This window comes from Mesorhizobium sp. LMG 17147, assembly GCF_024297145.1.
Lineage (GTDB): Bacteria > Pseudomonadota > Alphaproteobacteria > Rhizobiales > Rhizobiaceae > Mesorhizobium.
The window spans coordinates 331709-772937 of the sequence record NZ_JANCTC010000001.1 but is presented as its reverse complement, the minus strand read 5'-3'; the positions used below and the strand labels follow the sequence as shown (position 1 = coordinate 772937).

Here is a 441229-nt window from a genome sequence, read left to right as displayed (position 1 = left end):
AACAACTTCACCGCCGCCGAAACCGAAATGCCGAACCGTTTCGCGGCCGACCGGCGGCTCTCGCCACCCAAAACCGCCGCTACAACACGTTCGCGAAGATCATCCGAAAGCGGTCGCGTCATCCGATACTGGCCTCCACTCCAGCCAGCATCTTGAATCACAGAACCGACTGATCGGGAATCCCCTTCGATTCCGTCAAATCAGGAACCGCTCTAGCCCACGTAGAGCAATCCCTGCGGATCGATCTCCGGCTTGCGGCCGGCAACTATGTCGGCAAGGAACTTTCCCGAGCCGCAGGCCATGGTCCAGCCGAGATGGCCGTGGCCGGTGTCGAGGTAGAGATTGTCGTACCGCGCCCGGCCGATGACCGGCACGGAGTTCGGCATCATCGGGCGAAGTCCAGCCCAGAGCTCGGCCTTGCTCTCGTCGAAAGCCCCGGGGAACAGGTCCTTGCCGGTGTTCAGGATCGAGTTGAAATCGCGTGGCTTGAACGTGCGGTCGAAACCGGTGAACTCCGCCGTCGAGGACATCCGCAGCCGGTTTCCCAGCCTGGAATAGCCGATCAGCCGGTCCTCGTCGGCGCCGCCCATGGTCGGCCCCTTGCTTTCATCTTCCAGCGGAACAGTCACGGTATAGCCCTTCACCGGATAGACCGGCAGATCGATGCCGTAGCGGCGGCCGAGCAGACCGCTCTCCGGCCCCATCGAGATGACCACCGCATCGCCGGCCACCGGGCCGGCCGAGGTCATCACGGCGCGCACGCGGCCGCCGTCGATGTCGAGGCCTTCGACCGTCGTGCCGTAGAGGAACTGGACGCCGAGTTTTTCAGCGGCATAGGCAGCGAGGCGCTGCGTGAATTGGCTGGAGTCGCCGGTCTGGTCGATCGGCGAATAGACGCCGCCGGCTATCTTGTCCTTGGCGGCGGCAAGGCCGGGCTCGAGCTCGACCAGCCGGTCGCGGCCGACGATCTCGATCGGCAGGCCGTGTTCGCCGAGATAACGATAATTGTCGGTGCCGGTATCAAAGCTGTGCTGCGAGCGGAAGAAATAGAGAATGCCTTTCTTGCGCTCGTCATAGTGGATGCCGATTTCGGCGGAGGCGGCGTTGATGCAGTTGCGCGAATAGAGCGCCAGACGCAGCTTGACGTCGGTGTTGGCGCGCATGCGCTTATGCGTGCACTGGCGCAGAAAGCGCAGGCTCCAGGCGAAAAAATACGGATCGAAGCGCAGCCGCACCTTGATGCCGAGATCGTGGTTGTAGAGGCCGCGCAGGAACGTCTTCAGCGCGGCTGGCGAGGCCCAGGCGGTGGCGTCTCCGGGCGACACCAGGCCGGCATTCGACCGGCTGGTGCCGCGTGCCGCCGCCGGATGGCGCTCGATCACTGTCACCTCATGGCCGTCGCTGGCCAGATAATAGGCCGCCGCCGTACCGACGACACCGGCCCCAAGTACCAGGATTTTCATTCCGCCCCCAGCGCGCCGAACCAACCTTTGCGGAGAGCCCGCTTCACCCCAGAGCCGAATTCTTGCTGGTCAGGATGCGCTCCCAGGCAAGCGCATCGGCAACGATCTGGTCGAGGTTGTCGCGCTGCGGGGTCCAGCCGAGCTCGCCACGCGCCAGCTCCGAATTGGCGACCACCGCGGCGGCGTCGCCGGCGCGGCGATCGCCCATCCGTACCTCGAAATCATGGCCGAAGACGCGGCGGACGCTGTCGATGACCTCGAGCACCGAATAGCCATGGCTGTAGCCGCAATTGGCGACCAGGCTCGATCCGCCGGCACGCAGCCGCTGAAGCGCCAGCCGATGCGCCGCCGCCAGGTCGCTGACGTGGATATAGTCGCGCATGCAGGTGCCGTCCGGCGTCGGATAGTCGCTGCCGAACACCTGCATGAAGGAGCGCTTGCCGAGCGCCGTCTCGCAGGCGACCTTGATCAGATGCGTGGCACCGGGCGTCGACTGGCCGGTGCGGCCCTTCGGATCGGCGCCGGCGACGTTGAAATAGCGCAGCGCCGTATAGCGCAACCCGTGGGCAATCGCCGCATCGCGCAGCATCCATTCGCTCATCAGCTTGGACAGGCCATAGGGCGATTCCGGCGCAAGCCGGGCATCCTCGCGTACCGGCTCCAGGCCGGCGCCGCCATAGACGGCGGCGGTCGAGGAAAAGATGAAATTGGGCACGCCTTCGCGCACCGCGGTCTCGATCAAGGTGCGCGTCTTGCAGGTGTTGTTCTCGTAATAGGCAAGCGGGTCGGCGACCGATTCGGGGACCACGATCGAGCCGGCGAAATGGATGATCGCGTCGACCTTATTGTCGCGGATGATCGAGGCAACCAGTTCCCTGTCGGCGACGTCGCCGACAACGAGCTTTGCTTCCGGAGCCACTGCCCATTCAAAGCCGGTGGAAAGCCGGTCGAGGACGACGACGCTGTCACCCGTGTCCAGCAATTCCCAGACCATATGGCTACCGATATAGCCGGCCCCGCCTGTCACCAAAACCGTCATCCGCATCCTCGCTATTCATGATTTGTCGGAACTGTCTCAATCGTCGCCTTACTGGAAAACCTGCCGCCGAGCCATTAGAACCTGCGGTAACCGGTCTCATCGGCGCGTGGCATTGTCCTGAAACAAGATTGATCCACATCAAGGGAATAGGCCACGTTCCGTGGTCGTTAGGAACAGGCTCGGGGCGTGGCATTTTGACCAAAAAGGCCAAGTGGACGACGAATGGGCCAATGACTATGATCGCGCGCAAAATTGGGAAGGCGACATGAATTACCAGCGGTTTTTCGAGGAAGCGATCGACCAGCTCCATGCAGAGCGTCGCTACCGCGTCTTCGCCGACCTTGAGCGTATCGTCGGGAAATTCCCGCGCGCCATCTGGCGCGCCAATGGCCGCGCCGAGGAAATCACCGTCTGGTGCTCCAACGACTATCTCGGCATGGGCCAGCATCCCGACGTCATTGCCGCGTTCCAGAAGGCGGCAGGCAAGATGGGGTCGGGCGCCGGCGGCACCCGCAACATCTCCGGCACCAGCAACCCGCTGGTCGAGCTCGAACTGGAGCTTGCCGACCTGCACGACAAGGAAGCGGCACTGGTTTTCACCTCCGGCTTCGTTTCAAACGAGGCGTCGATCTCGACCATTGCAAAGCTGCTTCCCAATTGCCTGATCATCTCGGACGAACTCAACCACGCTTCGATGATCGAGGGCGTGCGGCGCTCGGGCGCCGAGAAGAAGATCTTCCGCCATAATGACGTCGCGCATCTCGAAAGCCTGCTGCAGACGGCCGGCCGCGAGCGCGCCAAGCTGATCGTCTTCGAGAGCGTCTATTCGATGGACGGCGACATCGCGCCGATCAAGCAGATCGTCGAACTCGCCGAGCGTTACAACGCCATGACCTACATCGACGAGGTCCACGCCGTCGGCATGTACGGGCCGCGCGGCGGCGGCATCACCGAGCGCGAAGGGCTGGCCGACCGCATCGACATCATCGAGGGCACGCTGGCCAAGGCGTTCGGCACGCTTGGCGGCTACATCGCCGGCAACACTGCGGTGATCGACGCGGTGCGTTCCTATGCGCCGGGCTTCATCTTCACCACGGCGTTGCCGCCGGCGATCGCTGCAGCGGCAACCACCTCGATCCGCCACCTCAAGCGTTCGCAGGCCGAGCGCGACGCGCAGCTGCGTCAGGCGACACGGACCAAGCAAGTGCTGGCCGCAGCCGGCCTGCCGGTGATGGAATCGCCTACCCACATCGTGCCGCTTCTGGTCGGCGATCCCGAGCTCTGCAAGATGGCCAGCGACCGCCTGCTCGGTGTGCACGGCATCTATATCCAGCCGATCAACTACCCGACAGTGCCGCGCGGCACCGAGCGGCTGCGCATCACGCCTACGCCGTTCCATTCGGACGCGCTGATTGCTTCCCTGCAGGACGCGCTGGTGGAGACATGGGACGCGTTGGGGATTCCCTACGGTTCGGCCGGCCGGCCTTCAGTAGCCAAGAGCGACCGCGTCATTCCGTTGCTGGTGCCGAAGTCGGGCGGGTGAAGCCCGTTTGAAACTCTACTCGGGCTTCGAGGCAGCTCACACACTCGTCATCCATGTCGCCAGCCGGTGCGCGGCTTCTTCGAGCTGGTCGAGACGGCGGTGGAAGCATAGCCTGAGGAAGGCTTCGCCGCCGGGGCCGAAGGCGGTGCCGGGGGCCAGGCCGACATTGGCGCGGTCAACCATGTCGAAGGCGGCAGCGCGGGAATCGGTGATGCCGTCGACCGCGAAGAACAGATAGAATGCGCCCTGGGGCACGGTGAAGCGCGCCCGCCCGGTTTCGGCAAGAATCCCGCAGACCAGGTCGCGCGCCGCCCTCGCCCGCTCCACCTGCTCGAAGATGAAGGCGTCGCCCTCATCCAGCGCAACGACGGCCCCGCGCTGCATGAACTGGGCAACGCCGGAAGTCGAATACTGGACCAGGTTTTCGAACACCTGCTGCAAGGCGGGATGGATCTTGATCCAGCCGATGCGCCAGCCGGTCATCGCCCAGTTCTTGGAACAAGAATTGACGAACAGAATGCGGTCCTCATCGGCCATGATGTCGATGAACGACGGCGCGCGGCCGTGGCCGTAATGAAACAGCGAGTAGATCTCGTCGGCGATGATCCACAGCCCCCTTTCGCGGGCAAGATCGAGGATCGCCTGCAACGTTTCCTTGTCGGCGGTCCAGCCGGTCGGGTTGGACGGCGTGTTGACGAACAGCGCCTTGGTCCGCGGCGTGATCGCCGCTGCGATCTTGTCGACATCGCAGGACCAGCCATTGCCCGACTGATCGAGCGTGACCGCAACTGGCACGGCGCCGGCTACCCCGGCGGCGGCGGCGAAGTTCGGCCATGCCGGCGACAGGTAGACGAGTTCGTCGCCCTTGCCGGCCACCGCGTCGATGGCCATCTGGATGGCATGCATGCCGGAGCCGGTGACGATGAATTCTTCGTTGGCGAAAGTCTTGCCGAAATGCCTGGTGTAGTAGCGGGCGAGCGCCTGCCTGAGTTCGGGAATGCCTCTCTGCCAGGTGTAGAAGGTTTCGCCGTCGGCGAGCGCCTTGGCGGCGGCATCGGTGATGAAGGCGGGCGTCGGCAGGTCACCCTCGCCGGCCCAGAGCGGGATCATGCCGTCGCGGCCGCGGCCACGGTTCATGACGGCGACAATGCCGCTTTCAGGCGCCGCCCGAGCCTCGGCGCGCAAGGTATCGATCAAGGTCATGGATAGGTCCGTTTTCGTTTGCTCGACTGCTAGCGTGTTTCAGGGCGGACGAAAACAGAAAACCCCGGCCGCAGCGACCAGGGTTTTGGTCCAGAAAGTTGCCGCAGGCGCTACTTTCTGGCGAGGAGATCGCGAATTTCGGTGAGCAGCGCGACATCGGCCGGCGGCGGGGCAGCCGGGGCGGCCGGTTTCTCGCGCTCCAGCCGCTGGCGCAGATTGTTCACCGCCTTGACCATCAGGAAGATGATGAAGGCGAGGATAAGGAAGTTCAGCGCCACGGTGATGAAGCTGCCATAGGCGAAAACAGCCCCCTGTTTCTTCGCATCCGCCAGCGATGTTGCGTTAACAGCCGAGGACAAGGGCAGAAAGTAGTTGTTGAAGTCCAATCCGCCCAAAATCGCCCCGATGACCGGCATGATGATGTCGTTGACCAAGGAGTCGACGATTCTGCCGAAAGCAGCGCCGATGATGACGCCGACGGCCAGGTCCATCACATTGCCCCTGGAAATGAATTCCTGAAATTCTTTCAGCATTCGACTCCTCCTTCCCATGACTGGCCGTGCTGCCGTCCGCGCCCTCGGCATCGACCAGCAGGCAGGATAGCAAAAACCTGCGGTTGCAAACAGGAGCAAAAGACCGGTTTCAGCCGGTCACGATTGCCCGAGGCAGCCGATAAAATACGCCAAAAGCCGCGATGGACTTGATCGCCAAGCTGTGATTGCGTCTGATCAAGCGTATCCAAAACCGGCACAGGGAGGAAGTTCGAGGCGTGCAGGGCTGGTTCATCGTCATCATCGCGATTGCCTATGTGACGTTGCTGTTTGCCATCGCCAGCCTGGGCGACCGGCGCTCGACTTCATCCGGCCCCGGCCGCGCCCGGCCCTTCATCTATGCGCTCAGCCTTGCCATCTACTGCACCTCCTGGACCTTCTTCGGCTCGGTCGGGCTGTCCTCCGAGCGCGGCCTCGAGTTCCTCGGCATCTATATCGGACCGGTGCTGGTGTTTGTGTTCGGCTTTCCGCTGCTGCAGCGCATTGTCAGGCTGGCCAAGACCGAGAAGATCACCTCGATCGCCGACTTTCTCGGCGCCCGCTACGGCAAGAGTTTTGCTGTCGCGGCGATCGCCACACTGATCGCGACCATCGGCGCGGTGCCCTATATGGCGCTGCAATTGAAGGCAATCTCCGGCTCGGTCAGCCTGATGGTCGAGCACTATACCGGCGCGCCGCCCTCCTTCGATCCGTTCGTCAGCGACATCTCGCTGGTCGTGGCCATGCTGCTGGCGCTGTTCGCGGTGCTGTTCGGCACGCGCCATGCCGACGCCACGGAGCACCAGGACGGGCTGGTGCTGGCTGTGGCAGTCGAAACGGTGGTCAAGCTCGCCGCCTTCCTGGCGATCGGCCTGATGGTCACGTTCCTGATCTTCGGCGGGCCAGGCGACATGTTCGACCGGCTCGCCGAAAACACGCAGGTGCGCCAGGCGATGGGCTACAACACCTCGCTCGCTACCTGGCTGGTGCTGACATGCCTGAGCGGCTTTGCCGTCCTCATGTTGCCGCGCCAGTTCTACGTCACCATCGTCGAAAACCGCAGCGAGGCCGAGCTGCGCACCGCGATATGGGTGTTTCCGCTCTATCTGGTGGCGATCAACCTGTTCGTGCTGCCGATCGCGCTGGCCGGCCTGGAACTGGTCGGCACGAGAACCAGCAGCGATCTCTATGTGCTGTCGCTGCCATTGTTCAGCGGCCATGACGTTCTGGCCATGGCCGCCTTCATCGGCGGCCTGTCAGCGGCGACCGCAATGGTGATCGTCGAAAGCGTCGCGCTGTCGATCATGATCTCCAACGATCTGGTCATTCCTCTGTTCGTGAGGCGATTGCTGCGGACAACGACCTCCGAGAACGAGGACTGGTCGACGCTCATCTTGAATGTGCGGCGGGCGGCGATCTTCATCATGCTGTTTATCGCCTTCCTCTACTACCGCGAGAGCACCAACAACGCGCGACTGTCCTCGATCGGCCTGATGTCGTTCGCCGCGATCGCGCAGTTCGCGCCGGCAATGATCGGCGGCCTGGTCTGGCGCGGCGCCAACGGCCGGGGTGCCGCACTTGGCATGGTCGCCGGCATCGTCGTCTGGAGCTATACGCTGCTGCTTCCCTCGCTCGTCGCGCCCGATACTGGCATCCTCGCCCACGGCCTGTTCGGCTTAGATGCGTTGCGGCCGCAAGCTCTTTTCGGCACCGTCGCCGAGCCGCTGAACCATGGCGTGCTGTGGAGCTTGTCGATCAACACGCTGTTTTTTGTGTTCGGCTCGCTGTCGCGGGCGTCGGTGCCGCTGGAACGCATCCAGGCGTCGATCTTCGTGCCGCGCGAGGCGGGGCCGCTGCCGAGCCTGCGCCGCTTCCGCACCACCATCACCGTCAACGACCTCAAGGACACGATCGCGCGCTATCTCGGTGTCGAACGCACCGAGCGGTCATTCCAGTCATTCGAAAAGAGCAGCGGCACTTCACTGCACGGCAACGAGCAGGCCAGCATGGATGTCATCCGTTTCTCCGAGCAGCTTCTGGCCAGTGCCGTCGGCTCCTCTTCGGCGCGGCTGATCCTGTCGCTGCTGCTGCGCCGCAACGACCGCGAATCCAAGGACGCCTTCCGCCTGCTCGACGACGCCACCGAGGCGCTGCAGCACAATCGCGACCTGCTGCAGATCGCGCTCGACCAGATGGAACAGGGCATCACTGTCTTCGACCGGGATTTCCGGTTGATCTGCTGGAACCGCCAGTACCGGGCGCTGTTCGACCTGCCCGACGAGATGGGCCAGGTCGGCGTCTCACTCGATCGTATCCTGCGCCACCTTGCCGAGCGCGGCGATATACCGGCAGATCAACGCGTTACCATGCTGAACCGCCTGACCAGCTTCGTCAGCCCCTGGCAGATGGAGCTGAAGACCAGCGGGCGCATTCTCGAATTGCGCTCCAACCCGATGCCGGACGGCGGCATCGTCGCCACCTACGCCGACATTTCCGGACGCGTCGAGCAGGATCTGGCGCTTAAGCGCGCGAACGAATCCCTGGAACAGCGGGTGAAGAGCCGCACCGCCGAGCTCACCCGCGTCAACGAGGAGCTGGCGCAGGCGCAGATGCTGGCCGAGGAGGCCAATCTCGGCAAGACCCGCTTCCTCGCTGCCGCCGGCCATGACATCTTGCAGCCGCTGAACGCCGCCCGCCTCTATTGCTCGTCGCTGATCGAGAAGACCGGCAAGGGGCCCGCCGGCAAGGCGGCGATGAACATCGAATCGTCGCTGGAATCGGTCGAGACCATCCTCGGCGCGGTGCTCGACATTTCGCGCCTCGATGCCGGCGCGATGAAGCCGGACGATACGACCTTCGGCCTAGACGGGCTGCTGCGCCAGATCGGCAACGATTTCCGGCCGCTTGCCGCCGAAAAGAAGCTCGAGCTCTCGATCATGCCGTCGTCGCTCAGCGTGATGACAGACCGCAATCTGCTGCGCCGCTTGATCCAGAACCTGGTCTCCAACGCCATCAAGTATACCCGCCGTGGCCGTATCCTGGTCGGCGTGCGGCGGCGCGGCGAACTGGCCGAGATCCAGGTGATCGACACCGGCATCGGCATTGCCGGCGACAAGCTGAACACTGTGTTTCGCGAATTCACCCGGCTGGACGAGGGCGCTCGCGAGGCGGAAGGCCTCGGCCTGGGGCTCTCCATCGTCGACCGCATCGCCCGCGTCCTGCGGCTCGAAATCCGGATCTTTTCCAACCCCGGCAAGGGCACACGCTTTTCCGTGCTGCTGCCTGTGGCGGCCGTGCAGGCGCCGCGACGCGAGGCGGAGGCGAAGCCGCCTGCCCGTGCCGCGGCCTCGCTTGCCGGGCTCAATGTGCTCTGCATCGACAACGACGCCCGCATCCTCGACGGCATGCGGCTCCTGCTCGAGGGCTGGGGCTGCAGCGTCGACACGCTTTCCGGCGCGGAGGAGCTCGACAGGTCCGGCATGCATCGGCCGGACATCGTGCTTGCCGACTATCATCTCGACAACAGGACCGGCCTCGAATTGATCGCCCAGTTGCGTGCGATCCATGGCGAGGACCTGCCGGCCGTGCTGGTCACCGCCGACCGTTCCAGCGAGGTTCGCGCCGCCGCCGGCAGGCTCGACGTGCCGGTGATCAGCAAACCGCTGAAACCGGCGATGCTGCGCTCGATGATGGCCAGGGTCAGGCCGCTGGCGCCGGCAGCCGAATAGGGATCAGCCGGCCGTCTGCAGCGGGTCGCTGCCTATTTTGGACAAAAGGATGACTGCCTGGGTGCGGCTGTCGACGCCGAGCTTCTGCAGGATGGCCGAGACATGCGCTTTGATCGTCGCTTCGGAGACCCCGAGCTCGTAGGCGATCTGCTTGTTGAGCAGTCCCTCAGCCAGCATGCCGAGCACGCGCGTCTGCTGTGGGGTCAGCGCCTGCAGCCGCTTGATCAGGTCGGAAATCTCGGGATCGCGCTCGACGCCGAGATCGACCCCGGCGGGTGCCGCGATATCACCTGCGAGCACCGACTGCACCGCATTGCGGATCTCCTCCATGCTGGCCGATTTGGAGATGAAGCCGGAGGCGCCGAGATCGAGCGCGCGCCGGATCGTCACCGGATCGTCATGCGCCGAGACCACCATCATTGGCACCGCCGGATGGATGCCGCGCAACGAAATCAGGCCGGAAAGACCGCTTGCCCCCGGCATCGAGAGATCGAGCAGCACCAGATCGACATCTTCATTGGCCAGGACCAGCGCCTTGGCGCTTTCGAAATCGCCGGCCTCGTGAATGGCGGCAACGTCTCCGATGCCCGCGAGTGCCTCCCTCAATGCACCGCGAAAAAGCGGATGATCGTCGGCAATGACGAATGTGTAGCCCAACGGTGATATCCCTCCCCGAATCCCGTTCGCGATTTTCCGCCTTGCAGGATCTGAACGATCATAACGCCATGCCTGCTGTTCGGCGTGGCCGGCTTGCTGTTCCCGCCCCAGGTCTTTTTGCGAATTGCCTAGGTCTTTTGCGAATTGGGCTTGGCGCCGTCTTCGTCCTTGTCCATGTCCTTGACGATGTCCATGAAGCTACGCAGGAAGCGCTCCATGTAACCCATCGTCTTGTTGAAATCCTCCTCGCTGGGCAAAGTCGATTCGAGACGCGCGGCAAGCGAATTTTCGAGCTTGGCGACGCGTTCGTCGAGCGCCTTCACCGAATTTTGCAGCCGGTCGACCTCATCCTGGAAGGCGGCACGTTCGTCGGCCGCCGTCTTGCAGACAAGCTGACCGGAGCGCTCCTCGCAGAGCGACATGGCGCCGGTTTGCGTATCCATGCGGACATAGCCATTGGCCGATTTTTCCAACCGGTAGCGATCGGCTTCCTCGGAAGAGGCCGACGCCGCTATAAGCGAGACCAGTGCTGCGGGGATCAAGACGTGTTTCAGACGCATGTTTTCCTCCATGAGCCAGTCAGCGCAATCTATCACAGTTTGCGCCTGAAATGGGGACGAACCTGAGATGGGGAAGAACACGGGCCTGCCCTTCCCCGCGTGGTCGGTTCGGACTATAGCGCAACCATGTCCGAGATCATCTACAAGATAGTTCCCGAGGCGCTTTGGCGCGAGGCCGAAAGGGAAGGCCGATTCACCGGCGCGCCGATCGACGTCGCCGACGGTTTCATCCATTTTTCCGCCGCCGGGCAGGTTCGGGAAACGGCGGCCAAACATTTCGCCGGCCAGGGCGGGTTGCTGCTGGTCGCCGTCGACGGCGCGCGCCTTGGCGATGCGCTGAAATATGAGGTCTCGCGCGGCGGCGCCTTGTTCCCGCATCTCTACGACGCGCTCGGCCTCGATGCGGTCGTTTCGGTGCAGGCATTGCCGCTCGGCGCCGACGGGCAGCATGAATTCCCGGCGCTGGAGGCCGAATGAGCGCGCTCGGCCGGATCGGCCAGAAACTGCTGTTCACGCTCGATCCGGAAACCGCGCATGGACTGTCGATCGCCGCGCTGAGATGCGGGCTGCCGGTCGCCGGTCGTCCGCCGCAGGACACCAGGCTAAAGGTCAGCCGTTGCGGACTCGATTTCCCGAACCCGCTCGGCATGGCGGCGGGTTACGACAAGAATGCCGAAGTGCCGGACGCGCTGCTCGGCCTCGGCTTCGGCTTCGCCGAGGTCGGCACGATCACACCGCTGCCGCAGGGCGGCAATCCGAAGCCGCGCGTTTTCCGGCTGCCTTCGGACGGGGCGGTGATCAATCGGCTGGGCTTCAACAATGAGGGCCACGACGCCGCGGAAAAGCGCCTTGCCGCCCGCATGGGCCGTGCCGGCATCGTCGGCGTCAACATCGGCGCCAACAAGGACAGCACCGACCGCGTCAGTGACTATGAACGCAGCGTGATCCGGTTTGCGCGATATGCCAGTTATCTGGCAATCAACATCTCCTCGCCGAACACGCCGGGCCTGCGCAACATGCAGGCACGCGAACAGCTTGGCGAACTCCTGTCGCGTGTCATGGCCGCGCGTGCGGCAGCATCCGCGAGACCACCGGTCTTCCTCAAGATCGCGCCGGACCTGGTCGAGGCCGAGTTGGAGGACATCGCCGCCGAGCTCACCGAGAAGCAGATTGACGGCCTCATCGTCTCCAACACCACGATCGCGCGATCCGGCCTGCGCAACGCCGGCCTTGCCGGCGAGGCCGGCGGTCTTTCGGGGAAACCCTTGTTCGAGCGCTCGACCATCGTGTTGGCAAGGATGCGAAAACTGCTTGGCCCGGATACCACTATCATCGGCGTCGGCGGCGTTGATTCCGCCGAGACGGCCCTGGAAAAGATCCGCGCCGGCGCCGATCTCGTGCAGCTCTATACCGGCATGATCTATGCTGGGCCCGCGCTGCCGGGGCGCATTCTTTCCGGCATGGCTCGTTTCATGAACAGTCAAGGGCTGAAGTCGCTGCGCGAGCTTCGCGACAGCCGCCTCGATCAATGGGCGGTGAAACCGCTTTAGCGATTAGTTAAAGGCGGTGCGCACCCGCAGCCGCAATATGGCGAGCAGGCTGAAGCCGCGTACCAGCAGGAAGACATGCAACGCCGCCCACAAGCCGTGATTGCCGAAGGCCGGCACCAGAATCAGCAGGGCGGCGCTGAACGACAGGAACGACACCAGCATCATGTTGCGCATGTCGCGCGACCATGTTGCGCCGATGAAGACACCGTCCATCTCGAAAGCCAGCACGCCGCTGAGCGCGGTGAACGCCGCCCATGGCAAGTAGATGTCGGCAATGGCGCGGACGTCCGTCGAGGTCGTGATCAGGGCGACGAGATCGGTGCCCTCCAGCAGGAAGAAGAGCGTCGCCGCGCCCGCCAGACCGAGCCCCCAAAGCAGCGTCAGCCGCACCGCCTGGTTAAAGGCGGTGGCGGCGCGCGCTCCAATGGCGCGGCCGGCGAGCTGCTCGGCGGCAGTGGCGAAACCGTCGAGGAAATAGCCGGCAACCAGGAAGAGGTTCATCAGCACGGCGTTGGCGGCCAGCGTCAGCGTGCCGAACTGAGCGCCTTGGCGCGTGAACAGCGCAAAGGCGGCGAGCAGCGAAAAGGAGCGGATCATGATATCGCGATTGAGCGACATCATGCGCAGGAATGCCGGCAAATCGAGGACGCGGTGGCGCGGCAGCGTGGGCGCTGCCCAAAAGCGCCGGCCGACAATGGCGAGACCAAGCAGCATGGCGACGAATTCGCCGGTGACCGTTGCCCAGGCAACGCCGGCAACGCCCCAGCCGAGCTCCAGCCCAAGCAGGAAGCAGAGGCCGATGTTGATGCCGTTCAGTATCAATTGCAGCATCAGCCCGAGCCCGCCCTCGCCGCGCCCGAGCACGTAGCCAAGGACGGCGTAATTGATCAGCGAGAACGGTGCTGCGAGCATCCTGATGCGGATATAGACGTCCATCGCCGCGCTGACGCGCGGTTCGGCGCCGATGAACCATTGCCCGGCGGCGGAAACCAGCGGCGCAAGCGCGGCAAGCACGACGCCGGCGACGACCGCGATCAGCACGGCGCGCCAGAACACCGCCTGCTCCTCCAGCGCATCGCCGCGCCCGAAGGCCTGGGCGACGAGGCCGGTGGTGCCGGAGCGCAGGAAGTTGAAGGTGGTGAAAACGACGTCGAAGATCAGGGCGCCGGCCGCCAGGCCGCCGAGAAGGGCGGCGTCGCCGAACTGCCCAACCACCGCCGTGTCGACGATTCCGAGCAACGGCGTCGTCAGATAGGCAAGCGTCATCGGCACGGCGATGGCGAGCACCGAGCGGTTGGTGACGACGAAGGCCCTGGCTTCGGTGGCGTGGGTTTCGGTGGGTAAAGCCTGCTCCAAACGCGTGTTGCTTCCTGTTGCGGCTTGATCTGCTAGCCGATGTGCCCCAGTTTGCGGACCTCGCGCAACCATCCACCCCGCTATGGTCAACCGAAACCCGCCTCTGGCGCACCGCCCGTCCCATGCCCTTGCAGATCGTTCATCATCCCGACTACGACGCCGGCTTCGCCGTCAACCACCGCTTCCCGATGAGCAAATATCCGCTGCTGATGGATGCCTTGCGGGCGCGCGGCCTGGCGCAGCCCGAAGCGCTCAACATGCCGGAGGCGGCGCGGCCATCATGGCTGAAGCTTGCCCACGCGGCAGACTATGTCGACCAGGTGCTTGCCTGCGAAGTGCCGGTGAGGATCGAGCGCGAGATCGGTTTCCCCATTGGACAGCGGGTTTCGCTGAGGGCGCAGCTCGCAACGGCCGGCACGGTGCTGGCGGCGCGGCTGGCCTTGCTGAACGGCATCGCCTGCAACACCGCCGGCGGCAGCCATCATGCGCGGCGCGCGCAAGGCGCCGGCTTCTGCACCTTCAATGACGTAGCCGTTGCCGCGCTGGTGCTGCTCGCCGAAGCTGCTGCCCAAAACATCCTGGTCGTCGACCTCGACGTGCATCAGGGCGACGGCACGGCCGACATCCTGGGCGACGAGCCGCGCGTGTTCACCTTCTCCATGCATGGCGACCGCAACTACCCCGCGCGCAAGATCGCCTCCGATCTGGACATCGCCCTGCCCGACGGAACCGGCGATGCAGCCTATCTGGAGCGGCTGAACGCCATCCTGCCGGAGCTGTCGGCGCGAAGGCGCTGGGATCTCGTCTTCTACAATGCCGGCGTCGATATCCATGTCGAGGACCGGCTCGGCAGGTTGTCGCTCACGGATAACGGGCTGCGCGCCCGTGACGATATGGTGATCCGCCATTTCCGCACGCTCGATATCCCGGTGTGCGGGGTCATCGGCGGCGGCTATTCGGCGGATGTCGCAGCACTCGCCGCACGCCACGCCATCCTGTTCGAGGTGGCTGCGGAATACGCCTGAAATTCACTTCCTGAAATTGGCGATCCTGAGCAGGATAAAGGCCGGCACGACGATCGCAGCACCGAGCAGGATGTAGCCGAGGAAACGGTCGATGGCGTGGAAGCCCAAATTCCACAGGTCGATGAAGAATTTGCGGATGCCGTAAAGCACGTCCATCGGCGACCAGCCGAAGGCATTCATGACCAAGCCGACGAGGAACGACACCACAAGCAGCTTCAGGATCACCCGGAGCGGCGTATCGCCGAGAAAGCGGTTCAGTGCGGACAAGGCCTGTCTCCACAGTCGGGTGCCGCGATTCGGGCACATGCCCAGAAATACGCAGTTGACAGCCCTGCATCAAGCCGAGCCCTCAAACCGGATTGCGCATCGGCGCCGGGCCATGATATCGGAGGAACCAGCGCGGGTATGATGTAATGGTAGCTTGTCAGCTTCCCAAGCTGAACGCGCGGGTTCGATTCCCGCTACCCGCTCCAGTTTTTGCCCCAGTGCATTGCACTTGTTTTGGCCAGTTGAAAACCAGCGGACTTACAGCCAGTTTTTTGCAACCCGGCTGGCCGCCTTTCATCTGTTTGGCCGATGTACCGGTTCCTGGAATATTTCACATTGAGGGTCGGCGGGGCCTCGAATGACCCCAACCGGAATGTCTACCCTTTGCCCGCTGGCTTCTGCTGGCGGGCTTTTTTGAGCATCCTCGGTATTGCCAACGTGCACCGGCGCCGCTCGGGGCCACGGAATGCGCCCCGCTACTCGCTCCAAGCCTCAGCCCACCTCTCGTAAAATGAAATCGTGCAGCATCTTGGCTGCCGGCGACAGCGCGCGGTTCTTCACCGTGATCAGGCTGTAGGGTCTGACCTCGATGTCGAACTCGGTCTGGACAACATCGATGGCGCCGGCCAGGCCTTCCGGGTTCTGGATGAACTTCGCGACCTGGATCGAAACCGGCGCGATGGCGTCGGATTGCGCGACCATGACCAGAGTCAATAGCAGCGAGCTGGTATTGAGGATGCGGTCCGGCAGCGCGATGTTTCGGTTCAGGAAGTTACTCTCCATCGCCTGGCGCAGCGGCGAGCCGCCCGACTGGAAAACCCAGTCATAGGCGGCGGTGTCTTCCAGCCGCACCACCTTGCCCTTGGTCAGCGGGTGGCCGCGGCGCACGATCAGGCAGGCCTTCTCGACGCCGATGACGCGGGCTTCGAATAGCCGCGGATTGAGGTCGTCGGGGATGCGGGCGATGATGAAATCGTGGCGCGAGGCGATCAGCTCGCGCGCCAACACGTTCGAGGTCTCGACCTGCATGGTGATTTCGATGCGCGGATAGAGGCGCCGGATCTCGCGGATCGCCGGTACCGCCAGCTCGATCGCCGGTGCTGTTACCGCCCCCAGGAACACCGAGCCGCCCTTGCCCGCCTTGAGCTCGAAAATCTCACGGTCGACCTCGCGCATCTCGAGCAGGATCGATCGCGCGCGCCGTGCCAACGCCTTGCCATAGGGCGTCAGCGTGATGCCGCGCGGCAGCCTTTCGCAGAGCTTGACATCGAGCACGGCCTCCATCTCGGCGATCATGCGCGAGGCCGCCGGCTGCGAGATGTTCATGACCTGGGCCGCGGCGCTCACCCGGCCGTGCTCGTCGAGGGCTGCGATCATGCGCATGTGACGCAGGCTCAAGCCGCTGCGCAGCAAGGTTCCGCCATCGCTCGGGATTTCATCGTAACCGGCTGATATTCCGCCAGGATTTCGCAGCGCCGCCATGATTTTTCCCTACTCGCACGCCCGCCGCCCCGGCAATCCGGCGGCGTCGCCACTAGCCTAAGCCATATCAGTCTCGATATAGCAACCATCAAAGATCGCATTTGACAGTTATGGCAAAGCGACACACCCTCCGCGCGTCCTGAGACTTGACGATCGGTGACGAGAGAAAACTCGTATCGATTGAAACCAGAGTTTCGGGGCCGATTGGGAGGATACCGGAGATCGATTGACGGCAGCGGCGCCTTTGGCGCTCCTGCACGATTGCGCGGCCCACGAAACCCAAGGGTACGCGTCCATCAACCAGGGAGAGTTAATGTGAAGATTATCAAGACACTGGCCGCCGTCGCGGCCCTAGGCATCGCGGCCATGACGCTGCCGGCGCAGGCGGGCGAAGGCCTGATCGGCGTGCTGATGCCCACCAAGACCTCGCAGCGCTGGATCAACGACGGCGACGCCGTCAAGTCCCAGCTCGAGGCTTTGGGCTACACTGTCGACCTGCAATATGCGCAGGACGACATTCCGAACCAGCTCAGCCAGCTGGAAAACGAAATCACCAAGGGCCCGAAGGCGCTGATCATCGCTTCGATCGACGGCACCACGATGGGCGATGCGCTGCAGAAGGCCAATGACGCCGGCGTTGTCGTCGTCGCTTACGACCGCCTGATCAAGAAGACGCCAAATGTCGACTACTACACCACCTTCGACAATTTCGGCGTCGGCGTCATCCAGGCCAAATCGCTGCTCAAGGGCCTCGGTTATCCCGAGAAGAAGGGACCGTTCAACATCGAGCTGTTCGGCGGTTCGCCGGACGACAACAACGCGTTCTTCTTCTATAACGGCGCCATGTCGGTTCTTCAGCCGCTGATCGACGACAAGACCCTCGTCGTGAAGTCCGGCCAGATGGGCATGGACAAGGTCGGCACGCTGCGCTGGCTGGCGGCAACCGCCCAGGCCCGCATGGACAATCTGCTCTCCGCCAACTACTCGGACGGCAGCCGCGTCGATGGCGTGCTCTCGCCCTATGACGGCCTGTCGCGCGGCATCATCGCTTCGCTGCGCGCCGTAGGCTACGGCACTGCCGATCAGCCATGGCCGATCGTCACCGGACAGGACGCCGAGACCGCTTCGGTCAAGGCGATCATCGCCGGCGAACAGTATTCGACCGTGTTCAAGGACACGCGCGAACTCGCCAAGGCGACGGTCGAACTCGTCGATAAGGTGCTCTCTGGCGGCAAGCCGGAAGGCCTCGACACCACGACCTACAACAACGACGTCAAGGTCGTTCCCTCGATCCTGCTGACGCCGCATGACGTCGACAAGTCGAACTACCAGGCGCTGGTGGTCGACTCCGGCTACATCAAGGCCGAAGAACTGAAGTAATCGCGGTTACAAAGCCTGGGGTCCTGCGCAGGCAGGGCCCCTTTTCGTTGGCGAGCCAGCCCGGTATTGTTTGCGGACCTCGCAGGAGTGGTATTCTCAATGGCATCGACGATTTTGGAGATGCGCGACATCACCAAGACGTTTCCCGGCGTCAAGGCGCTGTCGAACGTCAAGCTCATGGTCGAGGAAGGAGAGATCCATGCCGTGGTCGGCGAGAACGGCGCCGGCAAGTCGACGCTGATGAAGGTGCTGTCGGGCGTGTATCCGTCCGGCACCTATGACGGCCAGATCATCTATCGCGGCGACGAGTGCCATTTCAAAGGTATCCACGACAGCGAGCGCAAGGGCATCGTCATCATCCACCAGGAGCTTGCGCTGGTGCCGATGCTGTCGATCGCCGAAAACATCTTTCTCGGCAACGAGCACGCCAGATACGGCGTCATCGACTGGAACGCCAACGAGGCGCGCACCAGCGCCCTGCTCAAGAAGGTCGGCCTCAAGGAAGACCCCAACACGCTGATCACTAATATCGGCGTCGGCAAGCAGCAGCTGGTCGAGATCGCCAAGGCGCTCAGCAAGGAAGTGAAGCTGCTCATTCTCGACGAGCCGACGGCGAGCCTGTCCGAAAAGGACAGCCAGGCGCTGCTCGATCTGCTGCTCGAATTCAAGCGGCAGGGCATCACTTCTATCCTGATCTCGCACAAGCTCAACGAGGTGAACCGGGTCGCCGACAAAGTCACCATCATCCGTGACGGCCGGACCATCGAGACGCTGGCCAAGAAGGACATCTCGGAGGACCGCATCATCACCTCGATGGTCGGCCGTTCGCTCGACGACCGCTATCCGCCGCGCGAGCCGAACATCGGCGAGACCGTTCTCGAAGTGAAAAACTGGTCGGTCTACCACCCCATCCATGCCGAGCGGCAGGTCATCAAGGGCATCAACCTCAACGCCCGCAAGGGCGAAGTGGTCGGCATTGCCGGGCTCATGGGCGCCGGCCGGACCGAGTTTGCCATGAGCCTGTTCGGCCGGTCCTACGGCCGCCGCATAACCGGCGAGGTGTTCCTCAACGGCAAGCCGATCGACGTCTCTTCGGTGAGCAAGGCGGTGGAACACGGCATCGCCTACGTTACCGAGGACCGCAAGACCTACGGTCTCAACCTGATCGACCACATCAAGCACAACATCACGCTGGCCAACCTGCCCGGCGTGTCGCGCCACGGCGTGATCGACGATTTGCGCGAGCTTTCGGTCGCCAACGATTATCGCGGCAGGACCAATATCCGCGCCTCGAGCGTCTACCAGATGACCGGCAACCTTTCTGGCGGCAATCAGCAGAAGGTGGTGCTGTCGAAATGGCTGTTCGCCAATCCGGAAGTGCTGATCCTCGACGAGCCGACACGTGGTATCGACGTCGGCGCCAAATATGAAATCTATACGATCATCGCGCGTCTCGCCTCCGAGGGTAAGGCAATCATCGTCATCTCGTCGGAAATGCCCGAACTGCTCGGCATCACCGACCGCATCTACGTCATGAACGAAGGACGCATCGTCGGCGAAATGGCGGCAAGCGACGCCAGCCAGGAAAAGATAATGCGCGCCATCGTCCGCGGAGAAGGAAAAGCATCATGAGCACCGAAAGCGCTCCCGGGCCGCAGACCGGCGTTGCCCAGGATCTACAACAGGGACCTCGCATTGCCGTCTCGGCGCTGGTTACCAATCTGCGCGAATACGGGTTGGTGCTGGCGTTGATCGCAATCATGGTGTTCTTCCAGTTCACCACGTCCGGAACGCTGTTCAAGCCGGTGAACCTCAGCAATCTCGTGCAGCAGAACAGCTTCATCATCGTGATGGCGCTGGGCATGCTTCTGGTGATCGTTTCGGGTCACATCGATCTCAGCGTCGGCTCCGTCGCCGGCTTCATCGGCGCACTGGCGGCGATGATGATGGTCATCTGGCCGCTTGGCCCATTGAGCAATCCGCTGGTGGTGTCGATCATCTGCCTGGTCGTCGGTGGTGCGATCGGCGCAGCACAAGGCTACTGGATTGCCTATCACCGAATACCGAGCTTTATCGTCACGCTGGCGGGCATGCTGATTTTCCGCGGCATCTGCCAGGCGCTGCTCGGTGGCGGGTCTTCCGTGGGGCCGCTTCCAGTCGGCTTCAAGGCGCTCAGTTCCGGCTTCATTCCGGACCTGATCGGCCCATTGACACTGATACCGCCAACCGTGAACGCCGCCGGCAAAACCATTGTCGGCAGCGGCCTCACGCTGCACCTGACGACGATCGTGATCGGCCTCGTCGCCGTGCTCGCCTATGCCTATTTCGGGCTCAGGGCACGGCGCACCCGCGAGAAGCATGGCTACGAAGCCGAGCCCTTCTCGCTGTTCGTCGTCAAGACCCTGGTGATCAGCGCGCTGGCGCTGTTTCTCGTTTACCAATTCGCCACCTACAGGGGCCTCCCCATCGTTCTCATGGTGATGGGCGTGCTGATCGCGTTGTTCGTCTTCGTTACCAAACGCATGACGATCGGCCGCCGCATCTATGCGATGGGCGGCAATGCCAAGGCAGCCCAGCTATCGGGCATCAAGACCGAACGGCTGACGTTGATGGTGTTCATCAATATGGGCGTGCTGTCGGCACTCGGCGGCCTGATTATCGCAGCGCGCCTGGGGCAGGCTGTGCCGGCGGCCGGCCTCGGGAGCGAGCTCGACGTCATCGCCGCGGTGTTCATCGGTGGCGCTTCGGCGATGGGCGGCGTCGGCCAGGTCATCGGCGCGGTGGTCGGCGGCTTCATCATGGGCGTCATGAACAACGGCATGTCGATCATGGGCGTCAATGTCGACTGGCAGCAGGTGGTCAAAGGCCTGGTGCTGCTCGGCGCCGTCGTCTTCGACGTCTACAACAAGAACAAGGCTTGAGAGGCAACCAGGAGGCATACGGGTCACATCGCGGCGCTGCCGGGCGGCGCAAAGAAGTCCCTCGAGGGACCTGATCCGCGAGCGCAATCCGGACGAAGAATTTCAACCGAGGCGCGGACAACGGTCCGAGCCGCGCTGGGCAGGGTTTGCCAAGAAAGGCACGCCAAGCCCGCAATTCAGAGAGGGTTACCATGCTGATCTCACAGATCCTCGATGACGCCGAGACGATCCGCGTCGTTGCCCGCAACGGCGGCAAGACCCGCGTCATCAACGGCGCGCGCAGCGTCTATTCGCTGGCGATGGAAGCCGCGCGCACCGGCAGCGGGCTTGTCGCCCTGATCGAGCGCAAGGGCTTCGGCGAAACCATCGATCTGGACGCAGCCTACAAGAAGGGACGGCTGCTGTCGCCGATCAACCATCCCGATCCGGCGCATCTCCATCTCACCGGCACCGGGCTGACGCATCTCGGCTCCGCTGCGACCCGCGATTCCATGCACAAGAAGCTCAGCACGGACGGCGAGGAACAGCTGACCGATTCCATGAAGATGTTCCGCATGGGGCTTGAGGGTGGCAAGCCGGCGAAGGGCCAGATCGGCGTGCAGCCGGAATGGTTCTACAAGGGCAACGGCACCATGGCGGTGGCGCCCGGTGCGGCGCTTATGTCGCCGGCCTTCGCCCAGGATGCCGGCGAGGAGCCGGAGATCGCCGGGATCTATGTGATCGGCGACGACGGCGCCCCGTTCCGCGTCGGCTTCACCCTGTCGAACGAGTTTTCCGACCACGTCACCGAGCGTGTGAACTATCTCTTCCTCGCCCATTCCAAGCTGCGCAACGCTTCGTTCGGCCCGGAGATCCTGATCGGCGACCTGCCGTCCGATATCCGCGGCGCTTCACGCATCCTGCGCGACGGCAAGCTGCTTTGGGAAAAGCCGTTCCTGTCGGGCGAGGCGAACATGTCGCACACCATTGGCAATCTCGAGCATCACCACTTCAAATACTCGGCCTTCCGCCAGCCGGGTGATGTGCATGTACACATGTTCGGCACGGCGACGCTGTCCTTCGCCGACGGCATCAGGACCGAGGCCGGTGACGTATTTGAAATCGAGGCGCAGGATTTCGGCCTGCCGCTGCGCAACCCGCTTGAAATCGAGCAGCCGGTGAAGGTGGCGGTGAAGGCGTTGTAAACTGGTGACAGAATTCAGGAACGAAAATGAACGGCCTGCGGATTGGCACTGTGTCCCTAAGTTTAGTCCTGTTCCTCGCCTTTTTCTCCCCGCCGGCTTACAGCGCCGGACAATGCAGCGCAAAATCCTATCGCGAAGCCCGGATGTCGATGACTAACCGGCTTCTGGCCACCGGCTATTCGAAATCGCAAGTGAGCTTTCTGATGCGCAACGCGGATCGCATGACGTCCGCACTCCGCGCTGACAGACTGAACGACAATGGCAGAGCCTGCGGTATCGACTCCGCCAGAGCCCATGTGCTGGGATGTCTCGGCAAGCAGTTGTTCCCCTTGCAGTCCAGCTCAAGCGCCTCACTTGACGAGAAGCAAACCAGAGGATTTTGGGGGAAGAAGCGATTTGCAGTGCGAGAACTGCTCTTTGTCGGTCAGTTTCATGGCTGCCTTGGCGCCGCGAAAGAATATCTGTTTCGCGGCTGACGGCTTGCGAACAAGATCATCGCGCGGCGCGGAAATGCTTGGACAGTTTCAGACCCTGCGCCTGATAGTTCGAGCCGAGATCTGTGCCGTAGAGCGCCTGCGGTCGTTTCAGCATGTGCTCGTAGACCAACCGTCCGACGATCTGGCCGTGGTCGAGGATGAACGGCACTTCGTGGCTGCGTACCTCGAGCACCGCCCGGCTGCCGGTGCCGCCCGACGCCGAATGGCCGAAACCCGGGTCGAAGAAACCGGCATAATGGACGCGGAACTCGCCGACCAGCGGATCGAAGGGCGTCATTTCGGCGGCGTAGAGCGGCGGCACATGCACCGCCTCGCGCGACACCAGAATATAGAATTCGTCCGGATCGAGCACCAGCTCGCCGGCACCGCTCTTGTAAATGGGCTCCCAGAAATCGACGACATCCTGCGCGGCGCGCTTGTCGACGTCGACCAGGCCGGTGTGGTGCTTGCCGCGATAGCCGACCAGCCCGTCCTTGTCGCCGTCGAGATCGATCGACAGCGCGATTCCGCCGCCTGAGATGTTGGGTGGTTCGGTGGCGACCAACATTTCGGCGCGGTGCAACTCGTGCAGCTCGCTTTCCGACAAGAGCGCATTGCCGGTGCGGAACCTGATCTGCGACAGCCGCGAGCCGGTCCGCACGATGATCGGGAAAGTGCGCGGGCTGACCTCCAGATAGAGCGGGCCTTCATAGCCGGCGGCGATCTTGTCGAACTCGTGGCCACGGTCGGTCATTACCCGGGTGAAGATATCGAGCCGTCCGGTCGAGCTTTTCGGGTTGGCAGAGGCGGAAATATGGGCGGGCAGCGCCAGGCTTTCGAGCAGCGGCACGATGTAGACGCAGCCGGTTTCCAGCACGGCACCTCCGGCGAGGTTGATCTCGTGCAGCTTCAGCCGGTCGAGCTTGTCGACAACCCTGTGGTCCGGGCCGGGCAAGAAGGAAGCACGCACTCGCCAGGCCTTGTCGCCGAGCCTGAGGTCAAGGCTGGCCGGCTGGATCTGATCGGCATCGAGCATGCGCGGCGACTTCAGCGCGCCCGTCTGGAACAGCGCGGAAATATCCTGATCGGGAAGAATGCCTGTCTGCCGCAAGGGTCTGGCTCCGTTCGAACGCCGGGCGAGGTCTTGTTCTGTCGCAGGTCCGACCGTGGACGCCTTTGGCACCTGCTTGGTACAACCCTCTTAATCATGCCGGCAATTGACGCAAGCGTGGCGCGGGTCTAAAGCTCGTTTTCCCGTGGTGATTTGGCCGGTCGGCTTGCAGCCACGTTAAACAAGTCGCTAAAGGACCGTCGGGCCGCAAGGCCATATGGACCGGTTGCGACTTTCGCGGCCGGTTTTTTGTTGTTTGGACCAATTTTGGTGTTTGGATGGAATGATGACCAAGAAGCGCGACTGGAAGCCTCAGACCGCACTCGTGCATGCCGGGACGCTGCGTTCCGGCTTCGGCGAGACCTCCGAGGCGATGTATCTCACCCAAGGGTATGTCTACGAGACGGCGCAAGCGGCGGAGGCCCGCTTCAAGGGCGAGGAGCCGGGCTTCATCTATTCGCGCTATGCCAATCCGACGGTCGACATGTTTGAGAAACGCATGTGCGCGCTGGAAGGAGCCGAGGACGCGCGCGCCACGGCATCCGGCATGGCGGCGGTGACGGCAGCACTGCTGTGTAGCGCCAAGGCGGGCGACCATATCGTGGCGGCGCGCGCGCTGTTCGGCTCCTGCCGCTGGGTGATCGAGACGCTGGCGCCGAAATACGGCATTGAGGCAACGCTGGTCGACGGCACCGACATCGCCAATTGGGAAAAGGCGGTCAAGCCAAACACCAAACTGTTTTTCCTGGAAAGCCCTACCAATCCAACGCTGGAGGTAGTCGACATTGCCGCCGTCGCGGCACTTGCCAATTCGATCGGCGCCAGGCTGATCGTCGATAATGTCTTCGCTACGCCCTTGCAGCAGAAACCCCTGCAGCTCGGCGCCCACATCGTCGTCTATTCGGCCACGAAGCATATTGACGGCCAGGGGCGTTGCCTTGGCGGCATCGTTCTGTCGGACAAAAAATGGATCGACGAGAACCTGCATGATTATTTCCGCCACACCGGCCCAAGCCTCTCGCCCTTCAATGCCTGGACGCTGCTGAAAGGCCTGGAGACGCTGCCGCTACGCGTACGCCAGCAGACGGAAAGTGCCGGCCGCATCGCGGATTTCCTGGCCGAGCGCCCGCAAATCGCCCGCGTCATCTATCCCGGCCGCGCCGACCACCCGCAAGCGGCCGTGGTCAAGAAGCAGATGTCGGGCGGCTCGACGCTGATTTGCTTCGATGTGAAGGGCGGCAAGCAGGCGGCCTTTGCCTTCCAGAACACACTAGACGTCGTGCTGATTTCCAACAATCTCGGCGACGCCAAGAGCCTGATCACCCATCCGGCGACGACCACACACAAGAACTTGACTGATGAAGCCCGCGCCGAGCTCGGCATCGGACCGGGAACGCTCAGGCTGTCAGTCGGCCTTGAGGACGCCGACGACCTGCTCGAAGACATCGAGCAGGCACTGAGAGTTGCCGGATAAGGGCTGGCCGAACAGAGGCAGCGGGGACGTGCCGATCAGGCGCCGGACGGGGTCTCTTCCAGCTCCGCGACAGTCTTTGTCTGGATAGTCATCACGTTGCCGCGCCAGTCGACGGCGCCGCTCAGCCATCCGCGCGCCCAAATGGCGGGAAGCATCAGATCTCGTGCCATCATCGCCGGGATCGTGCGCGGCGAGAGGTGCCATCCCTTGGCCGAGGCCAAGGCGCATTCCGGCAGGTAGGCCGCGACCAGCACGGCGATGGCGGTTGCCGGCAGGCTGACGCCGGCGTCAGCCGCGGCGATCAGTGCAAGCACTAGCGGTGGTGCCGCGCCGATCAGGATTTCGGGGGCAAAGAACAGTGCAAAGGTGACGCGGCGCAGCCGCGCCCAGCGCGCCTGCCGCGACCAGATCTCGCCAAGCGTGCGCCGGCCGAGCGGCTGTTCGAAGGGAGAGGCGACAAGATTGACCCGCAGTCCGAGCCCGTTGACCAGCTTGGTCGCGGCGGCGTCCTCGGCGATCTCGGCGGCAAGCGCGCGGATGCCGCCATTGGCATCGAGCATCGGCTTGTTCCACAACATGCTCTTGCCCTGGGCGAAGCCGAGGCCGAGCGCCTCTCCAGCGTACTGCCAGCGTGCCTGCAGCGTGTTGAGAAAGGCGCATTCGACCTCCCCCCAGAAGCCGTCCGGCCGCGAGCCGATCGGCGTCGAACAGACGAGGCCGGTGTCGTGCCGCCACGCCGCCATCAGGTGCTGGACGTAATCGCTTGGCATAAGCACGTTGGAATCGGCAAGGATGACCCAGCGATAATGCGCCGCCTCCCAACCCTTCACGCAATTGTTGAGTTTTGGATTGCCGCTGATGCGGTCGTCACCGATTAGAAGGCGGGCGCGAATAGCTGGAAAGCGCGCCATTGCGGCGGCGATCGGCTTGACCACCGGGTCGTCGGCATGGGCGACGCAGAAGATGAGTTCATAGCGCGGCCAGTCGAGGGAGAAGGCGCGCTCCAGCGTCTCTTCGGCAAACGGCTCGACGCCGCGCGCCGGGATGACGATCGATACCGGCGGCGCGTTGGCCGCGGGCGGTGCAATACTGGCTGGTCGCTTCAGCTTCTGCGAAGCTAACAAGATGCTGGCGAGATTTGAAAGAAGGAGGGCTATGGAAAGGAGGGCGGCTGCGAATGTCGGTTCCATCGAGATCTGGTCACTCCAGAAATGCCGGCCGCATGACAGCCGTTTTCAACAATTCGACAGAACGCTGAGTCGTCCGGCACAAGCCTGCACACCATCATTGTCATGTGTCACTCAAATGACATTGTTTTTCGGCACCTGCGCTTGAGATCGGGCAAGAAGATGCTGCGCATCGTTGACCAAACTGCGCTGAGCATCGAAAGTTCCATCTACATTGCTTTGGAGCAGTTTATGTACAGCGCCGTCACCCGCAACATCGAAGTGCAGGTCAGGCCGTTCTATCTGGAGGATCACTCCGACCCGCCGCAAAACCGCTATGTCTGGGGCTACCAGGTGACCATCGACAATCAGTCGGATGAGTTCGTGCAGCTTCTGTCACGCTACTGGCACATTACCGACGGTACCGGCAAAGTCGAGGAAGTGCGCGGCCCGGGGGTCGTCGGCGAGCAACCCGGACTCAACCCCGGCGACAGCTATCAGTATACGTCTGGATGCCCGCTCTCGACCCCGTCCGGCATCATGGTCGGGCACTACACAATGCGCAACAAGCGGGGCGAGACGTTCGACGTCGCCATCCCCGCCTTCTCGCTCGATTTGCCGGGCACGCGGCGCACCGTCAATTGAGGGCCGTCATCCAGCCGCTGCAAACTCCGCCGGGTCGAAGTCATATTGCTTCGAGCAGAATTCGCAGGCGACGTGAATGCTGCCATCCTCGGTGCTGTCCCTGATCTCCTCGGCGGAAAAGCCTTCGAGAATGCCGCGGATCTTCTCCCTCGAGCATGAGCACTGGTCGGCGACCGGCACGCCGCCGAACACGCGGACGCCATGCTCGTGGAAAAGCCGGTAAAGCAGCCGTTCGGCGCCGATCGTCGGATCGATCAGCTCGGTCGGTTCAATAGTACCAAGCAGCGCCAGCAGCTCCTGCCAGGAATTGTCGGTCGGGTCATGGATTTCCTCACGCGGATCGCCGTCGCCACCGGGAAGGTCGGGTACGCGCATACGCTCCGCCGACTGCGGCAGGAATTGTGCCAGCAGGCCACCGGCCCGCCATTGCTCGCGGGCACCGCCGACGCCGGGCGTCAGAAGCTTGGCAACCGAAAGGCGGAGGTCGGTCGGAATCTGCTCCGACTGGCGGAAATAGGTGCGTGCGGCATCTTCAAGTGTGACGCCGTCGAGCTGGACGATGCCCTGGTAGCGCTGCGTGTGAGCGCCCTGGTCGATGGTCAGCGCCAGGACACCGCTGCCGATCAGCGTCTGCGGTGACGTCTCGCCGGCCGAAGTCAAAGCCTGCAGCCGGTCGGCATCGAAGCGGGCATACGCGCGCAGCGCGTGCGGCGTGGAGAAATCGGCGACCAGCATGTCGACCGGCCCATCGGTGCGGGTCTGCAGAATGAACTTGCCCTCGAATTTCAGCGAAGTTCCGAGCAGTACCGTCAGCACACAGGCTTCGGCCAAGAGCCGGGCGACCGGCTCGGGATAGTCGTGGCGGCCGAGAATGGCGTCGAGCATCGGCCCGAGCTGGACGGTGCGGCCGCGCACGTCGAGCGGGCCGACCTCGAACGGCACGACATGATCGTCGCCGGCGTAGCCGAATTCGCCGAGCTTGGGTTTATGTTCAGCCAATTGATGAGTTTCCAACATGACAAAGCTCCGGGGCGCGGCGATGCCGCCCTCCGGGGCGCATGCGACGAGACGCGCTTGATTTGCGTGATGCGCCTGAGATAGGCACCACCCACTCCCGGATCAAGGCGGCCCAGATCAAGGCGGCCCAGATCAAGGCGGCGCAGATCAGGCCGGCCCGGATCATCGCGGCCCGTATCAAGCGCCCAGGCACCAGGCCAGGACCGCCTTCTGGGCATGGAGCCGGTTCTCGGCCTCATCGAACACCACAGAATGCGGTCCGTCGATGACCTCGTCGGTAACCTCCTCACCGCGATGCGCCGGCAGACAGTGCATGAACAGCGCGTCCGGCTTGGCTTTCGCCATCAGTGCCGCATTGACCTGATAGGGCAGGAAGACATTGTGGCCGCGGGCACGGTGCTCCTGGCCCATCGACACCCAGCAGTCGGTGACGATGCAGTCGGCCTCGTGAACGGCCTCCTCGGGCGAGCGGGTGAATTTCAGCTTGCCGCCATTGGCTTTCGACCAGTCGACATGCTTCTGAGCCGGTTCGCTGCCCTCGGGCACGGCGACGTTCAGCTTGAAATGGAACCGCGCAGATGCCTCCAGGAGCGAATGCAGCACGTTGTTGCCGTCGCCGGTCCAGGCGATCGTCTTGCCGGCCACCGGACCGCGGTGCTCTTCGAAGGTCATGATGTCGGCCATCAGCTGGCAGGGATGGGTCTCGTCGGTCAGCCCGTTGATGACGGGGACCGTAGCGTTTTCCGTCAGTTCCAGCAGCCGGTCATGCGAGGTGGTGCGGATCATGATGGCATCGACATAGCGCGACAGCACCTTGGCCGTGTCGGCAATGGTCTCCGAGCGGCCAAGCTGCATCTCGGTGCCGGTCAGCATGATCGTCTCGCCACCCAACTGCCGCATGCCGACGTCGAACGATACGCGCGTGCGCGTCGACGGCTTGTCGAAGATCATCGCCAGCACCTTGCCCTCGAGCGGCTTGCTGCGTTCTCCGGCCTTGAGCCTTGCCTTTCGCACAGCTGCGTCGTCGAGCATGAAGCGCAGATCGCCTTCGGAAACGGCAGAAAGATCGGTAAAATGGCGAAGGGACATCAGGAATTCCAGGATTACTTCGCAGCGGCAGCGACGATGGCATCCGCCAGGCTCTTGGCGCCGGCACGGATGCGCTCGAGCGCCTCGTGGATCTCGGCATCGGTGACGGTGAGAGGCGGCAGCAGGCGGATAACGTTGTCGCCGGCCGGAACCGTCAAGAGATGCTGGTCACGCAGTGCCACCGTAACCTTGGTGTTGGGCATCGCGCATTTAAGCCCAAGCATCAGGCCGGTGCCCCTGATGCTTTCGATAACATCCGGAAATTCGTCGGCGACACCGGCAAGCCCCTGCTTCAACAGCAGCGCCTTGCGCCGGACGTCCTCGAGAAAGCCGTCTTCCAGCACCACGTCGAGCACGGCGTTGCCGACCGCCATCGCCAGCGGATTGCCGCCGAAGGTGGTGCCGTGCACGCCGGCGGTCATGCCAACCGCCGCCTCGTCGGTGGCGAGGCAGGCACCCATCGGGAAGCCGCCGCCGATGCCCTTGGCCACCGCCATCAGGTCGGGGGTGACGCCCGCCCATTCATGCGCGAACAGCTTTCCGGTGCGGCCGACGCCGCATTGGACCTCGTCGAAAATCAGAAGCACTCCGTGCTGATCGCAGAGCTGCCTGAGCCGCTTCAGCGATTGCGTCGGCACTTGCCTGATGCCGCCCTCGCCTTGCACCGGCTCGATCAGGATCGCCGCGGTTTCAGGCGTGATCGCCTTTTCGGCTGCATCCACATCGTCGAAGCCGACCTGGTCGAAGCCGTCGACCTTGGGGCCGAAACCTTCCAGGTATTTGTACTGGCCCCCGGCGGCGATGGTCGCCAGGGTACGGCCGTGGAAGGCGCCTTCGAAGGTGATTGTGCGGTATCGCTCGGGATGGCCTTTGACGAAGTGGTAGCGCCGCGCCGTCTTGATGGCGCATTCGAGCGCCTCTGCGCCGGAATTGGTGAAGAACACCTTGTCGGCGAAGCTGGCGTCGGCCAGCCGCTCGCCGAGCCGGCTCTGTCCCGGAATCTCGTACAGATTGGAGACGTGCCAGAGCTTGGCGGCCTGCTCGGTGAGGGCCGCGACCAAATGCGGATGGCCATAGCCCAATGAATTGACGGCGATCCCGCCGGCGAAATCGAGATATCGCTCGCCCTTATCGGTGACCAGCCAGGTGCCTTCACCGTGGTCGAAAGCCAGGGGTGCGCGAACAAAGGTCTCGAAAAGCGCCGAACCGCTCATTATATTCTCCGGAACCGGAAAAATCAAAAAGCCGCCAAAGCGGCGGCCCTTGTGGCTTATCGTGTTTTTCGGCCGTGAAGTCAACGAAAAGGTCGCGCAAGGACGTGCGGCAAGCCCTCCAGCATAACGCCGGCTCATAAGCGACCGGGCAAGTTGGGGAAAACCGAAAAAACCGATTCGTGTTGGCCTTGGGACTCTTGTCACCGAGTCAGCGCATAAGGTAATTGTAGTAGAGAAATAACTAGATTTCGTGCGGCGGACCTAATCACCCGATATATGTGGTGTCTGCCCGGCAGAAGCCGGGTCGGGAATGGATTCCGATTGCCGCACGTTTCAGCAGGAGCGCGGTCTCATGAACTGGACTGACGAGCGAGTCGAACTTCTCAGAAAATTGTGGTCGGAGGGCCTCAGCGCCAGCCAGATCGCCGCACAGCTTGGCGGGGTCAGCCGCAATGCCGTCATCGGCAAAGTGCACCGGCTGAAACTGTCCGGTCGCGGACGTACGACCGCCTCACCGGCACGCCAGAAGAAGACGGGACAGGGATCGACGATCCAGAAATCGGTGTCCCGGGCAGCAAGCGCCACGCGCCATGCCACCACGTCGATGTCGATCGGTGCGACCGCGCTCAAGGCGCAGTTCGATGCCGAACCGGTAGCGCGCCACTATATCCGCCCGGTCGAGAACGTCGTCGTGCCGATCTCGCGGCATCTGCAACTCGTCGAGCTGAACGAGCGCACCTGCAAATGGCCGAATGGCGATCCGCTCTCGGAAGATTTCCATTTCTGCGGCAACGACGCCGCCGAAACCGGCCCCTACTGCAAGTACCACGCCCGCGTGGCGTTTCAGCCAGCATCGGAGCGGCGGCGGCATAGATAGGCGATAGGCAGTGGGGAGTAGGCAGTAGGCAGTAGGGGAAGATAGCGCTTCACAAGGATCGTTCGCCAACAACCCACTTCCGTATTGCCTATTCCCTACTAGCTACTGCCTATTCCCTTACCCTTACAGCCACCCATTCTTGCGAAACCGCCAGTAAAGAAACGTGCAGATCAGGGCAATTGCCGCCAGGACGGCCGGGTAGCCATATTCCATCCTCAGTTCCGGCATGTCGCTGAAATTCATGCCGTAAATGCCGGCGAGTGCCGTGGGCACGGCCAAGATGGCGGCCCATGAGGCAAGCTTCTTGGAAATCGCCGTCTCCTGGCTTTGACCGACCAGAAGGCTCGCCTCGAAGGCGAAAGCGAGAACCTCACGCAGGCTGTCGATCTTTTCCTGGACAGTGCGGATGTGGTCGGTGACGTCGCGAAACAGCGGATGCATGGCTGTGTGGATTTGCGGCAGATCGGCGCTGGTCAGCCGCCGGCAGACCTCCACCAGCGGCAGAGCAGCGTTGCGCAGGCGCAGGAGATCGCGGCGCAGCATGTAAAGCCGCTCGATATCGGAGCCGGTCATCGGTTTCAGCAGAACCTTGTCCTCGATCGCCTCGACCTCGTTTTCGATCTGCTCGAGCACGGGCATGTAGTTGTCGACGATGAAATCGAGAATGGCGTAGAGGACGAAATCCTCGCCCTTGGCGAGGGAATGCGGACAGCTTTCCCAGTGCTGGCGAACGGCGGCGTAGGAGGTCGACGGGCCATGCCTGACGCTGACGATATAGCCGGCGCCGACGAACAGATGCGTCTCGCCGAAGGTGACACGGCTGTCGATCAACTGCGCCGTGCGGGCAACGATGAACAGGGCATCGCCATATTGCTCGATCTTCGGCCGTTGGTGCGGATGCTCGGCGTCCTCGATCGCCAGTTCATGCAGATGGAATTGCGCCTGGACGCGCAGTAACAAATTGCGGTCGGGCTCCAGCAGTCCGATCCAGACCACGTGGCCCGGCTTCCCGGCCCATTCGCCGGCTTCCTCGATCGGAATGTCGGCGATGCGCCGCCCAGCCGTATAGACGCCGCAAGCGATTATACCCGACATCGGCGGCCCAGGAGTAAACTCGCGGACATATTCCATCGCAGCCTCCTGAAGGCGGGGCCTTCGTCGCGGAACTGAGAAGTCGGCGCGTCGAAAGCTTAGCGCAACTTTCGGTCAGGTGGCGAATCCGAAATTCGCATTAGTATCGAGAGACGCTCATTTCGCTGGTTGCGTTGCGGGAAGAATAATCTTGTCCGTCTTGTCGCCCTTCGGACGATCGGCCGGCATCTGGTCGCCGGTGACGATATAGTAGATCGTCTCGGCGATGTTGGTGGCGTGGTCGCCGATGCGCTCGATGTTCTTGGCGCAAAACAGGAGATGCGTGCAGGGCGTGATGTTGCGTGGGTCTTCCATCATGTAAGTCAGCAACTCGCGAAACAGCGAGGTGTACATGGCATCGATCTGGTCGTCGCGGTCGCGCACGAAACCGATTTTTTCCACCGACCGCGATGCGTAGACGTCGAGTACTTCCTTGAGCTGTGTCAGCGCCAGATTAGCCAAAGCCTCGAGGCCGCGGAACAGACTGCTCGGCTGGCGCCCATCAGCGACAGCAACCACTCGCTTGGCGACGTTCTTGCCGAGGTCGCCTACCCGTTCGAGGTCCGCCGAGATGCGGATCGCACCGACGATCTCGCGCAGATCCGTCGCCATCGGCTGGCGCTTGGCGATGATGATGATCGCCTTATCGTCGATCTCGCGCTGCCCCTCATCCAGAACCAGGTCGTCTCGAATGACTTTCTGGGCAAGTCCCGGATCCGCATTGACCAGTGCCGCGACGGCCTGCTCGACCATGCGCTCGGCATGCCCGCCCATCGCCGCGATGCGCTTCGACAGATATTTCAGCTCCTCGTCATAGGCGCTGACGATGTGCACGGACTGCATGGACCAAATGCCTTCCCGGGATCTTGTGGTTGAGTCGCTCCCTCGAATCCCCGCTGATACGCTAGCCGGATGACAGAAAAAAGAAACGGCCCATCATGGGCTAGAGATAATACTGCGTCAGCGAACCGGCAAATGGACGGTGAACGCCGCACCCTTGCCGACTTCCGACCAGATGGAGAGCCTGGCGTTGTGCCGGGTCAGGATATGCTTGACGATGGACAGGCCAAGGCCGGTGCCCTTCTGGGTCCGGCTGTTCTCGACGTCGACGCGGTAGAAGCGCTCGGTGATGCGCGGGATGTGTTCTTCGGGAATGCCGGGGCCGAAATCCCTGATAGTGACGTCGATCCCCGGTTCGGTATCGCTGTCGCTGCGCGTGATCGACACCACGACGCGTCCGCCCGACTGACCATATTTGCAGGCGTTTTCCAGCAGGTTTTCGAAGACCTGGAAAAGCTCGTCCCGATCGCCGGGCACGGCGAGCGGTCCTTCCGCGAAATCACGCTCGATGACGACGCCGTTTTCCTTTGCGAGCGGCCCAAGCGAATCGATAACGCTGTCGAGGGCCTGGCGCAGATCGACCTCGGTTCCCAGCTTGAGATAGGGCTTCATCTCCAGCCGTGACAGCGACAGAAGGTCGTCGATGAGGCGCGCCATGCGGCTGGTCTGGTTCTGCATGATCTGCAGGAACTGCTCGCGTGCCGCAGGGTCGTTGCGGGCCGGCCCGCGCAGCGTCTCGATGAAGCCGGCAATCGAGGCGAGAGGCGTGCGCAGCTCGTGGCTGGCATTGGCAATGAAGTCGGCGCGCATTCTGTCGATCCGGCGCGCTTCGCTCTGGTCCTTGAACACCAGCACGTAGAGATCCGTGGCGTGACCGACAGAAGACGCGCTCACCCGATAGGCTCGTTCGACCGGCAGCCTTTCTATGTAGTCGACGCTGTCCGAGGCGACGTTGCCTGCCAACATATTATCCAGCAAGGACTGCATTTCCGGCGCGCGGAATTTCAGCGACAGCGACATGCCGGGGGCAATCCCGCCAAAGGCTGCAACGGCGGCGGCGTTGGCATGGACGATGGCGGCGGAACGATCGAAAATGATCAGCGGATCGGCAACCGCTGCCGCGAGATATTCGCCGGAAAGTTGTTGCAAGCCGCTCGCCTCGACGGCCGCGGCATTTTCGGTCGATTGACGGGCGACGCCGGGCGGCAGTATCGCCGCGGCAACCAGCACGGCGCCTGCCAGCAGCACCACATAGCCAGACATGCCGGCAAAACCATAGACGATCAGAACCGCAACGAAGCCGGCCGCGAGCGGCCAGCGGCTGTTCCACAGCCGCATGGCGACGGCTTGCGCCTTGCCTTTCCGCTCTGTGCCGATATCGGCCATTTGCGCTCCGTCGCCTGCGCTCCGTGTGCGGCCAACGCTCAATAACTGGACCGACGCTAGCGCGCCGTGCGTCCAATTGGGCGCACAAAGGACGCTCTACGCTTTATCTGCTGCATCGTTCTTTCCGAAAATCGATTCCGATATTCGGGCCGATGCCGTAAAGGCTTCCAATAGCATGAGTCCGGAGGCTGGAAAGGTTCGTCTCGATGAAAAACGCCAAGGAAAGCTCCCCTACAGCTTCGTCGGGGCCGCTGAAGATCATCATCGACGGCAAGGAGCGGGAGTTCGACATCGAGGCTCCGACGCTTCCCGACTGGATCGAGGACCGCAAGCTCACCGCCGGCGGCTATCCTTACGACAAGAAAATGAAGGGCGAGGAGTATGACGAGAGGTTAGAGAAGCTGCAGATCGAACTGGTCAAGGCGCAGGCGTGGCTGCAGTCGACAGGCAAGCGGGTAATGTCGCTGTTTGAGGGGCGCGACGCTGCCGGCAAGGGCGGCACGATCTTCGTTTTGCGCCAGTATCTGAACCCTCGCACGGCGCGCAACGTGGCGCTGACCAAGCCAACACCCACCGAGCTTGGACAATGGTACTTCCAGCGTTACGTCGACCACTTCCCGACGTCGGGCGAATTCGTCACCTTCGACCGCTCCTGGTACAACCGCGCCGGTGTTGAACCGGTGATGGGATTCTGCACGCCCGAGCAGCACGAGCAATTTCTGGACGAGGTTCCGCATTTCGAGCGGATGATCCGCAACGAAGGCATCCATTTCTTCAAATTCTGGCTGGACATCGGCCGGGAAACACAGCTCGAGCGGTTCCACGACCGTCGCTGGAGCCCGCTGAAGAGCTGGAAGTTTTCGCCGATCGACATCGCCGGCATCACCAAATGGGACGACTACACCAAGGCGCGCGACCTGATGGTGGAACGCACGCACAAGGAGTTCGCGCCCTGGATCATTGTGCGGGCGAACGACAAGCGGCGCGCGCGGCTGGCCGTCATGCAGCGCATTCTCCTGTCGCTTCCCTATGACGGCCGCGATCTCGACGTCATCGGTAAGGTGGACAAGAAGATCATCGGCGAAGGGCCGACTTTCCTCGAAAAATAAGCTCACCTAATCGATCCGCGGCTGTCATGCCGCCAGCCGGGCAATCCGCTGCAGTCGCTTCAGCGTAGTGTCGTCCTGCAGCGCCTGCTGGAAGAGCGAGATCTCCTGGTCGATGCGGTCGCAGAGCGCGCCGGTGTCGCCCCTAAGCAGGTCGCGCGTCTGCTGCAGCGCCGCGACAGGCTTCTTGGCGAGTTGCCTGGCTCTTGCCAACGTGGCCTCCTCGACGCTGGCGTCCGTCACGATCTCGCCGATAAGGCCCAGTGCCCTGGCATCTTCGGCGGCGAGTGTGTCGCCCAGGCAGAAGAAGCGGAACGCCCCGGCGTAGCCGAGCTTCTGCGGCGCCAGGATGCTGGTCGCCGCGTCCGGCACCAGGCCGAAATCGACGAACGGCACCCGAAACGTGCTCTTGCTCGAGGCGATCACCATGTCGCAGTGGAACAGGATGGTGCAGCCGACGCCGACGGCGTCGCCGTCGACACAGGCAAGGACCGGTTTCGGGAATGTCGCCAGCGTGCGAAACATATCGGTAACGGCGTCGATCAGTCGCCGATGTTTGGTGGCGTCGAGAAATTCGGAGAAATCGGCGCCGAGGCAGAAGCACCCGGCCAGACCGCGCAGGACCACGACGCGGACGTCGTCGTCGGCAGCGGCTTCATGGAATGTCCTGGCCAGGCTTTCATAGGCCAGCCTGTCCAGCACCGGGCGGCCGTCACCCGACGATACGGTGACGATCAGCGTGTGATTGCGGAATTCTGCTTTTGAATGAACGTTCATGGCCTCTCTCCAATCTCACGAGGCGCGTCGCTGTCCGAGCATGTCCGGGTACCCTCTGGCCAGCACCGGCGCAAAGTGGTTGCGGCGCGAACGCACCACGTCGAGCGTGTGCTCGTTGAAGGTGAGCAGTGTGGCAACCACCTGCTGGTTGCCATAGGTACGCTGGTAACCGAGCGGCGTTGCCAGGAAATGCAGCTGCAGCGCGCGAAGCACCCACATCGGCTCGAATTCGATGATAACCTGGTTGACGTTGCGCTTCAGACCCCACTCGACGAAGCCGGCGATCAGCTCCGTGCCGACCGTCGACACGCCGCGCCGGCCGTCGCGGAACCCCGGTGCAACCGCATAGCGGGTCAGTTCATAGACATTCGGGCCCGACGGTGGGGTTCCCTCATAAAGGTCCGCCAGCACATCGGTTAGAAGATGTGCCCGAGTCGTCGGCAACATCCGCTGGTAACCGGCGAGCTCGCCATTGCGGATGACGATCTGGTGCACTGCCTCGTCGTGGTCGAATTGATCGATCTCGAGGCCGTCGGGGCGCTGCAGATCGGTCCATCCCATCTCTTCGACGAAAACTCTGTAACGCAAACGATGAACTGCCTCCCAGAGGTCGGGCCGTTCCATCAATTCCTGGGTCGTGAGGGAAAAAAGCATTTGCCGTCTCCTAGTTTCAATAGGAAGATACGGCCGTGCTTCCCCGAAAAAATTACGCGATCGCGTAGGCAAGAATTTCTAGGCCGGCGCGGCCGACCTAGTTAATATAGCCGCGCCTTATCGCTTCCGCGACGGCCTGGACCCGGTTGACGGCACCGAGTTTGCTTTTGGCGTTAAGAAGGTGTTTCTCTGACGTGTGTTCAGAAATGCCGAGAATTTGTGAAATCTCCCATTCGGACTTGCCAACGGCGGCCCATTGCAGGCATTCGCGCTCACGCGGCGTCAATTCGACATGGTCGATGGTTTTGCCCGCCATAGTGTGGAGCTGCATGGCGCGGCCAATCGCATAAGTCGAGACCAGCGACACAAGCCCGAATTCGGCGCCCGACAATTCGACAGCCTCGCCGCCTAGCGACACCATGACGATCTGGCCATCGAGCGTGATCAGCGGGAAGGCCAACCCGTCGCGCAGCTTGAATTCACCGGCGTCACCCATGACATCGCCGCCGCTCTTGCCGATACGGATGCCCTGAGACGCTTCCCGCCACTGGAATGGCGCTTGAAGCTGCTTCATGTGACTGACGACTGGATCGTGATCGACGTAGTTGCGCGCAACGTAGCGCTCAAGCCATTCAGCCGGCCAGTCGCAAAGCAGCACATGGTCCTTTTGCCGGTTTCTCGGCGTACCGGGTTGCGGAACCGTCCCGGCCATCAGCGCCGTCAGCCCGAACCCGCTTGTTACCCCCAGTAGCTTTTCGCAGACGGCGGCCGCTGTACCGGCGTGCTGCAACTGATCTATCAACTCCAGGGTACGATCGAAATGACCCATCGCAACATCTACCCCATGTTGCCTTCCGCTCTTGAGACCAATGGCAGTGATCAACCCGCACTATGCCATCAACCCCGGACTGCAAAGCTGCTCCCTTTGTGCGCCCTACCGCTCCTCTTCAGCCGGCATCACACAGTCATTTGCAAACTCACTAAACAATATCCCTAAATCGTCACGATGAAACCAAAAACCGTTGTGCCTGTGTTATTTTCGTACAAAAAACTGTGTTATTTCGTACTAAAGCCGGGGCAAGACCGGACGGAGTCGTCGCGTGGCGTTTCGGCGCATATCCATTTCATTGATCTCGATATTGATCGGAGCGCAATCGCTTGCGGCTGATGCGCTCGCCGCGGAGCCGCAGGTGCCGGTGTTTTGGGACGCCAAGGAGCGGCTGCCAAAGCCGGACCTTTCGATGCTGCCGCGGCTGCGATTCCTGACCACCACGGATTTCCCGCCGTTCAATTTCCTCGATGGGGCAGGCCGGCTGTCGGGCTTCCATGTCGACCTGGCGCGCGCCATCTGCGCCGAGCTCGGCATTGCCGAAAAATGCCAGATCCAGGCGCTGCCCTGGGCCGAGCTCGAAGGTGCGCTCGGGAAAGGCGAAGGCGAAGCGATCATTGCCGGCATCGCCGCGACGCCGGAGTCGCGGTCGAAATACGCATTCTCACGCCCCTACCTGCAATTTCCGGCACGCTTCATCATGCTGAAGACACAGGCGCTGACCGAACCAATGTTCGACAGGCTGCGCAGTAAACGTGTCGGCGTGATAGCCGATTCCGCGCATGAGCGAATGCTGCGCACTTATTTCGGCGACGTCCAAATCGTCCCCTTCGCAAAGCCGGAGGAGCTTTATGGCAAGCTGAAAGCCGGCAAGATCGACGCCGCCTTCGGCGACGGCATGCGTTTCGCCTTCTGGCTCGGCGGCTCCGATGCGGCTGGCTGTTGCCGCTTTGCCGGCGGCCCCTATCTGGCACCCGAATACCTTGGCTCGGGCATGGCGATCGCCACCAGGGCCGACGACCCGGCACTGGCCGCCGCTTTCGACTACGCGCTGCAGGAAATTTCGGTGAAAGGTACGTTCGCCGAGTTTTATCTTCGCTATTTTCCGGTCAGCTTTTTCTGACTGCCGGCTCAGGTCAGCGTGCGAAGGCGCGCCTTGGCGGCTCGCGCGATGGCGGCGACCGTCAGCGCATCGAGATCGAGTTCCCGGCGGACGAGCTGCAGCACGCGCACCTCCTCCAGGCGCATTTCGAGATCGACGGCCGCAACCTCGAAGGCGGCGGCATAGGCGGTGTCACGCAAGCGTTCCGGAAGCGCCTTGGCGACACGCGCCAGGACGCCCTCCAGCCCGTCCTTTTCCTGCAGCATTTCCTGGCAGGCCTGAGCGACATCGACCAGCCGCTCCTGGTTGAAATCCTCAAACACCGGCCAGGATCGAACGACGTCGCCGATCCGCGCCAGTTCGATGTCGGTCATGTCGCGGTCCGACGCCGAGGTGATGACCATCAGGTAGATCATGGCTTCGTGCGGCGACAAAGGCATTTAGAACTCCTTGAGATGGGTCCCGAAGTTAGGAACGAGAGACCGGCGCCGCAAGGAAAAAGAGCGGCGATCGTTGGCGCTCCGGTCACGCCTTGGAACTTGATCCATCCCGACTAATTGGGACGGGAGCTCTTAATCTTCTTGCCTGATCGCGGTCCTGCCCTGAAACCGGGTTCCACTTTTCGGGATCATGGTCTAGAGCATGCGGCTGTCGGCATGGATGCCGGCAAGTTGCAGGAATAGCATCATGGCCGAACAACAGCCGATCGATCTCAGTCCGGAAGTCCTCACCGCCGCCGCCGAAAGCAAGGCGTGGCCGTTCGAGGAAGCGAAAAAGATCGTCGCTCGCTACGCGATCGGCGGCTACCCGGAAACGGTGCTGTTTGAGACCGGCTACGGCCCGTCCGGCCTGCCGCATATCGGCACGTTCGGCGAGGTGGCGCGCACATCTATGGTGCGCCACGCCTTCCGCGTGCTGACTGAAGACAAGGTCAAGACGCGACTGCTGTGCTTCTCCGACGACATGGACGGATTGCGCAAGGTGCCGGACAATGTGCCTAACAAGGACATGCTGCGCGCCTATCTCGGCAAGCCGCTGACCAGGATACCGGACCCTTTCTCCAATGAGTATCCGTCGTTCGGCGCCGCCAATAACGCACGGCTGCGCGCTTTCCTCGACCGTTTCGGCTTCGATTACGAATTCGCTTCCTCGACCGACTATTATACTTCCGGCCGCTTCGACGCGACGCTGCTCAAGATGCTCGAGCGCTTTGATAAGGTGATGGCAATTATGCTGCCGTCGCTGCGCGAGGAACGGGCGCTGAGTTATTCGCCCTTTCTGCCGATCCATCCCAACACCGGGATCGTCATGCAAGTCGCGATCGACGAGCGCAAGCTCGACGCCGGCACCATAGTGTGGCGCGATCCGGACACCGGCGAGCGCTTCGAGACGCCGGTGACCGGCGGTCATGCCAAGCTGCAATGGAAGCCCGATTGGGCGATGCGCTGGGCAGCACTCGGCGTCGATTACGAGATGTCCGGCAAGGATCTGATCGATTCCGTCAAGCTCGCCGGGCAGATTTGCCGCGCGCTCGATGCTCCGGCGCCGGAGGGCTTCAATTATGAGCTGTTCCTCGATGAGCATGGCCAGAAGATCTCGAAGTCGAAGGGCAATGGGCTAACCATCGACGAGTGGCTAACTTACGCGCCGACCGAGAGTCTTAGCCTTTATATGTTCCAGCGCCCGCGAACCGCGAAGAAGCTTTATTTCGACGTTATCCCGAAGGCAGTGGACGAGTATTATACGTTCCTCTCTGCCTATCAGAGGCAGGACTGGAAGGAGCGGCTGGGCAATCCGGTCTGGCACATGCATGACGGCAATCCCCCGGCAGTCGACCTGCCGGTTCCGTTCTCGCTGCTGCTCAACCTGGTCAGCGCCTCGAATGCCCAAAACAGGAGCGTGCTGTGGGGTTTCATTTCGCGCCACGCGCCGGGTGTGACGCCGACGACCCATCCCGAGCTCGACCGGCTGGCCGAATATGCCATCCGCTATTTCGACGATTTCGTGAAGCCGGCGAAAGTGTATCGTGCCGCCGACGCGGTCGAGCGCGAGGCGCTGACCAAGCTTTCGGAAGCGCTCGCCGCGCTGCCGGCTAATGCCGACAGCGAGGCGATCCAGAACGCTGCCCTCAATGTTGCGCGCAAGATTGAGCGCTACCAGGATCATTCCAAGCAGAGCCCGGAGGGCGGACCCGGTGTCTCCGTCGCCTTCTTCCAGATGATCTATCAGGTGCTGATAGGTCAGGAACGCGGGCCGCGCTTCGGCTCCTTCGCCGCGCTCTACGGCATCGCCGAAACGCGTGAGCTCATTCAGCGGGCGCTGGCTGGTCAGCTGGCGGCATGAGAGCGCCGTCCTGCTCCTCCAGGATCGAGCTAGGCGCTACAGGCGCGGATCGCGACGCAGCAGCCGGGAGCGGCGGCAGGCCTGAAACGCTCGGCGCCGGCCCGAAGACGCCTTTTTTTGCTGCACGCGCCTTCTCGCCGGCTTCTACGTAAGGGCCGCCCTTGGCGGCGCGCGCCCAGCCATTTTCGACCAGCCATTGGCCGATATCCTGATTGCCGATCCGACACTCGGCGGCGATCAGATCACGACCGCCTTCGGGCGGCACGGCACAGACCACCGCACGACTGCGGAGAAAGGCGCGGAAGGCCGTTCGCGCCCGAATGCCGCAATTCCAGGACTCGCCGCCGTCGGTGCAAGTCTCCTCCTGCTTGACGATGTCGATACCGGAAACCGCAATCGAATAGCCTTTTGCTTCGATGACCCCGGCCGCCGACGCGACGGGCTGGAATAGTTTCGTGCCTTTCCAGTCGTCGGGCATTTTCGTTTTTGGCGGCTTGGGCGGTCCGGCCAATGCCAGATCGCTCAGCGGGGCGCGCGGCTCTATCCGTTCAAGCTCGTTGGAACCGAGCTGCGGCGGCACCACGATTTCTGGATCGATTGCCCTCGAATGCGCCGCCTGCTTGGCCGGCACTGGCTTCGGGATGGCCGACGTAGCCGGCGCGGCGGGCTGCGGTTCGGCGCCGACCTGGATTTGTTCCCAGGGGCCGCCGCTTTCGCTCTGGACGGCGCGGCCGCCGGCGACAATTGCCGTGGCCATCGCCGGGATCGCCAGAACAGCCAAGGCAAGGTGAGGCAGACGCACCGGCCCCGCGCCTACTGGCTTGCCCAGACAATCCGCGCCACCCATTCGACATCGCGCATGGGGATGTCGCGGTCCGGGTGATCGGGATTGAGGGAGACCAGCGTGATCGACTTCGGTGTCTGGCGGTCGAGCACCTTGGCCATCACCTCGCCGGCATTGGTCTTGACGACGACGCGATCGCCCTTTCGTATGGTAGCTCCCGGCTCGACGATGAGGACATCGCCATTGCGGTAGAGCGGCAGCATGGAATCGCCCTGGACCTTCAACGCATAGGAGGTTTCGGTTGCCCGTGCCGGCAATTCGATCAGGTCCCATCCCTGCCCCGCCGGAAACCCGGCATCGTCGAAGAAGCCACCGGCGCCCGCCTGGGCGAAGCCAAGCAGCGGCACCGACGATTTCTGCACGGGCAGTGCGCCGGAATTACCCCGGCCTTCGACCAGCCCTGCAAATTCATCCAGCGAGGCGCCGGTCGCCTCGATGATCTTGGCCAGCGATTCGGTCGACGGCCAGCGGGGCCGCCCATCTGAGGACAGCCGCTTCGATTTGTTGAAGGCGGTCGAGTCGAGGCCAGCGCGCCTGGCCAGTCCGGAGGCCGAAAGCGAATAACGCTCGGCAAGAGCGTCGATGGCGGCCCAAACGCGGTCGTGCGAGAGCACCTTGCTCTCCTTCGAAACAGGAAAAAATACCTTCGCTGTTCTACCCCTTGGCCGCCATCTTGTCCACCGCCGGAGACGGCGTCAGGCCGCCTCCTTGGCCTCGTTCCTGGTATAGGGATCGAAGCGCTCGTAGAAGGTCTCGCCCTTCTCGGCCATGTCGAGCAGCAGCTTCGGCGCCTTGAACTCGGCGCCGTATTTCTTCTGCAGGCGCTTGGCGAGTTTGACGAATTTCTTCGCGCTGATGCCGTCGATGTAGGACAGTGCACCGCCCGTATAGGGTGCGAAGCCGAAGGCCAGGATCGAGCCGACATCGGCCTCGCGTGGGTCGGTAACGATGCCCTCTTCCATCACCCGTACCGCCTCAAGCGCGATGGTGACCAGCAGCCGCTGCTTCAGTTCCTCATAGTCGACCTGCTCCGGCGACAGCTGCGGGTAGAGGTCCCTGAGGCCTGGCCACAGCTTCTTCTTTGCCGGTTTTGCCGGATAGTCATAGAAGCCCTTGCTGTTCTTACGGCCCAAGCGACCATGTGTGTCGACCATCGTGTTGATCAGCGCCATCTGCTTCGGATCGACCGCCTTGTCGCCGAGGTCGCGCATGGTCTGCTTCATGATCTTCTGGGCAAGGTCGATCGCCGTCTCGTCGGTCAACGCCAGAGGACCGACCGGCATGCCAGCGGCTTTCGCCGCATTCTCGATCATCGGCGCCGGAACACCTTCGATCAGCATCTTGTAGGCTTCCGACATGTAGCGCAGTACGCAGCGATTGACGTAAAAACCGCGCGTATCGTTGACGACGATCGGCGTCTTCTTGATGGCGCGGACAAAGTCGATCGCGGTGGCCAGCGCCTTGTCGCCGGTTTTCTTGCCGAGGATGATCTCGACCAACATCATCTTGTCGACCGGCGAGAAGAAGTGGATGCCGATGAAATTCTTCGGCCGCGCCGAATTCCTGGCCAGCGATGTAATCGGTATGGTCGACGTATTCGAGGCGAAGATCGCCGACGGCTTGAGTACAGCCTCGGCCTGTTCGGTGGCATCCTTCTTGACGGCCGAGTCCTCGAACACCGCCTCGACCACAAGATCGCAGCCGGCAAGATCCGCGTAATCGGCCGTTGGCGTAATCAGCGACAGCAATCGATCCTTGTCCTGCGGCTTGGCACGGCCCTTCTTCACCTGATCCGAGATCAGGGTCTCGGAATGCGCCTTGCCCTTGGCGGCGGACTCCATGTCGCGGTCGAGCAGCACCACCGGAATGCCGGCCTTGGCCGTTACATAGGCGATGCCGGCGCCCATGAAGCCGGCGCCGAGCACGCCGATCTTCTTGAACGTCGTTTCCGGCACACCAGCTGGGCGGCGAGCGCCCTTGTTCAGTTCTTGCAGCGACACGAACAATGAGCGGATCATCGCCGCCGCTTCCCTGGTCTGCATGACCTCGGTGAAGTAGCGTTGCTCGATCCGCAAGGCGGTATCGAACGGCACCAGCAGGCCCTCGTAGACGCATTTCAGGATGGCGGCGGCAGCGGGATAATTGCCATAGGTCTCGCGGCGCAGAATGGCGATAGCCGGCGGCCACAGATTGGCACCTGCCACCGAATAGATCGGAGCGCCGGGCAGCTTGAAGCCCTTTTCATCCCATGGCGCCACCGGTTTCAAGCCGTTCTTGATCATCCCCTTGGCAGTTTCGACCAGCTTGTCCGCCTCGGCAATCTCATGGATCAAGCCCATTGACTTGGCCTTCTGCGGCGACAGCGTCTGGCCGGACGTCAGCATTTGCAGCGCCTGCTGCTGGTCGGTCAGCCGCGGCACGCGCTGGGTGCCGCCGGCGCCTGGAAAAATGCCGATCTTCACTTCCGGAAGCGCCATCCTCACCTGGTCGGAATCAGCCGCGACGCGGCCATGGCAGGCGAGCGACAATTCGAAGGCGCCGCCCATGCAGGTGCCGTTGATCGCCGAAACCCACGGCTTGCCCGAGGTTTCCAGTTTACGGAACAGGCCATTCATAGCGCCCGCCTTGTCGAACAGCGCCTTGGTCGCCTTCTCCGGGTCCTTCGCTTTGTCGGCGGCGAAGGTCGCCAGCATCTTCTGCAGCATGGTGATATCGGCGCCGCCCGAGAACGTATCCTTGCCGGAGGTGATCACCGCGCCCTTTATCACTGCATCGCTTGCCACTTTGTCGACGATGGCGTTCAGTTCGCGCATCACCTCCTCGGTGAAGACGTTCATCGAACGGTCCGGCATGTTCCAGGTGACCAGCGCAATGCCGTCGGCGTCGATGTCGAGGGTGAAATTGGTGTAGCTCATCATCTCTCTCCGTCAGACGCGTTCGATGATCGTTGCGGTGCCCATACCGGCGCCGATGCAAAGCGTCACCAGCGCGGTGTTGAGGTCGCGGCGTTCCAATTCGTCCAGCACCGTACCGAAGATCATCGCACCGGTGGCGCCGAGCGGATGGCCCATGGCGATGGCCCCCCCATTGACGTTGATCCGGTCATGCGGAATGTCGAAAGCCTGCATGTAGCGCAGCACCACCGAAGCGAAGGCCTCGTTGAGCTCGAACAAGTCGATGTCCTGCAGCTTCATCTTCGCCCGCTTCAACAGCTTCTCGGTGACGTCGACCGGGCCGGTCAGCATCAGCACCGGTTCGGAGCCGATATTGGCGAACGCACGGATGCGCGCGCGCGGCTTGAGGCCGAGCGTCTTTCCCGCCTTTTTCGAGCCGAGCAGCACGGCCGCCGCCCCGTCGACAATGCCGGAGGAATTGCCGGCATGGTGGACGTGATTGACCTCTTCCACCTCGGGATGCTTCTGCACAGCGACGGCGTCGAAGCCGCCCATTTCGCCGGGCATGACGAAGGACGGGTTGAGCGCGGCCAGCGACTGCATGTCGGTCGAAGGCCGCATGTGCTCGTCGTGGTCGAGGATGGTCAGGCCGTTCTGGTCCTTGACCGAGATCACCGAATTCTTGAAGCGCCCCTCGCCCCACGCCTTGGCGGCACGCTTCTGGCTTTCGACCGCGTAGGCATCGACATCGTCGCGCGAAAAGCCGTATTTGGTGGCGATCAGGTCGGCCGATATGCCTTGCGGCACGAACCAGCCGGGCAGGCCGACCGAGGGATCCATGAACCAGGCGCCGCCGGAGGCGCCCATGCCGACGCGCGACATTGATTCGACGCCACCGGCAATGACGATCTCGTCGGCGCCATGCGCGATCTTGGCGGCGCCGAAATTGATGGCGTCGAGGCCCGAGGCGCAGAAGCGCGATATCTGCATGCCGGGCGCCTTGGTGTCGTAGCCGGCCTCGAAAGCGGCGGCACGTGGAATGACCGCACCCGCCTCGCCAACCGGATCGACGCAGCCGAAGATGATGTCGTCGACAGTGCTAGTGTTCAGCCCGTTGCGGTCGCGGATGGCCTCGAGCACCTTGGCGCCGAGCCGCACCGCCGGCACTTCGTGCAGCGAGCCATCTTTCTTGCCCCTGCCGCGCGGCGTGCGCACGGCATCATAGACATAAGCTTCGGCCATTGGTGATCTCCTGTGATCTAAAATCGGGGCTCGACCACCACTTCGGTCCGCACCGAATTGGCGATGAAACAGGCGTCGTGCGCCTTGTGATGAATACTCTCGATCATAGCCGCATCTGCGTCGCATTCGACGAGCGGCCGAAGGGTGACATGTGTGATGGCTGTGCGCCCTTCAGCATTCTTGGCCATCAGGCCTTCGGCTTCGTCGTGATAAGATCGGACATTGAGCTTAGCGCGTTTTGCCAGATCCAAGAACCAGAGCATGTGGCAAGAAGAAAGCGAAGCGACGAACAGTTCTTCCGGATCGACGATCGTTGCATCGCTAAAAGGTGCCGGCACAATCGACGGCGATGCGGAAGCGGAGATGACCGCGCCACCATCAAAATGAAGTTCATGGACCCGGGAATAGCGGCCGGAAAGGAAATCCTCCCGTGCCCCCGACTTCCAGCGAAGCCCAGCAAAATGCTTCGACATGCGACCTCCTAAAGGCTCCGCCCGATCAGCAATTTCATGATCTCGTTGGTGCCGCCGTAGATGCGCTGGACGCGGGCATCGCGGAACATGCGGGCGATCGGATATTCATTCATGTAGCCATAGCCGCCATGCAATTGAAGGCATTCGTCGACGACTTTTCCTTGCAGGTCTGACAGCCAGTATTTGGCCATCGAAGCCGTCACCGGGTCGAGGCCACCGTTAATATGGCGGGCGACGCAGTCATTATAGAAGACGCGGCCGATGGTCGCCTCGGTCTTCAATTCGGCAAGCTTGAACTGGGTGTTCTGGAATTCGATGATGGCCTTGCTGAACGCCTTACGCTCCTTGACGTAGTCGATGGTAAGCGCCAGAGCCCGCTCGACCATGGCAATAGCAGTGGTGCCGATCTGCAGCCGCTCCTGCGGCAATTGTTGCATCAACTGGACGAAGCCCTGGCCTTCGTCATTGCCGAGCAGGTTCGAGGTCGGCACACGCACGTCGTTGAAGAACAGTTCCGACGTGTCGTTGGCCTTGAGGCCGATCTTGTCGAGGTTACGGCCGCGCTCGAAACCCTCCACCTCGTCAGTCTCGACGACGATCAGCGAGATGCCCTTGGCGCCCTTCTCAGGATCGGTCTTGGTAACGACGATGATGAAATTGGCGAGCTGGCCGTTGGTGATAAAAGTCTTCGAGCCGCTGAGCTTGTACCGGTTGCCGTCCTTTTCGGCACGCATCTTGATGCCCTGCAGGTCGGAGCCCGCACCCGGCTCAGTCATGGCGATGGCGCCGATCAGCTCGCCGGTGGCCAGCCTCGGCAGCCACTTCTTCTTCTGCTCCTCCGAGCCGTAGTGGAGGATATAGGGGGCAACGATCGAATTGTGCAGGCCAATGCCGAACCCGTCGACGCCGACATGGCCGATCGCCTCGATGATGGCGCTCTCATGCGCGAACGTGCCGCCCGATCCACCATATTCCTCCGGCATCGAGGCGCACAGCAGTCCGGCAGCACCCGCCTTCTGCCAGCTTTCCCGGTCGACCATTTCGTTCTTCTCGAACTCGTCGTAACGCGGCGCGATCTCTTCCGCCATGAAGCGGTGCGCCATGTCGTAAAGCATGCCGACCTCGTCCGCCGCCCAGGCGGGCTTGGGAAGGCCAAGGATTCCGGCGGGGTTGGTCATGGTTTCTCCCTCGCGCCGACGCCCCCCTCGAGACGAGGGTGGCCGCGAAGCGACCGGGTGGGGTCGCCGATGACTTGCTCGACCTTATCTTTTACAACCTGCGCCATGTGCCACGGCATTGCGATCACTTTCCTCCAAGGCATGCACCAGAATGGAGGTCGGCGCACTGCACGCAGAACCCCTCCCGGCCCTTCGGGCCACCCTCCCTCGAGGGGCAGGGGAACGCCGAAGCTAGAACGCTTCCGCCGGCAGTGCCATCAATGTGTCGGCACCGCTGGAGATGCGGGCAAGATGCGCCGACGTCTCCGGCATGATCCGCTCTACGAAGAAGCGCGCCGTCACCAGCTTGTTGTCGTAGAAAGACGAAGCGCCATCGGGGCCATCAGCCAATTTCGCCGCGGCCACCTTGGCCATCCGGGCCCACATATAGCCCAGCGCCACCAGGCCGAAGAGATGCATGTAGTCGGTCGAGGCGGCACCCGCATTGTCGGGCCTGGCTATGCCGTTCTGCACCAGCCACATCGTCGCCGCCTGCAGATCGTCGAGGCCCTTTTTAAGCGCCTTGGTGAAGGGCGCCATCTTCTCATCGGTGCGGTTCTCCTCGCAGAACTCTCCGACTTCCCTAAAGAAGACCTGGACCGCGCGGCCGCCATTCAAGGCCAGCTTGCGGCCGACGAGGTCGAGCGCCTGGATGCCGTTGGCACCCTCATAGATCATGGCGATGCGGGCATCGCGGACGAACTGGCTCATGCCGTGTTCTTCTATATAGCCGTGGCCGCCGAACACCTGCTGCGCCATTACCGCATGATCGAAACCCTTGTCGGTGAGCACGCCCTTTACCACCGGCGTCATCAGGCCGGTATAGTCGTCTGCGACCTGGCGATCTTTGTCGTCACCGGAGCGGTGAGCGATGTCGGACTTGATCGCCGTCCATAGCGCCAGCGCGCGGCCGGCCTCGTTGAACGCCTTCATGGTCATCAGGCTGCGGCGGATGTCCGGATGGACGATGATCGGATCGGCCTTCCTGTCCGGCGCCTTCGGTCCTGACAGCGAGCGGCCCTGCAGACGGTCCTTGGCGTAGGAAACCGCATTCTGGTAGGCGACCTCCGATAGCGAGAGCCCCTGCAGGCCGACGCCAAGCCGCGCCTCATTCATCATGGTGAACATTGCTTTCAGCCCGCCATTGGCCTCGCCGAGCAGCGTGCCTTCAGCGTCGTCGTAATTCATGACGCAGGTCGAGTTGCCATGGATACCCATCTTCTCCTCGATCGAGCCACAGGAAACGGTGTTCTTCTCGCCCGGATTGCCTGAGGCATCGAGCTTGAACTTCGGCACGATGAACAGGGAGATGCCCTTCACGCCATCCGGCGCGCCCTCGATACGGGCCAGCACCAGGTGGACGATATTGTCCGACATGTCATGCTCGCCGGCCGAGATGAAGATCTTCTGGCCGGATATCCTGTAGGTGCCGTCGCCATTTGGGACGGCCTTGGTGCGCAGCAGGCCAAGATCGGTTCCGCAGTGCGGCTCGGTCAGATTCATGGTGCCGGTCCAGGCGCCCTCGACCAGCTTCGGCAACCATGTTGCCTTCTGCTCTTTGGTGCCATGGGTGATGATCGCAGCGATCGCGCCTTGCGTCAGGCCCGCATACATCATCAGCGACATATTGGCCGACACCATGTATTCGGCAACCGCGGTGTGCACCGCGTAGGGCAAGCCTTGCCCGCCAAACTCGACAGGTGCGGCGAGCCCCATCCAGCCGCCTTCGCGATACTGGTCGAAGGCCTCCTTGAAGCCTTTCGGCGTCGTTACCGAACCGTCGTCATGGCGCACGCAACCTTCCGTGTCGCCGACACGGTTCAGCGGCTGCATCACGTTTTCAGCGAGTTTCGCCCCTTCGGCAAGGATGGCCTCGAGCACATCCGGCGTGGCGTCGGAAAATCCTGGAAGATTGGAATAGCGCTGATACCCCAGCACTTCGTTCAGCACGAACAGCGTGTCGCGGATCGGCGCCTTGTAGATCGGCATGCGTTTTCCTCCACCATGCGGTCTTGGCCCCGAAATCAGCCCCAGTGTACCAGTGTATGAGGATAGCAGGCGGGCCAGTATGACGGGTCGGAGATAGCAAATGTTGACGTTTGCGTAAACGTCAATTCTGCGGTGCGACGAATTTTCTCCCGCGCGCCAAGACCGCAAACGGCGAAGGACGGCAAACGACGAAGAACCCCGCAGCGAAAGCCGCGCGGCTCTTATCCGTCGGAAATCGAAAGCTTAGTTTAGCTCGCCACGCTGGCCTGCGGCGTCGAGCGCTCGATCAGCATTTGCCGGACGGTCAACATCGAAGCACTCAGTTCGCTGATGGCATCGTCGATCAGCGCCCGCTGCTTCTGCAGACGGGCAAGCTGCTTCTCCGACTTGTCGAGCGCCAGCCGCAATTGCTTTGTGTTGGAGCCGTTCGGATCGTAGAGGTCCATCATCTGCTTGACGTCACGCAGCGAGAATCCGACCTTGCGGCCAAGCAGGATCAGCTTCAGCCGGGCCCTGTCGCGGCGCGTATAGAGGCGGGTCGAGCCGTCGCGCTGCGGGTTGAGTAGACCCTTGTCCTCATAGAAACGCAGCGTACGCAGCGTCACTCCGTATTTCTTGGCCATTTCGCCGATGCGGACAAGCTCTTCACCGGCTTCGCTCGACATATCGTTGGTGTTGGCCGCGGCTTGGCCGGGCGAAATAAGTTTCATGGTCACTGGCTTTCCCCGTCTGATGGCGTCGCGGTCGCGGACCTAGCGTCGCCTGAGTGAAAGCGGGGGCGTGCTTCCACTCGTGGTTTCAACAAACAAATCGCAAACGGCGTAATCCGCTCATTTACGTTTACGTCAATTCTATATCGATAGCCGCCCTACCACGCAAGAGCGTTCTAGGCTTGGAACTTTATGCCGCAGCGCCGGCGGATAACCTAAAAAGTCGTTGCCGATTTCGGGAGCGATCATGCGGCTGATCAAACGTCCACGGCGTCCTTTGTGCGTCCAATAGAAGACACCCGGCGCCGTCCGCAGCCAGCCGACAAAGTTGCAACTTCTTAAGCTTGGTTAACGCGTTGTTTACCACGTTGGGGCGAAATGTGCGCATGTCGGTTACCCGTGTCTATCCTGTATTGAATTTTTCACGGTTTTCGGAGCGCGGATGAGACCCGGGGAAGCTCGTCTTCCACTGCAACAAGCCAAGCAGTCGCCTTCGTCCCGGCAGGACTTTGGGAACCTGGTGAAAGCCAGCAATTCTGAAACGGGCGCATTGATGAACAGCAAGCGGTCCTACCTCGATACACTCAACGCCGGCAGGCAACGCCGGCCGCACACGACGCTTGAAGAGCTCAACCGCTCCCTGGAAACTCTGGAGCAGCGGCTGGAGCGGACGCGCGAGGAGACGACAAACCACCCCGATCCGCGCCGACCAGCGGCAGAACCGCGCTATCCCAGCGCTCAACCCTATGGCCAGCAGCGCCGGTATGAAGACCCACGCGAGGCGCAGCAGCCGAAAGGTCCAGCAGCGGCCTTCGACCAGAACTACCAGGCGATCGCCCGCGATATCGACCGGGTGCGCGGTCAGGAGGACAGCGTCGCCTTAGCCGGCAAGATCGCCGGGGAATTGCGCGGCCTGCGCGAAGAGCTGCGCCAGCAGATGACCTCCGGCCTGCAACGCGAGTTCGACGTACTGCGCAAGAATATTGAGCGAGCCTTCCAGTCAAATGGCGGCGGTAAAGGCAGCGCCGAACTCGGCGTCGAGTTCGAGCGGCTCTCCGGCGCCATCCAGACACTGGCCGAAAAAAGCGACGACAGAAGCGTCAATATGCTGCGGCTCGAGCTTGAGCAGGTCAAGGCCGCGCTCGATACGCTAGCGCGCGAGGAGAGCGTGCAGGCGGTCGGCCGCCGCTGGGACGAATTCGACCGCCGCTGGAACGCCTTCGAGGACCGCGTCGACGCCGATCAGCGCAAGCGCTCCGACGCGCCCGGCCTGTCGGCGCTGACGGAGCGGCTCGAACAGATCAGCAATGCCGTCAGCAATCTGCCGGAATCGCTGTCGCTGCGCTCGCTCGAAGAAAAGGTGCGCACGCTTGCCGGAGCGGTCGATCATTTCGCTCGCCAGCAGGACAATCGCGGCAGCGACACATTCAGCCAGATCGACGAGCGGCTCGACGAGATTTCCCGCGCGATCGTCGCCTCGACGGTTGCCGCGCAAGCCAATTCGTTCGACCCCGAGCCCTTCGAACGCATCGAGAAGCGGATCGATTCACTGGCCCAGCAAATCGAAGAAGTGTCGCAGGACCGTCCGGGCCGGGAGGTCATCGACCGTCTCAACACATTGTCGAGCCGCGTGGACGAACTGGCCGGCCGAGCCAATCTGCCGGAACAGGCGATGGAGCGCCTTGCCAGGCAAATCGCGCTTATCTCCGACAAGATCGACCACGCACCGGCCATGCCCGACGCCGATTACATCTTCCAGGGGCTCGAACAGCGCTTCGACGTGCTGTCCAGCATGATGGAACGTCGCCAAGGCGACGCCATCGAACAAGGCAACATGCTGTTTCGCGACCTCGAGCGCCGGTTGGACGAGGTCGCCGACAGGCTGGACCAGCGCATGCCGCAGGTCGACAACGCCGACATCATGGATGCCATCGACGCCCGCTTCACGGCGCTGGCCAAGCGGATGGAGACACGCGTTCCAGATCCCGCCAACGAGGCGGCGATCCGCGGCCTGGAGAGCCGGCTCGAAGACATCTCAAGCCGGCTGGATTCGTCCGCCGCACAAGTCGCCAGCATCGACCCGGCTTTGATCCGCAGCCTCGAAGCGCAGGTCGCCGGCCTGACGGCGCACCTTTCCAAGCCCGGCACGCCGCTGCCGGAATTCGACGACATCAGCCCGCGTCTCAACGAAATCGAGAAATCGCTGGCCGGAACCCGCGATTCCATCCTCGGCGCGGCGCGCGAGGCGGCCGAGAGTGCCGTCCGCTCGCTGGCCGGATCAAGCGCCAACACAGCGGCCGTTACCGGCCTCGCCCAGGACCTGAAGACGCTTGAGGCGCTGACGCGCCGTTCGGACGAGCGCAATTCGAGAACGTTCGAGGCTATCCACGATACGCTGCTCAAGATCGTTGACAGGCTTGGTTCACTGGAGACCGGCGAACCGGCAAGCGCCGAGTTGAGCAAACGCTCCGGCCGGGCATCCAAGATATCGGTGCAGGACGCACCGTCGATGGACATTGACCAGTCGCTGCCGTTGACGGGCAACATGGCCGATCTCGACGGCCGCGCCGCGGCGCTCGTGCGCGGAGAGCCAGGTCCGCGAACGCCGGCCGAGGCCGCCGCCGCAGCCGCACTGGCGGCTCTCGGTTCAGACACGACACGTGAAAAGAACGAACAAGGCGGCGGCAGGAAATCGATGTTAGGCGGGCTGGCGCGCGCCTTGAAGGGCAAGAAGGAGGCCGAGACGCCGCCGCTTGCAGGCTCGGCGCCGAGCGCCGAGATACCGAGCGTCGATCTCGACGAGCCCCTCGACCCCAAGCTCGCCAACCGGCCACTGGAACCCGGCTCCGGCGCACCAGACCTCAGCGCCATCATGAAGCGCGTGCGCGACGAGCGCGGGCAGCCGGCCCGGGAAGGCAGCGCCGAGGCGGCGAAGTCGGACTTCATCGCGGCAGCCAGAAGGGCCGCGCAAGCGGCGGCCGCCGAGGCGGACGCCCTCAAGCGCCAGTCGACGATGAAAGGCCCGGTCAAGGCACTCAGGATCGGCGACCTGCTCAAGGCGCGGCGCAAGCCGATTCTGATGGGGGCAATCGCCATCATGCTGGCGCTTGCCGGCCTGCAACTGGGCAAAGCCTTCTTCTCCGACCCGGTCGAAGTCGCTGACAATGAGGCGGCGCCGGCCGTGGCCGTACAGCCGGTGGAAACCGCATTGGCCAGCGTTGCCAGCGAGCCGAAGGCGGACGCGCAGACAACAACACAGGAGAGCGAGCCGTCGCCCACCGTCAGGCAGGCAGAGCCATCCGCATCGATGACCAAGGACGACACGGCGGCGCAAACCGGCCCCGCCACACCGGCAACCGAGGCATCGACGGCGCCCTCGGCTTCTGCGGCGTCCGCTGACCTGGGGGCGCCAGACACGGCCGCAGTGCCCGCGCCGGCAACGGCGATCGCCGCGCCATTGGCCGCCGCGCCTGCTATAGTCACCGCTGCGACGCAGGACAAGACCGGCACTGTGCCGCCGGCGGATGCTGCCCCGGCAGGCGTTGCCAAGATCGAAGTTCCGGCCGATGCCGGTCCGGTCGCCCTGCGCGATGCAGCGGCCGGCGGCGACGCCAAGGCGCTGTTCGAGATCGGCTCGCGCTACGCCGAGTCACGCGGTGTCAAGGAAGACATGACGGCGGCGGCCAAATGGTATGAGAAAGCTGCCGAACTCGGTTTCGCACCGGCAGAATACCGCATCGGCAATTTCTACGAGAAGGGCATCGGCGTCGCACGCGACATCAAGAAAGCGAAGACCTGGTACCAGCTTGCCGCAGAGCAGGGCAATGCCAGCGCAATGCACAATCTTGCCGTGCTGTTTGCGATGGCGGCGGACGGCGTAACCGACAACGAATCGGCAGCACGCTGGTTCCAGGCGGCGGCGGATCTCGGCGTCAAGGACAGCCAGTTCAACCTCGGCATCCTCGCGGCGAAGGGTGTCGGCATGAAGCAGAATCTCGAGGAGAGCTATAAATGGTTTGCGCTCGTCGCCAAGACCGGCGACAAGGATGCAGCGGCCAAGCGCGACGAGATCGCCAAGGCGCTGAGGCCCGAGCAGTTGGAGCGTGCGCGGGCCGCGGCTGAACTGTGGAAAGCCAAGCCGCTCGATCCAGCCGCCAATTCGGCCGACATTCCTGAATCGTGGCAGGACGGCACACCGCAGACGACCGCCGGCATCGATATGAAGAAAGCGGTCCAGAACATCCAGCGCATTCTCAACAAGAACGGCTACGAGGCCGGCAATCCCGACGGCATGATGGGCCTGAAAACCAAGAACGCAATCATGGCCTTCCAGGCCGACAACGATATGAGGGCAACCGGCGCGATCGACGAAAAGCTGGTCAAGGCGCTGCTCGCGCGTAAATAACGGCGGATGCGTCGTTTCCGCGACGCCCTTGCCACAGATTTGCCTGTTAACTGATTGATTTTTTTGTTTCGGCGGCGCGGCGAAGTTTGACTTCACCGCCCGGCCGGCGCAAGAACGAAATAGCCTTTTGGCGTAAAATGCCCGCAACGGTTGCATTCGCCAGGAGGCAAACTGATCGAGACTGACGGGTGGGCATCTATCTCCCGATCGCGGAAATTTCCGTCAACATCTTCGTGCTGCTGGCCATGGGTGCGGCGGTGGGTTTCCTGTCGGGCATGTTCGGCGTGGGCGGCGGCTTTCTCATTACGCCGCTGCTGATCTTCTACAACATACCGCCGGCAATCGCGGTCGCCACCGGCGCCAACCAGGTCATCGCTTCCTCCTTCTCCGGCGCCCTGTCGCACATGAAGCGCGGCACGCTCGACTTCAAGCTTGGCGGCGTGCTTTTAGGCGGTGGCATCGTCGGCTCGACTGGTGGTATCTATGTCTTTGCGCTCCTGCGCCGGCTCGGCCAGCTCGACCTGTTTATCTCGCTGCTCTACGTCGTGCTGCTCGGCACTGTCGGCGGACTGATGCTCGTCGAGAGTGTCAATGCATTGCGCGCCACTCGCAGCGGCGCCGCACCGGTGTTGAAGAAATCCGGCCAGCACAATTGGATCCACCGCCTGCCGCTGAAGATGCGGTTCAGGGCCTCAAAGCTCTTCGTCAGCGTCATTCCGGTGCTTGGGCTGGGCGCGGCGATTGGCTTCCTGTCGTCGATCATGGGCGTCGGCGGCGGCTTCATCATGGTGCCGGCCCTGATCTACCTTTTGAAAGTGCCTACCAACGTCGTCATCGGCACCTCGCTGTTCCAGATCATCTTCACCTCGGCCTACACCACGCTGGTCCACGCCACCACCAACCAGACCGTCGACGTCATGCTCGCTTTCCTGTTGATGGCAGGCGGCGTCGCCGGCGCGCAATATGGCGCCAAGGCCGGTCAGCGGCTGCGGGGCGAGCAACTCAGGGCGCTGCTGGCGCTGCTGGTGCTGGCGGTCGCCATCCGGCTTGCCATCGATCTCTTCGTCACGCCACCCAATCTCTATTCGCTGTCCGGCGTGGGCCTGAGCTGATGGCTGGCTTAAGGACGCTCGCGGCCGCCGCCTTGCTGTCGCTGCTGCCGGCTGCGCCACCGGCGAAGGCGCAGGCGCCTCTGACCGAAAATATCCAGATCGGCCTTTCGACCGACAATGTCTCGATTACCGCCGGCTTTTCCGGCGCCGACCTGACCATCTTCGGCTCGCTGGAAAATGCGGATCCGCTTGTCGCGCGGCAAGGGCGCTACGACGTGATCGTCGTGCTGGAAGGCCCGGCCCGACCGGTCGTCGTGCGCCGCAAGGACCGGGTGCTCGGCGTCTGGGTCAATCTGGAGTCGGAGACCTTCAAAAACGTACCTGTCTCCTATTCGGTGGCGACGACGCGGCCGCTGCAGGACGTCACCGATCCGAACAGCTACAAGCAGCTGTCGCTTGGCGCCTCCAACCTCTATTTGCAGCCGGCCGACGCCGGCGACAGCCCGGCGACAATCGAGGAGTTCACCGCCGCGCTGCGGGAACGCAAGTCGGCGACCGGCCTCTACAGCGAGAATGTCGGCGGTGTGCAGTTCCTGTCGCAGAACCTGTTCCGCGCCACCGTCAGGCTCGCCCCAAACGTTCCGGTCGGCACCCATAAGGCCCGCGCCTTCCTGTTCAAGAGCGGCCTGTTCATCAAGGAAAGCTCCGCCCAGCTCGAAATCCGCAAGTCCGGTTTCGAACAGTCGATCTTCCGCGTCGCCCACGACTACTCGTTCCTCTACGGTGTCTTTGCCGTATCGCTGGCCATGCTGACAGGCTGGCTCGGAAGACTGGTCTTCAGGAAAGACTGAACTCTCGTAAAAGTGGTTTCCCTTTCCGAGGGTATGGGTTAGACCGCGACCCCCGGCCCGACCGGACACGAGCTGCTGCTCCCCAAATCAGAAATACAGGAACGCACGATGCGACCAGCATTCGCCGGGATCGACTTCGGCACTTCGAATTCCACTGTCAGCGTGGTCAGGAACGGGCAGCCGCGGCTGGTGGCGTTGGAAGACGGCCAGGTCACGCTGCCCAGTGCGGTGTTTTTCAATTTCGAGGACAACCGCACCTATTTCGGGCGACGCGCCCTTGCCAACTATACGGACAGTATCGAAGGCCGCCTGATGCGCTCGTTGAAGAGTGTGCTCGGCAGCTCGCTCGCCCACGAAAAGACACGCATCAAGGCGCGCTCGATCGGCTTCATGGAGATTGTCGGCCTGTTCGTCGGCCATCTGAAAAAGAAGCTGGAAGAAGAAGCCCATGACGCGGTCGACAGCGTCGTGCTGGGACGGCCCGTGCAGTTCGTCGACGACGATGCCCAGGCTGACGCGAAGGCGGAGCACGAACTCGAAAATGCCGCTCGTGCCCACGGCTTCAAGCACATCGCCTTCCAGTTCGAACCGATTGCCGCGGCACTCGACTACGAACAAAAGGTGACGCGCGAGGAACTGGCGCTGATCGTCGACATGGGCGGCGGCACGTCCGACTTCTCCATCGTGCGCGTCTCGCCCGAGCGCGCCCGCTCGCTTGACCGCAAGGACGACATCCTGGCCAGCCGCGGCATCCACATCGGCGGCACCGACTTCGACCGGCTGTTGAGCATCGCCCATGTGATGCCGCAGCTCGGCTATCTCTCACCGACCAAGGATGGCAAACGTAATCTGCCGGCGAGCTACTTCATCGACCTGGCGACGTGGCAGCGCATCAATCTGGTCTATACCGCGAGGGCGATGACGCATCTGCGCCAGATCCGCTATGAGGCGGAGCGCGCAGACCTGATCGACCGCTTCATCCACATTGTCGAGCATCGTTACGGCCACGCGCTGGCGGCGCTGGTCGAAAAGGCCAAGATCGAGCTGACGGACCGTTCGTCGGCCGATGTCGAGGTCGCGCTGCCGGAGGTGAAGTTCACGGCAGAAATCACGCGCAAGGGGCTCGAAGCCACCATAGCCAGGGACATTGAGCGTGTTGCGGCTACGGTCGAGCAGACCATCCGCGACGCACAGGTGAAGGCCTCGGACATCACCGCGGTGTTCTTGACCGGCGGATCGACCGCGATCCCGCTGGCCAGGCAGCGGATCCTGGCGCTGGTGCCGCAGGCGTCGGTAATCGAAGGCGATGTGTTCGGCTCGGTCGGGCTTGGGCTGGCGCTCGACGCGCAGCGGAAGTTCGGCTGATCGGCTTAAAGCGGCGCGGGTATCTCAGCTTTGCCGCCAAGATGCGCCTTGAGCGCCATCTGGGCCAGGCTTGGCTGCCGGTCGCGATGCGTGATCATGGCAAATTCGCGCTTCGGCAGATCGACCGGCACAGAACGTAGGCTACCTTCGGCGACCGCGCGTGCGACGACGAGTTCCGAGATGATGCTGGCGCCGGCGCCGGCCTCGACCGCCTGGCGAATAGCCTCATTGCTCGGCAATACCAGGAATATCTGCAGGTCCGCGAACGAAATCCCGTCGCGTCGGGCAAGGTCCTCCAGCGCCTCGCGCGTGCCCGAACCGCCTTCGCGAATGATCCAGCGAAGCCCGCCAAGATCGGGATGTCCAGGCGAAACTTCCGCGATCTCAGGGTGCGAGCGCGCCACGACCAGCATCATGCGATCGATATCGACCTTGGCACGCCGCAAAATGTCGGATTCGGTGCGCCCCTCGACCAGGCCAAAATCGGCTGCGCCATCAAGTACATCGGTCTCGACCTGCCTGGTGTTGCCAATGCTCACGCTCAGCCTGACGGCAGGATAGGCTTCGTGGAAAGAGGCGAGCCGGCGCGGCAGCCAATAGCTGGCGATCGTCTGGCTGGCAGCTATCGAGAGACTGCCGGTGATCGTTTGCGAGACATGCTCCAGCACGTTGTGGGCGGCCGCAGCCCGGTCGAGGACCGCCTTGGCCTCGGGCAAGAATCGGCGTCCGGTTTCGGCGAGCTCGATGTTGCGGCCGACGCGGTTGAACAACTGGACGCCATGCTGCTGTTCGAGCGAGCGGATCGCGGCGGATGCGGCCGACTGTGAGATGCCCAGCAACTCGGCCGCTTTGGTCATGTGCGCCCGTTCGGCGACGGCGACGAAGATCCGCAACTGGTCCAGGGTCATTCCGACACTAAGAAGCAAATCCGATTGGAATTACAAGAGCAAGTTGTTAGACGGATCGGTCGCTTTGTTCTAAATTTTGGCTCGAAATTGGAAAAAAGTCGCGCCAGAGCAGTCGAGGGTAGAATTGGTGGGGCGGTTCAAAATCCGTGTTTGCGCACTGGACCCGCAGCCTGCGGCGGCGGCTCTTGGGTGAACGCTATCGCCCGGAAGAGCATTACATGCGCGGCCCAGGCCCGAAGACGAGAGCCAAGTTCGCGGGGCGCAAGAGCATCACCGGATCATGACCAACAACCTGCTGCGCGGAGCTAATTCGGCACCATCACAACGGCCGCTTGCCGATACGCGAGCGCCCGCTGAACGCGACGGCGTCGATACTTCGCCTGATGTCTCCGACAGCATCGCCAAGACCACCTGCTATATGTGCGCCTGCCGCTGCGGCATCGACGTCCATATCAAAGATGGCAAGGTCCGCTACATCAACGGCAACAAGGATCATCCGGTCAATCGCGGCGTGCTGTGCGGCAAAGGCAGCGCCGGCATCATGCAGCATTACAGCCCGGCCCGGCTGACGAAACCATTGCTGCGCACCGGACTGCGCGGCTCGGGCGAGTTCCGCGAGATCGAGTGGGAGGAAGCTTTGTCGCTCGCGACAGAACGGCTTTCGAACATCCGCCAGACCGATCCGAAGAAACTCGCCTTCTTCACCGGCCGGGACCAGTCGCAATCGCTGACCGGTTGGTGGGCGAGCCAGTTCGGCACGCCGAACTTCGCAGCCCATGGCGGTTTCTGCTCGGTGAACATGGCAGCCGGCGGCCTCTACACGATTGGCGGCTCGTTCTGGGAATTCGGCGAGCCCGACTGGGACAACACCAAGTATTTCATGCTGTTCGGGGTTGCCGAAGACCATGATTCCAATCCGATCAAGATCGGCCTCGGCAAACTCAAGGCGCGCGGCGCCAAGGTGGTTTCAATCAATCCCTGCCGCACCGGCTACAACGCGATTGCCGACGACTGGATCGGCATCCGGCCCGGCACCGACGGCCTGTTTGTGTTCGCCCTCATCCACGAATTGCTGAAGGCAGGGCGCGTCGATCTCGACTACCTCTTGCGCTACACCAACGCCCACATCCTGGTCATTCAGGAGCCTGGAGCCGCCGATGACGGGCTGTTCATGCGCGACGGCGACGGCAATCCGCTGGCTTGGGACAGGGTGGCGAAGACGCCTGTCGACGCCGGCGATACCGACGCAAAACCCGCACTGACCGGCAGCGTTCTCGTCGACGGCCGCCGCTGCGTGCCGGTCTTTCAACTCGTCGCCGACCGCTATCTGGACGAGTGCTATTCACCCGACGCCGTCGCTGACCGGTGCGGCATCTCCGCCGACACGATCCGACGCATTGCTGCAGAACTCGCTCATGTCGCCTTCGAACGGCAAATCGAACTGCCGGTGGCCTGGACGGACTGGGCCGGCCGCCGGCACGAGACCATCAAGGGCCGGCCGGTGTCGATGCATGCGATGCGCGGCATCTCGGCCCATTCGAACGGGTTTCACACTTGCCGCGCCATTCATTTGCTTCAGGTGCTTCTCGGCACGGTGGACGTGCCGGGCGGCTTCCGCTTCAAACCGCCTTATCCGCGGTCCGCGCCGCCGGGTCCAAAGCCCGCCGGCAAGAATGTGAAGCCGATGACACCGCTCGAAGGCATGCCGCTCGGCTTCGTCTGCGGACCGGAGGACCTGCAGATCGATGAAGGCAGCAGGCCTGTTCGTATCGACAAGGCATACTCCTGGGACGCGCCGCTGGCCGCCCATGGGCTCATGCACACGGTCATCCGTAACGCCTGGGCAGGCGATCCCTACAAGATCGACACTCTGTTCATGTACATGTCCAACATGGCCTGGAACTCGTCGATGAATACGGTCGAGACGATGGCGATGCTGACCGATATCGATGCGGAGGGCGAGTACAAGATCCCGTTCATCATCTATTCCGACGCTTATTATTCCGAGACCGTGCCCTTTGCCGATCTGGTGCTGCCGGACACGACCTATCTCGAGCGTCATGACTGTATCAGTCTGCTCGACCGGCCGATCAGCCACGCCGACGGTCCGGGCGACGCCATCCGCCATCCCGTTGTCGAGCCGGACCGCGACGTCAGGCCGTTCCAGACGGTGCTGATCGAACTCGGCGCGCGGCTCGGTCTGCCCGGTTTCGTCGATGACGACGGCTCCGCCAAATACCGCGACTATGCCGACTACATCGTCAATCACGAGCGTACGCCAGGTGTCGGTCCACTCGCCGGCTGGCGCGGCAAGGACGGGACCCTGGTCGGCAAGGGCGACGTCAATCCCGACCAGTTGCAGCGCTACATCGACAATGGCGGCTTCTGGCACCAGGATTTCGCCGCCGATCAGCGCTACTACAAGATGGCAAACCGCTCCTATCTCGACTTCGCCGAGAGCATGGGCTTCATCCCGAAAGCCGAGCCGATCGTGTTCCAACTCTATTCCGAGCCGATGCAGCGCTTCCGCCTGGCGGCACGCGGCCATGGCCGGGTGCTGCCGCCGGAAGCCGAGCGTAGCCGCATCGAGACCTATATGGATCCGCTGCCGTTCTGGTATGCGCCCTTCGAAGAGACTGCGGTTGACAGCCAAGCCTATCCGCTGCACGCGCTGACGCAGCGGCCAATGCACATGTATCATTCCTGGGGCTCGCAGAATGCCTGGCTAAGGCAGATCACCAGCCAGAACCGGCTGTTCGTGCATCACCGGACCGCCGCCAGCCTCGGGCTTGTCGATAACGACTGGGTGTGGATCGAGAGCATCAACGGCAAGGTCAAAGGACAGATCAAGCTGGTCGACGGCGTCAACGCCGATACGGTGTGGACGTGGAATGCGATCGGCAAGCGTCGCGGCAGCTGGGGGCTCAAGGATGACGCGGCCGAATCCAGTCGCGGCTTCCTGCTCAACCACATCATCGGCGACCAGACCTCCGCCGATGCCAGCGGCAAACGCTATTCGAATTCCGATCCGGTGACCGGCCAGGCGGCGTGGTTCGACCTGCGCGTGCGCATCGTCAAATGCGCGGCCGAGGAAGCCGGCTTCACCGAGCCGCAGTTCGAGCGGTTCCGGCAGCCACCGCATTTCGAACCCTCGCCCGACAAGCTCACTTTCGGCGCAGAGTTCCGCCGGGAAAGAGAAGCTGCCAGACCATGACCTGCCTTCCCGCCCAAACCGACAAGAAGCTCGGCCTGGTCATCGATCTCGACACCTGTGTCGGCTGTCAGGCCTGCGTCACCGCCTGCAAGGAATGGAACACCGGCGGCCACATGGCGCCGCTGACCGACATCGATCCTTATGGCGGCGACGCCGACGGGGTCTGGTTCAACCGCGTGCACAGCTATGAGCACATGACTGAGATGGGTGGGCGCACGGTCAATTTCCCGCGCTCCTGTCTGCATTGCGAGACACCGGCCTGTGTCACCGTATGCCCGACCGGCGCCTCCTACAAACGGGCCTCGGACGGCATTGTGCTGGTCGACGAGGACAAGTGCATCGGCTGCAAATTGTGCAGTTGGGCCTGCCCCTATGGCGCGCGCGAGTTCGACACCGATGTCGGCGTAATGAAGAAATGCACGCTGTGCGTCGACCGTATCTACAACGACAATCTGGCGGAAGAAGATCGCGTTCCGGCCTGCGTCGCTGCTTGCCCGACCAGCGCGCGGCATTTCGGCGATCTGGGCGATCCGGCATCGGCTATCTCGCAACTGGTGGCCGAGCGCGGCGGTGTCGATCTGATGCCGGAAATGGGCTATAAGCCGACCAACAAATATCTGCCGCCACGTGCCCACACCACCCGCGCCGCATCGGTGCCGGCGCCGGCGCTTGAAGCGGTGCGGGCCGAAGGCGGCTTCCTCGGCTGGGTCGACCGCATGCTTTCGAACTAACCCGCGTCTCATGCATCCAGCATTTTCCGTCGTCTTTTTCACCACCGCCACGGGCGCCGGTTACGGCCTGCTCTCACTACTTGGCGTGCTCGCCGGACAGGGCTTTATCCCGCCCGATTTCTGGCTTGGCCTCACCGGCATGGGGCTGGCGCTTGGCCTGATCTCGGCAGGCCTGCTGTCGTCGGCCGGCCATCTCGGCCGGCCCGAACGCGCCTGGCGTTCCTTCTCGCAATGGCGAAGCTCCTGGCTGTCACGCGAAGGCGTTGCGTCGGTTGCGACCTTCATCCCGGCGGGACTGTTCGGTATTGGCTGGGTGGTCCTCGGCCGTACGAGCGGCTGGGTGGCTGTCGCCGGGCTGCTCGCTGCCATCGGCGCGGTCGCAACCGTCTGCACCACCGGCATGATCTACGCATCGTTGAAGCCTATCGCCCAATGGCACAGCCGCTTCACCCTGCCCGGCTATCTGATCTTTTCGGCAATGACCGGCTGCGTGCTGCTCAATGCGCTGCTGCAGGGTTTTGCCGTCGGCTCGAATACGCTTCTCGCGGCTGCCCTATTGCTGACCGTGCTCGGCTGGGGCTGGAAGCTGGCGACCTGGCGGTACAACGACCGGCTGGAAATCCCGACCACAGCCAACACGGCGACGGGTCTGGCCGGCGGCACGGTGCGGTCGATGGAATGGCCGCATACCGAGGAAAACTACTTGCTCAAGGAGATGGGCTTCCGCATCGCGCGCAAGCACAGCGTGCGGCTACGCCAGATCACGCAGGTGCTGGCCTTTGCTTTGCCTGCGTTGCTGTTGGTGGCGGCATTCGCCCTGCCGTGGCCCTATGCGGCGGTTTCGTCGATGCTCGCCGCGATCGCCCAACTCGCCGGCATGCTGGTCGAGCGCTGGCTGTTCTTCGCCGAGGCCAAGCACACCGTCACTTTGTACTACGGCAGGTAGGTTCAGCCCGGCCTGAGCATCGCGTGGGAAATCGCGAAGATGCGTTCGGTGCCAAGCATGTAGGCCATCAGCGTTTCGCGGCGGAACAGCCCGGCATAGGCGCGATCAAGCAGATTGAGCGAGCCGGTATAGGCGCCGAAGGCCGGCATGATCATGCGGCCGCCATCGCCGGCAAAGCAGCGCCGCCGCACCGAGCGGCCTTGCTGCACGATGCGGGCGCAAGGATGCAAATGGCCTGATATCTCGCCCTCCACCCTTACCGCCGAAGGCTCGTGCCGGAAAAGCAGAGAGCCGATGGCCAATTCGCGCACGGTCTCGCCGGGCAGGTCGGCCGGTGCTTCAGGATCATGATTGCCGGTGACCCAGAACCAGTCGCGCCCTACCATCAGGCCTTCCAGCCTTTCGCGAAAGCTTGCGTGCATGCGCGCAGCGCCGCCGCCATCGTGAAAACTGTCCCCCAGGCTGATGACGATCGAAGGCTGGTAGTCGGCGATTACCGTTTGCAAGCGGAGTAACGTGGCTCCGGTGTCGTAAGGAGGAACCAGCGTGCCGCGCCTGGCCAGCGAGGAGCCTTTTTCCAGATGCAGATCGGACACGGCCAGAAGCCGAAATTCGGGAAAGTAGAGCACGCCGCGGCGGTCGCAGACCGCGCGTTCGCCGGCGACATCGACAGAGCCCACCTCCGCCACAGGTGCAGCCATGGCCAGCGCGACAGTCATTTCGTCCCCATGGCCTCCTCGACCAGCGTGGCTGCATCCATCAGCAGCGTGTCATCGGCCTCGCCGTGCACCGGCATTTTGCCGATCTCGAGCATGATCGGCACGGCGAGCGGCGATATCTGCTCGAGGTTCTTATGCATGATTCGACCCTGGACGCGCGAGAGCATCTCGGCAAGTCTGCTGACATCCAGCAGACCGGTCGCGGCGTCGGCACGCGTCGCCTGCAGCAGGATATGGTCAGGCTCATGGCTGCGCAGCACGTCGTAGATGAGATCCGTCGACACGGTCACCTGGCGGCCGCTCTTCTCCTGGCCCGGGTGGCGTTTCTCGATCAATCCCGAGATCAGCGCGCAATTGCGAAAGGTGCGCTTCAACAACCAACTGCCGGCGAGCCAGGCTTCGAGGTCGTCGCCCAGCATGTCCTCGTCGAAGAGCGCTGCCAGCGACGGTTTCTTCGCCCTGAACATCCGGCCCATATCGGCAAGCGACCATATGGCAAGCGCATAGTCGGTGGCGACGAAGCCGAGCGGCTTGGCTCCCGCCCTGTCGAGGCGGCGGGTGAGCAGCATGCCGAGCGTCTGGTGCGCCAGCCTGCCCTCGAACGGATAGGCCACCAGATAGTAGCGGTTGCCGCGCGGAAAAGTCTCGATCAGCAGATCGTCGCGTTTCGGCAGCACCGACTTGTCGGCCTGGAAACGTAGCCAGTCGGCGACCTGCTCCGGCAGCTTCTTCCAGCGCTGCGGATCGTCCAGCATGGCGCGAACCTGTTCGGCCAGGTACGTCGAAAGCGGGAATTTGCCACCACCGTAATACGGGACCTTGGCGTCGCTGCCGGGTGCATTCGAGACAAAGCACTCATTCTCGCGGATACCTTCGAAGCGCAGCACCTTGCCGGCGAACATGAAGGTGTCGCCATGCGTCAACGTTTCGAGGAACGCCTCCTCGATCTTGCCCAGAACCCGGCCGCCACGCGAAGCCGCGCCTCTGCTGCCGGGCTGGACGTAGCGGACGTTGAGCGCCGGCACTTCGATGATGGTGCCGACGTTAAGCCGGTATTGCTGGGCGACGCGAGGATTTGAGACCCGCCACAGTCCGTCCTTGTTCAACCGGATGCGGGCATAGCGCTCGTAGTTCTTCAGCGCATAGCCGCCAGTGGCGACGAAATCGATGACGCGATCGAATGTCGGCCGATCGAGATCGGCGTAGGGTGCTGCCGTTCGCACTTCCTCAAACAGCGCATCGGCATGGAACGGCGCACCGCAGGCACAGCCCAGCACATGCTGCGCCAGCACGTCGAGCCCGCCATTGACCAGCGGCGGCGTATCCTGGGCACCGAGATAATTGGCATCGAGCGCCGCCCTGCATTCCAGCACCTCGAAGCGGTTGGCCGGAATCAGGATCGCCTTGGACGGCTCGTCCATACGGTGGTTGGCGCGGCCGATGCGCTGCGCCAGCCGGCTGGCACCTTTCGGCGCGCCGACATGGACGACCAGGTCGACATCGCCCCAGTCGATGCCGAGGTCGAGCGTCGAGGTGGCGACGATCGCACGCAAGGCATTCTCGCCCATCGCCTTTTCGACGCGCCGGCGCTGGGCGACATCGAGCGAACCGTGATGCAGCGCGATCGGCAATGTGTCCTCGTTGACCCGCCACAACTCCTGGAACAGCAGCTCCGCCTGGCTGCGTGTGTTGACGAACAGCAGGGTTGTCTTGTGGCGCTTGATCTCGTTGTAGATCTCCGGCGTTGCATAACGGGCCGAATGTCCCGCCCACGGCACGCGCTCCTCCGAATCGAGAATGGAGATGTCTGGCTTGGCCCCGCCGGTGACGACGATCAGTTCGGCCATCGGCCCTGGTGGATTCTGGCTGACCAGCCACCGCCGCAATTCGTCGGGCTCGGCGACCGTCGCCGACAGGCCTATCGTCTGCAGGGCGGGCACAAACGAGCGCAGCCGGGCCAGCCCGAGCGACAGGAGATGCCCGCGCTTCGAGGTCACCAGCGAATGCAATTCGTCGAGCACGACATAGCGCAGGTCTTCGAAGAAGCGCCTGGCATCGGGCGCGGCAATCAGCAGCGCCAGTTGCTCGGGCGTGGTCAGGAGAATGTCGGGCGGCGCCAGCTTCTGCCGCTGGCGCTTGTGTGCGGGCGTGTCACCGGTGCGCGTCTCGACGGTGACCGGCAGCCCGATTTCTGCGACGGGTTTGCCGAGATTGCGCTCGATGTCGACGGCCAGCGCCTTCAGCGGCGAGATGTAGAGTGTATGGATGCCTCGATGCGCCTGCCCCGGCCTTCTCCTCGGTCGGCCGGCCAGTTCGGTCAGCGATGGCAAGAACCCGGCCAGCGTCTTGCCGGCGCCGGTCGGGGCGATCAGCAATACCGACTGCCCGTCCTGGGCTTTGGCCAGCAAATCGATCTGGTGGGCGCGCGGCGACCAGCCCTTTTCCGCAAACCATTTGACGAATGGCTCGGGCAGGACGACGGCGGCATTCTGTTGGGCAAGGCGCGGCTGCTCTGTCACGTGCCAGAGGTAGCGCGGCGACGCGCAATCGCCAAGCAGAATCCGAACAAAAGGTGATCGATTCGAGTTAGGGCCGGCGAAACCCGGTCGGGCCGCCATAGAGATAACCGATACGGGCGACCGCCTCCCTCAGTCCTTCGCGCGACACCAGCATGGTGTGGCCGTTGGCGTGGATCATGGTCTCCGGATCCGTCATGATCGCGACGTGGCCTTTCCAGAAGACCAGGTCGCCGCGCCGCAACCCGGCAAAATCCGGCCCGGGATCGAGCGGTTCACCGACGGTCGCCGCCTGCATGTCGGTGTCGCGCAGCACTTGCCTGCCAGCCATGTGCATTGCAAGTTGCACGAGACCGGAACAATCGATGCCGAATCCGGAGACGCCACCCCACAGGTAGGGCGTGCCGAGAAACGACTCGGCGACCGCGACGTAGTCGGGGGCAAACTCGGCGACAGGCCTGAGATGACCCGAGATGACCGCCTGGCCGGACGGCAGCAGAGCATAATGCGTGCCGCGCGTTTCCGCTGAGCCCGTCACCGCCACCGATGACCCCATCGAGAGCTCCCCGCTCACCGGGAACCGCAAATCCGGTCCCGGATACAGGAAAGTGCGCGGCACCGAGACAACATGCGTGGCCGCATGATCCCGACCGCCCAGCACAGTGTCGGCGACATAGCCGACGTAGCCGTCGCGCTCGGCCTGTATCCAGGCCCAGCCCCCAACGTCCTCGAAGACGAGGACGTCTTCGCCGAACAGAAGCTGGGTATCGACGCCGGCGTCCGGCCGCGGCGCCCTGCGGATGTCAGCGACGGAGGCTGATATGCGAGCCGGCCGGCCGGCGACGAAACGGTCGGCGGAAACCTCGCCTTTCAGCCTGGCGTCGGCGAGATCGGAGCGGAAGGCATGGAGGCGGGCATCCCTGGCGGTCAAATCGGCAACTCGTTCAAATGGGCAACTCGTTCAAATGGGCAACTCTTGGGCTCTGGCAATGATAACATCGCCAAAGCGCTCGACAAAGAGCGCGCCTTCTACTGTGCGCCTGACCAGCACGTTGCGCTTGTCGAGCTCGTCGCGGTGGCGCGACACTAGTTTCAGCGCCCCCATCGTATCGAGCGCACGGGTGATCACCGGCTTGGTGACGTTGAGGCGGGCGGCTAACCCCCGCACCGTGTGTGGCGGCGGATCGAGATAGATGGTGAACAGGATCGCCGTCTGGCGCATGGTGAGATCGGGCGCGTCGTCACGCACCTCGGATAACACCACCTGTTGCCATAGTCGCAAGGCCTGGCTTGGACGCATGATAATCGACATCCGTCCAGCATGACTGAAAATTGTTTCGGTTCCGTTTCAGTCAATACCTTCGTCGGCTATGCCCGAGAATCAACCGTAGCGGTTCGAAATGACCTGCTCCAGCGCCCGGATGCCTTGCGCTTCGCCACCGGCAAGACCGTGCGGGCGGTCGGACGGGTTCCAGGCGAAGATGTCGACATGCGCCCAGCCGGCGGTCTTTTCCACGAAACGCTTCAGGAAAAGCGCCGCGGTGATCGAGCCGGCGAAACCGTCTGACGTGACGTTGTTGATGTCGGCCACCTTCGACGCCAGCTTGGCGTCATAGGGCTTCCACAACGGCATGCGCCATAGCGGATCCTCGACCGCAACGGAGGCGTCCGCCAGCTCGGATGCAAGCGCCTCGTCACCGGTGTAGAACGGCGGCAGGTCGGGACCGAGCGCAACACGGGCAGCGCCTGTCAGCGTCGCCATATCGACCAGCATCTGCGGCTCTTCGTCATCGGCCAAGGCCAAGGCATCGGCGAGTACCAGCCGTCCTTCGGCGTCGGTGTTGCCGATCTCGACGGTGATGCCCTTGCGGCTCACCAGCACGTCGCCTGGCCGGAAGGCGTTGCCGGCTATCGAATTCTCGACAGCCGGGATGAGCACGCGTAGCCGGACCTTCAGCCCGGTGGCCATAATCATGGAAGCGAGGCCCAGCACGTTGGCAGCGCCGCCCATGTCCTTCTTCATCAAAAGCATGCCCGAGGACGGCTTGATGTCGAGACCGCCTGTATCAAAGCAGACGCCCTTGCCGACCAGCGTTATCCTGGGGGCATTGTTCGGCCCCCAAATCATGTCGATCAGGCGCGGCGCGTCGGCAGATGCCCGACCGACGGCGTGGATCATCGGAAAGTTGGCGGTAAGAAGATCGTCGCCTTTGGTCACCGATATTTCGGCCTTGTGCGTCGCGGCCAAGGTCCGGGCGGCTTTTTCCAGCTGGCCGGGGCCCATATCGCTGGTCGGCGTGTTGACCAGATCGCGCGCCAGGAAAACGCCATTGGCGATGCGGCGGATGCGGGCAGCGTCTGTGCCTGCCGGCAGCGCGAGGCGAAGGCTCTTGCCTGGCTTCTTGCCGTAGCGGGTGAAGACATAGCCGCCGAGCGCCACGGCGAGTGCCGTAAGCTCCGGCTTGGCGGGTGCCGACGCAAAATGCCAGTCGCCTGCGGGTAAGGCTCTCGCCAGTGCGCCGATGGCCAGTGCGCCCTCGTCATCACCGGTGCCGAACAGGGCTCCGGCAATCGCGCCGTTGTCGCCAGGCACGATCAGCGTCCTGCCAGCTTCGCCGGAGAAGCTGTTGGCCTTGGCCCAGGCGACCGAGGATGGCGCAAGGCCCGCTGCCGCCAGAGCATCCTTCGCCACCAGATGGACCGGCAGCGCATTGCTCAATTCTTTCTCGACGAGTTCGACAGGCATTCGCTGGTCTCCGGCTTCCGAGTCGGCGTTTCTTAACTCTCCGTTAGGGTTAACAGAATATTTCTGCGGGAGGGAAGATGACCACGCAAATGGTCACGCGATGAACGGAGCCTTGGTGCCGATGCTGACCAACCGCAGGATGAACGCCAGCGCAAACAGGCTGATCAGCACGGCGTTGATGATGGCGCTTGCCGCAGGCGTCGCTGGCTGCGGAACCAGCAAATTGACGACTGGTTCGATTTCTCGTCCAAGCGGCAGGCCGCTGGAAACAATGTCGGCGGGCGAACTGCACAACGCTACGATGGCGCTCGGCCAGTCCTATGCGAAAAACCCCAGCGACAAGCGCATCGCGACAAATTATGCCGCGGCGCTGCAGATGGACGGCGACGCAGACCAATCGCTTGCGGTGATGCGCAAGCTGGCGATCGCCTTGCCGAAGGACCGCGACGTGCTCGCCGCCTATGGCAAGGCACTTGCCGCCAACGGACAGTTCGAACCGGCTCTCGATGCCGTGCGCCGCGCGCAGACCCCTGAATATCCTGATTGGAAACTGGTGTCGGCGGAAGCTGCTATTCTCGACCAGCTGGGCCAGAAGGATGAGGCGCGCCAAGGCTATCGCAAGGCGCTTGACCTCAGGCCGAACGAACCGTCGATCCTTTCCAATCTCGGCATGTCGTACGTGCTGGAAGGCGATTTGCGCACGGCCGAAACCTATATGCGCTCGGCCGCCCAGCAGCCGAATGCAGATAGCCGCGTTCGCCAGAACCTCGCGCTGGTCGTCGGTCTGCAAGGCCGTTTCGACGAGGCCGAGAAGATCGCCTCGCAAGAGCTGTCGCCGGATCAGGCGCAGGCTAACGTCGCTTACCTTCGCCAGATGCTGGCGCAGCAGAATGCCTGGAGCCAGCTCAAGGACCAGGACAAGGCAAAGCCCGCCACCAACTGACCGGCTCGGGCGCCGAACCGGCGCGCGAATTCCGCAACATGTCTAACGCAAAGAGCCGCGCTGCACCGGCGGCGTGGCTGAATCGTATCAGCGTTTCTGGCAACGCCGCTGGTGCTACTCGCTGCTGGATTTCGGCTGGTCGCCGAAAATGCCGCGCTGGCTCACCTGGATGCCGGCGGGACCCAGAATGATGGCGAACAGTACCGGCAGGAAGAACAGGATCATCGGCACGGTGAGCTTCGGCGGCAGCGCGGCCGCCTTCTTCTCAGCGGCATTCATGCGCATGTCGCGGCTCTCACTGGCAAGCACCCGCAATGCATGCGCCACGGGCGTGCCGTAGCGCTCGGCCTGAACCAGCGCCTGGGACACCGACCTGACGGATTCCAGCCCAGTTCGGCTTGCAAGGTTCTCGTAGGCCTGCTTGCGCTCCTGCAGATAGGAAAGCTCGGCGTTGGTCAGGATGAATTCTTCCGCCAATGCCACCGATTGCGCGCCGATCTCATCGGCGACCTTGCGAAGCGCCGCTTCCACCGACATGCCGGACTCGACGCATATCAGCATCAGGTCGAGCGCGTCCGGCCACGCCATCTGAATCGACTGCTTGCGCTTGGTAGCGCGGTTGTTGACGTAGAGCACCGGCGCGTAGAACCCCGCATAGGCAACCACGATGCACACGAACAGCTTCACGAAAAACGGCTGCTCGGGCAATCCGCCGAGCACGAACAGATACATCGCCGCCAATGCAAAGCCGATGAAGGGCAGGACGAGACGGAAGAAAAGGAAGCGCGTCAGCGGATTTTGCCCGCGAAAACCCGCCACTTTCAATTTCTGCAAGGTACCTTCATCCGCCAGCGCACGCCTGAGATCCAGGCGATCGACAATATTGCGCATGCCGACCGACTGTTCTTCGCGCAGGCCCTTGCGGCGGCGGTCGGCTTCGATTGCCAGCCGCGCCCGCTGCTTGGCGCGCAGCTCATCGCGCTCCAGCGCCACGGATTTCATGCGCGCCTTGAGCTGGTTCCCGCCAAAGGCGGGCAGCAGCGTGAAGACGGTCGCAAACACCGCTATTCCGACCAGCAGTGCGATCAGCAGGGACGGATCGGTGAGAGTTCTGACGACGTGATCGGTCATACGCGAGTCCTAGACTTCGAAATTCATCATCTTGCGCATTACCAGGACGCCTATCGACATCCACACGCCGGAACAACCGAGGATCAGATTGCCGGTGCTGGTGGTGAATAGGGGCATGATGTAGTTCGGGCTCGTCAAATAGACGAGACAGGCGACGACGAAAGGCAACGCGCCGATGATCACGGCGGATGCCTTGGCTTCCATGGACAACGCCTGGACCTTGGCTTTCATTTTCTTGCGATCGCGAAGCACGCGCGAAAGATTGCCCAGCGCTTCCGAAAGATTGCCGCCGGCCTGAGACTGGATCTGGATGACGATGCCGAAGAAGCTCGCCTCGGTGCACGGCATCGTTTCTGGCATGCGCATGGCCGCGTCGGGGATCGACAAACCCATTTGCTGCGAATCGACGATGCGGCGGAACTCGGTCTTGACCGGCTCGGGGGATTCGTTGGCGATCAGGCGCACGGCATCGTTCAGCGGCAGGCCGGATTTTACCGCACGCACAATGATATCGAGCGCGTTCGGAAATTCGTTGAGGAACGCCTTGACGCGGCGCCCGCGGCGAAACGAGACGAACCAGCGTGGCAGACCCAAGACGCCGACCAGCAGCGCAGCCGGCAAGACCAGCAGCGGTGCGCCGATGAAATATATAAGAGCCGTCAAGACGACGCCGCAGACCGCCGAGTAGACATAAAAGCGCTCGAGCGAGATCTTCATGCCGGCCTGACGGATTTGGATCTTCAGCGGTGGTTTTTTGACCAGGCTCTGATTGGACTTTTGCTTTTGATCGAGATCCTTCAGCGAATCCTGGACGGACTTGCGACGCTTGGCCGCTTCCGCGACGCGATCGCGCGAAGCCTTGACGACGGAACGATCCGTCTCGGCGGTCTTGATCGATTCAAGCCGCTTACCGACCTGCTTCTCGGTGCTGATCCGGTTGAACAGGAAAGCATAGGCCACAGCGCCGGCGCTGAAGCCGGCGAGCACGACGAATGCCAATACGGTGCCGTCAATTCCGAACATCGATCCTGGCCCCCACGTTTCCGGACGGATCAGTCAGCGCGCTTCTCCATTGCCTCGAGCGCAACGGCGAGGCGCTGCTCCTCGCCGTAATAGCGGGCACGCTCCCAGAAATGCGGACGGCCGATGCCAGTCGACACGTGCTCGCCCAGCAACCTGCCGTTCGCGTCCTCGCCCTTGATGTTATAGAGAACGATGTCCTGGGTGATGATGACGTCGCCCTCCATGCCGATCACCTCGGTGATGTGGGTGATGCGCCGCGATCCGTCGCGCAGGCGTGCAGCCTGTATGATCACGTCGACGGAGCCGACGATGATTTCGCGCACGGTTTTTTGCGGCAGCGTGTAGCCGCCCATGGCGATCATCGACTCTATACGGTTGAGGCATTCGCGCGGGCTGTTCGAGTGGATCGTTCCCATCGAGCCGTCATGGCCAGTGTTCATCGCCTGCAGCAGGTCGAACACTTCGGGTCCGCGCACTTCGCCGACGATAATGCGTTCGGGCCGCATGCGCAGACAGTTCTTGACCAGGTCGCGCATGGTCACTTCGCCCTCGCCTTCGAGGTTGGGCGGGCGGGTTTCGAGACGCACCACATGCGGCTGCTGCAATTGCAGCTCAGCCGAGTCTTCGCAGGTGATGACGCGTTCCTCCCGGTCGATATAGTTGGTCAGGCAATTGAGCAGCGTCGTCTTGCCCGAGCCGGTACCGCCCGAGATGACGATGTTGCAACGGACACGGCCGATGATCTTGAGAATCTCGGCCCCTTGCGGCGAAATCGAGCCGAACTTGACCAACTGGTCGAGCGTCAGCTTGTCCTTCTTGAACTTGCGGATGGTAAGTGCGGTGCCGTCAATAGCCAGGGGCGGTGCGATGACGTTGACACGAGAGCCATCTGGAAGACGGGCATCGCAGATCGGGCTTGATTCATCGACGCGGCGGCCGACCTGGCTGACGATACGCTGGCAGATGTTGAGGAGCTGCTGGTTGTCGCGGAACCGAATGCCGGTCTGCTCGACCTTGCCGTTGACTTCGATGTAAACGTTCTTGGAGCCATTGACCATGATGTCGGCAATATCGTCGCGCGCAAGCAGTGGCTCCAGCGGCCCGTAGCCCAAAACGTCGTTGCAGATGTCCTCGAGAAGCTCTTCCTGCTCGGCGATGGACATCGCGAAATTCTTGATCGCGATGATGTCGTTGACGATGTCGCGGATTTCCTCGCGCGCACTTTCGGGATCGAGCTTGGCCAGCTGCGACAGGTCGATCGTGTCGATCAGTGCGGCGAAGACCTGGCTTTTGGTGTCGTAGTAGGTTTCGCTCTTTTGGCGCTGGATAGTTTTCGGCTCCGGCGCCAATGGCGGTGGCTCGACTGCACGGCGAACCGGCGCAGCAGGCGCGCCGGATGGCGGCAGCGTCGCGGGTCTGGCAGCTATAGCCGCTTCCATAGGGTTCGCGGCAGCCGGCGCAGCAGCTGCGGGTGCGGGCTGACGGAATTCCGGGATGGTCCGGTTGCCGTCGTCGCTGCCTCTTTTACCAAACATGATCGCTTACCAATTCCACCGCTGAGGCATCACTTCTTGTTGCGCGAAAGCTTGCCTATCAGGTTGCCGAGGCCAGCCTTTTTCTTCACCTTGATTTCGCTGCGCCCTGTCAGCACATGGGCGATCTCGTTGATCGTGGCGACGACCGGACTCTTGGCATCCATTTCACCGAGCATACGTCCGTTATTGGCAGCATTTCCGAACAAAAGCGGCTCGAAGGGGATGACCGACATCGGCGAAAGGCCGAGGGATTCGGAGAAGTCGGACGGCGTAATCTCGGGACGTTTCGGCACACCGGCCTGGTTGATCACAAGCTTTGGCGCAGGATCGTTCGGACGAAGCCGCTTCAGCATGTCGACCAGGTTCTTCGTGTTGCGCAGATTGGCCAGTTCGGGCGTCGCCGTGATGACGATCTCATCGGCCTTGACCAGCGTGTTCTTGGTCCAGCCGGCCCACAAGTGGGGAACATCGAGCACGAGGAGCGGCGCGCTACGCTGGGCTATGTCGATAAGCTGGGTGAAAGCGTCGGGATCGAAATCATAGACCCGCTCCAGGGTCGAAGGGGCCGCAAGCAGCGACAGGTGCTCGGCGCATTGGGCGAGCAGTCGGTCGAGATAGACCTCGTCGACGCGTTCCGGCGAGAAGACCGCCTCGGCAATGCCTTGGGCCGGGTCTTGGTCGAAGTTGATATTGGCCGTTCCGAAGGCGAGGTCGAGATCGGCGACAACCACTTCGGATTTGAAAAGGGACGACATGGCCCAGGCCACATTATGGGCTATGGTCGAGGAGCCGACGCCGCCCTTGGCGCCGATGAACGCAATCGAGCGGCCGATCGGCTCAGCTTCCGGATCAACGAAGATCGAAGACACCACGCTGACGATGTCGGCCATCGATACGGGCGCGATGACATATTCGGAGATGCCCGAACGAATGAGTTCGCGATACAGGCCGACATCGTTGTAGTGGCCGACAACCACCACCTTGGAGGTCGGGTCACAATGCTCGGAGAGCTGGGCGAGTTGTTCCAGCAACAGCTTCGGCTCGCTGCGGGATTCAAGCAGGATCAGGTTCGGTGTCGGCGCCGACTGATAGAATTCGATAGCGGTGGGGATGCCCCCCATATGCACCTTCAGATGAGCCTTGGCCATGCGGCGATCCTCGCCGGCGCGCTCGACCGGATTGGCTACGCCTTCGGTCTCGCAAAATGCCTGGATCGAAATGCGCGGGATCGGCCGCAACGCCTGCATCGCGGCAATATCCTGCTCCGAGGTTTCGCCGCCCGGTACCTCTGTGTCATAGGCAAGATTGCTCATTGTCATCACTTTCCGTGACTTGCGCGGCTTAGAGTTTGTTGAGCCTCGACACTCGTTAATAATCGACTTCCGAATTGCCGAGGAATTCGTCCGAAATACCCCTGTCACGATAGACGTCGATCACCGCGCCGCGATTTTCCGCGTCGATCGGCGACGGTTTGCGCGGCCCGATCAGATCGGACGGATTGGCCATCTGGGCAGCCAGGTTGTTCTGATACGAACAGCCGAAATCGGCATAGTGCTTGTTTTCCGAAGTCTGCAGCAGGTCTTCGGGCCAGCGCCCGCATTTATCCGTCTGAGCCTTCACCGAGACGTAGGCAACGCGGACCGGTGCGGACGCTTCGGCTGAAACAGACTGATAGGACCGCATGGCGATCCGCTTCCGGCTGATGCCGCTGGCTATGGCTAACCTGGCGAAATCGCGGCCGGCCGCGGCCGCTGCGATTTCGTTAGCTGACCCGCTCGGAATCTCGATCGTCAGCACCGGAGCCGCGCTCCTGTCGTATCCGTTGAGAAAGCCCAGGAGCGTGTCACGCTGGGATCTGGTCATGCCACGGTCGCCGGCGCCGACCGGAAGGTCGATCTTCTGGACCTTCTCGGCGATGACGATAGGATGGGTGGTGCGATAGTCGTCCGGTATGGCACCGACCGTGACGCTGTCGCGATTGGCGCAGCCGGCCAGTGATGCCACCATCGCGATCGCTATGATCGGAACGGCCGGCCGCCAGATCCGCGAATGAACGGACTGTATCGCGGTGACCGCCCTTGCCTTCAATACTGCCTGAGACATGTCGACTTCCCCGCTTACTTGTAGATAAAGCCGACAACGCCGTGATAGCGGCCGTTGGGCTTGTCGGTCTGCATGGTGCCGTAGACGCGGTTGACGCGGCCAAGGAACATGCCGGCGCCATCGCTGGCTGCGTTGAAATTGTCATCCGGCTTGGCAAGATCGTTGCGCGCCACCGGCTTCACCAGATAGGGCGTGATGATGATGACGAGTTCGGTCTCGTTGCGGACGAAATCCCTGCTGCGGAACAGCGTGCCTAGCACCGGTATTTTGGTCAGGCCGGGCAGCCCGGCAACCGCCTGCCTGATGTCGTCGCGGACAAGGCCCGCGATCATCATGGAACCGCCGGAGGGCAATTCCACCGTGGTGTCGGCCAGGCGTTTGCGGATCGACAGCAAAGTGGTGCCGGGTAAGTCGCCGGCTCCTTCCAGGACTGCGGCGCCTTCGGTCGTAGGTTCCGAAACCGACGTCCTCACTTTCAGGCTAATGCGGCCCGCCGAGAGCACGACCGGCTGGAATTCGAGCCCAATTCCATATTCAAGGCGTTCGTGCTCGTAGGTAATCTGGCCAGTTTGATTGTCGTTTGAAACGTTGCTTGTTCGGCCGGTGATGATATTGAATTCGCCGCCGACCTTGAAGGTCGCCTTCTCGCCGGAAACGGCGGTGAGAGTCGGCTCGGCCAGCGTCTTCATGACACCGCTTTGCTCCATGGCGTTTATGTACGCTTGAAGAGTTGAGCTGCCGATCGCCGCCCCCGAATATTGCGACAGTGGCTTTCCCAATCCGTATGCGGGCGTGGTGAGAGCGCTCCAACTGATGCCGTTGCTGCTGCCGTTGCCGACCATGTTGACGCCGAGCTGCTTCATCACCGTGCGGCTGACCTCGGCAACCGTCACCTTCAGCGTCACCTGGTCGTCGCCGATAATCTGCAGCAGGTTGATGATCTGGCTGACGCGGCGCTCGGCATCCGGGTTGTCGATGGCGACGCCGGCTTCGGCCGAACCGCCGGCAGCGGTCTGCGAATATTGACCCGTGGTCGCCTCGCCGCCGGACACGAAGATGTTTGCCAGATCAGCCGCGCGCTTGGCGTCCAGAGGAGTGTCCACGGTTCCGGTCAGAACGACATTATCGTTCAGGAGTTCGACTTTAACGGTCGATGACGGGATGAAGCGCTTGATATAATCCTCCAGCCCGGCAACATCGCGTTCGACCGCCAGGTCAAGGCTGACGATCTGCTCGCCATTCGGGCCAAACACGAAGATGTTGGTCTCGCCGACCGCCTTTCCGAACAGATAGATGCGGCGGGCGGTGCGGGTCACTGCGTCGGCTACAGCGGGGTTGGCGACGAGAATATCATAGGCATCGCTCGGCAGGTCGATGACCACCGATTTATTGAGTCCGAGTTTGACCCGCTGGGTGGCGGTCGAAGCCGTGACCCTGGCATTGCCCGCCGCACTGGCATCGAGGATGCCATATGCATTCGTTCCAAGGAGAAACAGGCCGATCGCCACAGCCAGGGTGAGCGGCAGTTTGGTTTTTAGCCTCATTTCCTTGCCCCCACCTCGGAAACTTCGCCCGACTTGATCAACCGCACGGTGCCGCGCCGACCATTGCCGGAAACCAGGTAGTCGGCCTCGCCCACATTCTTGTCCTGGCTGTCCTTGATCGAGCGCAGCGCCAGTGTCAGGCGATCCGCCATCTGCTGTGCGACGGTGATGATCTCGGACTGCTGCGGCGTCAGCTCCAGGGTGGCGGTCTGGCCGACTCTGGTCTTCTTGCCTTCCTCATCCTCCTGAATGGTCTGGTCGATCGCCAGGACACGAATGTTCTTGAGGATAGTTTCGGTCGTGAAGCCCGGACCACCGCCATTGGCGGCATCGGTTCTGCGGGTCATGATGACGTCGACGAAATCGTTCGGAAGAATGAAGCCACCGGCCGAGGTGTCGGCCGAAATGCTTGTGGCGACAGCCCGCATGCCGGAGGGCAGGATCGACGACATGAAGCTTTGCCCTTCACCGATCAGCTTCGAGCGGCGCAGCGGCTCGCCGGCATAGAGCGCCACGCGGGCGACGGCGCCCTTCAGCTTGTCCAGCGCTTCAGGCTCGGCAGCGCGGGTGATGAAATTTGCGTTGATGCCGGCGGACGGCCATGACTCCCAGGAAATGTTGTTTTCAAGCGGACTGCCCATCGGAACGTCGCCGGAAAGAACAAGCACATCCTGCAGCGCGATCGCCGGCGCCTGAGGACCGGAATCGACAACCGGAGGCGGCGGAGCCACAACCATGTTCTTCGCGACATAGCCTGCACCGCCGGCCGCGGCTATCGCCACGCCTAGAATAATTAATCGGGATGCTGGCATCTGTCCGAACCTCGCCTTGGCAAACCACTAGCCAAGCCGGACTTTGCAGCGGCAATCGTCAAAACAAGGTTAATGTTATACTTACGATCGTGATTAATTTAAGGTTTACATAAATTAGAGCGACAACTCTGGGCCGAAGGAAAACGTGGCCAATTCGCCTGCTCGGCGCCAATGGCGTAAAGCGACATTCAGCCCGCCAGCCTGGTAAGCGCCCAGGCCATCAACGGTGAGTCGGAATAGGTGAGCAGACCGCCAATGCCAAGCGCAATGCCGTACGGAACGCCGGTCGCCTCATCGGCGAAATGGCGCAGGAACCGATTGTGGCTTGTGACGGCGGCAAGCAACGATTTTCGATAGGCGATGATGGCAAGGGTCAGCAGACCGCCGATGAATGTCGAGGTGACGAGATACTCGACGAGATGGATGTTCAGTCCCATCCATACGGCAGTGGCGGCCAGGAGCTTGGCGTCGCCGCCGCCCATGCCGCCAAGCGCGAACAGGCCGAATGTCACTACAAGAACCAGGCCGCCGGCGGCGAAGTGCCCGCCATAAGTGGCCCAGTCCATGCCGGTCAAGGGCGCAACCAAGGCAAAGACAACGACGAGCAGCACAGGCACGCGATTGGCGATCGTCATCGACAGCATGTCGGAGATCGCGGCAAAAAGCATGCAGAATGGAAAGACGACGAAGATCACGGCTTCAAGCATGGGCGTGGCGCCTGTGGTCAAACTGTACCCGGTCCCAGCCTAGGTATGTTCGATTAACGATTGATGAGGTCTAAAGTTCAAAATCATGCGTAGGACTAAATAAGGGCCGCCAGTGCGGCGGCCCTTATTGGGAAGCAACGGAATGTTGTTGCTTACGAAGCGTTGACCTTGGTGGCAATCTTGTCGAACTTGGCGTTCAGCGCGGTGCCGAGCGAGGTGGCGCCGACCATGATGGCGAGCGCGATGAGAGCGGCGATCAGACCGTATTCGATAGCGGTCGCGCCGGATTCGTCCTTCACAAAACGTGCGATGAGGTTAGACATTTGAGCTCCTACTCCAATTGTTACAGCACTTCCGTCAACTTCTCTTGTGGCTGATCGGATACTGCGAATCTAAGGAGAAGCTGTTTCAATCGGCTTAATAAACAGGCTTACCGATTCCTTTCCCGCTTAGATGGCATTGCGTGGTTAACCCAGAACTAAAATACCCGCCGCTAGGACCCCGGGCCGACAAAAGGCGCAAAAGACGCAATTCGGCAAAGACGTTCCAGCCGTGCCGGCTAGGCCCAATGCCGGTTCCGGCTTGATCCTGAACTCCAGCCGCTTAACGGTTGGTTCACCAATCTCGTTCATGTTCCGTTGAACAGTTTGCCAGGGGGCGCCTTAATGGCCGGGCCGAGATCATCATTTCCAGTTGCCGTGCTTTGTGCCGCAGCGGCTTTCGCCTTTCCAGCCAAGGCCGGCGCCGGCATCGAGGTGACGATGAACCAGGCAAAGATCATCAAATTGTCGCGCGCCGCCGATACGATTGTCGTCGGCAATCCGGCGATCGCCGACGCCTCCGTGCAGGACGCATCGACGATCGTACTGACCGGCAAGGGATTTGGCGTCACCAATCTTGTCGTCCTCGATCAGGAGGGCAACCCGATCGTCGATGAGCAAATAACCGTCGTGCGCCAGGCGGCGGCGTCGGTGCGCATCTATCGACGCGCCGAAGTGCAGACGATGTCCTGCGCGCCATATTGCGAAAGCTCGTATAAGAGCGATGCCGAGAAGGCCTCTGAAGCCGAGATGAGCGCCGGGCATTAGCTAGCCGGCGTCTCCGTCTTTGGCGAGAACGTGCTTCGGTTATGGCCGGGTTAAGGCCTTCCCGTTGAATTTAACGGTCATTCCAACCGGACTTCAATCGGTTCCGACTAAGGGTGGGACCGATAAGAAGCGGCATCGGCGGGCAGAGGACATGAGCAAGGCTGGACGAGCAGGTTCTCCAAGACGGTTTTTGGGCGACCGCCGCGGAAGCACGGCGATCGAATTCGCCCTGCTTGCAATTCCTTTCGCGCTTCTTGTATTCGCCATACTGGAGAGCTGCATTTCATTTGCCGCACAGGAAGTGATGGCAAACGCCACAGACGACATCGCGCGCCAGTTGCGTACCGGCCAGCTAAGACCGGCCGATGTGTCCGGCACCAAGCTGCGGGATATGATCTGCACCAAATTGGAGATCATGGTCGCCAAGACCTGTCCCGGATTGCTGGTGGACTTGCGCGAATATCCGACCTTCGCCGATGCGGCGCTGGCCGGTTTCAAGATCCAGGATGGCGACGTCGTGCTGACCAAGGGCACGAGCACACAGACCTTCACCGTCGCACCGGGCCTGGCGGAGTCGAGAAACATGCTGCGGGTTTTTTACAAATGGCCGGTGATGACCGACTTCATGGCCAAATCGATGGCCAATCTGAAGGACGGCAAAACGCTGCATTTCGCCTCGATCACTTGGCAAAACGAGCCGTTCGACAACTGAACCACCTAGTCGCTTGAAAAGGGCAAAAGCCATGATTCGTGCGGGGGCACAACTGGGCATCGCAGGGATTTGTACAAGAGCGGTCCGGCTTTGCTCGGACCGCCGCGGTATTGCGGCCGTCGAGTTTGCCCTCATCGTGCCTGTCCTGTTGATCATGTACTTTATGACAATGGAGGCCTCGCAAGCCATCGAGACCAGCAAGAAGGTCAGCCGCATCGGCAGCATGGTAGCGGACCTCGTCACACAGCAGCAGACCATCAAGGCGGCCGATGTCGATGCCATCATGGCGATCGGCAGTTCCACGCTCCAGCCGTACAACCGCTCGAAACCGAAGATCATTATCACGGCGATACAGGTGACGAACGAGACGACGCCGAAAGTCCTGGTCGTGTGGTCGCGCAAACTGGTGGATGGCGTCTCTAGTCTCGACGCTGTCAAGGATTCCACCACAACGGTCCCGAGCGCGCTCAAGATCAAAGGCACTTTCCTCATTCGGGTCGAGAGCGATCTCGCCTACAAGCCAATTATCACCTGGTCGGCGGACGGCCAAAGCCGGTTCGGGTTGAGCTCGGTCTTCAATTCGATATCGATGGCGGAAACTTATTATCTGCGGCCGCGCAGGAGCCCGACCATTCCGTGCAGCGATTGCTGACGCCTGAAGCCCGCTAACGGTCTGTTGCTATTGCTTGCACCCGCGGGCCGAGACTAGACGCACGATGGCTGCAGCCGGTACATCGTCCCCCGGACCGGCAACGGTTCGGCGACGATACCGATACGGAACGTTCCGATAACATAGCGCCAATCGGCGCGCGCCAGGTTTGCGCAAGACCCCTCCAGCAGCAAAGCCAGTACGGCGGCGAATGCTGTCAGGGCAAGCCTCATGCGAGCTCCGCGCCGCGCATTTCCATCCGCCGATCGACCATGCCGCGATTCGTCTCTCCGGGACCAGCATGCCAACCGTGCTGTTTGGGTTTCCGAATTGCCAATGGCGGCGCGGAACCCTATGTCTGAGCCAACACACAGGCAATGATGAACCTTTCGATGGCACGCGCCTTCCTTTTTGTCCTCGACTCCTTCGGCATCGGCGGCGCGGCCGATGCCGAACGCTATGGCGACACCGGCTCCAATACGTTCGCACACATCGCGCGGGCCTGCGCAGAAGGCCGCGCCGATCGCGAAGGCCTGCGTGACGGGCCCCTTCTTGTACCAAACATGCTTTCGCTCGGCCTCGGCCAGGCCGCGGCAACGGCGACGGGTTTCAGATTCGAGAATGCCGGCAGTGCGCCGCTTGCCGCCGCCTTTCACGGCGCGGCCCAAGAGGTTTCGAGCGGCAAGGACACGCCATCGGGCCATTGGGAAATAGCCGGCCTGCCGGTCCGTTTCGACTGGGGTTACTTCCCGGACGCGATTCCCGCCTTTCCGGCCGAGTTGACCGAAGCAATGGTGCGTGAAGGGAAGGTGCCTGGCATCCTCGGCAATTGCCATGCTCCGGGCACCGAGATTATCGAACGGTTCGGCGAGGACCATATCCGCACCGGCAAGCCGATCTGCTACACCTCGATCGACTCCGTCCTGCAGATCGCCGCGCATGAGGTTCATTTCGGCCTGGAACGGCTTTGCGAGTTCTGCAAGGTGGTGCGCAGGCTCGTCGATCCGCTGAATATCGGCCGCGTCATAGCACGGCCGTTCATCGGTGAAACCGCCGCCACGTTCGAGCGAACGCATAATCGTCGCGACTATGCCGTACCGCCGCCGGAACCGACGCTGCTCGACCGGCTGACGGCGCGCGGCAGCCGGGTTATCGCGGTCGGCAAGATCGGCGACATTTTCGCCCACCGGGGCATCTCGGAAGTCCGCAAGGCTGCCGGCAACATGGCGATGTTCGACAAAGCGCTTGGCGCCATGGAAGACGCCCGCGACGGCGACCTCGTCTTCGCGAACTTTGTCGATTTCGACACCGAGTTCGGGCATCGGCGCGACGTTGCGGGGTATGCCGCCGCACTTGAAGCTTTCGACCGGCGCCTGCCCGAGGCATTCGCACGGCTGAGGTCAGGCGATCTGCTCATTTTGACCGCAGATCACGGCAACGATCCGACGTGGCGCGGCACCGACCACACGCGCGAGCGGATTCCGGTTATCGGGACACGGCCGGGTTTCAAAGGCGCAGACATCGGACTGAGGATGACATTTGCCGACATCGGCGAAACCGTGGCCGAACATCTCGGGCTGGCGCGCGGCCGTCACGGCACCTCCTTCCATGCCACGATAGGTGGCCATGCCTGAGCTGCCGGAGGTCGAGACAGTCAGGCGCGGTCTGCAGCCGGCCCTTGAAGGTGCCCGCATTGTCGACGTCGAGGCACGCCGGCCGGATTTGCGGTTTCCGTTCCCTGAGAGATTTTCGGAGCGGCTGACCGGCAAGACGATTGCGGCGCTCGGCCGCCGTGCCAAATATCTGACAATGCACATGGACAACGGCCCGGTTCTGATCTGCCATCTCGGCATGTCGGGTTCGTTTCGCATCGAAACGGCCGACGAGAGCGCAACGCCCGGCGCGTTCCACCACGAACGTTCGAAAAACACTGCTCACGATCACGTCGTCTTCGACATCGCATCCCCTGCCGGCGTCCGCTCTCGCGTGATCTTCAACGACCCGCGCCGCTTCGGGTTCATGCTGTTTTCGGAAGGCGAGCCCGACATGCATCCGATGCTGGCGGGATTAGGCGTCGAGCCTACAGGCAACGCACTGGACGGCACGCTGCTCGCTTCGTTGCTGAAAGGTCGCAAGTCACCGCTGAAAGCGGCACTTCTGGACCAGAGGCTAATTGCCGGGCTAGGCAATATCTACGTCTCGGAAGCGCTTTGGCGGGCCGGCCTGTCGCCGCTGCGCGAAGCGGGCACCCTCGCGAGAGCCGGCAAGAAAGCCAAAGAGCAGAGCGAACGCCTGGCCGAAGCTATCCGCTCGGTCGTCGCCGATGCGATCGCCGCCGGCGGCTCGTCGTTGCGCGACTATATGCAGACCGATGGATCGCTGGGCTACTTCCAGCATTCCTTCGCGGTTTACGATCGCGAGGGCGAAGCCTGCTCCAAGCCTGGTTGTGGCGGCCACATCGAGCGTATCGTGCAAAGCGGTCGTTCGACTTTCCACTGCCGGGCCTGTCAGGCTTAAACCAGAAGCGAGGAGGAGCAAAGCATGGGCTATGAAACCATCATCGTCGAAACCCGCGGCAAGGTCGGGCTGATTACGCTGAACCGGCCGCAGGCGCTCAACGCGCTGAATTCACAAGTGCTGGCGGAACTGGTCGCCTCGGTGAACAGCATGGGCGCCAATGCCGACATTGGCGCCATGGTCATCACTGGTTCGGAGAAGGCTTTCGCGGCAGGTGCCGATATCAAGGAAATGCAGTCGATCTCCTACGTGGATGCTTATGTGCAGGATTTCTTCGTCGGCTGGGAAGAATTTACGCGGGCACGAAAGCCGATCATCGCGGCGGTGGCGGGCTATGCGCTGGGGGGCGGCTGCGAACTGGCGATGATGTGCGACTTCATCATCGCCGCCGACACCGCCAAGTTTGGCCAACCCGAGATCACGCTGGGCGTCATGCCCGGCATGGGCGGATCGCAGCGCCTGACCCGCTTTGTCGGCAAGTCGAAGGCAATGGATATGTGCCTGACGGGACGAATGATGGACGCAGCCGAGGCCGAGCGTTCCGGTCTTGTCTCGCGCGTCGTGCCAGCCGGCGAGTTGATCGAGGAAGCACTTAAGGCAGCAGCGAAGATCGCCGATTTTTCCTTGCCGTCGGTGATGATGGCGAAGGAGGCCGTCAACCGCGCCTATGAGACGACGCTCACCGAGGGTCTGCGGTTCGAGCGCCGGCTGTTTCATTCGCTGTTTGCGCTGGATGACCAGAAGGAAGGCATGGCGGCCTTCACCGGCAAGCGGAAGCCGAATTTCACGAACCGATGAGATGACGAGGCACCGGTCAAAAAGAAAACACTGCAGCGTTGACGTGCCGGAAAAGCTGAACTATAAGCCGCAACAACCGAGGCGGCCCTGTGGCTGCCCGTTTGTTTTTTGCGCCCCGCGGTATCCCGCAAGCGCCCACCAGATCAGAAGAGAGGCACCATGGCCAATACCTCCTCGGCCAAAAAGGCAACGCGCAAGATCGCCCGTCGCGCAGCGATCAACAAGAACCGCCGCTCCCGCGTCCGAACCTACATCCGCCAGGTCGAAGAGGCGCTCGCGGCTGGCGACAAGGCGGCCGCACAGGCTGCCTTCAAGGTGGCCGAGCCGGAACTGATGCGCGCCGCGACCAAGGGCGTGGTGCACAAGAACACGGCATCGCGCAAGGTGTCGCGGTTGGCCCAACGGGTCAAGGTGCTGTCAGCCTGATATATCCATTCCAGAACTGCGCTACTTCAAACCCGGCCAATCGCGCCGGGTTTTTTCGTTTGCCGGCAAGTACTTAAAAGAAAGCCCGCAAAATGGCGCTCCGCGAGCATTTCAAAGTTCGAAATGCTTTGCCGGCATATACATGCCCGCTCATATTCGGAGCCTTCGAAACCGCCAATACGAAAATTTCCGAGCGTCACGGATTTCCGTTTCTTTTCATAAGCTTACCGATGGTGATCCACAGCTTGTTCACATCAGCTGCGGCCGATAGGCGACAATTGGCTGTCAAGTGAATTATTTCAGAAAATTTCGCGTTGTGTGGCCTTTTTCATATTCGCCGGAAAAGGGTTTGAATCACAATGGCTTTGTCAAAATCAACTATTGCAGCATGGCGTTCGAAACGTCCCTTGCTAGTCAGATTCCTTAAAAATCCGTTAGGGGTGGCCTTGCCCTATCCACAGCGATTTCGGTAATGTCTGTCCATCGAAGGGATGGGCCCTTGGCCCTTGACCAGCCTGAAACCGGCCAGCTCAAATTGGCAGAGTTTACAGCGCGGATTCAACTCCGCGGACGGGGTTGGTTTGTCTTTTCGATACGGTAGGGGACTGGCGTAATTGTACATGGCAGGTCGACGGTGCGCCGGCGGTTTTTCGCCGGACGGCATTTTGTTGCCCTGACATGACCAAAGCGGATCGGCGCTTCGGCGCCGGACCGACAACGAGGCGATTCATCAGCCGGCGGCGGCGATGGTGTCGCAGCGAAGACACGGTCGCCGGAAACATGGATGCAGGAGGCGCATCCCCGGCGGAAAACAGGTACAAGAGACAAGGAACTCGATCATGCAGAGCGGCGGCATCGAAAGGGAGCTTACAGGCGACCTCCCATTTCCTGGAACGTTAGTCGGAAGGAACGACATGGCGGCTTCCAATGAAGCTGAACAGAAGTTCGATCGGGTCAAGGCCCAGTTGAAGGCGCGTCTGGGAACCGAGGTCTATTCGAGCTGGTTCGGGCGCATGAAGGTCGCTGAATCCTCTAAGGGTATTGTCCGCATCTCAGTGCCAACCGCATTCCTGCGTTCATGGATCAACGGCCACTATCTCGATCTTATCACCGAGTTGTGGAAGCACGAGGATCCGGAGATCCTCAAGATCGAGATCGTGGTTCGCACCGCCACACGGCAGGGCCGCAACAGCGTCGAGCCAGAAGTGGCGCCGGCGCGCAAGATGACCAGGCAGACGCAAACCGCGCTCTCTGCGGGCACGGCGAGCCCCAGCAGGGTCGAACGGGTCCCGGCACCCCGCCCGGGGATGCCGGCAGAAACCGAGTTCCGGCACAATGTTCTCGGTTCGCCGCTCGATCCACGCTACACTTTCACCTCCTTCATCGAAGGACCATCGAACCGAGTGGCTTTTGCCGCCGCCAAGGCGGTCGCGGAATCGCAGTCGAGCGCGGTGCGTTTCAATCCGCTCTTTCTTCACGCGACGGTCGGACTGGGCAAGACGCATCTGTTGCAGGCGATCGCCGCAGAATCGCTGAAGCAGAATCCGAAATCGCGGGTCGTCTATCTGACGGCTGAGTATTTCATGTGGCGGTTCGCCACCGCGATCCGCGACAACAACGCACTGACGTTGAAAGAACAGCTGCGCGACATCGACCTCCTCATCATCGACGACATGCAGTTCCTGCAGGGCAAGTCGATCCAGCACGAATTCTGCCATTTGATCAACATGCTGCTCGACAGCGCCAAGCAAGTGGTGGTCGCTGCCGACCGGCCGCCGTCGGAATTGGAGTCGCTGGAGCCTCGCGTCCGCTCGCGCCTCAACGGCGGCGTCGCGCTGGAAATGTCAGCCCCGGATTTCGCCATGCGCATCGGTATGCTCAAGCTCAGGCTTGCCACCGCCAAGCTCGACGATGCGTCGCTCGATATTTCCGAAGAGATCCTCAACCACGTCGCCCGCACGGTGACCGGCAGCGGGCGCGAGCTCGAAGGTGCCTTCAACCAGCTTTTGTTTCGCCAATCCTTCGAACCGCAGATCACCATCGACCGCATCGATGAGATCCTTGGCCACATCTATCGTTCGGGCGAACCCAAGCGGGTGCGTATCGAGGACATCCAGCGCATCGTCGCGCGCCACTACAACGTGTCGAAGACCGAACTGCTGTCCAACCGGCGCACACGCACCATCGTCAAGCCGCGGCAGGTCGCTATGTATCTGTCGAAGGTGTTGACGCCGCGCTCGCTGCCGGAGATCGGGCGGCGTTTCGGCGGCCGCGACCATACGACCGTGCTGCATGCGGTGCGCAAGATCGAGGATCTTTCCGGTGCCGACAACACACTGGCGCAGGAACTCGAATTGCTGAGAAGGCTGATCAACGACCAGGCCTGATGGCCCGAAAAACGCCGGCTCGCGGACTTCGGCCTTTTTATGCCTAGAAAGCCCGCGCAGCCGGTCCGAACCGGTGGCGCGGGCTTGCGTTTGCCGGGTTTTTCCTGTCAGTTTACGCAGATTCTGAGCCTGTTCAGACCTTTCGCGGGGCGCCGCTTGCCGGAGACCCGTTCATTCATTCAAGCGAGCCTGTTTCGTCATGCGTGTTATCCTGGAACGGTCAAATCTCCTGAAGTCTCTCAACCATGTTCACCGCGTGGTCGAGCGGCGCAACACCATTCCGATCCTGTCGAACGTGCTGCTCAGCGCCGAGGGGGCCAGCCTTGAAATGAAGGCGACCGACCTCGACCTGGAGGTGACCGAAGCGACGCCGGCAAAGGTCGAACGCGGCGGGGCGACAACGGTCCCGGCGCATCTGCTCTACGACATCGTGCGCAAGCTTGCCGACGGCGCGGAGGTGGCGCTGAAGACCGACGAAGACGGCAACGCCATGACGGTGACGTCGGGGCGCTCGAGCTTCCGCCTGCAGTGCCTGCCGCAGTCCGACTTTCCCGAACTTTCAGCCGGGTCGTTCTCGCATATTTTCCGACTCGATTCCGTCGGACTAAAGGGCCTCATCGAAAAGACCCAGTTCGCCATCTCGACCGAGGAGACGCGCTATTATCTGAACGGCATTTATCTGCACACGCACGAGGCCGGCGGCAAGCTGAAACTGCGCTCTGTCGCGACCGACGGCCACCGGCTGGCGCGCGCCGAGATCGATGCGCCGGCAGGCTCTGAGGGCATGCCTGGCGTCATCATCCCGCGAAAGACGGTCAGCGAGCTGCAAAAGCTGGTCGACGATCCCGATGTTGCAGTCACCACCGAGTTGTCCGACACCAAGATCCGTTTCACCATCGGCAGCGTTATCTTGACCTCCAAGCTGATCGACGGCACTTTCCCGGACTACCAGCGCGTCATTCCGACCGGCAACGACAAGAAGCTGATTATCGATCGCCAGAGTTTCGCCGCTGCTGTCGATCGCGTTTCGACCATTTCGTCCGAACGCGGCCGGGCGGTGAAGCTTTCGATCGCCGAAGGACAGGTCACGCTTGCGGTCAACAACCCGGATTCGGGCAGTGCCACCGAGGAACTGGCGGCCGACTATTCGTCTGATCCGATCGAGATCGGCTTCAACGCCAAATACCTGCTCGACGTTGCCGCGCAACTGACCGGCACGGAGGCGAAGTTCATGCTGGCGGATGCCGGTTCCCCGACGCTGATCCACGATATGGCCGACGAGACGGCGCTCTACGTGCTGATGCCGATGCGGGTGTAGGGCCCGAACGGGGCCATCTTGCTGTCGTGACCAAATCTGCAAAACCGCAGCAGACCTACATAAGTAAGCTTACACTTACGAATTTCCGCAACTATGCGGCGTTGGCAATCGACCTTGATCCCGGCGCCGTGGTTTTTTCCGGCGACAATGGCGCCGGAAAAACCAATCTGCTTGAAGCGATCTCGCTGCTCACGCCTGGCCGCGGCCTGCGCCGCGCACCCTATGCCGAGGTGGCGCGCGAAGGCGGTGATGGTGGCTTTGCGCTGCATGCCCGGCTTGACGGGCCGGAAGGCCAGGTCGAGATCGGTACCGGAATAGCGGGCAGCGACGGCGAAGGCGGCCGGCGAGTGCGGATCAACGGCGCGGCGGCACGCTCAGCCGAAGACATGCTGGAATGGCTGCGCGTGATCTGGTTGACACCGGCTATGGACGGCCTGTTCCCCGGGCCGGCGGCCGATCGTCGGCGCTTCCTCGACCGGCTGGTGCTTGCGATCGATCCCGGCCACGGCCAGCGCGCGCTTGACTACGAAAAGGCAATGCGCGGCCGCAACAGGCTGCTCGCCGACGGTTCGCGCGACAGTGCGTGGTTCGATGCAATCGAGATGCAAATGGCCGAGACCGGCGTGGCAATTGCCGCGGCGCGTGCCGAACTGGTGCGCCTGCTCGCCGCCATGATCGACCGGCTGCCCGGCGACGGACCGTTTCCGCAAGCCGACATCGGTATCTCGGGCGAACTGGAAGGCGAAATCGGTATTTTACCGGCCGTCGACGTGGAGGAACGGTTCCGTCGCGCCCTTGCCCAGGGGCGCGACCGCGACCGCACCGCCGGGCGCACGCTCGACGGCCCGCACCGTACCGACCTCGTGGTGCGCCACCGGCCCAAAGCGATGCCAGCCGAGCTCTGTTCGACCGGCGAGCAGAAGGCGCTGCTGGTCGGCATCGTCTTATCGCACGCGCGGCTAACCGGCGAAATATCGGGCATGACGCCGATCCTGCTGCTCGACGAGATTGCCGCCCATCTCGACGGCGGTCGACGGGCGGCCTTGTTCTCGATCCTGGAGGAACTGAACTGCCAGGCCTTCATGACCGGGACCGATGCCGCGTTGTTTGACAGCCTCAAGGGACGAGCGCAGTTCCTGACCGTAGATCACGGTAAGGTCAGGCCGACCATTTGACCTTCGGCCATGGCGCATTTCTGAGCGGCACGTATTGATGCCTGACAAGTTTTTTCCTCCGTTATAAGGTTCCGGGGATGATCACAGCCGCCCTTACCGACGAAGAGCTCGAACGCTACGCCCGCCACATAGTGCTGCCCGAAATCGGCGGCGCCGGCCAGCAGCGGCTAAAGCGGGCGCGGGTGCTGGTCATCGGCGCCGGCGGATTGGGTGCGCCGGTGCTCGAATATCTCGCCGCTGCGGGCGTTGGCACGCTCGGTATCGTCGATGACGACAGTGTCTCCCTTTCCAACTTGCAACGACAAGTGATCCACGGCACGGACATGGTCGGCATGGCAAAGACCGACAGTGCCAAGGCTGCGATCATCCGCATCAATCCAAACGTCGTCGTGGAAGAGCACAATTTCAGGCTGACCGCAGACACCGCCCCTGCCCTCATCGCCCGTTATGACATCGTCGTTGACGGCTCCGACAATTTCGAAACACGCTACGCAGTGGCCGACGCCTGCGCCGCCGAAAGCCGGCCACTCGTGCATGCCGCCGTTGGCCGCTTCGACGGCTCGGTCACCGTACTGAAGCCTTTCGAGACCGGCCCGGACGGCAAGTCGAACCCAAGCTACCGCGATCTTTTTCCCGAAGCACCGCCGCCGGGACTGGTGCCGTCCTGCGCGGTGGCCGGCATTGTCGGCGCGCTGACCGGGGTCATCGGCACGCTGCAAGCAATGGAAGCGATCAAGCTGATCACCGGGATTGGCGAGCCGCTGGTCGGGCGACTGTTGCTCTACGATGCGCTGGCGGCACGCTTCGACACGATCCGCTACAAGCGAACCAGCCCGTGAGCCAGCCTGCCGAGGTCTCCATTGTGCAGCTTGCGGCCGATTTCGACCGATGGGACGAGGTTCTGGCTCTAATCATGCGCGCCTTCGCCTTCATGGACGGGGTTATTGACCCGCCGTCCTCGGCGCATCGACTTACCGTTGAAAATCTCAGGGCTAGAGCGCTGGAGGAGACAGCATTCCTGGCCCTGAAGGAAAACGAGATCGTCGGTTGCGTCTTCGTCCTGAAGCGCGCAGACGACCTCTATATTGGAAAGCTCGCGGTCGAGCCGACGCTTCAGGGACAAGGCGTCGGAAAACAGCTGATGCAGGCCGTCGAAGATCTTGCCCGTAGCCACAACAGGACCGCCATCGAGCTCCAGACCCGGATCGAGCTGACCGGAAATCACGCAGCCTTTGCCCGCCTCGGTTTTCGTGAAACCGAACGGACGGCGCACAAGGGCTACGACCGGCCGACCTCGATCACCATGCGCAAGATGCTTCCCGTAGGCAAACGCTATCCAAAGACGAACGCGCGGTTGCCGCGGCAAGACCATGCCGGCGCGATGGCAGGTCACGCCCTCAGCGGCAGCACGCGGTCGGGCGGGCGATGACCGTCGAAGAAGGCGCGGATGTTGATGATTACCTTCTCGCCCATGTCGATACGGCCTTCGAGGGTGGCCGAGCCCATATGCGGCAGCAGCACGACCTTGCCTTTGTGGGCAAGCTTCAGCAACTTGCTGTTCAGCGCGGGCTCGTGCTCGTAGACGTCGAGGCCGGCGCCGGCGATCTTGCCGTCATGGATGAGCTTGACCAACGATTCCTCATCGATGATATCGCCGCGCGCGGTGTTGACTATGTAAGCTGACGGTTGCAGAAGCGCCAGCCGCCGCGCCGAAAGCAGGTGGAAGGTTGCCGGTGTCGATGGGCAATTGACCGAGATAATGTCCATGCGGGCGAGCATCTGGTCGAGGCTTTCCCAATACGTCGCTTCCAACTCGTCCTCGATTGCCGGAAGCACGCGGTGGCGGTTGTGGTAGTGGATCGAGAGGCCAAAGGCCTTGGCGCGCCTGGCGACGGCGGTGCCGATGCGACCCATGCCGACAATGCCGAGCCGTTTGCCCCAGATGCGCCGGCCGAGCATCCAGGTCGGCGACCAGCCCGCCCATTTCTTGTCGCCGGTCAGCACGTTGGCGCCTTCGGCCAGCCGCCGCGGCACGGCCAGCATTAGCGCCATGGTCATGTCGGCCGTATCTTCGGTCAACACGTTCGGCGTGTTGGTGACGGTGATGCCTTTCTTGGCCGCTGCCGCAACATCGATCTTGTCAACGCCATTGCCAAAATTGGCGATCAGCTTGAGGTTGTCGCCAGCCTGGGCAATCAGCGCCGCATCGATATTGTCGGTCACGGTCGGCACCAGCACGTCGGCCTCCTTGACCGCCGCCACCAATTCCGGCTGCGTCATCGGCCTGTCCTCGACATTTAAGCGGGCGTCGAACAACTCGCGCATGCGGGTCTCGACCGGGTCGGGCAATTTGCGCGTGATGATGACGAGGGGCTTCTTTTTGCCTGCCATTGTTTCCTCGAACCCGATCTCGTTGAGACCTCTTTAACCAAGAACGGCGAAACTGAGAGCCGATCGCGGTACCGGTCATTCATGTAACAAGCGGTTCCGCCGAAGACAAAGAAAAAGGGGCGAAGGCCGATGGGCCGACGCCGAAAGGAACGAAAGTGTCTGGTTTCGCGTCGATCCGCCTGACCCTCAGTGCAGCATTCCTCGGCGCTCTCATCCATAGCCCACTGGTGATGGCGCAAAGTGCCGCGGCACCCGCCCAGAGCGTCACGCTCGGACCAAGCGGCTTGCCGCTGCCGCGCTTCGTCAGCCTGAAATCCGGCCGCGTCAACTCGCGCGTTGGGCCGGGCGTCAATTATTCCGTCGACTGGATGTATATGAAGCCAGGCCTGCCGATGGAGATCATCCAGGAGTTCGATACGTGGCGCCGTGTGCGCGATGCCGACGGCTCGGAAGGCTGGATCAATCAGTCGCTGCTTTCGGGCCGCCGCACGGCGATCGTCGCCCCCTGGCAGCGCGGCAAGGACGCTCGCGTCAACCTCCTAGACGACCCGGCAAAAGATGCTGGCGTCATCGCGATCCTCGAACCGGGGGTGATGGGCACGATCAAGTCCTGCGATGGCCAGTGGTGCGAAATGACCTTCGACGGTCATACCGGCTGGCTCGCGCAGTCGCTCGTTTGGGGTGCCTATCCCGGCGAAAAGGTCAAGAACTGACGCTTCTGGACCGCAGGTCGGGCCAGCACGGCAAGCACCGGATCCGGCACTTGTTTCGCTGATCTTCGGTTCGGGGATGGTTTAGCGGCCGATGCGGCCGAGATGGGTATCCTGGAAACTGCTCGACAGCTTCAAGCCATATCCCAAACAACCACCAGGAACACCAGCGATCGCATAGAAGACAAAAGCCGCCACCGCGACGGCGACCCATTCAAAGCCGGAGCGTCAAATCCAGGAATTCATAAGGCGCCGGTCAGTCGCAGCGTTTCGGACGCAGTCTCACCACGATATCGACATTGGCGATCTCCATGCCTTCCGGCGGTTCCGGCAGGTTGGAAACCGTCACCGGGCCGCTGTCGATATCGAAAATCCTGTTTTCGCCCTCGATATAGAAATGATGGTGATCGGATGTGTTGGTGTCGAAATAAGTCTTCGATCCCTCGACGGCAAGGATGCGCAGAAGACCTGCCTGGGTAAACTGGTGCAGAGCATTGTAGACGGTGGCCAGGGACACCGGCACGCCGGCGGCAAGCGCCTCCTCGTGCAGTTCCTCGGCCGAAAGATGGCGGTCGCCCTTGGCGAAAAGCAGATCGGCCAGCGCGATGCGCTGGCGTGTCGGCCTCAGACCGGCCTCGCGAACCCGCTTGTCCACAGCGACATTATCCTTCCGGCAACCCAGATCCATCTACCCGTTGCGCTCACAGTTCCGCCTCAGACACGCCCAAAATGGCAGAAATTGAGCATCTGCCGAAACTGAACGTATCGTGACATATATTCTGTCGACCGAATGCGATCAATAGCGCGCATTGACCCGGGCAGACGGGCAGGTTAAGCGCAAACGCCGGTTTCCGGCCTGAAACAGATTGTGTTAGGAAACCACCGACAAGGGCGCCTATCGCCCGGGACGATCACGGGGACGAGATTGATGGCGGGTTCGAAATCCAGCTACGGTTACGAGGAATTGCTTGCCTGCGCCCGCGGCGAGCTGTTCGGACCGGGAAATGCGCAGCTGCCCTATCCGCCGATGCTGATGTTCGACCGCATCACCGAGATCAGCGAAACTGGCGGTGCGTTCGACAAGGGTTTCATCCGCGCGGAATTCGATATCAAGCCGGATTTGTGGTTTTTCGCCTGCCATTTCATCGGCAATCCGATCATGCCGGGATGCCTGGGCCTGGACGCCATGTGGCAGTTGACGGGGTTCTATCTCGGATGGCTCGGTGAACCCGGCAAGGGGATGGCGCTGTCGACCGGCGAGGTGAGGTTCAAAGGCATGGTCACGCCCTCGGTCAAGAAGGTGGAGTATGGCGTCGACTTCAAGCGAGTGATGCGCGGTCGGCTTGTGCTTGGCATCGCCGATGGCTGGCTGAAGGCAGATGGCGAGCCCATATACGCGGCAACGGATCTGAAGGTCGGTCTGTCCAAGCAACCGGCCGCCGTCTGAACGAAGACCCTACAGTGCCACGTCTTGGACGTCCAAAGGACGCTGTAGCACTTTAATTTGCGCATGGTTCCGTTCCGGAAATTGATTTCAGGTTCGGGGTCCGCGCTGGAAGGAGTTGCGAATGAGACGGGTCGTAGTCACAGGTCTCGGCATCGTGTCGTCGATAGGCAACAATGCCAACGAGGTGCAGACCTCGCTGCACGATGCCAGATCCGGCATCAGCTTCTCCGACTCTTTCGCCGAGCATGGCTTCCGTTGCCGGGTGTGGGGTGCGCCGACGCTGGATCCATCGGGCATGATCGACCGTCGCGCCATGCGCTTCCTGTCGCAGGGTGCTGCCTGGAACCACGTCGCAATGGACCAGGCGATCGCAGACGCCGGCCTCGACGAGACCGACATCACCAACGAGCGCACCGGCATCGTGATGGGCTCCGGCGGCCCGTCGACCCGAGCAATCGTCGAAGCGGCCGAGACCACGATCAAGAACGGCAGTCCCAAGCGGATCGGGCCGTTCGCGGTGCCAAAGGCGATGTCGTCGACCGCGTCGGCGACGCTTGCCACCTGGTTCAAGATCCACGGCGTCAACTATTCGATCTCATCGGCCTGCTCGACGTCTGCGCATTGCATCGGCAATGGCTACGAGCTGATCCAGTGGGGCAAGCAGGACATCGTCTTCGCCGGCGGCCATGAGGATCTCGACTGGACGATGTCGGATCTCTTCGATGCCATGGGCGCGATGTCGTCCAAGTTCAACGACAGGGCATCGGTCGCCTCCCGCGCCTACGACGTCGATCGCGACGGTTTCGTCATTGCCGGCGGCGCCGGCGTGCTGATTCTTGAAGAGCTCGAGCATGCCAAGGCCCGCGGCGCCAAGATCTATGCCGAGATCGTCGGCTATGGCGCGACCTCGGACGGCTACGACATGGTGGCGCCATCGGGCGAAGGCGCGGCGCGCTGCATGAAGCAGGCGCTCGCAACGGTGTCCTCGCCGGTCGACTACATCAATACACACGGCACCTCGACACCGGTCGGGGACTCCAAGGAAATGGGCGCCATCCGCGAGGTATTCGGCGAGAAGATGCCTTTCATCACGTCGACCAAATCGCTGACCGGCCATTCGCTGGGCGCGGCCGGCGTGCAGGAATCGATCTACTCGATCCTGATGATGCAAGGTGGCTTCATCGGCGAGAGCGCCCACATTGACAACCTCGATCCGGAATTCGAGGGCATGCCGATCGTGCGCAAGCGCATCGACGATGCAAGGATCGACACCGTTTTGTCCAATTCGTTCGGTTTCGGTGGCACCAACGCAACGCTGATTTTCCAGCGCTATTCCGCATAAGGATTTGCCGACCATGGACGGATTGATGAAGGGCAAGCGCGGGCTTGTCATGGGTGTTGCCAACGATCATTCGATCGCCTGGGGTATCGCCCGCAAACTGTCCGAACATGGCGCGGAACTCGCCTTCACCTATCAGGGCGACGCCTTCGGACGCCGGGTCAAGCCGCTCGCCGAGAAGCTGGGCGCATCGCTGGTGGTGCCTTGCGACGTCGAGGACAGCGCGTCGGTCGCCGCCACCTTCGAGACCTTGGGCAAGGCGTGGGGCGGGCTGGACTTCATCGTTCACGCCATCGGCTTTTCCGACAAGAACGAGCTGAAAGGCCTCTACGCCGACACCAGCCGCGACAATTTCATCCGCACCATGGTGATCTCCTGCTATTCCTTCACCGAGGTTGCCCGCCACGCCGCCACGTTGATGAAGGACGGCGGCTCGATGATCACGCTGACTTATGCGGGTTCGGTTCGCGTCATGCCGAACTACAACGTCATGGGTGTTGCCAAGGCCGGGCTGGAGGCCAGCGTCCGCTATCTAGCCAACGACTACGGCCCGCGCGGCATCAGGGTGAACGGCATATCGGCGGGACCGGTACGGACGCTTGCGGGCGCCGGGATTTCCGACGCACGCCACATGTTCTCCTACCAGCAGCGCAACTCGCCGCTACGCCGTACGGTCACGATCGACGAAGTCGGCGGCTCCGCGCTCTATTTGCTGTCCGACCTGTCGTCCGGCGTCACCGGCGAAATCCACTATGTCGATTCCGGCTATCACATCGTGTCCATGCCGACGCTTGACGAGTTGAAGCAAACCGACGCCGGACGGGAATAGCGCGAGCGACGTGTCGCCGGCTTGCGCCGCAGCGTTTCAGCGTCGCGCCAAGAAGACCGTGAACATGCCGTCGCGGGCGAGCTCGCCATGGGTGGAGAAGCCGGCCGCCAGCACCGGTTCGTAGGGAAGCTGACGGTTTGCCACCATGAACAACCGGCCGCCCGGCTTCAGCGCTTTGCCTGCCGCGCGGATCATACCGGCACCGATTTCCGGCTCAGTCGCCCGGCTGCGGTGAAAGGGCGGGTTCATGACGACCACATCGTAGCGGCGCTCGACCGGTTCGCTCAAAAGATCTGTCCAGAAGAAACGTGGCTCCACGCCAGTGTTGCCGACATTGGTTTTGGCCGCCTCCAGCGCCTCGAAATCCGCTTCGTAAAGGTCAAGCGCCGATATGCCGGGTGAGCGGGCGGCGACCTCGGCAGCGACATAGCCCCAACCGGCACAGAAATCCGCAACACTACCACGCAGATCGTTGGGCAGATTTTCGACCAGCAGCTTCGATCCCGCATCGATCTTGTCGAAGGAAAACATGCCTGGGGCCGTGCGGAAGTGGTCCTCGACCACCAAGTCCGGATTGGCGGCGCGAAGCGTTGCCGCGGCAACGGTATCGGTCGGCCGGTGAAACCAGAAGGCAATGCCGTGATGCTTCGGCAGGTGGCCTTCGAGCGGCACAAGGGCGCCGACATGCTTGCGCAGGCTGGCGATGCCATCGTCCTTGCCGCCGGCGACGACGATCAACCCGCCTGGTGCCACGCGTTCGACCGCTTCGGCGACGCGCAACTCGTTTTGGCCGCGATGGCGGCCGGCGAGCACAAATGCCGCGTCGAAAGCCTCGCCTTCGACCTGCGGCGTGACAGTGAAGCCGGATGCCTGCAAGGCACGAAAATGCGGTCTGAAGCCTTGGACGAGATGAAGCTTGGCATCAAAGCCTGCGGGTAAGCGAAAGCCGGGCTCGGCACCGAGAAAGAGAATGCATTCATCCTTTCGTGGCAGGGACACAGCCCCTGCCACGAAAGGATGGAAAAGCGTCTTCAGCGGCTCGGCGGACATTCACCACTCTTGAACTGCAAGGCTGTTGTTGAATGCAAACGGGCGCGACCTTCCGGCGCGCCCGCTTCGATTGCATAGTTAGATCAGCTTAGGCGGCGTTTTCTTCGCCTTCGCTCTTTTTGTCGCGAGCGATTTCCTTGCCGGTGGCCTGGTCGACGACCTTCATCGACAGGCGGACCTTGCCGCGCTCGTCGAAGCCCATCAGCTTGACCCAGACCTTGTCGCCTTCCTTGACGACATCGGAGGTCTTGGCGACACGATCATTGGCGAGCTGCGAGATGTGGACGAGACCGTCCCGCGGGCCGAAGAAGTTGACGAAAGCGCCGAAGTCGGCGGTCTTGACGACCGTGCCTTCGTAGATCTCACCGACTTCCGGCTCAGCGACGATGGTGTGGATCCACTTCTTCGCTGCCTCGATCTCCTTGGCGTTGGCCGAAGCGATCTTGACCGTGCCGTCATCCTCAATGTTGATCTTGGCACCGGTCTTTTCGACGATTTCGCGGATGACCTTGCCGCCCGAGCCTATCACATCGCGGATCTTGTCGGTCGGAATGTGCATGACCTCGATGCGCGGTGCGAACTCGCCGAGCTCGGCACGCGCGCCGGACAGGGCATGGGCCATTTCGCCAAGAATGTGCTGACGGCCTTCCTTGGCCTGGTCGAGGGCGATCTTCATGATCTCCTCGGTGATGCCCTCGATCTTGATGTCCATCTGCAGCGAGGTGATGCCGTAGGCGGTGCCGGCAACCTTGAAGTCCATGTCGCCGAGGTGGTCCTCGTCGCCAAGAATGTCGGAGAGCACGGCGAAGCGCTCGCCTTCCTTGATCAGGCCCATTGCAATACCGGCGACCGGCTTGGCCAGCGGCACGCCGGCATCCATCAGCGCCAGCGAGGTGCCGCAGACGGTAGCCATCGATGACGAACCGTTGGACTCGGTGATCTCCGAAACGACGCGCAACGTATAGGGGAACTGGTCGGCGGTCGGCAGCATCGGCCGGATGGCGCGCCAGGCGAGCTTGCCATGACCGATTTCGCGGCGGCCTGGCGAACCCATGCGGCCGGTTTCACCGACCGAATAGGGAGGGAAGTTGTAGTGCAGGAGGAACTTCTCCTTGTACATGCCGGTCAGCGAATCGACATACTGTTCGTCCTCGCCGGTGCCGAGCGTGGCGACGACCAGTGCCTGGGTCTCGCCACGGGTGAACAGCGCCGAGCCGTGCGTGCGCGGCAGGACGCCGACTTCCGAGACGATCTTGCGGACCGTCTTCAGGTCGCGGCCGTCGATGCGCGAGCCGGTGTCGAGGATGTTCCAGCGCACGACCTTGGCCTGGAGTTCCTTGAACACGGTGCCGATCTGTTCGGACGTGTACTTGGCCTCTTCGCCTTCTGCCGGCGCGAACGCGGCCTTGACCTTCGCCTTGACGGCGTCGACGGCGGCATAGCGCTTCTGCTTGTCGGTGATCTTGTAGGCGTCGCGAAGCTCGCCTTCGACGATCTTGAGCATCTCGGCTTCAAGTGCAGAATAGTCCGGCGCGGTGAAGTCGCGCGGGTCCTTGGCCGCGACTTCAGCCAGCTTGATGATCGCGTCGATCACCGGCTGGAATCCCCTGTGGCCGAACATGACGGCGCCCAGCATAAGGTCCTCGCCGAGTTCCTTGGCTTCGGACTCGACCATCAGCACGGCGTCGGCGGTGCCGGCGACGACCAGGTCGAGCTTCGATTCCTGCATCTCGTCGACATGCGGATTGAGCACATATTCGCCGTTGATGTAGCCGACGCGGGCGCCGCCGACCGGGCCCATGAACGGCACGCCGGACAAGGTCAGGGCGGCGGAGGTGGCGACGATCGACAGGATGTCCGGATCATTTTCGAGATCGTGCTGGACGACAGTGACGACGATCTGCGTGTCGTTCTTGTAGCCTTCGGCGAAGAGCGGGCGGATCGGGCGGTCGATCAGGCGGGAAACCAGCGTTTCCTTCTCGCTCGGACGGCCTTCCCGCTTGAAATAGCCACCCGGGATCTTGCCTGCGGCGTAAGTCTTTTCCTGGTAGTTGACCGTCAGCGGGAAGAAATCGAGGCCGGGTTTCGGCTCCTTCATCGAGACGACGGTGGCGAGAACCTTGGTTTCGCCGTAGGTGGCCAGCACCGCGCCATCAGCCTGACGCGCGATCTTGCCGGTTTCGAGAATGAGCGGGCGGCCGCCCCATTCGATTTCCACTTTGTGGTAATTGAACATGTCTTGTCCTTCGTATGCGGAAAGGGCCGCGCCGTTTCAGCGTGCGCGGATGCCCCTTTCCCTTGGCTTCCTTTCTCGGGCAGCCACGGGCAAGACAACGGGAAGCTCGGCTATTCGGCGCGGTGCCGCACGAGCGTCCTGCAATCCTGCCCCATGACCGTCCATGGGCGGTTTCGAGTGGCCCTCTGCTGTTTCGAAACCGGGTTGGCCAATCGATCCGACTGGCCTTGCGCGTGAACCCGAAAACCAGGTTTTCGGAAAGTATCCTGCGCAAATCTAAAACTTCAGAGCGTCCTTTGCGCAGCCAAACCGGTGCGCGGCGCTCTGCTTTCTTCATTGGAGCCTTGGATGATCCGCTGCTCCAATGCGCGACCGGCGGGCTCTCGAAAGAACCCGCCGGTCAATTCGTCAACGGCGCAGACCGAGCTTCTCGATCAGCGTCTGATAGCGCGCGTCGTCCTTGCGCTTGAGATAATCAAGCAGGCTGCGGCGCTGGGAAACGAGAGCGAGCAGACCACGGCGGGAATGGTTATCCTTCTTGTGGTCCTTGAAATGATCGGTCAGGTTCTTGATGCGCTCGGAAAGGATGGCCACCTGAACTTCCGGAGACCCGGTATCGCCCTTGGCGGTTGCGAATTCGCCCATCAATTCCTTCTTGCGTTCGGCAGTAATCGACATCGTGTTTTTCCTTGTCTGTTTGAGGAAACGGGACGCCCTCAGCCGGGATGTCGTCCAGCAGGGGCCGGTGCAAGCAACGCGTCAAAGCGCGAAGCTGCGGCGCATATAGTGCAATTCCGACAAAAAGGCCAGCCTAATTCACAAGCCGGCTTTTCGCTGCATAAACGGGCACTTCCGCCTAGTCAGAGCCATTTCTTCCATTTGAAGTACGCAAAGAGCCCGACCGCAACAAGCGCCATGAAGGCGAGCGACAGGGGATAGCCGTAATAGGCCTTCAGCTCCGGCATATTCCAGGGCGAGGTGTCGGGGTCGAAATTCATGCCCCATACGCCGACGAGAAAGGTAAGCGGCATGAAGATCACCGAGACGATCGTCAGATAGCTGATGACGTCGTTGGTGCGCGCCTGGCTGAGCGACAAGTGCATCTCGATCAGGCCGGTCAGCATGTCGCGCTGGGTCTCGACCAGTTCGATCAATCGCAGCGAATGATCGAGCGTGTCGTTCAGGAATATCTTGGTTTCGGCCTTCACATAAGGCACGTCGTTGCGGATCATGGTCGCCAGCGCATCGCGCATCGGCCAAAGCACGCCCTTCAGCACATTGGCATCGCGCCGCAATTCGTGAAGCTGCCGCATCTGGTGCTTGTGCGCCTGGTGCAGCATCTGGTCCTCGATGCTATCGACCAATTCGCCAGCAGCCTCGATCGGCGGGAAATAGCTGTCGACGATGGCGTCGATCAAAGCATAAGCGAGATAGTCGGCGCCGCGCGAGCGCAAGCGGTTGGGCACCGAGCTTGCGATCCGCTTGCGCACGGGATCGAATGGGTCGCCTTCGCGCTCCTGGAAGGTGACGACGAAGGTCTTGCCGAAGAAGACGGCGATCTGTTCGTAACGGTGCGCGGTGACGTCGTCGATCATCCTGACGACGACAAAGGCGTGGTCCTCGAAGAAATCCACCTTCGGCCGCTGACCGGTGTTGACGACGTCTTCCAGCGCCAGCGGATGCAGGTTGAAAATCCGGCCGATCTCCTCGATCAGCTGGATATTGGCGAGGCCTGTGCAGTCGAGCCAGATGACCGGCCAATTGTGGCAATGGGTGTTGACGTCGTCGATGCTGGCATTGTCGATCGTCTTGAACTTCTCGGGCGAGATCAACGTCAGCCTGAGCTCGGAGCGGCGCGCCGCCGGGTCGGCGATCAGCGTGCCCGGCGAAGCCCCGACCGGCGGCCTCCGTGTTTTGAGCGCCGCTCGTTTGTTGACCGTGTCAGCCTTTGCCATGTGCCCCCTCGAGCGCAGCGTCGAACGGCACTACAGCGCAGCGCATCCTTTCGGACGGCAAACGGCACCGTAGCCCCGTTGATTTAACACATGATCGTTTCCCAAAATAGAATCCGGTTTGGAGATCATGCGCCGGGCGACAGCTGTTACCCGATAAAGACCCGCTTTGGCTTGAACATGCCTTGCTCGATAGCGCCGATGGCGACCAACTTGCCGCGCGCGGTGGCGCAGGCCTCCTCCGCTTCCACCGGCGCGTCACGGCCGCGAATGATGACCGGATTGCCGAGGCGGATTTTGGTTGCCGCATCATCGCTGATCGCGACCTGCGGCAGGCATTCGAGCGCGGCGGCGGTGTCGACCAGAAGTGCATCGATGGCACCGAAGTCGGTCGTGGCGTCCGCTGCTTGCGGCTCGCCCTGCTCGCCGAAGCGGGCGGCTTCCAGCTCGGCCAGGGTGACGAAATCTTCCTGCGTGAACGGCTCGACCTCGACCCGCCGCAGCTCGGCAATGTGGCCGAAGCAGCCGAGGTCGCGGCCCATGTCGCGCGCCAGCGAGCGGACATAGGTGCCCTTGCCGCATTCGACCTCGAAGATGGTGCGATCGACCATATGCTCGACCAGGTCGAGCCGGCCGATCTCGACCTCGCGTGCCGGAATGTCGACCGTCTCGCCATCGCGGGCAAGGTCATAAGCGCGCTCGCCGGCGATCTTGATCGCCGAAAATTGCGGCGGCGTCTGCATGATGACGCCGGTATATTTCGAAAGCAGCGCCAGCACGTCGGCTTCCGCCGGACGGCGGTCCGAGCTTTTGGTCGCCGGGCCTTCGAGGTCGTCGGTCGAACGCTCCTCGCCCCAGGCAACCGTGAAGCGGTAGACCTTGGCGCCGTCCTGGACGTAAGGCACGGTCTTGGTCGCTTCGCCGAGCGCGATCGGCAGCATGCCGGACGCGAGCGGGTCGAGCGTGCCGGCGTGGCCGGCCTTTTCCGCCTGGAACAGCCATTTGATCTTGGACACGGCTTCGGTCGAGCCCATGCCGACCGGCTTGTCCAGTACCAGCCAGCCCGAGATCGGCCGGCCCTTCTTCTTGCCGCGACGCGCCACTATTCGCTATCCTTCCGGTCGTCTTTGTCTTTGTCGTCGGCGCTGAGATCGCGCGCCACTTCGGGCGAGTGCAGCAATTCGTTGATCTTCTGGAAATTGTCGTAGCTGGTGTCGAGCCGGAAGCGGAATTCCGGCATGTACTTCATCTGCCGCAGCGCGCCGGAGACGCGGCCGCGGACGAACTTCGCATGCTTGTTGAGCGCTTCGACCACCGCACCGGCATCCTTGGCGCCAAGCGGCGAGACGAAGGCGGTGGCGATCTTCAGATCGGGCGACATGCGCACTTCGGAGACCGAGACCACGGCATTCTCGATCAGCGGATCGAGGATCTCGCCGCGCTGCAAGGTCTCGGACAGCGCATGGCGCACCTGCTCGCCGACGCGCAGCATGCGCTGGGATGGGCCAGCCGATGGTGGTCTTGGCATGAAAATCTCTTCTCTCAGTGCGGGTTCGAACCGCCTCAAACGGTTGACTTAGCGCCGTTGATCCGGCTTGGCTACCCCAAGGAACCTGCACCTCAGCTAATGTAAGGTGCGCGGCACTGAATGCTCTGTCTCCGGGCCGGCCTGTAATGAGACCATGAACGAAACGATCCTGTCGTATTCGGCTTTCAAATCGCTCTCGGACCCAAATGCACTCATCGGAATAAACCAGCCACCCTCTTGCGTCACAAAACCGATGCCGAATTCGGTCAGAGTAACTCGGCTTACGGATTTCCATCCGATGTGGATCTCTGTATCTGCGGCACGCTTTGAGATGCCGGCGACATCCATTCGGATCATGGTGGGTTCAGGCTCGAAATGAGCAACCTCGACTCGCCTCGCCAGAATGGGGCCGAGATTGATCATGATACCCGTGACAATGGTCATCATGCCCACAACTCCCGCGACTCCGGCCAAAGCACCGGAGCCGTCGAGATAGTTTGTGACAAGCACAAGCGGAATGCCAACGAGAAAGCAATAAAACAACCGTCTCAGGGCGCCGAGACGACTTTCGCTCCGCGCCCTTGAGTAGACCCCTGAAAAATCGGCAGGAGACAGAACAAAGCGGTACTCAAGGCTTCGTTCTTGCTCCATATGCCGACACTACAGCGTCCTGGTCACCATCTCGACGCGGAAGCACTCGATGACGTCACCGACGCGCATGTCCTCGTAGTTCTGGAAGGCCATGCCGCATTCCTGGCCGGCCGGAACTTCCGAAACTTCGTCCTTGAAGCGCTTCAGGGTCTTCAGCGTGCCTTCGTGGATGACGACATTGTCGCGGATCAGGCGCACGCCCGCACCACGCTCGACCTTACCTTCGGTGACACGGCAGCCGGCGATCTTGCCGACCTTGGTGATGTCGAAGATCTCGAGGATCTCGGCATTGCCGATGAAGGTCTCACGACGCTCCGGCGAGAGCAGGCCGGAGAGCGCCGCTTTCACATCATCAACCAGATTGTAGATGATCGAATAGTAGCGGATCTCGATGCCTGCCGCAGCCGCGGCTGCGCGGGCCTGCGCGTTGGCGCGAACGTTGAAGCCGATGATCGCAGCCCCCGAGGTTTCCGCCAGCGACACGTCGCTTTCGGTGATGCCGCCAGCTCCCGCATGGACGATGCGGGCGCGCACCTCGTCGGTGCCGAGATTGTCGAGCGCTGCGTTGATCGCCTCGATCGAACCCTGCACGTCGCCCTTGATGACCAGCGGGAATTCCTTCAATCCGCTTGTCTGCAATTGCGACATCATCTGTTCAAGCGAGCCGCGCTGGCCGGCATGCCTGGCCACCGCCTTCTCACGCGCCAGACGCTGGCGATATTCGGTGATCTCGCGGGCTCGGGCCTCGTTGTTGACAACGGCGAAGCGGTCGCCGGCCAGCGGCGTACCTTGCAGACCGAGGACTTCCACCGGCATTGCCGGCGGCGCTTCCTTGACCTGCTCGCCGCGATCATTGACGAGCGCGCGTACCCGGCCCCATTCGTTGCCGGCGACGAGAATGTCGCCCGGCATCAACGTGCCGGTCTGCACCAGCACGGTAGCGACCGGGCCGCGGCCCTTGTCGAGCTGGGCTTCGATGACCACGCCTTCGGCGGTGCGATCCGGATTGGCCTTCAGGTCGAGGATTTCGGCCTGCAGCAGGATCGCTTCGAGCAACTTGTCGAGATTGATGCCCTTGGTCGCCGACACCTCGACATCCAGCACCTCGCCGCCCATGGATTCGACGAACACCTCGTGGCGCAGCAGTTCCGAGCGCACCTTCTGCGGATCGGCGTCATGCTTGTCGATCTTGTTGATCGCCACGATTATCGGAACGCCGGCCGCCTTGGCGTGATTGATCGATTCGATCGTCTGCGGCATGACGCTGTCGTCGGCTGCCACCACGAGGATGGCGATATCGGTCGCCTGGGCACCGCGGGCACGCATCGCCGTGAAGGCGGCGTGGCCGGGCGTGTCTATGAACGTGATCTTGTGACCGTTCTTCTCGACCTGATAAGCGCCGATATGCTGGGTAATGCCGCCGGCTTCGCCGGACACGACGTTGGCATTGCGGATGGCATCGAGCAACGAGGTCTTGCCGTGATCGACATGGCCCATGATCGTTACCACCGGCGGACGCGGCTGCAGGTCCTCGGGACGATCCGCGATGTTGAACAGGCCCTCTTCGATGTCGGACTCGGCGACGCGGCGGACCGTGTGGCCAAATTCGGTGGCGACCAGTTCGGCCGTGTCGGCGTCGATGACGTCTCCAGGCTTCAGGATCTGGCCCTGCTTCATGAAGAACTTGACCACGTCGACAGCGCGCTCGGACATGCGCTGCGCCAGCTCCTGGATGGTGATGGTTTCGGGCAGGATCACTTCACGCATGACTTTCTCGCGTGGCTCGTTATGCAACGCGCGCTTGAATTTCTCCTGACGACGGCGCATCGACGAGAGCGAGCGGGCGCGCGCATCCTCGTCGGAAAGAGCCGAATTCAGCGTCAGCTTGCCGCGGCGGCGGTCTTCCTCGCCCTTGGTCGGCTTGGCAGGACGCGCCACTTCGGGCGTGACCAGACGGCGCACTGGTGCACCGGCACCGGTCCGCTTCGGCTTGACCTCTTCCTCGTCATCGACTGTTGCCAGTTCGGCGGCGAGCGGCGCACGGCGGCGCGCCTCTTCCTCGGCACGGCGGCGGGATTCGGCCTCGGCTTGCAGCCGTGCCTCTTCCTCGGCCTGACGCCGAGCCGATTCCTCGCGCTCGCGGCGGCGGCGCTCTTCGTCCTCGCTGCGGCGCTTGGCCTCCTCGATGGCGCGCTGGCGATCCTCGACATCGCGGACCTTCGAGCCCTCGAGCGCCCGGCGGCGTGCTTCCATTTCCTGGCGCGACAACTCGTTCAGCACCATGCCGCCGCGTTCGACCGGCGGCGGAGGCGGCGCCTTGGGAGCTTCCTGCACGGCAGGCGCTGCCGCAACCGGCTTCGGCGTGAAAACGGACACAGGCGCCGCCGCCGGCTCCGGCTTGTCTGCAGGCAGCGAGAACTTGCGCTTCTTGGTCTCGACGACCACCGACTTGGTGCGGCCATGCGAGAAGTTCTGGCGCACCGTGCCCTGTTCCATACCGGGGCGCTTCAGCGTCAAGGTCTTCTTCGGCGTAACACTCAGCGTCTTGTCGTCGCCCGATTTCGTATCGCTCATTCCATATCCTCTGCGGCATCATCTTCGTCAGCAACGGCCGCAAGCATTGCCAGATCGTCCGGGGAACCGCCCCGATATCGGTCGAGCGCAACCATGCGCTTCTGAACCGCCCTGCCCGCGTCTCCCGCGAGAACGGCAGCATGTATCACATTTGTACCCCCCAATGCCAAGCTCAACTCGGCCTCGGAGAAAAGTTTGTAAGCGCGGATCGCAGGCCCGCCGAGGTGGATGGTTGCCCGTCGCGCCTGGCTTATCTTGCGGACGCCATCGTCGGAAGCCTCGGTCGCGTGGAGCACGAAAAGTGCAAGTCCGCCGCGCACCGCGCTCTCGACCTTGGTCGCTCCGAGCGCTATGGCGCCCGCCTTGCGGGCCAGGCCAAGCATGCCCAGAGCGGACCTGGAAAGCAGCGCGTCGACCATACCGCCAAGATCGGCTGGCACGCTCACCTGCGCCTTGAAAGCACGGGCAAACAGGTTTTTCGCCGCTGCCTTGTCTATATGTAGGCGGTCGGCCGTCACCCAGCAACCGCGGCCGGGCAGGTTTCTCTTGATGTCCGGAACGACGGCCGAATCCGGGCCGACGACGAAACGGATCAGTTCATCCGGTTCGGCTTGCCTGCGGGTGACGATGCAGGTGCGATCGTTCATCTCGTCCAAGGGCGGGTTCGGTGCGATGCGGTTTCACCTCACGCACCGACGGTTTCGTCAGCCGGCACGCCCTCGGCGGCAAGCTCGTCTTCGGTGATCCAGCCAGCCTTCAGGCGAGCCGCCAGGACCATCTGCTCGGCATCGGCGCGTGATACGCCATGGTTGGCGAGCACACCCGGGAATACCTTCGTCTCGCCGTCCTTGCGTTCTTTCCAACCGGTCAGGTCGTCGGCGGCGTAGCCGGCGAAATCCTCGATCGTCTTCACGCCGTCCTCGCCGAGCGTCACCATCATGGCGGTGGTGATGCCGGGAATCTCCCGCAATTCATCCTTGACGCCGAGGGCCTTGCGCTTTTCGTCGTGCTCGGCTTCGATCTTCTCCAGATATTCGCGGGCGCGGGTCTGGATTTCCGAAGCCGTGTCCTCGTCGAAGCCGTCGATCGACGCAATTTCGCCGGAATCGACATACGCGACTTCCTCGACGCTGGTGAAGCCTTCGGAAGCGAGCACCTGGCCGACCATCTCGTCGACGTCGAGGGCTTCCATGAACAGCGACGACCGTTCGACGAATTCCTTCTGGCGGCGTTCGCTCTCTTCCTGCTCGGTCAGGATGTCGATATCCCAGCCGGTGAGCTGCGAGGCAAGACGGACGTTCTGGCCGCGGCGGCCAATAGCCAGCGACAGCTGATCGTCGGGAACGACGACCTCGATGCGCTCGGCATCCTCGTCGAGCACCACCTTGGCGACTTCCGCCGGCTGCAATGCATTGACAATGAAGGACGCCGCCGAAGGCGACCACGGAATGATGTCGATCTTCTCGCCCTGCAATTCACCGACGACCGCCTGGACGCGGCTGCCGCGCATACCGACGCAGGCACCGACCGGATCGATGGAGCTGTCGCGCGAGATGACAGCGATCTTGGCGCGCGAACCCGGATCGCGGGCGACCGACTTGATCTCGATGATGCCGTCGTAGATTTCCGGCACTTCCATGGTGAACAGCTTCGCCATGAACTGCGGATGGGTGCGCGACAGGAAGATCTGCGGACCGCGCTGTTCGCGGCGCACGTCATAGACATAGGCACGGACGCGATCGCCATACTTGTAGTTTTCGCGCGGAATCAGCTCGTCGCGGCGGATGATCGCTTCGCCGCGGCCGAGATCGACGATGACGTTGCCGTATTCGACGCGCTTGACGGTGCCGTTGACGATCTCGCCGATACGGTCCTTGTATTCGTCATATTGCCGGTCGCGCTCGGCCTCGCGCACCTTCTGCACGATGACCTGCTTGGCCGATTGAGCGGCGATGCGGCCGAAATCCATAGGCGGCAGCTGTTCGGCGATGAAATCGCCGAGCTGGGCGTCCGGATTTCGCTCGCGCGCCGAGGAAATGGCAATCTGGGTCGCGTAGTCGTCGACGTTCTCGACCACTTCCATCAGCCGCTGCAGCTTCATCTCGCCGGTATTCGGATTGATATCCGCCCGGATATTGGTTTCCTGGCCGTAGCGCGAGCGCGCGGCCTTCTGGATCGCATCGGCCATGGCGGCGATGACGATCGACTTGTCGATCGACTTTTCACGCGCGACCGCATCGGCGATCTGCAGCAGTTCAAGCCTGTTGGCGCTTACAACCATCTTCTTTCTCCCGAGCTTGTCGCCGACCTTACCGCCGGCAGCCCAATCACATTTCCTGTTCGGTTTCGTCTTCCGCACCCGCTGGTGCGTCTTCGGGTTCGCCGCGGCGTTTCCTGGCTTCCTTGCGCGCCCGGTTGTCCTTCGACAGTGCATCGCGGATAAGATCGTCGGTCAGAACCAGCCGCGCTTCGGCAATCGCATCGTAGGGAACACGCACCGTCGGCTCCTCGCCGTAAGCGGCCTTGTCGCGCTCGATCACCACACCGTCCGCGTCGCTTTCGGCGATCTTGCCCTTGAAGCGCTTGCGGTCGGCGACGAGAACCGACGTTTCCATCTTCACCAGATGGCCGGCCCAGGCTGCAAAGTCCGATTTGCGGACCAGCGGCCGGTCGATGCCCGGCGACGACACTTCGAGATGATAAGCCTTCTCGATCGGATCATCGACATCGAGCGCCGGCGACACCGCCCGGCTGACCTCTTCACAATCCTCGACCGTCATGGTGCCGTCCTCGCGCTCGGCCATGATCTGCAGCGTCAGCCCGTTCTGGCCCGACAGGTGCACACGTACCAAGCGGAAGCCAATGGCGCGCAGTACCGGCTGAACGATCAGCGCGATGCGCGCATCGATGCCGCTTTCGCGGATGATGCGGTCGTCGCCTTCGCTAGCCGTCACTGTCATTCGGTCCTGTCACTCGTTTCGGTTGGTCGGCAGGTAATAAAAAAGAGCGGGACCGGGTGGACCCACTCTTCGTCATACCGACCAAGAATTTGAAGCTGATATAGACGATCGTGGTCCTCGTTTCAAGCCCATCGTGCATGACGGCAAGGCTCGAGTCCGCAGCGCTGCGCCAAATGCATGGCGCCCATGCAGTGATCCCCCTTTGAGCACCGGCCACGCACGACTATCTATGTTGCATTGCACAATTGGAGCGCTCACTGCGCTCGAAAGGGTACGATCATGAACAATCGTGGATTTTTTTCAGCCATAGGCGATGTCTTTAGCGTGTTCGGCAGCGCCGTAGCAGCGTCGCGGGCTGTGGAAAACGGTCGCAAGCCGCGTGCGCATGATCTGCGCAATCTCGGCATGGAGCCGGCAGCCTTCGACAAGATCCGTCGCTTCTGAGCCAAGTGAGCGCCGAGAGCCTTCGGCCGCTCGCCTTTGCTCAGCTCTAATTTCCCGCTTATTTCCGCACGAAGGTCAGATAGGCGGGCCGTCGGCCTTCGCGAATGGCCTTGGCCTCATAGCGCGTCCCCGGCCAGCCATCATAGGGCCGATGCCAGTCGGCTGCTTCGTTTGCCTGCCACGTGAAGGCGCCGTGCGCCCGGCAATGCAGCAGCGTCCAGTTCACATAGCTGTCGATGTCGGACGCAAAGTGGAACTTGCCGCCGTGCTTCAGGACGCGCGCGAAGCGGTCGAGATTGACCGGGCTGACGAAGCGCCGCTTCCAGTGCTTCTTCTTCGGCCACGGATCCGGATAGAGGAGGTCAATGCCGTCAAGTGAAGCCTGCGGCAGCCAGTCCAGCAGGCGCGTGGCGTCGTCATCATAGACGCGCAGATTGGCAAGCGGCCGCTCCCGGACCGCCATCATTATCTTGGCCATGCCGTTGACGAAAGGCTCGACGCCGATAAAGCCGGTCGCCTGGCTGGCCGTAGCACGGTGCAGAAGATGTTCACCGCCGCCAAAACCGATTTCGAGCTGGACAGCGGAGACTTCGGCTTCGAAAAGGCTGCGCAGATCGGCCGGCGGTTCAACCGTCAGATCGAGCTTGTAGGCGGCGAAGCCGCTCTCCAGCGCCGCTGCCTGCTGTGGTCGAATGGTCTTGCCGCGCCGGCGACCGAAAAAGGCCTCGGTCGCACGACTTGGCCGGTCCTTCGGGTCCATAGGCGCCGCGGTTAGGCGGCGACTGCTTCGGCGACCGGTTCGGCGAGAGCGTCCTTGAGCGCCTTGGCGAGATCGGTCTTCTCCCAGGAGAAGGATCCGTCGCGGCCGGCCTTGCGGCCAAAATGGCCGTAAGACGACGTCTTGGCATAGATCGGCTTGTTGAGATCGAGGTGGCGGCGGATGCCGGACGGCGACAGATCCATCACGGTGCGCAGTGCACGCTCGAGCTTTGCCTCGTCGACCTTGCCGGTGCCGTGGAGGTCGACGTAGATCGATAGCGGCTGGGCGACACCGATCGCATAGGAAAGCTGGATAGTGCAGCGATCGGCGAGCTTCGCGGCAACCACGTTCTTGGCGAGATAGCGCGCCGCATAGGCGGCCGAGCGGTCGACCTTGGTGGTGTCCTTGCCGGAGAAAGCGCCGCCGCCATGGGGCGCAGCCCCACCGTAGGTGTCGACGATGATCTTGCGGCCGGTCAGGCCGGCGTCGCCGTCGGGCCCGCCGATGACGAACTTGCCGGTCGGGTTGATGTACCAGTTGCAATTGTCGGCGATCTTCAGGTCGCCCAGTGCTTCGCGAATATAGGGCTCGACGACGTTGCGCACCTTCTTCGAATCCCATGTCTCATCGAGATGCTGGGTCGACAGCACGATCTGCGTCACTTCCGCCGCTTTGCCGTCGACATAGCGGACGGTGACCTGGCTCTTGGCATCCGGCCCGAGCCGGCCTGCATCACCGCTGCCTTCATGGCGCGCAGCGGCCAGCAGTTCGAGGATCTTGTGGCTGTAATAGATCGGCGCAGGCATCAGGTCCGGGGTTTCGCGGCAGGCATAGCCAAACATGATGCCCTGGTCGCCGGCTCCCTCCTCACCTTGCCGGTCGGAGGCGTTGTCGACGCCCTGGCCGATATCCGGCGACTGGCCGTGCAGCAGGACCTCGATCTTGGCCGTCTTCCAGTGGAAGCCGGCCTGCTCGTAGCCGATTTCGCGGATTGCCTTGCGGGCGACCGACTTGAACTTGGCCGGGTTGACAATCGGATGGCCGGCCGCATCCTTCAGGACATTGCCCTCCTTGTCCTTCTTGAGCAGCGTCTCGGGGACGCGCACCTCGCCGGCGATGACAACGCGATTGGTTGTCGCAAGCGTCTCGCAGGCAACGCGGACCTTCCACGGGTCCATGCCGGTCTTTCTGGCTTCGCGATAGACGAGATCGACAATCTCGTCGGAGATGCGGTCGCAGACCTTGTCGGGATGGCCCTCGGCAACGGATTCCGAGGTGAAGAAGTAATTGTGCCGCGTCACGGGTGTCCCCTCTTGAAAAAATATCGGCAGGCCGCCGATTTTGGCGCGCCAGTTGTTAACGGTGCCGGGCGCCGCTCGTCAAGCCATGCAGCCGTTCTGGCATGAATTTTGACGTTATTTATCTCTGCATCCCGAGACGGCGGCAGGGCGCACTGCGATCAGCCCTTGCGCCAACAGACTGAGGGAAAACGACGTCGAGGAAGCGTGTCGAGCAAAATCGATCCGCGCTTTAGCGCATCGGCGGAACGCACATCCCTCGATGCGGGCAAGCGCGAGAAATTGCGTGCCCAGCGACGACGAACTCTACCTCTTTGAACTCTTCGCGAGCCAGTCAATCGACCTCGTCGGTGGAGAGCGACTTCACAAGCTCAATGATCTTACGGCGCACTTTCACGTCGGCGATCTTGACGAAGGCGCGGTTCAGTTGGAGCCCTTCCGGGCTGCCGCAGAATTCGACGGCGGAGGTCATCGACGCATCCTCGGCAAATCCACGGTTGCCCACGGGCTCCTGACCGGGCGCATCCTCAAAAAAGAAGGCGACGGGCACGCCGAGTATGGAGGCGATTGCCTGCAAACGGCTGGCGCCGACGCGATTGGTGCCCTTTTCGTACTTTTGGATCTGCTGGAACGTTATGCCGAGGTTTTCGCCCAGTTTTTCCTGGCTCATTCCCAGCATATTGCGGCGAAGCCGGATGCGGCTTCCGACGTGGATGTCGATCGGATTCGGCTTTTTCTTGTTTTCTTCTGTCATTTTGTCCTCGCCGAATTTTTCCGGCTTTTTCTATTTTGCTGCCCAAACGACGCCGCGGCCCGTGCCCCAACAGAACGACCTTATCGACTTCGAAAATTTTCAGGCGCTTACAGTATGAGTTTCTAATGTGTCGGCTGTCAATTCGCCCGTAGCCTTTGCCTTACGTTCAAAATGCATGCCGCTACGGCGAGCAAAAACATGATCAGCATTCCGTTAATGCGTCGTTGGCTGGAGCAAACGATGGCTTGGTTGGAGATCGGCACACGCACATCGATGGCGCCGCGTGCATCGATTGCCAGCGCGTCGACGATGCGGCCGCGCGGGTCGACAACGGCCGAAATGCCGTTATTAGCCGCGCGCAACAGGGGTACCCCATTCTCCACCGCCCGGATCTGCGCCTGCCTGAAGTGCTGGTACGGCCCTGGCGTGTCGCCGAACCAGGCGTCATTGGTGACGTTCACAATAAGCTCGGCTGACGTTGCGTCAACCGCGACGAGATCGGAGAAGATGACCTCATAGCAAATAAATGGCAGCGCTCGGATCCCGCCGGGCAGCGTGATCGGGTGCCGCTCATTGCCCGCCGCGAAGGTCATCGGACCGGCAACAAGCTGCTCAAGCCCGAAGCGGCCGAGCAGATCGGCGAAAGGCAGATATTCGCCGAAGGGCACCAGGTGGACCTTGTCCACGGCATCGACGATTTCGCCCCTGTCGTCGATCGCCACGACCGAGTTGTAGTAACGGCTGCGGGCCGCCGAGCCGCCTTCCTCGCGAACGACGCCGGCAACCAGCATCTGGCCATCGCCAAGCATCTCTCCGATGGCAGGCAAGGCATCCGGACGTTCGGTGAACAGAAACGGCACCGAGGTCTCCGGCCACAGGATCAATTGCGGCCTGTTATGGCCGGGTTCCGGTGCCTTGGCCGAAAGCCCCATCATGGTAGCGAAGATGCGGTCACGCACCGAGGCATCCCATTTTTCCGTGAGATCGACGGCAGGTTGCACGATACGGACGTCGAGGCTATGGGCCGCCGGTTTTTCGGGGGCGGCGAGCCGGATATAACCGAAGCCGGCATGGGCGGCGACGAGAACGACAAGCAACGCCGCGCCCAGGCGAAGATGCTGGCGCGCCGCAAGCAGCGCCGGCAGCGCGAAGACGAAGACCGCAAGCGCGTTCATGCCGACCATGCCGGTCACCGAGACGCTCTGCATCAGCAAAGGCACCGGCATCGCCGCATAGCCGACGGCATTCCACGGAAAGCCGGTGAACAGGAAGCCGCGCAGCCATTCCGCCAGCGCAAAGCCGAAGGCGAGCGCGGCGATGCGGCCGATGTCGTTGCTCCACAACAGCCGGGCAACCACGGCAGCGAAACCGTAAAAGAAGGCCAGCGCGAGGGGGATGCCGACCACCGCGAGCGGCAAGGCCCAGGCAAAGCTGTCGGCCTCGACCAGAAGCGCCGAGCCGACCCACCAGAGACCGGCAAGAAAGTAGCCGAAACCGAACCACCAGCCGACGGCGAAAGCCGGCCGCAAGCGCCGCAGAAAACCGTCCGAGGCTTCGCCGGTCGCGCCATCGAGAAGCCACACCAGCAGTGGGAACGAAACGAAGCAGACGGCGAAGAAATCGTAAGGCGCCTGGGCAAGAACCGCCAGCGCCCCGGCAAGAAACGCCACCAGCGCGCGCCGCCAGCCCCAAAGCAGAATTATCCGGCCGGCCTGGCGCTCCATCAATGCTTCCGAGTCGTGCGAATCAGGAAGCAAGATTTATCAGGCCGCGGGCTTGGCTCCAAACAAACCCTAAGCCTGCTCGGTGCGGACGGCGCGGCGCCGCCGCTCGCCCTTCAGAGTCTCGACGATGCGTACGCGCTTGACGCGGCGCGGATCGGCGTCGAGCACATGGAACTCGAAGCCGGGTATGGCCTGCACCACTTCGCCGCGCGCCGGCACCCGGCCAAGCGTATTGAAGATCATGCCGCCGATCGTGTCGACATATTCGCCGTGCTCGCCGGCGGCGAAATCCTCGCCGATCATCTTGGCGACGTCGTCGATCTCGGCCTTGCCGTCGACGATGAAGACGCCTTCGCCGGCCTGGGTGATCATCGGCTCGTCCTCGTCATGCTCGTCCTCGATGTCGCCGACTACCATCTCGACGATGTCCTCGAGCGAGACGAGGCCGTCGGTGCCGCCATATTCGTCGATGACCAGCGCCATCTGGGTGCGCGTCGTCTGCATTCGCCCCATCAGGTCGGAGGCGAGCATCGACGGCGGCACGAACAGCACCGGTCGGATCAGGTTGAGATCGCCGATGGTGCGCGCCAGATCGACCTGGGCGAGATCGAGAACCGTCGCGACCGGGGTTTTCCTGGTCGTCCTGCCCTTTCTGACGCGGGCGACCTTGGTGATATGCGCCAGCACGTCGCGGATATGAACCATGCCGCGCGGGTCGTCGAGCGTCTCCGAATAAACTGGCATGCGGGAGTGGCCGGACTGTTCGAACAGCCCCAGAAGATCGCCGAGCTTCGTCGTGATCTCGACCGCCTCGATGTCGGCGCGCGGCACCATGACGTCCTCGACCCGCACTTCGCGCAGGCGCAGGATGTTGTTGAGCATGGCGCGTTCGCCGGGCGAGAAGGATTCTGCATCGCTCGCCGTTTCGGCAAGCGCACCGGCAATCTCCTCGCGCAGGCTGGTGCCGTTGCGGTGCCTGAAAAGCCCGAGCACGCGATCGAACAGGGAAGGACCGGCAGGCGATGCCTCGCTGGCGAAGCTGCCGGTCGTGGTACTCGGACTCGAGCCCTCTTCCGTCGTTTCGGAAGGCTTGATCGCACTGCCGGCGTCGGAGCGGGCGGCAGTCTCTGGTTTGTCGTTCATCATCGTCCGGTCAATTGGTCTTTTGTAATTACGTGTAGGGATCGGGAATGGCAAGCCTCGCAAGTGCTGCGCGCTCTGTCGCTTCCATCAGGTCCGCTTCGGCATCCGTTTCGTGATCATAGCCCAGCAAATGCAGCAGGCCATGGATGACGAGATGGGAGATATGGTCCTCGACGGGCTTGTCTTCCAGTGCCGCCTCGCGCGCGACAGTCTCGGCGGCCAGCACAATGTCGCCGAGCATCGGCGGCAGAGGCCCGCCCCTGGCAAAGGGAAAAGCCGGAAAAGACAGGACGTTGGTCGGCTTGTCCTTGCCGCGCCAGCCGGCATTGAGCGTACGGATATGGGCATCGTCGGAGAAGACGATACTGAGCTCGGAACGGCCGTCCGCACCGGTTCCGGCAAAGGCGGCCGATACGGCGTGGTCGACCAGCCGCGTCAGCGTCGTCTCGTCGGGCCAGTCGCCCGCCTCTATGGCGATATCAATCTCGACGGGAAGCGGCCCTCCCGCCTTTTGCTCCTCAGCCATGCGGCCGCATAATCATATCAGCTTTCGACACCCAAGCCCCTGGCCAGCTTGCCGTCACGGTCGTAGGCCTTGACGATCTCGGCGACCAGCGGATGCCTGACGACGTCGCCTTCATTGAAGCGGACCGTCACCATGCCGGTGACGCCGTCGAGAATTCTCAGCGCCTCGACCAGGCCGGACTTGGTGTTCGGCGGCAGATCGATCTGGGTCGGATCACCGGTGACGATCATGCGCGAGTTCTCGCCGAGCCGGGTCAGGAACATCTTCATCTGCATCGGCGTGGTGTTCTGCGCCTCGTCGAGGATGACGGCGGCATGCGCCAGCGTACGGCCGCGCATGAACGCCAGCGGCGCGATCTCGATGACCTCGGCGGCAATCGCCCGTTCGACCTTGTCGGCCGGCATCATGTCGTAGAGTGCATCATAGAGCGGCCGCAGATAGGGATCGACCTTCTCCTTCATGTCGCCCGGCAGAAAGCCAAGCCGTTCGCCGGCCTCGACCGCAGGGCGCGACAGCACAATGCGTTCGACCATGCCGCGTTCGAGCAGCATTGCCGCGTGCGCCACCGCCAGGTAGGTCTTTCCGGTGCCGGCCGGGCCGATGCCGAAGACGAGTTCCGACCGCTCCAGCGCGCGCATATAGGCGTCCTGGTTCAGCGAGCGGGCATAGATGGTCTTCTTGCGTGTCGATATCTGGGCGGCGGACACCTTGCCCTTGCGCTCCAGCGTCGGCAGCGTCAGCTGGTCGTCGGTGGCGATCGCCATGCGCACCGCGCCGTCGACATCGGACTGGCCGATATCAGTGCCTTTCTGCAGAATGCCGTAAAGATTGTCCAAGGCGCGGCGTGCCTGCTCGGCGGCCGAGGAAGAGCCCTTGATGGTCAATTGGTTGCCACGCGAGCGGATGTCGACGCCGAGCTTCTGCTCGAGCCTGGCCAGATTCTCGTCGAACTGGCCGTAAAGGGCGCTGGCAAGCTTGTTATTGTCGAAAGTCAGTACGATGTGCGCCATATCCGAGGCCCCGGAGGGTAGATTCTGGGGCAGGTTCTTGACTTCAGCAGCGCTCAACCGTCTCTCCTCATCTGCCGAGGCCTTCAGGCCAATTCGGCGAACAGGCTGTTGTAGCCCGTCTTCGTGATTCGTACCTGGATAATGTCACCGATTTCGCCAGCCTTTTCATCAACAATAACCGGCTGCAGCCACGGCGAGCGGCCAACCTTCTGGCCGGCCTGGCGGCCCGGCTTTTCGATCAACGTGTCGATGGTCCTGCCGACCAGGCTTGCGCCGAAATGCTGCTGCTGTTTCAGAAGCAGTGCTTGCAATCGCTGCAGGCGCTCGTCCTTGACAGCCTCCGGCACCTGATCGTTCATTTCGGCGCCCGGCGTGCCGGGCCGCGGAGAGTATTTGAACGAGAAGGCCGAGGCATAGTTGACGTCTTCCACCAACTGCATCGTCGCCTCGAAATCCGCTTCCGTCTCACCGGGAAAGCCGACGATAAAATCGCCGGACAGTGCGATGTCGTTCCGCGCGGCACGGATGCGGTCGATCAACGTCAGGTAGTCCTTGGCCATATGCCTGCGGTTCATCGCCTTGAGTATGCGGTCGGAGCCGGATTGCACCGGTAAATGTAGATAGGGCATCAGCGTAGGCAAATCACGATGGGCGGCGATCAATTCATTGTCCATGTCGCGCGGATGGCTGGTCGTGTAGCGCAGCCGCGCCAGACCTGGAATCTCTGCGAGCCTGAACAGCAGCCGGCCAAGGCCCCATTCCTCGCAGTCTTCGCCTCTTCCATGCCAGGCGTTGACGTTCTGGCCGAGCAGCGTCACCTCGCGCACGCCGGCATCCGCCAAGCGCTCGGCCTCGGCGACGATCTGTGCCACCGGCCGCGAGACTTCCGAGCCGCGCGTATAGGGCACGACACAGAAGGTGCAGAACTTGTCGCAGCCTTCCTGAACGGTCAAGAACGCCGTCACGCCGCGCCTGATCAGTTCGGCGCGCTTGGGCCGCGGCAGATGTTCGAACTTGTCCTCGACGGCATAGTCGGTCTCGACGATCTTTTCTCCGCTCCGCGCCTTCGCCAGCACAGCGGGCAGCCGGTGGTAGGTCTGCGGGCCGATGACCAGATCGACCACCGGCGAGCGACGGATGATCTCGGCGCCCTCGGCCTGCGCCACGCAGCCGGCGACGCCGACCAGCATTTCGCGCCCGGCCTTGGCACGTTCCGCCTTCAACTCACGGATGCGCCCAAGTTCGGAATAGACCTTTTCGGCCGCTTTCTCGCGGATGTGGCAGGTGTTGAGCAGCACCAGATCGGCCTCGCCAACGGCGTCTGTCGCGACATAGCCGTCGGTCGCCAGAGCATCGGTCATGCGCTGCGAATCGTAGACGTTCATCTGGCAGCCATAGGTCTTGACGAAGACCTTCCTGGTCGCGGCAGGCGGAACGACCAGGTCTTCGGCGGCAGCGCCGATGTCGTCGCGTTCTATCGTGTTCAATTCCATTTCGCGGCTTCTAGCGCCTTTCCCTGACAAAAAACAGACGAATCTGGCCGGTACCGCGCAGACTACCGGCTCGGGCGCGGTTCGGCGAGCGCCGCCTGCACCATCTCGCGCACCTGGCGTTCCATCTGCTTTGCCGTCTCCTTGCGGCTGGAGCCCTTGGAGAAAGCAATCGCTTCGCCAAAATGCACCTCGACGTCGAGAGCGCCCTCGGCCATCAGCACCTTGAGGTGCGGCATCAGTTCCTCATCGCCGATCCAGGCGGCAACCGGCCGATGCCGGCGGCCGAGTGGCACGCCATGCAGGCGCGTATAAACGATCGCCACCGGCTGGATGAAGACCTGTTCGGCCGCCCCTTCAGCAATCGCCATCGTAGCGGCGCCGAACAGTGTGCTCTTGAACGGCAGGATCATGTTGCCGTCGCCGGTCGAGCCTTCGGCGAACAGCACCATGGCGTCCCCCTTGGCCATCCGGCGGGCGATCTCGCTCGCCTGGTCGCCCGACGAACGTTTGCGCTCACGTTCGATGAAGACGGTGCGTTGCAGCTTCGACAGCATCCCGATCAGCGGCCAGCCTGCCATGTCGGCCCTGGCGATGAACGTCACGTCGACCATCGATCCCAGCACCATGATGTCGGTCCAGGAGATGTGGTTGGCAGCAATCAGCAATGGGCGTTGGCCGGATAGCGCGCCTTTGACATGGATGCGCAGCCCGAGCGCCCTCATGATCATCCTGTGCCAGATCTTCAGGATGAAGGTCTCGCGCCAGAGCCCGGTCTTCATCGACAAGACCTGCAGCGGCACAAGCACCAATGAGCCGACGACAACCAGCCCCAGCGCCAGGAAAATCCTGATTTTTCCTATCATCCGCACCACCCCGGCGTTTGGCTAGCGAAGATCGCGGCGCATGACAAGCGCGCCGGTCGGGCCGTGCTCCGGCGACTTGTAATAGTTGGCGCGCTTGCCGACCTCGCGGAAGCCGAGCCGCCGGTAGAGCGCGATCGCGGCGACGTTGGTCTCGTCGACCTCAAGGAAAAGCGCCTCGGCGCGCTGTGCGTGCAGTTCACGCAGCACCGCATCCATCAATTGCCAGCCGAGCCCCCGGCGCCGGTGCGAGCGTGCCACTGCGACCGTCAGGATCTCCCCCTCGCCGGCGGCCAGCCGCGCCAGGACGAAGCCCACCGGCGGCTTGGCACCCTGTCCGGTCTCGCGCGCGGCATAGCCGAACACCGTGTCCTGCTCGAGCAGCGCGGCGAATTCGTCGTCGGTCCACGGCCGCGCGAAATCCTCGCGATGCAGCACCGACATGGCCGCGCTGTCGGCAACCGTCAGCGGCTCGATCGCATAGTCCCTGCGACGCGGCTGGAGGAATGGAATGCGCATCAGTTTTTTTGCCTGGATTGAACAAAGCCGGCCTGCGGCTTGGCGTCGGCGCCCCGCAGATAAAGCGGTTTCGGCTTTTCGCCCTCGCCGTGTTTACCGGGACCTTGGGCCGCGGCCAGCCGCGCATAGACAGCGATGTCGGCGGTGGCCGCCGTCTCGCCGAGATCGAAGCTGCGTCCGGCCGCCGCGGCAATTTGGGTTGCCGCCGTGCCCGCCAGAACCGGAGAGATATCGATCGCCATGGCTGCGGCGTGCGAGAGCGTGGTCACAGCCGGACCATAGATCAGAACCGACCTCTCATCGTAAAGTGCCGCATGGATCTCATCGCGGCCTGCATCGAGCGCTGCGAGCACGGCGCGGCGGGGAAATATCGCTGCGGTCTCTGCCGCCAGTGCCTCCAGAGTCGTCACGCCGATCGCCGGGATTTTCAGCGCCAGCGCCAGGCCGCGCGCCGCCGAGACGCCGACACGCAGTCCGGTGAAGGAGCCCGGACCGGTTGAAACGGCAATGGCGCCGAGGCTGGCATAATCGCTTCCCGCCGCCTTCAACGCGCCTTCGATGACACCCATCAGATGCTCGGCATGACCCTTGCCGAGATCGAGCACCGAACGGCCGAGTTCTTTCCCGGCCGCCGCGTCGTAGACGCAGGCGGCGCAGAGATTGGCGGCACAGTCGATGGCAAGCAACTTCATGAAGCGGCCGGTTGAGACAGTTTCGAAAACAGCTTCCCTCTGCCCGCCAGAGCTGATCCCCGCAAGGGAATAATGGATAAATCGTCAGGCGACTTGGCTTCGGCGCGGGTCCAAGAATGTAAGTTCCAACGCACGCAATCGCCACAATAGGTATCGGAACTAGCCGACCTGCGCGAAACGCAGCAGGTGATTGTCCCAGACATAGTCCGGCTCGGAACGTATCGAGCCACCGGACTCGACGATATCGCCGGCGCCGGTCGTCGCCATGAAGCTTTCCCCATCGGGCGCAACGCCGCAAACCTCGACCAGCGCCTTGGTGGCGACGATGCGGCCGCTGGCCGTGTCGATCACGGCAAGCGAATTCCCCTCAGGCGAAGACACGGCGACGGTGCCGGCGGCAGGGTTGGCGGCGACCGAGCCGATATAGTTCCTGAAGCCGGAGAGCACGTCCTGCGGCATATCGAGCAATTGCAACTCCTTGCCGCGCGGCGCGCGGCCGAGCAGTGGGGGACGATTGGTACCCGGCCCCCTGTACTGACAGCCGAACCAGACGGTGCCGGACCGGTCGGCATCCATATGGCGGATCGACAGTTGGTGCAGCGCCGGCGGCAATTCGTGCTTTTCGGTGAGATCGCCGGTAAGGCGGTCGACCAGAACATAGGAAGGCTTCATCGTTGCGATATTGAGCTCGGCGCGGCCATAATCCGGATGCGTCTCGATGCCGCCATTGGCGACAGCGATTGTCCTGCCGTCGGAGAGAAGCAGAAGTTCGTGCGGCCCCATGCCGTAGGTCGGGAACTCGCCGATACGCTTGAATTTCGCATGCGCGTCATAGACGCCGACGACGCCGGCGGCATTGTCGAAATCGTTCTCGGTTGCGTAGAGCAGCGTGCCATCGGCCGAAAACACGCCATGGCCGAAGAAATGCCGGCCGGCAACGCTGGCAATGGTGTGCGGTTCATCGCGGCCGGTATGGTCGAAGACGACAGCAAAGGTGCCCGGCTGCCTGGCAAACACCACCGAACGCTTAGACACCGGGTCGAAGGTAACGTCGTGGCCCCGATCGGGCAGATCGATCGTGTGCAACAATTTGCCGGCCTCGGACAGGACGGCCGCGCCATAGCTGCCGTCGCGCTTGACGAAAGCGGTGGCGAAGACCGCGTCGGCGTCGAGTGTATTTGCCCAGGCCGAAGGCGCCATCGCCGCCACGAAACCAGCGCCCGCGGCCCTCAGGAAATCGCGCCGATCGATCAGCGGCGTTCTCATGATCAGTCGCCATCCAGTGACGAGAATCCGGCGGTCAGGCCGAATTCGGCGGTCAGCCTGGTGCCGATCAGGGTCGTCAGACTGGATGTCACCAGTGCGAAGTAGTCGAGCTTCTGGCGCAACGTCGGATCGGCTAGTGCCTTGTCGATCGGACCCCTGATCGCCTTGGCGGCCTCGATCCCGTTGGTGAATTGGATGTGGACCGATTCCGCCATCCAGCGTGCATCAGGCGGCAGCGCATCGCCAAGCTGGGAGGCCTGGAACAGCGCATCCATGCCCGCCAGATTGCCGGTCAGCGAGCGTGCGGTGTTCTGCGAGCGCCAATAAATCGCCTGTTTCGGTTTGTCGGCCCCCGGCTTGGCGCCCAGGAGACCTTTCAGGCGCACGTCGCGAACCATTTCCAACTCGTTGGTGAAGACGCCGACCAGTTCGGTCACCGCTTCAGTTCCGTCGTGATAGAGCGCGTTCTGCGGACCGGGATTGGCCCAGAGCGCGGCAAAGCCGTTGGGCTTGTTCCAGGCCTCGCCGACCTCGCCGGCAATCGTCTCGACATTGCCGGCAATGGCTGCACCATAGGCGCAGCGATAGGCGTCGCCCTTGCCGGCGAATTGACCGGCGCCATCGCCGTAGAGCACGAACTCCAATGCGCCGAGCCCTTGCATGGCGACACTCTTTGTCGCCAGTTGGGCCGGATCGGCGGCCGCCGGATCCTTGCCGGCCAGTGCTGCCTGCACCTGCTTCAGGCCGATGCTCTTGCGGTCCGGCCAAAACAGCATGCGCTCAAGCCGGTTGTTTTCGGTGATCGGCCCGAAACGGATGATTTCCACCACCGACCAGGCATCCACGACGCCTGAGAATTCGGCGCGTGCCGCATCGAGAGTATCTTGCGAAGGCGCCTGGCAAAGCGCGTGCATGGTCTTGGCCAAGCTGTCCGCGTGGTCATGCAGCCTGGCATAGGCCGGGCGGACGAAGCCGTCGATCGCCCGCTGGATCACATCCGAAGCCTTCACTGCGGCGGATGCCGGCAGCGCATCGGCGAGGACCAGCATCAGCGCGAGTGCAAGACGCTTCCGCATCAGAGCGACTCCAGAAACTTGATCAGCGCGGCGCGTTCGGCCGCATTGGCAGCGGCAAAGCGGTCACGCGCTTTCTGGCCCTCGCCGCCATGCCACAGAATTGCCTCGGCCAGGCTGCGTGCGCGCCCGTCATGCAGGAAGAAGGTGTTGCCGCTGACGGTCTGGGTGAGCCCGATGCCCCACAGCGGCGGCGTGCGCCATTCGCTTCCCGTGGCCTCGCCCACCGCCTGTCCGTCGGCAAGGCCGGGTCCCATGTCATGCAGCAGGAAATCGGAATAAGGCCAGATCAGCTGGAAGGCCTGCGCTTTGTTCGGGGTGCCGCGACGGGTGACGAATTTCGGCGTATGGCAGGAGATGCAGCCCATATCGTAGAACAGTTTTTTGCCGGCGAGCACATCCGGTCTGTCGAGATCGCGCCGAGCCGGCACGGCAAGGTTTTGCGAATAGAAGGTCACGAGGTCCATGACCGGCGGCGGCGCTTCGACCGGACCGAGGCGCTCCTGAACACCGTTGGGTAGGGCAAGGCAGGTCTTTTCTGCGGCGCTGCAATCGCCCCAGTGCCTCGGCACCTCAGGCGTCGAAATGCCGATATCGCCGGCAAAAGCGTCCGCCGATTGCTGACGGATCGAAGCCGCCTGCGCCTTCCAGCCGAAACGGCCGAGCGTCAGTTCACCGCTGCTGCCGTCGCGTATTATGTTGGGCCTGCCGGAAATCCCGTCACCATCGCGGTCGGCCGCATCGGCACGCGCAAGGATGTCGGCAGGAGCGATCTGCTCCACCAGGCCAAGGCCGATCATCGGCGGTGTCATGCGCGGCGACAGCGTGGTGCGCGGATCGAGCGGCCCGTAGGCGAGACCCTCGACCGAATAGCTCGGCTTGCGCAGCGACACGACGCTGCCGTCCGCCAGTTTTACTTTCTGCTCCTGATAATCGACATGCATCCTGCCTTCGCCCTGCAGGCCGGGAACGGCTAGCTCCTGAAGTTGTGTGCCATAGACCGGGTCGGGAAAGTTGAGCACCTTGTGATCGGCGAGCGCGGCTTTCTCCTCCTCGGTACTGGCTTCCCTTGCCAGGCGCAGGAACATCGAGGTGGTGCCGCTGTCGCCTTCGGGTGGATGGCCGCGGCCGTCCTTCAGATGACAGTTCTGGCAGGCGCGCTCGTTGAACAGCGGACCGAGCCCATCCGAGGCTTGTGTCGAGGATGGCGACGACACCCAGTTCTTGCGGAAAATGGCATTGCCGAGCTTGAAGGTACCCTCTTCCTCGAAGCTGATGTTGGCGGAGGATTGCGAGAAGGCATCCTTGTTGACGTCCTTCTTCGAGGTGCCGGCGCCGCCCTGCATCAATTCGAATTGCTCGGGCTTGGAGAAATCGCTGGTCGGCCTGGTGATGGCGATGACGCGCGCCAGATCCTTCGGCGTCAGATCGGTGCGGCTGGTGGCAAGCCCCGCCGGTTGCGGCGCTCCGGTCAGCGCCGAGGCTGTGAGCGTCGCCACCACTGCAAGAAAGGCGCCGCGAAGGATACCGTATCGCGGCTTCTTCTGAGGCGGCAGGCCGCAATGCTCGGCCGGCCGCACGCGGCGCATGAAACCTAGGGAGCGCCGCATTCCCGCATATCCTTATTCCGCCTCGTCGGCCGACGCTGCGTTGAGTTGGCCGTACTTTTCCTCGCCGATGGAGGCGAGCAGGTCGAGTTGCGTCTCGAGGAAGTCGATGTGACCTTCCTCGTCAGCCAGCAATTCCTCGAACAGCTTCATCGTCACGTAGTCGCCTGCTTCGTTGCAAACCTCGCGCGAACGCTTGTAGGCGGTGCGTGCGTCATATTCGCCGGCAAGATCGGATTCTAGCACTTCCTTGACATTCTGCCCGATACGCAGCGGCGCCACGGACTGCAGGTTCGGATGGCCCTCGAGGAAGATGATGCGCGTCACGAACCGGTCGGCATGGTGCATTTCTTCGATCGATTCAGCGCGTTCCTTCTTGGCCAGCTTGGCGTATCCCCAGTCCTCCAGCAGCCGGAAATGCACCCAATATTGATTGACCGCTCCAAGTTCCAGAAACAGAGCCTCGTTAAGCCGCTCTATGATCTGCTGTTCGCCTTTCATGGGTTCTGCTCCCGTATTGGACGCGCAGGCCTCTGACGCGATCCAGGTGTGAAACGATGTCGACGCCGCTCGCCGCCGAGCGGGTGTGATAATTTTCGGTGACCCGAATGATCGTTTCGACCACATTTGGGAAGCAGCCGCAACAGCGACCGCGCTTGTGCATGGCATGATAGACCTTCGCCGGCACGATCAGCTGCCAGGGGTCCTCATCCAGCAGTCCGACGATCGTCTGCTCTATCTCCTTTTCGGTGATGATGTTGCAATGGCAAATCAGCATTTGTCGCTCTGGCTAACGGCGCTCATTGCGCCGCGTGGCTCTTGGTTTCGAAGTTTACTGGAACACCTTGTCCGGTGAATCGAGGCTGTCCGAGCCCTCGAAGGCGATGGCATTGAGCTTCAGGGTGCCGACGGCGCGTTCGATCGACTTGGTCTGATCGACCAGCGCGTCGATCGCCGCCTGCACGGTGGCGTTGCCGTCAGCGTTACCCTCGGCGATCTGCTGGTCATAGGCCTCGCCGGCAAGCGCCCGCGCCTTGATGGCCTCCATCTTGGCGATGGTGACATCCAGTTTAGCCGACAATTCCTTGTCGATCGCCGGATCGGCCGCCTTGACCATGTCGGCCACCGACGGCCCCTCCACAATCGTGCCGTCAAGCCGCGTGTAGCTGCCGTGATAGGCGGCACGGATGCCGATCGCATCGTAGAGATGGGAGTTGTAGGTGTTGTCGGAGAAGCAATCGTGCTCCTCTTCCGGATCGTGCAGCAAGAGGCCGAGCTTCATCCGCTCGCCCGCGAGCTCGCCATAGGACAGCGAGCCCATGCCGGTGAAGATGGTCGAAATGGCGGCGTTCGGCTCGCCATCGAGAAGGTTCTTGCGGGCGGCGCCGCCTTCCTTCCAGTCGTCGACCATATCCTTTAGATCGGAAACCAGAAGGTCGCTCGCCGATTTCAGGTACTGCGCGCGACGGTCGCAATTGCCGCCGGTGCAATTGGCGAGGTCGTAATCGGTGTAGGGCCGCTCGCCGGCGCCCGGACCGGTTCCGTGCAGGTCCTGACCCCAAAGCAGGAATTCGATGGCGTGATAGCCGGTCGCCACATTGGCCTCGATACCGCCGGCCTCCTGCAGGGTGCCGGAGAGGAACTCCGGCGTCAGATTGGTGGCGTCGACCTTCTTGCCGTTGATCTCGATCGACTTGTTGGCGATCACATTGGCGGTGTAGAGCGCGTTGGCATCCGACTCGGTGCCGTAGCTCTTGGCGACATAGTCGATCAAGCCCTCGTCAAGCGGCCAGGAGTTCACCTTGCCTTCCCAGTCGTCGACGATGGCGTTGCCGAAGCGATAGACCTCGGTCTGCTGATAGGGAACGCGCGATGCCTTCCAGGCCTCGCGGGCTGCGTTCAGCGTCTCGGCCGATGGCTTGGCGAGCAGCGCATCGACAGCCTTGTCGAGCGCCTCGGCCGTGATCAGCGAATCCTCGTATTTGGCGAGCGCGATGTCGGAATAGGTCTTGATGACCGCCTTGGCATCGGTTTGCGCCTTGGCCGGCAGCACGAACACAGCCGCCGTGAGCATCGCGGTGGCGCCGATCGCCCCAAGCCTGCCGCCATACCGTGCCGTGATCATCGTTCTCATGACTGTCTCTCCTCGGGAATCAATGAAATGCCGGCGCCGCGGCGGGCAGCTGCCAGCGGGCAAAGAAGGGTCGCGCCATCGCGCGGTTCGCGGAAGAAAGACACCGAAATGCCTCCAATCGAAAGGGTTCAAGGCCCAGACATCAAAGGGATGCGCTGACGCGCGAGCTTCCATAAAACGGCGAAGACACCGGATGTCAACTGGTGGCGTAGAAAAAATTCAATTGAAACAACAGTTTAGAATTATTCTAAACTAGAACTGTCAACTTTAACACCGATGTATAGGGATGCCGGCGCATGACGCGGTTGACAGGCGGCCGTTCCGGGTGCGACCCGGATCGGCGCTCTTGCGGCGGGACCAGACAATCGCCACCTGGCGGGACGTCCTAGATTTGGGTGAGGAATCGGGCTGTTATGAAGATCGGGGTCGTCATTGTCGGTGCGGGTCATGCGGGCGTGCAAGCGGCCGCCAGTCTGCGCGAAGAAGGCTATGACGGGCCGGTAATCCTGATCGGCGACGAAAACGAATTGCCCTACCACAAGCCGCCGCTGTCGAAGACCTTCATCAAGGATCAGCAAGCAAAACCGCAGCCGTTGCGCGGCGAGGCTTTTTATACCGGCAGCGCCATCGACTACCGGCCAGGCCTCCGGGTCGAGCGGATCGACGTCGCCGGCCGCCGGCTGGAGATATCAGGCGGCGTGCTGCCGTTCGACCGGCTGATCCTCGCCACCGGCGCGCGTCCGCGCCTGCTACCGCTGCCGGGTTCGGAGCTTTCTGGCGTTGTGCCGCTGCGCTCGCTCAGCGACGCCCGCCTGATCCGCGAATTGAGCGTGCAAAGCGAGGAGGTCGTCATCCTCGGCGGAGGCTTCATCGGCCTTGAGATTGCCGCAACGCTCACCGCCGCCGGCCGCAAGGTCACGGTGGTCGAGGCGGTTGACCGGCTGCTCGGGCGCGCCGTCGCGCCGGTCATCGCCGGCCATGTGCGCCAGCGGCTGGAGGCGACCGGTGTGCGCATCCTTACCGGCACCACCATCGAACGGCTGGAGGGCGAGAACGGCCGTGTTTCGGCTGCAATCACCTCATCTGGCGAAAGATTGCCGGCGCAGATGGTCGTCATCGGCATTGGCGTCGTGCCGAATGTCGAATTGGCCGAAGCCGCCGGCATTGCCATCGCCAACGGCATCCGCGTCGACCAGCAGATGCGCACGTCGGTGCCGGAAATCCTCGCCATCGGCGACGCGGCGTCCTACCGGCACTGGTTCACAGGCGGCGACGTGCGGCTGGAATCGGTGCAGAACGCCACTGACCAGGCGCGGCTCGCCGCACGCACCATGGCCGGCCACACCGACAATTACTCGGCGGTGCCGTGGTTCTGGTCCGATATCGGCGACATGAAGCTGCAGATGGTCGGCCTGATTGCGGGCGGCGACAGCCATATCGTGCTGGGCGACGTGGCCGAGAACAAATTCTCCATCTACCACTATGCCGGAAGCCGGCTGCTCGGCATCGAATCGGTCAACCGGCCCGGCGACCACATGCTTGGCCGCAAGATGCTCGGCGCCGGCTTTTCGCCGTCGCCGCAGATTGTCGCGACCGGGCCGGATGGACTGAAGGCGGCGCTCGCCGCCTTCCAGGAAGAAGAGCCTGTCCGCGCTGCGGGATAAGATCAAACCCAATCACCCTGAATGACCTAGTCTAGTTCGACCGGGAACTGACCTTCAAAACATATAGCGAAGTAGAGGAAACGGCGGTATTTTGACCAATTGAAATTCGTCGGGGGGTGCTCATGGCTCTATATGTCATTGGCGCAGGCATGGGTCGCACTGGCACATATTCGCTGAAGCTCGCGTTGGAGCATCTTGGGTTCGGGCCGTGTCATCACATGGCAGATGTCCACGCCAATCCCGAGCAGAAGGCGCTGTGGCGCGCCGCCGGCCAGGGACAACTCCCGACCTGGGGTGCGGCATATGCCGGCTATCTTTCCGCGGTCGATTGGCCAACGGCGCATTTTTGGCGCGAAGTGAGTGACCACTACCCTGATGCGAAGGTTATCCTGACAGTTCGTGACCCCGAAGCCTGGTATGACAGCATGGCGCAAACAATAGGGCTCACGATGGATGCTGCTACCAATGATCCACAGTCCTTTGGTGTGGCGGTGATTGGAAACACTGTCTTTGGCGGTCGATTTGATAACCGTGATCACGCAATCGCTGTCTATGAAGCACATAACGCTTCCGTGAAATCAACGCTGCCACCTGAACGCCTTCTTACTTATCAGGCCTCCGAAGGGTGGGAGCCGCTTTGTGCCTTTCTCGGTGTACAGTTGCCTTCCGAACCGTTTCCACGCACCAATTCGACTGCCGAATTTCGTGCTCGCATAGGGCGTTGAACGGCGGCTTGCCGCCTGTCTCGGCCTTCGCCGCAGTTGAATCCCAGGCGATATCCTCGCCGCTCAGGCAGCGCGGGCGTCGCGGATCGAACTTTCCAGGATGTCGAGCGCCTCGTTCATGACGCCGTCCTGGATGGTGATCGGCGCGAGGAAGCGGATGACGTTGCCGTAGACCCCGCAGGTCAGCAGGATCAGACCCTTGTCGAGCGCCTTCAGCCGTACCGCATTGGCGAGTTCCGGCGACGGCAGGCCCTTCGTCACATCGTTGAACTCGACCGCGTTCATAAAGCCGGGACCTCTGATATCAACGATCTCCGGCGCTTCGTCGCGGATCGATTGCAGGCGCTGCTTCAGACGGTTGCCCAGCGTGTTGGCGCGGTCGCAGAGCTTCTCCTCGTCGATGACGTCGAGCACGGCATGCGCCGCGGCGACGCCGATCGGGCTGCCGCCATAGGTGCCGCCGAGCCCGCCGGGGTTCGGCGCATCCATGATCTCGGCGCGGCCAGTGACCGCCGCCAGCGGAAAGCCGCCGGCCAGGCTCTTGGCCATGGTGGCGATGTCGGCCGGCACCTCGTGGTGGTCCATGGCGAACATCTTGCCGGTGCGGGCAAAGCCGGTCTGCACCTCGTCGGCGATCAGCAGCATGCCATGCTGGTCGCAGATCTTGCGCAATGCGGTCATGAAGTCGCGCGGCGCCTCGTAGAAGCCGCCCTCGCCCTGCACCGGTTCGACGATGATGGCGGCAACGCGGGCCGGATCGACGTCGGCCTTGAACAGCCGGTCGAGCGCCGCGAACGAATCGGCGACCGACACGCCGTGCAGCGCAACCGGGAACGGCGCATGGAAGACGTCCGCCGGCATGGCGCCGAAGCCGACCTTGTAGGGCACAACCTTGCCGGTCAGTGCCATGCCCATGAAGGTGCGGCCGTGAAAGCCGCCGGAAAAAGCGATGACCGCCGGCCGGCCGGTGGCGTTACGGGCAATCTTGATAGCGTTCTCGACCGCCTCGGCGCCGGTGGTGACAAAAATCGTCTTCTTGTCGAACTTGCCGGGCAGCATGCCGTTCAGCCGTTCGGCCAGCCGGATATAGCTCTCGTAGGGCACGACCTGGTAGCAGGTATGGGTGAAGCGGTCGAGCTGCGCCTTGACCGCTTCGATCACCCTGGGGTGACGGTGGCCAGTGTTGACGACAGCGATACCGGACGAAAAATCGATATAGCGGCGGCCTTCGACGTCCCAGATTTCCGAGTTTTCGGCGCGATCGGCATAGATCTGAGTGGTCATGCCGACGCCGCGCGAAATCGACTGGTTCTTGCGTTCGGAAATGGCTGAATTTGTCATCGTATCCCTCACCGGACCGGCGCCTGCTCTCGTTTGATGGCTGTTGAGACTCTTTTGGGCTTATTTCAGGTTTTCCTCAAGTTGGCACCGTCGCCCGGCGATTGGGCCTGTCGATTTGGGGTCACTACGAGACGCCATCCTACGAAAGTGCCACGGGCGACCGCGACACAGACTTTTTCAACAATATCGGCCGAACTCAGTCATCCGAGTGATTTGGTTTTGAGCCGATGGCAGCAATCTTTCGGTTCAAAAGAAAACACGCCGCTCGGCCTGGTCTCACCCTTCGCGTCACCGAAATCCGGCACTTGGTATTCGGCGAGCAGCCGAAGCCGGGACAGCGGGAGGCCCGTGCGGCCCGGATCGCCGACCAGCACCTCGATGCCGGCAGCGAGGCAGCGGTCGAGGAAGGGGACGACCCGGCCGGCAAGATCATGGGCGTAAAACAGGTCACCGACCACCACGACATCCACCGGTGGCGGCGGACCGCTGGTGATGTCCTCACCGATTGTCGCAATCGCAACGCCGTTCGCCGCGGCATTGAGGCCGAGCGCAACCACACCGTTGCGGTCGATCTCGGCCGCGATCACCGCGCTTGCGCCGGCTTTTGCCGCTGCGATACCGACGAGGCCCGAGCCGGCGCCGAGGTCGAGCACGCGACGGCCGGCCACGGTCTCCGGCCGGTCGAATATATAGCGGGCGAGCACCGCGCCGCCGGCCCAGATATAGGCCCAATACGGTGGCTCCGGTTCAGGTCCGTCCTCTTCGGTCGCGTGTTGGTTCCACTCGACAAGTCGCCTGAGCCCGCTTCCCGGATGGGCGGTGTAAAGCCGAATTTCGGGAATCGCAGGTACTGCCGCGATCCGCATGTTCGCCCGGATGAACTCTGCCGGATCTGGGCGCGAACCTATGCCCACCGCGTTGGTGCCGGCGATGCAATCGCTCAAGCTGCGCCTAGCCCCGCAACGCCCGTCGCAGGATCTTGCCGACCGGTGTCTTGGGCAGCTCGGTGCGGAACTCGATATGCCTGGGGCGTTTGTAGCCGGTCAGGTTCTCTTTGCAATAAGCCGCCAGCGCTTCGGCGGTCAGCCCCGGGTCCTTCTTGACGACGAACAGCTTCGGCACTTCACCCGAATGCTCGTCCGGCACGCCGATCGCCGCCACTTCGAGTACGCCCGGATGCTGTGCCACCACTTCCTCGAGTTCGTTCGGATAGACGTTGAAGCCGGAAACCAGGATCATGTCCTTCTTGCGGTCGACGATCTTGGTGTAGCCGCCCTCGTTCATGAAGCCCATGTCGCCCGATTTGAAGAAGCCGTCCTCTGTCATCACCTTGGCGGTCTCGTCCGGCCGGTTCCAGTAGCCGGCCATCACCTGCGGTCCGCGGATGCAGATTTCGCCGACTTCGCCGAGCGGCAAATTGTTGCCGTCGTCGTCGCGGATGGCGATCTCGGTCGAGGGCAGCGGCAGGCCGATCGTGCCGGTGTAGACGCCGTCGCTGAATTTGTTGATGGTTGTCCCCGGCGAGGTTTCGGTAAGCCCGTAGGCCTCGCTGATCGGGCAGCCGGTCAGCGCCTTCCAGCGTTCGGCGATGGCCCTCTGCACCGGCATGCCGCCACCCAGCGTCAGGATCAGCGGCTTGAAATCGAGCTTGCGAAAATCCTCATTGTTGAGCAGCGCATTGAACAGCGTGTTGAGGCCCGGAAAGATGTGGATCGGGTATTTCTGCAGCTCTTTGACGAAGCCGGGAATGTCGCGCGGATTGGGGATGAGGACATTCTGTGCGCCTTGCTGCATGCCTACCAGCACGTTCGCCGTCAGCGCAAAAATGTGATAGAGCGGCAGCGCGCAGAGGAAGTTCAGATGCGCCGGCTTAGGCTTGACGGTAAAGGCGTCTTCAGCCCACAGCGCGTTCTGCGCGACGTTCGCCAAAATGTTGCTGTGCAAAAGCATCGCGCCCTTGGAGATGCCGGTCGTGCCGCCTGTGTATTGCAGGAAGGCGATGTCGTCGGCCGCGACCTTTGCGGGCCTGAAGGCCATGCCGGCGCCTGCCTTCAGCGCGGCGCTGAATTTGACATGGCCGGGCAGCGACCATGCCGGCACTATCTTTTTGACGCGGCGTACAACGAAGTTGACGATTCGTCCCTTGATCCCACCGAGCATGTCGCCCATCGAGGCGACCACGATATGCTTGACCGCGGTCCTGGCGATCACCGCCTGCAGGGTGCAAGCGAAATTTTCGAGGATGACAATGGCTTGAGCGCCGGAATCCTTGAGCTGGTGCTCCAGCTCGCGCGGCGTGTAGAGCGGATTGATGTTGACCACGACATAGCCGGCGCGAAGCACTGCCATGATCGCCACCGGATATTGCAGCACATTCGGCATCATCAGTGCGACGCGCGCGCCCTTCTGCAGCCCCGTTGATTGCAGATAGGCGCCGAAGGCGGCCGACTGTCGCTCGAGGTCGGCATAGGTGATCGATTTGCCCATGCAGACGAAGGCCGGCCGATTCGCAAATTGCTTGCACACGGTGACGAGAAAGTCGCCGATCGAGCTGGAGGGCAGAGCGCCGATCTCGGCCGGCACGATCTTTGGATAACTCTTGAGCCACGGTTTTTCCGGCAGGCCGGCGGCCAGTGACGTGATCGCCTTTGGTAATCTCTTGGCCGGACCTGCCGACGGTCGGGGCGCTGTCGGCACTGCCTTCGCCGCCGGCTTGGCGGCAGACTTTGCAGCAGGCGCCGTCTTGCGGGTTGCCGGTTTAGCAGCCGTTCCAGCCGTGGTCTTCGCCGCCGGCTTCGCGCTTGCCTTCGCGGTAGCCGCCGGCTTGGCGTCGGCCGCTTTTGACTTGACTGCTTTCGATGTTGCCTCGGCCTTTGCTTTCGCCGCGCTGGTTGTCTTTGCCGGTTTTGCCACCTGTCGCTCCCTCAATCGTTCTTATTGTTTCGGCATGCTTGCGCGCCACCAAGCCCTGATCAACAAAGATATCCCAACGCTTGCCGCAATGCCCGAAACCCGGGAAAATCCGGCACGCTGCCCATCTATCTATGTATTGCCACAAGCGGCGGCCATGCAAGCCTTCGCCACCAGGAGTGCGGTAAGACTTGCCGTCAAACCTCTCGGCCGCGACCGGTTTTCGGACGCGGGTCTCTTGAACCGAAAGGCTCGATTCCCACAATTGGCGGCATCGCCGATCAACAAAAAATTGAAGTCGCTAATAATGTCGTGATCTGCGGATTCGGCTCGTTTTTTCCACAATTTGCCGCGTGCCGGAATTTTTTTCTGCTTCCCGTGGGTTAGGCAAACAAGCAGTTCCAAAGCTAGAAAAACGGTGCTTATATGCGGCCTTCGCGAGCCTGATAGAGGGGCTTGGAAGAACATCAGGGAGTGCTCAATGAAAAAGAAACTGACTTTTGCAGCCGCGTTGCTGGCTGCAAGCGTCCTCGGCGGCATGGCCAATGCAAAACAACTGGTCTATTGCTCGGAGGCTTCGCCGGCCGGCTTCGACCCGTCGCCATGGAGCGGCGGCAACGACTTCGACGCCTCGTCGCGCACCATCTATTCGCGCCTGGTCGAGTTCGAGCATGGCAAGACCACCATCTCGCCCGGCCTGGCAGAGAGCTGGACGGTTTCCGACGACGGTCTCGAATACACCTTCAAGCTTCGCCCGGGTGTGAAATTCCAGACGACCGATTATTTCACACCGACGCGCGACCTCAACGCCGACGACGTGATCTTTTCCTTCGAACGCCAGTGGAAGAAAGAAAGCCCGTGGTACAGCTATCTGGAAGGCACCGGCTGGGAATATTTCACCGGCATGGGCTTCCCCGATCTCCTGAAGGAAATCGTCAAGGTCGACGACCTGACGGTGAAATTCGTGCTGAACAAGCCTGAAGTCGCGTTCCTGCCGGACCTCGGCATGGATTTCGCCTCGATCGTTTCCAAGGAATATGCCGACCAGCTCGACAAGGCCGGCACCAGGCAGCAGTTCACCCAGAAGCCGGTCGGCACCGGTCCGTTCCAGTTCGTCGACTACCAGGTCGACGCGGTCATCCGCTACGCGGCATGGGACGGCTACTATGGCGGCCGCCAGAAGATCGACGATCTGATCTTCGCCATCACGCCCGATCCCGCCGTGCGCGCGCAGAAGCTGAAGGCGGGCGAATGCGATATCATGTCGTACCCGGCGCCAGCCGACATTGCCGGACTGCAGGCCGACACGAACCTCAAGGTCGATGAGCAGGAAGGCCTGAATATCGGCTACATGGCCTATAACACAACGCAGCCGCCCTTCGACAAGGTCGAGGTCCGCAAGGCCCTCAACATGGCGGTAAACAAGAAGGCGATCATCGACGCGGTCTATCAGGGCGCCGGCACGCCGGCCATCAACCCGATCCCACCGACCATGTGGTCCTATAACAAGGACATCAAGGACGATCCCTATGATCCAGAGGCGGCCAAGAAAATGCTGGCCGACGCCGGCGTCAAGGATCTGTCGATGAAGATCTGGGCTATGCCGGTCAGCCGCCCCTACAACCCGAACGCCCAGCGCGTCGCCGAGTTGATCCAGGCCGACTATGCCGCCGTCGGCGTCAAGGCGGAGATCGTCAGCTACGAATGGACCGAGTATCGCCAGCGCGGCAAGGCTAAGGATCGCGATGGCGCCTTCCAACTGGGCTGGACCGGTGACAATGGCGATCCGGACAACTTCTTTTTCCTGCTCGGTTGCGATGCCATCGGCCAGTCCAATTATGCGATCTGGTGCAACCAGGAATTTGAAGCCTTGCTGAAAAAAGGCAAGGCAACGACGGACGTCGCCGAGCGCACCAAGATCTACGAGGAAGCTCAGGTGGTGTTCAAGCGTGAGGCTCCGTGGCTGACCATCGCCCATTCCAAGGTCTTCATGCCGATGAACAAGAAGGTGTCGGGCTTCGTTATGGACCCGCTCGGCATTCATCGGTTTGACGGCGTCGACGTCACCGAATAAGTCCTGAGAAATTGAACGGCGGCGCTGGACTTCCCGCGCCGCCGTTCTATGAAGCAAGATGCTCCGTTATCTCCTCCACAAGCTCGCTTTGATCATCCCGACCGTGTTCGGCATTTCGCTGGCGGCGTTCGCTTTCGTCCGGCTTCTGCCCGGCGATCCCATCCTGGCCTTGGCCGGCGAGCGCGGCGTCAGCCCCGAACGCTACGCTCAGCTCATCGAGCAGTTTGGCTACAACCGGCCCTATGTCATCCAGTACCTGGAATATATCGGCAGGGTCCTCACCGGCGATTTCGGCATATCCATTGCCACCAAGCGGCCAGTGCTCGGCGAATTCCAGGCGCTGTTTCCGGCCACGCTGGAACTGGCGACGGTGGCGTTGATCATCGCCATCCTGCTTGGCATCCCCGCCGGCATTTTCGCCGCGGTCAAGCGCGGCTCGTGGTTCGACCAGGCGACGATGGGTGTCGCCCTGACCGGCTATTCGATGCCGATCTTCTGGTGGGGGTTGCTGCTCATTATCTTCTTCTCCGGCTATCTCGGCTGGACGCCGGTTTCCGGCCGTATCGGCCTGCAGTATTTCTTCAGGCCGACGACCGGGTTCATGCTCATAGACAGCCTGATCTCCGGCAGGAGCGGCGCCTTCAAATCCGCCGTCAGCCATTTGATCCTGCCATCGATCGTGCTGGCGACGATCCCGCTCGCCGTCATAGCGCGCCAGACGCGCTCGGCGATGCTCGAGGTGCTGGGCGAGGACTATGTCCGCACCGCGCGTGCCAAGGGCCTGGCGCCGCGCCGTGTCATCGGGCTGCATGCTTTTCGCAACGCGCTGATCCCAGTGGTCACCACCATTGGACTGCAGGTCGGCACGTTGATGGCAGGCGCCATTCTGACCGAAACCATTTTTTCCTGGCCAGGCATCGGCAAATGGATGATCGACGCCATCGGCAAGCGCGACTATGTCGTCGTGCAGAGCGGATTGCTGATCATCGCGCTGATCGTCATGGCGGTGAACCTGATCGTCGACGTGCTCTACGCCGTCATCAATCCGCGCATCCGGGTGCAGTGAGATGACCGACGAATCCGCCGCCGAAGCCACCGCTGCCTCCATCCCGACAGGCGGCAGGCAAAGGGCGTTTGCCGAGTTCTGGCATTATTTCTCGATGAACACCGGGGCCGTCATCGGTCTTGTCTTGTTTTCGGCGCTGGTGCTGGTGGCGATCTTTGCGCCGTTCGTCGCCCCGCATTCGCCCGACGAGCAGTTTCGCGATGCACTGCTGGCGCCTCCTGCCTGGCAGGAAGGCGGCAAATCGATGTTCCTGCTCGGCACCGATGCGGTCGGCCGCGACATGCTTTCGCGGTTGATCTTCGGGGCACGTTTTTCGCTGTTCATCGGCCTGGTGGTCGTCGTCTTCTCACTCACCAGCGGCATCGTGCTTGGCGTGCTCGCCGGCTATTTCCGCGGCTGGGTCGACACGCTGATCATGCGCATCATGGATATCATCCTGGCCTTCCCGTCGCTGCTTCTGGCGCTGGTGCTGGTGGCGATCCTCGGCCCGGGCCTGTTCAATGCCATGTTGGCGATCGCACTGGTGCTGCAGCCGCATTTCGCACGTCTCACCCGCGCCGCCGTGATGGCCGAAAAGAATCGCGAATATGTGATCTCCGCCAAGGTGGCCGGCGCCGGTCATCTTCGCTTGATGGTGAGGACGATCTTGCCGAACTGCCTGGCACCGCTGATCGTGCAGGCCACGCTGTCCTTCTCCAACGCTATTCTAGAGGCTGCGGCGCTCGGCTTCCTCGGTGTCGGTGCGCAGCCGCCGACACCAGAATGGGGCACGATGCTCGCTTCGGCGCGCGAATTCATCCTGCGCGCGCCTTGGGTGGTGACCTTCCCCGGCCTTGCCATCCTGATCACTGTGCTTGCAATCAATCTGATCGGCGACGGCCTGCGCGATGCCTTCGACCCCAAGCTGAAGAGATCATGATCCAATGCCTCTTCTCGAGATCAAGAACCTGACCGTTTCCTTCGACACCGCCGCCGGACCATTCATGGCGGTACAAGGCATCGACCTGTCGGTCGAACCGCGCGAGGTGCTGGCGATCGTCGGCGAATCCGGTTCCGGAAAATCGGTGGCGATGCTGGCGGTGATGGGGCTCTTGCCCAACACGGCGACGGTGAGGGCCGACCGCATGGCCTTCGACGGCATCGACCTGCTAGAGCTCGGCCCATCCGAGCGGCGCAAGATCGTCGGCAAGGACATTTCGATGATCTTCCAGGAACCGGTCGCCAGCCTCAACCCATGCTTCACCGTCGGCTTCCAGATCGAGGAGGTGCTGCGCTTTCATATGGGCATGGACCGTGCTCAGCGCCGGGCGCGCGCCATTGAACTGATGAAGCTCGTCGGCATCGCCGACCCCGAGGAACGGCTGGGCTCGTTCCCGCATCAGATGTCGGGCGGCCAGTGCCAGCGCGTCATGATTGCCATCGCCATCGCCTGCAATCCGAAGCTTTTGATAGCCGACGAGCCAACCACGGCACTCGACGTCACCATCCAGAAGCAGATCCTCGATCTGCTGGTCGGCCTGCAGGCCAAATACGGCATGGGCCTGATCATGATCACCCACAATATGGGGGTGGTTGCCGAGACCGCCGACCGTGTCATCGTCCAGTACAAGGGCCGCAAGATGGAAGAGGCCGACGTGCTGTCGCTGTTCGAATCCCCCAAGAGCAATTACACCCGCGCGCTCCTGTCGGCGCTGCCGGAAAACGCCGTCGGCGACCGGTTGCCGACTGTTTCCGACATGCTGTTCGAGCCGGCCCCCTCTGTAGTCGCAGCCCGATCCGCAGGAGGAACCGCCTCATGAGCGTGACGGTAGTCGAAGGCAAGAACATCGTGCGCGACTATCATGTCGGCGGCGGGCTTTTCCGCCCCTCCCGTACGGTTCATGCGGTTAAGGGTGTTTCGTTCAGCGTCGACAAGGGCAAGACGCTGGCCATCGTCGGCGAGAGCGGCTGCGGCAAGTCAACACTCGCCCGCATCATCACCCTGATCGACCCGGCGACCTCCGGCGAGCTTTTCATCGATGGCAAGAAGGTCGACATCGCGAGGGATGGTCTGTCGAAGGAAATGCGCCGCAAGGTGCAGATCGTCTTCCAGAACCCCTATGGTTCGCTCAATCCACGCCAGAAGATCGGCGATGTGCTTGGCGAGCCGCTGCTCATCAACACCGACAGCACGGCCGACGAGCGGCGCGATCTTGCCATGAAGATGCTGAAGAAGGTCGGTCTCGGCCCCGAGCACTACAATCGCTACCCGCATATGTTTTCGGGCGGCCAGCGCCAGCGCATCGCCATTGCCCGCGCGCTGATGCTCAACCCCAGTCTTCTGGTGCTGGACGAGCCGGTCTCGGCACTTGATCTTTCGGTGCAGGCGCAGGTGCTGAACCTGCTCGCCGACCTGCAGGACGAGTTTCAGCTGACCTATGTTTTCATCAGCCACGACCTGTCGGTGGTGCGCTACATCGCCGACGACGTGATGGTGATGTATTTCGGCGAGGCGGTCGAATACGGCTCGCGCGACGAGGTCTTCGCCGACCCCAAGCACAGCTACACCAGGACGCTGTTCGCGGCTACGCCGCGTGCCGACGTCGCCAGCATCAAGGCAAGGTTGGCGAAGAAGAAGGCCGCCTGATCCGGCGAGGTTTGCCGGCCGGCTACCGCTTCTCGATCCCCGGAATGCTGGAGATCTCCTCGACGAGAAAGTCGACCAGCAGCCGCACCCGGGCAATGCCCGCACGCTCCGGAACGATCAGCATGCTCAGCGGGACGGGAGGCGGAAAATAGCCCGGCAGGACCACTTCCAGCCGGCCGGCGGCCAGAAGATCGTCGACAAGCCAGTGGTGGGCGGGTGCGATACCGCGTCCCGTGACAAGGGCTTCGCGCGCGGCAAGCCCATGGTCCACACGAAATCGCCCGCCAAAGGGCACCGCAAAGGTCTCGCCGCCCGGCCCCTGCAGGGTGAGCGTGTCGCTTCCCGCGATGTTCGACATCCGGATGCCTTCATGCGCAGGCAGACCCTGCGGGACAGCCGGTCTGCCCCGCGCCGCCAGATAGGCCGGCGCCGCCACCAGCAGACGCCGGGATTGCCCGAGCGCCCGCAGTTTCATCGAGCTGTCGGTGAGCGGACCGAGGCGAAGCGCAATGTCGACGCCCTCCCGCACAAGGTCGATGCGCTCGTCGGTGAGGCTAAGATCGATGCCGATATCGGGATAGCGGTCCTGAAAGGCGAAGATCAACCGGCTGACGTGCAAGACCCCGAGCGCCGCCGTGCAGGATATCCGGATCGTGCCGGCCGACGCGCCGCGCGTGCCCCGCGCCTCATCGCCGGCCTGCTCAACGAGGCGCAGGATCTGGACGCTGTCGGCATAGTAACGGCTGCCTTCATCGGTCATCGTCACACGCCGGGTGGTCCTGCTGAGCAAGGGCACTCCGACGGCCTCCTCGAGTTCTCGCAAATGCCGTGTGACCGTCGACTGCCCAACTCCGAGTTCGCGCGCCACCGCCGAGAGGCTGCCGCGCTCGGCGACGCGAACGAAGGTGCGCATGCGCTCGAGAGTGACGTCCGATCTATCCATTATTCGGCATAATCTTATACATTTCCTACATATAGTGGATCAGCCCGCGGCTGGCTACCTTTGGTGTCTATCGTCCTTCTTCGGAGTAGACCCATGAAAGTCCTGCTTGTTTTTGCTCATCCTGAACCGCGTTCGCTCAACGGCGCGCTGCGTGACGTCGCCATCAGGGAACTCGAGGCCCAAGGCCACGAGGTGCGGGTGTCGGACCTCTATGCCGACGGCTGGAAAGCCGAGGTGGACCGTGCCGACTTTCCGGCGTGGCCGCCCGAAGCACGCTTCCTGCCGGCCGGCGCCTCCAAAAAGGCTTTTGCGACCAACACTCTGACCGATGACGTCAAAGCCGAGATCGACAAGCTGCTATGGGCCGACACCCTGATCCTCCAGTTCCCGCTGTGGTGGTACGCCATGCCGGCGATCCTCAAAGGCTGGGTCGATCGCGTGTACGCCTACGGCTTCGCCTATGGCGTTGGCGAGCACAGCGACAAGCGGTGGGGTGACCGCTTTGGTGAGGGAACGCTCGCCGGCAAGCGCGCAATGCTGATCGTGACCACCGGCGGCTGGGAGGAGCATTATTCCGCCCGCGGCGTCAACGGCCCGATCGACGACCTGCTGTTCCCGATCAATCACGGAATTCTCTATTATCCGGGCTACGACGTGCTTCCGCCGTTCGTGGTTTACAGGGTGGACCGTTTTGGGGAAGCCGATTTCGAGCCTGTCGCGGAGCGGCTGCGCGAGAGGATGCGGACGCTCGAGACAATCCGGCCCATTCCTTATCGGCAGCAGAATGGCGGCGATTACCTGATCCCAAGCATGCAGTTGCGCCCCGGCCTGGAGAGCCCGGGTGCAACCGCTTTCGCGCTCCACCAGAACGGCGCAAGCGCAGCCGGACAGCCCGATCAGGACAGCCGGGCGATGACGGTACGCAGCGCCTCGCCGAAACGCCGAACTTCCTCAATCGTATTGTAATGCACCAGCGAGGCGCGGACGGCGCCGCTGTCCATGCTTAAGTTGAGCCGCTTCATCAGGCGCGGCGCATACATATGGCCGTCGCGAATGCCGATCTGCATCTCGGCCATTTCCTCGACGATCCTCTGCGGCGACAGCGTGCCGATGTTGAAACAGAAAGTCGGCACGCGCTCGCTGAGGCGTGCTTCGTCGGCGACACCATAGATCGTCGCGCCGCAACCCTTGAGCACCGCCAGCATTTCGCGCGCCAGCACCTGCTCGTAATCGCGGATGGCATTCATGCCGGCGACGATGTTGTCGCGGCGCGACCGGTTATTCTCGGACAAGAAATTGCGGCCGATCGACTCGAGATAGCGCACCGCGGCATCCATGCCGGAGACGTTCTCGTAGATGAAGGTACCGGCCTCGATCTTGTAAGGCGGCTCGTCGGGGATGAAATCCTCGCGGAAGGTCGGCAAGCGCTTCAGTGTTTCGAAGCGGCCCCACAGGAAGCCCATATGAGGCGAGAAATTCTTGTAGCCGGAGCAGACCAGATAATCGCAATCCCAGGCCTGCACATCGATCAACCCATGCGGGCCGTAATGCACGCAGTCGAGGAACACTTCGGCGCCTGCCGCATGCGCAATCCCAGCCACGGAAGCAACGTCGACAATCGAGCCGATCGAATGCGCCGTCACCGTGCAGGCGACGAGCCGGGTGCGCTCTGAGACCAGCGGGCGCAAATCGTCGACATGCAGATTGCCGTCCTCGCGCATCCGCCACCATTTGAACTTGGCGCCAGCGGGCGCCAGCGCCAGCCACGTCGCGATATTAGCGTCGTGATCCATGTCGGTGATGACGATCTCGTCACGCTCCCCGTTTGGGCGCTCGGAAAGCATCTGGCCGATGCCGAGGCTGACCAGGCGGATGAACGAAGTGGCGTTCATGCCGAAGCAGATCTCCGCCGGGTTGGTAGCGTTGATCAGCAAGGCCACGCTTTCACGCGCGCCGGCCACGGCTTGATCGACGGTGACGCTGCGGCCATAGCGGCCGCCGCGCTGCACATTATGCGCGACCAAATGGTTGGTGACCGCATCGAGCACGCTTTGCGGGATCTGCGCGCCGGCGGCATTGTCCATGAAGACGAAGTCTCCGGCTTGCTGCAAGGCGGGAAACATGGCGCGGATCGTCTCGACCGGGAAAGCTGCGGCATCGCCGGTTTTCGAAATCTGATGCTGGTTCAAGCTCGTCTCCTGCGAAGTGCCTAACGGAAGTTGATATTCGGGGAATTGGCGGACGGAAATCGTTGGCGGCCTCAGCGGGTCTTTTCGGTCTGGAAGCGGCGTTCCAGGAGGCTGACGAGTCGGACCATCGGCCAGAGAAAGATCAGATAGACCAGCGCCGCGCCGATCAGCGGTGAAGGATTGGCATAGAGCGATTGCGCGTTGGTCGCTTCCTTCAGCAGTTCAGGCAATGCTACCGTGGAGGCGAGCGAAGTATCCTTGAACATCGAAACGCAATTGCTGGTCATTGGCGGAATGACGACGCGGATCGCCTGCGGCAGCACTACCTTGCGCAAGGTCAGCAAGAACGGCAGGCCGAGCGCCTGCGCCGCCTCGAACTGGCCGCGCGGAATGCTCTCTATGCCGGAGCGGAACACCTCGGCCGAATAGGCCGCCATGATGATGGCGAAGGCCATCACCGCGGACGTCCACGATGACAGGCGAATGCCGAGGAACGGCAGCGCATAGTAGATCAGGATCAGCACCACCAGCACCGGCATCGCCCGGAAAATGTCGATGTAGCCGAGAGCCAGCAGCCGAAGCGGCTTTGGCGCATAGAGCCGCACCAGGCTGATCGCGAGGCCGACGGGAATACCGATGCCGATGCTCATGATTCCGAGCAGCAGGGTGTTCAGGAAACCGCGCAGCAGCGCCGGCAGGCTGGAGACCATGACGTCGGCGTTGAAGAAGGTGTCCAGCAGCGACATCGCAGCATTTCCGAAACGTTTGGCGTCCCGCGACGCTCGAGCCCGAGCCCGAAATTCGAAATCGTGCCGGCAAGAAGCCGGCACGACATTTAAGCGCCAACTGCCGCTCAGGCCTTCGGCATAGGCATTTCCTTGACGGTCGAGGAATCGGCCGGTGCGTCGCTGCCGAACCACTTCTTGTGGATCGCGGCCAGCGTGCCGTCCTTCTTCATCGCGGTCAGCGCGTCGTTCAGCTTGCCGAGCAGCGGGTGGTCCTTGGTCATCATCAGGCCGTACTGCTCGCCGGTCTTGATGCGCTCTTTCACGGCGAGATCCTTCATCCTGGTGAAGGAATATTCCAGGCCCGGAATATCGCTGACCGCTGCATCGACGCGGCCGGAGCTGAGATCGAGCAGCAAATTCTGCTGCGTGTCGTAGCCTTTGACGTCACTGAACCCGTCCGCCTCCTGGTGGGCCTTCACCCAGGCTTCACCGGTCGAGCCGGACAGCACGCCGACGATCTTGCCCTTGAGGTCGGCCTCGGCTTTGATTGGGCTGTCGGCCTTCGCGGCGATGCCCATGTCGGAATCATAGTAGGGCTGCGTGAACGACTGAGACTTCAGCCGCTCCGGCGTGATGGTGATCGACGAGATGGCGACGTCGATGCGCTTCGAGGTGGTGGCGGCGAACAGCGCCTGGAAACCGAGATCGGCGATATCAGTGGTCATGCCGATACGCTTTGCCGCCTCATTGATGATGTCGACTTCGAAACCCTCGAACGTGCCGCTCTCGTTCTTGTATTCAAAAGGCGGATTGGTCGGATAGGCGCCGACATTCAGCGTGCCTTCGGCAGAGGCCGGGCCGCCGGCGATGCCGATGGCGGCAGCAAGAAGCAGCAGGTTGCGACGGGTGAAGTTCATTTTCGTTCCCTCTGGTTGTGATCGGGCGGGTTTGGCCCCCGCACGGTTTTGATGCGCCAAGTGACGGGACTGCCGGAAAGCCCTCCCGGCACGGCAGTCGCAAGACATCGGATGCTATCCAAAGTACCGCGCTTTTCAAGGCGAAAGTTTAAGCTTAAAAAATTGCCGCGTGTTGCCGTCACTCCGGAATAACCGCCGTGGCCTGGATCTCAACCTTGGCGCGATCCTCGACCAGCGCCATCACCTGCATGGCGGCCATCGCCGGAAAATGCCGGCCGATCACCTCGCGATAGACCTCGCCGATCCCCTTGAGATTGGCCAGATATTCCGCCTTGTCGGTAAAGTACCAGGTCATCGAGGTGATATGCTGCGGCTTGGCGCCGGCCTCGGCGAGCACGGCGACAATATTGGCCAGCGTTTGCCGCACCTGACCGACAAGATCATCGGTCTCGAAGCAGCCCTGTCCGTTCCAGCCGACCTGCCCGCCGACGAAGACAAGCTGCCCGCGCGCGGCGACGCCGTTGGCGTAGCCGACGGGTTTCGCCCAGCCTTCCGGCTGCAGGATGGTGTGCATGTCAAAACCTCCCAATGCTCAAATCCGGTCGCTCAAACTCAAGGACAATCAATTTTTACGCAAATCCTGTCTCAGGCCGCTCCCATCACTTGCCGTGCAATCACCACTTTCTGCACGTCGGACGCCCCCTCGTAGATGCGCAGTGCCCGGATCTCGCGATACAGTCTTTCGACGATATGCCCCTTGCGGACGCCGTCGCCGCCATGCAGCTGGACAGCCTTGTCGATCACCTCTTGCGCTTTGTCGGTAGCGAACAGCTTGGCCATGGCGGCTTCGCGGGTAACCCGGGCCGCGCCCATGTCCTTGGTCCAGGCGGCGCGGTAGACCAGCAAGGCGGCGGCATCGACATCCAGCGCCATGTCGGCGATATGGCCCTGCACCATCTGCAGCTCGGCCATCGGTGCACCGAACAGCTTGCGCTCGGCCACTCTTGTGATGCCTTCGTCCAGCGCGCGCCGGGCAAGGCCGAGCGCCGCTGCGCCGACAGTCGAACGGAATACGTCGAGCACCGACATGGCGATGCGAAAACCGTCACCGGGTTTGCCGATCAGCGCCGAGGCTGGGACGCGTGCATTGTCGAAAGATAGCCGGGCGAGCGGGTGCGGCGCGATCACCTCCAGCCGCTCGGCGATGGTCAGCCCCTCGGCCTCGGAAGGCACGACGAAGGCGGAAAGCCCCTTGGCGCCGGGCGCCTCGCCGGTACGGGCAAAGACAACATAAAAGTCAGCGATACCGCCGTTGGAGATCCAGGTCTTTTCGCCGGATAGGTGATAGCTGTCGCCGTCTCGCGCGGCGGTCATTTCCATATTGGCAACGTCCGAGCCCGAACGCGGCTCCGAAAGCGCGAAAGCCGAAATCGCCTTGCCGGCCCGTGTCTTTGCCAGCCAGTGCTGCTGGTCTGGCGTGCCGAACAGGCTGAGCGCGCCGGTGCCGAGCCCTTGCATGGCGAAGGCGAAATCGGCGAGCCCATCATGCCGGGCCAGCGTCTCGCGCGTGAGGCAGAGCGTGCGCACGTCGAGCGGCGAGGGGTTTTCGATGTCGAGCGCCGTCGGCTTCAGCCAGCCGTCCCGGCCGAGCTTGGCCACCAGCTCGCGGCAAGCGGCGTCGACATCGTCATGGGCGACCGGCAGGGTCTTGGAGCACCATGCGTCCAGCCGCTCGGCCAGTTCACGATGGCGGGCCTCGAAGAACGGCCAGTTGAGGAAAGAGCGGTCAGGCATTTCTGCCTCCGCTATGCTTCGGGCCTCGCGCTCTACAGCGCCCCCCTCTGTCCTGCCGGCCGTCTCCCCCTCTAGGGGGGAGATTGGCAGCTCCGGCGTCCGCCCGCATCTTGCGGCGGTTGCGGTTGGCTAAGGTGGGAACCAAAGTCGATCTCCCCCCTTGAGGGGGAGAGGTCCGGCAGGACAGAGGGGGGCGCTGTCCCGCGAACCTGTCGGTCTTTATCGAAGAAAACATCCTCAATTCCCCTCGAACACCGGCTTTTCCTTGGCGACGAAAGCCTCGTACGCCCGTTCGAAATCGCGTGTCTGCATGCAGATCGCCTGCGCCTGCGCTTCCGATTCGATAGCCTGGTCAAGCCCCATCGACCATTCCTGATTCAGCTGCGTCTTGGTCATGCCATGGGCGAAGGTCGGGCCGGAAACGACGCGCGCGGCCATGTCGAGCGCGTCGGCCTCAAGCGTTGCGGTATCGACCAGCCGGTTGTAGAAGCCCCAGCGCTCGCCTTCCTCGGCACTCATCGTGCGGCCGGTGTAGAGCAGCTCGGCGGCGCGGCCCTGGCCAATGATACGCGGCAGGATCGCGCAGGCGCCCATGTCGCAGCCGGCAAGGCCGACGCGGGTGAACAGGAAAGCCGTTTTGGCCTGTGGCGTGGCGATGCGGATATCGGAGGCCATGGCGATGATTGCGCCGGCGCCGACCGCCACGCCGTCGACCGCCGCAATAATCGGCTTGCCGCAATTCAGCATCGCCTTGACGAAATCGCCGGTCATGCGGGTGAAGGCGAGCAGCGCCTTCATGTCCATCTTGACCAGTGGGCCGATGATCTCGTGGACATCGCCGCCCGAGCAGAAATCGCCGCCATTGGGAAGGAACACTACCGCATCGACATCGTCGGCATAGACGAGATCGCGAAAAGTGTCGCGCAATTCGGCATAGCTGTCGAAGGTCAGCGGGTTCTTGCGCTCCGGCCGATCGAGCCGGATTTTTGCGATCTTGCCTTCGACCTGCCAGAGGAAATGCTTCGGCTTGCGGCCAGCCATCTTCGTCATTCCCGTCCCTCCCAATTGCTGCGGAAGGAGGTCAGCATGCCGGTCAGCCGGCGCGCCTCGTCCTCGCTCACATTGCCCAGCAACTCGCCGACCCATTTTTCATGCGCGGCGGCGATCACGGCGAAAGTCTTCGATCCCTCTTCCGTCAGCCGCACCATCGAAGTGCGGCGGTCGCCATTGCGTCGGGCCCGCATCACCAGCCCTTCCGAGACCAGCCGGTCGATGATGCCGGTGACATTGCCGTTGGACACCAGCAGGAAGCGCGAAAGATCGCTCATCAGCATGCCTTCCGGCGCGCGGTAGAGCGCGGCCATCACGTCGAAGCGTGGCAACGTCGTGTTGAACTCTTGGCGCAGGCGTTCGCGCAGCTCGGCCTCGATGGTGCGCGAGGCGCGCAGCAGGCGTATCCACAGCCGCAGGCGGTCCTTGCCGGGTCCGGACGGGGCGGGTAGGGGACCGGCTACCATGTCTCACCTCCGGAGATCGAAATCGTCTGCCCGGTAATCGACCGGGCGGCGTCGCCACACAGATAAAGTACCGCGGCCGCAATTTCTTCCGGCTGGATGAAGCGGTCTTGCGGGTTGGTCGCGGCAAGACTTGCCCGTGCCCGCTCGGACGAGCGGCCGGTCGCTTCGACGATGCGCTGGACGGCGCTCTCCAGCATCTCGGTTTCGACAAACCCTGGGCACACGGCATTCACTGTTATGCCGGACTTGGCGGTCTCGACGGCGAGTGCCCGCATCAGGCCGACGACGCCATGCTTGGCGGCAACGTAAGCTGAGACATAGGGATAGCCTTTCAATCCGGCGGTGGAAGCGACGAAGATGATACGGCCAGTCTTGCGCACTGCCATGCCGGCCAACGCCGGCTTCACCGTCAGGAACGCGCCGGTCAAGTTGACGTCGAGCGTGCGCTGCCAGTCTGCCAGCGAGGTCCGCTGCGCCGGAGCACTGCCGGACATGCCGGCATTGGCAACGACGATGTCGAACGCTCCGTGTGCCGCTTGCGCGGCCTCGTAGAGCGCCGTCATCGATGCCTCGTCGGCGACGTCGGCGGCAACTGCAAAGATGCGCTTGTTCTCGGCGGCAACCTCGGCAAGCGGCTCCACGCGCCGGCCGCAGATGGTCACGTTAATGCCCGCGCCGGCCAGCGCCAGCGCGATTGCGCGGCCGACGCCGGAGCCGCCGCCGGTGACCAGCGCATGACGCCCCGAAATCGTCGCGGCGGCACTCATACTTTCAACCCCGCCGCCGCTTCGCGTTCGGCCAGCCGGTAGAGCTGGTCGCGGCCGGGCAGATAGGGATCCGGCCATTTGACGCCGCGATCGCCAAGCGTGACGGCCGCGTGCAGCGTCCAGTACGGATCGGCAAGATGCGGCCTAGCCAGTGCGACGAGATCGGCGCGGCCCGCCATCAGGATCGAGTTGACGTGGTCCGGCTCATAGATATTGCCGACCGCCATCGTCGCCATGCCGACCTCGTTGCGGATGCGATCGGAAAACGGCGTCTGGAACATGCGGCCATAGACCGGTCTTGCCACGGCCGAAGTCTGGCCGGCCGATACGTCGCAGATGTCTACGCCGGCCTCATGCAGCAGCCGCGCGATCTCTACGGCATCGGCCGGCGTCACGCCTTCGATGCCCAGCCAGTCATTGGCGGAGATGCGCATCGAGATCGGCTTCTCGGCCGGCCATGCGGCGCGCACCGCATGAAAGATTTCCAAGGGATAGCGCATGCGGTTTTCCAGCGAGCCGCCATAGGAGTCGATGCGCCGGTTGGTCAAGGGCGTGATGAAGGAGGACAGGAGATAGCCGTGCGCGGCGTGGATTTCGAGCATGTCGAAGCCGCAGCGCGCCGCCATCTCGGCCGAAGCGACAAACTGGTCGCGCACCATATCCATGTCGGCGCGGTCCATCGCCTTCGGCACCTGGTTTTCCGGCGACCACGGCACGGAAGAGGCTGCCATGACCGGCCAATTGCCTGAGGGCAGCGGCACGTCGGTTCCCTGCCAGCCGAGCCTGGTGGACCCCTTGGCACCGGAATGGCCGATCTGGGCGCAGATCTTGGCCTCGGTCTCGGCATGGACGAACTCGACCAGCCGCTTCCAGGCGACCTCATGCTCGGGCGCATAGAAACCGGGGCAGCCAGGCGTGATGCGGCCCTCCGGGCTGACGCAGGTCATCTCGATGTAGAGGAGGCCGGCGCCGCCCTTGGCCCGTTCGGCGTAATGGGCGAAATGCCAGTCAGTCGGACAGCCGTCGACCGCCTTGTACTGCGCCATCGGCGAGACGACGACGCGGTTCTGCAGCGCCATGCCGCGCAGCCGGAACGGCGCGAACATCGGCGCGCGACGCAGACTGTTGCCGCCGGCGCCGGCCTGGCGCTGGAACCATTCCTCGGCGCCGGCCAGCCATTCGGCATCGCGCAGCCGCAAATTCTCGTGACTGATGCGTTGCGAACGCGTCAGCAGCGAATAGTTGAACTGCACCGGATCGAGGCCGAGATAGCGCTCGACCTCCTCGAACCATTCGAGCGAATTGCGCGCCGCCGACTGCAGCTTCAGCACTTCGGTGCGGCGGGCGTCCTCATATCTGCGGAAGGCTGCCTCGAGGTCCGGTTCGGACTCGACATAGTCGGCCAGCGCCACCGCGCTTTCCAGCGCCAGCTTGGTGCCGGAACCGATCGAGAAATGCGCGCTCGCCGCCGCGTCCCCCATCAGCGCCAGGTTCTTGTAGGACCAGCGTTCGCACAAGACGCGCGGGAAATTGATCCACGCCGAGCCGCGGATATGATTGGCATTGGTCATCAGCGCGTGGCCGCCGAGATGACGGGCAAAGATGCGCTCGCAGACGGCAATGGATTCCTGCTGCGACATCGCGCCGAAGCCGAAGCGCTGCCAGGTCTGCTCGCTGCATTCTACGATGAAGGTCGCGGTATCGCTGTCGAACTGGTAGGCGTGCGCCCACACCCAGCCATGCTCGGTTTTCTCGAAGATGAACGTGAAGGCGTCGTCGAATTTCTGGTGGGTGCCGAGCCAAACGAACTTGCATTTACGGATGTCGATATCGGGCTTGAACACGTCGACGAAGGTGCCTCGCGCTTTCGAGTTCAGCCCGTCGGCGGCGACAACCAGGTCGTGCGTCTCCATAAACGGCTTTGGATCGGCGATGTCGGATTCGAAGACCAGCTTGACGCCGAGCTCGCGCGCCCGCCGTTGCAGCAGGGTGAGCAGCCGCTTGCGGCCGATGCCGCAAAAGCCATGACCGGTCGAGACCGTTCGCACGCCGTCATGGATGACGGCGATGTCGTCCCAATAGGCGAAATGCTTGCGGATCCAGACGGCGCTGACCGGGTCGTTTTTGGTCAGGTTCTCCAGCGTTTCGGCCGACAGCACGACGCCCCAGCCGAACGTATCATCGGCACGGTTGCGCTCGAATACCGTGACCTCATGCACGGCATCCCTGAGCTTCAGCGAGATTGCAAAGTAGAGCCCGGCTGGTCCGCCGCCGAGAACCGCAACTTTCATCGTGCGATCTCCTCTTCGCTTCTGTCTGTCGAGTTTACGCCTGAAGCAGATTAATTCAAGCTTGAAGTTTCAGGATTGAAACAATCCGCCTCAGAAACCAAGCTTGCCGGCAGTCGGCTTGCGCTGGCCAGGGAAGCTCCGGGCTATTTTTCCGGGTTCTTCGGGCTCCACAGCACCGTCTCCGCATCTTTTTCATAGGCCATGCCATTGGGATAGCTGATCGCTTCCAACTGCAAGCCCCAGGGCGCCTGGAAGTAGAGGATGGTCTGGCCGGCGGCCGGGCCTTCGGTAACCGGCAGCGGCCCCATCCGCGTCTTGACGCCTTTGCCGTCAAGATAGGCTTTTGCGGCGGCGATGTCGTCGACATAGAAGGCGATGTGGAAGCCGCCTATGTCGCTGTTGCGAGGCGTCAGGTCCTTCTGGTCCGGCGCGGTGTATTTGAACAGCTCGATGTTCGACCCGTGTCCGCAGCGGACCAGGGTGATCTCCTCGATCACTGCCTTGGGATCGACGCCCAGCAGATCCTGCATGAACGTGCCCTTGTCGTCGGCGAACGGGCCGAACGACATCGCCTTCTTGCAGCCGACCACCTCGGTAAAAAACTCGACGGCCTGCTGCATGTCGGGGACGGTGACGCCGGTGTGGTCGTGGCCACGCATGCCGGGTATCGAATCAGCCGAGGCTGCTCCCATTGAGCCGGCCAGAGCGGCGGCAAGCATCGTGTTTCTGATTGCGTATTTCATTCCAGTTCTCCTCCGTTTCGCGAGCTGACTTGTCGGCGCACGTCCGAGGCCCGCTCTTCGGTGTGCGAGTAGGAATGTGTTCATGCCGGCGCCTTTGCGGCGGGAAGCAGCCAGGCGTCATCGATCTCGGGCAGCGGAATGGCGGCGAGGAGGTCGCGCGTGTAAGCCTGCTGCGGCTTCTCGAACAAAGTATCCGTCGCACTGGCTTCGACGATCGCGCCTTCGCGCATGACGATCACTTGCCGACAGAGCCGCCGGATCACCGACAGGTCATGGCTGATGAAGGCAACGGTCAGGCCCATGTCGGCGGCGAGTTTTTCCAGCAGCGTCAGGATCTGTGCCTGCGTCGACACGTCGAGGCCTGAGACGATTTCGTCGGCCAGCACGAATTTCGGCGACAGCGCCAGCGCGCGGGCAATGCCGACGCGCTGGCGCTGGCCGCCCGACAATTCATGACGATAGCGGCTGGCGAAGCCTTGCGGCAGGCCGACGCGCTGAAGCGCTTCAGCCACTCGGGCTTTCAGATTATCGCCGAGGCCATTCTGTTTGAGTGGTGCGGCGATGATGCTGGCGATGGTGCGGCGTGGGTTAAGCGACGACATCGGGTCCTGGAAGATCATCTGCAGATTGCGGCGCACGGGCCGCAGCTCCGCCTCAGGCAGATGCGTGATGTCGCGGCCGTCGAAGCTGACGCTGCCGGCGCTGGGCTCCAGCAGACGCACCAGCGCGCGGCCGAGCGTCGATTTCCCCGACCCGGATTCGCCGACGATGCCGGTCACCGATCCCCTGGGCAGATCGAAGTCCAGGCCTTTCAGGATCTCGGCCAGCGGAGCGCGGCCAAACAACGGCTTGCGCGTCATGTCGGGTAAGGCAACCTTCAGCCCGCGCACGGAAAACAGCGGCTCAGCCATGCGGGTGCCTCCAGGCTTGATCGGCGGCGGCGATCTCCGCGGCTAGCCCGGCCAGTACCGCCTCATCCACGGGTTTCAGCGAAGCGAGGGGATCGGTGTAGCGCGGCGTCGCGGCCATCAGCGCCCGCGTATAGGGGTGCTGCGGGGCAGCGAAGAGAGCAGCCGTCTCGGCCTCCTCCACCACCTTGCCGGCGTAGAGCACTGAAACTTTCTGGCTGATCTTGGCGACGACGCCGAGATCGTGGGTAACGAACAGGATCGCCGTGCCATGCTCGCGCTGCAATTGCGCGATCAGCCGCAAGATCTGCTTCTGCACGGTCACGTCGAGCGCCGTGGTCGGCTCGTCGGCGACGATCAGCCTTGGTTCGGCTGCGAACGCCGCGGCGATCAGCACGCGCTGGCGCATGCCGCCGGACAGCTCGTGCGGATAGCATTTGAGGACACGCTCGGGGTCGCGGATCTGCACCTCGTCCAGCAATTGGCGGATGCGTGTATCGGCCTTCTCACCGCTCCAGCCGAGGATGCGCACCAGCCGGTCGGTCATCTGTGGGCCGATTCGCCGTGACGGATTGAGCGCGGTCAGCGGGTCCTGCGGGATCAGCGCGGTGCGCGCGCCGATCAGCGTGCGCCTTGCCTTCGGCTGAAGCTTGCCGAGGTCCTCGCCCTCGAGCAGCATGTCGCCTTCGACAATGCGCACGCTGGGTGGCAGCACACCGAGCACCGCCTTGCCGATCATCGTCTTGCCGGCGCCGCTCTCGCCGACCAGCGCGCGGACCTCGCCGGGTTGAACGGAAAGCGATACCGAGCGCAACACGCGCAAGCCATTAGGCAGCACCGCGCTAAGGTCGCGTATGTCGAGACAGGATTTCGCCAGCGCGTTCATCGCAGCACCGGATCGAAACGTGCCCTAAGACCTTCGCCGAACTGGCTGAACGACAGCACCGTGAGGATCAGGGTGACCAGCGGGAACACCAGCACCCACCAGGCCTGATGGATCGATAGGCGACCCTCTGCGATGATGCCGCCCCAGGTTGGGTCGTCGGTCGAGATCGACAGATTGACGAAGGACAGGATCGCCTCAACGATGACGGCAATGCCCATCTCCAGCGACAGCAGCGCCACGATCGACGGCACCACATTGGGCAGCACTTCGCGCAGCATGATGCCGATGCGTCCGTAACCGGCGATGCGGGCGTTCTCGACATAGTCCATGCGCGACTGGCCCATCGTCTCGGCGCGGATCACCCGGCAGAAGCGGGTCCAGTCGATGACGGCAATGGCAATGATAACCGAGCTCAAGCCGGTGCCGAGCACTGCGACCAGAAGGATGGCAAACAGCACCGGCGGAAACGCCATCCAGACATCGACGATACGCGAGATGATGCGGTCGGCAAAGCCGCCGAAATAGCCGGCGATCAGCCCCAGCGTCGAGCCGACCAGGCAGGCGGCAAGGGCTGCCGCGAAGGCGACGATGAAGGCGATGCGGGCACCGAAGATCAGCCGTGACAGAAGATCGCGGCCGAGGCTGTCGGTGCCGAGCCAGTAGCCGGGCTCAGCGCCGCTCAGCCAGAACGGCGGCAGCCGCTCCAGCATCAAATCCTGCGCCAGTGGGTCCTGCGGCGCGACCAACGGCGCAAAAATCGCGGCCAGCAGCGCAATCAGCAGCCAACCCCCGGCCAGCCACAGGCGTGCCCGCGAGCCATGTCTTGAAATGCGGGCCTCATCCATGGCGCAGCCTCGGATTAAGCAGCGCATACATCATGTCCACGCTGAGGTTGATCAGCACGAACAACAGCGCGAACACCAGCACGATGCCCTGGATCAGCGGCAGGTCGCGGTTGATGACGGCATCGATCGCCATGTTGCCAAGACCCTCATAGGAAAATAGCCGCTCGACGATGACCGTGCCGCCGATCAGGAAGGTGAACTGCACGCCGACCAGAGTGAGCGTCGGCAGGGCGGCGTTCTTCAACGCCTCGCGCAGGATGACCTGCGTTTCCGAAAAGCCCTTTACCCGCGCCAGCACGACATAGTCGAGGTCGAGCACTTCCTTCAGCGACTGTTTCAGCAGCTGCGAGATGATCGCGGCGAGTGGCAGCGCCAAAGCCACGGCCGGCATCAGCATATGCGCCAGCAGGTCCTTGGTCAGGTCGAAGCGCAGCCGCACGATGCTCTCGAACAAATAGAACTGCGTGACGAAGGGCAGATTGAGTTGCGGCGACACCCGGCCGGAAATGTCGAAAACCGGCACCAGCACGCCGAACAAAAGGATCAGCACCAAACCCCACAGAAAATCGGGAATCGAGAGCGCCGCACCGCTGGCGATGTCGATGCCAGCCTCGACTGCGGTGCCGCGTTCGCGCGCGCCGAGGATCGCCGTCGTGCCGCCGATTGCCAGCGCCATCAAGAGCGCGACGATCGCGAGTTCCAGCGTCGCCGGCAGGCGGTTGACGACCAGGCCCAGAACATCCTGCCGGAGCGAAATCGAGGTGCCGAAATCGCCCCTGACGACACCTGCCAGCCAGATGAAAAATTGCTGGACGATGGTCTTGTCCAGCCCGTAAAGCGCGCGCAGACGCGCGATGTCGGCATCGGTTGCACCGGGCGGCAGCATCATCGCGATCGGATCGCCTGGCGCGACACGGATGACGACGAAGACGACGACGGCCACGCCGAACAGCGTGATCGCCATCGTCAGAAGACGGATCAGGAATCTTTGCAGCAGCATGGTCGCCCGTGACAGAAAATGCGCGCCGTCATTCCGGACGGCGCGCGGCAAGCCGAAGGCTGTCTCAGGCCGGGCTCATCAGCGCCGGCAACAGCGCGCCCGACACATGCTGCACGACATTGACGCCCTTGGCATGCACGATCGGCTGCGCATACTGGATCAGCGGCAGTACATAGGCCTGCTCGGCAATGTACTTGTCGACGGCCTTCCAGCCGGCAATGCGCTTGGCCTCGTCCTTCTCGCCCCACAGCGGGTTGATCATGTCGATCAGATCCTGACTGTCCCACACCGAATGCGGGCTCGGGCCATACATGGCAAAGCCGGTCGAGGTGGTCGGGTCACCGATGGCGTTGCCCCAATTGTAGAAGGCGGCCGGCGCCAGCTTGTCGGCGGCGCGCAACTCATAATGCTTGGCGATCTCGTAGACCTCGATCGTCGCCTCGATGCCGACCTTGCGCCACATGCCGACGATCGCCTGGATCATCTCGTAGTCCTTGGGCTTGAAGCCCTTGGTCGTCTGTATCGTGAACTTGACCGGCTTTTCCGGCGAATAGCCGGAGGCGGCCAGCAATTCCTTGGCCTTTTCCGGGTTATGCTCGGCCTTGATCGACGCATCGTAGGCGGCGTATTCCGGCGTCTCCAGCGTATCGATGGCTTGGCCGTAACCGCGCAGCAGCCGGTCGACCAAAAGCTTTTTATCGACCGCCATCACCGCTGCCTGGCGCACGTTCTTGTCCAGCATCACGTCGATGTCGTTGAAGAAGATCATGCCGATGTCGGAAACATTCCTGCATGAGCCGGTAAGTCCGTCCTTGGCGATCAGGCGGTCATATTCCTCATAGGGGATTTCGAGAGTCACCTGCGAGGAGCCGGACTCGATCTCGGCGACGCGGCTCGCCGCATCGGTGACGAACTTGATGGTTACGTTTTCGAAGGCCGGCTTGCCGCCCCAGTAGTTGGGGTTGGCCTTGAGCCGCAGGAAGGCATTGCGCTCGAATTTGTCGACCATATAGGGCCCGGTGCCGATCGGGGCTTTCTCAAAACCCTCGGCGCCGACCTTTTCGTAATAGGCCTTCGGCATGATGTAGCCGGTGAGGAACGACATCCATTTGAAATACACCGGGTCGAATTGCACGACGTCGCCGGTGATCTTGTTGCCGTCGATCTTGAAGTTGTTGACGTTCTTCCAGACGAACTGGATCGGGTTGCCGGTCTTTTCATCGCCCGCCCGCTGCAGCGACCAGACCACGTCTTCGGCCGTGAATGGCGAACCGTCATGCCAGGTGACGCCCTCGCGCACCGTCATCATGATCTTGCTGCGATCCTCGTTCCAGCCCCATTCGGTGAGCAGGCCGGGCGCGAAAGAAAGATCCGGCTTCTGCGGGATGAACTGGTCGAACACCGATTGGTAGAGACCCTGGATGGTCGGGTTGACCGCCGAAGGCCCGGTGGTCGGGTCCCAGGACGGCAGGTTGACGTTGTAGGCGATAGTCAGTTCGCCGGCAGCCTTGGCGATTCGCGGCAGGCCGAGCGCCGTGGCGCCAAGTGCGGCCGCGCCGTATCCGAGCAATTCTCGTCTGTTGATTGTCATGGTCGTTCCCCTGTTGCTTTTATGCGCGGTGTCGTTGTCAATCGGTGGGTTCAGGCTTCCTTGGGCAACCGCGCCTTGTCCTCCTTCACCCTGGATGAAAAATGGAGCCTACCTCCCGCCAAGTTGTTGTGCGAGCATGAAGCCCGACGCCGCCCCGGTGCCGGCGCCCGGCCATGTTGCCGCCCCGGTCAGGTGCAGATTGCCGATCGGCGTGTTCCAGCCGGCGTAACCGCGCGCCGGCCGGAACAGGAAATTCTGCACCAGATGATGGCTGCCGCAGACCTGGTCGCCCCCGACCAGGTTGGGATTCTCGCGTTCGAGGTCGATGGGCGAGAACACGGCGCGGCCGAGGATCTTCTGGCGAAGGCCGGGCGCATAGCGCTCGATAATGTCGAGGACGCGCTCGGCGTAGTGCTCCCTAGCCTCGTCCCAGTGGGCCGGCGCGATCATGCCCGCCGCATCGCCCACAATCTCGGCCGGCAGCATGCGCACCTGCACCCAGAGCACATGGTTGCCGTCCGGCGCGCGCGACGGATCGACCGCCGTCGGCTGGCCGACGACCAGCACCGGCTCGTCCGGCAGCATGCCTGCCATCGCCTGCTGATAGGTTCGCGACATGGCGTCGAGCGACGGCGAGAGATGCACATAGGCGAACTGCCGAAGCTCGGCGCCGGCGCGCCAGTCCGGCAAATCGTCGAGTGCCAGATGGATCATCATCGTGCCCGGCGCGTGGCGGAATTTTTTCATGGCCGTGTCGAAGCCGGCGTCGCCCGATCCATTAGGCAACAGTTTCCCGGGCAGCGCCTTGGGCGCGACACCGGCGATGACGGCCCTGGTGGCGGTGTGAGTCTCGCCGGAAGCGAGCCGCACGCCGGTCGCCTTGCCAGCCGAAACCGTGATCTCGGCGACATCAGCCCCAGTGACGATCTTGCCGCCGGCGGCCGTGAGCATGCCCGACAAAGCGCGGATGATCGTGTCGGCGCCGCCTCTGCCGAGCAGCATGCCGAAGCACTGGTTGGCCATGGATTCGAGGTAAGGAAATACCGCGCCGCCAGCGATGTCAGGCGCGAAATCGAGATGCATGCCCCAGGTGGCCAGCGTCGCCCTGACATGCGGTGACTCGAAAGTCTGCTCGAGCCACGCGCGGGGTGAGGAAAGCAGTAATCGGCCGGTATCGAGCGCGCCGCCAATACCCTTCTTGCGCCAGAGCTTCCAGGCCGTGCCGGCGAGCGCACGCCCACTCATCGGCGAGCCCAGCAGCCGGAACAGATGCTCGGCCTCCGCCGGGAATGCCGCAACCAGACGGCGCCATGTGGCTGCGTCGGTCGCGGAGAAGGCGGTCATCCGTCCAGTGGTCTTCTCCAGGTCGCTGCTGACGCCGAACCAGCGACCGTCGGGGAAGGCGCTGGCAAAACAGTCGGCCACCGGCACGAATTCCAGCCCGTGGGTTTTCAATTCATTTGCATATTTCTTGTGAAAGGCCGAGCCGGCGAACAGGCCCAGATTCATTGCACCGAAATCGTGCCGGAAGCCTGGAAGCGTGAATTCACGCGTCTGGACGGCGCCGCCAATCGTTGGATTGCGGTCGAAAACCGCTGTTTTCCAGCCTTTGAGCGCCAGATGCGCGGCGCATGCCAGACTGTTGTGGCCTGCCCCGACAAATATGGCGTCGAACTCGCTCACGCCCCGTCCCATTTCCTTTATGCTTAAAGATAATTGCAGATGCATATGTTTTCGTCTAGTAGGATATTAAGGGCCGCGAGAGCCTTCAGAACCATTGAGAAAGAGGGAACAGAGACCATGGACACACAACAACTCCTCGGCGACGTCGCCGGCCAGCTTCTTTCAGGCGCCATCCAGGTGGTCGACCTGACGGCGCCGCTCGGGCCCAACACGCCGCTGATCAAGCTGCCGCCGGAGCTGGCGGTGGACACGCCGAAGGTCGAGATCCACGCCATCTCCCACTATGACAAGAACGGTCCGTGGTGGGCCTGGAACTGGCTGAAGCTCGGCGAACACTCGGGCACGCATTTCGACGCGCCGCAGCACTGGATCACCGGCAAGGATTATCCGGACGGTGCCACCGACACCATTCCGGTTCAGAATTTCGTCGGCCCGGTCAATGTCATCGACTGCTCGAAGCAAGCCGCCGCCGATCACGACTTCCTGCTCACCGTCGACCACATCAAGGCCTGGGAAGCCGAACATGGCGCTATCAACGCGGGCGAATGGGTGGTGATGCGCACCGACTGGTACAAGCGCAACGGCTCGGAAGCCGAGTTCCTCAACGCCAATGAGACCGGACCGCACACGCCCGGACCGACGGCCGAGGCCATCCAGTATCTGATCAGCAAGGACATCAAGGGCTGGGGCAGCGAGACGATCGGCACGGATGCTGGCAAAGCAGGGGGAATGGAGCCGCCATTCCCGGCGCACAGCCTGATGCACAAGGCCAACCGCTATGGGCTCGCCAGCCTGTGCAACCTCGACCGGCTGCCGCCGAAGGGCGCGATCCTGATCGCCGCACCGCTCAAGATCGAGCACGGCACCGGCAGCCCGATCCGCGCACTGGCGCTCGTGCCGAGACAATAGGGCAACTGGCGGTCTTCGGGAGAAGATCATGCTTGCAGGCAATGCTGTGGTGACGGGTTGGGAGCGGCAGTCTTGCAAGGCTGCGGCTCTACGGTGCCCTCCCCTGTCCTGCCGGACATCTCCCTCACTTGGGGGGAGATTGGCCGTCGATACTGCCTTCGCCAATCTTCAACGTCGTAGGAACGAGCGGAGCGCCGAAGCCGCTAATCTCCCCCCGAGTGGGGGAGATGTCCGGCAGGACAGAGGGGGGCGCCGTAGAGCGCCAATCTCTGCAATTGAACTCCTGCCGGTTAGGAGCAACCCTCGATGAGCGATATCGATCACATCATCGTCGGAAGCGGCATCAACGCGCTGGTTTGCGCGGCGATGCTTGGCGGCAAGGGGGCGAAGGTGCTGGTGCTCGAGCGCAACGACCGCATCGGCGGCTGCATGCGCACCGAAGAAATCACCGCGCCCGGCTTCATCCACGACGTGATGGCGACGACCTTTGTCCTGTTCATCACCTCACCGGCCTATGCGGCATTGGGCAAGGATCTGGCGCGGCACGGCCTGGAGTTTTGCAACACCTCCACGCCGACCGGCGTGCTGCGCCCGGACGGCAGCTACGCCATCCTGCGCACCGATCGTATCGCCAATGTCACGGCGGCCAATGCGCTTGCCGCGGGCGACGGCGACCGGCACCGCAGCGATGTCGGCGAGATCGAGCGCAACGCCGGTCTGCTGTTCGGTCTGCTCGGCGGCAGCCTGTGGTCCTACCCGACGGCCAGGCTGCTGGCGGGCGAAGCCTGGCGGCGCGGCCCGCGTGGCCTTGCCGCCTTTGTCGGCAGCGCGCTGGTGCCGGCGCGCAGTTGGCTGGAAAGCACCTACCAGTCGGAAACCATGCGCGCGCTGTGGGCGCCCTGGGTGCTGCATGCGGGCCTCGGGCCTGAGGACGCGTTCTCCGGCCAGATCGCCAAGGTCATCGCCTTCGCGCTTGAGGCGGCCGGCGCGCCGATCGTCAAGGGCGGTGCCAGGAATCTGCTGTCTGCCTTCGAAGCCCTGATCAGGGAACGTGGCGGCGAAATCCGCACCGGCGCCGACGTCGCGGCTATTGTCCAAAGCGGAGGCCGCGCCGCCGGCGTGCGGCTGGCTTCGGGCGAAACAATCAGCGTGAACAAGAGCGTCATCTGCTCGGTCACGCCGACCCAGCTCTACGAGCGGCTGCTCGGCGACGCGGCGCCGAAAGCCGAGGTCGAGGCAGCGCAAAAATACCGCTATGGCAAGGGCAATTTCCAGATCCACTATGCCTTGGACAAGCCGCCCGCATGGCGCGGCGAGGGCTTGGACAAGGTCGCGCTGCTGCATCTGACGCCGGGGCTCGACGGCGTCTCGAAGGCCTGCAACGAAGCCGTGCGCGGCATGCTGCCGGAGGTGCCGACCATCTGCGTCGGCCAGCCGCACGTGCTCGACCCATCGCGCTGCCCGGACGGCAAGGCGATCCTGTGGCTGCAAATGCCCGAGGCGCCACGCCATATCAAGGGCGATGCCGCCGGCAAACTGCAAACACCGGCAGACGGTCACTGGACCGAGGCGCTGCGCGAAGCCTATGCCGACCGTGCCGAAGCGATCCTCGCCAGCCATATCGATGGGTTCAAGGACAGCGTCATCGCACGCCGCGCCTGTTCGCCGGCCGACCTGGAAGCGATGAACATCAATCTGGTCGGCGGCGACCCCTATGGCGGTTCCTCGACCATCGACCAGTCGTTTCTGTGGCGGCCGCTCAAGACGAGCCGCAATCACGAAACCGGGGTCAGGGGTCTCTACCACATCGGCGCCTCGACCCATCCGGGTGCTGGCTTGGGCGGCGGCTCCGGCTTTCTCCTGGCGGGGAGGCTGTGATGGAACAGAAGGTTGAAAAACGCCAGCGCATCTCGACTTTGGGCCAGATCGGCCTGCAGCAGTTCGCGCCCTATTTGATGAACCGCATCATGGGCCGCTACAACGCCACGCTGCGCCACAATTTCCGCAAGCAAGGCCTGACCATTCCGCAGGTGCGCACGCTGGCCGTATTGTCGGTCACCGATGGCGTCACCGTCAACGATCTCTCGGTCTATACCGTCATCGAGCAGTCGACCTTGAGCCGCACGCTCGACACGCTGGAGGGACAAGGGTTTGTTCGGCGCGAGCAGGGGGTCACCGACAGCCGTATCCGCCATGTGTTCCTGACCGACGATGGCCGCGCCGAGTTCGCGCGCGCCTGGCCGGCCATGCACGACGCTTTCGAGGCTATGTTCGACGATGTCGACGATGCCGAATACGCGGCGCTGATCGCGACATTGCAGAAGATGCTGAAGAACATTCGCAAGCACGACATCTGATCTTACGCGCCGCCATCGGGGCGGTAACGGAAGGAGCCCAAAATGGCCGAACGGTCTTTTGCCAAGGAAGTCGAAAAGCTCAGGCTCGGCGCTGGCGAGGAGTTTTCCGGCGAAGGCATTCTCGCCATCACCAAGGCCCTGCTGCAATGCGGCGTCGGCTATGTCGGCGGCTATCAGGGTGCACCGATCAGCCATCTGATGGACGTGCTGGCCGACGCGCAGGATATCCTGGGCGAGCTCGGCGTGCATTTCGAGGCGAGCGCCTCGGAAGCCACCGCCACCGCCATGCTGGCGGCATCGGTGCACTATCCGATCCGTGGCGCGGCCACCTTCAAGTCTACGGTCGGCACCAATGTCGCCTCCGACGCGCTCGCCAATCTCGCTTCCGGCGGCGTCACCGGCGGTGCATTGATCATCGTCGGCGAGGATTACGGCGAAGGCTCCTCGATCATGCAGGAGCGCAGCCACGCCTTCGCCATGAAGAGCCAGGTCTGGCTGCTCGACCCGCGCCCGAACCTGCCCTCGATCGTCAAGGCGGTGGAGGACGGCTTCGACCTGTCCGAGGTTTCCAACACGCCGGTCATGCTGCAGGTCCGCATTCGCTGCTGCCATGTCCACGGCCATTTCATCGCCAAGGACAACAAGCGCCCGGCGATGACGGTGGCCGATGCGCTCGCCGCGCCGCGCCGCGACACCGGCCGCATCGTGCTGCCGCCCGCGTCCTTCCTGCACGAGAAAGAAAAGGTGCAGAAACGCTGGCCGGCGGCGGTCGATTTCATCCGCACCAACAAGATCAACGAGTTTTTCGGCCCGGAGCACGGCTCGGTCGGCATCGTCATGCAGGGCGGCATGTACAATTCGGTCATCCGGGCGCTGCAGCGGCTCGGCCTCGCCGACACTTATGGCGACACCGACGTGCCGCTCTATGTGCTGAACGCCGTCTACCCGCTGGTCGATGACGAATTCCTGTCCTTCTGCGAAGGCAAGGACGCCGTGCTCGTCGTCGAGGAAGGCCAGCCCAACTACATCGAACAGGCCTTTGCCGCGATGCTGCACAAGGCCGGCCGCGGCACCAAGCTCGTTGGCAAGGAACATCTGCCTATGGCCGGCGAATATACCGGCCAGGTGATGCTCGACGGCATCGGATCGTTCCTGCGCGCCACCATCCCGCATCTGCTGCCAAGCGAGGTCCGCGCGCCCAACAAGATCGGCGACGGGCTCGACACCGCCGACCTGATCAACGTCGTCCCGGGCCGGCCGCCCGGCTTCTGCGTCGGCTGCCCGGAGCGGCCGATCTTCGCCGCCACCAAGCTGGTCGAGCAGGAGCTGGGCAAGCACCACATCGCCTCCGACATCGGCTGTCATTTGTTCTCGATCATGCCGCCTTTCGAGCTCGGTGCCACCACCATGGGCTACGGGCTGGGGCCGGCCTCGGCCTCGGCGTTCAACTCGCCCGATGCCAAGCGCCGCTCGATCTCCTTCGTCGGCGACGGCGGCTTCTGGCACAACGGCCTGACGTCCTCGATCGGCAATGCCGTGTTCAACAAGAACGATGGCGTCATCGTCATCGTCGATAATTTCTATTCGGCGGCGACGGGAGGGCAGGATATCCTTTCCTCCCGCGCCGGCAACAAGACGAAGTCGACCAAGCATCCGATCACCGAGGCGGTCAAAGGCATGGGCGTCAAATGGCTGCGCCACATCGACCGCACCTATGATGTGACCAGGATGCAGGACACGCTGCGCGAGGCGCTGACGACGGACGAGAAGGGCCCGAAAGTCATCGTCGCCTCGTCCGAATGCATGCTCAACCGCCAGCGTCGCGAGAAGCCTTTGGTCGACAAGGCGATCAAGGGCGGTGAGCGGGTCGTCAAGCCGAAATTCGGCGTCGACGAGGACATCTGCACCGGCGACCATGCCTGCATGCGGCTCTCCGGCTGTCCGTCGCTGTCGGTGAAGTCGCTCGATGACCCGCTGCGCGATGATCCGGTGGCGCATATCGATCAGAGCTGTGTCGGCTGCGGCAATTGCGGCGAGGTCGCCGATGCGGCGGTGCTGTGCCCGTCCTTCTACCGCGCCGACGTGGTGCACAATCCGAGCCGCTGGGACCGTTTCCTTGAAGCCGCTCGCCGCGCCACGATCGGCCTCTTGCAGCGCCGCCGTGAAAGCCGGCGGCTGATATTTGCCGATGCTTGACGCTGTCCCATCAACCCGTTCCAAGGCCGGCGCGCTGGACGATGAGCGCGTCATAAAGCTTGCCGTGCTGGCGGTCGGCGGCCAGGGCGGCGGCGTGCTGGCCGACTGGATCACCGACGTCGCCGAGCGCAACGGCTATGTCGCGCAATCGACCTCGGTCGCCGGCGTCGCCCAGCGCACCGGCGCCACCATCTATTACGTCGAGATGTGCCGCGACACCGGCCGGCTGCCGGTCTTCGCGCTGTCGCCGTCGCAGGGCGACGTCGACATATTGATCGCCGCCGAACTGATGGAAGCCGGCCGCGCCATCATCCGCGGGTTCGTCACGCCGGAGCGCACCACGCTGATCGCCTCGTCGCACCGCATCGCAGCGGTCTCCGAGAAGATCGAACCCGGCGACGGCCGCGCATCGTCCTCGAAGGTCCATGCCACGGCTGAAGCCGCGGCCAAGCGCTTCATCGCCTTCGACATGGAGAAGATCGCCGTCGATAACGGCTCGATGATCTCGGCCAGCCTGCTCGGCGCGCTGGCCGGGTCCGATGCCTTGCCGTTCACACGCGAGAGCTATGAGCAGGCCATCGGCGCCGGCGGCCGCGGCGTCAAGGCAAGCCTCGCTGCCTTCGCCGCCGCCTACGATCGGGCGCGCGCCATCGCGAGTGCGCCTTTGGGCGACAAGACTGTACAGCCGGCGGCCGCTGAAACCCGCTCGGCTGCGGCGACAAATGTCAGCGGCCCGGAAAGCCTGTTGAAGGGCTGGCAACAACTGGCGGCGCGCGTCGCTGCTTTGCCTTTACCCGTGCACGACATGGCGCTTCGCGGCCTGAAAAAAGTCGTCGACTACCAGGACGTCGCCTATGGCGGCGAGTATCTCGACCGGCTCGACCGGGCGGTCGTCCTGGACAATGCCGAACATGACTACGTGCTGTCGATCGCCGCGGCCAAGCATCTGGCCAACGCCATGTGCTACGACGACATGATCCGCGTCGCCGATCTGAAGACACGCTCGACGCGCGACCACCGCGTACGCCGCGAAGTCGGTGTCAAGCAAGGCTCAGTCCTGCAGGTGACGGAATATTTCCATCCGCGCATTGAGGAATTCTGCGGCACGCTGCCGGCCGGGCTCGGCAGCTACATCGAGGACCGGCCGAAGCTCGCCGCCTTACTCGACCGCCGCATCAATCGCGGCCGCCACATCCGCACCGACAGTTTCGCCGGCTTTGCCGCTTTGTGGTTCATCGGCGGCTTGCGCCGCTGGCGCCGCCGCCTGCTGCGTCACAAGGTCGAGACCGCGCATCTCGATCGCTGGTATGCGCTGGCGCTGGGCCAAGTCGGCCAGGACTACGCGCTTGGTACGGAGATCCTCAACTGCCGCCGGCTGATCAAGGGTTACAGCGACACCCACGCCCGCGCGCAGTCGAAATTCGACCGGGTGCTGTCGGCGCTCGACCTGGTCAAGGGCCGCCCGGACGCCGCCGACTGGATCCGGCGCCTGCGCGAAGCGGCGCTGAAGGACGAGAAGGGCGACATGCTCGACGGCGCGCTGAAGACCGTGGCGTCGCTGGGCGACACCTCGCCAAGCTGAGGCGCTCGTTCGACCCGGCTGCAACTCAGTCTGTCGTCCATGTCGCCTTCGACGCGGCAGTCTGCACGGCAATTCTCAGGCCAATGATCTCAGCGATCGCCGCCTCCAGCACCAGGACGATCGTTTCCTTTGCCACATCATCGAGATTTTCGGCGACATAGCTCAGGTCGCTTAGGACATCGTCTTCCTTTTCCATTTTTCTCCTCTGTTGAACTTTAGGCCAGAACTAAAAATGGGTGGCGGCACCGATTTGCATGCCTGCCGCTCCGTGTAGGCTTCTGCTCGCAGCGTGGATGAACCTCCCAACACCACGACGCCTTCACGGTCCGGGGGAGAAGGCGGGCAACGGCGGCGGTGCGGGGAACCGCCGCCGGCGTCCCCTTCCTTGCCGACAGACTCCTACGAAAACAGTACGCATTCATCCGGTTTTCTTGGATTTACCTTTATGAGTACAGCGTCTCCGATATGTTTATTGGTCGTCTCTTTTCTATAAAAATTCCTAGCTACTGGGTCGTATTTCTTGCCATCGAACAAGTAACCCACTCTTATATTATACGCGACAGGATCGGGAGCCGCAGTCAATCTATCTACAACCCTGGACTCAACCACCGGCCAAGCTGTCGCCCTCGCCGCAAGCCTACTCTCCTGAATAGTCGCAAGCACAAAAACAATGACCGCAATTATAAAGCAGAGGAATACAAAAATAAAACCAGCCTGATAGTTATCCATTATTTCTTACGCTGACCTTTCCTAGAAGAGATTAACGTTACCTAGAAAGACGATTTTATGATCATTTAGCTTCTCATCATACCCCGCCCTACGGCGCCACTGTTGCGTCCTCGCTGCTCGGCAAGCTCAATACCACAAACCGCATGGAAATCCTCCTGCGCCTGCGCGGCGAGCCGTGGCTGCTGACGGCACTCATCCGCTGGAACCGCACCAGACTGGATATTGATCCCAGCCCGTTCTGTCGGGATGGGACAGGCTCTGGGTAGTTCCCGCAGCAACATTTCCCCGAAAACTGGGAAATCGTCCGCCTAAAAATGGGTGGCCGGCACCGATTTGCATGCCCGCCGCTGCGCGTAGGCTTCTGCTCGCAGCGTGGATGAACCTCCCAACACCACGACGCCGTCACGATCCGGGGGAGAAGGTGGGCAACGGCGGCGGTGCGGGAAACCGCCGCTGGCGTCCGGCCGCTAGACTAGGCGCCGAGAATTCCTCGCCGCCCTGTGATCGACGCAACAAACGGGGGCTGCAATGTCGAATTCGCTTCTTCTGTCGACCGCCATGCTGCAATTCCTAGCGGCATATACGGTGATCATGATCACGCCAGACCCTATTGGACTCGCGACCGGCAGCCTTGCCTCCCTGCACGGCTTTGGCAGGACGATCCGCTCGTGGCCGGGATTGGCGCCGGAACCGCCGTGCTGGCGATCCTGGTGGCGTTCGGCGCCGTTCACCTTTCCGGGTCGCTGTCGGTGCCGGCGGTCAAGATCGCCGGTGCGGCGGCCCTTGGCTGGATGGCCCTGCGCATCGCCACAACGGCGGCGCCGGCCATCGGCGAAGCGCCTCGGCAGGCTGGATTGTTTGCCGGAGGTTTTCTCATCAGCATTCTCTCACCTGAAACCGCCGCCTTCTTCGCCGTCGCCTTCATGGGACTGATGCTGCCGATCCGGACCTCGAACGAGATGCTGATGGTCGCGGCCATCGTCGCCATCATCGACATAGGCTGGTACGGATTTCTGGCCGTCGCGCTTTCGCGTCCGCTCGTGCGCGCTGCCGCGATGTGGCATCATCGCGTCATCTGCCGGGCGGCGGGGATCGTGCTGGCAATGCTCGCCCTCGTCTCGGCGGCGTCAGCCTTTCCACTCGGCTGAGCGCTGGTTGAAGCCGGCGCGCGGGATAGGCCGTTTGGTGCCGCTTGCGTGACTCGAACACGCGACCCCATCATTACGAATGATGTGCTCTACCAACTGAGCTAAAGCGGCCCGGGAAGCCGTGCTTCCAAGATGGGCTGGGTGATAGACGCAACTGGCCGCGAATTCAAGATGGCTGCCGCGAATTCAGGACGAGCAATTCGTCTCCGTCCCAGGACGGGCACAAGGGCAGCCGCCGCGCCGATGCGATGCCGTATCGGCAGGCCGCCCCTTCCGTCACGTCGTGGCCGTGACGGAAGAATCAGCGAAAAAGGTTGATTTCTTTACCGAAAACCGCCGAAATGAGCTTTGTTTCCCCCGGCAAGGCAGAATGCACCCGCTCGCTTGTTGATTGATTGGTCGCCTGCGGCTAACGATCATGACAATGTGAGTGAAATTGCAGAGGGAATTCGTTTGGACGCGATCGAAAAAGCGATCCGCAACGCCTTCGAGAAAGGCAATGCCGACGACCGGGCGTTTCGCGAGCGGGTCTACCGATCGGCTTTCGCGGCACTCGACCGTGCCCTGCAGGCCAATCCAAACGTCACCGTGGAAGTCGCCATCAAGCGCCGCAAGGCGGTCCAGGCGAAGATCACCGAAATTGAATCGGAATTCCTGCCGGCGGTTGCCGACGTCGCCGCGCCGACCGACAGTTTGGAGGCAGCACCGGAGGTGGAGCCTCCGGCCGAAGCCGAGCCCGCGCCGTCGCCCGATGTCGTCGTTGACGGTCCGGCGCAGCCGCCCGAATCCGATGCGCCCCGGTCGCGCGTCCTGCCGGTCGTCCCCGACATAATGCCCGATGCGCCTGTTCCCGAGGCGCCGGTGATCGACATGGGAGCCTCGGCTCCGACCGAAGCCGAAACCGACGACGCGGAAGTGACGCCCGACCGCGACGACCGGCGGGCGAGGCGGCGGCGCCTGCCTTTGACCGCGATCTTCTTCGGCGTGACGCTGCTCGCAGCCGCCGGCATCGGCCTTTATTTCGCCAACCAGACCGGCGTCTTCAAATCGGCGACCGAACTCGACACGGCGCCGCCGGAAGCGCCGCCAACGGTCGACGGCGATGATTTCACGCCGGACGACACCGCTTCGCCGCCAAAGCAGGGCGAGGCGGACCAGGCGCGCGACTGGATCAACGTGTTTTCGCCGGGTGACCCGACGCAGGTCAATGCACCGTCGGACGCCAAGGCCGACGTTATCCAGGACGAAAGCGGTTCCTTCCTGCGCATCCGCTCGGGTGCATCCGGTTCGGCCATCAGCTTCGACGTCGGGCAAGGCGTGCTGGAAAAACTCGCCGGCAAGCATGCCACATTCGACATCATCGCGCGCTCCGAGGAGGGCCAGGAGACGCAGATTTCCGTCGATTGCAATTTCGGCGAACTCGGCGACTGCGGCCGCAAGCGCTATGCCGTCGGTCGCGAGCGCAATGAATATCTGTTCGACGTGCGCTTTCCCGACAAGCATCCGGGTGCTGCCGGCACCATCGCGATCAATTCCGACTTCGACAAGCAGGGCAAGTCGGTCGACATCTACGAGATTCGCGTCTCGGTCGTTCCGTAAAGCACGTCGCGTTCGGACCGGCCTCATGCGACGCAGTTTAGGTTGTTGTTTTGATGCATGTCGTTGCCGCAAAACCGCTGCACGCTTTTTGCGCGACATGCATTAACTATCGAGCAGCGCCTGCAGCGTCTCGATGCGGTCGGCTTCCGCGGCCGGCTTGTCCCAGCGAAGCCGCGAAATGCGCGGAAAGCGCATGGCGACGCCGGATTTGTGCCGCGTCGAACGGTTGAGCCCTTCGAACGCCACCTCCAGCACCAGGCCATGTCTGCGGTCGGCCCGTACCGAGCGCACCGGGCCAAAGCGCTCAATCGTATTGTCGCGAACATATTTGTCGATTTGCCTCAGTTCCTCGTCGGTGAAGCCGAAATAGGCCTTTCCCACCGGCACCAGCTCCTCCGATCCTTCCGGCCCGGACCAGACGCCGAATGTGTAGTCGGAATAGAAGCTCGAGCGTTTGCCGTGGCCGCGCTGGGCGTACATCAGCACGGCGTCGACCGTGTGCGGATCGCGCTTCCATTTGAACCAGGGGCCCTTCGGCCGCCCGGCCACATAGGGCGAATCCCAGCGCTTCAGCATGACGCCTTCGATGACCGGATGCAGCGGCTTGCGGCGCAATTCCTCCAGCGCCTGCCAGGTGGTGAATTCGACCAGCGGCGACAGATCGAAGCGACTCGGATCGAGCGTCCTGACGAAGGCCTCGAGCCGGCCGCGTCGTTCGCGGAAAGGCAATCCGCGCACATCCTCGTCACCAATCTGCAGCGCATCGTAGCAGCGCATGAAGGCGGGGTATTGCTGCTGGATCTTGGGTGACACGCTCTTGCGGTTCAGCCGCTGCTGCAGGTCCGAGAACGTGCCCGTCGCCTGCCTGGGGTCACCGACCAGAAGCTCGCCGTCGAGGGCGCCTGAAAAATCCATCGCCTCGGCAAGATCCGGAAAGGCGCCGGAGACGTCGTCACCGGTGCGCGAATAGAGCCGGCGAATGCCGCCTTCGCAAACCGCCTGGACGCGGATGCCGTCCCATTTCCATTCGGCCGCGTAGTCGGCCGGGTCGAGCTTTTCGAGGTCGCCGTCGCCGACGGCGTTCGACAGCATCACTGGCCTGAACAGCGCCAGCGCCGTCTTCCTGGGTTTTTCCGCCTTGCCCTCCAGCCAGGCGAACAGAGCCGCATAAGGCGGCGTCAGCCCGTGCCAGAGTTCCTCGATCTCGGCGATATCGACCTTGCCGAAATCGGCCAGCGCCTGCTTGGCGAGCCGCGCCGAGACACCGATGCGCAGGCCGCCGGTAACCAGCTTTATGATGGCAAAGCGCGCGGACGTGCTGGCGCTGTCGAGCAGCCGGGCCAGCACCTGTGGCCCGTCGGAACGGCTTGCCGCCTGCAGCTTGGCCACCACCTCGGCCAGCGTCGGCGCGTGGTTCGCAATATCGAGAGGCGATTGCGGCCAGACCAGCGACACGGTCTCGGCCAGGTCGCCGACATAGTCGTAGGAATAGCCGAACAGCACGGGATCCATGCGCTCGACCACCAGCGTGCGCAGCATTGCCGGCTTGACCGCGGCGATGGAAAGATCGCCGGTAATGGCCGCCAGCGCCAGCCCGCGATCCGGATCCTCGACGCTGCGGAAATAATCGGTCAAAAGCGTCAGCTTGCCGTTGCGCGACGGCGTCAGCACCAGCCGGTCGAGAAGCTCGGCGAAGCGGTTCATGGGAGGGGCGCCAATGAGCCAATGTCGCGTTCGGTCGCGCCCCCCTCTGTCCTGCCGGACATCTCCCCCTCAAGGGGGGAGATTTGCTGTCGCGACTGCTTTCGCCAATTTCCAACGTTGCAGGATGAGCGGCAAAACCAAAGCTGCCGATCTCCCCCCTTGAGGGGGAGATGGCCGGCAGGCCAGAGGGGGGCGCCGTAGAGCGCCGTACCGGCGATTGCTGGATCCAAAAACACCATCAATCGCCCTCATCCTCGTAGCCGACGAGATGCAGCGGCCTGGCGGCGATGCCTTCGAGTTCGCACCAGCGCACCAGCGCCTCCTCGCGGCCATGCGTCACCCAGATTTCTTCCGCGCCGGTCTCCTTGATCGTTGCTGTCAGCTCGTCCCAGTCGGAGTGATCGGAGATGATCAGCGGCAGCTCGACGCCGCCCTGCTTGGCGCGTTGGCGGATGCGCATCCAGCCTGAGGCGAAGCACGACATCGGATCGGGAAAACGCCGCGCCCAGCGATCGGCGAAGGCGGATGGCGGGCCGATGACGATGGCGCCGGCAAAGTCGCCTTTTTGGCCGGTCTCGACGGTCGCCGGTTCCAATGTGCCGAGATCGATGCCCTGGCTCTGGTAATATTCGCTGAGCTTGGCCAGCGCACCATGGATGTAGATCGGCTTTTCGTAGCCGACATCGCGTAGCAGCCGCATGACACGCTGCGCCTTGCCCAGCGCATAAGCGCCGACCAGATGCGTGCGCTCGGGAAACTGTTCGGTCGATTTCAGCAGCCGGGCGATCTCTTCGGAATCGGGTGGATGGTGAAACACCGGCAGGCCGAACGTCGCCTCGGTGATGAAGACGTCGCACTTGAGCGGCTCGAACGGCTCGCAGGTTGCGTCCTTCTGGCGCTTATAGTCGCCGGACGCGACGATGCATGTGCCCTGATGCGCGACCTTGATCTGCGCCGAGCCCAGCACATGGCCGGCCGGGTGAAAGCTGACGGCCACACCGCCAAGCGCAATCGTCTCGCCGAGCACTGCGGCTTGCGTCGTTCCGGCAAAACCTTCGCCGTAACGCAGCCCCATAATATCGAGCGTCTGCTGCGTCGCCATTACCGAGCGGTGGCCGGAACGGGCATGGTCGGAATGGCCATGCGTGATCAGCGCCCGGTTGACCGGTCGCACCGGGTCGATGAAGAAATCGCCGGGCGGGCAATACAGCCCTTCCGGCCGGGGATGAAGCAGGTCGCTGGCGCGCATGGCCCCAAGATAGGCGCTAATTCCGGCGCGGGAAGCCTGTTGTAAGTCACTGCTGACTCCAGCATAGAGCGCAAGCCGGCTGCAAACACCCGGCGGAACTCGATCACGATGAAACCGCTCCAGACCTCGTCCGGCGATTTGACCGCCGACCGCCGCGCCGACTATGCCGAAATGCTCTATGCATCCGGCGATCATGCTGCAGCCGCGGAATTGCTGCTCGGCGCTCTCGAACTGGCGCCGCAATGGTCAGCCGGCTGGTTCCGCCTCGGCGAGATGCAGGAAGCGGCGGGCGCGCCCGATCGTGCCGCGCAGGCCTGGACGACGGCACTGCGGCTCGACCCGGCGGACAGGCTCGGCGCGGTGCTCAAGCTGCAATTGATCGGCAGGGCAGCCGCGGCCCAGGCGCCGCCCAGCGCCTTTGTCGAGACGCTTTACAACCACTATGCCGGGAGCTTCGAGGGTGAGCTGGTCGACAGGCTCGGCTACCGTCTGCCCGAATGCCTCGACCGCGCCATCCGGGCAGCGCGGCCGGGCCGGTTTTCGCTGGCGCTCGATCTCGGCTGCGGCACCGGCCTCATGGGCCAGAAGCTGCGGCCGATCGCCGATCGGCTGGAGGGTTACGACATCTCGGCCGGCATGCTGCGGCAGGCGCGCGCCAAAGGCCTCTACGATCTGCTCGTCAAGACGGACCTGCAGGATTTTTGCTATTCTGGCCCGAAAGCCGATCTGGTGACGGCGGCCGATGTGTTCATCTATGTCGGCGCACTCGACAGAGTGGCGAACAAGATTGCCGGAATGCTCGCCGGCGGCGGTCTGTTTGCGTTCTCCGTCGAGACGCTCCCGGGCGGAGAATCGTCTGACCGCGCCGGCTTCGCCTTGCTGCCGTCGCGCCGCTACGCGCATTCGCAAAGCTATGTAGAGCGGGTTCTGGACGCCAACGGCTTTTCGGTCCTGTCGCTGCAGCCAACGATCATCCGGCAGGATCGCCGCGAACCGGTCGAAGGGCTGGCCGTAGTGGCAAGGTTGCTTTCCGGCAGCGTAAAATCTGGCTAAGACTTCTGCCGCTGCGCATGAGAAGCCGCAGCTGCGAAAGACAAGGAGCACGTTCATGCGCTGGAACATGACGGTCTTGGCATCTTGCCTGGCGATGGCCGGCTGCGTCGGCAATTCGATGTCCGAACGGCAAGACGAAAACGTCCAGTCCTCGCTGCTGTATGACAAGGTGCCTTGCGATCAATTGCTGGCGCAACGAAACGGCCTGGCGCAGCAATATCATCTGCCGGTGGACGCCAAGCCGTCCTTCTCCAACCCGGCGACGGGCTTTGGCCCGTTCACGCCGGATATGCGCTCAAAAGCCAAGCGCGACGCCGACCAGGCAAGCGGCAAGATCGACGCCATGAACCGGTCGATTGCCCGCCGCGAATGCGGCAAGCCGGCCAAACAGAACAAGCTCGGCCTGACCTGACCGGGTCCTAATCCGCCACCTTCCACTGCTCGCGCGAGGCGCTGGCGGGATAGACGCCGAGAATGCGCATTTCGCGCGAGAAAAAGCGCAACTCGTCGAGTGCCAGCTTCACCAGCGGATCGTCGGGATGGCCCTCTATGTCGGCGTAGAACAGCGTCGCTGTAAACGCGCCGAGCTGGTAGCTTTCCAGCTTGGTCATGTTGATGCCGTTGGTGGCAAACCCGCCCATCGCCTTGTAGAGCGCCGCCGGCACGTTTCGGACGCGGAAGATGAAGGTCGTCATCATCTTGGCGTCGGCCGAGGGACGTTCGGCCCATTGCTTGTTCTTGGTCAGCACCACGAAGCGGGTGACGTTGCTGTCGGTGTCCTCGACATTCTCCTCGATGATGTCGAGTCCGTAGAGGGTCGAGGCCAGCGCCGGCGCCAGCGCGGCCATGGTGCGGTCCTTCATCGCGGCGACCATCTTGGCGGCGCCCGCGGTGTCGCCGGCAACCGCCGCCTTCCAGCCGTTCTTGCGGATGTATTTGCGGCATTGGCCGAGCGCGTGGATGTGGCTGTGCACGGTCCTGATCTCGTCGCGCCTGACGCCCGGCAGCACCATCAGCTGGAAGTGGATCGGCAGAAAGTATTCGCCGATGATGTGCAGCTTCGATTCCGGCAAGAGGTGATGGATGTCGGCGACGCGGCCGGCAATGGTGTTCTCGATCGGGATCATGGCCAGATCGGCCTTGCCGGTCTCGACGGCGTTGAAGGCGTCCTCGAAGGTCGGGCACGGCAACGGCTCCATCGAAGGGAACATGTTGCGGCAGGCGGTGTCGGAATTGGCGCCCGGCTCGCCCTGGAAGGATATTTTGTTGGTCTTTTCAGGCATGCGCGGAGTCTCGGGAATTGGGGGAAGAATTTCTTAGTTGGAAAGGAGCGCCCTGGCGCGTTCGAGATCGTCCGGCGTATCGACGCCAAGCGGCACCGACTGCACGATCTCCGCATCGATGCGCATGCCAGCCTCCAGCGCCCGCAACTGCTCCAGCCGCTCGCGGCGCTCCAGAGGCGACGGCCTTAGCGCAACGAAGCGTTCGAGTGCGGCGCGGCGATAGGCATAGAGGCCGATATGATGGTAGAGCGGGCCTTCGCCCCAAGGAGCGGTGGCGCGGGTGAAATAGAGCGCCCTGAGCCGCGTCGTCGAGAGTGGCGAGCCGACCAGCTTGACGACGTTCGGATTGGTCTTTTCCTCATCGCGGACGATCTCGACGCAGAGCGTGGCGATATCCACCGCCGCGTTCTCGAAAGGCTTCAGCGCGGCACCGATAACAAGGGGGTCGATGGTCGGCAGATCGCCCTGCACATTGACGATGGTCTCGACGCTGTTGCCAGGGTCGAGAATGGTCAGCGCTTCAAAGATGCGGTCGGAGCCGGTTTCGTGGTCCGCCCGCGTCATCACCGCCTCGAAACCATGCGCGCGCACCGCCTCCGCAACGCCTTGCGTATCGGTGGCGACGACCACCCGGCCGAGCCCCGCCTCGGCAGCACGGCGGGCGACGTGGACGATCATCGGAGTGCCGGCAATGTCGGCCAGCGGCTTGCCCGGCAGGCGGGTCGAGGCCATGCGGGCCGGGATCAGGATGAGCGTGGACATGAGGCGGGCAGGGGCTCGAAAAAGAGGGGGACAAAAGTGGCAAAAGGTCTCACTGGCAGCGCCCTTATAGGTGTTGCAACGCCGGAGCAAAAGACCTAGTTTCCGCGCGATTTGACCGCCTCGCAGGGTGGTTCACGATACCGACGGACGGAGTGGACGGATCGGTCCGCCGGAAAAGGGAGCCTGGGGCGTATGGATTCCAACGAAGTCAACAAGCTGCTCGCCGGTTTCCTCGGCACGGTGTTCATCGTCTTTTCCGTTGGCATCGTATCCGACGCGCTGTTTGCCTCGCCGACGCCGGAAAAGCCCGGCTTCGCCATCGAGGCGACCGAGCCCGCCGAAGGCGGCCCGGCCGCTCCCGCCGCGGAGGCCAAGCCGATCGCCGAGCTGCTGGCCACCGCCAATGCCGAAGCGGGTGCCGCCATCTTCAAGAAATGCCAGGCCTGCCACTCCGGCGAAAAAGGCGGCCCCAACAAGGTTGGCCCCGATCTGTGGGACATCATCGACCGTCCGGTCGCCGAGCATGAGGGCTTTGCCTATTCGGCCGGCATGAAGGAGTTCTCCAAGGGCGGCAGCGAGAAGTGGACCTACGACAATCTCAACCACTTCATCACCTCGCCGAAGAAGTTCGTGAAGGGCACGGCGATGGGCTTCGCCGGCCTGCCGAAGGATGAGGACCGCGCCAACGTCATCGCCTATCTGCGCACGCTGTCGGACAATCCGAAGCCGCTGCCGGCGCCCGGCGCCTCGGCCGAGAACGCGCCCGCCAAGCCGGCCGAAGGTGCAGCCCCTGCCAAGCCGGCCGAAGGTGCAGCCCCTGCCAAGCCGGCCGAAGGCGCGGCTCCGGCCGCTCCGGCCGCACCCGCAAAATAACAAAACCGTAATGACATAATCCTTGAAAAAGCCGGGTTCAGCCCGGCTTTTTCGTTAGGAAAAATACATATGCGACGACAAAGCCGCTCGGTTGCGGTTTTCAGCGCCGCCAAATGATCTAGATTGAGCCCAGACGCTATGGTGACGGCGCTATATCGCGAAGAGGAGAACGCATGACGGTTGGCCGAGCGCGGACGCTTCTGAAATCAGTGCTGATGCTGGCTGCTTTTGCCGGCGGCCTGCAGGCGGCCTTCGCGGACGAATGGCGCACGACCTCGTCGCTGATCGGCGAATCCAAATACGGCGACAATTTCCAGCATTACGATTACGTCAATCCGGATGCACCGAAGGGCGGCACGGTGAATTCGGTGGTGCTGGGCACGTTCGACAGCTTCAATCCCTACATCGTGCAGGGTTCGCCGGCCGCCGGCTTCGCGCAGTTCGGCGGCGGCCTGCTTTACGACACGCTGATGGAACAGGCGACCGACGAAGGCAGCACCAGCCATCCGCTGATCGCCGACGCCTACAAATATCCAGCCGACTATTCCTCGGCGACCTACCGGCTCGACCCGCGGGCCAAGTGGCATGACGGCCAGCCGATCACCACCGACGACGTGATCTGGTCGTTTCAGGTGCTGAAGGCCAACAGTCCGCAATACAGCCGCTATTTCGAAAACGTCACCGACGCGGTCGCTATATCCGACCGCGAGGTCGAGTTCCATTTCAATCAGAAGGGCAACCGGGAGCTACCGAAGATCATCGGCGATCTCGTCGTGCTGCCCAAGCACTGGTGGGAAGGCACGGACGCCAGCGGCAAGAAGCGCGACGTCACCAAACCGACGCAGGAGCCGCCGCTGGGATCGGCCGCCTACAAGATCGCCAGCTTCAAGCCGGGCTCCGAAATCATCTGGCAGCGCGTGCCCGATTACTGGGCGGCCAAGCTGCCCGTGAAAATCGGCCGCGAGAATTTCGACAGGCAGCGTTTCACCTATTTTCTCGACGACAATGCCGCCTGGCAGGCCTTCACCAAGGGCGGGCTGGACGACATCAAGCCGGAGAACAGTTCGAGACGCTGGAACACGGCCTATAATTTCCCGGCTGTCCAGGCCGGCGACGTCATCAAGAAGGAATTCAAGACCGCGTCGCCGGAACCGATGCAGGCCTTCATGCTCAACACCAGGCGCCCGCTGTTCCAAGATCGCCTGGTGCGCGCCGCGCTGATGTACCCGTTCGACTTCGAGACAATGAACCGGACCCTGTTCTTCGGTTCCAACACCCGCACCAGCAGCTATTTCCAGGGCACGGAACTGGCGTCGAGCGGCCTGCCGCAGGGCAAGGAACTGGAGATCCTGGAGCAGTACCGCGACAAGCTGCCGCCCGAAGTCTTCACCCAGGAATTCAAGCTGCCGGTCTACGACACCCCGCAGGCGGAGCGCAAATACCTGAAGGCCGCGGTCGATCTGTTCGCCAAGGCAGGCTGGGTGATCAAGGGCGGCAAGATGGTCAACGCCAAGACCGGCGAACCGTTCAAATTCGAGATCCTCGGCTGGAACGACACCGACCAGGTCATCGCCAGCCCGTATATCGCCAATCTGCGCAAAATCGGCGTCGACGCCACGCTGCGCCTGATCGACCAGACCCAGTATATCAACCGCGTCACCCATTTCGACTTTGACGTGGTCACCTCGATACTCGGCCAGTCGGACTCTCCCGGCAATGAACAGCGCGATTTCTGGAGCTCCAAGGCCGCCGATTCGCCGGGATCGCGCAATTACGCCGGCATCAAGAATCCGGTCGTCGATGCGCTGGTTGACCGGATCATTTATGCCACCGACCGCGACGATCTCGTTGCCGCCACCCATGCGCTCGACCGGGTGCTGTTGTGGAATTTCTACGTCGTGCCGCAATATTACCGTGCCGTGGTCTGGCTCGCCTACTGGAACAAGTTCGGTATGCCGGAAAAGCAGCCCGCCTATAGCGGCGTCGACCAGAATTCCTGGTGGATCGACTCGGCCAGGGAGAAGGCGCTGGCGGCCAAATACAAGAGCGGCAATTGATGGCGGTGCTGCCCCGTCGCGACTTCCTCGCCCTGGGCGGTGCCGCCGCGGCCGCAGCGCTGCTGCCCGGCCGAACTTTCGCGGCCATTCCAACCGGCGTGAAACTGCACGGGTTGTCGGCTTTTGGCGATCTCAAGTATCCTCCGGATTTCACGCATTTCGACTATGTCAATCCGGACGCTCCCAAGGGCGGCCGGATGAATTTCGCCCCGCCGAACTCCACTCTTAATCAGAGCTTCCTGACTTTCAACACGCTGAACTCATTGGTGTTGAAGGGGGATTCGCCGCCGCGCACCGAGCTCTGCTTCGATTCGCTGATGGCAAGGGCAGTCGACGAACCGGATGCGGTCTACGGCCTGCTTGCCGAATCCGTTACCTTGTCGCAGGACCGCAATGGCTACCGCTTCAGCCTGCGGCCACAAGCGCGCTTCCATGACGGGTCGCCGCTGACCGCCCAAGACATTGCCTTCGCCTTGAACCTCTACAAAGACCGGGGACATCCGAACCTTTCCCAAGCGCTGCGGCATATGACGGAAGCGGTCGCAATCGATCCGCTTACAATCAACCTCACCTTCAACGGCCAACAGTCCGCGCAGAATATCCTCGCGATCGTCGTGATGCCGATCGTGTCCAAAGCCTTCTACACGGCCAATGATTTCGACGCCTCGACGTTGATCCCACCGCTCAGCTCCGGACCGTACAGGGTGGGACGGGTTGTGGCCGGGCAGACCGTCGAATACGAGCGCGTCGCCGATTATTGGGGCCGCGACCTGGCCGTGAACCGCGGCAGTTATAATTTCGACAGCATCCGTATCGATTTCTACCTTGATCGCCAGGCGGCGTTTGAAGCGTTCAAGAAAGGTGACACGCATTTTCGCGAGGAGTTCACCTCGCGGGTATGGGCGACCGGCTACGACTTTCCAGCACTGAAGGATGGCAGGGTCGTCAAACGCGAATTTCCCGGCGAGAAAACACCATCCATGCAGGCTGTCGCGCTGAACCAGCGCCGTCCGCAGTTCCGCGACATTCGCGTGAGACGGGCAATCGCCTATTGCTTCGACTTCGAATGGACCAGGCGGGTTCTGTTTTTCGACTCCTACGAGCGTTCGCAATCGAACTTCGAGCGATCGGATTACAAGGCCAAGGGCCTGCCCTCACCCAAGGAGTTGGCCCTGCTGGAGCCGTTTCGAGCCGAGTTGCCGCCGGAGACCTTTGGCGAACCGGTGATGCAACCCGTCTCCGACGGTTCCGGGCACGACCGTAAGCTGCTGCGCGAGGCTTCGAGGCTGCTTGCCGAAGGCGGCTGGAAGCGAGCGGGCAATTTCGTCCTCAACGACAAAGGCGAGCGCCTGCGCGTGGAAATGCTTGCCCAGGACGAGGGTCTCGTTCGTATTTTCGCGCCATGGTCCGAGAATATGAAGGCGATCGGCATCGACGCTTCGATCCGGCAGGTCGACTCGACGCAATTTGAAGCGCGGCAGAGCAATTTCGACTTCGACTTCAACATGCTCGCATGGTCGATCGGAGCGACGCCCACCGCCGACGGTTTGGAGATTCTCTATGCTTCCCGAATGGCGAAAACGCCGGGGATGCGCAACTATCCGGGTACGGAAAGCAAAGCCATCGACGCGCTGATCGAGGCAGCCGGCAAGGCGCAGAGCCGGATCGAACTCGTCACCGCGCTCAACGCGCTCGATCGGGTCTTGCGCGCGCGGCTAGACTGGATTCCAACATATCATCTGGCGAATCACCGAGCAGCCTTCTGGGACATGTTCGGCTTTCCCGCTCAAAAGCCGGATTACGACTTTCCGGTCGAGACGTCGTGGTGGTTCGACAAAGACAAGGCGGCAAAGATTGGCAAAGGCTGAGATTTTTGCACAAGCGAGGCAGGGAACCTGATGGGCGCCTATATACTGCGCCGCATCCTGTTGATGATCCCGACCCTGTTCGGCATCATGGCGGTATCCTTCGCCGTCATCCAGTTCGCGCCGGGCGGGCCGGTCGAGCAGGTCATTGCCAGGCTGACCAACCAGGGCGGCAGCGATCGCCTCGGCGGTGGCGGCGGTGATGCCGGCGGCGCCAATTTCGATGTCGCCGGCGACGTCGGCTCGAAATACCGCGGCGCGCAGGGGCTCGACCCGGAATTCATCAAGAAGCTGGAGAAGCAGTTCGGTTTCGACAAGCCGCCGCTCGAGCGCTTCGGCATGATGCTGTGGAACTATCTCCGCTTCGATTTCGGCGACAGCTATTTCCGCGACATCTCGGTGCTTGACCTGATCCTGGAAAAGATGCCGGTGTCGATCTCGATCGGACTGTGGATCACGCTCTTGTCCTATCTGATCTCGATCCCGCTCGGCATCCGCAAGGCAGTCAAGGACGGCTCCACCTTCGACGTCTGGACCAGCGGCGTCGTCATTGTCGGTTACGCTATTCCGGGCTTTCTGTTCGGCATATTGCTGATGGTGCTGTTTGCCGGGGGCTCGTTCTGGGACTGGTTTCCGCTGCGCGGCCTCACCTCCGACAATTGGGACCAGCTGTCGTGGCCGCAGCGGATTGTCGACTATTTCTGGCACATGACCCTGCCGCTGACGGCGCTGGTGCTGTCGGCCTTCGCCACGACGACGTTGCTCACCAAGAATTCCTTCCTCGAGGAAATCCGCAAGCAATATGTGGTCACAGCCCGCGCCAAGGGCCTGTCGGAGCGGCAGGTGCTTTATGGGCACGTCTTCCGCAATGCCATGCTGATCGTCATCGCCGGTTTCCCCGGTGCCTTCATCTCGGCATTCTTCACCGGGTCGCTGCTGATCGAGAACATCTTTTCGCTCGATGGCCTCGGCCTGCTTGGTTTCAACTCGGTGGTGCAGCGCGACTATCCGGTGGTCTTCGCCAATCTCTACATCTTCTCGCTGCTTGGTCTGTTCGTCGGGCTGCTGTCCGACCTGATCTATACCTGGGTCGATCCGCGCATCGACTTCGAGCGGAGAGACGTCTGATGGCGCAGGCGACAGCCGAAACGGCGCCGCCTCGGATCGCGCGGCCCTTTCTGTCGCCGCTCAACCAGCGGCGCCTGCAGAACTTCAAGTCCAACCGGCGCGGCTACTGGTCGTTGTGGATTTTCCTGTTCCTGTTCGTGCTGTCGCTGGTTTCCGAACTGATCGCCAACGACAAGCCGATCATCGCCTCCTACAAGGGCGAGATCCTGTTTCCGGTCCTGGTCGCCTATCCCGAGGAGAAGTTCGGCGGCTTCTATGCGGTCACCGACTACCGCGACCCGGTCATCCAGGACGAGATCAATGCCAATGGCTGGATGGTCTGGCCGCCGGTGCGCTACTCCTACCAGACCGTCAACAACGCCATTCCCGAAGCCGCACCGACCAAGCCGTCCTGGCTCTACGACAAGAAGACGCGGTGCAACCAGTATCCGAAAGGGGAAGCGGACCCCAATTGCAACGTCGGCAACTGGAACTGGCTGGGCACCGACGACCAGGCCCGCGACGTGCTGGCGCGCGTCATCTACGGCTTCAGGATCTCGGTGCTGTTCGGCCTGATCCTGACCGCCGGCTCGGCGCTGATCGGCGTGGCGGCCGGCGCCCTGCAGGGCTATTTCGGCGGCTGGACCGACCTTCTTTTCCAGCGCTTCATCGAGATCTGGTCGGCGATCCCAGTGCTGTACCTGCTCTTGATCGTCGCCGCCATCCTGCCGCCCGGCTTCTTCATCCTGCTCGGATTGATGCTGCTGTTCTCCTGGGTGGCGCTGGTCGGCGTGGTGCGGGCCGAGTTCCTGCGCGCCCGCAATTTCGAATATGTCAATGCGGCGCGCGCGCTCGGCGTGCCCAACATCACCATCATGTTCCGGCATCTGCTTCCCAATGCCATGGTGGCGACGCTGACCTTCCTGCCCTTCCTGCTCAGCGGCTCGATCTCGACGCTGACCTCGCTCGACTATCTCGGCTTCGGCCTGCCGCCCGGCTCCGCCTCGCTGGGCGAACTGTTGAAGCAGGCACAGCGCAACCTCAACGCCCCCTGGCTCGGCATTTCCGGCTTCGTCGTCATCTCGCTGATGCTGTCGCTGCTGGTCTTCGTCGGCGAGGCCACCCGCGACGCCTTCGATCCGCGCAAGACGTTCAGATGACCGCCCCTCTCCTCTCGGTCCAGGACCTCAGCGTCGCCTTCACGCAAGGCGGCAGCCAGTCGATCGCCGTCGACCATATCTCCTTCGACCTCGCCAGGGGCGAGACGGTGGCGCTGGTCGGCGAATCCGGCTCCGGCAAGTCGGTCACCGCGCTGTCGGTGCTGAAGCTGCTGCCCTATCCGACCGCCAGCCACCCGTCGGGAAAGATCCTGTTCCTCGGCGCCGACCTGCTTGCCGCGGACGAGAGAGACTTGCGCCGCGTGCGCGGCAACAAGATCACCATGATCTTCCAGGAGCCGATGACCTCGCTCAACCCGCTGCACACGATCGAGCAGCAGATCGTCGAAGTGCTGAAGCTGCACCAGGGCCTGGGCGATCGCAACGCCAAGGCGCGCACGCTGGAACTTCTGCACGAGGTTGGCATCCGCGAACCGGAAAAACGGCTCGACGCCTATCCACACCAGCTTTCCGGCGGCCAGCGCCAGCGCGTCATGATCGCCATGGCGCTCGCCAACGAGCCTGAACTGTTGATCGCCGACGAACCGACGACGGCACTCGACGTCACCGTCCAGGCGCAGATCCTCGAATTGCTGGCCGGCCTGAAAAGCCGCAAGAACATGTCGATGCTGTTCATCACCCACGATCTCGGCATCGTCAGGAAGATCGCCGACCGGGTTTGCGTGATGACCAAAGGCAAGATCGTCGAGACCGGCCCGACCAAGGAGATATTCGCCAATCCGCAGCACGCCTACACGCGGCATCTGCTTGCCGCCGAGCCGAAAGGCAAGCCGCCGGCGGCCAACCAGGCCGCCAAGCCGGTGATGGTCGGCAAGGACGTCAAGGTCTGGTTTCCGATCAAGAAGGGCTTCTTCCGGCGCACCGTCGACAATGTGAAGGCGGTCGACGGCATCGACGTCACCGTGCGGGCCGGCCAGACGCTTGGCGTCGTCGGCGAATCCGGCTCAGGCAAGACGACGCTCGGCCTGGCGCTGGCCAGGATGATCTCGTCGACCGGGACCATCCAGTTTAACGGACGCGGCATCGATCAACTGTCCTTCAGCGAAATGCGGCCGTTGCGGCGCGAGTTGCAGATCGTCTTCCAGGATCCGTTCGGTTCGCTCAGTCCGCGCATGTCGGTCGCCGAGATCATCGAGGAAGGGTTGAAGATCCACGAGCCGAAACTGTCTCCTGATGCGCGCGACGAGCGTGTCGTCGACGTGCTGAAGGAAGTCGGCCTCGATCCGGCGACGCGCAACCGCTATCCGCACGAATTCTCCGGCGGCCAGCGCCAGCGCGTCGCCATCGCGCGCGCCATGGTGCTCAACCCGCGTTTCGTCATGCTGGACGAGCCGACCTCGGCGCTCGACATGAGCGTGCAGGCACAGGTCGTCGACCTCTTGCGCAGCCTGCAGGCCAGGCACGACCTCGCCTACCTCTTCATCAGCCACGATCTGAGGGTCATCCGCGCGCTCGCCAACGAAGTCATCGTCATGCGTAATGGCAGGATCGTCGAGGCCGGTCCTTCCGAACAGATTTTCGGCAACCCGCGGACCGACTATACAAAGGCGTTGATCTCGGCCGCCTTCAAGATCGAAACGGCGCCGGTCGGTATCGTCAGCGAGTAGATTTTCGCCAGAGATCATGCACAAAATCAAAACGCTGCCGCGCCCTTGCGAGTCCGGACGCGAACGCTGTTGGTAAAAGGGAAAAACAATCCGCAATGGAAAAAGGCCGCATCCTGCTTGCCCTCACCGGTATTCATCCGCTGCGCTGGCGCGAACTGCTGTCGGCGGAGCGCGAAGTGGTGCTCGAGCCGAATGGCGCCGGCGATCCCTCGATCACCTATGCGGTGGTGTGGAAACAGCGGCCGAACCTGTTGTCGTCGCTGCCCAATCTGCGGGCTATCTTCTCGATCGGCGCCGGCGTCGACCACATTTTCGCCGATCCCACCTTGCCCGACGTACCGGTCGTCAAGGTGGTGGCCGACAACCTTACCCAGTACATGACCGAATACGTCGTCTGGCGGGTGCTCGACCACCATCGCCAGGGCATGCTCTACCGCGCCCAGCAGCAGAAGAAGATCTGGCACGAGCCGCAGCAGCGGCCGGCCGGCGACATCTCGGTCGGCATTATGGGGCTCGGCACGCTTGGCCGTGCTGCGGCATCGGTACTGTTGTCGCTCGGCTTTCCCGTTAATGGCTGGTCGCGCAGCGATCGGCCGATGGAAGGTGTCTCGACTTACGCGGGCGAGGCCGGGCTGATCCCGTTCCTCAACGCCACCGATATCCTGGTGGTGCTGTTGCCGCTGACGCCACAGACGCATGGCATCATCAACCACGGCGTGCTGAAGGAGCTGCGCAAGCGCAATGGCCTCGGCGGCTCGGTGCTGATCAATGCCGGCCGCGGCAGGCTGCAGAAGGACGCCGACATTTTGCGCGCGCTGGACGACGGGACGCTGAAGGAAGCCAGCCTCGACGTGTTCGAGGTCGAGCCGCTGCCGAAGACCAGCCCGCTATGGAGCCACCCGAAAGTGTTCGTGACGCCGCACGCGGCGGCAACTTCCGATCCGGTTCACCTGGCGCCGATCATGCTGCGTCAGATGGATGCCTTCGAGCGCGGCGAAGCGCTGGAAAATGTGGTCGATCGCGACGCGGGGTATTGATTTTTAGAGCGTCGCTTTCCGGTCTCAGCCCCAGCCGAGCGGCACGTAGTCGATCTCCATAAACGCCTCGACCTCCGGGATCCAGCGGTCGCGGACGAAGGCGACGTGGTCGGGATGGTCGTTGTAGCCGGAGTAAGCCCGCTGATCGGCGAACTCCATCGAGAAGCCGAAACGGTAGTCGTTCTTGGGGCTGACCTGCCGCAACTGCTCGAAATGCGTGACGCCCTTTATCGCCGTGAGGATCGTCTTGGCGTCGGCGAGGAACCTTTTTTCCTCGAGCGAATGCGGCGGGTGCTTTAGCGTGAACACGACGGTGTGACGGATCATTTTTTGCTCCTGCGATGTCTTCGTATCACGCGCTGTCGGCCCAGGCGCGGATAAGGTTATAGGCGATCGCCCCCTTCGGCGGTGTCACCAGGCCGCCCGGATGCTCGCGGGCCAGCATCGAGAGCACCTCGTCGCGAAAGAACCAGCGGCAATCTTCCAGCTCGTTGAAGTCGGGGTGGATATCGTCGTTGAGCGGTTCGCCGAAGCAGCCGATCATCAGCGAATAGGGAAACGGCCAGGGCTGGCTGGCGTGGTAGACGACGCGGCCTAGCCGAATGCCGGCTTCCTCCAGCGTTTCGCGGCGCACCGCCGCCTCGATCGTCTCGCCCGGCTCGATGAAACCGGCGAGCGCCGAATACATGCCGGGCCCGAAATGCCGGCCGCGGCCGAGCAGGCATTTTTCGCGTGTTGCCGTCAGCATGATCGCCACTGGGTCGGTGCGCGGAAAGTGCTCCATCCCGCAGGCCCGGCAATGCCGCTTGTAACCGCCCGCCCGCATCTCGGCTTCGGTGCCGCATTTGCTGCAGAAGCGATGGCTGGCATGCCAGGCAAGCAGCGCCGCCCCTTGCGCCAGCGCGCCGGCGGCCGCTTCGTCGATCAACCCCTGCATATAGACCGAGCGATAGTCGATGGCCTTGATCGTCTCGGGAAGCTGCTCGGGCTCGACTCCGGCCGGCACCGCCAGCACCGGGCCGCTTTCGGAAAAACCGAGCAGCACGCCGTTTTCGAGCGATGCTTCGAGCGGCCGGCATTCGGCCACGCCGAACCAGGGGTCGAATGCGCCTTGCGCAAGCTTCAGATAGAGCCGGCCGCCACGCATCAGCAAAAGCCGCGCCGAAGGATCGGCGAGCGCCTTTTCGACGGAATCGTCGGCGCGGTTTTCGGACTGCCGGTCGATAATGTTGCCGGCGAAGCCGACGAACTGGCTCGGCTCGCGCAAGGGCGCGTCAAACAGGCGAAAGCTCATGCAGACTCGGGAAGGTTCAAGATGGACACGGGGGAGGCTTATAGCGCTGCCTTGATCTTTTCCGCAAACTTGCGAAGGTCGGAGCGCTGATAGGGCTCGCGCAGGCCGTGCCCCCACACCGGGCCAGGCCAGCCGGGATCGCCTTCCGAGCGCGCAACGACGTGTACGTGCAACTGGCGCACGATGTTGCCGAGTGCGCCGGTGTTGATCTTGGTGCAGCCGGTCACCCGCTTCAGCGCCAGCGCCACCATGTTGGTCTCGAAGGTCAGCATCGCCTGGTCGAGCGGCGTCATATCGTGGATTTCCTCGATGCCCGGCCGCTGCGGCACCAGCAGCAGCCATGGCCAGCGGCGGTCGTTCATGACGCGCAGTTCGCACAGGCCGAGCCACATCAGCTGTTCGCTGTCGGCTTCCAGCTTGGCGTCAAGCGTGAATCCGGCCTTGAGGCCCGGCAGCATCGGCGTTTCCCTCACTTTTTGACGTTTTTTTGAACTCTATCGACGCTAGAGCGGCTTCCGAAGGGCCGCAAGGGGCAGCAAGCAACATTGGCCGTCGCGGCGCTGATTGTGCGCGAAGAAAGTGAAGGCCCGGGCAAATTGCATCAGGTTGGCGCCGTCCGCCGAGATCGACGATTTTGATCGCGGCCACATTTTGTTCTTGCTTTGTGCCGGCAGCTATGCTACTAATCCCGCTACTGTGATTATTCGCACCAACGACCCGCCCGCCGAGGCGGGTTTTTGGTTTCAGCTTTCGTCGCCGCTCAGGCCCCTATCATCCGCACTTGCATTTCATCGCCGGATTGCCGATATGGAGGCTGGGAGGTTGGTGGTGGACGGTCCACTCGCCAACCGGGTCAGGTCCGGAAGGAAGCAGCCCTAACGAGCCCGGAACGGGTCATTGTTCCAGCCTCCCGCCTCTTCGCCTTTTGCCCCGACATTGACGGCGCCAAGCCGTGCGGGCGAAACTATGCGCAGGAATCGGCCGCCTCCAGTGGCAGCCCTTGGAGCTTAACGGGCGAATGAGCGAAGCCGGAAACGAGGCCGGGAAATTGGACAAGCCTGCCGCCTACCGCGTGCTGGCGCGCAAATACCGACCGTCGAATTTCTCCGAGCTGATCGGCCAGGAGCCGATGGTCCGCACCTTGACCAATGCCTTTGCCACCGGCCGCATCGCCCAGGCCTGGATGCTGACCGGCGTGCGCGGCGTCGGCAAGACCACGACCGCGCGCATACTCGCCCGGGCCCTGAACTACAAAACACCGACGGTCGACCAGCCTTCCGTCGACCTTGCCGTGCTCGGCGAGCATTGCCAGGCGATCATGGAAGGCCGGCATGTCGACGTCATCGAGATGGACGCCGCCTCGCATACCGGCATCGATGACATCAGGGACATCATCGAGCGTGTGCGCTACGCCCCGGTGTCGGCGCGCTACAAGGTCTACATCATCGACGAAGTGCACATGCTTTCCAACCAGGCCTTTAACGGCCTGCTGAAGACGCTGGAAGAGCCGCCGCCGCACGTCAAGTTCATCTTCGCCACCACCGAAATCCGCAAGGTGCCGATCACCGTCCTGTCGCGCTGCCAGCGTTTCGACCTCAGGCGCATCGATGCGGCAATGATCAAGGCCGACCTTGCCAGGATAGCCGGTCTGGAGGGCATCGAAGTTGAAGACGATGCGCTGGCGATGATCGCCCGCGCAGCCGAAGGCTCGATGCGCGATGCGCAGTCCATCCTCGACCAGGCGATCGCCCATGGCGGCGGCGCGGTCAGCGCCGAAGCGGTGCGTGCCATGCTCGGCCTTGCCGACCGCGCCCGCATCGTCGACCTGTTCGAGCATGTCATGAAGGGCGACGTCGCCGCCGCGCTTGCCGAATTCCGTGCCCAGTACGATACCGGCGCCGATCCTGCCGCGGTGCTGACCGACCTTGCCGAGTTCAACCATCTGGTCACCCGTCTGCGTTTCGTGCCGACTGCCATCGACGACGCCTCGCTGTCCGAGGACGAGCGCCGGCGCGGCGCCGATTTCGCCAGCACGCTGTCGGTCAAGGTGCTGTCGCGGACATGGCAGATGCTCTTGAAAGGCATTCCCGAGGTGCAGACCTCCAACCGCCCGGTCAGCGCCGCCGAGATGGTGCTGATCCGGCTGGCGCATGCCGCCGACCTGCCGACGCTGGACGAGGCGCTGAAATCGCTGGAGAACGGCGTTTCGCCGCCGGGCGCGGCGCCGCGCGTGAATGGCGCGCCGGCAAGCCCCGGCCCCGCAAACCATGCGCCTGCAAGCGGTGGTGCCGGTGCCGTGGCGCAGACGCGGATGCCGACGGCCAATGGCGGCGCGCAGACGATGCGCCTGGTCGAGGCCGAGCCCGTGCCGACCAACTTCGTTGCTCCGCCGGAGCCGGTGGTCGAGGCGCCGCCGGTGCCGGTGAAATCGCTGGCCGATATTGTCGCCCTTGCCGACGCCCAGCGCGACATGGCCTTCAAGGTGCTGGTGAAGCGTTGCGTGCGCCTGGTGCGCATCGAGCCCGGCCGTATCGACGTCAGCCTGACCGACGATGCGCCGAAGATGCTGCTCAACGATTTGACCGCCAAGCTGCGCGCCTGGACGGGCCGCAGCTGGCTGGTGTCGCTGTCGAAGGAGGAGGGCGGCCAGACGCTGGCCGAGATGGAATCGACAAAGCGCGAAAACGCCTTCCTCGATGCCAAGAGCGACCCGACGGTTGCCGCCATCCTGGCGCGCTTTCCCGGCGCCAAGATCATCGATGTGCGCATTCCCGACGCGCCGGAAGCCGATGCGGCAGAGGCCGAAGTGCCGGTCGAGCCGCCGGCCGACGACGACGAAACCTGAACAACCAGCACCAACTGCAAAGGACCGTGCGATGAAAGATCTTCTCGGCCTGATGGGCAAGGCAAAGGAAATGCAGGCCAAGTTCCAGGCCATGCAGGATGAGATTGCCACGCTGGAAGCCACCGGACAGGCCGGCGGCGGCCTGGTCAGCGTGACGCTGACCGGCAAATTCGAGATGAAGTCGCTGAAGATCGACCCGGCGCTGTTCAAGGAGGACGAGGTCGAGATTCTCGAGGACCTGCTCCTCGCTGCCCACAACGACGCCAGGACCAAGGTCGAGCAGATCATGCAGGAGAAGACCAAGGCGCTGACCGCGGGACTGCCGATCCCGCCGGGAATGAAGCTGCCGTTCTAAGGTGTGTTGATATTCAGGTGATGCCGGCCTGCAAACGGCGGCTTCCTGCGCTTCCGGTGCTCACGTACGAAACGTACGCTCCGCTCCGGTTCTCGGAAGCCGCCATTTTCGGCTCGGCCTGACCTGAATCTCAGCACACCTCGAGCTGTGTTTACAGTTACCGCGTCGACTGAACCAATCTCTCCAGGCTTGGGCAAGCCCTCTTGCGGAGATTGCGGCGCTCCAAGGTCACGGCATGAATCCTTGGAACCATGCCGGCACCTGACCGAAGAGGGCAGCGATCCAACGCTCTTCGCCCGCCAGCTGTGTCTATTGGGCAACGCCCCAAAACTAATAACGCTTTAGCCATCTTTTTGCCTGAAAGTGTCTCATTCTTGCCGCAACCAGGGGCGGGCTGGCAGCAGAATGAGGGGACACCTGTTGATCTCTACCCGATGGAAGACGCCGTTGCGGCTCGGCGTCGTTATCTCGCCGCTGTTTTTGGCCGCTTGCAGTCAGACCGCCTCGCACGGCATGTCCAGCCTGACCGATGCCATTACGCCGGGTTTCCTGAGCTCGCGCTCCTACAATTCCACGCCGAAGGAGAAGGAATGCCTGGAGCGGGCGATGTTCTTCGAGTCCAACCGGTCGAGCCGTGACGGCATGATTGCGGTCGGCACCGTGGTGATGAACCGGCTGCGGTCCGGCAAGCACGGCAGCACCATCTGCGAAGTGGTTGGCGAGCGCGGGCAGTTCGCGCCGGGCGTCATGACACGGCCGATGAATTCGAAGGCGATGCCCGACGTCGAGGAGGCCGCCGAGGCGGTGCTCAAGGGCGAGCGCAAAGCCAAGTTGAAGAACACCATGTATTTCCACACCGCCGGGCTGCGCTTCCCCTACAAGAACATGCACTACACCATGGTCGCCGGCGGCAATGCCTTTTATGAAAAGCGCGGCCGCAACTGGCAGCCGCTGCCGGACGAACCGGTGGTCGCCATGGCCCAGGCCAAGCCGCAAGCGCCTGCCGCTCAGGCCATACTTGTCGCTTCGGCGGAGCCGGCTCGCGAGGTCAAGCCGACATTCGCCAAGGCAACCTATGTTAGCGCCGCCGCATCGCAGCCAGCAAGGCAGACAAGGGTGACTGCAGGAATGGCGACCGCGGCGAGGGCGGCACCGGAGAAGCCAATCCTTGTGGCGCTGCAAGAGCCAATGCAGGAACCGGACGCGGCCCGTTTCGGTGGAACCGTGAACCCCCGGCCGGTCACATCATTCCAGGCGGCGCCGGCAGAGCCGACAATGTCGTTCGAGACGACGCCCGAGAACACCGACGCCATCGGCGCGATGATCGCCGGCCAGATCCGGCCGCTGGAGGAAAACTGAGGCGGCCGGCGTCGGCGCGTTGTATGGGGAGAAATGCCCGGCAGGGCAATGAGGGGCGGCGCAACGCCGGGCGATTGCCTCTTTGCAGGCTGAACAGCGCGCCTCAGCGCTGTTCCAAAACCCGTTGAAAAATCCTAAACCGGAGCGATGTCGAAGCGAATCGCCGGTCCCGAGATCGAACGCCTGATCCAGCTGCTGGCCAAGGTGCCGGGGCTCGGCCCGCGTTCGGCGCGCCGCGCCGCGCTCCACCTCATCAAGAAGAAGGAGCAGCTGCTGGCGCCGCTCGCCGCGGCCATGGGCGAGGCGGTCGACAAGGTGCGCATCTGCTCGACCTGCGGCAATGTCGACACCTCCGATCCATGCATGATCTGCACCGACCCGCGCCGCGACCCCACCACGCTCATCGTTGTCGAGGACGTGGCCGACCTTTGGGCGCTGGAGCGGGCGACCGCCATGAACGTGCGTTATCATGTGCTCGGCGGTACGCTGTCGCCGCTCGACGGCATTGGTCCCGATGAGCTCAACATCCGTTCGCTGGTCGATCGCGTCGCCGGCGGCGAGGTCAAGGAAGTGATCCTCGCCGTCAACGCTACGGTCGAGGGCCAGACTACCGCGCACTACCTCACCGACCAGCTTTCCGGCTTCAACGTCAAGGTGACGCGCCTGGCGCACGGTGTTCCGGTGGGCGGCGAACTCGACTATCTCGACGAAGGCACGCTCGCCGCGGCACTGCGCTCGCGGACGGCGTTTTGAGGCGAGTTGCGGGAGGGTAGCTCTGAGATGATTGCGTTCTTTCACGCCCCCCTCTGCCCTGCCGGACATCTCCCCCTCAAGGGGGGAGATTGGCTGTCATGCCGGCTTTCGCCAATCTTCAACGCTGCGAAACTGGCGACGAAATCGAAACTGCCGATCTCCCCCCCTTGCGGGGGAGATGTCCGGCAGGACAGAGGGGGGTGGGACGGATCGCTGTTTTCGCAACATAGCCGTCTCGTTTCTTCTTGCAGTCCTCTTTGCCCTCATCCTCGCCACACCCGCCTCCGCGGCAAAGATCGACGACCAGTTCCGCACCTGGCTTGCCAACGACCTCTGGCCCGAAGCCAGCGCCAAAGGCATTTCCAGGAAAACCTTCGATGCCGCCTTCGACGGCGTCAAGCCGAACCTCAAACTGCCCGACCTGGTAAAGCCTGGCGAGAAGGCGACGACGCCGCGGAAACAGCATCAGGCCGAGTTCGGTTCGCCCGGCGCCTATTTCGCCGAAAGGATCGTCCGTGCGGTGACCGCCGGCGGCCGCACCCGCGAGGCGGCCAACGCTAGGACCCTTGCAGCGATCGAGAAACGCTACGGCGTGCCTGGCGAAGTGCTGCTGGCGATCTGGGGCCGCGAGAGCGGCTTCGGCGCAGCGAAGCTGCCTTATGACGCCTTCGAGGTGCTGGGCACCAAGGCGTTCATGTCGACCAAGAAGGAATTCTTCCGCACCGAGGTCTTGGCGGCGCTGGAGATCGTCGAGCGCGGGCTTGCCCCGGTCGGTGCGATGAAATCGTCCTGGGCCGGCGCGCTCGGCCAGCCGCAGTTCATGCCGACGTCGTTCCTCAAGCATGCCGTCGATTTTGACGGCGACGGCCGCACCGACATCTGGAATTCGACGCCCGACATACTGGCATCGATCGCCAATTATCTCGTGCATTATGGCTGGGTCAGGGGCCGTGGCTGGGGCTTCGAGGTGACGGTGCCGGAAAGCGTCTCGTGCTCGCTCGAAGGTCCGGACCAGGGCAAGAAGATTTCCCAATGGGCTGATATGGGCATCAGGCGTGTGTCGGGTAAACCGTTCCCGGCGAGCGAACTGAAAGCCGAGGGCTTTCTTTTGATGCCGGCCGGGCGTAGCGGCCCGGCCTTCATCGTGACCCCCAATTTCTACGTGCTGAAGCAGTATAACACCAGCGATCTCTATGCCCTGTTCATCGGCCATGGCGCCGATCGCATCGCCCATGGCGACAGCAATTTCTCGGGCAATTGGGGCGCGGTCGGCGGGCTCTACCGCTCCGACATCGCCGCCCTGCAGCGGGCGCTGGAAGCCAAGGGCTACGATGTCGGCAGCGCCGACGGCCTGCCTGGCTTCAAGACGCGCCGCTCGATCGGCAAGTGGCAGGCCAGCAACGGCCGTTCCGCTACCTGCTTTCCCGACGCCGACCTGGTTACCGCGCTGAAATAGCCGGATTTTCGCACCGCCGGTCTGGCCCAATCGACCGTTCTGCAAATGCTCGTTGCCGCGCTCGAAACCGCCGGATATGGTGAGCTGGAACCGCACAAAAATTGCCAATACGACGGTCCGGGGATCACCGTTCGACGCGGCAAGAAATGCCACAACCCTGAGCCGGGAACTCAGGTCAACAAAAACAGGGAACAGTTGAAATGATGATGGAAAAGTTTGCTCTACGCACCCGCTTCTTGCTCGCGGGCGCCGCCATGTCCGCGCTGCTTCTGGCCGGTGCGCCTGCCTTCGCGGTCACGCCCGCCGACACGCTGGTCGAGGGTTTCGCCATCGACGACATCATCTCCATGGATCCGGGCGAGGCATTCGAACTGTCTACCGCCGAAGTCACCGGCAACACCTACGATCTCCTGGTGCGCCTCGACCTCAGCGACACCTCGAAGGTCAAAGGCGATCTCGCCGAAAGCTGGAGCGTCTCCGACGACGGCCTGACCTACACGTTCAAGCTCAAGCCCGGCCTCAAATTCGCCTCCGGCAATCCGATCACAGCGGCGGACGTCGCCTATTCGTTCGAGCGCGCCATCAAGCTCGACAAGAGCCCGGCCTTCATCATCGGCCAGTTCGGCATCGACGGCGGCAACGTCACCGAGAAGGCCAAGGCCGTTGATGACACGACGTTCCAGTTCACCGTCGACAAGGCCTATGCGCCGAGCTTCGTGCTGAACTGCCTGTCGGCGACGGTCGCCTCGGTCGTCGACGCCAAGCTGGTCAAGGAGCATGTCGCGGCGGTCACGCCGAGCGCCGACTACAAATGGGACAATGATTTCGGCAATGCCTGGCTGAAGACCGGCTATGCCGGCTCCGGTGCCTTCAAGCTGCGCGAATGGCGCGCCAACGAGGTTGTCGTCCTTGAGCGCAACGACAATTACTACGGCGAGAAGGCCAAGCTTGCCCGCGTCATCTATCGCAACATGAAGGAAAGCTCGGGCCAGCGCCTGGCGCTGGAAACCGGCGATATCGACGTCGCCCGCAATCTCGAGCCAAACGATCTCGACGCCATCGCCAAGAACGCCGATCTCACCACCACCAGCGCGCCGAAAGGCACGGTTTTTTACATCAGCCTCAACCAGAAGAACCCGAACCTCGCCAAGCCCGAGGTCCGCCAGGCTTTCAAATATCTGGTCGACTACGACGCGTTGAGCTCAACCATCCTCAAGGGCATCGGCGAGATCCACCAGACCTTCCTGCCCAAGGGCGACCTTGGTGCTCTCGACGAAAACCCGTTCAAGCTCGATGTCGCCAAGGCCAAGGACCTGCTTGCCAAGGCGGGTCTCGCCGACGGCTTCAACGTCACCATGGACGTACGCACCGGCCAGCCGACCACCGGCATGGCGGAATCGATCCAGCAGACGCTGGGACAGGCCGGCATCAAGCTGGAGATCATCCCCGGCGACGGCAAGCAGACGCTGACCAAATACCGCGCCCGCAACCACGACATCTATATCGGCCAGTGGGGCCAGGATTATTTCGACCCGAACTCCAATGCCCAGACCTTTGCCAGCAACCCGGACAATTCGGATGAAGCCAAGACCAAGACCCTGGCCTGGCGCAATGCTTGGGACATTCCGGACTTGACCAAGCAGACGGAGGCGGCCCTGCTCGAGAAGGATTCGGCCAAGCGCGCCGCAATGTACGAGGATCTTCAGAGGAAGATCCTCGATACCAGTCCTTTCGTCATCATCCACCAGCAGCTGGAAGTGGCTGGCCTGCGCAAGAACCTCAAGGGCTTTGCGCTCGGTCCGAGCTTCGACACCAACTTCGTCGGCCCGGTTTCGAAGGAGTGATGTCGGCGGACGCGCCGCATGAGCTTGGCTGAAAGGGAAACGACGGCGGGGCGCGGCAGCGCTCGCGCCGTTGCCGCTGCCTCATCGATCGCCCGATTCCTGGTCATCGCGATAACGACTTATCTCGGTCTGCTCGCGGTGACCTTCTTCATCGGCCGGGTGATCCCGATCGACCCGGTGCTGGCGGTGCTCGGCGACCGGGCGCCGACCAATGTCGTCGAACGAACGCGCCGCGAGATGGGTCTCGACCTGCCGCTGGTCGAGCAGTTCTACATCTATGTCAAACATGCCCTGAACGGTGATTTCGGCACCTCGGTGCTGACCACCAATCCGGTGATGACGGACATCCGTCGCGCCTTTCCGGCGACGCTCGAACTGGCAACACTGGGGACGCTGATCGGTTCGGTGATCGGCGTGCCGCTTGGTGTGCTGGCGGCCGTGCGGCGCGGCAGCATCATCGACCAGATCGTGCGCATCATCGGTCTTGTCGGCTATTCCGTGCCGATCTTCTGGCTGGGGCTGCTGGCGCTGGTGCTGTTCTACGCCAAGCTGCAATGGGTCGCCTTTCCCGGCCGCCTCGATATCGTCTACGAATACACCTTCACGCCGATTACCGGCTTTTACCTGCTGGATGCACTCTGGCAGCGGCAGTGGGACGTTTTTGCCGATGCCTTCCGCCACATCATCCTGCCTGCCTCGCTGCTCGGCTATTTCTCGCTCGCCTACATCAGCCGCATGACGCGCTCCTTCATGCTGAACGAACTCACCCAGGAATACATCGTCGCGGCGCGCGCCAAGGGCCTGTCGGAAACGCGCATCATCTGGGGTCACGCGCTGCGCAACGCCGCGGTGCCGATGGTTACGGTGATCGCACTGTCCTATGCCGGGCTGCTCGAAGGCTCGGTGCTGACCGAGACGGTGTTTTCGTGGCCGGGCATCGGCCTCTACATCACCAACTCGCTGCAGAACGCCGACATGAATGCCGTGCTTGGGGGCACGATCATCATCGGCTCGGTCTTCATCGGCATCAATCTTTTGTCCGACCTGCTCTACCGGCTGCTCGACCCAAGGACCAAGGCAGGATGAGGACCAAGGCAGGATGAGCGCAGAAGCGATTCAAACCCGCCGTGATTGGCTGCTCAGCGAGCGGCCGGCGTCGCGCGTGCAGGCAAGGCTCGGCCGCGCCTATGTAGCCTGGCGGCGCTTTTCCGCCAACCGGCTGGCCTTTGTCGGCCTGCTCATCATCATCGCCCTGCTGGTGGTCGCGGCCTTCGCCGATGTGCTGGCGCCCTATTCGCCGACATTCGGCGACCTCAAGGGCTCGCGGCTGCTGGCGCCAAGTGCCGCGCACTGGTTCGGCACCGACGATCTCGGCCGCGATATCTATTCGCGCATCATCTTCGGTTCGCGTTGGACGCTCTATGTCGTCATTCTGGTCGCCATCATCGCCGCGCCCATCGGCTTGCTGGTCGGCACCGTTGCCGGCTATGCCGGCGGCTGGACCGATGCGATCCTGATGCGCATCACCGACATCTTTCTCGCCTTTCCGAAGCTGATCCTGGCGCTGGCCTTTGTCGCCGCGCTCGGCCCCGGCATCGAAAATGCCGTGCTTGCCATCGCCATCACCTCGTGGCCGCCCTATGCCCGCATTGCCCGCGCCGAAACGCTGACGGTGCGCAATTCCGATTATATCAAGGCGGTGCAACTGATGGGCGCTTCGCCGTTTCGCATCGTGCTTCGCCACATAATGCCGCTCTGCATCTCCTCGCTGATCATCAGGGTGACGCTCGACATGGCCGGCATCATCCTGACCGCCGCCGGCCTCGGCTTCCTCGGCCTCGGCGCGCAGCCGCCGCTGCCGGAATGGGGCGCGATGATCGCGTCGGGCCGACGCTTCGTGCTCGACCAGTGGTGGGTGGCGGGCGCGCCGGGCTTTGCCATCCTCATCGTCAGCCTCGGCTTCAACCTGCTCGGCGACGGCCTGCGCGACGCGCTCGATCCGCGAAGCGGTGACCAATGAGCACGCTTCTCGAAGTCGACGACCTGCGCGTCACCTTCCCGACGCGTACCGGCCTGATCGAGGCAGTGCGCGGCGTTTCCTTCTCGCTCGGCCGCGAACGGCTCGGCATCGTCGGCGAGAGCGGTTCGGGCAAGTCGCAGACCGGCCGCGCCATCATGGGCGTCACCCCGCCGCAGGCCGAGGTGACCGCAAAGACGCTTGCTTTCGACGGCATCGACCTGCTGGCCGCCTCGCCGCGCGAGCGCCGCGCACTGCGCGGCAAGCGTATCGCCATGATCCTGCAGGATCCGAAATATTCGCTCGACCCGGTGATGAGCATCGGCCGCCAGATCGTCGAGACACTGCGCACGCATGAGAAAGTCTCCAAGGCCGAAGCCCGCGACCGCGCGCTTGCCATGCTGGAGGCTGTGCAGATCCGCGATCCGGCCCGTGTCTTCGACCTGCATCCGCACGAGGTTTCCGGCGGCATGGGCCAGCGCGCCATGATCGCCATGATGCTGATCGCCGGGCCGGAGATGATGATCGCCGACGAGCCGACCTCGGCACTCGACGTCACCGTGCAGCTCGACGTGCTCGGCATCCTCGACCGGCTGGTCAGCGAGCGCGGCATGGGGCTGATCTTCATCTCGCACGACCTGCGCTTGGTCTCATCTTTCTGCGATCGTGTCATCGTCATGTATGCCGGCAAGGTGGTCGAACAGCTCAAAGCCTCGGAGCTCGGCCGTGCCCAGCATCCCTATACGCGCGGCCTGCTCAACTGCATGCCCAAGATCGGCGCCGACCGTCACCCGCTGCCGGTGCTCGACCGCAAGCCGGAGTGGGCGGCATGACGGCAGCCCTTTCCGTCGACCGGCTGGAGGTGGTCTTCGACCGTTTTCGCGCGCTGAAGGGCGTCAGCCTTGAAGTCGAGTCCGGTGAATCCTTCGGCCTGGTCGGCGAGTCCGGCTCCGGCAAGTCGACGTTACTCAGGGCAATCGCCGGCTTGGCGCCGGCCGCTTCGGGCACCATCGCCGTCAACGGCAAACAGCTCGGCGCGCGCCGCGACAAGGCGTTCTACCGCGAGGTGCAGATGGTCTTCCAGGACCCGTACGGCTCGCTGCACCCGCGCCAGACCGTCGACCGCTTGCTGCAGGAGCCGCTCGCCATTCACGGCTTTGCTGACGGCGAAAAGCGCATCCAGCGGGCGTTGGACGAGGTCGGCCTGGGCACCGGCTTCCGTTTTCGCTATTCGCATCAATTGTCCGGCGGCCAGCGCCAGCGCGTGGCAATCGCCCGTGCCCTGATCCTTGAACCGTCGATCCTGCTGCTCGATGAGCCGACCTCGGCGCTCGACGCTTCGGTGCAGGCGGAGGTGCTGAACCTGCTGGAAGAGATCCGGCGGCGGCGCAAGCTGACCTTCCTGATGGTCAGCCACGACCTCGCCATCATCACCCATATGTGCGAGCGGCTGATGGTGATGCAGAACGGCGAGGCGGTCGAGCACCTCACCGCCGGCGACCTCGTCGAGCGCCGCGTCACCAAGGACTACACGCGCAATCTGCTGAGGGCGAGCGAGGGGTTTGTCAGGACGGCATGAGCGACGGGCGTTCGGTTGCCGACATCGGCAACTGAATCCTGATTCCATGCAATGCGCCAGGATGGAACTGGATTCTAATTATCGGTGGCGATTTGCGGTGCGCCGGACTTTTTCGACAGCATCGACCCTTTGCAGACGATCCTATGGAAGCTATGGTTCAGGGATGGGGTGTCCGGTCGTCCTTCGACGCAGCAACTTTGCTAGCCCCGCTTGAACGTGACCAACACGCCCGCTCACATAGACCCAGACCTTTTTTCGCAGTTTCGCTCGCAAGTGCTCGTGTTGGACGCAACGAACTATGCCATCGATCACTTCGATACGAACGGCGAAACTCCGCCATGGATATACGAGCACTCTTCGGAACTCGTGGAAGATGGTGGCGCACTCCTGGTTCGCGGCGGCTTATCTGCGGACCGCGATGGCCTGCAGTGGTCGAAAACATCGACGATTGGCGCCTGGACCTCATGATATTCGGCTGACGGTGGAAGGGGTCCTTCCAGCCGGACTGTCGAGATGATCTACCTGGACCTGCTGGCCAAACTGACGGCTATCGAAAACACGACCATCAACAGTATCCATGTGATGGTCGAGTAGGTTCCCGAAGGCGTCGTATGCCAGGAAGAAACGGTCTCGGCCATTAGACCGTCTCGCTGACTCGGGCCGCAAGAAAATCAGGCAGATCGGCAACTGAATCGAGGATGACGTCGGCGATCTGCGACAGCGATTCCCGTGTACCGGTGCCGGACAGCACGCCGATCGCCAGGCCACAGCCGCCGGCCCGCGCCATCTCCAGATCGTGGCGATTGTCGCCGACCATTGCGATCGTCGCCGGCCTGAGCCCTGTCAGATCCGAGAAGGCAAGGATCGTATCCGGCGCCGGTTTTGGATTGGCCACCGCATCATAACCATAGGCGGCGTCGAAAAGCTGCGCGACGCCCAGAGTGACCAAGGTCTTTTCCGCGCCGCTGGTCGAGTCGTTGGTGGCGACGCCAAGCCGGTAGGATTTTCTGTGAAGCAGGCCAAGCGTCTCGACCACACCCGGCAGCGCCACCGCCATTGCCGATCCCTGCGCCGAAGTGATGGCGTTGAAGCGGGCGACGGCAAGCATCTGGTCCTCGTCGGACAGCCGTGGAAACCACAGCTCGACGACGTCCATGTTGGTACCGGAGGCAAAAATCGAATCCGGCTTGAAGCGCTTGGCGGCGAAGTCGAAGCCCGCCGCCGCAAGCAGCCTGTCTGCTTTCCAGCGATCGCCTTCGGCCGCATCCATCGCCATGAAGTCGGCGATGCCCAGCCATGTCGCGTTGAAATCTACGAGCGTGCCGTCCTTGTCGAACAATATTCCCTTGATGTCCGCCAAGCTTTTCACTCCGGGCCGCGCAAGCGGTGGATGTATTCCACCAGTCCGGCAGTCGAGGCGTCCCGCTTTGCGGCGTTCTCCTTGCCTTCAACGACGGGCAGCAGCCCGGTCGCCAGTTCCTTGCCGAGTTCGACGCCCCATTGGTCGAAGGAGTTGATGTTGAACAGCGTGCCTTCGACGAAGACGCGGTGCTCGTAGAGCGCAATCAGCCGTCCGAACGTGTGGGGGTCGAGCTTTCTGTAGAGGATCGTCACCGAGGGGCGGTCGCCGGAGAAGACGCGGTGCGGAGCAATCCTGTCGACATCAGCCGGCTTCATGCCTTTCGCCAGCATCTGTGCGCGGGCTTCCTCCAGTGTGCGGCCCTTCATGAAAGCTTCCGATTGCGCCAGGCAATTGGCAAGCAGAAGGTCGTGGTGATGCTTCAGTTCCGGCTCGTGGCCGACGGCAGCGGCGAGGAATTCGACCGGAATGAAATCGGTGCCCTGATGCAGAAGCTGGAAGAAGGCATGCTGGCCATTGGTGCCGGGCTCGCCCCAGACCAGCGGGCCGGTCGGCGTCGTCACAGCGCCGCCGTCCAGGGTGACGCTCTTGCCGTTCGATTCCATGTCGAGCTGCTGCAGATAGGCCGGGAGCCTGGACAGTCGCTGATCGTAGGGGATGACTGCGCGAGCGGGGTATTTGCAGATCACGCGGTGCCACCAGCCGATCAGGCCCATCAGCGCCGGCAGGTTCTTCGCCAGCGACGCCGTGCGGAAATGCTCGTCCATTTCATGGGCGCCGTCGAGAAAGGCGCGAAAATTCCGCGGGCCGACGGCGATCATCACCGGCAGGCCGATCGCACCCCAGACGGAATAGCGGCCGCCGACCCAGTCCCAGAAGCCGAAGACGCGATCGGGCGCGATGCCGAATTTGGCGACCAGGTCGAGCGCCGTCGAGACGGCGGCGAAGTGCTTGCCGACCGCTTCCTTGCCGAGCGCCTTCTCGACCCATCCGCGCGCGGTCTCGGCATTGGTCATAGTCTCGACCGTGGTGAAGGTCTTGGACGCGATGATGAACAGGGTGGTTTCGGCGGAAAGTCCCTTCAGCGTGTCGTGGATATGCGCACCGTCGATATTGGATACGTAATGCGCGCGCGGCCCGTCATGATAGGGCGCCAGCGCCAGCGTCGCCATGGCAGGGCCGAGATCGGAGCCGCCGATGCCGATGTTGACGATGTCGGTGATCTTCTTGCCGGTCGCGCCGGCTGCCTTGCCGGAACGCACCGCGTCGGCGAAGGCACCCATCGCGTCGAGTACGGCAAGGACTTCCGCCTTCACGTCCTGGCCGTCGAGCACGATGCCTTTGCCGGTTAGGTTGCGCAGCGCCGTGTGCAGCACAGCGCGGCCTTCGGTGACATTGATCTTCTTGCCGGCAAACATCGCGTCGCGCCGGCCTTCGAGGTCGGCGGCCTCAGCCAGCTTCTCCAGCAACTCCATCGTCCGCACATCGACCGCACATTTCGACCAGTCGAGCAGCACGTCGCCGTCGCTGGCGGAGAATTTCTCGAAGCGCTGCGGATCGGCGGCGAAAGCCTCGCGCATCGAGCCCGATTTGGCCGCACGATGATCGCGCAACGCGCCGAGCTGCTTTTGAAAGGACGGTTGATCCACTGCCTCACTCCGGTTCTTGAGGTGCATCTTATCAGGCCGGATGTTTCCGGCGCGTGTCGTCGCGGCAAACTATCGGGTCGAATTCCATCTGTTTCAATGCGCAGCGATGCCGCAGCGCAGCGCGGGCCGGCGCAAAGGATCACTGGCATAAATCCCAGCGATCAGAAAAATTGATTGGCGCAACACCTTGTGCCACCGGTACATTCGACTGGTCCAGCCAAGTGAAAAAAGCTGGCCATCGAGGAACATCTCCCATGCCACAGCGAAACGACACGGCCATATGGTCCGGCCTGTTCCGGATTTCGGCGGACTCCGGTCAGACCCTGCAGGCGCAGATCCGCCAGGCGATCGTCGCCGCCATCCTCGACCGGCAGATCGCGGCTTCGATGCCGCTTCCGTCCTGCCGGATTCTTGCCGAAAAACTCGGCGTGGCGCGGGGCACCGTGGTGCTGGCCTTCCAGCAGCTGGTCGACCAGGGCTTCCTGGTGGCGCGCGAGCGCCGCGGCCATTTTGTCAATCCCGAGGTGCTGGCGACGCCGGCCAAGCCGCACCAGAAGGCGCCCGACCAGGCCAACGAGATCGACTGGAAGGCGCGCCGGCAGATCGCGGCGAGCGACATGCCGCCGCCGGCCAAGCACGACAACTGGATCAAGTCGTCCTACCCCTTCGTCTACGGCCAGTTCGACCCGGCGCTGTTCCCGACCGCCGAATGGCGCGAGTGCAACCGCATGGCGCTGGCGGTGCTCGAAATCCGCAACTGGGCATCCGACATGGTCGACCGCGACGATCCGCTCCTGATCGAGCAGATCCAGGCCCGGCTGCTGCCGCGGCGCGGCATCTTCGCCAATCCGGACGAGATCATCGTGACGCTGGGCGCGCAGAACGCGCTTTACATGCTGGCCACGCTGTTGATGACCAAGGGCTCCAAGGTGGCGATGGAAGACCCCGGCTATCCCGATGCACGCTCGATCTTCCGGCTGGCCGGCGCCGATATCCAGCCGGTTCCAGTCGACCACTCCGGCATCGTAACCTCTGCCATTCCCAATGATTCCGGCTTCGTCTTCGTCACGCCCAGCCACCATTGCCCGACCATGGTGCCGCTGTCGGCGGAGCGGCGGCAAGATCTTCTGGCGCGCGCCAACCGGCACAACCAGATCATCATCGAGGACGGCTATGACAGCCAGCTCCTGGACGAGGCGCCGCAGCAGGCGCTGAAGAGCCTCGATCGGTCCGGCCGCGTCGTCTATGTCGGCTCGATGTCGAAGACGCTGGCTCCCGGCCTCAGGCTCGGCTACATCGTCGCCTCGGCCGGGCTGATCTCCGAGCTGCGGGCGCTGCGCCGCTTCATGCTGCGCCATCCGCCGGCCAACAACCAGCGCGCCGTGGCGCTCTTCCTGTCGCTCGGCCATCACGAGGCGCTGGTGCGGCGGCTGTCGAGCGCCTTCGACGAGCGGCGCAAGCGTCTGGTCCATGCGATTTCCGCCTTCCTGCCTGAGTGGCGCTCGACCGATTCGGCCGGCGGTACGTCGCTCTGGCTCGAGGGGCCGCGCGGCACCGATTCGCGCGGACTGGCGGAGGCCGCAGCCTCGCGCAGCGTCATCATCGAGCCCGGCGACCGCTTCTTCGATCGTACCGAAAAGCCATCGCGTTTCATGCGCTTGGGCATTTCCTCGATCGCGTTGCAGCACATCGAACCCGGCATCCGCGAACTGGCCACGGCAGCTGGACGCAGGCCGGCAGCGGCCTGATCTCCCTTCCCCGACCGGAGCCTGGCGCATGTAGTGCGGCTCCGGTTCTTTAGCACCTTGGCATATGCGACGGGATCGGCTGGCACATAGGCTGTGCCAATGCCGGCGGCATAGTCGGAGTATAGGGGACGAAGCGGGCAGATGGTGGACCAACCGCCGCGCCCGCTCCGCAGCTAAAGTTGGAGTGCCTTCATGCCAATGGCCCATGAGAAGCAGGACGTGTCCGCAGACCAGCGTTCGCGGCGGTCCGGCGGGCGCGAGGCGCGCCGCGCCATGCGGGCGGCACCGCTTGCCGACGACGTCAAGCCGGTGCGCGCCGGCCTCCAAGGCGGGAGCTACAGCCCGCTCAGCGGCAATGATTGCGAACGTATCCATGAGGCCGTGCTTACCCTTCTGGAGACAGTCGGCTTCGCCAATGCCATCCCCTCCTGCATCGAGGCACTGACCAAGGCGGGCGCGACCCTCGGTGAGGACGGCCGCCTGCGCTTTCCTCGCGGCCTTGTGCTCGACACCATCAAGAACGCGGCGCGGCATTTCACCCTGCACGGCCAGGATCCGAAGCACGACATGGTGATCCAGGGCAAGCGTGTGCATTACGGCACGGCTGGTGCTGCGGTGCATCTTGTCGATGTCGAAAAGCGTGAGTATCGCGAGTCGCTGCTGCAGGATATCTACGATGCCGCGCGCCTGGTCGAAGGGCTCGACAACATCCATTTCTTCCAGCGGCCGATGGTGCCGCGCGACATTCCCGACCCGCTCGATATGGATTTCAACACGCTCTACGCCTGCGTCTTGGGTACGTCGAAGCATGTCGGCACCTCGTTTACCGTGCGCGAGAACGTCAAGCCGGCGCTCGATATGCTCTATGCGATCGCGGGCGGCGAAGCGAATTTTCGCGCCCGGCCTTTCGTCTCCAATTCGAACTGCTTCGTCGTGCCCCCAATGAAGTTTGCCGAGGACGCCTGCGGCGTTCTCGAAGCCTGCGTCGAGGGCGGCATTCCGATCCTGCTGCTGTCGGCAGGACAGGCGGGTGCGACGGCACCGGCGGCGATTGCGGGCGCCGTGGTGCAGGCAGTCGCCGAAGTGCTCGTCGGCCTTATCTATGTCAACGCGATCAAGCCCGGCCATCCGGCGATCTTCGGCACCTGGCCGTTTGTCTCGGATCTCAGGACCGGCGCCATGTCGGGCGGTTCGGCCGAGCAGGCGGTGCTGACCGCGGCCTGCGCGCAGATGGCGCAATTCTACGACCTGCCGGGCGGTTCGGCCGCCGGCATGACAGATTCGAAACTGCCTGACATTCAGTCCGGCTACGAAAAGGGCATAACCGACGTGATGGCCGGTCTCGCCGGCCTCAACCTGGTCTATGAGTCGGCCGGCATGCACGCCTCGCTGCTCGGCTTTTGCCTTGAGAGCCTGATCATCGACAACGACATGCTCGGCCACTGCCTGCGCTGCGTGCGCGGCATCGAAGTGACGGACGAGTCGCTGTCGATCGACACCATTGCCGATGTCTGCCTGAAAGGGCCGGGTCATTATCTGGGCAACGAGCAGACGCTGCGGCTGATGCAGACCGAATATTTCTATCCGGCCGTCGGCGACCGCTTTTCGCCGAAGGAATGGAATGAGAAAGGCAGGCCCGATATCCTGCAACGGGCGATCATCGAGAAGAAACGCGTGCTTGCCGAACGCTTCCCGCGCCATGTGCCAAAACCGGTCGACGACAAATTGCGCGCCCGCTTCGGCGACATGATCAAGCTGCCGCGCGACAGAATGGGCGGCTGAGCGTTACCCGCTCGCCGCAAGCAACAACACACCGGCCAGCGCCGATCCGGCAAGCGTCGGCAGCATGCCGATCTTCAGCTTCAAGATGGCGATCATCGAGGCACAGGAAAGCAGCGCCGCACGCCAGTCTATCGATGAAAGCACCGGCACGTCCATTCCAAGCCCGACATTGCGCACTTCGCCGAAGATGACGTGCAAGCCGAACCATAGAGCGAGGTTCATGATGACGCCGACGACGGCGGCGGTGATCGCACCGAGCGCCGCCGACAGCGCCTTGTTGCCGCGCAGCGCTTCGATGTAAGGCGCGCCAAGGAATATCCACAAGAAACATGGGGTAAACGTCGCCCACAGCGTAAGCAGCGCTCCAAACAATCCGGCAAGAAGCGGCGCGACCGCGCCGGAGTGGCGGAAGGCGGCGACGAAGCCGACAAACTGCAACACCAGGATGAGCGGACCCGGCGTGGTTTCGGCAAGTCCGAGGCCGTCGACCATTTCACCCGGTGCCAGCCAGCCGAAGGACTCGACCGCTGCCTGCGCGACATAGGCAAGGACGGCGTAGGCGCCGCCAAAGGTGACGACCGCCATGACACTGAAGAAGCCACCGATTTGCGTCCAAACGCTGGCAGGGCCGGTGACAGCCCAGACGAGCAGAACAGGCCCGAGCCAGATCGGCAGCCAGATCGCCAAAATGCGCGGCGCATGCCATCGCGTCGGCCTGACGTGGGTCAGTTCGCCGCGCTCGAACATCAGATCGACCGCGCCTTTGACGTCGGGAACATCGCCCTTGCCCTGTGGTGCCCCTGAAAAAAATGCCGGCGCACTACGGTTGCCGATCCAGCCTGCCAGGCCGGCAAGCAGGACGATCAGCGGAAACGGCACGTTCAACGCGTAGATGGCGATGAAGGCGGCGAGTGCGATCGACACCATGACGGGGTTCTTCAGCGCGCGTCTGCCGATCCGGATCACCGCCTCGATGACAATGGCGAGCACCGTTGCCTTGACCCCGAAAAACAGCGCCGCGATGAGTGGTAGATCGCCATAGAGCGCATAGAGGCTGCTCAGGACGAGCATGACAAGCGCGCCCGGCACGACGAAGAGAATGCCGGCAACAAGGCCGCCGACCGTTTTGTGCAGCAACCAGCCGATATAGATGGCAAGCTGCTGGGCCTCAGGGCCAGGCAGCAGCATGCAGTAGTTCAACGCATGCAGGAAGCGCTGTTCGCCGATCCAGCGCCGGTCCTCGACCAGTTCCTTGTGCATGAGCGCGATCTGCCCGGCCGGGCCGCCGAAGCTGAGCAACCCGATTTTCGCCCAGACCTTCACGGCCTGCCGGAAGCTCGGCACAGCGGACTCCCGGATCTCCGCCGGCTTTTTCGAAAGGACGGCGCTCACGATGGTTTGCCCGTGCCGAGACTGACTGCGCCGGCGGCCGGCCAGTTGTGCGTCTCCTCGGTGGCATCGCGGCACCAGCGGAAGAACATATCATAGAGCAGCATGCCGGCCTCGAGCTGCTCCAGATCGTCGCGAAACATCCGTGACAGGCCAAGCGAGGCGGCCAGGAACCCGGCCGCCTGTGGAACAAGATCGAGGCTCGCAGTATCGGCAGCGCGTATGATCGTGGCCAGGCGATCGAGCGCTTCCGATTTGAGCCCGAACTCCTCGATCATGGTGTCGAAGGTGCAGCGTTCGCCGCGGTGGCTCCAGAACACGTTCTCGATGTCGAAAGGCACGGCCTGAAAGCGATCGGCGACGGCCGACACTTCAGCCGGCTCGACGAAGAGAAAGACCGCGTGAGGATCGATGAAGCGCCGGATCAGCCAGGGGCAGGCGATGCGGTCGACCTTCGGGCGCGTACGCGTCACCCAAACGGTGCGGCCCTTGGCGTCGGCGGGCGGTATCTTGTCGGCGTGAACGAGAAGGCCCTTGGCATCGCGCCATGCTTCAAACCCGCCGTCGAGCGATTCGGCGGCAGCGCCCTCCTGCCGCAGCCATGCGGCCACGCCTTGCGAGAGCTTTTTCCCCTGCTGGCAGACGACTGTCACTTGCGTGCCGGCGAAGTCGGCAGCCCAGTTCGAGACAGTCCTGAAATCACGCCGATCCGACCCCGGCAGCAGGCGCGGATCGGCGTTGTAGTCATCATCGATGCGGACGTCGATGACTGCGGGCGCACCCGGCAGCCCAATCAGACGGGATAGTTGCGATACAGTGATAGCGGTTGTTGACGGCATGGCGTCCACCTCCTTGAAAGAGAAGCTTGGACGCGAACGTTGGGCTGACGCCTCACGGGGTCGTCGCGATGCACCCCTTGCGATGATCGTGGATTTGTCACGCTCGCTTGTCAAGCATTTGTCCCTGCTGTCGCAGGACAATTGTTTTTGACAAACGATCGCGTCCAACTCTGTGCCGGACATTTCTCCCCGTTAGCGGGCTGTTAACGGGGAGAAATGAGGTGACCGCAACACCGGCGACCTGACGGCTGGCCCGTGCGATGGACCCTGGTCAGTGATTGTCCCTCGGCACGCCGCTTGTATGAGCCACATCCTGGTATTTCACCGCCGGCTTCAGCACCATGCCCTCGGAAAACTGGTCGACCATGCCGCGCTGGATTTCCTGCCAGGGCGTCTGGTGCTTCGGATAGTGATAGCCGCCATTGTTCTGCAGCTCGGCGCGGCGCCGCGCGATCTCGTCGTCGCTGACGAGGATGTCGGCGGTGCCCTTGCGCAGGTCGATGCGGACGCGGTCCCCGGTCTTCAGTAGTGCTAAGCCGCCGCCGATGGCGGCTTCCGGCGAGGCGTTGAGGATCGATGGTGAGCCCGACGTGCCCGACTGGCGACCGTCGCCGATGCAGGCCAGCGCGTGGATGCCCTTTTTGATCAGATAGGCAGGCGGCTGCATATTGACGACTTCAGCGCCGCCGGGATAGCCGATCGGACCGGCGCCGCGCATGAACAGGATGGTGTGCTCGTCGATGCCCTGTGCCGGGTCGTCGATGCGGGCGTGATAGTCCTCGGGGCCGTCGAAGACCATGGCGTTGCCCTCGAACGCTTCGGGGTCCCTCGGGTTCGACAGATAGCGCTCGCGGAACTCGGGCGAGATGCCGCTGGTCTTCATGATCGCCGAATCGAACAGATTGCCCTTGAGATTGATGAAGCCGGCATTGGCTTTCAGCGGCTCGGCAACCGGGCGGATGACGTCGAGGTTCTCGTTAACGGCGCCGCGGCAATTGTCGCCGATGGTCTTGCCGTTAGCGGTCGTGGCTTCCGGATAGGGCAGCAGGCCGCCCTTCATCAGTTCGGCGATCACGGCCGGCACGCCGCCGGCATGGTGATAGTCCTCGCCGAGATATTCGCCCGTCGGCTGCAGATTGACAATGAGCGGTATGTTGAGGCCGACCTTCTGCCAATCGTCATTGTCGAGCGGCACGCCGAGATGGCGGGCGATGGCGTTGAGGTGGATCGGCGCATTGGTCGAGCCGCCGATCGCCGAGTTGACGACGATGGCGTTCTCGAAGGCCTTACGGGTCATGATGTCGGAGGGCTTCAGATCCTCATGCACCATGTCGACGATGCGCTTTCCGGTCTCGTAGGCGATCTGGCCGCGTTCGCGATAGGGGGCGGGGATAGCGGCCGAGCCCGGCAATTGCATGCCGAGCGCCTCGGCCAGCGAATTCATCGTGGTGGCGGTGCCCATCGTGTTGCAATAGCCGGTCGACGGCGCCGAGGAGGCAACGATATCCATGAACTCGTCATAGCCAATCTCGCCGGCCGACAGGCGCTGGCGCGATTCCCAGACGATAGTGCCGGAGCCGGTGCGCTTGCCCTTGTGCCAGCCGTTGAGCATCGGCCCGACCGAAAGCGCGATAGCCGGGATGTTGACGGTGGCCGCGGCCATCAGCATGGCCGGCGTCGTCTTGTCGCACCCGATGGTGAGCACCACACCATCGAGCGGATAGCCGTAGAGCACCTCCACCAGGCTGAGATAGGCAAGGTTGCGATCAAGTGCAGCAGTCGGCCGTTTGCCGGTCTCCTGGATCGGGTGGCAAGGGAACTCGAAAGGGATGCCACCCATCGAGACAATGCCTTCGCGCACGCGCTTGGCCAGTTCGATGTGGTGGCGGTTGCAGGGCGACAGGTCCGAGCCGGTCTGCGCGATGCCGATCAGCGGCTTGCCGGACATCAGTTCGGCCCGCGTCAGCCCGTAATTCAGGTAACGTTCCAAATAGAGTGCAGTCATGCCCGGATTGTCGGGATTGTCGAACCACTCCTGCGAGCGAAATTTTTTCTTGCTGGTTGGGGCGCCTGCCATCGTGGTCTCCGTATTTGTATGACAAATCGATATGACAACGCGCGGGAGCAGGCAAGGGGCACGCGCCATCCGAATCCGCACTTTGGTGCGATAGACACACATCTGCCTCCGCGCTAGACGGGATCGTGGTTTGTCAGCCGCGCTATCCCGGAAAAGCTGGAACGTGTCGCCGCGGACCTACCCGGCCGTTCCGGCCGCCCTCCTCTCAAGGTCCCACTTGGGGGAGGACATCCGCATCACTCGAACACGATGCTCGGCACTGCAGCCTCGGCCGCGCCGCGCTCTTCATTGACGCGGTCCCAAACCTTGGCGGCGATGTCGCGGTAGATTTTCGCCTCGGCGCCATCGGGTTTCGAGACCACCACCGGCGTGCCAGCATCCGAGCTTTCGCGGATGCCCATCTCGAGCGGCACTTCGCCAAGGAAGGTGACCCCGAGACGCTCGGCCTCGCGGCGCGCGCCGCCATGGCCGAAGATGTCGTAGCGTTTTCCCGTATCGGGGGCGAGAAAATAGCTCATATTTTCGACGATACCCAATAGCGGCACGTCGACCTTTCTGAACATGTTGAGGCCTTTGCGCGCATCGATCAGGGCCAGGTCCTGTGGCGTCGAGACGATGACGGCGCCGGCCAGCGGCACCTGTTGGGCCATGGTCAGCTGGGCGTCGCCGGTGCCGGGCGGCATGTCGACGACGAGCACATCGAGCGGTCCCCATTCGACCTCGCGCAGCATCTGCGTCAATGCCGACATCACCATCGGCCCGCGCCAGATCATCGGCGTCTCTTCATCGACGAGAAAGCCCATCGACATGACCTTGAGGCCATAATTCTGCATGGGTTTCAGGATCTTGCCGTCGACGGTCTGCGGCCTGCCACGAATGTTGAGCAGACGCGGCATGGAAGGGCCATAAATATCGGCATCGAGCACGCCGACCCGCAGCCCGTTGGCGGCAAGCCCAAGGGCGATATTGACGGCGGTGGTCGACTTGCCGACGCCGCCCTTGCCGGAAGCGACGGCGATGATGGCCTCGATGCCGGGTACGCCGCGCTTGCCCTGGCTGTGCGAGGCAGGCGCCTGCGGGGCGGGACGCGCAGGTGCAGCCGATGGAGCGGGCCTCTGAGCCGGTCTTTGCGGAACCGGCGCCTCCATCCCGCCGCCCTTCTTTTCCGCCGTCAGCGCGACCACGGCGCCGGCGACACCGGGGATCGCCTTGACGACACGTTCGGCCGCCGCACGCAGCGGCTCCATCTCCTGGGCACGGGCAGCGGGAACGGTGATCGAGAAGAACACCTTGGCATCGGCAATGAAAATCTCGGAAACCATGCCGAGGTCGACAATATTGCCGGTGAAATCCGGCCCATTGACCGTCTTCAGGCGCTCGATAACCATTTCCTTGGTCACGTTTTCATGGGCGGCGGGCATGAGTTTTTCCTCTACTTTTCCGCTCCAGATAATGCAGTTCCGGGACAGAACCAAGCGATGGACCAACAGTTGCAGCGGCGTATCGGGGAGGAAGCGACCATACGACAGCATTTCCAGCGGGAGTGGCCGTCGCCAAATCGTCAACGCAACCTATTTCAGTGGACATGGAATGACCGCCAGGGAAGGAGACGAATCATGCTCGCAAACAGCAACGCAACGGCCAATCTCGCTGTGAAGGACCTGGCCAAGGCCAGGGCATTCTACGAAGGGGTCCTCGGCCTGAAAGAGGTGCACAATGAGGGTGGGGAACTGATCGTCTATGAAAGCGGCGATACCGCCATCAACGTCTACCGTTCGAACTTCGCTGGGACCAACAAGGCCACGGCTGTGACCTGGACGGTCGGCGATGAACTCGGCAAAATCGTTGAGGCATTGAAATCGAAGGGCGTGACCTTCGAGCATTACGACATGCCAGGCCTGACGCTTGAGGGCGATGTCCATGTCGGCCAGGGCATGAAGGTCGCATGGTTCAAGGATCCGGACGGCAACATCCTGAACCTTGTGGATAGGTAGATACGGCGCATCGCCTGCCGCGCAGTGCTACGGTGCTGTCACCATGCCAGGCCGACCGCGAGGTAGGTGAGAGCCGCGATGGCCGCGGTTGCCGGCAAGGTGACGATCCATGCCACCACGATGTTGCCGGCAATGCCCCAGCGAACGGCGGAGACGCGGCGGGCGGCGCCGACGCCGATGATGGCGCCGGTGATCGTGTGCGTGGTCGATACAGGAATACCGAGCCAGGTGGCGGCGAACAGGGTAATCGCACCGCCGGTCTCGGCGCAGAAACCCTGCATCGGGTTCAGCCGGGTGATCTTGGAGCCCATGGTGTGGACGATGCGCCAGCCGCCGAACAATGTGCCCAGCGCCAGCGCCGATTGACAGGTGATGACGACCCACAGCGGCACGTAAAAATTCGCGCCGAGCATGCCTTGCGAATAGAGCAGCACGGCGATGATGCCCATGGTCTTCTGCGCGTCGTTGCCGCCATGGCCGAGCGAATAGAGCGAGGCGGAAAAGAACTGCATGACGCGGAAGGTGCTGTCGACGGCAAACGGTGTCTGCCGCAGGAACAGCCACGAGACCGCGAGGATCAGGACGAGCGCCAGCAGAAAGCCTGCCGCCGGCGATAGCACGATGGCCGCCGTGGTCTTGCCCAACCCGGCCCAGACGATGGCGCCGGTGCCTGCCTTGGCGACGCCGGCGCCGACCAAACCGCCGATCAGCGCGTGCGAACTGCTGGACGGGATGCCGACGAGCCAGGTGACAATGTTCCAGACGATCGCGCCGACAAGTGCTGCGAAGATCACTGCCGGCGTGACGATGCTGGCGTCGATGATGCCGGTTCCCAGCGTCTCCGCCACGTGGAGACCGAAGAACATGAAGGCGATGAAATTGAAGAAGGCCGCCCAGAACACCGCATAATGCGGCCGCAGCACCCGGGTGGAGACGATGGTGGCGATGGAGTTGGCGGCATCGTGCAGGCCGTTGAGGAAATCGAAGAACAGCGCGACGACGACAAGGCCGACCAGCACGGGAAAGGCTATCGCGGCTTCCACTATACGTTCTCGATGACGATGCCGCTGATTTCGTTGGCAACGTCCTCGAAGCGGTCGACCACCTTCTCCAGCTGGCCGTAGATCTCGCTGCCGATCAGATAGGCCATCGGGTCGCTGCGGCCATGCCGCTTGAACAGGTCCTTCAAGCCTTGCTCGTGCAGGTCGTCGGCCCGGCCTTCGGCGCGCATGACTTCCTCGGCGATGGCATTGAGGCGCACCGTGTGCGCCCCGACCTTGCCGAGCAGCGGGATCGCCTCGGCCACCAACTTGGCGGCCTCGACGATGACGCCTCCCATTTCCTGCATCAGCGGGTCGAATTCCTTCTTCTCGAACAGCCTTACCGTCTTGACGGTCTTGTGCATCATGTCGATGGCATCATCCATCGACTGGATCAGGTCCTTGATGTCGCCGCGATCGAAGGGAGTGATGAAGGAGCGCCGCACCGCAAGCAGCACCTCCGCGGTGATCTGATCGGCTTCGTCCTCGAGATCGATGATCGTCTGACACCAGCGGTCGATGTCGTTGCCCTGCAGAAGCTGCTGCAGTGCCTCGGCGCCACCGACCACGGTGCGGGAATGCCGCTCGAACAGGTCGAAGAAGCGATCTTCGCGCGGCAAAAGCTTGCGGAACCAGCCCAGCATGTTCGGTCTCCCGTCGTGTCCAGTCCACGACCCCGTCTGATCCACATAGCGCCGCATTCCATTGCGGGAAACAGTAAGCCGGCTGAAAGATGTGGATGCGGACGATTTACACAGGCGGCTTGCGGCCGAAGGCGATTTCCACGACCTTGCGCGCTACGACAGGACACATCGTCCGTGACAGGCTCCCGACGGCATGATCGACAAGCTGGAATTCTTCATAGCACTTGCCAAGGAAGAGCATTTCGGCCGGGCGGCCGAAGTATGCGGCGTCACCCAGCCGACACTTTCGGCCGGCATCAAGCAGCTGGAGGGCCAGCTCGGCGTGATGCTGGTGCTGCGCGGCTCGCGCTTCCAGGGGCTGACGCCCGAAGGCAAACAGGTGCTGGTGTGGGCGCGCCGCATCGTCGGCGACAGCAGGACCATGCGCGAGGAGATGCGGGCGGCGCGTCACGGCCTGTCAGGGCGTATCCGCATCGCGGCGATCCCGACGGCGCTGGCCATGGTGGCGCGATTGACGACGCCGTTTCGGGCAAAACACCCCGGCGTCACCTTCTCGGTGCTGTCGCGGACCTCGATCGAGGTGCTGTCGCTGCTCGGCAATTTCGATATCGACGCCGGCATCACCTATCTCGACAACGAGCCGCTCGGACGCGTCACCAGCGTGCCGCTCTACGACGAGCGCTATCAGCTGATCACCGCCGTCGGGAACCCGTATTTCGACCGCGACAAAGTGACATGGGCCGAGCTCAGTCAGCTGCCGCTCTGCCTGCTGACGCCGGACATGCAGAACCGCCGCATCATCGACCAGCATCTGGCCGAAGCCGGCGTGCAGGTGCGGCCGACATTGGAATCCAACTCGATGATCGTGCTGTTCTCGCATATCCGCACCGGCAAATGGTCGTCCATCATGCCGCTTAACCTTGCGGAAACGTTCGGCTTTTCCGAGCCGATCCGGGCTATCCCGATCGTCGAGCCGGATGCCAGCCACACCGTCGGGCTGGTGGCGGCGCCGCGCGAACCGCACACGCCGCTAGTCTCGGCGCTGTTGGACGAGGCAATGGCGCTGGCGGACGATTTCCGCACCCGTCGCTAGGCTAGACAATGCTGGTGATCGCAAACGATAGAAAATTTCTATCGAGCAACGGATCGGCTTTATTGATTTAGCGGGTTTCCTCTGATTTCCTAAGCACTTAGCGGAAGACCGCCACGACCAGGGAGGGCGCTGCATGTCGATGCAGCCTGCAAGTACCGAGATCGCATCGCGCACCGCAGCGATCATTCACGAGCTGAAAGGCCTCGAAGGCCCGCTGTTGCCGATCCTGCACGGCATACAGGAAGAGTTCGGCTATGTGCCGCAGGATGCGCTGCCGGTCATCGCCGAGGCGCTGAACATCTCCAGGGCCGAGGTGCATGGCGTCGTCACCTTCTATCACGATTATCGCAGCCAGCCGGCCGGCCGGCATGTGCTGAAGCTCTGCCAGGCGGAAGCCTGCCAGTCGATGGGTTCGGATGCGATTGCCGCCAGGCTCAAATCATTGCTGGGCATAGGCTTCCACGAGACAACCCGCGACGGTTCGGTGACGCTGGAGCCGGTCTATTGCCTCGGCCTTTGCGTCTGCTCGCCGTCGGCGATGCTGGACGGCGAGGTGATCGGGCGGCTCGACGATGAAAAGCTCAATGAAATCGTTGCCGAGGTGCGCTCATGATCCCGCGTATCTATATTCCCGGCGATTCCGGCGCGCTGGCGCTGGGTGCGGAAAAGGTCGCCAAGGCGGTTCGGGCGGAATTGGCCGAGCGCGGCATCGAGGCCAAGATCGTGCGTAACGGCTCGCGCGGTGCCTATTTCCTCGAGCCGATGGTCGAGGTGGCAACGGCCAATGGCCGTGTCGCCTATGGGCCGGTGAAGCCATCCGACGTCAAAAGCCTGTTCGACTGCGGCCTCCTCACCGGCGGTCACCACAAGCGCTGGCTCGGCGCTCCCGACAAGATCCCATTCCTGGCCAGGCAGACGCGGCTGACCTTTGCGCGCTGCGGCGTCACCGATCCGCTGTCGCTCGATCACTACAAGGCGCATGGCGGGCTGAACGGCCTGCAGAATGCAGTGGCGATGACGCCGGCCGACATCGTCAAGCAGGTGACCGAGTCCGGGCTGCGCGGTCGTGGCGGCGCCGGCTTCCCGACCGGCATCAAATGGAAGACGGTGCTCGATACGTCGGCCGAGCGCAAATACATCGTCTGCAATGCCGATGAAGGCGATTCCGGCACGTTCGCCGACCGCATGATCATGGAAGGCGACCCTTTCGTGCTGATCGAAGGCATGGCGATCGCCGGCATCGCCACCGGTGCGACGAAGGGGTTCATCTATATCCGCTCCGAATATCCGCATGCGGTGGCGGTGATGCAGAAGGCCGTCGAGATCGCCCGCAAGGCCGGCGTGCTCGGCGTCAATGTGCTCGGCTCGGCCAATTCATTCGACATGGAAGTCCGCGTCGGCGCCGGCGCCTATGTTTGCGGCGAGGAGACGGCGCTGCTCGACAGCCTCGAAGGCAAGCGCGGACAGGTGCGCGCCAAACCGCCACTGCCGGCGCACAAGGGCCTGTTCGGCAAGCCGACGGTGATCAACAACGTCATCTCGCTGGCCTCGGTGCCGGTGATCATGGACAAGGGCGCCGCCTTCTACAAGGATTTCGGCATGGGCCGTTCGCGCGGCACCATCCCGATCCAGATTGCCGGCAACGTCAAATATCCCGGTCTTTACGAGGCGGCGTTCGGCATGACGCTGGGTGAGATCGTCGACGATATCGGCGGCGGCACGGCGACCGGGCGTCCGGTCAAGGCTGTGCAAGTGGGTGGCCCGCTCGGCGCCTATTTCCCGCGCGCCCTGTTCGACACGCCATTCGACTACGAAGCGTTTGCCGCCAAGGACGGGCTGATCGGCCATGCCGGCATCGTCGTTTTCGACGACAGCGCCGACATGCTGAAGCAGGCACGCTTTGCCATGGAATTCTGCGCTATCGAAAGCTGCGGCAAGTGCACGCCGTGCCGCATCGGCTCGACGCGCGGCGTCGAGGTGCTGGACCGGCTCGCCCAGAACGTCGAACCGGAAAAGCAGATCGCGCTGGTCACCGACCTTTGCAACACGATGAAATTCGGCTCGCTTTGCGCTCTCGGCGGCTTCACCCCATATCCAGTGATGAGTGCACTCAACCATTTCCCGGACGACTTTCGGCCGACGCCGGTCGCCGAAGCAGCGGAATAGGAGCGGACAGGCATGAACGCGGCATTCGACATCAAATCGCTGGTCCAGGAAATCGACTACGGCACACCCGCCTCCGAAGCCGAACAGCAGGTAACGCTGACAGTCGACGGCAAGTCGGTGACGGTGCCGGCGGGTACCTCGATCATGCGCGCTTCGATGGAAGCGGGCGTTGAAATCCCGAAACTCTGCGCAACCGACATGCTGGATTCGTTTGGCTCCTGCCGGGTCTGCCTCGTCGAGATCGACGGGCGCGGCGGCACGCCGGCCTCGTGCACGACGCCGGTCGGCGAGGGCATGGTCGTGCACACACAGAGCGACCGGCTGAACGCCATTCGTCGCGGCGTGATGGAACTCTACGTGTCTGACCACCCGGTGGCGTGGGGCGAAAAGGCCGGCACCGGCGCCAGCGAGTTCGACAAGGTCGTCAGGACGGTCGGCCTGACCGAGAACCGCTATGGCGTGGACGGGCGCAACCACGTCAAGCAGGAAAACGGCGTGGCGCCCGGCCATGGCTCGCTGACCATCGACTATATCGCCCGCGATGAATCCAACCCCTATTTCACCTACGATCCGGCGCAATGCATCGTCTGCTCGCGCTGCGTGCGCGCCTGCGAGGAGGTACAGGGCACGTTCGCGCTGACCATCGAGGGCCGCGGCTTCGAATCCAGGGTCTCGGCCGGCATGCACGAGGCGTTCGTCGATTCCGAGTGCGTCTCGTGCGGGGCCTGCGTGCAGGCCTGCCCGACCGATGCGCTGAGGGAGAAGACCGTGCTGGCGAAAGGCCTGCCCGAGCGCTCGACCGTCACTACCTGCGCCTATTGCGGCGTCGGCTGCTCGTTCAAGGCCGAGGTCAAGGGCGACGAGGTCATTCGCATGATGCCTTACAAGGCAGGCAAAGCCAACCACGGTCACTCCTGCGTCAAGGGCCGCTTCGCCTATGGCTATGCGACGCACAAGGACCGTATCCTGAAGCCGATGATCCGCGAGCGGGTCAGCGATCCGTGGCGCGAAGTGTCGTGGGAAGAGGCGCTCACCCACACGGCGAACGAATTCCGCCGCATCCAATACCAGTACGGCCGCACCTCGATCGGCGGCATCACCTCCTCGCGCTGCACCAACGAGGAGACCTACCTCGTCCAGAAGCTTGTCCGGCAGGGCTTCCGCAACAACAATGTGGACACCTGCGCCCGGGTCTGCCATTCGCCGACCGGCTATGGTCTCGGCCAGACCTTCGGCACCTCAGCCGGCACGCAGGATTTCGATTCGATCGAGCAGACGGACGTGATCCTGCTGATCGGCGCCAATCCGACCGATGCGCATCCGGTGTTCGCTTCGCGCATGAAAAAGCGCATGCGACAGGGCGCCAAGCTGATCGTGCTCGATCCGCGCCGCACCGATATCGTGCGCTCGGCCCATGTCGAGGCTCAGTACCATCTACCGCTGAAACCGGGCACCAACGTCGCCATGCTGACGGCGCTTGCCCATGTCATCGTCACCGAAGGCCTGTTCGATGAGGCCTTCATCCGCGAGCGCTGCGACTGGGACGAGTTCCAGGACTGGGCGTCGTTCGTGGCACTGCCGGAAAACAGCCCGGAGATCGTCGGCCAGCTTGCCAATGTCGATCCCGACGACATACGCGGCGCGGCCCGGCTCTACGCTCGCGGCGGCAACGGCGCGATCTATTACGGCCTCGGCGTGACCGAGCACAGCCAGGGCTCGACCACCGTCATCGCCATTGCCAACCTCGCCATGGCGACCGGCAATATCGGCCGGCCCGGCGTCGGCGTGAACCCGCTGCGCGGCCAGAACAATGTGCAGGGCTCTTGCGATATGGGCTCGTTCCCGCACGAGCTTCCCGGCTATCGCCACATTTCAGGCGACGCGGTGCGCGCGATCTATGAGAGTCTGTGGGGCGTCAAGCTCGACGACGAGCCCGGCCTGCGCATCCCCAATATGCTGGACGCAGCCGTCGACGGTTCGTTCAAGGGGCTCTATGTGCAGGGCGAGGATATCCTGCAGTCCGACCCCGACACCAAGCATGTCGCCGCCGGACTGGCGGCGATGGAATGCGTGGTCGTGCACGATCTCTTCCTCAACGAGACGGCCAATTACGCGCATGTATTCCTGCCCGGCTCGACCTTCCTCGAGAAGGATGGCACCTTCACCAATGCCGAGCGCCGCATCAACATGGTGCGCAAGGTGATGGAGCCGAAATGCGGCTATGCCGACTGGGAAACGACGCAGGAGCTCGCCAAGGCGCTCGGCCTCGGCTGGACCTACACGCATCCGTCGCAGATCATGGACGAGATCGCCAAGACGACGCCGAGCTTCGCCGGCGTTTCCTTCGACCTCCTCGACCGGGTGGGCTCGGTGCAGTGGCCCTGCAACGAGAAGTCGCCGGAGGGCACGCCGATCATGCATATTGGCGGCTTCGTGCGCGGCAAAGGCAAGTTCATCCGCACCGAATACGTCGCGACCGACGAAAGGACCGGGCCGCGCTTCCCGCTGCTGCTGACCACCGGCCGCATCCTGTCGCAATACAATGTCGGCGCGCAGACCCGGCGTACCGAGAACGTGGTCTGGCATAGCGAGGACCGGCTGGAGATCCATCCGCACGACGCCGAAAATCGCGGCCTGCGCGACGGCGACTGGGTGCGGCTGACCAGCCGCTCAGGCGAGACGACGCTGCGCGCGCTGATCACCGAGCGGGTGTCGCCAGGTGTCGTCTATACGACCTTCCACCATCCCGACACCCAGGCCAACGTCATCACCACCGACTTCTCCGACTGGGCGACCAACTGCCCGGAATACAAGGTGACCGCGGTGCAGGTGGGCGCATCCAACGGCCCGTCGGAATGGCAGCGCGACTATGACGAGCAGGCAAAGCAAAGCCGCCGCATCGCGAAGTTGGAAGCGGCGGAGTAGTCCTTGACCGCGCGCCGCAAAGCCATTGCGCAGATCTCGCGGCTGGCGCGCCGCGCCGGCGGCACCGCGGCCGCCAACCGGATGGTGCCGGAAGAGACGCCGGTGGCGTTCTCCTTTGCCGGCACCACGCATGCGGTGATGATGGCAAGCCCGGCCGATTTCGAGGATTTCGCGCTCGGCTTCTCGCTGACCGAAGGCATCATTGCCTCGCCGGACGAAATCGAAGCCATCGAGGTCGAGGATCACGGTGCCGGCATCGACATCCAGATCCGGCTGAAGGACCAGGCCAACACCCGCTTCGAAGCGCGGCGCAGACGGCTGGCCGGCCCGGTCGGCTGCGGGTTGTGCGGCATCGAATCGATCGAGGAGGCGATGCGCTCGGTAAACTCGGTCGGTGCGTCAACACTTACGCTTCAGGCCAACGACATCGTCCGTTCGGTCAAGCTGCTGTCGAAGGTGCAGCCGCTGCACGCCGAGACTGGTGCCGTCCACGCCGCCGGTTTTTACCTTCCCGACAAGGGCGTCGTCATGGCGCGCGAGGATGTCGGCCGCCACAATGCGCTGGACAAGCTGGCCGGCGCGCTGGCCAGGGCCGGTATCGACGGCGCCAGCGGTGCCGTCGTCGTCACGTCGCGCGTTTCGGTCGAGATGGTGCAGAAGACTGCGGCGATCGGCTCGGCCGTCATCATTGCGGTCTCGGCGCCGACCGCACTTGCCATCCGCACCGCGGACGAGGCCGGCATAACGCTGGTGGCGCTGGTGCGCGGCGACGATTTCGATATTTTCACCCATCCTGACCGCGTGGTTTCCGGAGTTGCCAAGCATGTCGCATGACGAAGGCCACCTCATGAGCACCAGCGAAAAGCTGGTTCGCATGGCCAACCAGATCGCCGCCTTTTTCCACTCCAAGCCGCGCGAGCAAGGCATTGCAGGCGTCGCCGAGCACATCAACAAGTTCTGGGAGCCGAGAATGCGCCGGCAATTGTTCGAGATGCTTGACAGCGGCGGCGAAGGTTTCAACGAGCTTGTCGTCGCGGCCGCGCCACACATCAAGCGGCCGGGCGCGCCGGAGGGCGCAGGTTTTAGCCTTGGCGGAGCGAACACCGAGACCGCCGCGTCACAGAAGTAGGCGTCGCGGGCCCACATTCACTCGCGCTAAAGTTTCATCTGCCGCAAGCTGCGCGGCTCTGCTATGATCCGGCGATAAGAAGTCGTCGGGTCGGGCGGACAACTCGTGAGGCCGATCGAAACTCGATACGCGCTCAGTGGCGACGTGCGGATCGCCTATCAGGTGGTCGGCCAGGGGTCGCTCGATCTCGTCTTCGTGCCGGGTTTCATTTCCAATCTCGACCTGCACTGGGAAGACGAGGGCTACAGCCGGCTGTTGAAGCGGCTTTCCGCGTTCTCACGGCTGATCCTGTTCGACAAGCGCGGCACCGGCCTGTCCGACCGCGTCGATGTCCACCACCTGCCCAGCCTCGAAACCCGCATGGACGATGTGCGCGCCGTGATGGATGCGACCGGCAGCGGCCGCGCCGCCTTGCTCGGCGCTTCGGAAGGCGCGCCGATGGCAATGCTGTTCGCCGCCACCTACCCGGAGCGGACGCGGGCGCTGGCGCTTTATGGCGGCTATGCGCATTTCCACAAATGGGTGATGCCGCCGGAACGCCTCGAGGCCTTCATCGCGACGGCGGAGACCGCATGGGGCACCGGCGCCACCCTGCCGCATCTCGCGCCCGGTCGCGTCGACGATCCGCGTTTCGCCACATGGTGGGCGCGCTTCGAGCGGCTGTCGGCGAGCCCAACGGCGGCTATCGCCCTGGCCCGCATGAATGCAGCAATCGACGTGCGCGGCGTGCTGGCGGCGATCAGCGCACCGACGCTGCTGATCCACCGCCGAAACGATGCACGCGTCGACCCGGAGGCCAGCCGCTTCCTGGCAAGGAAGATCCCGAATTCGCGATTGGTCGAGGTACCTGGGCGCGACCACCCGATCTGGACCGGCGATGTCGACCGGGTAGCTGATGTGATCGAGGAATTCCTGACCGGAGCGCGCGCCGTTGCCGAGGTGGAACGCGTACTGGCAGCACTTCTGGTCACCCGGATTTACGACACGGCGCGGCTTGGCGACCGCATGTGGAGCGAGCGTAGCCAGCGTTTTCAGGAAACATGGCGCCTGCTGGTTGGGCGCCATGGCGGCCGCCCGGCCGGCACGCATGGCGAGTTGATGATGGCGCGCTTCGACGGCCCGGCGCGGGCCGTACGCTGCGCGGCGGCGCTGCGCGATGCGGCGCAGGAGATCGGCGTCGCCAGCGCGCAGGGCGTGCATGTCGGCGAGGTCGAGTTGCGTGGGCCGCCGACGGGATTGACGGCGCGCGTGACGATGCAGCTTGCCGCGCATGCCGGGCGCGGCGACATCCTGGCATCGCGGCTGGTCGCCGAACTTGCCGCCGGTTCAGGTCTTCATTTCAACGACGCCGGGCGCATCGCGCTTGACGAGCTGGATGAACCGCTGGCGTTGGTGCAGGCGACCTCGGAACAGCATCTGGAGCCGGCCTTCCGGCCGAAGGCCAAGGCTGCCGAGCCGGCCGCACTGACGGCGCGCGAAAGCGAGGTGGTGAACCTCATTGCCGACGGCAAGAGCAATGCCGTAATCGCCGCCGAACTGGGGCTGAGCGAACACACGGTCAAGCGCCACGTCGCCAATATTCTGCTCAAGCTGGACCTGCCGTCGCGGGCGGCGGCAGCGGCGTTCTCGGCCCGGCACGCTGGCCCGCACGGGCCATAGCAGCCATGGCGCTTTCGGGCGAAGCGGCTGGGCATGCCTCAGCGCTATCACTTCGTCCCATGCAGGCCAGGCGGATATCGCCGGGAAAGGCGCTGCGAAGGGAGAAATAAAATGCTGAAGTCGACACTCAAATCGCTGGTGCTGGCGGCAGGCGTTGGCGCGCTGCTGGCGATGGTTCCTGCCAAGGCCGAGGACACCTCGGCGACGGCCGCCTACAAGGATATCCAGGCCACGCTCGGCTCGGTGCCGGACATGTTCAAGACGCTGCCGGACGTCGCTGTTGCCGGCGCCTGGGCCGAGATCAAGGGCGTGCAGCTCAACCCGAAAACCGCGCTCGACGGCAAGACCAAGGAATTGATGGGCCTCGCCGTCGCCTCGCAGATCCCCTGCCAGTACTGCATCTATTTCCACACGCAGGCGGCCAAGCTCAATGGCGCCAGCGACGAGGAAATCAAGGAGGCGGTGGCGATGGCCGCGATCGTGCGCCACTGGTCGACGATGCTCAACGGCAGCCAGGTCGATCTCGCCACCTTCAAGAAGCAGTCCGATGAGGTGTTCGCGGCCGTCAAGGCGAAGTCGCAGTGAAAAACCGCTGCCCGGCGGCGAGCGCCGGGCAGCGGCTGATCAAGCAACCGCCCGATCGTCAAGACGGGCCCATGGAGGACAAAATGCTGACCAAGACACAGGCAGTAGACGGCGCGGCGATCAAGAAGGCGATCGAGGGCCGTGATGGAAAATTGCTGGCGAGCTTCTATGCCGACGACGCATTGGTGCGGGTGATCGACCGCAACAACCCGCCGAGCAAGCCGCGCGAAATCCGCGGGCGCGCGGCGATCGCCACGTTCTGGGATGACATCTGCAGCCGGGCGATGACCCACAAGGTCGACACCACCATCGCCGACGGCAACAATCTCGCCTTCACCCAGGCGTGCGCTTATCCGGACGGGACCAAGGTGTTCTGCGCGGCGATGCTGGAGCTGAAGAACGGCCAGATCGCGCGGCAGACCGTCGTGCAGGCGTGGGACGAGTGAGGCGGCCATGTTCAGTGCCGGATGGCAGATCGACGCCAAGTCCGACCACAAGCAGACCGTGCTCTGTTGAAGAAACGGGAAGCGAGATCGGCCCGCAGGTCGGTCTCGACGACCTCAGGTCCAGATCATGGCCGGATCGATCGGCGCGAACCGACGGTCGAGTCACCAGGTCGAAGGCCTCGCCCAGTTGGAGGCGTTCTTCGCCAGGATCACCTAGATCGACGCGCACGCCAAATGGGCAAGGAAATGGAGCCCTACGGCGTGTCGGACACCAGCCTGTGGAACATCTGCCGCATCGTGGAATAGCAGTCCGGCTTAGTCCCTTCTCCCCGTCACTTGCGGGGAGCAGGTGGCGGCAGCCGGGTAGCGCAACCCTCCATTACGCCGAACGAAATCCTACTCGCTTTCACCCTCCAGCGCCGGCACCGACACCCCGGCAAGTTCCGCCGCCAGCAGCCGCGCGGCACCAGCCCGCGCGATCCTCAGCATCAGCGCCTTGCGTGTCGCGGCCGCCATGCGGTGCTCGGGCGCATCGCGCAAAATCTCGGCACCATAGCCGTCGGAGAGAATGAAGCCGCATTCTTCCGGAAAGATTTCCTGGGGTACGCCGGGATGGGTGGCGAAGAACAAGCGGTCGGAATGCAGCCGGTAGTCCGGCCATTTGCGGTCGACCCTGAAATCCTCGATCGAGGATTTGATCTCGATGATCCAGATGTCGCCCTGGCGGGTCAGCGCCACGAGGTCGGCGCGCCGCCCGGTGGCCAGCGACAGTTCGGGCAAGACATGCGCGCCCATGTCCTTGAGCAGCCGCTGCACACCACGCCTCACCAGCATGGCGCGCTCCGACTGGCGGCCGTCGATGAGCGGGTTGAGGGGAATCGGTGAGATGATCGGCATGGCCGCACCATGCCAGATTTTGTTCACGGTTTGAACCCGGTTTTTCAGGGTGATTTATCCGATTGGCAAGCCCGGCTTAACTAACCGGCATCAAGCCCTCCAGAGCAATAATTCTCGTCCTTGCGCAGCGTTCGCGGATGGCTTTGAGGCGGCCGTATTCTGGAGAGTCGTACCATGCCAGGAGGGAAGCCATGTCCGGGAATTCGACGATGACGAGGCGATGAGGTTCCCAATCGCCTTCAAGAACTTTGGTGGCTCCGCCGCGAGCGATGTACCTCCCCCCATAGCGGGCTTCGGTTGCCGGCACATCCCGGCGGTATTCCTCGAAAACGGCGGCGTCGGTTATGTCTACATCAGCAATGAGATATGCGGCCACTGACCTTACTCCCCTTGGGAAAGGCAATTGAAACAGGTCTATTAGCGGCCCCGCAACTAAGCCAGCGGTACTACGCCTCGGAAACGACTCGCGTTCTCCCGAATTGGGGCGCTTAACTGTCTTGGTGGGGGCAGCTCTGGGAGGAGACGAACCATGCCGATGTATCTCACGCGATTCAGCTACAGGCCCGAAACCTGGGCGCGCTTGATGGATAATCCCGAGGATAGACGCGACGCTGCCCGATCCTATATCGAGTCGGTCGGCGGAAAGCTGCACGGGTTCTGGTATGCCTTCGGAGAGTACGATGGCTGGAACCTGTGGGAGGCGCCGGACAACGTGTCGATGGCATCGGTCATGCTGGCCATCGGTGCGGGAGGCGCCCTCAGCTCGTACGAGACCACTGTGCTGCTAAGTGTCGAAGAGACGATGGAAGCCCTTGGGAAAGCCAAGTCGATCCGGTATCGCCCACCGGGATCGTGACCGCCGCCCGCGCTTTGCGGAGTGTGGAAGGCTAGGTAACGCTTGCTCGCGAACGGCGCACGTTCCTAAACTTTTGTGCAAAAGAGTCCGCTGCGGCTCTTGGCAGCGCCGGCAGCTTGCGCTTTCAATGTCGGCTACGGTGTTTTACCAGGAGCATTAGATGACAGAAGATGACGACCGGAAATCAGCGACGCCGGAGGAAATCCGCTCAGCCATCAGAGGATGGGCGGTGCTTGGGGCAATCATCGTTGCCGTGTTTGGTGCCGCTTACGTCATGATCGATAGTTGAATGACCGACCATCCTGGTCGCCCCGATGGACTGCCTGAAAAGATCGGCACGGTCCTTGGTGCATTGGTGGTGATCGGCACGTTCGGGCTTCTGGCTTGGACCGTGCTTCGCGGCGTCCTTTATTGAACCCGGCCCGTCAGGATCATCTCCTGCAGCGGCCGCGTCTCGGGCCGATCTCCTCGTAGTAACGGATGGTCTTGGCCGGCAGGCCAGAGCGCTGGGCAGCGTCACCGACATTCAAGGTGATTTCCTCGTCCTCCCGGTTCTTGTTCTTGGCCCATTGATTTTGCAGCATAATCCTGCGGGGGCTGTTGCCGAAATGCCATAGTCGCGGGTTTACCAGCACGCAAGCCCAAGGATATAGGCATCGCCCGCTTGGCAAGCAAAGCAAATGCCAGCATGAATGAAGATGAAAAAAGCGGCCGACTCGAGCCGCTGTTGTTTGGGCAGGCATCGGACCTTTTCATGCGCATGAAGTCACTTGCAATCGTCGCGGCCCTGGCGCTGTCGACGGCTGTCGCCGGTTGCAGCACCATCGGCTCCCAGATCTTCACCAACAATTACGGCGCGGTGACCGATGCCGGCTATCACCTGCCGCGCGTTCCGATCGAAAAGGTGCCGTTCAAATACCGCCGGCAGATCGTCGACTACGACACCAAGGAAAAGCCGGGCACCATCATCGTCGATACGCAGAACAAGTTTCTCTACTTCGTCATGGGCGACGGCCAGGCGATGCGCTACGGCATCGGCGTCGGCCGTGAGGGTTTCGAATGGCACGGCACCGCCCGTATTGCGCTGAAGCGCGAATGGCCGACCTGGACACCGCCTTCGCAGATGATCAAGCGCCAGCCGGAGCTGGCCAAGTTTGCCGGCGGCATGGAGCCGGGGTTGAAGAACCCGCTCGGCGCGCGCGCCATGTACCTGTTCAACAAGGGCGGCGACATGGGCTACCGCCTGCATGGCAGCCCGGAATGGAATTCGATCGGCAAGGCGATGTCGTCGGGCTGCATCCGGCTAATGAACCAGGACATTATCGACCTCTACGACCGCACCTCGGTCGGCGCCAAGGTCATCGTTCTGTAAGACCATGATCCCGAAAAGTGGGATTTCGGACAAGACCATGGTCAAACAGGAAGAGCTTTATACGCGGACCGTCTAGGCAACACACAGACGTCGCAAACAGAAAACCGGGCACTTTTGCCCGGTTTTTTGTTGTCTATCGATGTTGACAATGGAACGGCGCGTCAGGAGACCTGTTCGACGTGCTGCACTTCCGGCACAAAGTGCCGCAGCAGGTTCTGGATGCCGTGCTTCAGCGTCGCCGTCGACGACGGGCAGCCGGCGCAGGCGCCCTTCATGTGCAGGAACACTGTGCCGTTCTCGAAGCCACGGAAGGTGATGTCGCCGCCATCCTGGGCCACGGCCGGGCGCACCCGCGTGTCGAGCAGCTCCTTGATGGTGACGACCAGCTCCTCGTCGGCCTTGTCGTAGAATTCGCCGGTCTGGCTGGTCTCGGCGGCGGGGCCGGCCTTGGCCATCACCGGGGCGCCGGACATGAAATGCTCCATAATGGCGCCGAGGATAGCCGGCTTCAGATGCTGCCAGTCGGGGCCATCCTTGGTCACCGTGATGAAATCATAGCCGAAGAAGACGCCGGTGACGCCGGGAATCTCGAACAGCCGGCCGGCCAGCGGCGAAGCCGTCGCGGCACTGTCGGCATCGCGGAAATCGGCGGTGCCTTCTTGCAGCACTTCCTTGCCGGGCAGGAATTTCAGCGTCGCCGGGTTTGGCGTCGACTCGGTCTGGATGAACATGGCCGTCTCCGTGCCCATTTCGGGCAGCTAGTTTGGAATAGTTCTAATTAGGCTTTATCCGCCCGACATTCAAGCGAAAGCCATCGCCGGGAACGGCTGGCTGGCGGAATGTTTTGCTAGCGCCCTGAAACGCATGGAGATGTGTTGAGATTCAGGTCAGGCAGAGCCGAAAATGGTGGGTTCCGAGAACCGGAGCGGAGCGTACTTTTGGTACGTGAGCACCGGAAGCGCAGGAAGCCGCCACTTGCAGGCCGGCCTCACCTGAATATCAGCGCATCTCAGGCGAGGCTGTCGATCTCTTCGTCCGACAGGTTCTGCGGCACCACCGTGACGGGAATCGGAAAGGCGGCGCCCTTGCCGGCGACCGCGCCGACCAGCGGCCCTGGCCCCTCCTTGCCGGCGCCTGCCGCCAGCACCAGGATGGCGATGTCCTGGTCTTCCTCGATCAGCTTGTGAATCTCTTCGGTCGGCTTGCCTTCGCGCACCACCAGTTCCGGCTCGATGCCGAGCTTCTGGCGCACCTTGTTGGCATAGCTGTCGAGTGCGGCACGCGCCGTGGCGGTCGCCTCCTCGCGCATGATCTTCTCGACGCCCAGCCAGTGCTGGAAATCATCCGGCTCGATGACATAGAGCAGCACCAGCACGCCGCCTGTGCTTTGCGCCCGCTTCGAGGCATAGGCGACGGCGCGCTCGCATTCCGGCGTGTCGTCGATGATCGCCAGGAACTTGCGGCGATGACCGGCTTCCCGGCTGAGGCGTTTGGAGACCATATTCACCCTGTTCGATGGTTTCGATCGCAATCTGCCACCGCCACAGCCCGCCCGCAAGCGACAGGCGGCTGTGGCAATGCTGGTGCGGCTTGAAGCGCGTCGCGTTCGACCAGCGACGCCCTTCAGGTTCTTGTTTTATGCATGTCGTTATCGCAAACCGCTGCACACCCTCGGGTCAAGCCCGAGGGCATGCTTTTGCGCGACATGCATTAGCCTTGCAGCAGGCCGATAATGTCGCGCACGGTCTTCATGGTCGCTTCGGCCAATGTGCCGGCACGCTCGCCGCCATCCCGCAGCACCGCGTCGACATAGGCGCGGTCGCCGGAGATGCGGCGCATCTCACCGGCGATCGGCGCCAGCTTTTCCACGGCGAGATCGGCAAGCGCCGGCTTGAACACCGAAAACTGCTGGCCGCCGAACTCTTGCAGCACCGCCTCTTTCGATATTTCGGCGAGGCCGGCATAGATGCCGACGAGGTTCTCCGCTTCCGGCCGGCCGGCAAGGCCGTCCAGTTCGCCGGGCAAAGCCTCCGGGTCGGTCTTGGCCTTGCGGATCTTCTTCGAGATGGCGTCGGCATCGTCAGTCAGGTTGATGCGCGACAGGTCCGACGGGTCGGATTTCGACATCTTCTTCGAACCGTCGCGCAGCGACATGATGCGTGCCGCCGGGCCGCCGATGACCGGCTCGGTCAGCGGGAAATAGCCGTTCACCGTCTCCTCGCCGACCTGCATCTCGACGCCAACGCCAAGCGCTGCGATGCGGTCCGAAAAGTCGTTGTTGAATTTCTTCGCGATGTCGCGGGTCAGCTCCAGATGCTGCTTCTGGTCGTCGCCGACCGGCACGTGGGTGGCGCGGTAGACGAGGATGTCGGCGGCCATCAGGGAGGGATAGGCGAGCAGGCCGAGCGAGGCGTTCTCGCGGTCCTTGCCGGCCTTGTCCTTGAACTGCGTCATGCGGTTCATCCAACCGATGCGCGCCACGCAGTTGAAGATCCAGGCAAGCTCGGCGTGCTGCATCACCCGCGACTGGTTGAAGACGATGTGCTTGGTCGGGTCGATGCCGGAGGCGAGAAACGCCGCGGTGATCGAACGCGTCTGATCCTGAAGATCCTCATGGACGAGCTGTGCGGTCAGCGAATGCAGATCGACAACGCAGTAGATGCAGTCGGAGGTGTCCTGCAGGGCGACGAATTTCTTGATGGCGCCGAGATAGTTGCCGAGATGCAGATTGCCGGTTGGCTGGACGCCGGAAAAGACGAGTGGCTTGAAGGCGGGCTGGTTGAGGTCGGTCATGGTGTTTCCATGGCTTGTGGAGGGCCGTTTCGCGCGCGGCGAAAGTCTTGCGACGGCGCGCTTATGGACGAGAGCGAGGAGACGATCAAGAGGGCGTCAGCTGCGTTACGCAGGGCTTGACTTCGGCCGAGCAGAAGGCTGTTTGAAAAGGGTGGCGCCGACCAGAAACAAAAAACCGCCTTGCGGCGGGTTCTCGGCGCCAATCAGCACCATACCGAAATTAGTAGCATAGCTGCCGGCACAAAGCAAGAACAAAATAGCTCGCCTTGGCAATCGCTTCGATTTGGCTCAGCACGCCACGTTGACGGATTGATGTAGATAGCTACATAATAGTTGCTACATGGGAACAAAACAATGACGATCAACATCAACAACAAGGAAGCGGACAGCCTGACGCGGGCTTTTGCCAGGCTTGAGGGGGTCGGGATCACCGAGGCGATCATGATCGCCATGCGCGAAGCTCTGGAGCGCCGGCGCAATCGCGAGACGCCGCTGGAGACGGCGGCACGGCTCCGAGCTGAATTCGGTATTGAGCTGAGCGAGCAGGCGCGCAAGCCGCTCCCGCGCTCGGTCTACGACGAATTGTCCGGTGAAGACTGATGTTCATCGATGCAGCCGCTATCGTTGCAATACTGAGCAACGAGACCGAAGCCCAGCGCTGCGCGGGGGCGGTCATGAAAGCGTCGGCTCCGTTCACGTCGGCTATCGCGGTTTGGGAAGCCGCGATGGCGCTTTCGCGATCGGAAAAACTAGCCATCCCGGTCGCCACAAGCCTCAAAATAGTCAGCCGTTTTCTCGAAGAGCGTGGAATCACCTTGCGGGAGCTTCCGCCTGCCTCTGACGCAGCATCCCTGGCTGTTGAGGCTGCATCGCGGTTTCGCAACAACCCTGGCCGCCTGAACCTGGCCGACTGTTTCCACTACGCTTGCGCGCGCTACTACGCCGTTCCGATGCTTTCGACGGCGGACGAATTCCGCTTCACGGATCTGGAGACTGTTGCTTGACCGGCCGGGAGCCCTTGCGCCCGATATTACGGCGGATCATGCCGAAATCGGCGCCGCCGGTGGCGAAGGCGGTGACGAAGTAAAGCAGCGCCCCGCCGGCGACGAGCGCAAGCAGGGTTACCGCCTTGATCACCAGTGGCGAGCCGGAGCCGAGACTTGCGGCGAACCAGTCTTCGGCAAAATAGAGCGCCGCGGCCATCACCGCCGCCGACAGCACCAGCCGCGGGATGCGTCTCATGAGCGGCACGTCGCGGCCCCAATGGCCGCGCCGGATCAGCACGGCGAGCAGCATCGCCGCATTGACCCAGCCGGCGACAGCGGAGGCAACGGCAATGCCGGGCGCGCCCATGGTCGGAAACAGCGTCAGCGCCGTCGTAATGTTAACCGCCACCGAGATGGCGGCAAAAACCATCGGCGTCCGCGTGTCCTCGCGGGCGAAATAGCCCGGGGTGAACGCCTTGATCAGCACGAAGGCCGGCAGGCCGAGGCCGAAGATCGCCAGTATTGCCGCGACCGTCGGTGTCGAATTGTTGGCGGCGAAGGCGCCGCGCTCATAGACCAGCCGCACGATCGGCTCGGACATGACCAGCAGGGCGGCCGCCGCTGGCAACGTCATGAAAAGGGTAAACTCGACCGAGCGGTTCTGCAGATTGGCGGCCTCGACCAGATTGCCTGATTTCAGCGCCCGCGACAGTTCCGGCAGAAGCACGATGGCGACGGCGACGCCGACGACGCCCAACGGCAGCTGGTAAACGCGGTCGGCATAGGCCAGCGACGACACCGCGCTGTCCTGCGCCGACGCGATCGCGGTGCCGATCAGCTGGTTGATCTGGGTGATGCCGCCGGTGATAGCCGCCGGCAGCGCCAGGATCAGCAGCCGCTTGACGTTCGGCGTCATCTTCGGCCGGCGGAAGCCGATCGAGATGCCGGCATGGCGCACCGCCGCCCAGACGATCGCCAGCTGCACCAGGCCGGCCGCCAGCACACCCCAGGCCAGGCCGAAACCAACGGTGCGGGCGTCCGAACCCTTGTACCAGGCATAGGCGAGCACGGCGATAAGGATGACGTTGAGGAACACCGGTGCCACGGCGGCGGCGAAGTAGCGGCGCAGCGAGTTCAGCATGCCGGCCATCATGGCGCCGAGCGACATGCAGATCAGGTAGGGGAACATGACGGTCGCCAGCGCCACCGTCGTTTCGAATTTTCCCGGCGTATCGGCAAAGCCCGGCGCCACTAGGTAGCGCACGATCAGCGGCATCGCCAGTTCCATGGCAATGGTCAGCGCCAGAAGCGCCGTGAACAAGACGCCGAACACCTCTTCGGAAAAACGCTTGGCGCCATCGGTGCCGTGCGTCTCTATCTCCTTGGCGAACAGCGGCACGAAGGCGGCGTTGAAGGCGCCTTCGGCGAACAGCCGGCGAAAGGTGTTGGGGAACTGGAAGGCGGCGTTGAAGGCGTCGGCGATCGGCCCGGTGCCGAGTGCGGCGGCCATCAGCATCTCGCGGCCGAAGCCGAGGGCGCGGCTCATCAGCGTGCCGGAAGCGACCGTGGCGAATTTCTTGACAAGGCTCATGCGCTTGAAGACTGCCTGTGGGATTGGGGCAAATGGAAGGTAACAGTCACTCGGCGGCCGTTTTGGTCTTGCCGCGCTCGGACGCCGTGCCCTCGAGCACCGCGATCAGCCTGTTGCGGATGGTCGCCGTACGCGACGGGCTGTCGATCTTCTGGCCGGTGAGATCGGTGACGTAGAACGTGTCGATAACCTTTTCGCCGAAGGTGGTGATGTGGGCCGAGGCGATGTCGAGCGACAGGTCCGACAACATGCCGGTGATCTCCGACAGAAGGCCCGGCCTATCCAGCCCCTCGACCTCGATCACCGAGAACCGGTTCGACAGGGTGTTGCGGATCTCGGCGCGTGGCGGGATGCGGAAAACCTTGGCGCCGCGCCGCGGCTTGGTGCGCTTCTCGATCATTTCAGGCAGCCAGCTCCTGCCCGACAGCACGTCCTCGATCAGCCGGCCGACGCGCTCGGCGCGGCGGCGCTCGTCCTCGTCGCGGTCGAACTCCCTCGAGATCAGGATGGTGTCGAGCGCCCGGCCATCCGAGGTGGTGAAGATCTGCGCGTCGACGATGTTGCCGCCGGCCGCAGCACAGGCGCCGGCAATCACCGAGAGCAGGCGCGGATGGTCCTGCGCCAGCACGGTGATCTCGGTCACCGCCTCGAACTGGTGAGTCTTGACCATGGTGGCGAGCTTCTTGCCGGCATGGTCGGCTTCGCGGATGAATTCGGCATGGCGGAGCTGGTCGGGAAGATCGACCGCCAGCAAATAGTTCTCGTAGTGCTGGCCGACATAACGCTTGCGGGCCTTTTCCGGCCAGTCGGCAAGCGCCTCGGCGAGTTGTTCGCGCGCCGCCGCCGTCCGTTTGGCGCGCGACACCTCCGAAAACCCGCCGGTCAACAAAAGCTCGGTCTCGTAGTAGAGCGTGCGCAGCAACTGGCCCTTCCAGCCGTTCCAGACCCCAGGCCCGACGCCACGGATATCGCAAACGGTAAGCACCAAAAGCATCTTCAGCCGTTCGACCGACTGCACGATGGCGGCAAAGTCCTCGATCGTCTTGCGGTCGTTGAGATCGCGGGTCTGCGCCGTCATCGACATAACGAGGTGGTTCTCGACCAGCCAGGCAACCGTTTCGGTGTCGGCCGGCGAGAGCCCCATATGCGGGCAGATGCGCCGGGCGATCCTGGCGCCGGCTTGCGAATGGTCCTCCGGCCTGCCTTTGGCGATGTCGTGCAGCAGCACGGCGACATAGAGCGCCTCGCGGCTCTTCTTCAGCCCCGGCATCAGGGAGTGGGAGAGCGGATGGACCTTTTCGCCGTCGCCGCGTTCGATCTCGGCCAGCACGCCGATGCAGCGGATCAAATGCTCGTCCACCGTGTAGTGGTGGTACATCGAGAACTGCATCATGGCGACGATCTTGCCGAAGTCCGGGATCAGCTTGGCAAGCAATCCGGCCTCGTTCATGCGCCGCAGATTGAGCTCGGCGTTGCGGTCCGAGGTCAAGATGTCGAGGAACAGCCGGTTGGCCTCCTCGTCGCGCCTGAGCGCCTTGCCGACGAGGCCGAGCGAACGGGTGAGAAGCTTCAGCGCATCGGGGTGGAATTCCAGGCCGTGCCTGTCGGCAAACCAGAACAGCCTGAGCAGGTTGACCGGATCGCGCTCGAACACCTCGTCGTCGGCAATGTTGATGCGGTGGTTGTCGACGATGAAATCGGCCGTGCCGGCGAGCTTGCGTTTGCGCCGCGAGAAGGTGAGGAAAATGCGGTTGAAGCCCGGCACATGCTTGGCCTGCTCCTCCTCGAGCGCGGCGCAGAAAATGCGGGTCAGGTCACCGACGTCCTTGGCGACGAGGAAGTAGTGCTTCATGAAGCGCTCGACCGCCGACAGGCCGGGATGGGTGGTGTAGCCGAGCCGCTCGGCAATGTCGCGCTGGATATCGAAATGCAGCCGCTCCTCGGCCTTGCCGGTGAGGAAATGCATGTGGCAGCGCACCGCCCACAGGAAGTCCTCGGCCTTCTGGAATTCCCTGTATTCGGCGTCGGTGAAGACACCCTTTTCGACCAGTTCCTCGCCGGTGCGCACCCGGTAGAAATATTTGCCGATCCAGAACAGCGTTTGCAGGTCGCGCAGGCCGCCCTTGCCGTCCTTGACGTTGGGTTCGACCAGATAGCGGCTCTCGCCGGCCTTGGCGTGGCGCTCGTCGCGTTCGGCGAGCTTGGCCTGGACATATTCGGGGCCGGTGGTGCGCACCACTTCGTGGTCGAAGCGCTGCAAAAGCTCGTCATAGAGTTTTTGCTCGCCCCATAGGAAACGCGCTTCCAGGATCGAGGTGCGGATGGTGACGTCGGTGCGCGACAGCCTGAGGCATTCGTCGATGTTGCGCGTGGCGTGGCCGACCTTCAGCCCCAGATCCCACAGCATGTAGAGCATGTATTCGACAATCTGCTCGCCCCATGGCGTCTGCTTGTAGGGCAGCAGGAACAGGAGATCGATGTCGGAGCCCGGCGCCAGCGTGCCGCGGCCGTAGCCGCCGACGGCGACGACCGCCATGCGCTCGGCGGATGACGGGTTTTTCACGCGATAGACGTGGGTGGCGGCGAAATCGTAGAGCGCGCGGATGATCTCGTCCATCAGATGCGACAGCCGGGCGGCGCAGGCGGTGCCGCTGCCGTCGTCCATCAGCATGCGTTCGGCGACCCTGCGGCCGTCGGCGAGCTGGCTTTTGAGGAGCTTGAGAACACCGCTGCGCGCGGCCTTGCCCGAACCGTCGCCTGCCGTGGCCGCGGTCACTTCGGTCATCTCGCGACGCAAGGCCTCGCCGTCGACCAATTCCTCGAGCTTCAGTGATATTCTTGCCATAGATGCCGTTCGGCCTCGCCGTTTCGGCGGCGTCTATAGCGCGTTTTCGCGGCGCTGGGTATGGGGCTGACGGACGCGTTCTCCGCAGCGGTGGAACTGGACGATCGTCTCGTGCCCGCAGCCGGTTCGGTTTGGGATTGGCCGCGAAAAATCGAAAATCGGCCCTTGACCTTCCAGTTACTGGAAGCACTACCTCCGCCGCAACATCGAAATACAGGGGCTTTCGGCATGACGCATTCCGACCACCATCATCACGCCCATGGCAGCTGTTGCTCGGCAAAAGGCGCCACCTCTGCTGCGGACGCCGTCGCCCGCGATCCGGTCTGCGGCGTGACCGTCGATCGGGCCGCCGGCAAGCCGACCGCCGAGCATGGCGGCCATCGCTATCATTTCTGCAGCGAAAGCTGCCGCTCGAAATTCATCGCCGAGCCGGAAAAATACCTGACGGCCACCGATCCCGTCTGCGGCATGAGCGTCGACCGCGCCACGGCCAGGTACTTTTTGCGGCACGCGGGCCAGGGTTTCTATTTCTGCTCCGCCGCTTGCCAGGCGAAATTCGAGGCCGAGCCGGCAAAGTATCTCGGCGACAGGCCGGCGCCGCAGGCGATGCCCAAGGGTACGCAATACACCTGCCCGATGCACCCGGAAATCATCCGCGACAAGCCCGGCTCCTGCCCGATCTGCGGCATGGCGCTGGAGCCGATGGGGGTGCCTACCGGCGACGAGGGACCGAACCCCGAACTGGTCGACTTCACCAGGCGTTTCTGGGTGAGCGCAGTGCTGTCCGTGCCGTTGCTGGTCATCGCCATGGCACCGATGCTCGGCCTGACGTTCCAGGCCTTCATCGACGACCGTGCGAAGGTCTGGCTGGAACTGGCGCTGGCCAGTCCCGTGGTGCTGTGGGCGGCATTCCCGTTCTTCCACCGCGGCTGGGATTCGATCCTCAACCGCAGCCCCAATATGTGGACGCTGATTTCGCTCGGCGTCGGTGCCGCCTATCTCTACAGCGTCGTCGCCACCCTGTTTCCGGGCCTCTTTCCGCACCAGTTCCGCGGCCATGACGGCACCGTGCCGGTTTATTTCGAGGCGGCGGCGGTGATCGTCGCGCTGGTATTCCTCGGCCAGGTGCTGGAATTGCGTGCCCGCGAGAAAACCGGGTCGGCGATCCGTGCGCTGCTCGACCTGGCGCCGACGACGGCGCGGCTGATCGGCGCGGACGGTTCCGAAAACGACGTGCCGCTCGATACGATCAAGGCCGGCGACCGCTTGCGCATCCGCCCCGGCGATGCCGTGCCGGTCGACGGCATTGTGCTCGAAGGACGCTCCTCCATCGACGAATCGATGATCACGGGCGAGCCGCTGCCGGTCGAAAAGACCGAAGGCGACAACCTCACCGGCGGCACGCTCAACAAGAACGGTTCGCTGGTCATGCGCGCCGAAAAGATCGGCGCCGAGACGACGCTGGCACGCATCGTCGAGCTGGTCGCCAAGGCGCAGCGTTCACGCGCACCGATCCAGGGGCTGGCCGACCGCGTCTCGTTCTACTTCGTCCCGGCTGTCGTGCTGGTCGCGATCATTGCGTTCGTCGCCTGGGCGATCATCGGACCGCAACCCAGCCTGGTCTTCGCCATTGTCGCGGCGGTCTCGGTGCTGATCATCGCCTGCCCCTGTGCGCTCGGCCTTGCCACGCCCATGTCGATCATGACCGCCACCGGACGCGGCGCGCATGCCGGCGTGCTGATCAAGGAAGCGGCGGCGCTCGAACGTTTTGCCTCGGTCGACACGCTGATCGTCGACAAGACGGGAACGCTGACGGAAGGCCGGCCGCGACTGACCGACGTCGTCGCCGTCGAAAGCATGGCACAAGACGATCTGCTGGCGCTCGCCGCCGGGCTGGAAAAAGGCTCGGAGCATCCGCTGGCCGAGGCTATCGTCGACGGTGCCCACGAACGCGACGTGAAGGTCCCCGACGCGAGCGATTTCGCGGCCGTCACCGGCAAGGGCGTTTCCGGCACGGTCTCGGGACAGAAGGTGGCGCTCGGCAATGCCGCGATGATGGCCGATCTCGGCATCGACACGGCATCGGTCCTGGCCAGTGCCGAGGCGCTGCAGGCCGATGGCAAGACCGCGATGTTCGTCGCTGTCGCAGGCAAGCTCGCCGGCCTCGTTGCCGTCGCCGATCCGATCAAGGCGACCACCGCCGAGGCGATCAGGGCGCTGCATGACAATGGGCTGAAGATCGTCATGGCGACCGGTGACAATGAGCGCACCGCCAAAGCCATCGCCGCCAAGCTCGGCATCGACGCGGTGCGTGCCGGGCTTTTGCCCGAACAGAAGAACGCGCTGGTCGAGGAATTGCGTGCCGGCGGTGCAGGCGTCGCCATGGCCGGCGATGGCGTCAACGATGCGCCCGCACTTGCCGCCGCCGATGTCGGCATCGCGATGGGCACAGGCGCCGATGTTGCGGTCGAAAGCGCGGGAATAACGCTGGTCAAGGGCGATCTCAACGGCATCGTCAGGGCCAGGACGCTGGCCCGCGCGACGATCCGCAACATCCGCCAGAACCTGTTTTTCGCTTTCCTCTACAATGTGCTTGGCGTGCCGGTCGCTGCCGGCGTGCTCTATCCGCTCACCGGCACGCTGTTGTCGCCGATGCTCGCGGCGGCGGCGATGAGCCTGTCTTCGGTTTCGGTCATCGCCAACGCATTGCGGCTCAGGACGTTGAAACTCTGAGTAAAACTTCCAGATAGACCCTGTTCAAAAAGGAGACGATGAATGACCTTGGCCAAGAAGATCGTGCTGCTGATGATGGCGGCGGGAATGCTGCTTGCTGTTTTCCTCGAAAGCGTTCCGGCACAAGCCGAGGAGATGAAGCACGACATGGGCGCAATGGGCGCGCAGAGCCCCTCGACCGAGGGCTACAAGGCGGCGATGGACAAGATGCATACCGACATGATGGCAATCGAATATTCCGGCAATGCCGATGTCGATTTCGCCCGCGGCATGATCCCGCATCACCAGGCGGCCATCGATATGGCCAAGATCGAGCTCGCCAACGGCAAGGATCCGGAAATCCGCAAGCTGGCGCAAGCAGTGATCGCCGCGCAGCAAGCCGAGATCAAGCAGATGCAGGACTGGCTCGCCGCCCATCCGGTGAAGTAGGCGTCACGCTGTCGGGGAATCCGGACGAGAGGCTTCACCTGGATTTCTGCTTCACCTGGATTTCCCTTGGCGGCTATGGTGCTATCCGGGCCTCGGACTGGAGCATGCCATGCCATCGACGATAAGAACGACCACCCTGCCCTGCGGCGAAGCCGTGCCGGTGCTCGGCCAGGGCACCTGGAAGATGGGCGAGGACGGCCGCCGCCGCGCCGACGAGGCCAATGCCCTGAAGCTCGGGCTGGATCTCGGCATGACGCTGATCGACACCGCCGAAATGTATGCCAGCGGCGGTGCCGAGCAGGTGGTGGCGGAGGCCATCGCCGGGCACCGCGACGAGGTTTTCCTGGTCTCCAAAGTGCTGCCGTCCAATGCCTCGCGCGCCGGCGTGAAACGGGCCTGCGAGAACAGCCTGAGGCATCTCGCCACCGACCGCATCGATCTCTATCTCTTGCATTGGCCGGGCAGCGTTCCTTTGATGGAAACGGTAGAGGCGTTCGAAGCGTTGAAGGCGGCCGGCAAGATCCGCCATTGGGGCGTCAGCAATTTCGATACCGATGAGATGGAAGAGCTGGTTCGGTTGCCGGCCGGCGGCAACGTCCAGACCAACCAGGTGCTCTACAATCTGTCGCAGCGCGGCGTCGAGTTCGACCTCGCCCCGTGGAGCCGGCAACGCGGCATGCCGCTGATGGCCTATTCGCCGGTCGATCAGGGGGTATTGGCGCGCAACGCCAGGTTAGATGCCATCGCCGCCCGCCACGGTGCGACGCCGGCGCAGATCGCACTTGCATGGGTGATGGCGCAGCAGGGCGTGATCGCCATTCCGAAGGCCAGTCGCCTGGAGCATGTCCGGCAGAATGTCGCGGCGTTGGACATCGATCTCACGAGCGAAGATTTCGCCGAAATTGACCGCGCCTTCCCGCCGCCGAGGCGGAAGTCGGGCCTGGCGATGATTTGAGGGTGAAGCTGCCAATCTCCCCCCCTCGTGGGTCCCTCGTGGGGAAGATTGGCCGTTTCGCCGACGCCGCTCCGATTGCAGAAGCCCTACTTCCCCAGAATCCCCTTCAATCTGTACAGCGCCTCCAGCGCCTCCCTTGGCGTCATCTCGTCGGGATTGATCTCCGCTAGCGCCAAACCCAGCCCATCACTCTTCGCCGGCTTCGACGCTTCCCGCTGCGCCGCCACAGAAAACAGCGGCAGGTCGTCGACCAGACGGTTGGCCTTGCCCGAGACCTCGCCCGCTTCGAGCTGGTGCAGCACTTCCTTGGCCCGGCCGACGACGGCTTCCGGCAGGCCGGCCAGCCGCGCCACCTGGACGCCGTAGGAACGGTCGGCCGCACCCTTGCCGACCTCGTGCAGGAAAACCACGTCGCCTTCCCATTCCTTAACCCGCATGGTGACGTTGTGGAGCCGTGTAAGTTTCCCGGCCAGCGCCGTCATTTCGTGGAAATGCGTGGCGAAGATCGCCCGGCAGCGGTTCTTCTCGTGCAGATATTCGACCGCCGCCCAGGCAATCGACAGGCCGTCGAAAGTGGCGGTGCCGCGGCCGATCTCGTCGAGGATGACCAGTGCGCGCTCGCCTGCCTGGTTGAGGATCGCCGCCGTCTCGACCATCTCGACCATGAAAGTCGAGCGGCCGCGCGCCAGGTCGTCGGAGGCGCCGACCCGCGAAAACAACCGATCGACGACGCCGATATGGGCTGATGCCGCGGGCACGAAGGAACCGGTCTGGGCAAGGATGGCGATCAGCGCGTTTTGCCTGAGGAAGGTCGACTTGCCGCCCATATTGGGGCCGGTCAGCAGCCAGATCGCGCCGGTCTTGGCATCGCCTTGCGGCGACAGATCGCAATCATTGGCGACAAACGGGCCTTCGCCGGAACGCCGCAGCGCCTGTTCGACCACCGGGTGGCGTCCGCCCGAAATCTCGAAGGCAAGGCTCGCATCGACCAGCGGCCGGCACCAGGCCTCGCTCTCGGAAAGCAAGGCAAGTGCGGCCGAAACGTCGAGCACGGCGAGCGCTTCGGCGCCGGCACGGATCCTGTCGGCGTGGCCGACCACTTGCGCCGTCAGCGCCTCGAAAGCGGCAAGCTCGATCGCCAGCGCCCGGTCGGCCGCATTGGCGATCTTGGTTTCCAGCTCGGCGAGTTCGGTGGTGGTGAAGCGCATGGCGTTGGCCATGGTCTGGCGATGGATGAAGCGCGCCCTGGCGCCGTTGCTGCCGGTCATCAGCGCATGATGATTGGCGGTGACTTCGATATAATAGCCCAGCACATTGTTGTGCCTGATCTTCAGCGAGCGGATGCCGGTCTCGTCGATCAGCGAGCGCTCCAGCCCGGCGATCACTTTTCGCGACTCGTCGCGCAACGCCCGCATCTCGTCGAGTTCGGCGTGGTAGCCGCCGCGGACGAAGCCGCCGTCGCGCTTGAGCAACGGCAGCTCGTCGCTCAGCGCCTGAGCCAGATGCGCCGCCAGTTCATTGGGCAGCGTCTTGATAGCTTCCAACGCCGCGGCCAGTTCGCCCGGCAAGGCGATTTGGCCGAACAGTTCGGCGATGGCGCCGGCCGCTTCGAAACCGGCGCGCAGCGCGCCGAGGTCGCGCGGGCCGCCGCGGTTGAGCGCCAGCCTGGACAGCGCGCGCGGCATGTCGGCAACGTTCTTCAGGCTTGCCCGCACCGCCTGGCAAAGGCGCGTCTCGGAGCGGAAGAACGACACCGAGTCCAGCCTTGCAGCGATTGCCGCCGGATCGGTCAGCGGCGCCATCAGCCGGTCGGCGAGCAGCCTTGCCCCGCCGCCGGTCACCGTGCGGTCGATCGCCTTGAACAGCGATCCGTCGCGGCTGCCGGACAGCGTGCGCAGCAGTTCGAGGTTGGCGCGCGTCGCCGGGTCGATGAACAGCGTCGAGCCCTGCTCCTCGCGCTCCGGTCGCGACAGCGGCGGCCGCTCGGCTTTCTGCGTCTTTTCGACATAGGCGATGACGCCTGAGATCGCCGACAGCTCGGCGCGCGAAAACGAGCCGAAACTGTCAGGGGTCGCCACCTCGAAGAAGCGGGCGATGCGGCCGGCGGCCGAAGCCGAATCGAACAACGACGGCGGCTGCGGGCTGGCGACACGGCCGAGCACGTCGAAGACCGGTTTCAGCTCCGGGTCGTAAAACACCGGCTCGGCGACGATCAGCTCGCGCGGGTCGACGCGGAAGACATCGGCGAGCAGCCGGTCGGCGGTGGTCTCGGCGACGCGGAAGACACCGGTCGAGATCTCGATCCAGGCCAAGGCAAAGGAATGCTCGGCCCCGCCCTTGACCCGTCCCAGCGCCATCAGAAAACTCGATTCCGACGGCGCCAGCAATTTGTCTTCGGTGATGGTGCCGGGCGTTACCAGCCGCACCACGTCGCGGCGCACCACCGATTTGCCGCCGCGCTTCTTGGCCTCCGCCGGATCCTCGATCTGCTCGCAGACGGCGACGCGGAACCCCTGTCCGATCAGCTTCTGCAGATAATCGTCGGCGGCATGCACCGGCACTCCGCACATCGGGATGTCGAGCCCCTGGTGCTTGCCGCGCTTGGTCAGCACGATGCCGAGCGCCCGGCTTGCTTTCTCGGCGTCGTCGAAGAACAGCTCGTAGAAATCGCCCATGCGGTAGAACAGCAGCGAATCCGGGTTCGCCGCTTTGATCTCGATATACTGCTCCATCATCGGCGTCGCCGGCGCGAAGGCCGGCGTGGCATTGTCGCTTCGAATGGGCGTCTCGTCGTTCAAGAAGCTGCTTCCAAAATTTTCCAGGCCATGCTTGGCGGTTTACAGCGGCGAAGTGTAGCCTTAATCCCGAACCTTCCACAAAAGAAAGCATGCGCACCCACCTCAAGCGGTGCCGTACGGGCGAGGAACCGAAAGCATCATGGCCAAGAAATCCGAAAGCAACGGGCCCTCCGTCAGCGCCCAGGAGGCATTGGAATTCCATGCCATGGGACGTCCGGGCAAGCTGGAGATCGTCGCCACAAAACCGATGGCGACGCAGCGCGATCTCAGCCTCGCCTATTCGCCGGGCGTTGCCGTGCCGGTTCTCGCCATCGCCGAGGATCCGAGCCGCGCCTTCGACTATACGGTTCGCGGCAACATGGTCGCCGTCATCTCCAACGGTACCGCCATCCTTGGCCTCGGCAATCTCGGCGCGCTTGCTTCGAAGCCAGTGATGGAAGGCAAGGCGGTGCTGTTCAAGCGCTTCGCCGACGTCGATTCCATCGATCTCGAGGTCGACACCGAGGATGCCGACGAATTCATCAACTGCGTGCGTTTTCTCGGCCCCTCCTTCGGCGGCATCAACCTCGAGGACATCAAAGCGCCGGAGTGTTTCATCATCGAGCAGCGGCTGCGCGAGCTGATGGACATACCGGTCTTCCATGACGACCAGCACGGCACCGCCATCATTTCGGCCGCCGGCCTGATCAACGCGCTGGAAATCACTGGCCGCGACATGAAGACCACGAAAATGGTCTGCAACGGCGCCGGCGCTGCCGGCATCGCCTGCATCGAACTGATGAAGGCGATGGGCTTTGCGCCAGAAAATATCATCCTATGCGACACCAAGGGCGTGGTCTTCCAGGGCCGCACCGAAGGCATGAACCAGTGGAAATCGGCGCACGCCGTGAAAACCGGTGCGCGCTCGCTGGCCGAAGCGCTGGACGGCGCCGACGTGTTCCTCGGCCTCTCGGCCAAGGGCACGCTGACCACCAGGATGGTGCAGTCGATGGCCAAGAACCCGATCATCTTCGCCATGGCCAATCCCGACCCCGAGATCACGCCGGAGGAGGTCGCCGAGATCCGCACCGACGCCATCATGGCGACGGGGCGGTCCGACTATCCCAACCAGGTCAACAACGTGCTTGGCTTCCCCTACATCTTCCGCGGCGCGCTCGATGTGCGGGCAACCACCATCAACGACGACATGAAGATCGCCGCGGCCAAAGCGCTCGCCGAACTGGCGCGCCAGGACGTGCCCGACGACGTCGCCGCCGCCTATCAGGGCATGCGGCCGAAATTTGGTCCAAACTACATCATCCCGGTGCCGTTCGATCCGCGCCTGATCTCGGCGATCCCGATCGCGGTCGCCAAGGCGGCGATGGACTCCGGCGTCGCCCGCAAGCCGATCCTCGATCTGGACCGCTACGCGCAGGAGCTTTCCGCCCGCCGCGACCCGATCGCATCGACGCTGCAGCGCATCTACGACCGGGTGCGCCGCCAGCCCAAGCGCATCGTCTTTGCCGAGGGCGAGGAGGAGCAGGTGATGCGCGCCGCCGTCTCCTATGTGAACCAGCGGCTCGGCACCGCCATCCTGCTCGGCCGCGACGACATCATCAAGGAAAACGCCAGGAACGCCGGCATCGACCTCGGCAAGCAAGGCATCGAGATCATCAATGCGCGGCTGTCGCGGCGCAACTCGGTCTACGCCGACTATCTCTACGAGCGCATGCAGCGCAAAGGCTTCCTGTTCCGCGACTGCCAGCGGCTGATCAACAACGACCGCAACCATTTCGCCGCCTGCATGGTGGCGCTGGGCGATGCCGACGGCATCGTCACCGGTGTCACCCGCAACTATTCGACGGCGCTCGATGACATCCGCCGCGTCATCGACGCAAGGCCCGGCCACTGCGTTATCGGCGTGTCGATCGTGCTGGCGCGGGGCCGCACCGTCCTCGTTGCCGACACCGCCGTGCACGACATGCCGAATGCTGAACAGATCGCCGACATCGCCGAGGAGGCCGCCGGCTTTGCCCGCCGCATGGGCTACGAGCCGAGGCTCGCCATGCTCGCCTATTCGACTTTCGGCCATCCGCAAGGCGAGCGCTCCGAGCGCGTCCAGGAAGCGGTGCGCATCCTCGACAAGCGCCGCGTCGATTTCGAGTATGACGGCGAGATGGCCGCCGACGTGGCGCTCAACGCCCGTGCCATGGCGCAGTACCCGTTCATCCGGCTCACCGGCCCGGCCAACGTGCTGGTCATGCCGGCGTTCCACTCGGCCTCGATCTCGACCAAGATGCTGCAGGAACTCGGCGGCTCGACCGTCATCGGCCCGCTGCTGGTCGGCCTGAACAAGCCGGTTCAGATCGTCTCGCTGAATGCGAAGGACAGCGACATCGTCAACATGGCGGCGATTGCGGCGTATAGCGCGGGGGCTTGAGGTAAACGGTTCGACTTAATATTTAGCTATTGCCAACCATAGAGGGTCTTTGCTCGACTTTAATTCATCCAGGATGGTTTGCATTCGTGGAGCATGTGCTCGCACAGGAGCGTATACGTTTCCTTCGTCTCCTTTGAAGCTGGTCAGAAGCCCCTCTGTAATCATGGCACTGAGTATTTTTTTCGAAAGGTTTTTTGTTCCGACCATCCCCAATCCTCGGAGTAATGCTTCTTCTTTGCGACCGCTTCCCTTCTGGAAAAATGTCTTTCGGATTATTGTAATTAGGATTTCATGCGAGGGTTGAAGACCAATTTTTCGTATACGCGAGATACTTTCGACCGAGTCAAACTGCTCTGCATCCAAAGACGAAATCCATTGGGGCAGCCCCGCAGCAGACGCTATGCCACTTACCTTTGGAGTGGCACAGTTGGCTAAGGTCACGTTGGTTGCTTTTTTTGCTGGAAGAGCAAGTTCCCCAATGTATGAGTTAGTAACGGTCAGATTTCGGAGCTCACGCTCAAAAAGAGGAAAGTAGAGAAAGTCGCCATGGTCAATTTTGAGGCCACTGAAGTCCATCGACGATCCATCGGTTTCGCGGCTTAGTGAAGACACTAAATCGCTCGCCAAAACCATGTTTCCGAGTTGTGAAAATCGTTCAGCCAGAGAAAGCCGTAGCTTGGCGGTGGAGGTGCTGTCCAAAGCCAAAACACGCTGACCCAGGTCATCCAAGGCATTGTGCCATTTTGCCCCAGAGACAGCCGCTATCTCGATTTCCGTGCCAATGCAGATTCGAGCAGCATCTTTGGCCCTCAGCCCGTCAAGAATATAGACGTCAACGAACTGCCGATCGTTCGTTTCGGCGCTGACACGTCCGAGGCTAGGTAGCCGCTGCAACATCAATGACGCTTCTTCAATTGGGGCAGCGCCCGTCACCGCTTCGAACGCACTTTGAAGCTCATTTAGCGATATGGGACCAACATTTGCGGCCTTGGTCCGCGTAAGTCGGGCAAGTTGAACGAAGATAGCGAAAATGGTGTCGGAATCAAACGATACGTGAATCCGCGCGTCACGTTCACAAATTACGCGAATAAAGTGATTCCAGAAATCGACCTCGTTTCCTTCGCTGCCAAACATCGTGTTAAACGTTTCAGCGTCAAGATTTGCTATCGTCTGACATATCAAGGGACGCCGAGGTAGCCAGCTTGGGATGTCGACTTCCATGTCTAGCTGGCTGAAATATTCTAGAAGTTCGGTATCACTGAATTCGTTTTTCGAGCGAGATACTATGGTTTTCTTTGGATCTAGGCCAAGGGCAGAAAACATCTCTGCACTATTTGGAAAATAGTGCTCTCGTCCGGTTATCAGAACGCCACCTTTGGATTCGGTGATTATATTTTTTACGCCCTGTAGGGATTTTGCACGGATAATCTTCAGCTTCTGTCCGTCGTTGCTCCAGGCCTGTGAGCCTACTTCGTCAAAGCCATCCAGCATAAGAGCGACGGAGCCGCTCTTGAATGCACGGATTGCGGCTCCTTCAAGATCGTCTAGACCTAAGTCTTGGAGATGCCTCCGCAGCAATTCGCTGCTTCTGCTGAGTCCCCATGACTGTCTCAGATTAATGGCGACGGGATACGCCAAGGTCTCGACGGCGTGCGTGCTTAAAAGCCGGAATACCTCTCTAATACAACGGCTCTTTAGACTACCGTATTCGCCGAGAAGAATGATTCTCGATCCCTCTTTTAACCATCGAGCAATTTCATGAGAGGTAACATCCGACACACGGCCATCTATCGTATAGCGAACGGGGACGTAAGCCGTCTCATCGCTTTCGCCCGTGAGTGGGTCGACGGAGCTTCCAAACGGAGCGCTCTGACGAGCAACGCTGTAACGGTCGAAGTCGAAAAATAGTCGTGAAAATTCGGAAATTGAAAGAACTTGAATGTGATGTGAAGCACCAGCTTCCTTCATGCTGTTGGTAATAGGCCCGTTAACAACACAGAATGATTTCGCCAGAACGCCGCGGGAATAAGAATCGGCCTTTGCAGTTATGAGTTTGGTGATGTCCGTGCGAACTTTGGCCAGGGTTCGATCTTCTGTGATTTCAACGTGAATGCTAACTTCTGAATCAATAGCGATTGCGCCATCGATATTTACGCCTCCGATCTTAGTGGGTAGGCAAGGCTTCCCCCAAATGTGCTGGGCAAGCCCGCGCACCTTATCCTCGAATTTGTCCCATGACTTATCCATATCGAATCCCCCATCCTTCCAGCATCTACATACTGCGTATTCGATGCAAGCGATCAAAGCGGTGGAGAAGCCCCGGGGTTGGCGGCTCGACCGTCATCGGCCCGCTGCTGGTTGGCCTCAACAAGCCGGTTCAGATCGTCTCGCTCAACGCCAAGGATTCAGACATTGCCAGCATGACGGCCGCGATTGCGGCGCGCCCGGCGATCTTCATGATCAACCATTTCCGGAATCGCTACACGTCAGCGTCGGCTTCTGCTGCTGGCAATAGCTTTTCGGAAAGGACGCCGCTGGCGAGCAGATCCTCGGCCATGATGTTGTCGAGCTGCGCGGCCGCTATTGACTGTCTCGCGGTTACTTGACCGATATTGCTGACTGTGCGATCGAAAGAACGGGTGATGGTGTAATGGAAACATGCCGCAAGGAGTCTAGTCGGGTTCGATTCCCGGCCACCAAAGGGCAAGTCAGCTGTGCCTTTTGGTGGCCGGGAGTTCTGAACTAAATGGCGCTTAGTACTGCGGATTTATACAAAGCCCACGTTCTAAATCTGAGGGCCGTACACGCGGGGATCGTTCACACCGAGCGAGAATTGCGCGCTGCCATTGCGAGGCAAGATAACCCATCAGCAGGCACGCTAATTAGAATCCTCTTGTTACTCACAGGCGCTTGGGCCGAATGCCGCTTAAAAAAGCTACTATATGAGCCCTCGGGCTTTGATGATTTAGCCCGCAAGGTAATATTCGATAAGCGATCGCAGATTGAATCGTGGCAAGCATCACTCGAAATGGGTTATCGAAAGCGATATAATGTACCCAAAGCAAAGCTGTCTGAGCAGACACTAAGGCCTACGGCGTTGATGAGGTACAGAGCGCTTGCCGATGTTATTTCGAGTGAGCTAGCTCCGGTTTTTGAAATGAGGAATACTCTAGCACATGGGCAATGGAGTCGTCCTTTAAATTCGGAAGAGACAGATATCTCTGGGCCGATGATAGCGTTGATAAAGAAAGAGAACGCGTTATCTATTAGATTCAAGCTGTCATTACTTGACGCTCTTGCTATGCTGATACACGATTTAGTGGCTTCTCCCGCCACCTTTGAGCGCGACTATGATCGGCATTTCGAGCGGATCGTTTCAACAAAACGAAACCTTAAGACAAGAATGTATGGCGACTGGGAGGCACAGATGATTTCAAAATACAAACGCGGCAAAGATAAAATTTTTCCAAATAAATCAGCCGGAGAGGCTGAGATTTCTGCTGCTGAAAGAGGCCTAGTAGTAAATAAAGGTCTGAAGGACCTAGTGCGTGACCTATTTCGCCGGTAGCTAAGCAGCCTTATATTGAAAGCGGCCGCCAATATAATGGCAAGCTCATCAACTTGCCTTCTCATTGACATCGTCGCGGTGAAGAGCCCCGTCTCTACCTCGATCCCTTTCAGGGACACATAGGAGACAGGAAGGTAAAGCGTTCCTACAGCAGCCCCGCCTGCTCGGCCTCTCGGCGCAAATTCTGCCGTGGCCTCGGGCCGATCTGCTGGATGACCAGCCCGGCGGCCAGCGAGCCGAGGTCGCCGCACGCCTTCAGGCTGCGGCCTTGCGTGTAGCCATAGAGGAAGCCGGCGGCGTAGAGGTCGCCGGCGCCTGTCGTGTCGACCAGCTCGCGGATCCTGGTCGCCTCGATGGTGACGGTCTCGTCGCCGCGCACGATCACCGAGCCCTTTTCCGAGCGGGTGACGGCTGCGATCTTGCAGTCCTTGCGGATCTGCGCCAGCGCCTCGTCGAAGGACGATGTCTGATAGAGCGACTTGATCTCGTGGCTGTTGGCAAAGACGATATCGACGGTGCCGGAGCGCATCAGATCGAGGAACTCGTCGCGGTAACGGTCGACGCAGAACGAGTCCGACAATGTCATCGACACTTCGCGCCCGGCGGCGTGGGCGAGTTTCGCCGTCTGCCGGATCGCTTCCTTGGCGCGCGGCGGGTCCCACAGATAGCCTTCGAAATAGGTGACGGCGGCGCCGGACGCCTTGTCGGCCTCGACGTCCTCCGGGCCGAGCTCGACGCAAGCGCCGAGATAGGTGTTCATCGAGCGCTCGCCGTCCGGCGTGACGAAGATCATCGAGCGCGCCGTCGGCGGTTCGCCGTTGAGCGGCTTTGTGTCGAAGGCGACGCCCTGGGCATGGATGTCATGCGCGTAGATTTCGCCGAGCGCGTCGTTGGAGACCTTGCCGAAGAAAGCGGCGCGGCCGCCGAAGGAGGCGACACCCGCCGCCGTGTTGCCGGCGCTGCCGCCCGAGGCTTCGATGGCCGGGCCCATGCGGCTGTAGAGCAGTTCGGCGCGCCTTGTGTCGATCAAATTCATCGCGCCCTTGATGATGCCGTTGGTCTCCAGGAACGCCTCGTCGCACTGGGCGATGATGTCGACGATGGCATTTCCGATACAAAGCACGTCATAGTCCGGCATCAATTCATGTCTCCGCCAAAAAACCACCGGCTTTCTGCCACGCCGGGCGCGGGCGGGTCTAGCGGTTTGATGCGGTTTTGCCTAGCGGCGATCCGAGACGACTGTCAGCATAGCGACCATCGTTGGATGGCGGCCGAAGCATTTCCCGCGTGCCTGGCTTACAAGCATCGCTGAGATGAGCGATGCCCAGAGGTTCCAGCCGGCCATGTCCATGAAAACCGACACGAGGATCGAGCTGGTGCTGCTCGTCGTATTGGCGGTGCTGTGGGGCGCATCCTACAGCTTCATCAACATCGGCGTCGCGACGATCCCGCCGGTAACGCTGATCGCCGCGCGAACCCTGATCGCGGGTGGCATCCTGTTCGCCCTGATCCGCTGGCGCGGGCTGGCCTTGCCGGGTGATGCCGCAAGCTGGCGCCGGTTTGCATTCCAGGCATGCCTCAACAGCGTCGTGCCGTTCACACTGATCGCTTGGGCCGAGCGCTCGCTGGATGCCGGGCTGGCCACGATCCTGAATGCGACCTCGCCGATCTTCACCTTCTTGCTGACCGCCATGATCACCCGCCATGAACCGGCGACCATGCGCAAGCTGTTCGGTGTCGCGGCGGGAATCGCCGGAATATGCCTCGTTGTCGGCGCCCCGGCGCTTGGCGGCCTCGGACAGCAATTTTTGCCGCAACTTGCCGTGGTCGCGGCGACGATCTGCTACGCCGGCGCTGCCGTTTTCGGCCGCGGCTTCAGGGGGCTCGACCCGATGGTGCCGGCCGCCGGTTCGATGCTCTGCGGCGCCGCGATGCTGATCCCGTTGAGCCTTGCGTTCGACCGGCCATGGACCCTGGCGCCATCGACAGCTTCGGTCCTTGCGCTGCTCGGTCTTTCGGTGTTTTCGACCGCGCTGGCCTTCTCGATCTATTTCCGCCTCCTCCATACGCTGGGCTCCGTCGGCACCACCTCGCAAGCCTATCTGCGGGTGCCGATCGGCGTTGCTATCGGAGCCGTGTTCCTTGGCGAAAGCCTTGGTCCGAGCGCGTGGTGGGGAATGGCCCTGGTCGTCGTCGGCGTGGCGGCGATGACCATTCCCCAGGCGAAGGTCGCGCGCTAGGAAGCCGCGCTTGCGACTTGGGCGGTCTCCGCCTATTCGGAGATATCAGCCACGGGCATGTTTGACATGGAATTGGAAACGCCGTGATCCTCGACGCCGCCCGCGCCGCCTTGGGCCGGCTGTTCTCGCCCGAATTCCGTTCCGTGTTCGTGAAGACGCTGGGGCTGACCTTGCTGGCGCTGGCGGCGCTGTGGTTCGGGATTAAGAGCCTGTTCGAATGGCTGGCCTGGCCGTGGATCGATGCATGGCTGCCCGCCCTTCCCTCCTGGGCCGGATGGCTGGGCGCCGTCGTCGCCGGCGTCGGCCTTGCGCTGGGGCTGGCGCTTTTTATCGCGCCGGTGACGGCGATCATCGCCGGCCTGTTCCTCGACGACGTCGCCGAAGTGGTCGAGCGCACCGATTATCCCAACGATCCGCCCGGCCGCGCCGTGCCGGCGCTGCGCTCGCTGGTGCTGGCGATCAGGTTTTTCGGCGTCGTCATCCTCGGCAACATCATCGCTCTGCTGCTTCTGCTGGTGCCGGGCATCAACATCGCCGCCTTCTTCATCGTCAACGGTTATCTGCTCGGGCGCGAGTTCTTCGAGTTCGCCACCATGCGCTTTCGCCCGGAGGCCGAGGCCAGGGCGCTGCGCAGAAAGCACGCGGTCACCGTATTCCTGGCCGGGCTGGTCGTCGCCGCTTTCCTGGCCGTGCCCCTGCTCAACCTTTTGACGCCGCTGTTCGCCGCCGCCATGATGGTGCATCTGCACAAGGCGATCTCGGCGCGGGAAGGGAGCTAGCGCAGCAGGAAACCCCTGCCCAGTTCATCATCGTCCTCGACGATGAATTCGGCACGTCCTGAGTAATAGGCGCGGCCGCCGACGCGGGCGATGATGGCATCATGCGGCCCGGCTGTGGCCGTGCGTGCGACCGCGCCGGAAAAGCGCGAGCCGGCGATGCTCTCGAACAGCCGCGCCCGGCCAATCTCGATCTGGCCTTTGGCGTGCATTGCCGCCAGCCGCGCGGTGACGCCCGAGCCGGTCGGCGAACGGTCGACCTCGGCTTCAGCGAAAACGCAGATGTTTTTGGTCGGCGTATCGGAGAACGCATCCTGTCCGTCGGTCAGGATGGTGCCGTAGAGAAAGGCGAGATCGGCATGGTCGGGATGCGACAGCGGCAATTCGGCCTTGAGCTTATCGGTCAGCGCGGTCGCTGCATCGACGAAATCGCGCACCCGGTTCCTGCCGAATTCCAGCCCGAACTGGCGGCAGTCGGCGAGCGCATAGAAGGCGCCGCCATAGGCGATGTCAAAGCCGACCGGACCATAGCCCGGCAGCTCGATCCGGCGGTCGCGGGCGAACAGAAACGCCGGCACGCTTTCGAAGGACACCGCACCGGCCTTGCCATCCCTCACCTCGACCGCAGCCGAGATCAGCCCGCACGGCGCCTCGATGTTTACGGTCGTCAACGGCTCGCGTGGCGCCACCAGCCGCTCGTCGACGGCGTATCGGCCGAGCGCGACGATGGCGTGGCCGCACATCGTCGAATAGCCCTCATTGTGCATAAACAGCACCGCGAGGTCGGCGCCCGGCAGGTCGGGCTCCACCAGCAGCGCGCCATACATGTCGTAATGGCCGCGCGGCTCGAACATCAGGACCTTTCTGAGATGATCGAGATGATCGCGCACATAGGCACGCTTTTCGAGGATCGTGCCCTTGGGAATGTCAGGGTAGCCGCCGGTGACGATCCGCAGCGGCTCGCCGCCGGTGTGCATGTCGACGACGGTGAGGGTCATTCGCCGGGCCCGACCTAAGCTGACGATTTGGCAAACAGCGCCTGCAGCTTGCCGAACGGCATGGCGGCGCGGGCGAAGCCGAAGGTGCCATCCTGCTGGATCTCGCGCGCCGCGGTCTCCAGCATGCCGAAGGCGAAATTGGTGAGCCATGGACCGAGCGAGACGCGCTTTACCCCCGCCGTGGCCAGGTCGGCGATGGTGAAGCCGGGCCTGGCCATGACGTTGACCGGCTTGGTCAGCGCCGAGCAGACGGTTCGCACCATCTCGATGTCGCCCAGCCCCGGTGCATAGAGCACGTCGGCGCCGGCCTTCTCGAAGGCCTGCAGCCGCTTGATCGTATCGTCAAGATCGGGCTTGCCCCACAGGAAATTCTCGGCCCGCGCGGTGAAGACGAAATCGCGTTTCAGTGCCCGTGCCGCTTCTGCCGCCGCCGCGACGCGCTCGACAGCATGCGCAAAATCATAGATCGGCTTGTCGGGCTCGCCAGTATGGTCCTCGATCGAGCAGCCGGCGAGGCCAGCCGCCTCGGCGGCGAAGATGGTCTCGCCGGCACTTGTTGCGCTGTCGCCCTTGCCCTTTTCGAGATCGGCCGAAACCGGCAGCCCGGTCGCCGCCGACACTTCACGGCAATGATGGATCATCGCCTCGAACGTCACCGCACCATCGGGCAGGCCGCGCGAAAAGGCAAAGCCGGCGCTGGTCGTGGCCAGCGCCTTGAAGCCGAACGAAGCCAAGAGCTTGGTCGTTCCGACGTCCCAGGAATTGGCCATGACGAAGATCGAGGCATGCAGGTCGCGAAAAATCTTACCCTTGTCCATGGATGCTCCCCTCCAGTGCAGAATGTGAGGCAAATTCTAGCCCGGCGGAAGGCGCCGGGCAAACAAATGCGGTTGGCTCAGAAGCGTTTGGCGTTGTCATCTGCCAATCGGTCCAGCGCATCGGAATCCTTGACGTAGCGCGAAGCATTTTTGTTCCAATGATAGGTGACGGAAATGTCGCGCGAAGACGCCTCTGGCGGCGGCTGGCCGTCGCAGCTTTCTTCTCCCGGTAGCGTCGCGTCGGTCACTGTGACCTTGATGGCTGCATAAGGCTGGCCGTCGGCGATCACCTGGAACGCCGCATTCTGTGTCCTCCTATGAGTGCAGAGGTTTTCGTCGAACGTGTAGATCATGTCGATCAGCTCGAACCTGTCGTTGCGGACCATGATCAGCGGCGTGATCCCATAGCCCTGGCTCGAATTGAAATGCATGCTCATGCTGATGATAGCGTCGTCACCAGGCCCGATCGGCAGCTTGCCCGGATCGCGAAGATAGGTGATGCGGTCGACGGCGACATTGACCGCGTCGAGCAGCGCCGGCTTGCCGGTGATGTCGTAGAGTGCCAGCACGGCATAGCCCTCGGCGCTGTCAGGCGAGTCGCCAAGGTCGAACAGCATGGTCAGCCGCTCCTTGCCGCCGGCCTTGATGCCGAGCACGCCGGCGTTGGAAAGACCCGACGTCGCCGGCGGGGAGCCGCCGTAGTCCGGACCAGCGATGTGGCGCATCTCGATCGGCGTCGAACCCCGGAAAAAGCCGTCCTTGTCCGCGGCCAGATCGGGAATGACCATCCTGGCGAGGTCGAGATAGGTGACATCGCCGTGGCCGGGGACAGCGCTGCCGAGCTCCGGGAAACTGACGGCCTCGGCGCTGGCCGTCGTCCAAAGACAAGGCAGCAGCAGGCAGGCAAGGATGAAACGAACCAGCGAGAAGGCCATGCGCGCGCTCGTTATGTCGGGCGCGCGCAAGCTAGAGCATTTTGCGGCCAAGAGGAAACACCTGGCGTTACCCCGCTATGTTGGTTTGGCTTCGGTCGCCAGGGTCTGCTGGAAAACAGGCACCAGCTGATCCATGGCGGCTGCGAGCCACGCGCCGAGTTCGTCCGGCAGAGTGTCATGGATCCAGACCAGGCGGCTCCGGCCCTCACCCTCGGCAAAGACCTGCATTGAGGTGTTATCGTGAGTGACCTCATCGCCGAGCCACCCCCACACGATGCGCCGGCTCTGCTCGTCGCGGGCGATGAGCCGCTCTCGCACAATCTTGCCGTCGGCGAAAGTAAGGGCCCGTACGTCGTCCTCATCCACCCTGCAGTCGACGAAAACGCCTGGGGCTATCCGTTGGGCGCCGCCGGCGAAGTCGCCGACCGTCGCCCATACGCTTTCCGGTGAAGCATCTACGATGATTTCCCTGACTATCGAAGCCATGTTCGCCTTTCCTTCATTAGTAGGTAGACCTGTCTGTCTACATATGGATGTATACAGACCTGTCTGCTATATAGTCAAGGCATGTCCGCAGCCCGAATCAACGATCGTCCCGAAAGTCTTGCGCGCCGTCGCATCCTCGATACGGCGACCGCGCTGTTTTCTCTGGAGGGGGTGCGCGCAGTCGGCATCGACCGCATCATCGCCGAGGCCGGCGTTGCCAAGGCGACGTTCTATCATCATTTCGCAGCCAAGGACGATCTGGTCCGCGCCTACATCGAGGAGCTCAGCAAGGGAGGACGGGCGGCAATCGCGAAGCTTGGGCGGCGGCCACCTCGGCAGACGATTCTTGCGATATTCGATCTCATCGCCGATGCGGCAGATCAGCCGGGCTACCGCGGCTGCCCGTTTCAGAATGCCGCCGCTGAATATCCGGATCCCAGCAGCCCGGTTCGCCAGGCGATCGATAAGCATCGTCACTGGAAGTGGGGTATCCTCAGGGATCTGCTGATCGCGGACGCAAATCCCGATCCGGACCGCACAGCGGACGCGCTAACGGTGGCGGCCGACGGCCTCCTTGTCGTCAGTCATCTCGACAGGCCGGCCAAGCTGCGCACTCTCATACGCGACACGGTCGACCGAGTACTTGGAGCCCCGCGCCCGGTCTGAGACCGGATGCGCATGCAGCCTGCCGGTCAGTGGATCGGCACCAGCCCGGCCAGTTCACGCATGTCGTCGAACAGGATGCCGCCAGCTTCGATCAGTCCATCGCGGTCGGAAAGCGGGTCGCCGTGGTAGGAATAGACGCGTATGCCGGCGGCGATGCCGGCTGTCGTCCCGGCGACGCTGTCCTCAATGACGATGCAGTCGGCGGGCGCGAAGCCCATCGTCGCTGCTGCATGCAGGAAGAGGTCGGGGAACGGCTTGCCGCGCGAGACCATGGTCGAGCTGAACAGCGCATGCTCGAACAGCGGCAGCAGCCCGGTCTGGCCGAGTGTGATGTGCATTTTCGATACCCGTGCCGACGAGGCGACGCAGGTGGCGATGCCGGCGGCGTGCACGGTTTCGATGAACTCGCGAACGTAGGGGATGGCCTCGACGCCATGCGCGAACAGGTCCGGCAGGCCGGCGTTCCAGCGCTCGACAAACTCGGCGCCAAGGCTGACGCCGGTCGCCTCGACTTCCTTCTGCACCGAGACCATGCTGCGGCCGGAGAAATTCTTGCGGCAATATTCGAAGCTGGCCGGAAAGCCTGCCGCGGTCAGCCATTCGGCGAGGCGCCGATTGGCCAGGTTCTCGGTATCGACCAGAACCCCGTCGCAATCGAAGATGACGAGTTTGGGTATTTTCATCAAGCAGTGCCGGTCGATCCGAAGCCGCCCGAGCCGCGCGCCGTGCCGCCAGCCAATGTGCGCTCCTCGACGGTCGCCTGCGTTACCGGGGCGAAGACGATCTGGGCGATCCGCATGCCGCGCGTCACCGCGAAATCCTCGTCGCCGAGATTGATCAGCAGCACCTTGACCTCGCCGCGATAGTCGCTGTCGATGGTGCCCGGCGTGTTGAGGCAGGTGAGCCCGTGCTTGAAAGCGAGGCCCGAACGCGGCCGGACCTGGCCTTCGACGCCCTCCGGAATTTCCAGGACCAGCCCGGTCGGCACCAGCGCGCGCTTTCCCGGCAGGATCAAAAGCGGCCTGTCGTCGGGGACGGCGGCGCGCAGGTCCATGCCGGCGGCGCCCGAGCTCTCATAGGCGGGAAGCGGCAAGCCCTCGCCATGCGGCAGCCTGACGAAACCGACAGCCGGACCGATGACGGAGGTAGGATAAGGTGCTGCGCGCATAAGGCTGATCCTATCGTCGCGAACGCTGGTTCAGTCAACTCGGCGGCAATGCTATCAACGGCTTTCTTTCAGCGCAGTTCCGCCTCAGCGCAGTTCCATCGGAACGACCGTGGTCTCCTTGATCTCCTCCATGACGAAAGAGGCCGAAACGTCCGACAGCGCCACCTTGGCGATCAGCCGCTGGTAGAGCCGGTCATAGGCCTTCACGTCGGCGACGCGGGCGCGCAGCACATAGTCGAGATCGCCGGACATGCGGTAGGCGCCGGTGATCTCGGCAAAGCCGGTCACCGCCGCCCGGAATCTTTGCAGCCAGTCGGGATCGTGGTTCGAGGTGCGGATCAGGATGAACACCGAAAGGCCGAGTCCGAGCTTGTCGGCGTCGACCAGTGCCACCCGACCGGTAATGACGCCGTCTTCCTCCAGCCGCTTGACCCGGCGCCAGCAGGCATTGCGCGACAGCGATATTCTTGCCGAGAGCTGGTCGACGGACAGCGTGCCGTCGCGTTGCAGCTCGGCCAGCAATCTCCGGTCTATTTCGTCGATTTCCGCCATCATGTGGGATGTTTGTCCCAAAATGTGGCTTTAGACAAGGACAATTTGAGACCTATGAACCTGATAGCCGTGGCAGGATATTCATCGCTGGCTCTTCATGCCGGCAGGAGGGATCGACATGACAGCACGGCTCGCAAGACTTTTCACCTCTCACCCGGCCGCGGTCGGCGAGAGCTATTTCGGCCATATGGCTTTCGCCGCATGGTTCTCGTCGCGATTGTTCATGGCGGCCTTTGCCGCGCTCATTCATGCTTTCTTGCCGTTTCTGTTCGAGACCACGGCAAGCGGCATCATCCGTGAGCTCTACGAACGGACGCATAACAGAGGACGGTAAGCCGTAGAGGTGCCGATCGCGGCGAGGCCTGCTGGACAGCGCCGACGCTCAACGGATCCCGGCAGCGCAATCCCGATCAAGCGCCGCCGTCGTCAAAATACCGAGCCAGGCTTGAAGCCGCGCCGCAATCCGCCATTTTGAGGAGCGCGGCGCGATAGCCCGGAGCAGTCATGATGGATATCGTCTTTTCCTCGACCACCAAACTGGCCGCGGCCATCCGCGACCGTACGGTTTCCGCAATAGAAGTGCTGGACGAGCATCTGGCGCAGATCGACAGGCACAATGAGGCGGCCAATGCCGTCGTCACGCTCGACAGGGAGGGGGCTCGCGCTCGAGCGCAGAAAGCCGACGAAGCGCAGGCGCGCGGCGAGGCACTTGGGCCGCTGCATGGCCTGCCGTTCACACTGAAGGACACGCACGAAACCGCTGGCATGAGAACCACCGTCGGCTTCCCGGCCTTCGCCGACTATGCCCCGAGGGCAGACAGTTCGGTCGTTGCCCGGCTAAAGGCGGCAGGCGGCATACTGGTGGGCAAGACGAACGTGGCGACAATGCTCGGTGACTGGCAGTCGAGCAATCCGCTATTCGGCCGCACCGGCAATCCCTGGGATCTCCAGCGCACCGCCGGCGGCTCCAGCGGCGGTGCGGCGGCGGCGCTCAGCACCGGTATGACGCCGTTCGAGGTCGGCACCGACATGCAGGATTCGATCCGGCTGCCGGCCGCCTTTTGTGGCGTCTACGGCCTCAAGCCGACCGAGCACCGCGTCTCGCTCGCCGGCGCCTTCCCCGATCCAGGCGGGGCGCCGCGCAGCGTGCGGCTGATGTCCTGCCTCGGACCGCTGGCGCGCAGCGTCGAGGACCTGGCGCTCATCTACGGCCTCATTGCCGGCCCGGATGGAAGCGATACCGACCTTGCGCCGGTACCGGTCGAAACCATGCCGGAGCTGGACCTCAAAAATTTGCGCATTGCCGTCGCGCCGTCCTTTCCGGGCTTTCCAGTGGCCGGCGAGATCAGCGCGGCGGTCGAAAGTCTGGCAAAAGAGCTTCAGGCTGCGGGCGCCGTCGTCGAGGAAGCCGAATTGCCGGAGCTCGACCTGCACGACGACCTGAAGCAGGGCGGCGTCCTGATCGGCATGATGCTGGAGGCGGCGCAGCCCGAACCGCCGGAGAATCCGACGCCGGTCTCGCGCTGGTTCGAGGCGCTCGCCCGCCGCGACCGCTCCATCCTGGCATGGGAACGGTTCTTCGACCGTTGCGACGCCTTGCTGTGCCCGGTCGCCATGGTCACCGCCTTCCCGCATTGCGAGCCGGGAACGCCGATCGAGGTCGACGGCGAGAAGCAAAGCTACTGGATGCTGCCGGCCTATGGCGCGGTGTTCAACTACAGCGGCCATCCGGCACTGTCGCTGCCCTGCGGACAGGATCGCGACGGCTTGCCCGTAGGACTACAGCTTGTTGGCAAACGCTGGTCGGAGTCGCGCCTGCTCGGGATCGCCAGCGCAATCGAGCCGCTGGCCGGCGGCTTTCGCCGCCCGCCCGGTTATTGAGTAAACCGCGCCAGCCCGTAGGGATCAAGCAGCGGATCGCGCTCGCCATCGAGGATTTCGCGGGCGGCGAACAGGCCGACGGCCGGCGCCAGCGTGATGCCGGAATGCATAACGGTGACGTAGACGCCGCCCGTGCCTTCGGCGCGGCCTATGATGGGAAAGCCATCGACCGGCGTCGGCCGGTAGCCAATGGTGTGGAAATCGAGTTCCAGCCCATCCGCGCCGCGCAGCATCGCCTTCATCGCCGCAAACAGGTCGCGGGCGGTGGCCGCGGCATCCATGCCGGGATCGGCGCCGCCGAAATCCGAGCCGGCGATGACGCGGCCTTCCGCCGTCTGGCGCATATGCAGGCGGTCGCCGATCACCAGCCCGTTGAGCAGCTTTTCGTAGGGGCGCGAATGCACGATCAGGCCGGGTGGCGTCTCGATCGGCAGTTCCTATTCCGGCTGTTGCCGCTAGTGCAGGAGAGCCGGCTCCGGCCGCGATCACCACCTCGTCGGCAGCAATCCGCCCGCCGGATGTATCGACGCCGGCAATCCTGCCGTTGGCCTGCACAAGCGCGGTCGCGGTAACTCCCGTCAGCAGCCGCGCGTCGCGCCGTTCGGCGTCGGTCAGCAACGCTTGCGTAGCAGCGACCGGTTCGGCGACACCTTCCTTGGCGACATAAAGGGCGAAGTCGGGAAGCTCGGTCAGGTTTGGCTCGATGCGTGCTGCGGCGGCGCGGTCGACACGCTCGATGCCATAGCCCCATGAGGAATGTTCGGCGGCATAGGCTTCCAGTTCGGCCGCGGGCAGGTCCCAGCACAGGCCACCGCACCATTGCAACGGGATGCCGGGCACCTCGTTCGCCAGCCGCGTCCATTCGGCCATAGCGCGAACGCGCAGCCGGAAGTACAGCTCTGGATTGCCCCAGCTGGCATTGATCCAGGCAAAGGAATTCGGCGTCGCAACGCCGCCGGCGCCGCTGCCGGCAATGACCGTCACCTTTGCTCCGGCTCTGGTCAGGTGCCAGGCGATGGAGGCGCCGATAATGCCGGCGCCGATGACGATGACTTGTCTCGCCGCTGCCATGCTTCACTCCTCGTTCCAACGCCACCACTGCGATGCCATTGCCCGTGGGTTCTGCCAAGAGCGCGCGGTATAAATATGCTTCTTGACTTTAATACGTACGTACGTATTGTGCCGACATGGCTAGACATTCACTTCGCGAAAAGCTTCTCGACGCCGGTTTCAAGACCATCTGGAGTTCCGGCTATTCGGCCGCCGGCGTACGCGACATCGTTGCCGCGGCCGATGCCCGTCCGGGGTCCTTCACCAATCATTTTGCCTCCAAGGAGGCGTTCACCAGCGAGGTGCTGGACCGCTATTTCGCCTATGTGAGCGGTTTGGTGGAGCAGGCCCTTGCCCGGGACGGCACGCCTCCGGTCGGGCGCTTGCGCCGCTATCTCGAAATCATCACGTCGAAGCTGGAGGCCCATGATTGGGCACGGGGCTGCATGATCGGCAATCTCAGCCTCGAGACGGCGGCTCACAGTGAGGCGCTGAGGCTGCAACTCGTCGCCATTTTCGAACGCTGGCGCAAGCCCTTCGCCGAATGCATCGCCGAGGGCCAGGCGGCCGGCGATATCACCGACGCATTCGATGCCGAGGACCTCGCCGATTTCCTTTTGAGTTCCTGGCAAGGCGCGATGCTGCGCACGAAGGTGGAGCGCAGTCCCGAACCGCTCGAGCGCTTCAAGAACATCGTCTTCAAAACAGTCTTCGCAAAAAGGAGCTGATCCGATGAACCCGAAATTCGAAAAGCAGCAATCCCGCACAATGCTGCGTCGGTCGCAAATCGCAGTACTCGATTCCACCATCTCCTATGTCGAGGCAGGCACGGCCGGCCCGACAGTACTCTTCCTGCACGGCAACCCGACGTCGTCCTACATCTGGCGCGACATCATCCCGCATGTGGCGCCATTCGGCCGCTGCATCGCGCCCGACCTGATCGGCTATGGCCGATCCGGCAAGCCGGATATCGACTATCGCTTCTTCGACCACGTCCGCTATCTCGACGCTTTCATCGAGACGCTTGGCATCACCAACGTGGTGGTCGTCGCGCAGGACTGGGGCACCGCGCTCGCCTTCCATCTCGCCGCCCGGCGGCCGCAGCGGATCCTCGGCCTCGCCTTCATGGAGTTCATCCGCCCCTTCGAGAGCTGGGACGATTTTCACCAGCGTCCGCAGGCGCGCGAATTGTTCAAGGCAATGCGCACGCCCGGCGTCGGTGAGAAGCTTGTTCTGGAAGACAACGTCTTCGTCGAAAAGGTGCTGCCGGCTGCGATGCTGCGCACGATGAGCGATGAGGAAATGGCCTCCTACCGGGCACCGTTCCCGACACCACGATCGCGCAAGCCGATCCTGAGGCTGCCACGCGACCTGCCGATCGAAGGCCAGCCCGCCGATGTCGCCGCCATCAGTGAGCACGACCATCGGGCGCTCCGGCTCTCCTCCTACCCGAAGCTGCTTTTCTCAGGCGATCCGGGCGCCCTCGTCTCGCCGCAGGCGGCACGGGAATTCGCGGTGGGCCTGAAGAACTGCCGGTTGATCGATCTCGGACCCGGCGCGCATTATCTGCAGGAGGACCATGCCGACAGGATCGGTACCGCCGTTGCCGAGTGGATTCCCGAGATAGCCTTCGAGAGCCATGCCGCCGAACCGGCGTGACGTTATCACGCCGCCGTAGCTTCTTACGCGGGTGCCTCTCTATTTGTGCCGCCGAGCAGCGCCTTCAAGGTTTCGTATCGGCGCATAAGCCGTGACGAATCGACTTTCCTTGCGACCGTCAGCACGGTGCCAAGTTCCAATTCTGCGCCGGTGCGATCACCCAGTTGAATGAGCAAAGCCGCAAGCGAGAGCCGGGCGTCGGCGGCATTAACCGCCGAACCGATCTCATTCCAGCGCGAGTATGCAACTTGCAGTTCTCCAATGGCCTCGGCCAAGCGGCCTTCCCGTATGAAAAGCTCGGCCTTGGCTTCCGAGGTGAGCGCCCGGATAGATGCCATCGGCCAGCGCTGTGGCTGGGTTTCCAGTTCGGCGATGACCTGCTTCGCGCGCTCCAGTCGATCCGTTCGTGCCGCCACCTTTGCCAGAGTGGCGAGAATCAAACCCCGACGCTGCAAGGTCGGCCAGGCGGACCCGATCAGGGACCGCTCGAGAGCGCTGAACGCGGCTTCTGCCTGTCCTTGCTCGAGCTGCAGCAATGCAAGGCCCGGCTGAGGGTCCCAGCCGACCGCATGGGCGCCACGATACGCAGCTTCCGCCTCGGTGAGGTCCCCTGCCGCAAGATGGATGTCGCCTAACACGCGCAACGCGTCGCCCATCGCCCAAGGCGCATCGAGCGCAAGTTGGTCGAGGGCGGTGCGCACCAATGCTTCCGCTTCCTTCAGCGTGCCGTGCACGCCGAGCACCTCGGCCCGATGCAACCGGCACGAGCCCGACAGATCCTCTAGCCCGTGGCCCCTGCACCAATTCTCGTAACCGAGGGTCCACTGGTTTGCTCTCGACCAGTCGCCGATATTTCGGCAGGCCCAAAGGACGTTGCAATAGAGAATTCCGCCGACCACCGGATCGACGTCGCTGGACAAACCGAGGGCGGCGGCGGCGTCCTGATCTTCCAGTCCGGATTGGGTGTCGCCAAGGCAAAGCTTGAAAAAACCGCGATAGACAAGGCCGAGCGACTCCACGACCGGATCTTCCAGATGTTTGCCGACGACGCAGGCCTGCTCGGCAAACGCCAGCGCCTGTTCCGGTTCCGCGTCCGCGGCCTTGATCCGCGACCCCATCCAACACCAAAGGCCGTGCTCCCGGCTATCGGTGGCGGTGCCGATCAATGCTGCCGCGCGCTGATGCCAGCCCTTGGCGACGGCAAGCTCTCCTCGCTCTAGGTGGATCCGCGCAAGTGTGATTGCCGGAGCAGCGGCCCGCGAACCTTGCCGAGCAATGCTGTATGCCCTCACGGCACGCGTCAGCGGCGGGATGGCTTCGGCCGGCCGCCCCATGCATTCCAGAGCCAGCGCCCATTCCTCGAGATCGGCGGTGACCAGCTCGTCGGCAGTGTCCGCTTCGGCGAACAAAGCCGCGGCCTCATACCATTTCCTGGCCGAAGCAGCCGCCCGCGCGGCGGCCAAGATCTGCAGGCTAGCGCTCGAATGCGCAGTCGACGGATCAGGGAGAACCGGCGTTCGTTCCGAAACGGCTGGCGGATCGAGACACATCCGGTAACCGAACCGCGGCAGGTTGCGCAGTGCCGTTTCCATGCCGCCCTGGCGAAGGATGCTGCGAGCCAGGCTGGCAACACGCTGCAGCGAGGCTTCGGTCACCGTGACGCCCGGCCACAGCGTTTCGAGCAACTCTTCCTTGCTCAAAGCCCGGCTCTGATGGCGCAGAAGAATGGCTAGGAAATCGAAGACCAGAGGTTGCGCCTCGATCTCCCTGCCGGCGAGGCGAAGGCCGCGAGCTTCCTCGTTCAGCTCGAAGTCGCCGAAGCAATACATCCCCATCGGCAGCATCCCTCCTACGACAATGGGCAAAGGATCAGAAGAAGATAAGAGCGGCGTAAGGACTGTTGGCCGCCCCTCCTGTCATTCTTCATGTGCCTGGCCGGCCAAGGAGCATTTTAGCTCAGCAGCCCCGGGGATGTCATCGGCAGCGATCGCCGTCCGGCGACATTTGAACCCAACACAAGGAAACTAGGAAAATGCATAAGTACATCATTGAAAGGGACATTCCGAAGGTCGGCACTTTCGAGCGAGAGCAGCTTCGCGAGGCATCCAAGGCTTCGAACGCTGTTCTTGCCGAACTCGGCCCGGAAATCCAGTGGGTGGAGTCGTTCGTTGCGGATGACAAAACGTTCTGCGTCTACCTCGCGAAGGACGAAGCGATCATCCAGCGCCATGCCAAGATGAGCGGCTTCCCGGCCACAAAGATCACGCAGGTGAAGCGCCTGTTCGATCCAACGACCGCCTACGCTCAGGCCTAGCAGGGAGGGACGGATCGTGAAGCGCTTTTCAGATAGTGTGCTCGCCGTGGCAATCTCGGCATTCTTCTGCGGCGCGGCGGATGCCCACGACATACCTGACCCGGTCCTCAACCGGTCGCGGGAGATGGCGGCCAAATACCTCAGCATCGAGATCGCCAAAGCCGACGGTTACCAGCAGTTGTTCGAATGCACGACACATGACGAGCACGGCACGATGGGTGTACACTTCATCCATCCCGGTCGTGCCGGTGACGGCAAGCTGGTGCTCGGCGAGCCGGACGTGCTGACCTACGAACCTGAGCCCGACGGCTCCATGCAGCTCGTTGGCATGGAATATATAGTCTTCGAGAAGGACTGGAAGGGCAAGGGTGTTCCCGAGTTTCTCGGACGCACTCTCCAGCGCAAGACGACGGTGGGCGTTCATCCCGTGGACCCCTACTACGAGCTTCACGTCTGGCACTGGCGGCACAATCCGGCCGGCATGTTCGCCGACTGGAACCCTTATGTGAGCTGCGAACACGACATGTCTTGAGTGGTGTTACGCAGCGCCCAGGAGAGCCATTGCATGGCTCTCCCGACATTTCGCGGCCGACATCTCGGGACCGTGTCTCCCATCCCTCGAACCAAAGGAAATATTGCCATGCTGATCGGACATACAGAGCCGGATTTAATCGCCGATCATCCCGATAGTTCGCGGTTCGTCGCCGCAACCGTCGAAATGTGTCTCGCCGTTCCACGCGCCTTAGCCCGCATCATCCGCATCCGACGTGACCGCGCATTGCTTTACGAACTGCCGGACTACCTGTTGCGCGACATCGGCATAAACCGCTCGGAGATCCAGTCGATTACCTGGCTCGGCGGCAGGGGCGTCGGCCACCAGCCACCCTTACCAGAAGCAAATCATGGTAGCGTGGACATAGCGGGAGAGTATCTTCTCATCTGAACTGCCGCAATCTGTGCCGTTGGCTCGTTAGGACAGGGTCCTATCGTCAATTCGGTCGCAACGACAAACTGGCATGTCGCTTCGGCCGAGCCCATTAGCCCAAAACCGTCGACAGGCAGAGAAAGCGCTGCTAAAAGCCCGCGCCACAGACAGGATTCCATGAAATTGGCTGAATACATCGAACAAGCGGTATCGCGCCGCCGCACTTTCGCGATCATTGCTCACCCCGACGCCGGCAAGACAACGCTCACAGAAAAGCTGCTTTTGTTCGGCGGCGCGATCCAGCTTGCTGGCGAGGTCAAGGCCAAGAAGGACCGCATCCAGACCCGGTCCGACTGGATGAAGATCGAACGCGAGCGCGGCATTTCGGTGGTCACTTCGGTGATGACCTTCGAATATGAGGACACTGTCTTCAACCTGCTCGACACGCCCGGCCACGAGGATTTCGCCGACGATACTTATCGCACGCTGTCGGCGGTCGACAGCGCGGTCATGGTCATCGACGCCGCCAAGGGTATCGAGCCGCGCACGCTGAAACTGTTCGAGGTCTGCCGGCTGCGCGATATCCCGATCATCACCTTCGTCAACAAGATGGACCGAGAAAGCCGCGACCCGTTCGACATCCTCGACGAGATAGAGCAGAAGCTGGCGCTTGATACCGCACCGATCACCTGGCCGATCGGCCGCGGCAAGACCTTTTCCGGGACCTACCATCTTGCGCTGAATGCTGTGCGCAAGGGCGACGCCGAAAAGGAGCGCACGCCGGTCAACGGTCCCGATTCCAACCGCGTCGCCGGCCTGCTGCCGGAGAACGAGCGCGAGGCTTTCATCGAGGAGCTGGAGCTGGCGCGCGCGGCCTGCCGCCCGCTCGATCTGGAAGCCTTTCGCGAAGGCCATCTGACACCGGTCTATTTCGGCTCGGCGCTGCGCAATTACGGCGTGCGCGACCTGATCGAGGCGCTCGGCGCCTATGGGCCGCCGCCGCGCGCGCAGGAGGCCGACACGCGCAAGGTCGAGGCGACCGAGGACAAGATGACCTCCTTCGTCTTCAAGATCCAGGCCAATATGGACCCCAACCACCGCGACCGCATCGCCTTCGTACGGGTCTGCTCCGGCAAGCTCGAGCGCGGCATGAAGGCCAAGCTGGTGCGCACGGGAAAGCCGATGAGCCTGTCGGCGCCGCAATTCTTCTTCGCCCGCACCCGCGTCACCGCCGACGAGGCGTTTGCCGGCGACGTCGTCGGTATTCCCAACCACGGCACGCTGCGCATCGGCGACACGCTGACCGAAGGCGAGGAGATCCTGTTTCGCGGCGTGCCGAATTTCGCGCCGGAAATCCTGCGCCGCGTCCGCCTCGGCGACGCGATGAAGGCCAAGAAGCTCAAGGAGGCGCTGCACCAGATGGCCGAGGAAGGCGTCGTGCAATTGTTCTCGCCGGAGGACGGCTCGCCGGCCATCGTCGGCGTCGTCGGCGCCCTGCAGCTCGATGTCCTGAAAGAGCGGCTGAACTTCGAATACACGCTGCCGGTCGATTTCGAGATGTCGCGCTTTTCGGTCTGCCGCTGGATCTCCGCCGACAAAGCCGAGCTCCAGCGCTTCATCGAGGCGCATCGCGGCGACATTGCCCGCGACCTCGACAACGACCCGGTGTTCCTCGCCCAGCACGCCTTCTCGCTCAACTACGAGGCCGAGCGCTGGAAGGCGATCCGCTTTGCCGCGGTAAAGGATTATCAGGTCCGCGACAGAGCGGCCTGATGCGCTATCTCAAGAGCAATCGCTTCAGAGGGCAATCGCTTCAGGTTGAATTTCGCCATTTAACAGTCCGGGCGTTTGCGCTGCCCCTCACCTGCCGGCATTCTCTCCCGTAGGTGACGGGGATAGGGGCGCTCTCATGGACCGTTTCGCCAATCGCCAGCGTTACAGAAACGGCGCCAAGGCGGCGGCTAGCCCCTTCTCCCCGTCACTTGCGGGGAGAAGTGCCCGGCAGGGCGATGAGGGGGCAGCGCCGACTTGGACGATGTTCACCCCCTGGCAGCCTCTTCGATCTTGGCGATGTCGATCTTGCTCATCTGCATCATCGCCTGCATCACCCGGCCAGCCTTTTCCCTGTCGGGGTCCAGTAGCAGCTTGGGCAACTGCTCGGGAACGACCTGCCAGGAGAGGCCGAACTTGTCCTTCAGCCAGCTGCACTGGCTGGGCTCGCCACCGCCCGCGATGAGCCTGTCCCAGAAATAGTCGACCTCTTCCTGCGTCTTGCAGTCGATGGAGAGCGAGACTGCCTGGGTGAACTTGAATTGCGGCCCGCCGTTGAGCGCCTGGAACTGAACGCCGTCGAGCTCGAATGAGACCATCAGCACCTTGCCCTCATTATCGCCGCTGCCCTTGGGCCAGCGCATCACGCTCAGCACCTTCGAATTCTTGAAGATGGAGATGTAATGGTTCATGGCCTCCTCGGCCTGGTCGTCGAACCACAGGCAGGGGGTGATCTTTTGCATTCTCTTGCTCCTCGGACTGGTTTTGGCTTTGTTTTCACTCGCAAAACGGCCGGCTGGCGATTGATGCCCGGCCCCGCCGTCTGCCCAAGGACGCTCGAGCAAAACCCGATCCGACAGCACCTCTGACTTTTTTATGGTCTGGACCGGCTGCGTCTTTGGCTGGCGCTCGTTCCGCGCCCTGGCGCAGCGCAAAATTGTGGCCAGACCAGAGCTTGGCGTCTATAAGGCCTGCGGCTCAATTCCGGTTTTCCGCGCCTGTGCGGCGCGAGCAGACAGCAAGGACAGTTCAATGCCCGCCTACCGTTCCCGCACCACCACCCATGGCCGCAACATGGCCGGCGCCCGCGGCCTGTGGCGCGCCACCGGCATGAAGGATTCGGATTTCGGCAAGCCAATCATCGCCGTGGTCAATTCCTTCACCCAATTCGTGCCCGGCCATGTCCATCTGAAGGACCTAGGCCAGCTGGTTGCCCGCGAGATCGAAAAGGCCGGCGGCGTGGCCAAGGAATTCAACACCATAGCCGTCGACGACGGCATCGCCATGGGCCATGACGGCATGCTCTATTCGCTGCCGTCGCGAGAATTGATCGCCGACTCGGTAGAATACATGGTCAACGCGCATTGCGCCGACGCCATGGTCTGCATCTCGAATTGCGACAAGATCACGCCGGGCATGCTGATGGCGTCGCTGCGCCTCAACATCCCGACCGTCTTCGTCTCCGGCGGGCCGATGGAGGCCGGCAAAGTGCTGCTCGCCGGCAAGAGCCAGGCGCTTGACCTGGTCGACGCCATGGTCGCGGCCGCTGACGACAAGGTGTCCGACGAGGACGTCAAGATCATCGAGCGATCGGCCTGTCCGACCTGCGGCTCGTGCTCGGGCATGTTCACCGCCAATTCGATGAACTGCCTGACCGAGGCGCTCGGCCTGTCGCTGCCCGGCAACGGCTCGACGCTGGCGACGCATGCCGACCGCAAGCGCCTGTTCGTCGAGGCCGGCCATCTGATCGTCGATCTCGCCCAGCGCTATTACGAGCAGGACGACGACACCGCGCTACCGCGCAGCATCGCCTCGAAGGGCGCCTTCGAGAACGCCATGACGCTCGACATCGCCATGGGCGGCTCGACCAACACCGTGCTGCACATCCTCGCCGCGGCACATGAGGGCGAGGTCGACTTCGCCATGGAAGACATCGACCGGCTGTCGCGGCGGGTGCCGGTGCTGTGCAAGGTGGCGCCGGCCAAGGCCGACGTCCACATGGAGGACGTCCACCGCGCCGGCGGCATCATGGCGATCCTCGGCCAGTTGGATAGCGCAGGGCTGATCAACCGCGACCTGCCGACGGTGCACACCGCAAGCCTCGGCGAAGCGCTCGATCATTGGGATATCTCCCGCACCTCAAGCCAGAACGTCCGCGACTTCTTCCTCGCGGCACCCGGCGGCGTGCCGACGCAGGTCGCCTTCAGCCAGGACCGCCGCTGGGACGATCTCGATCTCGACCGCGAGACGGGCGTCATCCGCTCGGCCGAACATCCTTTCTCAAGGGATGGCGGCCTTGCCGTGCTGAAAGGCAATCTCGCGCTCGACGGTTGCATCGTGAAGACGGCCGGTGTCGATGAATCGATCCTGAAATTCACAGGTCCGGCAAGAGTGTTCGAAAGCCAGGACGCCAGCGTCAAGGCGATCCTGTCGAACGAGATCAAGGCCGGCGATGTCGTCGTTATCCGTTATGAAGGCCCGCGCGGCGGCCCCGGCATGCAGGAAATGCTCTATCCGACCAGCTATCTCAAATCGAAGGGCCTCGGCAAAGCCTGCGCACTGATCACCGACGGCCGTTTTTCCGGCGGCACCTCCGGCCTGTCGATCGGCCACGTCTCGCCGGAAGCGGCTGAAGGCGGGCTGATCGGGCTGGTCAGGGAAGGCGACACGATCGAGATCGACATCCCCAACCGCACCATCAGGCTTGCTGTCGGCGACGCGGAGCTCGCCGCCCGTCGCGCGGCGATGGAGGCCAAGGGACCAACTGCCTGGAAGCCCGAGGAAAAGCGCAAGCGCAAGGTGACGACGGCCTTGCGCGCCTATGCGGCGATGGCGACAAGTGCCGCCAAGGGGGCGGTGCGGTATGTGCCGGAATAGGCATACTCTTCAAAGGGGTAACGATAGATGGATTTCGACCTTGTGGTGCGCGGCGGCACGCTGCCGGACGGCAGGATCGCCGATATCGGCATCGTCGGCGAAACGATCGCAGCGATAGAGCCCGAGCTGAACGTCAGCGCCGGCACGGCGATCGATGCCCGTGGCAATCTGGTCTCGCCGCCTTTCGTCGATCCGCATTTCCATATGGACGCAACGCTCTCGCTCGGCATTCCGCGCATCAATGTCTCTGGCACGTTGCTCGAAGGCATTTCGCTGTGGGGCGAGCTGAAGCCGCTTCTGACCCACGAGGCGGTGCGCGATCGTGCGCTTGCCTATTGCGACTGGGCGGTGTCGATGGGCCTGCTCGCCATCCGCACCCATGTCGATGTTTGCGACGACCGCCTGCTGGCGGTCGAAGCGCTGCTCGACGTGAAGAAGACCGTTGCGCCGTATATCGACCTGCAATTGGTCGCCTTCCCGCAGGACGGCTTCTATCGCTCGCCGACGGCGCGCAGCAACACCATCCGGGCGCTCGACATAGGCGTCGATGTCGTCGGCGGCATCCCGCATTTCGAGCGCACCATGGCCGACGGCACGCGCTCCGTCACCGAGCTCTGCGAGATCGCGGCGAAGCGCGGCCTGATGGTCGACCTGCATTGCGACGAGACCGACGATCCGCTATCGCGCCACATCGAGCAGCTTGCCTATGAGACGCAGCGGCTCGGGTTGCAGGGCAGAGTGGCCGGCTCGCACCTGACATCGATGCATTCGATGGATAATTACTACGTTTCGAAGCTATTGCCGCTGATTGCCGAGGCCGGCGTTTCGGCGATCCCCAATCCGCTGATCAACATCATGCTGCAGGGCCGCCACGACACCTTTCCCAAGCGCCGCGGCCTGACGCGGGTCAAGGAGATGCTGGCGCACGGCATCCGCGTCGGCTGGGGCCAGGATTGCGTGCTCGACCCCTGGTATTCGCTGGGCACCGCCGACATGCTCGACGTCGCCTTCATGGGCCTGCATGTCGCCCAGATGTCGAGCCCGGCCGAGATGGCGCGCTGCTTCGACATGGTCACCAACGTCAATGCCGCCATCATGGGCCTTGACCACCTTGGCCTGGCGGTCGGCAAGCGCGCCAGCCTGGTCGTTCTCGATGCCGGCAACCCGGTCGAGGCGCTGCGGCTGCGCCCAGAGCGTCTCTGCGTCATTGCCAGGGGCAAGATGGTGGCCGAGCGCAGCCGGCAGGACACGCGGCTTTCGATCGCCGGAAGGCCGGGCACGGTGAACCGGCGCCACGCTTAAAGCGCGTCGCGCTCGACCGGCCTCATGCGACGCGCTTTAAGTTCCTGTTTTGATGCATGTCGTTGTCGCAAAACCGCTGCACACTTTTGCGCGACATGCATTAGTCCAGCCGATTTCCGGCGCTGGTCTTACCGAATTCTCGATTTTCGCCTCGTCACGGCCGCTGCTTGCGACTACGACGCGGGTCACCGTAGCCACGGCGAGGAACCGGTAACGGAATGGCGCAGCCCGCAACCCAGTACTCGACGATCAGGAACGTGCTGCTGGCCGGCATCCTGCTGATGCTCGCCGGCGATTTCCTGTTTGCGCTGAACGACGCGATGGGCAAGTGGCTGGTCGCCAGTTTTTCCGTCGGCCAGGTCGTGCTGATCCGCTCGATCGGCGCGTTTTTCATACTCGGGCCGATGATTGCCCATCAAGGGGCGGCCAAGCTGTTTCTCATGGAGCGGCCGGAGCTGCAGCTGCTGCGCGTGGTGATGACGACGCTTGACACGGCGCTGTTCTACGCGGCGGTCGTCTATCTGCCGCTCGCCGATGTGATGAGCTTCTACATGGCCGGGCCGATCTACGTCGCGGCGCTGTCGCACTTTTTGCTCGGCGAAAGGGTCGGCTGGCGCCGCTGGGCGGCTATCCTGCTCGGTTTCTGCGGCGTGCTGATCATGCTGAAGCCGTCGTCGGCCGCGTTCTCGCTGTCCTCGATGTTCGCGCTCGCCGGCAGCATTTCCTTTGCCTTCGCCATCATCCTCAATCGGCGGCTGCGCGGCACCAGCGACACTTCGCTGGTCACCTGGCAAACCATCGGCACGCTGCTGGTCGGCGCTGCGCTGACCCTGGGCAGCTGGAGGACGCCGTCCTCGCTCGATTTCGGCGCCATGCTGCTTCTCGGCATCGTCTCGTGCGGTGCGCATCTGATGATCACCAGGGCGTTGAAGCTGGCGCCGGCCTCGACCTTGGCGCCGCTGCATTACAGCCTGCTGTTGTGGGCAGTGGTCTTCGGCCTCGCCTTCTTCGGCGATGTGCCTGGGCCGCGCATCCTGATCGGCTCGGCCATCGTCGTGCTGGCCGGCCTGTTCATCTTCCACCGCCAGAAGGTGGTCGAAACCGTGGTGCCGCCCGAGAACGTGCCGAAGGGTGTGAATTAACCCCGGCGCACCGCTGCGAGATGCCGCGAAAATTCCGGCATCTCCATCAGTGCCTTGCAGCGCGCAAACCGGCCGTCTGCATAGGCGCGAAAGTCGTCGGCCGGATTTTTGTTGGCAAGCTGGATCAGTCCCCACAGCGTCCACAAAAGGTCGCACATCGCCTTGTAGATGACGACGCGGGCGCGCTCCGCCGGTCTCGGCTCGCCGCCGAAATAGGCCAGCATCATTTCCTCGTCCTGCGCGGCGTCGAATTGCCCTTCGACGCTGAGGTCGCCGAGATCCCAGAGCGGATCGTTCATGCCGGAATATTCCCAGTCGACGATCCACATCCTGTCGCTCGTATCGAGAAAGTTTTCGCAGAGCGGGTCGCAGTGGCAGGCGACGATCGGCAGAGGTTGAGCCGCAAGTGCTGAGCGCACTGCCTCCGCCTCGCGGACCACATCGTGGTAGCCGGCAGGCAGGGCGACGTCCTTGGTTGACAGCACTTTCAGATAATCGTCGATCATCGCGAACAGCTCGAAGCGGAAGGGGAACACCGCGCCGGATGTGTGCAGCTTGCGAAAGGCCTTGCCGGCGCGTGCCGGGCTGCCCGGTCGCGTCTTGAATTTTTCCGGCGACATCGTCTCGGCGCCGGCGATGAAGCGGGTCACCAGCACGCCGGTCTCAGCATCGACATGCAGCACTTCCGGGCTGACCCCGGCCTTCGCCGCTTCCCGGGCCGCCACTGCCTCGTTGGCGCGGTTGATGTATTCCTCGGTACCCTTGCCGGGGATACGCAGGCAGAAATCCTTACCTCTGAAGACGAGGTTGGTCAGGCCGCCGAGCCGTTCCAGCGGGCCGTCATAGCCGGCCAGCATCGGAATGGCCGCAAGCGCGGCGCGTGCCTGGTCATCCGCCATGGCTTTCGCTCCTTTCCCATCTTTATTGTCGCGACGACGGTTCCACAGTTTTCACCGTTTGGCTATCATCGCGTAGCGGATCAATACCAGGCGACGGAACAGCAATGACGGACAGCAAACAGCAGAGCGCACTCGCCGCAGCCTATGCGGCGAAGCGGCCGGAAGACGTAGCCGCGCTCTACGACAGCTGGGCCGGCACTTACGACGCCGACATGTCGGCGGCCGGCTATCGCCATCCCACCATCTGCCTTGCCTTGCTGGCCCGCCATCTGCCGCGCGGCGCCGCACCTCTGCTCGATGCCGGCGCCGGCACCGGGCTCATCGGCGAGTGGCTCGCCATTACCGGTTATCCGCAGGTCGAGGCGCTCGACATCTCGGAAGGAATGCTGGCGCAAGCGGCGCGCAAGGGCGTCTATTCGGCGCTGCACTGCTTGGCGCTTGGCGGGCCGCTGCCCTTCGTGGACGATGCCTATGCCGGGATCATCTCAGCCGGCGTCTTCACGTCGGGCCATGTCGGAGCCGAGGGTCTGGACGAGCTGATCCGCATCTGCCGGCCGGGCGGAGTGATCGTGCTGACGGTGAAGAACACGCTGTGGGACACGGATTTTGCCGCGCGGATCGCCGAGCTCGAGGCGCAAGGCATCGTCACCCGCGCCGAGGAGACGCCGCCCTATGTCTCGATGCCAGGCGAGGCCGATACGGTGCCGAGCCGGGGGCTGGTGCTCATCGTGAACTGAGGCGGAAGACTCTATGCCTTCACCTTTGCTCCTGCCGGATCGTAAAGCGGCTCGAGGTGAATCTTCGCCGGCGTCCGTTCCATTGCCACCACCAGGTCGTAGTCGCCGGAGGTGAGGAAATCATCGCTGACGCCATCGGCATTGCGCACATAGCCGTAGCCGATGTTCTTGCCGATGGTGTAGCCATAGCCGCCGCTGGTGAGATAACCGACCGCCTCGCCGTTGCGCAGGATGGTCTCGCGCCCGAGCAGCACGACGTCGGGATCGTCGACAGTGAAGCCGGCAAAGCGTTTCCTGAGCGTCGAGCCACCGAGCTTTTCAAGCGCCCGCCGGCCGAGGAAATCGGTGTTCTTCCTGAGCTTCACCGCCCAGCCGAGGCCGGCCTCCTGCGGCGTGTCGTTGGGCGTGATGTCGGCGCCCCAGGCGCGGTAGCCTTTTTCCAGCCGCAGCGATTCCAGCGCCCGGTAGCCGACCGGGCGGATGTCGTAGGTAGCGCCCGCCGCCATCAGCGCGTCGAAAACCTCGCCCGTCGCCGCGATCGGCGCATGCAATTCCCAGCCTAGTTCGCCAACATAGGTGACGCGCAGTGCCCGCACGGCGTGGCCGGCAATGGCGATCTTGCGAACATGGCCGAACGGAAAGGCGGCATTCGAGACGTCAGCATCGGTCACCGCCGACAGCACATCACGTGCGCGCGGCCCCATCAGCGACAACGTGCCGAAATCCTCGGTGACGTCGGTCAGCGTCACGTCGAACTCCCTGCCGATATGATCGGCAATCCAGGAGAAATCGTGCGTGCGGAACCCGGTGCCGGTGACGATGTAGAATTTCTCCTCACCGAGTCTCGCAACGGTCAAATCGGCCTCGATGCCGCCGCGCGTATTGAGGAGCTGTGTGTAGGTCAGCCGGCCGACCGGCTTGGCGACGTCATTGGCGCAGATCCAGTCCAGCGCCTTCAGCGCGTCGGCTCCGGTCATTTCGTATTTGGCAAACGACGATTGGTCGAAAATACCGATCTTTTCGCGCACATGGCGATGCTCGTCGCCGACGGGTGAAAACCAGTTCTGCCGGCCCATCGAATAGACGTCCTTCGGCTCGATGCCTGCCGGTGCGAACCAGTTCGGCCGCTCCCAGCCAAGTTTCGAGCCGAACACGGCGCGATGTTTTTGCAGCCGCTCGTACAAAGGTGAGACGATGCGCGGCCGTCCGCTGGCATATTCCTCATGCGGGAAGCCGATCGTGTAGTGCTTGCCGTAGGCTTCCAGCGTGCGGTCGCCGATCCATTTCCGGTCGCGGTGCAGGTCGGAGAAGCGGCGGATATCGACCACCCACAAATCGAGCGGCGCCTCGCCGTCGACGACCCATTGCGCCAGCGCCCAGCCGGCGCCGCCGCCGGACGCGATGCCGAAGGCATTGAAGCCGGCGCCGACGAACATATTGGGGCATTCCGGCGCCACGCCGAGGATGAAATTGCCGTCCGGCGTAAAGCTCTCCGGCCCGTTGATCATCTGCTTGACGCCGACATTGGCAAGCGCCGGGACGCGCTCGATCGCCTGGCTCATATGCTGCTCGAAATGATCGTAATCATCGTCGAACAGCCGGAACTCCCAATCGTCCGGCACATCGCCGCCGGGCAGACCGGTCGTCCACGCCTGCGGGTTCGGCTCGTAGCCGCCCATCACCAACCCGCCGACCTCCTCCTTGAAATAGGTGCGGCGATCGGGGTCGCGAATTGTCGGCGCGTCGGTCGCCAGGCCGACGATCTTCTCGGTGATGATGTACTGGTGCTTCACCGGCTGCAGCGGCACGTTGATGCCGGCCAGCGCACCCACCTGCCGCGCCCATTGCCCGGCGCAGTTCACCACCTTGTCACAGGCGATATCGCCCCTGTTCGTCCTAACCTTGACGATCCGGCCGTTGGTCATTTCAAAGCCGGTGACCCGCACCTCCTCGAACAATTTTGCGCCATGCATGCGCGCGCCCTTGGCCAGTGACTGGGTGATGTCGGAAGGGCTTGCCTGACCGTCGGTCGGCAGCCAGGACGCGCCGACGAGGTCGCCGGTTTCCAGCAGCGGCCACATTTCCTTGACCTCGGCCGGCGACAGCAGATGCATGTCCATGCCGAAGCTCTTGGCCGTCGTTGCCAGCCGCTTATACTCGGTCCAGCGGTCGGCATTGGTGGCGAGGCGCAGGCAGCCAGTCATCTTCCAGCCGGTGGCGAGGCCGGTTTCGGCTTCCAGCCCCTTGTAGAGATCGACTGAATATTTGAGCACGCGCGTGATCGACGCCGACGAGCGTAGCTGGCCGACCAGCCCAGCAGCATGCCAGGTCGAACCCGAGGTCAGTTTGCCCTGTTCGAGCAGCACGATTTCGGCCTTGTGGTCGCGCGCCAGATGATAGGCCGTCGAACAGCCGATGATGCCACCGCCGATGACCACGATCCCGGCCTGGGCGGGCAAGGTCATGTCCGCGTCCCGTATTTTGTCCTGTAGTTTTCCAGGGCGGCTTCGAGCCGCGCCAGGTTTTCGTCGGCGTAGGCGGCGTAGTCGACGCCGGGCGCATCGAGGTAGAGCTCGGAAACCATGCCCCACATCGCCTCACGCAGCAGCGACGCGCATTGCATGGCGGCGTGCGAGCGCCGTATCGCCGGGTCCGGCTCCTTCATGAAATAGGCGGTCAGGAAGGCGAAGGATTCCTCGTCGCTCATGCCGGCGTTCGAAGCCGCGCCGGCAAGGTCGAACATCGCGGTGTTGAAGCCGGCATATTCGAAGTCGATGAGCCACAGCCTGTGACCGTCGTCGATTATGTTAGCCGGCAGAAGATCGTTGTGACCGAAGACGATCGGCAGCAGTTTTTGCGCGCGCTCGAGCTCGTCCGCCAGAGTCAAAAGGCGTGGCAATTCGCCCAGCTTGCGGCTGCGGCCTTCCTCCAGCGTGCGCGCATAGTCGCGAATGACATGGAATACCCAGAACATGAAGCCGGCGCCGGAGATGTGACTGGGCATCTCCCGGTGGAAGCCGCGCAGCAACGCGGCAACGCGGCCGAGATCGGCGCGCACGTCCTGCGCGACGTAGGCCTTGGCGCCGAGATACTCCGTCACCATGACGCCCGGTCCGGTGTAGTGGACGGCCGGAGCGAAGCCTGCGGCGTGCGCTGCCCGAGCGGTCATCATCTCGCGCTCGCGAAAGACATGGTGGAACGGATAGTCCTGGCCGAGCCGTACGACGTGGCGCCCGGCCGCGTCCTTGACCAGATAATTGGCATTGCTCAGCCCACCCGGCAGCGGCGCAATGTCGATGCTGCCGGTCCAGCAAGGCAGCGCGCGGATGCGGTCTTCGACAGTCACGATCTCGTCCAACATCGGGTCAATTTTCCACGCATGTCACGGCTGGCCGGCGATGACAATCGGACAGAGGAATGGCGGCAACGCGAAGATCTCGTCGGTGCAGATCTCGGGATCGGTATCCCGCACCGCACCGACGAGCCCCTTTGTGCCGGGTTTCTTCGACGCCGGCATCCGCCCCCGCGGATCCTGAATTTCGGCACCCTTGCACCCAACAGTTTCCCGGGCGTTCGGGCAGGCGATTTTTCGTGCGGCTCAGCCGTCGTCCTCCGTTCCGAGCCTGTCACAGCGATAATGTCGCGCCACGCTAGAGGCGTTGTCAACGCGAAATTGTGGTGTTCTCTGCGTTTTTGCCCGAATTTTGCGAAATTTATTGAAGTTAGTAGCGTTTTTGCCGTAGAAACGGTCAACGCTGCAACAATCCGACCGGATGGAACCGTTGGTCCACTCGAAGCGGCATGGCGAAATCCTGCGCCTCCTCAAGGAGGAAGGCACTGTCACCATTGCCAGCCTGGCCGACCGGCTGGGCGTCTCGCTGGAGACGGTACGCCGCGACGTCAAGCCACTGACCAGCGACGGTTCCATCCTCAAGATGCACGGCGCCATCAGCCTGCCGTCGTTTGCCGGCGAAGCGCCGTTCGAGCGGCGCATGCGCGAGAACGCCGATGCCAAGCGGGCTATTGCCCGCATGGTCGCCGCCACCATCCGCGACGGCGAGTCCATCATGCTCGACACCGGCACCACCACCTCTTTCCTGGCCCGGGAACTGCTCGGCCACCGGCGGCTGACGGTCGTCACCAACTCCTCCGACATCGCCCGCACGCTGGCCACCGTCAACGGCAACAAGGTCTATATGGCCGGCGGCGAGCTGCGCAGCGATTCCGGTGCTGCCTTCGGCGTCTCGGCCATCGAATTCGTCAGCCGCTTTTCCGTCAGCCATGCTGTGATATCGACCGGTGCGGTCGACGCCGTCACCGGCGTCATGGACTATGATCTGGAAGAGGCCGAATTCGCCCGCATGGTGCTGTCGCGCGGTCAGCGTTCGCTTGTCGTCACCGACCACAGCAAGTTCGGCCGCCAGGGCCTTGTTCAGGTCTGCAGCTTCGGCGGCTTTTCCGAACTCGCCACCGACCGGCGGCCGCCGCACGACATCGCCGCCGCCCTCGTCCAGGCCGGCGCGCGGCTCAGCATTGCGGACGGCGGAAGCGAGGGCTGAGCTCTATCGGCAGATCGGCACCAGCACCCACTTCCCAGCGCCGCCTCTGCCGTGTTTAGTCCGGCCATGGCTTTCACCATCCGCCAATTGCAGTTCTTCATCGCCGTGGCCGAGCAGGGCACAGTGTCGGGCGCCGCCCAGAACCTGTCGATCTCGCAATCCTCGGTCACCGAAGCGATCAAGGAGCTGGAGCACGATCTCGGCGTCGAGCTGTTCGAGCGCCACCCGCGCGGCTTGAATATCACCCACAAAGGCCACCAGTTCCTGCGCCATGCGAGGAAGATCCTGGCCGACGTTTCCGATGCGCGCCGCGCCTTCTTCGGCGAACGGATCGCGGCAAGCGGGCGGCTGCAACTTGGCGTCACCTCGTTGGTCGCTGGCTATGTGCTTTCCGATCTTCTTGCCCGCTACCGCCGCGCCTATCCGGGTGTCGAGGTCTCGGCGATCGAGGACAATGGCGATTATCTCGAGCATCTGTTGATCGGCGGCAAGCTCGACATTGCCGTCATGGTCACCTCGAACCTGCGCGACCGCACCGCGCTGCAGTCCGAAATCCTCGAAGTCTCGGCCTACCGGCTGTGGCTGCCGCTCGGCCACCCCTTGGCCGGTGCCGACATCATCGGCATCGGCGACATCGCCTCGGAACCGCTGATCATGCTGACCGTCGACGAGATCGAGGAGAATACCGGAAAGCTGCTGACGGCAATCGGCGCCAAGCCGCATGTCGCCTTCCGCACCCGCTCGGTGGAAGCGGTGCGCAGCCTCGTCGCTACCGGCGCCGGCGTGGCGCTGCTGCCCGATCTCGTCTACCGGCCATGGTCGCTGGAAGGCGACCGCATCGAATCGCGCGATATTTCGGGGTCGTTGCCGGTCGTCCAGGTCGGCATGGTCTGGCGGCGCGGCTCCGGTCTGCCGCAGGCGGCGCGCGACTTCATCGGACTTGCCCAGTCGCAACGCATGGTGCGCCAACGGCCCGAGAAGATTGGCCGCTGACGTATCGGAAAAATCGATATCGGCTTTCTGATAAATGAATTTGCGAAACCGGAAATTTCGCAGCACTTTTCGGTCAGGGAACAAAGCTGCCGCCGGAGCACGGCCCTCAGAGCCGCGCATCCAACGTCTTTGAACGGGCGCATGATCTTCTTCCGAAAACCGAAACCGGTTTCGAGGTCATGCAAAAATGGGAGATCGACGATGAATTCATTGCTGAAATCATGCACTGCCTTGACGGTCGCGCTGAGCTTCTCCGGCCAGGCCATCGCCCAGGTCAAGGAGCTCGGCAAAGGCGAAGGCGAGGTCAATATCGTCGCCTGGCCGGGCTATATCGAGCGCGGCGAAACCGACAAGGCCTATGATTGGGTCACTTCGTTCGAGAAGGAAACCGGCTGCAAGGTCAACGTCAAGACAGCCAACACCTCCGACGAGATGGTCTCACTGATGAACGAGGGCGGCTTCGATCTCGTCACCGCCTCGGGCGACGCTTCGCTGCGCCTTGTCGCAGGCAAGCGCGTCCAGCCGATTAACACTGACCTCATACCGAGCTGGAAGACGGTCGACGACCGGCTGAAGGATGCGCCCTGGTTCACCGTCGGCGGAATCCATTACGGCGTCCCCTATCAGTGGGGGCCGAACGTGCTGATGTACAACACCGAAGTGTTCAAGGAGGCGCCGAAGAGCTGGAACGTGGTCTTCGAGGAAATGAAACTTTCCGACGGCAAGTCGAACAAGGGCCGCGTCCAGGCCTATGACGGGCCCATCCACATCGCCGATGCCGCCAATTACCTGATGGCCCACAAGCCGGAGCTCGGCATCAAGGATCCGTACGAACTGACCGAAGACCAGTACAAGGCCGCGCTCGACCTTCTGCGGGTCCAGCGTACGCTGGTCGGACGCTATTGGCACGACGCCGCCATCCAGGTCGACGATTTCCAGAACGAAGGCGTCGTCGCCTCCGGCTCCTGGCCCTACCAGGTCAACACGCTGATCGCGGCAAAGAAGCCGGTCGCCTCGACCATCCCCGAGGAGGGCGTTACCGGCTGGGCCGACACCACGATGATGGAGGCCGATGCTGCCCACCCGAACTGCGCCTACATGTGGATGGAGCATTCGCTGTCGCCGAAAGTGCAGGGCGACGTCTCCGCCTGGTTCGGCTCGCTGCCGGTGGTGCCTGCCGCCTGCAACGGCAACGAACTGCTCGGCGAAGAAGGCTGCAAGACCAACGGCTACGACAATTTCGACAAGATCAAGTTCTGGAAGACGCCGGTCTCGAAATGCGCCACCCAGAACGACCAGTGCGTACCCTACTACCGCTGGGTGTCGGACTATATCGGCGTCATCGGCGGGCGGTGAGTTCGCCTCACCTACGAAGCCCGGCGCTGCCCGTCACCCTTACCCTCTCCCGGTGAAGAACGGGGGGCCGCCAGCGTTAGAGCGCCTCCCTTCTCCCCGTCCACCATACGGGGAGAAGGTGCCGGCAGACGGAAGAGGGGCGGCGCAACCGCATGAAAATTTAATGAGCCTGACAGATCAGGACAGCCCCATGACCTCCGCCGTTTCCTTCCAAAAAGTCTCCCGCCATTTCGGCAGCGTGCGTGCGGTCGACGCGGTCGATCTCGACATCGTGCCGGGCGAGTTCTTCGCCATGCTCGGGCCTTCCGGCTCGGGCAAGACGACGTGCCTGCGCCTCATTGCCGGTTTCGAGCAGCCGACGGCGGGTTCGATCTCGATCTTCGGCGAACGCGCCGAGGGCGTGCCGCCCTATCGCCGCAACGTCAACACCGTGTTCCAGGATTATGCGCTGTTCCCGCATCTCAACGTGCTCGACAACGTCGCCTATGGGCTGATGGTCAAGGGCATCGGCAGACCGGAGCGGCAAAAGGCGGCGGAAGACGCGCTGGCGCTGGTGCGGCTTCCCGGCTACGGGGCGCGTCGCCCTGGCCAGCTTTCCGGCGGCCAGCGCCAGCGCGTCGCGCTCGCCCGTGCGCTGGTCAACCAGCCCAAGGTGCTGCTGCTCGACGAGCCGCTCGGCGCGCTCGACCTCAAGCTTCGCGAAAACATGCAGGAGGAGTTGAAATCGCTGCAGAAGGCGCTTGGCATCACCTTCGTGTTCGTCACCCACGACCAGGGCGAAGCGCTGTCGATGGCCGACCGCGTCGCCGTGTTCAACGATGGCAAGATCATGCAGATCGGCACGCCGGAAGACATCTATCAGCGCCCCAAGACCCGCTTCGTCGCCGATTTCGTCGGCTCGTCCAACGTGTTGCCGCCGGATTTCGTCCAGCGCTATGCCGGCCAGCATCGCTGGGGCAGCCTGCGGCCCGAATCCATTCGCATCGGCCGGGCGGCCAAGGGCGACGGCGTTGCCGCCCGCCTGGTGTCGACCAATTATCTCGGCGCCACGACAAGACTGGCACTCGATGCAGAGGGCTTGCGGCTGCATGTCATCGTGCCGGCGGGTGCTGCCTTGCCCCGGGAAGGCGAGGCGGTGGCGCTCACCTTCAACCGCGAGCAGTTACATCTGATGGACGATCTCGGATGAGCCTGGACGCTGCCATGCCGCGGGCCACGGCGCCCGCCATCCTGCCGGGAAGCGGCGGCCTGCGTGGCGCGCTCTCCGACCTCTTCTGGCGCCGGCCGCAATTCCTGCTTCTGCTCATGCTGCTGCCGCCGGTCCTGTGGCTCGGCATCGTCTATATCGGCTCACTCTTCGCACTGCTTTTGCAGAGCTTCTTTTCGATCGACGAGTTCTCCGGCCTGATCAACCGGCAGTTCACGCTGAAGACTTATGGCGACCTGCTGCAGGCCGCCAATCTCGACATCATCCTGCGCACGGTGACGATGGCGGCGCTGGTGACGCTGGCGGCGGCGGTCATCGCCTTTCCCATCGCCTATTACGCGGCGCGCTATGCGCGCGGCCGTTGGAAGGCGCTGTTTTATCTCGGCGTCATGCTGCCGCTGTGGTCGAGCTACCTGGTCAAGATCTATGCCTGGAAGCTGATTCTCGCCAAGGAAGGCATCCTGACGTGGCTACTGGCCAAATTGCATCTTCTGTGGCTGCTCGACGCCTGGCTGTCGCTGCCGGTCGTCGGCGGCAACTCGCTGTCGGTCTCCTCAACCGGCACCTTCATCGTCTTCGTCTATGTCTGGCTGCCGTTCATGATCCTGCCGGTGCAGGCCGCACTCGAGCGCGTGCCGGGCAATTTGGTCGAGGCTTCGTCCGATCTCGGTGCCTCGCCCGGGCAGACCTTCCGCAACGTGCTGTTCCCGCTGGCGCTGCCCGGCATCGTCGCCGGCTCGATCTTCACCTTCTCGCTGACGCTCGGCGACTACATCATCCCACAGATCATCGGCACCTCGCGGCTGTTCATCGGCCAGGCCGTTTATTCGCAGCAAGGCACCGCCGGAAACATCCCGCTCGCCGCCGCCTTTACCGTGGTGCCTATCGTCATCATGGGCTTCTATCTCTGGGGCGCCAAGCGCATGGGGGCCTTCGATGCGCTCTGACCGTGGCCCATCCGCGCCGATCGGACTGAAGCTCGCTGCCACCGGCGGCCTGCTTTTCCTGCATTTGCCGATTCTGCTGATCTTCGTCTATGCCTTCACCACCGAGGAGAAGAGCTTCGTCTGGCCGCCGCCGGGCCTGACCACGCAATGGTTCGCCGTCACCTGGAATCGCCCCGACGTCTGGCAGGCGCTATCGCTGTCGGTGCGGGTCGCGGCGATCTCGACCGCCATCGCGCTGGTCCTCGGCACGCTGTGCGCCGCTGCCGTGTCGCGCACAAAATTCTTCGGCCGCGAAACCATCTCGCTGCTGGTCATCCTGCCCATCGCGCTGCCCGGCATCATTACTGGCATCGCGCTGCGCTCAGCCTTCGCGCTGGCCGAAATCCCGTTCTCGTTCTGGACGATCGTGCTCGGCCACGCCACCTTCTGCGTGGTCGTCGTCTACAACAATGCGGTCGCCCGTTTCCGCCGCACGTCCGGCTCGATGATCGAGGCGTCGATGGACCTCGGCGCCGATGGTTTCCAGACCTTTCGGCATGTCGTGCTGCCCAACATCGCAACCGCGCTGCTGGCCGGCGGCATGCTTGCCTTTGCGCTGTCCTTCGACGAGGTCATCGTCACCACCTTCACCGCCGGCCAGCAGCAGACGGTGCCGATCTGGATGCTCGAAGAATTGATCCGTCCGCGCCAGCGTCCGGTCACCAATGTCGTGGCCATGGTCGTGGTGCTGGTGACGCTGCTTCCCATCCTCGTTGCCTATTACCTGACCCGCGACGGCGACCAGATCGCCGGTTCGGGCAAATAATCTCGTTCATAAGGGAGAGACTTCCATGGACACGCAGATGCTGATCGGCTCGAAATTCGAAAAAGGCACCGAGACCGAGGAACCGATCCTCAACCCGAAGACCGGGGCGACCATACTCAATCTGCCCGAGGCCAGCCCCGGGCAGATCGAGGCGGCCGTACTTGCCGCCGAAAAAGCCTTCGTCACCTGGTCCCGCACAACACCGGCGCAGCGCGCCGGCTATCTCCTGAAGATCGCCGATCGCATCGAGGCTGCGGCAACGGATTTCGCGGCGCTCGAGGCGCTGAACTGCGGCAAGCCGATCAATGCCGTGCTCAATGACGAGGTCCCGGCGATCGTCGACTGCTACCGCTTCTTTGCCGGCGCGGTCCGCTCGATGCCTGGCCAGGTCGCCGGCGAATACATTCCCGGCCACACCTCGATGGTCCGCCGCGACGCCATCGGCGTTGTGGCGTCGATCGCGCCGTGGAACTATCCGCTGATGATGATGGCCTGGAAGCTGGCGCCGGCGATTGCCGGCGGCAACACGGTCGTCTTCAAGCCGTCGGAACAGACGCCGCTGACCGCGCTGAAGCTGGCGAAAATCCTCGTCGAGATCCTGCCGGAAGGCGTCGTCAACGTCGTGCTCGGCCGCGGCGACAGCGTCGGCAACACGCTGATCAACCATCCGAAGGTCAACATGATCTCGATCACCGGCGACGTCGCCACCGGCAAGAAGGTGCTGCAGGCCGCCGCTAAATCGGTCAAGCGCACACATCTCGAGCTCGGCGGCAAGGCGCCGGTCATCGTCTTCGACGACGCCGATCTCGGGGCGGTGGTCAACGGCCTGCGCGCCTTCGGCTATTACAATGCCGGCCAGGATTGCACCGCCGCCTGCCGCATCTATGCCGGCAAGAAGATCTATGACAAACTCGTCGGGGACCTCTCCGCTGCGGTCTCGACCATCAAGTATGATCGCCCCGATGATACCGAGAACGAGATCGGCCCCTTGATTTCGCGTCGCCAGCGTGACCGCGTCTCGAGCTTCGTCGAGCGCGCCTCGGAGCTCAAGCACATCGAGATCACTACGGGCGGCAAGCCGGGCGAGGGCTCCGGCTTCTTCTACCAGCCGACCGTCGTCGCCGGCGCGCTGCAGGAGGACGAGATCGTGCGCCGCGAAGTGTTCGGCCCGGTGGTCTCGGTCACCCGCTTTTCCGAAGTCGACGAAGCGGTGAACTGGGCCAATGATTCTGACTACGGCCTGGCGTCGTCGGTGTGGACCAAGGATGTTTCGCGCGCCATGGCGACGGCCGCCCGCCTGCAATATGGCTGCACCTGGATCAACACCCATTTCATGCTGACCAACGAGATGCCGCATGGCGGGTTGAAACAATCCGGCTACGGCAAGGACATGTCGCTATATGCGCTGGAGGACTATACCGCAGTCCGCCACGTCATGATTGCGCACGGATAGCGCCCTCGGGGAGACGGTGGCCTCAGGCCGAAGGCGCCACGCGATTATTCTTCCGCCTCCTCCGCCCCGCTCGCGGCCGGCGCAACCAGCAGCACAGCGGCGCCGAGGATCGCTGCGATGAAAGAGCCGGCGAGGATGCCGACCTTGACCGCGTCCTGCAGAGCGACGTCGCTGGCGAAGGCGAGCAGGCCGATGAACAGGCTCATGGTGAAGCCGATGCCGCAGAGCAGTGAAATACCGATCATGTGCAGCCAGCCGGCATTGACCGGCAGATCGGCAAATCCGAGCCGGATGGCAAGCGCGGAAGACCCGAACACGCCGACCAGTTTGCCGGCGACGAGACCCGCGGCGACGCCGAGCGTCAGCGGCTCGACCAGTGCGGCAGCGCTGAGACCGCCGAGCGAAACGCCGGCGTTGGCAAAACCGAAGATCGGGATGACGAAAAAGGGTACGATTTTGTGCAGGCCGTGTTCGAGCCGGTGCAGTGGCGAATGGTCGAGATCGTGGCCGCTGCCCGACGAGATCTTCAGCGGTATGGTGAGAGCCAGCGCGACCCCGGCGAGCGTCGCATGGACGCCCGATTTCAAAACCAAAACCCACAGCACGACACCGAGCACGATATAAGGCAGCAGCGTCAGCACCCGCATGCGGTTGAGCACCACCAGCAGCGCGATGACGGCGAAGGCGGCGCCGAGATAGGCGAGCGACAGGCCGCTGGTATAGAACACCGCGATGATGAGCACGGCGCCGAGATCGTCGATGATGGCGAGCGCGGTAAGGAATATCTTCAACGAGCCCGGCACGCGGCTGCCGAGCAGCGACAGCACGCCGAGCGCAAAGGCGATGTCGGTGGCGGTCGGGATCGCCCAGCCGGACAGAGCGGCTGGATTGTTGCGGTTGATGGCGATGTAGACCAGTGCCGGCACCGCCATGCCACCGGCGGCGGCGATGCCGGGCAGCACGCGGCGCGGCCAGGTCGAGAGCTGGCCGTCGAGCATCTCGCGCTTGATCTCGAGGCCAACCAGCAGGAAGAACACCGCCATCAGGCCGTCATTGATCCAGTGCGAGACGCTGAGCGGACCGAGATAGGCATGGAGGGCGGAGAAATAAGCTTCGGCCAGCGGCGAATTGGCGACGATCAGGGCCAGGGCCGCCGCAGCCATCAGGATGAGGCCGCCGGCCGCCTCGCTGTCGAGGAATTCGCGCAGCATGGAGACCAGCCGCTTTTCGTCCTGCATGTCGCCTCCGTCGTATCAGCGGCAAGGTCCGACGCGCCGCCCAGCGATGATGCGCAAACGGCGCTGGCCGGGCAAGCCTGCAGTCAGAACCTGTTAGCGCGGCGCGCGCTTGGCGAGGATGCGTTGCAGCGTGCGGCGATGCATGTTCAGGCGGCGTGCGGTTTCCGAGACATTGCGGTCGCACATTTCGTAGACGCGCTGGATGTGTTCCCAGCGCACGCGATCAGCCGACATTGGATTTTCCGGCGGCGCGGCACGTTCGCCCGCCGTGCGGGTCAGGGCTGCAAAGATGTCGTCGGCATCGGCCGGCTTCGATAGATAGTCGATGGCGCCGAGCTTTACCGCCGTCACCGCAGTGGCGATGTTGCCATAGCCTGTAAGGATTATGGCGCGAGCATCGTCGCGCTTCTCGCGAATGGCAGCGACGACGTCGAGGCCGTTGCCGTCGGCCAGCCGCATGTCGACCACCGCATAGGCCGGCGGATTGGCGCGCGCCTTGGCAACCGCCTCCTCGACGCTCTCCGCCGTCTCGACCACGAAACCCCTGGTTTCCATGGCGCGGGCAAGCCGCGTCAGGAACGGCTTGTCGTCGTCCACGATCAGCAACGAGGTGTCCTCGCCTTCGACCATTGCGCCAATCGTTTCGTCAGTACTCATCGTGCTGAAAATCCTGCTGCCTGATTTTTACGCAAATATAGTTTCGCAACGCTATTGTCCAATTTAGGCCGTGTCGAACATGGTGGCCGAAGCCTGCTCGGGATTAAGGAAGACGCTGCGCGGCCACGATATCTGCACGATAGCGCCCTCGCCGGGCTCGCTCGAATTGCGGAAATCGAGCGTCGCGCCAGAGCGTTCGAGCAAGGTCTTGGCGATGAATAGGCCGAGGCCGAGGCCGCCGCCGGCTTCGGTGCCTTGTCGGGTCGACATATAGGGTTCGCCGATACGGTCGATGATCTCCGGCGGAAAGCCCGGCCCGTCGTCGATGATCGAGAAGCTGACGGCGGCCTCGTTCCACTTCCAGCGTATGGTGACGTTCTTGCGGGCGAAGTCGACAGCGTTCTCGACCAAATTGCCGAGCCCGTAAATGACGCCGGGATTGCGCCGGCCCACCGGTTCCGGGCCGATGCGCTCGCCCGGCCGAAGCTTGATCGAAATGCCGAAATCGCGGTGCGGTGCCGTCACTTCCTCGACCAGCGAGGTCAGCGGCAGGCGCGAGAGGTGCACTTCGCTCTCGGAGGAAAGGCTGGTCAGGCGCTTCAGGATTTCGCGGCAGCGCTCGCTCTGCGAACGCAGCAGCTTCACGTCCTCGCCGTATTTCGGATCTTCGCCAAGCGCCTTCTCCATCTCCTTGGCGACAAGCGTGATGGTGGCGAGCGGCGTGCCGAGTTCGTGCGCGGCGGCCGCGGCGAGGCCGTCGAGGGCCGAGAGATGCTGTTCTCGCTGCAGCACCAATTCCGTGGCGGCAAGCGCGTTGGCAAGCAGCCGCGCCTCCTCTGCCACCCGGAAGGCATAGATCGCGGTAAAGGCGATGGAGCAGAACACCGCCATCCAGATGCCGGCGACATAGATGAACGGCATCGCCAATGGCGCCCCCTCATGCCAGGGCAGCGGCAGGTGGTAGAAGACCAGCAGCGTCGCCGCCACGATCACCAGCGCGCCGAGCAGAGCCGTCAAGCGCAGCGGCAGCGACGTCGCCGAGACGACGACGGGCACGGTCATCAGCAGCGAAAACGGATTGGTAAGGCCGCCGGTCATGTAGAGCAGGCCGGCAAGCTGCAGGCTGTCGAAGGTCAGGATGGCAAAGGCCGAGAACGGGGTAAGCCGATGCGCCGCCGGATAGCGGAAGGTCAGCAACAGGTTCATCCAGGCCGAACAAGCGATCAGCGCAAAACACATGCTGACCGGCAGCGGAAATTTCAGCCCGTAGGCGACGACAAGCACGGTCAGGCTCTGGCCGACAATGGCAAGCCAGCGCAGCCTGATCAGCGTGTTGAGGCGCAGCCGCTGGCTTTGCTGGAAGTCGGGCGCGTGCAGAATGTTTATCATGGCGGGATTATAGAGGGGAAACCGCTGGAGGTCTTTCCGAAAACCGGGACCACCTTCCGCTGACGCGGACCTTCGGGTTGTGGTCATGGTCCGGGAAGCATCAGGTACCGCGCGGCTTCGCGCGGCTGGTGGCGGCGGCGAGAAGCGGGTTCTCCGGCCAGACATGCCTGGGATAGCGGCCACGCATCTCTGCCCGCACATCGGCCCAGGAGCCGCGCCAGAAGCCGGGCAGGTCGCGCGTCGTCTGGATCGGCCGGTGCGCCGGCGACAGCAATTCGAGGGTCAGCGGCACAGTGCCGTTGGCGATCGCCGGATGCCGGTCGAGGCCGAACAGCTCCTGCACGCGCGCCGCCAGCACCGGCCATTCGCCGTCATAGCGGATCGGCAGCCGGCTGCCCGACGGCGCGTCGAAATGGGTCGGCGCCAATGTGTCGATCTTGCGCTGCAATTCGTGCGGCACCAGCGTCATCAGGCCTTGCGAAAGCACGCTAGGATCAATCGCCGTAAAGGCTGTGGCGCCGGAAAGGAATGGCAGCAGCCAGTCGTCGAGGCGCTCGACGAGCGCGGCATCGGAGACATCGGGCCATGGCGCGCCGAGGCCGCGATGCAGCCAGCCGAGCCGCTGCCGCAACGTCTCCGCCTCCCTGGTCCACGGCACCAGGGACAGGCCGTGTTCGCGCAAGGCGTCGAGGATGGCGCGATCCGCGTCGGCACCGGTCGGCTTCGGCAGCATGCGTTCGGACAACGTGACGGCCCCGAGGCGAACCGTTTCGCGCACCCGCACCGCGCGCCTGTCGCGGTCGAAGCTGACCTCCCGGCGCGTCTCGATCCTTTCCGCCAGCGCGGCACGGATATCGGTCTCATCGATGGCTGCCGCCGCGGTGATGCGGGCGTTCTGCGCCTTGCCCTGCAGGTCGGCGACGACGAGCCAGGTCTCGCCGGCCAGCGGATCGGAGGCGTCGAGCATGGCGCCCGAGCCGTTGGCAAGCACGAAGCGGCCACGCTCGCCGCGCGCTTTGGCGACCCGATCCGGCCAGGCATGGATGAGGAGCGAGCCGGCAGTGCTGCCCTCCTCCTTGAGGGGAGGGTTGATCCGCGTAGCGGATCGGGGCGGGGTCGGTTCGGGCACGCCATCGGCGACCCCGCCCCGTCTCCCTCGTCTCGCTGCGCTCGGCTCGTTCGCCGACCCTCCCCTCGAGGGGGAGGACGAAGCCTGCTTTGCCAACCTCTCGGCCAGTTGCCGGGCAGCGGTGGCACGCTGCGATCTTTCGGCGTGAAAGCGCATCAGCCGCCGTTCGAGACCGGCACCCTCGCCGCCAAGGCCACGCTCGGTCAATAGCACGGCGAGCATCGCCGCTTCGAGCGCCTGGCCGGTCCTTGCCGCCTCGGCGACCATGTGGGCGAGCCGCACCGGTAGCGCCAGCCTGCGCATCGCCGCACCGCCATCCGTCAGGCGTCCTGCCGCATCGACCGCATCGAGCGCACGCAGCAGCGCCCTCGCCTCGGTGAGCGCCGCAGCCGGCGGGGGATCGAGGAAGGACAGGCTGGTCGGATCGGCGACGCCGAACGCGGCGCAATCGAGCAACAGGCCGGAAAGATCGGCCTCGAGGATTTCCGGCGGCGTGAAGGCCGGCAGGGCCGCCGTCTGCTCGGCCCGCCACAACCGGATGGCGACGCCGGGCTGCGTGCGCCCGGCACGGCCGGCGCGCTGGTCGGCGGAAGCGCGCGAAGCACGCACCGTCTCCAGCCGCGTCAGGCCGCTCGCCGGCTCATAGCGCGGCAGCCGCGACAGGCCGGAATCGATGACGACGCGCACGCCATCGATGGTGATGGAGGTTTCGGCGATCGACGTCGCGAGCACCACCTTGCGGCGGCCGGGCGGCGCAGGCTTGATCGCCGCGTCCTGCGTCTTGTTGTCGAGCATGCCGTAGAGCGGCACGATATCGGTGTCGGCGCCGACCTTGCCGGCCAGCCGCTCCGCGGTGCGCTCGATCTCGCGCTGGCCGGGCAGGAAAGCGAGCACGCTGCCCTCCTCCCCGGCAAGCGCCGAGCGGATCGCCCTGGCCATCGCGTCCTCGATGGCGATGCCGGCCGGCCGCTCGTCATAGCGGATGTCGACCGGGAAGGCGCGGCCTGCGCTCTCGATCACCGGCGCGCCGGACAGCAATCTTGCGACGCGCGCGCCATCGAGCGTCGCCGACATCACCAGCAATCTGAGGTCGGGCCTCAGCGCACTTTGCACGTCGAGCGCCAGCGCCAGCCCGAAATCGCCGTCGAGCGAGCGTTCGTGGAACTCGTCGAACAACACCGCCGCGACACCGGGCAGTTCGGGATCGTCGAGGATCATGCGTGACAGCACGCCTTCGGTGACAACGAGAATCCTGGTCTTCGCGGAAGTGCGGTTTTCCATGCGCATGGCATAGCCGACGGTTTCGCCGGGCTCTTGGCCAAGCAATTCGGCCATGCGGCGGGCGGCAGCGCGGGCGGCGAGGCGGCGAGGCTCGAGCAGAATGATTTTTCCGGCGCCGAGCCATTCAGCGTCGAGCAGCGCCAGTGGAACCAAAGTCGTCTTGCCGGCGCCGGGCGGCGCCACCAGCACGGCGCTGTTACCACGGCTCAGCGCTTCATCGAGCGCCGGCAAGACAGCGGAGACCGGCAGGTCCGGCAAGGGTTTTGTGGTCATTGTGCTATGCTGTGCAGCCAGTTGGCGCCGATCGCATATCAGCGGTGACGGTCGCGGCGCAACCTCAGCGCCGATTCAAAGCCTGGTCCGCGAAAACGGGTTCCAGCGCACCGTGCCGAGCCGCACCTCCTCGCGCACCATCGTCAGCAGGCCGGAACCGGCGACCACGGCGAGCCCGACCAGCGACAGAAAATCGGGATATTCCCTGAAGAACAGCGCGCCCAGAAGCACCGCCCAGACGATCTGCGAGTAATGCGTAGGCGCGATGCGGTTCGCCGGTGCGTATTTGACCGCCAGCAGATGCAGCAGCTGGCCGCCGGCGGTGAAGGCGCCGGCCAGCACAAGCCACGCCCATTGCCTGCCATCCGGCAGCGAGAACGAGGTAGCCGCCGCACCGACGCCGTTGAAGAGCATGCCGTAGCCGATCAGCACGCCGAGCATCGTCGTGCGCTTTTCCTGCGCGGCGAGCGAACGCATCAGGATGATATTGGCGGCGGCCAGGAAGGCGATGATGAACGCCGCCAGATGGCCAAGATGCAGCTCGCGAAAACCAGGCCTGACAACCAGCATAACCCCGGCAAAGCCAGCGACCACCGCCAGCCACCGCCAGGGGCCGACCTTCTCCTTGAGGACCAGCGTGGCCAGGATGGTGACGAATAGCGGCGCCAGGAAGATCAGCGCATAGACTTCCGCCAGCGGGATGGTGGTGAAGGCATAGACGCTGAGCACGCCCGACGCGATGCTGCCCAGGCGCGGGCCTGTACCGCCCAGGGCCGGGTCGTGCGCCAGAAATCGCGCCAGCGCTCGCCTGGCGGCCTGGCGAAAAGCAGGAAACAGCCGGCAAACAATGTCGAGAAGAAGCCGATCTCGAAGACATTGAACTGCCCGCCCAGGCTTTTGACAACGGCGTCGCTGCACGAATAGCTTGCATAGGCGATGAGAGCGAGCAGAATTCCGTTGGGCACGTTTTTCCGTTTCCGGGAGAGATGAGAGTGAAGATACTGGCGCTTGGCGCGCATCCGGACGACATCGAGATCTTCATGTTCGGTACGATGGCGGCCTATGCCGCGCAAGGCGCAGAACTCTTTTTTGCCATAGCCACGGATGGCGCCAGGGGCGGCTATGGCGATCCGGCCGCGCTTGCCCGCACGCGCCGCAAGGAGGCAACCGCGGCGGCCGGTCTGCTTGGCGTGACGCCGCGCTTCCTCGACTTTCCCGATGGCGCACTGGTGGCGGACGCCGCGCTGATCGGAGCGCTGAAAGCGCTGATCGGCGAGATAGGGCCGGGTCTGGCGATCACGCATGCGCCGAACGACTATCATGGCGACCACCGCGCGCTATCGGATGGCATGCGCATCGCCGCATCATTCTCGGTGCCGGTGCTGCATGCCGACACGTTCGGCGGCACCGGGTTTTCGCCTACGCACTACGTCGATACCTCCGGGCATTTCGATCTCAAGGCGGAGGCGATCCGGGCGCACCAGTCGCAGGATCCCGAGCGTTTCGTCGACGTGGCGCGCACGCAGAACGCCTTCCGCGCCGGCCAGTGCAACGGCCTAGCCGGATCATTCGCCGAGGCCTTCCGCTTCGAGCCGGTCTTCCCCTTCGCCGATATCCGCGCGCTGCTGCCGCCGGCCCCAGTGATCCGACCGGTGACGGTCAGCAACAAGACGGTGACCTAGGCAGGCCGCCGCAACTTCTCACGTTGGTTCCTATCCAGCATGCTGCGGTGCAGCAACGAATTCGCTTGCGTTGTTTAGTAAAAATTGCATCACTAAACAAATTACTAAACATCCGGGCGTTGCCGCCACTGTGTTTAGGCCCCGGAGGAGAGGGGTTTAGCGGGCTCTTGAAACCGTCATCCGGACGCGTTTCGCAAATGGGAGGAAGGCATGAAATCGACCTTTAAATTGGCGTTGGGTCTGGCCTCGGCACTCGTTGCGTCGACAGCCGTTTCGAACGTCGCGCAGGCAGAAGATCTGACGCTTTGCTGGGCAGCCTGGGACCCGGCCAACGCGCTTGTGGAATTATCCAAGGACTTCACCAAGGAAACCGGCATCGGCATGAAATTCGAATTCGTGCCGTGGACCAACTATGCCGACCGCTTTCTCAATGAGCTGAATTCGCACGGCAAGCTGTGCGACTTGATCATAGGCGACAGCCAGTGGATTGGCGGCGCCGCCGAGAACGGCCATTACGTCAAGCTGAACGACTTCTTCGACAAAGAGAAGATCAGCATGGACGATTTCGTGCCGGCGACCGTCGTCGGCTATTCGGAATGGCCGAAGAACTCGCCGAATTACTGGGCGCTGCCGGCGATGGGCGACGTCGTCGGCTGGACCTACCGCAAGGACTGGTTCTCCAAGCCGGAGCTGCAGAAGGAATTCAAGGAAAAGTATGGCTGGGATCTCGGCCCGCCGACGACCTTCGACCAGCTGAAGCAGATCGCCGAATTCTTCCAGAAGCGCGAGATCGACGGCAAGACCGTCTATGGCGCGTCGATCTATACCGAGCGCGGCTCGGAAGGCATCACCATGGGCGCCATGGACGTACTCTACAGCTTCGGCTTCCAGTACGAAAACCCGAAAAAGCCCTACGAGATGGAAGGCTTCGTCAACTCCGATAAATCGGTGAAGGGCCTGGAGTTCTACAAGGCGCTCTATGACTGCTGCACGCCTCCCGGCGCCTCGAACAGCTACATGGGCGAAGGTGTCGATGCCTTCAAATCCGGCCAGGTGGCGATGCACATGAACTTCGCCTTCACCTGGCCAGGCCTGCAGAAGGACGAGAATGTCGGCGGCGACAAGATAGGCTATTTCGTCAATCCCAAAGGTCCGGACGGCGACCAGTTCGCCCAGCTCGGCGGCCAGGGCATCTCGGTGGTCTCCTATTCCGACAAGCAGGAAGCCGCGCTCAAATACATCAAATGGTTCGCCAACAAGGACGTGCAGTCCAAATGGTGGTCGCTCGGCGGCTATTCCTGCCTCAACGCGGTCGTCAAGGACCCGGCCTTCCCGGCCAGCCAGCCCTACGCGCAGACTTTCCTCGACTCGATGGCCATCGTGAAGGACTTCTGGGCCGAGCCGAGCTATGCCCCGCTGCTGCAGGCATCACAAAAGCGCTTCCACGACTATGTCGTTGCCGGGCAAGGCTCGGCCAAGGATGCGCTCGACGGCCTCGTCAAGGACTGGACCGAGGTCTTCCAGGACGATGGCAAGATGTAACCGGGGCAAGATGTAACCGGCTCCTCCCGGGCCCATGACCGAACCGTCCCGTGCCGCCCTTGGCACGGGACACAGTTCAGATAAATTCCATTGTCGAGACGATCCAAGTGACCGAAGCAGGACTGACCATGCTCAATCGGACTGCGGACAGCGTTGCCCGGGCTACGCCCGAGCCGTTGGCCCGCAAGGTCCGGGGCATCAGCGACAAGGGCCTCGCCTGGCTGTTCATCTCGCCGACGATCCTGTTGCTTCTAGCCATCAACATCTTCCCGCTGTTCTGGGCGATCTATCTGTCCTTCACCAATTTTCGCGCCAATCGTCCCAATGAGGTGGTGAAGAACCTTGGGCTCGCGAACTACAAGCGCATCCTCGCCGACCAGGACATCTGGATCGCCATGCAGACGACGGCGCATTTCGTGTTCTGGACCATCCTGCTGCAGACGCTGATCGGCTTTACGCTGGCCTGGCTGATCGACCGCAAGTTCCGCGGGCACGCCTTCTGGACGACCATCATCCTGGTGCCGATGATGCTGTCGCCGGCGGTGGTCGGCAATTTCTGGCGATTTCTCTACGAGCCGCAGATCGGGCTGTTCGCCTACGCTGTCTCGTTCGTCACCGGCATTCCGGCAACGCAGATCAGCATGCTCTCCAACGTGTCGCTGGCGCCATGGTCGATCATAATCGTCGACACCTGGATGTGGACGCCTTACGTGATGCTGATCTGCCTCGCCGGCCTGCGCTCGATCCCCGAATACATCTACGAAGCGGCCGAGGTCGACCGCGCCTCCAACTGGCGGCAGTTCTGGTCGATCACGCTGCCGATGGCGCTGCCCTTCATCATGCTGGCGGTGCTGTTCCGCGGCATCGAGAACTTCAAGATGTTCGACATGGTCAATTTGCTCACTGGCGGCGGGCCAGGATCGACCACCGAAGTGGCCTCGATCACGCTGAAGCGGCAGGCCTTCGAAAGCTGGCGGACGGGCTATTCCTCGGCCTTCGCCATCATCCTGTTCGTCGCGGTGTTCGGGCTGGCCAACATTTACGTCAAGGCGCTGAACAAGGTGAAGCAGAGATGAGCCTGACGTCAGCCCATTCCGTTGTCGCACCCTCGGCCACGTCGAAGCGCGTCGCCGGCACGATCATCGTTGCCTACGCGCTGATCTCGATCGTGCCGCTGCTGTGGATCTTCGCCACCAGCTTCAAGACGCCGCCGGATTCGATCGCCTATCCGCCGAAGATCCTGTTCCAGCCGAGCCTCGAGGGCTACTGCAATTTGTTCTCGACCCGGACTCGGCAAACCCCGGAATACATCAACTCCCTGGGACCGGCGACCGGGGTCTGCGACGAGACGGTGCGCAAGCGCAACATGGTGATCGCCGGCCCGTCGAACTTCATGCCGCGCTTCGTCAACTCGCTGATCATCGCCTTCGGCTCGACGTTTTGCGCGGTGTTCCTCGGCACGCTGTCGGCCTATGGTTTTTCGCGCTTCAAGGTGCCGCTCGCCGACGACCTGCTGTTCTTCATCCTGTCGACGCGGATGATGCCGCCGATCGCCGTCGCCATCCCGATCTACCTGATGTATCGGGAGCTCGGCCTGTCGGACACCGCGCTCGGCATGATCCTGCTCTACACGGCGGTCAACGTGTCGCTGGCAGTCTGGCTGCTGAAAGGCTTCATCGACGAGATCCCGCGCGAATATGAAGAGGCGGCGATGATCGACGGCTACACGCGGCTGCAGGCGTTCTGGCGCACCGTGCTGCCGCAGGCGACCACGGGCATTGCCGCGACCGCCATCTTCTGCCTGATCTTTGCCTGGAACGAATACGCCTTCGCCGCGCTGCTGACCTCGGGCACGGCGCAGACCGCGCCGCCCTTCATCCCGACCATCATCGGCGAAGGCGGCCAGGACTGGCCGGCGGTTGCGGCCGGCACGACGATCTTCCTGGTGCCGATCCTGGTCTTCACAATCCTGCTTCGCAAGCAATTGCTGCGCGGCATCACCTTCGGCGCGGTGCGCAAATGAGCCTGACCGTAAAACGCAAATCGCGCTGGCCTATCTGGGCCAGACGCGGACTGATGGAAAACGTCGCCACGGCGATCATCGCCATCGGCTTCCTGATGCTGTTCCAGCCCTTCGCGCTGGCGCTCTACACCTATTCGTTCGTCACCATGCTGGCTGGCACGGCGATGTTCATCATCGTCTCGAAATTTCCGGAGTAGACGATGGCTGAGATCAGGGTCGAACATCTGAGAAAGGCATTCGGCGATTTCGTCGCCGTGCAGGATTCCAACTTCGTCGTCGAGGACGGCGAATTCTTCGTCATGCTGGGGCCGTCGGGCTGCGGCAAGACGACGACGCTTCGTATGATCGCCGGGCTCGAACTGCCGACCGGTGGCAAGATCCTGCTTGGCGGCGAGGACGTCACCATGCGGCGCGCCCGCGAGCGCGACATCGCTTTTGTGTTCCAGCTGTTCGCGCTCTATCCGCACATGAATGTAAGAAAGAACATCGGTTTCCCGCTGCTGGCGCAAGGCATGCCAGGCGCTGAAATTCGGGCCAGGGTGGAAGAGACGGCGAAGCTGTTGCGGATCGACCATCTGCTCAACAAATCGGTCTCCGGGCTAGCCGGCGGCGATCGCCAGCGCGTGGCGCTCGGCCGCGCCATCGTGCGGCGGCCAAAATGTTTCCTGATGGACGAACCGCTCGGCACGCTCGACACCGAATTCCGCGACCTGATGGTCCATGAGCTGCGCGAATTGCACAACCGCATCCACGCCACCACCGTCTATGTCACGCACGACCAGATGGAAGCGATGTCGATGGCCGACAAGATCGCGGTGATGAACCATGGCGTCATCGAGCAGTTCGGCACGCCGCGTGAGATCTATGATCGGCCGGCGACGATGTTCGTCGCCGACTTCATCGGCTCGCCGCCGATGAATTTCCTCGGCTTCGGCGGCGGCCTTTCAAAGGGCGCCAGGGAAGTTGTTGTGCAGGGCGCGAGGGTGGCCGTGCCGGAGGTGCGCGAGGATGTCGCGCCGGCCGAGATGGCGCTTGGCATCCGACCGGAGCACATCCGCTTCGACAACGCTTCGAAGCTGCGCGGAGCTATTTACGGCACGGAATATCTCGGCACCACCCAGATCGTGGCGGTGGAGACGGCAGACGGCATCATCAAGGCCAGGGTGCCGGCCGAAATCCGGCTCAATCCGGGCGATCATGTGGGCCTGGCGCTGAACAGCGCGCGGCTGTCGGTGTTCGCAAAAGGATCCGGCCGTGCGGTGCGCACCGAAATCCATGACTCGGCCTCCCAGGGGAGAGCGCATCATGGCTGACGTTCACATCAAGGGCGTGACAAAGGCTTTTGGCGAGCATGTCGCCGTCGACAATCTCGATTTGCATATCGCCGACGGGGAATTCGTCGTGCTGCTCGGGCCGACCGGCGCCGGCAAGACGACAACGCTCAGGCTGATCGCCGGGCTGGAGCGTCCGGAAGCGGGCTCGATCCATATTGCCGGCCACGACACGACGACGCTGTCACCGGCCGAGCGCGACACCGCTTTCGTGTTCCAGCAATATTCGCTCTATCCGCATCTGTCGGTTTACGACAACCTCGCCTTTCCGCTGCGCTCGCCGGCAAGGAAAATGCCGGAGGATCAGATTCGCCGCCGCGTCGAGGACGTGGCCAAGATGGTGCGCATCCACCACAAGCTGAATAATCGCTCGACCAAACTCTCGGGCGGCGAGATGCAGCGCGTTGCCATCGGCCGCGCTTTGGTGCGCAAGCCGTCGATCTACCTGATGGACGAGCCGCTGTCGTCGCTCGACGCCAAGCTGCGCGCCGATCTCAGGCTCGAGCTGAAGCGCATACAGGCCGAACTCGGCGCCACCATGCTCTACGTCACCCATGACCAGATCGAAGCGATGACCATGGCCGACCGCATCGGCATCCTCGCCGACGGCGTGCTGGTCCAGATCGGTTCGCCGCGCACGATCTATTCCGAGCCGGCAAACCTTCACGTCGCGGCCAGGCTCGGCCAACCGGCAATCAATTTGTTGCCGGTCGGACTGCTGCCGGATGGCGGAGCGCCGGCGGGGACCAGGACAATTGGTGCGCGGACCGAACATCTTTCGATCGCGAAGGCGGCGAACGGCCATGCCGACGGCGTCGTCGATTGGGTCGAGCATCTCGGCGACCAGAACCATCTGCATGTGACGGTGGGGACCAGGAAGCTGGTGACGCTGACCGACCCCGACACCGACCTGGCGCAGGGCGACAGGATCATGATCCGCTATCGCTCGCCGCTGTATTTCGGCGCCGATGGGCGACGGCTGATGTGAGCGCTGCGCGAGTGTTTTCCTGGCATCTTTCAACCGGCAATTTCGGGCACCGGAGTGGACCAATTCGATGAAGCATTTTTTCAATCGCAGGGATACGATCGTAACTGAGGCCCTGGACGGCTTTCTCGGCACGACCGGCACCGGCGATCTCGCCCGCCTCGACGGCTATCCCGAAATCAAGGTCGCCCTCCGTGCAGACTGGGACAAGAGCAAGGTCAGCATCATCTCCGGCGGCGGGGCCGGGCACGAACCCGCCCATGCCGGCTTCGTCGGCATGGGCATGCTCACGGCGGCAGTATCAGGCGAAATCTTTGCTTCGCCGAGCGTGGAAGCAGTATTGGCGGCCATCCGCGCGGTGACCGGTCCCGCCGGGTGCCTGCTGATCGTCAAGAACTATACCGGCGATCGCCTCAACTTCGGCTTGGCCGCCGAGAAGGCGCGCGCCGAAGGCTTCCGCGTCGAGATGGTGATCGTCGCCGACGACATCGCCCTGCCTGATATTGCCCAGCCGCGTGGCGTTGCCGGCACCTTGTTCGTGCACAAGATCGCCGGCCACATGTCGGAAGCCGGCAACGATCTGGCGACGGTTGCCGCTGCGGCGCGGGCCGCGGCGGCGGATATCGTTTCCCTCGGCATATCGCTGTCATCCTGCTCGATCCCCGGTCAGAGCCATGACGAAAGATTTGGCGCCGACGACGCTGAACTCGGCCTCGGCATCCATGGCGAGCCGGGCGTTGAGCGGATTGCGGTGCAAAGTGCCGAAAGGCTGGTTGCGATCATGTCGGAGCGCCTTGCCGCGCGGCTCGATCCCGCCAGCGACTACGCCTTGCTGATCAACAATCTCGGTTCGGTGCCACCGCTGGAAATGTTGCTTGTCGCCAATGCGGTGTTGGCATCACCGCTGGCACGAAAGGTGACGCTGACGATCGGACCCGGGCAGCTTATGACCGCGCTCAACATGAACGGCTTTTCCTTGTCGCTGATCCGGCTCGATGCGCCGCGCGAAGCGGCGTTGCGGGCGCCGGTAGGCCCTCACGCCTGGCTGCCGGCAAGAGCCGTTCGCCAAGCCAGCGTCATGCCGATGGCGAAAGCCGCCGGCCGGGGCAACACGTCGAAAGCCAGCCCGGACGCACGCACCGAGCGGCTGGTGGTCGCCATCTGCGAACGGCTGATCTCGCTTGAAGGCGCGTTGAACGGACTGGACGCCAAGGCGGGAGACGGCGACACCGGAACGACTGTGGCGGCCGGCGCGCGGAGCGTGCTTGGCCGCCTTGCGACGCTGCCGCTCGCCGACCCTGCCGCAACGCTGGCCGCCGTGGGCGACATCCTGAGTGCCAGCATGGGCGGCTCTAGCGGCGTGCTGTTGTCGATCTTCTTCACCGCCGCCGCGCAGACGCTGGAGTCTGGCGAAACGCTTCCCAAGGCGCTTCTCGCCGGCCTCGATCGGATGTCCTTCTATGGTGGAGCGAGGATGGGCGATCGCACGATGATCGATGCCTTGGAACCCGCCTTGAAGGCGCTGGATAGCGGCAGTCTGGAGGATGCGGCGGTCGCGGCGCGACGCGGCGCCGAGGCCACCGCTGCCATGCGCAAGGCCAAGGCCGGGCGGTCCGCCTATATTGGCAGCCAGCTCGACGGCGTGGTCGACCCCGGCGCCTTTGCCGTCGCCGAGGTCTTCACGGCCCTCGCTGCGTTGCTCGAACCCGCTTGACTGGGGAAAAGAATGCTTCAGTTGCCGGATATGCAATTTTCTCGTACTGCCGGCAGCGCAGGGGCCAGGAGCATGGGTGATATGGCGGCAGCGGATATTTCCAGGCTGATCGAGGCGGCGGCAAACACCATCGCCGCCCATGCCGAAGAGCTGACCAGGCTCGATCAGGCCATCGGCGACGGCGACCATGGGCTCAACATGAAACGCGGCTTCGAGGCAGTGCGGGCCGAGGCCGGCGCGTTTGCGGCAAAGCCGTTGCCCGAAGCGCTGAAGGCGATCGGCACCAAACTGGTGATGACCGTCGGCGGAGCCTCCGGTCCCTTGTTCGGCACGCTGTTCATGGTGCTCGGCAAGGAGATTCCCGCCGCGCCGGATCGCGCCGATCTGGCGGCGGCCTTCGGCAAGGCGATTGAAGCAGTGGCCGCCAGAGGCAAGTCGCAGGCCGGGCAAAAAACCATGCTCGACGTGCTGCAGCCGGTACATGAAGCCCTCGTGCAGGGAAAGGCGGCAGCAGACATCGCCGAGATCGCCGACAACGCCGCCGACGCGACCGTGCCGATGAAGGCGCTGCGTGGGCGCGCCTCCTTCCTTGGCGACCGTTCGATCGGTCATATGGATGCCGGCGCACGCTCGACCGCACTTCTGGTGCGGGCCGTAGCCGAAGCAATCGAGAGGCGCGCATGAGCAATGTCGGCATCGTCATCGTCTCGCATTCGCCGCTGGTCGCCGAAGGCACCGCCGACATGGTGCGGCAGATGGTCGGCAACGAAGTGCCGCTTGCATGGTGCGGCGGAAACGGCCATGGCGGGCTGGGAACCAATGTCGAGGCGATCATGGGCGCCATCGACAAAGCCTGGTCGGAGGCGGGTGTCGCGATCCTCGTTGATCTCGGAGGTGCCGAGACCAATAGCGAGATGGCGATCGAGATGATCGGCGAACCACGCGCCCAGAAGATCGTCGTCTGCAATGCGCCGATCGTCGAAGGCGCGGTGATGGCGGCGACCGAGGCTTCCGGCGGCGCCTCGCTCAAGGAAGTGGTGGCGACGGCGCACGAATTGTCGCCGTCGTGAACGAACGGGAATTTTGACAAGCATGTCCGCAGCAGCCGAAGCCAGCGTCCTGATCACCCATGAGGTGGGGCTGCATGCGCGTCCTTCGGTGAAGTTCACCAAGCTTGCCAAGACGTTTTCGGCCGACGTCGAGATTGCGCTCGCCGCCAACGGGCCATGGTTCGACGCCAAGAGCATCGTCAAGGTGATGGCTGCGAAAGCGCCGAAAGGCACTGTCCTGCACATCAGAGCCAAAGGGGACGGCGCCGGCGAGGCGGTCGGAGCACTGGTCGAGCTGGTGCGCCGCGATTTCGACGAAGGCAAGGACCATGCCCGAACCGCTTAGACTGCAGGGCATTTCGGCATCGGCCGGCTATGCCGAGGGGCCGCTGTTCGATCTGGACCAGGCTGCTGTGCGTTATGTCCGCAAGGCGACTGCCGCGGACGAGAAGGCGGCGCTTGAGGCCGCCATCTCCATTGCCGCGGGCCGGCTCGCGACATTGATCGAAACCAGCGACAGCGAGGCGGCCGGGATCCTCGAATTCCAGCTCGCCATGCTGGAGGACGACGCGCTGACCGGCCCGGCCTTTGCGCGAATTGCCGAGGGCATGGCCGCTGATGTGGCTTGGCGAAAGGCGCTCGACGCCGAGATAGCCGGCTATGAAACATCCGAGCAGGACTATTTCCGGGCGCGCGCCGCCGACATGCGCGACATACGCGACCAGGTGCTGCGCGCGCTGATCGGGGGCGGCGACATTGCCGCGCCAGCGGGCGCGATCTTCTACGGCGAGGATATCGCACCGACGCGCTTCCTCGAAACCGACTGGAGTGCCGGCGGCGGCATAGCACTTACGGCCGGAAGTGCCGCAAGTCATGTCGCAATGCTGGCACGCTCACGCGGCGTGCCCATGGTGGTGGGGCTCGGGCTCATGGAGCGTGGGCTAGCCAGGCCAGGTGCTTCGCCGGCTCACCTTACCGGAATCGCACTGCTCGACGCCGAACATGGCGGCATCGTATTGGCACCTTCGAAAGCGGAGATCGCCATATTCCGGCGATCGTCGTCGTCTTTCGCGGCGCATCGCGGCAAAGCGGCAGCCTATCTGACAAGGCCGGCGGCAACGAAGACCGGCATAGCGGTCCGCGTGCAGGTGAATATCGCCGATCCGTCCGATGTCGACAGCATCGATGCTGCGGCGTGCGACGGTGTCGGGCTGATGCGGACCGAATTCCTGTTCGGCAAGACGCTGCCGGGCGAGGAGACGCAATATCGCGCCTACCGCAAAGTGCTGGAATGGGCAGGCGAGAGGCCGGTGACGATCCGTACTGTCGATGCGGGCGGCGATAAGCCTGTGCCGGGCCTCACCGTCGAGGAAGGTAATCCGTTCCTTGGCCTGCGCGGCATCAGGCTGTCGCTGATGCGTCCGGAGGTCTTTCGTGTGCAGATCCGCGCCTTGCTACGTGCCGCCATGCACGGCAATTTGAAGGTGATGTTCCCGATGATCGCCGTTCCGGAAGAGTATGAACACGCCACCGCGCTGTTCGCGGAGGAGCAGGCTGACCTTTTGGCGCGCGGCATCGCGCACAAAATGCCGCCGCTTGGCATCATGGTCGAGGTGCCGTCGGTGGCCATCGCACCGGAGGCATTCGCCAAGGCCGCCTTCTTCTCGATCGGTTCGAATGATTTGACCCAATACGTGATGGCGGCCGCGCGCGACAATGCGTCGGTCGCACATCTGAATTCCGTCAGGCACCCGGCCGTGCTCCGGCTGATCGCCTCCGTTGCCGCCTTCGGCCGCGAGCATAATATCCCGGTCAGCCTGTGTGGCGATGCCGGCGGCGACCCCGCCTCGATCCCGGCGCTGCTCGAAACCGGCCTGCGTGACCTCTCGGTCGCTCCCGCCCAACTCGCGATGGCCAAGGCGGCCATCGCGGACGTTTCGATCTAGGCCCCGGCATGGCAGACAAGGCACCGCAATCCGGCCCCGAAGAGGCGATCCGCGCCTACAAGACGATCCTGTCGCAGGTGATCGACCAGCGCCCGTCCGGCATGCGCCAGCGCCTCGCCGACGCGCTTGGAAAACACCGCAGCTTCGTCACGCAGATTTCAAGCCCGGCCTACTCGACGCCGATCCCGGCGAAGCATTTGCCGGCTATCTTCTCCGTCTGCCATTTCAGCCCGGTCGAACGCGATCATTTCCTTGAGGCCTACCATCGGGCGCATCCGGGAAAGGTGTCGCTGGCCGCAGGGATGCGCAAGACACGTCATGTCTCGCTGATCGTTCCCGATTTCGGCGACGACAAGCAGAACGCGGCGCTCGACCGGGCGGTCAACGATTTCATCCAGAAGATCACCAGCATCGCCGGCAAGGGCAGCTGACGCTGGGCTATTTCGGGAGAACAGCCATGAAGAAATTTCTGAATTCGGTCGATACGGTGCTGACCGAGAGCCTCGACGGCTTCGTTGCCGCACATGCCGATATCCTGGCGCTTGGCGAGGAGCACAAATTCATCCGCCGCAAGCTGCTCAAGCCGGGCAAGGTGGCGCTGATCTCCGGCGGCGGCTCGGGTCACGAGCCGCTGCATGGCGGATTCGTCGGGCACGGCATGCTGGATGCCGCCTGCCCCGGCCAGGTATTCACCTCGCCGACGCCTGACCAGATGATGGCGGCCGCCGAAGTCGTCAATACGGGCGCCGGCTGCCTGTTCATCGTCAAGAACTACGAGGGCGACGTGATGAATTTCGACATGGCCGCTGAAATGTCGGAAGGCGTGATGCAAATCGTGACCAATGACGACGTCGCGGTCGAAAACTCGTCCTACACCACCGGCCGGCGCGGCGTCGCCGGTACGCTGGTGGTCGAGAAAATCGTCGGCGCGGCGGCCGAAGAAGGCATGCCACTGGAGCCGTTGAAGGCGCTCGGCGAGCGCGTCAACGGCGCGACGCGCTCGATGGGCGTGGCGCTGACCAGTTGCACCGTGCCGGCGGCGGGCAGGCCGACCTTCGATATCGGCGACGGCGAGATGGAGTTCGGGGTCGGCATCCATGGCGAGCCCGGAAGGCGGCGCGACACATTGAAAAGCGCCGACGCCATCGCCGAGGAGATCTGCACCGCAATTCTGGGTGACCTGGGCGACGGTGCCAGAGGCCAGGCGCTGCTCTTCGTCAACGGCTTTGGCGGCACACCGTTGATGGAGCTTTACCTGATGTACAACAGCGCCCGCAAAATCTTCGAGAAGCATGGCGTCACGGTGACCCGGTCGCTGGTCGGGTCCTATGTGACCTCGCTCGACATGGCCGGCTGTTCGATCACGCTGAGCATGCTCGACGACGAGGCGGCTGTTTGGTGGGATGCACCGGTACATACGGCCGCACTGCGCTGGGGCATGTAGCGGCGGAGAATGCCCCAGAAATAGTCGGTGACAAGACCGGTATCGGCAACGCCGCACATCGCCAGACAGTTGCCCTCCTCACCCTGCGTAAGATAAAGAATCTGCGGGTTTGGGGAGTTCGAGGATGCGTTACAATTGGGATCGGGCGCCGACGGGTTTCGAGCGCCATGGAAAGATGCTGGCAGCCGCCTTGCTGATCGCCGGCGGGGTCGGACTTATGCTCGCTGCCCTCCCGCTTTAGGGACAACAACCTCGGGTAGCGGACTACTTCTCAGCGCGTTGCCTCAGTGCACCTGGCCTGTCACGGCGAGAAAACGGCGGTCACGCCCTTCAAATCCCTGGCTGAAGCGCTGCACGAGCACGACAACCACGCCCGCTTTGCCGTCTGGGGTGAAGGTGTAGGATTCCGACAGGCTATAGGAGATCGGGCAATTCCTCGAACCGGGTACGGTCTTGTCCTCGTGCAACACCTTGATCGGATGGCCGTCCTGGCCCTGCAGCGTCAGGCGAAAGCCGAGCGCCTTGCCGGTCGTCTCGCCCTGCTGCGCCCCGTCGAAACTCGATGAACAATCCGCCGTGCTATCGGCAAGAATCTGCTCGAGCTGAATGGTCGAGATGCCAAGCTCGTCATAGGTCGGCGAAAGCCATTGCTGCGAAACCTGCTCGAGGCGCGCAATGTCGTTGTAGGCGACCATGTCCTCGGGAAAGGTGAACTTGTCGAAGCCAGTCCGTTCGCCACGCGGCGCTATGTAATATTTGGCCAGTAAGGGCGCCGCCTGCTCCGCGGCCTGTGCCCTCGCCTGCGCAAGTGTCAGCGTCGAATCCTCCGTCTCGTCGACGATGAGGATCGGCTTGCGCCGACGAACTGATCGGTGCGGGTGTCGATGATGTCGATCTCCGACCAGCCCGAATCCGAAGCACCAGCGTCGAGCGTGCCATACTGCTCGAAGGCGAAATAGTTGCCGTCGGGCGAAAAGCCGATGATACGCCGTGCCGCCGCATCGCCGGCCTGAGCAGCTGAAGCAATCATCAGGGCAAGCGTCGCAACCACGGCACATCGAAGCTCGTATCGCAGTTTCATCGCGCCCCGCCCCCAATGTCGAAAATTCGGCCGATATCAACCTGTAGACCACGAGGACCGCTGCACTTGCCGTCAAATTCGAACGACGGCAAACGAAGAGCACAAATACATGGTTACACAAACCAGCATACGCTATTTCAAGGACAGCAAACATTCCTGGGGAGGAAGCTGGATGGCGTCACGCTACCATGAGGTCTATGACGGCTGGAAACGCGACCCGGAAAAATTCTGGGCCGATGCCGCGGGCGCAATCGACTGGTTCTCGCCCTTCGAGACCGTGTTCGACGCCAATGCCGGTGTCTATGGCCGGTGGTTCAACGGCGCTTCCTGCAACAGCTGCTTCAATGCCGTCGACCGCCACGTGGCCGGCGGCCGTGCCGACCAGATCGCGTTGATTCATGACAGCGCGATTTCGGGCACAATCAGAAAATTCACCTATGCCGAGTTGAAGCGCGAGGTGGTCGCGCTGACCTCGGTGCTCAAGAATCGCGGCATCCAAAAGGGCGATCGCGTCATCATCTACATGCCGATGGTGCCGGAAGCAGCCTTCGCCATGCTTGCCTGTGCGCGGATCGGCGCCGTACATTCGGTGGTCTTCGGCGGCTTTGCCTCGCATGAGCTCGCCACCCGCATCGACGACGCCAAGCCGAAGCTGATCATCTCCGCTTCCTGCGGCCTGGAGCCAGGGCGCGTCGTTGCCTATAAACCGCTGCTTGACAAAGCGATCGAGATGTCGCGGCACCAGCCCGAAGCCTGCCTCATCCTGCAGCGCGACCAATTGCGCTGCGAGCTCAGGGAAAATCACGATATCGACTATGCCGACGCCGTGGCGCGTGAGCGGGCCGCCGGCGCCAATGTCGACTGTGTTCCGGTGCTTGCCACCGATCCGCTCTACATCATCTACACGTCGGGCACGACCGGCCAGCCGAAAGGCATCGTGCGCGACAATGGCGGCCATATGGTCGCGCTGAAATGGTCGATGGAAAACGAGTTCGGCGTCAAGCCGGGCGAAGTGTTTTGGGCGGCTTCCGATGTCGGCTGGGTGGTCGGCCATTCCTACATCGTCTACGGCCCGCTGCTGCATGGCTGCACGACCGTGCTGTTCGAGGGCAAGCCGGTCGGCACGCCCGATGCCGGCACCTATTGGCGGGTGATTGCCGAGCACGGCGTCGTCGCGCTGTTCACCGCGCCAACCGCCTTCCGCGCCATCAAAGGACAGGACCCGAAGGGCGAATTCGTCCCGAAATACGACCTGTCCAAATTCCGTACTTTGTTCCTGGCCGGCGAGCGCGCCGATCCGGAAACCATCAAATGGGCGGAGCAGAAATTGAACGTGCCGGTGATCGACCATTGGTGGCAAACCGAGACCGGCTCGCCGATGACCATCAACCCCGCCGGACTGGGCCTGCTGCCGGTCAAATACGGCTCGCCCGGCGTGCCGATGCCCGGCTATGACATCCGCGTTCTCGACGATGCCGGGCATGACGTGCCGCGCGGTACGCTCGGCAATGTTGTGGTCAAATTGCCGCTGCCCCCCGGCTGCCTGCCGACGCTGTGGAATGCCGACGAGCGGTTTCGCCAAGCCTATCTCGAGGAATTCCCCGGCTTCTACAAAACCGCGGATGCCGGCATGATGGACGAGGACGGTTATCTCTATGTCATGGCCCGCACTGACGACATCATCAATGTCGCCGGCCACCGGCTCTCGACCGGCGCCATGGAGGAGGTGCTGGCCGCGCATCCCGACGTTGCCGAATGCGCCGTCGTCGGCATTGCCGATGCGATGAAGGGCCAGGTTCCACTCGGCTTCGTCGTGCTGAATGCGGGCGTCGACCGCGATGCAGGGATCATCGAGAGCGAGGTGGTCACGCTGGTGCGCGAACGGATCGGCCCTGTCGCAGCCTTCAAGACGGTAGTGACGATCAAGCGCCTGCCGAAGACGCGCTCCGGCAAGATCCTGCGCGGCACCATGCAGAAGATCGCCGACAAGGAGGAATGGGCCATGCCGGCGACGATCGACGAACCCACCATCCTCGACGAGATCACCGCAGCACTGAAGGGCCGCGGGATCGGCCTGTAAGCCGAGTTGCGTTCGAAGCTCCGGTATGGAACGACCGGTGCCAGACATGGTATCCACGCGCTGCGTCGCCATGTTGTTTCGAGATCGAGGCGCATTCACAGACATACGAGACGCCATTCGTGACCTTGTTCCAGCGATCGAGAAACACCCGGACCGCGGCGCGCCAGCGGCTCGAGATCGATATCCGGGACTCAGTCGTCTATGCGATCGGCGACGTGCATGGCTGCTATAAGGAGCTTCGCTCCCTGGAGCAGAACATCCTGCTCGATTCTGCGTCTTTCGAGGGGCGCAAGCTCATCATCATGCTTGGCGACTACGTCGATCGTGGTCCGCAGTCGGCGCGCGTGCTCGATCATCTGCTGGCGCCGCCACTCCAAGGCTTCCAGCGTATCTGTCTTGCTGGTAACCACGAAGTCGTGATGCTGAACTATCTCGACGGAATCATTTCGAGAGAGTCGTGGCTGGCGATAGGCGGCCTGCAAACGCTGTTTTCCTACGGCGTCGACCCGGAGCGCATGGCCGATCTCTACGATTCAAACGAGGAGGTCGACGGGCGCATTCGAGAGATCATTCCCGCCGACCACGTCAGTTTCATGCGTGCGCTGCCGGTCATGGTCTGTTCGGCGAAATTCGTATTCGTTCATGCCGGCATCAGGCCGGGCATCGACCTCGCCGCACAAGATGAGGACGACCTGCTCAACATCCGCTCGGAGTTCTTCGAAGCCGCACATCTTCTTGACCGCTATGTGGTGCACGGGCATACGCCGGTCGAGTTTCCGAAGCTCGAGGGACGCCGGCTTGGCATCGACACGGGCGCCTTCCAAAGCGGCCGGCTGACCGCAGTCAGGATCGCCGACAAACGCGCCAGGCTGATATTTTCCTGAGCGCGATATCCGTCGCTCAGGCGGCCGCCTTTGTGCGCGCTTCCGATTTTTCCAGATAATAGCTCGAATATTTGTCGAAGAATCTTTCGGAGCCGCCGATCGAGCCATACTTGGCCAGTTTCTTCAATTCGACCTTGTTCAGAACCGCGCCGACGATCTTCTTGGCGATATAGGGTTCTGAGCTCAGCACGGACTGCACCATTGCCCGCGGCGTGCGTCCCCACTCGGCGACCAGCACGAAACCGTCGACAAGCGGGGCGAAGGCCTTGGCGTCGACGACTGGCCCGAGCGGCGGCAGATCGACGATGATGTATTCGAAAGTTTCCTTGGCATTGTCAATGAAGCGCCGCATGCCGGCCGAAGACAGAAGCTCGCTGGTGTGCGAAAAATGGCCACGCAGGACGGCCGGGATGATCGCCAGCTTGGTCTGCCGGTCGATCTTGCCGACCGACTGCCAGGTCCGCCCGCTCACCACCGCTTCCATCAGGCCTTGCTCGGCCTCCATGCCAAGGCTGCGGCTGAGGCCGGGGTTGCGCAAGTCACCGTCGATCAGCAGCGTTTTCGATCCGTTGGCCGCAAGCAGCCCGGCAAGATTGGCGGCAACCGTCGACTTGCCTTCGCCGGGCAGTACCGAGATCACACCAATGACCCGGCTGCCCTGGCCTTCCATCACGACATCGAAGGCGATCTTGGCGTTGCGCAGCGTCTCGGAGAACATTGACGCCGGTGCATCGACGGTTACCCGCATGCGCGCACGTTTTTCGGCTGCCGACAATGTCTTGGAGGACTGGGATTTGGAGGACTTGGCAGTCCTGGTTTCGGCGGCCTTGACGTCGGGCTGACCGTCGTCGCGCTGGTCGTCCTTCCCAGCCTTGCCGATGACCGGCAGGTAGCCGAGGAATCTGAGGCCGACGCGGTCGCGCACATCCTCGCCGGTCCTGAAGAACCGTTCCCTGAATTCATTCAGGCCGCCAACCCCGGCCCCCATCATTATGCCAAGCGCCAGCGAAAGCCCCAGCACGATGGCCGTCCGCGGGGTTGCGGCCGACTGCGGCATCGTCGCATCAGAGATGACCCGGATCTTGCCGACCGGGAAGGATTGCTGCTGTGCAGCCTCCTCATAGCGGTTCAGGAATGTCTGATAGAGCGTCGAGAGCGCCGTCGCCTTCTGCTCCAGTTCACGCAGCTTGACCTGCGACTGGTTGTCGATGGAGCTCTTGCCTGCCGCCAAGGCGACATTTGCGCGGAGCGCGGTCTCGCGCGCCAGAGCGACCTCGTATTCGTTGCGGTAGCTTTCGGTGAGCTGCTTCAGCTCGCCGAAAATCTGCGCCGATATGTCGGCCTTCTCCTTGGCGAGCGCGACGGCCTGCGGATGTTGCGGGCCGAAATTGGCTTCGACATCCTGCTGCCGCTTGGCGACGGTGAGATAGCGGTTCTTGAGCGTCGTGATGACCGAGCTGCTCGGCTGGTCGTTCGATATCGCAGCGTCCTTGAACGCATTGTCCGAGCCGCTTTCGACGATTGACTTGTACTGCTGATAGCGGGCGCCGGCACGTGCGGTATCGGCCTGCGCGACGATCAGCTGGGTGTTGAGATCGGACAGTTGCTTGTCGCTGATCAGCTGGCCGTCATTGACGGCCAATCCATGTTCGGCCCTGAACTTTTCGACCGCCAGTGCGGCCGCCTGGGAGCTCTCACGAAGCTCGGTCAGCCGGCCTTGCAGCCAGACCGCCGCCCGCTCGGTCGCGTCGAAGCTGGCATCGAGCTGATCGGCGAGATAGGCGTCGGCATAGGCCTTGGTGATGGCGGTCGCAAGCGCCGGATCAGTCGCCTGGAAGGAGATGCTGATGACAAAGCTTCGGCCGATCCGCTCGGCGTCGAGTTGGTTCTGCAGTTTGAAGATTGCGTAGTCACGGGGCGACGACGATGCGGTGATCGCGTCACGCGTCGCAGCATCAAGCTGAGTGACGTCGGTCGTGCTAGCGGCGCGCTTGGGGCGGACAGACTGGATGATACCGCGTACAAAGCCTGCGACCTTCGACAGGGCCGACGTCGGAGGGTTCATGAAAGCGTCGTTCTGATCGAGCTTCAGCTTGTCGACGACCACCCCCGCCAGCCTGGCCGACTGCAGAATTTCGATCTGGCTCAGAACGGCGGAGTCGGTCTGCATGCTGACCGACGCCGCCGAAATGTCGTCGACGACCTTGTTCAATCCTTCGTCGATCAGCACGCTGCTCGTCGCCACATAGGTAGGAGGCGTCGTCTGCAAATAGAGGACGCCGAGAAAGAGACCGATGACGGCACAGGCGGCAACCACTTTCGCCTGCCGCGCGGCCATGCCAAGCAGGCGCTCGATGTCGATGAAGTCTTCGGCGTTTGCCGCACTCGAAGCCGGCAATGGCGTCCTCTTCTCGACAGGAAAATTGGCATAGTTCATCTTCGGTCCAATTCTAGTTTGCAGGCGCTACCGCCTCGAAGGTCGGGACATAGGGTGCAAACCTTGCGCCGGACAGTGCGCGTTACGCGCGGCGCAACGGGCCTGTCCTGCGTCATCAGCCGCACCCACAATGCCTCGAAAAAATGGACATTATGCGGCTTCTTCCCGACGCTGATGCGACCGGACGAATTCCTGCAGCATATCGAAGATCGGGCCCTTCATATCCTCTCGCGCCAGCGCGAAAGCGATATTGGCCTGGATAAAGCCCTCCTTCGAACCGCAGTCGAACATGCGGCCGTCGAAAGGCTGGGCAAAGAAGGCTTGCGTCTGTGCGAGGCGCACCATCGCGTCGGTCAGTTGGATCTCGTTGCCGGCGCCGCGTTGCTGGCTGCCCAGCAGCGAGAATATCTCGGGCTGCAGGATGTAGCGGCCGTTGATGTAAAAGTTCGACGGGGCGTTGGCCGGAGCCGGCTTTTCGACCATGGCCGTCACCTCGAAGCCAGTGCCGACATCCGCGCCGCGGCCGACAATGCCGTATTTGCTGGTCTCGGTCGGGTCGCAACGCTCGACGGCGATGACGTTTGCGCCGGTCTGTGCATAAAGATCGGCGACTTCGGCGAGACAGCCGCGCCCGCCAAAGGACACCATGTCCGGCAAAAGCAATGCAAAGGGCTCGTCGCCGATGACTTCGCGCGCGCACCACACGGCATGGCCGAGGCCCTGCGGCGACTGCTGGCGGATGAAACTTGTCGCGCCGGCGACGGGAAGCAGGCTTTCGAGCGCTTCAAGCTGCGCCTTCTTGCCGCTCTGCTCCAGGGTTCCGATCAGTTCAGGATGCAGGTCGAAATAGTCCTCGATCACCGCCTTGTTGCGGCCGGTAACGAAGACGATGTGCTCGATGCCTGCCTCGAACGCCTCATCCACCGCATATTGCACGACAGGCCTGTCGACCACCGGCAGCATTTCCTTGGGCATGGATTTGGTCGCCGGCAGGAACCGCGTTCCAAGCCCTGCCACCGGTATGACTGCCTTCCTGACTTTTTTCATTGCATATTCCTTCTGATCGATTTCAACCCGTCGCAGGCGGCGAAAACTGTCTTCATTCGCCCGCAGCCCTTCACCTCCCCGCCACTACGGCAAACTGTGCCGCTACCCTTCGCAGCCGGACGGCGATCGGCATGCTCATATGCCGAACCGCCGCCGGATCGCTGAGCGCCGTCCATATCGCCTTGAGCGGGGACCGCGCCTTGATGTGCTGAACCAGCGACAGGAATGATGCCGCCCGCCGCAGGCTGCGGGCGCGCCTGGCAAACGCCGCCGCGGCCGCAGCATCCATGGAATGGGTTCCGGCGAAGATGGCATCGGCCCTGCGCATCGCCTCGACGTGATGAAGCTCCAGCACCCGGGAAATGGAGCCGGTGCGGATGTGGTAGACATAGCCCGTCGTCGGTTCGACGACGCATTTGCCGCCTTTGGCCAGAGCATTGGCCAGGAGGATATAATCTTCGCCGATGATCAAGCTTTCATCGTAGCGGAGCCCGTTCTCGTTCAGGAACCGGCGCTGGAAGATCGGCTTGAGATAGCCGAGATTGAATCTCGATTCGAAGACCACATTGCCGGCGATGTAATCCGCCAGCGAGATTTCACCGAGCCCTTCCAGATAGTCGGCCGGGAACATCGTCTCTTCGGCAACGCCATCCTCGCGAACGACCTGCAGATTATCGACCGCGATCTCGGCGCCCGCCTTCTCCGCGCGTTCGATCATGGTGCAGATTCGCCCGGGATAGACCGCGTCGTCGGAATCGAGGACCGCGACCCACCTGCCGCGGGCAAGTTCAAGGCCGGCGTTCCTGGCGCCGCCGGGGCCACGGTTTTGCTCAAGCGCGACCACGCGTACGATGCCTTCGGGGTAGGATCTCGCCAGATCGAGCGTCCGGTCGGCCGACCCGTCGTCGACGACGATGACCTCGACGCTGACATTGCGCTGGGCAATGGCGCTGGCGATCGCCCGATCGATGGTCGCCTCGGCATTGTAGGCGGCAATCACGAAGCTCACGTCAGGCTGCACGCTTGCCCCCTTGCTGCGGCGAAGACAGACCGTATTGGCGGATTTCACGAACCCCGACGAGGCCGCTGACGACGCCGACATGCATAATGCCGCGAAGCAGGCTGCGGTTCCGGCGCACGGGGTCGATGGCGACCGGAATTGCCGACAGGAAACTGTAGGCGGCCTTTGCCGTGGCAATGCCGACCTGCTTGAGCCGGGCAAGGCCGTGTACATTGCGCCCCAGAAGATGACCGTGCGTCTGCCCGACGCGGAACCGGCGGCGGCCGAGCCAGTCGAATGCCGCCCTGGCAGGTGGCACCGCTTCGTCGACCCAAGCCTCCGGCGAAAAGGCGATGCGGCCGCCGGCCTTGACCATCTGGTCGAAGAATTCCGTATCTTCGCCACCGGTCTGGCCACGTGCCAGGCTGAAGCGCCGGCCGCGCAGGCTCTCAGCCCCAATCCTGAGCAGGACGTTGCAGGTATAGCCGGTGCGGATCTCGCCGCGGACCCAGACCGGTAGGGTCGAGTGGAAATCACCCTTGCGCATCCAGGCGGGCGCATCCGCCCGGTAACGGGCTTGCACCGGCCCGAGAACGGCCGCAGCACCAGTTGCTTCCGCCGTCGCCACCAGTTCGGCAAGCCAGCCGGCGGTGGCCGTCTCGTCGTCGTCGATAAAGGCGACGAAATCCCTCGCACTGGCATCGAGGCAAGCGTTGCGCGCGATTGAGATGTTGCGGGCCGGGGCGTGCCGGTAGGTCACCGGCAGCTTCAACTCGGCCGCCAGCCTGGCGACCAGCGTTTCGGCCGTCGGCGTATCGTCGTTGTCCGCAATGATGACACCGACGTCGAATCCCACGGGCATATCCATGGCCGCTATGGAGCGAAGCGTGTCGGCAAGCTCCGGCCGGCGAAATGTGCAGATGCAGATATCGATGCTTCGATTTTTTCTGACCGGCTCCATCACGCTACCTCGCGCTGCGGTCGCGGTGCGAGCAGTTGCAGCCAGAAACCGACCGACCAGCCGAAATGCATAACCATTGCCGAGACCCCGGCAAGCGCAATGTCGGGTTTGCGCTGGCTGACGGCGGTCCAAAAGCCGTAGCCGAGGCAGACCGACGCCCATAGCAAAAGCGGCACGGCCGCCAGCCAGTGGACGAAGGAAAAGGCGGCGAGAAGAACCACGGGGAACACCAGAAGCGGCACCATTTGCCGGATCTTCGGGATCATGCGGTGCTTGAGAACGTTCTTCGCCCGGCCACGGCCATAGCCGAGATACTGAAAATAGAGGCCCTTTAGCGAGGAGCGCGGGTAGTAGACCATCTGCGTCTTGCCGGTCATCCAGATGCGGTAGCCGGCCTGGCGGAGCCGATAGTCGAGTTCGGCATCCTCATTGTGGCTGAACGTCTCGTCATAGCCGCCGACCGCGGTGAAGGCCGATATCCGCATCAGCGCATGGTGGCCATGATCGACCCATTCCCCCGCCGAAAGGTGCCGGTGCTTGGAGCCGCCGGTGCCGAGCCTGGAATTCTGCGCCGCTGCCGCTGCTTTCTGAACCATGCCGCTGCCACTGGTCAGCATCGAGACGACCACCGAATCCGCGCCGGTGGCCTGCGCTTCTTCGATCAGCCGGTCGCAATAATCCGCCGGATAGCCGCCGTGCGCATCGATGCGAATGAGATAGTCGACGCCTTCCCCGAATCTGGCGACGGCGAGATTGATCGCCGCGCTCTGCAAGCGCTTTTCATTGTGCAGCAGGGTAACCCGCTGATCTTTTGCGGCGATATCCGCGACGATCGTCCTGGTGCCGTCCGTACTGCCGCCATCGGCAACGATGATCACGGCGCCCAGCCTCTCGGCCGCAGGGCGAAGCTCTCGAAGCAATGCGCCGATATGGGCCGCTTCGTTCAGGCACGGAACCACGATCATGCAGGATGGAATGTCGGTTTGCGTCATCGGCAGTCCTTCTATGCCAATGCTTCGGCAGCATATGGACCGGGAGCCGCAGTCAGCCCGCGGAGCTTTTCGACAAACGCCCGGCAATCGGCGCGGTCGTGGCTCCAGGTGCGCGGATTGCGGGCAAGAACACGCGCCCTCAATGTCTCGAACCGATGCTGCTCCATCGTGCCGACGGCGGCTTCGAGCGCCTCGGGCGTGGCTTCTGACAATAGAACCCCGATGCCTTGCCGGTCGAGGAACCGGCCGGTTTCGGTGGTTCCCATCGAAATCGGCACAGCTCCGAAGCGGCAGCCTTCATAGAGCCGGTTCGGCAGCAGCCATTCGGAGTTCAGGCCCTGCTCAAAAAAGTCGATGGCCCAGGAAAAGTGAACCTCGTGGTAGATCGCCGCCATATCCTCGGGATTGCGGTAGGGCCCGCCAAACGACAGCCAGGGTTCCGATTGAACAAAACCATGGAAATCGGGAAATTCGGACAGCGCCGGCCGGCCTCTGAGGACGATTTCAAAGCGGCCGTCGAGGCGGCGCGAAAATTCGGCCAGAAGCTCCAGGGAGCGACGGCAGCGGAGCGCACCGAACCAGCCGATCCGCCACGGCGGCGCAACGGGATTCTCCGCCGTAATGCGGTCATCCAGCGAAGCTGCGGCCGGCTCGAAATGCTTGTTTTCGAGCAGTTCGACCGGAGCGGCAACCTGTCCGAACGGCTTGAAATAGTTAGCGATGAAGGCCGGAGAGCTGGTCACCAGAAGCTTCACATCCCTGGCCAGGAAGCGTTCCGCACCGCGCATCGCCCAGCCCAGCGAATCGTCGCGAAGCAGCAGGCGATGGATGTCCAGGCACTCGTAGACGATCGGCACTGTTGCCTGGAAAGCCGACCTGGCGCGGCGGGCAAGCGCCAGCATTTCCAGATTGCGCGCGATAATGAGGTCGGGCCGTGGCATTGAGCCCAGCTTCGAGCCGGTCGAGACCACCGCCTTCATGATCGCGGCCAGACGTTGGGCGAATCGGCCATCACGAGTCGGGCCGAGATCGATCGGCTGCAAGCCCTCGAAATCAGCAACTGCGCTTGCCGTACGACGAAAGCCCGCCAGCGTAACCTGGGCGCCGCCTGCCTTGAGCATTATGATCCGCCGGCGCACCGCCGGGTCGGAGACGTCGTGTACCAAGTACAAGACATGCAGCATGAAAACTCGACCGCTGTTGGCCCGCCCGCGACGATGCTAGTACACCTCTTGCTGCATCGCAACATTTTTGGTTGCAGCGTAGCAAAGATCCACGTTTTTTGTTGCACTGCAAAATCGATGGGTTAAGCTCGCTCTGCTTGGGCCGCATGGACCGCGCGTTGGCCTGCCACCGGGCTGCGCGCCAATTATCACGACGCGAGGACCATCCTTGGCGTGCAGCATTTTCGGCCAACCCGCCTGCAATTCGCCCCTTCGCGCCCGTCGATGGAAGCACGGGACTACTCACGAAATGAGGTCATTCCATGAAGATCGCGGTTGAAAACACCGTCTGCCTGAATACCGGGGATGCAGCGATTCTCCTGGCGATTCGCCATGTTTTCAAGACGATCGTGCAGGACGACATCCAGTTCTACGTCTTCGACAGCCAGCCGGAGGTGGCGGCGAGGCTCTACACGAAGAAGGACTATCCGGACCTCGAATTCCACAAGCTGCTGTCGGAATCGCTGTTCCGCTACAAATACGGCAGCGGGCTGAAGAACCTGTTCAAGCCGATCTACAATCGGCTCGTCCTCAATGCCCTGCGGCGGTTCGGCATCCGCGGCGTTGTCGGGCGTTTGTTCAGCTCAAGCAATCGCCGTGGTCTCGAGATCTACAAAGGCGCCGACCTCGTGGTCACGACAGGCGGAACCTATCTCGTCGAGACCTACAATCTGGAGCGGCGCCTCAATCAATTCAGGATCGACGCAATTCTGGGCAAGGACCCGGTCTTCTTCACACAATCGCTCGGCCCGTTCAACAAAAGTTACAATCGCCAGGAGTTGAGCCCGATCTTCGACCGGAGCCCGCTCATCCTGCTGCGCGACGAACGTTCGCGGGGCCACATTGTGGACATGGTGAAAGACCCCGGCAAATGCCACGTCGTGGCCGACGCCGTCTTTGCCCTGGCCGATACTGACAGGATCGGAACAATTCTGGCCTCCGGCCAGTCGGCGACCGTCACCGGCCGCGTCGCCATTTCCGTCCGTCACTGGAACTATGTCAGCGACGGCGAGGGCGGCATGCGCCGCTACATCGACTCGATCCGCGAGATCGCGACTATCCTCGTCAGGGACCACGCCAAGGAGGTCACCTTCGTCTCCACCTGCCAGGGCGTGCCGGAATACGCCCATGACGATTCCAAGACGGCGCGGGCTATCGTTGCCGAACTCGATCCGGAGATCGCCGAACATGTCAGCGTGGACGCTTCGTTCCACACGCCGGAGCAATTGATGGCCCTGGTGAAAGGCTTCGACTTTGTCGTCGCAACACGCATGCATATGATGATCATGTCGCTCTGCGTCGGCACGCCGGTGCTGCCGATCGCCTATGAATTCAAGACCAAGGAACTTGCCAAGCGGATCGGCGTCGCCGACCTGCTGCTCGACATCGATACGGTGACGCCCGAGGAAGCGAGCGAGAAGCTCGGCAGACTTACCGCTAATCTCGACCTCTATCGCAGGACGAGCCTTCAGGCAGTGCTTGAGGAGCATGCGTCGGCGATGTCGGCAGGTGAGCTTTTGAGGCCGGTGATTGCTCGCCTAGCGGGCGTTACGCATGGCGCTGGAAAGCGTGGTGAACAGGGCGCTGCGCGACTGGCGAAGGGCAAGCATGAGGACCAGGCCGATCGAATAGTTGAGGGCAACCGCCAGGACCACCGCGAGCAGGTCTGACTGACCGGTCAGCGATGCCGGCAACTCGCGGTACACGGACCAGGCAAGCAGCGACGATGCGATGAAAAGCCCCTGCATGATCAGGAAGTCGGCTGCGGTCACCGGGCCGACCCGGTGGACCAGGACGGCGAGCACCGGGACGCGCAGCACATAGCCGCTGATTGCATAGGCCGCCGCGACACCGACGGCCCCCCAGTGCAATCCGATGATGAAGGCGGCGACCGTCGTCAGCGACGAGTAGATGCCCCAGTGGAACATGGTCTTAGTCTTGCCCTGGCAGATGAAGATCCATCCCGTGGTGCTCGAGACGGACTGGATCAGGCTGGCGATGCCCAGCCAGGCGAAAATCGGCGCCACCGCCGCCCAGCGCTCGCCGAAGAGAAGCCCCACCACCTGGTCCGACGTCAGCGTCAGCGCCGCGATGCCGGGCATGGTGACGGCCGCCAGCATCCAGTTGGTTCGCACATAGATGTCGCGAAACCGCGCCTTGTCCTCATGGATGCGGCTCAGCAGCGGCACCATCACGCGTGTCAGCGGCTGGTTGATGTTCTGCAGCGGAAACAGCAGGAGCTTGTAGGCGCGGTCATAATAGCCGAGCTCGATCGCGCCCGAATATTTTCCGATCAGGATGTTGTCGAGATTGCGCGAGAAGAAGTTGGCCAGATTGAAGCCGGTCAGATTGGCGCCGAAGGACAATATGTCGGTATCGACCTTCAGGTCCGGCCGCGACGGCGTCCAGCGCGCCACCTGCCATGCCGCGGCCAGCGCAACAACAGCCGATACCGCCGGGCCGATGACCAGCGACCAATAGCCCAGTCCCGCATAGGCCGCGGCTGCTGTAGTCCCAAGTCCGGCAGCAGCGGTTATCACGTCGTTCAGCGCGAGTTGGCCAAAGCGCAAGTGACGGTTCATCAGCGCCAGCGGCACCGCGGCGAGGCTGCCAAGCAGCAGCGGCAAGGCAGAGCCGATGGTGATCCCGACCATGCGTTGATCGCCGTAGAAGGCGGCGATGGCGGGCGCCAGGCATGCCACCATCACGGCACTGCCCAGCCCGACCAACGCACTGATCCAGAATACCTGGTTGAGCTGCTCCGTGCTGATATCCTTGCGCTGGACCACAGCCTGCTGCAGGCCAAGGTTTTGAAGCAGTCCGACAAAGGCCACGATCGGCCCGACAGAAGCCACCAGGCCGAAATCCTCGGGCACGAGCAGACGCGCAAGCACGATGACGGAGAGAAACTGGATCGCCATCTTGAAGCCTTGCGCGCCGATCGTCACCACGCCGCCGCGCAGGGCGACACGACCGAACTGGGGGGGCGGGTTGGCGTTCATGCCGGGCGCCTGGCTTCGGCTAGCTGGGCAACGATCTGCGCAAAACGTTCGTTGAGCACGTCCGCGTTGAAATCCTGCTCGATCTTACGGCGCGCCGCACGTGCGATGCGCTCGCATTTCTCCGGGTTCTCGGCCACCCAGACAAGCTTGCGGGCCAACGCCGCAACGTCTCGCTCCGGCGCGAGGAAGCCTGTCTCCTGATCTTCGATCAGTTCGGGAATGCCCGAGTGATAGGTGCTGACGACGATCAGCCCGGCGGCCATAGCCTCCATCAACGCCACCGGAATACCCTCGAGATCGCCGTCTCGCGCGGCAACGCTCGGCAACAGGAATACGTGGGCATCGCGCAGGCGCTGCTTGACCTCGGCGTGCGGACGCGGCCCGAGGAAAGTCACCCGGTCGGCAATGCCGAGATTTGCGGCGAGCTTCTTCAACTCTTCCAGCAATTCGCCGCCGCCAATCACCGCATAGACCCAGTCGCGCCGCGGCAGGCTGGCGAGCGCCCGAAGGGCGAATTCGATGCCCTTCTTTTCGGTCAGCCGGCAGACCGAGATGAAGGACAGTGTGTCCCGTTCCCAGGAACGCCAATAATAGCCGATCTCACCGGGCCGCACGCCCATATGGTGAACCATGACTTGCGCCGGGGGTGCTCCGACGCCGATCAGGGCATCGCGGAAAAACGCGTTCACCGGAAGCTGGAGAACGCCCTTGTCGAAGACAACCTTGTAGCGCGTGAGCGTGTCGTCATGCAGCGGTTCCCCCACATCGCGGCCGTGGAATATGGTCACCAAAGGAGCGGAAATCCGGCCTCGTTTCATGGCGCGGGCGACGCGCATGCCGTTATTGCCGAAATGCGCGACGATCACATCGGCGTTCTGCAATTTGCGCGCAAAAGCGATGTCGACGGCGGTCGAGAGCTTATCCCAGAACCTGCCCGACCATTTCCTGAGCGTCGGGCGAAAGCGCCCCAGCCCGCCCCACCAGCAGACGACCTTGCCAGGGAGAGCCTGCCAGCGGCGATCGTCGATGTTGCTGTCCTTGCCGAAGGACGTCTCGTTGCAGACGACGCCGACTTGCATGCCGCGCTCGAGGCACCCTTCTATCTGGTCAAGGACGAAGGTCTCCGACAAAGAGGGGAACTTATCAACTACGAAGCAAATCTTCATCGAATGGACGATCTTTCGAGGCCGGTCGGCGATCTGCTCGCGCGGATGAGGGCTGACGCCCGTCGCCGCCGTGCGAGGCGCTTCAAGCGTCTGGTGTTGTGCATGTTGTCCCAAAGCCGCTCACACCCCGGTCAGGCGCAAAAGCGGGCTGTTGGGCGACATAAACGGTTTTGGACGAAATGCATCAGGCGGCACGCTCCAGCGCGCCTTGCCTGGCGTTGTCGAGAACGCTGAGGAAGGTCGTGAACTGACTGTCGGGGTTCATTTGCGGCCGCTCCGAAAACAGCTGCGCCGCCGCCGACAGCCGGTCGTACTCGGCCTTGTCGCTCCATAGTCGCCTGACCGCGGCGACCCAGTCGTCGAGCGGTGCGTCATAGTCGAGCACCACGCCGCCGGCGCCAATCGCTTCCGGCAGGCCGCCGCGGCGGGATCCGACGACTGGAATGCCGCTGCAATGGGCCTCGGATGCCACCCGCCCCCAAGCTTCTTCCCATTTGCTGGGCGCCAGCAGGATCTTGGTGCGGCCATAGACGGTCTTCATGTCGCTGGTGCGGCTTTCCAGCCTGACGTTGCGTAGCGGCGCGATGATCCGTTCGATCTGCGCCCGGTGGTCGTCGTCGAGCTTCCAGCTTTCGACGAACAGGAACGGGATTTCGGGGCATTGGCCGGCGATGCGCACGGCGAGTTCGAACCCTTTTTCATTGTAAGGATTGATCAGCGTGACGAATTCGCCGGTGGTCGGCGTGCTGTAGAGCCCGGGATTGATGGTCGGCGGGATTACGGTCGAGTCGATGCCGAACTTTTCCTTATAGGTGCGCGCGGTGAATTCGGAGTTGGCAATATAAAGCGCCGAATGCAATTCGCGCAGGTCGCCGGCCAATTCGTGGAATTCGACGTTGCGCAGATAGACCACCAGCGGCACGCCGAGCGCCTGCAGCGCCTTTCCGATCGGCACCGATTTGTGGCACTGCACGACGGCGACATCGGGATCGAGCCGTTCGACGGCGAAGCGGGCCGCCTCCCAGGGAAACCACGCCCGCACGACAGGATAGCCGGGATAGCTGTCGATGACCGCGCGCTGGCGAAGCAGCTTCATCTTGGCGCGCGCCTTGAAACCGAACATGCCGTCACCGAACAGCGCCGCCAGCACCGAGGCGTCATGACCGTGCTCGCGCAGCTGCTCGACCAGATGGTGCGTGCTCGACTGAACGCCACCGCTGAACTGCGGTGTGTAGCCGTTGCCGCCTGCAAACAGAACTTTCATGGACCTGGCTCCTTGCTGGACCGCCCTAGCGTCACGCCGCCATTCTGCCGATGCTGTGGTATTCGATGCCGTGGCGGGCGATGACCTTGGGGTCGTAGAGATTGCGTCCGTCGAAGATGACGGGCCTGGTCAGCGCGTTCTTTAATGCATCGAAGGACGGCGCGCTGAAACTCTTCCACTCGGTCACGATCAAGAGCGCGTCGGCGCCTCGCAGCGCGGCCTCCTTAGTGCCGCACAGTTGCAGGTCGTCGCGCAGCCCGTAGATCGCCTGGCATTCCTGCATCGCCTCCGGATCATAGGCCTGGACATTGGCACCGGCGGCCCACAGCGCTTCCATCAGCGTGCGGGCCGGGGCCTCGCGCATGTCGTCGGTATTGGGTTTGAAGGCCAGGCCCCACAGCGCAAAGGTCTTGCCTTTGAGATTGCCCTTGAAATAGCGGTGCACCTTCTCGAACAGGACCGACTTCTGCTGGTTGTTGCGCTCCTCGACGGCACGCAGCAGCTTGGCGTCGAACTTGACGGCCTCGGCGGTCTTGATCAGGGCACGCACATCCTTCGGGAAGCACGAGCCGCCATAGCCGAGGCCCGGATAGATGAAGTGGTAGCCGATCCGCGGGTCGCTGCCGATGCCCTTGCGGACCTCCTCGATGTCGGCGCCCAGTTGCTCGGCCAGGTTGGCCATTTCATTCATGAAGCTGATCTTGGTCGCCAGCATGCAATTGGCTGCGTATTTGGTGAACTCGGCACTGCGCACGTCCATCACGATCATCTTTTCGTGGTTGCGGTTGAACGGCGCGTAGAGCTCGCGCATCACCGCCTCGGTGTCCTCGTTGCTGGTGCCGACGATGATGCGGTCGGGCTTCATGCAGTCGCTCACAGCGGACCCTTCCTTGAGGAATTCCGGATTGGAGGCGACGTCGAAAACCAGATCCTCGCGCCCGCGCGCCTTCAGCGTCTCGGCGATCCTGGCCTTTATTCTTTCGCAGGTGCCGACCGGCACGGTCGACTTGCCGACGACGATCTTGGGCGCGTCCATCTCACGACCGATGGCCTCGGCGACGGCCAGCACATATTTGAGGTCTGCCGAACCATCCTCGCCCGGCGGCGTGCCGACGGCGATCATCTGGATCTGTCCATGCTTGATCGCCGCGGCGGCGTCGGTGGTGAACTTGATGCGGCCGGCGGCATGGTTCTCCTTGACCATGTTTTCGAGCCCGGGCTCGAAGATCGGGACATGGCCCTGGTTGAGCCGTTCGACCTTTTTTGCATCGATGTCGACACAGACCACCTGATGGCCGACTTCGGCAAGCACCGCCGCCTGTACAAGACCGACATAGCCGATTCCAAAGACAGTCAAATTCATTCGGTTTCATTCCTGTTCAAGGCTTCGGGCCTGTTCAAGCTTCGGTTTTCCGACCACCTTCGGCCCGGCCGGTTCAGATGCGCTTCTAGTTTGTGTTGCATGCCAGCGATTCCGGGAATTGGCAGGGCTGGCCGAGTGCGGTGAACGCAACGCGATCCACCTGCATGGTGAGCTTGCGGCCCGGATCCGAGAACGGCCCCATCCAGCCCTTCATCGTATCGCTGCCCCACAGGCTGAAATAGATCCTTTGCGAATGGGTGGGCAGCTTCGCCGGATCGGTGATCTCGTGGACAAGCTTGCCGTTGACGTACCAGCGCAGCCGGTCCTTTTCCCAGACGAAGGCGTAGTCGTTGAAGGCCTTGTCGGTGCCGCCGGCGACGTCGACCAGTTTCTCGTTCTTGCCTTTGCCGGCTATGTAGGCGTTGACCTGAACCTTGGACGTGTCCTTGGTCAGCACCTCGAAGTCGATTTCATCATGCGGCTGCTTGTCGGCATCGCCGACGAAGCTGAAGAATGCCGCGTTGACGCCGGAGCCCGTGTCGGTCTTCATCCGCGCCTCGTAGGTGCCGTAGCCGAAGCGCTGCTTGGTCTGGATCTCGGCGCAGGCGAATTCGCGATCCTTCAGCTTGCGCTTCTCGAAACCGAGCGTCAGCATGCCGTCGGAAAGCCCGATCAGGTTTTTGGACCAGGTGCAGTTCTGATGCTTGCCGTTCGTCCAGCCGTCGGAAATGTACCAGCGCGCGCGACTGAGGCTGGTGAAATCATCGACAAAAGACGGCGCGGTTGGCAGATCCTGGGCACGGACGGGCACAAGGCCCGCAATGAGGCTGACGAGAACGATCAGCAGAAACGCGCCGTCTGAACGGAGCGGCCGCAGCTTGCCTGGGATCGGGCGCGTGAACGGGGTGCCGCGGGGTGCCGGGGCGGACGTGCTTTTAAGATCTGCATTCATATCAAAACTCACCTTGTGCTATGCGCCCCCAAAGCGATCGTTCGAACCGTGACGAAACAACCTGATCTTGACCTCTGTCGCTCCTAAGCTCAGTGTTGTGCCTAAACCATTGCGCCGACCCGGGGTGTTCGCTCAGCCCGTGCCGGAATCGGCGGGCTTCACAAAATCAGTCCTCATGTCGGGACCGTTCTGCCGCTTCGGCTCGAAGATTTCATCCAGCGAATGACGGAGATCCTTCATCATCTGCATCTGGCGCGACAGCGCTGCGATGCGCCGCTCGCAATTCAGAATCGACCTGGTCAGTTCGCCGACTTCGGAAGACCTGCGCGAGGAGACCGAACCGTTCTCCATCGCCTCGACCAGAAAGGCGGCATTGGTGGCCGTTGTCCTGTAGCGGTTCTCAAGTCCGCTCTTCTCCGCCTCGACTTCGGCCGCGATCTGGTCCAGCAGCTTTGCCAAGCGATCGAGGCGCGAGGTGTCGGTCTGCGTGTCGCGCGCCGGATCTCTCGATCGGAAGCGAAAGATCGAGGCCATGTAGTCAGCGCCCCGTCATCGTCAAGCTGGTGAACGGCCTTAGTGCCCGTCCACATTCAAAAGACATTTCTTGCATCGTCCAGCTCCTCCGACAGGGTATGTCTCGGGCCAGTTCGGGTGGCCGTCCACAATTGCTGCACCGCAACATAGATTGCCATTCCCGGCGCCCATAGGCAACCACCTAGATCGTAAACTCATGAATCTCGTTGAAATGGTGCGAGCCGACCTAACGGTAACGGAGTGGCTACCGCCATCGCACGTTGACGGGCCTAGCTATCGCTGGCCGTGCTGGTTCCGGCCATGAGGAAGCGCAGCGGCGGCACATGCTGACGCTTCGCGGCGAGGCCAGCGCGGCGAAACAGCGCATCCAGCTTGTCGGAGGCAACGCCGCGGACGACGGCTGTGAGGTTGGACGAGCCGGCCAAGGCGTAGGCCGCGGCCGGTGCCAACCCGCGCTCAGCCTTCACGTCTAAAAACTTCCGCAACCGGTATTTGTCGCGGATGTGCCGCTCGTGCCTTCTCAGCGCAGCCTTCGATGCCTCCGGCAAACTGTCGATCGCAAGCAGTGCAAGGTCGGCATCGGCCAGATGCTTCAGGTCCTGGGTCTTGTGCCGTCCGCTCAGCGAATCGGCGCGCACGATCGCGCCGTAGCCACAGGATTTGATGACCTTGAAGCGCGCGCCATGGGCAACCGCGCGCGCATAGAGTTCATAGTCTTCACCCAGGCGCAGCTTCTCGTCGTAGCGCAGCCCATGCCGATCGAGGAAGGCGCGGCTGATCACTGGCTTGAGGAAGCCCAGTTCCCCTCGTTGCACACGGCGCCTGGAGATATTGCCATCGACGAAGCCCTCGAAATCGAGGAATTCCGGCTCGGGCGAGAACGGTGGAGCAACGATTTTCGAAACGTCGGTTGCCGCGTCATCCCTGACAAGCATGATGTTGTCTGCGGCGAAATCCCAATCGGTGCTGGCGAACAGTCTGTGAAACCTGCCTTCGAAAAAGAAATCATCAGCGTCCAGGATGCTGATGAACGGCGACCTGGAACCGGCTATCGCGGCGTTGCGTGCAAAGGACGGGCCGCGATTGACGTCGAAGCGGATGACGGACAGGCGGCCCGTACCGTCGCTGGCTGCGTGGGCGACTTTCGCCGTATCGTCGGTGGACGCGTCATCGACGACGACAACTTCCGCAACCTCAGGTTCGCGTAACGCCGATGCAATGGCAGCCGGGATTGTCCGCGCCGCATTGCGGGCGGCGATAATCACGCAGACCTGGAATGATGTCATGGACATGCCTCTCGATTGCAGAAGTCGTTGCGGATTTCCTCGCCCCGTCAGCTCAATGCCCCACCGCCCATTCTGAAATACATCGGCCCAAGCGCCTATGCTGCAAGTGCGAAGCAAGCATCGCCAAAATCATCGGCGCCGTCCAGTTTTTCATTTTGCTGGGTGTCATGGCCCGGCTGGGCAGGCGGCGAGCCTTAATAGGGATGGCTCCAGAAATGCACCGCTTGGCAGAGCCGTTCCTACACGCTCCAGAGCGCTCGACAGGCGGAAAACCAGTTGCTGATCCTCGCCGACCGGACGGCGGCGGCGCCGAGCGAGCGCGTCGAGGCCCGCAGTGTCAAGGAAACGAACGAACAGGAATGCCGACTGCCGGTGTTGTCGAGGCGAGCAATTCGTCAGAGGATCGACGAGCTTAACCACAGGTCACATGGACATCGCAGACCCGGCCAGGCCCGAAATCAGTGAAGGCCTCTCCTTGCGCTGAATTTCTCGCCTTCGGCCGCCTCGTTCGAACTCAGCGTTCGTTCAGCGTCGCGAATTTTGTCGGCCGGGGTCGGGGCATTTCTGGCGACCATGGCAAAGACCAGTAGAAAATAACCCATTTGGATGACTATGGCACAGCCGATGACGCGAAACAGCGTCGTGCCGAGCGAGGCGCCGCCCAAATAGGACCAGACGATCACGATCGCCAGCGCAAAACACATTCCGATAATGAACTTTGGCAGTGACATACCCGATAGCCCATCCACCGGCTCGGGAAAAAATGTCGACAAGCCCACCCCGAGCACCTCCCTTAAACTCTGCGAGCTTATTTAGGTTGCCCGCTTCTGGCCGGTTGCTTCCGGCCTAGCCCAATCTGTCCATAGTCCGACAGAAACAATTTGCAACTCTATTGAGCCGCGCAATAGCCGGCAAGGGCAGCTGCGGAATAAATTTTAAACGAATCCTCGGGATCGACTCTGCCATGGTGCAATGCACACGTCGGCATCACCACTGATTGCCGGATATCGACTCGCTTCAGTAAGATTTATGATATCGACTAGTATTTTACCACAACGTCAGTCGTTATTTCGAAATTCTAAATGGCGACAAAGCCCCACAGCAGGGTATAAAGAGCGATTCGCCTAAAATCAGCCTCAAAATTGGACTAGCTTTTCCAAAATTGCCCATAATCCGTCTTTTTTGCGACATAAAGGCGCAATTTTGTGCAGGACGAGTTTATTATTTAGTCAGTTCATGACGCGACTATTACAGCCGTCTGGGAAATTGTGTGTTGCGCTGCAGCATTTTTTTGGTATCGTGCGGTAAACCATCCGTTCAACGTATGGAGTTTACGCATGAGGGACGTAGCCAAGCCGGCCGATGCGGATTTTTCGCAGGCCGGTGTCGATTTTCCGCCACCGATCGGCGGCCTGGTCAAACGCAGCTTCGATATTGCCGGTTCGCTGATCGGCCTGATCGCCCTCAGCCCGCTGTTCGTAATGATAGCGCTGCTTGTCAAGTTTTCCGATGGCGGGCCGATTTTCTATGGTCATAGCCGGATCGGCCGCGGAGGACGGATTTTTCCGTGCCTCAAGTTCCGCACCATGGTTCCAGACGGCGAGCGGGTGCTTGCTGCCTATCTCGCCGCGAATCCGGAGGCCAGCGCCGAATGGATCGCGACCCGCAAGCTGAAGAACGACCCGCGGATCACGCGCGTCGGAGCGGTGCTGAGGAAGCTCAGCCTCGATGAGTTGCCGCAGATCATCAACATCCTGCAGGGGGATATGAGCCTGGTCGGGCCTCGTCCCGTGGTGCGCGATGAGCTGGAGATTTATGGCAATTCGGCCGTCTATTACCTGAAATCGCGCCCCGGCCTGACCGGGCTATGGCAGGTCAGCGGACGCAACGACGTTTCCTACGACAGCCGCGTCGCGTTCGACAGGCACTATGTCGAGAACTGGTCGATGTTCGAAGACATTCGCATCATCATCAAGACCGTACCTGCGGTCTGGATGTCGCGAGGCTGCTACTGACGGCCGCTTGCTGGCCGTACATCGAGGAGCAGCTGTCCAGAATTCGGGCCCGAAACTCAGGCCCCTAACTCAGGCATCGGCAGTTCATCGGGCGGGGCAAACCAGATCGGAAACGCTCAGTTGAAAGCAGATATAATCGATATTTTTTGCACCGGCATTCTCTCCCGACGCATGCGGCGAGTACGACTTTTGACGACTTGCCTTACAGTGGCGACCGGCCTGACGCTGTCGCTAGCCCTGCCACAGTTTGCCTTCGCCGACGACTATCGCCTAGGAGCACAGGACAAGCTGACCATCCGCGTGGCTGAATGGCAGACCGTCGAAGGCACGTTCCGCGACTGGTCGGCCATCAATGGAGAATACACGGTCGGGCCCGCTGGAACCTTGTCGGTTCCCTTCGTCGGCGAGATGCCCGCATCCGGCAAGACGACTTCGGAGATCGCCGCATCGCTCGGCGAGGCGCTGCAGCGCAAGCTCGCTCTGGCCGACAGGCCGGAGGCTTCCGTCGAAATGGCGCAGTACCGGCCATTCTACATCTCCGGCGAGGTGCAAGCGCCTGGCCAGTATCCTTGTGTGCCTGGGTTGACCGTGCTGAAAGCGATGAGCATTGCCGGCGGAGCCCGGCGGACCCCGGAGAGCGGACAGCGCTACGATCGCGACCTGATCAATGCCAAGGGCAATTTCGACGTACTACAAGACCAGTTGGTCAGGCTGACCGTCAAGCGCGCCCGCATCGAAGCGGAACTGGCGGACAAGCCGACATTCGCGGTGCCGAAAGAGGTGGCCGACGATCCGAAGCTGCCCAGCATCGTTGCCGATGAGACGGCGATCCTGGCGGCCGACCAGAAGAAACTCAAGCTGCGCTTGCAGGCGCTCGACGATTTGAAGGCGCTGCTGCAGAGCGAGATCGATTCGCTGCAGAAAAAGATCGTCAACCAGCAGAAGCAGGTTGATCTGGCGAAGGAGCAGCTCAACGGCATCGGCTCGCTGGCGCAAAAGGGCCTGGTCGTCAACACGCGGGTTTTGAACTCGCAGCAAACCATCGCCGACCTTGAGGGCCAGATCCTGGATTACGAAACGGCGATTCTCACGGCCAAGCAGTCGATCAGCAAGGCCACCCAGGACGCCATCGATCTCGAGAACACCCAGAACTCCAGCCTCGCGACCGACCGGCAACAGACGGAAGCCGATCTCAACGAGGTGACGCTGAAGCTGAATATGGAAAAGGCCTTGATGTCCGAAGCCTTGTCGGGCAGCCCCATGCCGCAATTCTATGGCAACAACGAACCAGCGGCCTTGTCTTTTTCCCTGGTGCGGGTGGTCGACGGCAAGACCAGCGAAATCACCGCCGATGAAGACACGCCGGTGCTGCCAGGGGACGTGATCAAGGTCAAACCGGCGCCCCTGGCCATCCAGTAGCTTCTTTCCACCGGAGCGAAGCACCAACCCCGTGGGCAGCGGTCTGCGGGGTTTTTGCCGTTTGGGATCCGCCCGCGCTAGCCTCGCACGGCGTCCGGTTCCTCCAGATGGTTCACGGCGCTCCACCGGGAAGCAGCGATGGCCGGCACCCTCACCAGCTTGAAGTAGCTATAGTACAGCAGGAACGATCCCATGATGTAGGGATTGAGGGTCTCGACCTCGACGAAGGATCGGATGAACAGAAGCACCATGACGCCGGCGAGAATCACGGAGTCGGCTTGCCATGTCCTGAATATCAGCGCCGAGACGTGACCCCAGAGCGTGCGCAGGATAATCAGCGAAAGCAGTGTCGCACCGACGAAGCCGAGTTCCACCAAGGTCTCGATGTAGGTGTTGTGGAAGTGGAAGCCGCTTCGCGCGGCGATGTAGAATTCGTTCCACAGCCGCTCGGCCTCGGAGAAGCCCTGCACCCAATAGGCCGCGTAGCCGACGCCGAGCACGGGCGATTGCTGCGCGGCATTCCAGCCCTGCTGCCAGAGGTAGGTTCGTCCGGTGAGCGTCGAATCCTTGCCGAAAAGGCCAAGGACAAAGTCCATCAGCCCGAGATTCAGCGCAATCACGGTGCAGGCGACCAGCCCGCCCGCACCGATCATGAAAATCACCCGGCGATGGCGGAGCGAAAGCACCTTGCCGATGGAAAGCAGGGCGACCAGAGCGAGAACCGCCGGGGTCGATGCCATCGAAGTGGCCGAATGCGACACGACCAGTAGATAGCCCGATAGAAGGACAATCGGTACGATCAACAAAAAGCTTGTCCGGCCCCGCCTGAGAAAGGCGAGGTAGACAACGCAGAAATAAATGCCAAGCGATGCGACAAAGCCGATCTGGTTCTTGGAGCTGAACGCGCCGACGAAATTGTACGTCCCATCGAGAACGTCGTAGGAATAACTCGCGACCTTGAGCGAGTAGAGCAGGACGACGAAAATCCCGATCAGGGCGCCTATGGTCAAGGTCCGGACGCTGACGGTGCGTGCGGCAATGTAGGCGCAGGCGATATGGGAACAATATTGGACGGCCGTCCTTGCCGTGGTGCCGGGAGCTGCCGACCAGAACACCGAGAAGCAGACATAGGTTGCAAAGGCCAGCGGAAGCCAGGCGCTGGAAGCGTGCCTTAATATCTTGCGGTAGTCGACCAGGATGAGCGGCAGCCAGACTGCATAGTAGGCCAGGATCATGGCCTGGCCGAAAATGGTCGAGTAGGAGAACGCCCAGATCGAGACGGCAACGGCAAAGCTGCCATAGACCGTGTTCTTGTCCGAATCGATCAACAGAGATTTTGGAATCTTCATCTCGGTATCGGTTTTCCGTCCTTGCGGCTCAATGCCGATTCATAGGCCCATTTCATGGGCCGATTCATCGGATTGATGGGAGCCTCGCCTGCAGGCGCTCGCATTGTGCAGTGCAATATAACGCATCCGGCGCCGCCTGTCACCCGAATGCCAACTGGGCGCGTCGTTCCTGCAGTTCTCGCAATACCGGACGAGACGATTTGGCCAGGAGGCAGTGCCGTCCAATTGCCCGGTGCTGGCCCATCACAAGCTGTTCTGAGGCTGCGAGTCCGTGCTTGAACTTGTCCGCCGTTGACTTCACATTCGCCGCCGATTGGGAGGAAGACGACATGCCGATGAGTTTCGCGGGACGATTTGCCGGACGATCCGCTGTTATCACCGGCGGCGCCTCAGGCATCGGCCTGGCCGTCGCGCAAAGGATTACTGACGAAGGCGGCCGTGTTTCGGTCTGGGATCGCGATGCCGCCCAGATCGAGCAGGCCAAGGCCATTGTTCCAGGCCTGCACAGCGTCACCCTCGACGTCGCCGACCCCATAGCGGTCGAAGCCGCCGCCGGAGAGACGATCGAAGCGCTGGGCGCGGTCGATATCCTTGTCACCAGTGCTGCCATCACCGGGCCTAACATGACGACCTGGGAGTATTCCGTAGAGGATTGGCGCCGGGTCATCGACATCAATATTAACGGCGTCTTCTTCTGCAACAAGGCGCTGGTCCCGCATATGCTCGAACGCAATTACGGCAGGATCGTCAACATCGCCTCGATTGCCGGCAAGGAAGGTAACCCGAACGCCTCGGCCTACAGCACCTCCAAGGCGGCGGTGATCGGCATGACCAAATCGCTCGGCAAGGAATTGGCCAAGACCAAGGTGACGGTGAACTGCGTCACGCCGGCGGCTGTGCGCACCGCGATCTTCCAGCAGATGAGCCAGCAGCACATCGACTTCATGCTGTCCAAAATACCGATGGCGCGCTTCGGCGAGGTCGGGGAGGTGGCGGCGCTGATTTGCTGGATCGCCTCCGAGGAATGCTCGTTCACGACGGCTGCCGTCTTCGACGTCTCCGGCGGCCGGGCGACCTACTGAGGCCGGCCCGACGCAAACCGCCCGACGGCATCCCGGCGCCTCAGTCGTGAAGCTCCCGCGAGATCGGCGGGCTGATCGAAAAATCGCTGAATGTCACTTCGAAACCCTCGCGCTGCGGCGAACAGCACATCATGCCGACATCGACCATTTTCGACGGCGGGAAATAGGCAAGCCGCACCGGTTTCCAGTGCTTGTCGGACGCGTCCAGATACTGGACGCGGATCGTCTCGGAATGGCGGGTCAGGCGGATCCTGACCCCGTCGGGGTCGGCTGGAATGCTGGCCAGCGACCAGTCGGAGGCATCGTTGGTGACGACGACGGAAAAATACATCAGCCCGTCGGTGTATTCGATGCCGGCCTTGATCCAGTGCGTCTCGCTCAGGCGGACCATAAGCCCGGCCTGATCGTAAAGCACCTCATAGTGCCCCTTGACCGTGACTTCGGCGCTGAAATCGCCCTCGACCTCACGATAGAGGAAATGGCCATTGTCGCGCCAGAAGCCGTAGAACGTCTCGCGCCAGAAGTCGGTCGCCTTGCCGGTCCGTACATGCACCGTATTGTTGCCGAAGGCGTGGTGCGGCGGCGGATTGAGCCAGGTCAGGGCCGTATTCTCAGATGTCATCGATTTGCTCGCCTGCCTGGCTGGTCTGCCGTCTTTTCTTAGCCGGCAAACGTGTAAGCGGTCTTCACCGTGGTGTAGAACTCTGCGGCATAGCGGCCCTGCTCGCGCGGGCCGTAGCTCGATCCCTTGCGTCCGCCGAAAGGCACGTGGAAGTCGACGCCGGCCGTCGGCAGGTTGACCATGACCATGCCGGCTTCCGAATTGCGCTTGAAGTGCGTGGCATGCTTGAGGCTCGAGGTGCAGATACCGGAGGTCAGGCCGAACGGCGTGTCGTTGGCCACCGCCAGCGCCTCGTCATAATCCTTGACGCGGATGACGTTGGCGACCGGTCCGAAAATCTCCTCGCGCGAGATGCGCATGGCGTTGGTGGTTTCGGTGAACAGCGCCGGCTGCAAATAGAAGCCGCGGGTTTCACGATCGAGCCGCTCGCCACCGAAGGCAAGGTCCGCACCTTCCTGACGGCCGATGGCGATATAGTCTTCGTCCTGTTTGAGCTGGCTCTGGTCGACAACCGGCCCGATCTGGGTCTTGGCATCGAGAGCGTCGCCGACGACCAGCTTGGCCATGCGGTCCTTGAGCGCCTCGACGAAGCGGTCGTGGATGCCGTCCGTCACCACCAGCCGGGACGACGCCGTGCAGCGCTGGCCGGTCGAGAAGTAGGCACCGTTGATAGCGCAGTCGACGGCGACGGCAAGGTCGGCATCGTCGAGCACTACAAGCGGGTTCTTGCCGCCCATTTCGAGCTGGAACTTGCGCATGTGCTCGACGCTGGCGGCGGCGACGCGCTTGCCGGTGCCGACCGATCCGGTGAAGGTGATCGCGTTGAGGTCAGGACTGTCGAGCATGGCCTGGCCGACCACCGAACCTTTGCCCATGACCAGATTGAGCACACCCTTGGGCAGCCCGGCGCGGTGCAGGATGTCGACAATGGTCCAGGCGCTCTCCGGAACGAGTTCCGCCGGCTTGAAGACGATGGTGTTGCCGTAGGCCAGCGCCGGAGCGATTTTCCAAGCCGGAATGGCGATCGGGAAATTCCACGGCGTGATGATGCCGACGACGCCGACCGCTTCGCGGGTGATCTCGACGCCGACGCCGGGCCGCACGCTCGGCACCAGCTCGCCCGAAAGACGCAGCGTCTCGCCGGCGAAAAAATCGAATATCTGGGCGGCCCGCACGGTCTCGCCGATGCCCTCGACCAGCGTCTTGCCTTCCTCGCGCGCCAAGGCCCGGCCGATTTCATCTTTCCGCGCGGTGATCTCGTCCGACGTCTTCCTCAGCACCGCATGGCGGGCCAGCAGGCCCGATCGAGACCATGCCGGAAATGCCGCTTTGGCCGCCGCGATGGCCTGCCGAGCGTGCTCCGCGCCCCCCGATGCATATTCGCCGACCACGTCGTCGAGATTGGACGGGTTGATGTTGCGGGAGCCGGCATCGCCTACCCACTCGCCATCGATGAGGTTCTTTCGAAACGGGATCATGTCGCTGTCTTCCTTGTCGTCCTTCGATCGCCGTCTATCTGGACCACCGACCGCCGCACCGCAAGGCCGAAGAAGGCAAACTTCTCCTTCTCGACAGGCATGTGATAGGTGTCGGGGGCGGGAAAAGACGATTCTAGTGTGGTGCGACGCGGATCGCACGGGAGGTGAAGTATCATGTCCGACAGAGCCTTGCCCCTGGTGATCAGCGCACCCGAACCGCGCACGCTCGACCTGATCTTCACGCCGGCTGCGCTGGCGAACTTTCGATCGAAATACCACATCGTCGAAACATCGCCCGAAGCGGTGGCGGCGCTGCCGGCCGATATCCTTGGCGAGGCGCGCTACATCGTCGGCCAGCCACCTATCGCGCCGGAGACGCTGGAAAAAATGAAGGCGCTGCGCTGCATCTTCAATGTCGAGAGCAACCTCATCAACAACATGCCCTACGAGACGCTGTTTTCGCGCGGCATCCATGTCGTCACCACCGGGCTGGTCTTTGCAGAACCGGTGGCCGAACTCGGCCTTGCCATGGCGCTCAACCTCGCCCGTGACATCGTCGACGCCGACCTCGCCTTTCGACAGGGCAAGGAGCGTTGGGGCGGCGACGGCAACCGGACGGCGCGGCTTCTTTCCGGCGCGGATGTCGGCATCATCGGCTTCGGCGACCTTGGCCGTGCGCTCAACCGGCTGCTGTCGGGCTTTCGCACGCGGACAAAAGTCTTCGACCCGTGGCTGCCGCCGTCGATCCTGATCGAAAACGGCGTCGAGCCGGCCTCTCTCGACGACGTTCTGTCGAACAGCGATTTCGTCTTCGTGGTCGCTTCGGTGACTAGTGAAAACCAGGGCTTCCTCGGCGCCGAGGCGTTTGCCAGGATGCGCAAGGGAGCCGCTTTCACCCTGCTCAGCCGAGCCGGCGTGGTCGATTTCCCGGCACTGATGGACGCCGTCCGCAGCGGCCATATCGTCGCCGCCAGCGATGTTTTTCCTGAGGAGCCGCTTGCCCAGGATCACCCGGTCCGCACATTGCCGGGGTTCCTGCGCTCCGCCCACCGGGCCGGTGCGCTCGACATCGCTTTCAAGCGGATGGGCGACATGGTGCTGGAAGACATGGACCTGGTCGACCGCGGCCTGCCGCCGATGCGTTCGAAGCGGGCCGAGCGTGAGACCGTTTCGCGCATGCGTTCGAAGCCGGTCGACAAGAATTAGGCCGTCTGCCCGACGGGTCGCACATGCTCAGACGGTGAAGGACCAAAACAGGCAGGCCAGTGTCGCCGCGGCGAAGACGACAAAGAACAGGCTTCGCAGCAGGATGTTGCGGCGCAGCTCGTTGATGAAGAGATGGCATCCGACGACGGCTGCGACAAACAGGAACCGCCAGTTCAGCAGTGCCGGGAGCACATCGCGCTGACCGAAAGCAAATCTCGCGGCGAGACATCCAACGATGACCGCAAACAATACGATGACCGTCCAGAAGATCGCATCGGCGGCATGTGTCAGGACGATGCCGGCGAGCCTGATCGGCAGAACCATCATCAGGAGTGCGCTGAAAAAATAGACCGCCGCGAGCGGAATGAACGTCCCCGCATCGGCAACGTCGCTCAGGCGCTTGGCGCCGATCGCGCCATAGGGATAGCCATGCCTGGCCACCGTCAGGCTGAGCGCCATCAGCAAGGCCGTCAGCACGGCGGCAAGCGCGAATGAGGTCAGAGCTTTGCTCATGAGGCTCCCTTTCCGAGCGAATCGAAGTCAGAACGTTGGTAGCCCATGGTTTGTAAATTGCTAGTAAGCATCATGCGGCATGCAGCGGCGCGGCAGAGTTCCTCGGCGCATCACTCCGCAGCTTGCAGACGCCGCCCGTCGATAATGGTCTTGATCTCGGCGCGGCAAGAGCCGCAATTGGTGCCGGCGTGAAGGACGGCTCCGATTGCCGCGACGCTGGTACAGCCGCCGCGTACCGCTTCCGCGATCTGGTTGGCACCGACCCCGAAACAGGCGCAGACGATGGCACCGCGGTCGACGCTGTTGCCGCCCGGCCGCCCGGCGACAATCGCCAGTCGCGCCTGCCGATCGGCATGTTCAGCACCAAGTTGTTCGACCGCCCAGCCGCGCGACACCGCTACCGGCGTAGGCGCAAGATAGAGCGCGCCGACCAGCCGATTGCCTGCGAAACGGGCGAAGCGATGGTGCCCGCCGGCGATGTCGTGATAGGCGAGCGTCTCGCCTTCCATGCCTAACAGCGCGGCGGCCAACCCGGTCCAGTCGCGGCTGTCCTGCAGCGCAATTTCAAGCCGCCAGCCGGCGGGGCTGCGGGCGAGGCTCCAGTAGTCGGCGTCGATCGATGCGGGCCGTTCGGCGAGCACGGCGAAGCCGAAGGCTGTGGCGGCGAACCGCTCGATGCGGGCAGCAACATTCTTCGAGGCCGGTTGGCCTGAAATCGCATCGGTCGTCGGCGCGACCAATGCATCGACGCGCGCGCGGGCGGAGAACTGATCGGTCCAGTGCATCGGTACGAATACAGAGCCTTGGCGTTGACGCACCGTCACCAGGGCGCGGACCAGCACCTCGCCATGGGCAGTCGAGACGCGTACGATCTCGGCATCGCCGATGCCGAAGTGCTGCGCATCGGACGGGTGGATTTCGACGAACGGTTCGGCCATGTGCTGCGACAAGCGCGGGCTCCTGCCGGTCCGCGTCATGGTGTGCCAATGGTCGCGCACGCGCCCGGTGTTGAGCACCAGCGGGTAGTCCGGGCTGGTGCGGGTTTGTGCGGCTGGGCGGATGGTAATGAAGCGCGCCTTGCGGTCGGGCGTGTAGAAATTGCCGTTGGCGAAGAAGCGGGTGGTAAGTGAGGCTCGTCTTGCCTGAACCCCCAAGTCTTTTTCACTTTCAGCCTGAGCACCCCCCTCTGGCCTGCCGGCCATCTCCCCCGCAAGGGGGGAGATTGGCAGCTTTGGCGCCGGCTCTCCCCTTGCGGCATTGGAGATTAGCGAAGGCCGTGATGATAGCCGATCTCCCCCCTTGCGGGGGAGATGGCCGGCAGGCCAGAGGGGGGTGGCTTGGCTCGGCGCTGGCCATTGGAATGGCGCCAACTCCTCGTAGATCTCGGCACCGATATCGCCATACGCGCCGATGTCGAAATCGCGGTCGCCGTCATTCTCGAAGCCCGACAACGCGGCATGCTCGGCGAAGATGTCGGCCGGCGACACATGCGAAAACGCCTCGCCAAAAGCCATCCGCTTGGCCACTTCGGCGATGATCCACCAGTCGGGTCTTGCCTCGCCGGGCGTGGCCAAAAAGGCGCGCTGGCGCGAGATGCGGCGTTCCGAATTGGTGACGGTGCCGTCCTTCTCGCCCCATGCCGCCGCCGGCAGCCGGACATGGGCGTGGCGGACCGTGTCGGTCTCGCCCAGCACGTCCGACACCACGACAAACGGGCAGGCCTTGATCGCCGCTTCGACGGCATCGGCATCCGGCATCGAATCGACGGGGTTGGTCGCCATGATCCACAGCGCCTTGATGCGTCCGTCGGCCACCGCCTCGAACATCTCGACCGCTTTCAGGCCGGGTTTTTCGGCGACGGCTGGCGCGTTCCAGAAGCGCTGCACGCGGTTCCGGTGCTCGGGATTTTCGATCTCCATGTGGGCGGCCAGCATGTTGGCCATGCCGCCGACCTCACGGCCGCCCATGGCGTTGGGCTGGCCGGTCACCGAGAACGGCCCGGCGCCGGGCTTGCCGATGCGGCCGGTGGCTAGATGGCAGTTGATGATGGCGTTGACCTTGTCGGTGCCCGAAGACGACTGGTTCACGCCCTGGCTGTAGACGGTCACCGTCTTCGCCGTCGCGGCAAACAGACTGTAGAAGCGGGCCAGTTCATCCTCGCCAAGGCCGGTGGCTGCGGCGATGCCGGCCAGGTCGAGCGCCGAGGCGGCGAAGAGCGCTTGCCCGAAGCCAGTCGTGTGCGCCGTGATATAGGTGCGGTCCAACGCGTTGTGCTGGCCGAGATAGGCGAGCAGGCCGGTGAACAAAGCGACGTCGCCATCGGGCGCGATCGCCAGATGCATGTCGGCGATGTCTGACGTCATGGTGCGGCGTGGGTCGATCAGCACCACCGTCATCTCGGGCCGCTTTTCCCGGGCCGCGGCGATGCGCTGGTAGAGCACCGGATGGCACCAGGCGAGATTGGAGCCGACCAGCACGATCAGGTCGGCAAGTTCCAGATCATCGTAATTTCCCGGAACGGTGTCCGAACCAAAGGCGCGGCGGTGGCCGGCGACGGACGATGCCATGCACAGGCGCGAATTGGTGTCGATATTGGCCGAGCCGATGAAACCTTTCATTAGCTTGTTGGCGACGTAATAGTCCTCGGTCAGCAACTGGCCGGAGACGTAGAGGGCGACCGCGTTGGGGCCGTGTTCGGCAATGGTTTGCGAGAAGGTCGAAGCGACAAGGTCGAGCGCTTCGTCCCAGCCGGTGCGGCGACCGTGAATCTCCGGATGAAGCAGCCTGCCTTCGAGATCGGTGGTCTCGGCCAGCGCCGAGCCTTTGGAGCAGAGCCGGCCGAAATTCGCCGGGTGGTCCGGGTCGCCACGAACGGTTATTTCACCGTCCGCGGCGACCTTCGCCAGCACGCCGCAACCCACCCCACAATAGGGGCAGGTGGTCCTCACCTCGCGCGCTTCATCGATCTGCATGGTTCACGCCGCGCGGCTGGCCAGCGCTTCCAGCGCAATGAACAGCCGCTCGCCGTCGATCCGCACCGCGATGGTGCGCACCGCGCCCTCGTCGGCGCCGAGCGCCTTGCCTGTCTCCAGCGAGATCACCCAATTGTGCAAGGGACAGGTCACCGCCGTGCCATGGACGATGCCCTGGCTGAGCGGCCCACCTTTGTGCGGGCAATGGTCATCGATGGCAAAGACCTGATCGTCAGCCGTACGAAAGACGGCGATCTTGCCTTCGGGCGTTGCGACGCAGCGCGCACCGCGACGCGGAATGTCAGACAGGGAGCCGATCGATACCCAATTCATGTGGCCATTCCTCTTTTGCGCGTATTCTTGTCCGAAAACCGCATTCCACTTTTCGGGGACACGCGCCTACTCCGCCGCCTGCGCAAAACCGACCGAAGCCATCGGCCGGAATTCATGCTTGTCCTTGCCGGAAGCACGTTCCGACCACGGGTCGACCTGGGCGAATTTCTGCGAAAAGACGAAGCGGTCGAAATAGGCCTTGCGCTTCTCGCCATCGTCCATGATCTGACGCTTGATCTCGGCGATGCCAATGCGCTTGGCCCATTTGTAGATGCGCTCGAGATAGCGGCCCTGCTCGCGATACATCTGCGTCAGTGCCACGATATGCTCCAGCGCCTCGTCCTCGGTCTTGACCAGGCCAAGCACTTCGGTGCCCTTGATGTCGAGGCCGGCGGCGCCGGCGAAATGGATCTCATAGCCGCTGTCGACGCAGATCACGCCGACATCCTTGCAGGTCGCCTCGGCACAGTTTCGGGGACAGCCCGACACCGCCATCTTGACCTTGGCCGGCGTCCAAGAGCCCCACATGAATTTTTCGATACGGATGCCCAAGCCGGTCGAATCCTGCGTGCCGAAGCGGCACCAGTCCGAGCCGACGCAGGTCTTCACCGTGCGCAGTCCCTTGGCATAGGCGTGGCCGGAGACGAACCCGGCCTGACCGAGATCGGCCCACACTGCCGGCAGGTCTTCCTTGCGGATGCCGAGCATGTCAATGCGCTGGCCGCCGGTGACCTTGACCATCGGAATGTCGAACTTGTCGACGACATCGGCGATGGCGCGCAATTCGGCGGCGTTGGTGACGCCGCCCCACATGCGCGGCACTACCGAATAGGTGCCGTCCTTCTGGATGTTGGCGTGGACGCGCTCGTTGATGAAGCGCGACTGGTAATCGTCGGCGTATTCGTCGGGCCAGTCGCAGACGAGATAATAGTTGAGCGCCGGCCGGCATTTGGCGCAGCCGCAAGAGGTCTTCCACTCCAGCTCCTGCATGACGGCGGGAATGGTCTTCAGGCCCTTGGCCTTGATCAGCCGGCGGACCTCATCATGGCCAAGCGAGGTACAGCTGCACATCGGCTGGACCGCCGCGGGGTTGTATTTGTCGCCGATGGTCAGCACCATGAGCTTTTCGACCAGCCCGGTGCAGGAACCGCAGGACGCCGACGCCTTGGTGTGGGCGCGCACATCGTCGAGCGAGGTCAAGCCCTTGGCCGTGATCGCGCCGGTGATCTTTCCCTTGCATACGCCGTTGCAGCCGCAGATTTCCGCATCATCCGGCAAGGCTGCAACGGCCGCCATAGGGTCCAGGGGGGCGCCTCCCTGGTAGGACTGGCCGAAGATGAGCGTGTCGCGCATCTCGGATATGTCGGTCTGCTTCTTCTTGAGATCGTTGAACCAGGCGCCGTCCGTCGTCTCGCCGTAGAGCACGGTGCCGATGATGCGGTCGTCCTTCAGCACAAGGCGTTTGTAGACGCCGGCGGCGGCATCGCGCAGCACGATCTCCTGGCGGTCCTCGCCCTCGGCGAAGTCGCCGAGCGAGAACAGGTCGATGCCGGTGACCTTGAGCTTGGTCGGCGTGTCCATATGGACGAAAGCTGCCGCCTCGTTACCAGCCAGCTGGCTGGCGGCGACGCGCGCCATCTCATAGAGCGGCGCGACTAGCCCGTAGACCTGGCCGTTGACCTCGGCGCATTCGCCGATTGCGTAGATGTCCGGGTCGTTGCTGCGCATGCCGGCGTCGACGACGATGCCGCGATTGACCGCAATGCCGGCTTCCTTCGCCAGCACCGCGTTCGGCCTGATACCCACCGCCATGACGACGAGCGTTGCGGGAATGACGGTGCCGTCGGCAAGCTCCACCCGCTCGACCTTGCCGTTGCCGGTGATCGCCTGCGTGTTGGCCTTGGTGATGACCTTGATGCCGCGCTGCTCGACGGCACGCTGCAGGAGATAGCCTGCGGCCGGATCGAGCTGACGCTCCATCAGCGTCGGCATGACGTGCAGCACGGTGACGTCCATGCCTTGTGAGTTCAAGCCCGCTGCCGCCTCGAGCCCAAGCAGGCCGCCCCCAATGACGACAGCCTTGGCCCGCGACTGGGCGGCAAGCATCATGGCCCGGACGTCGTCCAGATCGCGATAGGTGAGCACGCCCGGCAGGTCATGGCCGGGCACCGGAATGATAAACGGCACCGAGCCGGTGGCGATGACGAGTTTGTCATAAGGCTCGGTCACGCCATGATCGGAGGTGACGGTCTTTGCCTGCCGGTCGATGGCGACGATCTTGTGGCCCTTGTAGAGGGTGATGCCGTGCTTGATGTACCAGCCGTCGCCATGGATGATGATCTCCTCATAGGCCTTTTCGCCCGACAGAACCGGCGACAGCATGATGCGGTCGTAGTTCACGCGCGGCTCGGCGTTGAAGATGGTGACCTGGTAGCGCCCAGGCGCCTTTTCCAGGAGATGCTCCAGCATGCGCCCGGGGGCCATGCCGTTGCCGATGATGACGAGTTTTTCGGTCATGTCCTGATCCACTCCGCTCTCACTCAGCCGCGTAGGAAAGGCCCGAAGCTTCGGCAGACGCCGTGCGCTCCATCCGCCGGATGGAAAAATGCATCCAGGCAAAGCAGGTGGCGACGATGACGAAGAGCAGCATGAAGCAGCTCGACCAGACGCCGGTGAGGTCGTTGAGCACGCCGAAGGCGATTGGCAGGATAAAGCCGCCGAGCCCGCCAATCATGCCGACAACGCCGCCGACCGCGCCGACACTCTGCGGATAGTAAGCCGGGATGTGCTTGTAGACGGCGGCCTTGCCGAGGCTCATGAAGAAGCCGAGCACACAGGCCACGGCTATGAAGGCGAGCGGGCCGATCTCGAAATGGAAGGCGATCGGCCCGCTGATACCGCGCACGACGTAGTCTGCCGAGGGGAGAGACAGAACGAGAGTCGCGACGGCACTCACAGCGAAGGTGCAGTAGAGCACGGTGCGGGCGCCGATCCGGTCGGAAAGCACGCCGCCATAGGCGCGGAAAATACTTGCCGGAATTGAATAGGCCGCGCCGATCATGCCGGCGGTCGCAAGCCCGAAGCCGTAGACGCCGATCAGGTAGCGGGGCAGCCACAACGACAGCGCCACGAATGCACCGAAAGCGAAGAAATAATACAAGGCGAAACGCCAGACCTGCAGGTTCTTGAGCGGCGCGAATTCCTGCAAGAAGCTTCTCGCGGGTGCAGCCTTGCCGGCGCGGCGCTCGCGAATGACCGGATCGTCGCCGGTCGTGAACCAGAAGACTGCAGCCATGACGACAAGTGCTGCCGCCCAGATCAGCGCGACCGTCTGCCAGCCCCAGGAGAGAAGCACGAACGGTGCCAGGAACTTGGTGACCGCGGCACCGACATTGCCGACACCGAAAATGCCAAGCGCCGTACCCTGCTTGCCGGCCGGGAAGAAACGCGAGACATAGGCGACACCGACGGCGAAGGAACCGCCGGCGAGCCCAACGCCTAGCGCGGCGGCCAGCATCTGCCCGTACGTGTGCGCAAACGCGAGCAGGAAGGTCGCGACCGCCGCCGCAAGCATGGTCGCGGTGTATACCAGCCGTCCGCCAAAACGGTCGGTCCAGACACCGAGCACCATGCGCACGAGCGAGCCGGTGAGGATCGGCGTGCCGACGAGCAGCCCGAACTCCGTCTCGTTCAGCCCCAGCTCCTGCTTTATGCGCACGCCGATGATCGAAAAAATCGTCCACACCGCGAAGCAGACGGTGAAGGCGATGGTGGACATCACAAGCGCCTGCCGGGGAGCAGTGTCCTGGCTGGGCGCGGCTGGGAGATTTGCGGTCATTTTCTGGCTCCGGTTTGCGGCGTGGGGGGCACCGCCCTTGGCTGTTCGTTCGCGACTGTCAGCGGCGTGGCATCGGCGAACTGGTTGAAAACCGAGCTGTGCACGGTCACTTCGAAACCTTTGCCGTCAGTCTTGGCGCCAGCGGGAAAGAGGACGAGCGCGGCGGTGAACAGCGCGCTGCTGGCCAGAAAAATGGCGGCGCGTGAATTCCGCGAGGCACGCGCCAGGTCCGATCCGTTTCGTCATCGTCGTCTCCGGTTGGCGCCGCTTGGGACCAGCGCCGTCGATTGCGTCAAAACAAAAAAGCCGCCGGCCAGGTCTTCGCGTCCGGGATTCCGGGAGCGCGTGTGGACCTGAGCGGCAGCTTTGCCTGTGGCGCCCGCCATTGGACGCCGTGTCACTTGGCCCTTGCGGGCCTTACATTTTGGAAAGCAGGAAGCGTGCCAATTCGACAGCACTCTTAATTATCGAATGAAATCAATATGAACCGCAGCCGCGCGACTTTTGACCAAGCTCGGCAGCGGATCAAAGATTAGTCAAAATGCCTTGCACAGCAGCATAATATTTGTGCAATGCGGTAGATTGCCCATTGCCGATGCAGATTGCCAATGATGATGACGCGTTTTCCCGTTATGGCCTCACTCCGCGGCTTCGACGAAGCGGTGGCGTTCGTAGAGGAATTTCAGCACCGCCTCGCGGCAGCGCAGGAAGGTGCGGTCGGAGGAAAGCTCGATGCGCCGACGCGGCCGGGCCAGCGGCACGGGAAGAACCTCGCCGATGGTGGCTGCCGGCCCGTTGGTCATCATGACGATGCGGTCGGACAACAGCACCGCCTCGTCGACATCGTGAGTGATCATGATCGTCGTCGAGCCGAGTCTGGAATGGATATCCATCACCGCGTCCTGCAGATGCGCACGGGTCAGCGCGTCGAGCGCCCCGAACGGCTCGTCGAGCAAAAGAATCTTCGGCTCCATCGCGAGCGCGCGCGCAATGCCGACGCGCTGCTTCATGCCGCCCGAAATCTCCGCTGGGCGCTTGTCTTTCGCATGCGCCATCTGCACGAGATCGAGATTGCGCATGATCCAGTCATGCCGTTCGGCCCGGCTCTTTTTGCCGCCGAAGACCTTGGATACCGCGAGGTTGATGTTTTCGTAGACGGTCAGCCATGGCAGCAGGCTGTGGTTCTGGAACACCACGGCGCGTTCGGGACCGGGGCTGTCGACCTCCTTGTCCTCCAACAGAACCGCGCCGGCGGAGACCTTGGCCAGCCCGGCGATTAGATTGAGCAAGGTCGACTTACCGCAGCCGGAATGGCCGATGATCGAGACGAATTCGCCCTTGTCGATGGTCAGTCTTATGTCCTTCAGGACGTCGCTGACCTGGCCGCCGCGCATGAAGGATTTATCGATATGGTCGAGTTTCAGATAGGCCGTCATCGTCCATCTCCCACTTTGCCGTTGTGCCGCGGGTGACGAAGACGCCGACCGCCGCGACCAGGCGGTCGAGGCAAAAGCCGGTGACGCCGATATAGGCGAGTGCGACGATGATGTCGGGCAGCCGCGACGAATTCCAGGCATCCCAGATGAAGAAGCCGATACCGACGCCGCCGGTCAGCATTTCGGCGGCGACGATGGCGAGCCAGGACAGACCGATCCCGATGCGCAAGCCGGTGAAGATGTAAGGTGCCGCGGCCGGCACCATGATCTTCACGAAGAATTCGAGCTGGTTGAGCCTGAGGATGCGGGAGACGTTGCGATAGTCCTCTGGAATGTTGCGGACGCCGACGGCGGTGTTGATGATCACCGGCCAGATCGAGGTGATGAAGATGACGAAGATTGCCGACGGGCTGGAATCGCGGAACGCCGCCAACGACAGCGGCAGCCAGGCGAGCGGCGGTACCGTGCGCAGGATCTGGAACACCGGATCAAGGCCGCGCATCGCCCAGATCGACTGGCCGACCAGAGCGCCGAGCGCGACGCCGACGACCGCCGCAAGGCCAAAGCCGATGGCGACGCGCTGCAGCGAGATCAGCACCCGCCAGGCGAGCCCAATGTCCTGCGGGCCATTGTTGAAGAACGGATGGGCGATCAGGTCATAGGCCTCGTTCCAAACCTGGCTTGGCGGCGGCAGGCTGGCCGTCGGCGACGAACAGGCGATCTGCCAGACGATGAGCATGATGGCGACGACGATGACCGGCGGCACCAGCGTGCTGGCCAGCTTGCCTGAGATTGCGGCCGGGTCGAAGCGACGCCGCGCCCTGGCGGTGAAGGCGATGATTTCGGCGGGCTTGGAAGGCGCGGGGAACGGCTTCACCTTGCGGTCCTTGATGGCTTGGATAGACATTTCTCGAACGTTCCTTTGGCATTTGACGACAAGGGCGCCGTTGCGCTTGCGGCGACAAACGGCGCGAGCGCCGTTTGCACCGTTCAGGCCGATGCCTTGATCTTCAGGCTGTCGAGATAGGCGGACGGGTTCTCCGGATCGAACACCTTGCCGTCGAAGAAGGTCTCGGCGCCGCGCGATGAAGACGCCGGGATATCGGCCGCGGCGACACCAAGATCCTTGGCCGCTTCGCGCCACAGATCCTCGCGATTGACCTGGGCGACCAGCGCCTTGATGTCGGTGGTCGGCGCGAACTTGCCCCAGCGGATGTTTTCGGCGAGGAACCAGCTGTCGTGGCTCTTGAAGGGATAGGACACGCCGCCCTGCCAGAACTTCATGTAGAGATCTGTGCCGTTGGCGACGCGGCCATTGCCGTAATTGATGTCGCCCTTGAGGCGGCCGATGATGTCGGCGGTCGGCACGTTCATCCATTGCCGCTTGCCGATGATGGCGGCCATCTCGTCCTTGTTTTCCTTGGCTTCGCACCATTGCTGGGCTTCCATGACGGCCATCAGGATCGCCTTGGTGGCGTTCGGATACTTGTCGATGAAGGCGGCGCGCAGGCCGAGCGTCTTTTCCGGATGGCCCTTCCATAGCTCGCCAGTGGTAGCGGCGGTGAAGCCGACGCCCTGGTGGACGAGCTGCTCGTTCCACGGCTCGCCGACACAGAACACGTCCATGTTGCCGACCTTCATGTTGGCAACCATCTGCGGTGGGGGCACGACGATGGTCGAGACGTCCTTGTCGGGATCGATGCCGCCGGCGGCCAGCCAGTAGCGCAGCCAGAGGTCGTGCGTGCCGCCCGGGAAGGTCATGGCGGCCTTGACCTCCTTGCCAGCGGCCTGCTTGGCGGCGAAGGCATCCTTCAGCCTGGAGGCGTCGAGGGCGACGCCGGTGGCGGCATATTCCTGGGCAACGGAAATGCCCTGGCAGTCGTAGTTGAGGCGCGCCACGATCGCCATCGGCAGCGGCTGCTTGTTTTGCGTCACCTTGCCGGTGTGCATCAGATAAGGCATCGGCGTCAGGATATGGGCGCCGTCAATGCCGTTGGCTTCGCCGCCGAGCACCAGATTATCGCGCGTCGCCCCCCAGGAGGCTTGCTTGAGCACCTCGACATCGGGCATGCCGAATTTCTCGAACAGGCCTTTCTCCTTGGCGATCATCAACGGCGCCGCATCGGTCAATGCGATGAAGCCGAGCTTGGCGCCCGTGACTTCCGGTACGGCGGTAGCCGCATAGGCGCCGGAGGGCAGCAGCGCACGCGCCGCGGCCAGCGTTGCCGCGGTGGCCGCGCTGATCCTCAGGAAATCGCGGCGGCTCATCGCCGTTTGGGCGGAATGGCTATTGGTGCTTCTCGTCATCGTCATCTCCGGTTGGGCGCGGCTTGGGATCGGCGCCGTCGATTGCGTGTTCGACCAAAACAAAAAAGCCGCCGGCCAGGCCGCGCGCGTCCGTCCATCCGGGATCGCGTGTTGACCTGAGCGGCAGCGTTGCCTGTAGCGCCCGCCATTGGACGCCTATTCCGTGACCCCGAGAAGAGTCTGCCTATTGCAACGCAGGAACCGTGCCAGTTTCGGAATGGATGATAAACATCAATGAGATCAACGGCATGCCAAAATCGTCGGCGCCCCGGCCCGCCGGGCGAGCAAGCCAAAGATTGTTCATTAGCGCAGTTGCACGCACATTTTTTGTGCAGTGCACAAGAATGGCGCCGAAATGATCAGACTTCGGCGCGCGCCAATTTCTGGCCGGCAATGTAGGCGTCGATCTCGTCGGGATCGAAGATCTGACCGTCGAAGAAACCATCGGGACCGAGCACCAGGCTTGCCCCCGCCGAACCGACCGGAGTCGCGGCCTTCAGCGCGCCCTCGACCTTGGCATTGGCACCGGGAAGCGCCACGCCAAGCGGCTTCAACGCCGAGCGGTAGAGATCGGGGCGGTAGCAGTCGCGGGCAATAGCGAGGTTTTCCGGCGTGTGCGCGACATGCCCCCAGCGCACCATCTGCGTGTAGAACCACAGCGCATGGCTCTTCCACGGGAAGTTCGCCGCCTTGTCGAAGGGCAGAAAGAAGTCGCCGACGCTCAGTTCGGCGCCGCCGCCGAGCGCCAGATGCCCGCTGAGGATCGGCATCTGCAGCGCCGGCGCCAGGCCGAGGAAGGCTGGCTGCGCCATCAGGGCCGCGAGTTCGCCACGATTTGCCGGATCCTGGCACCAGCGCGCCGCGTGATGCAGCGCACGCAGCAGAGCCGAAAGCGCGTCCGGCTCTCTTTCGGCCCATGCCTTGCGCACGCCGACGACTTTCTCCGGGCTGGTCTTCCAGATGGCCGCCTTGACCGTGGCGATATGGCCGGTGCCGGCGACGACCGCGGCGCTGTTCCAGGGTTCGCCGACGCAGTAGCCGTCGATCCTGCCGGCGGCGAGCGCGTCGGCCATGAATGGCGGCGGCACGATGACGATTTCGATTTCACGCGACGGGTCGATGCCGCAGGCGGCGAGCCAGTAGCGCAGTTCGTAATTGTGCCCGGAATGCGGATGGACGACGGCGAAGCGCAGCGGATCGCCGCCGCCATTCGCCCGTTCGCGGATCAGCGCGCCCAACGCCTTGCCGGCCCGCGCCGGATCGAGATCGGGTTGGGCGCCGTGCGCGGCCATACCGGCCCAGACCGCGTTCGAAACCGTCACGCAATTGCCGCCGAGGCCGAGCGAGAACGGCACGACGGTGTCGGAGGCGAGCGGCGTCAGCCCCAGATTGCAGGCGATCGGCATCGGCCCCAGCATATGCGCCAGGTCGAAATGGCCGATGGCGATGCGGTCGCGGATGTTGGCCCAGGACGTTTCCCGGTTGAGCGTCAGGTCGATGCCTTCACGTAGGGCGAAGCCGATTTCCTTCGCCGCGACAAGGATAGCGCTGTCGAAGAGCGGCATGAAGCCAACATTGATCCGGTACTCGGCCGCCATCGTCAACTCTCCTCGGGATCCAGAAGCCCTGCCGCCGTCACCAGGCTCTGCGCGATTTCGGCGATCTTGCGGTTCTGGTTCATGGCTGTCCTGCGCAGCAGCGTGTAGGCCGCGTCCTCCGACAGGCCGCGCGACTTCATCAGGATGCCCTTGGCGCGATCGATCACCTTGCGGCTCTCCAATTCGCTGCGGGCTTCTTCCAGCTCGCGCGCCATGCGCGAGAAGGCGTTGAAGCGGCTGATCGCCATGTCGAGGATCGGCTTGACCCGCTCCTGGCGCAGGCCGTCGACGACATAGGCCGACACCCCGGCTTCCACCGCTGCCTCGATCGACGCCTGGTCCGAACGGTCGACGAACATGGCGATCGGCCGCTTCACCACGCGCGAAAGCTGGAACATGTTTTCCAGCATGTCGCGGTTGGGATTTTCGAGATCGATGACGATGACGTCGGGTTCGATCTCGGCGATCCGCCGCGCTATGCCGGCGACGTCGTGGATGACCGTGACCTGCTGATGCCCGGCCTCCCGCAATCCCGCTTCGATTATGGAAGCGCGGATGTGGTTTTCATCGATCACCAGGACAGTGAGGGATTTGCGGATCATGCCGCATTTTGCGCAGGCGAGGCGATTGTGCAATGCGGTATAGCGAGATTCACGGAAACAAAGCCGACGCGCCGCCTGAGGCACTGGACGCGACGGCCGGCGCGACGCGGGCGGCGGTCGGCGACAACGAACGGGCAACACGCCTGTCCGGCGTCTGCGCCTGGCAGGCGATCACCGTGCCCTACATCATCTCGAGCGGGCTCGCACTGCTCTACATCGGCCTAATCAAAGCGCCGTCACTGTCGCTTGCCGAACCGCTGGTGCTGCGGCCGCGGCGGCTCCACCATCATCGGCGCGCTGATCCTCACCCGAAACGCTGTACGGTCGGATAGTCATGGGATTTGAAAGCGTCCTTTACGGCTGCAGGCCAAATATCAGTCGTCTTTGACAAGACCACCGCGTGAGGATAATGAACAAGATCATACAGGTTCACTGAACAGGTATCCAAATGAAGCGGCGTTCGGTTCAACTAACTCCTGGCACCGGCAAGCCCGAACGGATTGCCACCGTTCTCGAACATGAAATCCGCTCCGGTGTTCTGGGCTTCGGCGACCGGTTGCAAAGCGAGAACGAGCTCGTCCAGCGTTTCTCCGTCAGCCGTAACACCGTTCGCAAGGGTCTCGAGGAACTGTCTAGCCGCGGGCTGATCACCACCAAAGTCGGGATCGGCTCTTTCGTCACCTTCGATGGCAAGCCCGTTGATGACTCGATCGGTTGGTCGCGGGCGCTGGCCAACGCCGGCGCCAACGCCGAGACCCGCACGCTGCGGCTCGAGGTGATCGAGGACCCTGATCTTGCCGCGCTACTTGGTATAGAAAACCCGTTTTTCATCGCTGTCGACCGGGTGCGCACCAATGCCAGCGACGGCCACGCTATTTCCATCGAGCGCAGCCGACTGCCATTGTCGCCCGAACTGGAGGACGTGCCGTTGCGCGGCCTGCGCGAAGGCTCCCTGCACCAGACGCTTCGCGGCGCCGGCCTCATTCCCGACCATGGCGAGGAATGGGTCGGGATCGAAATGCTCAACCCTGAGGACGCTGCAATCCTCGGCTGCCCGCAAGGCACGCCATTCCTGCGCGGTCGTCGGCTGACCCGCGCCGCCGATGACCGGCCGATCGAATATGTGACCAGCCTGCTCAACCCGGCGCATTTTGCGCTGCATATGAGGTTCTGAGTGATGCCGGACGACGCCGGGAGCATGACCGATCGGGCCCTGGGAGCGCTTGTCGGCGGGGCACTGGGAGATGCGCTGGGCATGCCGACGCAGCTTTTGTCGCCGGAGCGGATTGCCGAACTCTACGGCCATGTCGAGGGCTTCATTACTCCTTTCGCCGACCATCCGGTGTCGAAGGGGCTCCCGGCCGGAACGATCACCGACGACACCGAACAGGCGCTTCTGCTTGGCCGTATCTTGGTCGAATCCGGTAACCGGTTCGACCATGCGCGGTGGGTCAACGCGCTGCTCGACTGGGAACGCGATGTCAAGGCGCGCGGCAGCTACGATCTGCTGGGACCATCAACCAAACGCGCCATCGACGCCATCAACAATGGTATACCAGCCGAGGAAGCCGGGCGCAGTGGCGACACAAATGGTGCGGCCATGCGCATCGCGCCAGTAGGTATCATGATGCCGCTGGAGTCGCTTGACGCGCTGGTCGCCAAAGTGGCCGAAACCTGCATGGCGACGCACAACACGTCGATCGCAATCGCTTCGGCCGCAGCGGTCGCTGCCGCCATCAGCCGCGGCGTCGCTGGCGGTGACTGGCGTGCCGCTTCCGACAACGCCATCACGGCAGCGAGACGAGGGGCGACGCTCGGCCATTGGGCGACCGGCGGTGACATTGCTGCGCGCATTGCTTGGGCGCAGGAGCTTGTGCGCGGCAAGGCGACGAAGGACGCGATCCGGCTGATCATCGATCTGGTCGGCACCGGCGTCGCCAGCCAGGAGTCGGTTCCGGCTGCATTCGCAGTGCTGGAAGTCGCCGGTGGTGACCCTTGGCAGGCGGCAGTCATCAGTGCCAATCTCGGTGGCGACACCGATACGATCGGCGCCATCGCGGCCGGCATGGCCGGCGCCTGCACCGGCTTTTCCCGATTGCCTCAGAACCGCATTGCAAACCTCAAGGGCATCGACATGACGGGGGTTAGCGCCCTCGCCGCCGACCTTGTTGTGGCGCGGATGTCCAAGGGCCGTGTGGACAAGGGCAGTGGCGGCAAGGATGCGGCGGCATGAGAGGGCGTCTCGTCCATGTCGGCAGCGCGGTGGTCGACTATGTTTACCGCATCGATGCCTTGCCGGCCCCGGGCACGGAGAAGACTGCGTCGAGCTATGCACGAGTCGCCGGCGGCGGCTTCAACATGATGGTCGCGGCCAGCCGCACCGGCATGAAGGCGGTGTTCGGCGGCCAACTCGGCAGCGGACCCAATGGCGACTTCCTGCGCAGCGCCTTCAACGCCGAGGGTATCAGTACTATGACCCCGCCATCGCCCATGATGGACAGCGGCCATTGCGTCGCCTTGATCTCGAGCGATGCCGAACGCACCTTCGTGTCTTGGCCGGGTGCTGAAAGCGTACTCAGCCTCGACATGCTGGCGCCCGTGGTGGTCGCTGCAGACGACTGGGTGTTCACGTCAGGCTATACGCTGAGCTATCCCAAGAGCCGCGACGCGCTCACCGACTGGATCGAGGCGCTTCCGGCCGACACACCGCTTGTCCTCGACCCGACACCTGTCATCACCGACATTCCCCACCCTATCCTGTCGCGGATACTCGCCCGTACTACCTGGTTGAGCTGCAACACGACGGAAGCGGCCGAGATCGCCGGTCAAGGCGATGTAGAGGCACTCGCAGCGCGGCTTCTTGCCGGCCATTGCCCGAAGGCCGACGGCGTCGTCATCCGGAGCGCCGCCAAGGGCTGTCATGTGCGGCTGGCAGACGGTTCCGTCCAGACCATCCCCGGCTTCGAGGTCGACGCCCTCGACACCAATGGCGCAGGCGACACCCATATCGGCGCTTTCGTCAGCGCGCTGGCGCGCGGCGTACAGCCTTTTCCGGCAGCGCGCTACGCCAATGCGGCGGCGGCCATTTCCGTCACCCGCCACGGTGGTTCATCAGCGCCGACTGACTATGAGATCCAGACATTCCTAAGCCATGCCGGCGGTCCCCAGATCGGCCTCCATGGCCAGAAGCAAGAGACCAAACGCCCGACAGCCTGACAAAGCCCGGGACGCGGGCAAACACAGAGAGGAACGAACATGCGCATGCCCGACTTGACTGCCCTGCTGACGGCGACCGCCGTCCTCACCTCCGCACTTGCATTTGCCGCAAACGCCGACGAGGTGCACGTACTCAACTGGAAGGGCTACGGCGCCGACGAGCCGTGGGCCACCGAGGCCTTCGAGAAGGCGACCGGCAACAAGGTCGTCAACGACTTCTTCAATTCCGAACAGGAAATGCTGACCAAGCTCAGGACCAATCCCGGCCTCTACGACGTCGTTATGATCAACGCCGCCTTCAACGACCAGGCAATGGCGGAAAAGCTGATCCAGCCGATCGACACATCCAAGCTGCCGAACTATGCCGACATCAGCAAGGACAAGGCGAGTTCGCCGATGCTTGTCCATAACGACAAGGTCTATGGGGTACCGTGGGTCTGGGGACTGACGGCGCTCGCCATCAACGACAAGTCCTTCGACAAGCCGCCAACGAGCATCGCTGAAATGTGGGATCCCGCCCACAAGGGCCGCGTCACCATCCGTGACGATGCCGTCGAGGCGGTGCAGTTCGGCGCCATTGCCACCGGCCAGAACATCAACGATGTCAAGGACATGGAGGCGGTCAAGGCGAAACTCACCTCGCTCATGCCGCAGATCAAGACGTTCTGGAGCTCGGAGAACGACTGGAACCAGATGGTTGCCTCTAACCAGATCGACATCGGCACCTATTGGAGCGGCTCGGCCGACCGCGCCAAGACCCATTTCAAGCTGCCAGTCTCGCTCGTGATCCCGCGGGAGGGCGCTGTCGCCTGGCTCGACGCCTTCTCCATTCCCGTCGGTTCCAAGAATGTCGCCGGCGCCGAGGCCTTTATCAACTACATGGTCGACCCGAAGTTCTATGTCGAATGGGTCACCAAGGTCGGAGCCCCGGTATCTGCCAATACCAAGGCCGTGGAAGCACTTCCCGAGGATGCGTTCAACCGCAAGGTGATGGGTGACCCGGCAGTTGCCAAGCGCATTCAGTTCCAGGCGCCGATCACAGACGCCCAGCGCGAAGCCTATCTGTCGCTCTGGCAGCAGCTCAAGGTCAACGTGAAGTAACAGCAGAAAGCGGGATCAGCCGATCATATATGTCGGCTGATCCTTCCCTGGGAGGGATTTCATGGCAGCACAGGTTGCAGCCGCGTCGCGCAGCGGGCTGAGATCGGCCTTGCCGCTACTGGCGCCTGCCTATCTCTGGCTGACGGTTGCGATCTTCTTGCCGCTCTCAGCCATGGTCTTCTTCTCTCTCATGACCGAGCTGCCGTTGTCGGGCAAGCCGTGGGCGTTCACGCTCGAAAACTATACCGCCTTCTTCTCGCAGAGCCTCTATCTGACGCTTCTGCTCGCCTCGCTGCGCCTCGGCCTCGAAGTGACGCTGTGGTGCATCATCGTCGGTTATCCCGCCGCTTATGTGCTAGCCAAGGTGCTGAAAGGCCGTAGCCGCGAAGCGATTTTCTTGCTCGTCATCCTGCCGTTCTGGTCAAACGGGCTTGTGCGCATCTTCTCCTGGGCGATGGTGCTGCGCGAAGGGGGCATTCTCGATACCGCGCTCAACGCCGTGCTGCCGTTCAAGATCAATATCGACCTGATGTATTCCTATCCGGCTGTCATCATCGGGCTAGTGCACTCCTACGTTCCTTACATGGTGCTGACCTGCTACCTGACCCTACAGGCCATCGACGACTCGCTGATCGAGGCCGGGCGCTCGCTCGGCGCATCGCGGCTGCAGATGCTGAAGCGGGTCATCATTCCGCTGTCGATGCCGGGGCTGGTGGCTGGCGCGGCCCTCATCTTCGTCCCGGTCGTTGGCTCGTTCATGGAGCCGCGCATACTTGGCGGCCGTACCGGCACCTTTTACGGCACTGTCATCGAGGACCAGTTCGTCGCCGTGTTCAATTGGCCGCTGGGTGCTGCGCTCTCCTTTATCCTGCTGGCCGTCGTGCTGGTCATCCTGGCGGTTGCCTCGCCGGTGCTGAGGAGGGCTATGTGATGGCGACGACACGGGTCCTCGAATGGCTCGGCCGCCTCTACATCTGGCTATTGCTCGCCTTCCTCTATGTGCCCATCATCATCATGGCGCTGATGTCTTTCAACGTTTCGCCCTTCTATCAGCTGCCGTTCGAATGGACGACGGAATGGTATGCCTCGCTGTGGCAGAACGACCAGCTCATCTCAGCCACCTGGAACAGCCTCGAGATCGCGGTCATCACCACCATCATTTGCGTGGTGCTTGGCTCCGCGGCGTCACTGGCGCTCTACCGCTATGAGTTTCGCGGCAAAAAATTCCTGCAGGCGCTGCTGTTTCCGCCAATCGCCATTCCGTGGCTAATTACCGGCACGGCGATGCTGATCTTCTTCTTCGGCGTCGGCATCGGGCGCGGTCTGTTCGCCATCCTGCTCGGCCACGTCGCGCTTGCACTGCCCTATGTCATCGTCGTCGCATCGGCCCGGCTGCAGACCTTCGCGCCCGAGTTGGAAGAGGCGGCGCGCTCGCTCGGCGCCAATCAATGGCAGGTGACGAACCGCGTCACGCTGCCCTGGATCATGCCGGGTGTCATTGCCGGAGGGCTGTTCGCTTTCGCCGTGTCCTTCGACCAGTTCGTCGTATCCTACTTTCTGTCGACGCCCGGCCAAACGACGCTGCCGGTCGAAATCTACGCCGCGATCCGTAAGGGATTCACACCTGAGATCAATGCGGTCTCGACGATCATCATTGTCGTGTCGATGGCATTGATGCTGCTCACGGCGCGTTTCTTCAAATTCGGCGGAGAGAAATAATGGCGGGCGTGCAGGTATCGAATGTGTCGCGCAGTTTTGGCGCGCACAAGGCGCTGGACGATGTCTCCATCGATTTTGCCGACGGCGGCTTCTACGCCCTGCTCGGTCCCTCCGGCAGCGGCAAGACCACGCTGCTGCGCCAGATCGCCGGCTTCGACTTTCCCGACTCTGGCCGCATTGCGATCGGAGGCGAGAGCGTCGAGCGGGTGCCGGTCGAAAAACGGCGCATCGGCATGGTGTTCCAGAACTACGCGCTGTTTCCCAATATGAGCGTCGCCGACAATGTCGCCTTCGGCTTGTCTGTGCGCGGCGAGCCCAAGGCAGTGATTGCTGCCGAGGTGCAGGGGGCGCTCGACCTCGTGCAACTCGGCAAGCTCGGTGGTCGCCGGCCACACCAGCTCTCCGGCGGCCAGCGCCAACGGGTGGCGCTCGCTCGCGCCATCATCACCAAGCCGCGTGTACTTCTGCTCGACGAGCCGCTCGGCGCTCTCGACAAAGCGCTGCGCGTCGGAATGCAGATCGAGCTCAAGCGCATCCAACGCGAGATCGGCATTACCACAATCTTCGTCACCCACGACCAGGAAGAAGCGCTGACGATGAGCGACCGCGTCGGCATTCTGCGAGACGGCAAGCTGGTGCAGGAAGGCCCGCCCGAGGAGATCTACAATCGGCCGAAGAGCGAGTTCGCCGCCACCTTCCTCGGCGATGCCAACATTTTTCGTGGCGAGAGCACAGGCAACGGCATCCGGCTGCCGGACGGCACGGCGATTTTCGCTGGATCTGGCGCCAACCTTGCCCCTGGTGCAAAGGCCATTTGCGCCGTACGACCCGAACGGATCCGCATCTTCACCGATGCTGCGGCTCCGGATACGGCCAATGCGAACGTGCTGCGGGGGGAAGTGTCGAAACGCATCTTTGCCGGCAATAGCAGCACCTACTTCGTCGAACGTGGCGGGCAGATGCTGAAAGTCATCGTGCAGAACACCGGTGTTGACAAGCTGGCGGAGGGCCAGGAAGTGGTGCTGCGGTGGTCGCCGGAGAGTACCGTCCTGATGGCAGCGAGTTAGTCTAGCGGGCGGCCGTGCTAACGGGACGTTGCGTTACCTCCCCACCTCCTCTGCCCTACCGAACATTCGTCGCTCATCGTGAGCAAAGAAAACATCCACCGCCAGATGTTGGCAGCACTAATTGACTGCGTTGGGTCCAGATCAGGACAAACCCTTTGCCGTGCAGACCGCCGGCTCACTCACATCTCGCACCAAGAAGCCGCCGGTCCACTTTCGGCCCAAACGCGACGTCTGAGTAATGCTTCGGCGATGACCGCTTTTGGCTTTGCTGCTGTTGAGCGACGCCAGCTTTCGCCCAAATCGCCCTCCCCATCATCCCACCACCCTCCCCTGCTCCACCTCCTCGGCATTCGGATCGCCCGGCGCCGTCGCCCAAGCCAGTTCGACCAGCGTCACCGTCCGCCTTCCGACCCCGTCGAGCTGGCACACGATCAGCCCCTGCTCCTCGATATAGGTCAGCAGGCGCCGGGCGCGGCGCAGCGAGTGCGAGCCGTAGGCGCGGGCGATGGCCGCGTCGCTCGGGCAGGGCCACCCCTCCTTGGCCGCGCGGGCGATCATCATGAACACGCCCTGCATATCCTCGGGCAGCAGCGAGGCGCGCGCCGAGACATCTTGCCAGGCGTCATCGTCGGCCATGTCGGAGCCCAAGCCGGCGCGGGCGCGCGTCAGCATGCGGCGGAACGCGGGCAGATCCGGCACGACCGAGGCGAGGCCCTCTATGCGGCAGCGGACCACGAATTCCTGATAGAGCACGCCGATGACACGGAAGCCCGCGTCGGGTTGCGCCAGCACGGCGCGCAGCACCCGGTCGACGCGCTCACGCCGCTCCGCCAAATCCTCGGCGCTGATCGGCGGCTCCACCGGTTCGGGGCGGATTTCGAGCGCCGCCGACTTTGCCGCCATGAGCTGATCGAGCAGGTCCGGCGACGACCGGCGCTGCGGCCGGACGGTTTCGGCCGGCGGGGCCGCCAGGATGATCGCGCGCGCGTCCTCCAGTCCCGATTCCGGCAGCGGCATCAGGCGCGGGGTCGCGTTGCGCGGGCTTGTATCGGTCGGGCCGATGCGCAAGCCGAGCGGGCGGCGCGACAGCGCCGGGCCGAGCGCCATGAACTGCCCGCGCTCGAGGTCGCGAAAGGCTTCCGCCTGGCGCCGCTCCATGCCGAGCAGGTCGGCCGCGCGCGCCATGTCGATATCGAGAAAGGTCCGGCCCATGAGGAAATTGGAAGCCTCGGCGGCGACGTTCTTGGCGAGCTTGGCCAGCCGCTGGGTGGCGATAATGCCGGCCAGCCCACGCTTGCGGCCACGGCACATCAGATTGGTCATGGCGCCGAGCGAGAGCTTACGCGCCTCGTCCGAAACCTCGCCGGCAACCGCCGGCGCGAACAGCTGCGCCTCGTCCACCACCACCAGCATCGGATACCAGTGGTCGCGGGCGACCTCGAAAAGCCCGCCGAGGAAGGCGGCGGCGCGCCGCATCTGGTTCTCGGCGTCGAGCCCCTCGAGATTAAGCACCGTGGACACGCGGTGGATGCGCGCCCGCTCACCGGCGCTCTGCAGGCCGCGCTCGGTATGCTCCTCTGCGTCGATCACCAGGTGGCCAAAACGGTCGCCCAGTGTCACGAAGTCGCCTTCGGGGTCGATGATCGTCTGCTGCACCCAGGGCGCACTCTGCTCCAAGAGCCGGCGCAGCAGGTGGGACTTGCCGGAGCCCGAATTGCCCTGCACCAAAAGGCGCGTCGCCAGCAGCTCCTCAAGATCCAGTGCCGCCGGGCCGCCTGCGCTCGTGTGGCCCATCTCGATCGCAACGGTCATGTCTCGACTCTCCTTAAGGAGAGGGCTTATCAACCGCATCACAGCCCGTCGAGCGCGCCATGGCCGACGCTCCGTGTTGCGCACAGGCTGGATGCTGCTCACGATCAGGGGATCGCAGAGGATTGGAATGAAACGGGCCGTTTCGATTCGATAAGGAGGCGGTGCGGATGTTTCGCAGCCGTTATCCGGAGGTCGAGTTGGATCTCATCGGGATGAATTCGCCATTGCTGGAAAGAGCACTCGCCGCCAGCGAGATCTACCTCGGCATGCTGCATCCCCGCTCTCGACCCCGGAGCTGATCGTCCATGGCCTGCCCGACGAGCCGCTGGTGCTGGCGTCCGGCAACACACCGGCTTGCGGCTCGCCTTTTACCGCTGTCGTGGTGCCATTCGCGAAACGACGAACAACAAAGCTCTCATAATGACTGTATCGATCACTATTTCTGTCGAACGGAACATCCTGGAAAAACTCTCGTTGGGTTAGATCGCGATCCAGCGATGCAACTCGATGGAGACACTAAGATGATGAAAATTCTCTCTGCATCCCTACTTGCTATCGGCCTGGCCACATCTGCCATGGCACAATCAACCGGTTCGGGAACTGGCGGAACTGGCATGAACAGCAATACCGGCGTCGACACGGGGACCGCCGGCAACAGCGGCAACAACGGGACCAGTACCACTACGCCGAACCAGATCGATCCGAATGCAACGAACGCCACCACGCCGCAGACAAACGGTATGGGGGACCGCTGCAAGGATACGGCAGGCAACGACACCGACAACAACACCCCAAGCGGCGCCATGACGTCGGATATGCAGAACTGCAACAAGTAACGGAGTTTTGCTCAGCGGTCGTTTCAGCCCGCTGCCTGGTCCAGACCGGGCACGGGCTCACCATTTTAGATGGACGGCGAGCCGAGGTCGGCTAGCCATACATTTTGTCTCAGCTAGGCTCCGCGACCGGCGGCGGCCAGCCCGGGGCCGGCGGCTGTTCTGCTGATTTTCGCGGAGAGAACTGGTGGAGCCAATCGGAATCGAACCGACGACCTCTTGAATGCCATTCAAGCGCTCTCCCAACTGAGCTATGGCCCCACTCCGGCAGTTCGCCGGCGCCGTTTCCGACGAAGAGATCCGGCGCGGGTTCTAGACCGCGCCGTTCGTGCAGGCGGCTTCTAACCCCGCCTTCAGTCAATATCAAGCCTTCAACAACCGCTTTTTCTAGGCGGCGCGGCGAAAGTCGGCGAATGCGGTTCGCTCAGACTTCGTCGTCGTCGTCGCCGACGCCGATCATGTCGGCGACGTCGTCGTCTTCTTCCTCCTCGTCGGCGAGGAACGTGTCATCCTCATCATCGCCAAGGTCGACGTCGTCCTCGTCATCGGCGAGATCGGGAAGCTCGTCGGCCTTCGCGTCCTCGTCCGCCTCTTCGAGCGAGACGACCTCGACGCCCTCTTCCTCCTCGGCGTCCACTTCCTTTTCGGCAACTTCCTCTTCTTCCTCGAGGGCGGCGATCTTGCCTTCTTCAAAATAGGAGCGCGGATAGCTCTTGCCCGTATAAGGCGAGACGATCGGGTCCTTGTTCAAGTCATAGAATTTTCGACCCGTCTCCGGGTCGATGCGTTTGGTGCCAAGTTCGGGTTTTGCCACAGCAAGCCTCGTCGATGAAAGTTTGGTCCCCTTAACCAGAGTTTACGGCGCTGTCAAAGCGAAAAGCCGGCGTCCCAAAAAGCGTGAATTCGAAGGCCTTCGTACCAAGGGGATGACCATTTCGGTCCGCCATGATAGGAGACCGCGCAAACCAGAAGAAAATAGCCGGGCGCCGGCGTTTCCAGGAAAGAACCATGTCGCACGCTGCCCCGAAACAGGCCACCGCCCGCAAATCATCTGGCCTTTCAGGTGCGGCACGGGTGCCGGGCGACAAGTCGATCTCGCACCGCTCGTTCATGTTCGGTGGCCTGGCCTCTGGCGAAACCCGCATCACCGGGCTGCTGGAAGGCGAGGACGTAATGCGTACGGGCGCTGCCATGAAGGCGATGGGCGCTCATATCGAGAAGCATGGCACCGAGTGGGTGATCCGCGGCACCGGCAATGGCGCGCTGCTGCAGCCGGAAGGCCCACTCGATTTCGGCAATGCCGGCACGGGCTCCCGCCTCACCATGGGCCTGGTCGGCACCTATGACATGGAAACCACCTTCATCGGCGACGCCTCGCTGTCCGGCCGGCCGATGGGCCGCGTGCTCGAGCCGCTGCGCCAGATGGGCGTGCAGGTGCTGAAGGCGACGCCTGGCGACCGCATGCCGATCACGCTGCACGGGCCCAAGCACGCCGCGCCGATCACCTACCGCGTGCCGATGGCATCGGCACAAGTCAAGTCGGCGGTGCTGCTGGCTGGGCTGAACACGCCGGGCATCACCACCGTCATCGAGCCGGTGATGACGCGCGATCACACCGAAAAGATGCTCAAGGGATTCGGCGCCAATCTGTCGGTTGAGACCGACGAGCGCGGCGTGCGCCACATTTTCATCGAAGGCCAGGGCAAGCTCACCGGGCAGACCATCGCGGTGCCAGGCGACCCCTCCTCGGCGGGCTTTCCACTGGTGGCGGCGCTGATCGTGCCGGGCTCGGACATTACAATCGAAAACGTGCTGATGAACCCGACCCGCACCGGACTTCTGTTGACGCTGCAGGAAATGGGCGCGCGCATCGACATAATCGACCCGCGCAACGAAGGCGGCGAGGACGTCGCCGACCTGCGCGTGCGCTATTCCGAGCTGAAGGGCGTCACCGTGCCGCCCGAACGGGCGCCGACTATGATCGACGAGTATCCGGTGCTTGCCGTGGCGGCCAGCTTCGCCGAGGGCGAAACGCTGATGCTCGGGCTGGAAGAGCTTCGGGTGAAGGAATCCGACCGGCTGTCGGCGGTCGCCAACGGGCTAACGCTCAACGGCGTCGACTGCACCGAGGGCGAGGCCTCGCTTGTCGTGCGTGGAAAGCCGGGCGGCAAGGGCCTCGGCCAGCACCCCAACGGACAGGGCACCATCGTCCAGACCCATCTCGACCACCGCATCGCCATGAGTTTTCTGGTGATGGGGCTGGCGACGGAAAAACCTGTGACCATCGACGACCAGGCGATGATTGCTACGAGCTTTCCGGAATTCATGGGGCTGATGAAGGGGCTGGGGGCGGAGATCGAGTAGCTTGACGGCAATCGCAAACCTTGAAGATTGGGCGCCAACATCCTTCCCTTCGTCATCCTGGGGCGAAGCAAGGAGCGAAGCGACGCAGCGAAGACCTCAGGAGCCATGCCGTGACGTCAGAGCATCGCAACGGTTCAGAATTCTGGCCCGCCGCATCTCTCGGTACATGTCACGGCATGGATCCCAGGGTCTCCGCGACGGAGCTTCGCTCCTGCTCCGCCCTGAGATGACGAAGGCGCGAGGGCTGGTCCACTGCCAATGAGCATCCCTTTTAGCATCGCCATCGACGGCCCGGCCGGCGCCGGCAAGGGCACGCTCGCCCGCAGGCTGGCCGATCACTACCGGCTGAACCTGCTCGACACCGGCCTTACCTATCGCGCGGTGGCGCATGCGCTGCTCCGGCTCGGCCTGCCGCTCGACAATGTTTCGGCCGCTGAAACCGCGGCCCGGCAGGTCGATCCGGCAAAGCTCGACCGCGCAGTGCTTTCGGCACACGCCGTTGGCGAGGCGGCTTCGAAAGTGGCAGTGATCCCGTCGGTGCGGCGCATCCTGGTAGAGAAACAGCGTGACTTCGCAAGAACACCGCCTGGCGCGGTGCTCGACGGCCGCGACATCGGCACCGTCGTCTGTCCCGATGCCGACGTAAAGCTCTATGTCACGGCCAGTGCCGAGGTGCGGGCAAAGCGGCGGCTGGATGAAATCGAGAGCATCGGCGGCACTGCCAATTTCGACGAAATCCTTGCCGATATCGTGCGCCGCGACGAGCGCGACATGGGCCGCGTGGACTCGCCATTGAAGCCGGCTGTCGACGCGCACTTGCTCGACACGTCGGAAATGGCTATAGAAGCCGCGTTTCTGGCAGCACGGGCGATCATCGACGACGTCCTGGCCAAGAGAAACAAAGCCTGAGCCTGGGTTTTCCTGCCGCCGCCGATTGCCGGCGACAAAAAGAATTCCCATATCGGGCGTGAACCAGCCTGCCAGCATTCTTCATGCGCCGGAATTGCCGCTCAAAGGCGGCCAGGGCTTTTGCCCGGAACGCCGGCAGGCCAACGCAACGCTAACCCACGGCGCCGGCCCCGCGACAGATTGCGGGGCATTCCAGGAGAAACTATGTCAGTTGCAAATCCCACTCGCGATGATTTCGCGAGCCTGCTCGAAGAATCATTTTCCGCCGGCCATTCCGGCGAAGGCCAGGTCGTCAAGGGCATCATCACTGCCATTGAGAAGGACATGGCTATCATCGACGTCGGCCTCAAGGTCGAAGGCCGCGTGCCGCTGAAGGAATTCGGCGTCAAGGGCAAGGACACGACGCTCAAGGTCGGCGACACGGTCGAGGTCTATGTCGAGCGTATCGAAAATGCGCTTGGCGAAGCCATGCTGTCGCGTGAGAAGGCCCGCCGCGAAGAGAGCTGGGTCCGTCTCGAAGAGAAGTTCACCAAGGGCGAACGCGTCGAAGGCGTCATCTTCAACCAGGTCAAGGGCGGCTTCACCGTCGACCTCGACGGCGCCGTGGCCTTCCTGCCGCGCAGCCAGGTCGACATCCGCCCGATCCGCGACGTCTCGCCGCTGATGCACAACCCGCAGCCCTTCGAGATCCTCAAGATGGATCGCCGCCGCGGCAACATCGTGGTGTCGCGCCGCACCGTGCTCGAGGAAAGCCGCGCCGAACAGCGTTCGGAAATCGTGCAGAACCTGGAAGAGGGCCAGGTGGTCGAAGGCGTGGTCAAGAACATCACCGACTATGGTGCGTTCGTCGACCTCGGCGGCATCGATGGGCTGCTGCACGTGACCGACATGGCATGGCGCCGCGTCAACCATCCGACCGAAATCCTCAATATCGGCCAGACGGTCAAGGTGCAGATCATCCGCATCAACCAGGAAACCCACCGCATCTCGCTCGGTATGAAGCAGCTCGAGAGCGATCCGTGGTCCGAGATCGGCACCAAGTTCCCGATCGGCAAGAAGATCAAGGGTACCGTCACCAACATCACCGACTACGGCGCATTCGTCGAGCTGGAGCCGGGCATCGAAGGCCTCATCCACGTTTCGGAAATGTCGTGGACCAAGAAGAACGTGCATCCCGGCAAGATCCTGTCGACAACGCAGGAAGTCGACGTTGTGGTGCTCGAAGTCGATCCGGCCAAGCGCCGTATCTCGCTCGGCCTCAAGCAGACGCTGGAGAACCCGTGGGAGGCCTTCGCGCGCAGCCATCCCGTCGGCAGCCAGGTTGAGGGCGAGGTCAAGAACAAGACCGAGTTCGGCCTGTTTATCGGCCTCGAAGGCGACGCCGACGGCATGGTCCACCTTTCCGACCTCGACTGGACCCGTCCGGGCGAGCAGGTGATCGAGGAGTACAATCGCGGCGACATGGTCAAGGCGCAGGTGCTCGACGTCGACATCGACAAGGAGCGCATCTCGCTCGGCATCAAGCAGTTGGCCAAGGACACGGTCGGCGAAGCCGCGACGTCGGGCGAACTGCGCAAGAACGCAGTCGTCACCTGCGAGGTTATCGGCGTGAAGGATGGCGGTCTGGAAGTGCGGCTGGTCGACAGCGGCATCGAGACTTTCATCAAGCGCTCCGACCTCAGCCGTGACCGCGACGAGCAGCGCCCGGAGCGCTTCACCGTCGGCCAGAAGGTCGACGCCCGCGTCATCGCCTTCGACAAGAAGACCCGCAAACTGCAGGTCTCGATCAAGGCGCTGGAAATCGCCGAAGAGAAGGAGGCGGTCGCCCAATACGGTTCGACCGATTCCGGCGCTTCGCTGGGCGACATCCTTGGCGCCGCGCTGAAGAAGCAGGGCAGCTAAGCCAATACCGCGCCTCGCGCGGGTTATAAACGAAACAAAAAGGCCCCGCCGGAACGATCCGGCGGGGCTTTTGCTTGTGACCTTTGCGACGGACCGTAGGCTCAGGCCCTGCCGTAAAGCGGCACCAGCGTGCCGCTGATGGCCATGTTGGCCGGCGAGGCGAGATAGGCAATGGCCTCGGCGGCCGCTTCAAGGCTGACCCATCTGCTGAAATCTGCGTTCGGCATGTCAGCCCGGTTGGCCGGCGTGTCGAGCGTCGAGGGCGCCACGGCGTTGACCAGGATGCCGTTGCCCTTCAGCTCTTCGGCCATTGCCACGGTCATCGCGGCGACTGCCGCCTTGGCGGCGGCGTAGGCCACCTTGCCGGAGCCGCGCCGCGGGTCGAGCCCGGCTCGCGCGGTGACATTGACAATGCGGCCCGGCATGGAAGATTCCAGCATCGAGCGTATCGCCGCGCGGCAGCACAGGAAGGTGGTGCGGGCGTTGGTGTCCATCATCTCGGCGAAGGAGGCGGGCTCGATCTTCTCGACCGGCGCGGCGGTGAAGCCGCCGGCCAGATGCACCGATGCCCATAAATTCGGAACGCTGGTATAGAAGGCGTCGACCTTGGCAGGGTCGGCGAGGTCGACGTTATGCGCCAGCCTGACGCGGTCATGCGCCGGGAAAGGGAAATGTGCAGGCGCGGCAGCGTGAGCGTTGGGCACATGGCAGATCGCGCCCTGCTCCAGCAGGTTCCCTACGACCGCGCCGCCAAGGGCACCGGTGCCGCCGGTCACCACGATATGTCTGCCGTCCAGTGTTTCCGTCATATTCGACCGCTCCGTCATTGCGCGCCGCCGATCCGGAAGGTCGCGCCTTTCGCGCGATCACTCAACCGAAATCTCTATGACGTAAGGTCGTCCAGTCGCCCGCGCGCGCCCAAGCGCGTCCGCCAAGCCGCCGGCGCCGGAAATCCGCTCGGCGGCAATGCCGTAGGCTTCGGCCAATTTGCAGAAATCCGGCGGTGCCGGGGAGACGCCGACCGGCTCGACGCCGACGTCGAGCATCGAGGTTTCGATCTCGCGGTAGCCGCGATTGTTCCAGACGGCGAAGATCACCGGTGCCGCAGCGTCGAGCGCGGCGCCCAGTTCCGGCAGGGTGAACTGGAAGCCGCCGTCGCCGGTGAGGCAAACGACCGGCGCCTCAGGCCTGGCAAGGACGGCGCCGATCGCCGCCGCCGGGCCATAGCCAAGCGCGCCGAAGCCGGTGGCCGCGTTGAACCAGCCGCCCGGCCGGTCATGATCGTAATAGAGGTTGGCGGCGTAGACCGGCTGGGTCGAATCGCCGACGATGATCGCGCCAGGCAGCGCATCGCGGATCGTCTCGACGGCGCGCAGTTGCGCCTGCATAGCCGGGCCGATCTCGGCAAAGGCCGCTTGCCGCGTCGCGGCGGCGCGAGCGGCGCCGTCGACCGATTGCGCCTGGCCCGTGCCGAGTTCGGCACGCAGCGCCTCGAGCGCTGCACCGCAATCGGCCTGGATCGAAATCCGGGCCGGCCGGCGGGCAAGCTGGTCGGCGCCGATGTCGATACGGATCAGATTGGCAGGCAGGACAAAACCGCCGTCGCCATAGCCATCATAGTCGGTCGGACCGAATTCGGTGCCGGCGGCAATGACCAGATCGGCGCCGGCCATCAGCGCACGCACCGCCTTCAGGCTGGGACTGGCCGGCACGCCAAGCGGATGGCGATAGAGCAGGCCGCGCGCATTGGCGGTCTGGACGACCGGCGCTCCCAACCTCTCGGCAAGGCGCTGCAACGGTGCTTCGGCCGCTTTGGCGCCGCCGCCGGCCAGGATAAGCGGCCGGCGGGCAGACGCGCATAGCCTTGCCGCCCCGGCAATCGCCGCCACATCCGGCTCGGGCGGCGCTGAATTCCGCAGCAGCGGCACGATGCCGTTGGCAGGCAAGCTCATGACATCGGTCGGGATCTCGATATGCACCGGACCCGGACGCGAGGATGAAAACAGTGCAAAGGCGCGGGCGAGCACGCCGGGCAGTTCGCCGGCCTCGGTGACACGGTGCGAAAACAGCGCCACCTTCTCCATCATGCCGCGCTGGTCCGGCAGTTCATGCAGATGGCCAAGGCCTTTGCCCAGCGTCGGTGTGGCGTTGACGCCCGAGATTACCAGCATCGGCACCGAATCGGCGCGCGCCTGGCCCATGGCGGTGATGGTGTTGGTCAGCCCCGGCCCGGTGATGACGAAGGCGATGCCCGGCCTGCCGCTGGCGCGCGCATAGCCATCAGCCATGAAGCCGGCGCCCTGCTCGTGGCGCGGCGTGACGTGACGGATCTTCGATCGCGCAAGCCCGCGATAGAGCTCGACCGTGTGTACGCCGGGAATGCCGAAGACTGTGTCGACGCCGTGCGCTTCGAGCAAGGTGATGAGCGCTTCGCCGATGGTCGTCATTGTCTTAGCACCGGGCGTGTGAGGCAGGTCGGGCCGCCCTCGCAGGCAATGCACAGCGCATCGGCCTCGAATGTCGAGACCGTACAGCCAGCGGCCTGCATGGCAGCCGCCGTCTTCGGAAAACCGGCAACGGCGATAACCTGGCGCGGCGCGGTCGGCAGGACGTTGAGGCTGAGCCCATTCGAGGCGAAGAATTCGTCGGCGTCGCCCTCGACCAGCCGAATGCCGCGTTCGCGCAGCATCTGGTAGAAGGCGACCGGCAGGAGGGGCGCATAGACCAGCGCCAGATCGTCGGCCAGCGGGCTGATCACCGACATCAGGTGCAGGCAGGCCTCCTCGCCTTGCCAGAGCGGCAGGTCGAAGCCGTAGACCTGGATACCCTTGGGCGAAAGCAGGTTGGAGAGCTGCTGGATGCCAAGCTGATTGGTGCGCACGCCGCGGCCGACGGCCAGCGTGTTTGCATCCACCCACACGCAGTCGCCGCCCTCGACCTGGCCGGGAGCCTCGATACGGCCGAGGATGGGGATGCCCATGCGCCCATAGGCTGCCTCGTGAAGGTCTGGCTCGGGCCGGCGCAGCGCCTTGCCCATAGCGAGGATAACCGCGCCGTGGTCGGTCATCAGCGAGGGATCGTGGGTGAAGACCGAATCGGCAAGCCCGTCATCGGCGTCGCTCAGCCATTCGATTTCGGCGCCTGAGACAGAAATCAGCCTGGCCAGCGCATCATGCTGGGCCGCCGCTTTTTGCGGATCGAAGCCGGGGCCATAGTGCCAATCCAGCGCTTCGGCCCGACGCATGGCGCTGGCGGCGGAGCGCATCAGCACGCGCTGCAGCGTCCCGGCCATCGACTGCGACCCGTATGCTTTGCCCACTAAATTCTCCTGAAACGCGCCCCTCCTGCCAATAGCCACTCGGCAGGCGGTGATCAATGGTCCAAAAACTGCGGTTGACGGAGGCAAGCGGAACGGTCCATCTTGAGAATCGGAACGCTGTCCAGTGACGGGTAATGGGTAAAAAATTCCAGCAAGGACTGCCTCGGTTGCTCCGCGGGGCGCCGCGACGATGACAGCGCCCGTCACCGCCCTGAAGCATCCGGCGCAGAACGGCGCTGCCGAAGCCATCCACGTCGAGAACCTGCACAAGAATTTCGGCAACCTGCACGTACTGAAGGGCGTTTCGCTGTCGGCGCGCGACGGCGAGGTGATCGCCATCATCGGCGGCTCAGGCTCGGGCAAATCCACGCTGCTGCGCTGCATCAACTGCCTGGAGAACCCGACCAGCGGCATCATCCGCGTCAATGGCGAGCAGATCCGGTTGAAGGCCGACAGCCACGGCCACACCGTGCCCGCCGACCGCAAGCAGATCGAACGCATCCGCTCCAAGCTCGGCATGGTCTTCCAGAACTTCAATCTGTGGAGCCACATGACGTTGATCGAGAACGTCATCGAGGTTCCCGTGCATGTGCTCGGCGTCAAGCGCGATGTGGCGATCGGCGAGGCGGAAAAGCTGCTCGCCCGCGTCGGCCTTGCCGAAAAACGCGACGTCTATCCGGCCTATCTGTCGGGCGGCCAACAACAGCGCGCCGCGATTGCCAGGGCGCTGGCCATCAATCCGCGCGTCATGCTGTTCGATGAGCCGACCTCGGCGCTGGACCCGGAGCTGGTCGGTGAGGTGCTGAAGGTGATCGGCGACCTGGCGCGCGAAGGCCGCACCATGGTGCTGGTCACCCATGAGATGAAGTTTGCCCGCGAGGTCGCGACGCATGTCGTCTACCTCCATAATGGGCTGGTCGAGGAAGAAGGGCCGCCGGAACAGATCTTCGGCGCACCCAGATCCGAAAGACTGAAGCAGTTTCTGCGCAATGTTGGATGACTTGCGAGAAAAGCAGACGGGAACGTCAAAGCAAAAAAACGGGAGAACTGAAAGAAATGAAACCTTTTCTCAAAACGGTGCTCGCGGCCACGCTGATCGCATTGTCGGGTGCATTTTCGGCAAGCGCCGAACAGATCAAGGTGGGATTTTCGCCTGAAGCCTATCCGCCGTTTTACTCGCAGGATGCATCCGGCAAGTGGGGCGGCTGGGAAGTCGACATCGTCAACGCCATCTGCGGCGAAGCCAAGCTGGATTGCGTATTGACGCCAGTCCCATGGGACGGCCTTATCCCGGCGCTTAAAACCAAGAAGATCGATGCAATCATGAATTCGATGTCCATTACCGACGAACGCAAGAAGGAAATCGACTTCTCCGACAAATATTATAACACGCCGACCGCGGTAATCGGCGCCAAGGATCAGAAATTCGATGCGACGCCAGAGGGGCTGAAGGGCAAGATAGTCGGCGTTCAGGCCTCCACGGTGCACGCCGCCTACGCCAAGAAGCACTTCACCGACGCTGCGGAAATCAAGGAATACCAGACGCAGGACGAGGCAAATCAGGATCTCGCCGCCGGCCGGATCGATGCCACCCAGGCCGATTCGATCGCGCTCGACGCATTTTTGAAGTCGGATCAAGGCAAAGCGTGCTGCGACCTCAAGGGTTATGTCGCACCGGACCTGGAAGTGCTCGGGCCTGGCGTCGGCGCCGGCGTACGCCAAGGCGACACCGAGCTCAAGGATAAGCTCAATGCCGCAATCAAGGCTATCCGAGCCAATGGCAAGTATGCCGAAATCACCAAGAAGTACTTCGACTTCGACATCTACGGCGGCGAGTCGCAGTCCAACTGACGGCAGCGGCATCAAGCCGGGCAGGCCTAGCCGCCATCGTCGCGAGGGCACGTCCGGCTTGATACATCATTGGCGCCTCAACCCGGAAGTCCAGGGGGACATAAGCTGAGCGACGTTCTCGCCACCATGTTCGGAGCCAGTTCGCTGGAATTGCTGTCCTTCGAACCGCCGAACGGCAGGGGTCTCAACCTTCTGCACGGGCTGGCAAACTCGGTCGGAATTGCCTTCGGTTCCTTTGGGGTCGGTCTTGTGATCGGCGTCGGCGGCGCCTATGGCAAGCTCTATGGCGGGCCGGTGGTCCGTGACCTGCTGGAAGTCTACACCACAGTGGTCCGCGCCGTGCCCGAGTTGGTCCTGATCCTGCTGCTTTATTTCGCTGGTACCGACCTCATCAACCAGTTGCTTACCGCGCTCGGCTATGCCGCGATCGATATCAACGGGGTTGTCGCCGGCATAGGTGTGCTCGGGGTCGTGCAGGGCGCCTACTCCACCGAAGTCTTGCGCGGCGCGATCCGCGCCATTCCGCAAGGCCAGATCGAAGCCGCCCGGGCGTATGGAATGCCTCCCGGCCTGCTTCTCAGGCGCATAACGCTGCCGGCGATGCTGCCCTTCGCCATTCCGGGGTTGGCAAATCTGTGGCTGATCGCCACCAAGGACACCGCGCTTCTCGCGATCGTCGGCGTTAATGAACTGACCCAAACCACACGGACGGCAGCCGGCGCGACGAAGGCTTATTTCACTTTCTTCATGGCGGCGGGCGCGCTCTATCTCGTGCTGACGCTCGTCTCCAACATCGCTATCGGGCGCGTTGAGCGCTGGGCACGACGCGGCATGCCCTCGATCGCAGGATCGCATTGATGGCCGCCGAAACTCCGGTCATTGACGCCGCCGCACGGGCCTCGCTGTGGATGCAGCCACACCGCATAGCGCTGATCCTGATCGCGCTGGTTGTCGTAGTGGCATCGATTTTCCTCATGCGCTGGGATTGGCTGCCGGCCTATCTGCCGCTTGCTTTGCAAGGCATATGGCGGACCATCTGGCTGCTTGTGGTAACGTCGGTGCTGGGCATCGCGCTGGCCATTCCCCTCGGCCTTGCGCAGGTGATCGGCCCGCCGATCTTGAGTGTGCCGGCCAAGGTGTTCTGCACGATTATTCGCGGCACGCCGCTGCTGCTCCAGCTCTGGCTGCTCTACTACGGACTGGGTTCGCTGTTTCCGCAATTTCCTTGGATACGCGAGTCGTTCCTCTGGCCCATTCTAAGGCAGGCATGGCCCTACGCCGTTCTTTCTCTGACGATCTCGTATGCCGGCTATGAAGGCGAAGTAATGCGTGGCGCCTTCGCCGGGGTACCGCTTGGCCAACTCGAAGCGGCCCGCGCTTTCGGCATGAGCCGTTGGAAAATCTTCAGGCGCATATGGCTCCCGCAGGCGATCAGCCGGGCACTGCCGACGCTGGCGGGTGAAACTGTTCTCCAGCTGAAAGCGACACCGCTGGTGGCAACGATAACTATGGTCGACATCTATGCCGTAGCCTCGCGGGTGCGCCAGGATTTATTCATCACCTACGAACCCTTGCTGCTTCTGGCGTTGGTCTATATGTCCATCACCGGTATCCTGGTGTTCGGTTTCCGCAGGCTCGAGGCGCGGATCCCGAGCAAGCTAGGCTAAGGCTGTTAAAGTCGCGAATTCAGGGCAGCTGCCATGCAACTCAGTCTCGACCAGGCGACAGGGCTGTGCCGGATGGCCGCACTTGGCGCCGGCGCCAACGAAGAGGCGGCGCAGTCGCTGGCTGCCTCGATCGTCGCGGCCGAGGCTGAAGGACTGTCGACAGTCGGGCTGTCGCACTTCATCGATTATCTCGAAGCACTGGAAGCTGGCCGTATCGACGGCAACGCCGATCCGGTGATCACCAGGCCGGCACTCGCGGTCTATCTTTCCGATGCGCGCGGCGGCTTAGCGCATACCGGTTTCGACCGCACGATCGATGACCTCGCCAAGGCGGCGCGGCTGTTCGGCGTCGCCATCTTTTCGCAGAAGAATGCTTATACCTGCGGCGCGCTCGGCTATTTCACCGGACGGCTGGCCGCGCAGGGATTAGTGTCGTTCGCCGCCACCAACGGACCGGCCGTGCTTGCCGGCTCGGGCTCGATCAAGCCGGTCTACTGCACCAATCCGATGTCCTTTGCCGCACCCACCACGGACGGGGCGCCGCTGGTCATCGACCAGTCGTCGAGCGCCACCGCCTTCGTCAACATCCGCAAGGCGGCCGAGGACGGCAAGAAGATCCCCGAAGGCTGGGCACTGGACGCCAGCGGCAATCCAACCACGGACCCGGCAGCCGCCATGAAAGGCGCCATGCTTGCCTTCGGCGGCCAGCGCGGCGCCAACATCGCGCTGATGGTCGAGGTGCTGGCTGCGGGCCTGTCGGGCGCCAACTGGTCGCTCGATGCGCCATGGTTCAGCGGCGGGCCGGACAGTCCGGGGACCGGCCTGTTCGTGCTCGCCGTCGAGCCCAAGCTGCTCGATCCGGACTTCGAGAAACGGATGAAGGACCAGCTCGACAGGTTGCGGCGGCGCTATGGCGTGCATGTGCCGGGGCGTGCCCGGGCAGAAGCGGCAGAGAAGGCGGCGGCGCGCGGCATAAGCGTGCCGAAAGCCGTGGTGCAACGCATTTCCGAATTCGCCGCGCGCTATTCGTCCTAAAGAAATTCGTTTGTCGGATGAGCGGCAGAGGCCGGCCGATCCGGGAGCGCGAGCCTACTTCCCGCAATGATGATCGTTGATGACGTTCACCGCATTCGCGTCCGGTCCTACCCTGTTGTAGGAGCAGGGTTCGGCGGCCGTCGTGAACAGGTGGTTGTCATAGTAGCGCGGGCCACCGAACAGAATGTCGATGATGTCGCCGTTGGCGGGAACGTAGCGATCGGGTTGCGCTTGGTGGTGATGCCGGTTTGCCGCGAATGCCGGGGCACCAATGCTGCAGCCTGTTGCGAAAGCCAGAGCGAAGATCGCAACGCGTTTTGTCGTCATCGGCAATATCCTCCATTCGGAATCAAATCATGCATCTAAAATCGCCTACCGAACAAAGGTTCCTGTTCCTAATGGAGTTGCCGTAAAGCCGGGCCTCGGCGGCGTTTTCTGCCATTTCGAACGGATCCGGAAAATCATGCTTCAACAGTGCCGGGCGACCTATGGTCGCCCTTTGCCTTTGGCGCGAAACCGACTATGAAACGGCTTCAATCAAGCCATCTGGATAGCCCGCCGGAGCCAGCCATGACCGAAATCCTTCAGACCCCAAAGCTCGTCGTCGTTTTCGGCGGCTCCGGCTTTGTCGGTCGTCATGTCGTGCGGGCGCTGGCCAAGCGCGGCTACCGCATCCGGGTTGCCTGCCGCCGGCCCGATCTCGCCGGTCATTTGCAACCGCTTGGCAATGTCGGGCAGATCCAGCCGGTGCAGGCCAATGTCCGGGTGCGCTGGTCGGTCGACCGCGCCGTGCAAGGCGCCGACCATGTCGTCAATCTGGTGGCGATCGCGCATGAGGCCGGCCGGCAGAAATTTACTGCCGTCCACGAGTTCGGCGCGCGCGCTATTGCCGAAGCGGCGCGCGCCGTCGGCGCCGGCCTCACCCACATCTCGGCTCTGGGAGCGGACCTCCACGCGCAATCGGACTACGCGCGGACCAAGGCGCTCGGCGAAAAGGCCGTTCTTGAGACGGTCCAAGACGCCGTGATCTTGCGGCCATCGATCAATTTCGGGCCGGAGGACGGTTTCTTCAACCGCTTTGCCAACATGGCCCGCTTTTCCCCAGTGCTGCCGCTGATCGGCGGCGGGCAGACGAAATTCCAGCCGGTCTATGTCGGCGACGTCGCCGAGGCGGTGGCGCACTCGGTCGACGGCAAGGTCCAGGGCGGCCGGATCTATGAACTCGGCGGGCCGCAGGTGCTTACCTTTAAGGAATGCATGCAAGAGCTGCTCGTCATCATCGAACGCAAGCGGTTTTTGCTGCCCGTGCCATGGTGGCTGGCGAACCTCCAGGCATCAATTCTCGGGCTGCTGCCCAATCCGTTGTTGACCAAGGACCAGGTCCTGCTGTTGCGCCAGCACAATGTCGTGTCGGATGACGCCGTCAAGGACAACAGGACGCTCGCCGGCCTCGGTATCCAGCCGCGTTCGATCGGAACCATCCTGCCAAGCTATCTCTGGCGCTACCGCGCCGCCGGCCAGTTCCAGCGCAAGTCCGCCGCATAACACGAACGGACGTCCGGTTGCCTAAGGCGCGCGTCTGGTAACCTGCATCGGCAGCCCGCCTTGCGGCTGCGTCGTCAGCTTCTGCACCGGCCAGGGTCGGGTTTGCGCGGTGGTATCGAAACGATAGCGCGAAAGCATGATCGCCAACGCGATGATTGCCTCCTGCATGGCGAAGCTGGCGCCGATGCAGACGCGAGGCCCGGCGCCGAACGGCAAATACTGGAAACGGTCGATCTTTTCGCGATTCCCCGGATGGAAACGTTCCGGCATGAAGGCGTCGGGCCTGTCCCACAGCTTGCGATGGCGGTGGACGACCCACGGCATCACCAGCACCGCGGCACGCCGCGGTATGTAGAGGCCGTTCCAGGTTTCGGGCTCGATCGGTTCGCGGTTGATCGATGGCGCCGGCGGATAGAGCCTGAGCGCCTCTTCGAAGGCGGCACGGGTGAGCGGCATGGCGTCGAGCCATTTCGTCGGGTCGGGCTCACGCGCCAGCACGGCATCGATCTCGTGCTCGATCTTTTCGCGCTCCCACGGCGCTTCGGCAAGGCAGTAGAGCGTCCAGCCGAGCGCCCTGGCCGTAGTCTCGTGGCCAGCGCCGATGAAGGTGATGATGTTGTCCTCGACCTCGGACCGGGTTAGCCCGCCCGGTCCCTCCGCCCTCAACAGCAGCGTGAGAAAATCCTGCGGCACCGTGTCCGGATCACGCTTCAACCGCGCCTCGCGCATTTGCACCGTGTCGGTGACGATCTTGCGGAAGTAGGCCATGGTCTTGCGGCCGCGGATGCGGGTCAGACGCGGCAGCCAATCGGGTGCCCGCAAAAGGTCGAGTGGATCGACCCGACCCATGGTCTCGAACAGGCGGTCGATCTCCTTGGCAAAGCTGCCCGGCTCGCCTGAAATCTCACCGGAAAACAGCGTCTCGGCCAGGATGTCAAAGGTAAGCAGCGTCATGTCGTGAGCGATGTCGAACGTACCGCCGCCCTCGTAGCGCATGACGAACTCCCGCGTGCGCCTCAGCATCGGCTCGGCAAAACCGAAGATATGGCGCGGCGTGAACACCGGCGCCATCGCCTTGCGTGAACGCCTCCACACCTCGCCCTCGGCGGTCAGCAAGCCGTCGCGCAGGATCGGCCGCAGGATCAGCTGGCGAACCGTCGCCATCTTGTAGTTCTTGGCGTTATCGACCAGCACGTGGCGAATGAGGCCGGGATCGTTGGCGATGACCAGCGGCCCACCGATGCCGGTCACCGAAATCCAGGGCTCGTTGTAGGTCGGCTCGCCCCACAGCTCGAGCGGATTGCGGTAGACGATGCGGATCATCTCCAGCGTCGAGGGCGGCGCGGTGCGCGGCTTCGGCGCCGGCGGGACGAAGGGGACGGGCTGACTGTCCATGACTTGCTCCGCTGACACCTCAATGTAGTGGCGGGCAAGGCAGGCGTCCATGTGAGCGGACGACAAGGCGAAGCATCCGCTCTCTGGAATGTGACCCGGGCACCGGAAAGTGCCTGCTTGCTGTGTCCGGCTGCGTGTCTTAGGTGGCAGCACCACAGATGTCAGAAACCGGCAGGAGCCCCGCTTTGAAGCACCAGTTGAACGTCATCATCGGCAGCACGCGGCCGGGCCGCGCCGGACCGATTTTCGCAAAGTGGCTGGAAAGCTTTGCGCGCGAACACGGCAAATTCGAGCCGTTGCTCACCGATATCGCCGCCTTCAACCTGCCGGTGCTGGACGAGCCGCATCATCCGAGACTCGGCAAATACGAAAACAGCCACACGAAAGCCTGGTCGAAAGCAATCGACGCCGCCGACGCATTCGTCTTCGTAGCGCCGGAATACAATTATTTCGCCGCTCCCGCGATCGTCAACGCGGTCGACTACCTGCTCAGGGAATGGCGATACAAGCCGGCCGCCATCCTCAGCTACGGCGGTGTCTCCGGCGGCTTGCGAGCGGCGCAGGCAGTCAAACCGTTGCTGACCGCGGTCGGCGTCATGCCGATCCCGGAGGGCGTGGCGCTGCCGATGTACCAGAAGCTGCTCGACGAGACCGGCGCCTTCCTGCCCAGCGAGCAGGTGCTCGGCGGGGCCAGGACCATGCTGGACGAGTTGTTCCGCTGGAGCGAAGCGCTGAAGGCGATGCGGGTCGGCTGACAACGCGAACGGCCGAGCTTGCCGATGCCATCACTTGCTCATGCCATAAAGAGATGGAATGCTCCGGCAAACGACCGGGCCGGGGCGGTTCGATTTGCGTCTTCTGTTTGCCTTGCTGCTGATCCTCTCGACGGCCTCCGCTGCCGTGGCGGAGCGGCGCGTTGCGCTGGTCATCGCCGAGAACGACTACCGGCTGATCCGGCCGCTCGCCAATCCCGTCAACGACGGCGAGGTGATGGAAACGGTGCTGAGTAAACTCGGCTTCGAGGTCTTCCTCGAAACCAACCGCGACCTGCGGCGCATGCGCCGGGCGCTCGACGATTTCCGCGAGGATGCCAAAGGCGCCGACGTGGTACTGGTGTTCTTTTCCGGCCACGGGGTCGAGATCGCCGGCGAGAATCGGCTCCTGCCGGTCGATGCAGACGCGTCGTCGCTCGATGCACTGGAAAAGACCAGCCTGCCGCTGGAGGAGATCCGCACGACCGTCGCCGCCACCAGCAAGGTCGGACTGATCGTGCTTGATGCCTGCCGCAGCGATCCGTTTGCGGCTACGGGCGGCGAAGGCCGCGGCGCAACGGCGCTGGCAAAAGAGGTCGGCGTCAAGGTCCGGCCGGGTCTTGGCCGCGTCGGGCGGGCAGAAAACATTCTGTTTGCCTTCTCGGCGGCACCCGGCGAGACGGCCGCGGATGGGACCGGCCAGAATTCGCCGTTCACCGCGGCATTGACGAAATATCTCGGCACCGATGGACTCGAGATCCGCTCCGTGCTGACGCTCGTGCAGCAGGAGGTCTACGACCTCTCGCGCGGCAAGCAATTGCCCTATGTCGAGAGCGGCCTGCCGCAGCTGTTCTTTGCTACGCCAGCCAAGGAGAAACTGCCCGAGCGCGAACGCTTGTTGCTCGCCATGGCCGAGGTGACGCCTCAGATGCGCGGCGAGGTGGAGAAGATCGCCAGCGACGCCGACATGCCGCTGGCACCGCTCTATGGCGCGTTGATCAGTTCCGATACCGGCCACCTCTCCGCTGACAGTCTGAACGCCAGGCTGCGTGAGGCAGCCGACGCCTTCGTTAAGGTGCGGAGCGAAATGCAGACGCTTGGATCCGACGATCTGCGGGTGGCAGCGTTGCGCCGGCAGGCCGAAGAGCAGCTTTCGCTAGGAGCATTCGATGCGGCGCGCAAAAAGCTCGCCGAGGCAGCCGAGATCGATAATGTCTCGCGCAACGCTCTGAAGGCCAATTTCGTCAGCCGCACGCTCTCCGAGGCCGCAACGCGCTATCTGTCCGGCGGGGCGGCGCGCGCCGACCTCGACTACGCCACAGCCATCAGGGACTATGAGTCGGTGCTCGCGCTTTATGGCGAAGCCGGACGGGTGGTGCTGTCGCTCGACGATGCCGACCGCTTGATCCGCACGCTGGACGAACTCGGCAAGCTCTATACCACGGTCGGCAATATCGAGGCGGCCGGCCGCGCCTTCGAGGCGCTGCAAGCCGATCTCGAACGGCAGTTGCATCATGAAACCGATCCCAACGTGAAGCGCGACTTCGCCGTCAGCCACGTCAAGCTCGGCAATGTGCGGATGGCACAAGGCAATCTGCCGACAGCGCTGCAAAACTATGAGACGGCCAAGACCATTCTGCAGGGCCTGACCGAGGCAGAACCGGACAATCTGGAGTGGTTCGGCGACCTCGCCATGGCCGACGACAAGATCGGCAACGTACTGGCGACGCAAGGCGATCTGGCCGGCGCCGCAGAGGTATACCAGGAAAGTCTGTCGATCAAGAAACAGCTCGCCGCCGGAGAGCCCGACCGTGCCGAACTGCAGCGCGACCTGACCATCACCTACGATGAGATCGGTCACCTTGCCCATGTCGCAGGCCAACTGGATAACGCACAGGCGGCCTATGAAGAGAGCCTGAAGGTGCGGCTGGCGCTGGCGGCGGACAAACCGGGAGACGCCGACCGGCAGCGTGACGTCTCGGTCAGCCACGATACGATAGGCGACCTGCTGCGGGAACGCGGCGACGCCGCCGGGGCTCTGGCGGCTTACCGGGAAGGCCTCGCGATCGTCGAGCAACTGGCGAAACGCGATCCGGACGACACCGAGCTGAAACGCGACCTGTCGGTCGGCAACGCCAAGATCGGCAATGCGCTGAGCGACCAGCAGAATTGGCCTGCGGCACTTTCGGCTTATCGTGAGGCACTTTCGCAGGCAAGCGCGCTCGCCGCCGGCGACCCGAACAACACCGAATGGCAGCGCGACCTGTCCGTCTGCCTCGATAAGGTCGCCGGCGTCCTGGCGATACAGGGCGACCACAAAGGCGCGCTGAAAGCCTATCTGGACAGTTACGAGATTGCGCAGCGGCTGGCCAGGCTCGATCCGGCCAATTCCGACTGGCAGCGTGACTTGTCGATAACGCTGTCCGAAGTCGCCACCCTGCGCCTAAAGCAGCGTGACGTCAGCGGAGCCCGGCAAGCCTATCAGGACAGCCTGGCCATTCGCGAGAAACTTGCCCGGTCCGATCCGGACAACGCCACCTGGCAGCGCGACCTGGTGGTCGCCTATATCGACTACGCGCAAGTCGCTAAGGATCCGAAAGCCGTGCTTTCCAAGGCGCTCGACATGACGCTCGAGCTCGACCGAAGCGGACGGTTGGCGCCGCGATACAAATTCATGATCAAGTTCCTGCGTGAGCGGCTGGCCAGGATCGAAGCCAAGCGCCAGTAGCCGGCCGACGCGACCGTCATTCCGTCCGGAAATGCCTGCAAACCTTGGAAAAACCGCCTTTTGCGCCTATATCTACGACATTAGAAATGCGCGATTCGAAGCCGATTTTTCGCGCTCTCCACACGGCATCAATCAGACAGGTTTTCATGAGCGAACAGACCGACATCGCCAACGGCGTTGAAGCCGAATACGGCGCCGATTCCATCAAAGTTTTGAAGGGCTTGGATGCCGTTCGCAAGCGGCCGGGCATGTATATCGGCGATACCGACGACGGCTCGGGCCTGCACCACATGGTCTATGAAGTCGTCGACAACGCCATCGACGAAGCCCTGGCCGGCCATGCCGACCTGGTGACGGTGACGCTCAATCCGGACGGATCGGTGACGGTCATCGACAATGGCCGCGGCATTCCGACCGATATCCACACCGGCGAAGGCATTTCGGCGGCCGAAGTGATCATGACGCAGCTGCATGCCGGCGGCAAGTTCGACCAGAACTCCTACAAGGTGTCGGGCGGCCTCCACGGCGTCGGCGTGTCGGTCGTCAACGCACTGTCGGCCTGGCTGAAACTGAAGATCCGCCGCAACGGCCATATCTACGAGATGAGCTTCACGCATGGCAATGCCGACGCGCCGCTGCGCGTCACCGGCAGTTATGAACAAGACAAGCTCCCCGGCACCTATGAAGGCCGCAGCGGCAGCGAAATCACGTTTTTGCCGTCGTCCGAAACCTTCACCATGGTCGAATTCGACTACGGTACGCTGGAGCATCGGCTGCGCGAGCTCGCCTTCCTGAACTCCGGCGTGCGCATCGTTTTGACCGATGCCCGCCATGCCGACATCGTGCGCCATGAATTGCACTACGATGGCGGCCTCGAAGAGTTCGTCCGATATCTCGACCGGACGAAAAAGCCGTTGCTCGACAAGCCGATATCGATCCGCGCCGAGCGCGACGGCATCACGGTCGAAGTCGCCATGTGGTGGAACGACAGCTACCACGAGAACGTGCTGGCCTTCACCAATAACATCCCGCAACGCGACGGCGGCACGCATCTGGCAGGCTTTCGCGGTGCGCTGACACGCCAGATAACCGGCTATGGCGACTCTTCGGGCCTGACCAAGAAGGAAAAGGTGGCGCTGATCGGCGACGATTGCCGTGAAGGGCTGACGGCGGTGCTGTCGGTCAAGGTTCCCGACCCGAAATTCTCCTCGCAGACCAAGGACAAGCTGGTGTCGTCCGAGGTCCGTCCGGTGGTCGAAGGGCTGGTCAACGAAGCGCTCGGCACCTGGCTCGAAGAGCACCCGACCGAGGGCAAGGCGGTCATCGAGAAGGTCATCCAGGCCGCCGCCGCGCGTGAAGCCGCGCGCAAGGCACGCGACATTACCCGCAAGAGTTCGCTCGGCGTCACCTCGCTGCCCGGCAAGCTGGCCGATTGCCAGGAGCGCGATCCGGCAAAATCGGAGATCTTCATCGTCGAGGGCGACAGCGCCGGCGGGTCGGCCAAGGGCGGCCGTTCGCGCCAGAACCAGGCCATTCTTCCGCTGCGCGGCAAGATCCTCAATGTCGAGCGCGCGCGCTTCGACCGCATGCTCGGCTCCGACATGATCGGCACGCTGATCACTGCGCTCGGCACCTCGATCGGCAAGGACGAGTTCAATGCCGACAAGCTGCGCTACCACAAGATCATCCTGATGACCGACGCCGATGTCGACGGCGCCCACATCCGCACCTTGCTGCTGACCTTCTTCTTCCGCCAGATGCCGGAACTGATCGAACGTGGTCATCTCTACATCGCGCAGCCGCCGCTCTACAAGGTGACGCGCGGGAAGAGCTCGCAATACATCAAGGACGAAGCTGCCTTCGAGGAATTCCTGATCGGCTCCGGACTGGAAGAAGCGTCGCTTGCGCTCAGCACGGGCGAGGTGCGGGCCGGGCAGGACCTGCGCAGTGCCATCGACGACGCCTTGGCTGTCCGCCAGCTCATCAACGGATTGCACACGCGCTATAACAGAGGCGTGGTCGAGCAGGCAGCGATTGCCGGCGCGCTCAACCCGGAGATCTTCACCGACCTCCGCCGCGCCAATGAGACGGCCGAGCGTGTTGCCCGCCGTCTCGACATTATCGCCGAGGATACCGAGCGCGGCTGGATCGGCCGCATGTCGACCTCGAACGAGGGCATCGGCGGCTATGTCTTCGAGCGAACGGTGCGCAGCGTCAAGGAGTTCGCACATCTCGACCTGGCGCTGATCAATTCCGCCGACGCACGCCAGCTCGACCGCTATGCGCCGCGTCTGGCGGAAATCTATGGCGAGCCGCCGGTGCTGCGCCGCAAGGATGTCTCGGAAACCATTTCGGGGCCGCTGGCACTGCTCAATGCCGTGTTTGCCACCGGCCGCAAGGGCCTCACCATGCAGCGCTACAAGGGCCTTGGCGAAATGAACGCCGAGCAGCTTTGGGAAACGACGCTTGACCCGAATGTGCGCTCGCTCTTGCAGGTCAAGGTCAATGACGCAACGGATGCGGACAGCTTGTTTTCGCGGCTGATGGGCGACGAGGTCGAGCCCAGGCGCGAATTCATCCAGGAAAACGCGCTGTCGGTCGCCAATCTGGACATCTGAGCCACGATCTCAGATCCCCAGCCAGCAGGCATGAGGTGCATTGGTGCGCCTTGGCGCACCGATGCCGATTGTTGCAAGCAACAGAGATCAGCAGGACCACCGGAACGGAAAGGCTTTCAAGGCATTGTAGTTGATCACAATCGCCGCAGGAGGCATCCATGGGACGTGGCATTTTGCTCTGGCTTCTCGGAGTCCCGATTCCGATCATTATTCTGATCATGCTGTTTGCAAGGTAGGGGGCTTCGATGCCGTCCACCCTAACGAGCGCCGACGTTTCCGCACCGACGGAATCCGCTTCCCCCGCTGTCAGCTGGGGGCCAATCGTCGCCGGCGCCTTTGCTGCGTCGACGCTTACCTTCATCTTGATGCTGCTCGGCTCCGGGCTTGGGCTGAGCATGGTGTCGCCATGGTCCGGCTCGGGTGCGTCAGTCACCACTTTCGCCGTTTCCACCGCCGTCTGGCTGATCGTCGTGCAGTGGCTGTCGTCGGCCCTGGGCGGCTACCTCGCTGGACGCCTGCGCACCAAATGGGTCGGCATCCACACCGATGAGGTCTTCTTCCGCGATACCGCTCACGGTTTCCTGGCTTGGGCGCTGGCGACGCTGCTCGTCGCCGGCGTGCTCGGCACGGCGCTTTCCGCCGCGATAGGTACCGGTGTCCAGGCTGCTTCGACTGTGGCATCGGGCGCGGCAATGGGCGCTTCGGCAGGTGCCGCTGCAAACGCTGGTGGCGCCTCGACTAACGACACCACGTCGTATTTCGTCGATACGCTGTTCCGCCCGGCCGATCCGGCAAGGCTCGCTGCCGCCAACTCGGAGAGCGACGCCGCGGCAACGGCGCAGGCATCGCGCATTCTGATCGCGAGTGCCGCAGCAGGCGAAATATCGGCCGACGACAAGACCTATCTGTCGCGGCTGGTGGCCGCCCGTACAGGCCTGTCCGAAGCGGATGCCACCGCTCGCGTCGATGCAGTAATCGCCAGAGCGCAGGAGGCCAAGGTCAAGGCCCAGCAGGCGGCCGACACCGCCAGAAAGGCAGGCGCCACCTTCTCGCTGATTGGCGCGCTGTCGCTGGTCATCGGCGCCTTCATTGCCAGTGCGGCTGCAGCACTTGGCGGCAGGCAGCGCGACGACGAGGAAGCAATTTTCCTGACCAATCGTTGATCGGACTAGGCGAACTCGGTCCGCTTCGGGAAGATTACGCCCGAAGGGGACCCTTGCCTTGAACTCCGGCGCAGCATTGTCGGGCGCTGCTCGCCGCCGATAGCTCAGTCCCCCAGCTTGCGGCCGAGATCGACTGCATCGCGCAGCACGGCAAGGTGCGAGCGCGGCTGTGCGCCGGCCGGCGCGTTGACCTCGACGCCGCTCGCCGTCAGCGACCAATAGAGCCTGTGCGTGAAGACGCGGCCAAGCGAGCCGCGCAGCTCGACCTGGATGTTTTCCACGCCGGGACCAAAGTTTTCCGTCATCCGCCCTGAGATCGGGTCGCCGGTCAGCCAGCCATTGCCCCTGTCGAAAATATTGGTCCAGCGCGTTGCGGCAAACACCGCGCCATGATGCACCGCCCGCTGCGGCTTGCCGGAATGGCTGCGCCCTTCCTGGTAGAGCATGGTCCCGCCCGCCGCCCTGTCGGCGATCGGTGGGCATGCCGAAAACAGGCGCTCGGCGATGCCGCGCCTGAATTCGGCGAGGTTGTAGGTCACCAGGAACTCGCTGTGGGTCAGCGGACTGCCGAGCGTGACGAAATCGCTGATCTTCCACGGCAGCGGATGATAGGCGTCGCCGACGCGAAGCTGCCGATAGAGCTCCCATTGGCTGCGCCGGAATGCGGGGAGGTCATCGAGGCTGTCGGGCCAGGCGGAGGCATCGGCGGCCAGCGTCGCCTTGTCGACGGCGTGGATCGCCTTCAGCCGCGCTTTGTCGCGAATGGCTTCCAGCTTTCTAGGCCTGAAATCGGCCCACAAGATCTGCAACAGATCATAGGCGATGATCGACCCGAGGCTGTGCGAGACCAGCACCATGCGGTCATAGGCATCGTCCATCATGAGACGCTTCAGCAGCTTGAGGCCACGCTCGCGGACAAGCGCCCGTTTCTCGACCGTTGCCGCTTCGGCCCGTACATAGGCGGCGACGTCGCCGAAATAAGGCAAGCCAAACTGGTCCACCGACCAGATGACGAACGACGCCAGAACCGTGACAAGCACACCGGTCGTCCAGGAGATGTAGCCTTGCCAGGTCGACGTTGCGAGCGCCAGCGCCGCGCCGAGGACGACGATGGTGGCCAAAAGCGTGATGACGTAGAGTTTGCGCACATCGCGCGGAATATCGGCGGGCTTGCGCCAGAGCAGGGTCGTCACCCAGGCAGCAAGGCGGCTTCGGGTCGTGCCCTGGGTGATGTCGGCCCAGTAAAGCTCGTAGAAATCGGTGCGGCGGCCATCGACATCATAGGGCGTGGTGATCCGGCGGAGTTCGTGCGAATTGGTCCGGCTGTCGGGCGTGATCCAGCTCTGGTTGATCTTCGCACCCATCGGGTCGGCCGGATCGGCGACATGGGCATAGAACGGTGCACGGGCCGGATCGTGGCTCCATACGGCCTGGACAAACTCCCTCAACGTGTCCATGGGCCGCTGCTCGCCCATGCCGTGCACGACCACTACCGCCTGGCTGCGCTTGCGTGGCGCCTTCTCTGCTGCGGTCAGATCGGCGGCCGGCGATGCAGCAGAACCAGGGTCGGGCACCAGCACCTCCACGATGACGCCGTTTGCAAGACGACGGGTCGGCATCGTAGCTTCAGAACCGGTAACAGCCAAGAAAAAGCCCGGCGCAGAGCCGGGCCGTATTCGACGATCGGCAGTGAATTGGCAACGAGGCCTTTTCAGTGATCCATGGCCTTGACGATCTCCTCGGTCATCTTCTTGGCGTCGCCGAGCAGCATCATGGTGCCGTCCTTGTAGAACAGCGTGTTGTCGATGCCGGCATAGCCGGAGCCAAGCGAGCGCTTGACGAACAGGCAAGTGCGCGCCTTGTCGACGTCGAGGATTGGCATGCCGTAGATCGGTGAGGATTTGTCGTCACGAGCCGAGGGATTGGTGACGTCGTTGGCGCCGATGACATAGGCAACGTCGGCCTGCGCGAACTCAGAGTTGATGTCCTCCAGCTCGAACACTTCGTCATAAGGCACGTTGGCTTCGGCCAAGAGCACGTTCATGTGGCCGGGCATGCGGCCGGCAACCGGGTGGATGGCGTATTTGACGTCGACGCCGTTGGCCTTGAGCTTATCGGCCATCTCGCGCAGCGCGTGCTGCGCCTGGGCGACGGCCATGCCGTAGCCGGGCACGATGATGACCTTTTGCGCATTCATCATCAGATAGGCGGCATCCTCGGCCGAGCCCTGCTTGACCGTGCGCTCGATGCCGTCGTTGGCAATGGCTGATGTCTCCCCGCCGAAGCCGCCGAGGATGACCGAGATGAAGCTCCGGTTCATGCCTTTGCACATGATGTAGGACAGGATGGCGCCCGATGAACCGACCAGAGCGCCGGTGATGATCAGCGCCAGATTGCCGAGCGTGAAACCGAGTGCGGCGGCGGCCCAGCCGGAATAGGAATTCAGCATCGACACCACCACCGGCATATCGGCGCCGCCGATCGGGATGATGAGAAGGACGCCCAGCACCAGCGAGCCGGCAACGATCAGCCAGAACACCAGCTTGGACTCGCTGGTGACGAGCAGCACGAGCAGCACGATCAGCGCAATGCCCAGCGCCGCGTTGATAAAGTGGCGGCCACCGATCATGATCGGCTTGCCCGACATGCGGCCGTCGAGCTTCAAGAAGGCGATGACCGAGCCGGTGAAGGTGATCGCGCCAATGGCAACGCCGAGGCTCATCTCGATCAGCGCCTGGGCATGAATATCGGCGACGGTGCCGATGCCGAAGCTTTCCGGTGCATAGATGGCGGCGGCCGCCACCATGACCGCAGCAAGACCGACCAGCGAGTGAAAGGCGGCGACCAGCTGCGGCATCGAGGTCATGGCGATGCGCCGTGCCGTGACCGCACCCACCGAGCCGCCGATCAGCAGCCCGAGCACGATCAGCGCGAAGCGACCGGCGGAAGGGGTGGCCAGAGCCAGCGTCGTGGCGATGGCAATGCCCATGCCGACCATGCCGTACATGTTGCCCTGGCGGCTGGTGGTCGGATGCGACAGGCCGCGCAATGCCAGGATGAACAGGATGCCGGAGACCAGATAGAGAAAGGAAGCGAAGTTGGCGTTCATAGCGGCCTACTTTTCCTTCTTCTTGTACATAGCCAGCATGCGCTGGGTGACGAGGAAGCCGCCGAAGATGTTGACCGATACCAGCATCAGCGCAACGAAGCCGAAGCCGGTGGCGATGCCCGAGGCCGAGATGCCGACGGCCAGCAACGCGCCGACTACGATGACGGAGGAAATGGCGTTGGTGACGGCCATCAATGGCGTGTGCAGCGCCGGCGTCACCGACCAGACGACGTAGTAGCCGACGAAGATCGCCAGCACGAAGATGGCGAAGCGGAAGACGAAGGGATCGATGGCACCGCCGGACAGCGCGTGAGCGGCGTCACCCGCCGCTTCGGTGCCGGGCGCGGCCGCCAGGTTCTGAACCGCGAGCCGCACGGCAGCTGTCGCCTGGTCGAGCTGGTCGAGGGCTTTCTGCAGAGTCTGATCCATCACGCGATCCCTCCGGTGGTCTTGGGCTTCCTCGAAGCGGCTGGTCTCTTCGCAGCCGGCTTCGCCGAAGCCTCGGCAACCATCGTCCTCGCCGGAATGGCCGGTGGTTCGACATGTTGGCCCTTTGGTGACTCCTGTTCAGCCCTGACGAACGCGGGATGCACGACCTTGCCGGCATCGGTCAGCATGGTTGCCTTGACCAGCTCGTCGTCGCGGTTGATGGCAAGCGTCTTCGTCGCCTTATCGACCAGCGTCTCGAGGAAGGCATAGAGATTCCTGGCATAGAGAAGCGAGGCCGAGGCGGCGACGCGACCGGGAACGTTGAGATGGCCGACGATCTTTACCCCGTTGGCGGTGGTCACCACCTTCCCGGGCACGGCGCTCTCGACATTGCCGCCGCGCTCGACCGCGAGGTCGACGATCACGGAGCCGGGTTTCATCGAGGCGACCATCGCCGCCGAAACCAGCTTCGGCGCTGGCCGGCCGGGGATGAGCGCCGTGGTGATGACGATGTCCTGCTTGGCGATGTGCTCGGCGGTCAGCGCCGCCTGCTTGGCCTGGTACTCCTTCGACATTTCCTTGGCGTAGCCGCCAGCCGTCTCAGCCGCCTTGAACTCCTCGTCCTCGACGGCCAGGAATTTTGCGCCGAGCGAGGCGACCTGCTCCTTGGCGGCCGGGCGCACGTCGGTGGCGGTGACCACGGCGCCGAGGCGGCGCGCGGTGGCGATGGCCTGCAGACCGGCGACGCCGACGCCCATGACGAACGCCTTCGCAGCCGGCACCGTGCCAGCCGCCGTCATCATCATCGGCAGCGCCCGGTCATATTCGGCAGCCGCATCGATCACCGCCTGGTAGCCGGCGAGGTTGGCCTGGCTGGATAGAACGTCCATCGATTGCGCCCGGGTGATGCGCGGCATGAACTCCATGGAGAAGGCAGTAACACCGGCCCTGGCAAGGGCTGCGACGGCAGCATCGTTGCCGTAGGGATCCATGATCGCGATGACAGCGGCGCCGGACTTGTAGCCCTTCAGCTCGACGTCCATGGGGCGGCGCACCTTTAGCACCACGTCGGCCTTGGCGGCATCGCCGGCTTTGCCAATCGCGGCGCCCGCCTTGGCAAACTCCTCGTCGGGAATGCGCGACGCCGTGCCGGCGCCGGTTTCCACGATTACGTTGAAACCCAGCGCTGCCAGCCGCTTCACCGTATCGGGCGAGGCCGCGACGCGAGGCTCGTTTGCGTCGAGCTCACGAGGGATGAAAACCGTCTGTCCCACCGCACGATCCTTTCGGCCGGAACCCTGTTACCGCAAGACACCGACCGTCCGCGGCGGCGCCTTCGACAAAGGTTGGAGGAGTTATCGGAGAATAAAAGCGCCGATGGCCAGGATCAGCACGAACAGGATAGTCGCCGAGAAGAAGCCGCCCACAAAGAAGCCGAACGCCATGGCAAGAAGCACGGCGGCGCAAAATAGCGACCCATATTTGGCCAGCATCACAAAGCCGGCATAGGTGCGGTCGTGCTCGGCATAGTCCATCTTCGCGCCCAGTTCGACAGGACCGGTCGGCGTGTGTTCAGCCATTGGAATACCCCTTCGAAGACATCTTTCAGGCACATAGCGAAAAGCCGCGTTAAGGGCAATGGCGCTATTGCCGCATCGCGGCAGCCAACAATCTCAAGCAAAACTTGAAATCTCTGCGCGGAGCGCGGCGATACCAATCACAATGGATGGCAGGTCCGCTATTGCCGATGTCGTCAGCCGGCGAGATGGGGGAACAGCCCGAGCAGGCCGACAACGATCAGATAAAGGGCGACGATATAATTGAGCAGCCGCGGCATCACCAGGATCAGCACGCCTGCAATCAGCGAGATAAGCGGGGTAAGGGCGAGCGTGGAAATGGTCATATCGGTTCCTTTGATCGGATCGCTATCGAAGCGGTGCGTGATGGATGTCGGCCATGCCGACCTACCACCAGCACCCTTGCCCAGAACGCCGAAGCGATCGGAAGGCTCCATGGGCTCGTTCAGGCGGCTTCGCGAAAATACTTGGCGGTGGGCAGGATGGTCAGCGGCGCGAGTTCGCCGGCACCGGGCTTATCGAACAACATGCGCTGCTCCATCGGCGTCGAACGGAAGAACGGAAAGCGCGATAGCGACCGCTCGCGGATGGCGCCGACGTCGGCGCGGTAGAGCACGACCTTGTTATAGACGCCAGGGTAGGCACGAGGCTCGCTGATCTTCTCGGCATAGTAGATCCGCTTGTAGAAGCCGGCGTGATCCTCGCGAATGGTCGAAAGACAATAGGGCGCGTTGAAGTGAAAACATGCCATGCCGGCGAGCCGCAACGTGAGATAAGGTATCTGCGGATAGACGCGCGACCATTCCGGGTCGGAGGCGAACCGACTGGGGCAGATGAAGCTCATGCCCTCCCCCAGCATCGGCATTACGATGTCACCAAAAGCCTTGGTGGAAGGCGATCTTGGCGTCGACAGCGTGACGTGATGAATACGCAGCGTGCTGACGAGTTCCTGGTCGATATAGACACCGAACCGGAAGACGTTAGGCACCTCGTCGAGTTCGTCGTGAATGGTGTGGTTCTCGTTGTCGGGAACCATATCGTTGGAACGGTACGACTTGTAGCGTAGGCGATAGATGTCTTCGAGATCCTCGCCCTTGTCGCAACGGCGGTATTCCGTCCGCTCCAGCATCGCCGAAATATTCCTGGCGAAGCTGGATATGGTCTCGGACGCATCTTTCCCACCAGCGCCCGCCGCATGGCCGAGCGAACTCAACTGGGCACACATGAACTCTATTCCCCGCGATTACCGCCACCAGCCGACACTACGGACGGGTCATGAGATGTAAAGCTGAAAATAAGCAGGAGGTCGTTTACCGTTCGTTAAGGTTAATAATTAATACAATTATACTAAAATGCGCGGTTTTTCAGCGCGAAGTCAGCGTCGCGTCGCCTTCCTTGCTGTCTTAATATCCTTGGCGAAAGGCCAAACCGTGCTCGACATGGTCTCGATGCCGGACGCGCTGAGCGCAGATCCGAACAGAAAGCCCTGGACCAGGTCCGGCTTGACCTGCAATGCCAGGATCTTGAGCTGTTCGAAGGTCTCGACACCTTCGACGGTGACTGAAAGTCCCAGCGGTCGCGACAGGTTGACGATGCCCTTGAGCAATTCGAGCGACCGGCTGTTCTGGGTGACGTCGATCAGGAACGAGCGATCGATCTTGATTTTGTCGAGCGGTAGTTTGTGGAGATAGCTGAGGCTCGAATAGCCGGTACCGAAATCGTCGAGCGCAATGCGCACGCCGAGCCGCTTCAACTCCTCGATATATTGGCGTGTCAGCGACTTGTCGTCGAGCAGCGCCGTCTCGGTGACCTCGATCTCGAGGCGGCCGGCCGGCAGACCGGAACCGGCAAGCGCCTCGCGAACCTTCTGGATGACGTCGCGGTTACGAAAATCCTTGGCCGAGAGATTGACCGAGACGCTGGTTTGGGCCGGCCATTTGGCGCATTCCTTGCAGGCCGCATGCAGGACGAAGGTGCTGATGTCGGAAATAATCCCCATTTCCTCCGCCAGCGGAATAAAGATACCGGGGGAAATCGGCCCGAGATCGGGATGATCCCAGCGGCACAGCGCTTCGCAACTGGCGATACGCATCGTGCTCATCGCCACGATCGGCTGATAGACCACCCGCAATTCGTTGTTTTCCACGGCGCTGCGCAGGTCCGCCTTCATCAGCTGACGGCTGCGGAAGGCAGCATCCATCGAAGCCTCGAACAGCCGCCAACCGTTCTTGCCAAGCTCCTTGGCCTTGTAGAGTGCAAGGTCGGCCTTGACGATCATGGCGTCGACGTCGGTATCCTTGACCCGCGACAGCACCGCGCCGCCGCTGGCCTGGATGCGTAATCCGTGGCCGGCGACATCGACCTCGCCCTGCAGGTCAACGAAGATCTCGTCGATCTGGCCGGTCAGGTGGCTCTCATCCTCGATGCGCTCGAAGAAGATCATGAACTCGTCGCCACCGAAGCGGCTGACGGTGATGCCTGGCCCGGCGACCGCGGCCAGCCGCTCGGCAACCGCGTAGATCAAACCGTCGCCGACCGGATGGCCGAGCGTATCATTGACGCTCTTGAAATCATCGAGGTCAAGCACGGCAAGCCCGCAGAGACGGTCTGGATCGCCCGAGGCCATGGCTTCCATCACCAACTCATGGAAATAGGCGCGGTTGGGCAGACCGGTGAGACTGTCGTAACGCGCCATGAAGCGGATCTTGTCTTCCGCCTCGACGCGGGCGGTCACATCCTCGAAAGTGACGACGCCCAGTTCCTGGCTGCCCTCGCGCGCCGAAAATTCATAGTGCTGGCCGTTGGCGAGCGAGACCAGGACCTTTCGGTCGCGGCCCTCGCGCAACGCACGCGTCAGCTGGGCTTCGATGTAGCGGCAATCCTTCGGCGCCAGCATGCCGCCGGCAACCCCACGCATCAGCAGACCGTGGATAGAGCGGCCGAGCAGCGCATCGGCCGATTTGAGCGACATCAGGTTCGCGGCTTCGGCATTGGCCACCGCCACCCGGCCGTCGGGACCGAGCATGACAAGGCCATGCGACATGGTGTTGAGCGCACGGTTGAAACGTTGCGCAATGCGATTCGCCTTTTTTTCTTCCGAGACAGCGGCGAAAAGTACATCGCGGACAGTGTTGGCGAATTTGCGGATCGCAAACAGGAACGGCGCAGACAGGAGCCCGAGAAGGATGTGGTAAATGTCGCCACGCAGAAGGAACCCCAACGAGATTGGCCACGTCAAGGCAAGCGTGAGAATAGTGACCATGCGCGGAGAGCCATAGTTGCGCCCGGCAATGGAGGTGGCCGTGGCCAGCGTCAGGCAGACGGAGGCGATCTCAGCGAAATTGTCGCGCGCAAAATAGATGCCAAGCAGGCAGAACGCGCCAAGCGTGAGCCCGTGCAAGGACCCGTAGAGGATATAGTCGTTCTCGCGCTTGTGCGCCTCTTCCCAGGTCGTCGGCGGGGGCAAGCTGTTGTATTTCCGGAAGTTTCTCATCCGGAAGATGCCGACAAGAACCATCGTGATAGCGACAAGCAGATAAAGCGGGTCGCCGCTTTTCCACCAGACAAGGCCAATCAGGAAGCTCTGCGCGACAATGCCGATCGAAAGCGTCACGCCGTCGCGAAACAGCGTTTCCACGAACGGAATGTAAACGTCGACCGGAATCTCGTTTTTTCGTCTCAGATGCACGCCTGGACCCAACCCTGGGAAACCCAGCAGTGTCACATTGGCCTTAAGAAAGGTTTAGAGCGGCGTTTCGAGCCCTGCCGGCATCCATTGGTGACGCTGCGGAAGCAGGGAAACTACAGTTCAGGTAAACAAGGGGTGTCAGAGCGCGGAATTATTCGGCGGCTTGAAGTTGCGGCCGCAGCGGCGCCGTCGAGAGGCGGTCGAGCAGGCGCTGGCGTTCGCCGGCGGCTTTTTCGGCACTGGCCTGCTTGACGTGGCCAAAGCCGCGGATGAGCGCCGGTACCGAAACAAGCGCGGCAGCGGCCTCGATCTTGCCCGGCGCCAGCGCGCCGGCGACAAGCTCCAGGTCGGCTTCATAGAGGGCAAGAAGCTGCCGCTCCATACGCCTCTCGGCGCTGTAGCCGAACAGGTCGAAAGCGGTGCCGCGCAGCCCCCTCATCGCCGCCAGCAGGCGGAACCCGTTCATCATCCACGGGCCAAAGCTCGATTTCTTCGGCTTCCCGTCACTGCCGCGCCTGCCCATGATCGGCGGTGCGAGATGGAATTCAAGCTTGCCGTAGCTCTCGAACTGCTTTGCGAGCTCTGCGGCAAAGGAGCCGTCCGTATAAAGCCGCGCCACCTCGTATTCGTCCTTGATCGCCATCAGCTTGAACAGGTTCTTTGCGGCAGCCTCGGTCACCACGGTCGAGCCGGGCACAGCATCGGTTTCGGCCTTGCGCAGCGCCGCCAGTCTGTCGGCATAGCGCTTGCCATAGGCGGCGTTCTGATAGGCGGTCAGGGAGGCGACGCGGCGGGAGATCATATCGTCCAGCGTCTCGGGGGTGGCGGCAGGCTGCGTGGCCTTACCCGGCTGGGCGAGAAGGCCGCGGACGAAATCCGGCTGGTGGGCGGCGCGGCGGCCCCAGCGAAATGCCGCGACATTCATCGCCACCGCCTCGCCGTTGAGCTCGATCGCCTTCTCGACCGCCTCCGCCGACAGCGGCAGGCCGCCATGCTGGAAGGCGAAGCCGAGCATGAACATGTTGGCGCCAAGCGAGCTGCCGAACAGCGCGGTGGCGGTGCGGGTGGCGTCGAAGAAATGCGCCTTGTCGTCGCCTGCGGCCGTTCTTATCGCTTTCTTCAGCCGCTCGACGGGCAGCGAGAAATCGGCCGAACGGGCGAACTCGCCCGGCATGATCTCGGCGGTGTTGGCGAGGAAGATGGTATGGCCTTCGCGCACCGCGGCCAGCACCTTCTTGGCACCCGAAACGACGAGATCGCAGCCAAGCACGAGGTCGGCCTTGCCGGCCGATACCCGAATGGCGTGGATGTCGTCCGGCGTGCGGGCGATGCGGACATGGGTGAACACGGAGCCGCCCTTCTGGGCGAGGCCGGCCATGTCGATCATGCCGCAGCCCTTGCCTTCCAGGTGCGCGGCCATGCCTAGCACCGCGCCTATGGTGACGACGCCGGTGCCGCCGACACCGTCGATGATCGCCGCCCAGCCTTGTTCACCGAGCGTAAATTGCGCCGGCGCCGGCACCCCCGCGAGCGGGTCGGCCGCGCCGGCTATGCCTTCGGCTTTCCGGATTTTGGCGCCGTGAACGGTGACGAAGGAGGGGCAGAAACCGTTGACGCAAGAGAAGTCCTTGTTGCAGCTCGACTGGTCGATCTTGCGCTTGCGGCCGAATTCGGTCTCGACCGGCTGGATCGAGACGCAATTCGACTGCACGCCGCAATCGCCGCAGCCTTCGCAGACCAGCTCGTTGATGAAGATACGCTTGTCGGGATCGGGGAAGGTGCCGCGCTTGCGCCGACGGCGCTTCTCGGCAGCGCAAGTCTGGTCGTAGAGCAGCACCGAGACGCCTTTGACCGAGCGCAACTCGCGCTGAACGAGATCGAGGTCGTCGCGGTGATGGATAGTGGCGCCGGCGGGAAATTCCACCTTGCCGGTATATTTGTCCGGCTCGTCGGTGACGATGGCGATGCTCTGGACGCCCTCGGCGCGCACCTGCCTTGCGATCATGTCCACCGTCAGGCCGCCCTCGTGCGGCTGCCCGCCGGTCATCGCGACGGCGTCATTGTAGAGGATCTTATAGGTGATGTTGGCGTCGGTCGACAGCGCGAAGCGGATCGCCAGCACGCCCGAGTGGTTGTAGGTGCCATCGCCCAGATTCTGGAAGATGTGCTCGCGCTTCGAGAACGGCGCCTGGCCGACCCACTGCGCGCCCTCGCCGCCCATGGCGGTGAAGCCTACCGTATTGCGGTCCATCCACAACGCCATGAAATGACAGCCGATTCCGGCGGCGGCGAGCGAGCCGTCCGGCACCTTGGTCGAGGAATTGTGTGGGCAGCCGGAGCAGAAGAACGGCGTGCGCGAGGCGATGTCTGACGTGTCGGCCAGCATCGCCTGGAACTGGCGCAACTTCGCCACCCGCGCGGCGATTTCCTCCGACGGGCCGATCGTTCGCAAAATCCTCTCGCCGAGCGCGATGGCAATATCGTTGGGGTCGAGCGCGCCCTTGGCCGGGAACAGCCAGTCGCCGCGCTCGTCCTTCTTGCCGACGATGACCGGCTGCGTCGCGGTGCCGTAAAGGTTCTCGCGCAGTTGCACCTCGATCAGCGAGCGTTTCTCCTCGACGACGACGATGGTATCGAGGCCGCGAGCAAAGTCGGCGACGTGCTGCAGGTCGAGCGGCCACGGGCAGCCGACCTTGAACAGCCTGATGCCGATACGATTGGCGGCCGCTTCGTCGATGCCGATATCCTCCAGTGCCTGGCGAACGTCGAGATAACTCTTGCCGATGGTGACGATGCCAAGCCTGGCGCTGCTGCCGCCCGAATAGACGATCCGGTTCAGCCCATTGGCGTGGATGAAGGCGGAAGCTGCGGCGCGCTTGTATTCATGCAACCGCTCCTCCTGGCCGAGCATGTCGATCTCGTTACGGATGTTGAGGCCGCCGGGCGGCATGTCGAAGTCCGGGACGACGATATCTAGCCGGTCGAGCGCGGCATCGACCGAGGCCGTCGATTCGATGTTGTCCTTGACGCATTTGATCGCCGCCCAGGTGCCGGCAAAACGCGACATGGCAAAGCCGTAGAGGCCGTAGTCGATGATCTCCTGGACGCCGGCCGGATTGAGGATCGGCACCATGGTGTCGACGAACAGGAACTCGGTGGCATGCGCGTTGGTCGAGGATTCGGCCATGTGGTCGTCACCCATCAGGGCTAACACGCCGCCATGTTTCGACGACCCGGCGAGATTGGCGTGGCGGAACACGTCGCCGGAGCGGTCGACGCCCGGACCCTTGCCGTACCAGACCGAAAAAACGCCGTCATGGGTACCCTCGCCCAGCAATTCCGCCTGCTGCGAGCCCCAGCACGCGGTGGCGGCGAGCTCCTCGTTGAGACCGGGCTGGAAGACGATGTCCGACTGCGCGAGCTGGTTTCTGGCCTTCCACAGCTGCATGTCGAGGCCGCCGAGCGGCGAGCCACGATAGCCGGAGACGAAACCGGCGGTGTTCAGGCCAGCCCGGCGGTCGCGCTCGCGCTGCATCAGAAGCATGCGGATGACTGCCTGGGCGCCCGACAGGAAGATGCGCTCCTTTGCCAGGTCGAACTTATCGTCGAGCGCGACGTTGTGCAGCGTCATCAGGCGTTTCCTGTGCGGGGACCGTGCCAGGAGGTGCACGGCCAACGTCGGAGTCGAGTGCCTACAGTCTTTCTTCCCTTGCCGGGGAGGTCAAACGAAATCGAAGGTGCCAGGCGGTCCGCAACAAACGATCGGTGCGCGGCCGTGTGGCGCCACGAAACGCCTGTCGGGGAGGATGGCCGAGCACGAAAACTCCGGCGGCGGTCGATGCCGCTGGTGACGCATCATGCAGCCTTTGGGCAACTGGGCTTCGGTTCACCGGGCAGCTTGCCGTCGACATGGCCGGCCAAGTCCTTGTTGAGCTCGTAGACTGGCCCGACCACCAGGGGCCGGTCGGGCAGGACCGACTGGTCGAGCGAGGACGTCAGAGTGGTCTCGAAACTCTGCAGCAACCTGCCGCTGGAATCCTCGATGCGGATCGACACCGCATAGGGCTTGTCCTTGACAACGCAGGTGAGCGGCGGGCTGGTGAGCGTCACATGCGGCAGCTTCGGCCATATTTTCTGGGTGACGATGATCGGATCACCACCGGCCGGGTTCTGGAAGGAGACCACGGCGACCTGCCCCTCACCCACCGGCCGCAGCGGATTGAGGGTGATGACGTAGGTGGCGATACCCAGCCGGTAGTTGAACTCGAACAGCTTCCCGGAAATGGCGAACAGCTGGTCCTTGCCGGAATCACGGCAGGCGCCGAGCGCGGTCGCCGCGAACAACGCCGCGACGACGATCATCGCGCGCGAATATTTCTTAGGCATTGGTGACCTCCCTGGCCGCGGTCCGGCGGCGATAGTATCGGTTTGCCTTCTGGCGGTTGCCGCACACCGCCATATCGCACCAGAGGCGGCTGGAATTGCGGCTTTTGTCGACAAACAGCCAGCTGCAGTTCGGACATATCCTCAGCCTGGCGATGGTGTCGCTGCGCAGCAGCGACAGCGCCGAGACCGCAAGCGCCGCCTCGAAGGCGATCGGCGTTGCCGGATCGCCGAACGGTTTTCCGGGCATGCCGATTTCGGTGTGGCCATGGGCGAGGCCATCGGCGCAGGCTTCCAGGAATTCAGGCATGTCGGCGGTGTCGATCGCACCTTTCGATACCGCGCCGCGAAACAGCCGATCGGTCGTCTCGCGAATCGACAGCACCACCGGTGCGATCTTTTCAGGCGCCGGCGCTACGAGCCGCCTGCCGCCGAGCTCGGCGGCGCGAAAGCCACTCGCGGCTTCCGCAAAGCGGGCGATCTCGGCCGGATCGTCGAAACGGTCGAAAGTTTCCTCCGGATCGTTCCGCAAAACGACGGTGTTCGCCGTGTCGAGCGCCAGCATACCACCGGTGAAGCGGTGCGGAGTCCAGGATACTGTCATATCGCGAATCTAACCGATAAATCGCGTTTGACAAGTTAGATTCCGGGTGCAACGCTCGTCAGTGAGGCGATCGCCGTATCGAGAATGTCGTCTCAAGCCCCGCCCCGATTGTGGGGCATGCATCGAGGGTCTTGCATGCTCTATTTCTTCCAGCAGGTTCTGAACGGGCTGCATTCGGGCGCGCTCTACGCATTGCTTGCCTTCGGCTACGTGCTGACCAACGGCATCCTGCACCGCACCAATCTTGCCTATGGCGCGCTGTTCGCCTTTTGCGGGCATACGATGATCCTCACCGCGGCGTTCGGCTATCAGGCGCTGTGGTTGACGCTGTTTGCATCGGTCGCGCTCGGCGTAGTGGCGGCATTCCTTTATGCGGCGCTGCTCAGCCATGTCCTGTCGCGAAGCATCTTCGAACCGCTGGCCGCCCGCTCGCCCAACGCCATCGTGGTGACCACGCTCGGCATATTGCTGGTCTTGTCGGAAGCCAGCCGCATCGCCGCCGATACCCATGACCTATGGTTGCCGCCAATGCTGGCCCAGACCATCGTCTTCGCGCAGAATGCCAGCTTCAAGGCGACGTTGACACTGATTCAGTTGCTCGATTGCGCCGCCGTCCTGGCGGCTATTTCGCTGGCTGCGTGGGGGTTCACACATTCCAGCTTCGGCCGAAGCTGGCGTGCCGTATCCGACGATCCAAAGGCCGCTGCGATGTGCGGCGTCGATGTCCGCGCGGTGTTTCGGCGTGCGGTGCTTTTCGGCGGCCTTTGCGCGGCAATGGCTGGCGTGCTCGCCGCCTTCTACTACGGCAACATCAGCTTCGGCACAGGGTTGGTCTACGGGTTGAAAATCCTGTTCGTGACCGCAGTGGGCGGCTATCTCTCGCCTTTGCGGGCGGCACTAGGCGCCGCCGCTTTCGGCATGGCCGAATCGCTATGGTCCGGCTATTTCCCGCTCGAATGGCGGGACGGCTGGATGTACCTGTTCCTCGTCGCTATGCTTGTGCTGATCGGCTCCGGCCGCGACCAACAGAAGATCGCCTGAGCCGCATCCGACTTTGGCTGGATGAATGAACCACATGTCCCCTTGGACATGCAAAGGACGCGGCAGCATTTTGCCGGCGGCCACCTCACAACTGTGTTTATGCGGGCTGTCCGATGTTGACCCGCCGAACCACGCACTGCATACCGTTGGTCCACAGCGACGCGACGGACAGGGAACCGGCGCGCTCCGACACAAGGGAGGAATGCATGGCAGGGCTTCTCGCTCTTTCCAGAGGCATTGACCGTTTGAACGAATTCATCGGCAAATGGGTTTCGTGGCTGATCCTGCTGGCGATCCTGGTAAGCGCCGCCAACGCCGTGATCCGCAAGGTGTTCGACATGTCCTCGAACGCCTGGCTGGAATTGCAATGGTATCTGTTCGGCGCCGCCTTCATGCTGGCCGCCGCCTACACTCTGAAACAGAACGACCATATCCGCATCGATATCGTCTACGGCATGTTCTCGCGCCGCGTGCAGCACTGGATCGACCTTTTCGGTCACGTCTTCTTCCTGATGCCGTTCGTGACGTTGATGGTCGTCTATTTCGTTCCCTATGTGTCGCTGTCGTATCGCAGCGGCGAGATGTCGAACAATTCTGGCGGGCTGATCATCTGGCCGGCGAAGGCGATTCTGCTGGTCGGCTTTTTTCTGCTCGCGCTGCAGGGCATTTCCGAGATCATCAAGAAGATCGCCATCATGCGCGGTCAGATGGACGATCCCACTCCGTTCATATCGGTGCATGAGCAGGCCGAGCTAGAAGCCAAGGCGCTCGTCGAAGAGGTGCGCTCGTGATCGAGTTCATCGCCCAGAACATGGCGCCGATCATGTTCGCCTCGCTGGTCGTCTTCCTGCTGATCGGCTACCCCGTCGCCTTCTCGCTCGCTGCCAACGGCTTGATGTTCTTCTTCATCGGCGTGCTGCTGTCGCCCTATTCGGGCGGCTCCATCAATCTCGCCTGGCCGTTGCTGCACGCGTTGCCGGATAATTTCTATGGCAGCCGGGTGATGTCGAACGATACGCTGCTGGCGATCCCGTTTTTCACCTTCATGGGCATCGTGCTCGAACGATCCGGCATGGCCGAAGACCTGCTCGACACGATCGGCCAGCTGTTCGGACCGGTTCGTGGTGGCCTTGCCTATGCCGTGATTTTCGTCGGCGCGCTGCTCGCCGCGACGACCGGCGTGGTGGCGGCCTCCGTCATTGCCATGGGTCTGATTTCGCTGCCGATCATGCTGCGCTACGGCTACGACCGGCGGCTGGCATCCGGCGTCATTGCCGCGTCCGGGACCCTCGCCCAGATCATCCCGCCGTCGCTGGTGCTGATCGTCCTGGCCGACCAGCTCGGCCGCTCGGTCGGCGATATGTACAAGGGAGCGCTGATCCCCGGGCTCATTTTGACCGGCATCTACATGCTCTACATCCTGCTCATGTCGATCTTCCGGCCGAAGTCGATGCCGGCCCTGCCGCTGGAGGCCCGCACGCTCGGCCACGGCGTGCTGTCGCTGCTGGCGGCGGTGCTGGCGGCGGTGGTGGTTTCCTATGCGGCGTATCGCTACCTTGCGCCGAACCATGGCGGCAACGCCGATATCCTCGGCGCCACTATTGGCGTCATCTTCATCTATGTCGTGGCGATCGTCGACCAGCGCCTGAAGATCAACCTGATGTCGAGGCTGGCGCAGCAGGTGATCATCGTCCTGATCCCGCCGCTGGCGCTGATCTTCCTGGTGCTGGGCACCATCTTCCTCGGCATTGCCACGCCGACGGAAGGCGGCGCCATGGGCGCCGTCGGCGCGCTGGCAATGGCGGCGATGAAGGGGCGGCTGTCGCTCGACGTGGTCAAGCAGGCGCTGGCCTCGACGACCAGGCTGTCGTCCTTCGTTCTGTTCATTCTGATCGGCGCGCGGGTGTTCTCGCTTACCTTTTACGGGGTCAATGGCCACATCTGGGTCGAGCACCTGTTGACCTCGCTGCCGGGCGGTGAAGTCGGTTTCCTGATTGGCGTCAACATCCTCGTCTTCGTGCTCGCCTTCTTCCTCGACTTTTTCGAGCTTGCCTTCATTATCGTGCCGCTTTTGGCGCCGGCGGCCGACAAGCTCGGCATCGACCTGATCTGGTTCGGCGTGCTTTTAGGCGTCAACATGCAGACCTCCTTCATGCATCCGCCCTTCGGCTTCGCGCTGTTTTATCTGCGCTCGGTCGCCGCGCGCGTGCCCTATCTCGACCGGGTCACCGGCAAGCAGATCGCGCCGGTCACCACAGGGCAGATCTATTGGGGCGCAGTACCCTTCGTCTGTATCCAGGTGATCATGATCGGCCTGACCATCGCCTTCCCGCAGATGGTGATGCACTACAAAGGCACCGTCGTCGATCCGGGCACCATCAACTACCAGGTGCCGGAAACGCCTGGCATCGGCTTGTCGCCGCTTGGCACGCCGCCGGCCAATGGCGGCACTGCCCCTGCCTCACCTTCCACGCCGGATTTGTCGCAGCCGCCGAGCTTCGACGAAAAGCCGCCCGCTAAGCCGGCGGCACCGGCAATCGATCTGTCGCAACCCCCGAGTTTCAACTGAGGCGAGTTTCAACTGAGGAAGGCCCTGCAGCCATGAAGGCGGTTCGGTTGGAGCGAGTGGGCGGCCTCGCCGTGTGCGAGGTCGAGAAACCGACCGCCGGGCCAGACGAGCTGCTGGTGCGGATCGAGGCGTGCGGCGTCTGCGGCACCGACAGGCATCTTTTCCACGGTGAATTCCCGTGCACGCCGCCGGTGACGCTCGGGCATGAATTCTCCGGCATCGTCGAGGCGATCGGACCTGAGGTATCCGGCTTTTCGGTCGGCGACCGCGTCACCGGCGATCCCAATATTGCCTGCGGGCGCTGTGCGCATTGTCAGGCGGGCCGAGTCAATCTCTGCAGCAATCTGCGTGCCATCGGCATCCATCGCGACGGCGGCTTTGCCGAATATGTTGCCTTGCCGCAGAAACAGGCCTTCGCCTTGCCAGGCGATCTGAAGCCTACGCATGGTGCTTTCTGCGAGCCGCTCGGTTGCTGCCTGCATGGCGTGGACCTTGCCGCGATCAAACCAAGCTCGTCGGTCGCGGTGCTCGGCGGCGGCGTGATCGGCCTGCTCACCGTTCAGCTGGCAAAGCTCGCCGGTGCGACGACCATCATCCTGTCGACGCGTCAGGCCTCGCGGCGGGCTCTTGCCGAGCAACTTGGCGCAACGGCGACGGTCGATCCCAGCGCCTTCGATGTCACCGATGCGATCGTCGGCCGGTCGGGTTTGATGCCGGGCGGCGTCGACGTGGTGTTCGAATGCGCCGGCGTGAAAGACACTGTTGAGCAGGCGATGCGGCTGGCCAAAGCAGGCGGCACAATTGTCGTCGTTGGCGTTATGCCGCAAGGCATGAAAGCGGCGTTCGAACCGTTCGACCTGCTGTTCCGCGAGTTGAAGGTCCTGGGCTCCTTCCTCAATCCCTTTACCCATCGCCGGGCCGCCGATCTTATCGCTTCGGGGGCTATCGAGGTAGACCGGCTGATATCGCGGCAGGTCACGCTTGAAGAGTCAGCTGCAGTGATCGCCAATCCGCCTGCGCCAGGCGAGGTCAAGGTTCTGGTGGTGCCCGGCTGATCGCAAACGGAATGCGCTGCGGCGCCAGCGTCCCGAAGGAACGCCGGCGCCGCAGAGCAGCAAGGTTCAGAGCCTGCTGTTGCGCTGCTGGACCATCATGAAGGTGTCGTAGTTGTACTCGGCCACCTGCGCCCAGAGATAATGCTCCTTGCGGAACGCCTTGATCGAGTCCCAGATCTTCTTGAACGGCGCGTTCGAGGCTTCCATCTCGGCATAGACCTCGTTGGCCTTTTCGAAGCAGGCGGCCATGATCTCCTGGCTGAACGGACTCAACTTGGCGCCGCCGGCAACCAGCCGCTTCACCGCCGCCGGGTTGAGGTAGTCGTATTTCTGCAGCATGTTGGCATCGGCCGCTTGGGCGGCAGTGTGCACCAGCGACTTGTAAGCCGGCGAAAGTTCGTCGTATTTCGCCTTGTTGAACATCAGATGGACGGTCGGTCCACCTTCCCACCAGCCGGGATAGTAGTAATAGGGCGCAACCTTGTAGAAGCCGAGCTTCTCGTCATCATAAGGGCCAACCCATTCGGCGGCATCGATCGTGCCCTTTTCCAGCGCCGGATAAATGTCGCCACCGGCGATCTGCTGCGGAACCACGCCGAGCCTTTGCACCACTTTGCCGGCAAAACCGCCGATGCGCATCTTGAGGCCGGAAAGGTCGGCAACCGTTTTGATCTCCTTGCGAAACCAGCCGCCCATCTGCACGCCGGTATTGCCGCCCGGCAGCCCGAACAGACCCTGCGTCGCCAGGAACTCGTTGAACAGATCGATGCCCCCGCCATGATAGTGCCAGGCGTTGATGCCGCGCGCGTTGAGCGAAAACGGAACCGCCGCTCCCAGCGCCCAGGTCGGGTCCTTGCCCCAGTAATAGTATGCCACAGTATGGCAGGCCTCGACCGTGCCGGCTGTGGTGGCATCGGCGGCCTGCAGGCCGGGAACGAGTTCGCCGGAGGCGAAGACCTGGACCTGGAAGTTGCCGTCGGTCGCCTCCGAAAGCATCTTGGAAAACACTTCGGCACCGCCGTAGATCGTATCGAGCGACTTCGGGAAGGAAGACGCCAGCCGCCAGGTTACTTTCGGATTGGACTGGGCGATGGCCGGCGCAGCAAGTGTCGCGGCAGCGGCCGCAGCGCCGAAACCGGTGGTGCCGGCCTTGCGGATGAACGAACGACGATCCATGAAGTTCCTCCCGTTTGGATCAACTGACCGACGTTCGGGACGCTTCGGCGCCCGCATCGGCTTCGAGCCGACAATACACAGGCAAGGAGTCGAGTCCAGCGCGGCAGCCCGGTTTGAGTGGCGCATTTCGCGGAAATTCACGGCGTTGGGCCAGATCTTGCAACTATAGTCTAAGGTCGATTAACTGGCCTACGCGACACGCCGAAACTTGCCATGGAAATGCGCCTTCGGATCGCCTATTTTGCAGGCAGATAATTCGTTGCACCCGATGGGATCCGGACCAAATGCACCAGCCGCTCGTCGCCATATCGACCGACGTCCGCCAGTTCGACAATTACACCTGGCATGCCGCGCCGCAGCAATATCTTGAAGCAGCGCTTTCGGGGGCAGGCGTGTTCCCGCTGCTGGTACCGTCCTTCGGCGATCGGCTCGACTTCGATGAACTGCTTTCCGCCGTCGACGGCGTCATGGTCACCGGTTCGAAGTCCAACGTTCATCCCTCGCTCTACGGCGGTGACGTCAGTGAAGCCAATGGTCCCTACGACCCCGCCCGCGACGCCACCACGCTGCCGCTGATCCGCAGGGCGGTGGAGCGCGGAGTACCGCTGCTCGCGATCTGCCGCGGCATCCAGGAGATGAATGTGGCGCTGGGTGGCACGCTGGCCACTGAAATCCAGGAACGCGCCGGTTCGCTCGATCATCGTGCGCCGGCAAGCGACAATCAGGACGAACGCTTCGCCATCCGCCAGAGCGTGTCGATAAAACCCGGCAGTTGCCTGGCCGGGGTCTTCGGCGCCGGCGACATCATGGTCAATTCGGTGCATCGCCAGGCTGTTGACCGGCTTGGCCCAAAGCTGCAGGTCGAAGCGGTCGCCGCCGACGGCACTGTCGAGGCGGTCTCGGTGCGCGATGCACGGGCTTTCGCCGTCGGCGTCCAGTGGCATCCCGAATACTGGGTCAAATCGGACAGCATCTCGGTAAAGATATTTCGCGCTTTCGGCGATGCGGTGCGGTTGCATCAGGCGGCGAAATCGGGTGCGCGCGCCGCGGCAGAATAGCGCTCGTCAGTTGCCGGCCGACGCCAGCGTCAGCAGCGGCAGCGCCGGCGCGTAGGATTCGTAACCGTCGCCATCGGCGACCGAGAACATGACGATCGGATCGGTGCCGTTGGCGCTGAATGTGACCGTGCCGTCATCCTGCTCTCGCCAGAACTTCGCCTGCTCGACACCGGGCAACACCCGGCGGCAATTCGCGGCGACCGTCAACAGCGACAGGCCTTGCGAAATCTCGGCGCCGCGGGTGACTGCACAAGACGCCTCGTCACCATGGGCTACCAGCCTGTAGGTGCTGGACGAAGGTGCTGGCTCACTGGCTGCGCGGCTTTGACCGCTACCGGCGTAAAACAGCTGGACGCCGCCTAGCAGCGCAGCAATCGCCATCAATGCGGGAAGCGTTTTCATCCTGTTTCTCCGCGCATTTCAAGCGCGCCGTGTTCGATGTCATCAGGAGGCGCGCTTCATCTTGCCGTCACGTGCTGTCAAGGGGACATACACTAGCCAAGGAGGCAGAATGATTCCGAAGGGTTAAGCTGAAGTTAACAATAGGGCGGTCACGGCCTAGCCTTGACGTTTGCCGTCTCCGGCACCGGCGTCAGCGCCTTGCGCTGCGAAAACCACGAGACCAGATTGTCGACGCACAGGTCCGCCATGGCGCGGCGGGTGTGCTGCGAGGCCGAGCCGACATGCGGCAAAAGCGAGGTGTTGGGCGCGGCAAGCAGCGCTGCAGACACGTTCGGCTCGTCGGCAAAAACGTCTAGCCCGGCAGCGGCGATGCTGCCGCTGGCAAGTGCGGCGGCAAGAGCTGGTTCGTCGACCGTGCTGCCCCGGCCGATATTGACGAAGACGCCGTTCGGCCCCAGAGCCGAGAGGATTTCGGCATTGACGGCCTTGTCCGTCGAGGCCCCGCCGGGCGCCACCGAGATCAGTGTGTCGACCGCCTCGGCGAGACCTTTCAGCGTCGGGTGATAGTCATAGGACAGGCCTTCGACGCGGCGCCGGTTGTGATAGGCGATGGGCAGTCCGAAAGCATCGAGCCGGTGGGCAATGGCGAGGCCGATGCGGCCCATGCCGAAGATACCGACATGGCGACCGCGCAAAGTCAGCCGGCTCAGCGGATAGTTGCCGTTGCGCAGCCAACTTCCGTTGCGCAGCCACGCCTCGGCGCGCGGCAGTTCGCGGATGGTATTGATCAACAGGCCGAGCGCCGTATCGGCGACCTCTTCGGTCAGCACATCCGGTGTGTTGGTGACCATGATGCCGCGCCGTGCGGCGTGGTGGACATCGACCGAATCATAGCCGACGCCGAAATTGGCGATAATCTCGAGCTTTGGCAGCGCGTCCATCAACGCGGCGCTGATGCCACCAAAGGCGGCTATGCCGCGCACCGTAAGGCGCATCTCGTCGGTGACCAGCGACGGATCGGCGCGTTCGATCCGGACGCGGCTGAACGCCCCGTCGATGCGGCCGACCGCATGGTCGTTGAACTGGCCCGGCACCAGAATGGTGACAGCTTGCTGGTCCGTTTTTGTCATGCACGTTCCACCGGTTTGCCGGTCGACTGGCGCACATGCAGTTCCGGCTTGATCAGTTCCTGCGACGGCCGCACCGTCTGTCCGTTGAGTTTGTCGAGCAGCGCGCTGGCAGCGCGGCGGCCAACCTCACGCTGGCCGTTCCAGACCGTGGTTAGCGCCGGCGTCGCGATCGCCGCCTCCTCGAGGTCGTCATAACCAGTGACCGAAATGTCGATGCCCGGCACCAGACCGGCGCGGGCAATGCCGTTCATCAGGCCGATGGCTACGAGGTCGTTCCAGCAGCAGGCCGCGGTCGGCCTGTCCTTTAGCGCCAGGAACTGCCCGGCAGCCTCGAAGCCGGCCTGCTTGGTGCGCGGGCCGGCGATGCGCCAGGACGGCCTGACCTCAAGCCCCGCCGCCTCCATGGCGTTGACATATCCCTGATAGCGGTCGCGGCCGGTCGACGTCTGATCGGTACCGCCGATCATTGCGATGCGCTTGTGGCCAAGCGAGATCAGATGGTTGGTGGCAAGCCCGGTGCCATAGGCATCGTCGCCGCGAAACACCGGCACGTCGGCACCTTCGACGGTGCGTGCAATCAGCACTGCCGGGAGACCGTTCTCCTCGGCCATGAATATGTCTTCGGGCGGCGTGCCGATGGCCGGCGACATGATGACCCCGTCAGCGCCGAGCTGCAGAAGCGTGTCGATGAAAGTGCGTTGTTTCTCGAGCTGGTCGTAGTGGTTCGACAGGATGAAGGTTTGCCGGCTGCGGTCGAGCTCGCTCTCTATCGAACGCAATATCTCGGCAAAGAACGGGTTCATGATGTCGTGGACGACGACGCCGACTATGCCCGAGCGCGAGGTGCGCAGGCTGGCGGCGCGGCGGTTGTAGATATAGCCGATGGCGCGGGCATGTTCCTTGATGCGGTCGCGGGTGCCGCCGGCGACCAGCGGGCTGTCGCGCAAGGCCAGCGAGACCGTGGCCGTGGACACGCCGAGCGCATCCGCGATGGTCGAAAGCTTGATCTTCTGTGCCAGCGCCCTGGGCTCCCGAAGCAATTTAAACTGTTTAAAGGCCGGCTCTTATGCCATCGATTCCGAGCAAATCAAAGTTTTTTTGCCAGCGCTTCCGCCTCCGCGTCCAGCGTCGCGCGGTTGCGCAAACGAAGCCGGTGCTCACGGTGAACGATGTAGAGGCCGCTGGCGACGATGACTGTGGCACCGACCAGCGTCCAGCGATCGGGAAACTGGTTGAAGACGATCAGGCCGGAGATAATCATCCAGATCATCTGCGAATAGGGGTAGGGAGCCAGGGCCGTGGTGGTGGCAAGGCGATAGGCCTGCACAAGAAGCCAATGACCGATGGCGCCGAAGACGCCAAGCATCAGCAATATGGACCAGTGCCAGCCATCCTGCGGCAGCGAAGGCGAAAACGGCAGTGTCGGCAAAAGCAGCACGGCCGGCGCCAGCGCCGAAAACAGGATGAGGCTTTCGGAGGTTTCCGTAGCCGACATGCGGCGCGTCATGATGACGTAGAAACTGTTCGACAGCATCGAGCCGAGCGCAAAGAGATGGCCGACGCCAAAAACGCCGACGCCCGGCCGGGTGATGATGAGGACGCCGACAAAGCCGCTCATGATCGCCAGCCAGCGCCGCCAGCCGGCCCATTCGCCGAGCAACGGACCGGCAAGCGCGGTGATCACCATCGGGCCGAAGAAGTAGATCGAGGTGGTTTCCGCCAGTTGCAGCGTCCGCAGCGCCAGAATGTTGAACATCGTCGATCCGAACAGGAGCAGACCGCGCGTGATGTGCGCCGGCAGGTTGGCGGGACGAAAGCGCAGCGGCTCACGCCATCCGCGCAGAAACACGCCGACGATCAGCACATGGACCGCGAAGCGGGTCCAGGCGACGATCAGCGCCGAGACGCCGGCCAGGACAAGGTACTTGCTGCTGGTGTCGAGGAAGGTGAACAACACATAGACGGAAAGCATGCACAGGATCGCCGCCGGCGATGTCGCGCTTTCGTCATGTCTTGGGGGAGCATTCAATTTCAGGCCGGACGGGAAGCAAGGCAGTCCTTCACCCATGCGGGAATTGTCGCCTGCGGGCAAGCCAAAAGAGACTGACACAAGGTCAGGCTCAGGTTTTGTTGCTGGTGGCCGGCGAGTCAGGCGTGCATGCGGGCGCCCTTGGTGATCTTGTCGACGAGTTTCTTTTCGGCGCGAAGCGCGATGCCGACCACCTTGGCATCCTCCGGCGCAAATTCGGCAAAGACGGCACGGTTGGCCAGATCATAACCAGTCGAAAACATTTCCTCGACATAGAGCGATACCGTCACACCACGCTCCAGCGCCCGCCGCTGGATCGCGCCGAGCGTCTGGCCGTCCGCCGAAAGCACGATGACCGGCTGGATCGACAGCGGGTTGTAGATATTGCCGGCGCGATCACGGTAGGGGTCGCCGATAATGTCGGGAAATTGCGCGACGATGCCGCTGGTCAGAAAGGCGGTGACATTGAGCTTTTGCCAGACGGGAAGATCATCCTTGAGCACGATTGCAAATTTCGTATCGAACATGCGACAGTTTCCAATCCGAAAGGGGCCAATCCGAGGCTGCGAGAAAAGCGATGCCGCACGGTTTAGACGGGGAAGCCTTTCAGGGTCTTGGACGTTTGTGCGTGGATGCAGCCGAAAACTGCATCGTACCGGCACCCCGTGCTGCCGGCATGGAACGCATCGAGGCCCGGTTCCACGGCAACGCCTTCGATCTCCATCGCCACGACACCTATGCGATCGGGGTGACGCTTTATGGCATGCAGCGCTTCCGCTATCGCGGCCAAATGCATCGGAGCTTGCCTGGCCAGATCATTATCCTTCATCCAGACGAACTGCACGATGGCGGTGCCGGCACCGAAGACGGCTTGCGATACAGAATGCTCTATTTGGAGCCGTCCCTGATGCTCGACTGTCTCGGCGGCGGATCACTGCCGTTCGTGAGGAATGCCGTGGTGACAGACCGCGATCTCCGCGCGACGCTGCTTTCGGCGCTCGGGCCGCTGGATCAGCAACTGGACGAGCTGTTTGTCGTCGATTTCATGACGCAGCTTATGCAAAGCCTGGCCCGGCACGCCGGTCAGCCGGCGAAACCGGTAGCGAAAACGGCGTGGCGCGCCGCCAGGCTGGCGCGCGACTACCTGGAGGAAAATGTCGCGCGGATTGTACGTTCAGACGAATTGGAGGCGATAACCGGATTGGACCGTTATGCCCTGTCGCGGCATTTTCGCGCGACCTTCTCGACCAGCCCGCACCGGTTCCTGTTGATGCGCCGGCTTCAGCGAGCCCGTCGGATGATCGAAGCCGACGAGCCGCTGGCGCAAATCGCAATCGCCGCCGGCTTCAGTGATCAAAGCCATTTCAATCGGCATTTCAAGAAGGCGTTCGGCGTCACACCGGGACGCTGGTCGGCACTGACGCGGCGGCCGCCAGCGGCGAACGCGTGAGCTATTCAAGCATCTTGTCTTCGATATCCAGTTCGTCGTCCGGGAGCACCATTTCGCCGTTCGACAGGTTCGCCTCGACGCGGGCAAGCAGCTTGAACAGCGCTTTCTGATCCTTCTTGTCGAGACCCTTCAATGCCTGCTTTTCGGTCTTCTTCACCGATTTCTCGATGGCGTGGATGATTTCGCGGCCGGTGTCGGTGAGGAAAATATGCGCCTGGCGGGCATCGGCGGAGGAGGCGCGCTTTTCCAGAAAACCCTGCGCCTGCAGCCGGTTGATGGTCTTGGTGATGGTCGGCGGACGCACGCCGAGGCGGCCGGCAAGGTTGCCGGGCGTCTGCCCATCCTCGCGGTCGAGCGCCAGCATGATCTGGTCCTGGCCGGCATAGAAACCATGCGCCAGAAGCCGGGCGGCGAGCGCCGTGCGCGCCAGCCGCGCCGCCGAATGCAGCCGGCTCATTGTTGCAGTCTTGTCCGCCTTGGCCATGCTCATCCCTCCTCGGCCGAACCGGAGCGGACAGCATAGAAGCAAGCCGCCGGTTGGCAATGACCATCGAAAACATTCCGGCTCGGAAAATAGCTTTGCCGGCAAGCATCGCGGTGTTCGCCGTGGCTAATGCCAGATGTTTATTTCAGTTAGATGACAAACGACTTTCTGGAAGGGCTGGATGGGACATGACGAGGCGTTCTCAACCGGCCTTCACCGCGACCACCATCAAGGCCTGAAAGGCGTCCGCCATTTCCCGCAGCGCTGCCTGCGACAGCAGCCCGGCCTGCCGCGCAATGCCGTCCCGCGCGTTCGATGTATCGCGTTTGCCCGGGCGATCTTTATAGGGCGCGACGGTGGCGAATATCTGCTCGCTGAGGCTGTCGGGGAAGAACATCTGGCCGGTCATTACGGAGCGGTCGTCAGGGAAAATCTTGAAATGGATGTGGGTGGTGCGGCCGCGATACCAGCCGGGATAGATGGTGGCGAAAGAAGCGATGCCGCTTTCATCGGTTCTCTGCCAGCCCCGCAGAAAACTCTGGCCGGACGTGTCGATATCCTGCCCGTCGCCCTGTCCGGGATAACCGGAATAGGCGCCCTGGGCGTCGCAATGCCAGATGTCGACGCGTGCGCCGGGAAGCGGCCGGCAGGCGGCGTCGACGATTTGCAGCCGCACATTGAGGGCGATGCCCTTCTTGCCCTCGGTGATATCGGCGCGTTCGAGCTTCGGGTCGAAATAGAACGGCCCTTCGGCGACCTCGGGCGTGATGGCGCAGACGCCGGGACCGGCTTCGAACAAAGCAAGCCCGGCATAGGGCGAAACCTTCCCGGCCCTTGCACCGGCGGGCAGGAATATGCCGCCAGCGGTAACCGCAACGAGACGGAGCGCCTGCCGACGGCTTAGTGGCAAGGACTTGTCGGACATCTGGCGTCTCTTCAATGCGAACAGCCCTCGTGAAATGACCTTTTGCCTATCTAAGCCCACCGCCAACCCGCGCCAATGAAAGTTCGGCAATGTGAGGAAAGTTCGGCAATACCAGCCTCTCTTTGGTCCACCGGTTTGGCTGGTGCAAAAGCCGAGCACACATCCTATATGGAGCCGACAATCCCTATTCGAGGCACAATATGAGCGACGCACAGACGCAGATCCCCGTAACCGTCCTCACCGGCTATCTTGGCGCCGGCAAGACGACACTGCTCAACCGCATCCTTTCGGAAAACCATGGCAGGCGCTACGCGGTCATCGTCAATGAATTCGGCGAGATCGGCATCGACAACGAGCTGATCGTGGAATCCGACGAGGAAATCTACGAGATGAACAATGGCTGCGTCTGCTGCACCGTGCGCGGCGACCTGATCCGCGTCGTCGAAGGCCTGATGCGCCGGCCCGGCCGCTTCGACGCCATCGTCGTCGAGACCACAGGCCTCGCCGATCCCGTGCCGGTAGCACAAACCTTCTTCATGGACGACGACGTGCGTTCCAAGACCAGGCTCGATGCGGTGGTGGCGCTGGTCGACGCCAAGCACTTGCCGCTGCGCCTCAAGGATTCCCGCGAGGCCGAGGACCAGATCGCCTTTGCCGACGTCGTCGTGCTCAACAAGACCGATCTCGTCACCCCCGAAGAGCTGAGCAAGGTTGAGGCAACGATCCGCGCCATCAACCCGGCGGCACGCATCCATCGCACCACGCGCGCCAGCGTGGCGCTGTCCGAGGTGCTGGATCGCGGTGCGTTCGACCTGTCCCGAGCGCTGGAGAACGATCCGCACTTCCTCGAGGCGCATGACGATCACGACCATCATGATCATGATCATGATCATGACCACCACCACCATGATCACGACGGCCATGATCACCACGATCATGACGGCCATCATCATGCGCACCCTTCCGACATCCATGACGTGACCGTGCAGTCGGTGTCGCTGCGCGGTGGCGAGATGGACCCGAAAAAGTTCTTCCCGTGGATCGAGAAGGTCACCCAGATGGAAGGCCCGAACATCCTGCGGCTGAAAGGGATCCTCGCGCTGAAAGGCGATGACGAGCGCTATGTCATCCAGGGCGTGCACATGATCATCGAGGGCGACCACCAGCGCGCCTGGAAGGACGGCGAGAAGCACGAGAGCCGGCTGGTGTTCATCGGTCGCGAACTCGATGCCGAGCGGCTGAAGACAAGCTTCGAGGCCTGTCAGGCCGCTTGATTTAGCTACCTTCTTCCTTTTCCCCCTTGTGGGAGGAGGGGCAGCCGCAACGCTGGCGCTCTCTACTCACGACGATCCGAAGCACGGGTTGAGACGGGCAGCTCAACCCCTTAAGGGTGAGGCAGCAGAAACCTCGGACGGAACTATCTCTCATGCCCACAGTCGCCCCGCTCGATCTCGAAGGCCACTGCCTCGCCGCCGTGTTCCTCGGCGACGTGCCGCACTTTGCGCTGGCTGACGGCACAATCCATCGGCTCGACCACGGCCACAAGACGGTGCAGGCCAATGACGGGATGCTCGCCGCCTTCCATGATGCGGCGAACGACCGGCTGATCACCGGTGGCGAGGACGGCAGGATCTTTGGCGTGACCGCTGGCGGCAATACCGCGGAATTGGCGACCGCAGGCAAAAAATGGATCACCAGCGTCGCCGCCGGGCCGCAAGGCGCTGTTGCCTATGCTTCGGGCAAGATTGCCTATGTGCGCTTTGCCGACGGCAAAACCAGGGAATTCTCGCATCCGCGCTCGGTCGAGGGGCTGGCCTTCTCGCCCAAGGGCATGCGCTTCGGCGTTGCCCGCTACAATGGCGCGACGCTGCATTTCCCGGCCGCCGACGGCAAGCCGGTCGAACTCGAATGGGCCGGTGCCCACACCGGCATCACCTTCTCGCCGGACGGCGGCTTCGTCGTCACCACCATGCAGGAAAACGCGCTGCATGGCTGGAAGCTCGCCGACGGCAAGCACATGCGGATGTCCGGCTACCCCGGCAAGGTCAAAAGCCTGTCGTGGAGCGCCAAGGGCAAATGGCTGGCGAGTTCCGGCGCGCCGGCGGCGATCGTCTGGCCGTTTTCGGGCAAGGACGGGCCAATGGGCAAGGCGCCGCTGGAACTCGGCACGCGCGGCAATGCGATGGTCACCTCCGTCGCCTGTCACCCGAGCCAGGACGTCGTTGCTGTCGGCTATGATGACGGCATGGTGATGGCGGTGCGCTTCGCGGACGCCAGGGAAGTGCTGTTGCGCCGGCCGGGCAAGGGCGCCGTCACCTCGATGATGTGGGACAGGCAAGAGCGCCGCGTCGCCTTTGGCAGCGCCGCGGGTGACTGCGGCGTCATCGATATTTCGGCGTAGCCTGTTACTTACTCGGCTCCGCAAGATACTTTGCCGGTCAATTCATCCGGTTTGCCGTCCTTTTCGGCATCAGCCGTAACATCATAGATTGAGAGCAAATAGCGGCCGTCATAGACGCCTTCGTCGCTGGCCTTGGTCAGGATCGCCAGTTCGACATAGCCGTAGGCGTTCTCGACCTGCCGTTCGTGGTAGACAAGCAGCCGCAATTCCTTGTTGTCGAGCCAATATTGCGTGAGGTTCTGATCCCCGAACACCGTCTTGCGCAGACTGTCGGCAGCCGGCCTGCCCAGAATTTCGAGCTCGCCGCTAAAATTGAAGGTCGGCCCGCCCATGCCTCTGGTGACCCCGGCACCGACTTGAAATTTGACGGCTGCATCCTCGGCGGAACACCAGATGCCGCCCGACGCCAGAGCCGCACCAACCGACGACAGCAGCGTTGCTGCGCAGACGATCGCCCGCACCATCTTGTCCCCTCCGGCCGAAGTACCATTGGCGCCCGAAGGCGGCTCGCGGTCAAGCGCCTGTTTCCATTTGAATGACCGCTGACCCAACACAGGGCAGCCGCCCGGCCAATTGCGGTGGCGGATGCCGATTGTCTAAACTGCGACTGAGAGGGGCCGCCATGAACGTCATCGACCATGCAAAGACTTCCATCGGCGGCATCGGCCCGGCCCGGATCGCCGAGTTGTACGAGACCGAGGCAGAAGTCTTCCGCCAGGCGCGGCCGAAATCAATGGCCATAATCGGCAATGGCTTGCCCGGCTTCTTCGGCGGCGTGCCGATGCACTGGATGAGCGACTGGCCGACGCCTTTCCCGATTCTGGTCGACAGCGCCAGGGGCGCCACGATCACCGACATCGACGGCAACCGACTGGACGATTTCTGTCTTGGCGACACCGGCTCGATGTTGGGCCATTCGCCGCCGCCGGTCGCCCGCGCCATCCGCCGGCAGGCCGGACGCGGCCTGACCTATATGCTGCCCAGCGAAGACGCACTGGCCATCGGACCGCTGCTGCAACAGCGCTTCGGCCTGCCTTTCTGGCAGATTGCAACGACAGCGACCGACGCCAACCGCTTTGCGTTACGCGTTGCCCGCGCGGTCACCGGCCGCGAGAAGATCCTGGTCTTCAACGGCTGCTATCACGGCTCGGTCGACGAGACTATGGTGCGGCTGATCGACGGCAGACCGGTCAACCGGCCGGGATTGGCCGGCGAGTTCCGCGACCTGACACGGGCAACTGATGTCGTCGAGTTCAACGATCTGCCGGCGCTCGACGCGGCACTCCGGGGCAACGATGTCGCCTGCGTCATCACCGAGCCGGTGCTGACCAACTCCTGCATGGTGCTGCCCGAAGCCGGCTTTCATGATGGGTTGCGGCGTCTTACTCGTGCGACCGGCACGCTGCTGCTAATCGACGAGACGCATACCATCTCGACCGGTCCCGGCGGCTATACGAGAAAATTCGGGCTGGAGCCTGATCTGTTCGTGCTCGGCAAGCCGATCGCCGGCGGCGTGCCGGCCAGTGTGTGGGGGATGAGCGAGGACGTCGCGACCCGCTATGCCGCCTATAACAGGGTGAAGGAGCCGGGCTATTCAGGCATGGGGACGACACTGTCGGGCAATCCGCTGCAATTCGCGGCGATGCGCGCCGCATTGGAAGAGGTGATGACCGACGAGGCCTACGGCCATATGGATCATCTGGCGCGGCGGCTCGACGCCGGACTGACCGCCGTCATCGACCGCTACCGGCTGCCTTGGCATGTCTCACGTGTCGGCGCCCGCGTCGAGTTCATCTGCGCGCCGGGCCCGCTGAGGAATGGCGGCGAGGCGGAAGCTGCGCATGCACCGGAGCTCGAAGCGGCAATCCATGTCGCGCTGGTCAATCGCGGCGTGCTGATCGCACCCTTCCACAACATGATGCTGATCTCTCCTGCGACCAGCGCCGCCCAGGTGAACCGGCTGATCACTGCCTTCGGCGCAGTTGCGGCAAAGCTTACGGCGTGAGACAAGCTTGCGGCATGAAACAAGCGCCTAAGCAAAGTTTGAACCTGGTCACGACATCCCCTTCGGGCTCGACGCCCGCCGAGGCGCAGGCCTTTCTCGACGCTCACCCCGAGATCGAAGCGTTCGACATCGTGCTGACCGACGCCAATGGCGTCGGGCGCGGCAAGATCGTGCGTCGTCATGAGTTGATGAGCATCTTCGAGGGTGGCCGGCACATGCCGATCTCGATCCTCGGCCTCGATATCACCGGCGAGGACGTGCACGAGACCGGGCTGATCTGGACGACTGGCGACGGCGACCTGCGGGCGTGGCCGATCCCTGGCACGCTGGTGCCGCTGTTCGGCACCCAGCCGCCGCGCGGCCAGGTGCTGATGGCGATGTACCATCTCGACGGCCAGCCGATGTCGTCCGACCCGCGGCTGGCGCTCGCCCGCCAGGTGGAGATCCTCGCGGCCAAGGGTCTGCATCCGGCCGGCGCCTTCGAACTCGAATTCTTCCTGCTCGCCAACGAGCGCGATGCCGAAGGCAAGGTGCAGCCGGCGCACGCGGTGCTCGACGGACGCCGCTCGGCCAAGACGGAGGTCTATTCCGTCGATCATCTGCACGGCATGGAGCCGCTGTTTTCCGACATCTATGCTGCAGCCAAGGTGCAAGGCATCCCGGCCGAGACGGTCATTTCCGAATATGCGCCGGGCCAGTACGAATTGACGCTCAACTACCGCAAGGATGTGATGCGGGCGGCTGACGATCTCGTCATGCTCAAGCGTCTGGTGCGGGCGCAGGCGCGCCGTCATGGTGTCACCGCTTGCTTCATGGCCAAGCCGATCGAGAAATATGCCGGCTCGGGCATGCATTTTCATGTCTCGCTGCTGGACGATGCCGGCAAGAATGTCTTTGCCGAAACCGGCGGTGAAAGCTGGTCGCTGCCTCTGCTGCGCGGCCTCGGCGGACTGATCCAGACGATGGCGGAATCGATGCTGGTCTTTGCGCCGCACGCCAACTCGTGGCGGCGCTTCGTCTCGCAATCCTATGCGCCGGTGGCGCCGACCTGGGGCGTCAACAACCGTTCGGTGGCACTGCGTGTGCCGGCCGGCAACGCAAAAAATCGGCGCATCGAGCACCGGCCGTCGGGCGTCGACGCGAATCCTTACCTGGTGGCAGCCACGGTGCTGGCAGGCATCGTCAAAGGCCTTGACGAAGGCCTCGATCCCGGTCCCGAAACCACCGGCAATGGCTACGAATCGGCCGTCACGCGCACAACGATGCCGGTCGACTGGCGTGCCGCGATCGAGGCGGCAAGGGCGTCGAACTTCCTCAAGGGCGCATTGGGCGAAGACCTGCACCGGACGTTCGTGGCGATCAAGCAATCGGAATATCTGCGCGTCGCGCGCACGGTCAGCGAACTGGATTATCACCTCTATCTGCACGAGGTGTAGGGCATCACATCGTCGGCCATCCGCCGTCGAAGGCCCATGCGGAATAATTTCAGCGGAACCTTCGGCGGGCTTTGCTCATTGCGTGTCTGATTGCAGGAGCGAACAAGGCCGCCTTAGTCATGATCGCCAGGATGCTGCCAACCCCGACGCCGCACCATGCCAAGGTGCAGGCAAGAAGCTTGCCTGCAAGCAAGTCTCCGGAAACGACAGAAATCGACGCCAGAACGATTCCTGAACTGCGCGAAACGGCCAAGATCTGCCGCCGCTGTCCGCTATGGCACGACGCCACGCAGACGGTGTTCGGTGAAGGCCCTGATAAAGCCAAGGTGATCTTCGTCGGCGAACAGCCGGGTGACCAGGAGGATCTGGCGGGCAAGCCTTTCGTCGGCCCGGCCGGCAAGGTGTTCGACGCGATCCTGGACGATGCGGGCGTCGATCGGCTGAAAGTCTACGTCACCAACGCCGTCAAGCATTTCAAGTTCGAGCCGCGCGGCAAGCGGCGCATCCACTCGAAGCCCAATGCCGGCGAGGTGCAGGCTTGCCGCTGGTGGCTCGACAAGGAGATCGATCTGATCAAGCCCAATCTGGCGGTTGCGCTCGGCGCAACGGCGGCGCAGGCGCTGCTCGGCAAGGTGGTGCCGATCATGAAGATGCGCGGGGCGGTGGTGGACCGCGACGATGGCTTGCGTGTCTTCGTCACCATACACCCGTCCTTCATCCTGCGCATTCGCGAGCCGGCGGATAAGCAGGCAGAACGCGACCGGTTCCTGCAGGATATGAGAGCGGTGAAAAAGCTGATGGCCGCCTGAGCTATTTGATCAATATCGCCCGGAAATCGTTGACGTTGGTGCCGGTCGGACCGGATACGAAAAGGTCGTCTACGGCATTGAATGCCGTCCAGGCGTTGTTGCCGCCAAGCATGGCCTTGGCATCGACGCCCGCCTTACGCATCCGCGACACCGTCGAGCCGTCGGCGAAGGCGCCGGCATTGTCTTCCGAACCGTCTATGCCGTCGGTGTCGGCGGCCAGTGCGTGCACGCCGACCATGCCGCCGATGCCAATCGCGAACGCGAGCAGGAATTCCGAGTTGCGGCCGCCTTTGCCTTTTGCGCGCAAGGTCACCGTCGTCTCGCCGCCGGACAGGATCAGAACCGGTTTTGCAAACGGCCGGTTGCGCGTCGCCACTTCGCGCGCGATCGCGGCGTGGACGCCGCCGACCTCACGCGCTTCGCCCTCGATGGAATCGGAGAGAATGACCGCCTGAATGCCTTGGCGCTTTGCTTCGGCCGCTGCGGCTTCCAGCGAGACGCCGGCGGAAGCGATCAGATGCACCTCGTTGCGGATAAAACGCGGGTCGTCCGGTCGTGGCGCATCGGCCGCCGGCGAATTGATATGCGCCATGACCGAAGCTGGTAGGTTCATGCCATAGGCAGCGATCGACGCCAATGCGTCCTTACGACTGCCTAGATCCGGTACGGTCGGACCAGAAGCGACCAGAGCCGGATCGTCGCCCGGAATGTCAGAAACAACCAGCGAGACCACCTTGGCTGGATATGCGGCGGCTGCCAGCCTGCCGCCCTTGATCGTGGAAAGATGTTTGCGGATGGTGTTCATCGCGGCGATCGGCGCGCCGGAGGCGAGCAGCGCCTCGCTGACGGCGATCTCGTCGGCCAGCGTCAGGCCTTCGGCAGGTGACGGCAGCAGCGCCGAGCCGCCGCCCGAAATGAGCGCCACGACGAGGTCGTCCGCAGTCAGTCCCTGGACTTTTTCGAGCAGCCGCCGGGAAGCTGCGAGCCCCGCGGCATCCGGCACCGGATGCGCCGCCTCGATGATCTCGATGCGCCGGCAGGCCGCGCCATAGCCGTAGCGGGTGACGACCAAACCTTCGATCGGCCGGTCCCACACTTTCTCGAAAGCCGCCGCCATCTGCGCCGAGCCTTTTCCTGCACCGATGACGACCGTGCGGCCCTTCGGCCTTGCCGGCAGATGATCCTTGATCGTCCTCTGGGGATCGGCGGCGGCAACGGCGGCGTTGAAGATGGCGGTGAGGAAGGGCTTGGGGTCTACCTCTGTCATTTTGCTTCCGCCGGCAATGCCAGCTCGCGCGCATCGATGCGGAGATGCTCACACAGCGCATCGACCACCACGCCGTGGTCCTCACGCTCCGGCAGGCCCGAGACGGCGATCACGCCGATGACGCCGGCGCCCTTGACAGTGATGGGAAAGCCGCCGCCGGCCAGCACGTAGTCGGCAACGTCCAGCCCCTCGCCGGGCTTGAAGCTGCGGTCGGGGCGCTGCTGCTCCAGCACCATGCGGTAGGTGCTTTTCAGGAACCGCCGCACCACGTTGATCTTGCGCCGCGCCCAATCCGGATTGGAAGCGTTCGAGCCGGGCATTGCCGCATAGAACAGCGGCCGGTCGAAGGTTCTGATATCGACGATGATCGGCAGGTTTTCCTTGAGAGCCCGGTCGCGGATCGCCGAGCCGATCTCGAAAGCAACGGCTTCATCGAAGGCCGAAAAGACAAGCGTGGCTTCCTGTTTCGTGATCAGAGCGATGTCGTCCGCAACGGCCATGTCGTTCCCCTGTCAACTTCGCCGCACGCTTTGCCGGATGGCTGCCGCAAGGTCAAGCCGGTCGCATATGACAGCTAAACCGCCATATCCGTCTTGGCCGCGCGGCCGGCGACATAGACCTCGCGCACGGCGCGGTCGTCGCCGAGCGTCTGCAGCAGAAATAATTCCTCGGCGAGCGTGTCCGCCGTCTCGACCCGCAGCCGCATCGCCGGCGTGGCGCGGGCGTCGAGCACGACGATATCTGCGTCGCTGCCTTCCTCCAGGGTGCCGATCTTTTCCGCGAGCGACAGCGCCTCGGCATTGCCGCGGGTCAATTGCCAGAACGACTGGAGCGGATTGAGCTTCTCGCCGTTCAGCGCGATCACCTTGTAGCCCTCGTCCATGGTGCGCAGCATTGAATAGTTGGTGCCACCGCCGACATCGGTGGCGGCGGCGATGCGAAGCGGCTTCTCGCGGCGGCGATAGCGCTGATAATCGAAAAGGCCCGAGCCGAGAAACAGGTTGGAGGTCGGGCAGAACACCGCCACCGAGCCGCTATCGGAAAGCGCATCCGCCTCGCGTTCCGAGAGATGGATGCAATGGCCGAACAGGCTTCTGCGGCGGAGCAGCCCGTAATGCTCATAGACATCGGTATAGTCGCGCGCCTGCGGATGAAGCTGCTGCGTGAAGGCGATCTCGGCGTGGTTTTCCGACAAATGCGTCTGCATGTGCAGATCAGGAAATTCGCGGCAGAGCGCGCCCGCCATCTCCAATTGCTCGGGCGACGAGGTGATGGCGAAGCGCGGGGTGATGGCATAGTGCTGGCGCCCCTTGCCGTGCCATTCCTCGATCAACGCCTTGCTGTCGTCATAACCCGATTGCGGCGTGTCGAGCACGCCTTCCGGCGCGTTGCGGTCCATCATCACCTTGCCGGCGATGTTGAGCATGTTGCGGTCATGCGACTCGGCAAAGAACGCTTCGGCAGATTCCTTGTGCACCGAGCAATAGGCTGCGACAGTCGTCGTGCCGTGGCGCAACACTTCATCCAGGAACAGCCTGGCGATACGGCGGCCATGCTGGGCGTTCTGGAATTTGGTCTCTTCCGGAAAGGTGTAGGTGTTCAGCCAGTCGAGCAGCTCGGCGCCGAAGGAAGCGATGACCTGCATCTGCGGAAAATGCGCGTGCGCATCGATGAACCCGGGCAGCAGCAGATGTGGCCTATGGTCGATCTTTTTTGTTCCCTCGCCCGCCTTTCTCTCGACTTCGGCATAGGCGCCAGCGGCAACGATCCTTCCGTCGCGCATCAGCAAGCCGCCATCTTGCTCGTAGCGCCAGGCGGAATGGTCGTCGATAGTTTCTGGCCAGCGCAAAAACGACAGCGTGCGGCCGCGCAGGAGCGTGCTGGTCATGCTATTTCCCCGCGCCTTCGAACCAGGCTACCAGCAGCGCCCGTTCCTTGTCGGTGATCTGGGTGACGTTGGCGGGCGGCATGGCGTGGCTGCGTCCGGCCTGCAGGTAGATCTCGCCGGCGTGCTCGGCGATACCGGCATCGGTATCGAGCATCACGCCCTTGGGCGCGCGGTAAATGCCCTCGTAGGACGGCTCCGCCGCATGGCACATCGAACAGCGTCCAAGCACCGTATCACGCACGGCGGGAAAACGCGCCGAGGCGACGTAGACCTGTGCCGCCGAGGACGTTTTGACCTCGCCGGTCAGCAGCTTCGGTGCCGTCGACAGCCAGATGATGACGACGAACAGGACGGCGGCGGCCAGCCAGGTCCAGGTCGGATTGCCTTTGCGCGCATGCCTGGTGTTGAAATAGTGCCGGATCAGCACGCCGATGATGAACACCAGCGAGGCAATGACCCAGTTGAACTCTGTGCCGAACGCCAGCGGATAATGGTTCGACAGCATCAGGAACAAAACCGGCAGCGTCAAGTAGTTGTTGTGCAGCGAGCGCTGTTTGGCGATCTTGCCGTATTTCGGATCGGGCTTACGGCCGGCGATCAGGTCGGCGACGACGATCTTCTGGTTGGGGATGATGACCATGAAAACGTTGGCCGACATGATCGTCGCGGTGATGGCGCCGAGATGCAGGAAAGCGGCGCGGCCGGTGAACAGGTGGGTCAGGCCCCAGGCGATGAACACCAGCACGCCGTAGAGCACCAGCATCAGGCCGGTGTCGCTGTTGCCAAGCGGCGAACGGCACAAGAGATCGTAGACCACCCAGCCGACGCCGATCGTCGCCAGCGACAGCAAGATGCCTGCAGGCACCGACATGGCAAGCACATTCGGATCGATCAGGAACAGGTCCGCCCCGGCATAGTAGACGATGCACAGCATGGCGAAGCCCGACAGCCAGGTGGCGTAGGATTCCCATTTGAACCAGGTCAGGTGCTCGGGCATTTCGGCCGGCGCCACCAGGTATTTCTGCACGTGGTAGAAGCCGCCGCCATGCACCTGCCATTCTTCGCCGAAGGCTCCGGCAGGCATGCCCGGACGCTGGCGCAGCCCGAGGTCGAGCGCGACGAAATAAAAGGACGATCCAATCCAGGCGATGCCGGTGACGACGTGCAGCCAGCGCACGGCGAAACTCAGCCAATCCCAGAATATCGCGAAATCCATCATGAAAAATCGTCCCTGCCGATCGGCTGACTTTACGGGTTGGAGCGCAAACGGAAAGGGCCGAGACGCACGATGACTTTCAAAAAAAATTGGAAAATACTAGGCTGATCATACGCAGCTACATGAGAGCCACGAAAGCCGCATGGCCTATCTCGATAACATCGCCGTTTTCGTCCGTGTCGTCGAGCTCGGCAATTTGTCGGCGGCTGGGCGCGACATGCGCATTTCGCCGGCGGTCGCTTCCAACCGGATCAAGGAGCTCGAGAAGCATCTTGGCGTCAGGCTGTTCAACCGTACGACGCGGCAATTGATGCCGACCGAGCACGGCACGGTGTTCTACTCCGGCGCCAAGCAGGTACTGGATGCGGTCACCGAGGCGGAAGCGGCAGTCAGCGCGTTATCCGGCCAGCCGCGCGGCACGATAAAGGTGACAGCTCCGCTCGGCCTCGGGCGGCGGCTGGTGGCATCGGGCATTCCGGATTTCCACGACAGGTACCCCGATATCGAGGTGCGGCTCCGGCTTTCCGACCACAATGTCGACATCATGAAAGAAGGCATCGACGTTGCGTTCCGGCTGGGCATCATCGAGGATTCCAGCCTGAGAATGCGCGGCATTATGGAATGCGAGCGCGTGCTGGTGGCGGCCCCACAATATCTGGAGGCGCGCGGCGAACCGAGAGAGCCGCAGGAACTGATCGGCAAGAAGCACGATTGCCTGATGCTGCGCTATTCCGGCGCGCGCGAATATGTCTGGACGCTGCAGACGCCGAACGGGCCGCAAAAGTTCGAGGTGCACGGCCCCTACGATACCGATGATGGCGACGTGCTGACCGGCTGGGCGCTGTCCGGCCGCGGCATCATCAACAAACCGCGCTTCGAGGTCGAGCCGTTTATCCGCGACCAGCGGCTGAAGGTGATCCTGAGCAACACGCCGCCGACGCCGGTGCAGTTTGCCGCCGTCTATCCACACAAAAAGCTGCAGGATCCGAAGGTGCGGCTGCTGCTCGATTTCATGGCCGAGCGCTGCCAGCGGCTGATCCGGGATATTCTGGCCGGCAAATGATCGCCGGCTGGCCGGTTGCTTTCCGTCCGGCCGACGAGATAATTCCCAAGGAATCTCGCTCAACAGGGAAAAGCGATGGCCGACGGCGCCACAATGTGTCTCGCCGTTTCACTGTCTCCGGAAGCCGCCCCTTCCCATCCGCCCGGCGCCGGCCCGGACTTCAGTCTGCTGGCGCGGTTCGTGCAAGAAGCCGAAGCGGCCGGCCTGGACATGGTGTTGCTCGGCGATTCCGCGCCGGTTGCAAGTGGGCCGAACCGGCAAATGCGCTTCGAAGCGACGACCTTGCTGGCAGCGCTGGCTACGGTGACAAGCAGGATCGGCCTCGTCGCGGCAGCGTCGACGGTCGCCCACCAGCCCTACAATCTCGCGCGTCGTTTCGCCTCGCTCGATATTATCAGCCATGGTCGCGCCGGCTGGAACGCGAGCATGACGTCCGAACCGCGCGAGGCGGCCAATTTCAGCCGGCCGGAAGGGTTTTCCGGCGACGATTTCCGCCTGCGCACAGAGGAATTCATCGGCATCGTGCAAGGTTTGTGGAAAGGCTGGGACGCAGACGCGGTGCTGTTCGACAAAGTTGGCGGCCGCTTCTTCGATCCCGAGAAGATGCACCTTCTCGACCACAAGGGGGAATATTTTTCCGTGCGCGGGCCGCTCAACGTAGCGCGGTCGCCGCAGGACACGCCGGTGCTGGTCATGTCCGGCCTGTCCGAGCCCGCCATGGATATTGCCGCCCGCACCGCCGATGTCGTCCTGCTGGATGAGCCATCGATCGAGCCGGCCAAGTCGGGCGATCTGAAGCGCCGTGCGCTTACTTTGGGGCGCAGGCCGGAGGCGCTGAAAGTGCTGATGAACGTTACCGGCAGCGCCGAAACAACCGCAGCGCCGGACCTTTTTGCGGACAGGCTCGAAGAGTGCTTTCGCTCGAAAGCCTGCGACGGTTTCAACGTCGCCATGCCGTTCACATCGGCGCTCGACGATTTCGTCGGTCTCGTGCTGCCGGAGCTTCGCCGCCGCGGCCTTGTCCGGTCCGGGTACAGCACGACGACACTGCGCGCCCATCTCGGGCTTGCAGGGGAGGATCGGCAATGAGCGCCGGTCGGGGCCAGATGAAGCTCGGCGCCTTCCTGTGGGCGACAGGCCACCACATCGCCGCCTGGCGCCATCCGCAGGCGCATGTCACGGCCGGCATCGACATCGATCATTACATCCAGCTGGCGCGGACGGCGGAAGCGGCAAAGTTCGACATGATCTTCTGCGAGGACGCCGCCGGCGTGCGCGAGGCCAATGTCAACATCGCCAGCCAAACGTCGCGCTCGATCGGCTTCGAGCCGATCAGCCTGCTTGCGGCGCTCGCGGTGCAGACGGAGCGCATCGGCCTCGTCTCAACGGCGTCGACGAGCTATAACGAGCCTTACGGGCTGGCGCGAACCTTCCTGTCGCTCGACCATCTGAGCGGCGGCCGAGCCGGCTGGAACCTTGTCACTTCGGCCAGCCAGATCGAGGCCGCCAATTTCGGCTCGACCGGACTGCGCCCACATGCGGACCGCTACGAACGCGCGCGCGAATTCGCTGCCGTGGTTGCTGGCCTTTGGCAAGGCCAGGGTGGACACGAAGGCAGAAGTTTTTCGACGCGTGACCCGCTCGATCTGCCGCGCTCGCCACAAGGTGCACCGGTTATGGTCCAGGCGGGAGCGTCGGATGAGGGCCGCGATCTCGCCGCCCGGACGGCCGATGTGGTGTTCACTGCGGCGCAAACATTCGAGGAGGCAAAGGCCTTCTACGACGACCTCAAGGGACGGCTGGCAGCGCATGGGCGCGAGCCGGAGGACGTCAAGATCATGCCCGGCGTCGCGCCGGTCGTCGCGGCCAGCGAAGCGGAAGCCCGGGCAAAACATGATGAACTGCAGGAGCTGATACCGGACGATGTCGGTGTCGCGCTGCTTTCCAGCTATCTCAGCATATCCGATCTCGCGCGCTATCCCATCGACGGACCGCTGCCCGAGCTGCCGGTCAGCGAAGGCATGCAGAGCCGGCAGGCGCTTGTCATCGAGCAATCACGCCGCGACAAGCTGTCCATTCGCCAGCTTGCCCGTCATTTCGCCGGCGCGCGCGGCCATTGGCGCGTCGTCGGAACGCCCGCCCAGATCGCCGACGAGCTCGAGGCACGCTTCGAGGGCGGCGCGGCAGACGGTTTCAACGTCATGCCATCCTATTTTCCCGGCCAACTCGATGCCTTTGCCACACTAGTCGTGCCGGAGCTGCAGCGGCGCGGGCTGTTCCGTACGGATTATGAAGGCAGCACGCTGCGCGACCATCTGGGCTTGAAAAGGCCGGCGTAAACGACGAGCGGAACGAAGTCGGAGATCGCCGTTTTGGGATGCTGTGCCGCGCGGCGATGAGGGCGTCTGCGCGCATGTTCGATTGACCTTCCACAAACTTCGCCCTTTTTTAAACCAAGCGGACGCAACCGCCACAGGAGCCGATCATGGATGCCATCGCCACCCCCAACGACCTGCAATCCAATGCCAAGAAAGAGTGTATCGATCTTCTCAATGCCCGCCTCGCCGACGCCATCGATCTGGCCCTGATCACCAAGCAGGCGCACTGGAACGTCAAGGGACCGCAATTCATCGCCATCCACGAGATGCTCGACACGTTCCGCGAGGAGATCGACGGCCATGTCGACACCATCGCCGAGCGCGCCGTACAACTCGGCGGGACGGCGCTCGGCACATCGCAAGAGGTGTCGAAGGCGACTATGCTCGAGGCCTATCCAACCGACATCCACAAGACCCGGGATCACCTGGCAGCGCTGATCGACCGCTATGCCGCAACCGCCAAGCGGGCACGCGCGGCGATCGACGAGGCGGCTGGCGCGGGCGATGCCGACACCGCCGACATCTTCACCGCCTATTCACGCTCGCTCGACAAATTGCTGTGGTTCCTTGAGGCGCACACGCAGGAGAAGGAATAGCCAAAACGTCAGCCGGCCATCGCCTTGCGGCGAGGGGTTTTGGACTGAGCGGACGGTGCCGCCGCATGGCCGGCCAACGCCGTCATAATCTCGGCTGCGGCGAGTGCGGCGATCACCTGCGGGCGCTTGTCCTTAACGGCATCGCCGCCGATCGGCGAGACGAGGCGGGCAAATGCCGCCTCGCTTCCGTCCGCCGATTTCAGGAACCAGTTCCGGAACGTCGCCTTCTTGGTTCTGGAGCCGATCATGCCGACATAGGCGGCATCCCGGCGTTTCAGAGCCTCGGCAACGATCAGGAAGTCCAGCGCATGGTCATAGGTGAGGACGACGAAGGCCGATCCAGCCGGGGCTTCGCGCACCATCGCCTCAGGCATCGGCGTCAGCTTGGTTTCGACTGCTTCCGGCATGCCTTTGAGCGCCTCGGCTCGCGTCTCGACAACGACGATATGCACCGGCAGCAAGGCCATCGCCGAGGCCAGCGCTTGGCCGACATGGCCGCCGCCGAGGATGTAGACATGCGGTAGCTGCGCTTCCTCGGCTTCCGCCGCCGCAACCAGCTTGGCTTCAAGCGCGGGGTCGACCAGCTGGATCAGCAGCTCGACCCTGCCGCCGCAGCACTGCCCGATCTCCGGGCCGAGCGCGATGTCGAGGGTACCCCTCCCCCTTGAGGGGAGGGTGGCGGCGAAGCCGCCGGGTGGGGTCGCTGCGGCAGTGCTCGACGCACCGGCGGTGCCTTCTGAGACGACCCCCTCTGGCCGCTCCGCGGCCATCTCCCCTTCAACCGGGGAGAAAAGCATCTGCCGCGCTTTGTCGATCGCCATGTATTCGAGCTGGCCGCCGCCGATCGTGCCGAAAGTGGCCGATCCTGAGACGAGCATGAAGGCACCCGTCTCGCGCGGCGTCGAACCTTTTGTCCCGGCCACCTCAACTAAGGCGACCCGGCCGGCGCCGGCAAGAAAGGCTTTCAGGCTCTGCACTTTCGCGTTCATCATTTCGTGTTCCCTATCGGGAAAGATAGAGTTTTTCGGCCTGAATTGCACGTTTCCGGGATTCAAGTGCCGGTCTTGGCTTCCCGCTTCAGCCGTTCGATCGCCATCAGCACACGCTCCGGCGTGGCCGGCGGGTCGAGGCGTGGGCAGATCTTGTGGCCGGCAACGCTCGCCACTGCGTCCGACAGCGCATGCAGCACCGACATTGCGAGCGGAAAGGGCGGCTCGCCGACCGCCTTGGAGCGGTACACCGTCGGCTCGCCTGCTTGCGCCCAGTCGGCCAAAGTCACATTAAAAATCTTCGGCCGGTCCGACGCGAGCGGGATCTTGTAGGTCGATGGCGCATGGGTGCGCAGCCGCCCCTTGTCGTCCCACCACAGTTCCTCCGTTGTCAGCCAGCCCATGCCCTGGATGAAGCCGCCCTCGATCTGGCCGAGGTCGATGGCGCGGTTCAGCGAGCGGCCGGTTTCGTGCAGGATGTCGGTGCGCTCGACGATATATTCGCCGGTCAGCGTGTCGACAGAGACTTCCGAGCATGCGGCGCCATAGGCGAAATAGTAGAAGGGCCGGCCCTCGCCCTTGTCGCGGTCCCAATGGATTTTCGGCGTCTTGTAGAAACCCGCCGCCGAAAGCTGGATGCGCGCCATATAGGCCTGCCTGACGAGATCGGCGAAGGCGATCTCCTGGTTGCCGATGCGCACGCGGTTGGGCAGGAACAGCACCTGGTCGCGCGGCACCTGGTATCTCTCGACGGCAAAATTGGTCAACCGGTCCTTGATCTGGCGGGCGGCATTCTGCGCCGCCATGCCGTTGAGATCGGAGCCGGAAGACGCGGCGGTGGCCGAGGTATTCGGCACCTTGCCGGTCGTCGTCGCCGTGATCTTGACCTGATCGAGGTCGATCTGGAACTCTTCCGCCACAACCTGCGCCACCTTGACATAGAGGCCCTGCCCCATCTCGGTCCCGCCGTGGTTCAGATGCACCGAACCGTCGGTATAGACATGCACCAGCGCGCCGGCCTGGTTGTAATGGGTGGCGGTGAACGAGATGCCGAACTTGACCGGCGTCAGCGCCAGTCCGCGCTTGATGAAGCGGCTGTTGGCATTGAAAGCATCGATGGTGCGGCGGCGCCTCGCATAATTGGAACTCGCCTCCAGCTCGGCGACTATGCGGTGGATGATGTTGTCCTCGACCGTCTGGTGGTAGGGCGTGATGTTGCGGTCTGAGGTGCCGTAGAAATTCTTCTTGCGGATTTCGAGCGGGTCCTTGCCGACGGCAAACGCGACTTCGTCGATGACGCGCTCGGCGCCGACCATGCCTTGCGGGCCGCCGAAGCCGCGAAAGGCAGTGTTCGATACCGTATTGGTGTAGAGCGGCGCCGACTGCGCGTGCACCGCCGGCCAGAAATAGGTGTTGTCACAATGGAACAGCGCGCGGTCGGTGACCGGGCCGGAGAGGTCGGCCGAGAAGCCGCAGCGCGCCGCGAACATGAAATCTACGCCCAGAATATTGCCCTCGTCGTCGAAACCGACCTCGTAGTCGACGAGGAAATCGTGGCGTTTGCCGGTGGCGATCATGTCGTCGTCGCGGTCGGGCCGGATTTTCACGGCCCGATGATGTTTCTTCGCGGCGATAGCGGCCAATGCCGCAAACTGATTGCCTTGCGTTTCCTTGCCGCCGAAAGCGCCGCCCATCCGGCGGATTTCCACCGTCACCGCGTGGCTCGAAACACCGAGCGCATGGCTGACCATGTGCTGGATTTCGCTCGGGTGCTGGGTCGAGGAATAGATGGTGACGTCGTGGTCCTCGCCAGGGATGGCCAAGGCGATATGGCCTTCGAGATAGAAATGCTCCTGGCCGCCGATGCGCATTTTTCCCTTCAGCCGGCGCGGCGCCGCATTGATCGCAGCCGCTGCATCACCACGCTTCAGCGTCAGCGGCGGCGTGACCAGCTTGTCTTTCCCGGGATCGAGCTCGCCGATATCGGCGACGAACGGCAATTCCTCGTATTCGACCTTGGCCAGCCTTGTGGCGCGGCGCGCCTGCTCGCGGGTTTCAGCGATGACACAGAAGATCGGCTGACCGAAAAATTGCACCTTGCCGTCGGCCAGCACCGGCTCGTCATGACGGCCGGTCGGCGAAATGTCGTTCTCGCCTGGCACGTCGCTCGCGGTCAGCACATCGACGACGCCGGGTGCGGCGCGTACCGCCGAAAGATCCATGCCGGTGATGGTGGCATGCGTCGCCGTCGAAAGCCCAAGGCAGCCGTGCAGCGTGCCGGCCGGTTCCGGCATGTCGTCGATGTAAACGGCCGTGCCACTGACATGCTTGTGCGCGGAATCATGGCGCTGGTCAGTGGCGACGCCGCCGGCGATTTTTTGCGCCTTCAGGTTTGGCGTGGCGTGCTTGTTCATCATGCCGCCTCGTGCCGTGATACCTGGATCGGCGCCCGGGTGCCGGTGGTTTCGGCAAAGAAGCGCAGCAGCAGGTTGCGTGCCGCCAGCGCCCGGTATTCGGCGCTTGCCCGCATGTCGGTCAGCGGGGTGAAATCGCCGGCGTACGCGGCCATCGCCGCCTCGACCGTCGCTTCCGTCCAGGGCCCGCCCAGCAATGCCTTTTCGACGCCAAAGGCGCGCTTCGGCGTTGCCGCCATGCCGCCATAGGCGATGCGCACATCCGCCACCGTGCCATCCTCGGCGAGCTTCAGGAAAAACGCGCCCAGCGCTGCTGTGATGTCTTCGTCGCGGCGCTTGGTGATCTTGTAGACGGCAAATTTCGTCTCGCCGGCCGGCACCGGGACATGCACGGCCTCGACGAATTCGCCGGGCTGCCGGTCCTGTCGGCCATAAGCGATGAAGAAATCCTCCAGCGGGATCGTCCGCCGCTTGTCGCCGCGGCGCATCGTCAGGCGAGCACCGAGTGCGATCAGCGGCGGCGGCGTGTCGCCGATCGGCGAACCGTTGGCGATATTGCCGCCGATGGTGCCCATGTTGCGCACCTGCTCGCCGCCGATGCGATCGAACAGCGGGCCCAGCGCCGGGATGCGTCTTGCCAGCGTCGAGAAGGCCTCGCTATAGGTGACACCGGCGCCGATCGAGATGACGCCCTTGTCCTCGGAAATCCCGCACAGGCCATCGAGATTGCCGATGAAAATCGCCGGCGCAATATCGCGCATGTGCTTGGTCACCCAAAGGCCGACATCGGTCGAACCCGCGACGATGGTGGCGTCCGGCTCCTTGACCAGCACGCTGGCCAGATCGTCGGCATTGGCCGGCACGATCAGCCGCTTGTTGCCGGAGCCGATCTCGATGCGCGAACCGTCCTTCATCGCTTCGAGCTTGGCCGTAACTGCCTTGCGCTCCGCCGCCAGCGGATCCTTTGCCGCATTGCTGTAGCTTGAGATGGCACGTGCGGCACGCATGATCGCCTCGTAGCCGGTGCAGCGGCAGAGATTGCCCTGCAGCGCCTTTTCTATTGCCGCGTCCGACGGCTCCGGCGACCGCATCCACAGCGCATAAAGCGACATGACGAATCCCGGCGTGCAGAAGCCGCATTGCGAGCCGTGGAAATCGACCATCGCCTGCTGCACGGGGTGCAGCTTTCCTGCGCCGCCGCGCAGATGCTCGACGGTCACGACATGCGTGCCGTCTAGCGAGCCAAGGAAGCGGATGCAGGCATTGACGCTTTCATAGACCAGTCTGCCGGCCGAGAGCCTGCCGACCAGCACCGTGCAGGCGCCGCAGTCGCCCTCGGCGCAGCCTTCCTTGGTGCCGCGCAGCGAGCGGTCGAGCCGCAGCCAGTCGAGCAGGGTCTGGTCGGGTGCAACCGCGCCGAGCGCGACGTCCTCGCCATTGAGGATGAAGCGGATTTCGTTGCGTGTCTTGATCCCGGCCATCTCAGCTTCCCCGGTAGGTCGAATAGCCGTACGGCGACAGAAGCAGCGGCACATGATAGTGCATCGGCTCGGCCATACCGAAGCGGATCGGCACGTGGTCGAGGAAGGCCGGTTCCGCCAGTTTTGTCCCTTGCCCGCGCAGATAATCGCCGGCCGCAAAGACCAGCTCGTATTCGCCGGTGCGGAATTCCGCGCCGGCAAGCAGAGGAGCATCGCAGCGGCCGTCATCATTGGTGACAACGGTTTTCAGATGCGTCCGGGCCTGCCCGTCAAGATGATAGAGCTCGATCGACAGACCGGCCGCCGGTTTGCCGGCCGCTGTGTCGAGGACATGGGTCGTCAGGCGCCCGCCTTCGGCTTTCGACGTTTCCGCCACTGGCTGCTCCATTCCCTGAACGGTCGAACACTATTCATGAATTGTGCGCCAATTAAAGGCGATGCATAAGTCCCGGTCGAGCGGAGCGCGACAAAAACACTTTCAAAAATTTCGGGGGAATGCGCAGGCACTCCTTTCGACTATCCTGATCACAATTTCCGGCAGGAGCGAGAATGCGTTACGAACGAGACATGCGCGGCTACGGAGCCAATCCGCCGGATCCGAAATGGCCCGGCGGGGCGCATGTCGCGGTGCAGTTCGTCGTCAATTACGAAGAGGGCGGCGAGAATTGCGTCCTGCACGGCGACAAGGCTTCGGAGGCTTTCCTGTCGGAGATCGTCGGCGCCGCGCCCTGGCCCGGCCAGCGCCACTGGAACATGGAATCGATCTACGAATACGGCGCCCGAGCCGGCTTCTGGCGATTGCTGCGCCTGTTCAGCGAGGCACAGGTGCCGATCACCTGCTATGGCGTGGCCACGGCCCTGGCGCGTTCGCCCGACCAGGTTGCGGCGATGCAGGAGGCCGGCTGGGAGATCGCTTCGCACGGGCTGAAATGGATCGACTACCGCGACCATACCGCGGAAGACGAGCGCCGCGACATGGAGGCGGCGATCCGGCTGCATTATGAGGTCACAGGGGCGCGGCCGACCGGCTGGTACACCGGCCGCACCTCGATCAACACGGTGCGGCTGGCGGCGGAAGAGGGCGGCTTCGACTATGTGTCGGACACATATGACGACGAACTGCCCTACTGGTTCGAGCATGTGACACCGGACGGGTCGGCGAAGCCGCAGCTGGTCATCCCCTACACGCTCGACGCCAACGACATGCGCTTTGCCACGCCGCAGGGCTTCAATTCGGGCGACCAGTTCTTTGCCTATCTCAGGGATAGTTTCGATACGCTCTATGCCGAGGGCAAGGCAGGGCGGCCGCGCATGATGAATATCGGCCTGCATTGCCGTCTGGTTGGGCGGCCGGGCCGGGTCGCGGCACTGAAGCGCTTCATCGACTACGTCAAATCGCACGACAAGGTCTGGCTGGCACGGCGCATCGACATTGCAAAACATTGGCAGGCGACGCATCCGTTCCGGTTGCCGGCGCTGCGCCCGTCGAAAATGGAATTCGAGCCCTTCGTCCACACATTCGGCGGCGTGTTCGAGCATTCGCCGTGGGTTGCCGAGCGCGCTTATGGGCTGGAGCTCGGCCCGGCCCACGACAGTGCCGGCGGCCTGCACAATGCGCTCTGCCGCGTGTTTCGCGCAGCAAGCGAGGCCGAGCGGCTTTCCGTGCTCAATGCCCACCCCGATCTTGCCGGAAAACTGGCGCAGGCCAGAAGGTTGACGGACGAATCGGCCAAGGAGCAAGCTTCGGCAGGGCTCGACGCGCTGACCGAGAACGAGCGCGAGCTGTTCGCAAAACTCAATGCCGCCTACGTCACCAGCTTCGGTTTCCCCTTCATCATCGCGGTGAAAGGCAGGACCAAGGCGGAGATCCTGGCCGAGTTCGAAGCGCGTATCGGCAACAGCCACGACGTCGAATTCGAAACCGCCTGCAGACAGGTCGAGCGCATCGCGCTGCTCCGTCTCAAGGACATGCTTCCGCAATAGGCTTTGGCTGCCGCCATAGGCCCTGGCTTCCGCAACAGGCTTGAATTTATGGATATGACGAAAATGGCCGAGCGAACCTATTATGCGCCGCAGGGCGGACATCCCGGCCAGAGTGAATTGCTGACCGGTCGCGCTGTGTTCACACAGGCCTATGCCGTGATCCCCAAAGGCGTGATGCAGGACATCGTCACCAGCGCTTTGCCGTTCTGGGATGGGACACGGGTCTGGGTGCTGTCGCGGCCGCTGTCGGGCTTTGCCGAGACGTTTTCGCAATACATCGTCGAGCTCGCGCCCGGCGGCGGCAGCAACTGCCCTGAGCTTGACGCCGCCGCCGAAGGTGCGCTGTTCGTGGTGGAAGGCGAGCTATGCGTTTCGCTTGCCGGCAAGAAACATAGCTTAAGGCCGGGCGGCTTTGCCTTCCTGCCGCCGGCGAGCGGGTGGACGGTGCGCAATGAAAGCGGTGCCGCCGTCCGCTTCCACTGGATCCGCAAGACTTATGACGCAGTCGACGGCATCGACCAGCCGCAAGCGTTCTTCGCCAACGAACAGGACATCGCGCCGACGCCGATGCCGGGTACCGAAGGCCGATGGGCGACGACGCGCTTCGTCGATCCGGCCGACATGCGCCACGACATGCATGTCACCATCGTCACGCTCGAGCCTGGTGCGGTCATCCCGTTCGCCGAGACGCATGTCATGGAGCACGGGCTCTATGTGCTGGAGGGCAAGGCGGTCTACCGTCTCAACCAGGACTGGGTCGAAGTCGAAGCCGGCGACTATATGTGGCTGCGCGCCTTCTGCCCGCAGGCTTGTTATGCCGGCGGGCCAGGCAAATTCCGCTATCTCCTCTATAAGGACGTCAACCGCCACGCCAAGCTTGGCAGCGCCGGCCTCGCGAGACCTACACCATGACGCGGATCGTCGCGCGGCCGCTGACCCGCGAGAATTTCGCCGAATTCGGCGACGTCATCGACATGGGCGGCGACAACCATTATCCGATCAATGGCGGCAAGGCCGAGCGCTACCACGACCTCGCCACCGCGGAAGCACGAGGGCCGAATGCGCGCGTGCTGATCTCGATGGTGCGTGGCACGCCCTATGAGCTGCCGTTGAAGCTGACCATGGTGGAGCGACATCCGTTCGGTAGCCAGGCCTTCATCCCGCTGTCACCACGGCCGTTCCTGGTCGTCGTCTGCCATGATGGCGAGGAAGGACCTGGCGAGCCGCACGCCTTCATCACCGCGCCCGGGCAAGGCGTCAACTACCCGCGCAATCTGTGGCACGGCGTGCTGACGCCGATCGGCGACGTCCAGGATTTTGTGGTCGTCGACCGCGGCGGCGACGGCTCCAACGTCGAAGAGTGCCATTTCTCCCACCCTTACGAAATCCATCTTCCCGACGAGAGCCGGTGATGACCGACATTTCGCTGATCGATCGTCTGCTCGATGTCATCGAGCACGACATCGTGCCGAAGACCGTCGAAGGCGTCGCGCACGGCAACAAACTGTTCGGCGCGGCGATCCTGCGCAAGGACGACCGTTCGCTGGTGCTTGCCGAAACCAACAACGAGATCGAAAATCCGCTCTGGCACGGCGAGATGCATTGCCTGAAGCGCTTCTACGAAATGCCTAAGGCCGAACGCGTCGATACCAAGGACGCGATCTTTCTTGCCACGCACGAACCCTGTTCGCTCTGCCTGTCGGCGATCACCTGGACCGGCTTCGACAATTTCTACTATCTTTTCAGCCATGAGGATTCGCGCGACAGCTTCGACATCCCGCACGATCTGAAGATCCTGAAGGAGGTCTTCACCCTCGATCCCGGCGGCTACAATGCCGAGAATGCCTACTGGAGGAGCTTTTCGATCCGCAAATTGGTGCGATCGCTGCCTGAGACCGAACGCAAGCGGCTGGAAGCGCGGATCGGCACAATATCAGCGCGCTATGACGAATTGTCCGCCGCCTATCAGGCCGGCAAGGACGAAAACGACATTCCGCTGAATTGACGCGGATTGACCAGCCGAATTCGTTGACTGGCCCACGACGCGCTCTCACGGACTCCATCATCTGGCGCTCCTGGAGTTCGCCCGCATGAAAATCGTCACTGAATTCCCACGAAAGATCGTCGAATTTCCGGATATGGGGATCATCATGCCGGACGGCTGCCGGCTGTCCGCGCGGGTGTGGATGCCGGCCGATGCTGCCGACGATCCAGTGCCGGCAATCCTCGAACACCTGCCCTATCGCAAACGCGACGGCACGATCTATCGCGATCAGCTGACGCATCCCTATTTCGCAGGCCATGGCTACGCCTCGATCCGCGTCGACATGCGCGGCAATGGCGATTCCGAAGGGCTGATGGACGACGAATATTCCGAGCAGGAATTGCAGGACGCTTGCGACGTCATCGCCTGGGCGGCGGACCAGCCCTGGTGCAACGGCAATGCCGGCATGATGGGCATTTCGTGGGGCGGCTTCAACTGCCTGCAGGTGGCGTCTAAGCAGCCGCCGGCGCTGAAGGCGGTCATCAGTCTCTGTTCGACGGTCGACCGCTATGCCGACGACATCCACTACAAGGGCGGCTGCCTGCTGATCGAGAACTTCGGCTGGGCCTCGACCATGCTGTCCTATTCGTCAAGGCCGCCGGATCCGTTGCTGGCCGGCGACAACAGATGGCGCGACCTGTGGCTGACCAGGCTGGAGAACCAGCCCTTTCTGGCACCGCTGTGGCTGAAGCACCAATATCGCGATGCCTATTGGAAGCGCGGCTCGATCTGCGAGGACTATTCCGCCATCCATGCCGCGGTGCTGTCGATCGGCGGCTGGCATGACGGCTATCGCAATACGATCTCCCATCTCGCCGCCAATATCGAGGCGCCGGTCAAGGGCATCGTCGGCCCGTGGATCCACAAATACCCGCATTACGCCGCGCCCGAACCGCGCATCGGTTTCCTGCAGGAGGCCTTGCGCTGGTGGGACCGCTGGCTGAAGGACATCGACACCGGCGTCGAGGCCGACCCCGCCTACCGCGCCTATCTCATGGACAGCGTGCGTCCGGCGCGCTGGCATCCCGCGCGGCCGGGCCGCTGGGTCGCTGAATCGGAATGGCCGTCACCCAACATCCGGACGCAAGAGGTTGAGCTTATCGCTGAAGGCAAGCACGCTATCGTCGCTTCGCCGCAAAACTGCGGCCTCGCCGGCGGCGAATATTTCCCCTTCACCTTCGGCCCGGAACTGCCGGGTGACCAGCGCCCCGACGATGCGCTGTCGGTGTGCTTCGACCAGCCGGTGCTGACCGAAACGGTCGACATTGTCGGTGCTCCCGAAGTTGTGGTCAGGGTCTCGGCGGACCGGCGCCAGGCGAACATCGCGGTACGGCTGTGCGACGTCCATCCGGACGGGGCATCGGAGCTGATCTCGTACGGCGTGCTCAACCTGACGCATCGCAACTCCCACGAATTTCCCGAAGCGCTGGTGCCCGGCGAAACCGTCAGCGCCCGGGTGGTGCTCGACCAATGCGCCTATCGCGCGCCGGCCGGCCACCGCTTGCGCATTGCCATCTCCAACAGCTATTGGCCGATGATCTGGCCGTCGCCGGAGCCGGTCCGGCTCGAATTGTCGGCCGCGACATTGTTGCTGCCGCTGCGCCCGCCGGCGACAGGCGATGAGGTCACCTTCCCCGCCCCCGAAGGCGCGACGCCCTGGGCAACGGAGACACTTCGGCCCGCCAATTCCGAACGTCATGTCGATCGCGACGAAAAGACCGGAATGACCACGCTTTCCATCGTCGACGATTTCGGCGAAGTGCGCGACCTGGAGCATGGCCTCACCCACGGGAGCATCGCCAGAGAGACATGGGCGATCCATCCCGACAATCCGTTGTCAGCGTCGGGCAAGACGCATTGGAGCCAGACGCTGTCGCGAAATGAATGGTCGGTGCACACCGAAACCTTCGCCGAAATGCGCTCCGACGCGCAAAGCTTCATGGTTAGCGCCAGAATTGAAGCCTATGAAGGCGAGAAACTGGTCTTCGAGCGCAACTTCAAGGAGAAAATCCCGCGCGTGCTGCTTTGAGCGCTTATAGCGATTGGTCCAATTGCGACGCACGATTTACGCCACGGCATGTCGCATTCGGTCTTGCTTACCGCTTTCCCTTACGGTCATTATTCTCCCGATCGAAATGAGAAAAAACGACCATAAGGTCGGACCAACAGAGTGAGGAACTTAACATGTCGAACGAACTGGAATATCTGAGCCGGCGCGTTGCGTCCGGCAAGCTGAGCCGTCGCGATTTTCTCGGCCGGGCAGCAGCGCTCGGCGTCACCGCAACCTTCGCCAATTCGCTGCTATCCAGCGCTTCCCGCGCGGCGGGTCCGGTCAAGGGCGGCACGCTCAAGGCCGGCCTGGTCGGTGGCGAGTCCACCAACAGTCTCGATCCGGCGCTGTTCATGACTCAGGTGCCGTTCGCCTTCGGCAAGATGTGGGGCGAACTGATCGTCGAACTGTCTCCCGAAGGCAAGCTCGAGAACCGCATTGCCGAGGAGATCGGCTCGTCGGACGACGCCAAGACCTGGACGCTGAAGATCCGCGATGGCGTCGAGTTCCACAACGGCAAGAAGGTGACTGCAGAGGACGTGGCCGCCACCCTCGAACGCCATTCGGACGAGAAGTCGAAGTCCGGCGCGCTCGGTTATATGAAAGGCATCGAGAGCATAAAGGCCAGCGGCAAGGAAGTGGTGCTGACGCTGAAGGAGCCGAATGCCGATCTTCCCTATCTGCTTAGCGATTATCACCTGATCATCCAGCCGAACGGCGGCAAGGATAAGGCCGATGCCGGTATCTCGGCGGGTCCTTACAAGGTCACTACCAACGAGCCCGGCGTGCGCCATGGCGGCGAGCGCTTCGCCAATTACTGGCAGGGCGACAAGATGGGCCATGCCGACCAGATCGAGATCATCGTCATCAACGACGCCACGGCGCGTACGGCGGCGCTGCAGGGCGGCCAGGTCCACATGATCAACCGCGTCGAGCCGAAGATCGTCGATCTGATCAAGCGCGTACCCGGCGTCACCATCCGCAACCATTCGGGACCCGGCCATTACGTTTTCATCATGCACTGCGACACCGCGCCGTTCGACAATAACGACTTGCGCATGGCGTTGAAGCTGGCGATCGACCGCGAGGAAATGCTGAACAAGGTGCTGCGTGGCTATGGCTCGCTCGGCAACGACTTCCCGATCAATGCATCGTACCCGCTATTCACCGAGATCGAGCAGCGCAAATACGATCCCGACAAGGCCAAATTTCACTACAAGAAGTCGGGCCATGACGGTGCCGTCCTGCTCCGGACGTCGGATGTCGCCTTCCCCGGTGCCGTCGATGCCGCACAGCTGTTCCAGCAAAGCGCGGCCAAGGCCGGCATCAAGCTGGAGATCAAGCGCGAACCGGGCGACGGCTACTGGTCGGAAGTCTGGAACAAACAGCCCTTCTGCGCCTCCTACTGGGGCGGCCGGTCGACGCAGGACCAGATGTACTCTACCGCCTATCTGTCGACGGCCGACTGGAACGACACACGTTTCAAGCGTCCGGATTTCGACAAGATGGTGCTGGCGGCCCGCGCCGAGCTCGACGAGGCCAAGCGCAAGGCAATGTACCACGACATGGCTGTGATGGTGCGCGACGAGGGCGGCCTGATCCTGCCGATGTTCAATCAGTTCATCGACGCGACGGGCGCCAAGGTTGCCGGCTGGGTGGATGATCCGCATCAGGAGTTGATGAACGGATATGCTCTGGCGAAGTGCTGGCTCGAAGCCTGAGCCCGGCCTTGCGGATATGTCCTCACCCATCGTGAAACTGGTGGCCCAGCGCATTGCGCTGGGCATCATCCTTCTATTGGCCGTTTCGGTCCTGATCTTCGCCGGCACACAGATCCTGCCCGGCGACGTCGCGCAAGCCATTCTCGGGCAGTCGGCGACACCGGAGTCGCTCGCCAATCTGCGCGAGCAGCTCGGCCTCAATGATCCCGCCTACATCCGTTATTTTCGCTGGCTCGGCGGCATCCTGACCGGTGATCTCGGCACGGCTATGTCGAGCGGTCAGGATATCGCAACCTCGATCAAGGGAAGGCTGTGGAACACGCTGTTCCTCGCCTTCTGGGCGGCGATCGTCGCGGTGCCGCTGGCGATCATCCTCGGGCTGATCGCGGTGCGCTACCGCAATGGTTGGGTCGACAAGCTGATCTCGGGACTGGCGCTGGCCTCGACGTCCTTCCCGGAATTCTTCGTCGGCTATGTGCTCGTCTTTTTCTTCGCGGTGCAACATCAATGGTTTCCCGCCATTTCCACCGTCTATGAGGGGGATGCCGTTCGGCGAACGCATCCAGGCTATAGCACTGCCTGCGGCGGCGCTGACCCTGGTGGTGCTCGCCCATATGATGCGCATGACGCGCGCCGCGATCCTCAACGTCATGCAGTCGGCCTATGTCGAGACCGCGGAGCTCAAGGGGCTTTCGGCCTTCGCGGTTATCCGCAGGCATGCCTTTCCCAATGCGATTGCGCCGATCATCAACGTCGTCATGCTCAACCTTGCCTATCTGATCGTCGGCGTCGTCGTCGTCGAAGTGATCTTCGTCTATCCGGGTATGGGGCAATACTTGGTCGACCACGTCACCAAGCGTGACGTGCCTGTGGTGCAGGCGGTCGGGCTGATCTTCGCCGCCGTCTACATCAGCCTGAACATCATCGCGGACATTGCGGCAATCGTCGCCAATCCGCGCCTCAGACATCCGAAATGAGGGGGTCGGGTATGCTCGTCATCAAACGCATTCCCATCCCGGCGCTGGTCGGACTGGTGTTGACGGCGCTGTTTGTGTTGGCGGCGATCTTTGCGCCGTGGATCGCGCCGCACGGCAATGCCGAGATCGTCAGCGACGTCCCTTGGGAGCCAATGTCGGCGGCGCATTGGCTGGGCACCGACAATCTCGGCCGCGATCTGTTGTCGCGCATGATCTATGGCGCCCGCATCACCCTGTTCATCGCGGTGCTGGCGACGGCGCTGTCGTTCTCGCTCGGCGCCATCCTCGGCTTCTCGGCAGCGGTTTTCGGCGGCTGGTTCGACACGCTTCTGTCGCGTCTCGTCGATCTCCTGATGTCGATCCCGACACTGATCATGGCGCTTGTGGTGCTGTCGGTGCTGCCATCCAATCTGGTGACGCTGATCCTGGTCATGGGCGTTCTCGACTCGACCCGCGTCTACCGCCTGTCGAGGGCGGTCGCCGTTGACATCAACGTCATGGATTACGTCGAGGCGGCCAAATTGCGCGGCGAAGGCAGCGGCTGGATCATCTTCCGCGAAATCCTGCCCAATGCGCTGTCGCCGCTGGTTTCGGAACTCGGCCTGCGCTTCATCTATGCCGTGCTGTTCCTGTCGACGCTGTCCTTCCTCGGACTTGGCGTGCAGCCGCCGGACGCCGATTGGGGCGGCATGGTCAAGGAAAACAAGGATGGCATCGTCTTCGGCATAGGCGCCGCCCTCATTCCGGCGGCGGCGATCGCAGCGCTGGCAATTTCCGTCAATCTCGTCGCCGACTGGGTGCTCAACCGCACGACAAGCCTGAAGGGAGGACGCGGGTAATGGCCGACAAGCAACCGAAGCCCGGGCAACCGAAGCCCGGGCAACCGAAGTCCGGCGTGCTGCTAGACATCCGCAATCTGCGCATCGAGGCCACGGTATATCCGCCGGGCGAGGCGCCGAAGAACATCGTGCTGGTGCACGATGTCTCGCTGACGCTCGAAAAGGGCAAGGTGCTCGGATTGATCGGCGAGTCCGGCGCCGGCAAATCGACCATCGGCCTGTCGTCGATGGGTTACGGCCGCGGCGGCGTGCGCATCACCGGCGGCGAGGTCATTCTCAATGGCCGCGACATCCTGAAGGGCGGCAACGAAGGGTTCCGCAAATTGCGCGGCCGCGAGGTCTGCTATGTCGCGCAATCGGCGGCAGCGGCCTTCAATCCGGCGCACAGGCTGATGGACCAGGTGGTCGAGGCAGCACTCCTGCACGGTACGGCGACGCGGGCCGAAGCCGAAAAGCGCGCCGTGGCGCTGTTCAAGAAGCTCAGCCTGCCGAACCCCGAAACCATCGGCGAGCGCTTCCCCCACCAGGTGTCGGGCGGTCAGCTGCAGCGCGTGATGACGGCAATGGCGCTGTGCTCGGAACCCGACCTGATCGTCTTCGACGAGCCGACCACGGCGCTCGACGTGACGACGCAGATCGACGTGTTAGCGGCGATCAAGGATGCCATCCGCGACACGCATGTGGCGGCACTCTACATCACCCATGACCTTGCCGTCGTCGCCCAGGTCTCGGACGAGATCATGGTGCTGCGCCACGGCCGGCTGGTCGAATGGGGCGGCACGCGCCAGATCATCAAGGAGCCGCGCCAGGAATACACCAACGCGCTGGTTTCGGTGCATGAGATCGAACATCAGGAGCAGAAGCCCGGTCCGAGCCCGTTCCTGTCGGTCAAGAACATCACCGCCGCCTATGGCCGCAGCCACATCAAGGTGCTGAAGAACGTCTCGGTCGATATTTTCCCGGGCCAGACGCTGGCGGTGGTCGGCGAGTCCGGCTCCGGCAAATCGACGCTGGCGCGCGCCATCACCGGCCTCCTGCCGCCCGAACAAGGCACCGTCACCTTCGACGGACGGCCGCTCGCCAACCGGCTTGCCGACCGGCCGAAGGAGGATCTGCGCCAGTTGCAGATGATCTATCAGATGGCCGATGTCGCGATGAATCCGCGCCAGACGGTCGGCACCATCATCGGCCGGCCGCTGGAATTCTATTTTGGGATGCGCGGGCGCGAGCGCGACAAACGTGTCGCCGAACTGCTCGACAAGATCGAGATGGGTAAAGGCTATGTCGACCGCTATCCGGCCGAGCTTTCGGGCGGCCAGAAGCAGCGCGTCTGCATCGCTCGTTCGCTCGCCGCCAAGCCGAAGCTCATCATCTGCGACGAGGTGACATCGGCGCTCGACCCGCTGGTGGCCCACGGCATACTGGAGCTGCTGCTCGAGCTGCAGAAAGAGGAAAACGTCGCTTATCTGTTCATCACTCATGATCTCGCAACAGTGAAGTCGATCGCCGATTCGATCGCGGTGATGTATCGCGGCGAGGTGGTGCGCTACGGCCCCAAGAGCAAGGTTCTGACGCCGCCGTTCGACGCCTACACAGACCTTTTGCTGTCGTCGGTGCCCGAAATGGAGATCGGCTGGTTAGAGAAAGCGATCAAGGGACGGCGCATGGCCAGCGCGGGGAACTAGCGGGCTGCCCCTTGCGCCCGACGATCCTGTCCGGGCGTGGATTGAACGGCAGGCCCGCCCTGACTTTCCGATCAAGCCGCATGGAGGCGCCCTTGGCGCTCAACACAAAACTTCTGCTCATCATCCTAGACGGCGTGCCTTACCGGAACTGGCGACGGCTGATGGGCAATCTCGAAGGGTGGGTGCAATCCGGCGACGCGCGCGTGTGGAAGATGCGCTCCGTGCTGCCGTCGACCTCGGCATCCTGCTATGCCTCGATCCACACCGGCGTGCCGCCTCAAGTGCACGGCATCCTGTCCAACGAGAACCGGTTTCGCGTCGAACAGCCGGACATCTTTTCCGAAGTCAGCAGGGCCGGCGGCAAGACGGGTGCGGTCACCCATTCCTACTGGTCCGAATTCTTCCGGGCCTATCCGTTCGACCTGGTCGAGGACATAGAGTTCGACCAGCCGGGCAGGCCGATCAGCCATGGCCGGTTCCACACCATGACCGGCTACAACGCTAGGAACCAGATGACGCCGAGCGACGTCGACCTGTTCGCGACGTTGACCATGCTGACCAGGCGCTACGGCATCGACTACGGCATCCTGCACAGCTGCACGCTGGACTCGATGGGCCACCGGTTCGGCCATGACTGCCGCGAGATGGATCATGCCGTCTATGCAATAGACGCCATGCTCGCCGGCTTCCTGCCGCGCTGGCGGGAGGCCGGCTACGAGGTGATCGTTACCGCCGATCATGGCCAGACCGATCGCGGCCATCATGGCGGCCACGACGAAGAGATGCAGGATTTCGCACTTTATTACTTCGGATCGGGCGAGGGCCCGGAGGCCAATACGCTGCTCGATCAGCTGCAGCTCGCGCCGACAGTGCTTGCGCGCCTCGGCGTGCCGGTGCCGGTCACCATGAAGGCAAAGCCGTTCCTGAGTTGAGCGCGCGCCCTCTTCTCCCTCTGGCAACGCTCCCGCTCTTCAGTTAGCCTCCGCAAACATACCGGCGGATGCGGTGAACCTTTTTGGGCCGATCAGCGACAGAGCAGGCAGGAGCCAGGCGGCTCGACCGGCGATGACTGCCGCGGAGACCGATCGCGCGCTCGTCGAGCGCGTCGCGAAGGGCGACCGTGCCGCCGTGCGGCTCCTGTTCATGCGCCACCACGCGCGGGTCTACCGCTTCGTGGCACGCCAGACGGGATCGGAACTGATGGCCGACGATATTGCGAACGAGGTATTCCTTGAACTCTGGCGGCAGGCGCCGGCCTTCGAGGGCCGCTCGGAGGTCTCGACATGGCTGCTCGGCATTGCCCGCTTCAAGGCGCTGTCCCTGTTGCGCAAGAAGAAGGAAGACTGGATCGACGACGATGACGCGGCCCAGGTCGCCGACGGTGCCGACACGCCGGAAGTCGTGACGATGAAAGAAGACAAGGCCGCTGCCTCGCGACGCTTCATCGATGCCATGCCGGAAGAGCACCGTACGGTGATCGACCTTGTCTATTATCACGGGCAATCGGTGAGCGAGATCGGCGAGGTACTCGGCATCCCGGTCGCCAGGTCAAGACCAGGATGTTCTTCGCCCGCAAGGAACTCGGCGAAGCCCTCAAGGCCGCCGGTTACGACAGGGGGTGGCCATGAGCGCCGCTGAAAAGATGTCGCGCCGCGACGAAATGGAAATGCTGCTGCCGTTTTATCTGAACGGCTCGCTGGAGGGCACCGAGCTCGAAGCCATCGAGGAATGGCTGGCAAGCGATCCGGCGGCGATGGCCGCACTAGGCGAGGCCGAGGCCGAATTCTCCGGCACCGCTGCCGCAAACGAGGCAATCCGCCCGCCTGCCGATGCGCTCAGCCGCTTTGCCAAGGCGCTCGATGCCGAGGCCGGCTTCGCCCGCGGGCCGGCGGCATCGTCCTGGCTGGCGCAGGCCTGGAGCCGCTTCATGGTGGCGCCCGCCGGCATTGCCTGGGCCGCGGCCGCGGTGCTGCTGGCCCTGGTCGTCACGCAATCCTTTGTGCAGACCGGCAACAGAGGTGGCGATTTCGAGATTGCCGGATCGGAAGACGATCTGGCCAAAATGCCGTTTGCCCTTGTGAAGTT

The 441229-nt window shown here is 63.0% G+C and carries 390 protein-coding genes, 3 tRNA genes, 1 other RNA gene, 10 pseudogenes and 1 riboswitch (1 of these 405 only partly in view); of the genes and pseudogenes, 194 read left to right on the top strand and 210 right to left on the bottom strand.

All coding sequences use genetic code 11. The annotated features are described in order from the left end of the window. From NMG46_RS03710 to galE, 3 genes and pseudogenes are all read right to left on the bottom strand, one after another. Positions 1–122, bottom strand: a pseudogene (locus NMG46_RS03710) (IS630 family transposase); the annotation flags it as partial. Between the two features lie 90 nt (positions 123–212). After that, positions 213–1463, bottom strand: a complete 1251-nt coding sequence (locus tag NMG46_RS03705; protein ID WP_254816352.1) for a D-amino acid dehydrogenase — start codon at positions 1461–1463, stop codon at positions 213–215. A 43-nt stretch (positions 1464–1506) separates the two neighbouring features. Further along, positions 1507–2502: a UDP-glucose 4-epimerase GalE gene (gene galE, locus NMG46_RS03700; protein ID WP_254816351.1), complete on the bottom strand. Its 996-nt coding sequence runs from the start codon at positions 2500–2502 to the stop codon at positions 1507–1509. Between the two features lie 265 nt (positions 2503–2767). On the opposite strand from galE, the gene hemA reads away from it, so the two are divergent. Beyond that, positions 2768–4045 (top strand): 5-aminolevulinate synthase, encoded by a 1278-nt coding sequence (hemA, locus tag NMG46_RS03695; protein ID WP_254816350.1) that lies wholly within the window; start codon positions 2768–2770, stop codon positions 4043–4045. A 36-nt stretch (positions 4046–4081) separates the two neighbouring features. Here the strand turns inward: hemA and NMG46_RS03690 are convergent, their stop codons facing one another. Together NMG46_RS03690 and mscL are read right to left on the bottom strand one after the other, a co-directional pair. Further along, positions 4082–5248 (bottom strand): pyridoxal phosphate-dependent aminotransferase, encoded by a 1167-nt coding sequence (locus NMG46_RS03690; protein ID WP_254816349.1) that lies wholly within the window; start codon positions 5246–5248, stop codon positions 4082–4084. A gap of 110 nt (positions 5249–5358) precedes the next feature. Further along, complete coding sequence (gene mscL / locus NMG46_RS03685; RefSeq protein WP_254816348.1) at positions 5359–5781, bottom strand: large conductance mechanosensitive channel protein MscL; 423 nt, start codon at positions 5779–5781, stop codon at positions 5359–5361. Positions 5782–6017: 236 nt separating this feature from the next. On the opposite strand from mscL, the gene NMG46_RS03680 reads away from it, so the two are divergent. Further along, positions 6018–9506, top strand: coding sequence for a PAS domain-containing hybrid sensor histidine kinase/response regulator (locus NMG46_RS03680; RefSeq protein ID WP_254816347.1), 3489 nt, complete (start codon positions 6018–6020; stop codon positions 9504–9506). A gap of 3 nt (positions 9507–9509) precedes the next feature. Here the strand turns inward: NMG46_RS03680 and NMG46_RS03675 are convergent, their stop codons facing one another. Then, on the bottom strand, positions 9510–10163 hold the full coding sequence (locus tag NMG46_RS03675) for a response regulator transcription factor (protein ID WP_254816346.1): 654 nt from the start codon (positions 10161–10163) through the stop codon (positions 9510–9512). Positions 10164–10291: 128 nt separating this feature from the next. Beyond that, positions 10292–10723, bottom strand: coding sequence for a hypothetical protein (locus NMG46_RS03670; RefSeq protein WP_254816345.1), 432 nt, complete (start codon positions 10721–10723; stop codon positions 10292–10294). Between the two features lie 126 nt (positions 10724–10849). Here NMG46_RS03670 and NMG46_RS03665 point away from each other — a divergent pair, with 126 nt between their 5' ends. Then, on the top strand, positions 10850–11200 hold the full coding sequence (locus tag NMG46_RS03665; protein WP_254816344.1) for a DUF952 domain-containing protein: 351 nt from the start codon (positions 10850–10852) through the stop codon (positions 11198–11200). After that, entirely contained in the window at positions 11197–12273 is a 1077-nt protein-coding gene (locus NMG46_RS03660; RefSeq protein ID WP_254816343.1) for a quinone-dependent dihydroorotate dehydrogenase, read from the top strand. Before NMG46_RS03665 ends, NMG46_RS03660 begins: the two co-directional genes overlap by 4 nt. A 3-nt stretch (positions 12274–12276) precedes the next feature. On the opposite strand, the gene NMG46_RS03655 is transcribed toward NMG46_RS03660, so the two are convergent. Further along, complete coding sequence (locus tag NMG46_RS03655) at positions 12277–13701, bottom strand: MATE family efflux transporter (RefSeq protein ID WP_254816400.1); 1425 nt, start codon at positions 13699–13701, stop codon at positions 12277–12279. Between the two features lie 50 nt (positions 13702–13751). Here NMG46_RS03655 and NMG46_RS03650 point away from each other — a divergent pair, with 50 nt between their 5' ends. Beyond that, the gene (locus NMG46_RS03650) at positions 13752–14654 is read left to right on the top strand and encodes a histone deacetylase (RefSeq protein WP_254816342.1); all 903 of its coding nucleotides are present in this window, start codon (positions 13752–13754) and stop codon (positions 14652–14654) included. Between the two features lie 3 nt (positions 14655–14657). On the opposite strand, the gene NMG46_RS03645 is transcribed toward NMG46_RS03650, so the two are convergent. Further along, the gene (locus tag NMG46_RS03645; RefSeq protein WP_254816341.1) at positions 14658–14960 is read right to left on the bottom strand and encodes a DUF6460 domain-containing protein; all 303 of its coding nucleotides are present in this window, start codon (positions 14958–14960) and stop codon (positions 14658–14660) included. Positions 14961–15053: 93 nt separating this feature from the next. On the opposite strand from NMG46_RS03645, the gene NMG46_RS03640 reads away from it, so the two are divergent. After that, positions 15054–15127: transfer RNA gene (locus tag NMG46_RS03640), tRNA-Gly, on the top strand. A 286-nt stretch (positions 15128–15413) separates the two neighbouring features. Here NMG46_RS03640 and NMG46_RS03635 read toward each other — a convergent pair. Then, entirely contained in the window at positions 15414–16403 is a 990-nt protein-coding gene (locus NMG46_RS03635) for a LysR family transcriptional regulator (RefSeq protein WP_254816340.1), read from the bottom strand. 315 nt (positions 16404–16718) lie between these two features. Here NMG46_RS03635 and chvE point away from each other — a divergent pair, with 315 nt between their 5' ends. From chvE to NMG46_RS03610, 5 genes are all read left to right on the top strand, one after another. Further along, positions 16719–17783, top strand: a complete 1065-nt coding sequence (chvE, locus tag NMG46_RS03630) for a multiple monosaccharide ABC transporter substrate-binding protein (RefSeq protein WP_254816339.1) — start codon at positions 16719–16721, stop codon at positions 17781–17783. Positions 17784–17882: 99 nt separating this feature from the next. Then, on the top strand, positions 17883–19415 hold the full coding sequence (gene mmsA, locus NMG46_RS03625; RefSeq protein ID WP_254816338.1) for a multiple monosaccharide ABC transporter ATP-binding protein: 1533 nt from the start codon (positions 17883–17885) through the stop codon (positions 19413–19415). Then, on the top strand, positions 19412–20704 hold the full coding sequence (gene mmsB / locus NMG46_RS03620) for a multiple monosaccharide ABC transporter permease (RefSeq protein ID WP_254816337.1): 1293 nt from the start codon (positions 19412–19414) through the stop codon (positions 20702–20704). The genes mmsA and mmsB overlap by 4 nt, the downstream gene beginning before the upstream one ends. Before the next feature lie 191 nt (positions 20705–20895). Beyond that, entirely contained in the window at positions 20896–21888 is a 993-nt protein-coding gene (gene araD1, locus NMG46_RS03615; protein ID WP_254816336.1) for an AraD1 family protein, read from the top strand. A gap of 26 nt (positions 21889–21914) precedes the next feature. Next, positions 21915–22364 (top strand): hypothetical protein, encoded by a 450-nt coding sequence (locus NMG46_RS03610; RefSeq protein WP_254816335.1) that lies wholly within the window; start codon positions 21915–21917, stop codon positions 22362–22364. 16 nt (positions 22365–22380) lie between these two features. On the opposite strand, the gene NMG46_RS03605 is transcribed toward NMG46_RS03610, so the two are convergent. Beyond that, complete coding sequence (locus NMG46_RS03605) at positions 22381–23475, bottom strand: 2'-deoxycytidine 5'-triphosphate deaminase (protein ID WP_254816334.1); 1095 nt, start codon at positions 23473–23475, stop codon at positions 22381–22383. A 135-nt stretch (positions 23476–23610) separates the two neighbouring features. Then, positions 23611–23688, top strand: a riboswitch (SAM riboswitch). A gap of 70 nt (positions 23689–23758) precedes the next feature. Between NMG46_RS03605 and NMG46_RS03600 the strand changes: the two genes are divergently transcribed. Further along, a complete protein-coding gene (locus NMG46_RS03600; RefSeq protein ID WP_254816333.1) occupies positions 23759–24949 on the top strand; it encodes an O-succinylhomoserine sulfhydrylase in 1191 nt (396 codons plus the stop codon). 35 nt (positions 24950–24984) lie between these two features. Here NMG46_RS03600 and NMG46_RS03595 read toward each other — a convergent pair whose 3' ends face one another. After that, on the bottom strand, positions 24985–26139 hold the full coding sequence (locus NMG46_RS03595) for a glycosyltransferase (protein ID WP_254816332.1): 1155 nt from the start codon (positions 26137–26139) through the stop codon (positions 24985–24987). A gap of 228 nt (positions 26140–26367) precedes the next feature. Between NMG46_RS03595 and apaG the strand changes: the two genes are divergently transcribed. Continuing rightward, entirely contained in the window at positions 26368–26760 is a 393-nt protein-coding gene (apaG, locus tag NMG46_RS03590; RefSeq protein ID WP_254816331.1) for a Co2+/Mg2+ efflux protein ApaG, read from the top strand. Between the two features lie 6 nt (positions 26761–26766). Here apaG and NMG46_RS03585 read toward each other — a convergent pair whose 3' ends face one another. The 3 genes from NMG46_RS03585 to NMG46_RS03575 all read right to left on the bottom strand — a co-directional run bounded on the left by NMG46_RS03585 (position 26767) and on the right by NMG46_RS03575 (position 30080). Further along, positions 26767–27777: an Hsp33 family molecular chaperone gene (locus NMG46_RS03585; RefSeq protein WP_254816330.1), complete on the bottom strand. Its 1011-nt coding sequence runs from the start codon at positions 27775–27777 to the stop codon at positions 26767–26769. 177 nt (positions 27778–27954) lie between these two features. Further along, complete coding sequence (gene argF, locus NMG46_RS03580) at positions 27955–28866, bottom strand: ornithine carbamoyltransferase (RefSeq protein ID WP_254816329.1); 912 nt, start codon at positions 28864–28866, stop codon at positions 27955–27957. 14 nt (positions 28867–28880) lie between these two features. Beyond that, a complete protein-coding gene (locus NMG46_RS03575; protein ID WP_254816328.1) occupies positions 28881–30080 on the bottom strand; it encodes an aspartate aminotransferase family protein in 1200 nt (399 codons plus the stop codon). Positions 30081–30432: 352 nt separating this feature from the next. On the opposite strand from NMG46_RS03575, the gene NMG46_RS03570 reads away from it, so the two are divergent. Next, a complete protein-coding gene (locus NMG46_RS03570) occupies positions 30433–30957 on the top strand; it encodes a GcrA family cell cycle regulator (protein WP_254816327.1) in 525 nt (174 codons plus the stop codon). Positions 30958–31080: 123 nt separating this feature from the next. On the opposite strand, the gene NMG46_RS03565 is transcribed toward NMG46_RS03570, so the two are convergent. The 3 genes from NMG46_RS03565 to NMG46_RS03555 form a co-directional block, all read right to left on the bottom strand. Continuing rightward, positions 31081–32088 carry a magnesium and cobalt transport protein CorA gene (locus NMG46_RS03565; RefSeq protein WP_254816326.1) on the bottom strand — a complete coding sequence of 336 codons (1008 nt, stop codon included), beginning with the start codon at positions 32086–32088 and terminating at the stop codon, positions 31081–31083. Positions 32089–32205: 117 nt separating this feature from the next. Next, positions 32206–32931, bottom strand: a complete 726-nt coding sequence (gene phoU, locus NMG46_RS03560; protein WP_254816325.1) for a phosphate signaling complex protein PhoU — start codon at positions 32929–32931, stop codon at positions 32206–32208. Positions 32932–33048: 117 nt separating this feature from the next. Then, a complete protein-coding gene (locus NMG46_RS03555) occupies positions 33049–34314 on the bottom strand; it encodes a cell wall metabolism sensor histidine kinase WalK (protein ID WP_254816324.1) in 1266 nt (421 codons plus the stop codon). A gap of 206 nt (positions 34315–34520) precedes the next feature. On the opposite strand from NMG46_RS03555, the gene ppk2 reads away from it, so the two are divergent. Continuing rightward, positions 34521–35423, top strand: coding sequence for a polyphosphate kinase 2 (gene ppk2, locus NMG46_RS03550; RefSeq protein WP_254816323.1), 903 nt, complete (start codon positions 34521–34523; stop codon positions 35421–35423). A 24-nt stretch (positions 35424–35447) separates the two neighbouring features. Here ppk2 and NMG46_RS03545 read toward each other — a convergent pair whose 3' ends face one another. From NMG46_RS03545 to NMG46_RS03535, 3 genes are all read right to left on the bottom strand, one after another. Then, positions 35448–36197 (bottom strand): enoyl-CoA hydratase-related protein, encoded by a 750-nt coding sequence (locus tag NMG46_RS03545; RefSeq protein ID WP_254816322.1) that lies wholly within the window; start codon positions 36195–36197, stop codon positions 35448–35450. A 15-nt stretch (positions 36198–36212) separates the two neighbouring features. Beyond that, on the bottom strand, positions 36213–36851 hold the full coding sequence (locus NMG46_RS03540) for an acyl-homoserine-lactone synthase (protein ID WP_023677342.1): 639 nt from the start codon (positions 36849–36851) through the stop codon (positions 36213–36215). Between the two features lie 97 nt (positions 36852–36948). Continuing rightward, on the bottom strand, positions 36949–37680 hold the full coding sequence (locus NMG46_RS03535) for a LuxR family transcriptional regulator (RefSeq protein ID WP_254816321.1): 732 nt from the start codon (positions 37678–37680) through the stop codon (positions 36949–36951). Between the two features lie 271 nt (positions 37681–37951). Between NMG46_RS03535 and NMG46_RS03530 the strand changes: the two genes are divergently transcribed. Beyond that, positions 37952–38803, top strand: coding sequence for a transporter substrate-binding domain-containing protein (locus NMG46_RS03530; protein ID WP_254816320.1), 852 nt, complete (start codon positions 37952–37954; stop codon positions 38801–38803). Positions 38804–38811: 8 nt separating this feature from the next. Here NMG46_RS03530 and NMG46_RS03525 read toward each other — a convergent pair whose 3' ends face one another. Continuing rightward, the gene (locus NMG46_RS03525; RefSeq protein WP_254816319.1) at positions 38812–39222 is read right to left on the bottom strand and encodes a tellurite resistance TerB family protein; all 411 of its coding nucleotides are present in this window, start codon (positions 39220–39222) and stop codon (positions 38812–38814) included. Positions 39223–39469: 247 nt separating this feature from the next. Between NMG46_RS03525 and NMG46_RS03520 the strand changes: the two genes are divergently transcribed. Next, positions 39470–41125, top strand: a complete 1656-nt coding sequence (locus tag NMG46_RS03520) for a lysine--tRNA ligase (RefSeq protein ID WP_254816318.1) — start codon at positions 39470–39472, stop codon at positions 41123–41125. Here the strand turns inward: NMG46_RS03520 and NMG46_RS03515 are convergent. The 8 genes from NMG46_RS03515 to NMG46_RS03480 form a co-directional block, all read right to left on the bottom strand. Beyond that, entirely contained in the window at positions 41088–41927 is an 840-nt protein-coding gene (locus NMG46_RS03515; RefSeq protein ID WP_352702293.1) for a thermonuclease family protein, read from the bottom strand. The two genes, NMG46_RS03520 and NMG46_RS03515, sit on opposite strands and share 38 nt — an antisense overlap. An 11-nt stretch (positions 41928–41938) precedes the next feature. Beyond that, positions 41939–42583, bottom strand: coding sequence for a helix-turn-helix transcriptional regulator (locus NMG46_RS03510; RefSeq protein WP_254816316.1), 645 nt, complete (start codon positions 42581–42583; stop codon positions 41939–41941). A gap of 81 nt (positions 42584–42664) precedes the next feature. Then, a complete protein-coding gene (locus NMG46_RS03505) occupies positions 42665–44884 on the bottom strand; it encodes a 3-hydroxyacyl-CoA dehydrogenase NAD-binding domain-containing protein (RefSeq protein ID WP_254816315.1) in 2220 nt (739 codons plus the stop codon). Between the two features lie 12 nt (positions 44885–44896). Beyond that, on the bottom strand, positions 44897–46105 hold the full coding sequence (locus tag NMG46_RS03500; protein WP_254816314.1) for an acetyl-CoA C-acetyltransferase: 1209 nt from the start codon (positions 46103–46105) through the stop codon (positions 44897–44899). A 17-nt stretch (positions 46106–46122) separates the two neighbouring features. Further along, positions 46123–46578, bottom strand: a complete 456-nt coding sequence (locus NMG46_RS03495) for an OsmC family protein (RefSeq protein ID WP_254816313.1) — start codon at positions 46576–46578, stop codon at positions 46123–46125. 8 nt (positions 46579–46586) lie between these two features. After that, positions 46587–47756, bottom strand: a complete 1170-nt coding sequence (locus tag NMG46_RS03490; RefSeq protein WP_254816312.1) for an acyl-CoA dehydrogenase family protein — start codon at positions 47754–47756, stop codon at positions 46587–46589. A 231-nt stretch (positions 47757–47987) separates the two neighbouring features. Then, positions 47988–49784, bottom strand: a complete 1797-nt coding sequence (locus tag NMG46_RS03485; RefSeq protein ID WP_254816311.1) for an acyl-CoA dehydrogenase — start codon at positions 49782–49784, stop codon at positions 47988–47990. A 248-nt stretch (positions 49785–50032) separates the two neighbouring features. After that, positions 50033–50494 carry a MerR family DNA-binding transcriptional regulator gene (locus NMG46_RS03480; RefSeq protein ID WP_254816399.1) on the bottom strand — a complete coding sequence of 154 codons (462 nt, stop codon included), beginning with the start codon at positions 50492–50494 and terminating at the stop codon, positions 50033–50035. 553 nt (positions 50495–51047) lie between these two features. Here NMG46_RS03480 and NMG46_RS03475 point away from each other — a divergent pair. From NMG46_RS03475 to NMG46_RS03460, 4 genes are all read left to right on the top strand, one after another. Next, positions 51048–54899, top strand: coding sequence for a peptidoglycan-binding protein (locus tag NMG46_RS03475; protein WP_254816310.1), 3852 nt, complete (start codon positions 51048–51050; stop codon positions 54897–54899). A gap of 188 nt (positions 54900–55087) precedes the next feature. Continuing rightward, positions 55088–56011 carry a sulfite exporter TauE/SafE family protein gene (locus tag NMG46_RS03470; protein ID WP_254816309.1) on the top strand — a complete coding sequence of 308 codons (924 nt, stop codon included), beginning with the start codon at positions 55088–55090 and terminating at the stop codon, positions 56009–56011. Then, a complete protein-coding gene (locus NMG46_RS03465; protein WP_254816308.1) occupies positions 56011–56802 on the top strand; it encodes a TIGR02186 family protein in 792 nt (263 codons plus the stop codon). Before NMG46_RS03470 ends, NMG46_RS03465 begins: the two co-directional genes overlap by 1 nt. A 108-nt stretch (positions 56803–56910) precedes the next feature. Continuing rightward, positions 56911–58167, top strand: coding sequence for an Hsp70 family protein (locus NMG46_RS03460; RefSeq protein ID WP_254816307.1), 1257 nt, complete (start codon positions 56911–56913; stop codon positions 58165–58167). A 5-nt stretch (positions 58168–58172) separates the two neighbouring features. Here the strand turns inward: NMG46_RS03460 and NMG46_RS03455 are convergent, their stop codons facing one another. Further along, complete coding sequence (locus NMG46_RS03455) at positions 58173–59075, bottom strand: LysR family transcriptional regulator (protein WP_254816306.1); 903 nt, start codon at positions 59073–59075, stop codon at positions 58173–58175. Between the two features lie 280 nt (positions 59076–59355). Here NMG46_RS03455 and NMG46_RS03450 point away from each other — a divergent pair, with 280 nt between their 5' ends. The 3 genes from NMG46_RS03450 to NMG46_RS03440 are packed head-to-tail and all read left to right on the top strand — an operon-like array spanning position 59356 to position 63966. After that, a complete protein-coding gene (locus NMG46_RS03450) occupies positions 59356–62289 on the top strand; it encodes a molybdopterin oxidoreductase family protein (protein WP_254816305.1) in 2934 nt (977 codons plus the stop codon). Continuing rightward, the gene (locus tag NMG46_RS03445) at positions 62286–63020 is read left to right on the top strand and encodes a 4Fe-4S dicluster domain-containing protein (RefSeq protein ID WP_254816304.1); all 735 of its coding nucleotides are present in this window, start codon (positions 62286–62288) and stop codon (positions 63018–63020) included. The genes NMG46_RS03450 and NMG46_RS03445 overlap by 4 nt, the downstream gene beginning before the upstream one ends. 10 nt (positions 63021–63030) lie before the next feature. Further along, positions 63031–63966: a DmsC/YnfH family molybdoenzyme membrane anchor subunit gene (locus NMG46_RS03440; protein WP_254816303.1), complete on the top strand. Its 936-nt coding sequence runs from the start codon at positions 63031–63033 to the stop codon at positions 63964–63966. 2 nt (positions 63967–63968) lie between these two features. On the opposite strand, the gene pdeM is transcribed toward NMG46_RS03440, so the two are convergent. The 5 genes from pdeM to NMG46_RS03415 all read right to left on the bottom strand — a co-directional run bounded on the left by pdeM (position 63969) and on the right by NMG46_RS03415 (position 69947). Further along, positions 63969–64685: a ligase-associated DNA damage response endonuclease PdeM gene (pdeM, locus tag NMG46_RS03435; RefSeq protein WP_254816302.1), complete on the bottom strand. Its 717-nt coding sequence runs from the start codon at positions 64683–64685 to the stop codon at positions 63969–63971. Further along, positions 64682–67204, bottom strand: a complete 2523-nt coding sequence (locus tag NMG46_RS03430) for a ligase-associated DNA damage response DEXH box helicase (protein ID WP_254816301.1) — start codon at positions 67202–67204, stop codon at positions 64682–64684. Before NMG46_RS03430 ends, pdeM begins: the two co-directional genes overlap by 4 nt. Positions 67205–67271: 67 nt before the next feature. After that, complete coding sequence (locus NMG46_RS03425; RefSeq protein ID WP_254816300.1) at positions 67272–68132, bottom strand: C40 family peptidase; 861 nt, start codon at positions 68130–68132, stop codon at positions 67272–67274. A gap of 30 nt (positions 68133–68162) precedes the next feature. Next, positions 68163–68513: a MarR family winged helix-turn-helix transcriptional regulator gene (locus tag NMG46_RS03420; protein WP_023676939.1), complete on the bottom strand. Its 351-nt coding sequence runs from the start codon at positions 68511–68513 to the stop codon at positions 68163–68165. Between the two features lie 69 nt (positions 68514–68582). Then, a complete protein-coding gene (locus NMG46_RS03415) occupies positions 68583–69947 on the bottom strand; it encodes a M17 family metallopeptidase (RefSeq protein WP_254816299.1) in 1365 nt (454 codons plus the stop codon). A gap of 121 nt (positions 69948–70068) precedes the next feature. On the opposite strand from NMG46_RS03415, the gene NMG46_RS03410 reads away from it, so the two are divergent. Then, positions 70069–70890 (top strand): tetratricopeptide repeat protein, encoded by an 822-nt coding sequence (locus NMG46_RS03410; protein WP_254816398.1) that lies wholly within the window; start codon positions 70069–70071, stop codon positions 70888–70890. Between the two features lie 114 nt (positions 70891–71004). Here NMG46_RS03410 and NMG46_RS03405 read toward each other — a convergent pair whose 3' ends face one another. The 9 genes from NMG46_RS03405 to NMG46_RS03365 form a co-directional block, all read right to left on the bottom strand. Then, positions 71005–72021, bottom strand: coding sequence for a type II secretion system F family protein (locus NMG46_RS03405; RefSeq protein WP_254816298.1), 1017 nt, complete (start codon positions 72019–72021; stop codon positions 71005–71007). 9 nt (positions 72022–72030) lie between these two features. Next, positions 72031–73044, bottom strand: coding sequence for a type II secretion system F family protein (locus NMG46_RS03400; protein WP_254816297.1), 1014 nt, complete (start codon positions 73042–73044; stop codon positions 72031–72033). Between the two features lie 29 nt (positions 73045–73073). Next, a complete protein-coding gene (locus NMG46_RS03395) occupies positions 73074–74579 on the bottom strand; it encodes a CpaF family protein (RefSeq protein ID WP_254816296.1) in 1506 nt (501 codons plus the stop codon). Between the two features lie 29 nt (positions 74580–74608). Beyond that, positions 74609–75892: a CpaE family protein gene (locus NMG46_RS03390; protein ID WP_254816295.1), complete on the bottom strand. Its 1284-nt coding sequence runs from the start codon at positions 75890–75892 to the stop codon at positions 74609–74611. A gap of 55 nt (positions 75893–75947) precedes the next feature. Continuing rightward, positions 75948–76682 (bottom strand): CpaD family pilus assembly protein, encoded by a 735-nt coding sequence (locus NMG46_RS03385; RefSeq protein ID WP_254816294.1) that lies wholly within the window; start codon positions 76680–76682, stop codon positions 75948–75950. Between the two features lie 14 nt (positions 76683–76696). Continuing rightward, entirely contained in the window at positions 76697–78226 is a 1530-nt protein-coding gene (locus tag NMG46_RS03380) for a type II and III secretion system protein family protein (RefSeq protein WP_254816293.1), read from the bottom strand. After that, on the bottom strand, positions 78223–79038 hold the full coding sequence (gene cpaB / locus NMG46_RS03375) for a Flp pilus assembly protein CpaB (protein WP_254816292.1): 816 nt from the start codon (positions 79036–79038) through the stop codon (positions 78223–78225). Before cpaB ends, NMG46_RS03380 begins: the two co-directional genes overlap by 4 nt. Before the next feature lie 188 nt (positions 79039–79226). Continuing rightward, positions 79227–79745: a prepilin peptidase gene (locus NMG46_RS03370; protein ID WP_254816291.1), complete on the bottom strand. Its 519-nt coding sequence runs from the start codon at positions 79743–79745 to the stop codon at positions 79227–79229. Positions 79746–79897: 152 nt separating this feature from the next. Next, positions 79898–80068 (bottom strand): Flp family type IVb pilin, encoded by a 171-nt coding sequence (locus NMG46_RS03365; RefSeq protein WP_254816290.1) that lies wholly within the window; start codon positions 80066–80068, stop codon positions 79898–79900. Positions 80069–80410: 342 nt separating this feature from the next. Here NMG46_RS03365 and NMG46_RS03360 point away from each other — a divergent pair, with 342 nt between their 5' ends. From NMG46_RS03360 to NMG46_RS03350, 3 genes are all read left to right on the top strand, one after another. Then, positions 80411–80833 (top strand): pilus assembly protein N-terminal domain-containing protein, encoded by a 423-nt coding sequence (locus NMG46_RS03360; RefSeq protein ID WP_254816289.1) that lies wholly within the window; start codon positions 80411–80413, stop codon positions 80831–80833. A 151-nt stretch (positions 80834–80984) separates the two neighbouring features. Further along, positions 80985–81545, top strand: a complete 561-nt coding sequence (locus NMG46_RS03355) for a TadE/TadG family type IV pilus assembly protein (RefSeq protein ID WP_254816288.1) — start codon at positions 80985–80987, stop codon at positions 81543–81545. A 31-nt stretch (positions 81546–81576) separates the two neighbouring features. After that, positions 81577–82197: a TadE/TadG family type IV pilus assembly protein gene (locus NMG46_RS03350; protein WP_254816287.1), complete on the top strand. Its 621-nt coding sequence runs from the start codon at positions 81577–81579 to the stop codon at positions 82195–82197. 53 nt (positions 82198–82250) lie between these two features. On the opposite strand, the gene NMG46_RS03345 is transcribed toward NMG46_RS03350, so the two are convergent. Next, positions 82251–82427 carry a hypothetical protein gene (locus NMG46_RS03345; RefSeq protein ID WP_254816286.1) on the bottom strand — a complete coding sequence of 59 codons (177 nt, stop codon included), beginning with the start codon at positions 82425–82427 and terminating at the stop codon, positions 82251–82253. A gap of 159 nt (positions 82428–82586) precedes the next feature. Here NMG46_RS03345 and NMG46_RS03340 point away from each other — a divergent pair, with 159 nt between their 5' ends. The 9 genes and pseudogenes from NMG46_RS03340 to NMG46_RS03300 all read left to right on the top strand — a co-directional run. Continuing rightward, positions 82587–83828: a phosphopentomutase gene (locus NMG46_RS03340; RefSeq protein WP_254816285.1), complete on the top strand. Its 1242-nt coding sequence runs from the start codon at positions 82587–82589 to the stop codon at positions 83826–83828. Then, positions 83821–84711 carry a bifunctional DNA-formamidopyrimidine glycosylase/DNA-(apurinic or apyrimidinic site) lyase gene (mutM, locus tag NMG46_RS03335; RefSeq protein ID WP_254816284.1) on the top strand — a complete coding sequence of 297 codons (891 nt, stop codon included), beginning with the start codon at positions 83821–83823 and terminating at the stop codon, positions 84709–84711. Before NMG46_RS03340 ends, mutM begins: the two co-directional genes overlap by 8 nt. 24 nt (positions 84712–84735) lie before the next feature. Further along, entirely contained in the window at positions 84736–85509 is a 774-nt protein-coding gene (locus tag NMG46_RS03330) for an enoyl-CoA hydratase (protein ID WP_254816283.1), read from the top strand. Between the two features lie 159 nt (positions 85510–85668). After that, on the top strand, positions 85669–85935 hold the full coding sequence (rpsT, locus tag NMG46_RS03325; RefSeq protein ID WP_023676922.1) for a 30S ribosomal protein S20: 267 nt from the start codon (positions 85669–85671) through the stop codon (positions 85933–85935). A 914-nt stretch (positions 85936–86849) separates the two neighbouring features. Beyond that, complete coding sequence (dnaA, locus tag NMG46_RS03320) at positions 86850–88322, top strand: chromosomal replication initiator protein DnaA (protein ID WP_254816282.1); 1473 nt, start codon at positions 86850–86852, stop codon at positions 88320–88322. Positions 88323–88521: 199 nt separating this feature from the next. Beyond that, entirely contained in the window at positions 88522–89640 is a 1119-nt protein-coding gene (gene dnaN / locus NMG46_RS03315) for a DNA polymerase III subunit beta (protein ID WP_023676920.1), read from the top strand. 26 nt (positions 89641–89666) lie between these two features. After that, positions 89667–90815, top strand: coding sequence for a DNA replication/repair protein RecF (gene recF / locus NMG46_RS03310; RefSeq protein WP_254816281.1), 1149 nt, complete (start codon positions 89667–89669; stop codon positions 90813–90815). A 77-nt stretch (positions 90816–90892) separates the two neighbouring features. After that, a complete protein-coding gene (locus tag NMG46_RS03305; RefSeq protein WP_254816280.1) occupies positions 90893–91654 on the top strand; it encodes a molybdopterin-synthase adenylyltransferase MoeB in 762 nt (253 codons plus the stop codon). After that, positions 91651–92133, top strand: a pseudogene (locus tag NMG46_RS03300) (GNAT family N-acetyltransferase); the annotation flags it as partial. The gene NMG46_RS03305 and the pseudogene NMG46_RS03300, both read left to right, overlap by 4 nt. Positions 92134–92204: 71 nt before the next feature. Here NMG46_RS03300 and NMG46_RS03295 read toward each other — a convergent pair. Continuing rightward, a complete protein-coding gene (locus tag NMG46_RS03295; RefSeq protein WP_254816279.1) occupies positions 92205–93206 on the bottom strand; it encodes a D-glycerate dehydrogenase in 1002 nt (333 codons plus the stop codon). A 155-nt stretch (positions 93207–93361) separates the two neighbouring features. Here NMG46_RS03295 and NMG46_RS03290 point away from each other — a divergent pair, with 155 nt between their 5' ends. Then, entirely contained in the window at positions 93362–93919 is a 558-nt protein-coding gene (locus tag NMG46_RS03290; protein WP_254816278.1) for an SH3 domain-containing protein, read from the top strand. A 253-nt stretch (positions 93920–94172) separates the two neighbouring features. Here the strand turns inward: NMG46_RS03290 and irrA are convergent, their stop codons facing one another. Continuing rightward, positions 94173–94604, bottom strand: coding sequence for an iron response transcriptional regulator IrrA (gene irrA, locus NMG46_RS03285; RefSeq protein WP_023676913.1), 432 nt, complete (start codon positions 94602–94604; stop codon positions 94173–94175). Between the two features lie 240 nt (positions 94605–94844). On the opposite strand from irrA, the gene fabA reads away from it, so the two are divergent. From fabA to fabI, 3 genes are all read left to right on the top strand, one after another. Then, positions 94845–95363 (top strand): 3-hydroxyacyl-[acyl-carrier-protein] dehydratase FabA, encoded by a 519-nt coding sequence (fabA, locus tag NMG46_RS03280; RefSeq protein ID WP_254816277.1) that lies wholly within the window; start codon positions 94845–94847, stop codon positions 95361–95363. A gap of 121 nt (positions 95364–95484) precedes the next feature. After that, the gene (fabB, locus tag NMG46_RS03275) at positions 95485–96705 is read left to right on the top strand and encodes a beta-ketoacyl-ACP synthase I (protein WP_254816276.1); all 1221 of its coding nucleotides are present in this window, start codon (positions 95485–95487) and stop codon (positions 96703–96705) included. Positions 96706–96718: 13 nt separating this feature from the next. After that, a complete protein-coding gene (gene fabI, locus NMG46_RS03270; RefSeq protein WP_254816275.1) occupies positions 96719–97531 on the top strand; it encodes an enoyl-ACP reductase FabI in 813 nt (270 codons plus the stop codon). 36 nt (positions 97532–97567) lie between these two features. Here the strand turns inward: fabI and NMG46_RS03265 are convergent, their stop codons facing one another. The 11 genes from NMG46_RS03265 to rimP form a co-directional block, all read right to left on the bottom strand. Next, positions 97568–98581: a class I SAM-dependent methyltransferase gene (locus tag NMG46_RS03265; protein WP_254816274.1), complete on the bottom strand. Its 1014-nt coding sequence runs from the start codon at positions 98579–98581 to the stop codon at positions 97568–97570. Positions 98582–98669: 88 nt separating this feature from the next. Further along, positions 98670–100817 (bottom strand): polyribonucleotide nucleotidyltransferase, encoded by a 2148-nt coding sequence (pnp, locus tag NMG46_RS03260; protein ID WP_254816273.1) that lies wholly within the window; start codon positions 100815–100817, stop codon positions 98670–98672. A 408-nt stretch (positions 100818–101225) separates the two neighbouring features. Then, positions 101226–101537 (bottom strand): 30S ribosomal protein S15, encoded by a 312-nt coding sequence (gene rpsO / locus NMG46_RS03255; protein ID WP_280940423.1) that lies wholly within the window; start codon positions 101535–101537, stop codon positions 101226–101228. Positions 101538–101677: 140 nt separating this feature from the next. Further along, complete coding sequence (gene corA, locus NMG46_RS03250; RefSeq protein ID WP_254816272.1) at positions 101678–102772, bottom strand: magnesium/cobalt transporter CorA; 1095 nt, start codon at positions 102770–102772, stop codon at positions 101678–101680. A gap of 146 nt (positions 102773–102918) precedes the next feature. Then, complete coding sequence (gene truB / locus NMG46_RS03245; RefSeq protein WP_254816271.1) at positions 102919–103872, bottom strand: tRNA pseudouridine(55) synthase TruB; 954 nt, start codon at positions 103870–103872, stop codon at positions 102919–102921. Beyond that, positions 103872–104297 carry a 30S ribosome-binding factor RbfA gene (gene rbfA / locus NMG46_RS03240; RefSeq protein ID WP_254816270.1) on the bottom strand — a complete coding sequence of 142 codons (426 nt, stop codon included), beginning with the start codon at positions 104295–104297 and terminating at the stop codon, positions 103872–103874. The genes truB and rbfA overlap by 1 nt, the downstream gene beginning before the upstream one ends. A gap of 96 nt (positions 104298–104393) precedes the next feature. Next, on the bottom strand, positions 104394–104744 hold the full coding sequence (locus NMG46_RS03235; RefSeq protein WP_254816269.1) for a hypothetical protein: 351 nt from the start codon (positions 104742–104744) through the stop codon (positions 104394–104396). Between the two features lie 213 nt (positions 104745–104957). Then, a complete protein-coding gene (gene infB, locus NMG46_RS03230) occupies positions 104958–107522 on the bottom strand; it encodes a translation initiation factor IF-2 (protein WP_254816268.1) in 2565 nt (854 codons plus the stop codon). Continuing rightward, entirely contained in the window at positions 107519–108169 is a 651-nt protein-coding gene (locus tag NMG46_RS03225) for an RNA-binding protein (RefSeq protein WP_254816267.1), read from the bottom strand. Before NMG46_RS03225 ends, infB begins: the two co-directional genes overlap by 4 nt. A gap of 38 nt (positions 108170–108207) precedes the next feature. Continuing rightward, positions 108208–109803 (bottom strand): transcription termination factor NusA, encoded by a 1596-nt coding sequence (gene nusA, locus NMG46_RS03220; RefSeq protein WP_254816266.1) that lies wholly within the window; start codon positions 109801–109803, stop codon positions 108208–108210. A 46-nt stretch (positions 109804–109849) separates the two neighbouring features. Beyond that, positions 109850–110482, bottom strand: coding sequence for a ribosome maturation factor RimP (gene rimP, locus NMG46_RS03215; RefSeq protein WP_254816265.1), 633 nt, complete (start codon positions 110480–110482; stop codon positions 109850–109852). A gap of 279 nt (positions 110483–110761) precedes the next feature. On the opposite strand from rimP, the gene NMG46_RS03210 reads away from it, so the two are divergent. Further along, complete coding sequence (locus NMG46_RS03210) at positions 110762–110926, top strand: hypothetical protein (RefSeq protein ID WP_254816264.1); 165 nt, start codon at positions 110762–110764, stop codon at positions 110924–110926. A 58-nt stretch (positions 110927–110984) separates the two neighbouring features. Here the strand turns inward: NMG46_RS03210 and NMG46_RS03205 are convergent, their stop codons facing one another. The 17 genes from NMG46_RS03205 to NMG46_RS03125 all read right to left on the bottom strand — a co-directional run bounded on the left by NMG46_RS03205 (position 110985) and on the right by NMG46_RS03125 (position 127776). Beyond that, complete coding sequence (locus tag NMG46_RS03205) at positions 110985–111686, bottom strand: tRNA (guanosine(46)-N(7))-methyltransferase TrmB (RefSeq protein ID WP_254816263.1); 702 nt, start codon at positions 111684–111686, stop codon at positions 110985–110987. Positions 111687–111697: 11 nt separating this feature from the next. Beyond that, positions 111698–112987, bottom strand: coding sequence for a methionine adenosyltransferase (gene metK / locus NMG46_RS03200; protein ID WP_023719567.1), 1290 nt, complete (start codon positions 112985–112987; stop codon positions 111698–111700). Between the two features lie 331 nt (positions 112988–113318). Next, positions 113319–113738 carry a helix-turn-helix domain-containing protein gene (locus NMG46_RS03195; RefSeq protein ID WP_023676895.1) on the bottom strand — a complete coding sequence of 140 codons (420 nt, stop codon included), beginning with the start codon at positions 113736–113738 and terminating at the stop codon, positions 113319–113321. A gap of 137 nt (positions 113739–113875) precedes the next feature. After that, positions 113876–115462 carry an apolipoprotein N-acyltransferase gene (lnt, locus tag NMG46_RS03190; RefSeq protein WP_254816262.1) on the bottom strand — a complete coding sequence of 529 codons (1587 nt, stop codon included), beginning with the start codon at positions 115460–115462 and terminating at the stop codon, positions 113876–113878. Positions 115463–115531: 69 nt separating this feature from the next. Then, a complete protein-coding gene (locus tag NMG46_RS03185; RefSeq protein ID WP_254816261.1) occupies positions 115532–116605 on the bottom strand; it encodes a hemolysin family protein in 1074 nt (357 codons plus the stop codon). Positions 116606–116633: 28 nt separating this feature from the next. Continuing rightward, on the bottom strand, positions 116634–117131 hold the full coding sequence (ybeY, locus tag NMG46_RS03180) for an rRNA maturation RNase YbeY (RefSeq protein WP_254816260.1): 498 nt from the start codon (positions 117129–117131) through the stop codon (positions 116634–116636). A gap of 17 nt (positions 117132–117148) precedes the next feature. Beyond that, a complete protein-coding gene (locus NMG46_RS03175; RefSeq protein WP_254816259.1) occupies positions 117149–118198 on the bottom strand; it encodes a PhoH family protein in 1050 nt (349 codons plus the stop codon). A gap of 26 nt (positions 118199–118224) precedes the next feature. Further along, on the bottom strand, positions 118225–119634 hold the full coding sequence (gene miaB, locus NMG46_RS03170; RefSeq protein ID WP_302893592.1) for a tRNA (N6-isopentenyl adenosine(37)-C2)-methylthiotransferase MiaB: 1410 nt from the start codon (positions 119632–119634) through the stop codon (positions 118225–118227). Between the two features lie 62 nt (positions 119635–119696). Then, positions 119697–120497, bottom strand: a complete 801-nt coding sequence (locus tag NMG46_RS03165; RefSeq protein WP_254816258.1) for a 1-acyl-sn-glycerol-3-phosphate acyltransferase — start codon at positions 120495–120497, stop codon at positions 119697–119699. Between the two features lie 21 nt (positions 120498–120518). Continuing rightward, complete coding sequence (gene rimI / locus NMG46_RS03160) at positions 120519–121013, bottom strand: ribosomal protein S18-alanine N-acetyltransferase (protein ID WP_254816257.1); 495 nt, start codon at positions 121011–121013, stop codon at positions 120519–120521. Continuing rightward, positions 121013–121705, bottom strand: coding sequence for a tRNA (adenosine(37)-N6)-threonylcarbamoyltransferase complex dimerization subunit type 1 TsaB (gene tsaB / locus NMG46_RS03155; RefSeq protein WP_254816256.1), 693 nt, complete (start codon positions 121703–121705; stop codon positions 121013–121015). The genes rimI and tsaB overlap by 1 nt, the downstream gene beginning before the upstream one ends. A gap of 159 nt (positions 121706–121864) precedes the next feature. Then, positions 121865–122971: a DUF1513 domain-containing protein gene (locus NMG46_RS03150; RefSeq protein ID WP_254816255.1), complete on the bottom strand. Its 1107-nt coding sequence runs from the start codon at positions 122969–122971 to the stop codon at positions 121865–121867. Between the two features lie 2 nt (positions 122972–122973). Beyond that, on the bottom strand, positions 122974–124047 hold the full coding sequence (locus NMG46_RS03145) for an imelysin family protein (protein ID WP_254816254.1): 1074 nt from the start codon (positions 124045–124047) through the stop codon (positions 122974–122976). Then, the gene (locus NMG46_RS03140; RefSeq protein WP_254816253.1) at positions 124047–125654 is read right to left on the bottom strand and encodes a di-heme oxidoredictase family protein; all 1608 of its coding nucleotides are present in this window, start codon (positions 125652–125654) and stop codon (positions 124047–124049) included. Before NMG46_RS03140 ends, NMG46_RS03145 begins: the two co-directional genes overlap by 1 nt. A gap of 12 nt (positions 125655–125666) precedes the next feature. After that, positions 125667–126152, bottom strand: coding sequence for a bacterioferritin (gene bfr, locus NMG46_RS03135; protein ID WP_254816252.1), 486 nt, complete (start codon positions 126150–126152; stop codon positions 125667–125669). Beyond that, positions 126118–126429 (bottom strand): (2Fe-2S)-binding protein, encoded by a 312-nt coding sequence (locus NMG46_RS03130; protein ID WP_254816251.1) that lies wholly within the window; start codon positions 126427–126429, stop codon positions 126118–126120. Before NMG46_RS03130 ends, bfr begins: the two co-directional genes overlap by 35 nt. Before the next feature lie 54 nt (positions 126430–126483). Further along, positions 126484–127776 (bottom strand): imelysin family protein, encoded by a 1293-nt coding sequence (locus NMG46_RS03125; protein WP_254816396.1) that lies wholly within the window; start codon positions 127774–127776, stop codon positions 126484–126486. A 422-nt stretch (positions 127777–128198) separates the two neighbouring features. Between NMG46_RS03125 and NMG46_RS03120 the strand changes: the two genes are divergently transcribed. Further along, a complete protein-coding gene (locus NMG46_RS03120) occupies positions 128199–129449 on the top strand; it encodes an NAD(P)/FAD-dependent oxidoreductase (protein WP_254816250.1) in 1251 nt (416 codons plus the stop codon). Positions 129450–129571: 122 nt separating this feature from the next. Then, positions 129572–130174 (top strand): sulfotransferase family protein, encoded by a 603-nt coding sequence (locus NMG46_RS03115; RefSeq protein ID WP_254816249.1) that lies wholly within the window; start codon positions 129572–129574, stop codon positions 130172–130174. A 63-nt stretch (positions 130175–130237) separates the two neighbouring features. Here NMG46_RS03115 and NMG46_RS03110 read toward each other — a convergent pair whose 3' ends face one another. The 3 genes from NMG46_RS03110 to NMG46_RS03100 form a co-directional block, all read right to left on the bottom strand. Then, positions 130238–131515: a 4-aminobutyrate--2-oxoglutarate transaminase gene (locus tag NMG46_RS03110; protein ID WP_254816248.1), complete on the bottom strand. Its 1278-nt coding sequence runs from the start codon at positions 131513–131515 to the stop codon at positions 130238–130240. A gap of 200 nt (positions 131516–131715) precedes the next feature. Beyond that, positions 131716–132459 (bottom strand): methyltransferase, encoded by a 744-nt coding sequence (locus tag NMG46_RS03105; RefSeq protein WP_254816247.1) that lies wholly within the window; start codon positions 132457–132459, stop codon positions 131716–131718. Positions 132460–132466: 7 nt separating this feature from the next. Beyond that, complete coding sequence (locus NMG46_RS03100; protein ID WP_254816246.1) at positions 132467–134098, bottom strand: long-chain-fatty-acid--CoA ligase; 1632 nt, start codon at positions 134096–134098, stop codon at positions 132467–132469. Positions 134099–134114: 16 nt separating this feature from the next. Here NMG46_RS03100 and NMG46_RS03095 point away from each other — a divergent pair, with 16 nt between their 5' ends. The 6 genes from NMG46_RS03095 (at position 134115) to NMG46_RS03070 (ending at position 140191) form a co-directional block, all read left to right on the top strand. Next, the gene (locus NMG46_RS03095) at positions 134115–134741 is read left to right on the top strand and encodes a hypothetical protein (RefSeq protein WP_254816245.1); all 627 of its coding nucleotides are present in this window, start codon (positions 134115–134117) and stop codon (positions 134739–134741) included. 165 nt (positions 134742–134906) lie between these two features. Next, a complete protein-coding gene (locus NMG46_RS03090) occupies positions 134907–136499 on the top strand; it encodes an ABC transporter substrate-binding protein (RefSeq protein WP_254816244.1) in 1593 nt (530 codons plus the stop codon). Positions 136500–136557: 58 nt separating this feature from the next. Further along, positions 136558–137565: an ABC transporter permease subunit gene (locus NMG46_RS03085; RefSeq protein WP_254816243.1), complete on the top strand. Its 1008-nt coding sequence runs from the start codon at positions 136558–136560 to the stop codon at positions 137563–137565. A gap of 1 nt (position 137566) precedes the next feature. Beyond that, positions 137567–138484: an ABC transporter permease subunit gene (locus NMG46_RS03080; RefSeq protein WP_254816242.1), complete on the top strand. Its 918-nt coding sequence runs from the start codon at positions 137567–137569 to the stop codon at positions 138482–138484. 4 nt (positions 138485–138488) lie between these two features. Further along, positions 138489–139364, top strand: a complete 876-nt coding sequence (locus tag NMG46_RS03075; protein ID WP_254816241.1) for an ABC transporter ATP-binding protein — start codon at positions 138489–138491, stop codon at positions 139362–139364. Continuing rightward, positions 139361–140191, top strand: a complete 831-nt coding sequence (locus NMG46_RS03070) for a dipeptide ABC transporter ATP-binding protein (RefSeq protein ID WP_254816240.1) — start codon at positions 139361–139363, stop codon at positions 140189–140191. The genes NMG46_RS03075 and NMG46_RS03070 overlap by 4 nt, the downstream gene beginning before the upstream one ends. A 22-nt stretch (positions 140192–140213) precedes the next feature. Here NMG46_RS03070 and NMG46_RS03065 read toward each other — a convergent pair whose 3' ends face one another. Beyond that, on the bottom strand, positions 140214–141134 hold the full coding sequence (locus NMG46_RS03065) for a LysR family transcriptional regulator (protein WP_254816239.1): 921 nt from the start codon (positions 141132–141134) through the stop codon (positions 140214–140216). A 93-nt stretch (positions 141135–141227) separates the two neighbouring features. Between NMG46_RS03065 and NMG46_RS03060 the strand changes: the two genes are divergently transcribed. After that, positions 141228–142100, top strand: coding sequence for an NAD(P)H-dependent oxidoreductase (locus NMG46_RS03060; RefSeq protein ID WP_254816395.1), 873 nt, complete (start codon positions 141228–141230; stop codon positions 142098–142100). Here the strand turns inward: NMG46_RS03060 and NMG46_RS03055 are convergent. The 16 genes from NMG46_RS03055 to NMG46_RS02980 all read right to left on the bottom strand — a co-directional run bounded on the left by NMG46_RS03055 (position 142031) and on the right by NMG46_RS02980 (position 158993). Continuing rightward, a complete protein-coding gene (locus NMG46_RS03055; protein ID WP_254816238.1) occupies positions 142031–143323 on the bottom strand; it encodes a cysteine desulfurase-like protein in 1293 nt (430 codons plus the stop codon). The genes NMG46_RS03060 and NMG46_RS03055 overlap by 70 nt on opposite strands. 71 nt (positions 143324–143394) lie before the next feature. Then, complete coding sequence (locus NMG46_RS03050; RefSeq protein ID WP_254816237.1) at positions 143395–144069, bottom strand: amino acid ABC transporter permease; 675 nt, start codon at positions 144067–144069, stop codon at positions 143395–143397. Positions 144070–144176: 107 nt separating this feature from the next. Next, positions 144177–144968 (bottom strand): ABC transporter substrate-binding protein, encoded by a 792-nt coding sequence (locus NMG46_RS03045; RefSeq protein ID WP_254816236.1) that lies wholly within the window; start codon positions 144966–144968, stop codon positions 144177–144179. Between the two features lie 178 nt (positions 144969–145146). Next, positions 145147–145542 carry a RidA family protein gene (locus NMG46_RS03040; protein ID WP_254816235.1) on the bottom strand — a complete coding sequence of 132 codons (396 nt, stop codon included), beginning with the start codon at positions 145540–145542 and terminating at the stop codon, positions 145147–145149. Positions 145543–145613: 71 nt separating this feature from the next. Continuing rightward, positions 145614–146762, bottom strand: a complete 1149-nt coding sequence (locus NMG46_RS03035; RefSeq protein ID WP_254816234.1) for an acyl-CoA dehydrogenase family protein — start codon at positions 146760–146762, stop codon at positions 145614–145616. Between the two features lie 237 nt (positions 146763–146999). After that, on the bottom strand, positions 147000–147812 hold the full coding sequence (locus NMG46_RS03030; protein WP_254816233.1) for an enoyl-CoA hydratase family protein: 813 nt from the start codon (positions 147810–147812) through the stop codon (positions 147000–147002). Next, entirely contained in the window at positions 147809–148279 is a 471-nt protein-coding gene (locus tag NMG46_RS03025; RefSeq protein WP_254816232.1) for a MarR family winged helix-turn-helix transcriptional regulator, read from the bottom strand. Before NMG46_RS03025 ends, NMG46_RS03030 begins: the two co-directional genes overlap by 4 nt. Next, entirely contained in the window at positions 148273–149046 is a 774-nt protein-coding gene (locus NMG46_RS03020) for an SDR family NAD(P)-dependent oxidoreductase (protein WP_254816231.1), read from the bottom strand. The genes NMG46_RS03025 and NMG46_RS03020 overlap by 7 nt, the downstream gene beginning before the upstream one ends. Then, positions 149043–151337 carry a bifunctional salicylyl-CoA 5-hydroxylase/oxidoreductase gene (locus tag NMG46_RS03015; RefSeq protein ID WP_254816230.1) on the bottom strand — a complete coding sequence of 765 codons (2295 nt, stop codon included), beginning with the start codon at positions 151335–151337 and terminating at the stop codon, positions 149043–149045. The genes NMG46_RS03020 and NMG46_RS03015 overlap by 4 nt, the downstream gene beginning before the upstream one ends. 143 nt (positions 151338–151480) lie before the next feature. After that, a complete protein-coding gene (locus NMG46_RS03010) occupies positions 151481–152080 on the bottom strand; it encodes a VOC family protein (protein WP_254816229.1) in 600 nt (199 codons plus the stop codon). Positions 152081–152160: 80 nt separating this feature from the next. Beyond that, positions 152161–152991, bottom strand: coding sequence for an ATP-binding cassette domain-containing protein (locus NMG46_RS03005; RefSeq protein ID WP_254816228.1), 831 nt, complete (start codon positions 152989–152991; stop codon positions 152161–152163). After that, on the bottom strand, positions 152984–153874 hold the full coding sequence (locus NMG46_RS03000; RefSeq protein ID WP_254816227.1) for an ABC transporter ATP-binding protein: 891 nt from the start codon (positions 153872–153874) through the stop codon (positions 152984–152986). The genes NMG46_RS03005 and NMG46_RS03000 overlap by 8 nt, the downstream gene beginning before the upstream one ends. Further along, a complete protein-coding gene (locus NMG46_RS02995) occupies positions 153871–154719 on the bottom strand; it encodes an ABC transporter permease (protein ID WP_254816226.1) in 849 nt (282 codons plus the stop codon). Before NMG46_RS02995 ends, NMG46_RS03000 begins: the two co-directional genes overlap by 4 nt. Next, entirely contained in the window at positions 154712–155719 is a 1008-nt protein-coding gene (locus tag NMG46_RS02990; RefSeq protein WP_254816225.1) for an ABC transporter permease, read from the bottom strand. The genes NMG46_RS02995 and NMG46_RS02990 overlap by 8 nt, the downstream gene beginning before the upstream one ends. Before the next feature lie 64 nt (positions 155720–155783). After that, complete coding sequence (locus tag NMG46_RS02985) at positions 155784–157310, bottom strand: ABC transporter substrate-binding protein (RefSeq protein ID WP_254816224.1); 1527 nt, start codon at positions 157308–157310, stop codon at positions 155784–155786. A 108-nt stretch (positions 157311–157418) separates the two neighbouring features. Then, the gene (locus NMG46_RS02980) at positions 157419–158993 is read right to left on the bottom strand and encodes an NAD(P)/FAD-dependent oxidoreductase (protein ID WP_254816223.1); all 1575 of its coding nucleotides are present in this window, start codon (positions 158991–158993) and stop codon (positions 157419–157421) included. Between the two features lie 117 nt (positions 158994–159110). Here NMG46_RS02980 and NMG46_RS02975 point away from each other — a divergent pair, with 117 nt between their 5' ends. The 5 genes from NMG46_RS02975 (at position 159111) to NMG46_RS02955 (ending at position 166037) form a co-directional block, all read left to right on the top strand. Beyond that, the gene (locus tag NMG46_RS02975) at positions 159111–159902 is read left to right on the top strand and encodes a cyclase family protein (RefSeq protein WP_254816222.1); all 792 of its coding nucleotides are present in this window, start codon (positions 159111–159113) and stop codon (positions 159900–159902) included. A 306-nt stretch (positions 159903–160208) separates the two neighbouring features. Next, positions 160209–161780: an NAD(P)/FAD-dependent oxidoreductase gene (locus NMG46_RS02970; protein WP_254816221.1), complete on the top strand. Its 1572-nt coding sequence runs from the start codon at positions 160209–160211 to the stop codon at positions 161778–161780. After that, positions 161780–162259, top strand: a complete 480-nt coding sequence (locus NMG46_RS02965) for a MarR family winged helix-turn-helix transcriptional regulator (protein ID WP_254816220.1) — start codon at positions 161780–161782, stop codon at positions 162257–162259. Before NMG46_RS02970 ends, NMG46_RS02965 begins: the two co-directional genes overlap by 1 nt. Positions 162260–162301: 42 nt before the next feature. After that, positions 162302–164455, top strand: coding sequence for an indolepyruvate ferredoxin oxidoreductase subunit alpha (locus tag NMG46_RS02960; protein WP_254816219.1), 2154 nt, complete (start codon positions 162302–162304; stop codon positions 164453–164455). Continuing rightward, complete coding sequence (locus tag NMG46_RS02955; RefSeq protein ID WP_254816218.1) at positions 164448–166037, top strand: indolepyruvate oxidoreductase subunit beta family protein; 1590 nt, start codon at positions 164448–164450, stop codon at positions 166035–166037. The genes NMG46_RS02960 and NMG46_RS02955 overlap by 8 nt, the downstream gene beginning before the upstream one ends. Positions 166038–166062: 25 nt before the next feature. Here the strand turns inward: NMG46_RS02955 and NMG46_RS02950 are convergent, their stop codons facing one another. Then, the gene (locus NMG46_RS02950) at positions 166063–166233 is read right to left on the bottom strand and encodes a hypothetical protein (RefSeq protein WP_254816217.1); all 171 of its coding nucleotides are present in this window, start codon (positions 166231–166233) and stop codon (positions 166063–166065) included. A 203-nt stretch (positions 166234–166436) separates the two neighbouring features. Then, the gene (locus NMG46_RS02945) at positions 166437–166766 is read right to left on the bottom strand and encodes a hypothetical protein (RefSeq protein WP_254816216.1); all 330 of its coding nucleotides are present in this window, start codon (positions 166764–166766) and stop codon (positions 166437–166439) included. A 668-nt stretch (positions 166767–167434) separates the two neighbouring features. Here NMG46_RS02945 and NMG46_RS02940 point away from each other — a divergent pair. After that, positions 167435–167914 carry a LysE family transporter gene (locus NMG46_RS02940; protein ID WP_254816215.1) on the top strand — a complete coding sequence of 160 codons (480 nt, stop codon included), beginning with the start codon at positions 167435–167437 and terminating at the stop codon, positions 167912–167914. A gap of 35 nt (positions 167915–167949) precedes the next feature. On the opposite strand, the gene NMG46_RS02935 is transcribed toward NMG46_RS02940, so the two are convergent. After that, positions 167950–168025, bottom strand: a tRNA-Thr gene (locus NMG46_RS02935). Positions 168026–168367: 342 nt separating this feature from the next. Between NMG46_RS02935 and NMG46_RS02930 the strand changes: the two genes are divergently transcribed. Next, positions 168368–169513 (top strand): hypothetical protein, encoded by a 1146-nt coding sequence (locus tag NMG46_RS02930; RefSeq protein WP_254816214.1) that lies wholly within the window; start codon positions 168368–168370, stop codon positions 169511–169513. Positions 169514–169615: 102 nt separating this feature from the next. On the opposite strand, the gene NMG46_RS02925 is transcribed toward NMG46_RS02930, so the two are convergent. Further along, positions 169616–171217, bottom strand: a complete 1602-nt coding sequence (locus NMG46_RS02925; protein ID WP_254816213.1) for a cisplatin damage response ATP-dependent DNA ligase — start codon at positions 171215–171217, stop codon at positions 169616–169618. Between the two features lie 238 nt (positions 171218–171455). Then, positions 171456–172466, bottom strand: a complete 1011-nt coding sequence (locus NMG46_RS02920; protein ID WP_254816212.1) for a ligase-associated DNA damage response exonuclease — start codon at positions 172464–172466, stop codon at positions 171456–171458. A 108-nt stretch (positions 172467–172574) separates the two neighbouring features. On the opposite strand from NMG46_RS02920, the gene NMG46_RS02915 reads away from it, so the two are divergent. Together NMG46_RS02915 and NMG46_RS02910 are read left to right on the top strand one after the other, a co-directional pair. Next, entirely contained in the window at positions 172575–173519 is a 945-nt protein-coding gene (locus NMG46_RS02915; RefSeq protein WP_254816211.1) for a methyltransferase domain-containing protein, read from the top strand. 55 nt (positions 173520–173574) lie between these two features. Beyond that, entirely contained in the window at positions 173575–173931 is a 357-nt protein-coding gene (locus NMG46_RS02910; RefSeq protein WP_254816210.1) for a hypothetical protein, read from the top strand. 7 nt (positions 173932–173938) lie between these two features. Here NMG46_RS02910 and NMG46_RS02905 read toward each other — a convergent pair whose 3' ends face one another. Both NMG46_RS02905 and NMG46_RS02900 read right to left on the bottom strand, forming a co-directional pair. After that, the gene (locus NMG46_RS02905; protein ID WP_254816209.1) at positions 173939–174802 is read right to left on the bottom strand and encodes a prephenate dehydratase; all 864 of its coding nucleotides are present in this window, start codon (positions 174800–174802) and stop codon (positions 173939–173941) included. Between the two features lie 33 nt (positions 174803–174835). Continuing rightward, positions 174836–175564: a 3-deoxy-manno-octulosonate cytidylyltransferase gene (locus NMG46_RS02900; protein WP_023676856.1), complete on the bottom strand. Its 729-nt coding sequence runs from the start codon at positions 175562–175564 to the stop codon at positions 174836–174838. 192 nt (positions 175565–175756) lie between these two features. Between NMG46_RS02900 and NMG46_RS02895 the strand changes: the two genes are divergently transcribed. The 7 genes from NMG46_RS02895 (at position 175757) to NMG46_RS02865 (ending at position 185288) form a co-directional block, all read left to right on the top strand. After that, positions 175757–176437 (top strand): cytochrome c family protein, encoded by a 681-nt coding sequence (locus NMG46_RS02895; protein ID WP_254816208.1) that lies wholly within the window; start codon positions 175757–175759, stop codon positions 176435–176437. Between the two features lie 173 nt (positions 176438–176610). Then, a complete protein-coding gene (locus NMG46_RS02890; RefSeq protein WP_254816207.1) occupies positions 176611–178494 on the top strand; it encodes an extracellular solute-binding protein in 1884 nt (627 codons plus the stop codon). Beyond that, positions 178494–180362: an extracellular solute-binding protein gene (locus NMG46_RS02885; protein ID WP_254816206.1), complete on the top strand. Its 1869-nt coding sequence runs from the start codon at positions 178494–178496 to the stop codon at positions 180360–180362. Before NMG46_RS02890 ends, NMG46_RS02885 begins: the two co-directional genes overlap by 1 nt. Before the next feature lie 30 nt (positions 180363–180392). Then, the gene (locus tag NMG46_RS02880; RefSeq protein WP_254816205.1) at positions 180393–181487 is read left to right on the top strand and encodes a microcin C ABC transporter permease YejB; all 1095 of its coding nucleotides are present in this window, start codon (positions 180393–180395) and stop codon (positions 181485–181487) included. Beyond that, positions 181487–182626 carry an ABC transporter permease gene (locus tag NMG46_RS02875; protein ID WP_254816204.1) on the top strand — a complete coding sequence of 380 codons (1140 nt, stop codon included), beginning with the start codon at positions 181487–181489 and terminating at the stop codon, positions 182624–182626. The genes NMG46_RS02880 and NMG46_RS02875 overlap by 1 nt, the downstream gene beginning before the upstream one ends. Next, entirely contained in the window at positions 182623–184251 is a 1629-nt protein-coding gene (locus NMG46_RS02870; protein WP_254816203.1) for an ABC transporter ATP-binding protein, read from the top strand. Before NMG46_RS02875 ends, NMG46_RS02870 begins: the two co-directional genes overlap by 4 nt. A gap of 95 nt (positions 184252–184346) precedes the next feature. Then, the gene (locus NMG46_RS02865; RefSeq protein WP_254816202.1) at positions 184347–185288 is read left to right on the top strand and encodes a glyoxylate/hydroxypyruvate reductase A; all 942 of its coding nucleotides are present in this window, start codon (positions 184347–184349) and stop codon (positions 185286–185288) included. A 24-nt stretch (positions 185289–185312) separates the two neighbouring features. Here NMG46_RS02865 and NMG46_RS02860 read toward each other — a convergent pair whose 3' ends face one another. The 3 genes from NMG46_RS02860 to NMG46_RS02850 are packed head-to-tail and all read right to left on the bottom strand — an operon-like array spanning position 185313 to position 187040. After that, a complete protein-coding gene (locus tag NMG46_RS02860) occupies positions 185313–185615 on the bottom strand; it encodes a Dabb family protein (protein WP_254816201.1) in 303 nt (100 codons plus the stop codon). 25 nt (positions 185616–185640) lie between these two features. Then, positions 185641–186582 carry an NAD(+) diphosphatase gene (nudC, locus tag NMG46_RS02855; protein ID WP_254816200.1) on the bottom strand — a complete coding sequence of 314 codons (942 nt, stop codon included), beginning with the start codon at positions 186580–186582 and terminating at the stop codon, positions 185641–185643. Between the two features lie 38 nt (positions 186583–186620). Further along, positions 186621–187040, bottom strand: coding sequence for an HIT family protein (locus NMG46_RS02850; protein ID WP_254816199.1), 420 nt, complete (start codon positions 187038–187040; stop codon positions 186621–186623). Positions 187041–187399: 359 nt separating this feature from the next. On the opposite strand from NMG46_RS02850, the gene ffs reads away from it, so the two are divergent. The 11 genes from ffs to NMG46_RS02795 all read left to right on the top strand — a co-directional run bounded on the left by ffs (position 187400) and on the right by NMG46_RS02795 (position 198790). Then, an RNA gene (gene ffs / locus NMG46_RS02845) (signal recognition particle sRNA small type) lies at positions 187400–187496 on the top strand. Positions 187497–187600: 104 nt separating this feature from the next. Continuing rightward, on the top strand, positions 187601–189427 hold the full coding sequence (locus NMG46_RS02840) for a DNA polymerase III subunit gamma/tau (RefSeq protein ID WP_254816198.1): 1827 nt from the start codon (positions 187601–187603) through the stop codon (positions 189425–189427). Positions 189428–189458: 31 nt separating this feature from the next. Beyond that, a complete protein-coding gene (locus NMG46_RS02835) occupies positions 189459–189782 on the top strand; it encodes a YbaB/EbfC family nucleoid-associated protein (RefSeq protein ID WP_254816197.1) in 324 nt (107 codons plus the stop codon). 420 nt (positions 189783–190202) lie between these two features. Then, the gene (locus tag NMG46_RS02830; RefSeq protein WP_254816196.1) at positions 190203–191141 is read left to right on the top strand and encodes a cell wall hydrolase; all 939 of its coding nucleotides are present in this window, start codon (positions 190203–190205) and stop codon (positions 191139–191141) included. Positions 191142–191288: 147 nt separating this feature from the next. Next, on the top strand, positions 191289–191894 hold the full coding sequence (gene recR / locus NMG46_RS02825; protein ID WP_254816195.1) for a recombination mediator RecR: 606 nt from the start codon (positions 191289–191291) through the stop codon (positions 191892–191894). A 178-nt stretch (positions 191895–192072) separates the two neighbouring features. Next, positions 192073–193350: a lytic murein transglycosylase gene (locus tag NMG46_RS02820; protein ID WP_254816194.1), complete on the top strand. Its 1278-nt coding sequence runs from the start codon at positions 192073–192075 to the stop codon at positions 193348–193350. A 200-nt stretch (positions 193351–193550) separates the two neighbouring features. Beyond that, the gene (locus NMG46_RS02815; RefSeq protein ID WP_254816193.1) at positions 193551–195194 is read left to right on the top strand and encodes an ABC transporter substrate-binding protein; all 1644 of its coding nucleotides are present in this window, start codon (positions 193551–193553) and stop codon (positions 195192–195194) included. An 18-nt stretch (positions 195195–195212) separates the two neighbouring features. Further along, positions 195213–196280, top strand: a complete 1068-nt coding sequence (locus NMG46_RS02810) for an ABC transporter permease (protein WP_254816192.1) — start codon at positions 195213–195215, stop codon at positions 196278–196280. A gap of 13 nt (positions 196281–196293) precedes the next feature. Continuing rightward, on the top strand, positions 196294–197214 hold the full coding sequence (gene nikC / locus NMG46_RS02805; protein WP_254816191.1) for a nickel transporter permease: 921 nt from the start codon (positions 196294–196296) through the stop codon (positions 197212–197214). After that, positions 197211–198044 (top strand): ABC transporter ATP-binding protein, encoded by an 834-nt coding sequence (locus NMG46_RS02800; RefSeq protein ID WP_254816190.1) that lies wholly within the window; start codon positions 197211–197213, stop codon positions 198042–198044. Before nikC ends, NMG46_RS02800 begins: the two co-directional genes overlap by 4 nt. Next, a complete protein-coding gene (locus tag NMG46_RS02795; protein WP_254816189.1) occupies positions 198041–198790 on the top strand; it encodes an ABC transporter ATP-binding protein in 750 nt (249 codons plus the stop codon). Before NMG46_RS02800 ends, NMG46_RS02795 begins: the two co-directional genes overlap by 4 nt. A 637-nt stretch (positions 198791–199427) precedes the next feature. Here the strand turns inward: NMG46_RS02795 and NMG46_RS02790 are convergent. From NMG46_RS02790 to NMG46_RS02780, 3 genes are all read right to left on the bottom strand, one after another. Continuing rightward, on the bottom strand, positions 199428–200150 hold the full coding sequence (locus NMG46_RS02790; protein ID WP_254816188.1) for an HAD family hydrolase: 723 nt from the start codon (positions 200148–200150) through the stop codon (positions 199428–199430). A gap of 5 nt (positions 200151–200155) precedes the next feature. Beyond that, positions 200156–201799, bottom strand: a complete 1644-nt coding sequence (pgi, locus tag NMG46_RS02785) for a glucose-6-phosphate isomerase (RefSeq protein ID WP_254816187.1) — start codon at positions 201797–201799, stop codon at positions 200156–200158. 93 nt (positions 201800–201892) lie between these two features. Beyond that, on the bottom strand, positions 201893–202048 hold the full coding sequence (locus NMG46_RS02780; protein WP_254816186.1) for a hypothetical protein: 156 nt from the start codon (positions 202046–202048) through the stop codon (positions 201893–201895). A gap of 5 nt (positions 202049–202053) precedes the next feature. On the opposite strand from NMG46_RS02780, the gene NMG46_RS02775 reads away from it, so the two are divergent. Continuing rightward, positions 202054–203547: a PLP-dependent aminotransferase family protein gene (locus tag NMG46_RS02775; protein ID WP_254816185.1), complete on the top strand. Its 1494-nt coding sequence runs from the start codon at positions 202054–202056 to the stop codon at positions 203545–203547. A gap of 192 nt (positions 203548–203739) precedes the next feature. Beyond that, positions 203740–205329: a trimethylamine methyltransferase family protein gene (locus tag NMG46_RS02770; protein WP_254816184.1), complete on the top strand. Its 1590-nt coding sequence runs from the start codon at positions 203740–203742 to the stop codon at positions 205327–205329. 3 nt (positions 205330–205332) lie between these two features. Here NMG46_RS02770 and chrA read toward each other — a convergent pair whose 3' ends face one another. From chrA to NMG46_RS02750, 4 genes are all read right to left on the bottom strand, one after another. Then, positions 205333–206721: a chromate efflux transporter gene (gene chrA / locus NMG46_RS02765; protein WP_254816183.1), complete on the bottom strand. Its 1389-nt coding sequence runs from the start codon at positions 206719–206721 to the stop codon at positions 205333–205335. Continuing rightward, complete coding sequence (locus NMG46_RS02760; protein WP_254816182.1) at positions 206718–207557, bottom strand: chromate resistance protein ChrB domain-containing protein; 840 nt, start codon at positions 207555–207557, stop codon at positions 206718–206720. The genes chrA and NMG46_RS02760 overlap by 4 nt, the downstream gene beginning before the upstream one ends. A 271-nt stretch (positions 207558–207828) precedes the next feature. Beyond that, positions 207829–209634: an IlvD/Edd family dehydratase gene (locus NMG46_RS02755; protein ID WP_254816181.1), complete on the bottom strand. Its 1806-nt coding sequence runs from the start codon at positions 209632–209634 to the stop codon at positions 207829–207831. A gap of 236 nt (positions 209635–209870) precedes the next feature. Further along, on the bottom strand, positions 209871–211055 hold the full coding sequence (locus tag NMG46_RS02750; RefSeq protein WP_254816180.1) for an Mrp/NBP35 family ATP-binding protein: 1185 nt from the start codon (positions 211053–211055) through the stop codon (positions 209871–209873). A gap of 195 nt (positions 211056–211250) precedes the next feature. On the opposite strand from NMG46_RS02750, the gene NMG46_RS02745 reads away from it, so the two are divergent. After that, positions 211251–211628: a VOC family protein gene (locus NMG46_RS02745; RefSeq protein WP_254816179.1), complete on the top strand. Its 378-nt coding sequence runs from the start codon at positions 211251–211253 to the stop codon at positions 211626–211628. Positions 211629–211666: 38 nt separating this feature from the next. On the opposite strand, the gene NMG46_RS02740 is transcribed toward NMG46_RS02745, so the two are convergent. Further along, positions 211667–212671, bottom strand: coding sequence for an inorganic phosphate transporter (locus NMG46_RS02740; protein ID WP_254816178.1), 1005 nt, complete (start codon positions 212669–212671; stop codon positions 211667–211669). Further along, positions 212671–213312 (bottom strand): DUF47 domain-containing protein, encoded by a 642-nt coding sequence (locus NMG46_RS02735; RefSeq protein WP_254816177.1) that lies wholly within the window; start codon positions 213310–213312, stop codon positions 212671–212673. Before NMG46_RS02735 ends, NMG46_RS02740 begins: the two co-directional genes overlap by 1 nt. 193 nt (positions 213313–213505) lie before the next feature. On the opposite strand from NMG46_RS02735, the gene NMG46_RS02730 reads away from it, so the two are divergent. The 9 genes from NMG46_RS02730 (at position 213506) to NMG46_RS02690 (ending at position 223315) form a co-directional block, all read left to right on the top strand. After that, positions 213506–214405 (top strand): LysR family transcriptional regulator, encoded by a 900-nt coding sequence (locus NMG46_RS02730; RefSeq protein WP_254816176.1) that lies wholly within the window; start codon positions 213506–213508, stop codon positions 214403–214405. Between the two features lie 133 nt (positions 214406–214538). Continuing rightward, positions 214539–215018, top strand: a complete 480-nt coding sequence (locus tag NMG46_RS02725) for a formate dehydrogenase subunit gamma (RefSeq protein WP_254816175.1) — start codon at positions 214539–214541, stop codon at positions 215016–215018. Further along, positions 215015–216571 carry an NADH-quinone oxidoreductase subunit NuoF gene (locus tag NMG46_RS02720; protein ID WP_254816174.1) on the top strand — a complete coding sequence of 519 codons (1557 nt, stop codon included), beginning with the start codon at positions 215015–215017 and terminating at the stop codon, positions 216569–216571. The genes NMG46_RS02725 and NMG46_RS02720 overlap by 4 nt, the downstream gene beginning before the upstream one ends. A gap of 12 nt (positions 216572–216583) precedes the next feature. Beyond that, positions 216584–219496 (top strand): formate dehydrogenase subunit alpha, encoded by a 2913-nt coding sequence (gene fdhF, locus NMG46_RS02715; protein ID WP_254816173.1) that lies wholly within the window; start codon positions 216584–216586, stop codon positions 219494–219496. 3 nt (positions 219497–219499) lie between these two features. Next, positions 219500–220330 (top strand): formate dehydrogenase accessory sulfurtransferase FdhD, encoded by an 831-nt coding sequence (fdhD, locus tag NMG46_RS02710; protein WP_254816172.1) that lies wholly within the window; start codon positions 219500–219502, stop codon positions 220328–220330. After that, positions 220320–220625: a formate dehydrogenase subunit delta gene (locus NMG46_RS02705; RefSeq protein ID WP_254816171.1), complete on the top strand. Its 306-nt coding sequence runs from the start codon at positions 220320–220322 to the stop codon at positions 220623–220625. Before fdhD ends, NMG46_RS02705 begins: the two co-directional genes overlap by 11 nt. Before the next feature lie 105 nt (positions 220626–220730). Beyond that, entirely contained in the window at positions 220731–222284 is a 1554-nt protein-coding gene (locus NMG46_RS02700; protein ID WP_254816170.1) for an alpha/beta fold hydrolase, read from the top strand. A gap of 111 nt (positions 222285–222395) precedes the next feature. Continuing rightward, positions 222396–222869, top strand: a complete 474-nt coding sequence (locus NMG46_RS02695; RefSeq protein ID WP_254816169.1) for a carboxymuconolactone decarboxylase family protein — start codon at positions 222396–222398, stop codon at positions 222867–222869. A gap of 83 nt (positions 222870–222952) precedes the next feature. Beyond that, complete coding sequence (locus NMG46_RS02690; RefSeq protein ID WP_254816168.1) at positions 222953–223315, top strand: nuclear transport factor 2 family protein; 363 nt, start codon at positions 222953–222955, stop codon at positions 223313–223315. 396 nt (positions 223316–223711) lie between these two features. Here the strand turns inward: NMG46_RS02690 and NMG46_RS02685 are convergent, their stop codons facing one another. After that, the gene (locus NMG46_RS02685) at positions 223712–224212 is read right to left on the bottom strand and encodes an MmcB family DNA repair protein (RefSeq protein WP_254816394.1); all 501 of its coding nucleotides are present in this window, start codon (positions 224210–224212) and stop codon (positions 223712–223714) included. Between the two features lie 76 nt (positions 224213–224288). Further along, complete coding sequence (locus NMG46_RS02680; protein WP_254816167.1) at positions 224289–224588, bottom strand: DUF1330 domain-containing protein; 300 nt, start codon at positions 224586–224588, stop codon at positions 224289–224291. 153 nt (positions 224589–224741) lie between these two features. Between NMG46_RS02680 and NMG46_RS02675 the strand changes: the two genes are divergently transcribed. From NMG46_RS02675 to NMG46_RS29650, 3 genes are all read left to right on the top strand, one after another. Continuing rightward, positions 224742–225068 carry a GYD domain-containing protein gene (locus NMG46_RS02675; RefSeq protein ID WP_254816166.1) on the top strand — a complete coding sequence of 109 codons (327 nt, stop codon included), beginning with the start codon at positions 224742–224744 and terminating at the stop codon, positions 225066–225068. Positions 225069–225228: 160 nt separating this feature from the next. Further along, positions 225229–225357: a hypothetical protein gene (locus NMG46_RS29655; RefSeq protein WP_302893588.1), complete on the top strand. Its 129-nt coding sequence runs from the start codon at positions 225229–225231 to the stop codon at positions 225355–225357. Continuing rightward, entirely contained in the window at positions 225358–225483 is a 126-nt protein-coding gene (locus NMG46_RS29650) for a hypothetical protein (protein ID WP_302893587.1), read from the top strand. Positions 225484–225526: 43 nt separating this feature from the next. Here NMG46_RS29650 and NMG46_RS02670 read toward each other — a convergent pair. After that, positions 225527–225598: pseudogene (locus NMG46_RS02670) on the bottom strand (MerR family DNA-binding transcriptional regulator); the annotation flags it as partial. 224 nt (positions 225599–225822) lie between these two features. On the opposite strand from NMG46_RS02670, the gene NMG46_RS02665 reads away from it, so the two are divergent. Further along, the gene (locus NMG46_RS02665) at positions 225823–226440 is read left to right on the top strand and encodes a L,D-transpeptidase (protein WP_254816165.1); all 618 of its coding nucleotides are present in this window, start codon (positions 225823–225825) and stop codon (positions 226438–226440) included. A gap of 161 nt (positions 226441–226601) precedes the next feature. Here NMG46_RS02665 and NMG46_RS02660 read toward each other — a convergent pair whose 3' ends face one another. The 3 genes from NMG46_RS02660 to trpS all read right to left on the bottom strand — a co-directional run bounded on the left by NMG46_RS02660 (position 226602) and on the right by trpS (position 229233). Further along, on the bottom strand, positions 226602–227171 hold the full coding sequence (locus NMG46_RS02660) for a NifU family protein (RefSeq protein ID WP_023676386.1): 570 nt from the start codon (positions 227169–227171) through the stop codon (positions 226602–226604). A 278-nt stretch (positions 227172–227449) separates the two neighbouring features. Next, the gene (locus NMG46_RS02655; protein WP_023717912.1) at positions 227450–227941 is read right to left on the bottom strand and encodes a universal stress protein; all 492 of its coding nucleotides are present in this window, start codon (positions 227939–227941) and stop codon (positions 227450–227452) included. Positions 227942–228150: 209 nt separating this feature from the next. Next, positions 228151–229233 carry a tryptophan--tRNA ligase gene (gene trpS, locus NMG46_RS02650; RefSeq protein ID WP_254816164.1) on the bottom strand — a complete coding sequence of 361 codons (1083 nt, stop codon included), beginning with the start codon at positions 229231–229233 and terminating at the stop codon, positions 228151–228153. Positions 229234–229587: 354 nt separating this feature from the next. Between trpS and NMG46_RS02645 the strand changes: the two genes are divergently transcribed. Together NMG46_RS02645 and NMG46_RS02640 are read left to right on the top strand one after the other, a co-directional pair. Further along, positions 229588–229833 carry a type II toxin-antitoxin system VapB family antitoxin gene (locus NMG46_RS02645; protein WP_254816163.1) on the top strand — a complete coding sequence of 82 codons (246 nt, stop codon included), beginning with the start codon at positions 229588–229590 and terminating at the stop codon, positions 229831–229833. Further along, positions 229833–230237: a type II toxin-antitoxin system VapC family toxin gene (locus tag NMG46_RS02640; protein ID WP_254816162.1), complete on the top strand. Its 405-nt coding sequence runs from the start codon at positions 229833–229835 to the stop codon at positions 230235–230237. The genes NMG46_RS02645 and NMG46_RS02640 overlap by 1 nt, the downstream gene beginning before the upstream one ends. Here NMG46_RS02640 and murJ read toward each other — a convergent pair. Both murJ and NMG46_RS02630 read right to left on the bottom strand, forming a co-directional pair. Further along, the gene (gene murJ, locus NMG46_RS02635; RefSeq protein WP_254816161.1) at positions 230212–231810 is read right to left on the bottom strand and encodes a murein biosynthesis integral membrane protein MurJ; all 1599 of its coding nucleotides are present in this window, start codon (positions 231808–231810) and stop codon (positions 230212–230214) included. The genes NMG46_RS02640 and murJ overlap by 26 nt on opposite strands. Before the next feature lie 46 nt (positions 231811–231856). Further along, the gene (locus NMG46_RS02630) at positions 231857–234655 is read right to left on the bottom strand and encodes a [protein-PII] uridylyltransferase (RefSeq protein WP_254816160.1); all 2799 of its coding nucleotides are present in this window, start codon (positions 234653–234655) and stop codon (positions 231857–231859) included. A gap of 228 nt (positions 234656–234883) precedes the next feature. Between NMG46_RS02630 and NMG46_RS02625 the strand changes: the two genes are divergently transcribed. The 3 genes from NMG46_RS02625 to NMG46_RS02615 all read left to right on the top strand — a co-directional run bounded on the left by NMG46_RS02625 (position 234884) and on the right by NMG46_RS02615 (position 238772). Then, positions 234884–237388, top strand: coding sequence for a heavy metal translocating P-type ATPase (locus tag NMG46_RS02625; protein ID WP_254816159.1), 2505 nt, complete (start codon positions 234884–234886; stop codon positions 237386–237388). Between the two features lie 42 nt (positions 237389–237430). Continuing rightward, positions 237431–237817, top strand: coding sequence for a DUF305 domain-containing protein (locus NMG46_RS02620; RefSeq protein ID WP_254816158.1), 387 nt, complete (start codon positions 237431–237433; stop codon positions 237815–237817). Positions 237818–237926: 109 nt separating this feature from the next. After that, positions 237927–238772 (top strand): aldo/keto reductase, encoded by an 846-nt coding sequence (locus NMG46_RS02615; RefSeq protein ID WP_254816157.1) that lies wholly within the window; start codon positions 237927–237929, stop codon positions 238770–238772. An 86-nt stretch (positions 238773–238858) separates the two neighbouring features. On the opposite strand, the gene mutS is transcribed toward NMG46_RS02615, so the two are convergent. Then, on the bottom strand, positions 238859–241507 hold the full coding sequence (mutS, locus tag NMG46_RS02610) for a DNA mismatch repair protein MutS (protein WP_254816393.1): 2649 nt from the start codon (positions 241505–241507) through the stop codon (positions 238859–238861). Between the two features lie 202 nt (positions 241508–241709). Here mutS and NMG46_RS02605 point away from each other — a divergent pair, with 202 nt between their 5' ends. Next, complete coding sequence (locus tag NMG46_RS02605; RefSeq protein WP_254816156.1) at positions 241710–243989, top strand: NADP-dependent malic enzyme; 2280 nt, start codon at positions 241710–241712, stop codon at positions 243987–243989. A 15-nt stretch (positions 243990–244004) separates the two neighbouring features. Here the strand turns inward: NMG46_RS02605 and NMG46_RS02600 are convergent, their stop codons facing one another. Continuing rightward, a complete protein-coding gene (locus NMG46_RS02600) occupies positions 244005–246236 on the bottom strand; it encodes a hypothetical protein (RefSeq protein ID WP_254816155.1) in 2232 nt (743 codons plus the stop codon). A 77-nt stretch (positions 246237–246313) separates the two neighbouring features. Between NMG46_RS02600 and NMG46_RS29840 the strand changes: the two are divergent. Both NMG46_RS29840 and NMG46_RS02590 read left to right on the top strand, forming a co-directional pair. Continuing rightward, positions 246314–246430, top strand: a pseudogene (locus NMG46_RS29840) (phosphate acyltransferase); the annotation flags it as partial. A 305-nt stretch (positions 246431–246735) separates the two neighbouring features. Next, a complete protein-coding gene (locus tag NMG46_RS02590; protein WP_254816153.1) occupies positions 246736–247557 on the top strand; it encodes a hypothetical protein in 822 nt (273 codons plus the stop codon). 145 nt (positions 247558–247702) lie between these two features. Here NMG46_RS02590 and NMG46_RS02585 read toward each other — a convergent pair whose 3' ends face one another. Beyond that, positions 247703–248695 (bottom strand): adenosine kinase, encoded by a 993-nt coding sequence (locus tag NMG46_RS02585; protein ID WP_254816152.1) that lies wholly within the window; start codon positions 248693–248695, stop codon positions 247703–247705. A 205-nt stretch (positions 248696–248900) separates the two neighbouring features. Here NMG46_RS02585 and NMG46_RS02580 point away from each other — a divergent pair, with 205 nt between their 5' ends. After that, the gene (locus tag NMG46_RS02580; RefSeq protein WP_254816151.1) at positions 248901–249797 is read left to right on the top strand and encodes a DMT family transporter; all 897 of its coding nucleotides are present in this window, start codon (positions 248901–248903) and stop codon (positions 249795–249797) included. A gap of 83 nt (positions 249798–249880) precedes the next feature. Then, positions 249881–250576, top strand: coding sequence for a sulfate transporter family protein (locus tag NMG46_RS02575; protein ID WP_254816150.1), 696 nt, complete (start codon positions 249881–249883; stop codon positions 250574–250576). On the opposite strand, the gene NMG46_RS02570 is transcribed toward NMG46_RS02575, so the two are convergent. The 4 genes from NMG46_RS02570 to NMG46_RS02555 form a co-directional block, all read right to left on the bottom strand. Further along, positions 250573–251571: a proline racemase family protein gene (locus NMG46_RS02570; RefSeq protein ID WP_254816149.1), complete on the bottom strand. Its 999-nt coding sequence runs from the start codon at positions 251569–251571 to the stop codon at positions 250573–250575. The two genes, NMG46_RS02575 and NMG46_RS02570, sit on opposite strands and share 4 nt — an antisense overlap. Positions 251572–251585: 14 nt before the next feature. Then, positions 251586–252389 (bottom strand): isocitrate lyase/phosphoenolpyruvate mutase family protein, encoded by an 804-nt coding sequence (locus tag NMG46_RS02565; RefSeq protein WP_254816148.1) that lies wholly within the window; start codon positions 252387–252389, stop codon positions 251586–251588. A gap of 77 nt (positions 252390–252466) precedes the next feature. After that, positions 252467–253324, bottom strand: a complete 858-nt coding sequence (locus tag NMG46_RS02560) for a hypothetical protein (RefSeq protein ID WP_254816147.1) — start codon at positions 253322–253324, stop codon at positions 252467–252469. A gap of 75 nt (positions 253325–253399) precedes the next feature. After that, positions 253400–253810, bottom strand: coding sequence for an SRPBCC family protein (locus NMG46_RS02555; RefSeq protein ID WP_254816146.1), 411 nt, complete (start codon positions 253808–253810; stop codon positions 253400–253402). A gap of 81 nt (positions 253811–253891) precedes the next feature. On the opposite strand from NMG46_RS02555, the gene NMG46_RS02550 reads away from it, so the two are divergent. Beyond that, positions 253892–254476, top strand: a complete 585-nt coding sequence (locus NMG46_RS02550) for a TetR/AcrR family transcriptional regulator (protein WP_254816145.1) — start codon at positions 253892–253894, stop codon at positions 254474–254476. Positions 254477–254502: 26 nt separating this feature from the next. On the opposite strand, the gene NMG46_RS02545 is transcribed toward NMG46_RS02550, so the two are convergent. The 3 genes from NMG46_RS02545 to NMG46_RS02535 form a co-directional block, all read right to left on the bottom strand. After that, a complete protein-coding gene (locus tag NMG46_RS02545; protein ID WP_254816144.1) occupies positions 254503–255159 on the bottom strand; it encodes an HAD family phosphatase in 657 nt (218 codons plus the stop codon). Beyond that, positions 255159–255644 carry a dUTP diphosphatase gene (dut, locus tag NMG46_RS02540; RefSeq protein WP_254816143.1) on the bottom strand — a complete coding sequence of 162 codons (486 nt, stop codon included), beginning with the start codon at positions 255642–255644 and terminating at the stop codon, positions 255159–255161. Before dut ends, NMG46_RS02545 begins: the two co-directional genes overlap by 1 nt. 84 nt (positions 255645–255728) lie before the next feature. After that, entirely contained in the window at positions 255729–256199 is a 471-nt protein-coding gene (locus tag NMG46_RS02535) for an Lrp/AsnC family transcriptional regulator (RefSeq protein ID WP_254816142.1), read from the bottom strand. A 115-nt stretch (positions 256200–256314) separates the two neighbouring features. Between NMG46_RS02535 and NMG46_RS02530 the strand changes: the two genes are divergently transcribed. Next, a complete protein-coding gene (locus NMG46_RS02530) occupies positions 256315–256530 on the top strand; it encodes a DUF6356 family protein (protein ID WP_023717932.1) in 216 nt (71 codons plus the stop codon). Between the two features lie 173 nt (positions 256531–256703). After that, the gene (locus NMG46_RS02525) at positions 256704–258077 is read left to right on the top strand and encodes an amidase (RefSeq protein ID WP_254816392.1); all 1374 of its coding nucleotides are present in this window, start codon (positions 256704–256706) and stop codon (positions 258075–258077) included. Here NMG46_RS02525 and NMG46_RS02520 read toward each other — a convergent pair. After that, positions 258071–259148 (bottom strand): annotated as a pseudogene (locus NMG46_RS02520) (NAD(P)/FAD-dependent oxidoreductase). The gene NMG46_RS02525 and the pseudogene NMG46_RS02520 overlap by 7 nt on opposite strands. A 116-nt stretch (positions 259149–259264) precedes the next feature. On the opposite strand from NMG46_RS02520, the gene NMG46_RS02515 reads away from it, so the two are divergent. After that, a complete protein-coding gene (locus NMG46_RS02515; RefSeq protein ID WP_254816141.1) occupies positions 259265–259855 on the top strand; it encodes a TetR/AcrR family transcriptional regulator in 591 nt (196 codons plus the stop codon). A 4-nt stretch (positions 259856–259859) separates the two neighbouring features. After that, a complete protein-coding gene (locus tag NMG46_RS02510; protein ID WP_254816140.1) occupies positions 259860–260786 on the top strand; it encodes a haloalkane dehalogenase in 927 nt (308 codons plus the stop codon). 23 nt (positions 260787–260809) lie between these two features. Here the strand turns inward: NMG46_RS02510 and NMG46_RS02505 are convergent, their stop codons facing one another. Further along, entirely contained in the window at positions 260810–262615 is a 1806-nt protein-coding gene (locus NMG46_RS02505; RefSeq protein ID WP_254816391.1) for a winged helix-turn-helix domain-containing protein, read from the bottom strand. 203 nt (positions 262616–262818) lie between these two features. On the opposite strand from NMG46_RS02505, the gene NMG46_RS02500 reads away from it, so the two are divergent. The 4 genes from NMG46_RS02500 (at position 262819) to NMG46_RS02485 (ending at position 265798) form a co-directional block, all read left to right on the top strand. Beyond that, complete coding sequence (locus NMG46_RS02500) at positions 262819–263100, top strand: DUF4242 domain-containing protein (protein ID WP_254816139.1); 282 nt, start codon at positions 262819–262821, stop codon at positions 263098–263100. Between the two features lie 16 nt (positions 263101–263116). Next, complete coding sequence (locus tag NMG46_RS02495; RefSeq protein ID WP_254816138.1) at positions 263117–263632, top strand: hypothetical protein; 516 nt, start codon at positions 263117–263119, stop codon at positions 263630–263632. Positions 263633–263740: 108 nt separating this feature from the next. Continuing rightward, the gene (locus NMG46_RS02490) at positions 263741–264043 is read left to right on the top strand and encodes a DUF1127 domain-containing protein (protein ID WP_254816137.1); all 303 of its coding nucleotides are present in this window, start codon (positions 263741–263743) and stop codon (positions 264041–264043) included. A 165-nt stretch (positions 264044–264208) separates the two neighbouring features. Continuing rightward, entirely contained in the window at positions 264209–265798 is a 1590-nt protein-coding gene (locus NMG46_RS02485; protein ID WP_254816136.1) for a peptide chain release factor 3, read from the top strand. A gap of 266 nt (positions 265799–266064) precedes the next feature. Here NMG46_RS02485 and NMG46_RS02480 read toward each other — a convergent pair whose 3' ends face one another. Then, positions 266065–266538 carry a VOC family protein gene (locus NMG46_RS02480; RefSeq protein WP_254816135.1) on the bottom strand — a complete coding sequence of 158 codons (474 nt, stop codon included), beginning with the start codon at positions 266536–266538 and terminating at the stop codon, positions 266065–266067. Positions 266539–266827: 289 nt separating this feature from the next. Between NMG46_RS02480 and ilvD the strand changes: the two genes are divergently transcribed. The 3 genes from ilvD (at position 266828) to NMG46_RS02465 (ending at position 271116) form a co-directional block, all read left to right on the top strand. Continuing rightward, on the top strand, positions 266828–268672 hold the full coding sequence (gene ilvD / locus NMG46_RS02475; RefSeq protein ID WP_254816134.1) for a dihydroxy-acid dehydratase: 1845 nt from the start codon (positions 266828–266830) through the stop codon (positions 268670–268672). A 27-nt stretch (positions 268673–268699) separates the two neighbouring features. After that, positions 268700–269974 (top strand): amidohydrolase family protein, encoded by a 1275-nt coding sequence (locus tag NMG46_RS02470; RefSeq protein ID WP_254816133.1) that lies wholly within the window; start codon positions 268700–268702, stop codon positions 269972–269974. A gap of 218 nt (positions 269975–270192) precedes the next feature. Further along, entirely contained in the window at positions 270193–271116 is a 924-nt protein-coding gene (locus tag NMG46_RS02465; RefSeq protein WP_254816132.1) for a DMT family transporter, read from the top strand. On the opposite strand, the gene NMG46_RS02460 is transcribed toward NMG46_RS02465, so the two are convergent. Beyond that, a complete protein-coding gene (locus tag NMG46_RS02460) occupies positions 271113–272015 on the bottom strand; it encodes a phosphotransferase family protein (protein ID WP_254816131.1) in 903 nt (300 codons plus the stop codon). The genes NMG46_RS02465 and NMG46_RS02460 overlap by 4 nt on opposite strands. Positions 272016–272119: 104 nt before the next feature. Between NMG46_RS02460 and NMG46_RS02455 the strand changes: the two genes are divergently transcribed. Then, on the top strand, positions 272120–272752 hold the full coding sequence (locus NMG46_RS02455; protein WP_254816130.1) for a class I SAM-dependent methyltransferase: 633 nt from the start codon (positions 272120–272122) through the stop codon (positions 272750–272752). 11 nt (positions 272753–272763) lie between these two features. Here NMG46_RS02455 and NMG46_RS02450 read toward each other — a convergent pair whose 3' ends face one another. Genes NMG46_RS02450 through NMG46_RS29645 form a run of 3 tightly spaced genes read right to left on the bottom strand, consistent with a single transcriptional unit; the run spans position 272764 to position 276269 of the window. Then, positions 272764–275217, bottom strand: coding sequence for an FAD-dependent oxidoreductase (locus NMG46_RS02450; RefSeq protein ID WP_254816129.1), 2454 nt, complete (start codon positions 275215–275217; stop codon positions 272764–272766). Continuing rightward, positions 275214–276098: a phosphotransferase family protein gene (locus NMG46_RS02445; protein ID WP_254816390.1), complete on the bottom strand. Its 885-nt coding sequence runs from the start codon at positions 276096–276098 to the stop codon at positions 275214–275216. Before NMG46_RS02445 ends, NMG46_RS02450 begins: the two co-directional genes overlap by 4 nt. A gap of 36 nt (positions 276099–276134) precedes the next feature. After that, positions 276135–276269, bottom strand: a complete 135-nt coding sequence (locus NMG46_RS29645) for a hypothetical protein (RefSeq protein ID WP_302893585.1) — start codon at positions 276267–276269, stop codon at positions 276135–276137. Positions 276270–276534: 265 nt separating this feature from the next. On the opposite strand from NMG46_RS29645, the gene NMG46_RS02440 reads away from it, so the two are divergent. The 7 genes from NMG46_RS02440 (at position 276535) to NMG46_RS02410 (ending at position 284072) form a co-directional block, all read left to right on the top strand. Further along, complete coding sequence (locus tag NMG46_RS02440; RefSeq protein WP_254816128.1) at positions 276535–277311, top strand: DeoR/GlpR family DNA-binding transcription regulator; 777 nt, start codon at positions 276535–276537, stop codon at positions 277309–277311. Positions 277312–277377: 66 nt separating this feature from the next. Next, positions 277378–278304 carry a LysR substrate-binding domain-containing protein gene (locus tag NMG46_RS02435; protein WP_254816127.1) on the top strand — a complete coding sequence of 309 codons (927 nt, stop codon included), beginning with the start codon at positions 277378–277380 and terminating at the stop codon, positions 278302–278304. 201 nt (positions 278305–278505) lie between these two features. Next, positions 278506–279660 (top strand): ABC transporter substrate-binding protein, encoded by a 1155-nt coding sequence (locus NMG46_RS02430; RefSeq protein ID WP_254816126.1) that lies wholly within the window; start codon positions 278506–278508, stop codon positions 279658–279660. Positions 279661–279850: 190 nt separating this feature from the next. Next, positions 279851–280849: an ABC transporter ATP-binding protein gene (locus tag NMG46_RS02425; RefSeq protein WP_254816125.1), complete on the top strand. Its 999-nt coding sequence runs from the start codon at positions 279851–279853 to the stop codon at positions 280847–280849. 14 nt (positions 280850–280863) lie between these two features. Further along, the gene (locus NMG46_RS02420; RefSeq protein ID WP_254816389.1) at positions 280864–281814 is read left to right on the top strand and encodes an ABC transporter permease; all 951 of its coding nucleotides are present in this window, start codon (positions 280864–280866) and stop codon (positions 281812–281814) included. After that, on the top strand, positions 281804–282619 hold the full coding sequence (locus NMG46_RS02415; RefSeq protein ID WP_254816124.1) for an ABC transporter permease: 816 nt from the start codon (positions 281804–281806) through the stop codon (positions 282617–282619). Before NMG46_RS02420 ends, NMG46_RS02415 begins: the two co-directional genes overlap by 11 nt. A 25-nt stretch (positions 282620–282644) precedes the next feature. Continuing rightward, positions 282645–284072, top strand: coding sequence for a gamma-aminobutyraldehyde dehydrogenase (locus tag NMG46_RS02410; RefSeq protein WP_254816123.1), 1428 nt, complete (start codon positions 282645–282647; stop codon positions 284070–284072). A gap of 44 nt (positions 284073–284116) precedes the next feature. Here NMG46_RS02410 and nhaA read toward each other — a convergent pair whose 3' ends face one another. The 5 genes and pseudogenes from nhaA to NMG46_RS02385 all read right to left on the bottom strand — a co-directional run bounded on the left by nhaA (position 284117) and on the right by NMG46_RS02385 (position 291004). Continuing rightward, a complete protein-coding gene (gene nhaA / locus NMG46_RS02405) occupies positions 284117–285310 on the bottom strand; it encodes a Na+/H+ antiporter NhaA (protein ID WP_254816122.1) in 1194 nt (397 codons plus the stop codon). A 93-nt stretch (positions 285311–285403) separates the two neighbouring features. Further along, the gene (locus NMG46_RS02400) at positions 285404–285967 is read right to left on the bottom strand and encodes an ActR/PrrA/RegA family redox response regulator transcription factor (RefSeq protein WP_023676342.1); all 564 of its coding nucleotides are present in this window, start codon (positions 285965–285967) and stop codon (positions 285404–285406) included. A 63-nt stretch (positions 285968–286030) separates the two neighbouring features. Beyond that, positions 286031–287356 (bottom strand): ActS/PrrB/RegB family redox-sensitive histidine kinase, encoded by a 1326-nt coding sequence (locus NMG46_RS02395; protein ID WP_254816121.1) that lies wholly within the window; start codon positions 287354–287356, stop codon positions 286031–286033. A gap of 100 nt (positions 287357–287456) precedes the next feature. Further along, the gene (gene hrpB, locus NMG46_RS02390; RefSeq protein ID WP_254816120.1) at positions 287457–290039 is read right to left on the bottom strand and encodes an ATP-dependent helicase HrpB; all 2583 of its coding nucleotides are present in this window, start codon (positions 290037–290039) and stop codon (positions 287457–287459) included. 75 nt (positions 290040–290114) lie between these two features. Beyond that, positions 290115–291004 (bottom strand): annotated as a pseudogene (locus NMG46_RS02385) (DMT family transporter). Positions 291005–291031: 27 nt separating this feature from the next. On the opposite strand from NMG46_RS02385, the gene NMG46_RS02380 reads away from it, so the two are divergent. The 14 genes from NMG46_RS02380 to dhaK all read left to right on the top strand — a co-directional run bounded on the left by NMG46_RS02380 (position 291032) and on the right by dhaK (position 303755). Then, positions 291032–291721: a PIG-L deacetylase family protein gene (locus tag NMG46_RS02380; RefSeq protein ID WP_254816118.1), complete on the top strand. Its 690-nt coding sequence runs from the start codon at positions 291032–291034 to the stop codon at positions 291719–291721. A gap of 210 nt (positions 291722–291931) precedes the next feature. Next, on the top strand, positions 291932–293263 hold the full coding sequence (locus NMG46_RS02375; protein ID WP_254816117.1) for an ABC transporter substrate-binding protein: 1332 nt from the start codon (positions 291932–291934) through the stop codon (positions 293261–293263). A 128-nt stretch (positions 293264–293391) separates the two neighbouring features. After that, on the top strand, positions 293392–294339 hold the full coding sequence (locus tag NMG46_RS02370; protein ID WP_302893612.1) for a carbohydrate ABC transporter permease: 948 nt from the start codon (positions 293392–293394) through the stop codon (positions 294337–294339). Then, complete coding sequence (locus tag NMG46_RS02365; protein ID WP_254816115.1) at positions 294336–295286, top strand: carbohydrate ABC transporter permease; 951 nt, start codon at positions 294336–294338, stop codon at positions 295284–295286. Before NMG46_RS02370 ends, NMG46_RS02365 begins: the two co-directional genes overlap by 4 nt. After that, positions 295283–295483 carry a hypothetical protein gene (locus tag NMG46_RS02360; protein ID WP_254816114.1) on the top strand — a complete coding sequence of 67 codons (201 nt, stop codon included), beginning with the start codon at positions 295283–295285 and terminating at the stop codon, positions 295481–295483. Before NMG46_RS02365 ends, NMG46_RS02360 begins: the two co-directional genes overlap by 4 nt. A gap of 3 nt (positions 295484–295486) precedes the next feature. After that, on the top strand, positions 295487–296599 hold the full coding sequence (locus NMG46_RS02355) for an ABC transporter ATP-binding protein (RefSeq protein WP_254816113.1): 1113 nt from the start codon (positions 295487–295489) through the stop codon (positions 296597–296599). Further along, on the top strand, positions 296592–297605 hold the full coding sequence (locus NMG46_RS02350; protein WP_254816112.1) for an ABC transporter ATP-binding protein: 1014 nt from the start codon (positions 296592–296594) through the stop codon (positions 297603–297605). The genes NMG46_RS02355 and NMG46_RS02350 overlap by 8 nt, the downstream gene beginning before the upstream one ends. Positions 297606–297672: 67 nt before the next feature. Next, positions 297673–299316, top strand: coding sequence for a dihydroxyacetone kinase subunit DhaK (locus NMG46_RS02345; RefSeq protein WP_254816111.1), 1644 nt, complete (start codon positions 297673–297675; stop codon positions 299314–299316). 81 nt (positions 299317–299397) lie between these two features. Continuing rightward, entirely contained in the window at positions 299398–300000 is a 603-nt protein-coding gene (gene dhaL, locus NMG46_RS02340) for a dihydroxyacetone kinase subunit DhaL (RefSeq protein WP_254816110.1), read from the top strand. Further along, positions 299997–300386 (top strand): dihydroxyacetone kinase phosphoryl donor subunit DhaM, encoded by a 390-nt coding sequence (gene dhaM / locus NMG46_RS02335; RefSeq protein ID WP_254816109.1) that lies wholly within the window; start codon positions 299997–299999, stop codon positions 300384–300386. The genes dhaL and dhaM overlap by 4 nt, the downstream gene beginning before the upstream one ends. Before the next feature lie 22 nt (positions 300387–300408). Beyond that, the gene (locus NMG46_RS02330; RefSeq protein WP_023676329.1) at positions 300409–300711 is read left to right on the top strand and encodes an HPr family phosphocarrier protein; all 303 of its coding nucleotides are present in this window, start codon (positions 300409–300411) and stop codon (positions 300709–300711) included. Continuing rightward, positions 300695–302311 (top strand): phosphoenolpyruvate--protein phosphotransferase, encoded by a 1617-nt coding sequence (gene ptsP, locus NMG46_RS02325; RefSeq protein WP_254816108.1) that lies wholly within the window; start codon positions 300695–300697, stop codon positions 302309–302311. The genes NMG46_RS02330 and ptsP overlap by 17 nt, the downstream gene beginning before the upstream one ends. A gap of 8 nt (positions 302312–302319) precedes the next feature. Continuing rightward, a complete protein-coding gene (locus NMG46_RS02320) occupies positions 302320–302742 on the top strand; it encodes a hypothetical protein (RefSeq protein ID WP_254816107.1) in 423 nt (140 codons plus the stop codon). 26 nt (positions 302743–302768) lie between these two features. Then, positions 302769–303755 carry a dihydroxyacetone kinase subunit DhaK gene (dhaK, locus tag NMG46_RS02315; RefSeq protein WP_254816106.1) on the top strand — a complete coding sequence of 329 codons (987 nt, stop codon included), beginning with the start codon at positions 302769–302771 and terminating at the stop codon, positions 303753–303755. A gap of 284 nt (positions 303756–304039) precedes the next feature. On the opposite strand, the gene NMG46_RS02310 is transcribed toward dhaK, so the two are convergent. Further along, positions 304040–304570, bottom strand: coding sequence for a DUF2259 domain-containing protein (locus tag NMG46_RS02310; RefSeq protein WP_254816388.1), 531 nt, complete (start codon positions 304568–304570; stop codon positions 304040–304042). Beyond that, complete coding sequence (locus NMG46_RS02305; protein WP_254816402.1) at positions 304567–304836, bottom strand: hypothetical protein; 270 nt, start codon at positions 304834–304836, stop codon at positions 304567–304569. Before NMG46_RS02305 ends, NMG46_RS02310 begins: the two co-directional genes overlap by 4 nt. A gap of 172 nt (positions 304837–305008) precedes the next feature. Between NMG46_RS02305 and NMG46_RS02300 the strand changes: the two genes are divergently transcribed. Continuing rightward, entirely contained in the window at positions 305009–306916 is a 1908-nt protein-coding gene (locus tag NMG46_RS02300; RefSeq protein WP_254816105.1) for a propionyl-CoA synthetase, read from the top strand. Between the two features lie 119 nt (positions 306917–307035). Next, positions 307036–307800, top strand: a complete 765-nt coding sequence (locus tag NMG46_RS02295) for a metallophosphoesterase family protein (protein ID WP_254816104.1) — start codon at positions 307036–307038, stop codon at positions 307798–307800. A gap of 16 nt (positions 307801–307816) precedes the next feature. Here the strand turns inward: NMG46_RS02295 and NMG46_RS02290 are convergent, their stop codons facing one another. The 6 genes from NMG46_RS02290 to NMG46_RS02265 all read right to left on the bottom strand — a co-directional run bounded on the left by NMG46_RS02290 (position 307817) and on the right by NMG46_RS02265 (position 315421). After that, the gene (locus tag NMG46_RS02290; protein WP_254816103.1) at positions 307817–310237 is read right to left on the bottom strand and encodes a polysaccharide biosynthesis tyrosine autokinase; all 2421 of its coding nucleotides are present in this window, start codon (positions 310235–310237) and stop codon (positions 307817–307819) included. Between the two features lie 150 nt (positions 310238–310387). Next, complete coding sequence (locus tag NMG46_RS02285; protein WP_254816102.1) at positions 310388–311284, bottom strand: UTP--glucose-1-phosphate uridylyltransferase; 897 nt, start codon at positions 311282–311284, stop codon at positions 310388–310390. A gap of 70 nt (positions 311285–311354) precedes the next feature. Then, positions 311355–312305 (bottom strand): glycosyltransferase family 2 protein, encoded by a 951-nt coding sequence (locus NMG46_RS02280; protein ID WP_254816101.1) that lies wholly within the window; start codon positions 312303–312305, stop codon positions 311355–311357. Next, the gene (locus NMG46_RS02275; RefSeq protein WP_254816100.1) at positions 312295–313245 is read right to left on the bottom strand and encodes a glycosyltransferase family 2 protein; all 951 of its coding nucleotides are present in this window, start codon (positions 313243–313245) and stop codon (positions 312295–312297) included. Before NMG46_RS02275 ends, NMG46_RS02280 begins: the two co-directional genes overlap by 11 nt. Continuing rightward, complete coding sequence (locus NMG46_RS02270) at positions 313245–314237, bottom strand: glycosyltransferase family 2 protein (protein WP_254816099.1); 993 nt, start codon at positions 314235–314237, stop codon at positions 313245–313247. The genes NMG46_RS02275 and NMG46_RS02270 overlap by 1 nt, the downstream gene beginning before the upstream one ends. An 11-nt stretch (positions 314238–314248) precedes the next feature. After that, entirely contained in the window at positions 314249–315421 is a 1173-nt protein-coding gene (locus NMG46_RS02265; RefSeq protein ID WP_254816098.1) for a glycosyl transferase family 1, read from the bottom strand. Positions 315422–315723: 302 nt separating this feature from the next. On the opposite strand from NMG46_RS02265, the pseudogene NMG46_RS02260 reads away from it, so the two are divergent. Then, positions 315724–316776: pseudogene (locus NMG46_RS02260) on the top strand (polysaccharide pyruvyl transferase family protein); the annotation flags it as partial. A gap of 222 nt (positions 316777–316998) precedes the next feature. On the opposite strand, the gene NMG46_RS02255 reads toward NMG46_RS02260, so the two are convergent. The 8 genes from NMG46_RS02255 to NMG46_RS02220 form a co-directional block, all read right to left on the bottom strand. Beyond that, positions 316999–318462 carry a lipopolysaccharide biosynthesis protein gene (locus NMG46_RS02255; RefSeq protein WP_254816097.1) on the bottom strand — a complete coding sequence of 488 codons (1464 nt, stop codon included), beginning with the start codon at positions 318460–318462 and terminating at the stop codon, positions 316999–317001. Then, positions 318459–319628 (bottom strand): glycosyltransferase, encoded by a 1170-nt coding sequence (locus tag NMG46_RS02250; RefSeq protein WP_302893584.1) that lies wholly within the window; start codon positions 319626–319628, stop codon positions 318459–318461. Before NMG46_RS02250 ends, NMG46_RS02255 begins: the two co-directional genes overlap by 4 nt. 184 nt (positions 319629–319812) lie before the next feature. Continuing rightward, entirely contained in the window at positions 319813–320892 is a 1080-nt protein-coding gene (locus NMG46_RS02245; protein ID WP_254816095.1) for a glycosyltransferase, read from the bottom strand. 31 nt (positions 320893–320923) lie between these two features. Then, the gene (locus tag NMG46_RS02240) at positions 320924–322255 is read right to left on the bottom strand and encodes a UDP-glucose/GDP-mannose dehydrogenase family protein (protein ID WP_254816094.1); all 1332 of its coding nucleotides are present in this window, start codon (positions 322253–322255) and stop codon (positions 320924–320926) included. An 85-nt stretch (positions 322256–322340) separates the two neighbouring features. After that, a complete protein-coding gene (locus tag NMG46_RS02235; RefSeq protein WP_254816093.1) occupies positions 322341–323207 on the bottom strand; it encodes a family 16 glycosylhydrolase in 867 nt (288 codons plus the stop codon). A gap of 132 nt (positions 323208–323339) precedes the next feature. Then, on the bottom strand, positions 323340–323741 hold the full coding sequence (locus NMG46_RS02230; protein ID WP_254816092.1) for a hypothetical protein: 402 nt from the start codon (positions 323739–323741) through the stop codon (positions 323340–323342). 269 nt (positions 323742–324010) lie between these two features. Next, entirely contained in the window at positions 324011–325033 is a 1023-nt protein-coding gene (locus NMG46_RS02225) for a glycosyltransferase family 2 protein (RefSeq protein WP_254816091.1), read from the bottom strand. 452 nt (positions 325034–325485) lie between these two features. Further along, positions 325486–325815, bottom strand: a complete 330-nt coding sequence (locus NMG46_RS02220) for an exopolysaccharide production repressor exox (protein ID WP_254816090.1) — start codon at positions 325813–325815, stop codon at positions 325486–325488. Positions 325816–326364: 549 nt separating this feature from the next. On the opposite strand from NMG46_RS02220, the gene NMG46_RS02215 reads away from it, so the two are divergent. Next, positions 326365–327042 (top strand): sugar transferase, encoded by a 678-nt coding sequence (locus NMG46_RS02215; protein WP_254816089.1) that lies wholly within the window; start codon positions 326365–326367, stop codon positions 327040–327042. A 171-nt stretch (positions 327043–327213) separates the two neighbouring features. After that, positions 327214–328461 carry a polysaccharide biosynthesis/export family protein gene (locus NMG46_RS02210; protein WP_254816387.1) on the top strand — a complete coding sequence of 416 codons (1248 nt, stop codon included), beginning with the start codon at positions 327214–327216 and terminating at the stop codon, positions 328459–328461. Between the two features lie 77 nt (positions 328462–328538). Here the strand turns inward: NMG46_RS02210 and NMG46_RS02205 are convergent, their stop codons facing one another. Continuing rightward, positions 328539–329810, bottom strand: coding sequence for an O-antigen ligase (locus NMG46_RS02205; RefSeq protein WP_254816088.1), 1272 nt, complete (start codon positions 329808–329810; stop codon positions 328539–328541). Between the two features lie 329 nt (positions 329811–330139). Between NMG46_RS02205 and NMG46_RS02200 the strand changes: the two genes are divergently transcribed. Then, on the top strand, positions 330140–330892 hold the full coding sequence (locus NMG46_RS02200; RefSeq protein WP_254816087.1) for an SDR family NAD(P)-dependent oxidoreductase: 753 nt from the start codon (positions 330140–330142) through the stop codon (positions 330890–330892). A gap of 40 nt (positions 330893–330932) precedes the next feature. Here the strand turns inward: NMG46_RS02200 and NMG46_RS02195 are convergent, their stop codons facing one another. Continuing rightward, positions 330933–331514 carry a DUF1349 domain-containing protein gene (locus tag NMG46_RS02195; RefSeq protein ID WP_254816086.1) on the bottom strand — a complete coding sequence of 194 codons (582 nt, stop codon included), beginning with the start codon at positions 331512–331514 and terminating at the stop codon, positions 330933–330935. Positions 331515–331552: 38 nt separating this feature from the next. Continuing rightward, a complete protein-coding gene (locus tag NMG46_RS02190) occupies positions 331553–332989 on the bottom strand; it encodes an aldehyde dehydrogenase family protein (protein WP_254816386.1) in 1437 nt (478 codons plus the stop codon). Between the two features lie 177 nt (positions 332990–333166). On the opposite strand from NMG46_RS02190, the gene NMG46_RS02185 reads away from it, so the two are divergent. Beyond that, complete coding sequence (locus NMG46_RS02185; protein ID WP_254816085.1) at positions 333167–334198, top strand: hydroxyacid dehydrogenase; 1032 nt, start codon at positions 333167–333169, stop codon at positions 334196–334198. A 27-nt stretch (positions 334199–334225) separates the two neighbouring features. Here NMG46_RS02185 and NMG46_RS02180 read toward each other — a convergent pair whose 3' ends face one another. From NMG46_RS02180 to NMG46_RS02135, 10 genes are all read right to left on the bottom strand, one after another. After that, positions 334226–334711 carry a hypothetical protein gene (locus tag NMG46_RS02180; RefSeq protein ID WP_254816084.1) on the bottom strand — a complete coding sequence of 162 codons (486 nt, stop codon included), beginning with the start codon at positions 334709–334711 and terminating at the stop codon, positions 334226–334228. Positions 334712–334821: 110 nt separating this feature from the next. Continuing rightward, positions 334822–337683 (bottom strand): nitrate reductase, encoded by a 2862-nt coding sequence (locus NMG46_RS02175; protein ID WP_254816083.1) that lies wholly within the window; start codon positions 337681–337683, stop codon positions 334822–334824. 3 nt (positions 337684–337686) lie between these two features. Then, positions 337687–338016, bottom strand: a complete 330-nt coding sequence (gene nirD / locus NMG46_RS02170; RefSeq protein WP_254816082.1) for a nitrite reductase small subunit NirD — start codon at positions 338014–338016, stop codon at positions 337687–337689. Between the two features lie 66 nt (positions 338017–338082). Continuing rightward, on the bottom strand, positions 338083–340533 hold the full coding sequence (gene nirB / locus NMG46_RS02165) for a nitrite reductase large subunit NirB (RefSeq protein ID WP_254816081.1): 2451 nt from the start codon (positions 340531–340533) through the stop codon (positions 338083–338085). A gap of 19 nt (positions 340534–340552) precedes the next feature. After that, on the bottom strand, positions 340553–341854 hold the full coding sequence (locus NMG46_RS02160; protein ID WP_254816080.1) for a nitrate/nitrite transporter: 1302 nt from the start codon (positions 341852–341854) through the stop codon (positions 340553–340555). Positions 341855–342492: 638 nt separating this feature from the next. Further along, complete coding sequence (locus tag NMG46_RS02155) at positions 342493–343290, bottom strand: ABC transporter ATP-binding protein (protein WP_254816079.1); 798 nt, start codon at positions 343288–343290, stop codon at positions 342493–342495. Beyond that, positions 343256–344197, bottom strand: coding sequence for a nitrate ABC transporter permease (gene ntrB / locus NMG46_RS02150; protein WP_254816078.1), 942 nt, complete (start codon positions 344195–344197; stop codon positions 343256–343258). The genes NMG46_RS02155 and ntrB overlap by 35 nt, the downstream gene beginning before the upstream one ends. 83 nt (positions 344198–344280) lie before the next feature. Further along, positions 344281–345597 (bottom strand): CmpA/NrtA family ABC transporter substrate-binding protein, encoded by a 1317-nt coding sequence (locus tag NMG46_RS02145; protein ID WP_254816077.1) that lies wholly within the window; start codon positions 345595–345597, stop codon positions 344281–344283. A 359-nt stretch (positions 345598–345956) separates the two neighbouring features. Beyond that, positions 345957–347195, bottom strand: coding sequence for a CmpA/NrtA family ABC transporter substrate-binding protein (locus NMG46_RS02140; protein ID WP_254816076.1), 1239 nt, complete (start codon positions 347193–347195; stop codon positions 345957–345959). Between the two features lie 2 nt (positions 347196–347197). Further along, complete coding sequence (locus tag NMG46_RS02135; protein WP_254816075.1) at positions 347198–347797, bottom strand: ANTAR domain-containing response regulator; 600 nt, start codon at positions 347795–347797, stop codon at positions 347198–347200. 113 nt (positions 347798–347910) lie between these two features. On the opposite strand from NMG46_RS02135, the pseudogene NMG46_RS02130 reads away from it, so the two are divergent. The 8 genes and pseudogenes from NMG46_RS02130 to NMG46_RS02095 form a co-directional block, all read left to right on the top strand. After that, positions 347911–348106 (top strand): annotated as a pseudogene (locus tag NMG46_RS02130) (ABC transporter permease); the annotation flags it as partial. Between the two features lie 139 nt (positions 348107–348245). Beyond that, positions 348246–348971 carry a GntR family transcriptional regulator gene (locus NMG46_RS02125; protein WP_254816074.1) on the top strand — a complete coding sequence of 242 codons (726 nt, stop codon included), beginning with the start codon at positions 348246–348248 and terminating at the stop codon, positions 348969–348971. Between the two features lie 3 nt (positions 348972–348974). Beyond that, positions 348975–350030, top strand: a complete 1056-nt coding sequence (locus tag NMG46_RS02120) for an ADP-ribosylglycohydrolase family protein (protein WP_254816385.1) — start codon at positions 348975–348977, stop codon at positions 350028–350030. Then, entirely contained in the window at positions 350027–351013 is a 987-nt protein-coding gene (locus NMG46_RS02115) for a PfkB family carbohydrate kinase (protein ID WP_254816073.1), read from the top strand. The genes NMG46_RS02120 and NMG46_RS02115 overlap by 4 nt, the downstream gene beginning before the upstream one ends. 39 nt (positions 351014–351052) lie before the next feature. After that, on the top strand, positions 351053–352114 hold the full coding sequence (locus tag NMG46_RS02110; RefSeq protein WP_254816072.1) for an ABC transporter substrate-binding protein: 1062 nt from the start codon (positions 351053–351055) through the stop codon (positions 352112–352114). A 61-nt stretch (positions 352115–352175) separates the two neighbouring features. Then, the gene (locus NMG46_RS02105) at positions 352176–353045 is read left to right on the top strand and encodes an ABC transporter permease (RefSeq protein ID WP_254816071.1); all 870 of its coding nucleotides are present in this window, start codon (positions 352176–352178) and stop codon (positions 353043–353045) included. Further along, a complete protein-coding gene (locus NMG46_RS02100; RefSeq protein WP_254816070.1) occupies positions 353045–353833 on the top strand; it encodes an ABC transporter permease in 789 nt (262 codons plus the stop codon). Before NMG46_RS02105 ends, NMG46_RS02100 begins: the two co-directional genes overlap by 1 nt. After that, a complete protein-coding gene (locus NMG46_RS02095; protein WP_254816069.1) occupies positions 353833–354900 on the top strand; it encodes an ABC transporter ATP-binding protein in 1068 nt (355 codons plus the stop codon). Before NMG46_RS02100 ends, NMG46_RS02095 begins: the two co-directional genes overlap by 1 nt. Before the next feature lie 312 nt (positions 354901–355212). Here NMG46_RS02095 and NMG46_RS02090 read toward each other — a convergent pair whose 3' ends face one another. Then, positions 355213–356712: an ATP-binding protein gene (locus NMG46_RS02090; protein ID WP_254816068.1), complete on the bottom strand. Its 1500-nt coding sequence runs from the start codon at positions 356710–356712 to the stop codon at positions 355213–355215. 521 nt (positions 356713–357233) lie between these two features. On the opposite strand from NMG46_RS02090, the gene NMG46_RS02085 reads away from it, so the two are divergent. After that, the gene (locus NMG46_RS02085) at positions 357234–357548 is read left to right on the top strand and encodes a hypothetical protein (RefSeq protein ID WP_254816067.1); all 315 of its coding nucleotides are present in this window, start codon (positions 357234–357236) and stop codon (positions 357546–357548) included. 182 nt (positions 357549–357730) lie between these two features. Here the strand turns inward: NMG46_RS02085 and NMG46_RS02080 are convergent. Together NMG46_RS02080 and NMG46_RS02075 are read right to left on the bottom strand one after the other, a co-directional pair. After that, positions 357731–357806, bottom strand: a tRNA-Ala gene (locus tag NMG46_RS02080). A 163-nt stretch (positions 357807–357969) separates the two neighbouring features. Next, a complete protein-coding gene (locus NMG46_RS02075; protein ID WP_254816066.1) occupies positions 357970–358359 on the bottom strand; it encodes a TIGR02300 family protein in 390 nt (129 codons plus the stop codon). 194 nt (positions 358360–358553) lie between these two features. Here NMG46_RS02075 and aroA point away from each other — a divergent pair, with 194 nt between their 5' ends. The 3 genes from aroA (at position 358554) to rpsA (ending at position 362720) form a co-directional block, all read left to right on the top strand. Then, positions 358554–359909, top strand: a complete 1356-nt coding sequence (aroA, locus tag NMG46_RS02070; RefSeq protein ID WP_254816065.1) for a 3-phosphoshikimate 1-carboxyvinyltransferase — start codon at positions 358554–358556, stop codon at positions 359907–359909. Between the two features lie 258 nt (positions 359910–360167). Continuing rightward, entirely contained in the window at positions 360168–360818 is a 651-nt protein-coding gene (gene cmk / locus NMG46_RS02065) for a (d)CMP kinase (RefSeq protein ID WP_254816064.1), read from the top strand. Positions 360819–361022: 204 nt separating this feature from the next. Next, positions 361023–362720: a 30S ribosomal protein S1 gene (gene rpsA, locus NMG46_RS02060; protein WP_254816063.1), complete on the top strand. Its 1698-nt coding sequence runs from the start codon at positions 361023–361025 to the stop codon at positions 362718–362720. 101 nt (positions 362721–362821) lie between these two features. Here rpsA and NMG46_RS02055 read toward each other — a convergent pair whose 3' ends face one another. From NMG46_RS02055 to NMG46_RS02045, 3 genes are read right to left on the bottom strand one after another with little or no spacing between them, the layout of a single operon-like run. Further along, positions 362822–363529 (bottom strand): SDR family NAD(P)-dependent oxidoreductase, encoded by a 708-nt coding sequence (locus tag NMG46_RS02055; protein ID WP_254816062.1) that lies wholly within the window; start codon positions 363527–363529, stop codon positions 362822–362824. Positions 363530–363586: 57 nt separating this feature from the next. Then, on the bottom strand, positions 363587–365167 hold the full coding sequence (locus NMG46_RS02050; protein WP_254816061.1) for a 5-guanidino-2-oxopentanoate decarboxylase: 1581 nt from the start codon (positions 365165–365167) through the stop codon (positions 363587–363589). Beyond that, a complete protein-coding gene (locus tag NMG46_RS02045; protein ID WP_254816384.1) occupies positions 365164–366012 on the bottom strand; it encodes a dimethylarginine dimethylaminohydrolase family protein in 849 nt (282 codons plus the stop codon). Before NMG46_RS02045 ends, NMG46_RS02050 begins: the two co-directional genes overlap by 4 nt. A 217-nt stretch (positions 366013–366229) precedes the next feature. Between NMG46_RS02045 and NMG46_RS02040 the strand changes: the two genes are divergently transcribed. The 5 genes from NMG46_RS02040 (at position 366230) to NMG46_RS02020 (ending at position 370592) form a co-directional block, all read left to right on the top strand. Then, positions 366230–367039 (top strand): ABC transporter ATP-binding protein, encoded by an 810-nt coding sequence (locus NMG46_RS02040; protein WP_254816060.1) that lies wholly within the window; start codon positions 366230–366232, stop codon positions 367037–367039. Positions 367040–367095: 56 nt separating this feature from the next. Then, a complete protein-coding gene (locus NMG46_RS02035) occupies positions 367096–367890 on the top strand; it encodes a transporter substrate-binding domain-containing protein (protein WP_254816059.1) in 795 nt (264 codons plus the stop codon). Positions 367891–368016: 126 nt separating this feature from the next. Beyond that, positions 368017–368748, top strand: coding sequence for an ABC transporter permease (locus tag NMG46_RS02030; RefSeq protein WP_254816058.1), 732 nt, complete (start codon positions 368017–368019; stop codon positions 368746–368748). After that, the gene (locus NMG46_RS02025; RefSeq protein ID WP_254816057.1) at positions 368748–369557 is read left to right on the top strand and encodes an ABC transporter permease; all 810 of its coding nucleotides are present in this window, start codon (positions 368748–368750) and stop codon (positions 369555–369557) included. The genes NMG46_RS02030 and NMG46_RS02025 overlap by 1 nt, the downstream gene beginning before the upstream one ends. 33 nt (positions 369558–369590) lie before the next feature. Beyond that, entirely contained in the window at positions 369591–370592 is a 1002-nt protein-coding gene (locus NMG46_RS02020) for an Ldh family oxidoreductase (RefSeq protein WP_254816056.1), read from the top strand. 54 nt (positions 370593–370646) lie between these two features. On the opposite strand, the gene NMG46_RS02015 is transcribed toward NMG46_RS02020, so the two are convergent. Continuing rightward, positions 370647–370919 carry a hypothetical protein gene (locus NMG46_RS02015; protein WP_254816055.1) on the bottom strand — a complete coding sequence of 91 codons (273 nt, stop codon included), beginning with the start codon at positions 370917–370919 and terminating at the stop codon, positions 370647–370649. A gap of 243 nt (positions 370920–371162) precedes the next feature. Here NMG46_RS02015 and NMG46_RS02010 point away from each other — a divergent pair, with 243 nt between their 5' ends. Continuing rightward, positions 371163–372137, top strand: coding sequence for a complex I NDUFA9 subunit family protein (locus NMG46_RS02010; RefSeq protein ID WP_254816054.1), 975 nt, complete (start codon positions 371163–371165; stop codon positions 372135–372137). Positions 372138–372158: 21 nt separating this feature from the next. Here the strand turns inward: NMG46_RS02010 and NMG46_RS02005 are convergent, their stop codons facing one another. Continuing rightward, a complete protein-coding gene (locus NMG46_RS02005) occupies positions 372159–373532 on the bottom strand; it encodes a cytochrome P450 (RefSeq protein ID WP_254816053.1) in 1374 nt (457 codons plus the stop codon). Positions 373533–373717: 185 nt separating this feature from the next. Here NMG46_RS02005 and NMG46_RS02000 point away from each other — a divergent pair, with 185 nt between their 5' ends. From NMG46_RS02000 to NMG46_RS01985, 4 genes are all read left to right on the top strand, one after another. Next, positions 373718–374287, top strand: a complete 570-nt coding sequence (locus tag NMG46_RS02000; protein WP_254816052.1) for an NADPH-dependent FMN reductase — start codon at positions 373718–373720, stop codon at positions 374285–374287. 58 nt (positions 374288–374345) lie between these two features. Then, the gene (locus NMG46_RS01995) at positions 374346–377012 is read left to right on the top strand and encodes a caspase family protein (RefSeq protein ID WP_254816051.1); all 2667 of its coding nucleotides are present in this window, start codon (positions 374346–374348) and stop codon (positions 377010–377012) included. A gap of 146 nt (positions 377013–377158) precedes the next feature. Further along, a complete protein-coding gene (gyrB, locus tag NMG46_RS01990; protein ID WP_254816050.1) occupies positions 377159–379630 on the top strand; it encodes a DNA topoisomerase (ATP-hydrolyzing) subunit B in 2472 nt (823 codons plus the stop codon). Between the two features lie 245 nt (positions 379631–379875). After that, positions 379876–380793, top strand: coding sequence for a hypothetical protein (locus tag NMG46_RS01985; RefSeq protein WP_254816049.1), 918 nt, complete (start codon positions 379876–379878; stop codon positions 380791–380793). A 104-nt stretch (positions 380794–380897) separates the two neighbouring features. Here the strand turns inward: NMG46_RS01985 and NMG46_RS01980 are convergent, their stop codons facing one another. From NMG46_RS01980 to NMG46_RS01930, 11 genes are all read right to left on the bottom strand, one after another. Continuing rightward, a complete protein-coding gene (locus NMG46_RS01980) occupies positions 380898–382412 on the bottom strand; it encodes a hypothetical protein (RefSeq protein ID WP_254816048.1) in 1515 nt (504 codons plus the stop codon). 92 nt (positions 382413–382504) lie between these two features. Continuing rightward, the gene (locus NMG46_RS01975) at positions 382505–383902 is read right to left on the bottom strand and encodes an NAD(P)(+) transhydrogenase (Re/Si-specific) subunit beta (protein WP_254816047.1); all 1398 of its coding nucleotides are present in this window, start codon (positions 383900–383902) and stop codon (positions 382505–382507) included. Between the two features lie 6 nt (positions 383903–383908). Then, positions 383909–384334: an NAD(P) transhydrogenase subunit alpha gene (locus NMG46_RS01970; protein ID WP_254816046.1), complete on the bottom strand. Its 426-nt coding sequence runs from the start codon at positions 384332–384334 to the stop codon at positions 383909–383911. Then, a complete protein-coding gene (locus NMG46_RS01965) occupies positions 384331–385605 on the bottom strand; it encodes a Re/Si-specific NAD(P)(+) transhydrogenase subunit alpha (protein ID WP_254816045.1) in 1275 nt (424 codons plus the stop codon). The genes NMG46_RS01970 and NMG46_RS01965 overlap by 4 nt, the downstream gene beginning before the upstream one ends. 81 nt (positions 385606–385686) lie before the next feature. Continuing rightward, the gene (locus tag NMG46_RS01960) at positions 385687–385911 is read right to left on the bottom strand and encodes an aa3-type cytochrome c oxidase subunit IV (protein WP_254816044.1); all 225 of its coding nucleotides are present in this window, start codon (positions 385909–385911) and stop codon (positions 385687–385689) included. A 173-nt stretch (positions 385912–386084) separates the two neighbouring features. Continuing rightward, on the bottom strand, positions 386085–386234 hold the full coding sequence (locus NMG46_RS01955) for a DUF3096 domain-containing protein (RefSeq protein ID WP_013528205.1): 150 nt from the start codon (positions 386232–386234) through the stop codon (positions 386085–386087). Between the two features lie 119 nt (positions 386235–386353). Beyond that, positions 386354–387133: a hypothetical protein gene (locus tag NMG46_RS01950; protein WP_254816043.1), complete on the bottom strand. Its 780-nt coding sequence runs from the start codon at positions 387131–387133 to the stop codon at positions 386354–386356. Between the two features lie 150 nt (positions 387134–387283). Next, the gene (locus tag NMG46_RS01945) at positions 387284–389596 is read right to left on the bottom strand and encodes an EAL domain-containing protein (RefSeq protein ID WP_254816042.1); all 2313 of its coding nucleotides are present in this window, start codon (positions 389594–389596) and stop codon (positions 387284–387286) included. Positions 389597–389747: 151 nt separating this feature from the next. Continuing rightward, complete coding sequence (locus NMG46_RS01940) at positions 389748–393227, bottom strand: indolepyruvate ferredoxin oxidoreductase family protein (RefSeq protein WP_254816041.1); 3480 nt, start codon at positions 393225–393227, stop codon at positions 389748–389750. A gap of 224 nt (positions 393228–393451) precedes the next feature. Then, positions 393452–393982, bottom strand: coding sequence for a hypothetical protein (locus tag NMG46_RS01935; RefSeq protein ID WP_254816040.1), 531 nt, complete (start codon positions 393980–393982; stop codon positions 393452–393454). Next, on the bottom strand, positions 393975–394583 hold the full coding sequence (locus NMG46_RS01930) for a CGNR zinc finger domain-containing protein (RefSeq protein ID WP_254816039.1): 609 nt from the start codon (positions 394581–394583) through the stop codon (positions 393975–393977). The genes NMG46_RS01935 and NMG46_RS01930 overlap by 8 nt, the downstream gene beginning before the upstream one ends. A 135-nt stretch (positions 394584–394718) precedes the next feature. Between NMG46_RS01930 and NMG46_RS01925 the strand changes: the two genes are divergently transcribed. The 4 genes from NMG46_RS01925 to NMG46_RS01910 all read left to right on the top strand — a co-directional run bounded on the left by NMG46_RS01925 (position 394719) and on the right by NMG46_RS01910 (position 399248). Further along, positions 394719–395624 (top strand): branched-chain amino acid ABC transporter permease, encoded by a 906-nt coding sequence (locus tag NMG46_RS01925; protein WP_254816038.1) that lies wholly within the window; start codon positions 394719–394721, stop codon positions 395622–395624. A 206-nt stretch (positions 395625–395830) separates the two neighbouring features. Continuing rightward, entirely contained in the window at positions 395831–396415 is a 585-nt protein-coding gene (locus NMG46_RS01920) for a TRAP transporter small permease subunit (protein ID WP_254816037.1), read from the top strand. Next, positions 396415–398193 carry a TRAP transporter large permease subunit gene (locus NMG46_RS01915; RefSeq protein WP_254816383.1) on the top strand — a complete coding sequence of 593 codons (1779 nt, stop codon included), beginning with the start codon at positions 396415–396417 and terminating at the stop codon, positions 398191–398193. Before NMG46_RS01920 ends, NMG46_RS01915 begins: the two co-directional genes overlap by 1 nt. A gap of 32 nt (positions 398194–398225) precedes the next feature. Beyond that, positions 398226–399248: a zinc-dependent alcohol dehydrogenase family protein gene (locus NMG46_RS01910; RefSeq protein WP_254816036.1), complete on the top strand. Its 1023-nt coding sequence runs from the start codon at positions 398226–398228 to the stop codon at positions 399246–399248. Positions 399249–399314: 66 nt separating this feature from the next. Here NMG46_RS01910 and NMG46_RS01905 read toward each other — a convergent pair whose 3' ends face one another. Continuing rightward, positions 399315–400424, bottom strand: coding sequence for a TRAP transporter substrate-binding protein (locus tag NMG46_RS01905; protein WP_254816035.1), 1110 nt, complete (start codon positions 400422–400424; stop codon positions 399315–399317). 284 nt (positions 400425–400708) lie between these two features. On the opposite strand from NMG46_RS01905, the gene NMG46_RS01900 reads away from it, so the two are divergent. Then, positions 400709–401482, top strand: coding sequence for a gamma-glutamyl-gamma-aminobutyrate hydrolase family protein (locus NMG46_RS01900; protein ID WP_254816034.1), 774 nt, complete (start codon positions 400709–400711; stop codon positions 401480–401482). 6 nt (positions 401483–401488) lie between these two features. On the opposite strand, the gene NMG46_RS01895 is transcribed toward NMG46_RS01900, so the two are convergent. The 5 genes from NMG46_RS01895 to NMG46_RS01875 all read right to left on the bottom strand — a co-directional run bounded on the left by NMG46_RS01895 (position 401489) and on the right by NMG46_RS01875 (position 405570). After that, on the bottom strand, positions 401489–401884 hold the full coding sequence (locus NMG46_RS01895; protein WP_254816033.1) for a hypothetical protein: 396 nt from the start codon (positions 401882–401884) through the stop codon (positions 401489–401491). Positions 401885–402033: 149 nt separating this feature from the next. Next, a complete protein-coding gene (locus NMG46_RS01890; protein WP_254816032.1) occupies positions 402034–403014 on the bottom strand; it encodes a 2-hydroxyacid dehydrogenase in 981 nt (326 codons plus the stop codon). Continuing rightward, positions 403011–404033 carry a LacI family DNA-binding transcriptional regulator gene (locus NMG46_RS01885; RefSeq protein ID WP_254816382.1) on the bottom strand — a complete coding sequence of 341 codons (1023 nt, stop codon included), beginning with the start codon at positions 404031–404033 and terminating at the stop codon, positions 403011–403013. Before NMG46_RS01885 ends, NMG46_RS01890 begins: the two co-directional genes overlap by 4 nt. A 68-nt stretch (positions 404034–404101) precedes the next feature. After that, positions 404102–404986, bottom strand: a complete 885-nt coding sequence (locus NMG46_RS01880; protein ID WP_254816381.1) for a DMT family transporter — start codon at positions 404984–404986, stop codon at positions 404102–404104. Between the two features lie 176 nt (positions 404987–405162). Then, positions 405163–405570 carry a DUF2000 family protein gene (locus NMG46_RS01875; protein WP_254816031.1) on the bottom strand — a complete coding sequence of 136 codons (408 nt, stop codon included), beginning with the start codon at positions 405568–405570 and terminating at the stop codon, positions 405163–405165. 50 nt (positions 405571–405620) lie between these two features. Here NMG46_RS01875 and NMG46_RS01870 point away from each other — a divergent pair, with 50 nt between their 5' ends. Further along, a complete protein-coding gene (locus NMG46_RS01870; protein ID WP_254816030.1) occupies positions 405621–406493 on the top strand; it encodes an AraC family transcriptional regulator in 873 nt (290 codons plus the stop codon). 1 nt (position 406494) lies between these two features. Here NMG46_RS01870 and NMG46_RS01865 read toward each other — a convergent pair whose 3' ends face one another. Continuing rightward, positions 406495–406977 (bottom strand): MarR family winged helix-turn-helix transcriptional regulator, encoded by a 483-nt coding sequence (locus NMG46_RS01865; RefSeq protein WP_254816029.1) that lies wholly within the window; start codon positions 406975–406977, stop codon positions 406495–406497. A gap of 202 nt (positions 406978–407179) precedes the next feature. Beyond that, the gene (locus NMG46_RS01860) at positions 407180–407902 is read right to left on the bottom strand and encodes an intradiol ring-cleavage dioxygenase (protein WP_254816028.1); all 723 of its coding nucleotides are present in this window, start codon (positions 407900–407902) and stop codon (positions 407180–407182) included. A gap of 200 nt (positions 407903–408102) precedes the next feature. On the opposite strand from NMG46_RS01860, the gene NMG46_RS01855 reads away from it, so the two are divergent. Both NMG46_RS01855 and NMG46_RS01850 read left to right on the top strand, forming a co-directional pair. Beyond that, positions 408103–409176 (top strand): GTP-binding protein, encoded by a 1074-nt coding sequence (locus NMG46_RS01855; protein ID WP_254816027.1) that lies wholly within the window; start codon positions 408103–408105, stop codon positions 409174–409176. A gap of 152 nt (positions 409177–409328) precedes the next feature. Continuing rightward, positions 409329–410303, top strand: coding sequence for a WD40 repeat domain-containing protein (locus NMG46_RS01850; RefSeq protein WP_254816026.1), 975 nt, complete (start codon positions 409329–409331; stop codon positions 410301–410303). Positions 410304–410311: 8 nt separating this feature from the next. Here NMG46_RS01850 and NMG46_RS01845 read toward each other — a convergent pair whose 3' ends face one another. Then, complete coding sequence (locus NMG46_RS01845) at positions 410312–410767, bottom strand: hypothetical protein (RefSeq protein ID WP_302893581.1); 456 nt, start codon at positions 410765–410767, stop codon at positions 410312–410314. A 158-nt stretch (positions 410768–410925) separates the two neighbouring features. Here NMG46_RS01845 and NMG46_RS01840 point away from each other — a divergent pair, with 158 nt between their 5' ends. The 3 genes from NMG46_RS01840 (at position 410926) to NMG46_RS01830 (ending at position 414553) form a co-directional block, all read left to right on the top strand. Continuing rightward, on the top strand, positions 410926–412308 hold the full coding sequence (locus tag NMG46_RS01840) for an aspartate aminotransferase family protein (protein ID WP_254816025.1): 1383 nt from the start codon (positions 410926–410928) through the stop codon (positions 412306–412308). A 14-nt stretch (positions 412309–412322) separates the two neighbouring features. Further along, positions 412323–413744 carry a glutamine synthetase family protein gene (locus tag NMG46_RS01835; protein WP_254816024.1) on the top strand — a complete coding sequence of 474 codons (1422 nt, stop codon included), beginning with the start codon at positions 412323–412325 and terminating at the stop codon, positions 413742–413744. Positions 413745–413830: 86 nt separating this feature from the next. After that, on the top strand, positions 413831–414553 hold the full coding sequence (locus NMG46_RS01830; protein WP_302893606.1) for a UdgX family uracil-DNA binding protein: 723 nt from the start codon (positions 413831–413833) through the stop codon (positions 414551–414553). A gap of 1 nt (position 414554) precedes the next feature. Here NMG46_RS01830 and NMG46_RS01825 read toward each other — a convergent pair whose 3' ends face one another. The 4 genes from NMG46_RS01825 to NMG46_RS01810 all read right to left on the bottom strand — a co-directional run bounded on the left by NMG46_RS01825 (position 414555) and on the right by NMG46_RS01810 (position 418927). Further along, entirely contained in the window at positions 414555–415820 is a 1266-nt protein-coding gene (locus NMG46_RS01825; RefSeq protein WP_254816022.1) for a glycerate kinase, read from the bottom strand. After that, positions 415817–416320, bottom strand: coding sequence for a heme-degrading domain-containing protein (locus NMG46_RS01820; protein WP_254816021.1), 504 nt, complete (start codon positions 416318–416320; stop codon positions 415817–415819). The genes NMG46_RS01825 and NMG46_RS01820 overlap by 4 nt, the downstream gene beginning before the upstream one ends. A gap of 74 nt (positions 416321–416394) precedes the next feature. Beyond that, positions 416395–417708 (bottom strand): guanine deaminase, encoded by a 1314-nt coding sequence (gene guaD / locus NMG46_RS01815; protein WP_254816020.1) that lies wholly within the window; start codon positions 417706–417708, stop codon positions 416395–416397. Position 417709: 1 nt separating this feature from the next. After that, positions 417710–418927, bottom strand: coding sequence for a urate hydroxylase PuuD (locus NMG46_RS01810; protein WP_254816019.1), 1218 nt, complete (start codon positions 418925–418927; stop codon positions 417710–417712). A gap of 139 nt (positions 418928–419066) precedes the next feature. On the opposite strand from NMG46_RS01810, the gene NMG46_RS01805 reads away from it, so the two are divergent. From NMG46_RS01805 to dps, 4 genes are all read left to right on the top strand, one after another. Continuing rightward, on the top strand, positions 419067–419987 hold the full coding sequence (locus NMG46_RS01805) for a LysR family transcriptional regulator (RefSeq protein WP_254816018.1): 921 nt from the start codon (positions 419067–419069) through the stop codon (positions 419985–419987). Positions 419988–420062: 75 nt separating this feature from the next. Next, positions 420063–421076: an LLM class flavin-dependent oxidoreductase gene (locus NMG46_RS01800; RefSeq protein ID WP_254816017.1), complete on the top strand. Its 1014-nt coding sequence runs from the start codon at positions 420063–420065 to the stop codon at positions 421074–421076. Continuing rightward, a complete protein-coding gene (locus NMG46_RS01795) occupies positions 421073–422326 on the top strand; it encodes an LLM class flavin-dependent oxidoreductase (RefSeq protein WP_254816016.1) in 1254 nt (417 codons plus the stop codon). Before NMG46_RS01800 ends, NMG46_RS01795 begins: the two co-directional genes overlap by 4 nt. Positions 422327–422472: 146 nt before the next feature. Then, complete coding sequence (gene dps / locus NMG46_RS01790) at positions 422473–422961, top strand: DNA starvation/stationary phase protection protein Dps (RefSeq protein ID WP_254816015.1); 489 nt, start codon at positions 422473–422475, stop codon at positions 422959–422961. A gap of 8 nt (positions 422962–422969) precedes the next feature. Here the strand turns inward: dps and xdhC are convergent, their stop codons facing one another. The 4 genes from xdhC to uraH form a co-directional block, all read right to left on the bottom strand. After that, the gene (gene xdhC, locus NMG46_RS01785) at positions 422970–423950 is read right to left on the bottom strand and encodes a xanthine dehydrogenase accessory protein XdhC (protein ID WP_254816379.1); all 981 of its coding nucleotides are present in this window, start codon (positions 423948–423950) and stop codon (positions 422970–422972) included. Between the two features lie 62 nt (positions 423951–424012). Beyond that, complete coding sequence (gene xdhB / locus NMG46_RS01780) at positions 424013–426364, bottom strand: xanthine dehydrogenase molybdopterin binding subunit (RefSeq protein ID WP_254816378.1); 2352 nt, start codon at positions 426362–426364, stop codon at positions 424013–424015. Further along, positions 426364–427845 (bottom strand): xanthine dehydrogenase small subunit, encoded by a 1482-nt coding sequence (xdhA, locus tag NMG46_RS01775; protein ID WP_254816014.1) that lies wholly within the window; start codon positions 427843–427845, stop codon positions 426364–426366. The genes xdhB and xdhA overlap by 1 nt, the downstream gene beginning before the upstream one ends. 1 nt (position 427846) lies before the next feature. Then, on the bottom strand, positions 427847–428221 hold the full coding sequence (uraH, locus tag NMG46_RS01770; RefSeq protein WP_254816013.1) for a hydroxyisourate hydrolase: 375 nt from the start codon (positions 428219–428221) through the stop codon (positions 427847–427849). Positions 428222–428394: 173 nt separating this feature from the next. Here uraH and puuE point away from each other — a divergent pair, with 173 nt between their 5' ends. The 12 genes and pseudogenes from puuE to NMG46_RS01710 all read left to right on the top strand — a co-directional run. Then, complete coding sequence (gene puuE, locus NMG46_RS01765) at positions 428395–429828, top strand: allantoinase PuuE (protein WP_254816012.1); 1434 nt, start codon at positions 428395–428397, stop codon at positions 429826–429828. 48 nt (positions 429829–429876) lie between these two features. Then, on the top strand, positions 429877–430740 hold the full coding sequence (locus NMG46_RS01760; protein ID WP_254816011.1) for a bifunctional allantoicase/(S)-ureidoglycine aminohydrolase: 864 nt from the start codon (positions 429877–429879) through the stop codon (positions 430738–430740). Continuing rightward, positions 430737–431240: an ureidoglycolate lyase gene (locus NMG46_RS01755; protein ID WP_254816010.1), complete on the top strand. Its 504-nt coding sequence runs from the start codon at positions 430737–430739 to the stop codon at positions 431238–431240. The genes NMG46_RS01760 and NMG46_RS01755 overlap by 4 nt, the downstream gene beginning before the upstream one ends. Further along, complete coding sequence (locus NMG46_RS01750) at positions 431240–431833, top strand: nucleoside deaminase (protein WP_254816009.1); 594 nt, start codon at positions 431240–431242, stop codon at positions 431831–431833. Before NMG46_RS01755 ends, NMG46_RS01750 begins: the two co-directional genes overlap by 1 nt. Positions 431834–431918: 85 nt before the next feature. Next, positions 431919–433901, top strand: coding sequence for a CocE/NonD family hydrolase (locus tag NMG46_RS01745; protein ID WP_254816008.1), 1983 nt, complete (start codon positions 431919–431921; stop codon positions 433899–433901). 155 nt (positions 433902–434056) lie between these two features. Continuing rightward, entirely contained in the window at positions 434057–435643 is a 1587-nt protein-coding gene (locus NMG46_RS01740; RefSeq protein ID WP_254816007.1) for an ABC transporter substrate-binding protein, read from the top strand. 16 nt (positions 435644–435659) lie between these two features. Next, a pseudogene (locus NMG46_RS01735) lies at positions 435660–436620 on the top strand (ABC transporter permease). 11 nt (positions 436621–436631) lie between these two features. Next, entirely contained in the window at positions 436632–437459 is an 828-nt protein-coding gene (locus tag NMG46_RS01730) for an ABC transporter permease (RefSeq protein WP_254816006.1), read from the top strand. Continuing rightward, positions 437459–439144: an ABC transporter ATP-binding protein gene (locus NMG46_RS01725; protein ID WP_254816005.1), complete on the top strand. Its 1686-nt coding sequence runs from the start codon at positions 437459–437461 to the stop codon at positions 439142–439144. Before NMG46_RS01730 ends, NMG46_RS01725 begins: the two co-directional genes overlap by 1 nt. A gap of 92 nt (positions 439145–439236) precedes the next feature. Beyond that, positions 439237–440076, top strand: coding sequence for an alkaline phosphatase family protein (locus NMG46_RS01720; protein ID WP_254816004.1), 840 nt, complete (start codon positions 439237–439239; stop codon positions 440074–440076). A 133-nt stretch (positions 440077–440209) separates the two neighbouring features. Continuing rightward, a pseudogene (locus tag NMG46_RS01715) lies at positions 440210–440772 on the top strand (sigma-70 family RNA polymerase sigma factor). Continuing rightward, on the top strand, positions 440769–441229 hold the 5' portion of the coding sequence (locus tag NMG46_RS01710; protein ID WP_254816003.1) for an anti-sigma factor. 208 nt of this gene lie beyond the right edge of the window; 461 of the gene's 669 nt are visible here — the first part of the coding sequence; it begins with the start codon at positions 440769–440771; its stop codon lies off the right edge, out of view. The pseudogene NMG46_RS01715 and the gene NMG46_RS01710 overlap by 4 nt, the downstream one beginning before the upstream one ends.

Coding starts and splice junctions, on each gene's coding strand:
- NMG46_RS03705 (WP_254816352.1), bottom strand. CDS start 1,463: ATGAAAATCCTGGTACTTGGGGCCGGTGTCGTCGGTACGGCGGCGGCC.
- mmsB (WP_254816337.1), top strand. CDS start 19,412: ATGAGCACCGAAAGCGCTCCCGGGCCGCAGACCGGCGTTGCCCAGGAT.
- NMG46_RS02370 (WP_302893612.1), top strand. CDS start 293,392: ATGCTCAATCGGACTGCGGACAGCGTTGCCCGGGCTACGCCCGAGCCG.
- NMG46_RS03025 (WP_254816232.1), bottom strand. CDS start 148,279: ATGGTAGCCGGTCCCCTACCCGCCCCGTCCGGACCCGGCAAGGACCGC.
- NMG46_RS03015 (WP_254816230.1), bottom strand. CDS start 151,337: ATGAAAGTTGCGGTTCTCGGCGGCGGACCAGCCGGGCTCTACTTTGCA.
- NMG46_RS02205 (WP_254816088.1), bottom strand. CDS start 329,810: ATGAAGATTCCAAAATCTCTGTTGATCGATTCGGACAAGAACACGGTC.
- NMG46_RS03475 (WP_254816310.1), top strand. CDS start 51,048: ATGAACAGCAAGCGGTCCTACCTCGATACACTCAACGCCGGCAGGCAA.
- NMG46_RS02010 (WP_254816054.1), top strand. CDS start 371,163: ATGACCGAAATCCTTCAGACCCCAAAGCTCGTCGTCGTTTTCGGCGGC.
- NMG46_RS02490 (WP_254816137.1), top strand. CDS start 263,741: ATGCTGATCGGACATACAGAGCCGGATTTAATCGCCGATCATCCCGAT.
- NMG46_RS01900 (WP_254816034.1), top strand. CDS start 400,709: ATGCACCAGCCGCTCGTCGCCATATCGACCGACGTCCGCCAGTTCGAC.
- NMG46_RS03385 (WP_254816294.1), bottom strand. CDS start 76,682: ATGTCTCAGGCAGTATTGAAGGCAAGGGCGGTCACCGCGATACAGTCC.
- NMG46_RS02720 (WP_254816174.1), top strand. CDS start 215,015: ATGATCCCGCGTATCTATATTCCCGGCGATTCCGGCGCGCTGGCGCTG.
- NMG46_RS02135 (WP_254816075.1), bottom strand. CDS start 347,797: ATGATCCGCAAATCCCTCACTGTCCTGGTGATCGATGAAAACCACATC.
- NMG46_RS02115 (WP_254816073.1), top strand. CDS start 350,027: ATGAGAGGGCGTCTCGTCCATGTCGGCAGCGCGGTGGTCGACTATGTT.
- NMG46_RS03555 (WP_254816324.1), bottom strand. CDS start 34,314: ATGGCCGATATCGGCACAGAGCGGAAAGGCAAGGCGCAAGCCGTCGCC.
- NMG46_RS03085 (WP_254816243.1), top strand. CDS start 136,558: ATGCTCCGTTATCTCCTCCACAAGCTCGCTTTGATCATCCCGACCGTG.
- NMG46_RS03110 (WP_254816248.1), bottom strand. CDS start 131,515: ATGACAAATTCAGCCATTTCCGAACGCAAGAACCAGTCGATTTCGCGC.
- NMG46_RS02925 (WP_254816213.1), bottom strand. CDS start 171,217: ATGAACCGCTTCGCCGAGCTTCTCGACCGGCTGGTGCTGACGCCGTCG.
- NMG46_RS03080 (WP_254816242.1), top strand. CDS start 137,567: ATGACCGACGAATCCGCCGCCGAAGCCACCGCTGCCTCCATCCCGACA.
- nikC (WP_254816191.1), top strand. CDS start 196,294: ATGAGCGCAGAAGCGATTCAAACCCGCCGTGATTGGCTGCTCAGCGAG.
- NMG46_RS02225 (WP_254816091.1), bottom strand. CDS start 325,033: ATGTCCATGACATCATTCCAGGTCTGCGTGATTATCGCCGCCCGCAAT.
- NMG46_RS03635 (WP_254816340.1), bottom strand. CDS start 16,403: ATGGCGGCGCTGCGAAATCCTGGCGGAATATCAGCCGGTTACGATGAA.
- NMG46_RS02240 (WP_254816094.1), bottom strand. CDS start 322,255: ATGAATTTGACTGTCTTTGGAATCGGCTATGTCGGTCTTGTACAGGCG.
- NMG46_RS01860 (WP_254816028.1), bottom strand. CDS start 407,902: ATGTCCGACAAGTCCTTGCCACTAAGCCGTCGGCAGGCGCTCCGTCTC.
- NMG46_RS02625 (WP_254816159.1), top strand. CDS start 234,884: ATGACGCATTCCGACCACCATCATCACGCCCATGGCAGCTGTTGCTCG.
- NMG46_RS02155 (WP_254816079.1), bottom strand. CDS start 343,290: ATGACGGCCTATCTGAAACTCGACCATATCGATAAATCCTTCATGCGC.
- tsaB (WP_254816256.1), bottom strand. CDS start 121,705: ATGAAGTTGCTTGCCATCGACTGTGCCGCCAATCTCTGCGCCGCCTGC.
- NMG46_RS03420 (WP_023676939.1), bottom strand. CDS start 68,513: ATGTCGATTATCATGCGTCCAAGCCAGGCCTTGCGACTATGGCAACAG.
- NMG46_RS03645 (WP_254816341.1), bottom strand. CDS start 14,960: ATGTGCCCGAATCGCGGCACCCGACTGTGGAGACAGGCCTTGTCCGCA.
- NMG46_RS02945 (WP_254816216.1), bottom strand. CDS start 166,766: ATGGATAACTATCAGGCTGGTTTTATTTTTGTATTCCTCTGCTTTATA.
- NMG46_RS01955 (WP_013528205.1), bottom strand. CDS start 386,234: ATGACCATTTCCACGCTCGCCCTTACCCCGCTTATCTCGCTGATTGCA.
- NMG46_RS02500 (WP_254816139.1), top strand. CDS start 262,819: ATGCATAAGTACATCATTGAAAGGGACATTCCGAAGGTCGGCACTTTC.
- NMG46_RS02760 (WP_254816182.1), bottom strand. CDS start 207,557: ATGCCGTCAACAACCGCTATCACTGTATCGCAACTATCCCGTCTGATT.
- rpsT (WP_023676922.1), top strand. CDS start 85,669: ATGGCCAATACCTCCTCGGCCAAAAAGGCAACGCGCAAGATCGCCCGT.
- NMG46_RS02110 (WP_254816072.1), top strand. CDS start 351,053: ATGCGCATGCCCGACTTGACTGCCCTGCTGACGGCGACCGCCGTCCTC.
- NMG46_RS02840 (WP_254816198.1), top strand. CDS start 187,601: ATGAGCGAAGCCGGAAACGAGGCCGGGAAATTGGACAAGCCTGCCGCC.
- NMG46_RS01910 (WP_254816036.1), top strand. CDS start 398,226: ATGAAGGCGGTTCGGTTGGAGCGAGTGGGCGGCCTCGCCGTGTGCGAG.
- NMG46_RS03070 (WP_254816240.1), top strand. CDS start 139,361: ATGAGCGTGACGGTAGTCGAAGGCAAGAACATCGTGCGCGACTATCAT.
- NMG46_RS02605 (WP_254816156.1), top strand. CDS start 241,710: ATGGCCAAGAAATCCGAAAGCAACGGGCCCTCCGTCAGCGCCCAGGAG.
- NMG46_RS02910 (WP_254816210.1), top strand. CDS start 173,575: ATGCGCTGGAACATGACGGTCTTGGCATCTTGCCTGGCGATGGCCGGC.
- NMG46_RS02530 (WP_023717932.1), top strand. CDS start 256,315: ATGACAGCACGGCTCGCAAGACTTTTCACCTCTCACCCGGCCGCGGTC.
- NMG46_RS02020 (WP_254816056.1), top strand. CDS start 369,591: ATGCAACTCAGTCTCGACCAGGCGACAGGGCTGTGCCGGATGGCCGCA.
- dhaM (WP_254816109.1), top strand. CDS start 299,997: ATGAGCAATGTCGGCATCGTCATCGTCTCGCATTCGCCGCTGGTCGCC.
- NMG46_RS02955 (WP_254816218.1), top strand. CDS start 164,448: ATGCTTGACGCTGTCCCATCAACCCGTTCCAAGGCCGGCGCGCTGGAC.
- pnp (WP_254816273.1), bottom strand. CDS start 100,817: ATGTTCAATTACCACAAAGTGGAAATCGAATGGGGCGGCCGCCCGCTC.
- ptsP (WP_254816108.1), top strand. CDS start 300,695: ATGCCCGAACCGCTTAGACTGCAGGGCATTTCGGCATCGGCCGGCTAT.
- NMG46_RS01985 (WP_254816049.1), top strand. CDS start 379,876: ATGCCGTCCACCCTAACGAGCGCCGACGTTTCCGCACCGACGGAATCC.
- fdhF (WP_254816173.1), top strand. CDS start 216,584: ATGAACGCGGCATTCGACATCAAATCGCTGGTCCAGGAAATCGACTAC.
- NMG46_RS02145 (WP_254816077.1), bottom strand. CDS start 345,597: ATGACGAGAAGCACCAATAGCCATTCCGCCCAAACGGCGATGAGCCGC.
- NMG46_RS03380 (WP_254816293.1), bottom strand. CDS start 78,226: ATGAGGCTAAAAACCAAACTGCCGCTCACCCTGGCTGTGGCGATCGGC.
- NMG46_RS03540 (WP_023677342.1), bottom strand. CDS start 36,851: ATGCTTTTTTCCCTCACGACCCAGGAATTGATGGAACGGCCCGACCTC.
- NMG46_RS03355 (WP_254816288.1), top strand. CDS start 80,985: ATGAGCAAGGCTGGACGAGCAGGTTCTCCAAGACGGTTTTTGGGCGAC.
- NMG46_RS02865 (WP_254816202.1), top strand. CDS start 184,347: ATGGAAAAAGGCCGCATCCTGCTTGCCCTCACCGGTATTCATCCGCTG.
- NMG46_RS03535 (WP_254816321.1), bottom strand. CDS start 37,680: ATGGGTCATTTCGATCGTACCCTGGAGTTGATAGATCAGTTGCAGCAC.
- NMG46_RS02515 (WP_254816141.1), top strand. CDS start 259,265: ATGGCTAGACATTCACTTCGCGAAAAGCTTCTCGACGCCGGTTTCAAG.
- NMG46_RS02905 (WP_254816209.1), bottom strand. CDS start 174,802: ATGCCTGAAAAGACCAACAAAATATCCTTCCAGGGCGAGCCGGGCGCC.
- NMG46_RS02580 (WP_254816151.1), top strand. CDS start 248,901: ATGTCCATGAAAACCGACACGAGGATCGAGCTGGTGCTGCTCGTCGTA.
- NMG46_RS02470 (WP_254816133.1), top strand. CDS start 268,700: ATGGATTTCGACCTTGTGGTGCGCGGCGGCACGCTGCCGGACGGCAGG.
- NMG46_RS02585 (WP_254816152.1), bottom strand. CDS start 248,695: ATGCCGGACTATGACGTGCTTTGTATCGGAAATGCCATCGTCGACATC.
- NMG46_RS03195 (WP_023676895.1), bottom strand. CDS start 113,738: ATGACAGAAGAAAACAAGAAAAAGCCGAATCCGATCGACATCCACGTC.
- NMG46_RS02555 (WP_254816146.1), bottom strand. CDS start 253,810: ATGGCTTCGATAGTCAGGGAAATCATCGTAGATGCTTCACCGGAAAGC.
- NMG46_RS03415 (WP_254816299.1), bottom strand. CDS start 69,947: ATGCCTGTCGAACTCGTCGAGAAAGAATTGAGCAATGCGCTGCCGGTC.
- aroA (WP_254816065.1), top strand. CDS start 358,554: ATGTCGCACGCTGCCCCGAAACAGGCCACCGCCCGCAAATCATCTGGC.
- NMG46_RS03670 (WP_254816345.1), bottom strand. CDS start 10,723: ATGCGTCTGAAACACGTCTTGATCCCCGCAGCACTGGTCTCGCTTATA.
- NMG46_RS01835 (WP_254816024.1), top strand. CDS start 412,323: ATGAAACAAGCGCCTAAGCAAAGTTTGAACCTGGTCACGACATCCCCT.
- NMG46_RS02455 (WP_254816130.1), top strand. CDS start 272,120: ATGACGGACAGCAAACAGCAGAGCGCACTCGCCGCAGCCTATGCGGCG.
- NMG46_RS03665 (WP_254816344.1), top strand. CDS start 10,850: ATGTCCGAGATCATCTACAAGATAGTTCCCGAGGCGCTTTGGCGCGAG.
- nudC (WP_254816200.1), bottom strand. CDS start 186,582: ATGAGCTTTCGCCTGTTTGACGCGCCCTTGCGCGAGCCGAGCCAGTTC.
- NMG46_RS02655 (WP_023717912.1), bottom strand. CDS start 227,941: ATGGTCTCCAAACGCCTCAGCCGGGAAGCCGGTCATCGCCGCAAGTTC.
- NMG46_RS03545 (WP_254816322.1), bottom strand. CDS start 36,197: ATGAACGTTCATTCAAAAGCAGAATTCCGCAATCACACGCTGATCGTC.
- mutS (WP_254816393.1), bottom strand. CDS start 241,507: ATGATGGAGCAGTATATCGAGATCAAAGCGGCGAACCCGGATTCGCTG.
- NMG46_RS03185 (WP_254816261.1), bottom strand. CDS start 116,605: ATGAACGACAAACCAGAGACTGCCGCCCGCTCCGACGCCGGCAGTGCG.
- NMG46_RS03410 (WP_254816398.1), top strand. CDS start 70,069: ATGCTGACCAACCGCAGGATGAACGCCAGCGCAAACAGGCTGATCAGC.
- pdeM (WP_254816302.1), bottom strand. CDS start 64,685: ATGACTGTCGCGCTGGCCATGGCTGCACCTGTGGCGGAGGTGGGCTCT.
- NMG46_RS03655 (WP_254816400.1), bottom strand. CDS start 13,701: ATGGTTGCGCGAGGTCCGCAAACTGGGGCACATCGGCTAGCAGATCAA.
- dnaA (WP_254816282.1), top strand. CDS start 86,850: ATGGCGGCTTCCAATGAAGCTGAACAGAAGTTCGATCGGGTCAAGGCC.
- NMG46_RS02685 (WP_254816394.1), bottom strand. CDS start 224,212: ATGCCGATCATCTCACCGATTCCCCTCAACCCGCTCATCGACGGCCGC.
- NMG46_RS03340 (WP_254816285.1), top strand. CDS start 82,587: ATGGCACGCGCCTTCCTTTTTGTCCTCGACTCCTTCGGCATCGGCGGC.
- NMG46_RS03050 (WP_254816237.1), bottom strand. CDS start 144,069: ATGTCGCTGCTGGACACCTTCTTCAACGCCGACGTCATGGTCTCCAGC.
- NMG46_RS03005 (WP_254816228.1), bottom strand. CDS start 152,991: ATGGCTGAGCCGCTGTTTTCCGTGCGCGGGCTGAAGGTTGCCTTACCC.
- dps (WP_254816015.1), top strand. CDS start 422,473: ATGGATGCCATCGCCACCCCCAACGACCTGCAATCCAATGCCAAGAAA.
- NMG46_RS01855 (WP_254816027.1), top strand. CDS start 408,103: ATGAGCGACGCACAGACGCAGATCCCCGTAACCGTCCTCACCGGCTAT.
- NMG46_RS02330 (WP_023676329.1), top strand. CDS start 300,409: ATGTCCGCAGCAGCCGAAGCCAGCGTCCTGATCACCCATGAGGTGGGG.
- corA (WP_254816272.1), bottom strand. CDS start 102,772: ATGGCAAAGGCTGACACGGTCAACAAACGAGCGGCGCTCAAAACACGG.
- NMG46_RS02040 (WP_254816060.1), top strand. CDS start 366,230: ATGACAGCGCCCGTCACCGCCCTGAAGCATCCGGCGCAGAACGGCGCT.
- NMG46_RS03020 (WP_254816231.1), bottom strand. CDS start 149,046: ATGAGTGCCGCCGCGACGATTTCGGGGCGTCATGCGCTGGTCACCGGC.
- NMG46_RS02985 (WP_254816224.1), bottom strand. CDS start 157,310: ATGACAATCAACAGACGAGAATTGCTCGGATACGGCGCGGCCGCACTT.
- NMG46_RS01755 (WP_254816010.1), top strand. CDS start 430,737: ATGACGCGGATCGTCGCGCGGCCGCTGACCCGCGAGAATTTCGCCGAA.
- NMG46_RS01995 (WP_254816051.1), top strand. CDS start 374,346: ATGCTCCGGCAAACGACCGGGCCGGGGCGGTTCGATTTGCGTCTTCTG.
- NMG46_RS02570 (WP_254816149.1), bottom strand. CDS start 251,571: ATGACCCTCACCGTCGTCGACATGCACACCGGCGGCGAGCCGCTGCGG.
- NMG46_RS02265 (WP_254816098.1), bottom strand. CDS start 315,421: ATGCTGCATGTCTTGTACTTGGTACACGACGTCTCCGACCCGGCGGTG.
- dhaL (WP_254816110.1), top strand. CDS start 299,398: ATGGCGGCAGCGGATATTTCCAGGCTGATCGAGGCGGCGGCAAACACC.
- NMG46_RS03140 (WP_254816253.1), bottom strand. CDS start 125,654: ATGCGGCGCTCCCTAGGTTTCATGCGCCGCGTGCGGCCGGCCGAGCAT.
- NMG46_RS02915 (WP_254816211.1), top strand. CDS start 172,575: ATGAAACCGCTCCAGACCTCGTCCGGCGATTTGACCGCCGACCGCCGC.
- xdhB (WP_254816378.1), bottom strand. CDS start 426,364: ATGAACAAGCACGCCACGCCAAACCTGAAGGCGCAAAAAATCGCCGGC.
- NMG46_RS02755 (WP_254816181.1), bottom strand. CDS start 209,634: ATGGCAGGCGCCCCAACCAGCAAGAAAAAATTTCGCTCGCAGGAGTGG.
- NMG46_RS03045 (WP_254816236.1), bottom strand. CDS start 144,968: ATGAACTTCACCCGTCGCAACCTGCTGCTTCTTGCTGCCGCCATCGGC.
- NMG46_RS02085 (WP_254816067.1), top strand. CDS start 357,234: ATGATGAAAATTCTCTCTGCATCCCTACTTGCTATCGGCCTGGCCACA.
- NMG46_RS03305 (WP_254816280.1), top strand. CDS start 90,893: ATGATCACAGCCGCCCTTACCGACGAAGAGCTCGAACGCTACGCCCGC.
- NMG46_RS01950 (WP_254816043.1), bottom strand. CDS start 387,133: ATGTGTGCCCAGTTGAGTTCGCTCGGCCATGCGGCGGGCGCTGGTGGG.
- NMG46_RS03405 (WP_254816298.1), bottom strand. CDS start 72,021: ATGACCGATCACGTCGTCAGAACTCTCACCGATCCGTCCCTGCTGATC.
- NMG46_RS02430 (WP_254816126.1), top strand. CDS start 278,506: ATGAATTCATTGCTGAAATCATGCACTGCCTTGACGGTCGCGCTGAGC.
- hemA (WP_254816350.1), top strand. CDS start 2,768: ATGAATTACCAGCGGTTTTTCGAGGAAGCGATCGACCAGCTCCATGCA.
- NMG46_RS03295 (WP_254816279.1), bottom strand. CDS start 93,206: ATGGCAGGCAAAAAGAAGCCCCTCGTCATCATCACGCGCAAATTGCCC.
- NMG46_RS01850 (WP_254816026.1), top strand. CDS start 409,329: ATGCCCACAGTCGCCCCGCTCGATCTCGAAGGCCACTGCCTCGCCGCC.
- NMG46_RS03130 (WP_254816251.1), bottom strand. CDS start 126,429: ATGCTGATTTGCCATTGCAACATCATCACCGAAAAGGAGATAGAGCAG.
- gyrB (WP_254816050.1), top strand. CDS start 377,159: ATGAGCGAACAGACCGACATCGCCAACGGCGTTGAAGCCGAATACGGC.
- NMG46_RS01795 (WP_254816016.1), top strand. CDS start 421,073: ATGAGCGCCGGTCGGGGCCAGATGAAGCTCGGCGCCTTCCTGTGGGCG.
- NMG46_RS03165 (WP_254816258.1), bottom strand. CDS start 120,497: ATGATAGGAAAAATCAGGATTTTCCTGGCGCTGGGGCTGGTTGTCGTC.
- NMG46_RS03400 (WP_254816297.1), bottom strand. CDS start 73,044: ATGTTCGGAATTGACGGCACCGTATTGGCATTCGTCGTGCTCGCCGGC.
- NMG46_RS01935 (WP_254816040.1), bottom strand. CDS start 393,982: ATGCCTAAGAAATATTCGCGCGCGATGATCGTCGTCGCGGCGTTGTTC.
- apaG (WP_254816331.1), top strand. CDS start 26,368: ATGTACAGCGCCGTCACCCGCAACATCGAAGTGCAGGTCAGGCCGTTC.
- NMG46_RS02015 (WP_254816055.1), bottom strand. CDS start 370,919: ATGACGACAAAACGCGTTGCGATCTTCGCTCTGGCTTTCGCAACAGGC.
- NMG46_RS02630 (WP_254816160.1), bottom strand. CDS start 234,655: ATGGCAAGAATATCACTGAAGCTCGAGGAATTGGTCGACGGCGAGGCC.
- NMG46_RS03455 (WP_254816306.1), bottom strand. CDS start 59,075: ATGACCCTGGACCAGTTGCGGATCTTCGTCGCCGTCGCCGAACGGGCG.
- NMG46_RS02880 (WP_254816205.1), top strand. CDS start 180,393: ATGGGCGCCTATATACTGCGCCGCATCCTGTTGATGATCCCGACCCTG.
- NMG46_RS02320 (WP_254816107.1), top strand. CDS start 302,320: ATGGCAGACAAGGCACCGCAATCCGGCCCCGAAGAGGCGATCCGCGCC.
- xdhA (WP_254816014.1), bottom strand. CDS start 427,845: ATGGCCGGGATCAAGACACGCAACGAAATCCGCTTCATCCTCAATGGC.
- NMG46_RS02300 (WP_254816105.1), top strand. CDS start 305,009: ATGGCGTCACGCTACCATGAGGTCTATGACGGCTGGAAACGCGACCCG.
- dnaN (WP_023676920.1), top strand. CDS start 88,522: ATGCGTGTTATCCTGGAACGGTCAAATCTCCTGAAGTCTCTCAACCAT.
- NMG46_RS03235 (WP_254816269.1), bottom strand. CDS start 104,744: ATGATGACCATTGTCACGGGTATCATGATCAATCTCGGCCCCATTCTG.
- NMG46_RS01960 (WP_254816044.1), bottom strand. CDS start 385,911: ATGGCTGAACACACGCCGACCGGTCCTGTCGAACTGGGCGCGAAGATG.
- NMG46_RS02480 (WP_254816135.1), bottom strand. CDS start 266,538: ATGCAAAAGATCACCCCCTGCCTGTGGTTCGACGACCAGGCCGAGGAG.
- NMG46_RS01745 (WP_254816008.1), top strand. CDS start 431,919: ATGAAAATCGTCACTGAATTCCCACGAAAGATCGTCGAATTTCCGGAT.
- NMG46_RS02730 (WP_254816176.1), top strand. CDS start 213,506: ATGATCGACAAGCTGGAATTCTTCATAGCACTTGCCAAGGAAGAGCAT.
- NMG46_RS02890 (WP_254816207.1), top strand. CDS start 176,611: ATGACGGTTGGCCGAGCGCGGACGCTTCTGAAATCAGTGCTGATGCTG.
- NMG46_RS03595 (WP_254816332.1), bottom strand. CDS start 26,139: ATGGAACCGACATTCGCAGCCGCCCTCCTTTCCATAGCCCTCCTTCTT.
- NMG46_RS29650 (WP_302893587.1), top strand. CDS start 225,358: ATGACCGACCATCCTGGTCGCCCCGATGGACTGCCTGAAAAGATCGGC.
- NMG46_RS03505 (WP_254816315.1), bottom strand. CDS start 44,884: ATGAGCTACACCAATTTCACCCTCGACATCGACGCCGACGGCATTGCG.
- NMG46_RS02600 (WP_254816155.1), bottom strand. CDS start 246,236: ATGGATAAGTCATGGGACAAATTCGAGGATAAGGTGCGCGGGCTTGCC.
- NMG46_RS03360 (WP_254816289.1), top strand. CDS start 80,411: ATGGCCGGGCCGAGATCATCATTTCCAGTTGCCGTGCTTTGTGCCGCA.
- NMG46_RS02375 (WP_254816117.1), top strand. CDS start 291,932: ATGAAATCGACCTTTAAATTGGCGTTGGGTCTGGCCTCGGCACTCGTT.
- NMG46_RS02395 (WP_254816121.1), bottom strand. CDS start 287,356: ATGATAAACATTCTGCACGCGCCCGACTTCCAGCAAAGCCAGCGGCTG.
- NMG46_RS02970 (WP_254816221.1), top strand. CDS start 160,209: ATGAGCGATATCGATCACATCATCGTCGGAAGCGGCATCAACGCGCTG.
- NMG46_RS02055 (WP_254816062.1), bottom strand. CDS start 363,529: ATGACGGAAACACTGGACGGCAGACATATCGTGGTGACCGGCGGCACC.
- NMG46_RS01890 (WP_254816032.1), bottom strand. CDS start 403,014: ATGACAAAAACGGACCAGCAAGCTGTCACCATTCTGGTGCCGGGCCAG.
- ybeY (WP_254816260.1), bottom strand. CDS start 117,131: ATGGCTGAGGAGCAAAAGGCGGGAGGGCCGCTTCCCGTCGAGATTGAT.
- NMG46_RS03000 (WP_254816227.1), bottom strand. CDS start 153,874: ATGAACGCGCTGGCGAAATCCTGTCTCGACATACGCGACCTTAGCGCG.
- NMG46_RS01820 (WP_254816021.1), bottom strand. CDS start 416,320: ATGGCCGTTGCGGACGACATCGCTCTGATCACGAAACAGGAAGCCACG.
- NMG46_RS01805 (WP_254816018.1), top strand. CDS start 419,067: ATGGCCTATCTCGATAACATCGCCGTTTTCGTCCGTGTCGTCGAGCTC.
- NMG46_RS02250 (WP_302893584.1), bottom strand. CDS start 319,628: ATGAAGATTTGCTTCGTAGTTGATAAGTTCCCCTCTTTGTCGGAGACC.
- NMG46_RS02050 (WP_254816061.1), bottom strand. CDS start 365,167: ATGACGACCATCGGCGAAGCGCTCATCACCTTGCTCGAAGCGCACGGC.
- NMG46_RS02415 (WP_254816124.1), top strand. CDS start 281,804: ATGCGCTCTGACCGTGGCCCATCCGCGCCGATCGGACTGAAGCTCGCT.
- NMG46_RS03030 (WP_254816233.1), bottom strand. CDS start 147,812: ATGACGAAGATGGCTGGCCGCAAGCCGAAGCATTTCCTCTGGCAGGTC.
- NMG46_RS03330 (WP_254816283.1), top strand. CDS start 84,736: ATGGGCTATGAAACCATCATCGTCGAAACCCGCGGCAAGGTCGGGCTG.
- NMG46_RS03525 (WP_254816319.1), bottom strand. CDS start 39,222: ATGCCTTTGTCGCCGCACGAAGCCATGATCTACCTGATGGTCATCACC.
- NMG46_RS02960 (WP_254816219.1), top strand. CDS start 162,302: ATGGCCGAACGGTCTTTTGCCAAGGAAGTCGAAAAGCTCAGGCTCGGC.
- NMG46_RS03575 (WP_254816328.1), bottom strand. CDS start 30,080: ATGAGCGGTTCGGCGCTTTTCGAGACCTTTGTTCGCGCACCCCTGGCT.
- NMG46_RS03450 (WP_254816305.1), top strand. CDS start 59,356: ATGACCAACAACCTGCTGCGCGGAGCTAATTCGGCACCATCACAACGG.
- dut (WP_254816143.1), bottom strand. CDS start 255,644: ATGCGCGCAGCACCTTATCCTACCTCCGTCATCGGTCCGGCTGTCGGT.
- NMG46_RS02160 (WP_254816080.1), bottom strand. CDS start 341,854: ATGACCGCAAATCTCCCAGCCGCGCCCAGCCAGGACACTGCTCCCCGG.
- NMG46_RS02795 (WP_254816189.1), top strand. CDS start 198,041: ATGACGGCAGCCCTTTCCGTCGACCGGCTGGAGGTGGTCTTCGACCGT.
- NMG46_RS03480 (WP_254816399.1), bottom strand. CDS start 50,494: ATGAAACTTATTTCGCCCGGCCAAGCCGCGGCCAACACCAACGATATG.
- NMG46_RS03350 (WP_254816287.1), top strand. CDS start 81,577: ATGATTCGTGCGGGGGCACAACTGGGCATCGCAGGGATTTGTACAAGA.
- NMG46_RS02875 (WP_254816204.1), top strand. CDS start 181,487: ATGGCGCAGGCGACAGCCGAAACGGCGCCGCCTCGGATCGCGCGGCCC.
- NMG46_RS02560 (WP_254816147.1), bottom strand. CDS start 253,324: ATGGCCTTCTCGCTGGTTCGTTTCATCCTTGCCTGCCTGCTGCTGCCT.
- NMG46_RS03265 (WP_254816274.1), bottom strand. CDS start 98,581: ATGTCCGCCGAGCCGCTGAAGACGCTTTTCCATCCTTTCGTGGCAGGG.
- NMG46_RS02410 (WP_254816123.1), top strand. CDS start 282,645: ATGGACACGCAGATGCTGATCGGCTCGAAATTCGAAAAAGGCACCGAG.
- NMG46_RS01750 (WP_254816009.1), top strand. CDS start 431,240: ATGACCGACATTTCGCTGATCGATCGTCTGCTCGATGTCATCGAGCAC.
- mutM (WP_254816284.1), top strand. CDS start 83,821: ATGCCTGAGCTGCCGGAGGTCGAGACAGTCAGGCGCGGTCTGCAGCCG.
- NMG46_RS02735 (WP_254816177.1), bottom strand. CDS start 213,312: ATGCTGGGCTGGTTCCGCAAGCTTTTGCCGCGCGAAGATCGCTTCTTC.
- NMG46_RS01875 (WP_254816031.1), bottom strand. CDS start 405,570: ATGTTCGATACGAAATTTGCAATCGTGCTCAAGGATGATCTTCCCGTC.
- NMG46_RS02450 (WP_254816129.1), bottom strand. CDS start 275,217: ATGACCTTGCCCGCCCAGGCCGGGATCGTGGTCATCGGCGGTGGCATC.
- NMG46_RS01840 (WP_254816025.1), top strand. CDS start 410,926: ATGAACGTCATCGACCATGCAAAGACTTCCATCGGCGGCATCGGCCCG.
- NMG46_RS02105 (WP_254816071.1), top strand. CDS start 352,176: ATGGCAGCACAGGTTGCAGCCGCGTCGCGCAGCGGGCTGAGATCGGCC.
- NMG46_RS01725 (WP_254816005.1), top strand. CDS start 437,459: ATGGCCGACAAGCAACCGAAGCCCGGGCAACCGAAGCCCGGGCAACCG.
- NMG46_RS03650 (WP_254816342.1), top strand. CDS start 13,752: ATGCCCTTGCAGATCGTTCATCATCCCGACTACGACGCCGGCTTCGCC.
- NMG46_RS01930 (WP_254816039.1), bottom strand. CDS start 394,583: ATGACAGTATCCTGGACTCCGCACCGCTTCACCGGTGGTATGCTGGCG.
- NMG46_RS03075 (WP_254816241.1), top strand. CDS start 138,489: ATGCCTCTTCTCGAGATCAAGAACCTGACCGTTTCCTTCGACACCGCC.
- NMG46_RS02525 (WP_254816392.1), top strand. CDS start 256,704: ATGGATATCGTCTTTTCCTCGACCACCAAACTGGCCGCGGCCATCCGC.
- NMG46_RS01800 (WP_254816017.1), top strand. CDS start 420,063: ATGGCCGACGGCGCCACAATGTGTCTCGCCGTTTCACTGTCTCCGGAA.
- NMG46_RS02705 (WP_254816171.1), top strand. CDS start 220,320: ATGTCGCATGACGAAGGCCACCTCATGAGCACCAGCGAAAAGCTGGTT.
- NMG46_RS02215 (WP_254816089.1), top strand. CDS start 326,365: ATGAGGGACGTAGCCAAGCCGGCCGATGCGGATTTTTCGCAGGCCGGT.
- NMG46_RS02750 (WP_254816180.1), bottom strand. CDS start 211,055: ATGCCCGCCGCCCATGAAAACGTGACCAAGGAAATGGTTATCGAGCGC.
- nirD (WP_254816082.1), bottom strand. CDS start 338,016: ATGAATTGGGTATCGATCGGCTCCCTGTCTGACATTCCGCGTCGCGGT.
- NMG46_RS02285 (WP_254816102.1), bottom strand. CDS start 311,284: ATGAAAAAAGTCAGGAAGGCAGTCATACCGGTGGCAGGGCTTGGAACG.
- NMG46_RS02120 (WP_254816385.1), top strand. CDS start 348,975: ATGCCGGACGACGCCGGGAGCATGACCGATCGGGCCCTGGGAGCGCTT.
- NMG46_RS02550 (WP_254816145.1), top strand. CDS start 253,892: ATGTCCGCAGCCCGAATCAACGATCGTCCCGAAAGTCTTGCGCGCCGT.
- NMG46_RS03395 (WP_254816296.1), bottom strand. CDS start 74,579: ATGTTTGGTAAAAGAGGCAGCGACGACGGCAACCGGACCATCCCGGAA.
- NMG46_RS03205 (WP_254816263.1), bottom strand. CDS start 111,686: ATGGACCCGAAGGACCGGCCAAGTCGTGCGACCGAGGCCTTTTTCGGT.
- NMG46_RS03345 (WP_254816286.1), bottom strand. CDS start 82,427: ATGAGGCTTGCCCTGACAGCATTCGCCGCCGTACTGGCTTTGCTGCTG.
- NMG46_RS01825 (WP_254816022.1), bottom strand. CDS start 415,820: ATGACAGAGGTAGACCCCAAGCCCTTCCTCACCGCCATCTTCAACGCC.
- NMG46_RS02620 (WP_254816158.1), top strand. CDS start 237,431: ATGACCTTGGCCAAGAAGATCGTGCTGCTGATGATGGCGGCGGGAATG.
- fabI (WP_254816275.1), top strand. CDS start 96,719: ATGGACGGATTGATGAAGGGCAAGCGCGGGCTTGTCATGGGTGTTGCC.
- rimI (WP_254816257.1), bottom strand. CDS start 121,013: ATGCGCATTCCATTCCTCCAGCCGCGTCGCAGGGACTATGCGATCGAG.
- NMG46_RS03485 (WP_254816311.1), bottom strand. CDS start 49,784: ATGCCGATCTACAAGGCGCCGATCCGCGACACGCTGTTCGTGCTGAAC.
- NMG46_RS02245 (WP_254816095.1), bottom strand. CDS start 320,892: ATGAAAGTTCTGTTTGCAGGCGGCAACGGCTACACACCGCAGTTCAGC.
- NMG46_RS01865 (WP_254816029.1), bottom strand. CDS start 406,977: ATGGCCAAGGCGGACAAGACTGCAACAATGAGCCGGCTGCATTCGGCG.
- NMG46_RS02095 (WP_254816069.1), top strand. CDS start 353,833: ATGGCGGGCGTGCAGGTATCGAATGTGTCGCGCAGTTTTGGCGCGCAC.
- NMG46_RS02665 (WP_254816165.1), top strand. CDS start 225,823: ATGCGCATGAAGTCACTTGCAATCGTCGCGGCCCTGGCGCTGTCGACG.
- NMG46_RS02535 (WP_254816142.1), bottom strand. CDS start 256,199: ATGATGGCGGAAATCGACGAAATAGACCGGAGATTGCTGGCCGAGCTG.
- NMG46_RS03370 (WP_254816291.1), bottom strand. CDS start 79,745: ATGCTTGAAGCCGTGATCTTCGTCGTCTTTCCATTCTGCATGCTTTTT.
- NMG46_RS02185 (WP_254816085.1), top strand. CDS start 333,167: ATGTCCGACAGAGCCTTGCCCCTGGTGATCAGCGCACCCGAACCGCGC.
- NMG46_RS02275 (WP_254816100.1), bottom strand. CDS start 313,245: ATGGAGCCGGTCAGAAAAAATCGAAGCATCGATATCTGCATCTGCACA.
- NMG46_RS03145 (WP_254816254.1), bottom strand. CDS start 124,047: ATGCGGAAGCGTCTTGCACTCGCGCTGATGCTGGTCCTCGCCGATGCG.
- NMG46_RS03520 (WP_254816318.1), top strand. CDS start 39,470: ATGGCCGAACAACAGCCGATCGATCTCAGTCCGGAAGTCCTCACCGCC.
- NMG46_RS03600 (WP_254816333.1), top strand. CDS start 23,759: ATGATGACCAAGAAGCGCGACTGGAAGCCTCAGACCGCACTCGTGCAT.
- NMG46_RS02690 (WP_254816168.1), top strand. CDS start 222,953: ATGCTGACCAAGACACAGGCAGTAGACGGCGCGGCGATCAAGAAGGCG.
- rimP (WP_254816265.1), bottom strand. CDS start 110,482: ATGACAGTGACGGCTAGCGAAGGCGACGACCGCATCATCCGCGAAAGC.
- NMG46_RS02180 (WP_254816084.1), bottom strand. CDS start 334,711: ATGAGCAAAGCTCTGACCTCATTCGCGCTTGCCGCCGTGCTGACGGCC.
- NMG46_RS03065 (WP_254816239.1), bottom strand. CDS start 141,134: ATGGATAGATCGGACGTCACTCTCGAGCGCATGCGCACCTTCGTTCGC.
- NMG46_RS02860 (WP_254816201.1), bottom strand. CDS start 185,615: ATGATCCGTCACACCGTCGTGTTCACGCTAAAGCACCCGCCGCATTCG.
- NMG46_RS03610 (WP_254816335.1), top strand. CDS start 21,915: ATGAACGGCCTGCGGATTGGCACTGTGTCCCTAAGTTTAGTCCTGTTC.
- NMG46_RS02510 (WP_254816140.1), top strand. CDS start 259,860: ATGAACCCGAAATTCGAAAAGCAGCAATCCCGCACAATGCTGCGTCGG.
- NMG46_RS03585 (WP_254816330.1), bottom strand. CDS start 27,777: ATGTTGGAAACTCATCAATTGGCTGAACATAAACCCAAGCTCGGCGAA.
- NMG46_RS03150 (WP_254816255.1), bottom strand. CDS start 122,971: ATGAGAACGCCGCTGATCGATCGGCGCGATTTCCTGAGGGCCGCGGGC.
- NMG46_RS03125 (WP_254816396.1), bottom strand. CDS start 127,776: ATGATCACGGCACGGTATGGCGGCAGGCTTGGGGCGATCGGCGCCACC.
- NMG46_RS03365 (WP_254816290.1), bottom strand. CDS start 80,068: ATGTCTAACCTCATCGCACGTTTTGTGAAGGACGAATCCGGCGCGACC.
- phoU (WP_254816325.1), bottom strand. CDS start 32,931: ATGCAGTCCGTGCACATCGTCAGCGCCTATGACGAGGAGCTGAAATAT.
- NMG46_RS01895 (WP_254816033.1), bottom strand. CDS start 401,884: ATGAAAACGCTTCCCGCATTGATGGCGATTGCTGCGCTGCTAGGCGGC.
- recR (WP_254816195.1), top strand. CDS start 191,289: ATGTCGAAGCGAATCGCCGGTCCCGAGATCGAACGCCTGATCCAGCTG.
- NMG46_RS02025 (WP_254816057.1), top strand. CDS start 368,748: ATGGCCGCCGAAACTCCGGTCATTGACGCCGCCGCACGGGCCTCGCTG.
- NMG46_RS02345 (WP_254816111.1), top strand. CDS start 297,673: ATGAAGCATTTTTTCAATCGCAGGGATACGATCGTAACTGAGGCCCTG.
- NMG46_RS03565 (WP_254816326.1), bottom strand. CDS start 32,088: ATGGAATATGTCCGCGAGTTTACTCCTGGGCCGCCGATGTCGGGTATA.
- NMG46_RS02230 (WP_254816092.1), bottom strand. CDS start 323,741: ATGGCCTCGATCTTTCGCTTCCGATCGAGAGATCCGGCGCGCGACACG.
- NMG46_RS01880 (WP_254816381.1), bottom strand. CDS start 404,986: ATGCTTTCCGTCTATGTGTTGTTCACCTTCCTCGACACCAGCAGCAAG.
- NMG46_RS02045 (WP_254816384.1), bottom strand. CDS start 366,012: ATGGCCGGGACGCTGCAGCGCGTGCTGATGCGCTCCGCCGCCAGCGCC.
- NMG46_RS02990 (WP_254816225.1), bottom strand. CDS start 155,719: ATGCTGCTGCAAAGATTCCTGATCCGTCTTCTGACGATGGCGATCACG.
- argF (WP_254816329.1), bottom strand. CDS start 28,866: ATGTCCCTTCGCCATTTTACCGATCTTTCTGCCGTTTCCGAAGGCGAT.
- NMG46_RS02035 (WP_254816059.1), top strand. CDS start 367,096: ATGAAACCTTTTCTCAAAACGGTGCTCGCGGCCACGCTGATCGCATTG.
- NMG46_RS03500 (WP_254816314.1), bottom strand. CDS start 46,105: ATGGCCGAAGCTTATGTCTATGATGCCGTGCGCACGCCGCGCGGCAGG.
- NMG46_RS02140 (WP_254816076.1), bottom strand. CDS start 347,195: ATGGCGGCCGAGTACCGGATCAATGTTGGCTTCATGCCGCTCTTCGAC.
- NMG46_RS02870 (WP_254816203.1), top strand. CDS start 182,623: ATGACCGCCCCTCTCCTCTCGGTCCAGGACCTCAGCGTCGCCTTCACG.
- NMG46_RS02270 (WP_254816099.1), bottom strand. CDS start 314,237: ATGACGCAAACCGACATTCCATCCTGCATGATCGTGGTTCCGTGCCTG.
- NMG46_RS03060 (WP_254816395.1), top strand. CDS start 141,228: ATGAAAGTCCTGCTTGTTTTTGCTCATCCTGAACCGCGTTCGCTCAAC.
- xdhC (WP_254816379.1), bottom strand. CDS start 423,950: ATGAACGCGAAAGTGCAGAGCCTGAAAGCCTTTCTTGCCGGCGCCGGC.
- nusA (WP_254816266.1), bottom strand. CDS start 109,803: ATGGTTGTAAGCGCCAACAGGCTTGAACTGCTGCAGATCGCCGATGCG.
- galE (WP_254816351.1), bottom strand. CDS start 2,502: ATGACGGTTTTGGTGACAGGCGGGGCCGGCTATATCGGTAGCCATATG.
- NMG46_RS01980 (WP_254816048.1), bottom strand. CDS start 382,412: ATGCCGACCCGTCGTCTTGCAAACGGCGTCATCGTGGAGGTGCTGGTG.
- NMG46_RS03570 (WP_254816327.1), top strand. CDS start 30,433: ATGAACTGGACTGACGAGCGAGTCGAACTTCTCAGAAAATTGTGGTCG.
- NMG46_RS01845 (WP_302893581.1), bottom strand. CDS start 410,767: ATGGTGCGGGCGATCGTCTGCGCAGCAACGCTGCTGTCGTCGGTTGGT.
- NMG46_RS02195 (WP_254816086.1), bottom strand. CDS start 331,514: ATGACATCTGAGAATACGGCCCTGACCTGGCTCAATCCGCCGCCGCAC.
- NMG46_RS02815 (WP_254816193.1), top strand. CDS start 193,551: ATGATGATGGAAAAGTTTGCTCTACGCACCCGCTTCTTGCTCGCGGGC.
- NMG46_RS03035 (WP_254816234.1), bottom strand. CDS start 146,762: ATGCCTGACCGCTCTTTCCTCAACTGGCCGTTCTTCGAGGCCCGCCAT.
- NMG46_RS03040 (WP_254816235.1), bottom strand. CDS start 145,542: ATGCACACCATCCTGCAGCCGGAAGGCTGGGCGAAACCCGTCGGCTAC.
- NMG46_RS02100 (WP_254816070.1), top strand. CDS start 353,045: ATGGCGACGACACGGGTCCTCGAATGGCTCGGCCGCCTCTACATCTGG.
- NMG46_RS02465 (WP_254816132.1), top strand. CDS start 270,193: ATGGCGCAGCCCGCAACCCAGTACTCGACGATCAGGAACGTGCTGCTG.
- murJ (WP_254816161.1), bottom strand. CDS start 231,810: ATGAGCCTTGTCAAGAAATTCGCCACGGTCGCTTCCGGCACGCTGATG.
- fabB (WP_254816276.1), top strand. CDS start 95,485: ATGAGACGGGTCGTAGTCACAGGTCTCGGCATCGTGTCGTCGATAGGC.
- NMG46_RS02565 (WP_254816148.1), bottom strand. CDS start 252,389: ATGGACAAGGGTAAGATTTTTCGCGACCTGCATGCCTCGATCTTCGTC.
- NMG46_RS02800 (WP_254816190.1), top strand. CDS start 197,211: ATGAGCACGCTTCTCGAAGTCGACGACCTGCGCGTCACCTTCCCGACG.
- NMG46_RS02505 (WP_254816391.1), bottom strand. CDS start 262,615: ATGTATTGCTTCGGCGACTTCGAGCTGAACGAGGAAGCTCGCGGCCTT.
- rpsA (WP_254816063.1), top strand. CDS start 361,023: ATGTCAGTTGCAAATCCCACTCGCGATGATTTCGCGAGCCTGCTCGAA.
- NMG46_RS03225 (WP_254816267.1), bottom strand. CDS start 108,169: ATGAACGATCGCACCTGCATCGTCACCCGCAGGCAAGCCGAACCGGAT.
- NMG46_RS02695 (WP_254816169.1), top strand. CDS start 222,396: ATGCTGAAGTCGACACTCAAATCGCTGGTGCTGGCGGCAGGCGTTGGC.
- NMG46_RS02745 (WP_254816179.1), top strand. CDS start 211,251: ATGCTCGCAAACAGCAACGCAACGGCCAATCTCGCTGTGAAGGACCTG.
- NMG46_RS01975 (WP_254816047.1), bottom strand. CDS start 383,902: ATGAACGCCAACTTCGCTTCCTTTCTCTATCTGGTCTCCGGCATCCTG.
- NMG46_RS02590 (WP_254816153.1), top strand. CDS start 246,736: ATGGCGCTTAGTACTGCGGATTTATACAAAGCCCACGTTCTAAATCTG.
- dhaK (WP_254816106.1), top strand. CDS start 302,769: ATGAAGAAATTTCTGAATTCGGTCGATACGGTGCTGACCGAGAGCCTC.
- NMG46_RS02400 (WP_023676342.1), bottom strand. CDS start 285,967: ATGAGTACTGACGAAACGATTGGCGCAATGGTCGAAGGCGAGGACACC.
- NMG46_RS02820 (WP_254816194.1), top strand. CDS start 192,073: ATGTCCGGCAGGACAGAGGGGGGTGGGACGGATCGCTGTTTTCGCAAC.
- NMG46_RS02030 (WP_254816058.1), top strand. CDS start 368,017: ATGTTCGGAGCCAGTTCGCTGGAATTGCTGTCCTTCGAACCGCCGAAC.
- ppk2 (WP_254816323.1), top strand. CDS start 34,521: ATGAAAAACGCCAAGGAAAGCTCCCCTACAGCTTCGTCGGGGCCGCTG.
- NMG46_RS03120 (WP_254816250.1), top strand. CDS start 128,199: ATGAAGATCGGGGTCGTCATTGTCGGTGCGGGTCATGCGGGCGTGCAA.
- ilvD (WP_254816134.1), top strand. CDS start 266,828: ATGCCCGCCTACCGTTCCCGCACCACCACCCATGGCCGCAACATGGCC.
- NMG46_RS03690 (WP_254816349.1), bottom strand. CDS start 5,248: ATGACCTTGATCGATACCTTGCGCGCCGAGGCTCGGGCGGCGCCTGAA.
- guaD (WP_254816020.1), bottom strand. CDS start 417,708: ATGACCAGCACGCTCCTGCGCGGCCGCACGCTGTCGTTTTTGCGCTGG.
- NMG46_RS02365 (WP_254816115.1), top strand. CDS start 294,336: ATGAGCCTGACGTCAGCCCATTCCGTTGTCGCACCCTCGGCCACGTCG.
- NMG46_RS02835 (WP_254816197.1), top strand. CDS start 189,459: ATGAAAGATCTTCTCGGCCTGATGGGCAAGGCAAAGGAAATGCAGGCC.
- NMG46_RS01810 (WP_254816019.1), bottom strand. CDS start 418,927: ATGATGGATTTCGCGATATTCTGGGATTGGCTGAGTTTCGCCGTGCGC.
- NMG46_RS03445 (WP_254816304.1), top strand. CDS start 62,286: ATGACCTGCCTTCCCGCCCAAACCGACAAGAAGCTCGGCCTGGTCATC.
- fabA (WP_254816277.1), top strand. CDS start 94,845: ATGGCGGGTTCGAAATCCAGCTACGGTTACGAGGAATTGCTTGCCTGC.
- cmk (WP_254816064.1), top strand. CDS start 360,168: ATGAGCATCCCTTTTAGCATCGCCATCGACGGCCCGGCCGGCGCCGGC.
- NMG46_RS02725 (WP_254816175.1), top strand. CDS start 214,539: ATGTCGATGCAGCCTGCAAGTACCGAGATCGCATCGCGCACCGCAGCG.
- bfr (WP_254816252.1), bottom strand. CDS start 126,152: ATGAAAGGCGAACAGCAGATCATAGAGCGGCTTAACGAGGCTCTGTTT.
- NMG46_RS02770 (WP_254816184.1), top strand. CDS start 203,740: ATGCCAATGGCCCATGAGAAGCAGGACGTGTCCGCAGACCAGCGTTCG.
- NMG46_RS02640 (WP_254816162.1), top strand. CDS start 229,833: ATGTTCATCGATGCAGCCGCTATCGTTGCAATACTGAGCAACGAGACC.
- NMG46_RS02645 (WP_254816163.1), top strand. CDS start 229,588: ATGACGATCAACATCAACAACAAGGAAGCGGACAGCCTGACGCGGGCT.
- mmsA (WP_254816338.1), top strand. CDS start 17,883: ATGGCATCGACGATTTTGGAGATGCGCGACATCACCAAGACGTTTCCC.
- NMG46_RS01905 (WP_254816035.1), bottom strand. CDS start 400,424: ATGGATCGTCGTTCGTTCATCCGCAAGGCCGGCACCACCGGTTTCGGC.
- nirB (WP_254816081.1), bottom strand. CDS start 340,533: ATGACCGAAAAACTCGTCATCATCGGCAACGGCATGGCCCCCGGGCGC.
- miaB (WP_302893592.1), bottom strand. CDS start 119,634: ATGGAATTGAACACGATAGAACGCGACGACATCGGCGCTGCCGCCGAA.
- NMG46_RS02920 (WP_254816212.1), bottom strand. CDS start 172,466: ATGCGCGCCAGCGACCTGCTTCATCCCCGGCCGGAAGGGCTGTATTGC.
- NMG46_RS02545 (WP_254816144.1), bottom strand. CDS start 255,159: ATGAAAATACCCAAACTCGTCATCTTCGATTGCGACGGGGTTCTGGTC.
- NMG46_RS02350 (WP_254816112.1), top strand. CDS start 296,592: ATGGCTGACGTTCACATCAAGGGCGTGACAAAGGCTTTTGGCGAGCAT.
- NMG46_RS01760 (WP_254816011.1), top strand. CDS start 429,877: ATGGATATGACGAAAATGGCCGAGCGAACCTATTATGCGCCGCAGGGC.
- NMG46_RS03010 (WP_254816229.1), bottom strand. CDS start 152,080: ATGAAATACGCAATCAGAAACACGATGCTTGCCGCCGCTCTGGCCGGC.
- irrA (WP_023676913.1), bottom strand. CDS start 94,604: ATGGATCTGGGTTGCCGGAAGGATAATGTCGCTGTGGACAAGCGGGTT.
- NMG46_RS02290 (WP_254816103.1), bottom strand. CDS start 310,237: ATGAACTATGCCAATTTTCCTGTCGAGAAGAGGACGCCATTGCCGGCT.
- NMG46_RS01870 (WP_254816030.1), top strand. CDS start 405,621: ATGCCGCACGGTTTAGACGGGGAAGCCTTTCAGGGTCTTGGACGTTTG.
- NMG46_RS02175 (WP_254816083.1), bottom strand. CDS start 337,683: ATGCAGATCGATGAAGCGCGCGAGGTGAGGACCACCTGCCCCTATTGT.
- NMG46_RS02775 (WP_254816185.1), top strand. CDS start 202,054: ATGCCACAGCGAAACGACACGGCCATATGGTCCGGCCTGTTCCGGATT.
- mscL (WP_254816348.1), bottom strand. CDS start 5,781: ATGCTGAAAGAATTTCAGGAATTCATTTCCAGGGGCAATGTGATGGAC.
- NMG46_RS02235 (WP_254816093.1), bottom strand. CDS start 323,207: ATGAATGCAGATCTTAAAAGCACGTCCGCCCCGGCACCCCGCGGCACC.
- NMG46_RS02200 (WP_254816087.1), top strand. CDS start 330,140: ATGCCGATGAGTTTCGCGGGACGATTTGCCGGACGATCCGCTGTTATC.
- NMG46_RS02360 (WP_254816114.1), top strand. CDS start 295,283: ATGAGCCTGACCGTAAAACGCAAATCGCGCTGGCCTATCTGGGCCAGA.
- NMG46_RS03440 (WP_254816303.1), top strand. CDS start 63,031: ATGCATCCAGCATTTTCCGTCGTCTTTTTCACCACCGCCACGGGCGCC.
- NMG46_RS03390 (WP_254816295.1), bottom strand. CDS start 75,892: ATGAGCAATCTTGCCTATGACACAGAGGTACCGGGCGGCGAAACCTCG.
- NMG46_RS03490 (WP_254816312.1), bottom strand. CDS start 47,756: ATGACCAACCCCGCCGGAATCCTTGGCCTTCCCAAGCCCGCCTGGGCG.
- NMG46_RS02355 (WP_254816113.1), top strand. CDS start 295,487: ATGGCTGAGATCAGGGTCGAACATCTGAGAAAGGCATTCGGCGATTTC.
- NMG46_RS29645 (WP_302893585.1), bottom strand. CDS start 276,269: ATGCCGGCGTCGAAGAAACCCGGCACAAAGGGGCTCGTCGGTGCGGTG.
- puuE (WP_254816012.1), top strand. CDS start 428,395: ATGCGTTACGAACGAGACATGCGCGGCTACGGAGCCAATCCGCCGGAT.
- NMG46_RS02895 (WP_254816208.1), top strand. CDS start 175,757: ATGGATTCCAACGAAGTCAACAAGCTGCTCGCCGGTTTCCTCGGCACG.
- infB (WP_254816268.1), bottom strand. CDS start 107,522: ATGAGCGATACGAAATCGGGCGACGACAAGACGCTGAGTGTTACGCCG.
- NMG46_RS03210 (WP_254816264.1), top strand. CDS start 110,762: ATGAACAATCGTGGATTTTTTTCAGCCATAGGCGATGTCTTTAGCGTG.
- NMG46_RS02675 (WP_254816166.1), top strand. CDS start 224,742: ATGCCGATGTATCTCACGCGATTCAGCTACAGGCCCGAAACCTGGGCG.
- NMG46_RS02660 (WP_023676386.1), bottom strand. CDS start 227,171: ATGTTCATCCAGACCGAGTCGACGCCAAACCCGGCGACGCTGAAATTC.
- NMG46_RS02965 (WP_254816220.1), top strand. CDS start 161,780: ATGGAACAGAAGGTTGAAAAACGCCAGCGCATCTCGACTTTGGGCCAG.
- lnt (WP_254816262.1), bottom strand. CDS start 115,462: ATGGAGCGCCAGGCCGGCCGGATAATTCTGCTTTGGGGCTGGCGGCGC.
- NMG46_RS02780 (WP_254816186.1), bottom strand. CDS start 202,048: ATGTTCCTCGATGGCCAGCTTTTTTCACTTGGCTGGACCAGTCGAATG.
- NMG46_RS02810 (WP_254816192.1), top strand. CDS start 195,213: ATGAGCTTGGCTGAAAGGGAAACGACGGCGGGGCGCGGCAGCGCTCGC.
- NMG46_RS02425 (WP_254816125.1), top strand. CDS start 279,851: ATGACCTCCGCCGTTTCCTTCCAAAAAGTCTCCCGCCATTTCGGCAGC.
- NMG46_RS02210 (WP_254816387.1), top strand. CDS start 327,214: ATGCGGCGAGTACGACTTTTGACGACTTGCCTTACAGTGGCGACCGGC.
- NMG46_RS02885 (WP_254816206.1), top strand. CDS start 178,494: ATGGCGGTGCTGCCCCGTCGCGACTTCCTCGCCCTGGGCGGTGCCGCC.
- NMG46_RS02090 (WP_254816068.1), bottom strand. CDS start 356,712: ATGACCGTTGCGATCGAGATGGGCCACACGAGCGCAGGCGGCCCGGCG.
- NMG46_RS01740 (WP_254816007.1), top strand. CDS start 434,057: ATGTCGAACGAACTGGAATATCTGAGCCGGCGCGTTGCGTCCGGCAAG.
- NMG46_RS02125 (WP_254816074.1), top strand. CDS start 348,246: ATGAAGCGGCGTTCGGTTCAACTAACTCCTGGCACCGGCAAGCCCGAA.
- araD1 (WP_254816336.1), top strand. CDS start 20,896: ATGCTGATCTCACAGATCCTCGATGACGCCGAGACGATCCGCGTCGTT.
- NMG46_RS02975 (WP_254816222.1), top strand. CDS start 159,111: ATGGACACACAACAACTCCTCGGCGACGTCGCCGGCCAGCTTCTTTCA.
- NMG46_RS03660 (WP_254816343.1), top strand. CDS start 11,197: ATGAGCGCGCTCGGCCGGATCGGCCAGAAACTGCTGTTCACGCTCGAT.
- NMG46_RS02850 (WP_254816199.1), bottom strand. CDS start 187,040: ATGCTGCCGGGCCTCAAGGCCGGATTCACGCTTGACGCCAAGCTGGAA.
- NMG46_RS02305 (WP_254816402.1), bottom strand. CDS start 304,836: ATGAAACTGCGATACGAGCTTCGATGTGCCGTGGTTGCGACGCTTGCC.
- NMG46_RS03460 (WP_254816307.1), top strand. CDS start 56,911: ATGCGACCAGCATTCGCCGGGATCGACTTCGGCACTTCGAATTCCACT.
- NMG46_RS02460 (WP_254816131.1), bottom strand. CDS start 272,015: ATGGCGGATGACCAGGCACGCGCCGCGCTTGCGGCCATTCCGATGCTG.
- hrpB (WP_254816120.1), bottom strand. CDS start 290,039: ATGACCACAAAACCCTTGCCGGACCTGCCGGTCTCCGCTGTCTTGCCG.
- nhaA (WP_254816122.1), bottom strand. CDS start 285,310: ATGCAGGACGAAAAGCGGCTGGTCTCCATGCTGCGCGAATTCCTCGAC.
- NMG46_RS02900 (WP_023676856.1), bottom strand. CDS start 175,564: ATGTCCACGCTCATCCTGATCCCGGCCCGCATGGCCTCGACCCGCCTG.
- NMG46_RS01920 (WP_254816037.1), top strand. CDS start 395,831: ATGGCAGGGCTTCTCGCTCTTTCCAGAGGCATTGACCGTTTGAACGAA.
- NMG46_RS02950 (WP_254816217.1), bottom strand. CDS start 166,233: ATGGAAAAGGAAGACGATGTCCTAAGCGACCTGAGCTATGTCGCCGAA.
- NMG46_RS02615 (WP_254816157.1), top strand. CDS start 237,927: ATGCCATCGACGATAAGAACGACCACCCTGCCCTGCGGCGAAGCCGTG.
- NMG46_RS01940 (WP_254816041.1), bottom strand. CDS start 393,227: ATGACGCTGCACAACGTCGCGCTCGACGATAAGTTCGACCTGGCAAAG.
- trpS (WP_254816164.1), bottom strand. CDS start 229,233: ATGACCGACCTCAACCAGCCCGCCTTCAAGCCACTCGTCTTTTCCGGC.
- NMG46_RS02435 (WP_254816127.1), top strand. CDS start 277,378: ATGGCTTTCACCATCCGCCAATTGCAGTTCTTCATCGCCGTGGCCGAG.
- NMG46_RS29655 (WP_302893588.1), top strand. CDS start 225,229: ATGACAGAAGATGACGACCGGAAATCAGCGACGCCGGAGGAAATCCGC.
- NMG46_RS03465 (WP_254816308.1), top strand. CDS start 56,011: ATGGCTGGCTTAAGGACGCTCGCGGCCGCCGCCTTGCTGTCGCTGCTG.
- NMG46_RS03115 (WP_254816249.1), top strand. CDS start 129,572: ATGGCTCTATATGTCATTGGCGCAGGCATGGGTCGCACTGGCACATAT.
- NMG46_RS02255 (WP_254816097.1), bottom strand. CDS start 318,462: ATGAACGCCAACCCGCCCCCCCAGTTCGGTCGTGTCGCCCTGCGCGGC.
- NMG46_RS01730 (WP_254816006.1), top strand. CDS start 436,632: ATGCTCGTCATCAAACGCATTCCCATCCCGGCGCTGGTCGGACTGGTG.
- NMG46_RS01925 (WP_254816038.1), top strand. CDS start 394,719: ATGCTCTATTTCTTCCAGCAGGTTCTGAACGGGCTGCATTCGGGCGCG.
- cpaB (WP_254816292.1), bottom strand. CDS start 79,038: ATGCCAGCATCCCGATTAATTATTCTAGGCGTGGCGATAGCCGCGGCC.
- rbfA (WP_254816270.1), bottom strand. CDS start 104,297: ATGCCAAGACCACCATCGGCTGGCCCATCCCAGCGCATGCTGCGCGTC.
- NMG46_RS02005 (WP_254816053.1), bottom strand. CDS start 373,532: ATGGACAGTCAGCCCGTCCCCTTCGTCCCGCCGGCGCCGAAGCCGCGC.
- NMG46_RS03495 (WP_254816313.1), bottom strand. CDS start 46,578: ATGTCGAAGCATTTTGCTGGGCTTCGCTGGAAGTCGGGGGCACGGGAG.
- ntrB (WP_254816078.1), bottom strand. CDS start 344,197: ATGTCTATCCAAGCCATCAAGGACCGCAAGGTGAAGCCGTTCCCCGCG.
- NMG46_RS03090 (WP_254816244.1), top strand. CDS start 134,907: ATGAAAAAGAAACTGACTTTTGCAGCCGCGTTGCTGGCTGCAAGCGTC.
- NMG46_RS02420 (WP_254816389.1), top strand. CDS start 280,864: ATGCCGCGGGCCACGGCGCCCGCCATCCTGCCGGGAAGCGGCGGCCTG.
- NMG46_RS02995 (WP_254816226.1), bottom strand. CDS start 154,719: ATGGATGAGGCCCGCATTTCAAGACATGGCTCGCGGGCACGCCTGTGG.